Source organism: Flavobacterium sp. CAN_S2 (assembly GCF_015752255.1).
Lineage (GTDB): Bacteria > Bacteroidota > Bacteroidia > Flavobacteriales > Flavobacteriaceae > Flavobacterium.
Map to the genome: position 1 here is coordinate 807400 of NZ_JADOVA010000001.1, position 461373 is coordinate 1268772.

Sequence of the window (461373 nt, forward strand, 5' to 3'; positions counted from 1 at the left end):
CCTATTCTGAAAAAATTATTCATTACGTCTAAATATTTTTGGAGTATTATCATTTACAACAGCTATAATTGAAACTGTTTTGTTTTTATCTTTTACTATTTTCACCTGTTTTACTTCCCCTTTTATGAAGAAACCGGATTGATTATAAGGCAACCATGAAAAAGTTCCGTTTTTACTTCCTAAAAGTACACTGCCGTAATTAGCATCCAGTCGGGAGAATTGTGGTTTGAATTCGTATTGATTTCCGCCCAATATTAAATCCAAAATTCCATCATTATTAACATCCATTGTAGTAATGGTATTCACACATGAAAACTGAACTTCTTTTGGAAGTGCTTTTATTTCAAACTTGCCATTTCCTTTGTTGATTGCAATAACACTTTCTTGAATATTTACTGTCTTCTGGATTGAATTATCGACTACTTCTTTAGCAAATAATTCCTGAAATGTTTTCTTAGAATAATCCGCATAACTCAAATTTTTCTTCTTAATGGAAGGGATTTGCTTGGCCAATTCTTGTTTTAGATTTATTGGTAAATCTTTGCCTTCAATAGAACGGGTTGCAATTTGTTCAATAGTTCCATTATTATCAAAATCATTGGTAAACAATTTCATTGGATTTGCACTCGTTGCTTTGTAGTTCGTATTTGTTCCTTTATTTCCCAGAATCAAATCTTTTTTGCCGTCATTGTTCAAGTCAACACAACTTACAGCATTCCAAAAACCTAGATAACCCGAAAGATTCGATTTAAATTCTACTAATCGGCGTCCATTATTTTTGAAAATCATAGGCGCTGTCCAATCTCCCACTAATATCAAATCTTTTTTGGAATCGTTATCAATATCCTCCCAAATTGCATCAGTTATCATTCCAACCGAGTTAATTTTGAATGCTTTTTTATCCGTTACGTTAGTAAATTTTCCTTTGCCGTCATTTTCCAATAACAAATGTTTAGGATCAATTCCATAAACACCCGGAACGCTTCGGCTTCCTATAAATACGTCGATATCGCCATCATTATCAAAGTCATTTGGTGCTATTACCGAGACGTTGTTATTGGTTGTTGGCATATTGGTTTTGCTTTTTACAAAAACTCCTTTTCCATTATTCAAATACAGACGGTTTTTATAATTAGCCTGATCCGCTTTTTCGTTTCCACCAGAACCTACCAATAAATCTATATCTCCATCATTATCAGCATCAAAAAAACTGGCAGCGGTATCTTCAAAAGCACTATCTGCATCCAAGTCTTTTTGGTCAGTAACTGCATAATTTCCATTTCCTTTATTCAAATATATTTTACCGGATTGTCCTTTGGCTCCACCAATAAAAACATCCTCATTCCCATCACCATTTAAATCACCAACTGCGAGTGAAGGTCCTTCTTGAGAAAGCATTTTGGAGATTAAACCTTCATGATCAAAATCGACATAATTATTTTCTTTGTGTGCTAAAAAAGTTGTTCCCTTTTCAGCAAACAATGTTTTTGACTTGACAGTTTTCGGAACGTAATCTACTTTTGCATTGGTAATATCCAAATTTAAAGTGCTATTATTAGCTATTTTTTTAATCGTTTGAAATTTACCATTTGGCCAAATCACTTGTAATGAATCAATTTTTTTAGTTCCAATTCCAAAAGTCATTACATAATCAATTGATGATTGAAAACCTCTGGAAGGAATTAATTCTTGTCTCAAAATTTCTTTACCAGAGAATAATTCGACAACACTTCCAACAGCAAACTTATTTTGCCCTTCGCCTTTCAACTTTACTTTTATATAATGATTGTTCTTGTTTTTTTGCGAGTTATTGCGATAGATAAACGATTCCATGTTGACATTATTGACAATCAAATCTAAATCCCCGTCATTATCTAAATCGCCATAAGCTGCTCCATTAGAAAAACTTGGAGTATCTAATCCCCACTTCATGGCCTCATTACTAAAGGTCAGATTTTTATTATTCTTGAAGGCGTAATTAGGTATTGGTGTACTTGGCATTTTACTTATAATGGTTTGAATTTCTTCTTTTTTACCAGTAACAACCATTTTCTGCATAAATTCATTGGCGAAAAAATCAACAAAATCCTGATTGGTTAAATCGTTATAAATACCATTACAAACGTAGATATCTTTGTAACCATCATTATCCATATCAAATAATAAAGCACCCCAACTCCAGTCAGTTTTAGCAACGCCGGCATGATTCGCTATTTCAAGAAATTGATTATTGCCATTATTTATTTGCAGCGTATTCTGCATATATTGTGTATAAAAATCCAGATTTACTTTTCGGGTAAATAAATCATAATTTTCAAAATTTGTAGTCGTTTTTAAGCGTTCGTCCGGTTCCGGTAACATATCTGTTACAAAAATATCGGCTTTCCCGTCATTATTAACATCGGCCATATCAGCTCCCATTGAAGATTGACTAATATGTGATGTCCATCCCTGAATTTGTTCGGTAAAGGTTCCGTTTTTATTATTTATGTACAAATAATCTCTTTCATAAAAATCATTCGAAATGTAAATATCCGGATATAAATCCCCGTTTACATCTCCCACGGTAACTCCAAGACCAAAGCCTATCAGACTACCATAAATACCTGATTTTTCACTTACATCTACAAATTTTCCGTTATCGTTACGCAATAGTTTATCACCTCCACCTTTAAGAATTTCGGCTACATCCCAATCTTTATCTCTTAAATCTCTTTTATTGGAATAATTAAGACTACTTACCGGAATAAAACTGTTGTTCAGAATATAAACATCTAAATCCCCATCTTTATCATAATCAAAGAAAGCTGCATGAGTTGTAATTCCTGTATCAGCCAGATTGTATTCAGCTGCTTTTTCAGTAAAAGTATTATTGCCATTATTGATGAAAAGCTCATTTTTTTGTTGGTCGCCCAAACTATTTCCTGCATTACAAACATAAATATCGAGTAAACCATCCGCATTTAAATCAACCATTACTACGCCAGTTGACCAAGTTTTAGTTCCTTGAACACCTGCTTTTTTAGAAATATCCTCAAATTTAAAATTCCCTTTATTTAAGTAGAGTTTGTTGGTTCCGAGATTAGAAGTAAAATAAACATCCGAAAGACCATCATTATTAATGTCTCCAATAGCTACACCACCACCATTGTAAAAATTTCGATACTTGAATATATTCATATCCGCACCATTTTTCACTTCATTGATAAAATCAATTCCAGTTTGGGAAGCATCTAATTTGGAAAACAAAGCGTCTTTATTCTCTGAATTTTCTTTGGAACAATTGGAAAAAAGTAGAATAATTAGGGGTAATAAGACAAAACGATTTGACATATTATATTGCGGCATTTTAGTTAGGTAATTGCTTGTTTAGAATTGCCTAATTTATATAATATTGATATAAAAAAAGAATAAAATAGATATAAAATAAAGAGGGTAATAAATACCCTCTTTATAACTAACTCAAAAAACAATTAATAGTAAACAAATCTTTAATAACCAGGGTTTTGTGTCAAATTCGCATTAAATAATGCATCCGCTGGAATTGGGAACAAAATATATTTAGCATCTGAAACATAAGGCTTCAATTCTCTTGCTTCCAAGAATTTACCAAAACGAATCATATCATTTCTTCTCCATCCTTCTAACCATAATTCTTTTCCTCTCTCTAAATATACTCCGTCTAAAGTTGCTGCTGATGCTGCTTGACCTGATCTAGCAGCGATGTCAGTCATGATAGTTCCAACACTTCCTGTACCTCCTCTTAAGATTGCTTCTGCCTTCATTAACAAAGCATCCGAATATCTCATGAATACATAATCATTATCCGGGGTATTCACATTAGCCGCATCTGGAATGTATTTTTGCATTCTGATACCAGCTGTCTCCAAAGTAGCTCCGCTTGTAATTAAAGTCACTGCTGGAGTAAAAAATAATGGATTCCCTCTTCTATCATTCAAAGCAACTGTTCCTCCAGGTTTGTACATTTGGCCAACTTGTAATCCAACAGGATTACCGAAAGCAGTGATGATTGCCGGATCAGCATTTTTGATACGTCTGTCATTTGGATTAAACTTGTTGTAGTACTCTGCAACAGTAGAGAAACCATTCCATCCATCAGGAGTTTGGTTGTAGTGCATTGACATTCTCCAATGGTATTGAATTCCTCCACCTGCTCCACCTCTTACGTTCTTAGCCGAAAACAAGATTTCTGGTGAAGTATTATTTGCAGGTTTAAAGTTATCCCAATAATCAGTAGCTAAACTACTGCTAATAGCATTCACATGCTCAACAACCTTAGTCATATCAGCAGCAGCAAAAGTATATGGACCTGCCGCCGCAGAGGCAGTAAACACTCCTTTATTCAAATACAATTTAGCTAATAAAAAATGTGCTGCATCTTTGTTTGCAATACTTGCATCATTTGCAGTTCTTGCAGGTAATTGAGAGACAACAGCCTCTAGTTCACTAATTACAAAATCAGTAGCCTCAGTTCTAGTCCATACTTTTGGATCATCTGTCAACTTAGAACCTGCTTCTCTGTAAGGAACTTGCCCAAATAAATCAATTACGTTATAATAGTAAAAAGCTCTTAAAAAACGCGCCTGTGTTACTTCAGAACCCGTACCGTTTTCTACTACTAAACTACAATTGTATGCATTTGATAACAAAGCATTCCATGCATTTCTAACCTCATTATGATCTGGCGCCCACGTGTGCACGTGAATTTGTCTCCAAGTAGCATTATCATCCCAGTCACCACCTCGTGTTGGTCCCACTAAGGCGTCTGTAGACATTTCATCCAAAGCAAACATTTGCCCTTGAGTTTCAAAACCTCGTAATCCTTCATAAGATGACTGCAATATAGCAGCAGTATTAATAGCACCACCTTCTTCTGCACTATTAACATAACCATCTAATACTTCTTCATCTAAATTAGTACAACCTACGCCTAAAGCTATAGTCCCTACAAAAAAGATGCTTTTTATAATATTTATTCTTTTCATTGTTCTTTTAATTAAAATGATACATTAAGACCAACAGCGATGCTTTTTTCTCTTGGATATGATAAGTATTCCATACCTGCCGAAGGTACTCCGTTTAATGATTTATCTGTATCAACCTCAGGATCAGAACCTGAATAGCTGGTGATAATAAATAAATTAGAGGCATTTACATAAAAACGAGCTGATTTCATTTTAAACCTCTCTATTACATCTCCTTTAAAAGTATATCCCAAAGTTAAATTCCCCATTCTGAAGAAATCACCTTTTTCTAAATACCTAGTAGATGGTGCGGAAACATCAGCCGTCGATTGAGGCGATGTAGCTACTTCCAGCGTTATGTTTTTACCTGGATCACCACTAAATGCACTTTTAGCGAAATTAGCATTGGTTGTGTTATTATAGATGTAATGACCAAATGCACCATAGAAAGAAGCACTAGTATCAAAGCCTTTGTAAGCTAAAGAAGTAGTAAAACCAACATTGATTTTAGGTAAAGGTTGCTTGTCTAATAATTTTTTTGCAGCTGTACCTAAACCCGTATCGTTACCGGCTGCATCTGCATAAATAGACATCCCATCAGCATCATACCCTCTCCACTCATAAAGATAATAAGTATATGCAGGGTAATTAGTTGTAACTACCTGAGCGTAAGCTCCAGACAAACCTTGACCATTTAACGCTCCTGTAGCAATGAATCCAGGAAAATTTTTCACCTCGTTTGATAAGAATGAAGCATTCCCTGAAATATCCCATGTCAAATCCTCAGTATTTATTACGTTGTAGTTTAAAGAAACTTCAACCCCTTTATTGATTAAGTTACCCGCTAAGTTTACAAAACGTGGCGCTGGTGGACCCGGCTGAGAAGAGGCCGCTGGAACTGGAAAGATTAAATCTTTTGTATCTCTTTGAAAATAATCTACAGAACCAGTCAATTTGTTGTTAAACAACTCGAAATCTGCTCCTACACTATAGGATTTAGTGGTTTCCCATCTTAAATTTTCATTTGCGTTAATTTGCTCACCTTGACTTCCATCTAATGCATATGAAACTCTTGCAATCGCAGAGTTAGGTGCAAATTCCTGGTTTCCTGTGATACCATAACTACCTCTAAGTTTAAGACTATTCAACAATCCTTCTTTATCTTCAATAAATTTGTATGCAATACCTGCGGAAGGGAAATAGTCGTATTTATTATTCTTTCCTAATTTAGTAGAACCATCAGAACGCAAAGTAGCCGTTACAATTAATTTTTTGTACAAAGTAGCATTTACTCTACCAAAATAGGACTGCAATTCTACTCTATTTCTAAATGAATTAACTCTAAACTCACTTCTTATACCACCTTCGATATTGTCAATTAAATTAGTTTGCAAAGGACTATATCCTTTACCGATAGCAGTACTTCCATCTACAGTGTAATCGTAATATGAATATCCAACTAATGCATCTAAATTAAAATTATCACTAAAATCATTATTATAATTCAAGGTATGCTCAAAAGTTCTGTTGAATTTATTCAAGTTAGAAATACTTGCCTGACCAAATTTAGTAACTGAAGTAAGAGGATCTGTTGCTTGAGCAACATTCGTGATTTGAATGGTTGGCAATAACTGACTTTTTCTGCTTGAATTTGAACTCTCTACACCAAACAAAAATTGGTATTTCAATTTACTATTGATTTTCCAAGTAGTATTAATACTAGCTAATAATTTGTTAGTGTTTGTGTAATCTTTGTATGCATCTAGCAATTGAACAGGATTCAAATAATCATTTCCTACAAAAGTGTAAGATCCGTCCGGAGCATATATAGGAAGAGTTGGATTCCAATATAAAGCTGCTCCCATAAGATTCCCAACAGCTCCAGCATTATTAGACAATAAAGTAGCCTCATCTTTCAAAGAAGCATAAATAACTCTTTGCTCTATTTTTAATGCACCATTGAAGTAGTCATTTGAATTGTAGACAGTAGCATTATATTTGTCTAATCCTGTATTTTTTACGATACCATCCGTACTTGAAGCACCCAAGGAAATTCTAGTATTCGAGTTTTCAGTAGTTTTAGCAAAAGACAGATCATGATTCGTTGAAAAACCATTTCTCAAAACAGCATCTTCCCAATCATAAGTTCTAGATCCCTTATCTATACCACCAGCAGCAACAAATTGATTTGCATCCATAACATCCAGTTTACCAGACATTTTGCTAAATTGTATAGATGAGCTATAGCTTAATTGCGGTACATTCGATTTTCCTTTTTTAGTTGTTATAACAATTACCCCATTAGACCCACGAGAACCATATATTGCAGTAGAGGAAGCATCTTTCAATACACTGATACTTTCTATATCATTTTGATTCACAAAGTTTAATGGATTTTTAGAGGAAGAAGTTCCTAATAGATCATCCCCACCACCAGAAACATTTCCTCCATCCAAAGGTACACCATCAATAACAATCAATGGACTGTTCCCTGAACGGATAGAAGAGTTACCACGAACTCTAATTGCAACTCCAGCACCTGGCTCTCCACTGGATTGTGTAACTTGTACTCCGGCAACCTTACCTCTTAATAATTGAGCAGGTGAAGGAGAAGAGACATTGTCAAAATCTTTTGCACTAATTTGATCAACTGCACCAGTTGCATCTTTCTTTCTAACTGAACCGTAGCCTATAACTACAACTTCTTTTAATTCAGCTGAGTCTTCTTTTAATACTACATTAACTGTGCTTTTACCTGCTACATTTAATTCTTGAGTTTTGAGACCAATGTAACTAAAAACTAAAACTGCATTTGAGCCAACATTCTTGATAGTAAATTTTCCATCGAAATCAGTTTGCGCTCCATTTGTTGTTCCTTTCACTAAGACAGAAGCCCCTGGAAGCGGACCGCTGCTATCAGATACTGTACCGGACACATCTTGTGAATACGTCAAACTTGTACAAAGTACTGTTAGAAACACCATCAAGCCTTTAATTAGACTATTTTTCATACGTAATAAATAAGTTGGTTAATAATTTGTTTAAATGGTTTGTTTAAATATTAACATCAAACATAAATATAAATTTATGATAATATTAAGATATTAACAAACTATAACGTTTTCGTTGTGCCGAAAACGTTTTCGATTTTAAAATTAATCCTTTAAAAAATTAATACTAAAATTATATTAAACATAAAAAAAAGGCAATAAAAAAGACATTATTGTACTTTAATGGCTTTTTTGGTAAAAATCAATTGCATTTTTGTTAATAAAAAAGCTTTTTACAAAATAAGATTGCGAATTATTCATCATAATGAAGTTTTTTAGAATAAATCAATAATTTAGATTGAGTTCCATTAAAAAGCGAATATTATCAATCTAAAAATATCATATTCATTTATTTCGATGTGTTTTTACTGCTAAAAATATCACATTTATAAAACGTATTGTTATGAAAATTTAACACTTTTAAAATTAAAAATTTGGAAGAAATATCTTAAAAATAATTTAATATTTTCACTTATTCGCTTTATTTAAATTTTGAAATAGTTATTTGCGCTAATCCTTTCAAAAGTTGTTTAGTGTGCATTCAAAAAACTAACATTTAAAATAAATAATCTCATTGGACATAAAAAAGCCACGAATACGAATTACAATCCTATAAAGAAGAAATGCAACTGCTATTCGTGGCTTAAAAACTTACTGAAGTATTACTTTATTACTATCGTTTTATTATCGACTCCAAGACCTATAATCTTAAGTGATTTCCATTGTTTTGGCAACAGTCCTTTATTGTATTTCAATCCCAAGTCCGTTTGTTCTACTCCGCCAAAACCGTAAATAACCGCTTGAAGCATCGCTCCTGCTCCTGTAGCAAAATATGGATTATTACTATTAGCAGATTCCGAAAACACTCCAAAAGGTGGTCGACTATTTGGCAAATATGATTTTACAAAATAATTATACGCTTTTTCTTTGTCGCCTAAACGGGCATACAAAACAGATAAAACTCCGGAAGCCATTGCCGGTCCATCCTTTTTATCAATTTTTTCAGCGTAATATTCTAAATCTCTTTTTATTTGTTCTTTGTCTGTCATTACGTGTAAAGGATATGCTAACAAGTTCACATCAGCTTGCTTGATCATTTGCCCTTGATATCCTTTATAATTTTGGGTAATTCCCTTTTCAGTATGTATGGCTAGTTTTTCAGATACTTCTTTCCATTTCGGATTTATTGGTTCACCCAAAATTGCTGCTGCTTTAATCGTATTTTTTAAAGACTCAATAGCGGATGCATTTGTAAAAGCATTATCATCTACGTGCTGTGCATATTCGTCGGCACCTACAACATTTAAAATTGAAAAACTCCCATCTTGATTTTTAACTACACGACTCACCCAGAAATCGGCAGTTTCTTTTAGAACTGCCCATTCTTTTCTTAACCAAGATTTATCTTGCGTGTAGGCGTAATAATTCCAAAAAGCGATCGAAACATCCGCAGTGATATGCTGTTCAAAAATCCCGGTCAGCGCCCAAGTTGGTGTTGCTTCTTCCCCAGTATCATCAGATTCCCAAGGATACATTGCTCCTTTATACCCATAAATAAACGCTTTTTGTTTTGCTTTTTGCAAACGGTCTGAACGATAATCTAAACACGATTTAGCCATATCCGGTTGCAATGCCAATAATGTTGGATACATCCAAAGTTCTGTATCCCAAAAAATATGTCCGTTATAACCTTGCGATGACAAACCCATTGGCGCAATACTTTGTCTGGTTTCAGGACGGATGTACGAATACAAATTGTACAATGCAAAACGAACCCGTTGCTGTGCATCTAGATCACCTTCAATTTGTATGTCGCCCGTATTCCATAACTCAGCCCAAGCTTGTTTGTGTCGGTTCAATAATTTATCAATTCCTTCCTGTAGCGCATAAATGGGTTGTCTTTCAGATTCATTCAAAGGATCTGTAACATCTTTAGACGTGCAAATTCCTCCTGCTATTGCAAAACGATATTTTTTTCCTTTCAAAAGTTTTTTGGTAAACCCAACTTCCTTACCCGATTGTTTTAAAGTTTCACTTTCACCATCAAAAAGAAAAGTGGTTGAAGCCGCAACAGTATATTTACCCGTAAGCGTTTTGGCGGTTGTTCCAAAAACTGGCATTAAATATTGATTGTCTTTCAAAATCCTAAACTGACTTTTGGCATCTTTCAATTCGTCAGGAACAACCATATAATTGTTAGCCGTAATTTCTATATCCTTAATAGGATTGATTTCGACAATTGCCATCGCTGAAAAAGGAATAGCTCTATTGGCTAAAATCGTATAATTAATCGTGGCCAAATCTTTAAATGAAAAAGACGTGGTACTTGTTCCCTCTTTCATCGAAATAACCTGACTCCAGTTATCGATATTGTCTGATTTAATTTCTTGATTATTAATGTCTAAATGCAGATTCAGAAATTCTATTCCGCGAACTATTCTGCTGATTCCATTTTCGGGACTTCCGTCATAAACACCATTCAGAATAATTTCTTTTGTTTTTAAAGGCGTATCGTCTGTAACAATTCCTATTTGACCGTTGGCCATAGCAACGCCAAAATAATTTTCTCTTGAATTTGCGAATAAATGCCACTCATCTGATTTGCTTTGGCTAAAAGCGACTGGACTTAGTAAGAGCATGAAAAACAAACTTCTAACTGTTGAAATCATAGTTTAATTTTTTAATAATATTTTCAAACATATATATTTTTTTCGTTAAAATATTGAATAAATTCAGATACTGCGTCGAATACAAAACGAAAACGTTTTCGACTTATCAAAAACGTTTTCGATAACACAATTATGTTTAATTAAAAAATATAATTCTATTTTTATGAAGATAATATAATAATTAAACCTTATTTTAATGAAGTTCACAAATAAAATACTCCCCTTTTATTTAGTATTCGGAGCCTCTTTATTCTTGTTTTCCTGTAAAAAAGAAGCGGAAAATGAAGTTATTTCCATAGCTTCTTCCGAGAGTATCAAAACTGATTCCACGGTGCAATACAAAGAACCTTACAGACCACAATTTCATTTTTCTCCAGAAAAAAAATGGATGAATGACCCAAACGGAATGGTTTTCTACAAAGGAATTTATCATTTGTTTTACCAATATTATCCTGACGACATTGTTTGGGGACCGATGCATTGGGGACACGCAACAAGCACGGATCTAATCCATTGGAAACATAAAAAAATCGCTTTATTTCCTGACAAATTAGGAATGATATTTTCAGGAAGTGCCGTTGTAGATTTAGAAAACACTTCTGGTCTTGGAACAAAAGAAAACCCGCCAATGATTGCCATTTTTACCTATCACGACATGGAAGGTGAAAAAGCGGGAAGAACAAACTATCAAACGCAAGGAATGGCATATAGTCTGGATGAAGGCGAAACTTGGATAAAATATGATGGAAATCCAATTGTTAAAAATTCCGGTATAAAAGATTTTAGAGATCCTAAAGTATTCTGGAATACCGAAACCAATCTTTGGAATATGGTATTAGTCGCAGGCGATCATGCGCAATTTTACACTTCAGAAAATTTAATTAATTGGAAATTCGAAAGTGAATTCGGTAAAAATATAGGAGCGCACGGCGGTGTTTGGGAATGTCCTGATATTTTTAAATTAAAAGTTGCCGGTTCCAATGAAGAAAAATGGGTTTTACTCATCAGCATCAATCCTGGCGCACCACTTGGCGGTTCAGGCACCCAATATTTCATAGGTGATTATGATGGGAAAAGTTTTAAAACCTCCCAAAAAGACATCAAATGGATTGACAATGGCACTGATAATTACGCAGGTGTCACGTACAATAATGCTCCTGACAATAAACGAATATTCATAGGATGGATGAGTAATTGGTCATACGCCAGAGACACGCCTACAAAAAACTGGAGAAGCGCGATGACACTTCCACGAGAACTATCGCTTGCTAAAATAAATGGTGATTATGTCCTGAAAAACACTCCTGTAGAACAGTTCAAAAAACAAGAAACTACAGCCTTTACCAAAGATGAAATCATCCTAAAAGCGAATCAAAAAACGACATTTGATTATCAATATTTGAATCAGTCAACAATACAATTGAATGCTAAAAATGAAAATTTAAGATTCGTTTTTTTTAATGAAGTAAAGGATTCTCTGGTTATCAATTACGATGCGAAACTAAAGACTTTTTCTGTAGACCGAAGACATTCCGGAATAGTAAATTTCGAAAAAAGTTTTGGAGAAAAAATTCACAACACCAAAATTCCAAATATTACTACCGAAACAATCGATTATAAGATTATAGTAGATTTGTCCTCAATTGAAATTTTTCTGAATGGTGGGGTATACAGTTTTACGGAACAAATTTTCCCCAACAAACCGTACACCAAACTCAGCATTCAATCGGATAGGAATCAAGAAATTAAAAACCTTACCATTTCTAAAATAAAGGGAATCTGGTAAAAAATACTTTTATAACAACCAAAATAATCAACCAAAAAACAAAATAATGAATAACAAAAAAATACTCTATTGGTCCATTGTCGTTGCATTTGCAGGATTTTTATTTGGATTTGACACTGTAGTAATTTCGGGAGCTGATAAACAATTGCAGCAATTATGGGGTTCTTCTGATTTGTTTCATGGATTAGTAGTGATGTCATCCGCATTATGGGGAACGGTTATTGGCGCTATTTTTGGTGCGTTTCCAACGAATATTTTAGGTCGGAAAAAGACTTTAATAATCATTGGATTGTTATTTTTTGTTTCTTCCATTGGAACTGCATTTGCAAATGACCCTATTTTCTTTTCCATTTTTAGATTTCTTGGCGGAATTGGTATTGGAGCATCCACTATTGCGGCACCAACCTATGTCTCTGAAATTGCTCCTGCAAAAGACCGGGGAAAACTGGTTGCTTTATACCAATTCAATATTGTTTTTGGAATTTTAATCGCCTTCACCTCTAACTATTATTTGCAGGATATTGGAGAAAATGCTTGGCGTTGGATGTTAGGAATACAGGCTTTTCCATCTTTTATATACACAATTCTAGTATTTGGAATCCCGGAAAGTCCACGTTGGATTTTAGAATATAAAAAAGACAGAGCAAAAGCAGTCTCTATTTTGAAACAAATTAATAGTGACGCAGAAGTTGAAGCTGAAATTGCAGCTATCGAAAAAGAAACTACTCATGAAGGGAAAAACGAATCCATTTTCATGGCAAAATACAGGAAACCATTATTATTGGCTTTTTTTATTGCTTTTTTCAATCAGCTCTCCGGGATTAATGCTTTTCTATATTACGCACCACGAATTTTTGAATTGGCAGGACTAGAAAAATCAGCTTCTTTTTTGAGCAGTATCGGAATTGGAGTGATTAATTTGATCTTTACCATGATTGGAATCTCGCTAATCGATAAGTACGGAAGAAAAACATTGATGTATTTGGGTTCTGTAGGATACATCATTTCTTTGGGATTAGTAACAACTGCCTTTTATTTTGAGTGGAAAGGAATGGCTGTTCCGTTGTTTTTCTTCTTGTTTATAGCCTCACATGCGATAGGACAAGGAGCCGTGATTTGGGTCTTTATCTCTGAATTATTCCCGAATAAACTTCGAGCCGCCGGAACTTCTTTTGGAACTTCTGTCCACTGGATTTTAGCAGCGTTAATTCCTTCTTTTATTCCGTTTTTGTTTAAAGAAATTGGAACAACAACGGTGTTTGCCATTTTTTGCATAATGATGGTTTTCCAATTGCTTTGGGTATTTACAAAAATGCCGGAAACCAAAGGAAGAACATTAGAGGAACTATCTGAAAGTCTATCAAAAAACGAATAACCATGACTAAAAATATAATCTGTTTCGGGGAAGTCTTGTTTGATGTTTTCCCTACGCATCGAAAAATTGGAGGAGCACCATTGAACGTGGCACTGCGCTTGGCTTCACTTGGCATCAATGCCCAAATAATAAGTCGTGTTGGAAATGATGAAATTGGAAGAGAACTACTTGCTTTCATTAAAAAAAACGGAGTTGACACCGATACGATTCAAATAGACGAAAACTTATCAACTGGAGAAGTTATTGTTCAATTAAACGAGAAGGGTTCTGCTTCTTACACGATTAATTACCCTGTTGCCTGGGACAAAATTATTTGTATTCCGGAAGACGAAATTATGGTCAAAAAAGCAGATGCACTTGTTTTTGGGAGTCTTGTATGTCGAGATTCTGTTTCACAAAATTCCCTTTTAGAAATAATAAACTATGCTAAATACGCTGTTTTTGATGTCAATTTACGCGCTCCATTTTATACTAAAGAAATACTCATCAATATAATGATGCAGTCTGATTTTATAAAATTTAATGATGATGAATTATATGAAGTAAGTGCTTTCATGAATTCCCCCTATCATTCATTGGAACAAAACATACTTTTTATCGCAGAAAAGACCAACACAAAACATATTTGTGTTACCAAAGGAAGTCATGGTGCAGTTTTGTATTACAATGAAAAAATGTACTACAATAGCGGTTATAAAATTGATGTTGTAGACACAGTAGGTTCTGGGGATTCCTTTTTAGCCGGTTTACTTTCTAAACTATTATATGATGAAAATCCGCAAGAAGCCATTGATTTCGCTTGTGCTTTAGGGGCGATTGTAGCAAAAAATGAAGGAGCAAATCCAAAAATTTCCAGTAAAGAAATCAACGATTTTATGAATCCTTAAAAGAAATTTAAAGGTTTTACAGAGATTCAGCAAATATAAAAGACAAAAAATAATACTTTATTTGCCAGTGAATTTGCAAGGACTCAGCAATCTGTTTTAAAATTCACAAAAGACGACTAAACTGTTTCCTGAAAATTGATTTGCAATAAATAAATTGTAAATTCGTTTTCGAGAAGCAGTTTTTTGCTTTCACTACCAGAGAATTGAACCATGAACAACACCACTCTCAAAGAGATAGCCACACAATTAGGAATTTCAATAACTACCGCTTCAAAAGCTTTGAAAGGGTACTCTGATGTCAGTGAAAAAACAAAAAATGCGGTAATTGAACTTGCTCAAAAACTTCATTATACTCCAAATAGTTTTGCGGTAAATCTGAGAACCAAAGAATCAAAAACCATAGGTTTGATAATTCCCACTCTAGTTCATGATTTTTTTTCATACGTAATTAAAGGAATTCTTGAAGAAGCGGAAAAAAGAGATTATTTGGTTATTATTTTACAATCCAATGAAAAATTAGAGTTTGAAAAAAAACAAATCGATTTACTTTTAAACAAAAGAGTAGACGGTATTTTAATGTCATTGTCTAATGAAACCGGTGATTTTGATCACTTGAAATCAATCATTTCCCATAAAACTCCATTAGTACTTTTTGATAAAATTGCTAAACTTGTCAATTGTTCCAAAGTAACTATTAATGACAAAAAGGCGGCTTATGATGCCGTTTGCTATCTTATAAAAAAGGGATACAAAAAAATAGCCCATTTTAGAGGGTCTTATATGCCCCAAAATTCTATTGACCGATTTTTAGGCTACAAAAAAGCACTAGAAGATAACAATCTTACATACGATTCTTCTCTAGTTTTTGTATGTAAAAATAATGCGGATTTTCAAGACGGTTACGAAAATGCTAAAAAAGTGATGGAGGAACATCCAGAAATTGATGCTATTTTCGCCGTTACCGATTTAGTTGCCATTGGAATCATTAAATACTTTAATGAAATTGGGATTTCAATACCAGAACGAATTGCAGTTTTAGGTTTCAGTAATTGGTTTATGTCAAGCGTAATATCTCCAAAACTATCTACGATTGACCAACCTGGTTTTGAAATTGGAAGAAGGTCAGCCTCTATTCTTTTTGATGAAATCAATCTAAAAAAGAACAACTTGCCAGTAGTTTTCCAATCCATTGAACTGGAAACAAGCATAATTGAAAGAGAATCAACATAAAAAAATTGAATCTTTCAACAAAATACGTGCACACCTTTACTTAATTTAACGAATCGATATTTATTTGTTTATTTTGATAAAAAATAAGGATATAAGATAAAAATCAATATCTTGGTAAAGAATATTTAAAGGTAAATTCGTTTTTTACAGCTATTAACTAAATAACGAGAAAACGTAAAATATCATTATTCCTGAAATATTTTCCTAAAATTAAATCCGTAGAAATTCGATTCATGAAAGACATCACTCTTAAGGAAATTGCAACAAAATTGGGAATTTCAATAACTACTGTTTCGAAAGCGCTTAAAAATTATCCTGATGTTAGTGAGAAAACTAAAAAGTCAGTAATTGAACTTGCTCAACATTTACATTACACCCCAAACAGTTTTGCCGTAAATTTAAGAACCAAAGAATCAAAAACTATAGGTTTAATAATTCCTGAAGTAGTCCATCACTTTTTCTCAAATGTAGTAAATGCTATTATTGATCAGGCCGAAAAAAGTGGATACTTGGTAATCATATTACAGTCAAATGAGACGTTGGCTTTAGAAAAAAAGCAAGTGGAATTATTAATAAACAAAAGAGTGGACGGCATCATCATGTCTTTATCTAATGAATCAAATAATGATGACCACATCAAGGAAATCATGAATCGGAAGATTCCTTTTGTGATGTTTGACAAAATTGCCAAGCTTTCAAAATGTTCCAAAGTAATCATTGACGACCAAAAAGCAGCTTTCAATGCCGTTCAGCATTTAATTGATAATGGGTGCAAAAAAATAGTTCATATTCGTGGACCGTTAAATCCCCAAAATTCAATAGATCGTTACATTGGTTATAAAAAAGCGCTGGAGAAAAACAACATTCCGTTTGACGCAAAATTAGTTTATACTTGCGAAAATGTGACTTTTGAAGAAGGAAGAGCATTTGCCAAACAAATAATTGAGGAACATACTGATGTGGACGGAATATTTGCAATTACAGATTTAGTGGCGGTAGGTGTTTTGGCTTATTTCAATGAAAACAAAATAAATGTTCCGGAGCAAGTAGCAATAATTGGTTTTAGTAATTGGTTTATGTCACAAGTGCTGACTCCAAAATTAAGTACCGTTGATCAGCCGAGCCACGAAATGGGAATTGCATCTTTCAACCTATTACTGGAAGAAATGAATTGTCATAAAGAAGGAGTTCCTTTTACGCCAAAGACACTTGAATTAGAAACTACCGTTATCATTAGAGAATCTTCGATTCGATTGAAAAGTTAGAACTTAAATCCTTATTTAAGAAAATCAATATTTCTTTTTATTCCTTGAAACTTCGCTCTTTTGAGTGGCGAATTTTTAAAAACTGCTTTAAATGTTTCTTCGGTTATTTCTAACCAGTCCTTTTTAGACATGGTAAGTAATTCTGGATTTGGATTAAATAAAGGTTCGTTATGCTGTTTTGAAAACTTATTCCAAGGGCAAACATCCTGACATATATCGCATCCAAAAGCCCAATCATCAAATTTCCCTTTCATTTCGTGAGGAATATTTTCTTTTAATTCAATCGTGAAATAGGAAATGCATTTGCTACCATCAACAACGTAAGGAGTAACAATTGCCGCTGTTGGGCAAGCGTCGATACAGGCAGTACAAGTTCCACAATGGTCCGTTGTAGGATTATCGTAATCTAAATCTAGGTCGATAATTAGTTCCGCTATAAAGTAAAAAGAACCTACTTTTTGCGTCAATAAGTTACTGTTTTTTCCTATCCAACCCAAACCACTTTTTGCAGCCCAAGCTTTATCGAGTACAGGTGCGGAATCTACAAAGGCACGACCAGAAACTTCCCCAATTGTTGACTGAATAGAGAATAAAAATTCTTTGAGTTTTTCCTTGATTACAAAATGATAATCCTGTCCGTAGGCATATTTTGAAATTTTATAGGAATCCAGATTTTGCAGTTCTGCAGGATAATAATTTAGCAAAAGCGAAACAACACTTTTGGCATCATCGACTAGTAAAGTTGGATTTAAACGCTTATCAAAATGGTTTTCCATATAGGACATTTGGCCATTTCTGTTGTTTTTTAACCAGTTTTCTAAACGTGGCGCTTCTTCTTCCAAGAAACCAGCTTTGGATATTCCACAAGACATGAAGCCGAGACGTTTTGCTTCGGTTTTGATAAATTCAGTGTATGTAGCCTTAAGATTGATAATTGAGAAATTGATGTTAATAAACGGAATATGTTAGCCCTGATAGAAGCGGCATCTCCCGATTTAAAAAAACAAGGCTTTTTAGCCGTAGTTTTTGTTAATGGGGAATACAGCGGATAGCAGGAAATAGCTCCTAAAAATTAGAATAAACCGCCTTGAATGTTTGTATTTAATTTGCCCAAATGCTTGTAAGCTTTATCGGTAACTTCACGACCTCGCGGAGTTCTCATGATAAATCCTTCTTGAATCAAAAACGGTTCATAGACTTCCTCAATTGTCTCGCTACTTTCGGATACGGCTGTCGCCAAAGTAGTCAATCCGACCGGTCCACCTTTGAACTTATCTATGATTGTGGTTAAGATTTTATTGTCCATTTCATCCAAACCATGAGCGTCAACATTAAGCGCTTTTAAGGCATAACGGGCAATCTCAATGTCAATTGTACCATTCCCTTTTATTTGAGCAAAATCACGCACACGACGCAGCAATGCATTAGCGATACGAGGTGTTCCGCGACTTCTTCCTGCAATTTCTATGGCTGCTTCCATGGAAATTGGCATTTTAAAGATTGTAGCACTTCTTTCCACGATAGTGGTTAACAATTCTGTCGTATAATATTGTAAACGGGAAGATATTCCGAAACGAGCTCGCATAGGAGCGGTCAACAACCCAGAACGCGTAGTGGCTCCGATTAAGGTGAACGGATTCAAATTAATTTGAACGGTTCTTGCATTGGGTCCTGATTCAATCATGATATCAATTTTGAAATCCTCCATGGCAGAATACAAATATTCTTCAACTATTGGACTCAAACGATGAATTTCATCAATAAACAAAACATCTCTTTCCTCCAGATTAGTCAATAAACCAGCTAAATCTCCAGGTTTATCCAATACAGGACCAGAGGTTATCTTGATTCCAACTTGAAGTTCATTAGCAAGAATATTAGCCAAAGTAGTTTTTCCTAAACCGGGAGGACCATGAAAAAGTGTGTGATCAAGTGCTTCATTACGTTGATTAGCAGCTTGAACAAAGACTTTCAAGTTTTCCAATATCTGATCTTGTCCAGCAAAATCGTCAAAGGAAAGTGGTCTTAATTTTTTTTCAAGATCTAGTTCTTCCGAATTGTAACCGTTTGATGTTGGGTCTAAATTTTCATTCATGTAACAAAGATAGCAAAGCAATTTCGAAATATAATTTTTAAATTTAAAATGAAATAAAAATTAAAAACGACTCCATGTGAAAGAATATCATTTTGATAAACAAAAATAAAAAGCACAAAAAAAGCCTCTACTTTCGCAGAGGCTTCAATTATATTTTAGTGGTGTAAAACTTCTTCACCTTCTTTCATTGGAACGTTTTGAGGTACAAAATCCACATCGTGTGCTGGATTACTGTAGTCATAAGGCCAACGATATACGTGAGGAATTTCACCTGGCCAGTTACCGTGAATATGTTCAACCGGTGCTGTCCATTCAAGTGTATTAGATTTCCAAGGATTCATAACAGACTTTTTACCGTAGAAAATACTAACGAAAAAATTGTATAAGAAAACCAATTGAAAAGCTCCACCAATTAATGCGAATGTTGTTATTAAAACGTTTACGTTTTGTAAATCATCAAATAATGGGAAGTTTGTATTTGTATAATAACGTCTTGGTAAACCTGCTAATCCTATAAAGTGCATTGGAAAGAAAACCCCATAAGCACAGATTGCAGTTACCCAAAAGTGAACATATCCTAGATTCTTGTTTAACATTCTTCCGAACATTCTTGGGAACCAATGATAAATTCCAGCAAACATTCCGTAAAGAGCAGATATACCCATTACTAAGTGAAAGTGAGCTACAACGAAATACGTATCATGAACATTAATGTCAAGTGTACTATCGCCAAGAATAATTCCTGTCAAACCACCAGTAATAAATGTAGAAACTAAACCAATTGAAAACAACATAGCTGGATTCAACTGCAAATTACCTTTCCAAAGTGTTGTGATATAATTAAACGCTTTCACAGCAGAAGGGATAGCAATCAATAGCGTTGTAAAAGTAAATACGGATCCTAAAAATGGATTCATACCCGAGATAAACATATGGTGACCCCAAACAATTGTTGATAAGAAAGCAATAGCCAAAATTGACATGATCATCGCTCTGTAACCAAAAATTGGTTTACGTGAATTTGTTGCAATAACTTCCGAAGTAATTCCCAAAGCAGGTAATAAAACGATATAAACCTCAGGGTGTCCTAAGAACCAAAACAAGTGTTCGAACAATACTGGCGAACCACCTTGGTAATGTAAAACTTCTCCAGCAATATAAATATCAGATAAGAAAAATGAAGTTCCAAAACTTCTATCAAAAATAAGTAATAACGCTGCAGATAAAAGAACCGGAAACGAAACAATACCAATAATCGCTGTTACAAAGAAAGCCCAAATTGTAAGAGGCAATCTTGTCATAGACATTCCTTTTGTTCTAAGGTTAATTACTGTAACTACATAATTTAAAGATCCCATTAAAGAAGATGCGATAAAAATAGCCATAGAAACCAACCATAATGTCATTCCCATTCCAGAACCAGGAATAGCTTGTGGTAAAGCACTTAACGGAGGATAAATTGTCCAACCTGATGATGCTGGTCCAGCTTCGACAAAAAGAGAACCAATCATAATGATACTTGACAAGAAAAACAACCAATATGAAATCATATTCATAAAACCGGAAGCCATATCTCGAGCACCAATCTGAAGCGGTATCAACAAGTTACTAAAAGTACCACTAAGAGCAGCGGTTAATACAAAGAATACCATTATGGTTCCGTGTATCGTAACTAAAGCCAGATAAATATCATTAGCCATAACTCCGTTAGGAGCAAATTTATCACCTAATAAAATATTAAAAATTTTAAAAGACTCTTCTGGCCATGCTAATTGCATTCTAAAAAGCATAGACATTCCTACTCCTATAATCCCCATAAAAATACCAGTAATAAGGTATTGTTTGGCAATCATTTTATGATCAATACTAAAAATATATTTAGTAATAAAAGTTTCTTTATGATGATGTTCGTGTTCGTGATCTATTGCGTGATCGTGACCTTCTGCTGACATATATGTTTACTTTAAATATTCTTATTAATTATTTCATTGCCATTACAGCAACTCCTACAGTATCTTTAGTTTTAATAGAGTCTGAACCTGAAGCTCCATCAGGAGAAGCTGGTTCAGCCATAGCAGCTTTTACTTCATTTACAACAGTAGCTTTATCTTTTAACCAAGCTTTGTAGTCCTCAGGAGTATCTACAATAATTTTCATTTGCATGTTATAATGAGAAGCACCACAAATTTTATTACAAAGCAATAAGTAATCAAAAGTGTAAGGATCCAAAGCTGTTTCACCTTTAGCAACTAATGCAGCACTTTTCTTAGCTCTAAGAGCATTTATATTTGCTACTTTCTCAACCATAAATGGTAATTCTCTATATTCAGCTGTAGTGTAAATTGGCTCGAAAGCAAATTGAGTAACCATACCAGGAACACAGTTCATTTGAGCTCTAAAATGTGGCATATAAGCTGAGTGTAAAACATCCTGAGAACGCATTTTAAAAAGAATCTTTTTCCCTTTTGGAATGTGCAATTCAGTTACAACAATATCATCTTGTGCATAAGGATCCGCTAAATCAACACCAACGGCATTAGCACCTTCAATATATCTTACATTCGCTTTACCAAGAACATTATCTTCACCTGAGTATCTAGCTTTCCAGTTAAACTGTTGCGCATACAATTCAATTACTACAGTATCTTCATCTTCATCAACAAACATGATGTTAGTCCAAGCATAAAGTCCGTATAAAATTAAACCTGCTAAAACTACTGCTGGTATAACACTCCAAATGGCTTCTAACTTATTATTATCAGCAAAGTAAAGCGCTTTTTGATCCTTTTTACCTCTGTATTTAAAGGCAAAATAGTGCAACAATACTTGAGTTATAGCTTGAACAATAAAAATAAGAACCCAAGTGATATTCATTAAATTATCAACTTCACCTCCGTGTGCAGAAGCTGGTGTGTGAAGAACAAGAGGTCCCCATTTAAACAATCCGTAAATTGAAAAAATGTAAATGAAAGCTAGAAAACCAAACATCAAATAACCCTGAACGTTATTGTCGTTATCTGTAGCGATTTCTGAACTATCTGTATTAGAACCAACTTGCGTCAGGTCGAATATTTTAGTCAATTGCCATAAAGCAACAGCTAATAAAACTAAAACTATAATTACCAACAAACTTGTCATCTGTTTTTTTCTTTAAATATTAATAATGAAAATGTTTACTTTCTTCTATGAAAGGATTTCTTTTTGCCAATAATGGAACTTTAGTCATTGCTGTGAAAACAACATAAATAAATAATCCAAGGAAGAAAAGAACAGAAGCTATTTCTGAAATTCCAATAAACCATCTGTCACCAACAGTTCCTGGCATAATCATATTAAAGAAATCAATATAATGCCCACCAAGTATTACAACTCCTGCCATAACTAAAACCCAAGTAATTCTTTTGAAATCTGTATTAATTAATATTAATAAAGGGAAAACAAAATTCATCACTACAGCACCAAAGAATGGAAGGTTATACAACTCAATTCTTGTAATATAATAAGTAACCTCTTCTGGAATATTAGCATACCAAATTAGCATATATTGTGAGAACCATAAGTATGTCCAAAAAACACTAAAACCAAACATGAATTTCGCTAAATCATGAATATGACTTGTATTAACATATTCTAAAAACCCTCTAGATTTTAAGTATAAAGTAACTAAAGCAATAGTTGTTATTGCACTAACAAAGAAGCTAGCAAAAACGTACCAACCAAACAACGTACTAAACCAGTGTGGATCAATAGACATTATCCAGTCCCAAGACATTATAGATTCAGATACAATAAAAAACACAAGGAACATTGCTGAAAGCTTAAAGTTCTTTTTGTAATTAAGATCATCGTTAGCTTCATCTTGAGCCAAACAGTTTTTTCTAGAAAAATACTGATATAAACTCCAACCTGTTAAAAATATAGCCGCTCTAACGATCCAAAAAGGGAAATTTAAATAACCCGCCTTGTTTGCAATTAATTTGTCATTGGCAACAACTTCAGGATCTAACCATATAAAAAGGTGATTTAAGTGTAATCCACATAAAATTAAAATCACAAAAAAGATAACTGAACCTACAGGTAAATACGCCGTTATACCTTGCATAACTCTAAATAAAACAGGAGACCATCCAGCTTGAGCTACTTGTTGAATTGCATAAAAAACTAAAACTCCTAATGAAACAAGCATAAAGAAAATACAGGCAACGTACAAAGCAGACCAAGGTTTGTTTTGTAATTGGTGTAAAACATGATTTAAATGTTCCGTATGTTCAGCTTCTTCACTAACCTCGTGACCTTCTTTTTTTACTACTGGCTCAACTTGAACTTCTTCAACAACTTTCGCTGTATCAACTTTCAATGAATCACCAGTTGGATTAACTACAGTTGTAGATTCCTCTATTTTTTTCTCTTCAGTAGCTTCGTTGTGAGCAGCATCCGATACATGCGAAGGTTCAGCAGCGGTTGACGCTTCATGTTTTGCTTCACCATGCCCACCATGACTTTCGGCTGCAAGAAGTTTTTCAACGTCTTGAATATCTTTTGGTGCAGTTAAAAAACCATATCCAATTCCTAATATACCTACGGCCATTAAGACGAAAGAAAGAGTTTTTAATTTACTTGAAAATGTATACATATCTATTACGATCAGTTTGTTCAACAATTATAATTCGCTTTTTAGTTTCAGAACATAGTCAGTAACTAACCAACGTTCTTGGGCACTCAATTGGTTTGCATGTGAACCCATTGAATTCAAACCATACGTTATTACGTGAAAAATACTTCCTTCAGTGATCACTCTATCTTTATAACTAGGAACACCCAAGAATTTTTCTCTCTCTACCAGTTTACCTTTACCGTTTCCAGAAGCACCATGGCAACTGATACAATAAATCTCAAAAAGTTCTTTTCCTTTCTCAGGATTTCTACTTAAAGAATCTAAAGGAGATTTAAGATTCGCTTTAGCCAACTCATATCCGGCAGTAGAATTTTCATATTCAAAAGGTTCGAAACCTCTATTCACAGTTCCTTCAGCTGGAAGTTGACCTTCTTTACCATCTTTAAATGCATTCGATTCAGAATAGGTTTCATACCCTACTGATTCGTACATATTTGGAAAATATTGATAGTTTGGTGCCGCATTATTATGGCATGATGAAACTAAAATAGTTATACCAAATAAAAGTGTTATTTTATATACGCTTTTCATATCTATAATTAATGCTTATCTATTACTTTAACTTCTACAGCTCCGGTGCTTTGGAAAAAAGAAATCAATTCTTCTTCGTTATCATTTACAGCAACTTCCATTAAAAAATGGTCATCTGTAGTTCTTACATCTGGATTCTCTGCTTCTTTGAAAGGCCATAATTTACTTCTCATATAAAAAGTAATAACCATTAAGTGAGCTGCAAAAAATACAGTAAGTTCAAACATAATTGGAACAAAAGCAGGCATGTTTTCAATATAACTGAAACTTGGCTTTCCACCAATATCTTGTGGCCAATCTTGAATCATAATATAATTCATCATAGCCGTAGCTACCGATATTCCAACACATCCATAAAGAAAAGCACAAATTGCTAATCTTGTAGGAGCGATACCCATAGCTTTATCCAAACCGTGAACCGGGAATGGAGTAAAAACTTCTTCAATATGATGATGAGCTGCTCTGGTTTTTTTAACCGCATCCATCAATATATCATCGTCATTATAAATGGCGTATATTACTTTATTACTCATGATGTGAATCTTTATTTGCTTCTCTTTCTCTTTTGTAATTATCTCCAGTTCCTTTCAAAATTGTTTTTACCTCTGCTTGTGCAATTACAGGGAATGTTCTTGAATATAGTAAGAACAATACAAAGAAGAAACCTATTGTTCCAATGAAAATTCCAATGTCAACAAATGTAGGTGAAAACATTGTCCAAGAAGATGGTAAATAATCTCTATGTAACGAAGTTACGATAATTACAAATCTCTCAAACCACATTCCAATATTTACAACTATCGAAATTATAAACGAGAACATAATACTTGTTCTTAATTTTTTGAACCACATGAATTGTGGAGAAAAAACATTACAAGTCATCATTGACCAATATGCCCACCAGTAAGGTCCGGTAGCTCTATTCAAGAAAGCATATTGCTCGTATTCTACACCAGAATACCACGCAACAAATAGTTCAGTTATGTAGGCAACCCCGACAATAGAACCTGTAATCATGATAACAATATTCATCAACTCAATGTGTTGAATGGTAATGTAAGCTTCTAGATTAGATACTTTTCTCATAATGATAAGCAAGGTATTTACCATTGCAAATCCTGAGAAAACCGCTCCAGCAACAAAGTACGGAGGAAAGATTGTAGTATGCCATCCTGGAATAACAGAGGTAGCAAAGTCCATCGATACAATAGTATGCACAGATAGTACAAGTGGTGTAGCTAAACCTGCAAGTACCAAAGATACTTCTTCAAAACGTTGCCAGTCTTTTGCTCTACCGCTCCATCCAAAACTTAATATAGAATAAACTCTTTTGTTGAAAGGAGTAATAGCTCTATCACGTAACATCGCAAAATCAGGTAATAAACCAGTCCACCAGAAAACTAATGAAACTGAAAGATACGTTGAAATTGCAAATACGTCCCAAAGTAATGGCGAGTTAAAGTTTACCCAAAGAGAACCAAATTGATTCGGAATTGGTAAAACCCAATACGCTAACCATGGACGTCCCATGTGGATGATTGGAAATAAACCTGCTTGAATAACCGAGAAAATTGTCATTGCTTCTGCAGAACGGTTAATCGCCATTCTCCAACGCTGACGGAAAAGTAATAATACCGCTGAAATAAGTGTTCCTGCGTGACCAATACCAACCCACCAAACAAAGTTCGTGATATCCCAAGCCCATCCAACAGTTTTATTTAATCCCCATGTTCCAATACCTGTAGATACGGTGTAAATGATACAGCCAAGTCCCCAAAGGAAGGCTATTAATGCGATTGAAAACACAATCCACCAATGTTTGTTTGCTTTACCTTCAACAGGCGCAGCTACATCTACAGTTACATCGTGATAAGATTTATCACCTATAACTAAGGGTTTTCTAATGGTTGCTTCGTAGTGAGACGACATAATCCTTTATATTGATTCTTAATTAATTATTTTTTGTACTAGGTATTTCTAACTTTAACGTGGTAAATCACATTAGGCTTCGTTCCAACATGCTCCAATAAATGATACATTCTTTCATCAGCAGCTAATTTAGTTATTTCTGCTTCTGAATCATTTACATCACCAAATTTCATTGCTCCAGTAGAACAAGCGTTTGAACATGCAGTCTGGAATTCACCATCAACGATTGCTCTTCCTTCTCTTTTTGCTTTCAAAATTGTCGCTTGTGTCATTTGAATACACATTGAACATTTCTCCATAACTCCACGAGAACGAACATTAACATCTGGATTCAATACCATACGTCCTAAATCGTCATTCATATGATAATCGAATTCACTGTTTTTGTTGTACAAGAACCAGTTAAAACGACGTACTTTATACGGACAGTTGTTAGCACAGTAACGCGTTCCAACACATCTGTTATAAGCCATATGGTTTTGACCTTGACGCGAGTGTGAAGTTGCAGCAACTGGACAAACTGTTTCACAAGGTGCATGGTTACAATGTTGACACATTACAGGTTGAAAAGATACTTGTGGGTTATCACCCGCTTTTTCCATTTCATTAAATGTAGATAATGAACTTGATAAACCAGCTATATTTTCTTTTCTTTCATTATCACCTTCAAAAGTACTTTCAGAAGAATAATATCTATCAATACGCAACCAGTGCATGTCACGACTTCTTCTTACCTCTGATTTTCCAACAACAGGAACGTTGTTTTCAGCATGACAAGCAATCACACAAGCACCACAACCGGTACAAGCATTTAGGTCAATAGAAAGGTTAAAATGGTGACCCGTTGAGCGATCAAATGAATCCCATAAATCTACTTTAGTTGCTTCAACTTCTTTGTGATCCAATGAAACCATTGGTTGTTCATTCCAAACGTGAGCATCTTTTGTATTGAAAATTTCTAAAGAAGTTTCTTTTATGATATCACCTCTTCCCATCAATGTCTTCTGACCTTGAACACAAGCAAACTCATGTTCTCCTCCAGCTTTCGCCAATGTTACCGACTGTACATTATTAAAACCTTTATATAAAGAATAGGCATTTAAACCCACCATCATTTCTTCTTTCAAAGCCGCTTTACGACCGTAACCTAATGCTAAACCAATAGTTCCCACAGCTTGACCTGGCTGAACAATTACAGGAACATTTTCTAATTTAAGTCCATCTGCAGTTGTAATAGTAGCGTAACTTCCGTTTAAACCACCATTTGCAACGATTTCATTAGAAAGTTCATATTTCTTAGCATCTGCATTCGAAACAGTAACATAATTATCCCACGATACTCTTGTAATTGGATCTGGAAACTCTTGCAACCAAGGATTATTAGCCTGTTGTCCATCTCCCATACCTGTTTTAGTATATAAAACAAGTTCTAGTCCTTGCGCAACTTTTGATTGTGCTAAAGCATTGGCAGCTGCACTAAAATCAGCAGAACCACCAGCGGCAGCAGGAATCGCTCCAACATAAACACCATCGTGCAATACTTTGTTCCATGTAGAACCAGCTATTATTGTTGATGAAGTTACTTTGATATAATCATAAAAAGTACCTGTTAATCCATTTAAAGACAATAATACATCTTGAAATTGTTTCGTATTAAAAAGAGGACGAATTGTAGGCTGAGTAATTCCATAAGTACCTTTTGTGATACTTACATCATTCCATGATTCTAAATAATGAGGAACAGCTGCAGCAACAGTACTTAATAATGCAGTCTCATCTTCTTTTAAAGAAAACGCCACTGATGTTTTTACCTTTTTAAGTCCTTCAACAAAAGAAGTACTATCAGATAAAGTATAAACTGGATTTACACCACTCATTATTAATGTATGAACGCTTCCCGCTTTCATATCATTAACCAATTGAGCAACTTTTGCATTAGAACCTTTTCTAATCTGTCTTGTTCCAGAAGTAGTGAAAGCTTCACTTGCCAATGCTTGGTTGATAGCCAAAACTAGCAATTGAGCATTTTTATCTTGAATACCAGAAACTAACACTCCTTTTGAACCAGCAGCTTTCAATTGTTGAGCCGCTTTTGTAACTTCTGCTTTAAATTTATCTTCTAAACTTACAGCAACAGAAGAACCAGTTACAATATTGTATATATGAACTAATGCTTGTTTTTGATTAGCAGTAGACATTGGCAAACGCTTATCAGCAGCAGCACCAGACAAAGTCATATTTGCTTCTAACTGAAAGTGACGAGACATCTTTCCTGCCTTAGGAATTCTTCCTTTTGCGTAACCTGAATCATAACTACCACCTTGCCAATCTCCAAGGAAATCAGCTCCAACAGAAACTATAAGTGAAGCTTTAGAAAAATCATAATCAACCAAAGCTCTTTCTCCATAAACTGTTTCAAAAGCATCTAATGCTTCAGATTCAGATACAGCATCATAAACAACATGTTTAGCATTTGGATTTTTACCAATAAACTCAGCAATCAACTTCTCAGTTGACGGACTGGCTAATGTATTTGTCAAAAGTACCACTTGACCACCTTTTGCAGCAGCATCAGCTATACTTGATTTAATCTTAGAATCTACAGCTGACCAAGTTGAATTTTTACCTTCAATTTTAGGCTCTTTCAAACGCATACTATCATATAAAGATAGAATAGACGCATGAATTCTTGCATTAGCACTAAACTTAGCTCCAGCAATAGTATTATTATCTATTTTAATAGGACGCCCTTCACGAGTTTTTACCAAAAGATTAGCAAAATCAAAACCGTCAAAAACAGAAGTTGCATAATAATCCGCAACTCCAGGAATGATTTGCTCCGGCTGAAGTACGTAAGGTATTGATTTGTTCACAGGACCTTCGCAAGCTGCAAGCGTAGCTGCCGCAGTACTAAAACCAACGTACTTTAAAAAATCACGACGTGATGTTGACGAAGATGACAAAGCGTCATTATTTCCTAAAAATTCATCAGTAGGAATTTCTTCAACAAATTCGTTATTTCTAAGCGCCTCAACAATAGAACTATTTTTGTCTAGTTCCTCAACACTTTTCCAGTATTTTTTGTTTGATGACATATATAAATATTAAAATCTTAATAATTTGATTAATAATGGCATTTACCACATTCTAAACCTCCCATTTGCGCTGCAGTCAATTTGTCTACACCGTATTTCTTAGAAAGTTCATCATGAATTTTAGTATAGTACTCATTGCCTTCCATTTTAACATCTGTTTTTCTGTGGCAATCTATACACCAACCCATTGTCAATGGAGCAAATTGTTTTTGAATCTCATACTCTTGAACCGGACCGTGACATGTTTGACATTCGATTCCAGCAACAGTTACGTGTTGCGAGTGATTGAAGTAAACAAAATCAGGTAAATTATGAATACGAACCCATTTTACAGGCTGAGTTTTTCCAGTATACGTTTGCGTTGTTTTATCCCAACCCACCGCAGTATATAATTTTTGAATTTGCTCATCATAAAATGCTTTGCTGTATTCTGGCGTAGCAGTAGTTTCTGCAACTTCAGCTATATTTTTATGACAGTTCATACAAACATTCAACGAAGGAATTCCACCGTTTTTACTTACCCTAGCAGCAGAGTGACAGTATTTACAATTGATTTCATTGTCTCCAGCGTGTATTCTGTGAGAATAATGAATTGGCTGTATCGGAGCGTAATCTTGATCAACACCTACTTGCATCAAAAATCCATAAACAAAATAAGCACTAGCCAAAAGTAAAAACACCGCAGTAACTAAAACTAAAAATTGATTCCTAGCAAATGCTTTCCAAATAGGAGTCGTTGGAGTTTTAGGAGCCGTTTCAATACCATTAGCTTTCGCAACCTTAGATAAAACTTGGTTTACCAAAAACAACATCACCACTAAAATCAGCATTACAAGCGCTAAAGCACCTAATATGATATTATTTGAAACACCACCCTCAGAACCACCAGTTCCAGGAACCGCTTCAGTACCACTAGCTACCGGAGCAGGAGCTTCAGCCTTAGGCTCTGAAGTGTACGCAATGATATTATCAATATCAGCATCAGATAATTGAGGAAAAGCTGACATCACTGCCTTATTGTTTTCTTCAAAAACTTTCACCGCTTGAGCATCTCCAGATTTAATTAAATCCGAACTGTTACGAACCCACTTATGAAGCCATGAAGCATCATATTTAGCACCAACACCTCTAAGAGCTGGACCTGTTGCTTTCGCATCAAGCTTGTGACATGCTGCACAGTTTGCATTAAATAGCTCTTTACCCTTAACCGGGTCTGCACTTTGTGAAGTAGCTGAAGCATCCGGAGCAACATCTGTAGCTGCAGGAGTAGCTTCTTGAGCAAATGAAGTAAAGGAAAATGATAGCATTAAAGCTATGCTAAAAAATAATTTCCTTGAGATCGAATTATGGTTACCCACCTTTTTCATATAGTATAATGATTATCTACTAAAAATTGGCACAGTTTTTTCTAATTGTATTATAAAAACTGATCCTTTATTTTAAAACTTGGACAAAAATACGACTTAAGAACTATTCTCAAAACCTTAAAATAGTCTTAATTTCAATTTATATCAATTCTAAATAACATTTGCTATTTGGTATCAATCATTAAATATTACTTTTGCATAAAAACAATCACATTATGAGAATTTTAGCCACTCGAAAAGCCTTTTTTATCTCTGTAACATTATTAATTTGCGCGTTCAACGCAACTGCACAAGATGGGAAAATTACTTTAAATCAGGACTACAAATTTGAACAATTACTAAACGAAAAGAGAAAAACAAATGTTTCCAATGCTGTAAATGACCGATATAAAATTCAAATTTTTAGTGGCGAAAGCGACAAAGCCAAAAACACACTCAATCAATTCAGACAAGAATTTAGTGACTTAGATGGTACAATTATATTTTTCACGCCAAATTATAAAGTTTGGGTAGGAAATTTCAAAACACGAATTGAAGCAGAACGCAATTTGATAGCAATCAAAAAAAGCTACACTAATGTTCATCTAATAAAGCCGAATAACTAAAATTTATCTTTATTTAAATTGTAGTATTCAAAATATTCACGAATAACAAATAAGCAAAAAAAGCAACCCGATTAGAGTTGCTTTTTTTTGTTTTAAATCTTTAATACTAAACTTCACATAACTAATCGTATCATTCCAAACAAACACTTAAAGGATATCAATTTTTATTGCCCTAAAGTTAATTGGTAATATTTTTTTAGAATAACTTTTTTAGCTAAATTGCTTTTATTACCATCCTTAAATTCTTTTAAAAGTTCCGGATGAGATGCTAACATTACTTTCATCTCACTATTTGATAAAAATGATGGTTGCCCCGTATAACTATCAATAAGCATCGGAATTGACCCATCACTTACTGAAGCAGCAATTGCAACGCCAATCAACCCAAACATCGCACCCATAGCGACGGCATTATTTGAATTATAAATTACATTCTCGACATAATACTTACCACTAATAATTTCCGTCTTGGCATAATATCTTGAACTCGCATATTTTGATGCATTAATATAAAAATCCTGGCCATCACTAAATCCATAATAATTCAGCTCTTCTGAACGGCTCAGTTTGTTAAGCAAATAAAACCTATCTTTTTTATTTGTAATTTCAAAATCAGCTAAAGATATTGGTTTTCCATTTAAAACGTCAGCATAATTTAAATAAACACCTTTAGAAGGAACATCCGTTATTGTTTTGCTATTAATATTAAAATTATCATCATACAATATAGCCGTTTTATCTTCCTCACTTGTTTTCATATAATTTGTCAAACATTCCTGTAAAACTTTCTTCAATCGTTCATCGTGTGAACCTGTAACATCCATACCATTACTTTCTGTCGAAGCGATATAAGACCCCACTATATAACCAGTAGTATCTTTGGTTTCTATTACATCAATTGATACAGTTGCATATCCTGTTTCAGACATTGCACGCGTAAGTTCTGAAACGTACAAATCATTTACTCGGATAGAAATCTTAGATTTACTTTCCTCGGACGGACAAATAACTGCGAGATAATCAAAAATTTCAACTGGTAAAGATTTTTCAAAATTAGCTACTACTTTTCTATTGAAACCTCCTTTTTGAACAGTTCCAATATTTTCTTTAAACTGTCTTCCATCATAAACATTTTCAACATAAAAACTAAAACCAAACGCTTTGTCTTTTTTATCTTTTAAAGACACTTTATGGAATTCGAGTTTATTTTGAGAAAAGCCAACCGTGCTGACTACAACAAAAAATAATGCAAATAATTTTTTCATAAATTTAATATTTGGTACAGTATAAAAATAAAAAAATCCCGACAAAATCGGGATCTTATTTATAAAATATTGAAATTCTATTTCAATTTCTTTTTGATTGCTACCTCATGGTATGATTCAATAACATCTCTTTCTTCAATGTCATTATATCCTTTCACTTGAATACCACAATCGTATCCTTTAGCTACTTCTTTCACATCATCTTTGAAACGTTTTAACGCTAACAATTCCCCAGTAAAGACAACCACACCATCTCTAATGATTCTCATTTTAGCATTTCTGACAATTTTACCATCCATTACCATACAACCTGCTATCGAACCTACTTTAGAGATTTTGAATATCTCTCTGATCTCAGCAGTACCCAGAATTTCTTCTTTCATTTCCGGAGCTAACATTCCTTCCATTGCATCTTTCAAGTCGTCAATAGCGGCATAGATAATAGAGTAGTAACGGATATCGATTTCCTCTTTGTCTGCTAATTGTCTTGCATTTCCAGCAGGACGAACATTAAATCCGATGATAATCGCATCTGAAGCAGAAGCCAACATTACGTCAGTTTCAGTAATTGCTCCAACACCTTTGTGGATAATATTGATTTGAATTTCTTCCGTAGATAATTTAGAGAACGAATCAGACAATGCTTCAACCGATCCATCAACATCTCCTTTAAGAATAATGTTCAATTCTTTAAATTGACCCAATGCAATTCTACGTCCAATTTCATCTAAAGTAATATGTCTTTGTGTACGAACTGATTGCTCACGCATCAATTGAGAACGTTTAGAAGCAATTTGTTTCGCTTCTTTTTCGTCTTCAAAAATATTGAATTTATCACCCGCTGTTGCTGCTCCATCAAGACCAAGAACTGAAACCGGAGTCGAAGGACCCGCAACAGTTACAATATTCCCTCTTTCGTCATGCATGGCTTTAATTTTACCATGATGCTTACCAGCTAACATATAATCTCCAATTTTCAATGTTCCGTTTTGAACTAAAATTGTAGAAACATATCCTTTTCCTTTGTCAAGGAAAGCTTCAACAACAGTTCCGGAAGCTGCTTTATTTGGATTTGCTTTCAAATCTAAAAGTTCCGCTTCTAACAATACTTTTTCTAATAATTCTTTCACTCCTGTTCCTACTTTCGCAGAAATATCATGTGATTGAATTTTTCCACCCCAATCTTCAACAAGTAAATTCATACCCGCTAATCTTTCTTTTACTTTTTCAGGATTAGCATTTGGTTTATCAATTTTATTGATAGCAAATATGATAGGAACTCCAGCTGCTTGAGCATGGCTAATTGCTTCTTTGGTTTGCGGCATGATGTCGTCATCAGCAGCAATCACAATAATAGCAATATCGGTAACTTGAGCACCACGCGCACGCATCGCAGTAAACGCTTCGTGACCCGGTGTATCTAAGAATGCAATTTTTTGTCCGTTATCCAAAGTTACTCCGTAGGCACCAATATGCTGTGTAATTCCTCCAGACTCACCTGCGATTACGTTTTCTTTACGAATGTAATCCAGTAAGGATGTTTTACCGTGATCGACGTGACCCATAACAGTTACAATTGGCGCTCTGAAAACTAAATCTTCTTCTCTGTCTTCAACAACTTGAATTGCTTCTTCGATGTCTACAGTGATAAATTCAACTTCATAACCAAATTCATCAGCAACGATAGTCAACGTTTCTGCATCAAGACGCTGATTCATGGTAACCATGATTCCAAGTGACATACACGTACCAATAACTTTAGTAATTGGCACATCCATCATGATTGCAATTTCCCCTACAGTAACAAATTCAGTAACCTTAATAGTCTTACTTCCTTCGTCAATAGCTCTTTGCTCATCATCAGATTTCTGACGGTGTGTATCTCTTTTATCTCTTCTATATTTGGCTGCTTTAGATTTACCACCTTTTCCTTGTAGTTTCTCTAAAGTCTCTCTAATTTGATTTTTAACTTCTTCTTCTGTAGGCTCAACTTTTGCAACAATTGCAGGTCTGTTTCCTTTTACGAATCCAGGTCTTGCACTTCTGTTAGCATTGAAACCTCCGCCACCTACATTAGGTGTAATCTTGTTAGGATTTGGCGCACCCGGAACTCCAGGTGTTGCAGGCGGTCTAGGAGCACCCGGCTTAGGAGCAATCCTTTTACGCTTGTTTTTATTTGCATTGGCTGCAGCTGAACCTGGAGCACCCGGTTTGTTCGGAGTGATTTTTGGTTCTTCTTTTTTCTTTTTCGGTTTGTTGAATTGAGACAAATCAATTATTTGACCTGTCAAAGTAGTTCCCGAAAGTTTTTGATATTGCGTCGTGATGGTTTCATCAACAGGCGTTTCATCAGCTTTAACAGCTTCTACTTTTTCAACTACTTTTGGTTCAGCAGGAACTTCTTTCGGAGCCTCTGTTTTAACCTCTTTTATCCCAACAACAGGTTTTACCTCTTTCTTGTCTGAAACAACTTTTTCTTCTAAAGGTTTTTCTGGTGACGGTTTTTCTGCTGAAACTTCTTTTTGAACCGCTTTTACTTCAGGTACTTTAGCAACTGGAGTCTCCACTTTTTCAACAGCTTTCACAGGAGGGACAATTGAAGGTTTTTTTGGATTAAGATCAATCTTACCCACTTGAACAGGTCCTGCTATAACCGCTCTCGCTTTTATAACTTCTTGCTGCTTAAGACGCTCTTCCTCAATCTTACGTTTATCTTCGATTTCTTTCTCTCGTTCTAAACGCAAAGCCTCTTTCTCTTTTCTTTTCTCTTCCCCTACTTCTTTCGAAGCTTCTTTATTCCCTTTGTCACCTGCAAACTGACCGCACAAGACATTGTATACATCATCGGAAATTTTTGTGTTTGGATTTGCTTCAATAGCAATCCCCTTATCTTTTAGATAATCCACAGCTCTTTCCAAAGAAATATTCAATTCCCTTAAAACTTTGTTTATTCTAATAATTCTCTCTTCAGACATAAAACCTTTTTATTATTACCTTTTTTGTTATTCCTCACTTTACTCCCAACTCGATACCTACCGAGCAAGAATTTATTGTAAAATGGCATGTTTATCGTTGAAGACTCATTGACTAACTGTCAAATTCTTCTTTCAATATTCTCATTACATCTAGAATCGTTTCCTCTTCTAGGTCTGTTCTTCTTACTAAATCTTCTACATCTTGTTTCAAGATACTTTTTGCTGTATCCAAACCAATTTTTGCAAACTCTTCAATAACCCAGTCTTCAATTTCATCTGAAAACTCAGTTAATTCAACATCATCCTCATCAGCAGTTGCACCAGCAACATCTCCTTCGCGAATAACGTCTAATTCATAACCAGTCAATAAACCAGCTAATTTAATGTTGTGTCCACCACGACCAATTGCTTTTGAAACTTCTTCAAGCTTCAAGAAAACCTCCGCTCTTTTAGTGTCTTCATTGATTTTAATCGAAGAAACTTTAGCTGGACTTAACGCTCTTGTAATAAACAATTGTATGTTACTCGTGTAATTGATAACATCTATATTTTCATTTCCTAACTCACGAACAATTCCGTGAATACGAGAACCTTTCATACCTACACAAGCTCCAACAGGATCAATTCTGTCGTCATAAGAATCTACAGCTACTTTTGCTTTTTCACCTGGAATTCTTACTACTTTTTTAACCATGATTAAACCGTCAAAAACTTCCGGGATTTCTTGTTCAAATAATTTTTCTAAAAACTTCTCAGAAGTTCTAGACATAATAATTTGAGGTTTATTTCCCTTTAGTTCAACACTTTCTATTATTCCTCTAACATTATCGCCTTTACGGAAAAAGTCAGAAGGGATTTGTTTTTCTTTTGGCAAAACAATTTCATTTCCTTCGTCATCCACTAAAATAACAACTCTAGGACGTACATGATGTACTTCAGCAGTGTAAATATCGCCAATTAAATCTTTAAATTGCTTGTAAAGATTTGTATTGTCGTGCTCATGAATTTTAGAAATTAAGTTTTGGCGTAAAGCCAAAATTGCTCTTCTTCCTAAATCAATTAATTTCACTTCTTCGGAAACTTCTTCACCAATTTCAAAATCAGCTTCAATTTTTCTTGCTTCTGTTAAGGTAATTTCTTCGTTTTCAAAATCCAGGTCTTCATCTGCAACGATTACTCTTCTTCTCCAAATTTCCATATCTCCTTTATCAGGATTTATAATAATATCGAAATTATCGTCTGATCCGTATTTTTTTTTCAATGCATTTCTAAATACATCTTCCAAAATTGCCATAAGCGTTACACGATCAATAAGTTTATCATCTTTAAACTCTGAGAATGAATCGATTAATGCTAAATTTTCCATGCGAATTCTTTAATTAAAATGTTACTGTAACAATTGCTTCTTTTATATCTGCGTAAGGTAACTGAAGTTCTTTTTGAACTGTTTCCTTTCCTTTCCCTATTTTTTTAGGCTCTCTTGCTTTCCAAGACAAAATTACAAAATCATCATTAGCATCCACTAATTCTGCTTCAATTATTTCTGTCCCAGTCTTCACAATCAATGTTCTTCCTATATTTTTCTTATATTGTCTTACTAATTTCAATGCCGAACCAACTCCTACTGACGCTACTTCCAAAGAATAATCTTGTTCCTCACGATCTAACTCATTATCTATAAATCGGCTTACATCAATACAATCTTGAAGCGCCACACCATTATCCCCGTCTAAAGTTACAATAACCTTGAAAGCATCAGTGATAACTAGGTCTATCAAAAAAATTGATGGCTTTTCTAAAAGGCATTCTGCCAACAACGAATTTACTTTTTCTTTAAATGTCATATTTTTTATAAAAAGAGGGGACATTTAGTCCCCTCATTATCTAGATTTTAATAAATAACCGTGCAAAGATAGTCTTTTTTTTTATAATTTAAAATATTCAGTTGCTGTTAAAATATTTCTTATCTTTATTAGTGCATTAAAATAACAGTTCTTACCATAATTTAACACTTTCTAATTATGAAACGCATTTTAGTTCCAACCGATTTTTCCGAACATGCTGAAAATGCTCTAAAAGCAGCAGCCATAATTGCAAAAAAAAATAAATGCGAAATATTCTTGCTCCATTTATTAGAACTGCCCAACCAGATGAATGATGCAATAACAAGTGGAGGCAGTATTCCCGAAGTAATGTTATTCATTAAAAAAGCAAATGAAAAGCTCCAAAAAATCAAAGAACAACCTTACCTGAATGGAGTTTCCGTAAATGCTTCGGTTCAATTCGAAAGAGCTTTTAATGGGATTTTATCTTTTAACAAAAAGAACAAAATTGATTTAATAATCATGGGATCACATGGAACTTCAGGCATCGAAGAAGTTCTTATAGGTTCAAATACCGAAAAAGTGGTGCGCCTCTCTGACATACCAGTTTTAGTAATAAAAAAAGATGTTGGCGAATTAAATTTCAAGAATATTGTCTTCGCTTCTGATTTTTCAAAAGAAATTAGAAAACCGTTTAAAAAAATGGTAGAATTCATTGAGATTTTTGATACAAATCTATTTTTAGTTATGATTTGCACTCCAAATAGTTTCAAAACTACACTTAGTGCCGAAAAAACAATGAAGGATTTTATTGAAAACTATGATATTAAAAACTACTCCCTACATATTTTTAATGATACCAATATCGAAAACGGCATCACCAATTTCTCAAAAACAATTGACGCTGATTTAATTGGACTTTGCACCCATGGCCGAACCGGATTGGCTCATTTCTTTAACGGAAGTATCAGCGAAGACTTAGTGAATCACACTACTAAACCTGTTATAACGTTCAAAATTTAATAAATTCCTGAATTTGAATTTATTAAAAAGCAATCGCAATCATGATATTCACTTGCAAAGTCAAACAAACACTAAGTCAACAAAACCTTTTTTAAATTATAGGCATAAAAAAAACCCCTCAAATTGAGGGGTTTTACGTTGGTCTACAAGGACAAATATCTTAACACAACATAAAACACCAAATCCTTTCAACCCACATCATAATAAAGGGTTAACTAAGATTCCAATAAAAATAATATTCCATTTAATACCATTAAATATCATATTATACTATACTTTTACTACGTGAATTACTACGTGAAATACTATGAAATTTTTCAACCTATGACGGACCCTAAATTTTCTTTTTTTTTGGAATCAAAACCAAACAAGACTGGTGAACATTTAATCTTTTTAAACTTGTCATACGGACTCAGAGAATACGATGTAAAAACAGAAAAATACAAATACTTACCCTTAAAATTGTCGACTGGATTTACAATTAGAAAAGAGGACTGGGATCGTGAAAAATATTGCGGTAATACAACACATGTCAGGAAAAATGGCGTAGGATTAAACAATGCACTCAGCAAAATTAAAACCACTAGCACAGAACAATTACAAATTTTCGAAAACGAACACAATGGACTACCTACTACGAATGAATTAAAAACTATAATTCTTGAAAAACTAGGAAAAAGCAAAGACACAAGTAAAGACATTAGTATCACCAAATACATTTCCGACGAAGTAACAAGAAGAACTACTATTGAAATAACATCCAACCAAAGATGGTCTAAAGCTACCGGAAAGCAATATACAAATCTAGAAAACCATATCAAAAATTACGAAACAAAAAAAAACACAATACTAACCTTCGGTAAATTAACTGGCGAAATATTTTTAGATTTTTTCAAAGTAATAAATGATTTACATAAAATTGAAAATGGCGAATATTACGCTCATAATACTATAGTCAAAGAAAACAATCATTTTAAAGCCATTCTTAATTCCGCTTATAAAAATAACATTAAAATTGGCTTTAACCACCTTCATGAAAATTACGAGATAAAAGAGAGAGAAATAAAAAATGATATAGTTTTGACTACCGAACAACTTATCACCATCATTAATACCGATGTAAGTTTATCAAAAGAATTCACCCATGCACGTAACTATTTTATTATATCTTCATTTACTGGATTACGAATTAGCGATATGAAATTTTTATATAAAGTAGAACCTAAACATCAAATGCATAATTCAAAAAAATACTTTTGTTTCACGACTAAAATTAGAAAAAACAAAGAAAATAAAGATGAGCTAATAGTAACAATTCCGATATTGGCCCCATTAAAAGATTTACTAAATCAAAACAAAAACTTATTCCCTAAGTTCCCTGCGCAATCTAATATTAGAAAAGACATTACCAAATTTCTTAAATTCCTAAAATTCGAGAACCTAGTTGGTATAAAAAAATATTACTACACAGTTGATAACGCTGTCTTATTCAAAGAAAAATTATGTGATGTTTTCGGGCCACACGACTGTCGCAGCACATTTATCACTAATCTGAAAGATCTCGGTATTACAAGTAATGAAATCGAACCTATAACGCATCCAAAAAACAAGTCACAGTCAATTGTTGATCGTTACGACAAAACAGAATTGGCTTCTAAGGCCGTAAACTTCATTAATGTTCTAAATAGTAAGAACTCTGATTTGTATAAATATTAAACAAATTATAATTTAAAAGAGTAATAACTGAATAAAATTTTGAACTCGGAAACTCACGATTTGATTATTCTATATATAGTCTCTATAATATTTTATAAATTACTTTAACTTCATTGGATCTGCCAACTTCAATAAAAAGTTGCATAATCAATCGATTAATACTGTCCCACTAACAGGATATACACTTTCAAATTACCGTGAAAATAATTATAACGGAAACCATTTTAAACTTGAAATAATTAGTTCATACAAAATGTTCATTTTATAACTATCATGCATCTTTTTTCATGATTTTATATTTCTGTTACGTAGATGAAATTATTTAAGATAGACAATTCCGTACGTTCTTTTTTTTGAAACGAATGATGATATAATTGTACAAAATGATATATTTAATTTAATCTAATTTAAGTAAGATAATTGGTTATATAAACATCTAAAAAAAATACTATAATACTTAAAAGATGGAAAACTTAGCAGAAAAATTTCTCTTAAATATAAGTAATCAAATTAAAACAAATATTCTTAATACAGTACACGGTCCTTTTTACATAGAAAATTTTAATATTTGGATGTGTGCGATAGACGTAAATAAACCAACTTTTGGATCATTAAAATTTATCTTATCGGAAAATAAAGGCGGACAATATTCAACTCTAACTTTTGAATTTTATTCCGAAGAAAATCATGAATTATTACTGCAAATTTTTAAAAAGACTGAAAATTTACTAAATACAACGGTACATGGACTTTTTCAATCTGAGGGTTGCATTACTGTAGATTGGAAGTTAGAACTAAGTTATGATAAAGAAGTTTTCATTTTCCTGTGCAAAACTTTAAAATTTTTTCAGAAATTTTTCATTTTGATTAAGGATTTAGGACTCATTACATTAAAAAAAAGTGATGAATTATATAACCGAAATAACAGCACCTTTGCCTACACTCGTAAAAAAAAGTTGCCAAAAAAAATTAAGAAATCAAGAATTACATTACTGCGAAAAACTTGTCCCGCTTTTGCTATATCAACAAAAAGTTATTATTACATTAGCCAGAAAAACACTTAACGACGGTTTTTTTGAAGAATTAACTTTAGAACCATATAAATCACTTCACTTACTATTAAATTTGAGTAGATCTAACTATCGTATAACTCAAAATAATGTAATATGAACTATGAAAAAATCACAATTCTATTTGTAATAAATACAGCCAAAATCAATCAAAGAGGATTATGTCCGGTCAGTTGCCGAATTACACTTAACAAAGTGCGAAAACAATTTGCAACCGGGCTCTTTGTAAACCCGCACTATTGGGGAAACAAACTTCAAGAAGTAACGACTCAAGAGGCAAACCACAAATACATAAACGGACAACTAGAGCGAATTCAAGTCAAGATTTACAACATTGCCTTGGTATTTCAACTTCAGGGGATACCATTAAAAATAGACGACATTTACAATGAATACAAAGGAATACCACTCAAAAAAGAAGAATATATATTATCTTGTTACAGGAAATATGTTTCAAGAATACAAAAATTAGTTGATATCGAAATAAAAGAAAACACCTATGAAAAATTCGTTTATGTTGGAAACCATCTAGAAGCGTTCATAAAATGGAACTTTAAAAAATCAGATTTCCCTTTAAAAGAATTAAGCCTGCGGTTTCTGGATGATTTTGACTACTACCTGAAGACAGAAAAATACATCAAGCAAATCACCATTAATAAAATCATTCAAAGACTTAGAACACCCATAAAACAAGCCATTTCTGAAGGTTATTTAGACAGAGACCCATTTATATTATATAAATCAAAAAAAGTACACAAAGAGGTCATATTCCTTACTACGGAAGAACTCAAAATCATTGAAGAATCCACTTTCCAACCAAAAAGATTAAGCATAATCCAAGACTTATTTATTTTTTGCTGTTATACAGGATTAGCCTATAATGAAATGGCACATCTGAAAATAAAAAATATTCAGCCAGGTTTCGACAACATGAAGTGGATCCAAATGAAACGAGAAAAAACACAACGTCAAATATCTATTCCAATTCTTCCAAAAGCACAGGAAATAATCGATAAGTATTTAGTAGAGAGTAATTTCGTATTCCCCGTCTTAAGCAATCAAAAATTCAATGCCTATCTTAAAGAAATTGCAATCATTACAGAAATTGATAAAAGGATTACACACCACACCGCTAGAAAGACATTTGCCTCAACCGTTTTACTTTACAATGATGTTCCAATGGAAATAGTATCCGAATTATTAGGTCATTCGAATATGACAATCACTCAGGAAAGCTATGGGAAAGTAGTCCAAAAGAAAGTAAGTGAAGAAATGCAAAAATTAAAATTAAGAATAGATAAAATTCCAATTTAAAAGCACTGGTAGTTGTAATGACCCCTCAAAATTTATCGAGCGGTCATTTTTTAGTTTTACTGTTAGATTTTTAAAAGTTGCTACGATAGTAATTCCTCTATTGCTTGGGTCCGTTGGCATATAATATAATTAGATATGGCATTTTCATTTAATTTCCATTTTGATTCTTTCCACCCGCTTCCCATAGTGATAGAATTCGACAATCCTATTTCGGCTAATTTTTGCGAAAGTTTACAGGCCTGAAATATTGTCATGAAATGACACGGATTAATTTCTGAACAAATAATTATTAGCCGAAAAGCTAGTTGCTCATTATCTGTCATTGTGATTATTTTCAATATTTTACTAGCGATTGCATCTATTTTCATTTTTTATTATTTTAGGATTAATTTAATTGAAATATTTTTTTTGGTTGCGTGCTTACCATAGGATACAACGTTATTTTCGTTTTACATTTGGTTTATCATTATTAATGGGGCTTTGAGCCCCATTAATTATAGTTCTTAGAGAGGTTTGGATTTCAGTATTTCTAGAATTGCACTTTCTCGCTGGTATCCCCTTATAAGATAATCATCACAATTTATTTGATAAAATCTCGTTGACCAAAAAATACTGTGTTTCAAATGAGGATTGTTTTTGCATTTAAAAACGCAATGTACTTTTTTTGGGCAATCTTCTAATGTAGACAATTGATTACTAGAGCAGTCAAAAGAGTCGACTTTTTTCGGATATCCTTCTATTGTAGTCAATAAATTATTAGAACAATTAAAATCATATTTAAGTCGTTTATTTACCCCGACTAAATCAGATAATTTATTGTTCGAACAGTCAAAATCCTCGCCAACTTTAGTCGGCCCATTTTCAAGACTAGTTAGCTGATTATTTGAGCAATATAGGCTAAGATGAATTCTACTAGTTATACCACTTAAGGAATCCAATCGATTGTAAGCACAGTCAAAATCACCACCGACTTTAACTGGCGCACCAACTAAAGAAGTTAATTTATTATGTGAACAATCAAACCCCATTGTACTCACCAGATAGAATAAAAAATCATCATCATCACATTTTTGATGTTTCCCAACAGATTTCGGCGCACCGACAAGCGAAGTCAAATTATTACTAGAGCAATCAAAACTTCCAATAATTGCTCTGAATTTCAGGGGCAGTTTGTTTAAATTTTGATTGGAAATATCGACATTTCCGTGTACATCTATACTTCTATCTCTATTGATAACATAGTTTGTTATTCCGTGTTTTTTGCATACCGATTCAATTCTTTTTTGAGTCATTTTTTTAAATTATTTAAAAGTTATAAATGATATATCTTTATTAGTCAAAAAAGTTTAGAAAATTTTAATATTTTTTTTCGAAATACTTTATTTCAAAAATAAAACCTTGATTTAATTGGGAAAAGTTGCCATTATTAAAGTAAATTAATTGGATCCGCTTTCAATATAAATTCTAATTTATCCTCATAAAAATTGAATAACGAAGTACGTAACTCGTAAAGACATTCACCAAAAGGATTTCTGTGCCTCTTTTTATTTCCAATAATAGAACAGTACTTATCAAAACGATTTCTTAGATGTCATTATTTTACTAAACTAAATCGGCAGTTGTAAACACCGATAAATCAACCGCAACTTCGTTCATGACTTCAATTACTTTTTGAGAAAATACTGGATCAAAAAATAACGCATCATAAATATAGCCAACAAAAATTCCTTCTTCATTTAGTCTTGACACAACCTCTGTCATCATCTGAACCTCTTTGGCAAATAGGCGGCGGGAAGTTATCTTATGTTCGAACGCGCTACTATTTTTTTCCTCAATAATTGCATGCAACATGGATGATTCCTGTTTGTGATAATAATCGAACAACGGTGACTGCTTCATTTGCCAGACCGTTTTGTTGAAAAAGGATAAGTGTTCCTTCTTTACTAGTGCTAGTTCCTCTTTAATCTTTTCATCTTCAGTCTCTTTACACAAATCTGTATGCTTCAAATTTCTGGTGCTTCCACCATATAGCTTCATTGCTATATTCGGATGCAGGCAAGAATAATCTGCTTCGGCAACTGACAGACCATTAATCTTAATTAATTTCCTAATCCAACCTGGCATAAGGGTGAATGAATCTACTATTCTACCACCACTCTTCTCATTTCCTGGTCTCGGTATAAGCAACCCATTTTTCGTTAAATACTCAAATACTTTCAAAGAATCTTCCACAAAAACAAGTTTATCCGGATTCTGATAGTAAGCTTTACCTTTTTTATTATTAAAAATGAGCATCTTACCTTTTTTATTGGGAAGTCCTATTTTTACCAGCCTCTTAGCTTCTATAAGAATTTCATCTTCGGTAGGCAGGACTATACTTTTATAGAATTCAAGCAAGTTTATACAAATCGTATTGCCATTAGCTACTACTAACTTACGTTGACATGATTTTTTAAACAATCCCTGCACTTTAACGCTTTGTAATTTGTAGGGAACGAATCCTTTACTTCTGTACGCAGCACCTAAGCGATATTTGGTACTATGCTTATCAACCACATAGTTCCAACATTCGAGTATGGGTCCTTTTTCATATTCGTATAGTAATGCATCTTTAACGTATTGATACGTCTTTGCATTTATTCGCAGTAATTGTCGTAAATATGCAGCTCGCAGAGATTTCCACCCATTTGGACTTGATCCGTTTTTTATGTTACGATGGGTAGAACTCAATTGCGATAAAAACAACAAGCACAATTCAACAGCTACCTTTCGATTTGCAACCGTTTTGTCCTGTCCGTGTATTCTATCTAAAATATTTTTAGGTAAATCTCGCTCAATTAATGTTTTCACTTTTGTCGGAACGGAAATTGTGTTTTGATTCTTAAAAAAAAGTGTCGCAAACTGTGTATAAATATCATCTGTTTTACCACTACCTTTTTCAGCATTAACCCCTGTATTATATGGTATTTCAGGTGATTTGTTGTCATCATTATCTGTTACATCATTAGTGATATAATTAGATTGATATTTAATTAATTTTGATAAATGGTGGTGAGTTAGATTAGATTTATTTCTAATTACAATTTTACGTCTTGTAGAGATCCTTTTAACTTGATTTGTTGATTTTGACATAGAATATATACTTAATTGATTAAGCCAAGACCTTACTTTAATTAGCTAAAAATGCCCTGACAATCCTTATAGCGTACGTTGCCTAAAAAGTTCATTTTATATCTAAATAATTAAGTAGAAAATACCTTAAACTGATATCGATTTATAAATCCAATGCAAAATCCATCACAGCGCAAGCCTTGCTCACCCATGAGTAAAGGCGTTTTAGTTGTTGAAAAACTGAGCTAAATATTAAAACCCACTTATTATAAATAAAAATCACTCTTTACGGCTTCCCTCATTTGGGTTAATAAAATAATGGTTACTTTAGCAGCACATGATCTCTTTAAATAAAAACTCTCAACATTAAGAATAGCATACTACAATGGCAATTAAAAAATCAGAATTATATAGCTCATTATGGGCAAGTTGTGACGAATTACGAGGCGGGATGGACGCATCTCAATATAAAGATTACGTACTTACCTTACTTTTTGTAAAATATGTTTCCGACAAATACGGTAATAAAAAAGATAGCCTGATTGAAGTTCCGGAAGGTGCTTCATTTGATGATATGATTGCCCTTAAAGGAAAATCGGATATAGGGGAACAAATCAACAAGAAAATACTTAAACCCCTTTTTGCTGCCAATGGATTGGAAGGATCCATGGAACTGGTAGATTTTGATGATGATGACAAACTAGGAAGTGGCAAAGAAAAAATAGATTTACTAACTAACCTGATTTCTATTTTTGAAAACCCTGGTTTAAACTTCAAGAACAACCGCGCCGAAGATGATGATATATTAGGTGATGCCTATGAATTCTTGATGAGACACTTTGCACAGGATAGTGGGAAAAGTAAAGGTCAATTCTACACGCCCTCAGAAGTTTCACGAATATTAGCTAAAGTAATTAGTGTAGACAAAGCTGACAAACCGTCTTATACAGTTTATGATCCGACATGCGGGTCGGCATCGCTTTTATTGAAAGTTGTTGATGAATCAAAGAAAGGATTAACGATTTACGGACAAGAAAAGGATATTGCCACCAAGGGCTTAGCCATAATGAATATGTGGCTACACGGTCATCCAGAAGCTGAAATTGCTGGAAAAAACACTATTGCTGATCCACAACATAAAGAAAACGGGAAACTAAAACGTTTTGACTATGTCGTGGCAAATCCACCATTTTCAGTTAAAAATTGGAGCAATGGCATTTCACCAATAGATGATGAATACAATCGTTTTAGAGGGTATGGAATACCACCAGACAAAAATGGTGATTATGCTTTTCTATTACATATTATTGCATCCTTAAATAGCACTGGAAAAGGGGCTATTATTTTACCGCATGGTGTTTTATTTAGAGGTAATGCTGAAGCAGAAATTCGTAAAAACATTATTGAAAGAAAACTCATAAAGGGTATCATTGGTTTACCGGCCAACTTATTTTACGGTACCGGTATACCTGCTTGTATAATTGTTATTGACAAGGAAGATACTGAAAACCGTAAAGGTATCTTTATGATTGATGCTGCTAAGGGTTTTATGAAAGATGGGAACAAAAACCGCTTGCGTGAGCAAGACATTCATAAAATTGTTGATGTATTTAATAACGAAAAAGACACTGACAAATTCGCTCGATTCGTTACTTTCGATGAAATAGAAAAAAACGAATACAACCTAAACATTCCCCGTTATATTGACACCCAAGAAAGTGAGGATATACAAGACTTATTTGCACACTTAAATGGTGGTATTCCTAAACGCGATATAGATGATTTGGGATCATTTTGGACAATATATCCTAATTTACAAAAGGATTTATTCAAACCATTTTCAGATAATTATTTACAATTGACTGTTGCGCCATCTGAAATTAAAGAAACCATTTTTTCACATGCTGAATTTAAAGGATATAGTGAATTATTAGAAAAAACGTATAACAGCTGGAAATCTAAAGTCTATAACTCTTTAACCGATATCACCTTAGAAACTGCACCTAAAAAATTCATTCATTCACTTTCGGAAGCTTTGCTTAATGAATACCATGGAAAAGCACTGGTTGACAATTACACCATCTACCAACATTTGATGAATTACTGGGATGAAACCATGAAAGATGATGTCTATTTGATCGTAGAAGATGGCTGGGAAGCTAAAGTAAAACGTGTAATCGAAAAAAACAGTAAAGGAAAAGAAATAGATAAAGGTTGGGTTTGCGATTTAATCCCAAAAAAATTGGTCATCAACAAATTCCTAACTAATCAAGAATTAGCATTACAAATAAAGCAAACTGAACTAGAGCTTCTACAGATAGAAATTGCAGAATTAGAGGAAGAACATACCGGCGAGGAAGCCATTCTAGCTGATGCTACTAATGATAACAACAAAATAACCAAAGCCACCGCTACCAAACGATTGAAGGAAATTAAAAACGACAAAATCGAAAAGGCAGCCGTTGAGTTGCTAGAAAAAGTATTGACATTATTTGAAAAAGAAGCCAAAACCAAAAAAGAGATTAAATTCCTTGAAGACCAATTAGACCAATTGACTTTAGAACAATTTGGTAAACTTACGCCCGATGAAGTAAAAGCATTAGTTATTGATGACAAATGGCTCACCACCATAAAAGCCAATATACAAACCGAAATTGATGGCATCAGCCAACGTTTAACCGGCAGAGTAAAAGAATTAGCAGACCGCTATTCCACTACGCTGTTAGCTTTAAACCAAAGAACCAAAACTCAAGAAGAAAAAGTTTTACAGCATTTACAAAAAATGGGATTGGTATGGAACTAGAGAACGGTTATAAACAAACGGAAATTGGTGTTATACCTAGTGATTGGCACGTTTTAAATTTAGGTAAATCATCAACTTTAAAAGCAAGAATTGGTTGGCAAGGATTAACGACTGCTGAATACTTAAAAAGCGGTGATTATTTCTTAATTACAGGAACAGACTTTAAAGATGGGTATATTGACTGGGATAATTGTGTTTATGTTGAAAAAGAAAGATATGTCCAAGATAAGAATATTCAAGTAAAAATAGATGATATTCTAGTAACCAAAGATGGTACAATTGGCAAAGTTGCATTTGTAGATAAAGTCCCAAAAGAAACAACTTTAAATAGCGGTGTCTTTGTAGTTAGACCAATTAGTAAAATTTATAATTCTAGGTATCTCTATTACATTTTGATGTCAGAATATTTTAAAGACTTTCTTAATAGACTAACTGCTGGTTCTACAATTTCTCATTTATATCAAAAGGATTTTATCTTTTTTGATTTTCCAAAACCATCCCTTAAAGAACAAACAGCGATTGCCACAGCTTTGTCCGATATCGATAATTGGATAAATAGTTTAGAGCAATTACTTGGCAAAAAACGCCAAATCAAACAAGGGGCTATGCAAGAATTATTACAACCAAAAAAAGGTTGGAAAGTGAAGAACTTGGGGGATATAGTTGATTTTAAAAATGGTGCAGCTCACGAAAATGTAGTAGATAAAAATGGAAGATATATTATTGTAAATTCCAAATTTATTTCACAAAATGGAAATGTGGTAAAACATTCCAATTTGAATTTATGCCCTTTATATAAAGGTGAAATCGCTATGGTTATGAGTGATATCCCAAACGGAAAAGCTTTAGCTAAATGCTTTATAGTTGAAAAAAATACTTTATACACACTTAATCAAAGAATTTGCGCTTTTAAAGCAAAAGAAGATTTTGATGAAAAATTTATTTTTTATAAGATAAATAGAAATGACTACTATCTATCCTTTGATAGTGGCAGTGGCCAAACAAATTTGAGAAAAGATGAAGTATTGAACTGTCCAATCACTTTTCCTAATACAAAATCAGAACAAACCCGTATTGCCACCATTTTAAGCGATATAGATACTGAAATAGAACAACTAGAAACCAAACTAAACAAATCGAAGCAAGTTAAACAAGGTATGATGCAGAATTTGTTAACGGGAAGAATTAGATTAGTGAAAAATGAAGGCAAAAACTTATGAGCGAAGCAGTAATTATTTCAAGTATACTAGGTGGTTGTGGTTTAATAATCACTATAATTTATAACTATTCAAATTATAAATTAGCTAGTCATAAAATGCAAAAAGAGTTGTTTACAGAGTTCAACAACAGGTACAATGAATTAAATGGTGATTTAAACTTATTAGGAAGTACTTCACCAAAAACATTTTCTGACTTTTTTTTACCCGAAGATCAAATAAGGATTAAAGGGGTCGTTTATGATTTTTTCAATCTTTGTGCTGAGGAACATTATTGGAAAAAAGAAGGAAGAATACCTTTAAAAGTTTGGATAAGTTGGGAAAAAGGGATGAATGACATTTATAATCGAAGTAAAGTAATTCAAGAAATGTGGGATGAAGAATGTCAAAACAAGGGCTATACATCTTACTACATCGATAAAAAAGATACATTTTTAAAATTGAGAAATTAAATGAAAGAAGTATTTATAGCTTATTTTGATTTTTTAGGATTCAAGGAATTCATTCTAAATAATGACGAGGAAACATTGATCCGAAGAATGGGACATATATTTCGTGATATAGAATTTGCCATTGGTCAAGGAAAATATCAAGAACCGTTTGAAGGAAAAATACTTGCTGATCTATCTCATTCAAAACTCAACACTTTAAATATTTCTGACACAGTAGTATTTTGGACTAATGACACCAGTATGAAAAGTTTAGAAGAGCTTCTTAAGGTTGCTTATGACTTCAATTGGCGAGAAAATCTATATAATTTTCCATTAAGAGGTTCAATTACTAAAGGCAAAATCAGCATTGTGGATGGTCGGAACAAAAATGAAAAAGGTGGCTCGTACGGAGTAAGTTGCTTATACGGGAAAGGGATTGTTAATGCCCATATAAAAGCAGAAAGCCAAGTATGGGCAGGTACTGTTATAGATAATTCTATTATAAGTGAGTTTGCCAGCGAAGTTGAAGCTGCTGGGTTTTTAGAATCTTATGCTGTAAAATATAAAGTCCCTTATAAATCAGAAGGTATTCAAGATGATGATGAGTTTGTTTTAAGATTAACCAAAGGAACCTTAAATCCTGAAAGTTTTAAAAACCTTTCGGCCGATCTAGAAAGGGTATTTAGTCAGGATAATAAATCAACATCGCATCCAAGTGTGCAATTAAAAATTAAGAACACTATTGATTTTTTGAGCACTTTTAAAGAATAATTTATTTTATTAAATAATTCAATATTGAAATGAAAGGAAGTAAAAATGCCGTTTTAAAACTTGTAGGATATAGTGATTTTTTAAAAGTCATTAACCACTTGCTTAAGTCAACCAAAGCAAGTGTGACTACTTATGATAATTGGATGCCTAAAAGTGCTCTTTTTGATAAGGAAGCAGAATTGAATGATTTTTTAAAACACAATTTTAGTCCAGAATTGGGTGCAGAAATAACTAATTGGTGGTTATTCAAAGACACGACAACACCCAATTGGGATTTAATTTCTACTTGTACTATTAACGGCAAAAGAGGTTTGGTACTAGTGGAAGCCAAGGCACATATAGATGAGTTAAAAAACGATTGTAAGAGTGATCCTAGTTTGAGTGATAATTCTATAAAGAATCATGATAAAATAGCCAAAGCAATCGAAGAAGCTAATGTTGGAATTAACAAAGGTAACAATAATGTGCAGCTTTCCAGAGATAGTTGTTACCAACTTTCAAACCGTATTGCTCACGCATGGTGGTTAGCAGACAAAGGAATACCTGTGGTATTATTGTATTTAGGTTTTGAGGACTGCAAAGATATGGATAACGGTAAAAACAAACTTTTCAAAAAAGAGGAAGAGTGGCAAACTTGTTTTTTAGAACATGCTAAAATAATAGGTGCCGATACACTTATTGACAAAACATTGAATTGTGGGGAGAGCTCTTTTGTAATGATTTGTAGGAGTTTAAAAAGCTAAAATAAATAAGTCGGGATAACAAATCAAAATCGCATCCAAGCGTATGATTATAGATTATGAACAGGGTGGACTTTTTGCGCATCTTTAAAGGATGAACAAAAAGTAGTTAATTAATGAATATTTAAATTTAATACCAATTTATGTTTCTACAAATAACAAATAAAGATACTTTAGGGAATATTGCAACTTCCGGCAGCATGACTAACACAACGACTATGTATCTGCTTATTGCAGTATTGGCATTTGGATTGTTATTCTATTTTATTTTCAAAGGAAAAAAGACAAGACCTAAAAAATATTATTCTTCTACTTCATCAAAACCTAAACCTATTCCAATACTAACGAAAGAAGTGAAAAAAGAAATAGATATTGATGTACCGGATAATCGCATTAAACTTAAATCAATTGTGGTTCCGGATAATATAGCTATAGAACTAAAAGAACCAAAAGTTATACCTAAGGAAGAAATTAAAATCCCTACGAAAATTGTAGAACCGGTTGTTATCCCTGAACCCGAAGAACAAACGAAAGAAAAATACATTGGGTACAATCCTATCAACCTATTTGCTCAAACTGAACCTTACAGTTTCCCTTATGTTATCATGCCACCACCCAATTGTGTGATTAAGTTTCCGAGAAAAGGCAGGACAGGTAGAAAAGGATTTAAAGAAGAAGCTTTTAAGACATCTATTGAAAAGTATTTTAGAAATTCACATCAAGTATATGATGATCGCTTACTTCTAACGAAAAATAATTCAAATGCATACGAACCCGATTTTGTATTAGTAAACGAGAAAAACGGAGTCAATATTTTTTTAGACATTGAAATTGATGAGCCCTACGAAGGTATAAATGATATTGAAAATAGAAAGTCAACTCATTATCAATACGCAGACACCAACAGAAATAATGCTTTTAAAAACAGAGGCTGGATCGTCATTCGTTTTGCAGAAATCCAAGTACACCAGCAACCTGATTCTTGTTGTAAATTTATTACCGATGTTTTAAAAAGTATACATACCGAATATTCATTTCCAGCATTTTCACAATCGGTACCTAAAATTAATCCTGTAAAACAATGGACAAATGCAGAAGCTAGACTATGGTCTGTAGAAAAATACAGAGAACGTTATTTGGGAATTGAGCGTTTTGGTGTCACAGCTAATGAAAAATCACTAATTGAACTCGAAGAAACAATACTTGGTGAAACCATTGAGGAACAAGTTAAAGATGATGAAATTAAACTTTTTAAATTTCAAGAAAAGCCGTTAGATGCTTTTAATAAAATTTTTAAGGCAACAACTTTTGGAAAATACATTTCATTTTCGATAAGGAATAAAAAAACGATTTTTAAACCAACCCATGTTAATGAACATGAAGTGTCAGGTTTTTGTTATGTTAAGAATGTTAAAAGAACTTATCCTCTTACATCATTAGAAAACTTAGAAATTAAGGACAATTATTATACCGTTCGTGTTGCTGGTCCGACAATAGGAATAGCTAAAGTTTCAAGTATTGTAAATACAGCTATTGAGTACAAAAAATATATAAGAATGAAATACACGAGAGCCTCATGGCAACAAATGCTTGTTGATATTGAAACTGGTGAACTCATCTTGGATCGTATAGAAGCAGAAGAAAGTATTCGAACAATATCTGATGTACAATTGGCAATAAACGCACTGTCTGAGGATCACATAGAAGCATATCGATTAAATAGTAATTACCTGACCGCGTATTGCAATAAAAGAGAAGAGCAAAGAACATTTCGTTTCGACCGAATAGGAGAGATAGAGATATTAGACCTATAACTTATTACGAATCAAAATGACCAAAATTAGCCAAATTAATACTGTACTTCGAGAGTATTTTGAAGTCAATAAAAGAATTAATATTATTCCTGCCAAGTACATGATGTCTTATTTTATTTTAGCTGGTATATTTGAAAAAGACACTAAAAACGGTTTGCCCATTCGAGCAATTCTGAGAAGATTAGACCAAAAAAATGAATTACATCAAATACCATTTGTATATGCTGAACGCAAAGCAGCAAATACCAATTGGTTTTTTCAACGAAATGGTGCTTCAACTTCTGGCACCAAAAAATTAACGTCAAAAACAAATTTAAAAGAGGTTACAAAAACTACCACCCGAAAAGACAGCGATGAACATTATATTTTAGACTTATGTGATGAAGTCTTGGGACTTAAAGGATCACGCCAACATCGCTTTGATTTCTTAGTAGGCGATCCTAATAAAGAAGGAAAGTGCGCTAAATTACCTGTGGATAGTTATTATCCGGAATCGAATTTAGTTATCGAATATAAAGAGCAACAACATACGAAACCCAATAAACATTTCGAGAAACCCGATCTGTTTACGGTAAGCGGTGTTCACAGAGGCGAGCAACGCAAAATTTATGATAAAAGACGTTTAGAAATTTTACCCCTGCACGGTATTAAGGTTATCGAGATTTCATATTCGGATTTCGAACACGATGGGAAAGATAGAATTTTGAGGAAAGATGGGGATGTGGAGAGAGTGAAGAAATTAATAAAGTAGATATAAATATGGTGCAAGAATTACAAAAAGAAATCATTTCCGTCGAAAAGCTACTAACCTACTGTAGTCTTACATTACCAATATACCAACGTCCCTACAAATGGAATGCTACTCATGTATCACAATTAATAGAGGATATTTATCATTTTAGTGATAGAAAAGCTTATCGTTTAGGAACAATTGTAATTCATTCCGAAACTAATGAAAACAATACTTCTATTCATAACATAGTTGATGGACAACAGCGCACCATTACTTTATTATTGATCGCTAAAGCGATAATTGCCAATAAAGCCAATTATAAAAATCCTATTTTATTAAACAAGCTAAAAATTATTGATTCTAGTTTAATTTCTTTTGAAATTGAATCACCTGTTTCTAAATCAAATATTCAGCAGAATTATAGAAATATTAAGAGGTTAATCACTCGACTAGATGAGAAACAACTCTTTTTCTTTTTCGAAAAATGTGAATTGGTTCAATTTATATTGAGTGACATTACGGAAGCCTTTCAATTCTTTGATGCTCAAAATGCCAGAGGAAAAGATTTGGATCCACACGATTTACTTAAAGCATTTCATTTACGTGAATTTTCGCAGGAAGATATGTTTTTACAAAATCAAATAGTAAACCAATGGGAAAATACACAATCGGAAGAACTATCTAAATTATTTTCCGAATATCTCTATAGAGTAAAAGGTTGGGCAAAAGGTAACTCGTCTAGATATTTTAGCAAAAAAGATATTAAACTCTTCAAAGGAATAAAGATAGACGAAACGGAATCTTATCCTTATACCATTCCGCTTCGGATAGCCCATTTTTTTACAGACGATTATAATAGAAATATAGATAGAAAAATTGACAACAACCGCCGTGATTTTCCATTTCAGCTCGATCAAACCATCATAAATGGACGACGTTTCTTTGAATTTATAAATTATTACAAACGTATAATAGATTCTTTATACTTATCAAATTTTAAAGAAATTCCTTTAGACGATAAGGCAAAAAAGATATTGAAATGCATACAAAATTACCCTTCTATGCATAGAACCGGCGATAAATATACAAGAGCACTATTTGATTGTGCTCTAATCTTTTATATCGATAAGTTTCAATATAATGAGATCTCAAGAGTAATTGAAAAAATATTTATATGGGCATATAGTATTCGTTTAAATTATCAGAATTTACAATTTGCTTCTGTAGATAATTATGTGCTAATAGAAAAGAATATTTTCAAAATAATAAGTACTTCTATAACCCCTCATCCTGTTGTAAACTTAAACTTAAATAATGTTGAAAATATAAAAGCAAGTAAAGTTCCGGAATTGATAAAATTATTTAAAGAATTAAATTATTATGATAAATAACGCTGACTTAAAAGAACTTACTATAAAGGAATTGTTAGACGGAAAAGATAGATACGTTATTCCAATTTACCAAAGGAATTACGCATGGGAAGAAAAAGAAATTGAACAATTACTTCAAGACATAATAGATTATATTCCCAAAGAAAATAATGAAACGGCAAATAACTATTATATAGGCACTCTTATTATTAATGAAGAGACTGTTAATAACAATGCTTTATATGAAACCATAGATGGTCAACAACGTATGACCACTTTGAGTATATTAACTAGCGTATTAAAACATAAACTTAAAGACACTACTATATCTTTAGATTGGTATAAAAACATTAATCTAGAATTTTATAGCCGAAGGCAATCTACAGAAACACTAGAAGCTGTTTTTCAAAACTATTTTAATAACAATCATATTTATAACGATGGTATTAAAAATGGATATGATTTAATTCATAAGCATTTAGACAACAAATTAAGAGAAGCGAAAATTTCAATAGAAACTTTTTCGAATTTTCTCTATAGTAAAGTCAAGATTATAAGAGTTCAAGTTCCCCTAAAAACTGATTTGAACCACTATTTTGAAATTATGAATACTCGTGGAGAACAATTAGAAAAACATGAAGTATTAAAAGCTGCATTATTAAGTATCTATAATGAAATTGAAGATGAAAACGAGAAGAAAAAGTATTTTGCAGTTTTCAATTTAATTTGGGAAACGGTATCGGATATGGATTATTACATGCAATATCGGTTCCATCCAGATCTAAGAGAAGGCTTATTTGGTAAAGAATGGAATAAAATTCAAGTAACAAATCACAATGAGTTATTTCAGTTTCTTGATAAAAAATCGAATAATATTGATGATAAAAAATTAACTATTGATGATATTATTTCAAGCGAATTCACTTTTGAGAAACCAAATGATATTATAGATGAATCGGACCGATTTCATACTGTAATTAATTTTCCTAATTTTTTACTTCAAGTATTAAGAATTCAATTAAAAAGTAAAGAAATAGCATTAGACGACAAAAAACTGCTTACAATTTTCAAAGACGAAATTAAAAAATCAAATAATAAACTAGAATTTGTAAACAATTTTATTTTTAATTTATTCAAAGCAAGATTTTTATTTGATAAATATGTTATTAAAAGAGAATACACCAGTAAAGGAGAACAATGGAGTTTAAGAACATTAAAGCACTATAAAAATAGCCAAGCTAATTTTGTAAATACTTTTGGAACAGAAGAAGATTGGGACAATGAAACAGTAGTAATGTTGTTGTCAATGTTTCATGTTTCTACACCTACCATGATATATAAGCATTGGGTAAATTCTGCATTATTTTATTTAAATGAAAATTATTCATTTGATAGTGAAATAGATTTATCAGATTACATAATTTATTTGGAAACCTTTGCTAAGGATTTATTAATTCATAGATTTTTAAACAATGATCCTATCGATTATTTTGATTTAATTTATAATAAAGCAGATTTGGATTTAACTGATAGGAAATTAGATTATGATGAACCAAAATTAAAATATGGCGCAATAGAGAATAATTTAGTATTTAACTTTTTAGATTATGTTCTTTGGAAAAAAGACTATGTTGAAGGACTAGATTTTAATTTTACGTTTAGAAGTTCAGTTGAACATTTTTATCCTCAAAATCCTATTGGTGGTTTGCCGCTAAAGAATCAATCCATTTTACATTCATTTGGAAATTTATGTTTGATTAGTCATAGTAAAAATTCCAAATTAAATAATCATTTACCTTCAGCTAAAAAAGATTATTACTCAAAAATAGAAACCGACGGCAAAACAGACTCAATAAAGCAGCACATTATGATGTTTGATTATGATGTAAACAGTTGGAATGAAAACAGTATTAAAGACCATGAAGTTAAAATGATTGATGAGATTAATGATTTTATAAAAACATACAACCATGAATAATATTGGTAAATCAGAACGTGAAACCCAGAACCGAATTGTAGCTCTTTTTAAAAATGAGCTTAACTATACCTACCTCGGTAATTGGGAAGATCAACAGCGTACGCACCCTATTGAGGAAAACCTTTTGTTAGATTTTCTAACTAACACACAAGGATATTCTGAAATAGTGGCTAAAAAGGCAATTCAAGAATTAGTTAAAGCGGCCACTAACCTATCTGGTAGTTTGTATGAAGCTAATAAAGAAGTGTATAAACTGTTACGTTATGGTAAATCCATTCGTGAAGAATTGGGCGATTTAAAAGAACGTGCCTGGTTCATCAATTGGAGTGAACCACAGAAAAATCATTTTGCAATTGCCGAAGAAGTAACCGTTATTGGAAAACATTCCAAGCGTCCGGATATAGTAATTTATGTTAATGGTATTGCACTAGGAATACTAGAAATAAAACGCAGTAAAGTAGGCGTTTCACAAGGGATTCGTCAAAATTTAGATAATCAAAAAGAAGAGTTTATACCAAAATTCTTTACCGCTGCACAATTAGTATTTGCTGGGAATGACACCCAAGGATTGAGGTACGGTACGATTGAAACTAAAGAGAAATATTACCTGCAATGGAAAGAAGAAAGTAATAAAACTTTTGATTATTCTTTAGACAAACATTTATTTTTAATGTGTCAAAAAGAACGATTATTGGAAATAATCCATGACTTTATAGTGTTTGATAAAGGCACCAAAAAACTCTGTCGTCCCAATCAATTTTTTGGTATCAAAGCCGCACATACAAATGTAAAAACCAAACAAGGTGGAATCATTTGGCATACACAAGGAAGTGGTAAAAGCTTAACTATGGTTTGGCTCACGAAATGGATCAGAGAAAATGTAGATAACAGTCGCGTTTTAATCATCACCGATCGTGAGGAACTTGATGACCAAATTGAAAAATTGTTTCTTGGAGTAGATGAAAATATATACAGAACCAAAAGTGGAAAGGATTTAATTAATAAGCTCAACAGTACAAGTCCATGGCTGATTGCTAGTTTAGTCCATAAATTTGGTAGAAACTCTGAAGAGGGTGACTTCACAGGTTATATAGAAGATTTAAAGAAGCATTTAAGCACAGATTTTAAAGCCAAAGGAAATATCTATGTTTTTGTTGACGAGTGTCATAGAACGCAATCCGGCAAGCTTCACGATGCGATGAAAATGTTACTACCCGAAGCTTTATTTATAGGTTTCACAGGAACACCACTACTCAAAAAAGACAAGCAAAAAAGTATTGAAGTTTTTGGACCATATATCGGTGAGCCTTATAAATTTGACGAAGCGGTTGCTGACGGTGTAGTTTTAGATTTATTATATGAAGCGCGCGATGTAGAACAATTTGTTACTGACCAGCAAAGTATTGATCAATGGTTTGATGCCGAAACTAAAGGATTAACCGATGTCGCTAAAGTAGATTTGAAGCGCAAATGGGGAACAATGCAAAAAGTGTTAGGTTCTAAATCACGTCTAGAAAAAATTGTTTTTGATATTATAAAAGATTTCAAAATAAAACCTAGAATATCAACAGGAGAAGGAAACGCAATGTTGGTTTCTAGCAGTGTTTACAACGCTTGTAAGTATTATGAATTATTTCAAAATGCAGGATTTAGAGAGTGTGCCATTGTTACTTCGTACAATCCACATCACGGCGATATTAAAGGAGAAGAAACTGGTGAAGGTAATCCAACAGAGAAACTTTTGAAATACCAAGTCTATCAAAGAATGTTGGATGGAAGATCTACTGAAGAATTCGAACAAAATGCAAAAACTAAATTCGTAAAAGAACCAAATAAAATGAAGCTGTTAATCGTTGTTGATAAACTATTGACTGGTTTTGATGCACCGTCAGCAACATATTTATATATTGACAAATCGATGCAAGATCATGGTTTATTTCAGGCCATTTGCAGAGTAAACCGTGTGGATAAAGAAGGAAAGGATTATGGTTATATCGTTGATTACAAAGATTTATTTCAAAGTTTAAAGAAATCTATTACTGATTATACTTCTGGTGCTTTTGATGACTTTGATCTTGATGATGTAAAAGGATTGCTATCGGATCGATATGAAGTAAGTAAAGACCGATTAGAAAGCGCTTTGGAAACCGTTATAGCTTTATGCGAACCGGTGCATCCTCAAGACGAGCCCAATTTTATCAGGTACTTCTGTGGAAATACCGAAAATCCAGAAGATATCAAAGATACCGAAGAACGAAGAGTAACTTTATATAAAGCCGTAGTGGCTTTGATTAGAGCCTTTGCCAACATTGCGAATGAACTGGATAAAATTGGTTATTCTGATGAAGAAGCCGCAAAAATTAAGCAACAGGTACAATTTTATTCTGATATTAGGGAAACAATCAAACAAGCAAGCGGTGATTATGTAGATTTAAAACGATTTGAACCAGGTATGCGCCAATTGATGGACATGTACTTAGATGCAAAAAGCAGTCAGAAAATATCAGATTTTGAAAATAAATCATTAGTTGACTTAATTCTTCATGTTAGCGAACCTTCTGAACCATACGGTGGTAAAAGAAGTCAAGAAGCAGTTGCTGAAACGATTGAAAACAACGTTCGAAAAGTAATTATTGAAGAAAGCCAAACAAATCCGAAGTACTATGAGAAAATGTCTAAATTGTTAGATGAGCTAATCAAACAAAGAAAAGAAGAAGCAATCGCGTACAAAGAATACTTAGAAAAAATAAAACAATTGGCTGGTGATGTGTCCAATCCTATGCATACCAACAGCTACCCTACTTCACTAGACTCTAATGCTAAAAGAGCACTATTCGACAATTTAGAAAACAATGAAATTCTAGCATTAGCTCTTGACAATGTCATTAAAACAAACAAATTAGATGGATGGCGTGATGGTGGTTTAAAAGAAAAAAAATTAAGAATTGCAATTAATGAAATTATTAAGGATGACAGTAAAACGGTTGCTATAATGAAAGTAATTAAAGCACAAAATGAGTATTAACATGGAAACGTTGTCAATCTCAACTTTTACAATAGATATTGTACGGAAAGACATTAAAAACATGCACTTGGCGGTCTATCCGCCCAATGGCAGAATTCGTTTATCCGCCCCAGAAAAAACAGATACTGATATGATGCGACTATTCGCCATTTCAAAAATTAGTTGGATAAAGAAAAATATCAAAAAATTTGTTGCCCAACCACGTGAAACCCCAAGGGAATTTATATCAGGAGAAAGTCATTATTTTCAGGGCAAAAGGTATTTATTAAATGTTATTGAACATAAAGGTATTAATAAAGTAGAAATCAAAGGGACAAAAAATATTAACCTTTATATCAAACCAAATAGTACAAAGGATACAAAAGGTAGGATACTTAAGGAATGGCATCGCACAGAAATGAAAAAACAAATTCCTGAATTAATTACGAAATGGGAAAGCATAATCGGAGTAAAATCAAATGAATGGGCCATCAAACAGATGAGAACCAAATGGGGCACCTGTAATATTGAAGAGAAAAGAATCTGGTTGAATCTAGAACTTTCTAAAAAACCTATTATTTGCTTAGAGTATATTATAGTTCATGAATTAGTGCATTTATTAGAAAGAAATCATAATGAAAAGTTTGTATCATATATCAATCAGTTTATGCCAAAATGGAGAATACATCGGGATGAACTAAATAATTTGCCCGTGGCACATAATGACTGGGGATACTGAATATTAATTATTCATAATTTTACACATCCAAAAGATATTATGTTATCCCAAGAAATAAAAGATCAATAAAACTATTCTAAATAGAAAAACTGTTTGCAAAACATTCAAAAGACGTTAACCAAATCTACTTTAATCCCTCATCTATTTCTGCAATCAAATCATTGAAATATTCTTTATTTAATGTTTGATCATCGTTCCATATTCCAAAGTACCGCTGGTATTTAAGGATTAGTTTAAGGTGGTGACGGTTTTCAATAATCTCAACGGGCAACTTCTTAACCATTTTATTTGATTCATTACTATAAGTTTCATTAAAAAAAAAACTACCTTCAAATTCAACATCATCATCGCAATACGTCGACGACAAAACGTCATCAAAAGAGATATTGCCATGTATTTTAGGCGTGCATCCTAGCAAATTTGATAATTTATTATTTCCGCTTATGTAATAATCACCTACTACCTCTTTCGGAGAACCAACTAATGATATTAATGCATTGCTATAGGCAAAAAAATCACCCCCTACCCATTTAGGACTACCTTCAAAATTTATAAGTTGATTGTAATAGCAATTAAAATTACCCCCAACTGATATTGGCGCACCTTTTAAAGTAGTTAGATTATTATCCTGAATACAAAAATTCCCCATAACTCTTGCAAACTTTAATGGTAGACTAGACAGGTTTTTGGAAGACATATCAACGTTACCATCAACATCAATAGATCCATCAATATTGTAATTCCAATTGTTGATGTTATATTGTTTACACAATATTTCAACTTGTGAGTAAATGATCATAGTTCTTAAATTAAAGTAATTTAAAGTTAGGCCCGGTTGGTAAATTCATCAGACCAATACTACACCGTTTTTACCGATATGGATATTCAAGTGTCTAATGCTAAGCGGTTAAGATAAGATTATTTTAAAAATATTGTTAAAATATGACATTGATCGTCTTCTAATCAAACAATGTAGCTGCATATCCAAAACTCGATTAATCATAGCTTGCTATATACTATAGACAAGTATTGAAATACAAGTTTACACTATCTAGAAAGTTTAATGTGTATTGATGAAAGAAATAAACTCATTTTTTCTATTATGGATTGAAATTATTCCATTTATTAAGAAAGTAATTTATTGATTAAATATTCTCGTTTTTTCGCGATATAATCAACATCAATTCCAAAACTGAATTTTAAAAAATCCTCGTCCCAATATTTGTGGTGTTCATTCATTGATTTTTCAACTGTATCAATGTAAGGTTTGTCAATTAAATCAAGAAGAGAATTTACGGATAAGTTATTAAATCTAATATCAATTATTCTACCAACCTTTAGCGGTAAAAATTCTAGTGATGTCAATAAATTACTATGACAATTGAAGAAATCACCAACATACTCTGGACCAAATTCTAAGGACGTTAATTTATTATAGCTACAATTAAAATCATTACCGACCGATTTTGGCGATCCTTTAAGAGTTGTTAACTTATTATTGCTGCAATCAAAACGACCACTTACTTTATTAAAATTTAGTGCTAATTCTGTTAATTGCAAACATGGATGTAAGTTAACATTGCCCATAACATCAACTGAACCATCTAAATTAATATTGTAATTGTATATTCTATACTCTTTACATTTTCTTACTATTTCTTCTCTTGTCATCATGTTTTTTCTCTGATTTATTAGTTATACTAGTTGGATAAATTTTTGTTTAGTCATTAATTTTTTAACTATTTATTATGTCAAAAATATTTGTACTTCTTTTTTTAATTAAATATCTGTTCCATTTTACATTGATACTTTTACTCTTATTTATGAAAGCTTTATGTTTTGTAATTGTCCATGAATTTATTCCAAATAACAAAGTGTCAAATTCAATTTTGTTGATAATATGATGATAAACATCATAGTCATCAAATGCCGAATGTAATTCCATTGTCACAACTATTTCTGACAAAGCATCTTCTAACGACTTTGTTTCATCATCATCAGAATAATTTTTCGTAGTATACAATATGATACAAGAATCAATTGTATCAGCTACATTTTTGATTATTGATAAATTTTCACCTTCTTTAATTAGAAAAGTAACCAAGGCATTATAATTTTTTTCATTGAAACTATGACGAGTTTCTTTATCATTTTTATTTTTTGAGAAGGTATGATATGTTATACCCATAATCTCAGAAGCCTTTGCTGGTGTCATGCTGTACTTTTCCATTATCTTCAGTATTCTGTCTTTTGGTGTCATATCTAATTATAGATTATGATACAAATATACGGTAAATATGTATACCGTTTGTTGGATTATTAAAAAAATGATTTTAATAAAATAATTAACTAAAATGATTAGAAGATAAAACAACTTTCACCAATCGTAAAACTTATTTATAACATGTAATTTCATTTTAGATTCTAATTAAAATAACTAAAAATCTTAGTATTCAAAGAACCAAATACCTCATTACCATTTCGTTATTTTAATTTTTTATGAAATATTTCATAATTTAATAAACAAAATGCATCGAAACAGATATAAAGGAAGCAATAGCAACGAAGCCGATTGCACCAAAAACATAAAAAATGGATTACGGTGAATATGTAAATACCAAAGAAGCGATGATAATTTTAGGAATTCGAAGTGAAACAACGATGATAAAGTACGAAAAACTGAAAAAAATAAAGGCATACCGTCCGTTCGGAAATAGAAAGCGGTATAAGCTCATTGAATTACTTAACATTCAATCTAAGAGGTAGCGAAAGCCGCCTCTTTTTACTCTCACTACAAGAAAAACTAAAAAAATCAAGTTTTCAAACTGATTTGTATATAATTAGGGCATACTAAAAAAGGACTCACAATTCCGGCTCAAAAACATTGTTTTTTGATGTATATTTTTGCCAGTCTAAATATATACACTATATTAGCTCTATAAAAGAATACTTATGACAAAAGTAAAATACATCAGGATCTCAAGCATAGACCAAAATACGGGTCGCCAAGAAGTGAATGCGAAAGATTTTTCAAAAATATATGTCGATAGAATATCGGGGACAATTCCATTCCAGGATCGAAAAGAAGGTAAAAAGCTTCTTGCTGATATCGAAAATAACTCAATCACGGAAGTACACGTAAATTCAATTGATCGATTGGGCAGAAATATTATAGAGCTATTAACAATGATTGAATTTCTAAATCAAAATTCTGTGAATCTATTTGTCGAGAACATAGGCATGTACTCACTGATTGAAAACAAGCCAAATCCAAGCTTCAAAATGATCATAAGCGTTCTCGGCAACGTAGCCGAAATGGAACGCTCTAATATGTTAGAAAGACAACGACAAGGAATAGAGCTTGCCAAAGCCAAAAAATTATATACTGGACGTCTATACGGAACCAGAATGGCCGATGATGAAGTCCTTACCAAATACAAAATTGTGGTCAAAGAACTAAAGAATGGTGAATCTTTAAGAAGAGCTGCTAAGATTGGCGGATGTAGCTTAGGAACAGCTCAGAAGGTTCAAAGGTTAATAACGAAGCTTTAAAAAGATTCAATGAATATTATGTGATCGTTGCAAAATCTAATCTTGTATGCCTTGCCACTAGATTTTTATCTTTCACAATTTAAAACTATTCTTCTCATTTTTGTCCTGAAATTGTCCCAAGTTTCACTGTCCCACTTTTCTGTTTTTAATTTACCGGAATAGTCTTCTAAAGATTTCTCAAGTTCTTTAGCGAAAACAATACTATCTACAACGTGATTTGTGCTGTTAAATAAATTTGTGCCCTCACGATTTATTTTCCAACCACCCGTTGTTTCGCCTTGATGCAAAATACCGCATCTTATATTTATATAAAATTCCTTTTCTTTATTTCTAAATACTGCAAAGTTTGTTTCAGTTGATAGGAATTGTTTAAAAGCTAAAGCGGATTTGTTACTACTATCTTCCCAACCATTTTTAAATGATTGAAGTGTTTCTATTAGTAAGCAGCAATTTGCCATTATTGAAAACCCATTCTTAAACTGCTCAATAAAATCTTTGTCACCAAATTGAAACGGTTTTAAATACCTGCTATGAAGTCGATGGAAAATAAAGAGGGCAATTGAATTTTGATCCTTGTTGGCGACATAACCATTGTAGTCGGCAACTGTAACTATTTGCAATTGCCCAGAGGCATCAAAATATCTTGCAAGCTCAATATTTGTATCAAGTGTCGTCATCATTACTTCTAATTTAAAAATACTACCGTAGACGCGTCTACTGACTACCTAACTAAACATTTTTCTTGAAAAATGGTTTATTTAAACCCGTCATACCCATACGGAAATTTACCATTTCAACACTAGCGTTAAAGTGAATTGCGATTTGTTCATTCGTCAAATTCCTTTTTCTCGCCCATAAAAGGCAAGGTTTTGATAATTGTAACGTTGCGCCCAAGCATATAGCTTCTTCTTCTTGAAGCTTATCAAAATCTCTCATACCAAATGGCAAATTGACCCCTACAGGAAATTCTTTTACTTTATGTTGACATAAAATATGAGCAATTTCATGCATAATATTACTTTGTTGACGGTATGAATTATGAAAATTGTTATGAATTATGATACGATTACCACTTTTCGTATCCATAGTTAAGGCACTCCATCCATACTCTTCAGCTTCAATACCTTGCAGTTTTCTTATTTCATAATCATCTTTCAAAAACTCTGTTGCATTGTAAACGCTAATATTTAAAAACTGCGCTAACTTAAATGCACATAAAGGCGCGCAAGGATGAATATTGAGATTTACTCTACATTCAGTTGCTTTTTTTTCTGCCTTTGCTTTAAAACCTCGTTTAAGAATACTTGTTGATGCCAAAAGGAATTATTTTGTTTCGTATGCCATATCTATCATTTTAATAAGCATACTTACAGTGTCCTGAGTCAATTCCTTATCCGCCCTTAAGTGAGCAACGACCTGATCTTTATTAGTAACAGGTTTAGAATCTGTATTACCAACTATAAAAGTATCAGTTGATACTTTTAACCAATTACAAATGTTAATAAATGTATCAACATCTGGAATTTTTCCTTGCTCAATTCTTGATAAAGTAGCCGCACTTACATTGCCAATTTCCTCAGCAATAGCTCTTAGTCCTTTACTTGCCCTTTTACTTTTTAACATCCCTGCTAAAAGGTCTGTATTAAGTGTTGATTGCATGTTAATAAGTTTTACGTGTTAAACACTGTCTCACTTGTGCAACAATAAGATATTTACGTATCTTTGATGCAACAGATTTGAGTTTTGTTTTATATATGAGACAAATATATCATTAATTTCTAAATTTTCATCATTATGAGTAAAAAAAACCAGCATGTAGTACCAAGAGGAAATGATTGGGCAGTGCAAGGCGCAGGAAACGAAAAAGCAATAAGGATTGTTTCCACACAAGCTGAGGCTATCAAAATCGCTAAAGAGATTGCAATCAATCAAAGATCTGAAATGTTTATTCACCGATCTAATGGACAGATTAGAGAAAGGAATACTTATGGAAAAGACAATTTTCCACCTAAAGGATAATCTGAATGAGTAATAGAGGTAAAATCAGCTTCAGTTTTGGGATATTAGGATTGGTATCAAGTTTTTTTCTAAAGAAGAGTGAAATTCAGGATGCCATATTCAATATCTCGCTTGGATTCATTGTAGCATGTCTTATGGAATTAGTTATCTTCTTGTTAGATAATAAGGAAAGATGGAAGTTAATAAAGCCACAATTTTGGAAATATAATTTGCCTGTAAGAGTGACTGTTGCATATTTATTCCGAATTGAATTTAATGGCAAATACATGTTAATCAAAAGACACAAAAATGATTTTGTTGGATATCAACCAGTAGGCGGTGCCTATAAATATTTTAAGGAAGAAAACCGAGAAATATTTGACAACTTAGGGATAGTGCCATGTAACCATGTTCCAAGAGACGAAGACACTGAAAATGATTTACGAATTGTAATTAATAAAAGAAAAAAATTAAGTGCCTTTTTTAAATGGTTTGAAAACAGAAAAAATAGAGAAATTGATCCTTGGCGTGAATTTTATGAAGAATTAATTGAACCTGGTTTTCTTCCCGAGAAGCTATTCAAACATATTAAATATGCTTACGTTGGGAAACATGAAGAAGGCGTGCTAAGGACAGAGGATTATCCAATTGAACAATTTCGTTACGCCGATATTTTCGAACTAAGACTTGAAACAGATGCACAAAAAGAGGCAATAAAATCACTTGTTAATAATGACAATATAGCATTTGTAACCGCTGAGGAAATTAGAAAGGGACATACTAACGGCGGTATAAGAATACTACCACACACATTTAAAATATTACCAAAATGATGACACTTTTTCAAAACAAGAACGTCCAGTTAGACGATCTATTAGACAGAATGGCGGAAGCTCTTCAATTAGACAAAACTCGTTATGAGCTAATGATTCAACACTATGAAGCAATAAAAAAATGGATAGAAACAGACGAAACCTTTTTCAAGCCATTTAAATATGACCTTTATCCTCACGGGTCGGTAAGGACTAGAACAACCGTAAAACCAATTGGAAAAGATGAATTTGACCTAGACATAGCATTACATATTAAAACAAATTTCAACAATCATACCCCTGAAAAAATCTATAATGAATTAAGACGTAGATTAGAAGAACATGCTTTATATAGCGGAAAGATGGAACTGAAAAATAGATGTATTAGACTAAACTACGCTGGTGAATTTCACATTGATATTTTACCTGGAATCCAAGAAAACGAATGGGACGAAAATAAACTAAGAGTCCCTGACCGTGCATTAAAAACTTGGGTAAGTAGCAACCCAAAAGGATATGCAAAATGGTTTTTGGAAAAAACTAATATCCTGAACTTTAGTTTGCTAGAAAAATCAATGCGCGCAGAAAACTTACCTTCAAATGACTATGAGAATAAAAAACCATTACAAAGGGGTGTACAATTGATTAAGAGATACAGAGATGTCTATTTTCAAAAAGATGATACGTATAAAACTTCAAGTGTTGTACTAACAACCATAGCAGGGCAATTTTACAATGGGGAAGAAAGTATCTATTTGACCGTTGAAAGCATTGTAAACAGGATATTACTTCACACAAGGAATATGTCTGGAAGAATCAAAGTTGTCAATCCTGTAAATGCTGATGAAGATTTTACAGATAAATGGGAAGATGAACCAGGATATTACTACGCATTTAAAGATTTTAGCGAACATTTATACAAAGAGTGGCAAGAGCTGAAAAAAGAAAATGGTGTTGTTCCGGAAGGAAACATCTTAAAGGGTTTGTTTGGGGATGAATTATACTTCGGAGCGCAGACTTCACAGGCAAATGTTATTGAAAAAGCAAGAACTAATAACCAATTAGGAATAGATAGAGCCACTGGTTCATTAACATCCGTAGGTATGCTTTCCACATCAGCTGTAAAAGCGAACACTTTTTATGGAAGCAAATGATAATCAAAAATTTATTAAGAAATAAAACGATAGCTCAGCAAGCTAGTGCATTAAAATTCAAATTTCCAGAATGGAATGTGAATTTCAATGCGATTAGTTTAATTGCTATAGGAAAAATAAAACCAACTTCAAGAAGTGAAGCATATACAGTTGAAATAAAATACTTCATTATCAAAAAGAAGCCCTTAGTTCAAGTAAAGATTTTAGATCCAATTTTAATAAAAAATGAAAAAGAAGAAGAAATACCACATATGTACTCACAAGAAAGCTTATGTCTCTTTATGCCTAAGTATAACGAATTCAAAAAAACAGATCTAATTTGTGATACAATAATTCCTTGGACTTCACTATGGCTTTACTACTATGAAATTTGGCATACAACAGGAACATGGCTGGGTGGTGGCTTACACGTTTAAATTCATTTTAAAAACAATAACCGTCAAGTCATCACTAAAACATAGAGCTGTAACAGAAAACAGACACCAATTCACTACATTTCATATCACAAAATTACTACGTGAATTACTACGTGCTAAAAAAGAAAACCCCGTAAACGTTAATGTTTACGGGGTTCTTAAAAAATGCTAGTTGGTCTACAAGGACTCGAACCTTGAAAGACTGCACCAAAAACAGTTGTGTTACCATTACACCATAGACCAGCAGAATTACTAAACTAATATTCTTGCTTAGCGAGTGCAAATTTATACTATTTTTTAGTTTGCACAAACTTTTTTATCAATTTTATCAAAAAAATTTTCTCTAAAATTGAATTTAATTTCAAAAACAAACGAAAAAGATTCATAGTCAGAACGTTATTGAATCGCATTACTTTTCCAGAAAATATTGTTAATGCTATCAAGTTTAAACAAAAAAACATTTTCTTTGTAACTTACAATTAAATTAAATTTTAGTACATGGATAAAGCAGCATTCAATTTTAATAAATGGAATACAATTATTGGTTGGCTTACATTTGGAATCGCATTATTAACCTACACTTTGACTGTTGAGCCTACTATGAGTTTCTGGGATTGTGGAGAATATATTGCCACAGCAGCAAAATTAGAAGTTGGTCATCCGCCGGGAGCTCCATTATACCAAATGATTGGTGCTTTTTTCGCCATGTTTGCTGCAGATGAAACAAAAATTGCCTTAATGGTGAATATGATGTCTGTATTTTCAAGCGCATTTACTATTCTTTTCCTTTTTTGGTCTTCATCGATGGTCTTGAAAAAATTAGTTTCCCGATTTTCAGAACCCAATAAAAATAATGAGATTGTAATACTAGGGAGTTCATTTGTAGGTGCTTTAGCATACACTTTCTCTGATAGTTTTTGGTATAATGCAGTTGAAGCCGAAGTTTACGCTATGGCTTCATTGTTTATTGCTTTATTGTTCTGGCTCGGATTACGCTGGGAACAGGACATGAATAAACCAAGAGGAAACAAATGGTTATTAATTATTTCGCTTGTTGTTGGTCTTTCGTTTGGAGTTCACTTCATGGCTTTGTTAACCATTCCAGCAATTGGTTTCTTGTACTTTTTCAAAAACTACAAAGTTGTTACCATCAAAAGCTTTCTGCTTGCGAATGTAATCGTAATCGCTATTTTACTTTTTATATTCAAACTACTCCTTCCTATGACTATGGGATTCTTTGGTAAAACCGAAGTATTTATGGTGAATAGCTTAGGATTACCGTTTGACTCCGGAACTATATTTGTTACTGTTTTACTGGCAGCTTTGTTTTATTTTGGTTTAAAATACACCAATAACAAAGGCTTGGCAACTTACAACACTTTAATTTTATGTGTTCTTTTTATCCTAATCGGATTTTCTACTTGGACCATGCTGCCTATACGTGCTAACGCCAATACCGTAATTAATGAGAATAAACCTTCTGATGCGCGTGAAGTTTTAGCCTACTACAACAGAGAACAATACGGTGTAAATCCGTTGTTTTATGGACCTCAATACACCGAAGCTTTTTCAGGCCTTGATGAAGACAATCCTTATCTGGACAAAGCACCTAATTACGAAAGAGATTACAAAACAGGTAAATATGTTATTGTAAATAATTTCAAAAATGCGGAGCAAAATACGGATGACAATCACAAAACTATTTTACCAAGAATGTGGAGTGGCGATCATATTGAAAATTATATGAATTTCACGAATCCGCCAGAGTTTAGGTTAAATCCTAATTATCCTTACGAAGACGATCTTGCGAAGTACGGAATTGACCCTAGTCAGCTAAGCGAGGAAGATTATAATAAAGCAATTGCACAACTGAAAAATGAAACTGAAAAAATCATAAATGAGTTCAGACAAGCTTATGCTCAAAATCAAATTGACAATGAAGGTTACGTAAAGTTTCTAAAAAGTTATGGTGATTATTTATTGGTTGAAAAACCTTCAACTGCTGACAATTTAGGTTTTATGGTTGAATACCAATTTGGTTATATGTACTGGAGGTATTTAATGTGGAATTTTGTTGGCCGTCAAAATGATGTTCAAGGGAGATACGATTACCTGGACGGAAACTGGCTCAGCGGAATATCCTTTATAGACGAACTGCATTTAGGAAGTCAAGACAACCTACCTTCTGATGTGGTTAACAATAAAGGTCGAAATGTATATTTCTTTTTACCATTTATTCTTGGTTTAATTGGTTTAATGTATCATGCTAATAAGGATTTAAAAAGTTTCTACGTCTTACTCGCTTTATTCCTTTTTACGGGAATAGCACTGAAAATATACTTAAACGAAAGACCTTTCGAACCTAGAGAAAGAGATTATGCCTTAGTCGGCTCTTTTTACGTGTTTGCAATCTGGATTGGTTTTGGAGTATATGCATTATATGAAAGCGTACAAAAATATCTTGCTCCAAAAATTGCCGGCCCTATAATCATTGCAGCTAGTTTACTGGCAGCTCCGGTTCTTATGGCAGCGCAAAACTGGGATGATCACGATCGCTCCGGGAAATATACTGCCGTAGCAATGGCTAAAGCCTACCTTACTTCTTGTGATCCTAATGCTATTTTATTTACCATTGGTGATAACGATACTTTCCCGCTTTGGTATGCCCAAGAAATTGAAAAAGTACGAACGGATGTCAAAATCGTAAATACTAGTTTATTCATGACGGATTGGTATATCGACCAAATGAAAACGAAAACATACGAATCTGACCCATTACCTATTTCGTTTACTCATGATGAATATGTGGGCGATAAATTGGATTATGTAGCTCACATTCCAAAAGTTGAAACCCGCTGGGATATTAAAGATTTTATTGATTTTATTAAAAATCCAAAATCAACGGTTGAAATGCAAAATGGTCAAACCATTCATTTTTATCCTACGAATAAAATCAGAATTCCTGTTGACAGAAATACAATTATTCAAAACAAAGTTGTTTCGGCTAAATACAATGATTCTATAGTTCCTTACATTGATTTGGAAATCAAAGGAAATGCATTGTACAAAAACAGATTAATGATGTTGGATATTGTTGCCAATAATAACTGGAAACGACCTATTTATTTCAGTGGAGGTGCATTTGACAACGAAGATTATATCTGGATGAAAGAATACCTTCAACTGGAAGGAATGGTTTATAAATTAGTACCTGTTAGAACAATTATTCCTAAAGATGGAGGTCTATTGGAAATGGGACAAATAGACTCTGATAAAATGTACGCTAAAGTAATGAAATGGGATTGGGGAAACAGCGAAAGCACTACAATATATCATGATCCTGAAACCAGAAGAAATAGCATAACGTACCGAACGAATCTTTCCAGATTAATGAATCAATTGATTGTTGAAGGCAAAAAAGACAAGGCGAAAAACATTATCGATTTAGCGATGACAAAAATGCCTTTGGAATATTTTGGTTATTATTCGTTAGTAGAACCTTTTGCTGACGGTTATTATAAAATTGGTGACAAAGTAAAAGCGCAACAGTTACTAAATAAATTGGTGAATAAATATCAAGAAAACCTCAACTATTATGGTAATCTTAAATCATCAGAGCAAAGTAGCATTGCAATTCCTATCATTACTGATATTGAGCGCTACAGAAGCCTTTTGCAAGTCATGAAAGAAAATGGAGATACTGATTTTTATAATAAACACAAAATTACTTTCAATACATACATTAAGATGTTTGAACGTTTTGGACGAGAAAAAGAGTAATCTTGAATAGCAACTAGAAAAGGTAGCGACATTGAAAAATGTCGCTATTTTTTTTTTACTTTTAAAACTAAAAAATGAAATTCTACTGGATTAAAACGAATTGGTTTATCAAAAAAATATTCTCAAATTACACTTGGGATGTTTCCAATGCAGGAAATACGGTCTATCTTACTTTTGATGACGGTCCCATTCCTGAAGTGACTGATTGGGTCTTGGCAGAACTAAAAAAACACGGGTTTAAAGCTACTTTTTTTAGTATTGGAGAAAATATTACTAAGTATCCAGAAATATTCAAAAAAGTAATCAGCGAAGGGCATTCCATAGGAAATCACACTTATAATCACCTCAATGGCTGGAATACTTCTACTGAAGATTATATTGAAAACGTAGCAAGATGCGAAGAAGCGATTGGCAAAAACACAAATCAAAATCTAAAATCTAAGCTGTTTCGTCCGCCTTACGGCAAAATAAAAACGGCTCAATCTAAAGCGATTCAAAAATTGGGTTATAAAATAATTATGTGGGACGTGCTTAGCGCTGATTTTGATACCACAATATCCAGAGAACAATGTTTAGATAATGTGTTGTCAAATGTAAAACCGGGAAGTATAATTGTTTTTCACGACAGCCAAAAAGCATTCAAAAATCTTGAATACGTGCTACCAAAAACACTGGCTTTTTTAAAAGAAAAAAAATTTAATTGTGACGTTTTGTAACTCCAAAAAACAATTTTACAATTGTTCCTGAACGATTCCAATAAGTGTGTTGGCATCTAATTCTCCAGATTGTCTCCAGATCATTTGACCTTGTTTATAAATCATCAATGTAGGCAAACCTTTGATTCGCAAAGCCTCAGCTAATTCTTGATTTTTGTCAACATCAATTTTTATCACCTTTGCTTTATCGCCAAGAGCAGCTGCCACATCTCTTATAACAGGATGCATTGAAACGGAAGATTCGTTCCATTCTGTGTAAAAATCAATTAACACAGGTACTTTTGTATTTATAAGTTCTCCAAATTTTGACATAAAACCAAAAATTTAATTTTTAAAATTCACTAAAAAGAGATATTTATTTTACAAATGTAGCATTTTAAACGAATTATGCCACATTAACACCTTTTTTTAGTTCAATGACTGTTATTTCCGGCATAATACCTACTCTGCCCGGATAAGCGTGAAAACCAAATCCTCTGTTGACATATACGTATCTTCCCAAGTTTTCATATAATCCAGCCCATTGTTTGTAAACATATTGAGCCAAACTCCATTTGAAATAACCTGGAATTTCGATTCCAAATTGCATTCCGTGTGTATGCCCTGAAAGCGTAAGGTGATAGTGTTTCTCATCATGCTGCACCACATGTTCCCAGTGTGAAGGATCATGACTCATCAAAATCTTGAAATCTTCTTTCTTTAAAGATCCGGCTGCTTTATTCAAATCTCCAGCTTGTTTGAAATTATGACCCCAGTTTTCGACACCAACTAATGCTATTTTTGCGTCTCCTTTTTCGATAAAAGTATGCTCATTCAACAATAAATTGAAACCAATTTCCCCATACAAACTTTTTATAGCTTTGAAATTATCCTCTTTTGCAGCTTCTGATGGCCAGGTTACATATTCGCCATAATCATGATTCCCCAAAACGGAATATTTGCCATATTCGTGTGTTTTAATTCTATTGAATGTTTCTATCCAAGGATGCATTTCCTTGGCATCCGTATTTACAATATCGCCGGTAAACAAAATCAAATCTGAGTTTTGCTCATTCACCAAATCAATCGCATAATTAATTTTTTCGGGATTATCAAAACTGCCACTGTGAACATCTGATATTTGAGTAATCGTAAAACCATCAAAAGCTTCCGGTAAATCTGGAAAAAAAATACGTTGTTTGATTACTTTGTAATTGTATTTCCCAACGGTCACACCATAAATTAAAGATAAAAAAGGAACTGCCGCTAATCCTAATCCTATCTGGCTGATAAACTTTCTTCTGGAATTAAGGAAATCCGCGCTTTTGTCATAATCAATAAAATAATTTACGGTTCCTGCACCTAATCTAAAAATATCTTCGCCCATTAGAACAAGTGTCAAAATTAATTTCGGAACGTAAACAATGAGCAGTAAACCCATGATTACCATCATGTGTTGGGTTTGACCAACGCTTCTGTCAAATTGCATTATCGAATAGACAATATATACCAAGACTACGATGCTGATGAGCTGAATGGAAAACAAAATTGGCTTTGATTTTATCAAAGTTTTTAATACCTGAAAAGTATAAAGCTCAATAATAAGAAGTAAGAGACACAAGAATACGATACGAAAGATCATTTTAATCAAATTTTAAACAAAATAACAAAAGAATTAACCAAAGTGTTTTTTTATTAGTTAAAATTTAACGGTTGATTAAAGGTAAAGGACACCTGAAATTCAAAAAAGTGAAATATAAATTAAAACCGCAATATTTAGTTTAAAATAATGCGGTTTTTGATAAATTTTAAAATGATGCTATTTTACAACCAAAGTCATATTAGGAGTGATAATACTATCACTAGAATTTGTTGATGTATATCGTTGTGCAAAAACCTCAATATAATCAGAATTTGATAATTCTACTAATGCATTTAATGGTAATACTACAATATCATTTGCAGCTGCGCCTCGTCCATAAATCTTATACTGTGTAATAGCTGCTCCATTTTTAGAAATATAAATTATATAGGTACCTATTGCTGGAACTTGAAAAGAAATAGAACCTGTAACTTGAAAAAATCTTTTCTTTTTGCCTAAATATATCAATTTATTGCTAACTCCTCCGGTAGAAAATCTAAATAAATTTGATGAGGATGAAACACCAGAAACCTTTACAATAGCGGTTGGATTTGATCCGGAAAAACCTGTAGAAGCACCAGAGCCCACCGCATAATCTATTGAAAACTCACCTACAGCATTTGCATCAGTTTCATTAGGTATTCCTGCACAGCGAACACTCCAACTGTTATTAAAATTATAGCCTGTATAACTTCCGGAAGTGTATCCATTTACATATTTTCCTGTAGACACTGTTCCAGTAAAAACAACAGTCTCCATTACCGCATCTCCAGATATTGTTGGATTAGAAGATACATCAAAGCCAATACTTGTTCCTGTAACCTCACTAAAACCTCCTTGTTTTTGCACTAATCCAAATGTACCTTGCAATTTTTCATAAGTACCGGAATTATTACTAAACCATGCTGCGTTACTAATCAATAATTTACTGATAGAATCATAAACAATTCCCGCAGTATTACCAACATATTGAACTATGCTGACAAAAACTAATCCAAAACCTGTTATTGATCCTACATTAGATGACCCAGCAATTATGGCATCTCTAATAATTAAATTTTCGGTTGATACTCCGCTAAAGTTAAAAACTTTTCCCCCTCCCGTAACCTGTATGGTAACATTTCTTATACTCCCTCCTGTTGCACCATCAAACAAATTTCCAGATGTTCTTACTAACTTATCTTCGTTTGCATCCTGACCTGAAACATAGGCATTATTCAAGTCAATAGGTAAATCAAAACTTATGGTTCCATTTATTTCATAGTACGTATTAGCATCCAATTTATACTTTGCATTACTCCCAGCCGTTTTCTCCGCAGCCAAAACTGTTGCTAAAACATCTGTAGATTTAATTCGCTTAAATTTTAATCTACCTGTAGTACCGCTATTAATAACATTCCAAGACGTTAGAGAGGAATTGTAATGATAAAAAGATTTTAAATCCGTGTCATAAACCATTAACCCATCAGCTGGAGACGCAATTGCAACACGTTGAGCCGTTGTCATCCTGGGTGTCAACATCCCTTGTGTTGTAGAGGACAACTCTAAAACAGAACTTGCATGTGGAGTTATGGTCCCAATACCAACTTGGGCTGACATAGACATATTTGTTGTCATCGTTATCAAAAATAACAAACAGGCTTGTAATACCTTTTTAGCAAAGTAATGTTTTTTCATAACACACAAATTAAATAATTAAACACTTGAACGATAAATCAACCTTTAAACTGATGGTCAAAATTAGACCTATTATCGATTAAATACTAATTTAATCGATTAAATACATGTTTTTAAATTTAATATATTTATAATCTTACAATTTCAATCGTAATAAATTAAGCTATATACTATTTGTAATTATTTTCTTGTCTTTAAAAAAAGAATGCACAAGTAGTAATAAGACAACCAAGGCATTAATAAATCTACCTTAGATAATATTTTTACAATGGAAGACAAAGGTCCTTTTCAAAGAAATTATACAATCCTGCACTCCTTTATCTGACAAGTTTTGTACTTTTGAAAACTTTACAAAAATCACAATTCATGTCACAACAAAAACGCCTTTTCCTGCTTGACGCCTACGCCTTAATCTTCAGAGGTTATTATGCTTTTATAAAAAATCCAAGAATCAACTCCAAAGGAATGGACACATCAGCCATTATGGGATTCATGAACTCATTAATGGATGTAATCAAAAGAGAAAAACCAGACCATTTAGCCGTAGCCTTTGATAATGGCGGAAGTCAGTTGAGAAATGATATATTTCCTGAGTATAAAGCACACCGCGACGCCACTCCCGAAGCCATAAAAATTGCTATTCCTTATATCCAAGAGTTACTGAAAGCCATGCATATTCCTATTATTGAAGTAAAAGGATATGAAGCTGATGATTTAATTGGTACAATTGCCAAACAAGCTGAAAAACAAAACTATAAAGTCTTTATGGTTACGCCCGATAAGGATTTTGCACAACTCGTTTCTGAGAATATTTTCATGTACAAACCCGCCAGAATGGGAAATGGAATCGAAATTTGGGGAATTCCGGAAGTTTTGGCAAAATTTGAAATCGAACGACCAGATCAAGTAATTGATTTCCTTGGAATGATGGGCGATACAGCAGATAACATTCCAGGACTTCCTGGCGTAGGTGAAGTAACAGCTAAGAAACTATTGAAGGAATTTGGAACCATGGAAAACCTTTTAGCGAATACCGACAAGCTGAAAGGAAAAATGAAAGAAAACATTGAAGCCAACAAAGAAAAAGGATTATTATCCAAAACTCTGGCTACCATACTTTTAGATTGCCCTGTTATTTTTGACGAAACCGATTATGAATTATCCACTCCAGATGTCGAAAAAACAGATGCACTTTTCAATGAATTAGAATTCAGAAGAATGGCGGAACAATTTGACGCTATATTCAAAAAAGGCGGAAGTGCAACCGCCACCAGCAATCCAGTTGACGAAACTAAACTGTATAAAAAACCACAACCAAAAAACGAAGAACAATTCGATCTTTTTGGAAGTGCAATTCAAGACGATTCATCTGATGAGACACGTCATCAATTTTATAATAATTTAGAAAATACAGCTCATTCATACCAGATAATTCAAGGGGATTTAGGATTGAAATTGCTGTTACAGAATTTACAAAAACAATCATCGGTGTGTTTTGATACAGAAACAACCGGACTTGATGCTTTGCATGCTGAATTAGTGGGAATTTCATTTTCTTTCGAAAAAGGAAAAGGATTTTATGTTCCGTTTCCAGAAAATCAAGAGGAAGCACAGACTTTAATAGAGAAATTCATTCCTTTTTTCGAAAATGAAAATATTGAAAAAATTGGTCAGAATTTAAAATATGATTTAAAGATTCTTTCTAATTACAATGTTACCGTAAAAGGAAAATTATTTGATACCATGATTGCCCATTATCTGATTAATCCAGATATGCGTCATAATATGGATATTTTATCGGAAACGTATTTGAAATATTCGCCTCAATCCATTGAAACATTAATTGGTAAAAAAGGAAAAAACCAAAAATCAATGCGGGACGTTGCATTGGAAGAAACAAAAGAATATGCTGTTGAAGATGCCGATGTAACACTGCAACTTAAGGAAATATTCACCTTAGAATTGGATAAAACCGGAACCAAAAAACTTTTTGAGGAAATCGAAATTCCATTGGTAAAAGTTCTGGCTGATATGGAAAAAGAAGGAATCCGTGTGGATGTGGATTTCTTAAAATCACTGTCGGAAACATTAGGAGATGACATCAAAATATTAGAAGCCAACATATTCGAAACTGCTGGAGAGAAATTCAATCTGGCTTCTCCAAAGCAATTAGGCGATATTTTATTCGATAAATTGAAAATTGGAGGCGTAAAACAAAAGAAAACCAAAACCGGTCAATATGCAACTGGAGAGGAAATATTAAGTTATTTAGCCGCCGAAAACCCAATTGTAAAAGACATTCTGGATTGGAGACAATTGGTAAAATTACAAAATACTTATGTCGAGGCTTTGCCAAACCAAGTCGACAAAATCACAAACCGAATTCATACCGATTATATGCAAACCGTTGCGGCAACAGGTCGGTTGAGTTCGAATAATCCCAACTTGCAAAACATCCCGATTCGTACCGAACGTGGAAGACAGATTAGAAAAGCATTCGTTGCCCGAGATGAAAACTACACGTTGGTTTCTGCAGATTATTCTCAAATAGAATTGCGTGTAATCGCAGCATTAAGCGGGGAAGAAAACATGATTAAAGCATTCCAAAATCATGAAGACATTCACAAATCTACGGCTTCAAAAGTATTTAATGTGCCGCTTGAAGAAGTGACTCGCGAGCAGCGAAGTCATGCCAAAACGGTAAATTTTGGAATTATATACGGGGTTTCGGCTTTTGGATTGAGTAATCAAACTAACCTATCCCGCAAAGAAAGCGCTGATTTAATTGAGGCGTATTATCAAACTTATCCAAGATTGAAGTCCTACATTCAGGAACAAATAGATTTTGCAAGAGAGAACGGTTATGTACAAACAATCCTGGGTCGTCGTCGTTATTTGAAAGATATTAATTCGCAAAATGCCATTGTTCGCGGTGGTGCAGAACGAAATGCGGTAAATGCGCCAATACAAGGAAGTGCTGCCGATATCATCAAAATTGCGATGATTAATATTCATGAAAAACTAACATCTGAAAACTGGAAAAGTAAAATGTTGTTACAGGTTCACGATGAGCTTGTGTTTGATGTGCATAATGATGAACTCGAAAAAATTAAACCGATGATCAAACATGAAATGGAACATGCTTTCAAGTTAGATGTTCCATTAGATGTTGATTTAGGAGCTGGAAAAGACTGGCTGGAGGCGCATTAAAAATATCTTTTATAGTAATCAAAAAAAATCTCTAATCATTCAAAAACGATTAGAGATTTTTTTTACAGTTATATTATATGAGTTGCTACAATTTTCTTGTTGACTCTCTTTCTTTCAATTTTGTTTTAATGACAACCGTTTCATAAGGAACGTGCTCTTCTTTAGATTCTAATCTATCAATAAGCAATTTAGCGGCTACTTCTCCTATTTCAATTCCGTGCTGACTTACTGTGGTTAAACTCGGAGACAATCTGCGTGAAGCAAGAATTCCGTCAGCGAAACCTATAATAGAAATGTCTTCTGGAACTTTAAATCCTTTTTTGAGTGCGATACGCAAAGCCGCAACAGAGTCATTTTCTTCCAAAGCAAAAATTCCGTCTATTTTGTTTTCAAAAACTTTCTCAATTTTATCTTTTAAATCATCTTCTGAATCCGTTCTTAAAATGATATCATTGTTTACCGAAATATTGTTATTTTCCAAAGCTTTCAAATACCCTTCGGCTCTTAATTTTCCAACACTTAAATTATCTATAGAAGACAATAAAGCGATATTCTTGCATCCTAAATCAATTAAATGTCGAGTCGAATTTAAAGCGGAATCAAAATCATCAACAATCACTTTGTCACAATCAACGCCGTCTGCAATTCGATCAAACATAACAATAGGAGTTCCATCATTAATGATTGCAGAGAAATGCTCGTAATCTTGATTTTTTTGGGCTTCTTCAGAAACGGAAACAATAAATCCATCAATGGTTCCATTGCTCAACATTTCCAGCGTATGAGCTTCTTTTTCTGCTGATTCGTTAGAGATACACATAATAACATTATATCCTTTTTCATCAGCGATTTTCTCGATACCACTAAACACTTTGGCAAAAAAAGAATTCAGAATATTTGGAATAATAACGCCAATCGTTTTGGTTTTTCTATTTTTAAGGTTCAGACCAATTACATTAGGCTTGTAATTTTTAAGCTTTGCATACTCTTTAATTTTAACCTTTGTCTGCTCGCTAATCTCCGGACTATCGTTCAACGCTTTAGAAACTGTAGAAACAGAAACATTCAGTTCTTTAGCGATTTGTTTTAAAGTTGCTTTAGCTTTCATAAGGAGATATTTGAAGTAATTTTAATAATAAAAAAAGTAACAAGATATGAATAATTAGAATATTACCCACTTAAATGACAAAAATAGCCAATAAAATGTAAAATTTGCTGCTGAAAATTAGAAATATACAATAAAATTAAATCAAAACAACAGCACATCGGATTCAACTCAGGCAGAAGTGAGAAACACAAATTCAATCTTAGAATATAATTTTAAATATACATTTGATTATCAGAGTAAAAACGAGAAAAAAATATTCATTTAAGGTATTTGTATTTAAAATAATTAATTGTACTTTTGCAACCCCTTTATTGGGGATGGAATGTTTAATTAAAAATATATTATGGACGCATTAAGCTACAAGACACAATCAGCAAGCAAAGCCACAGTTACAAAAGAGTGGATTGTTGTAGATGCTGATGGTCACAACTTAGGTCGTCTTGCTTCAAAAGTCGCTATGATTTTGAGAGGTAAGTACAAGCCAAGTTACACACCACACGTGGACTGCGGTGATAACGTAATCGTTATCAACTCAGAAAAGATCAACCTTACAGGTAACAAAATGGACGAAAAGACTTATATTCGTCACACAGGTTATCCAGGTGGTCAAAGAACTTTAACTGCTAAAGTATTGCAAGCAAAAAACCCTGCATTATTAGTAGAGAAAGCTATTAAAGGAATGTTACCTAAAAATAAATTAGGTGCTGAACTTTTTAGAAATTTAAATGTTGTTGTAGGATCAGAGCACAAACAAGGCGCTCAAAAACCTAAAACAGTTAACCTTAACGATCTTAAGTAATGGGAGTAATTCACAAAATTGGTAGAAGAAAAACGGCTGTTGCACGTGTTTATGTTTCGGAAGGAACAGGAGTAATCGTTGTGAACAAAAAACCATTCGAAACTTATTTCCCAACTGCAACTTTACAGTACAAAGTATTACAACCAATGTCTATGACAGAAAATGTAAGCAACTTTGACGTAAAAGTGAATGTTTACGGAGGTGGTTCTACTGGTCAAGCAGAAGCTGTAAGAATGGCATTAGCACGCGTTATGTGTGAAGTAAATGCTGAAAACAGAGGGATATTGAAACCACAAGGTTTATTAACAAGAGATCCAAGAATGGTTGAACGTAAGAAATTCGGTCAGAAGAAAGCTCGTAAGAGATTCCAATTCTCTAAACGTTAATATTATTCAATCTGGATTTAATTCAGATTCTCACGTTCATGGACTGGTTTTATTATCAGCTTAAACGAAAAAGATGCTGAAATAAATTCAGCATAAAAATTTTAAAAAAAACAGTTGTTGTTGCTCTCCTACCGAGGTAGGAAATAGTTTAGCATCTAAATGCATAAAGCCGAGAAATCGCCATTTATTCATTGCTAATCAACAGAACGTAAACTAGAACAAAATGGCAAACAAAGTAGAAGTAAAAGACTTACTAGAAGCAGGTGTTCATTTCGGACACATGACTAGAAAATGGGATCCAAACATGGCTCCTTACATTTATATGGAGCGTAATGGTATTCACATTATCAATCTATATAAAACTGCAGCAAAAATTGAAGAAGCAAATGACGCTTTGAAAAAAATCGCTGCATCAGGTAGAAAAATATTATTCGTTGCTACCAAAAAACAAGCAAAAGACATCGTTGCTGAAAAAGCAAAAGCTGCAAACATGCCTTACATCACTGAAAGATGGCCTGGTGGAATGCTAACTAACTTTGTAACTATCCGTAAAGCTGTTAAAAAAATGGCTACTATTGATAAAATGAAGAAAGATGGTACTTTCATGACTCTTTCTAAAAAAGAGCGTTTACAAGTTGATCGTCTTCGTGCTAAATTAGAGAAAAACTTAGGTTCAATCGCTGACATGTCAAGACTACCAGCTGCATTGTTCGTAGTTGATATCAAAGCGGAACATATCGCAATAAAAGAAGCACAAAAATTAAACATTCCAGTTTTCGCTATGGTGGATACTAATTCTGACCCAAGAGAGGTTGAATTCGTAATCCCATCTAACGATGATGCTTCTAAATCAATTGATAAAATTTTAACTTTAGTTACTGCTGCAATTGTTGAAGGACTTTCTGATAGAGGTTCTGACAAAGAATCTGAAGCTACTGCTGAAGTTGTTGCTGCTCCTGCTGCTGAAGCTGTAAAAGCTACACCTGCTGTAGAAACTGCTGCGCCAACTGCAACTGAAGAATAAATAAAATAAATTTAAAGATTGAAGGATTTAAAGATTAAAAATTATTGATTGCAGAATTAATAATAAAATCCTTAAATTTTTCAATCTTTTAATCTTTAAATAAAAAAATTATGGCAACAATTACTGCTGCAGATGTAAATAAATTAAGACAAACTACAGGTGCCGGAATGATGGACTGTAAAAAGGCTTTAGTTGAAGCTGATGGAGATTTTGACAAAGCTATTCAAAACCTTAGAGAAAAAGGACAAAAAGTAGCTGCAAACCGTTCTGATCGTGAATCTTCTGAAGGAGCTGCTGTATCTTTTATTAATGCAGACAAAACTAAAGGAGCTATCATCACTTTAAACTGTGAGACAGATTTCGTAGGTAAAAACGAAGCTTTCGTAACTTTAGCTAAAGAATTAGTTGAAAGAGCGATTAACTATTCTTCTAAAGAGGAATTTTTAGCTTCAGATTTCAACGGAATTACTGTTGCTGAAAAACTAATCGAGCAAACTGGAGTAATTGGAGAAAAAATTGAAATCGGTGGTTTTGAAATTTTAGAAGGTGCTTTCGTTGGATCTTATGTTCACGTTAACAAAATTGCTGCTTTAACTGCAATATCTGCACCAATTGCTAATGGTGACGTTATAACTAAAGACATCTCTATGCAAGTAGCATCAATGGGAGCTGATACACTATCTTACAAAGATTTTGATCCTGCTTTTGTTGAGTCTGAACTTGCTGCTCGTATTGCTATCATCGAAAAAGAAAATGAAGAAGCAAAACGTTTAGGAAAAACTTTAAAAAATGTTCCTAAATATATTTCTTTCTCTCAATTAACTGAAGAAGTTATCAAACAAGCTGAAGAAGATGCAAAAGCTGAATTAAAAGCTGAAGGTAAACCAGAACAAATTTGGGACAAAATTATCCCTGGAAAAGTTCAACGTTTCATCTCTGACAATACTACTTTAGATCAAGAGAAAGCCTTATTAGATCAAAACTTCATCAAAGATGACAGTAAAAAAGTTAGCGATTATGTTAAAGGATTCAACGTTGAGATTACAGGTTTCAAAAGAGTTACTTTAGGATAATTTATTGCGAGGAACGAAATCACATTAGTAAATTTCACAACCCAAATTTATATAAAATCCCATCTTATTTGAAAAAATGAGATGGGATTTTTCTTTTAAAAATAAAACCCTAAATTTGAATACTAATTATTTTTTATGTTTAAAACCAAAAAGGAACTTGTCTTTTTTATTCTAGCAGGAATCTTCATTACCAATGCTGTTACCGCAGAACTCATCGGTGGAAAATTGATACAAATAGGTCCCTTTGTAATGAGCATCGGTATTTTGCCTTGGCCTATTGTTTTCCTGACAACTGATTTAATCAATGAATATTTTGGAGAAAAAGGAGTAAAGAAACTTTCCTTAATCACAGCTGGTTTAATCGCGTATTCATTCCTTGTTTTACTTTTTGCGATCAATATTCCCGCTGCAAAAGGAATAAGCCCAGTAAATGACGAACAATTTTTTGCTGTCTTCGGACAAAGCATGTGGATTATTGTGGGCAGTATCATCGCTTTTCTCGTTTCACAATTGATAGATGTGACTGTTTTTTGGTTTTTTAAAAACCGAACCGGGAATAAAAAAATATGGCTTAGAGCAACAGGTTCCACTATAATTTCTCAATTATTCGATTCTTTTATTGTCCTTGGAATTGCTTTTTGGTTACCCGGTAAAATTAACTTTGATACTTTTATCACATCTGCATTGACAGGTTATACTTTTAAACTCGGAATTGCCATTCTCTTGACGCCATTAATTTATTTGGGTCATTATATTATCAAGAATTATTTAGCCTCTGAAAAAGAATAAAAAATGGAAGAAAAAATAAGATGTAAATGGTGCGTTGGAATTGATATTTACGAAAAATACCATGATGAAGAATGGGGTGTTCCAGTTTATGAAGATCAAAAATTATTTGAATTCTTAATCTTGGAAACTTTCCAAGCGGGACTAAGTTGGATTACAATCCTTAAAAAGAGAGAAAACTTCAAACTAGCTTTTGATGATTTTGACTATAAAAAAGTCGCTCTTTATACCGAAGATAAAATCCAGGAATTGTTATTAGATGCGGGAATTATCCGCAATCAATTAAAGGTACGCGCTGCTGTTTCGAATGCCTTAGCGTTTATGAAAATACAAGAAGAATTTGGAAGTTTTTCAAATTACATTTGGAAGTTTACTAATGGAAAACCTATTCAAAACAACCGACAATCCTTAAAAGAAGTTCCTGCAACTACTCCACTTTCTGATGAGATAAGTAAAGATTTAAAAAAACGCGGATTCAAATTTGTGGGTTCCACAGTGGTTTATGCACACATGCAAGCCACCGGAATAGTCGATGATCACGTAGCCGATTGTTGGAAGAAAAGTTAATTTCCACTAAGATAGAACTATAAAAATTCGGAATATGAAGATTATTTACTTTTTAAAATTTTCATAAAATCAACTCTTTCTATTTCGCGACAACCCAAACTTTCAAGATGCGGATTATAAACTTGGCAATCCAATAGTTTGTAATTTTCTACTTTTAATTGGTGAACCAAAGCTACAAAAGCCACTTTCGAAGCGTTCGAAACTTTAGAAAACATACTTTCACCACAAAAGACGTGACCTAAATCAATTCCATATAAACCCCCAACCAAAACCTCATCTTGCCAAACTTCGATTGATTTTGCTATTCCTAATTCGTGCATTTTACAATAGGCTTCAATCATGTCATTCGTAATCCAAGTTCCGTTTTGACCATCACGTTCTATGTTTTGACAATTAGAAATTACATCCCTAAAATTCTGATTGAAAGTCACCTTAAAACTATTCCGATTCAGGATATTTCTCATACTTTTGGAAACTATCAATTCATCCAGAAACAAAACCATTCTTGGGTTTGGTGACCACCACATAATAGGTTCGCCATCTTCAAACCACGGAAAAATACCGCTTTTATACGCAAGTTGTAATCGTTCCGGAGATAAATCACCGCCAATGGCTAAAATTCCATCGCGATTGGCTTGGTCAACAGGGGGAAAAAATAAAGTTGTAGATAAATAATACATTTTTCAATTTCAAAAATCAACGGATATTTCAAAAAAAGAAAAAAGTCAGAAATTCAAGTACAACTCAAACTTCTGACTTCTAATTTTTAACTTTTTTATGTCTTAGAATGGCAAATCATCTGCTTCTTCTTCGTTTAAGTTTGTTGCTGGTGCAAAAGCTTCAGCAGCAGGCATAGGTGGCATTTGCGCAGCAGAAGGAGCTTCGCCTTGTAATTTTCCAATTCTCCAACCTTGGATAGTATTGAAATAAACTGTTTCCCCTTGAGGATTTGTCCATTCTCTACCTCTTAGATTAATATCAATTTTAACAGGCTCACCTACTTGAAAACTGTTCAATAAGTCACATTTATCTTGAACAAACTGAACTAGAATATGTTGTGGATACTGCTCATCAGTTGTAACAACTACATCTCTTTTTTTGAAACCTCCAGATCCAACTTCTTTAGTTTGATCGATCATTTTAATTTTTCCTGTAACTTCCATCTTCTCTATTTTAATTGTTTTGTTCTATCTTTTTTTCTCTGCCAAAAGCACTTTCCAAGCGGAAGAAACATCATTGGCATTCAAATATTTTTTGGCCTCAAGATGCACTTTATCAGCATCATCGGAACTTAAAACTCCTTTTACTGCAAAATTTTGCTGTACAAATATACTAACTTCTTCGGTTGTAGGCAAGGCTTCTACATTCCCTAACATTCCTAAATCATTTCCATCAAAAATTGGACTTTCTTTTATAAAATTCGGAATTGCATCTACTCCGATTCCTAAGGTTGATAACGGTTTTGGTACTTCAAAAAGCCCTTGGTTTGACCTCGAATACCAATTGCCACCTAATCTGGAAACTAAGTCAATTTTATATTGATCAATCGCTCCATTTTCATCTAAAACAGATTCGTCAATATGTATTCGCAAAACTTCGCAAAGCACTAAATTTCCTGCTCCTCCTTCTGTTCCCAGTGGAATAATCTGAGTCACTTTGCATTCAAATTGAACAGGCGATTCTTTCACTCGAAACGGTTTTACCACTTCTGAAGCAATTGGCGTCAAGCCTGATTTTAAAAACTCATCCACGCCATCAGCATACTCCGTACTTGCCAGAGAAATCTGTTGTACCATATCGTAATTTACGACATTAATTACGACTTCCCTAGTAGCTTCGGCATTGATTAACGTATGTTTTATCGAATTGTCACGAACGCGTCTCGCCGGTGAAAATATCAAAATTGGAGGATTTGCACTAAACACATTAAAGAAACTAAAAGGCGATACATTAGGATTCCCTTCTTCATCCATGGTACTGGCAAAAGCAATGGGTCTTGGCCCAACAGAACTCTGCAGATAACCTTGTAATTTGGCCGTTTCAATACTTTTAGGATCAATCGTAATCATATTTTTTAATTTTTCACTGAAGATACAAAAGTAGACAAATCGAATCAGTTTTTGAAGGAGTACAACAAATTAGAATAAAATTAAGTATGGATTTTTTCTAAAAAAAATTCTTTGATCAAAACTAAAATACAACCAAATTTATTTCGTTATATTTATAATTCAAATTTTCATTTATGCAGTTTTCTGAAAGAAGAAATACAACCCGTTGGATCATAATTTTCGCCTCTTTTTTAATCATTTCACTGATACTTTGGAATACATATACCTTTTTTCAAATCTTCAAAAACGAAGAACGATTAAAAATGAATCTTTGGGCGCAAGCTCAAAAAACACTGATTAACGCCGGCGAAAATACCGATGTTGAACTTCCGCTTCAAATTTTTAGTGATAACACTTCGATTCCTATTATACTCACAGAAAATGACAGCATCATAAATACCGTAAATATTGACGAGGTTATTGTGAAAAATAATAAAAAGGCAGTCGCATTTTTACATGATTTAAAAAGTGAAAACGAGCCCATCGTCATTGAATATGTTCCGGGAAAATTTCAAAAACTCTATTATGGGAACTCAGCTTTACTAAATAAATTAAAATATTACCCCGTTGCTTTAGTGCTAATTATTGTGCTTTTTGGCGCTTTAGTTTACAATTTTTACCGAAGCACCAAAATGGCGACGCAAAACAAACTTTGGGCCGGAATGGCCAAAGAAACTGCACACCAAATAGGAACTCCGCTTTCTTCCTTGATTGGCTGGGTGGAACTATTGAAATCTGAAAATGTGGACGAAAGCACGACTCTCGAAATTGAAAAAGACATTGAGCGATTGCAAACCATTACCGATCGTTTCTCGAAAATAGGATCGGAACCCAAATTAGAAAACAAAGATATTGTCTCAGAAACGCTTCAGTCCTACGACTATTTGCAATCCCGATTTTCCAAACAAATTGAGTTTTCATTCAAAGCGCCTAAATCCCCTATTATGGTGTCACTGAATCCTACTCTACACAGTTGGACTATTGAAAATCTTGTAAAAAACGCAATCGATGCGATGAAAGGCAAAGGAAAATTAGCACTGGAAATTGAGCAAGAAGACGATTATGTAAAAATAAACGTTTCAGATACCGGTGGTGGAATTCAGAAAAATCAATTCAAAAGTATTTTTGAACCTGGTTTTACCACCAAAAAAAGAGGTTGGGGATTAGGACTTTCATTGACTAAAAGAATCGTTGAAGAATACCACAAAGGAACCATCAAAGTCTTACATTCTGAAATTGGAAAAGGAACAACGATGCAAGTGAGTTTAAAAAAAATAATTTAGTTTAACGAACTCTAAATTGTGAGGTTTTATAGAACATCGTTTTTCTGACTATTTTTGACTTACTCAAATAGTTATCTACAAATTTCGCATGTTCTTCGGCTTGCGCCAAAGCTTTACTTATTGATTTTTTTATCGAAGCTACATTAGCAGCATTTTCATTCCCAACAGAACCAACTTTGTAAATTGCATCTTGGCACTTAGCCAGTTTTTCTCGTGGCGCATCAATCATATCAATAATTTCACTATCTGGCAAGGCAGGTTTAAAAGTGTTATTCCGATAATGAATAAAATCATTCAACAATACAACAGCTTCATTCATTTCATTCACAATCTCATTCAATTTTTCAATATTTGAATTGTATTGCAAATACGCTAATTGCTTTTTCTTGCCTTTGTAACGCTCCAAAATCATGGCGTTCTCTATTCCATTTTTCTCTATGCGTTCTGCAGCAGCGGCTAATTTTTCCACCTCTGGCAAACTATTATGTTTTGCAATTTCTTTCTCGAAATCAAAGTATTTCTTGGTTTTATTGATTTGGGTTTTACCTTCATAAAACTCATTATTGGTAATAGGATAATTAGAAAATTGCCATAAATAATCAAATGGAATGTGCGAAGCAATTATTGTAGAAGGATCTGCCTTAAAATAATAACTGTTTAATTTTTTTGAAAATCTACCATTATTTACATAGCCGGAACCCCACGTTGGATCAAATACATACCACTTTCTGTCAATTTTTGCAGCTACCCAAGCGTGAGCCAAGTTACTTACTTTTCCGTTTTGCTTGGTATATCCTTCAATGATGTAGGATTGAATTCCAATTTTTTGAGAGAGATCATTAAAAACGGAAGCATAATGAATACAGACGCCTTTTTTAGTCTTCAACGTCTTTGCAATTTTCTGCTGAACTGTTTCATTAAAATTTACGGCATTCATTCCGGGAATATCGTAAGTGATATTTGATGCCGTCCAATAAAAAACCGCCCTGATTTTATCTGTTTCTGTTTTGAAATTAGCATTGATATAGTTTGCAATTGCTTGTGTAGAAGTTGTTGCATTTACAGGAATTGCGGCCATTTTAGCATCAGCTACAGAATATCCCGAATTTGCTTGTCCAAAACTAAACAAGGAGAAAAAGAAAAAAAATAACAAAAAAATATTTTTCATAATATATAATGAAGGCTCCATAAAGTAGAAAAGGGAACAGGTTTACACCTATTCCCTTTTAAACGAAAACCATACCAAATTATTTTATTTTAAAAAATACTATAAATTGGTTTTTATACTTGCCGCCAATGCTTCAAATTCGTCTTTGGATAACGTTACTTTATTTTGAAAACGCATTTCATCCATTTCATTCAACGGAATCAAATGAACGTGCGCATGAGGAACTTCAAGTCCTACAACTGCCATCCCAACACGTTTACACGGAACTGTTTTCTCTAAAGCCACCGCAATTTTTTTAGAAAACTGCATTAACCCTAGATACAAATCATCTTCCATCTCAAAAATCTTATTGATTTCTTGTTTTGGAATACAAAGTGTGTGTCCTTTTGCATTTGGATTCACATCCAAAAAAGCCAAGAAATTTTCATCTTCAGCAATTTTGTAGCACGGAATTTCTCCATTTATAATTTTGGTAAAAATACTTGACATCTTGAATCAATTAATCGTTTAAACCTTTAACTAATTAGTCGCGTGAAATTTCCAAAATTTCGAATTTCAAAACACCATTCGGAACTGTAATTTCAGCAAATTCACCCACTGATTTTCCTAGTAAACCTTTTCCAATTGGTGAAGTTACAGAGATTTTTCCAGTTTTCAAATCGGCTTCACTTTCCGCAACTAATGTATAAGTCATCTCCATACCATTGGTTTGGTTCTTGATTTTTACATTTGATAAAACCAATACTTTAGAAAGATCTAAATGAGACTCATCAATTAATCTAGCATTCGAATGTACTTCTTCAAGCTTAGCAATACGCATTTCAAGCATTCCTTGCGCTTCCTTAGCCGCATCATATTCGGCATTCTCTGAAAGATCGCCTTTATCTCTTGCTTCAGCAATATCCGCAGATGCTTTAGGACGCATTACGCTCTTTAAATAATCCAATTCTTCTCTTAATTTTTTTAACCCTTCTGCTGTGTAATACGATACTGTACTCATAAATTCCTCATTTATATAAATAGAAAAAATCCCATCAGGACGGGATTTCTTTCCACAAAGATACTATTATTTTTTTTTCGTCTATAAATATATGTTAATCATATATAATTCAAAGTTAAATAAATTAAATTTGTTTCGCTAATACTTTGACACTATTTTAAAATGAAAAAATACGCACTTCTTTTTCTTATTATTCCTTTCTTTTTATCGTGTAGTGATTCTGGTTTAAACAACTCTAATCCATTTATTCCAAATTATACTTTCACAGTAGATGTCAATATGAATTTACCTGCGTATTCTAATCTGAAATTCGTTAGTAATGCAGTTTATATTTCTGGAATAGGCGCACGAGGTGTCATTATTTTCAATACTGGCAGCGGTTATAATGCTTTTGATGCTGCTTGCCCTAATCAAACGATTAGCGCTTGTTCTACCATGACCATAAATGGTATCAATGCTGTTTGCGGCTGTGATAATGCAGAATATAGTTTGTTTACCGGACAAGGACAATTGCAATACCCCTTGAAACAATACCGAGTTCAGGTTAATGGAAATGTGCTTCGCGTTTATAATTAAATCAAAAAAAATCCTGACAGCGAACCGTCAGGATTTCTTCATTAAAAGTAAATCATTACTCTAAAAATTCAACGTCATTCCTACCAAGAAATTAATTCCTGCCTGTGGATAATAATACGGATATACATCATACATGTATCCGTTAGAAACATATTTCTTATCTAAAAAATTATTCACTAAACCCGTCAACACAATTTCTTTGAAGATGGTTTTAGGTTTAAAAGTGTAGGCAACATTTAAATCATTGACAAAATAATCAGCCAACTTAGCAGCCGGTAATTCGATATTATTCATGTATTGCTCTCCAACGAATTTTTGCATCCATGAAATATGAAGATTTTCAATTGGCGTATACACCAAAATATTTCCCGCAATAATTGATGGCGAATACGCAATATCTGTGGTGCCGTAATCCTGCCCTTCAACTGCTAAATCTGTATTTTTATTAGCACTCAGCGTAAAATTAGGGCGGATAATCAATTGATTTGTCAACGCTATTGTAGCATCCACTTCAAGTCCTAAACGGTAACTTTTTTCACTGTTAGAGCGTATTGGAGCACCTACATCATCTAAACTTCCTGTCAAAATCAATTGGTCTTTATAGGCCATATAATACACATTCGTATTGAATTGTACTTTTTCCGCAACGTATCTCCAACCCAATTCAAAGTCATTCAACTTTTCAGGCTTTACGTTTCCGCCTTCATAATCACTCCTATTAGGTTCGCGATTGGCTCTGGCATACGATAAATACACGGAATTTCCAGAATTGATTGTATAAGTTAATCCTGTTTTAGGGTTAAAGAAGTTAAAAGTATCATCCACAAGTGTTGGTTGAACACCATTGGCTTTATAATTCACTGATCTATATTGCAAATCTCCAAATAAACTTAGCTGTTCCGAAATTTGGTAATTGGCTTTCGCAAAAATATTTCCATCCGTTTTATTAGCAAAATCATTATAATAGCGATCTCCTAACTCACTCTGAGAAGCATTTCGTGCCCAAATGACTTTTCCAAAATGGTCGCCTTCATACTTGTTCCAACCACCACCAAAAATCACATCCAGTTTTTCATCTTTATAATTAGCAGAAAATGTAGTTCCATAGAAATCATTTTCCAACCATTTCTGACGCACTAAATCCGTTGTTGTAATAGCACCAACGGGCTGTAATCCATAATCGGCAAAGTCAGCATCTTCTTTATAGTTTTCATAAAATCCTTTGCCTTTTGTGTAATGCAAAGCAAAATTCGTGCTCCAGTTGTCGGATATTTTTTCGTTCCAAAGCAATTGCGAGTGATCTTGCTGGTAATTATCGGTTTCATTGTCATAAAAACGAGCATTTCCTTGTTCGTCCGTGAAAGCACCAGCTGAATTAAACGTTCGGTCATTTTGTAACGTTTCACCATCTATTCCGTTCCAAGATTGGTACGTTTTTTCGGTCCCACCAAAAACCAATGCTTTTATCAAACTAGTTTTGCCCACATACGTTCCTTGAAGAAAATACGACTTCAAATCAGAGGCTCCGCGATCCACAAATCCATCCGACTTAATAGCTGATAAACGTCCAGCAATTTCGAAGTGATTATTCATTAAACCTGTACTGAATTTTACGGTGTGTTTTCTGGTATTAAAACTTCCAAAAGAATTGGAGATTTCACCCGAGCTTTCTTTGGCAAAATTATCCGTCAACATGTTTAAACTCGCACCAAAAGCGCCCGCTCCATTAGTGGAAGTTCCAACGCCGCGCTGCAATTGCAAACTCTCTACTGAAGAAGCAAAATCAGGCATATTCACCCAAAAAGTTCCGTGGCTTTCAGAATCATTGTAAGGAATTCCATTGATGGTAACATTTACTCGCGTTGCATCGCTACCACGAACTCGAATTCCGGTGTATCCCACGCCATTTCCAGCATCAGATGTCGTAACAACTGACGGTAAATAATTCATCAGAATTGGAATGTCCTGGCCTAAGTTTCGGAATTTGATATCCTTTTTTCCTAAATTACTAAAACTTACCGGCGTTTTTGTGGTAACACGCACCGCTGAAACCAAGACTTCATCAAGTTGGTTTACAGATGTAGTGTCTTTGACTTGTGAAAAGGAGACTAAAGAAAATAGAGAAAAGAAAATAGAAGTACAAGGAGTTAGAACCTTGTATTTTGCAACTTTGCAACTTTGCGACTTTGCAACTTTGCGACTAATAATAATAGTATTCATCCGTAAAAAGATTACGAATAAAAGGGGGAATTATTCTTTTTGTTAAATTAAAAAATGATTGTTTCCTATGACAAATAAAGTAGTGTGCACGCTATTTCTTTGTCATTTTTTCCCTTAACAGCATTACCTGTTCAGGTTCGTTGGGTATAATCTCAGCTCGTTATTTAGAGCACCCCTTTGAGACAGCGCAAAACTAATTATAAATTGTGAATTATAAATTATGAATTGGAATAAATTTTAAAAATCGGGTTTTCTGCGTGTCTTTTTAACCTCAGATACATTTTTTTTATCCTTTATTCGCTTTCTAATAACAGATTTTGGGATTCTGGTGGGCTTTCTTTCTTTTGGAACAAATAATGCATTTTTTATCAGTTCCAAAAATCGTTTAATTACAATTTCTTTATTTCTAAATTGACTTCGGTCTTCATCACAGTTCAAAATTAAAACAGCATCAGTAGTCAATCTAGAAGATAATTTGGTTTCAACCAAAAGTTTCTCTTCATGCGTTAAAGCCTGAGAATTTTTCAAATCAAAACTCAATACCACTTTCGAGGAAACTCTATTCACGTTCTGACCACCGGCCCCACTGCTGCGGACGGCTTTAAAACTTAATTCAGATATGATTTTATCAATTTCCATGAATATGTTTTTTTTTTAGGATTGATGTGCCGGTTTCAATAAATCATTCACTGTTTTTACCGGATTAAAAGTAATCAATGGCACCTGTACAAACACAGTCAGCCAATTTGCCATAGCGCCGTTCCATAAACCAGGTAACTCATATCCTTTGATACTTTTGCCTGCTACATTTTTCTCTACAATAAAACCACTGTTGTAATCCACAAACTGAGTCAAATCAAATTTCTCTTTTTTATAATTTTTAATGCCACAAACTAAATCAACCGGATTAAAATGGGTGGCAGCATTCAGAATTTCCTTTTGATTGTCATTAACCAAATCAACTTGAGAACTTTCTACAATTTGTAAGGAAACGGCACCTTGATTATCTCGCACCCAAAATGGACCTCCGCCTGGTTCACCCTCATTTTTTACGATTCCACAAACACGTATTGGTCTGTTTAAAATAGTCTGCAATTCAATGATTTTAGTTTCTAAATTTTTAGAATAAAAATCATCCTTCATGGTAATATTTAATTTTTCTTTCAAAAAAAGAATGATTTCATCTATCAACTCGGGTTCAATTGATACAGCATCCAAAGTATTTAAATAACTAAAAACCTGTTGCTGAATTGCCATTAAAATTCCAGCCAATCCTTTTTTGTACAAAGAAATTTTCTCTACATTGTTTTGAATTACATTATCAATATTTTTTATAAAAACAATATCAGCATCCAAATTATTCAAATTCTCAATCAAAGCCCCGTGACCTCCTGGTCTGAAAACTAATTGTCCATTTTCATCCCGGAACGGCTTGTTTTTCATAGTGACCGCAAGCGTGTCAGTGGTTTTATTTTGATACGAATAACTAACATTTATTGCGACAGCTGATTCGTTTTCAATTTTAGATTTAACAGAATCAACAATATCTTCAAAATGTTTTTGATGCGATTCTGAAACCGTAAAATGTAAATCAGAGCCATTATTAGCACTTGAATATTGCGCACATTCCCGCAAATGTTCTTCAACTGGAGTTGCAATATGGGTTTTATATTTGTGAAAAGGAAGAATCCCTTTGGGTTGATTTGCAAAATCAAAATAATCCGATGACAGCATTAATTTTATGAAATAGTAATTTTTAAAACTTCGGTCCAAAGTATCAAAATCAGCAAATTCTGCTTTCAATTGCTTATCTATTGCTTCAAAAAAAGGAAACTTCTCCATTCCTACAATAAAAATGGACAGTTTACTCGCTTTTTTTCGATTAATATAAGCATTAATCGATTCGTTTTCAACATCAAATTCATTCAGAAATTCTGTTAAAAACTTAAACATTCTACTCGCCGCTCCAGATGCAGGAACAAATTTATTTAATTTGAGCTCTGATTTATTTGCATCAAAAAAACTTGCTTTCTCTTGAAAATCTTTCTCTGATAATTTCAAAATACCATTTGACAACTTTGCCGGACTGACTAAATCTGCCTTTGGAATTCCATTTTTAAAAAAATCAAGTTGCTTTTGAATAGTTGCAATTGGGATTCCATATTCCTGAATATGCAAAAAATCAGCCGATGAAAATCCTAATTCTCTAGCCAAAGTCAAATCTTCAATAATTGCAACTGCCTTTTTAAGCCGCAAATCTTTGTCTCCGGAAAGTGTTATAAATGGCTTATTATTATCGATTAAAGATTGCTTAAAAACCGCAAAAACAGATTCTCTTCCCTCCGCTTTGTCTCTTAAATCATCTCTTTCCCAAGGCACATCAATATCAGTCAAAAAAAACAAATCATATTCATGTTCGCAAGCCGCTTCATGTAACAAAGGGTCACAATAGTTATAATACACCTCAGAAAAAACCTTGGTAACCATTAAATTCGTATCACAAAAAAGATACTTATTGGCAGTCAGCGTTCGCTCATTTTCTAATTTAGTTTGACCATAAGCAATGGGCAGCATGTCATCAACAGTACATATTTGCTGGCTGGAATCCCATTTTTCCTGAAGATAATCGCGTGCAAATTCTGGAACCCATTGGGTTTTATAATATTCCGCAAGTTGTCTGGCCAATGTAGTTTTGCCAGTGCTTTCAGGACCAAATAAAGCTATTTTAATTATTTTTGTAACTCCGTTGGAGAGCTGTCTGAGATTTTCTTCCATTCTAAATAGCCAAAAATGGCAACTACTGTAAATACTATATATTGAAAACTGGTAAAAGTATAGCCTTTTGCAAAATACAACGGAATGGAAATTACATCTCCAACAATCCAAAATATCCAATTCTCTACTTTTCTTTTGGCCATGAGCCACATTCCTACAAAGAAAATCCCTGTAATAAATGTATCCACATACGCGTACCAAGTGGTGAATTTTCCGAAATAATGATATACCGAAATCACAAAGGCGACGGTAAATATAAAAAGAATTATCGCAATTCGTTTTTCAAAACTCGAAATTTTTGAAATTGGGAATTCTTCCGTATCTCCTTTTTTCCGAGTCCAATGGTACCAGCCATAAATACTCATCACAAAATAATAACCGTTGATCATCATATCGCCCCATAAAGTCCATTTCCAAAGCAAATACACAAATATGGAGGTACTTATTAATCCGGTTGGAAAAACTAAAATATTGTCTTTTTTAGCGTACCAAACGCTTAATAATCCAAAGATGACAGCAACAATTTCCAATATAATATCTAATGTTGGGTATTCGCTGTACTGCGAAAAAAAATAATCAATCATTTAATTATGCGTTAAAAAAATTATTATCGTTTTCAAAAGCGGTTCCTATAATTACTAAATCGGCTCCGGAATCATAAGCGCTTTGAATTCCCTGCAAATCTACAATTCCGCCACCAACAAGTAGTGGAATTTCAATATTTTGAGCAACTAATCCAATCATTTCTAGCGGAACAGCTTGTTTAGCGCCACTTCCCGCTTCCAGATAAATCAATTTGTTTCCTAACATTTCGCCGGCTTGTGCCGTAGACAATGCTAAATCAAGATTATTTCTATTTAAAGGTTTGGTCTTACTCACTCTCTCTACAGCGGTCTCAGTTCCGCTTTCAATTAAAATGTATCCTGTAGAAATGATTTCGAGTTTGGTTTTCTTTAATATGGGAGCTGCTTTTACCTGATGTTCAATTAAATAATCCGGATTGCGACCAGAGATTAATGACAAAAACAAAATAGCATCAGCTTTGTCTGAAATCTGGGATGGATTTCCGGGAAAAAGAACAATAGGTAAATCACAGTTTTGCTTGATTTTTACAATTAATTCATCTAGAATATTTGTTGTAACATGGCTTCCGCCGATGAAAATATGGCTTGCCGGCGATTGATGTATTTTTGAAATTAGTATTGCTACAGTGTTCAAATCAATTTTATCTGGATCAAGAAGAATAGCTAATAATTTTTTGTTATTCCTTTTGGCTTGTATTATTTGACTGTATAGGTTCTCCATAAGTTCTACCGCAAATTGTGGTTTGTTTTAATTTTCAAAGGCATAAACTAAAGTAAAATCTTCTATTTCTTCAAAATGAATTTTGAAATCTTTTACTAAATTATCAAAATGAAGTTCAGCGATGGTCTGTTTAATTTCAAAATCAAAATCACAGACTCTTATATGGTTTTTGAAACTGATTCCTTTTTCATTTCTAATTTTGAAAATAGCTTCTTTAACACCCCAAATAACGGTCAGTTTTCGAATGTATTCGTCACTATCCAAATCCAAAAACTGAAATTCCGAATCACAGAATTTATCTGCAATTCGGGTTATTTTGTCTCTTTGCAATTCGATATCGATTCCTACGGTTTCGTCACTGATAATAATCGCGGAAAAATTATGAGAATGCGTTATGGAAATGAACTTTCCATCGTTTAAATGTGGTTTTCCAAAAACATCATAATACAAATCAAAATCAGTGTAACCAACTTGTTGTAATAATTTGCGCACGCTAAGAAAAGCGCGTTGGTGCATCTCCGATTTCATTCCGTTTAGCCGAATCTGATTGCTTTCATTGAGAACAACCTGCTTGTATAATTCGGCAAAAGGTTCTGTTATTTTCCAAATTAAAATTTGGGTGTTGAACCCGACGCTTGCAGAGAAATGTATCGTTTTAAAAAGTGGCATCGTGTTATGATCTTGATTTTTAGCCCCGATTGAAGTGAAAATCCTTTTTATTTTTCTTTAAAAATAAAAAGATTGCAACAAAAAGCGGGAAATAGCTCCTAATAAAAATTATTTAGTTAATGGTCAAAAGATTAGCGAATTAAACAATTCATAATTCTTTTAGAAAACAGCTAAATTCTAAAGTTATTACGTAAATTTGCAAAAAATTTACAATTACAAATATACTATAAATGAGTACTACAACTATGCCTTTTGTGGCTTTCAAAGTAAAAGACATTTCTCTAGCGGCTTGGGGAAGAAAAGAAATTGAACTAGCTGAAGCTGAAATGCCAGGTTTGATGGCGCTTCGTGCGGAATATAAAAATGAACAACCACTTGCTGGCGCTCGTATTGCAGGATGTTTGCACATGACAATCCAAACTGCGGTTTTGATTGAAACTTTAATCGCTCTTGGTGCTGAAGTGACTTGGAGTTCTTGTAACATTTTCTCTACTCAAGATCAGGCTGCTGCTGCAATTGCTGCTGCAGGAATTCAAGTTTACGCTTGGAAAGGTTTGAACGAAGAGGATTTTGACTGGTGTATTGAGCAAACATTATTCTTTGGTGAAGACAGAAAACCATTGAACATGATTCTTGATGACGGTGGAGATTTGACGAATATGGTTATTGACCGTTACCCGGAATTAGTTGCTGGAATCAAAGGATTATCTGAAGAAACTACAACTGGAGTTCACAGATTGTACGAAAGAGTAAAAGCGGGAACATTGCCAATGCCGGCAATCAACGTGAATGACTCGGTTACTAAATCGAAATTTGACAACAAATACGGTTGTAAAGAATCTGCAGTTGATGCTGTTCGTCGTGCAACGGATGTTATGCTTGCTGCAAAAAGAGTAATCGTTTGTGGTTACGGTGACGTAGGTAAAGGAACAGCTGCTTCTTTTAGAGGTGCTGGTTCTATTGTTACCGTTACTGAAATTGACCCAATTTGTGCTTTACAAGCTGCTATGGACGGTTTTGAAGTAAAAAAATTAGATACAGTTATTGAAACTGCTGATATTATCATCACAACGACTGGAAATAAAGATATCGTTTTGGGTTCTCATTTCGAAAAAATGAAAGATAAAACTATCGTTTGTAACATTGGGCATTTTGATAACGAAATTGATATGGCTTGGTTGAATACAAACCACGGTGCATCAAAAGTTGAAATCAAACCACAAGTTGACAAATATACAATCGCTGGAAAAGATATTCTTATCTTGGCTGAAGGTCGTTTGGTAAACCTTGGTTGTGCTACAGGTCACCCAAGTTTCGTAATGAGTAACTCATTTACTAACCAAACTTTGGCTCAAATCGAATTGTGGAAAAACAGCGCGGCATACAACAATGAAGTGTATATGTTACCAAAACACCTTGACGAAAAAGTAGCAATGTTGCACTTAGCTAAATTAGGTGTTGAATTAGAGACTTTACGCACTGATCAAGCGGATTATATTGGTGTTCCAGTTGAAGGTCCGTTCAAACCAGAATATTATAGATACTAGTCTAAAATTAGATTTTTAGATTATTGGATTTTTAAAACCCTTGCAGTTCCGAAGTTTCGGTAGCAAGGGTTTTTTTTGGCGTGACCCTTCGCAAAAACTTCGGGTCGGGCTATGCGCTTTATCTTTTATTACGCTGCGCTTCATAAAAGGATAACGCTACTATCCCTTACGCAAACAAGCTAACTTTTTTTAATAGAAAGCTTTTCCAATACGCTTTACAAAAGCAAATTTAATATTGTAGTTTTACGTAAAGTACAAAACTAAAAAAAACTATTATGACTCCTATAAAACCCTATTTAGTCATACTATTGTTAATTGCTTTTCAAAACATAGCAGCACAAGATAACGACAGAAGCGCATACCAAACTCAATTGTTTAAATTAGCAATAAAAACGAGCGTGAGCGGTGATTACCTAGAAGCAATAAGAACTTTTGCAATTAGTCACAATATCAATCCTAAAGCTGAAATCGCTGCATTTGCAATAAAAAAAGGAGATTCCTTAAAAGGAATACTACGACAAAACAAAATCAACAAACTAATTGGAAAATGGAAATGGATTCCCCAAGACTCAAATTGGGCAATACGTGAAGATGATCTCGTTGGAAAAATGATTCATTTTAGCACCGAAGAAATTCAGTTTTTTGAATTATTCAAAAAGTCAAAAGAATGGAAATTAGTTCAAACTGAAAAGATTAAATTTTCCGAAAACCCAGAATCGCCCTCATTTACTGAACTTTTGTCTTCAAATAATGAAGTTTGGGATTATAATATTGATCCTAAAAGCGGACAATTAATTACATATTATATTGGAGAAAAAATTGAAGATAATTACACTGAATTAGTTTGCGGAAATCAAAAACTTATCTATTTCAAATTACAATAGTTTAGTACCTTTAATCCAACTAAAACCATTCGTTTTGCTACTCCAATGCAGTTTGTACAAGCAAAAAATCCGTCTCACAAACAGTGGACGGATTTTTTAAATAATTGAGAAAATCAATTATGCTTCAACTTCGAATGGAAGTATAGAAACATAAGATTTGTTATCTCTTTTCTTTTGGAAGAAAACAACTCCATCTACTCTTGCATGTAGTGTGTGATCTTTACTGATGTAAACATTTGCACCTGGATTATGTTTTGAACCTCTTTGTCTTACGATGATGTTCCCAGCAATAGCAGCTTGACCACCAAATATCTTAACGCCTAAACGTTTTGATTCTGATTCTCTACCATTCTTAGAACTACCGACACCTTTCTTGTGAGCCATGACGTATTAGTTTTATTTTGTTATTATTCTTGAGTATCTTCTTTTTTAGCTTTAGCTACCTTTTTCTTAGGAGCTTCAACTTCTTCTGTAGTTGCTTCAGCTGCTGCTTTTTTAGGAGCCGCTTTTTTAGCACCAACACCAGTAATACCTTCAATTACAATTTGAGTAAGATATTGTCTGTGACCGTTTCTCTTTTTGTATCCTTTTCTTCTTTTCTTTTTGAAAACGATAACTTTATCTCCTTTTAAGTGTTGTAACACTTTAGCTTCTACTGAAGCACCTTCTATAGCTGGGGCGCCTAAAGTGATAGTTCCGTTATCATCTAATAAAAGAACTTTGTCAAAAGAAACTTTTGAACCCTCTTCATTAGTCAAACGGTTAACATAAACCTTTAAGTCTTTGCTTACTTTGAATTGTTGCCCTGCTATCTCTACGATTGCATACATACTGAATTGTTTTAATAATTTTTAAGGTTGCAAATATACAATTAAATATTTACCTCGCAATTTGTTGAAGAAAAAAAATATTTTTTACGCCAGAATTCCTTATTTGTTAGGCTTTTGAACCAAACGTACGAAAGAACATGATGAACTAGTGTTAAATTTCCCACACCGAAGTGCTTTTGATGTAACAAAAATATAAAAGCACTACTAACAAGACATATTAACAAAATTATTAACCTTATGAAAAATTCATTAATGGCTTTAGGTGCTTTGTTTATGCTAGGAGGAGTCGCTTCTGCGCAAAAAGTAGCTTTTGAGGAATACAAATTAGACAATGGCTTGCATGTGATCTTGCACAACGACCCATCTGCTCCTACTGTTATTACATCAGTAATGTACCATGTGGGTGCAAAGGACGAAAATCCAGAGAGAACTGGTTTTGCTCACTTTTTTGAACATTTATTGTTTGAAGGAACCGAAAATATCAAACGCGGTGAGTGGTTTAAGATTGTAACTGGAAACGGTGGTGTAAATAATGCGAACACTACTGATGATAGAACCTATTATTATGAAGTTTTCCCTTCTAACAACTTAGAATTAGGTTTGTGGATGGAAGCAGAAAGAATGTTACACCCGGTAATCAATCAAATTGGTGTTGATACTCAAAACGAAGTTGTGAAGGAAGAAAAAAGACTTCGTGTTGACAATCAGCCTTATGGAAACTTTTTAGCGGAAGTAAAAAAGAATATTTTCACAAAACACCCGTATCGTTGGGCTACTATTGGTTCTATGAGCCACTTAGATGCTGCTACATTAGAGGAGTTCCAAGCTTTCAACAAGAAATTTTACATTCCTAACAATGCTGTTTTGATTGTTGCCGGTGATTTCAAAAATGAACAAGCTAAAGAATGGATCCAAAAATATTTTGGACCTATCAAAAAAGGAGCTGCTATCCAAAGAGAGACATTTGTTGAAGAACCAATTACTCAAACCATAAAAGCTAAATTTGAAGATGCTAATATCCAAATCCCTGCAATCGTAGCAGCGTATAGAACGCCATCTATGAAAACCAGAGATGCAAGAGTATTGGATATGATTTCCTCTATTTTAAGTGACGGAAAAAGCTCAAGATTATACAAGAAAATAGTTGACGACAAGAAAATGGCCTTACAAATTGGTGCATTTAGCAATAGTCAAGAAGATTATGGAAGCTATATCATTTATGGTTTGCCTCAAGCTCCAAACACTGCTGAGAATATTCTTGCTGAAATTGACTTGGAAATTGTAAAACTACAAACAGAATTGATTTCTGAAAAAGACTTACAAAAATTACAAAACAAATTCGAAAACCAATACGTAAACAGCAACTCAACTATTGATGGTATTGCTGACAACTTGGCTTCTTATCATTTGTTATACGGTGATGTAAACTTAATCAACACCGAAATCGAAATCTACCATTCTATCACTCGTGAGGAAATCAGAGATATTGCCAAGAAATATTTAAATCCAAACCAAAGATTAGTTTTGGATTATGTTCCATCTAAAGACAAAGCTCAAAACTAAGATATATCATTATGAAAAAATCAATATTAATTTTATCAAGCTTGTTCTTAACAGTAATCATGCAAGGACAAATCATCCCTCAGCCAAAACCCGGAGTCGCTCCAACTATAAAAATTGGAAAACCGGTAACCTTTGAATTAAAAAATGGTTTGAAAGTTATGGTCGTTGAAAACCATAAATTACCAAGAGTAGCATTCAGTCTTACTTTAGACAATGATCCGTATGCTGAAGGCGACAAAAAAGGAGTAGCTGACATGACCAGTACTTTAATTGGAAGCGGTACGACAAAAATTTCGAAAGCAGCTTTCAATGAAGAAGTGGATTTCTTAGGTGCCAACATCAATTTTAGTTCGAACGGTGCATCAGCAAGTGCATTATCTAAATATTCTGGAAGAGTTTTAGAGTTAATGGCTGACGGTGCATTAAACCCAAACTTCACACAAGAGGAATTTGACAAAGAGAAAACAAAACTTATTGAAGGCTTAAAAGCGAATGAAAAAAGCGTTTCAGCAGTAGCAGCAAGAGTTGTAGATGTTTTGACTTATGGAAAAAACCATCCTGCTGGAGAATATGTAAGCGAAGCTACTTTGAAAAACGTAACTCTTGCTGATGTAAAAGCGAATTACAATACTTATTTTGTTCCAAGTAATGCTTACCTAATTATTGTAGGTGATGTAAAATTCAGCGAAACAAAGAAAATGGTAGAGAAATTCTTTGGTTCATGGAAAAAAGCATCTGCTCCTTCGATTTCTTACAGCGATCCAAAAGATGTTCCGGCTACACAAATCAACTTTATTGACATGCCAAATGCAGTTCAATCAGAAGTTGCAGTTGTGAATATGTCAAATCTTAAAATGACTGATCCTGATTACTTCGCAGTTTTGGTTGCGAATCAAATCCTTGGAGGTGATTTCAACAGTTACATTAATATGAATTTAAGAGAAGTTCACGGATGGACGTATGGTGCTAGAACTAGCATTTACGGAGATAAACGCATTTCTACTTTTAATGCTTCTACACAAGTTCGTAATGCCGTAACAGATAGTACTGTTGTTGAGATTTTTAAAGAATTTAAAAAAATCAGAACTGAGAAAGTGACTGATGAAATGTTAGCCAGCGTAAAAGCAGGATACATTGGACGATTTGTAATGCAAATTGAAAAACCACAAACGGTAGCCGGATACGCTTTGAGAATTCAAACACAAAGTTTACCAGCTGACTTTTACGAAAACTACATCAAAAACATCAGTGCTGTAACAGCAGATGACATTTTGAGAGTTGCCAATAAATACTTCTTAGCAGACAACAGCCGAATTGTAATTGTAGGAAAAGCAGCTGATGTAGCTCCTAGTTTAGAAAAATTAAAATTCCCTGTTTCTTATTTTGATAAATACGGAAACCCAACGGCTAAACCTGAATTCAAAAAATCGGTTCCAGCTGGAGTAACTGCAAAAAGCGTTATTGACAATTACATCAAAGCTATTGGTGGAGAAAAAGCAGCTATGGCTGTAAAAACAATTGCAATGAACGGGACTACTACAATTCCGCAAGCACCTTCTCCATTAAATTTTACTTCTAAAATTGATGCCAAAGGGAAATTGATGGTTGAATTAGCTATGGGAACTATGAGCTTGATGAAACAAGTGGTAAATGAAAAAGGAGCTTACGTAATGCAACAAGGGCAACGTCAAAACATCGAAGGAACGATGCTAACAGACATGAGAAACGCTGCTACACCATTTGAAGAATTATCTCTTTCTAAAAAACAAGGTTTAACGCTAGAAACTATCGAGTCAATTAATGGAAAAGACGTTTATGCCGTTAAAAACGGAAAAACTACTTTATATTATGATGTAACTTCTGGTTTGAAATTAGCCGAATCTAAAGTAGTAGAACAAGGTGGTCAAAGTATCACACAAACTACAAATTATGCCGATTACAAAGAAGTAAAAGGAGTTAAAGTTCCTTTTAACATCATCCAAAATGTAGGTTTTGAATTAGACATAAAAATGTCTGACGTAAAAATCAACGAAGGTGTTTCAGATGCTGATTTTCAATAATCAAAATTTGAATTAGTTAATAAAGGCTGTCTTTCTAGACAGCCTTTATTGTTTTATACTGTTTTAAAGTTTCCAAAATAAACACTGAATACTACTTCTTAGCCGATAAATACACCCCTATTAAAATAATGAAAGCACCAAAAAACTGAACTGGCGTCAGCATTTCATTATCTAATAATCCCCAACAGAAAGCAACTACGGGAATCAAATACGTTACTGAAGTAGCAAAAACCGGTGACGACATTTGGATTAATTTAAAGAACAGAATATTGGCAATTCCAGTTCCTACAACCCCCAGAATCATTATAAATATAATCGACTCCTGCACTTTTACATCATGCACTACTTCAAAGAAACCGGAGAAAAACAACACCATAAATGCCGGAAAAAACAACACCATAAAATTACCGGTCGTAATACTCAGCGGACTCAAGTCATGCAAATATTTTTTGATTAAATTCACATTGACGGCATAACAGATGGACGCTATTAAAACCAAAATAGCATAATAATAATTTTGTTCCGGATGATGAATTGCGCCATTCAAAATCAACAAAGCACTCCCTATTAAACCAATAAGAATCCCAAAAATCTGATTTCTTTTGAATTGCAATCCAAAAACTAAAGCTCCTAAAATCAATGTATTCAAAGGAGTAAGCGAATTCAAAATAGAACTAACAGAACTATCAATTTCAGTTTGTGCAATCGCAAACAAATAAGCGGGAATAAACGTCCCGAATAAAGAAGTCAAGGCAATATACTTCCATTTATATGCTGGTATTTTGGACAAACTTTTAAACCCTATCAATATTAAAAAAACAGCTGCAAAAATAATTCGCAACGATCCCAACTGTAAAGCTGTTAATCCGATTAATCCTTTTTTTATCAGTATAAATGAACTTCCCCAAACTAAGGCAAGAACGATCAAGTATACCCATTTTAACTGCTTCGATTCCATAAAAATAATTTTGCCCCAAAATTGTAATTATTTTATGAATTAGTCCTTCTTTTTTTAATTAATTTTGTAACACACAAAAAGCTTTTAATCTTTTAAATTTTCATCATAATGAACTTCAAAAAATCAATCGTAACGCTAATACTTACCAGTGTTTTATTTGTAGGCTGTAAAGAAAAAGAAACGGATATTGTTTCGAAAGAAACTGCTGAAACAGCTGCTCCAAAAGTTAAAAAAGAAATCGCAGCTGCTAATCTTCAAACCACAAGTTTCTCTGTAGAAGGAATGACATGCGCTGTAGGTTGCGCCAAAACTATTCAAGAAGATTTAACTGCACTAGACGGCGTTCAAAAAGCAACAGTAGATTTTGAAACAAAATTAGCCACCGTAACTTTTGACAAAACGGTTCAAACTCCAGAAAAACTGACAACAGTTGTAGAAGCTGCTGCTGATGGTAAAACATACAAAGTTTCGAATATGAAGTCGTAAATTGACTTTCACACTTTTTACTGCAAAGCATTCTCTTAATGGGGATGCTTTTTTTATGCAATATAAATCATTGAAGGTCATTTAAGAAAACTCGAAATTTACTATTCACGGGCCTATTTGTACTTAAATGTCTTATATGTTATAAAAGATTATTTATTGTTTCGCAATATTTTGGTTAATCTTTATAGTTGTTATTTCCATTTAAGGGTTTCCATCAATCGCTGCATATCATTTTTGATATAACTCGCTGCTGGCATAATGGAATCATAATTGGGTTTTGCATAAAAATAAACAGAACCTGTTACAAAATGTCGCGTACTGTCCGTTGCATAAAACTGCGAATTTGTAGCGGCATTTCCTTCTACCTGATAAAACATTCCATAGACTTTTTTATCAGGATTCAAATACGGTTGTTCCAGAATATCATCTGCTTTTATCACGTGCTCAAAAGTCAGTTTTTGAGCATCACGCAACAGTTCATTAATGTTTTTGGTGACTGGTTTATAGGTCAAAAAAATAGTTGCTTTCATTTTAGGGTATGTTATCGTAAACCCACAATCCGTCTCTTTTTTGATAACGGCATCTGAATTCATTTCGAAAGCAAAAGGACATTCGTTTTCGAAATTTACATATTTAGCTTCTGGATAATCCAATCGCAAATAGCTCGAAGGTTTTGGCAAGACATCATCTTTACAACTAAAAACCAACAATGAGACTGCAATTATTGCTGAAAAAGCGACTATTTTTTTTAACATTTCTACTTATTCAATTGTTACTTTTATTTGCTTCACTCTTTTTTCATCTACTGATTCCACAGTAAATAGACAGTTTTCAAATGAAATTTTCTGATTTTTTTTTGGGAAATTTCCTAAAATTTCAAGAATAAAGCCAGCCAGTGTTTCAGCTTCTCCTTTTTTTATTTCAAATAATTCTTCGTCGACATCAATTATTCTGTAAAAATCCTTGAGGTTTATTTTCCCTTCAAAAAGGTAATTTTTATCATCAATTTGAGAAAAATTAATGTGTTCATCGTCAAATTCATCGCTGATATCTCCAACAATTTCTTCAATGACGTCTTCAAGTGAAACTAATCCTGATGTTCCGCCATATTCATCAACAACGATAGCCAAATGACTTTTCATGCTTTGAAAATCTGTTAAAAGATTATCCAATTTTTTATTTTCAGGAACAAAGAAAGGCTCCCGCAACAATGATTTCCAGTCAAACTCATTCGTATTAATATGCGGCAACAAATCTTTGACATACAAAACGCCTTCAATCTGATCTATATTGTCACGATACACCGGAATTCTGGAATACCCTTTTTCTATAATTTTAGGACAAATAACCGAAAATGATTCGTCTATTTCTAAAGCAAAAATATCGATTCTGGGACTCATAACTTGTCTAGTATCCGTATTTCCAAAGCTTACAATTCCTTCTAAAATTTTTTGCTCTTCAGTAGAAGTTTCGTCCGAAGCTGTTAATTCTAAGGCTTGTGATAATTGGTCAACAGAGAAATTTGTTTTTTGCTTCGCTAATTTATTGTGGAAATAAATCGTGGCGGCGCGCATAGGCAAACTTATTGGCGAAAGCAATTTATCCAGAAAAGCAATCGGATAAACAATCAGTTTGGCAAACTTTATATTGTTTCTGCTAGCATATACTTTTGGCAACACCTGACCGAATAACAAAATTAAAAAAGCAGCAGTGATTACCTCCAAAATAAATTTTAAAAGCGGCGCTGTTACTGTCGAAAAAATAGTTTTTCCAACTAAAGAAAACAATAATACTATGGAAATATGAATGAAATTATTAGCAACCAGAAGCGTTGCAACCAATTTTTTGGGTTTTGCTAAAAGTTCCGAAATAATTTTCCCTTTAGAGTTATTTTCCTGTACTATTTCGTCGATGTCTTTTTGTGACAACGAAAACAAGGCTACTTCAGCTCCTGAAATTAATGCGGAACAAAACAGCAAAATGGCAATTCCTACAAAACCAAACACTACATTAGCATCAATAACGTAAGAAAAAAATAAACTGGGCTCTGGGTCCAAATTAGTTGAGATTAATTAAACAATCAGAATGGCAAGTCATTAATAGGCAAGACATTATTTTCTGGGTTAAAATTAGTGTTTTTCGGAACATCAGGGGCAGGAATTTGTTTGTTGTTTTCACTGTCTTTTTTTGTGGACAAGAAAGTGAATTCGGTTACCTGAATCTCAGTGGTGTGTTTTGTACTTCCATCCTCTGACTGCCATTGACGGGACTTAATGCGTCCTTCAACGTAAATTTTATCCCCTTTAGAAAGGTATTTTTCACAAAGTTCCGCGGCTTTATTGCGCACTACCAAATTATGCCACTCTGTAGAAGTAATTTTTTCATTGGTAGTTTTATTGATATACACTTCGTTTGTAGCCAATTGAAACCTTCCAATACAATTGCCTCCATCAAAATAATGCATTTTGATGTCGTCGCCAAGAAAACCAATTAACATAACCTTATTTAATGTTCCGTTCATTTTAGAATATGGTATTTTATCAAAGATACATTTTTTTAGAAACTCTATAAATCCTTTTCAATAAAATTATGAATCACAATTGGGAACGGAAAAGTTTTCAAAGTTTCCGCATCAATCCCGTTTTCAATTGTTCCTTCAATTTTTACTTTCCAAAACTTAATATGTAAATGCTGGTGTGACAATTTATGAATGATGCTTTTCTCGTTATATTCTAACATACTTATGACAGTATTATCTTTAAAATACTCCGATTGAACAGCTTCGCTAACGCAATCAAAATCTTCCTCTTTTTCGGTTTCCATCAAAGGGAATTCATATAAGTTGTGCCAAATTCCTTTGTCCGTTCTTTTTTGAATTATAGTGTTGTCATTTTCATCTGCAACGACCATATAATTAAAGTATCGGTTTCTAACTTTTAGTTTTTTGGACTTTACCGGCAATTGGTCCACTTTATTTTTTTGCAAAGCAGCACAACTTTCGTTGAAAACACAAATGCCACAATTCGGGCTTTTAGGAACGCATTGCAACGCACCAAACTCCATAATGGCTTGATTGAAAGTTGCCGGGTTGTCTTTTGGCATCAGTTCGAAAGCCAAAGCAGCGAATTCTTTTTTGGCGGAAGCCTGAGCAATATCCGTATCGATGTCGAAATAACGCGACAAAACCCGGAACACGTTCCCATCAACCACCGGAACGGCTTCATTATAGGAGAAAGAGGCAATCGCAGCCGCAGTGTATTCTCCTACTCCCTTTAATTTCAATAAATCATTATAAGTTGCCGGAAATATTCCCGATAAATCAAAAGCGATATGCTGCGCAGTTTTGTGCAAATTTCTAGCTCTGGAATAATATCCTAATCCTTGCCAAAGTTTTAAAACTTGTTCTTCATTGGCTTTTGCCAAATCAAAAACATTAGGATAAGCGGTTGTAAAAGACAAAAAATAAGGCATTCCTTGTGCCACACGCGTCTGTTGCAACATGATTTCAGAGAGCCAAATAGGATAAGGATCAGTGGTATTTCTCCAAGGTAAATCGCGTTTATTCTGTAAATACCATTGTATTAACAAGTTAGAAAAAATCATGTTTTAATTATTTGTTAGCAAAAGTAAAAGTTTATGTGATTAAAATTTAATGAATTAGCTTGAATAATTGTTTTTTAAATTCCTATATTTGCAAACTCAAAAAAATAGTACAACATTATAAATAGGAAAGAAAATGACGAAAGCAGATATCGTAGCAAAAATTTCAGAAAAATTAGGTCTTGAAAAAGGAGATGTACAAGCAACTGTAGAGACCTTTATGAATGAAGTAAAAAATTCATTAGAAACTGGAGACAATGTTTATTTAAGAGGTTTTGGAAGTTTTATAGTGAAGACTAGAGCTGAGAAAACAGGAAGAAATATTTCTAAGAATACCACAATAAAAATTCCTGCACACAACATTCCTGCATTCAAACCTGCAAAAGTTTTTGTAGAAGGAGTGAAAACAAATAACGAAGCAAAATAATAATATTAATCATAAAATCGACAAGACATGCCAAGTGGTAAAAAAAGAAAGAGACATAAGGTAGCAACGCACAAACGTAAGAAAAGAGCGAGAGCTAACCGTCACAAAAAGAAAAAGTAGTTTTAAACTACTTTTTTCTTTTTAAAAGTTCATTGAAATTGAAAAAAGATGAAAGAGCAAAGAAAATAGAGAACAGACCCTAAAAGTCTAAACTCTTTAATCTATTCTCTATAAATCTTCTTTTCCCCGGGTTCAATACCTGTTAAAATATTGTTTAATCCATTTGTTCGCCTTGGCGAATAGATAAAAATGTACAGCGTGAATAAAGAATTAATCATCCGATCTAGTTCTGAAGCCGTAGATTTTGCCTTATTAAAAGATGGAAAACTAATTGAATTACACAAAGAAGAAGAAAAAAGCAACTTCCAGGTTGGTGATATTTTTATTGCCAAAATCAGGAAACCAGTTGCCGGACTTAACGCTGCTTTTGTAAATGTAGGCTTCGAAAAAGATGCCTTTTTACATTATCATGATTTAGGACCTAATTTAGCTTCCCAACTGAAATTCATAAAACTTGTAAGCGCAGGTAAATTAAAAGATTTCTCCCTAAAAAACTTTCAGTTTGAAAAAGAAATAGACAAAGATGGTACCATCACTGATGTTTTGAGTTCCAATCAATCTGTTTTAGTACAAGTCGTCAAAGAACCTATATCTACAAAAGGACCAAGAATTAGCGCTGAGCTCTCTCTTGCCGGAAGATTTATAGTTTTGGTTCCGTTTTCTGACCGCGTTTCTATTTCACAAAAAATAGAAGACAAAAAAGAAAAAGAACGCTTGAAACGATTAGTACAATCCATCAAACCAAAAGGATTTGGTGTTATTGTTCGCACAGTAGCCGAAGGCAAAAATACAGCCGAATTAGAAAAAGATTTGCAGAACCTGCTCAGCAGATGGACTGCAATGTGTAAAAAATTACCAACTGCTCATCATCCGTCAAAAGTTTTAGGAGAACTCAACAGAGCTTCTTCGATATTAAGAGATGTATTCAACGATACCTTCAGCGGTATTCAAATAGATGACGAAGAGTTGTACAACCAAACAAAGGATTATTTGCAAGAAATTGCACCATCCAAACAATCAATTGTTAAATTTTATCAATCAAAAGACACACCTATTTTTGAGAAATACAACATAGAGAGACAAATCAAAACTTCTTTTGGAAAAACAGTATCCATGAGTAAAGGGGCGTATCTTATTATCGAACACACTGAAGCCTTGCACGTCATTGACGTAAACAGCGGAAACCGTTCTAATAAAGCCACCAACCAGGAAGATACAGCCATGGAAGTCAATATGATTGCAGCTGCCGAAATCGCAAGACAATTACGTCTTCGTGATATGGGCGGAATCATCGTAGTTGATTTCATCGATATGTCAAATCCTGAAAATCGTAAAGTGTTGTTCGATTTCTTGAAAGAAGAAATGAGCGACGATAAAGCAAAACACAAGATCTTACCTCCAAGCAAATTTGGATTAGTTCAAATTACAAGACAAAGAGTAAGACCTGAAGTAAATATTAAAACTAGAGAAGAAGATCCAAACAATGAAAGCGGCGAAATTGAAGCGCCAATTCAAATCATTGATAAAATCGCTTTTGATTTAGAAAGAGTATTAAAAAACCACAAAGATGTTGTGCTTAATGTACATCCTTTTGTGGCCGCATACCTTACCAAAGGTTTTCCATCATTACGTTCAAAATGGTTTCTTGAACATAAAAAATGGGTGAAAATTATACCTCGTGATGCTTACACGTATTTAGAATATCATTTCTACGACAAAAAAGAAAATGCTGTCATAGAATAAATTACAAACTCCTCAAGAAATTGGGGAGTTTTTTTTTGCGTCATTGCGAGATTTTTCGAAGCAATCTGTAATTTATAATTTATTTGTTTTTAGGAGCTATTTCCAGCTATCCGCTATATCTTTTCCTGGCTAAAGAAGCCAGAAAAAGGATGCCGCTTCTATCTGGGCTATGGCATTCGTTTATAGCATCACTTCCTTCTCTCCACAAAAAATCGCTTCATCAACTCCGAAGCTTCATTCGCCATAACCCCACGAACAACAGTAGTTTTAGGATGCAATTGCGTTCCCATTTTTAAAAAACCGCGATTTTCATCAGTGGCTCCATATACAATTCTCGAGATCTGACTCCAATATAAAGCGCCGGCGCACATCTGGCAAGGTTCCAGTGTGACGTAAAGCGTACAACCAATCAAATATTTCCCGCCAAGATAATTCGCAGCAGCAGTGATGGATTGCATTTCGGCGTGAGCCGTAACATCATGTAATAATTCGGTTAAATTATGACTTCTGGCAATGACTTTATTATCAATGACAATTAGCGCGCCAACAGGAATTTCGCCTTTTTCAAAAGCCATTTCGGCTTCCTGCAAAGCTTTTTTCATGAAATATTCGTCGGTGAAAGGATTTATCATAATATAGACCGCAAATTCGCAAATTTAAATTCTTTGTGAAACAACTTTTTTTATCGACTGCAAAAATACAATTTCAAATCGTACCTTTGCTTTATGTCAGATAATTTACTTTCAAACATCAATAACCCAACCGATTTACGACTGCTTGACGAAGCCCAACTTCCTCAAATTGCTCAGGAATTACGCGATTTCATTATCGATATTGTAGCTGTAAAAGAAGGTCATCTTGGCGCAAGCCTAGGAGTAATCGAATTAACAATTGCCTTGCATTATGTTTTTGACACCCCAAATGATTTATTGATTTGGGACGTAGGTCATCAAGCGTATGGACATAAAATACTCACAGGAAGAAGAGAAAATTTTCATACCAATCGTCAACTCGGTGGTATTTCCGGTTTCCCAAAAAGAAGTGAGAGTATTTACGATGCTTTTGGCGTAGGCCACTCCTCTACTTCTATTTCGGCAGCATTAGGAATGGCAATAGCTTCTAATTTGAAAGGTGACTTCGACAAACAGCACATTGCGGTGATTGGCGATGCCTCCATAGCCTCAGGGATGGCTTTTGAAGGATTAAATCACGCCGGAGTTACTGATGCTAATTTACTAGTAATTCTGAACGATAACGCTATCGGGATTGATCCAAGCGTGGGCGCTTTAAAACAATACCTGACTGCTGTAAAAGAAGGAAAAAACCCGAGGCAAAACAACATGATCAAATCTTTGAATTTCGATTATTCGGGTCCAATAGACGGTCATGATATTTTTGCCGTTATCAAAGAATTAAAACGCTTACAAAAAATAAAAGGACCTAAATTCCTTCACATTATTACCACAAAAGGAAAAGGATTACAGCAGGCTGAGGACGATCAAGTAAAATACCATGCTCCGGGAAAATTTGACGCTTTAACCGGAGAAATACATGTTAAATCCGAAGAAAATTTACCTCCAAAATATCAGGATGTTTTTGGCTTGACCGTATTGGATTTGGCTAGAAAAAATGAGAAAATAATAGGAATCACACCGGCAATGCCATCCGGAAGCTCGTTAAAATTCATGATGGATGCCTTTCCAAAACGTGCTTTTGACGTTGGAATTGCCGAGCAACACGCTGTGACTTTAGCCGCCGGAATGGCGACACAAGGCATGGTAGTTTATTGCAATATTTACTCGACATTTTTACAAAGAGCATACGACCAAATAATCCATGATGTGGCGCTACAAAACCTTCCTGTAATATTTTGTTTGGACAGAGCTGGTTTGGTCGGAGAAGACGGAGCAACACACCACGGTGTTTTCGATTTGGCTTATTTGCGTTGCATTCCTAACATGATTATTCATTCTCCAATGAATGAAGTAGCCTTGCAAAATATCTTATACACCGCTCAATTAGGATTAGATCACCCTATCGCTATTCGCTATCCAAGAGGTCGCGGAGTTATTCAAGATTGGCAAAATCAACATCTTGGAAATTATAAAAAAATAGCAATTGGAAAAAGTGTTTGTATAAAAGAAGGTTCAAAATTAGCCGTTTTATCCAATGGAACTATTGGCAATAATGTCTCTTTGGCTATAGCCAAAATGAAACATTCAGAAACCATTGCGCATTATGATTTTTCGTTTGTTAAACCATTAGACGAAAAGGCATTAAACAACATTTTCAACACCTTTAAAACCATCATTACAATAGAAGATGGCACTGTAAAAGGCGGGTTTGGAAGTACAATTCTAGAGTTTGCCTCAGAGAACAATTATGCGTCAAAAATTACTGTTTTGGGTATTCCAGATGCATTTATTGAACATGGAACTGTAGCCGAATTACAACAATACTGCAAAATTGACGTTAAAAGTCTTGAAATACTTTTTTCAAGTTATTAAAATAATTATTTTGCAACCCCAAACACAATTACTCCAAAATGAAATTTTTAACCTACACATTATTACTGCTTGCGTTCACATTTCCTCTTAATAGTTTTTCACAAGAAGCGACAAACACCAATCTTTCCGACGGACTTAAACCTGTAACCACACTAACAACTGCAGGTAAATCATTACGTGTTCCGCTAAAAATACAAACAAAAACACATTATCTTCCTTTGTCGTACTGGAGCAAAAAAAACAGTTTAGGATTCGACATTTCCGAAGTTGCGTTCGTCAACTGGTCTGCCGGGGGAACAAGTTCAATTTCCGGTTTATTTAAAGGTAAATTTCACCGAGTGTATAACAGAAGTAATTATAACTGGTCAAGTGAATTAATAATTAGATACGGATTAAACAAACAAGACGGAATCGATATTAGAAAAACAGACGACGCCATCCAGTTAAACTCTACTTTTGGCTACAGAAAAGACACTCTTTCAAACTGGTTTCATTCAGCTAAATTTAATTTTAATACGCAATTTACTAATGGTTACGCATACCCAAATACTGAAAAAGCAATTTCAAAACCCTTTGCTCCCGCTTATATTTTTATGGGAATAGGTGCCGAAAATATCGATAAAGAAAAAAAGAGAACGTTTTACATCTCTCCATTTACATTTAAGACAACCTTAGTTTTAGACCAAAGACTGGCTGATCAGGGTGCTTTTGGCGTTCCAAAAGCTACTTACGATCTCGACGGAAATCAACTCACAGAAGGCGAAAGGTCAAAAATGGAACTTGGTTTTCTGATTACCAACAAATACAAAAAAGAAATTTTCAAAAATATCAGTTTAGAAAATCGGCTGAGCTTATATTCTGATTATGTAAATCGTTTTGGAAACATCGATATTGATTGTGACTTGCAAGTAGAACTTGTGGTGAATCAATATGTAAAAGCTAATATTGGAGCACATGTTATCTATGACGATGACATCAAATCTAAAAGAGAAATTGCTGGAATACAAGTAACCGAAGGTCCAAAAACTCAGGTCCGACAAGCAATTGGTGTTGGAATTGAATATGTTTTTTAAAAGCTAATTCTTTTTTCTACCGTTAATAGTTTCGAATAATTCCAGTGCATTTCCATCAGTTAGCAAAGACACATAATGACAAATATGCAGTAATCTTCCGTAAAGATTATCTTTTTCCAAATGGTGTTTCTCAGGCAACATTTTCAGAATTAAAGAGTCGTAATTAGACGCATTTCCGTTGTATTTATTATTAAAAGCCGTTATGAATTTATCCAACAACGTTTGAATAATCTGATAACCGACGATTTCTTTCTCAATCACTTCACGGCTTTGGTAAATATTATCAACACTAATCTTGATAATATCATCCATCTGGGCTTTGTATTTGCTTTTATCCATTATGGCAAAAGGAAATTTTCCGTTCAGAATCAGGGCTTCATTTTCGACAAATACTTTTACTGCATCGTTGATTAAACTTCCAATAGCTAAAGCGCGTAAATAACTAATACGGTCTTCTTTGGTTTCCAAAGTCTTGTATTTCGAAGTATCAATGCTGTCTTTTACCAATTTTATTAAATATTCCAACGCAAAATCTTCAGAAACCAATCCTAAATTGATTCCGTCTTCAAAATCAATAATGGTATAACAAATATCATCGGCTGCTTCTACTAAATATGCCAAAGGATGCCTTTCAAAACCAATATTATCTCCGGATTTATTTGGAATCAAACCCATGTCTAAAGCTACATCTTTAAAAAAAGCTTTGTCGGTTTGAAAGAAACCGTATTTTTTGTCGGCAATGTCTTTGGTTGGTTTTTTAGGTAAACTTTCTTTTGGATACTTCATAAAAGCACCCAACGTTGCATACGAAATTCGAAGTCCGCCTTCAATTCCGGGACGACTGGCCGTCAATACCGAAAAACCGTTCGCATTCCCTTCAAAATCAATTAAATCCTGCCATTCTTTTGGCGTAAGCTGGTCTTTATATTGTTGTCCTTTTCCAATGGAAAAATATTCTCCAATCGCTTTTTCACCGGAATGTCCAAATGGTGGATTCCCAATATCATGAGCCAAAGATGCCGCAGCAACAATAGCACCAAAATCATTCATGTGATAGCCATGAACTTCTTTCAGATGTGGATATTTTTCGATGATTTTCTTACCCACCAATCGCCCCAAAGAACGACCCACAACCGAAACTTCTAAACTGTGCGTCAATCTGGTGTGTACAAAATCAGTTTTTGATAACGGAATAACTTGTGTTTTATCCTGTAAACTTCTAAAAGCGGCTGAGAAAATGATACGGTCATAATCAACCTCAAAACCCAAACGAGTATCATCTTGTTCTACACGTAATCTTTTGCCTTTGTCGCCTTGTCGTTTTAGTGATAAAAGTTGTTTCCAGTTCATCATTTTATTTTTGGTATTTAGAAGGAGCGAATATAAAGAAAAGGATGTGTTTAAAAACAAAAAAGCAGTCTAAAATGACTGCAATTTTTATCTTTTCTATTTCTTTATTCTTCAGAAAACAATTTCTTTTTGGCTATAAAATCATGCTTTTTCACCACATACGTAACCGATAATGTATCATGCCATCCTCTATCTGCAGTTAAAAAAGAAAAAGGCTCAAAAGGAATTAATCTAGAGAGTGTTCGTACAATTATACTTTTCATATTGGGTCTTGAACCTTCATGCTTTACAACAATTGTTTTCGTGAAATACTTCCCGAAGGTTCTGGAAAAATACATTTCAGTTATTAAATAATAAAAAAACAAGATAACAAGTCCAAAAAAGAAACTTTCAACTACGCTTAATGAAGAAACCCAATTTGATGCTGTATCACTTTTCGTTAAATCTCCAATTAGAATTATGGTCGTACCAATACTTATTTCAATAATATAGATAATCAACACATCGATTATGAAATTCAGCAGACGTTGACTTTTGGAAGCTAATAAATCATCTGTAACAGTAAATTTTTTATTTTCCATGATAGTGATTTTTACAATGATAACTACCTCAAATATAGTGAATTATTTACAAAATTAAACTATTAACTCATGATGTTTTAGCCCCGATTACTTCACTTAAACTTTTATTTTAATTGGAATTTGGTGAACTTCGATTGCAGTGGAAATCCTTTTTATTTTTTCTTTAAAAATAAAAAGATTGCAACGAAAAGCGGGAAATTGCTCTAGAAAACAAAGGCTTTCCTATTATTTTTGTGTTTTAAAAGAACTTTAATATTTAATCCATTGCCACAAACTGCAACTTTTTGCCAAATATTTATTTATTTATTATAAATTTATAATATCTTTGCATGAGAATTATACATCATTAGATGTAAACATAATAGGATTGGGGTGTCCCCGGTCGACAAAAAAGGCTGATTTAATCAGCCTTTTTGTTTTATGGAAAAACTTTCAACCCATAGCGTTTACCATTTTTTGTATAAAATTTTTCTTTGATAAATTCATATGATATGTTAACTCCTTCTGGGGTAATTATTTTTCTAGCTATTGGATATGCTAACAAATCAGAGATTTGCAAACCATTATTGTTTTCTTTCTTACCAAGAAATTTATATTTAATTGCATACTTTTTCATCCTTTCTGCATCAACATAGTAAGTCCCAATTTGGCTCAACTTGTGTAAATGACTAGATAACTTTGCATCTTCTTTCCTACCTCTCTTTTCGATTATTATCTCTAAAGATTTACAATCTTTCATCTCATCAAGACAGAAAATTGTTCTTTCTAAAATAAAGGAAAGAGCAATTTCATAAACATCATCTTCTAATTTTCCATATTTTTTAATAAATGCAATTTTATCAATTGCAGAACTAATAATATTGTAATTACTCGAAGTGAGAATGTGATTTATATCTTCATAAAATTTTTCTTTTATCGTTAAATCAAATAAAATTTTAAATTCATTATTACACTTTCGTATATCACGTGAATGTAAAATCACATTAGTATTGTTCCAATATTTTATTTTCGAACTATTTACAACTGAATTGATATTAAAATATTCAACTTCAGAAACTAAAACACCACAAAGCAAAAATACTGGAAAACCATCATCAATAGTCTTTAAACCATGATCGCCACTTTCGTCAATAAATAAATAATATTTCAATTATTACCTATTAACTCCCACACATTTCACATTCGTCTGGACCAGCATTTTTAGACAATTCTAGCATCGCTCTATATTCATCGGCAGTCATTTCTACTGCTTCTGCAACTGCAGGAACAGCTATTGATTGCTCTTTGATTTCGATTGGCTCTGCTTTTTTATCATTATTCAATGTAAATTTAATTGCATCCACCGCAGCTTTTGTTCTTAGATAATACATTCCCGTTTTCAATCCGGATTGCCAAGCATAGAAATGCATCGATGTCAATTTAGAATAATTGGCATTTTGCATGAATAAGTTCAATGATTGCGATTGATCCACAAAATAACCACGTTGACGTGACATATCGATAATGTCTTTCATCGACATTTCCCAAACTGTTTTGTACAATTCTTTCAAATCTTGAGGAATATTAAGTGCTTGAACTGAACCGTTATTACGCATTAATTCTTGTTTCAAGTTCTCATTCCACAAACCACGCTCCACTAAATCGTGCAACAAGTGTTTGTTTACCACAATAAATTCGCCCGAAAGTACTCTTCTGGTGTAAATATTAGAAGTATATGGTTCGAATGCTTCGTTGTTACCCAAAATTTGAGAAGTCGAAGCCGTTGGCATTGGCGCCACTAATAATGAGTTTCTTACTCCGTGTTCCATTACTTCTTTTCTCAATGAAGTCCAGTCCCAACGTCCTGATAATTCCTCATCTTTCAATCCCCAAAGGTTATATTGAAATTCCCCTTGTGAAATTGGCGAACCTTCAAAACTAGAATATGGACCTTCTTCTTTGGCCATTTCCATCGATGCGGTTACAGCTGCAAAATATAAGGTTTCAAAAATTTCCTGATTCAGTTTTTTCGCTTCGTCGCTCGTAAACGGCAAACGCAACATGATGAAAGCATCAGCTAATCCTTGCACTCCAAGACCAATTGGCCTGTGGCGTTTGTTAGAATTTTCTCCTTCTATTACCGGATAATAATTCCTGTCAATTACTTTATTTAAGTTTCTGGTAACACGTTTGGTAACAGTGTACAACAATTCATGATTGAATTTTTTGTTTTCCACAAACATTGGTAACGAAAGTGAAGCCAAGTTACAAACCGCAATTTCATCTTTAGAAGTGAATTCCATAATCTCCGTACACAAATTCGAAGAACGAATGGTACCCAGATTTTTTTGGTTTGATTTTCTGTTGGCTGCATCTTTGTACAACATGTAAGGTGTTCCAGTTTCAATTTGCGATTCTAGGATTTTCTCCCACAATTCATGCGCTTTGATGGTTTTTCTACCTTTTCCTGCTTTTTCGTAATCCGTGTACATTTTTTCGAAATCGTCACCATACACATCATACAATCCCGGACATTCATTAGGGCACATCAAGGTCCAATAACTGTCTTCCTGCACACGTTTCATGAATAAATCCGAAGTCCACATCGCGAAGAACAAATCTCTCGCACGCATTTCTTCTTTTCCGGTATTCTTTTTCAAGTCCAAAAATTCAAAGATATCCGCATGCCAAGTTTCGATATAAATAGCAAAACTTCCTTTACGTTTTCCTCCACCTTGATCTACATATCTTGCAGTATCATTGAAAACTCTTAACATAGGAACAATTCCGTTAGACGTTCCGTTTGTTCCACGAATGTAAGAACCAGTCGCTCTAACATTGTGAATAGAAAGTCCAATTCCACCCGCTGATTGCGAGATTTTAGCCGTTTGTTTCAACGTGTCATAAATCCCGTCAATACTATCATCTTGCATTGCCAAAAGGAAGCAGCTAGACATTTGAGGTTTTGGAGTTCCGGCATTGAACAATGTTGGGGTTGCATGCGTAAAGAACTTTTTCGACATTAAGTCGTAGGTTTCAATCACCGATTTTAAATCGTCTAAATGAATTCCAACCGAAACACGCATCAACATGTGCTGTGGACGCTCCACGATTTTACCGTTTATCTTAAGCAAATACGATCTTTCCAAGGTTTTAAAACCAAAATAATCGTAGTTGAAATCTCTATTGTATATAATATGGGAATCTAAAAATTCCGCGTTTTCCATAATCACTTTATGCACTTCCTCAGAAAGTAACGGTGCGTATTGACCGTTTCTTGGGTTCACATAATTGAACATATCATTCATCGTTTCCGAAAATGATTTCTTAGTATTCGAATGTAAATTTGAGATTGCAATACGAGCGGCTAATTGTGCATAATCCGGATGCGCAATAGTCATTGACGCAGCAGTTTCGGCAGCAAGATTATCCAATTCCGATGTCGACACACCATCGTAAAGTCCTTCAATTACGCGCATTGCCACTTTCACGGCATCAACCAAATCATTCAAACCATAGCATAGTTTTTTAATTCTATCTGTGATTTTGTCGAACATTACCGGCTCTTTATGGCCATCTCTCTTAATTACATACATAAGCTCAATTGTTTTTAAAAAACAGAAAATCCCTTTTCTCTTTTTTTGGGTATTTGTTAATTTTTTTTGGGAAGCTAATCCCGCTGTCATTCCAATCTTTTTGTTTTTAAAGAAAAAACAAAAAGGATATTCCCTTCCATCGGGGCTAAAAAACCCGATACTACAATAACTATTTTCTAAAAATCAGCGTCAAAAGATATTTTCTGAGCATCTTCATCGGTATTCATAACACCCGCTTTTTGATATTCGGCCACTTTCTTTTCAAAGAAGTTTGTTTTTCCTTGAAGTGAAATCATGTCCATAAAATCAAACGGATTTGTAGTATTGTATTCTCTTTCGCAACCTAATTCAACCAATAACCTATCAGCAACAAATTCTAGATATTGCGTCATCAAAACTGCATTCATCCCTATCAAACTTACTGGAAGCGATTCGGTGATAAATTCTCTTTCAATATTCAAAGCGTCTACAATAATACTTCTGATTCTTTCTTTTGGCACTTTATTCACCAAGTGGTGGTTGTGTAAATGCACCGCAAAATCACAGTGAACCCCTTCATCACGAGAAATCAATTCGTTAGAAAATGTCAATCCTGGCATTAATCCACGTTTTTTCAACCAATAAATAGAACAAAACGCTCCCGAAAAGAAAATTCCTTCCACCGCTGCAAAAGCAATTAATCTTTCAGCAAACGAATCTGATTCAATCCATTTCAAAGCCCAGTCAGCTTTTTTCTTAATCGCAGGAAAAACTTCTAATGCATTGAACAATTCATCTTTCTCTGCTTCGTCTTTTACATAAGTGTCAATCAATAACGAATACGTTTCGCTGTGAATGTTTTCCATCATGATTTGGAACCCGTAAAAGAATTTTGCTTCTGCATATTGCACTTCGTTCACAAAATTTTCAGCCAAATTTTCATTTACAATTCCATCTGACGCTGCGAAAAATGCCAAAATGTGTTTAACAAAATAACGCTCATCGTCCGAAAGCTTGTTATTCCAGTCATTTAAATCTTGTGACAAATCGATTTCTTCAGCCGTCCAGAAACTGGCTTCCATACTTTTATAAAATTCCCAAATGTCATGGTGTTTGATAGGAAAAATCACGAAACGATTTTTATTCTCTTGTAAAATTGGTTCAAGTTGTGCCATTTATAGTAGTTTGTTTTTTTGAGTTTTTAACGGAATAAATTCCGTTTTAAGAGTTACAAAGATTGTGAAATATTGCTGGAATTAAAAGCCAAACTTATCCACAATCGGTTATAGTTTTTAACAAACACTCAATAGAAGACCATTTCTCACAAATATTTTAAATATTTAAAAATCAAATATTTAAAACTAAAAAAAAGGGCACAAAGTACCGTAGAATATAGGATTTTAAAAACAGTAAACAAGAAAATTTGATTTTATTTTTAAAAAAAATATTTTAAATTTAGCCAACAAAACACATCATTAATTAAAAATAAATACACTTGAAAAACTTATCAATACAAAGAATTAAATTGTTCATAATTTTAAGTGCACTTTAACTTTGTTTCAAATATTTATACACTATTTTTGATGCATTAAAAAACCGATACAATCACTACGATTATATCGGCTTTTAAATTATTCTATCTTTCGATAAATAATTTCACTACGTCAAAAATGAGTCGTCCAAAACCAACAATTGACGGAGTGAGTTTCCAAAACTTGAGCCAAAGACTTTCTGAGTCTGTAGGCTCTTTTTTTTTGACTTTCATCTTTACAAAGATTGTCAAATATTGATGAAACTAAAAGCCAAACTTATCCACAATAAGCCATAGTTTTTAACAAAAGAAAAAATAAATAGATTTTTATTAAAACCATAACAAACTGTAAATCAGTTTATTAAAATCTAAAAAATAGTGTAAAGTACCGTAAAATATAGGATTTTTAAAATAGAAAACAAGATTTTTTTATTCTATTTTGAATTATTTTTATGTTCCTCGGCAACTGTCTCAAGCTCGGCATACCAATCCTCTCCAAACCTTCTTACTAAAGCTTCTTTGACAAATTTATAAACCGGAACTTCTAACTCTTGACCTAAAGAACAGGCTGGATCACAAATATCCCATTTGTCATAATTAACAGCGGCAAATTCCGTAAAATCTTTCACACGCACAGGATAAAGATGACAAGAAACGGGTTTTTTCCAGTCGATTATTCCTTGGTTGTACGCTTGTTCGATACCGCACAAAGCCGTTTTACCATCAAAAATTACGTAAGCGCAATCTTTATCATCGATTAATGGTGTTTCAAGATCACCATCGGTTCCTTTGACCCAAGTTCCTTGCGCTTCAATAGCAGCAATTCCCTGCTTACGCAAAAATGGTTTGACCTTTGGATAAATAGATTCGAGGATTTTAGTTTCCTCCAAACTTAATGGCGCTCCAGCGTCGCCGTCTACACAGCAAGCGCCTTTACAAGCGGTCAAATTGCAAACAAAATTTTTTTCGAGTAAGTCTTCTGAGACGATGGTTTTTCCTAGTTGAAACATTTTGCAAAGATATTCAAAGAAATTCAAAAAAGCACCTCAGCAAATCATAAAATTCGAAAACAAAATAGAAGAAAATAAAAAATAAGTCACATGAATTTATAATCTGATTTTAGAAATTCACGAGAATTTTTTTCTAAAACAACACATTTCATGGTGGTGATTTTACCTTTATCTTTCAAGTCTTTCATACTCATTGTCATCATCAAAGGTCGGTCTCCCGTTTTAAAATAGCCCTTTAAAACATCCGGCGTTTTCTGTCTTTGCTGAGATCTAAACATATCCGAAAAACTCACCTTGGCCTCATTTGTATAATAAAATACCATAATAAAGTCCTTACTTGTGGCTTCAATTCCCTTACAATTATAACCCATAATTATTTTATTAGGAAGCGACCTGTATGAAAATCCGTCACTTTCATTTTCTTTTGATGTGATTTCGGAGTAATCAGGCATTTTAGAAGCCATGGCAACCTTTTCTTTTTCTTGTTCAAAAGCAGTAATCATCAACTTATTTCTGCTGTCAATTACCATAAACATTTCACCGGATTCTCCCATTTTGAAACCAAAATATTCCGCATTAGGCTCTAGAAAATAATCCATAATCATCGCCTTTTCATTTTCACTCTGAATTTCCAAAGAATATTTCCAGCTGAACGAATACGAATCCGGAATCAACGAAGGATCAACTTTATTTTTTCCAAACGCCATTGCCATCGCATCAGCACTCAATGTCTTGTCCATCATTTTCTGCTTCTCTGCGTCAGTTGTGTCAATACTTTTATCAACAGCTTTTCGCGTTACATTATCTTGAATTTTTTTCTGAATTTTTTTCAAAATTTGGGCATCTGCAGTATTTACAAAAAGAAACATAATCACTACACTAAAAACCCATCGTATCTTCTTCATAGCTGTAAATTTTAAATTAATAACAAATTTACAAATTGATTATCAGATACTTATAATTTAATACAGAATAAAAAGCACTAATTATCAAATAATAAAAAAGGATAAATTAGTCCAACAAATTAAAAATCAACGTAGTCGATAACCAAACTAAATTCTATACTTTTGCAGTAAACAAACAAGCAAATTATGGAATTCGACATTAGAGAAATAATCACAGTAGGAATGGTTCTTTTTGCCGTAATTGATATTGTGGGATCGATACCGATAATTGTTGATTTAAGAACAAAACACGGACACATTGAATCTGAAAAAGCATCTATTGTCGCCGCTGTAATCATGATTGTTTTCCTTTTTGCAGGCGAGGAACTTTTAAAATTAATTGGCATCGATGTCAATTCATTTGCAGTTGCCGGATCTTTTGTCTTATTCTTTTTGGCGCTAGAAATGATTTTAGGAATCAGAATCTATCGTGATGAAGAAGCCAGTTCCGCCTCTATTGTTCCGTTAGCATTTCCTTTGATTGCCGGTGCAGGAACCATGACGACTTTGCTTTCATTACGATCTCAGTTTTACACTATTAATATCGTTATTGCCATAATTTTGAATATTATTCTGGTCTACATCGTTTTGAAATCTTCTTCTAAAATTGAAAAAATGCTAGGCGAGAATGGACTTGGAGTCATCCGCAAGACTTTTGGAGTTGTACTGCTTGCAATTGCTGTTAAATTATTCGCTGCGAATGTTAAAGGTTTGTTTGTCTAAATTAAATTTTCATAAATTTACCCTCTAATTCAATGCTACAAAATTAATTAGATTTTTTTGGGAATTTCGTTTCAGTTTAAAAGCTGACCCAACTATCTTTTTATTTCAAAACAAAAACAATAACGTACTATGAAAATTTTCACTAACATACTGGTATTTTTAGCAATCGCTCTAATCCTTTTTAATGTTACTTTGCTGGATTTTAGAAATCCATTTCAAGGAGAAAGTGTCGTTGCTTTTATTGGAATCGCAGCTTCTTTTTGTGCTGTAATGATTCTGTTAATCTTTAGAATTTCAAAAAGAATTGAGGAAAAAACTAACGAAAAGTAATCGTTTTGTTTGATGTACTTATTTTAGGTGGTGGCGTTTCAGGAATGTCATGTTCACTTGTTTTAGGTTCTGCCAAAAACAAATCTTTTGTTGCCAATAAAAAAATAGGCGTTTTTACCCATCAGAAATCATCTTCTCTTCAAGACGCATTATTTAACAATGCGTACGGAATTCCTCCAGGAACATTAGGCGCTGACTTGATGAAAGACAGCCTCACGCATCTTTCAGAAACGTATCCGCACATTGTGCAAATCCCCAACGAAAAAGTACTTAAAATAGAAGGCAGTTATCCTGAATTTACAGTAACTACTAATAAAACAACTTACAAAACGAGTATAATTGCTATTGGAATTGGTTCAGCAAATACTTTTGCCATTGAAGGTTTAATGGAATATGTAGAACCACATCAAAAATCACTTCCCGAAAAACAACGAATACAACTCAAAAACAACGACCACAAAGTTACTGATGGGATTTATGTGATGGGGACTTTAGCAGGCTGGAGAAGTCAACTGGCGATTGCTGCCGGAAGTGGCGCCGCAGTTGCAACAGACATTCTTACTTTGTGGAATGACGGTATTCAGACTCACTCCCATGACAGCATTCGGTAAAAAAAATGAATGGAACTTAATCGTTCAATTCTAAACTATTTATTATCTCGGTAATATCGAATCCAAATTCAATTATATCCCAGTTTATTTCTGATTCAAAACTCTTTTCACCATAGCGTCTTCAGGCAATACAATTTCATAATAATAGCTTTCACCATATAATTGTCGGGCAAACTCTGCCGTTAAATAGCGTTTTACCAGAGCCTTACTTTTATCGAAATTTAGATCCAAACCATTTCCGATAATAAATTTTTGAAACGCATTGAAATACAAATCAGTGGCATTCATTTTAGTTTGAAACTGTTCGAAAGACAGTCCTTTGAAAACGCTTCTATTCTTATCCAATTGCTCAAAAACAAAATTACCCACGATTCCCGATTGCAATAAATAAACGGTACTTTCATTTCCGTGTTCCACCTCCAATGGCACAAAAACATCTGGAACAATTCCTCCACCGCCATATACAATTTTTCCTTTTTTAGTTTTGAATTTTATCGTGTCAGTGACTTTGATACTGTCTTTTTCATACAATTCCCCATTTCCATAACGCGCTTCTGATTCTTTGAAATACGCTTCATTTCCTTTAGAATAGGGTTTTTGAATCGAACGACCTGTTGGCGTATAATATCTGGCAATCGTCAATCGAACGGCTGAACCATCTGCAAAATCCATTTCGCGCTGCACCAATCCTTTTCCAAAAGAGCGGCGTCCTACAATGGTTCCTCTGTCATTATCCTGAACTGCTCCAGCAAGAATCTCACTTGCTGAAGCGCTGTTTTCATTGATTAGGACAAAAACATTCCCTTTTTCAAAATTCCCTTTAGCGGTAGCAAATGTTTTATCAATATTTCCATTTTTATTCTTGGTGAAAACAATCAGCTGTTTATCCGCCAACAATTCATCGGCAATGGCAATTGCTTCTTCCATATATCCGCCACCGTTATCCCGAACATCGATAATGAGTGATTTAGCTCCTTGTTGCTTGATTTTAGACAAACCTTCCATAAACTCTGTATAAGTAGTTTCGGCAAATCTGTTTATTTTTATATAACCGGTTTTATTGCCCAAAAGCAAAGCGACGTCAACACTTTTTAGTGGAATTATATCCCGTTTAATTTTTACTTTTATTTTTTTGCCTTCGGATTTTCTGTAAATTGTTAGTTCAATATCAGAACCCACAGTTCCCTTTAGTTTAGAATATAAACTGTCAGTGGGTAATTTACGTCCAAATAATTTTGTTTTATCGGCATACAAGATTCTATCGCCTGCCTTTATTCCAGCTTTTGCCGAAGGGCCGTCCGCAACAGGCTTTATTACCGCAACAGAATCTTTATACATATAAAAATTCACTCCTATTCCCACGAAGTTTCCCTTCATGCTTTCCATCACTTCTTGTTGATCACTTGGCGCAATATATACAGAATGCGGGTCAAGTTGTGCCAAGATATTATCGACGGTAAGATTTACAATAGAGTCCGTATTCACATCATCCACGTATTCATTATCAATAAAATCAATGAGTTTGTTAAGCTTGCTTTTCGAATTGTTTTTGACAAGATAATCAGCTGTGTTAGGAAAATTCAACATTCCACCCAAGACAACACCTAAAGCAAGTGTTGAAAAAATAAGAATGGGCAAATATTTAGTATTAAAGTTCATTTATTCTTCTAAGATTGCAATATGTTCCACCTCTACTCCTGCTTTTATCAAAAACTGAATGCCGGAATCATCCCGATATCCATTGTGATAGACCACTCTTTTTATTCCGGATTGATGAATTAATTTGCTGCATTCCTTGCAAGGTGAAAGTGTAATATATAAAGTAGCGCCTTCGCAGGATTGCGTTGACCGCGCCACTTTCAAAATCGCATTTGCTTCAGCATGTAAAACATCCCAACGCGTTAATCCTTCCTCGTCTTCACAACAATTCTCAAAACCTGTTGGCGTTCCGTTGTATCCGTCAGAGATTATCATTCTATCACGCACAATAATCGCACCAACTTGTTTGCGTTTACAGTAGGACAGTAAACTCCATTCTTTGGCGATTCTAAGGTACGCTTTATCGTATTTATTTAATTTTTTTTCGTTCATTTTATCTAATCCAGATTTCACTTTCTATAATTAATGGTATCACTACTCCTATTATGAATGCCGACATGACTAAAGTCCAATCGCGTTTTGAGAATCGGAAAACGGTTTGAACAATATACGACACTATCAAAACCACAAAAACCACTACAATTTGAGCCGCTTCTATTCCAAGTGCAAACTCGGACAATGGTAAAACTTTTGAGGCTGCATCTCCGCCAAGAATTGATTTAAAATAATTTGAAAAACCCAATCCATGAATAATTCCAAAGAAAAGCGTGATAAAAAATACCACATTTATACTCTCTTTCTTGCTTGATTTTCCAGCCGTAAAAAGATTAAACAATGCAGTTATTAGAATCGTTATTGGAATTAATAATTCGACTACATTGACTTTTATCGCAATTATACCAAAAACGGAAAGCATTAAAGCCATCGTGTGACCAATAGTAAAAAGGGTAACCAAAAGTACAACTCGCTTCCAATCCTTGAACGAAAACGGAATGGCGAGGGCAATTAAAAACAAAACATGATCATAAGCATGAATATCTAAAACGTGTTTTAATCCTATTTGAAAGTAAATCCAAAATTCTGACATGGGTAATTTATTAGGTTGATAAAGGGGTTGTAAACTTACGATTAATTTTGAAAATGATTGATTTGATTATTTAAATAAATGCATTTCAAAAGGGATTGAATGGAACAAAAAAATATAAAAAATATAAAATCATTAATTTAAAAATAGATTTATCTTTGTAAGATATAAAACCAATAACTATGTCATTTTCAGATTTATTTGATAGCGAATTCAAACAAAGAAATAAAGGTCATTTTGCATCAATTGTCCGCGTAGCGCTTACTGACGGGAAGTTTTCTCCTGAAGAAAAAGCATTTTTAGACAAACTGGCAGTTCGATTAGAAATTTCTCAAGCAGAATATGAGGAAATTTTAGAGAATCCTTTAAATTACCCAATCAATCCTCCTTATTTATACGAACAAAGAATGGAGCGATTGTATGATCTAGCCCGTATTGTGCATGTTGATCATCATTTAGGAGACAAACAAGAAGTGATGCTTAGAAAAATTGGTGTAGGCTTAGGCTTTAATACTGAAAACGTAGATTACATCGTTGACAAAGCACTTAAATTAGTAGATAAAGAAGTGGATTTAGACACTTTTATTTTCGAAATGAAAAACATGAATAAGTAATACAAAAATTTTGAAAAAGCTTCCGCCAAAAACGGAAGCTTTTTTTGTTTCTAGTACTTACTTAATTCTGCTTTATGCATAAATTCTTCGGCTTTTTCTACCATGTTGTAGCTTCCGCAAAAGAACGGCACTCTTTCATGTAATTCTGTTGGTTCAATTTCCATGATTCTATTAAATCCGTTAGACGCTTTTCCTCCGGCTTGTTCCGCAATAAAAGCTAACGGATTGCATTCATATAACAATCGTAATTTCCCTTTTGGAGCTTTAGAACTCGTAGGATATAAATAAATTCCGCCTTTAATCATATTTCTGTGAATATCTGAAACTAAACTTCCAATATATCTTGAAGTATACGGTCGGTCTCCTTCTTCTAATTGACAATATTTGATATAATTTTTTACTCCTTGCGGAAAATGAACATAATTCCCTTCGTTAATAGAATAAATGTGGCCATCCGTTGGAAATTTCATTTTTGGATGTGATAAATAAAAAGTTCCAATTGCCGGATTCAGTGTAAATCCGTTCACGCCATGTCCAGTTGTATAAACTAACATGGTCGAGGTTCCGTAAATCACATATCCTGCCGCAACCTGATTGATTCCCGGCTGTAAAAAATCTTCTAATGTAACCGGAGTTCCTATTGGAGTCACTCTTCTGTAAACCGAAAATATAGTTCCGACTGAAACATTTACATCAATATTTGATGAACCGTCAAGCGGATCCATTAAAACCACGTACTTATTATTATGACTGTTATCACTTCCTTCCACTGTGATAAAATCATCATTTTCCTCGGAGGCAATTCCACAAACAATTTCGCGATTAATCAAAGTTTGAATAAAAACCTCATTCGCATAAACATCTAGTTTTTGCTGGTCTTCGCCTTGTATGTTTTGTTCTCCCGCAGCACCAACAATATCAACTAATCCAGCTTTGTTTACTTTATAATTGACCACTTTCGCAGCCAATCGAATGGAGTTGATGATTCGGGATAATTCGCCTGACGAATATTGAAAGGCATTTTGGTTTTCAATAATAAATTCTCCTAGTGTTTTGTTGCGTTCTTCCATTACGAAATCGATGTAGTTAATTTGACATCACAAATATCGTTTTTTTTGTGAAAACAAATTCAATACTATTTATTTAGTTTGACAGTATTGTATATTTGCTGAATAAAACACAAAAAAAGTACATAAAAAGGCTGTTTTATTGCGTTTTTAAATCATTAAAATAAAAATTTATGAATATTAGAAGAGGAAATCCGCAAGATATGCAAGCTGTTTTAGGTCTGATTAAAGAGTTGGCCGAATTCGAAAAAGAGCCAAATGCTGTTCTTGTAACTGTTGACGATTTAATTCGAGATGGTTTTGGTCCTGTTCCTCTTTTTCATGTTTTTGTTGCCGAAATAGAAGACGATTCGAACGATAACGAAAAGTCTAAACAAATTGTAGGCATCGCATTGTACTATTATCGCTATTCTACTTGGAAAGGAAAAACAATCCACTTAGAAGATTTAGTGGTAAAAGAGAGCATGCGAGGAACAGGATTAGGATATGCTTTGTACTCTGAAATTTTAAAACAGGGTAAAAAAGACCAAGTTCGAAGAGTGGAATGGAATGTGCTCGACTGGAATACTCCCGCAATTGAATTTTACGAAAAATCAGGTGCAAAAGTATTACGTGACTGGCATGTGGTGCAAATGGACGAACTTGGAATTACCAATTTCGTAGAGAATAAATTGAAATAAAGTAGAAAGAATAATTTTTGTTTAAGATATGAGAGTATTCAAATTTGGAGGAGCTTCTGTAAAAGATGCCGCAGGAATTAAAAACGTGTACGACGTTTTACAAAAAGTGGGTTACGAAGATGTATTGCTGGTAGTTTCTGCAATGGGGAAAACGACGAATGCACTGGAAATTGTAATCAAAAATTATTTCGACAAATCAGCTGAGCTAAATTCATCCGTTCAAGAAGTGAAAAAATACCACAATCAAATATTGATGGATTTGTTTGACGATGAAAAAAATGGAGTTTTTGCTGCTGTAAACACACAATTTTCCGATTTAGAATATTTTTTAGCACACAATAAATCACCAAACTATAATTTTGTTTACGACCAAATTGTAAGTTACGGGGAACTGATATCGACAACTATTCTAAGCCATTTCATGAATTTCATGGGAATAAAAACACAATGGCTGGATGTGCGTAATTTCGTGAAAACAGATGCTAATTATAGAGATGCAGAAGTAGATTGGGATTTGACACAGAAAAATATTGCAAAAAACGTAAAACGAAAAATCCTAAATATTACACAAGGTTTCTTGGGTTCAGATGAGAATAATTTCACAACGACTTTAGGCCGAGAAGGTTCTGATTATACCGCTGCAATTTTTGCCTATTGCTTAAATGCCGAAAGCGTAACGATCTGGAAAGATGTTCCCGGAGTTATGAATGCAGACCCAAGATATTTTGAAAACGCCAGTTTGTTAAATCAAATTTCGTATCGCGAAGCCATTGAATTAGCTTTTTACGGCGCAACTGTTATTCACCCAAAGACATTACAACCTTTACAAAAAAAGGAAATTCCTTTATATGTAAAATCATTTATAAACCCGTTATTGAAAGGGACAAGCGTTTCTAAAGGAGTGGATTTAGAACCTTATTTACCTTGTTTTATTGTCAAAAGAAACCAACTTTTGATCTCACTTTCCTCTATAGATTTCTCTTTTATCATGGAAGAAAACATCAGCGAAATTTTCGCATTGTTTCACCAGTTCAAAATAAAAGTAAATTTAATCCAGAATTCAGCGATTAGTTTCTCGGTATGTGTGGAAGACAAATTCGATAATTTTAAAGCGTTAAATGCCATTTTATCGAAAAAATTCAAAGTTGAATTTAGCGAAAATGTCACATTATATACCATTAGACATTTTGATGACAAAGCAGCACAAACTGTCGAAGAAAACAAAATAGTTCTATTGAAACAAGTCAGTCGCGAAACCATGCAAGTCGTGACAAAAGAAGTGTAAACACTTTTTATAAAGTATTAAGAAATGGGAATCGAAATTAAATTTGACTCCCATTTTTAATTGTTTTAAAGTAAAAAAACAAGAGCTAGAATTGACACAATTACTATTTATTTTTTCCGATATTTTCTGCCTGACGCAAGTTCTGATTATCAAATTATAAATACTACTTTTGATACTTTCGAGTTATAGTATTTATGTTGAAAAAATTACTTTTTTGGATTCTAATCTGTTGTTTTTCTGGGCTTCATGCACAGCAAATAAATTCGCTGTACAAAACCAAAAAAATTCTTCCTTCGCGCGATACTATTTACATTGAAAAAGAAAGCCTTAATTCCAGTTTTTTCAAATTGCTTGACGCCAATGGCAAACAAATCGACAGTACTTTGTTTGCAATAAATTTCGAAAAAGGAACCCTAATTTTAAAGCAAAACAGCGCTTTCAATTCCGATTCACTGACCATAGAATACTTGAAATTTCCAGAAATTCTCACCAAAGAATACCGCATTTATGACGCATCAAAAGTTGTTAGCAATGAAGCGGGACAAGGCGATTTGTATGCTATTAGAAATAAAAACACTAATAAAAACGTACCTTTTGACGGTTTAAATACTTCCGGAAGCATTACGCGTGGCGTGACTATAGGAAACAATCAAAATGCTGTTTTGAATTCCAATTTAGACTTGCAAATCACAGGAAAAATTTCCGAAAAAGTAAGTTTAAGAGCCTCCATTCAGGACAGTAACATTCCGTTGCAGGATGGTGGTTATTCGCAAAAATTAGATCAATTTGACAATGTTTTCATGGAATTATTCAGCGATGAATGGAATATCCGTGCGGGAGATATTTTTCTGGAAAATAGGAATACCCAATTCCTGAATTTCAACAAAAAAGTACAGGGACTGACCACAAGTTTCAACTTTGGCACCGAAGAAAACAAAACGAATGTATTTGCATCTGCTGCATTAGTCCGCGGTCAATATGCAAAAAGTAATATTGTGGGACAGGAAGGAAATCAAGGTCCGTACAAATTAAAAGGGCAAAACGGTGAATTATATGTTCTGGTGGTTTCAGGTTCAGAGCGGGTTTATGTCAATGGAATTTTACTGAAACGAGGTGAAAATAATGATTACACGATAGATTATAATGCAGGTGAAATTGTTTTTACGCCACTTTTTACCATCACTTCCGAAATGCGAATTGCTATAGAATATCAATATTCTGACAGGAATTACACGCGTTTTGTAACTTACGCCGGAGCCACGCATGAAAACAAGAAATGGAGTTTTGGAGGCTATTTATATTCGGAAAACGACTTGAAAAACCAGCCGTTACAACAAAACCTCTCGCAGGAACAAGCCCAAATATTAGTCAATGCGGGAGACAATTCTAGTTTAATGACCGCGCCTTCTGCGTATTCAGATTCCTACTCCGAGAACAAAGTACTTTATCGAAAAACAATATTCAATGCCGTTGAAATTTTCGAATATTCAAATGACGCGCAGCAAGAATTATTCAATGTTCGATTCACTTTAGTAGGAGCCAATAACGGGAATTATATTGTGACAAATTCAGCCACAATCACCCGAGTTTATCAATACATTGCTCCAATAAACGGGATTCCACAAGGAAATTATGAACCCATAATTCAACTTATTGCGCCTACGAAGGTACAAGTAGCCACCTTTTTAGGAAAATACAACCCCGATGAAAAAACAGCTGTTGATTTTGAAATTGGTATCAGCAATAATGATAAAAATTTATTTTCAAATATTGATGACGCGAACAACAAAGGTCTTGCTGGAAAAATAAATGCCAAGCAGCGTATTTTTTCAAAAAAATGGCAGATGGATGCTTTCGCCAATTATCAATTTATTCAGAACAATTTCAGTTCAGTGGAGCGGCTTTATAACATCGAATTTGACAGGGACTGGAACTTAGGAACTGCTGGCATTGGAAATCAAAGTCTGTTCGTTTCCGGATTACAATTGGATTTGAATCCAAAACCAAAATCCACTAACAAAGGATTACTATTGTATCAATTTGAAAAATTGGATTTCTCTGAAAATTTTTCGGGTAGCAGGCATGTTGTAAATGGATTATTTCGAGTAAAAAATTGGAGTTTTCAAAATCAAGGAAGTTTCCTAAAAAGTGACGCACCTATTTTATCTTCCAAATTTTTAAGAAACCAATCTCAGATGCGTTTCCATTTCGATAAAAATTGGGTCGGTTCCAGCTTGCGCTTAGAGGACAATCAGGAAAAAAATAAAACGACAAATCAGTTTACGGCTTTGAGCCAAAAATTTACAGAGTATGGTTTATTCGCCGGAAGAGGTGACAGCACCAAGGTTTTTGTAGAATTAGGTTATTTAAGAAGAACCAATGACAGCTTGCAAACCCGAAGTATTGGGAGTTTAATTCAGCGAGTAAATTCGTCCCAGACTTTTATGCTGAAATCAAAATTGATTCAAACCAATAAAAGTGATTTGTCCATCTTTGCCAATCACAGAGTCTTAGAATTCGTGGATGCTACACGAAAAAAAGAACCCACATTGAATTCCAGAATCGTTTACACGGATCGTTTTTTTAATCAATTAATCTTAAGCACCACGGTTTACGAGACGAATTCAGGAACCATTCCGCAACAGGAATTTACGTATCTGGAAGTGCCGGCCGGACAAGGAGTTTACACTTGGAATGATTATAATGACAATGGAATTCAGGAATTACAGGAGTTTGAAGTGGCTCCGTTTATAGACCAAGCGACATTCATCCGTGTATTTTTACCCAATCGGGTTTATATAAAAACCCATCAAAATAAGTTTTCCCAATCCGTGACTTTAAATCCGAATCAATGGCAAAATGAAACCGGAATCAAGAAACTACTTTCCTATTTCTACAATCAAACCGCCTTTATAATCGACCGAAAAACAAGAAGTGATGGAGATAATTTTGAATTAAACCCGTTCAGCGGTTCCAATGAAAATGTGCTGGGATTGAATTCCAGTTTAAGAAACAGTTTATTTTACAATCGAGGAAAACAAAACCATTCCACTACATATTCCTATTTAGAAAATAAAACAAAAAACTTATTATCCATCGGTTCGCAGGAAGCTACCAACAGTTCCCATCAATTGCAGTACAATCATTTGTATCGCAAAAGCTGGCTGTTTGGCTTTTTTGCAAAAACTATTCAAACCGCCATTGAATCTGAGAATTTCCCCGAGAAAAACTTCGACATTAGCGGTTATCAATTGGCTCCAAAAATCAGTTATTTGTTTTCCAAGAATACTAGTTGGGATATTTTTTATGAATTACAAAAGAAAGAAAATCAGATTGGAGTTTCCGAAACGTTGTTACAAAACCGTTTTGGAACAGCCTTTTCCTATTCGGGCACAAAAAAATTCACGATGAACGGTGAAGTTTCTTTTTATCAAAATAAATTTGATGGAAATGAATTTTCCTCGGTAGGATTTCAAATGCTGGAAGGCTTGCAAACGGGTCAAAATTTGACTTGGAGATTGCTTTTGCAAAAAAACATCACGCAATTTTTAGATATAAACTTTAATTACCAAGGCCGAAAAAGCGAAACAAGTCAAGCCATTCATACCGGAAGCATGCAATTGAGAGCTTATTTTTAATGAAATAACTTAATGGTTTGGTAATGCCTTAGAAATATGCGAAACGGGTTCATTTCCTAACTTTCAAATTATAAACAACGAACCTTTTTATCGCACATGGATTTGAAATTGAAACAAAAGACTATCTTACTTGCACCATTAAATTGGGGTTTAGGTCATGCTACTCGTTGTATTCCCATCATTAAAGCGTTATTAGAAAATAATTACATTCCTATAATTGCATCCGATGGAATTGCATTGGCGTTACTAAAAAAAGAATTCCCCGCTGTACAAACACTCGAACTTCCTTCGTACCAAATAGAATATGCTAAAAATGGCGCCAATTTTAAATGGAAATTGATACAGAATGGTCCCAAAATAGTCCGAGCAATTTTAGAAGAAAAAAAAATAATTGAAAACTGGATTGAACAATATGCAATTGACGGTATTATTTCGGATAACAGATTGGGAGTTTACAGCAAGAAAATTCCATCCGTGTTTATTACCCATCAGTTGAATGTCATGACTGGAAACACGACCTGGATAACGAGTAAAGTACATCAATATATTATAAAAAAGTTTACAGAATGCTGGGTTCCGGATCTTGAAGGCTCCATAAATTTGACCGGAAAATTAGGTCATATTGAAAGCCTTAGCCTCAAAACTAAATATATTGGACCTTTGAGCCGACTCCAAAAGAAACTATTACCCAAAAAATATGATTTACTGGTAATTCTCTCCGGTCCTGAACCTCAACGAGGAATACTGGAAAACCATTTAAAAAAAGAAATCATGCGATTCAAAGGAAATGCTATTTTCATTGAAGGAAATGTAGAATCAGAACAAAAAATTGTTGTGAAACAAAATGTAACCTATTACAATTTCATGAATTCAAGCGAAATCGAACAGGCTTTTAACGAAAGTGAAATGGTCCTTTGCCGTTCCGGATACACCACAATAATGGATCTTGCACAATTGCGAAAAAAAGCATTTTTCATTCCAACACCAGGACAATACGAACAAGAATATTTAGCTAAAAAATTAAAAAAAGAAGGCTTAGTTCCTTATGCCAATCAAAGTGATTTTAGAATGGAAAACATTGAAGAAATTCAGGATTACAAAGGGCTACCGCGCTTAGATTCTAAAACTGACTGGGCTAATTTATTTGAGGTTTTTGAAAAATAGATTCTAATTATTACCAAAAAAACCGATTCAGATAAATCGGTTTTATGGCATTAAAATGTATTTTTTTCAAGTTATTTTTTAGTAGTTTTAGCTTTTTCGAGTGTAAAAGAAAATTCAGAACCTACGCCAAATGTACTGTCGACGTAAATTTTCTCGTCATGAGCTTCGATAATATGCTTTACAATGGATAATCCTAATCCGGAACCACCTTCGGTTCTTGCACCACTTTTATCTACTCTGTAAAAACGCTCAAAAAGTCTGGAAATATTCTTTTTCTCAATCCCCTCTCCGTTATCCGTGACACGAACGATTACTTTTTCATCTGTTAAATCTTCGATGCTCACTTCGGTTGAACCCTTTAATTTTCCATATTTAATGGAGTTTACAATCAAGTTCATCACTACTTGCTGGATTTTTTCCTGATCGCCAACTACCATAATCGGCTTGTTGTATTTCATGTCAAACATCAACAAAATATCCTTCTTAGAAGCTTTCATTTCGAGTAAATCAAATACATTTTGAACGAGTTTGACAATATCAAATTCAGCTATTTCTAAATTCAAATCGCCAATTTCCAGTTTGGAAATCATATCTAAATCTTGGACAATATAGATGAGTCTTTCCACACCTTTTTCGGCACGTTCCAAGTATTTTTTTCGAATTGTTTTATCGCTCATGGCTCCGTCAAGCAAAGTTGACAAATACCCTTGAACCATAAAAAGTGGGGTTTTGAGTTCGTGAGAAACGTTTCCAAGAAACTCTCTTCTATATTCTTCACGGACTTTTAATGTTTCAATTTCCAGCTTTTTATCGGTTGCAAACTTCTTGACTTCACGAGTAAGTGTCGCCATATCGGTTGTTATCGGCTGGTTTCTAAAAGTGCTTGATTCTAATAAAGAAACGTCATCATATATTTTTTTTACCTTTTTATAAATGAAACGTTCTACCCGATATTGAATCACAACAAAGGAGAAAGTAGCAATTGAAAAGGCGAAAAATAAGCAAAAATGATAGGAAAAAGTAAAAAACAAATGGGTAAGAAAACCAACTAATCCGGTAGAAAAAAGGGTGATATATAGCGCCGACTTTACGGCAAAGCGATATGTTTTTTTAAAATTTATTGTCATTTATACTTCAAACTTATACCCAACACCTTTTATTGTTTTGAAAAAATCTTCTCCAATTTTTTCCCGTAATTTACGTATGTGAACATCAATTGTTCTTCCGCCCACAACCACTTCATTTCCCCAAACTTTATCCAGAATTTCATCGCGTTTGAATACTTTTCCTGGTTTTGAAGCTAATAAATAAAACAGCTCAAATTCTTTTCTTGGTAAAGCAATTTCGACATTATCTTTTACAATTTTGTATTCTTCGCGATTGATTTCGATTCCGCCTACGTTTAATGTCTCGCTGTTTTGTTCTTTTTCTTTTAATCGGCGCAACAGGGCTTTTACTTTACTGACTAATAATTTAGGTTTGATTGGCTTTGTAATGTAATCATCGGCACCAGCATCAAAACCTGCAACTTGGGAGTAATCTTCACTTCTGGCAGTCAAGAACGTAATTAGGACATTACTGAGTTCCGGGATTTTTCGAATGTTTTCACAAGCTTCCATTCCGTCCATTTCTGGCATCATAACATCCATTATAATAAGGTCTGGAATTTCCTTTTTAGCTTTAGCTACAGCTTCTTTCCCGTTGGCCGCTGTAAAGATTTGATATCCTTCCTGAGAGAGGTTGTACCCTACAATTTCTAAGATATCCGGTTCGTCGTCTACTAATAGAATCTTCGTGTGTTTTTTCTTCATAAAGCGCCAAAAATTGTTTTTGAGTTGTAAATGTAACAATAAATGGGGTATTGAAAAGGTGTTAACCGTAATTTAATATTAGGTTCATTTTAGTGCCTAAAACAAAACATAACCGTAACAAGCCAGTAACTTACATTTTACATTTCAGGCGTTACTTTGCAAAAAAATTAAACCAAATGAAACTCAAATTAATATTTTTAACGTTATTTATAACCGCTGTTTCTTTCGCACAGAATAAAGGAACGATAGCTGGAATCTTGACAGATAAAAATGCTAACAATCAATCTTTGCCATTTGCAAACATTCTTATTAAGGGAACAAGCATTGGAACCAACACAGATATTGATGGAAAATACTCTATTACTGCAGCGCCTGGAAACTACACAATCCAATTTAGTTTTGTAGGTTACGAATCTGTAGAGGTTCCCGTAACGGTAATTGCAAATGAAACGGTAACTATAAATCAAGCATTAGGTTCTGCTGGATACAAATTAGAAGATGTTGTGGTGAGATCTACTTTTAGTAGAGAAAAGGAAACCGCATTACTATTAGACCAAAAACAAGCGGTGGTTATCAAGCAAAGTATTGGCTCACAAGAAATGGCTCGTAAAGGAGTTAGTGATGTTGAGGAAGGTTTGACTAAAGTTACCGGAATTACTAAAGTTGACGGTAGAGGTTTATTTATTAGAGGATTAGAAGACCGTTACAATAATTTATTGATCAACGATTTGCAATCACCATCAAACAGTCCTTTCAAAAAAATTATTCCATTAGACTTATTTCCTACTGATGTTGTTGGGGTTTTATATATCTATAAAACTTTCAATCCTAATATTTCAGGGGATTTTGCCGGAGCAACCGTTAACATTGAAACACCTCAACCAAAAAACATCACAAAGTTGAATATTGGTTTTGGGTACACCACCAACAATAATCTTAAAAATTTCCTTCTTTCGGATGAAGTAAATTCAACCAAAGGAACTTTAGGACTTACAGGAAACGACAGAGCTCTTCCAAGTATTTTTGGAACTGTTCCAAGTGGTCAAAAACTTTCTCCAGCTGAATATGAAAATGGATTTGGTAACAAATCATGGGATGTAAATAGTACACAAAGTCCTTTGAATTCCAGCATTGGGTTTTTACACGCACAAAAATTTACTCTTAAGAATGAAGATAATATCAGTTATATCATGTCATTCAATTTTGACAACAAATATACTTTTAGAGAAGGTGTAGACCGAACTTTCAATCTTGGTCAAGGAAATTACGATAATAATTTGTACAATACTCAATACAGTTATTTCACTACATTTTCAGGTTTAGCCGGAATGAAATACAAAACAAACCGTTTCAATTTAAACTTCAATACGTTTTTAATCAAGGCGACTGAAAGCCGAATTCAAGATCAATTAGGATACACAAATAGTTTGGCAAATCAAACGAATAACCTTATCCGATTAAATCAATATGAAGAATCTACGTATTGGAATACACAATTGTACGGGGATTACAAATTAACTGAAGATGGAAAACATAGTTTAAAAGCCGGAGGTTCTTATGTAAAAACTTCGTTTCAGCAACCGGACAGAAAATTTATCACTGGTGTTAAAGAAAACGAAAACGACATCAACATGACGTACGGTGGTAATAATTTGAACCGTCAGTTCCTGGATGTAAATGGAAACTTTTATTTCTCTTCACTTTTAGAGTATAATTTGAAATTTGGAGACAGCGAAAAACCTAATGTATTGTCTGTTGGATACAACAGTTCGCTGAATGACATGGAATCTTCATACCGTTTTTTCTCTGGAAGAAGAAATATTGAGAAAAACTATACTGCCGATTTAAATACTATTAGCCAAAACATCAACGAAGACATCAATAACGGAATTGTTTATGTTCAGGAAGAATCTAACGGTGATTACAAATTCAAACTGAATCAGTTTATTAATGCTGGATATTTCAATTTGTTCATGAAATTTGGTGAAAAATGGGATTTGAATGCAGGAATTAGAGCCGAAAGTTCTGCTCGTATCATAAAATACAGAAACCAAGGTGATCCTTTTGGAAGCGCTTTCCGCAAAAAAACAGATGATAAACTGGATATATTACCATCTGTAAATGCAAAACGCATTTTAAATGAAAATAGCAATTTAAGACTTTCATTGGCAAAAACAATCACACGACCAGTTGCAATGGAGTTGTTACCAATAAACTACATCAATCCAGATGGAACTTCAGAAAGTGGAAATCCAGATTTGAAGGATAGCGAAAATTACAATGCTGATTTCAAATATGAATTGTTTCCAAACAGTAAAGAAATGTTTGCTGTAGGAGTGTTTGGAAAAGTAATTAACGATCCAATTGAAAGAGTTTTCAAACCAACTGCAAATAGCGGTGGTCAAATCACAACTTTCAAAAACTCAGAACAAGCAGTCATTTTTGGAGCCGAAATAGAAATGCTTTTGCAATTGAGCAGAATCAGTGAATCGCTTTCTAATTTCTCTTTTGGTCTTAATACTTCATTGATGAGCACGGATGTAAAAGTAGATCCTACTAAACAAGGAAACGAATTAGAGAATGGTACCAACCGTAAATTACAAGGAGCATCAAGCTGGTTGATTAATTCCGATTTAAAATACGATTTCGTTTTGAGAAAGGATTGGAAAAACTCGATGACATTAGTTTATAACGTTTATGGAGACCGAATTTTCGCAGTAGGTTCATCAGGAATTGATCACATTTACGAAAAATCATTTAGTAAATTAGATTTCATCTGGACGAATTCTATTTCGAAAAGTATTGAACTTAAATTTGGAGTAGATAACATTTTGAATCCAAGTTATAAAAAAGAGTTAGGAAGCAAAAGCACAATAAATATTACTGAAGACTCGCTAGTTTTAAGAGAATTCAAAAAAGGTGTTGGTTTCTCTGTTAACATAGGATACACATTTTAAATAATAAGATTATTGATAAAAAAAAGAGCTGATATAGCTCTTTTTTTTTGTTCACATAAGTAACACAAAATTTACATCAAATTGATTGTTATATAATACTTTAGTAACAATTACGTAACCAAATTAAAGGAGACTCGATGTACTTTTGAATATAATAAATAACAAAAAAACTATAATTTTAAAATCATTAAAAATGAAAAAATTAGTATTCAGCCTTGCCTTATTAAGCTTAGTTTTTACAAGTTGTACTTCAAGTGACGACGATGTAGTGACTACTCCTCCAACTGCAACAGGTGATATCACAGGTGACATTACAGCATCAAAAACGTACATAAAAGGTACTTATGCATTAAGCGGTACCGTTAGAGTAAAAACTGGCGTTACACTAACTTTTGAAGCTGGTTCAGTTATTACTGCTGATGCCTCAAATGGTCCAGATGCTTTATTAGTAGAAAATGGTGGGAAATTAAATATTGCTGGAACAGCTGCTGAACCAGTAGTATTTACTGAAAAATCTAAAACAGCAGGTTCTTGGGGTGGTATAATCATGTTTGGTGATGCTCCAATTGTTTCAGGAAAAACTGCTGACGGAACGCCTATTACAAGCGCAACTTCTGAAGATGGAACAAATATCGTTTACGGTGGAACAAATGCAGCACATAATGGTGGTTCATTAAAATATGTAAGAGTAGAATATGCAGGTAAAAAAATCCTTGACGGAAACTCTGAGATGAATGGTTTCTCATTCTATTCAGTAGGTTCTGGAACTGTTCTAGAAAATCTTGTTGCTTACAAAGGTGCTGATGACGGATTTGAATTTTACGGAGGAACTGTAAGCGCAAAAAACCTAATTTCTTACGGAAACACAGATGATTCTTTTGACTGGCAAGATGGATGGCAAGGTCAAGCAAACACGAACTGGTATGCTTATCAAACTGGAGCTGGAAATTTTGGAATGGAAATCGAAGCTAAAAGTGTAAACAATGCATTTTTCCCTAAAGTTTCTAATATTACTATAAGAAGAGCTGCAGGAACAGTAACTGAGGGAGGATCTTCAGCAGCTGAATACGACGCAATTCAATTCAAGAAAGAAGGTAACGGAGAATATTCTAACATTGTAATTTCAGGATTTACAACTACTAATGCTACTTTAATTAGAATACAAGATGCCGCTACAAACACAAACCAAGTGCTTACTGGAAAAATAAAATTGTTAAATGTTAAAATCGCTGATAGCACACCTTTGAGTGGTGCAGGAGCGAGCTCATTTTCAGTAGCTTTTCCAACGGGTAACTTTACAACTAGCACAACAGCAACTGGAGCTGCATTGACTCCTGGAGCTTGGGCAATTGTTGATGGAGTTAATTTATTATCAAATTTGTAATAAACAATCCAATTCATTTATAGTAAACATCCTGAGCAATCAGGATGTTTTTTTTGGTATGCTTTTTGAAATATATTTTGTATATTTACTATTCAAAATAATCTGATGGCAAAAAACTACTTTTATATTATTACTTTATTGGTTCTTTTATTTTCTCTGAGTGTTAGTGCTCAGGAAACTAAACCGCAGCCAAGAACACAAGAAACCGCTACTATAGAAGGTTTAAGCTTGTACCCGAACCCTGTGAGTAATGGCAAAGTTTACGTTTCTACTAAAAACGACTTGGATAAAGAAATAATTATCTTTGATGTTTTAGGAAAAAAAGTACTTCAAACCACGATAAGCTCAAGAGAATTAAATGTTTCTAATCTGTCTTCTGGTGTTTACATCATAAAAATTAATGAAAAAGAAGCATCAGCGACCAGAAAATTAATCATCCGATAATTTCAAAAATACATCATAAAAGCTCCAATTGCAATTGGGGCTTTTTTTGTTTATTGTTCAAAAGGAATCAATCCTAAGAATCAAGTTTATCCAATTCCGTTATTGGTTTGCCTTTAAATTTTTGATTACTTTTGCAAAAAAAATTCTTGATCACAGCCTCCGATATATTTGCCATTTCCAGTCAAAAACAGTTTGAAAAAATTGCTTTGAAAGTGTTTCGTTTTCAATACGAAAACAACTTAGTCTATCAGGAATTTTGTAATTTTTTAAAAACAGATCCTCACAAAGTAAAATCATTAAAACAAATTCCATTTCTACCCATTCAGTTCTTCAAAAGTCATGAAGTGGTTTCGAATACCAATCCCATTCAGGAAACCTTCACCAGCAGCGGTACAACCGGAATGATAACCAGCAAACACCTAGTTACTGATGTTACTTTGTATGAAGAAAGCTACCGTAAAGGATTTTCTGAATTTTATGGCAATATCGAAGATTATGTTGTTTTAGCATTGCTTCCATCCTATCTGGAAAGAGAAGGTTCTTCCTTAATTTACATGGTTAAGGATTTAATTGAACTTTCCAATCATCGTGAAAGTGGTTTTTACCTGCACAATCATGACGAACTGATTACCAAGCTTATCGCTTTAGACCACGCCGGTCAAAATGTAATCCTGATTGGAGTGACATTTGCATTATTGGATTTAATTGAAAAACACCAGTTTCAATTGCAGCATACCATTATCATGGAAACCGGCGGCATGAAAGGCAAACGCAAAGAAATGATTCGGGAAGAATTGCACGAACAATTGTGTAAAGGATTTGGCGTTTCAGCCATACATTCTGAATACGGAATGACCGAATTGCTTTCGCAAGCGTATTCATTAGGAAACGGCGTATTTGAATGCCCTTCTTGGATACAAATCCTCGTTCGCGACACCGAAGATGCTTTAACCTATATTCAAGACGGAAAAACGGGCGGAATCAATGTGATCGATTTGGCCAACATCAATTCCTGTTCTTTTATTGCCACGCAGGATTTGGGCAAAAAAAATCCCAACAACTCTTTCGAGGTATTGGGACGTTTTGATAATTCTGATATTCGAGGTTGTAATTTGATGGTGATTTAAACGACTCTCACCACAAAATAATTTTTCTTACCACTTTGTAATAATACAAATTGATTGTTGATTAAATCTTTGTTCGAAAGCACAAAATCTTCGGCAACTTTTTCTCTATTAACTGAAATAGAATTAGCTGTCAAAGCACGTCTTGCTTCTCCATTTGATTTTAAAAATCCTGTTTTTTCGTTTAAAACGTCAACAATATTGATTCCGGTTTCAATTTCATTTCTGCTGATTTCCGCCTGGGGAACACCATCAAAAACATCTAAGAAAGTGGCTTCATCCAATTGTTTTAAATCATCTGAAGTTGAATTCCCGAACAAAATATTCGATGCTTTTATCGCATTTTCTAAATCTTCTGTTGAATGTACCATCACCGTAATTTCTTCGGCCAAACGTTTTTGCAACAAGCGTAAATGTGGTGCTTCTTTATGTTTTTCGGTTAAAATTTCGATTTCTTCTTTGGATAAAAAAGTAAAGATCTTAATGTATTTTTCCGCATCAACATCCGAAGTATTCAACCAATATTGGTAAAATTTATACGGAGAAGTTCTGGCTGAATCCAACCAAATATTTCCACCTTCAGATTTTCCAAACTTGGTTCCATCCGCTTTTGTAATCAACGGACAAGTCAATGCATATGCTTTTCCACTCGCAATTCTGCGAACTAATTCGGTTCCTGTTGTGATATTTCCCCACTGGTCACTTCCACCCATTTGCAGCGTACAATTCTTTTCTCTGTACAAATGCAAAAAGTCATATCCTTGAACCAATTGGTACGTGAACTCTGTAAATGACATTCCTTCTGCAGCTTCAGAAGACAAACGTTTCTTCACAGAATCTTTCGCCATCATATAATTTACGGTAATATGTTTACCTACATCACGAATAAAATCCAGAAAAGAAAAGTTCTTCATCCAGTCGTAATTATTCACTAGTTCTGCTGCATTAGCCGAATTAGAAGTAAAATCTAGGAAACGAGCCAATTGACCTTTTATAGCTTCTTGATTGTGACGCAAAGTCGCTTCGTCCAATAAATTTCTTTCATTCGATTTTCCGGATGGATCACCAATCATTCCTGTTGCACCGCCCACTAATGCTAATGGTTTATGACCCGATAGCTGAAAATGTTTCAACAACATCACCCCAACTAAATGTCCTATATGCAATGAATCGGCAGTTGGGTCAATTCCCACATACGCCACACGCATTTGTTCCATCAAATGTTCTTCTGTGCCGGGCATAACATCGTGGAGCATTCCTCTCCAAGTTACTTCTTCAATAAAATTCTTCATCTTTTTAATCAATTTACTTTCGTCAATTCAGCCTTTTAGGCTTCGTGTGCACAAAGATAAAATTTATTGCGGATTAGGTTATTTGTTTAATAGGTTATTCGAAAAAAATTATTCGTATTTTCGTAGCATGATTTTAGTCACAGGAGGAACCGGTTTAGTAGGCGCACATTTATTGCTTCATTTAATTGATAATGATGAAAAAGTACGCGCCATTTATCGAAATGCAACTTCGATAGACAAAACCAAGTCGCTATTCTCCATGTACAAAAAGGAATCATTATTCGAGCAAATCGAATGGATTCAAGCAGACATTACCGAAGTCCCTTCGTTAGAAATAGCCTTTCAAAATATTGACACTGTGTATCATTGCGCCGCTTTGATTTCTTTTGATCCAAAAGATGAAGATATATTGCGAAAAACAAACATTGAAGGCACAGCGAATATTGTGAATTTCAGTATCGCCTATCAAATAAAAAAAGTGTGTTTTATAAGTTCCATTGCCACTTTGGGCGATTTACTGCCTCATGGAAAATTCATTACCGAAGAAACCGAATGGAATCCGGAAAAGTACCATAATGATTATGCCATTTCTAAATATGGTGCCGAAATGGAAATCTGGCGCGGACAGCAAGAAGGTTTAGAGGTAATAATTGTAAATCCGGGCGTAATTCTTGGACCAGGTTTTAGAGAGCAAGGAAGCGGACAACTTTTTACGAAAGTAAAAAACGGATTGAAATTTTATACGCTGGGCTCAACCGGATTTGTTGCCGTTACTGATGTTGTTCTAATGGCGCATCAATTGATGCTAAGCGAAATCAAAAACGAACGCTTTACTTTGATTGCAGAAAACAGTGTTTTTCGTGACATTTTGAATAGTATGGCTGATGCACTCGACGTGAAACGACCTGAAATTCACGCAAAACCTTTTTTAATGGAAATACTTTGGAGATTGGATTGGTTTGTTTCGACTGTTTTTCAACAAAAGAGAAAATTATCGCAAGCCACTGCAAAAGCTTCCTACTCTGTAAATAATTATTCCAATCAGAAAATTAAAGACCGACTGAAAACTGATTTCATAGACATTCACCACTACATAAAAGATATTTCGAAACTTTAAAACTGCAATTTTCTATTTCAATTTTGTAGTGTCACCAACAATTGGCGTTGGTTTTTTATTGTTTTGAAGAACCGGTTTCTTTTTCTTTTTTTCCAAATTTACTAATGAATCGGCGCTTTTTTTACTAGCATCCAATCGTTTTGTAATTTGCTCAAACATCAATTTATAATCTTCATAATCTGACGCGTAATACACATTACTTTTGGCAAACTGAAGACTGTCAATTTTATATTTTTTATAAATAAAGTCTCTTGGATTTATTTTAAAGGTATCCAAGGAAGTTGGATTTTGATATTTTATTGCTTCCAAAACAGCTAAATCATACATGACATCAAGCATCACGACTTTCTCGATTAGACGTTCTGGTTTTTGCACTACTTCATCTTTACAGCTTACAAAGAGAGTCAATACTGCTGCAAATAATATGATTTTTTTCATCTGATACATTTTATCTTTCAAACAACAAACGTTTTCCGGCCCGAATATCTTTCACTTTAAAAGCGGTGTAGACTAATTGTCCGTTGACAAAAGTATGGGTGATTCTGGATTTAAAAGTAAAACCTTCAAATGGAGACCAACCACATTTAGCCAAAATATTTTCTTTTTTCACACTCCAAGGCAAACCTGAATTTACGATAACCAAATCTGCATAATAACCTTCTTTGATAAAACCTCGCTTTTCAATTTTGAAAATTTTAGCCGGATTGTGGCACATCTTTTCTACAATTTTCTCTACGCTAATTTTTCCTTGATGGTGCGCTTCAAACATTGCTACAACAGCGTGCTGAACCAGTGGACCACCAGAGGGCGCATTCAAATAGGATTGTTTTTTCTCTTCTAAAGTGTGTGGGGCGTGATCTGTAGCAATCACATCAATTCGGTCATCAAGCAAGGCTTCCCAAAGCACTTTTCTATCATTGGCTGTTTTTACCGCAGGATTCCATTTAATCAGATTGCCTTTTGTAGCATAATCATCATTGGTAAACCATAAATGATGCACACAAACTTCGGCAGTGATTTTCTTTTCTTCCAAAGGGATTTTATTGGTAAACAAATCCATTTCTTTGGCCGTCGAAAGATGAAAAACATGCAAGCGAGCACCTGTTTTCTTAGCCAGAGCAACCGCTTTGGAAGACGAAATATAACACGCTTCCTCGCTTCGGATCAGGTGATGCACCGTAACGGGAACATCCTCTCCGTACTCTTCTTTATATTTTGCTAAATTGTTTTGTATTGTAGTTTCATCCTCGCAATGCACCGCAATAAGCATGGGTGTACTGGAAAATATTTTTTCTAGTGTAGCTTCATTATCCACCAACATATTTCCGGTTGAGGAACCTAAGAATATTTTGATTCCGGCAACATTCTTTGGATTGGTCTTCAAAACTTCCTCCAAATTATCGTTGGTAGCACCCATCATAAACGAATAATTCGTATACGATTTCTGTGCAGCCAATTCATATTTTTGCTCTAATATTTCTTGAGTAACCGCATTTGGAATCGTATTGGGTTGTTCGATGTATGAAGTGATTCCGCCCGCAACTGCTGCTCTGGATTCGGATTCAATATCGCCTTTGTGCGTGAGTCCTGGCTCTCTGAAATGTACTTGATCATCAATAGCTCCCGGAATCAGAAAATTCCCTTCGGCATCAATAATTTTACAATCGGAGAACTTGGCACTGATACTTTCTGAAATTTCAACAATTAAGTCATTCTCAATTAATACATCGCCTTCAAAAATTACCCCTTCATTTACTATTTTGGCATTCTTAATTAAAACCCTGTTCATCCTATCTTTTTCTTATAATGTGTTGACTAATCTTTTTAATCTAAGCGCAATAACTCCAAAAACGGCTTCAACTATAATTGAATTACTCATCTTGGATTGCCCTTTTGTCCGGTCGGTAAAAATAATTGGAACCTCCGTAATTTGAAATTTTTTACAATATGTTCTGTATTTCATTTCAATCTGGAAAGCGTAACCAACGAATTTTATTTTATCTAAATTGATCTCTTCTAAAACTTTTCTCTTGTAACAAACGAATCCCGCTGTGGCATCATGAATTTTCATTCCTGTAATCATTCGCACATAAACCGATGCGAAATACGACATCAGAACGCGACTTAACGGCCAGTTTACCACATTTACACCAGTTACATAACGGGAACCAATCGCTAAATCAGCATCACCAAAATGACAGGCGGTGTATAATTTTTCTAAATCGTTGGGGTTATGGGAAAAATCAGCATCCATTTCAAAAATGAAATCATATTTGTGTTGCAACGCCCATCTGAATCCATGAACGTAAGCTGTTCCTAAACCTGATTTTTTTTCTCTTTTTTCCAAAAACAAACGGCCTACAAATTCTTTTTGAAGTAAAACAACCTTATCAGCAGTGTGATCCGGCGAATTATCATCAATAATCAGAACATGAAAGGGTTTGTGTTGCGAAAGCACCGATCGAATAATGCTTTCAATATTTTCAATTTCGTTATAGGTAGGAATTATAACAATACAATCATTCATATTTCGACTAATTTCACCGCAAAAGTAAACTTTTTATGCCATTTCAGCCTTAATAAAATTATAATAAAAAGAATCATGGAAAAATTAGTAATTTTGTAGCGTTATGATCGAAACTATACTTCATCCAAGAATAACTGAGAACAAAGACTGGGCAACTGTGCTTTTCGTTCTGTCCTTTGCGATTATTGCAATTACTAAATCTGTTTTTGAAAATCGATTTGGTGATTTTGCAAACCTGATTTTTTCCAATAAATACACCAAAGTATACAGAGACAGCAGTCATCTAAAAAGTGGATTTACCGTCGCATTATTTTTTGTCCAAGTTATTTCTCTTGCGTTTTTTATTCAAATTTCGCTGAGTTATTTTGGCAGTGCCTCAAAAACTGATTGGTTGCTTTACATCCAGATATTTACGTTTCTGGTTTTCTTCATTTTATCGAAATATTTGATCGAAAAAATAATTGCCACTTCCTTCAATATCGAAGAATTTATGGAGCAGTTTAACCTCCAAAAGGTAACGTATAGAACTTATATTGGACTAATCATACTGCCGTTGAATATTATTTTGTTTTATTACGACTCCTTTTCAAGAAATATTCCGTTAGTAATTATCGCTATAATTATAGTAATCAACATATTAACATATTTGATTTCAATAAAAAACTATCAAAATTTAATATTCGGTAAGTTGTTTTATTTTATTTTATATCTTTGCGCTCTCGAAATAGCTCCCTATTATTTTATGTATTATTGGTTTACCAAAGGGAGTGCTTAGAAAACGTTAAATATGAAAGTGAAAACAATTTTGGTGTCACAGCCTGAGCCTAAAGTGGAGAATTCCCCTTACTTTGAACTTCAACAAAAGCATAAAGTAAAAATTGATTTCAGACCTTTTATTCACGTAGAAGGAGTTAATGCAAAAGAGATTAGACTTCAAAAAATCGATCTTAACCATTACACCGCGATTATTTTAACGAGTAAAAATGCCGTAGATCATTTTTTCAGAGTGGCTGATGAAATGCGATACAAAGTTCCTGAAGGATTAAAATACTTCTGCCAATCTGAAGCTATTGCTTTTTACCTGCAAAAATACGTTGTGTACAGAAAACGTAAAATTTACGTTGGACCAAAAGATTTTGCTGATTTATCTCCGCTGATAAAAAAATACAAAGACGAAAAATTCTTATTACCTGCTTCAGACCAATTGAATGCCGATGCGCCAATAACGCTAAACGCACTAAAAGTAGATTGGACTCCAGCCGTTTTTTACAGAACCGTAATGAGTGATTTATCCGATTTAGCCGATGTATATTATGATGTTTTGGCTTTCTTTAGCCCAACTGGAATAAAATCTTTATTTAAAAACTTCCCAGACTTCGAACAAAACAACACTCGAATTGCCGTTTTTGGAAGCACTACACAAAAAGAAGCGTTAGATCACGGTTTGAGAGTGGATATCCTTGCACCAACACCAGCAACACCTTCTATGACAATGGCTTTGGAAAAATACATTATTGAAGCTAATAAAGGAAAATAAAAAAATTACTTTTCAGATACAATTAAAGCCATTCGTAATCCGAATGGCTTTTTTTATGAACTAAATTATAAAAAAGGCGAGTTATTCTTTACACTAATCGTTTTTTACTTAAATTTGATTTCCAATCCAAACTAAATTTTACATTTTAGTTTAAAACAACAACTTATGAAAATCAATTCCCTAATAGTAGAAATTGACGGCATCGACAAAGAAATTTTACGCGACCTGATGGAAGATGCCCGAAAACCAATTCTTCAAATCGCCAATAAAATAGGAATTTCAGGAGCTGCAATCCACCAACGTTTGCGAAAACTGGAACAATCCGGCGTTATTTCGGGATCAAAATTCACGGTAAATAATAAAATTCTCGGTTATAATACGATGGCTTTTGTTGGGATCTATCTCGATAAAGCCGCCAGAAATCCGGAAGCCGTGAGAGATTTAAAGAAAATCCCAGAAGTATTGGAATGCCATTACACCACTGGAAACTGGTCTATTCTGATAAAAATTATTTGTCGCGATAACGAACATTTAATGCAGTTGCTCAATACCAAAATCCAAGCGATAGAAGGTGTTTCCAGAACAGAAACCTTCATTTCATTAGACCAACAAATCGACAGACAGATTCAACTTTAGATTTTTAGATAATTGGATTTTTAGATTATTAGATTTCTAAAACAAGAAAACCGTCTCGTAGTAAAACAAGACGGTTTTTTATACAATTCATACAAAGATCTAACCTTCTAAAAGTCTAGTAATCTAATCTCTCCTGCTTCCTCCCATATAAATGGAAACGTAATATAATAACGTTGCGATAGATCCTAAAGCAGCTACCACATACGTTCTGGCAGCCCATTTCAGGGAATCTTTCGCTCCAGCTTGTTCTTGTTGCGTCAGCATTCTTTTGTTTTCTAACCAAGCTAATGCGCGATTACTCGCGTCATACTCGACCGGTAATGTAACTATCGAAAACAAAGTGGTTGCGGCAAAAATGATAATCCCTACCAATAATAATTGCGGAAACGTTTTCATCATTAAGATTCCGGCAAGCAAAATCCATTGCATATACGTTGACGCCACATTCACCACCGGCACTAATTTAGAACGCATCGTCAACCATTGATATCCCACAGCGTGTTGCACGGCGTGACCACATTCGTGCGCCGCAACAGCAGCCGCAGCCGCATTGCGTTGGTTGTAAACCGCCTCACTTAGATTCACGGTTTTATCTACCGGATTGTAATGATCCGTCAAACGTCCTGGTGTTGAGATTACTCTCACATCGCGAATTCCGTTATCGGCAAGCATTTTTTCGGCGATTTCTGCGCCTGACATTCCGTTTTGTAATTGTAATTTAGAATAATGTTCAAATTTGCTTTTTAGTCTTGAACTAACTAACCAGCTAAAAAGCATAATTGCTCCGGCAAGAATCAAATAACCCATTCCCATATTTTTGTTTTTTAATTGTATTGTTAAAGTTAATAAAGAGTCATCAAAATCTGAACCAAATTTTCTCAATGTCAATTTGGCATTTGTTAAATAAAAAATCTAGCAACAAATGCCAACAAATTAATTTTCCGCAGTGGAGCTATACATCTGCTTCTAATTGATTATTAATTCTTTGAAAGGTATCAATTAGCGTATCGATTTTCGAATTCTCCTTAACTATTTGTCTTGGCCGCAAGTAAAACCAAACAAATCCCATCCAAAATAATAAAACAGCGTACACAAAAAATCCCCACAAAAAAGACATCATTGATGCGTATTCATACATGTACAGGCATGTTCCCAGCCCGAGAACTACAAAGTAAATACTTAACATTTTGGACTGCAAGAACTTTTGTTTTGTTTTAATTGCTATTAATTTCTGTAAATATGCCGCATTACTATCGGTGTTGTCCAGTTCTTTATACGCATCAAATAATCTATTATAAACCAATAGATAGATAGCCATTATGGCAACGTTCAAAACAATTCCTATTTTGGTTGAAAGAAATTGCGGTTGGTAGTAATACCAAATTAAAAGTATTAAAACGCAAGTTGCAATCAGCATAGCATTTGTAAGTATTAATCTTCGCAAACTTGTTTTTTTAAAATGTTTTAGCTTAGCAAGTAACTCATTAATACTGGGTTGACTTATTGATTGTTTTTTCCATAAATCTTTAAAATCTATATTATTTTCCATTTTCTTTAAACTTTTGAGTTAATTTATCTTTTATTCTATGAATTTTCACTCTAACATTAGCTTCAGAAAGCCCAACTATTTTAGCTATTTCTGCTTGTTTAACATCTTCCAGTTCCAGTGAAATGATGATACGTTCCGTTTCTGGTAATTCTGCAATGCATTTATACAAAAACTGAATCTGAGGTTCTATAGAATACTGTTTTTCTTCGGTGATATGAAGAGGCAATTCTGATTTAAGGAATCGTTTCTCTTTCTCAATCTGCCGCAAACAATTATTAGAAGCAATTCTAAAAATCCAGGTACCAATACCTGATTCGTTTCTAAAGGTATCTAGTTTTTGCCAGACAATAATGAACGTTTCCTGAGCCAAGTCCTGCGCAATATCATAATCGTTAACAAACCCCATGCAAAGCCTGAATATTCTGTCCCAATAGGTTTTATAGATGTTTTCGAACTCCATCATTACGATTTTATAAAATTTGTAAGCTGTGCCAGATACCATTCTTTGTCATCATACATGATAAAATGTAAACCTTTAGTAGCATATTGAAAATTGGCCGTTTTTAAATTTACAAACTGTGCTTCGACAGGCGTTTTATAATTAGCAAAACCATATTCTAATAATATTAATGAAGGACATTTTATTGCCCCTATTTTATCTCTCAAATCAGTATTGGAAAAATCACAATACATTTCGCTAAACGTTTTTCTGTCTGATTTCATGCTCCAGCTGATTGCTTTGTCTTGCTTTGAGGCATCCGCCAAAAGCATCGCCATATTTCTTTTTTGCATTTGATAAAATTCGTCTTCTGACATAGGCGATATTTGATTATTCATTGCAGTACAATCATTGTTTTCCTGTGACTTAAAAGAAGGGTCTCTTAAAGCCGACAAACAAGGAAGCGCATCGACAACTACAATTTTAGCAATTAAGTCTGGATAATCAGAAGCGATAGCTAATGCAAGTCCTCCGCCCATACTATGACCAACGATAATTGGTTTTTCGATTTTATTCTCTTGAATATAGTTCACAATTTCTTTTTCCCAATTTATAAATGAAGGATTTGGTTGTGGTTGAACTCCGGCAAAACCAGCCATCGTAAAAGTATAACAGGTAAACTCTTTTTCAAAATTCGCTTTTGTTTCATTCCAAACATCACCTGAGCTTGCAAATCCAGGAATAAATACAATGGATCGCTCTCCTTTTCCTGATTTTACAACTTCAAACGGATATGATTTTTTTTGTCCAAATGCATTAGAACACATAACAGAAAACACAATTGCAGCAATAATTAGAATATACTTTTTCATTTTTAATAGTTTTAAATTGTTAATTAATCGGATCCGTCCTTTGGATACGGCAACTATTAAAATGTTACAAAAGTTTTCAAAAAAAATAAATTTAAATTGCTTAATCCTTATAAAATAGGGCAAAAAAAATTCCAAATCCCAATAGTAAAATTGGAATTTGGAATTTAAAAATAATAAAATCCTAAAGATTACCCCACCAAATTGATGATTTTTCCAGGAACAATTATCACCTTGTTTGGCGTTCTGCCTTCTAATTGTTTGATAGTTCTTTCGTCTTTCATTACGATTTCCTCGATTTGTTCCTTGGTTAAATCCAAAGGTAAAACCATCGTGAAACGCATTTTTCCGTTGAAAGAAACTGGATATTCCTTTTCGCTTTCCACTAAATATTTAGCTTCAAAAACTGGAAAATCAACGGTTGCAATCGAACCTGTATTTCCTAATAACGACCATAATTCTTCTGCAATGTGCGGCGCATACGGCGAAATCACAATTGCTAAAGGCTCCAAGATAGCTCGTGAATGACAGTTTTGAGCGGACAATTCATTCACACAAATCATAAACTGAGAAACTGATGTATTAAAAGAGAAACCTTCAATATCTTCCGCAACTTTCTTGATCGTTTTGTGTAATGATTTTAGGTTATCTTTTGTTGGTGCGTCATTAGTAACAATCAAACCACTATCATCAAAATACAAACGACACAATTTTTTCAAGAAACCAAAAACTCCTGAAATTCCTGCGGTGTTCCAAGGTTTTGCTTGTTCCAATGGTCCTAAGAACATTTCATACAAACGCAAGGTGTCAGCTCCGTATTCGTTACAAATATCATCTGGGGTTACCACATTGTATTTCGATTTCGACATTTTTTCGATTTCGCGACCTACAATATATTTTCCGTTTTCTTCCGTGATAAATTCTGCATCAGCATAATCTTCTCTCCATGCTTTGAATTTATCAATATCTAATTCATCAGAAGAATTTACCATTGAAACATCAACGTGAATTGCAGCAATTTGAATATTAAATAATGATAAATCTTCCTTTTTTAAATTTTCTATTTTAGTTCTTAAATGAGGATATTCAATAATCAAATAATCTTTTACCTGCTCAAAACTTTTTGATATAACTTCTTTATCTACATCAGCCCTAAAATCATTAACATTCTTATATTTTGAACTAATAAAAAACGAAGGAATCTTCAATGTTGTTTCTATTAATCTAATATCTAAACTTTCAATAAAGAAAAAAGGAGTTATTCTATACACAAAAGCACTCATTCCCAAAATCATTCCCTGATTAATCAATTTCTTGAATGGTTCTTCGGTTGGTGCAAAACCTTTGTCTTTTAGGAATTTATTCCAAAAACGGGAATACAATAAATGACCTGTAGCGTGTTCGCTTCCGCCAATATATAAATCCACACTTTCCCAATATGCCAAAGCGTCTTTACTTGCAAACTCATTTTCATTGTGCGCATCCATATAACGCATCCAATACCAAGAACTACCCGCCCAACCTGGCATCGTGTTCAATTCAAGAGGATGAATTGTTTTATTGTCGACTAAATCCGTATTTACAACTGAATTTGTTTCGGTATTCCAAGCCCAAACCGTAGCGTTCCCTAAAGGCGGCAAACCATCTTCGGTTGGCAAGTATTTCTCTACTTCCGGCAAGATGATTGGCAAATGTTGCGCATCAATCATTTGCGGCAAACCATTCACATAATAAACCGGAAACGGCTCTCCCCAATAACGTTGGCGAGAAAAAACGGCATCACGCAAACGGTAATTCGTTTTTCCTTTTCCTTGGTTTAATTTTTCTAATTCTTCAATTACTTTTTGAGTTCCTTTTTTGTAATCTAATCCATTTAGAAAATCAGAATCTACCAATTGAAAACCTTCTTTGGCTCCAAAAGCTGCTTCCGAAATATCTTTATCAAAAATGTTCTTGATTTCCTGCATTCCGTTTTGACCTTTGAAGAAATTCGCAAAAGCATAATCTCTTTCGTCACCACAAGGAACCGCCATAACCGCTCCTGTCCCGTATCCTGCCAAAACATAATCCCCAATCCAAACCGGAATTGGTTCCTTGGTAAACGGATGTTCTGCATACGCACCTGTAAATACTCCAGAAATAGTTTTTACATCGGCCATACGTTCTCTTTCGGAACGTTTTGACGTTTTTTCTATATAAGCATCTACTTCTGCTTTTTGTTCTGCAGTTGTAATTTGAGAAACTAATTCGTGTTCCGGAGCCAATGTCATGAACGTAACTCCAAAAATTGTATCGGGACGCGTTGTGAAAACCGCAATTTTAGCTTCTGAATTTTGAACATTGAATTCCACAGTTGCTCCAACGGATTTTCCAATCCAGTTTCTTTGGCTTTCTTTGATGCTTTCGCTCCAATCAATATCGTTCAAACCTTGCAACAAACGTTCTGCATAAGCCGAAATTCGCATGCTCCATTGCGTCATTTTTTTACGAACAACCGTAAAGCCGCCACGTTCTGAAACACCATTTACGATTTCGTCATTTGCCAAAACGGTTCCTAATCCCGGACACCAGTTCACCTCAGTCTCGGCTAAATAAGTCAATCTGTATTGCAGCAAAATTCTCTCCTGCTGTTCTTTTGCGAAAGCGTTCCATTCATTTGCCGAAAAAGCTTCTATATTTTCATCGCAAACCGCATTGACATTTGCATTTCCTTCTGTTGAAAAAATGGAAACCAAAGTCGAAATATCTTCGGCTTTATCGCTGTTTTTATTGTACCAAGAATTGAATAATTGGATAAAAATCCATTGTGTATGTTTGTAATAATCCGGATTTGAAGTGCGGACTTCTCTGCTCCAATCGAAGGAAAATCCAATTTTATCCAATTGCTTTCTGTATCCCGAAATTTTATTTCCTTCTTTATCCGTTCCACCGTCAATATTTACCGAAGTCGTATCTTCAGGACGTTGTCCCGTTTGTATCGCATATTGTTCAGCAGGCAATCCAAAACTATCGTAGCCCATTGGGTGCAATACGTTAAAACCTTGGTGTCTTTTGTATCTGGAATACACATCAGAAGCGATATATCCCAGTGGATGCCCTACGTGTAATCCCGCTCCAGATGGATAAGGAAACATGTCAAGCACGTAATATTTAGGTTTTTCTGAATTGTTTTCGGCTTTAAATGTTTGGTTTTCTAACCAATATTTCTGCCATTTGGCCTCTATTTCGTTCGGATTGTATTTCATTTCTATAAAAGTTGCAAAGTTGCAAAGGGACAAAGCTTCGAAAGCTTTCTCACGATGACTATTTTTAGGTGCCAAATTTACGTTTATTGTACGAAAGTTGAAACTTTGAACGTTATTAACTTTAAATAAAGAAATTCTTTATTATTTTTACCCAATAATTTCAATAAACTATGAGTTCTTCCTTTGATAATTTTCAAAAACGCCGGTTAATTTCCTCTTATTTTTCAGTAGTGCTAAGTGTATTCTTAGTTTTGTTTCTATTGGGAATATTGGGACTTTTTATTATAAATTCTAAAAAATTAGCCAACGATTTCAAAGAAAATATTGCCATGACGGTTTTTTTCAAGAATGAAGCCAATGACAGCATTGTGAAAGCTTTTGGAACCCAAATAAAAGCAAGTCCATTCGTAAAATCATACACGTATGTGACCAAAGAAGCTGCCGCTAAAGAACATACCGATATTATTGGTGAGGACTTTATGGAATTTCTAGGTGAAAATCCATTACAAAACTCCTACGATATTCACTTGAAAGGTGATTATGTAATTAAGGACAGCATCACAAAAATTGAAGCTGGCTTGCGCAAAAATACTATGATTTCGGATATTGTATATGACAAACAATTAGTGAATTTAGTAAACGACAACATCAAAAAAGTGAGTATGTGGATTTTAATAATCAGCGGATTCCTTGCTGTTATTGCCGTATTACTAATCAATAGTTCATTACGTTTATCGATACATTCGAACCGATTTATCATCAAAACCATGCAAATGGTAGGTGCCACCAAAGCCTTTATCAGAAAACCTTTTGTAATGCGAAGCATAAAACTGGGAATGATTGGAGCAGTTTTGGCAGTTTTAGCATTAATTGGTGTTTTAATTTATGTTGAAACCAGTTTTCCAAATCTTGGTATTTTAGAAGATAAAGCTATGATTGGCTTGGTTCTACTAGCCGTTTTAGGAATTGGCGTCTTGATTACTTGGTTAAGCACGTACTTTGCAACACAACGTTTCTTGAACTTAAGAACAGACGATTTATACTAATATTTATTAGTTGATTAATATAAACTCATTATCATTCGGCATTTTTAGATGCTGAACTAAATTCAGCATAAATGAAAAACAACGAACAGAAACCAGAATTTCTTTTTGATAAAATAAATTACAAAATCTTATTAATTGGGATTGGAGTTATTGCCTTGGGATTTATTCTAATGTCAGGCGGCGGAAGTGACGATCCAAATGTATTTAGCGAAGACATTTTCAATTTCAGAAGAATTCGATTGGCACCAACAACCGTTTTAATAGGTTTTGGAATAACTATTTATGCCATTCTTAAGAATCCCAAAAACGCATAAATGAATACATTACAAGCATTTTTAATTGCTGTTATAGAAGGATTAACAGAATATCTTCCCGTTTCCTCTACCGCTCACATGGTTTTTCTAAGTTCTTATTTTGGAATTCAAGAGGATGATTTCGTGAAACTTTTTCAGGTTTCTATTCAGTTTGGAGCCATTTTGGCGGTAGTCGCTTTATATTGGAAGAAATTTTTCGATTTCTCCAAATTCAACTTTTACATTAAACTGATTTGTGCCGTAATTCCAGCATTGGTTTTAGGAAAATTATTTGATGATAAAATTGAAGCAGTTCTTGGAGACCCTATTCCCATTGCGATTGTATTAATTTTAGGTGGGGTAATTTTACTTTTTATCGACAGTCGTTTTCAAAGTCCAACCGTAATCAAAGAAGAAGATATCACGGTAAAGAAAGCCGTAATCATTGGTTTTTGGCAATGTTTAGCAATGATGCCGGGAACAAGTCGTTCTGCTGCCTCAATCATTGGAGGAATGCAACAAGGATTAACGCGTCATGCCGCAGCGGAATTCTCTTTCTTCTTGGCAGTTCCAACCATGATGGCCGTTACCTGTTATTCTGTATTCTTAAAAACCTATGAGTCTTCACAAATGAAAGGCTACGAATTGATTTTAAAATCAAACGAAAACATACAATTATTCTTGATAGGAAACGTGGTTGCTTTTATCGTTGCCATTATAGCAATTAAATTCTTCATTGAAATCATCAAAAAATACGGTTTTAAACCTTGGGGTTGGTACCGAATAATCGTTGGAATATTTTTATTGATTTACTTTTCATACTTTAAATAAATTCCTTTGAAGACAGCCGAAGATTACTTAAATGGACAAATTTTACTCATTGATAAACCCTTGAATTGGACTTCATTTCAGGCGGTGAATAAATTGAAATGGGCATTAATAACCAAACTGAATCTGCCAAAAAAATTCAAGATTGGTCACGCCGGAACTTTGGATCCTTTGGCAACTGGATTGTTATTAGTTTGTACTGGAAAATTCACCAAAAGAATCACTGAACTTCAGGGTCAAGCCAAAGAATACACCGGAACTTTTCACATTGGAGCCACAACGCCTTCGTATGATTTAGAAACGGAAATTGACCAAACTTTCCCAACGGAACATATTGACGAAGCTTTAATCCATGAAACTGTCAAACAATTTCTAGGCGAAATCGATCAAAAACCTCCAATTTATTCGGCTATAAAAAAAGATGGCGTTCGCTTGTATGAGCATGCCAGAGCAGGAGAAACCATTGAAATTGCGACCAGAAAAACAACCATCCACGAATTTGAAATCACCAGAATTGCACTTCCTGAAATTGATTTCAGAGTCGTTTGCAGCAAAGGAACCTATATTCGTTCTCTGGCTTTTGATTTTGGACAAGCAATGAATTCCGGTTCGCATTTAACGGCTTTGCGCCGAACAAAAATTGGTGATTACGACGTTAATGAAGCTATCGTTCTTGAAACATTTGAAGATTCTATTTCTCCAATTGAAAATTAACGTTCCAATTCAAGCATCAAACCAACTAATTCGTTTTGTGTCGTGATTCCTTTGTCATGCAAATACCAAAGCTGCAAATTAGTTTTTAAGGTTTCATCAATAACGCCAAATTCTTTTTTGTAATCAGCAACCAAATCAGCGGCAGCTTTAGGTCTTGGACCCCAATTTCCCAGTACACTTCCCGTTTCCTTATCTACAACAATTAGTATTGGAATCGCTTGCTTTTTATTGGTCAAAAACAACTTCATCAATTCTTCATTTTCATCACGCAACACAATTCTCAAATCAATTTTACCGGATTCCACTGCCATTTTATTAATAATTGGTAATAGTTGCGCAGCATCACCGCACCAACCTTCCGAAATTACTAACCAAATATATTCGCTCTTTAAAGATTGTAATGCACTACTATTTTCCTCAGTGATTTTGATTGTTTTATCCAGACGATTCATTCTGGTTTCATTCAATTCGCTATAATGTGTTAAATCTTCGGATTGTTCGTTACCAGTCGATTTTTTTTCGAGTAATAAATCTGTAATTAATTTTCTATATTCTGAATACGAATGACTATTAAACAATGCTTTGGCTACTGGAATTTTCATAATGAATTATTTGTTTTCACAAAGTTACCACAAAAATGAAGCATAAATATGATATCTATCACTTTCAATTCCGCAAAAAGAGTAATTTTATAACAAATAATAAAGATGGATTTAAAAACAAAATCGATAGGACTGGTTCTTTCCGGTGGCGGATCTAAAGGCTTAGCACATGCGGGCGTTATAAAATTCCTGGAACAGCAGGACATCAAACCGTGTCAAATTGCAGGAACTAGCGCCGGATCAATTGTAGGCGCATTGTATGCTTGGGGAAAAACACCCGAAGAAATTTTAGAATTTTTTAAATCCATTTATCTATTTCATTGGAAACATCTTACTTTCAAAAAAGCGGGATTAATTGATTCCGAATCCTTCCGCATTTATTTTCACAGTATTTTTGGCGATGCTATTTTAAGCGATTTGAAAATTCCGATTCAAATTACAGCAACCGATATGGTTCGGGGAAAATTAAAAGTATTTGGTCCTAAAACAAAAATCGTTGATGCTATTTTAGCCTCTTCTGCCTTTCCGGGAATTCTGTCGCCGTATGAAATAGAAGGAAGTATATACAGTGACGGCGGCATATTAAACCATTTTCCCACTGATATTCTGCAAGGTCAATGTGACACAGTAATAGGGGTTTATGTAAGTCCGATTCAGAAAATTGAAGCCAAAGATTTGCGTTCTATCAAGGCAGTGACGACAAGGGCTTTTGATATTCTTTCGGCAAATTCAAATATGCATAAATTTAATATTTGTGATTGGGTTATAGAACCAAAGGATTTGTGTCTCTTCAGTACTTTTGAAACGAGCAAAGTAAAGATGAATGCAGTTTTTAACATTGGCTATGAAGCCGCTAAAAAATCGTACGAAAAACTTAGTTTATAAAATTTAGGCAACATTATATTAAAAAAAAAGAATATTCTATATTTGCAACAATCAACTCAACACACACATGAAATACAAAAGAATTCTTCTGAAACTAAGTGGCGAAGCTTTAATGGGCGACTTGCAATACGGAATTGACCCAAAAAGACTTGCTGAATATGCTGATGAAATCAAGCAAATTCATGATAAAGGAGTAGAAATAGCCATTGTAATAGGTGGTGGAAATATTTTTAGAGGAGTTGCTGGCGCAAGCGCAGGAATGGATCGAGTTCAAGGAGATTATATGGGAATGCTAGCCACCGTGATCAACGGAATGGCATTACAAGGCGCACTGGAAGAAAAAGGTATGAAAACCCGTTTGCAAACGGCGTTGAAAATGGAATCCATAGCAGAACCTTACATTAAAAGAAGAGCGGATCGTCATCTGGAAAAAGGAAGAATCGTAATCTTTGGAGCCGGAACCGGAAATCCATATTTCACAACTGATACTGCAGCAGTTCTACGTGGTATTGAAATAAATGCTAATGTGATTCTAAAAGGAACTCGTGTAGATGGTGTTTATGATTGTGATCCAGAAAAAAATGCATCGGCTGTGAAATTCGATTTCATTACCTTTGAAGATGTCCTTAAAAAAGGATTGAATGTAATGGACACCACCGCATTTACATTAAGCCAGGAAAATAAATTACCAATCGTGGTTTTCGATATGAATAAAGTAGGAAACTTATTGAAAATCTGCGAAGGAGAAAATATAGGAACTGTAGTAAATATATAATAGACTGTTGGATTACTTAGATTGTTAGATAGATACACACGATGATTAGCAAAACTAAAAATCTAAAAAATCTAAAAACGTAATAAATCTAAGAAGTCTAAAAATCTAAAAATCTAAATTATGACTGAAGAAATTGAATTTATATTAGATAGTACTAAGGAATCCATGACGGGTTCTATTGCGCATTTAGAAAAAGAATTTTTGAATATTCGTGCTGGAAAAGCATCTCCAGCCATGCTTGGAAGTGTATTTGTAGATTATTACGGATCTGCAACGCCACTTTCGCAAGTATCAAAAATCAGTGTTCCTGATGCTAGAACTATTACATTGCAACCTTTTGAAAAAAACATGCTGCAAGTAATTGAAAAAGCAATTATGGTGGCTAATATTGGTTTTAATCCGATGAACAACGGTGATGTAATTATCATCAGTGTTCCTGCATTGACTGAGGAAAGAAGACGCGATCTTGCCAAACAAGCCAAAGTTGAAGCTGAAGACGCTAAAGTAGGTATCAGAAATGCAAGAAAAGATGCGAATACAGATATCAAAAAATTAGAAAAAGAAGGAACTTCCGAAGACATTTGTAAAAGTGCCGAAGAAGAAGTTCAAAACTTAACTAATACGTTTATTCGTAAAATTGATGAACTTTTAGTGGTGAAAGAAGCTGAAATTATGAAGGTGTAAACCTGATTTGTAAATACTACAAAACCGTCTTGTTATGGAACAAGGCGGTTTTTTTTTGGTTGTTGTCACGACTTATTAGCTCGATTTGTTTATTTCTAAACTAATTCTTTAAAAAAAAGAACTCACATCAAAAGCAACCTACCGTTTGACAATACTTACTGCTGTTCCTGTTATCATTACTGTGATTAAACCTTCGCCACTTTTAAGTTCAACATCTACTTGAATTCCTACAACTGCATTGGCGTTCATTTTCTCAGCATTTAATTTTAAATTAGCAAATGCCTTTTCTCTGACTTCTGAGATACTTTCACTAATACCGTCGTAGTATTTTTGCATGCTAAAAGTCAAGCCCATTTTTTGCATGTTAATTGCAGTTGCTGAAACAATGCCGTTGTACTCGAGTATTTTATAATCTTCAATTGAGTTGGTTGTGGTTAAAATCATAATTTTTATATTGTTATTAAATTAATAGTTATGAGTTAAAGGCTTGTAAACATTGGTACTACTTTTAGCGCGGTTCATCAAAAAAAAGTCTCCCTGAAAAAGGTATTAAATCTCGCTAATGACTGGAAACAAATTTCAGTCCAATAATAGAACTGATTAGCGTGGTGATGAAAAATATTCTCCAGAAATCAGCCGGTTCTTTAAAAACAAAAATCCCAACCAGAACAGTTCCCACTGCTCCAATTCCGGTCCAAACTGCATAAGCAGTACCAATAGGCAATGTTTGTGTGGCTTTGTAAAGCAAAACCATACTTATTATCAAACAAATTAAAAATCCGCCCAACCATAATGTTGCTGTAGTTCCGGTGCTTTCTTTGGCTTTGCCTAAACAAGTGGCAAAACCCACTTCAAAAAGACCTCCGATAATCAATAATATCCAGTTCATCTTATTGTTTTAAAATTAATACCGACGGAACGCCGCTCAACCAATCACTTCTTGAATCTACAAGCGCTTTCCAACTTTCGAGACTAATCAGCATTAAATCCTGCTGCGCCAACAATTCCTCTTTAATTATTTTATCGGTTATCAGACTTATATTGTTTGGATATTTTTGTTCCAAAGAATCAATAGCGCTGTTCATTACAAAATTAGTCGTAAGATGTCCGTTTACATCCAAAATAACAATTTTAGCGTTATTATTGTATACTAATTTCTGAATATAATCAATCACAAACGAATCTTCGGGACTGAAAATTGGAATAAAAACATGATTTACGTGCTGCAAATCTTTATCAATCAAAATCCCGATTGGCATTTTGGTTTTAGAAATAATCTGTCTCGTTCTTTCGTCAAAAGGAGAGTTTTCGAACAAGCCTTCTTTCCCGGTAAACTTATCAATCAAACGATCCGGATTGATTATTCTGGTTGTAAAACCAATTACTTTTCCAAGAATAGTCCCTTCAAATATTGATTTCCCCAAACCTATCAACAGCAAATCATAATCGCCTTGATTAGCTACATCAGCGATTTCGGTTTCAATATCCATCGTTGCTTTAAAAATGGTGGTAATATCTTGTTTGAGCACTTGGGATTCTTCAACAATGGGGTAAAAACTATTTTTTTCTTTGTCTTCCAAATTAAAAGTATGCACCTCATCGCTTAAAGACAAATGCATCACGGTAATACTGGAAGTACTTTTTTGTTTTTTTATCAAACTGTTTGCCAATCGCAATAACGATTTTCCTTTTTCATTGTTTCCAAATGAAATTAGAATTCGGTATTTATTGTGGTTTGTTTGTTCTATAATTTCGACACCGTCTTTCGTTTTAAAGATATAATTGATTAAATCCAAAGCCGGTCCCGTCATAAAAGTAGTAACAAGCGCCATAATCACCATCATGGTAAACACTTCGGGAGTCAAAACTTTAAGCTCTAAACCAATGTTCAACACAATCAATTCCATCAAACCTCTGGTATTCATCAATGCGCCAATGGTCAAACTATCACGCCAGCTCTGCCCTACAAATTTGGCTGCCAAGGCACTTCCTAAAAATTTCCCCACTACAGCCACCAAAATAATAAAACCAGTCACCTTCCATAAATACGGATCGTTAAGAAGACCGATTTCTGTTTTCAAACCCGTGAATACAAAGAACAAAGGCAGCAAAAGAATTAACGCCACATCCTCTACTTTTTCTATGAATATGGTTCTGAATTTTGGAACATCCGGCATAATTGCTCCCGCCATAAACGCTCCAAATAAGGCATGAATCCCAATCACCTCAGTAGCATAAGACGAAATAATAAGCACCAGAAAAAAAATGGCCACAACCGGTTTGATAATAGTATCTTTTGAACCATATAAATCTCCGATTCGCTTTAAAAATGGCTTTACAATATAAATCATGGCAATAACATAAAGTACTGCCAACATAATAATGTATAGCGAACTAACGAAAGTTCCCGCTTTGACAATGGCAATTACCACCGCCAAAATACACCAAGCCGTAATATCATCGGCAGCAGCACACGTAATAACGATAGCGCCTAATTTGGTTTTATGAATCCCTCGTTCCTGCACGATTCTAGCCAAAACCGGAAAAGCGGTGATGCTCAATGCAATTCCCATAAACAAACTAAAGGAAAGGAATTTAACACCTTCAGGAGCAAATCGATTATACACAAAATATGCCAGTCCTATTCCAAGAGCAAACGGAATTACAATACTCGCATGACTGATGACTACCGCCTCGTTGGCTTTATTTTTCAGCACTTTCAAATCAAGTTCCATTCCGATGACGAACATAAAAAGGATTAATCCTATCTGACTTAAAAATTTTAAATTCCCTAAGGACTCAACAGGAAATAAAGCGCCAGAAAATTCAGGAAAATACATCCCTAACAATGAGGGCCCGAGTACAATTCCCGCGATAATTTCTCCAATTACGGAGGGCTGTCCTATTTTCTTGAAAACCCAACCAAAAACTCGGGCGACAAGAATAATGGTTATGATTTGTGCCAAAAGAATCGCCAAAGGATCTTGAAAATTGTGTTGCATCGAAGTTAGAAAATCGCCCCAAGAACCCTTTCCGCTCTCAGGAGTAACTATTGTTTCTGCCACTTCTAAACGTTTCCCTTTGGTTATAATCCAATACATCAAAGCAGTAAAACCGCCTGTTATCACCAAATAAAAAACTGTATTTTTATAATTCTTCATATACTATTTTATGTCAGTATTCTCAACTGTGAACCATCACGATGAGAATTCAAATGTATCAATTATATCTCAAAAAAATATTTAATTACAAATAAAATAAAGTTGCGTTAATATTGGGATATACTCCTAAAAAGTTTGCATTAAAACAAATGATTTATAGCGGTTTTAACTACCTTTACCGCCGTTAAACAGTAAATATGATCAAGTGGTTCAGTTTAGGATTTTGGGAATTAATAGCCCGAATTGTCCTTAGAAATAGAATTTTAATGTTATCCATTATTGTTGTGATAACTGCGCTTTTAGCACTGCAATGGAAAAATATCCACTTCACTTTTACTGAAGCCAATTTATTGCCGGATGATAATATTGTAAATATTGAGTACAACGCCTTTTTGAACAAATTTGGTGAAGAAGGAAATCTGGTCATCATCGGTGTAAAAGACGACGCCATATTTACCCCAAAAGCCTATGCTTCCTGGAGTAAAATGATGAATACCCTCAAAGGAGACAAAGCGGTTGATTTAGTGGTTTCGCTAAATGACTTAAAGAAATTACAAAAAAATGATTCGCTGGAAACCTTTGAACTGGTTCCTTTTGTGGACCAAAGCAAAACTGTTGACCCGGCTTATCTTCAAAAAATAAAAAAAGAACTTTTCAATGATTTGCCTTTCTATGAAGGATTGCTTTTCAACAAAAGATCTGGAAGCATTCGCTCTGCTGTTTACATGGATAAGAAAATTGTAAACACGGCAGCCAGAAAAGATTTTGTCCTTGATAAATTGGTTCCCGCAGTCGAAACATTCGAAAAAGAAACTGGAATCGACCTGCGAGTTTCAGGAATGCCTTACATCCGAACGCTGAATGCAAAAACCATTACTGATGAAATTAGCATCTTTATTGGAGCCTCATTATTAGTCACTTCACTGCTTTTCTTTTTCTTTTTTAGAAGTTTTAGAGCTACATTAATATCAATGATTATTGTTATTATTGGCGTCATGTGGTCTTTTGGTTTTTTAGGATTATTGAATTACGAAATAACAGTTTTAACGGCCTTAGTTCCTTCTTTAATCATCGTTATCGGGATTCCGAATTGTATTTTCCTGACCAATAAATACCATCAGGAATACAAAATTCACCACAATAAAGCCAAAGCCTTACAGCGTGTCACCACCAAAGTGGGAATGGCAACTTTGATGACGAATCTTACCACAGCGATAGGTTTTGCTACGTTTGTGGCTTCAAACAACCAATTGTTATTGGAATTTGGGGTCGTGACTTCTATCAATATCATGGCACTTTTCTTTTTGTGTATCATTGTCATCCCTATTTTTCACAGTTACATTCCGGCACCAAAAGAACGTCACATTGAGCATTTAGACCGTAATTACGTGAAGGTTTTCATGGATTGGATCCTGAGAAACGTGAAATACAATCGCTTTTCAATCTATGTCGTTTCCATTATTTTACTTGTCATTAGCATTGTGGGAATCTACGAAATGCGCATTTCCGGCAGTTTGATTGAAGACATGCCGAAAAAAGAAGCCTTTTTTGAAGACATTGTTTTCTTCGAAAAAGAATTTGATGGCGTGATGCCACTCGAAATTATGATTGACACCAAGCGCAAAAAAGGAGTCATGAAATTATCTACGCTAAGGCGGATGGAAGAGCTAGAGGAAACCATTGACGAAATCCCGGAATTATCTAAACCTATTTCGATTGTGAATCTGGTAAAATATTCCAAACAGGCGTATTACAACGGAAACCCCGATTATTACGATTTACCAAGTTCACAAGAACAGTCGTTTATTTTGTCGTATGCTAAAAATGCTACGAAAAACTCGAAAGACAATCTGATGAAAAGTTATGTGGATTCCACGGGACAATTTGCCCGAATCACGACTTTCATGCGCGATGAAAACGGCGATAATATTGCCAAAATTGAAGCCGAAATTCGCAAGAAAGCTGATAAAATTTTCCCGCCAGATCAATATAAAGTCACTATCACCGGAAAAGCTTTGGTTTTTCAGAAAGGAACTGGTTACTTGCTGGACAACTTACTTTCGTCACTGGCATTTGCCTTTTTCCTGACTGCGCTTTTGATTGGTTTTATGTTCCGTTCGTTCAAAATGGTTTTGGTTTCAATCATTCCAAATTTACTTCCGTTAATGTTAACCGCAGGAATCATGGGATTTCTGGACATTCCGTTGAAACCATCGACGATATTGGTTTTTGGAATTGCGTTTGGACTTTCGGTGGATGACACTGTGAGATTCTTGTCTCAATACCGTGAAGAATTAAAGAAAAACAACTGGAAAATCCGCAAATCTGTTTACGCCACATTTACGGACGCCGGCTTGAGCATGTTCTATACTTCTATCGTATTGTTCTTTGGATTTTCGGTATTTATGTTGTCCAGTTTTGGAGGTACAATTGCACTTGGCGGATTGATTTCACTGACATTATTGTTTGGAATGCTGTCGAATTTAATGTTGTTGCCGGCTTTGGTACTGACCTTGAATAAAACATTGGCTAACGAACAAGATTTTATAGAACCGAAAATAGATATCATCGAACCAAGCGATGCCGAAATTGATGATTTAGAAAAGAAAAAATCAGATAATTAGTCGCTATTATAATATAATCTTTCCAATCCTGTCAGGTTTTGAACCCTGATAGTATTAGGTTTAAAATAGAAAATAAAAACAGTTATTTTTAAGATCTGAGTTTGTTAAGACCACGATCATACAGAACAATGCTTCCTGCAACAGAAACATTCAAACTTTTTTCGGATTTGAATTTTACGAGGTAATGACATTTGGCAATGGCTGCTTTTGATAGCCCGTTATCCTCAGCACCCAATAGATACACACAACGTCTTGGATGTTCGAAAGTTTCTAAATCAGTTGCGTTTTCATCTAATTCGACACCTACGAGGCGAGCGCCTTTGGGTAAATTTTTATAGAAATCTTCAAAAGTTTCATAATGAAAGTAAGGAATTGACTTTACAGCATTATGTGTATCGCAAGCCTGCTTGGCGTAGCGATTACCAATTGTAAAAATATAACTTGCACCAAGATTTTGTGCTGTGCGCCATAATACACCCAAGTTCTCAGGAGTTTTACCGTTTTGAATCCCAATACCAAAATACTCTGTTACAAAATTGTCGTTCATAGGGCAAAAATACAAACTGTTACTAGGTTTGTCAAGTTTTTAAAATATTTATGCGTGCAGTCTTTCGTTCATCGAATTGTTTTTTATTGGGACAGCTTCTAATTTTGCTTGAAAAGAAAAAATTCCACCACAACCTAGCCCCGATAGCAGCGGCATCCTTTTACTTTTTTCTTTAAAAAGTAAAAGATATAGTGAATAGCGGGAAATAGCTCCTGATTACCCTATTTCTTACAATGACTTTTCAAACAAATCATTTATATTTGCAGTTCAGTCACGAGACAATTTTTAATATCAATTATATACATAAAATGAGACATACAAAAGTTAAAGACTTACTAAACAGCACAAAAACGCTTCATGAAGTAAATGCAAAAGGATGGGTGAGAACTTTTAGAAACAATCAATTTATTGCCTTAAACGATGGTTCGACCATTGATAATATACAATGTGTTGTCGATTTTGAGAACACGCCAGACGAAACCTTGAAGAGAATTACTACTGGAGCAGCAATATCTGTAACAGGAACTTTGGTGGAAAGTAAAGGTGCGGGACAGAAATTTGAAATTCAGGTGGCTAAACTGGAAATCCTTGGAGATTCAGATGCAGAGAAATTCCCGATACAACCAAAAAATAAACCGAGCTTAGATTTCTTGCGTGAAAATGCGCATTTAAGAGTTCGTACCAATATGTTTGGAGCGATTATGAGAGTGCGTTCGGTATTGTCGTATGCGGTTCATAGTTATTTTCAGGAAAAAGGTTTTGTGTATGTTAATACACCAATCATCACGGGTTCGGATGCTGAAGGTGCAGGTGAAATGTTTAAAGTTACTGCTTTGCCATTTGACGGAACGCCAAGAACCGAAGACGGAAAGGTGAATTATAAAGAAGATTTCTTCGGGAAAGAAACGAACCTAACGGTTTCGGGACAACTGGAAGGAGAAACTTTTGCAATGGCTTTGGGTCAGATTTATACTTTTGGACCAACATTTAGAGCTGAAAACTCGAACACTTCGCGTCACCTTGCGGAATTTTGGATGATTGAGCCAGAAGTGGCGTTCAATGATTTGAATGATAATATGGATTTGGCTGAAGATTTTATTCAATACGTAATCAAATACACGATGGACAAATGTCCTGAGGATTTGAAATTCTTGGAAACACGATTATTGGATGAAGAGAAATCAAAACCAGTTGCGGAAAGAAGTGAAATGCCACTTTTAGAAAAATTAAACTTTGTTTTAGAAAACAATTTCAAACGAGTTTCATACACGGAAGCAATTGATATTTTAAGAGAATGTACGCCAAATAAAAAGAAAAAATTCAACTATATCATTAACGAATGGGGCGCTGATTTACAATCAGAACACGAACGTTACTTGGTAGAAAAACACTTTAAATGTCCGGTAATCTTGTTTGATTATCCAGCAAATATCAAAGCATTTTACATGCGTTTGAACGAAGACGGAAAAACGGTTCGCGCGATGGATATCCTTTTCCCTGGAATTGGAGAAATTGTGGGAGGTTCTCAAAGAGAAGAACGTTTTGATGTTTTGGTTGAAAAAATGAAAGCCTTAGGAATTGATGAAGAAGAATTATGGTGGTATCTTGATACCCGAAGATTTGGTTCAGCGGTTCACTCTGGTTTTGGACTTGGGTTCGAAAGATTGGTGTTATTTGTAACAGGAATGACAAACATTCGTGACGTAATTCCTTTCCCAAGAACGCCAATGAATGCGGAATTCTAAAAATTTGTTTCAAGTTTAAAGTTTAAGGTTGTTGAAAGTTCAGCAACTTTAAACTTTAAACCTTAAACTTTTAAACAATAAAAATGCTAAAGCAATTCTTAAATTTAAAATTATCACAGAAATTATCTCCACAGCAAATTCAGCTGATGAAGTTAATTCAATTGCCTACGCAAGCTTTCGAACAACGTTTATTGGAAGAAATGAACGAAAATCCAGCTTTGGAAGCCGGAAAAGAAGAAGATGAGTATGAAAAGGACGAGTTCGAAAACGAAGATTATGACGATTATGATGATGCCGAATCGGAGCGTATTGACGCCGAAGACATCAACATTGACGAATATTTAAGCAACGACGAAACTCCGGATTATAAAACACAGGCTAACAATTATAGCGATGATGACGATGATCGCGAAACACCTTTTGCAGCACCGGTGAGCTTCCATCAGGATTTAATCAATCAGTTGAATACTTTTATCCTGAATGATGAGGAGCGTGAAATTGCTGAATTTTTAGTAGGAAGCATTGATGACATGGGTTATATCCGCAGAAGCGTTCCTGATATGGTAGACGATATGGCTTTTACCCAAGGTATTTACACCGATGAAAAGATGGTGGAGAAAATGTTGCAGGTGATTCATGAACTCGAACCATCCGGTGTAGGAGCACGTGATTTACAGGAATGTTTATTGTTGCAATTGAAACACAAAACTCCAACGGAATACGTGGAATTAGCCACTGATATTATCGAAAATCAGTTTGATGCTTTTACCAAAAAACATTACGATAAACTGTTACAAAAATATAATGTTTCGAATGAGCAACTGAAAAAAGCGATTCACGAAATAGAAAAACTGAATCCAAAGCCAGGCGGATCATTTACTGGAAACAACAAAGTAACTGAAAATGTGGTTCCTGATTTCGCCATCAGAATTGTGGACGGTGAACTGGAATTGACCTTAAACGGACGAAATGCTCCTTCCCTGCACGTTTCTAAAGATTATCAGGAAATGATGCAAACGTATAAGGATTCCCGTGATAAATCAACGCAGCAAAAAGATGCAGTGCAGTTTATCAAACAAAAACTGGATTCGGCTAAATGGTTTATTGACGCTATTCGCCAACGTCAGGAAACGCTTTTTGTAACCATGAATGCGATTATGCATTATCAAGAAGAATATTTTCTGGACGGTGATGAAACCAAGTTGAAACCGATGATTCTGAAAGATATTGCTGATATGGTAGGTCTTGATATTTCTACAATTTCACGTGTGGCGAACAGCAAATATGTGGAAACGCCTTATGGGACGAAACTGATAAAAGAATTCTTCTCGGAGTCGATGAAAAATGACCAAGGCGAAGATGTTTCTACACTGGAAATCAAGAAAATTCTTCAGAACACCATTGAGGAAGAAGATAAAAAGAAACCACTTCCGGACGATCAACTGGCTGAAATCCTTAAAGAAAAAGGTTATCCAATCGCAAGAAGAACAATAGCAAAATACAGAGAACAACTCGATATCCCGGTAGCGAGAATGAGAAAGAAGATGTAAGATTGTTGATTTAGAAATATTAAAAAGGGGGAATTTGTTTTGAAACAAATTCCCCCTTTTTTATAAATTAACCCTTTCAGAGTTTAAAACTCTGAAAGGGTTATATATTTCAATCCAGTTCCGGCTCCCTCTCCTTTGGAGAGGGCTTGGGGAGAGGATTTATTTTTTCTCCTGATCTTTTTTCATCGCGTGAAAATACGCTGCACGACTCAACGGTTCGTATTCTTCGGTTTCGCCCAGCATAACCAGTTTATCATTATCCGTTTTACGGAAACTATAATTAGCGAGATTTCCGGTACGGGTACATACGGCATGCACTTTAGTCACATATTCGGCAGTTGCCATTAATGCGGGCATTGGACCAAAAGGATTTCCTTTGAAATCCATATCTAATCCGGCAACAATTACCCGGATTCCTTGATTAGCTAAATCATTACAAATTTTGACAATTTCGTCATCAAAAAACTGTGCTTCGTCAATGCCTACAACATCACAACCTTGCGCCAAAATAGCAATATTTGCAGCAGCAGGAACAGGCGTAGAACGGATTTCATTGGCGTCATGAGACACTACCATTTCATCATCATAGCGTGTATCGATTGCCGGTTTGAAAATTTCGACTTTTTGCTTGGCAAACTGCGCTCTTTTCAAACGACGGATCAATTCTTCGGTTTTACCCGAAAACATGGAGCCACAAATGACTTCGATCCAACCAAATTGTTCTTTATGATTTACTGTATTTTCGAGAAACATTTTGTATTTTTCTGACTTAAAAAATGAATAGTTTTTATTACTTTGTAATAGACAAACCGACTTAAAAATTTTATACTTTTACGTCGTTTCAAAAGTATAAAATTTATATCAAATCGGAGATTCGCGAGCATTTATTTAAAAAAATAAAAATCGTCCATACAAAGATTCCCTTTTCTGGGGACAATATAAAAGGTAATACAAAAACGCATCAAAAAAGTCCCGCCTAACACCCTATAATTTCAACAGTTATGAAAAAAAAATTGGAAGCCGATTTAATCAGCATTGCACACAGAATATTACAGCTAAAAAATAAATCTGATATCAATCAATTATATCTGGAAACGCAGAAGTTATATGAAAAACTTTCTGTCTTACGATTTGTGGACGAACATTTCAGTGAAGCAAAACCAACTATTGGTATTACGGAAATTAGCAAAGAAATAGAAACTATTTTTGATACAAGGGAGTCGGTTCAACCGGAGGCATCAATTGTAATTGAAGAAACTGCTGTAGAAGAAGTTGTTGAAACAATTTTGGAAAAAACCGAAGAAACAACTCCTTCAGAGGAACAAGAAACTGTTACCACAGAAGAGGAAAGTGCTGTCGAAGAAGAAGAAATGGCAACTGAGGAAATCCAAGAGGAAGAAACAATCACTGAGAAAACTGTTGCTGAAGGTGCAGATGAAATGCCTTTGGAACAAATAGAAGAAGTAATTGATGCGAGTGAGAAAGACGAAGAAACTGTGGTAGAGCGAGAAATAGTTGCTACAACAGAAATGGAAATTGAAGAAGAAACAGTGGAACCTGAAGCGCCTTTTGAACCTGCTTTTGAATTATCACAGGAAAAAGAAGTGCAGACCGAGTTGGAAATACCAAAGAAAGCTGAAGCCGTACAAATCTCTTTTGAGGATTTATTAGGTGGCAATTACCATGATACGCTTTTTGTAAAAAAACAGCAAGTCGATAATATTCCAACTGCAATAGTTATTGAAACTCCAAAAGAAGTGTTGCCTGCTGAAGAGCCAAAATTAGAAAATATTCCAGCAGAATCTACTGAAAAAACGGAACCAAAAATAGTTTCTTTGAACGATAAGTTAGCCAAAGGGATCAACATCGATTTGAATGATCGTTTGGCCTTTATAAAACATCTTTTCGGCAACAGCAGCGAGGATTACAACCGTGTTTTAAGCCAACTTATCACGTTTGACACTTTCTACGAAACCCGAGATTTCGTTCAGGAAATGGTAAAACCAGATTACAACAATTGGGAAGGAAAACAAGATTATGAGGAACGTTTCATGGATATTATAGAGAAAAAATTCTTGTAATTATCCTGTAACTTTTTCTGAATATACATTTGAACAAATACAGATTTCTGTAAAATTTGTATTTAATTACTTTATCTATGTCAAAATTATACATCGTTCCTACGCCTATTGGCAATCTTGAAGACATGACTTTTCGAGCCATTCGGATTCTTAAAGAAGTCGATTTGATTCTCGCTGAAGATACGCGTACGAGCGGAAAATTGTTAAAGCATTTCGAAATTGGCACCCACATGTACAGCCATCACATGCATAACGAACACAAAACCGTTGAGAATTTAATTTCGAGATTGAAAGCTGGAGAAAATATCGCATTAATCTCGGATGCAGGAACTCCCGCAATTTCAGATCCCGGTTTTTTATTAACTCGCGCTTGTGTTGAAAATGGAGTTGAAGTAGAATGTTTGCCTGGAGCAACCGCATTTGTACCTGCATTAGTGAACAGTGGCTTGCCCAATGATAAATTTGTATTCGAAGGCTTTTTGCCTGATAAAAAAGGGAAACAAACCCGTTATTTGGCTTTAGCCGAAGAAACCAGAACGATGATTTTATATGTTTCACCGCATAAATTACTAAAAACTTTAGCGGAATTCATTACTTATTTTGGTGAAGACAGACCGATTTGTGTGTGCAGAGAATTATCAAAACTACATGAAGAAAATGTTAGAGGAACGGTACGGGAAGTTTTGACTCATTTTGAAAAAATAGCTCCCAGGGGCGAAATCGTTGTGGTTGTAGGTGGAAAACCAATAACAAAAGAGCCTAAAAAATCTAAATTCTCAGCTGAAGAATAATCATGAAAAAGGAAAAAGTTATTGTAATCGGTGCGGGACTTTGTGGACTCTACACTGCTTTTTTACTTCAAAAAAAGGGAATAGAAGTTCTGATATTAGAAGCTAATACCAGAATTGGAGGTCGCATAAAAACCATAACCGGGACAACAGCAGTCACAATGGAAATGGGTGCGACTTGGTTTGGAAACCAACACAGCCATCTTCTGGAAGTACTCCACACTTTAGAACTCTCTTATTTTAGACAACATATAAAAGGCATTTCATTATTTGAAACGATGTCTTTTGTGCCGCCGCAAAAATTTGAAATATCAGATTTCGAAGAACCTTCTTTTCGTATTGAGGGCGGAACGGCAGCACTAATTGATAGATTAGTCTCTGAGATTGGGATGCAAAATATTAAAACACAAACCGAAATAGTCGCAATAAAAGAGCAAAATAATCAATTAATAGTAATGGATTCAAGCGGAAACACTTATTCAGCCGATAAAGTAATCAGCACTATTCCACCCAATTTGTTTGTAAACTCGGTGATTTTTGAACCCAAATTACCCGAAAATTTCACACAACTAGCCAAGAAAACACACACTTGGATGGGCGAATCCATAAAATTCGCTGTGGAATATAAAACTCCTTTTTGGAAACAGAATAATTATTCTGGAACGTTATTCAGCCAAGCCAGTATTATTCAGGAAATGTACGATCATAGCACAGCTGATAATTCCGGTTTTGCATTAAAAGGTTTCCTAAACGGCGGAACCGCAGTACTGTCTTTTGAAGAGCGCAAAGAAAAAGTAATAGCGCAACTAACGGCTTTCTTTGGACCAGAAGCTTCGGATTATGTAGCCTATTACGAGAACGTTTGGAGGGAAGAACCGCTTACATTTCAGCCGTATGAACAACTCGTATTAGCGCACCAAAACAACGGACATTCCTTTTTCAAAACACCATTACTAAACGATAAATTATATGCTTCCGGAGCAGAAACTGCCACTCAAAACCCTGGTTATATGGACGGCGCTATTTTTGCCGCAAAAACAATCGATTCTCAATTCTAACAATTAAAATTAATATGACTATAGCTGCTTTTTTAAAAAAATTAAAACAAACGCCAGAAGCAATAGTATTTCCAGAAACCATTGCAACTATCGAAGAAAACTACGACTTTACACCTACAGCATTCGAGAATGGTTTGCAACACAATGCAGCAGGAGAAAATTCAGGATCTTGCAAATTATTTTCGTTCGCCGAAATTCAAAACTTATCAGAAGCAGAAACATTAGCCTGTTTTGGAGCCTATTATTACGAAGATGTTTTACAAAATCCAAACGGAACTGATCATCAAAACATCCGCAATTTCATGAAAACCGGTTGGGATGGAATTGCCTTTTACGGAAGTGCTTTAGTGTTGAAAAAATAAAAATTGTTAAAATGCTAATTCCTATTATTAATCGACAGACATAATTAGCGAATTAGCGGTGGTTCCCTTTTCGAATTCCTAAATTCTATAATACCAAATCACTATGCGTTGGACCTTAAAACCAAAACCTTCCGAGGAGACTGTACAACATTTGGCGAAAGCGTTGAATGTAGAAGATTTTGTGGCCACTTTATTAGTGCAACGCGGTATTGAAACATTTGAAGATGCCAGACGGTTTTTTCGCCCGAGTTTAGCTGATTTGCACGATCCATATTTGATGAAAGATATGGAAAAAGCAGTCGCTCGCATCGAAAAAGCAATTGAAAACGAGGAAAATATTCTTGTTTTTGGTGATTATGATGTCGATGGGACCACGGCAGTTTCACTCGTTTCTTCCTATCTAAAAACCTATTATCCGAACGTGGCGACCTACATTCCGGATCGTTATGACGAAGGCTATGGAATTTCATTTAAAGGAATTGACTTTGCTGATGACAATGGATTTTCGCTTATAATTGCTTTGGATTGTGGTATAAAATCTATCGATCATGTGAGGTACGCCAAAGCAAAAAATATCGATTTTATCATTTGTGACCACCATAGGCCAGGAGAATTCTTACCCGAAGCTATTGCCATTCTCGATCCAAAAAGAGACGATTGTTCCTATCCCTACGATGAATTGTGCGGTTGCGGAATAGGTTTCAAATTGATTCAGGCTTTGGGCCAAAACCGAAATGAAACAATCGATGATTTGATTCCCTATTTGGATTTGGTTTCAGCTGCGATTGCTGCTGATATCGTCCCAATGACCGGAGAAAATCGGGTGCTGGCTTATTTTGGATTGCAGGTCATTAATTCTGACCCAAGACCGGGAATCAAAGCCATCATTCACCAAATAAAAAAACAAACCTTAGATATTACCGATGTTGTTTTCATCATCGCACCCAGAATAAATGCCGCCGGACGCATTAAACACGGAAATCATGCGGTGGAATTATTAACCGAATTTGATTTTGAGCAAGCCCAACAATTTGCTTCTGAAATCGAGGCGTATAATTCGGAGCGAAAAGATTTAGACAAATTAATCACCAAAGAAGCATTAAAACAAATTGAGGAAAACAACGAAAAAGAACGTTTTACCTCTGTAGTTTTTCAAGAAGATTGGCACAAAGGCGTGATAGGAATTGTCGCTTCCCGATTGATTGAAACCTATTATCGTCCGACACTTGTTTTTACAAAAAGTGGCGATAAATATGCCGCTTCAGCACGTTCCGTAAAAGGGTTTGATGTCTATAATGCACTCGAAGCGTGTACCGAACATTTGGAACAATTTGGCGGTCACATGTATGCTGCAGGAATGACATTAAAGGAAGAGAACTACCAAATCTTCAAAGATGCTTTCGAAAAAGAAGTCGAAAGAACCATTCATCCCGATATGTTGACACCAGAAATTGCGGTAGATGCCGAGATTGATTTTGCAGATATTACTCCAAAATTAATCCGAATCCTGAAACAATTTGAACCGTACGGACCACAAAATATGACTCCAATTTTCCTGACTAAAAACATCAAAGACACTGGTTATGGTAAACCTATGGGGCAAGAAGACGAACATCTAAAACTTTTTGTCAAACAATCACGAAGCCTCGGGACCGAAGGTCTAGCTGCTATTGGGTTTAATTTGGGAAACAAAATCGAACTGACTACGCATCAAAAACCTTTTCAAGCGGTGTATTGCATCGATGAAAACGAATGGAAAGGTAAATTCAGTTTGCAATTGCGATTGCGAGATATTAAAGAATGATTCTATTATTATGAAAAAAAATGACCCATACGCTGCTCTGCGTTATAAAGAATTCAATATTTTTTTATTGCTGCGTTTTGCTATGGTTTTTGGATGGTCGATGCAATTCATCGTCATTGAATGGGAAGTATACAGTTTGACCAAAAATCCGTTATCATTAGGAATCATCGGATTAATGGAAGTTATTCCGGCGATTTCGATGGCTTTGTTTGCCGGACACATTGTGGATCAAAAAGAGAAAAAAGGATTGCTTTTCAAATGTATTTTAGGGTTTTCAATCATCAGTTTGGGCTTGTTTTTATTTACGTGGCCACCGTTTATAAAAGATTTTTCTACTCAAACTATTTTATATTCCATTTACTTTTTCGTGTTTTTGGGAGGATTGGTTCGTGCTTTTCTTGGTCCGACGATATTTTCTCTTTTGGCATTGATTGTCCCAAAAAAAATATATCCAAATGCTGCCACCTGGAGCAGTTCCGTTTGGCAAATAAGTTCGGTTTTAGGTCCAGCAGTAGCTGGTTTTTCAATCAATTGGATTGGCGTTCACTGGTCAATGTCCATCGTTTTGGGATGTTCGCTTTTAGCGTTAATCGCTTTAACCCAAATTGCAACGAAGCCTATTTTGAATCCAAAAATTGGCGAACCCATTATGGAAAGTTTGAAAGAAGGTGTGAAATTTGTGTTCAATAATAAGACTATTTTCGGTGCTTTATCACTGGACATGATTGCCGTTCTTTTTGGCGGAGCCGTTGCGTTGTTGCCAATTTTTGCACAAGATATTTTGAAAGTGGGACCGCAGGGATTTGGTGTTTTGAGAGCCGCTCCGGCTGTTGGCGCTTTCTTGATGTTAATAATCTCAGCATATATTCCTTTTACTAAAAATGCGGGTATGAAATTGTTGTCGGCTATTTTTGCGTTTGGGATTTGTATTATCGTTTTTGGACTTTCTTCTATTTTTTGGTTGTCCGTTGCAGCTTTATTTTTTAGCGGTGTTTTCGATGGGATTTCGGTGGTGATACGCCAAACTATTTTGCAATTGAAGACTCCAGATCACATGCGAGGCCGAGTAGCTGCCGTGAATTCAATATTTGTAGGTTCATCTAATGAATTGGGTGCTTTTGAAAGCGGATTAACTGCGAAGCTGATGGGAACTGTTAGCGCAGTGGTCTTTGGCGGAAGCATGACACTGATTACCGTGTTTCTTACCGGAGCCGTATCGCCTACTTTTAGAAAACTGGACTTACAAAAAGATATTGAAGAACACGAAAAGAGCGAGTAATAAATAGTTTTTTTAGAAAAAAACACTTCCTATAGCAAGTCGGTAAAATAATCTCAAGATTACTTACCGACTTTTTTATGCCTTTTTTATGTTTTATTATTTAGAACAAATATAAATAATACTTATATTTGTTTCAAACTGATGACAGATGCAAGAAATAAAACAAATATATCATAACAATTTAGGCACCGCTTTTTACTGGAGAAAGAATAATGATTTAGTATTGGACAAAGTCCAACTTGTTTTTAGAGAAATGGGTTTTTATTTTACCAAACAAGAACTGCAACTATTTAAGCGCTGTATTGAGGACAGCTATATCCAAAATAAATGTTGCGACGATTGTGAACTGAAAAACAAATGCCACAAATTTTTACTAAAAACGCCTTGTTCCCAAATTGACTTAGCCGTTTCTATGGAAGAATTAGATGCCGTAAAAGACTTGGTGGAAGGCACTTTGTTTAAAATAAATTTGGATGATTATTTATATGGCGAGGGAATGAATTAGTTTATTTCACTAACTATCTAAGCATTTTTTGTATACACGAACGAAACACTCTCACCTCCGTTGAAAGAAGCTTACAGCATAACAAATTTGAATCCATAATTGTGTGGAGTTTCTTCAACTAACTACTCTTTAATCTGATTGGTATTTTTCTCTTTGTAAACTTTGTACAAGCCAATCATTAAAAATAAAGCTCCAAGGATGATATTTCTATATGGTCCTTTATTGATTTCAAATGAAAAATCATCTAAGTCTACAGATAACATCCCCATTAGTAGCAATATTGACCCAAGTAAAAAAAAGAATTTAGACACCTTATTTTCAGCTTTCACAATTTAATTTTTATAATGATTTTAATACTTTTTAATCTCAAAATTCTCGCCATCAAAAACGCCATAGGTAAAATACGTAATCCAGTCACCCAGATTCACATACTCTGCATTTTCTCCTACGGTTACTTTCATAGGCAAATGGCGGTGGCCAAAAATAAGGTAATTGTAGTGTTTGGTTTCCAGTTTCCTTTTGGAATAGAGAATCAGCCATTCGTTGTCTTCGCCAAGAAAGGTTACATCTTCATCACCAGAAATAAGTTTGTTCTTTACGGAAAGATATTGCGCCAGTTTGACGCCAATATCCGGATGAAGCCATCTAAAAAGCCATTTGAAAAACGGATTTGTAAACACCTTTTTCATGCGTTTGTATCCTAAATCACCCGGACCTTTTCCGTCTCCGTGGCCAATAAGGAATGTTTTATCTCCAAAAGTGTATTCTTGATTGTCATGAAACACAGGAATATTCAGTTCTTTCTGGAAATAATCGGCCATCCATAAATCATGGTTTCCCACAAAGAAATAAATAGGGATTCCGCTGTCTCGGATTTCTGCGAGTTTGCCTAAAACACGAATAAATCCTTTTGGGACTACGGTTTTGTATTCGAACCAAAAATCAAATAAATCGCCCAACAGAAAAATAGCTTCTGCATCGCCTTTTACCTCGTCGAGCCAAGCCACGAATTTTTGTTCTCTAGGAAAACTCAATTCAGGTGTTGGTGCGCCAAAATGTTGATCGGAGGCGAAATATATTTTTTTGTTATGGGGTAATTGCATGAATTTACAGTATGGATTTCATATTATCACTGGCAAACCATTCTGCAAAAGAAGATTCGGTTTCCTGTAATTTTAAGGAAAAAAGCGTGATTCCTTGCGGTAATCTATTGATGATTCTTTGAGAAAAATCGACTACCATATTTTCACTAGTTGGCTGGTAATCTACCAAAATAACGTGGTGTCCGCGGGTCATTAATTCATTTGCCAATTCGATATGCGGCGTTGTTCCGTTGAAAACTGTCGCATGGTCAAATTGATCTACAATTTCTTCTTTTACAATTTTCTTTAAATCCGTGAAGTCAATCACCATTCCAAATTTTACATTGGAACGATCCGTAATTGGAGTTCCAATTACTGTTACTGACAATTTATAACTATGTCCGTGAACATTTTTACATTTCCCGTCATACCCGTATAAGGCGTGTCCGGTTTCGAAACTAAATTGTTTTGTAATTCTGATATTGCTCATCGGAGTTTAATTTTGATGCAAATTTAGCAAATTGATATGAGAAATGTGATGTAAATCTTTCCCCTCCCCAAGAGAGAGGGAGATAGTATGGAATTATTTTGCTTATAATCTGAATTTGATAGTTCCCAAATGTTCTAGCCCTGATGGAAACGGCATCCTTTTTATAAGGTGATTTTTCTTCACCTTATAAAAAGATATAGTGAACAGCAGGAAATAGCTCCTGAAAAAAATTCAGAATTAATCCTGAAAAAATTACTTTTTGAATTGGGACAACGCTTTTCTGGTAAAATCAGACAACACCAATTTACCCGAAATAGCGGCACGTTCCAACAATAATGTGTCCCAATGTTGCGTTCCTTCCCACAACACTTTTTTCATTTCCAGTAAAGCTTCGGGATTATAACTGGATAATTTAGCGCTGAAATCAGCTATTGCGGCATCCAGTTCTTCGACGGTTTCAAAAGTATTGGCGTACAATCCTTTGGCTGCGGCCCAATCAGCGGTTTTCCATTCTTGAGCTGCCAGCGTCATTTCGGCCATTGCCGTCTTTCCGATTTTATTGGAAACTACAGGTTCTATTACAAAGGGACCAATTCCGATGGCCAATTCCGATAGTTTTATTGATGCGTTTTTTGTAGCTAAGACATAATCACAAGCGGATGCAATTCCTACACCGCCGCCTACTGCTTTTCCGTGAACTCGGCCCACAATAAGCTTAGAACACGAACGCATGGCATTGATTAAATGTGCAAATCCAGAGAAAAAATGGGCTCCTGCGGCTTCATCCGAAACGGCCAAAAGTTCATCAAAAGAAGCGCCTGCACAAAAAGCTCCCGAGCCTTCACTTTGAATAACAATCACCGAAACAGCTGGATTTGAACTCAAAACAGCGAACTCATTCGTTAAACGATCTAACAATTCTCTTGGAAAAGAATTGCTCGAAGGATGACCAAATGAAAGGGTTGCGATTTTATTTTCGATTGTTGTGAAGAGCGAACCTGTTGGGTTTTCTGATACCATAGCGGGGATTTTGATGTAAAGTTAAAAAAAGTAAAGTAGGATTTGGCTTTTTTTCAAATAGAATAGATTTGTAATTTGAAATTTGCTTTTTGGAAAATTTATATGTTATATTTGCGAACACGTTTGGGGGATTAGCTCATTTGGCTAGAGTACTTGCCTGGCAGGCAAGGGGTGACCGGTTCGAATCCGGTATTCTCCACAAAACAAAACCGTAAAATCTTTTAAGTAAGAGTTTACGGTTTTTTTTATTTTTATAATCAAAGACAACTATTTCGAATAATCTATTTTTCCAACAGTTCGCATCACGCGCACGATTTTAGCTTTTCGTCTGTTGATATACGAGGAAGAACTGGTTGCCGAATATTTTCTAGGATTGGGTAATATCGCAGCAATTCCAGCTGCCTGCATCGGTGTAAGACTCGATGCATCTTTTCGGTACCAATGTTCTGCAGCCGCTTGTGCTCCATAAACACCATTTCCCATTTCGATACTATTCAAGTACACTTCCATGATGCGTTCTTTACCCCAAATAATTTCAATCAGAACCGTAAAATAAGCTTCAAGTCCTTTTCTTAAATAACTTCGGCCTTGCCAAAGAAAAACATTTTTGGCTGTTTGTTGTGATATGGTACTTCCACCTTTAATTCTTCGACCTCTTTCATTGCTTTTATAAGCTTTTTGCATGGCGACAAAATCAAAACCATTGTGTTTCAGGAACGTTCCATCTTCACTGGCGATTACGGCTTTTTGAAGATTCATCGAGATATTTTCAATTGGTTCCCAGTCGTGGCTGAAAAAAACTTCTTTTCCGGCAGCTTTATTTTCAATCGCCCGAATCACCATTAAAGGCGTAAACGGAACGGGGACAAATTTAAAAAATACCACAAAAAATAAAGAGAGTCCAAAGAACCATAGCAATGCTTTGAATAAAAAACGGGTTAGTTTGCTCATAAAAGAGGTCGGTTCTTTTTTAACGGGTTGTCTTGATTTTCTTGGTGTTATTTTCGTTGCCATTATACTAAATCTGCTAATTCTGTTCCAATTAAACTTCCTATTGCCACTCCCATTCCACCCAATCGTACGCCACAGTAGGCATTATCGGACAGTTGTGAAACGATAGGATTCTTACTATTGCCAATACCCATAATCCCGCTCCAACGGTGTGCAATATGGAAATCTTGATTCGGCAAAATTACTTCTTTTAATAATTGTTCCAATTTATTTTGGACGATTTCTGTTTGTCCAAATTCGGTTGTGTTTTCCGTCTCAAAATCCAGGTTTCTTCCTCCGCCCAATAGTATTCTGTCGCCAATATTCCTAAAATAATAATACCCTCTATCAAGGTGAAAAGTTCCTTTTATGTCTAAATTTTTAATGGGCTCTGTGATTAAAACCTGTGCTCTGGCTGGTTTAACAGCTCCATTTGTCAATCCGTTTGCAAAACCATTAGTCGCAAACAATATTTTTTTAGTACTAAAACTGAAATCGCCAAGCGCAACTTCCACTCTATTTCCTTTGTCGAAATAAGAGGTAACAGTTTGTTGGTTTAGAATTAAAATATTTTTAGAAACCGCTTCTTTCAATAACGCCTGTATCATATTTCCGGTATCAATCTGTGCTTCAAAAGGATTGAAAACTAAATATTCCTGTATCCCGCCAAATCCAAAACGATCTACTTCTTTGGCAAAAACATCCGCTTTGAAAAGAGGTCTTAAAATTTCATTGATGAATGGTAATTTCCCGACACATTCACTGTAACAACTTTCATCGTCTTTTAAAAATAACTCATATCCGCCATAAGGTTTGAAATCTATCGTGCCATCACCGAGTCTTTTTCGCAACAATTGCAATCCTTTCCAACGTTTTTGGATAAGATGAATTACTTCTTCTTCCGAATGTGACTTTAAATCATCTATTATTTCTGAAAGGCTACCAAAACATGCAAAACCTGCATTTTTAGTACTTGCGCCTTGTGGCAATATCCCTTTTTCCAATACCAGAATTTTACTTTCCGGGAATCTTTCGCGCAAGCGCAATGCAGCGTGCAAGCCCACAATACCGCTTCCTACGATGGTGTAATCGACATCAGTAAACCAGTTTTTTAATTCCCAATAGCTCAAATCCATGTCCAAATATTTTTCATAAAATTAATAATTTTTTGGATTTATTCTCAATTTATTTCAGGAGCTAATCCCGCTCTCCGTTTCAATCTTTCTAGTCTTGAACTTGTTTCAGAATCCTGAAAAAAGTTCAAGACCAGAAAGGATTTCCACTTTTATCGGGGCTAAAAAGCAAGTGTTAAAAACGAAAAAACATCAATTTAAATTGGCTAATTTTAGCATTCGAAAAAATCAATTAATACAATGAAAAAAATACTGTTTATACCCTTATTAATGATGAGTTTAACTGCTATGGCGCAAAATGTAATGACTCCGGAACTGCTCTGGAAACTAGGAAGAGTCACTCCTTTAGGTATTTCCAAAGATGGAAAAAATGTAGTTTATAAAGTAACGACTCCTTCGGTTCAAGAAAACAAATCGGACTCAAAATTCTATACTTTGTCCGTAAATGGAGGAAATCCAACCGAAGTAAAAGATACCAAAGACTTATTAAAAGACAAAAATACTTCTCCGAACGGGAAATATATCGTCTATAATGAAGAAGTAAAAATCGAAAAAGTTCACGGAAAAGATTTTTATCCGGAACTGGAAAAATCAGACGTTCAAATCTACGACGGATTGAATTACCGCCATTGGGATACTTGGAACGAAGGCAAATACAATCATGTTTTTTACAAAGAAAACAAAGAAGGCGCAGTGGGAATTGACATTATGAAAGGCGAAAATTTTGACAGTCCACAAAAACCTTTTGGTGGAGACGAAGATTATATTTGGTCGCCAGACAGCAAAAGCATCTTATACGTCAGCAAGAAAAAAGCAGGAACCGATTATGCTGTATCCACCAACACCAATATTTTCGAATACAATCTAGAAACAGGAAAAACCAGCAATAGAACCGAGGAAAACCTAGGATATGATACCGCGCCACAATTTTCTCCAACAGGAAATTTGACTTGGTTGCAAATGAAACGCGACGGTTATGAAGCCGATAAAAACGACCTGATAGTGAGTTTCAAAGGCATGAAAATGAACTTAACGGCGAATTGGGACGGAACAGTTGATCATTTCATTTGGAGTCCTGACGGGAAAAAAATCTATTTTGTGGCGCCGATAGACGGAACCAAACAATTGTTTGAAGTTAATTTTCCAGGTCTGACCAAAATAGCAATCACTGTTCGCCAAATCACAACTGGCGATTTTGATGTCAATGATTTAGTTGGTTTCTCTGGCGATAACATCATCGTAACGAAAACCGACATGAATCATGCGGCGGAAATTTTTTCATATAATTTAAACAAAAATACTTGGAAACAACTTTCCAATGTCAATTCGACAACCTATAATTCATTGGCGCTTAGCAAAACAGAAAGAAGATATGTAACGACTACGGATGGCAAAAAAATGTTGGTATGGGTCGTTCTCCCACCTAATTTTGACGCCACAAAAAAATATCCAACGCTTTTATACTGTCAAGGTGGACCACAATCTGCGTTGACACAGTTTTATTCCTACCGATGGAATTTGCAGTTGATGGCTGCCAACGGCTATATTGTCGTGGCTCCAAACCGTCGCGGAATGCCGGGTCACGGTGTAGAATGGAATGAGCAAATCAGCAAAGACTGGGGTGGACAAGTGATTGACGATTACCTATCAGCGATTGATGACGTAGCAAAGGAAAAATATGTTGATGCGACTCGTTTAGGATGCGTTGGCGCTAGTTACGGAGGATATTCCGTTTTCTATTTAGCGGGAATACACAACAACCGATTCAAAACATTTATTGCCCACGATGGCGTTTTCAATACCCAAAGCATGTTTGGAACTACTGAGGAAGTTTTCTTTAGCAACTGGGATTTTGGTGGTGCATATTGGGAGAAAGACAATGTTGTAGCTCAAAAAGCCTACACGACTTTTAATCCAATGACTTTAGTGGAAAAATGGAACAAACCTATTTTAATTATTCAGGGCGGAAAAGATTTTCGTGTACCAATTGGACAAGGTCAAGAAGCTTTTCAAGCAGCACAATTGCGTGGCATAAAAAGTAGATTCTTGTATTTTCCAGAAGAAAACCACTGGGTGCTGAAACCACAAAATGCCCAGGTTTGGCAAGGTGAATTTTTCAAATGGCTGAAAGAAACCTTGTAGATTCAAACTTATAAAAGAAATTAAACCTCACTCACCGGTGAGGTTTTTTTGTTCCCTTCAAAATATTTTGAATATCTTAACTTTAAAGCCTTTTCTAATTTTTATCTTTGAAAAATGGACAATAAAAAAAGCTACATTCCGATAAAAGTTTTCGTAAGCTACGTAGTTTTAGTACTGCTTTTTGGAAGCGTTGGCTGGTTTCTATATTCTGAAAACAAGAGTTTTTCTTCAACTGAAAGAAGTTTTACGGAGAAAAACGGGTCTATTTTGAAGGTCAGCAATGTCTTATCAGATTTATACAAAACAGAAAGTCTGGCCAGAATCGCTATTCAGTCTGAATCTGAAAAAGATTTCAAAAATTATGTTGCAAAGACGAAAGCACTGAAAGTTGACATTGATTCCTTGAAAGCTGCGGTTTCTACTCCATATCAAATCACATTACTGGACAGTGTACAGGTTTTATTGTCCAAAAAAATCCAGAACATTCAGCAATTAAAAGCTATAAAAAACAAAACCGAAGATGAAATCGCAGTCAGTAATGCCATCTCCGATTTGACAAAAATGGAGTCTTCGATGCGGAAACTTCAATTAGAAGATTTTGTAAAAAACCCTGCAATGATGGGAGATTATGAGCGCAATGTACTCAAGAAATATGTTGCCTATCTCAATCAAAACATTCCTGATGACAGTACCAACACGTTAAGTAAAAAGGCCTCTGATTCTATTTTATCCGTTTCAAAAATGTTGGTGAATGAAGTACAAAAAGAGACTGCAAATAAGAAAAAACTATTGAGTCTTGAAGAAAACAAATTGCTCCAAAATGAACTTTTAATCTCGGACCAATTGAGAAAAGTTCTTGGGATTATAGAACGAGAGATTATTCTTAACACCACCAAAAGCTATTTAGGAAGAGAGAAATCTTTAAAAAAAACCAATCAAATTGTTACTACCGCAGCGATAATTGGATTACTGCTGACATTGTTTTTTCTGATTTTAATATTGAATGATTTTTCTAAGACACAATCTTACAAGAAACAATTGGAGGCTGCTAATCTTAAGGCTAAAAAATTGCTTACCAGCAGAGAGCAACTTATTTCAACGGTAAGCCATGATTTAAAAACGCCTTTAAGCACTATTATTGGGTATACTGAACTGCTTGGTAATTCAGATTTAAACACCAAGCAATTGCACTTTACCAAGAGCATCAAGGGTTCCTCGGATTATATTTCAAAACTGGTTCAGGACTTATTGGATTTCACGCAAATCGAAGCCGGAAAAATCTCTATTGAAAAAATTGCATTCTCTTTACCTGATATCATCACCGAAGTAAGCAACAGTATTCAATCCGTTTACATTCAAAAACCGATACAACTCATCATTGAAATTGACCCTAAACTACACCAAAAAATAATTGGAGATCCGTTTCGCTTAAGACAAATATTATCTAATATCATTGGGAATGCTTTCAAATTTACCGAAGAGGGATTTATAAAAATAGAGGCTAACGTTCATTCAGAAACCAATACAATAATTATACTAATCGAAGATTCCGGTATTGGAATTGCAGAAAAGAACCAGCAATTAATTTTTGAAGAATTTACGCAAGCCGATGAAAAAATAGAAAAAAAATATGGAGGAACAGGTTTGGGCCTTACGATTTCCAGAAAAATGGTCGCTATTTTAGGCGGTGAATTGCGTTTGAAAAGTAAACTGGGCACTGGAAGTATTTTTGAAATCCAAATTCCGTTAATTTTTGATCCCCAATTATCTCGTAGTGAAACACCTATCGAAATCTCAAAAAAGCAATACACCGCAATTATTATTGATGACGATCAAAGTTTATTACAGTTGACTACAGAAGTTTTGCGCCAGCATCAATATGTTGTTTTCCCTTTTGACAAGGCACAAGATGCGCTTTCTTGGATAAAAAACAATTCTTTCGACTTCATCATTACTGATATTCAGATGCCAGTTATGGATGGTTTTTCATTTTTGAATGAATTACAAAATAAAACCATCTCCAATTATGAAAACCAGCCTGCCATTGCGGTAACGGGAAGAAATGATATCGATTTAGAACACTACCAAAATTCTGGATTTACAACCGTTATCAGGAAACCATACACTCCAAAAACTGTTTTGGAAACCATCAAAGCTATACTCGATAATAGTGAAATTCCTGCAGTTGTACCTGCGATGAATCATCCTAAAAAAACATCAAAAAAGTACACATTGAAACCCCTCAAATCATTCTTATCAGATGATAAAGAAGCTTTGAAAGAAATTTTAGAATCGTTTATGACGAATACAATAGAAAGTTTAAATGAATTAGAAAGAGCTGCGACTGAAAGCAATTTTGAGGAAATAAAAAATATCGCCCATAAAATGAATCCAATGTTCAAGCAGATAAAAGCATTGGATATTAGTACAATTTTAGACCAACTGGAACTTCAGGATCTTTCTTTTGATGTAATTAAAAATTCTGTTTCCGATTTAAAAAATAAAATAACGGCTCTATTTGTTCATCTAGTAAAGGAAAAAAATTAATTAATATTGTACAATTTCAATTTATTGTACAATGTTTTTCTGTTGATTTTAAGCAATTTTGCCGCCTCCGTTTTATTATTATTCGTTTTATTTAAAGCTTCCATGATAGTTTCTTTTTCATTTTCTGACAAAGAAAAATCAGTGGTTACTTTTTCTTCATTTTGAAAAAATTCAGCCGGAAGCGCCGCTTTTTCAACAAAATCTCCTTGTGTTAAAAGTGTTGCTCTTTTGATACAGTTTTGAAGTTCCCTAAGATTTCCAGGCCATCTATAATTTTGAAAAATAGTCATCACTTCAGATGAAAATCCGAGGACATTTTTGTTTAATTCCTGATTTGATTTTTCCAGAAAAAAATCTGAAAAGAGCATTAAATCTTCATTCCTTTCTTTTAATGAAGGTGAATGAATAGAGAATTCGTTGATTCTGTGATACAAATCTTCGCGGAAATCACCTTTTTTTACTGCTTCTCGCAAATCTTCATTTGTTGCGGTAATAATTCTGATATCGACGTCGATTTCTTTATTACTACCCACGGGTTTAATTTTTCTTTCCTGTAAAGCGCGCAACAATTGTATTTGGTTTTCATAAGAAAGATTTCCTATTTCATCCAAGAATATAGTCCCTCCATTTGCTGCTTCAAAAAAACCTATTTTATCCTGAATTGCACCCGTAAAAGATCCTTTTACATGTCCAAAAAATTCACTCGCAGCCAGCTCTTTTGGAATGGAACCACAATCAACCGCAATGAAATTAGTGTTTTTTCTCGAGCTATTTTCATGAATACTTTTGGCAATTACTTCTTTTCCTGTTCCACTTTCGCCGATAATTAAAACCGACATATTTGTTGGACTGACCAATTGGATGTACTCAGCAAGTTTTTGGGAAGCTTTAGAAATTCCCTTAACAAATTTATTTTCTTCTTTTTTTGTTGCTTGCTTTTTACTTTTAGAAATTGAAGCAACATTATTAGGTTCTTTATTCTCGTAATGAAGGGCATTATTGATAACCAAAAGCACTTCTTCTGGATTGAAAGGCTTGGAGATATAATCTGCTGCGCCATTTTTTATCGCTTTTACAGCAGTACTCACATCCGAATATCCAGTCATTAATAACACTGGAACAGCAGGATGAGTAGCTTTTATTTCAGTCATAAGTAGAATTCCATCATAATCAGGAAGTCTTAAATCCGTGATAATTAGATCAAATTCAGTATTTTTTATTTTAGATTTCGCTTCCGCAGCTGAAAATGCTGTCGTTACCTCAAAGGATTTTTTTATCAGAAATTTTTCTAATAATTTACAAAAAGCTACATCATCTTCAATCAATAAAATTTTAGTCATTACATTTTAACTTTAATGCTAAAATAAAGTTATTTAAATTGTATTCTCATAATTTTTTGCAAAAAAAAGAGAGACTGTTAAAACAATCTCTCTTTTTAAAAATAAAAATTTCCCCAAATTATTTATTTATCCAGTTCCCAGCAGCATCCGCGTAAACAGTAGCTTTTTGGTCTTTAACTGTGATTTCTAGTTTGTATTCTTTTTTTTCATTGATGTATGCTTTTCCTAGAACCGCTCCAGGATAGGCAGTTTCCAAAGCTTTTTTTACTGCATCAGGAACTGTTTCAACTTCAATATATCCTTCTTGAAAAACTGAAGATTGATTTTGTACCTGCTCTGTTGGAACTTCTCCCGCATAACTTGATAAACTTCCTAAAACGATTGCTGCTGATAAGAGTAATTTTTTCATACTATTTTATTTTAATTGCTATTATTTAATCTTTTATTTCTGAATCCATTTTCCTGTTTCATCTGCAAACAGATTTCCTTTTTTGTCTCCAAGAGTTACATCTAATTTGTACTCTTTTTTGGCATTAATATATGCTTTGTCTAAAATCGCACTAGGGTAAGTCGCCTTCAAAGCCTCAGTTATAGCAACTGGAACTTCTTCAAGTTTCACTTCGGTATATTCTTCTTGAACCGTTACCGTTTTTGTAACCTCATTGGTATTTGGAACTGAAGCTGCATAAGTTGATAAACTTCCTAAAACGATTGCTGCGGATAAAATTAATTTTTTCATGATATGTGTTTTTAAATTATTTATTTGTTATTGTTGTTTAGTATAATAGAATAATCATACCATTCTTCAAACGCTACACAAAAGAGTCGTAAACCCTTTAAAAACAACGTTTTTCAAAATTTAATAATTTTTTATATTTGGGAAAAGTGGGTAATCAACTGAGTAACCTGTATAATTTTTACACAAAATAGGTCGCATCAGAAACTGTTTTAAACAAAAAAAACCTTGCATCACTGCAAGGTTCTTTAACGTAATTGTATAATTTCTATTCTGGATCGTTCATTTTGAAAGTATCCATAAATGCAGTTGTATAATCTCCTGATATGTAACGAGGATCATCCATTAACTGTCTGTGAAAAGGAATGGTCGTTTTTATACCTTCAATAACGAATTCATCTAAGGCTCTTCTCATCTTACTAATTGCTTCCTCGCGAGATTGAGCTGTAGTAATAAGTTTTGCAATCATTGAATCATAATTTGGCGGAATAGTATACCCAGAATACACATGTGTATCTAAACGTACACCGTGTCCTCCTGGCATATGCAACGTAGTGATTTTCCCCGGAGATGGACGGAAATCATTGTAAGGATCTTCCGCGTTAATACGACATTCTATAGCGTGTAACTGCGGTAAATAATTTCTACCTGAAATTGCTACTCCAGCTGCAACAAGAATTTGCTCACGAATTAAATCATAATCAATAACCTGTTCCGTAATAGGATGCTCCACTTGGATACGCGTATTCATTTCCATAAAGTAGAAATTACGGTGCTTATCCACTAGGAATTCTACAGTTCCGGCTCCTTCATACTTAATATATTCGGCAGCTTTAACTGCTGCTTCTCCCATTTTATGACGCAATTCTTCGGTCATAAATGGAGATGGAGTTTCTTCAGTTAATTTCTGATGACGTCTTTGTACAGAGCAGTCTCTTTCAGAAAGGTGACATGCTTTTCCGTAAGCATCACCCACAACTTGAATTTCGATATGACGAGGCTCTTCGATTAATTTCTCCAGGTACATTCCGTCATTACCAAAAGCTGCAGCAGATTCCTGACGGGCACCTTCCCAAGCTTTTAATAATTCATCTTCTTTCCAAACCGCACGCATTCCTTTTCCACCACCACCAGCAGTAGCTTTAAGCATTACTGGAAAACCAAAATCTCTTGATAATTGTAGGGCTTGGTCATACGATTCTAAAATTCCTACTGAACCGGGAACACAAGGAACGCCTGCTTCAATCATAGTCGCTTTAGCAGAAGCTTTGTCTCCCATTCTATCAATCATTTCAGGAGAAGCTCCAATGAATTTGATACCATGTTCTTGACAAATTTTAGAAAATTTAGAATTTTCAGAAAGAAATCCATATCCTGGATGTATCGCATCTGCATTTGTAATTTCGGCAGCGGCAATTATATTTGACATCTTCAAATAGGACAAGTTGCTTGGAGGTGGTCCTATACAAACCGCTTCGTCAGCAAACTTAACGTGTAGACTTTCGGCATCAGCAGTAGAATAAACGGCAACTGTTTTGATACCCATTTCCTTGCACGTTCTAATTACGCGTAACGCAATTTCCCCTCTATTTGCAATTAATATTTTTTTAAACATCTTTTTTTGAAATTTTAAATGTTGAATTTTAAATTTTAAATTATTTCAAATAACGAAAACTCATCATTCAAAATTTATAATTTATAATTTATAATTTCTTATGATGGATCTACTAAGAATAAAGGTTGGTCAAACTCTACTGGCGACATATCGTCAACCAATATTTTTACGATTTTACCAGAAACTTCAGATTCAATTTCATTAAATAATTTCATTGCTTCGATTACACAAAGAACGTCACCTTTAGAAATTGTTTTACCTACTTCAACAAACATTGGTTTATCTGGAGATGGTTTTCTGTAAAAAGTTCCAATAATTGGTGATTTTATAGTGATGTAATGAGCATTTTCTACTACAGGAGCTTCTGGAGCAGCTGCTACTGGAGCAATTTGCTGAGGAACTGCCGCTTGCTGAAGTGGTGCTTGAGCAGGCATTTGCTGAACATACGTGGTTTCTGTTACATTTCCTTCTAAAGTTGTTCTGATAGTGATTTTTACATCATCCATCTCCAACTTAACTTCTGCAACTCCTGAATTTGCTACAAACTTGATAAGATTTTGAATTTCTTTTAAATCCATAATTATTTGTTTTTAGTTTAAATTTATTTTTTGTCGTACGCCCATTTTAGATAAATAGAACCCCATGTGAATCCTCCACCAAAAGCTGCCAAAATTATAGTGTCTCCTTTTTTGAATAAATGTTCAAAATCGCTAAGTACTAATGGTAAAGTAGCAGAAGTGGTATTTCCATATTTTTCGATATTCATCAGCACTTTAGAATCTTCTAGATTCATTCTATTTGCTGTTGCATCGATGATACGTTTATTGGCTTGATGAGGAACTAACCAATCTACATCTTCATTTGTCAAATTATTTCTTTTCAAAATTAATTCGCTTGAATCAGCCATATTTGTCACAGCATATTTAAATACCGTTTTCCCATCTTGTATAATATTATGCCTTTTTTCTTTTATTGTATCAATAGAAGTTGGGTGAAGTGAACCTCCAGCATCAATTTTTAAAAAATCCCTGCCAATTCCGTCACTGCGCAAGTATTCGTCTTGCAATCCTAATCCTTCATAATTAGGTTCGAATAATACTGCACCAGCACCATCTCCAAAAATAATACAAGTTGATCTATCAGTATAATCAACGATTGAGGACATCTTATCAGCACCAATTAAAAGTACTTTTTTATATCTACCGGATTGTATGTAAGCAGCTGCGGTTGACATTCCAAATAAGAAACTGGAACAAGCAGCCTGCAAATCATAAGAAAAAGCATTAGTTGCTCCAATTTGAGTGGCAACATATACGCCTGTAGCGGCTACTGGCATATCCGGTGTAGCGGTTGCCATAATCAACAAATCTATTTCCAGCGGATCAATATTAGCCTTGGCTAATAAATCTTGTGCCGCTTTTATGGCCAAAAAAGAAGTTCCTTTTTCATCGTCTTTTAGGATTCTTCTTTCTTTTATTCCTGTACGAGAGGTGATCCACTCGTCATTGGTATCTACCATAGCTTCAAGAGCTTTGTTCGTTAGTACAAAGTCTGGAACATAGGCTCCAACAGCGGTAATTGCGGCTGTAATTGTATTCATCGTATGCGTTTATTTCTAGCCAAATGTTGCCATTTGAAAATTTTTTAAAAGACTCGAAATTTACAAAAAAAATTCCACTCTCATTGATTTGGAACTTCTTATTTAATTAAAATTATAGACAACAAAAAAACTCTCACGATGTGAGAGTTCGAATATCATTTACAAAAATGTATTAAGCAACAGCTACAGATTTATCTATAACAACTTGCCCTCTGTAGTACATTTTACCTTCATGCCAGTAAGCTCTGTGGTATAAGTGTGCTTCTCCAGTGATAGGACAAGTAGCGATTTGTGCTACAGTAGCTTTGTAATGTGTTCTTCTTTTATCTCTTCTTGTTTTGGAGATTTTTCTCTTAGGATGCGCCATTTTACTATATTATTTATCCGTTAATAGTTGCTTTAATTTGTCCCATCGCGGGTCAATATTTTCTTCTTCTTTATTTTCTTCTTTTATTTCTTTTACTGCAAGTTCATTCAGCTTAGTCAAAGCTTCCGTTTGTAAACTTCCGTCTTTTATGCCTGGATGAACACGTCTTAGAGGCACTGACAACACAATCATTTCATAAATATATTGTGCAATATCTATCTCAAATTCTCCGTGAGGTAAAATTAACAATTCCTCATTGTCATTATTAAATTCTTCACCAAAACGAACGATTAATTTCATTTTGCCTTTGATTGGCATATCAAAATCTTCGCTGGTAAGATCACAAGGTACATTTACAACACCTTTATGCTTAAAACTCAACTCTAACAGCGTACTTTTCTTCTCTAAAACTACATTTACTTTGATATTTGAATTTTGATATTCATTATAATCAAAGATTTCAAAGAACGCATTACTGATTTGATACTCAAAATGATGTTTCCCTAGCTTTAATCCTATAAAAGGAATTAAATATTCTTTTGTGTTCTTCATTTCAACAACAATTTGCCCCTAAACTTCGGGAGTGCAAAGATATAAAATTATTGCAAATCTAATAATGTTATTCACTTTTTTTTGTTCACAACTGCTTTTCTTTTGTTTTCAATGGTTTCTCACTGATTTCGGCATGTTGATTTCTTGAGTGATAAATGTCTAAAGCCAGATATACCGCCTCTTTAAAAGAGTTGAAATCCGCTATTCCCTTTCCTGCTATGTCATAAGCCGTACCATGATCCGGCGACGTTCTTATTTTATTTAAACCCGCAGTATAATTCACTCCTTTACCAAAAGATAATGTTTTAAAAGGAATCAATCCCTGATCGTGATAAGTAGCGATAACTGCGTCGTATTTCTCGTATTGGTTACTGCCAAAAAAACCATCTGCAGCAAAAGGTCCAAAAACTAAAGTTCCTTTGTCAAATATTTTTTTTAATGCAGGCTTTAATATCAAGTCATCCTCAGTTCCAATAACTCCACCGTCACCACAATGTGGATTCAATCCCAAAACTGCAATTTTAGGCTTATTGATACTGAAATCCTGAATCAAAGACTGTTTTACGGTTTCAATTTTTTTCTTGATTAGCTCCTCCGTAAGATGAGATGCCACTTCACTTAAAGGAATATGATCCGTCAACAATCCCACTCTTAAATTATCCTGAACCATCAACATAAGTGCATTGCCTTCTAATTCCTGGTCTAAATAATCCGTATGACCCGGAAACTTAAACTCCTCAGACTGGATATTATATTTATTTATAGGCGCCGTTACCAACACATCAACCAATCCTTCTTTCAACGCTTTGGTTGCAGCAACAAATGATTTTATCGCATACTCTCCTGCTTTTGGATCATTTACACCCAGATTCAAGTCCACTCCTTCTCTCCAAAGATTCAAAACATTAATTTTACCAGGAACGATCTGATCTAGTTTATCAATGCCATGCAACAGAGAAGTAGATTGAAAACTTTTTTTTACAAAAGACAACAACTTAACATTCGCAAAGATAACAGGAGTACACAACTCTAACATACGAGAATCCTCGAATGTTTTTAAAACAACCTCGCTTCCAATACCGTTTAAATCTCCAATAGAAATTCCTACGATTATATTTTCTGCTTTTTTCATCATGACATACCGTTATTTATTGCTAATTTTGAAGTGCAAATTTAGTAAAATAAAACAAGAAATGTTTACAGGAATCATAGAAACCCTTGGCACCATCCAAGAAATAAAAAAAGAGAACACTAACGTGCACATCACGATGAATTCATCAATTACCAGCGAACTTCAAATTGACCAAAGCGTTGCTCATAACGGAATATGCCTTACGGTTGTTGCCATAAACGACACATCTTACACCGTAACAGCTATAGACGAAACCATAAAAAAAACAAACCTAGCCAATTGGAAAGTTGGTGACAGCGTCAATCTGGAAAGAGCAATGAAACTAGGCGACAGACTTGACGGACACATCGTACAAGGACATGTGGACCAAACAGGAACCTGCATCACCGCCGATGAAACTGACGGAAGCTGGCTTTACACTTTTGAATATGATGAAAACCTAAACAACATCACCATCGAGAAAGGCTCCATTACAGTAAATGGAGTAAGTTTGACAGTTGTAGACTCAAAGAAAAATCAGTTTAGCGTAGCTATTATCCCTTATACACACGAACACACCAACTTCAACACTTTTGAAGTAGGCACAAGAATAAATCTTGAATTTGATGTTATAGGAAAATATGTTTCCAGATTGTACGCAAACAAATAATAATTCCACTTTATAAAACAAAAAACTCCAATTTACATTGGAGTTTTTTGTTTTATTTTAAAATTATAAATGATGTAAATTCCAAATAGCAAAGCAACTAACATCATTGTCAATATATTTTCATCAATAGGCAATCCAGGAGGTGGTGGAGGAGGCCGTGTTCTTCCTACAGGGGAAGGTGGCGCAGGATTGGCTGCAAAAGCATTTATCATGCCTAATACAAATATCATTAAGGTAAAAAAAACGCTTTTAAAAAACTTCATAAATATTAGAAAAATAAAAGATAAATTATCCTTAAAGTATAATACACAAAAAGATATAATTTTCAGTAAAATAAGCACTTAGTTTTAACAAAAACAACAATACTCCTCACAAAAGCATATTTTTTGATGAAAAATTTGCTAAAAGTCAATATAAACAAAAAAAATCTTTCAAAATATTGAAAGATTTTTTTAAAATGTGGTCCCACCTGGGCTCGAACCAGGGACCACCTGATTATGAGTCAGGTGCTCTAACCAGCTGAGCTATAGGACCGGTTAAGAGTGTGCAATATTACCACTATTTTTCATTTGCTCCAAATATTTTTGACTTAGATTTAAATATAGTTCTATTATTAGCTTTTTTAAAACAGAAACCAACTGAATATTAGAATACTACCCATTTCACCATCATGAAATTATTTTATTTCCTGACACAATTCAATCAAGACACCATTCGTACTTTTTGGATGCAAAAACGCAACAAGCTTATTATCAGCACCTTTTTTAGGAATTTCATTCAAGACTATAAATCCTTCGTTTTTCAAACGCGCTATTTCTGCAACAATATCTTCAACATCAAAAGCGATATGATGAATTCCTTCTCCCTTTTTTTCCAGAAACTTAGCAATTGGACTATCCGGATTAGTTGCTGCGAGTAGTTCAATTTTATTGGGGCCATTCATAAAAAAAGAAGTTGTTACTCCTTCACTTTCTACCGCTTCAAATTTATATGCCGGAGCACCAAAGAGTTTTTCGAAAACTAAATTTGATACTTCCAAGTCTTTAACAGCGATTCCTATATGTTCTATTTTTCTCATTATATATTATTTGAAGGCAACGCTATTTTCGTTTGAAAATTCAAATACCGTTACTAACTATTACTGTACTATTTACTGATGTAAAATTAAACATTAAAAACAAAAAAAAGGGAAGCAATCTAAAAAGTAAGCGGAATTAAATCGCTCATAATAATTCTATAAAAAATTTCGATTGCATGAATTATAATTGTTATTTTGTAGATTCTAATTATGATTTGATATGTTGAAAAACAATTTAAAATATACCTTCTTTCTATTGCTTTTAATTACTGTTGGATGTGCAAAAAGAGGCTCCATCACTGGCGGTTTAAAAGACACCATAGCGCCTGTTTTGAAAATGAGTTACCCTGAAAATTTTAGTACCAACTTCAAAGGAAATGAAATTAAGTTGGTCTTTGACGAGAATATCAAATTGAAAAATTTGAACAAACAATTAATCATTTCACCCCCAATGAAAAACGAACCGTTGATTTTACCAACAACGGCAAGCAAAACGATTACCATAAAAATCAAAGACACGCTTCAACCCAACACAACCTACAGCTTTAATTTTGGCCAAAGCATCGCTGATAATAATGAAGGAAATCCATTCAATCAATTCAAATACGTATTTTCTACCGGCAATTATATTGACTCTTTAAGCCTTGGTGGAACAGTAAAAAGCGCCTATGACAAAGAAGTAGAATCATTTGTTTCGGTTATGCTTTATGACGTGAATGACACTTTTAAGGATTCAGTAGTATATAATGAGACCCCAAGATATGTGACTAACACATTAGATAGCCTTAAAACTTTTCGTTTTGAGAATTTAAAAGCCGGAAAATATCTGCTTGTAGCCATGAAAGACTACAATAGCAACAACAAATACAATCCAAAAACAGACAAAATTGGGTTCAGCAAAGACTTCATTACTATTCCGAATGACACCCTTTATGAGTTAGAATTATTCAAGGAAACACTCCCTTTCAAAACTTTTAAACCAACCCAAGCATCCGGAAACAGACTGTTCCTAGGATACGAAGGCAATGTGAATTCTGCGGCTGCAAGTCCAAAAATAGTACTAAAAAACAACAATGATATCTTGTCTACGATCATTACTAAATTTCCAAAAAAGGATTCCCTACAAGTCTGGTACAAACCCATCAAAGTTGATTCGCTGAATTTGGCTGTAGCCAAAGACAAATACGAAACGAACTTCAATTTTAAAATCAAAGACCAGAAAAAAGATACTTTAAAGATTTCAGCGATCCAAACCGGCAATTTGAAATTCCGTGAGCGTTTTACACTAGAAAGTTCAACTCCATTAATTCGCATTGAAAATTCGAAAATAAGTGTAATCAACAATGCAGAGGCTCCAGTAGTTTTTACATCAGAATACGATGAGTTTAATCAAAAACTATATTTTGACTTCAAAAAAGAACCTTCGGAAAACTACACTTTTGAACTCTTACCCGGAGCGCTGACTGATTTTTTTGAACAAACAAATGATACTTTAACGTATAAATTAAAAACTAATAGTACTGCTGATTGCGGGAATCTTACCGTAACATTAGAAAACGTCAAACAATTTCCTGTTATTGTAGAATTGACGAATGTAAAAGGCGATGTTTTAGCAACTGAATACACAGAAAACAACACTACAATAGCATTTAATTTAATCGAACCCGCTATTTATACCTTGCGCGCTATTTATGACACCAACAAAAATAATGAATGGGATTCCGGTAACTATTTAGAAAAACGCCAGGCCGAAGAAGTAATTTATTTCTCCAAGGAAATCGATGTCCGCGCTAATTGGGATGTAAATCAAATTTTTGATTTGAGCATTCCCTACATTCCAGAACCTAAAAAGAAAACCGATAAGAAAAACCAGAACTAGCTATTTTTTATTTCAAAAGAATCTCTGTCGTTCAAAAAACCTAATTTTTGTCTCGTTTCCAACATTTTTTCTTTATCTAATTCTACCGTAAAAAAACCTTCAGATTCTTCTGGTTTCAATACATAATTCCCCAGAAAATCGATTGCTTGTGAATGACCAATGTATTCGTACCCATTTGCATCAGTCCCGATTCTATTGACACCAATAGCATAACTCATGTTTTCTATTGCTCTAGCTTTTAATAAAGCATCCCAAGCATTGGTTCTTATTTTTGGCCAACTTGCCACATAAATCAATAAGTCATAATCCTCACTATTTCTGGAAAAAGCAGGAAATCGTAAGTCATAACAAATCAACGGACAAATTTTCCAACCCAAATAATCCACCACTATTTTTTGGTCACCACTTGTATAGACTTTATCTTCGCCAGCCAAAGTAAACAAATGCCTTTTATCATAAAACTGAATTGCTCCGGAAGGAAACACAAACACTAATCGATTGTAGAAATGCCCATTTTCCGCAATAACTAAACTTCCCGTGATAGCGCAGTTTCTGGCTTTCGCCAACACTTTAAGCCACGTTACTGTTTTACCATCCATAGTTTCAGCCACGTGTTCGGGATTCATTGTAAAGCCGCTCGTAAACATTTCCGGTAAAACAATTAAATCAACATTCTCAGTAATTGAATTGATTCTTGCTTCAAAGTAATCGCCATTTGACTTTGGATTTTCCCAAATTAAAGGAGCTTGGACCAGGGTGACTTGCATGATTTTATTTTTTATAAAAATAAGAAATATCACAATACCAGAAGTTCATTATATTAGCAAAAAACAATTTTATGAAAAAGATACTTCTTGCATGCACCATGTTATTCTCTATTTTGATTTTTGGACAAGAAAAATCAGGAGCAAAACAATTTTGGGAAAACTTACAAAAACAATGCGGAAAATCCTTTGAAGGAGAAGTAAAAGAAGGCGCTGCAAATGACACATTTCGAGATAAAAAACTGGTAATGCACGTGCGCAACTGTGACGAAAATACGATTCGGATTCCGTTTTTTGTAGGAGAGGACAAATCAAGAACATGGGTGTTAACCTATAAAAATGACCGAATCCAATTGAAACACGATCACCGCCACGAAGACGGTTCCGAAGATAAGGTGACGCAATACGGCGGAACAACCTCAAATTCTGGTTCATCAACGCTTCAGTTTTTTCCGGCAGATCAACAAACCTGTGATTTGATTCCAAATGCTTCCGCAAATGTATGGTGGATCACTTTAGACGAAACTTCTTTTACTTACAACTTAAGACGCATCGGTTCAGATCGATTGTTTACAGTAAAATTTGACTTGAAGAAAACAGTAGCAACACCTTCGGCACCTTGGGGCTGGAAAGATTAATTTAAGAATGATTATTTTGCATAAAAAAACGCATTCAACTTTGACATTGAATGCGTTTTTTAATTATATACTTTGAATTTTTATCCTTTTAAACTTGCAGATAAATATTCTCTATTCATTCTGGCAATATTTTCAAGAGAAATTCCTTTTGGACATTCTACTTCACAAGCTCCAGTATTTGTACAGTTACCAAAACCTTCTGCATCCATTTGAGCAACCATGTTCATTACACGGTCAGCAGCTTCAATTTTACCTTGTGGCAATAAAGCAAACTGAGACACTTTTGCAGAAACAAATAACATAGCAGATGAGTTTTTACAACTCGCCACACAAGCTCCACAGCCAATGCATGTAGCTGCATCAAAAGCTCTGTCAGCATCATGTTTAGGAATAGGAATTGTATTGGCATCTATAGTGTTTCCAGATGTGTTTACAGAAATAAACCCACCAGATTGCTGGATTCTGTCGAATGCACCTCTATCAACAACTAAATCTTTAATTACCGGGAAAGCTTTTGCTCTAAACGGCTCGATAAAAATAGTGTCTCCATCTTTAAATTTACGCATGTGCAACTGACAAGTCGTAACCAAACGGTCAGGACCGTGCGCTTCACCATTGATATACAAGGAACACATTCCGCAAATTCCTTCGCGACAATCATGATCAAATGCAACGGTATCTTCTCCCTTTACGATTAACTCATCGTTCAAAATGTCAAGCATTTCAAGAAAAGACATATCTGGTTCAATTCCGTCAATTGGATATTCAACTATTTTTCCTTCTGCAGCGGCATTTTTCTGACGCCATATTTTTAATGTAAGTTTCATTTTTTTTGTAAGTATTAAGTATTAAGAATTAAGTATCGAGACTTTTCTAAATACTATTTATAACTTCTTTGAACTAGTTTAACATTTTCGAATTTCAACTCTTCTTTGTGCAACACTGCATCGCTAGGATTACCTTTGTATTCCCATGCTGCAACGTATGCAAAGTTTTCATCGTCACGTTGTGCTTCACCTTCTGGTGTTTGATACTCTTCACGGAAGTGACCTCCACAAGATTCATTTCTATGTAAAGCATCTTTAGCAAACAACTCTCCCAATTCAAGGAAATCTGCAATACGAAGTGCTTTAGCCAGTTCAGTATTGAAACTATTAGCTGTTCCAGGAATTTTCACCTCTTTGTAAAATTCTTCTCTAATTGCTGCAATTTCACTTTGTGCTTCAGTTAAACCTTTAGCATTACGAGCCATTCCAACTTTGTCCCACATGATTTTTCCTAATTTCTTATGGAAGTAATCCGCTGGTTTAGAACCGCCGTTATTCATTAAAGCTTCAATCTGTTGCTTAACATTATTCTCAGCTTGTTCAAATTCTGGAGAATCTGTAGAGATAGTACCCATTTTAATATCTGGCGCTAAATAATCTCCAATTGTATACGGAAGAACGAAATATCCATCAGCTAAACCTTGCATCAATGCAGAAGCTCCTAATCTATTCGCTCCGTGATCTGAAAAGTTAGACTCTCCAATAGAGAAACAACCCGGAATTGTAGTCTGTAAGTTATAATCAACCCAAGTTCCTCCCATCGTGTAGTGTACAGCTGGGTAAATCATCATAGGTGTTGAATATGGATTCTCATCCACAATTTTCTCATACATCTGGAACAAGTTACCATATTTATTAGCCACAACTTCTGTACCTAATTTCGTAACCAAAGCCTTATCATTCTCGTCTAAATGCTTTAATCTGGCTTGATCCACTCCGTATCTTTCAATTGCCGCAGCAAAATCAAGGTAAACAGCTTCTCCCGTTTTATTAACACCAAAACCGGCATCACATCTTTCTTTAGCAGCACGAGAAGCAATATCTCTAGGTACTAAATTTCCAAAAGCAGGATATCTTCTTTCTAAATAATAATCTCTGTCCGCTTCTGCAATTTGAGTTGGTTTTAATTTCCCTTCTCTAATCGCCTTAGCATCTTCTAATTTTGCAGGAACCCAAATACGTCCGTCATTACGCAACGATTCTGACATTAATGTCAATTTTGCCTGATGATCTCCGGATACTGGAATACAAGTTGGGTGAATTTGCGTGTAACAAGGATTTGCAAAATACGCTCCTCTTTTGTGAATTTTCCACGCTGCTGTAACATTACTTCCCATCGCGTTAGTCGAAAGGAAAAATACGTTTCCGTATCCTCCTGAAGCAATAACTACGGCATGAGCAGAATGTCTTTCGATTTCTCCTGTAACCAAGTTACGAGCGATAATCCCTCTTGCTTTTCCGTTTACGATAACTAAATCCAGCATCTCGTGACGGTTGTGCATTTTTATTTTTCCACGACCTATTTGGCGATTCATTGCTGAATACGCTCCTAATAATAATTGTTGTCCTGTTTGTCCTTTAGCATAAAAAGTTCTAGAAACTAATGTACCTCCAAAAGAACGGTTGTCTAATAATCCACCATATTCACGTGCAAAAGGAACTCCTTGAGCTACACATTGGTCAATAATATTTGTAGAGACCTCAGCCAAACGGTGAACGTTTGCTTCACGGGCGCGGTAATCTCCTCCTTTTACAGTATCGTAAAACAAACGGAAAGTTGAATCTCCATCTCCTTGATAATTTTTTGCAGCATTAATTCCCCCTTGTGCAGCAATAGAGTGCGCACGACGTGGTGAATCTTGAAAACAAAATGCTTTTACGTTATATCCTAATTCTGCTAAAGTTGCAGCAGCAGAACCTCCAGCTAAACCTGTACCAACTATAATTACATCTAAATTACGTTTGTTAGCAGGGTTTACTAAATTAATATGATCTTTATAATTTGTCCATTTGTCCGAAATTGAACCTCCTGGAATTTTTGAATCTAATGCCATTTATAATTTAATATTAATGATTAAAATGATGAAATAATGCAATGAAAATGAAACCAAAAGGAACTACAATTGCAAAAGCATATCCTAATTTATGTAATGATCTTGAATATTTATTATTGAAACCTACAGATTGGAAAGAAGAATTGAAACCGTGCCATAAGTGAAGCGATAACAAAACAAACGAAACACAATAAATAGCGGTACGAACCGGACTAACGAATTTATGTGTTAACTCCTCAAAATATCTAGTTTCGTTAAGCGGATTAACATCTACATATTTATACACCATTTCCGGAACCCAAAAATCGTAAAAATGTAATAGAATAAATGCAAGAACCACTAAACCACTAACAATCATATTTCTTGAAGCCCAAGAAGAGTTAGCCGCTCCGTTATTCTTAGCATACGAAATTGGTCTGGCACTATTATTTTTGATTTCCAAAACAATACCCATCGTAAAGTGAAAAATAACACCGACAATAAGGATTGGCTGGATTACAAACTGAACCAATGGATTATTTCCCATAAAATGAGAAATAGAGTTAAAAGTATCAGGACTAAAAACCGAGGTACTGTTTATAAAAAAATGTTGTGCTAAAAATAAAATTAAGAAAAGTCCAGAAAGCGCCATAGCGACTTTTTTTGCTATCGATGACTTTAATAATGCAGATTTTGCCATAGGAATTTGTATGAATTAATTTAAAAATCATACAAAAATAGAGCAATTAGTAATGAACTACAACCTTTTCGCTATAATTTATAATGATTTTAAAGTGTTAAACACCAGAACTTAACAATTTGCTAAAAATCAATACTTAAGACTCTATAAGCCTGTAATTTAGTTAAACAAAAGTCAATAATTATGAAAATAAACTAATCTGCGGTATAACAATAATACTTAGAAATTCCGACTAAATTTATCAGATTAATAATTTTGGTCGTAATTAAATTTCATATTCTTATAAGATTAATAAACACACTTTTAAAGGTCATTAAAAAATTGTCATCAAACTCCTAAATTTTATTTTTAAAAGGAAATTTTTATGAGCAAAGCAGGAATTGACACCACCGCTTTTACCAATAAAAGCACCAATAATTCGCATTTAAACTTTCGGTTTTTTTTATTTACAACGCTAACTGAATTTTGCCATGTATTGCTGCACAATTAAATCCGTATTTTCGTTGCGCATTTTTTGCTCCAGTTGAATTGGCGGCGAAGCACGTTCCAAACAATTTTTAACGGCACAAGTTTCACAGGTAACCCCGACAATCTGTTTCTTAAGTGAATCATTCTCGATAAACTTGAATTTTTTCTTCATTCCCGGTGTAATCAATATTCCTACCGAAATACTACGGATACAATCTACTTTAAACGGATCCGGTGTTGCGGATGAAAAAACAAGATATTCATTTTTGCTATTTTCGTAACTGGAGATTTGCGCATCAAAAAAATGATTTTTATTTTGCTTCAATGATTGCTCTATCGTACGTATGGAAACCCATCTTCGGCAGTAATGTTCATTCATTTCATTCGCGTGCGGTTCCTGCTGGTTCGTGATATGCAATTCCTTTTTTATCTGATACGTATCCGTTCCTATCTGATGGGACAATCGCAGGAAAAAGAGATTTTTCAACTGAAAATCTTTTGGTAAAATATTAGTCAGCCTCTGGTAGAATGATTCTGGAGAAACATTAAATCCGCTCATCAAAGCAATCATTTCTTGAGGTTGTGGATCTGTTTTAGACAAAAATAAATTTAGTTCGTCAATCAGTTTCTGCCTTGGAATCAGCAACGCTCCCGCAAAATAAGATGCGTAAAAATTATTCAGTACCTGGTCAAAATTATCAAACTTAATCCAACTGAACGTATATAACCTTTCGGTGATTTCAAGATAATTATATGCAATTTCTTTGGCCAAGATAAATGCCTTTTGAGGTTCATCAATATCTAATGAAAGTAACAATGTTTTACTTTTTGGCACAAAAATCGATCTCAAATCCCCCAATTGTTCTTGCTCCGAAAAAACGAGTTCTTTTATCGTATACCCATATTCTTCAATTAAAATGGCCGTGAGTTCTTCAATCGAAATTTTGGCCTCAATATTCACGTGAAAAGCTTTGGAAAACTGCAACACTTTCTGTTCTAAATCTTCAAAATAGTTCGTATGTGCTTCTTGGTACGAACGCAACGACGCCAAAAAGAAACTCTCTCTTGTCAAATTATAATGTTGCGCAATCTCAATAATCGTACTGATAAACGCATTGACTTTTGCAGGTGCATTAGCAATAATGTCGATAAGATCGTTTTCCTGAATTCCGAAAATCTCCAGAGGAATCTCTTTTAAAATTCCCGATTTTAAAATTTCTCCAATGGGCGCCAGATTATTATCCAGCTTCAACGACACCATATTATCATAGGAAATATCGAGTTTTTCGGCTAACAGAATAATTTTATCCGTTTTTGGATATTTTTTCCCTTTTTCAATTTCGTTTAAATACGATTTTGAAAGGTCTGTGATTTTTGCCAAACCAAATAGTGACAGATTCTTATTAGTGCGAGCCTGCTTGAGTTTAAGCCCAAAAATCAACTTGATATAATCCTTTTCTATGTTCATATCTCAAAGATAAGCTAAAAAATATTTACGCCAAAAAAAATATTTTTCATTTTTAGCGTACGTTCGCTTGTTTTGTAAAAAACTTTTCGTAACATTGTCATGTAAAACATATTAACCATGAAAGCAAATACCGAAATAACCGAAAAATCGTTACAGTTTTCCAATGAAACGAAAGAGTATTATCCAGAAATTTTGACGGATGAGGCCATTAATTTTATTACAGAACTTCACGAGCGATTCAATGCCAAAAGACTTTTGTTATTAGACGAAAGAAAAAAACAACAGGATTTATTCGATCAAGGTGTCTTACCAACTTTTCCTGCTGAGACCAAAAGCATCAGAGAAAGTAATTGGGTAGCAGCGAAAACACCTGAAGATTTATTAGATCGAAGAGTCGAAATAACCGGTCCAGTCGATAGAAAAATGGTCATTAATGCATTGAATTCGGGTGCAAAAACATTCATGGCTGATTTTGAAGACAGCACTTCTCCTACTTGGAGCAACTTAATGACAGGACAGCAAAACCTGAAAGATGCGGTAAATAAAACCATTGCTCTTGAAGATACTATAAAGAATAAAAAATACAGTCTGAACGAAAAAACTGCAGTACTGCTTGTTCGTCCAAGAGGATTGCATTTGCCGGAAAAAAATATTTTGATTAACGGAGAACAAACTTCAGGATCACTAATTGACTTCGGATTATATGCTTTTCACAATCATAAGCAACTTATTGAAGATGGAACGGCACCGTATTTTTACATTCCAAAACTGGAACATTATCTGGAAGCAAGATGGTGGAATGAAGTTTTCGAATTTACTCAGGAATATTTAGGCGTAAAAAACGGAACATTCAAAGCCACGGTTTTAATCGAAACAATAACTGCCAGTTTTCAATTAGACGAAATTATTTTTGAACTGAAAGAGCATATTGTAGGCCTGAATTGCGGGCGATGGGATTACATTTTTTCTTACATAAAAAAATTAAGAAAAAACCCAGCTTTCATTGTTCCTAATAGAGATCAGGTGACGATGACTTCTCCATTTATGAGTGCGTATTCCCAATTAGTTATTCAAAGATGCCACAAACGGAATATTCATGCAATTGGCGGAATGGCGGCGCAAATTCCAATAAAAAACAACGAAGAAGCTAATAAAATTGCTTTCGATAAAGTAATAGCCGACAAAGAACGGGAAGTAAAAAATGGTCATGACGGAACTTGGGTCGCACATCCGGATTTAGTTTCACTTGCAATGACAGTTTTTGATAAATACATGCCAACCAAAAACCAAATTCAGGTAAAAAGAGAGGACGTACACGTTACCGAAAATGATTTGCTCGAAACTCCAAAAGGAACCATTACCGAGGAAGGTGTTCGAAAAAACATTAGTATTTCCGTTCTATACATCGCTTCATGGCTTAACGGACAAGGCGCTGCAGCATTGCACAATTTGATGGAAGATGCTGCTACTGCTGAAATTTCGAGATCACAATTGTGGCAATGGTTACAAAACGAAGTCGTTTTGGACAATAAAAAAACATTAAATACCAATTACTATCATCGTATAGCGATGGAGGAATTTGAAAAAATCAGAAAGCTTGTTGGAGATGAAAATCATGAAAAACAAAAGTACAGATTAGCGGAACAATTATTAGATATTCTAGTCGTGAACGACAATTTTATCGAATTTTTGACCATTCCTGGATACAAATACATTTAAAAAACCAATTACAATCCCTATTAACAAACAACCAAAAAAAAAGAAAAATGAAAACTACAGAAACAAGAATTCAAGAATTAGTTACCGACTGGATTACGAACCCAAGATGGAATGGCATTGAGCGACCTTATACCGCTGAAGAAGTGGTAAAATTGCAAGGTTCGTATCAAATAGAACATAGTGTTGCCAGAATTGGAGCGAATACTTTATGGAATAAACTAAATTCTCAGGATTTTGTAGCCGGACTGGGTGCGCTTACCGGAAACCAAGCCATTCAAGAGGTAGAAGCAGGATTAGATGCTATTTATTTGAGCGGTTGGCAAGTTGCCGCTGATGCAAATGTGGCTGGCGAAATGTATCCTGATCAATCTTTATATCCTGCGAACAGTGTACCGTTAGTGGTAAAACGAATCAATAATGCGCTTTTGAGAGCAGACCAAATACAAGTAGTAAACGGAACTGCTGACAAAAAAGAATACTTAGTTCCTATTGTTGCTGACGCCGAAGCTGGTTTTGGTGGAAACCTGAACGCTTTCGAATTAATGAAATCGATGATTGAAGCAGGAGCTGCCGGAGTTCACTTTGAAGACCAATTGAGTTCTGCTAAAAAATGCGGTCACTTAGGAGGAAAAGTATTGGTTCCTACGCAAGAAGCCATCAATAAATTGATTGCGGCTCGATTAGCAGCTGACGTAATGGGAACACCAACAATTGTTGTTGCCCGTACAGATGCTGATGCAGCTAACTTATTGACTAGCGATATTGACCCAAGAGATGCTAAATTCATCACGGGTGAAAAAACTGGAGAAGGTTTTTTCTATGTAAATTGTGGTGTGGAGCAAGGAATTGACAGAGGATTGAGTTATGCGCCTTACGCTGATTTAATTTGGATGGAAACCAGTAATCCAGATCTTGATTACGCAAGACAATTTGCTGAAGGAATTCACGCAAAATTCCCAGGAAAAATGTTGGCTTACAATTGTTCGCCTTCTTTCAACTGGGCTGCAAAATTATCCGTTGCTGAAATGGAAACATTCCGCGAAGATCTTGCTGCAATGGGATACAAATTCCAATTCATCACATTGGCAGGATTCCACGCATTGAATACGAGTATGTTCGAATTGTCTAAAGCTTACAAAGAAAGAGGAATGGCAGGCTATTCTGAATTGCAGGAAAGAGAATTTGCTTTGCAAAAACACGGTTTCAAAGCGGTTAAACACCAAGGTTTCGTAGGAACTTCCTATTTTGATGCGGTACAAAACACCGTGACAATTGGGAAATCTTCTACAACTGCGATGAAAGATTCTACAGAAGTAGCACAGTTTTAAACGAAATAGCAACCATAAAAAAAACACGATTTCAGATGGAATCGTGTTTTTTATTTTTAAAATAAAAAGACTTTCTATTTTGATTCAATAATTTCAAGATCAGTAACTACTTTCTCTTTTCCTTTTTGAATACTTATTTTATTAACTGAAATTGGAAGGTAATAGTTGCCGTTTTTAGCTGGTTCCAATTTCAGTTTTTTGTCTTTATTTTTCCAATTGTCAGCTGTTGCTTTACTTATGGAAAGATCATAAACATGTTTATTCAACCCTTTTTCAGCTTTTACTTTCTGAGAATAAACGACTTCTTTTAAACTGTTTTCAATTTGCAAAAGCACTTCTGAATCCCCATTCGAATAAAACCAAATCTCTGCTTTTGGCTCTGAAGCTTTAGCCCAAGAACTCCAACTGTTACCCCATTCTCTTGATTTTTTTATCTTTTTAAGCTCAAAAATATGAAGATTTTCCGCTACCACTTTATCATTCAGTTGTTGCACTTGATCCAAGTTAACTTTATAAATCGAACGTCCATGAGTTCCCACCACTAAATCTTTTGCTTTCTTTTGAATCACTAAATCGTGAACCGCAACGTTCGGAATTCCGCTAGAAAAATCATACCAAGTTGTTCCTTTATTTAACGAAACGTACAATCCGTTATCCGTTCCCAGATATAAAACATTCTCATTTACATTATCCTCAACAATTACATTCACTGGACTTGCAGGCAAATTATTGGCTATATTTTTCCAGGTCTGACCAAAATCATCCGACATATTCACATAACTAGTGAAATCATCATTTCGATATCCGTTTAAAGTTGCATATACTCTTTCTTTCTTATGTGCCGAAGCCACGACTCTGGAAATCCAACGATTCTGAGGTAAATTTCCCGAAATTTTGTTCCAAGTTGCACCGCCATCTTTCGAAACATGAATCAATCCATCATCACTTCCCGTGTAGAGCAAACCAAACTGCAAAGTGCTTTCGCTGATAGCAGCAATGGTTCCAAAAGCCACATTTCCTTCCTTCGCTCCTTGCGTCAAATCAGGCGAAATCGCAGTCCAAGTTTGCCCTTGATTCATCGAGCGATGCAAGAAATTAGATCCCATGTATAAAATATCTTGGTTGTGCGAAGACAATAAAATAGGAGTCTGCCAGTTGAATCGGAATGGTTTCTCGTCCTTTTTTGGCTTTGGCGAAACATACTCTCGTTTGTTAGTCGCACGATCAATTCTGTAATAATTCCCAAATTGAAACCCTGTAAAAACGATATTCGGATTTCTTTTATCGATTTGAGTTTGCATTCCGTCTCCACCCATCAAATTTTCGTACGGATATTTTCCGGTTTGGTACCATTCTGAGGAATATTTGTAAGTGCTTGGTCCAACCCAAACGCCATTATCCTGCATCCCGCCATAAATATTATACGGTTCTTGCTCATCTACATTCACTGCATAAAACTGACTTACGGAATGCGAATTGCTTTTTACCCAATGCGCTCCATCATCATACGAAATGTTCAAACCACCGTCATTTCCATTAATTAAATGTCCGGATTTATTTGGGTTCACCCAAACTACGTGATGATCTGCGTGAACATTTTCTTCGCTTATGGAAGTGAATGTTTTTCCGCCATCATTTGATTTGATAATCGGCACACCCGATAAATAAATTTTATTCACATCGTTTGGATCAACAGAAATGACACTGAAATAATACCCGTACGAATAAAAGAAATCATCAATGAAATCTTGATGAGTCTTCGTCCAATTTTTTCCTCCGTTACTTGATTTGTATACTTCGGCTCCGATAACTTCTGTTTCCGCTAAACTATTTATCGCATCCAGAACTACTTTTGCAGCTTCGTTAGGTTGCAAATAGCCGTTTTGAACCCAGTGTTTGATATTTTCAGCTCGGTATTTTTCGGTTAAACCGTAATTCTTTAGAATAGAATTCAGACTTTTATTGGGTAATTTCAAGAATTCGTCTCCCGGCATAGAAAATGCAATCGGCAACGAATTGCTTTTTTTAGATTGCAACGGTCTTTTAAATTGGTTATCCAAAACAGCATACACATTTTCATCATCATACACCGCTAAACCAATTCTCCCAACGCCTTCACCAACAGGAAATCCACTTTCAGCATTCGTAAAAAGTTTCCATGTCAATCCTGCATCTTCACTCTTATAAATTCCCGAAGTAGCACCGCTTCCTATAAAATCCCACGCTTTTCTGTCTTTGCTCCATGAAGCCGCATATTGAACCTTAAAGTTTTTTGGCGAAACAGCCACATCAATAATCCCGGTTTCATCGTCGATATAGAGAGTTTTACTCCACGTTTTTCCGCCATTTGTCGTTTTATAAATTCCTCGTTCTTCATTTTTAGAATACAAATGACCCACTGAGCCCACAACAACTTCATCTGGATTTGATGGGTTTATGAGTATTCTGCTGATGTGATGGCTGTCGTGCAATCCCATATTTTGCCAAGTCTTCCCTTTGTCTTCGGATTTCAAAATTCCAATTCCGGCGTAAGACGAACGGGACGAATTCACTTCGCCAGTTCCTACCCAAATCGTTCCTCGTTTCCAGTCTATCGCGATATCACCCACATTTTGCGTAGGCGCCGCATCCATAACCGGCGAAAAACTCATCCCATTATTATTCGTGTACCACAGTCCGCCCGAAGCATACCCCAAATAAAATTCGGTTGGATTTTCCGGATTTACATCCACATCCACCACTCTTCCGCTCATCACCGTTGGCCCAACATTTTCGAAAGTAACCTGCTGAAAAATCGATTGATTTTCCATTTGTTTCTTGGCTTCCAATGATTGCTGAATCGCTTCCGCAGAAACTTGTCCCCAAGAGACACTTTGGACTATGAAGGCAGAAAAGAGTACTATTTTTTTCATAAAATCTGATTTGAATTGGAAAATTAATCATAAAAATAGTTATCTAAAAATTTTATAGTGTAATTAACATCCGTTTCTCTCAAAGTTAGTATTTTTGAATAATCAATATAAAAAATAAGAATTGTATAATGTTATTTATGTTTATCCATAAAAACGCCCATTAAGATTGCATTTTACTACAATTAAATAAAAAAATCAACACATGAAATACCACCAAATTGACCGAGATTTATTTATAAAAAATAGAGCAAAGTTCATGGCTCAGATGAAGCCAAAAAGCATTGCCATCTTCAATTCTAATGATATTTATCCCGTTTCCGCCGATAGTACTTTGCCGTTTGCACAACACCGCGACATCTTTTACTTAAGCGGAGTTGATCAGGAAGAAAGCATTTTATTGCTTTTTCCGGATGCGCCATATGAGCACCAAAGAGAAATGGTTTTTTTGAAAGAAACCAGCGAACACATTGCCATTTGGGAAGGTGAAAAACTGACTAAGGAGCGTGCTTTTGAAGTAACAGGAATCAGAACCGTATATTGGTTACAGGAATTTGAGAAAGTTTTGTTCGAAATGATGACGCATGCTGAAACAATTTACATCAATACAAATGAGCATTACCGTGCTACCGTAGAAACTGAAACACGCGAAGCCCGTTTTGTAAAATGGTGGAAAGAGAAATATCCGGCACATACTGTTGCAAAAAGTAACCCGATATTGCAACGCCTTCGTTCTGTAAAGGAAACCGAAGAATTGGATTTAATCCAAAAAGCCTGTAATATTACTGAACTTGGTTTTAGACGATTATTGCCTTTCGTGAAACCAAACGTGACCGAATACGAAATCGAAGCCGAGTTGATTCATGAATTCATTCGCAACCGTTCCAGAGGTTTCGCTTACACGCCAATTATCGCTTCCGGAAACAATGCCAATGTGTTGCACTACATCGAAAACAACCAACAATGCAAAGCCGGTGATTTGATTTTACTAGATGTTGCGGCTGAATATGCCAATTATTCCAGTGATATGACGCGTACCATTCCCGTTTCAGGTAAGTATACCAAAAGACAAAAAGAAGTATACAATGCTGTTTTAAATGTAAAAAACGAAGCTACAAAAATGCTGACTACAGGAACACTTTGGAAACAATTCCATATCGAAGTAGGGAAATTAATGACTTCTGAATTGCTAGGTTTGGGTCTTATTGACAAAGCCGATGTGCAAAACGAAAACCCGGAATGGCCCGCTTATAAAAAATATTTCATGCACGGAACTTCCCACCACATGGGATTGGACACGCACGATTATGGAATCCTGACCGAACCAATGCAAGCCAATATGGTGTTCACCGTTGAGCCTGGAATTTACATTCCTGCTGAAGGTTTCGGAATCCGTCTGGAGGACAACATCATCGTTCAGGAAAGCGGCGAACCATTCAACATGATGCGCAACATCCCAATTGAAGTGGACGAAATCGAAGAATTAATGAACAGTTAATTCCTTAAATACATACAACCAAATCGGTTTGCAGCAATGTGAACCGATTTTTTTTGGGCGCAACCCAACCTCCGTAAACTCCGGCTGCGTCGGGCTATTCGCTGCAAGTCCTCGTCTCGTCCAAAAAGACTAGACTGTGGGCTTTCCGCTATTATCCCTTGCGCTTCAACGAGAATATCTGTAATTCCAAAATTCATCTTAAAGCTGTAACTTTATAATCACCTTTCCGACTAATTTAAAAAACTTAAAACACAGAAATCATGCAAGCACACGAAATAGACTACCACATTTACGGCGAGGAAATGCAATATGTGGAAATAGAACTGGACCCACAGGAAATTGTAATTGCCGAAGCGGGAAGTTTTATGATGATGGACAATAATATCCAAATGGAAACCATTTTTGGAGACGGCTCTGGGCAGGAAAACGGATTATTTGGTAAACTTTTAAGCGCCGGAAAAAGAGTGCTTACAGGCGAAAGTCTTTTTATGACAGCGTTCATCAATCAAAACAATACCAAAAGCAAAGTTTCATTTGCATCGCCTTATCCAGGGAAAATTATCCCAATTGACTTAACACAATTTGGCGGAAAATTCATTTGCCAGAAAGACGCTTTCCTTTGCGCTGCCAAAGGTGTTTCTGTGGGAATTGAATTCTCTAAAAAACTCGGTCGTGGATTGTTTGGTGGCGAAGGTTTCATCATGCAAAAAATAGAAGGCGACGGTCTGGCGTTTGTACATACCGGGGGAACATTGGCCAAAAAAGAATTAGCAGCAGGCGAAATCCTAAAAGTCGACACCGGCTGTATTGTTGGTTTTACCAAAGATGTGGATTATGATATTGAGTTTATTGGTGGCATCAAGAATTCTATTTTTGGTGGCGAAGGTTTATTTTACGCCACACTTCGCGGTCCGGGAACAGTTTACGTGCAGTCCTTGCCTTTCAGCCGACTTGCTGACAGAATCATCGCATCGGCTCCAAGAGCTGGTGGAAACAGTCGTGACGAAGGCAGTTTATTGGGCGGATTAGGAAGTTTGCTTGATGGAGACAGACGATTTTAAATTTTATAAACGGCTTTCAGAAATGGAAGCCGTTTATCAACCATATAAGTCATGTAAGCAAATAGAGGTAATGCTTAAATGAACTTAAATTCCTTATATGGTTAAAAAACACTTTTTGTTAAAATATTTTTTCAATTTCACTTTGTACTTTTTGATATAATTGACGATAACAATTTTAAAACTTATATGACTTATATGGTTTAAAAAGATTAAAGCCCTAATTTTGCAGACTCAAAAACTAAAAGTGAAACAAATCCTCTTTAAAAATACCAATATCTCCTATTCCGATACCGGAAAAGGAACCGCTATTGTCTTGCTTCATGGTTTCTTGGAAAACAAAGGCATGTGGGATTTTTATATTCCGGAGTTTGCTAAAAAAAACCGCGTCATTACTATAGATTTATTGGGACATGGCGAAACGGAATGTTTGAGTTACGTGCAAACAATGGAAGATAATGCCGATGCTGTTCACGCAGTTTTATCGGAATTACGCATCCGAAAAGCCATTTTTGTCGGGCATTCTATGGGCGGTTATGTGGCTTTGGCTTTCGCCGAATTATATCCCGACACGATAAAAGGATTGGTTTTACTAAACTCGACCGCAAGAGCCGACAGCGAGGAACGAAAAACAAATCGGGATCGCGCTATTAAAGCGGTAAAACAATCTTTTATGAACTTTGTTTCACTTTCTATTGCAAACTTATTCAGCGAATCCAACAGAGAACGACTTTCATTAGAAATTGAAATCGTAAAAAAAGAAGCTTTAAAAACACCGCTGCAAGGAATTGTTGCGTCACTGGAAGGAATGAAAATACGACAAGATCGGGAAGTGTTGTTGCACCTTACACCTTATCCAAAATTATTAATTCTGGGCGAAAAAGATCCTGTCCTGAATTACGAAGAAACCAAAGAACAAATTGAAAACACAACGGTAAAATTAGTGACTTTTCCGGACGGACACATGAGCCATATTGAAAACAAGGACCAGTTATTGATTGTATTGTTGGCTTTTTTCAAAAGCATCTAAATCATTCCTGATTTCAAATATCCTTTTTCCACCAATTCGTTTTTGTCTTTTAAATGGTGCATTTTTCCTTCTTTCATCAACGCTAGTTTTGTGGAAACCTTAATCACATTCTCATAGTTATGATCCGTGATAATAATGCCTTTTTCACTGGACATTGCGGTAATCAATTCATTAATTTTTTCAATCATTATGGGAGACAAACCATTGTAAGGCTCGTCCAGCAAAACAAATTTTGACGCATTGTTCAGGATTAATTTAATTTCTAAATACCGTAATTCTCCGCCGGATAAATGCTTTATTTTTTTATCTAACATCGATTGAATCATTTCATCAGCATAGAAATCCTGTAATTTCTCTTTGGCAATCGACAATAAGATTGTCTTTTTTATCGAAAATGAATTTGGAATAAAATTATCTTGGGGCAAGTAACTAATTTCATTTAGCAAATCGCTGGTTTTTGATTTCACAGCACCATCAACTCGAACAAATTTAAAATCAGAAGTGACAATTCCGAAAATGATTTTCAATAAAGTAGATTTCCCGGAACCATTTCTTCCTAAAACGCCAATAATATCGGCGGTTTCGCATTTCAAATACACATCGGAAACTATGATTTTACCATCATACTGTTTTTGAACACTGTCTACTTCTAAAACACTCTTTGTCATACGAATTTCAAAACTACATTAATGACTAATATCAGCGCCAACGAAAAAACAAAATTCATTAGAAAACCATACACAAACAATTGCATTTTTGAAATTCCGTTGTTGTAATAAAATAGGTATTCATTTTTAGCATTCACTTCTTTTATCAAAATACTGATGAAGAAACCAAAAATAATAAGTACGTATTTAAAGGTTTCAAATCCTCCAAAAACCCATGCCAAACCACTTATTGACATGTTTATCGTCAAAGTGCTTTTGTAAAACTCAAAGATGTTGGCTAATTTTCTGATTGGGAGTTTTGTTTAAATTATTTTCTCTTCAAAAGGAATATTTTGATCTAAAATTTCACTTAATAAAAGAACCATTTGTTCTAAATAATTACTCAAAATTTCTTCGTTTATAATCGAATTTATTTCTTTGTCTTCTTTAAAATTAAATGGAAGAAAACCTGCTTTTAAATTCTTAAAAGAGATAATTCCGGCTTCAATTGGCTTTCCTTTTGCCTCATGTTCATACATATAAGCATACGCGAGCACCTGAATGATTTTATCGCTTTTAATGTCTTCGGTTAATCGGTTCCAAGATTTCAAAGTAACGCTTGCTTTTTCTACTTTTCCGGTTTTATAATCGATGATTCGAATAATTCCGTTGCGTTCTTCAATTCTATCTACATTTCCTTTTATCAATACCGGAAAAGGCAAATTAGGATGATTTAAAGTTCTCCCAAAAGTTTGTTCTAAAGCTATAATTTTTATCGCATCTCCGTTTTTAATACTTTCCAGTTCCACTTTCAGGAAATTCGAAACATTACGTTTGGCCACTTCAAAAGCCAACAAATTTCGACCTTTTTTGATTTCACCTTCTTTGTAAACCAATTTAAACTGTTTCAAAACCTCAGCGTCAATTTGTTTGAAACAATTTAGAATATCACTTTCCGAAATAAATTTACCAATGAAAGACTCGTACAAAACTTTCAAAGTTTCATGGATAATAGTTCCTAAGGTATTTAGAGCAATATTTTCCTCGACTTCTTCGACTTCGCTGATACGTAAAATCTTCTGGAAATAAAACTGAATAGGATTACGAATATAACTCGTCAATGCCGATGGAGAAAACCCTTTTTCGGCAATTTCTTTCAATCTTACCATCACACTTTCTGATTTTGGAATCACCATCGGCTGATACGCAGTTTCGGGTAAAACAGCATTGTAAATTTCGTGCGTAAGGGTATGATTTCTTTGCTTTTCGACTTCCAATTGGGTTATGAATCGGCTTTTTTCACCCGCATCCAGACCTTCACTTTCCGTATTATAAAGCAAGTAAATGTTTTTGGCGCGTTGCAACAAATGATAAAAATGATAAGTATAAATCGCGTCTTTTTCTTTGAAAGTTGGCAAACCCAATTCTCGTTTCACATCATACGGAATAAACGAGTTTTGCGATTTTCCCGCCGGAAATTTCCCTTCATTCATCGAAGTGACAATAACGGTGTCAAAATCCAAAACACGACTTTCTAACACTCCCATAATCTGTAAACCATTCAATGGTTCTCCTTCAAAAGACACTTCCGCTAAATCAATTACTTGTTTGTAAATGGCATAAAGCGTTTCTATTTTATCGATATGTTTGTGTTTAGAATAATAATTAATCAGTTTATTGATGACTTTGAAAATGGCAAATACAAAAGACTTGGTGATTTTTTCTTCTTCGATATCGTTGCTTAAATTTTCTTTTATTGTTTGCAATAATTTAGAAATCGTCTCTAATACCGGAATCGAACCCTTTTCCCATTTTTGGAATAATAAGAGAAACAATTCACTCGGAATTGCATTCAATTCCATCAATTTATGATGCGTAATAAAAGTATAATTATTTTGATTGATGGTATGGACAAGCGCGCTGGTTTTTGCATACGGTTCCACCAAAGGATGCGTCAAAATATCCAACACATCTTTGTAATACAACACATAATTTTTGGCATTTCTGGATAATGCATTCGTATGCATTTTGAATAATTTGGCAATCAAAATCTGCGCTGGATTGTTCTTACTCGAATATCCCATTGTAATATTCAAAGCACCAACGCTTGACGGTAAAGAATATAAAAGCGGGACTAGAAGATTTTCCTCACCCAAAACCACAGCCACTTTATCCAACTTGCCTTCAGGATTTTTATTGATGACATTCTCGATAATACTTCCGGCTATTTTGGCCTGACCAATAGTTTTTGGTGTTCCAATCACCTGAATGTTTTTTGTCTTCGAAAAGTCATTCACAATCCATTCAAACGGATGCTGTTTATAATGTTTCCAACTTTCTTTGAAACGTCTTACAAAGAGTCCTGCATCGTGATACGGATCATTTAGAAAGGTTTGGTCTGCGTCCCAATAAATTTTCGCCTGATCAGAAGCGATAAGGTGTTGGATTACTTTTTCTTCGGCGGCATTCAACGCATTAAAACCAGCAAAGACAAATTGTTTTTCTTTTACCGAATTCGAAAAATGATTTAAGTTATTTACTGCTTCTCTATAAATCAAGCCTTGATAACCGATTCCTTTGTTTAGTAAATGTGTATAAAGGGATTGATAGTAATTGGGAAGTAATTTCCAAAAATCAATATATTTCTCTAATAATGCCGTTTTATTCTCGACTTCAATTCCCCATTTTTTGATGTCTTCAATATCTTTCAAATACGAAAGAACATGTGATGGTTCTAATAAATAACGGTCAATTTCATTAAAGTCCTGGACTAGTGTTTTGGCCCAATTAGCAAACAATTCAAATGATTGTTGGTTTGCTTTATCAGTAATTGATAAGTAGACTTCGTAGAATTCAAATAATAGTTCAATAGGGTCTATGGTACGAATACCAGCAATATTTTGAACAAAATCTTCGATACTTATAATTTCGGGAGAAAGGATATTAGTTGCAACTTGATTTTTTAACGCTTCAATCAGGAATATTTTGGCTCGTTTGTTTGGTAAAACTACAATCGTATTGGAAAGATTGTCTAAATAATTTTCAATTAAAATTGTGGCTATTTTATCTAAAAAAGAAATATTTGTCATTTTATAAAAATAAAAAAAACGCCTCGATAAATCGAGGCGTTTTCTAAAAAATTTTGAAGGAAATTATTTTTGTAAAATAACTTCAGTTCTTCTGTTTTTTGCTTTACCAGCAGCAGTTTTGTTTGTTTCAACTGGAGTACTTTCTCCAAAACCAACAGCGTTTAAGTTTTCAGCTTTGATACCTCTTTCTAATAAAGCATCTCTAACTACATTAGCTCTGTCTTCAGAAAGTTTTTGATTCATTTCGTCTGAACCATCGCTATCTGTATGTCCTTCAACACTAAATTTAGCATTAGGATAGTTTTTAAGAATGTTAGCCATTGCATCTAATCTAGCAGGAACATCACCAGCTTTGAAAGTAGATTTACCTGAATTAAAGTAGATTGCTCTAGCTTGAATTTTAAGGTTATCTAAAGCTTCAGTAGTTACCTCAGGACATCCTCTGTTACTAGCTGGACCAGCTACAGTAGGACAATCATCATCTTTGTCTAATACTCCGTCTCCGTCAGTATCTGGCCAAGGACAACCACCATTTTCTTTAGGACCTGCAACAGTAGGACATTTGTCATCTTTGTCAGCAATTCCATCTCCATCAGCATCAGGACAACCGTTTAATGCAGCTAAACCAAAAACAGTAGGACATGCATCGTTTTTATCAGCAACACCATCTCCGTCAGTATCAGGACATCCGTTTAATGCAGCTAAACCAAAATCATTTGGACACTCATCAGCACTATCTTGAATTCCATCTCCATCAGTATCAGGACAACCATTGAATTCTTTTAAACCAGCAACTTCAGGACAAGCATCATCTTTGTCATAAATTCCGTCACCATCTGTATCTTTACCACCAAATTTGAAGATAAGACCAGCAGAGTGCTGAAAATGTGATGGAGCATCTGGAGTAGCAAAATTTACATTTCCTTCAGTTCTATCTCCAAAAGATTTTTTGTATCGAGTAGCAAGTTCTAAACCTACATTATCAGTAAACCATAATGTTAAACCAGCACCTGGATTTAAAGTTCCGTAGCTACTATCACCAAAGAAAGTATAACCTCCACCAATAGATAAAGACGGATCAATTACTTTAGAACTAATTAAGTTCATAAAACTATATTTGATAGTTGCATCAACACCATAGTACATCAAATCTCCAGGATTTCTTACTGCATATCCGCGAGAATCACTTCCAGTACTTCCAGGTGCAAATGTTACAAACTTATCGATTTTGTTAACAGATCCAGAAAGACCAAAAGAGAAGTTATCTCCTACGAATCTAGACACACTAAGGTAAGATACTGAAGGAAGGATATTCCAATTGTCTTTAACAGCAAATGGTTGAGAAAAATGGCGATCTAGCCAATTATGTCCTCCACCAGCACTAGTTCTAGTGTCAACGGCATTAACTCCGAAAGAGATAGCCCAAGGATTGTTACTGTCTTGTGCGTGAGAGCTTAAACCCATCACCATCATCACAGCAACTAAAATTTTGTTAAGATGTTTCATACTTAATTTTTTTAATTACAATTTAGTTAATTATATGCAAAAGTAGGACGTAAATTTTAAACTACAAAATGAAATGTTAAAAAAAACCTACAAACATGTCTAAAAGTGGGAATTATACAACATTTAACATTTTTCCAACCTCGATAAATGCACTAATTGCCTTGTCAAGATGTGCTGTAGTGTGAGCTGCAGACAGTTGTACTCTAATTCTGGCTTTATCTTTAGGCACCACTGGAAAAAAGAATCCAATAACATAAATACCTTTTTTTAACAGCTCATCAGCCATAGTTTGGGACAATTTTGCATCATAAAGCATAACAGGAACGATAGCTGAATCACCATCAATGATATCAAAACCAGCTTTTTTCATTCCTTCTTTAAAATAATTAGTATTCCACTCCAATTTATCACGTAAAGTAGTATCCTTTTCTAATAATTCAAAAACTTTGATTGATGCACCAACAATTGCAGGAGCAAGAGAATTAGAGAATAAATACGGCCTAGAACGCTGACGTAATATTTCGATAATTTCTTTCTTAGCAGTGGTATAGCCTCCCATTGCACCACCAAGAGCTTTACCTAATGTTCCTGTAATAATATCAACTCTTCCCATAACACCTTTTGCTTCAAGCGTCCCTTTCCCGGTTGCTCCAATAAATCCAGCAGCATGGCATTCATCAACCATAACCATTGCGTCATATTTATCAGCTAAATCACAAATTTTATCCAAAGGAGCCACAACACCATCCATAGAGAAAACACCATCGGTAACAATTAATTTGAAACGAGTTCCTGCCTCAGTAGCTTTGATTAATTGTTGTTCCAAATCATCCATATTGCTATTTTCATAACGATAACGAGCCGCCTTACACAAACGAACACCGTCTATAATAGAAGCATGATTTAAACTGTCTGAAATTATCGCATCGTTTTCTCCTAACAAAGGTTCGAAAACTCCACCATTAGCATCAAAAGCTGCAGCGTAAAGAATCGTATCTTCGGTTCCGTAAAATTCAGAAATCTTTTTCTCCAATGTTTTGTGAATATCCTGAGTTCCGCATATAAAACGAACTGACGACATTCCGAAACCATGCGTATCCAAAGCATCTTTAGCAGCCTGAATCACTTCTGGATGCGATGATAATCCAAGATAATTATTGGCGCAAAAATTCAGAACAGTTTCTCCTGTAGAAATAGTGATTTCTGCTCCTTGAGGCGAAGTTATAATTCTTTCTTTTTTGAAAATTCCGTTATCTTCAATAGTTTGTAATTCTGCTTGAAGATGTTCTTTTATTTTTCCGTACATTTTTTATGTTTTTAAAGTTCAATTTTGCGAATTATTCACTTTTTAGGTTACAAATTTACTACATCGATTTCTTTTCCGATGTAAATAAGTGCTTTTTTTGTCACTTTATAACCCATCAATTCAATTGCTGTTTGATAATTTTCCAATTGCTGTTGGTATTTCACATTATGTGTTCCTGTTTTATAATCCAGCAATAAGACTTCTTTGTTTTTTGTCAAAACCATTCGGTCGGGCTTAATGGTTCTTCCTTCTTTTTGAATGATTGTTTGCTCATTCAAAACTTCATTTCCTTCAGCAAAACAAATTTCTAATTCACTGTGATTGACGATTTCTTGAATTGTATTAAAAACTATTTCTTTCTGAGCAAAAGTGATCAATCCGTTTTCAATAGACTTTGTAATTGCCAAATCAACATCGTTTTTAGTTTTTACAAAAGATAAAATTTCATGAATAACATTACCATATTCTATAGCTTCCTGCTGATGCGTTCCCCACATTAATGCTTCTCGTTGCGCAATTTTTATATTCTTTGGATTTAGAATTTCTGGAACCAAAGGAATTGTTTTTGAAGTATCGACGTGCTCTTTTCCCGCAGACAATTTCATCGAATTACCAAATTCATATTCCAATTGATTTTCATCAAACCCAACTTTGTTATCTAAATAATTAATAAAAAATGAACACATATTATTCTTTGGCAATTCCCCTTTACTGGATAAATTCATGTTCGAAATAACATATAATTGTTCTTCGGCTCTTGTCAAAGCCACATACAAAACATTGATGTTATCCAATAATTCTTCCTGCTTTTTTTGATTGTAAACCTCAGCAGCTTCTTCTCCAAATCCTTCAACCGCACTGCTGTTATCAATCAACACTTTTGGCAAACCAAAATCCTGTTCTTCAGCATTCAGCCATAACTTGTCTTTTGGCTTTCTATTGTAATCTTCTTCAGCAAAAGGAAAAATCACAACCGGAAATTCCAATCCTTTCGATTTATGAATCGTCATAATCCGAACGGCATTAGTTCCTTCCGGAGACGGAATACTAAATTTCTCCGCATTTTTATCCCAGAAATTCAAGAAATCTGAAATTCCTGCTTGGTTACGAATATCTCGCTCTAGAACAATGTCCAGAAAATATTGAACGTAAGCATTACTAACTTTTGGGTTCAGGAACTTTGTTATTATAGTCTCCACCGCTTCATACAATGATTTTTTTCTAATGTTTTGAAACGAAAGCGAAACATCGAAACTCATTAACCACTCTTCGAAATCAGTTTCCTGAAATAAGGCCATTCCTTGAGCGATAAAATCATGAATAGGTAATTTATCCTGACTGTTTTGCGCTAAATATTGAAGAAAATTTGCTTTGGATTCCAAATCAGAATTGTTTTTCAAATATTTCAATAAATGAATAATCAATCGAACTTCGGTGGCGTTTTGAATCATCAAAGTTTCCGATGACAAAAGCGGAATTCCTTGTTCTGTCAAATAATTCGCAATCGCAATTCCTTGACTTCGTTTTCGAGTCAGAATCACAATGTCTTTATATTGAAACCCTTCTTTTAAAGTTTTTTGAATCGTATTTAAGGTTGCAAAAACATACAAATCGGTTTTATCCAACGTTTCTTCGTCATCCTCCGAAGTTTCTACTTTTGGAATAAAAGAAATATTTACATAGCCACCCGTTTTATCATTCGTTTTTTGATGGCTATGATTTTCATACAAATCTTTATAATCCAAATGCTCGAATTCATTCGAAATCAATTTAAAAAAATCATTATTAAATTCGATTATCTGCGAATAAGAGCGGTAATTTTTATCTAAATGTTCGAGTCTTTTATCGGGATTGTTGAATGGATTTTGGTCTTTACTCAATTCAATAAATTGTTCCGCTTTTCCGCCACGCCAACGGTAAATGGATTGTTTAGGATCGCCAACAATCATCAAAGTTCCTTTTACACCAAAATCATCCTGACCCGAAAGCGCATTATCTATCAGCGGAATCAGGTTCTGCCATTGCATTTCGGAAGTATCCTGAAATTCATCAATGAAAAAATGACGGTAGCGTTCGCCCAATCGTTCATATATAAAAGGAGCAGGTTGGTTTTGAATTTCCCGATGGATAATTGCATTAAATTCCGATATGGAAAGTACATTTTGTTCTTCCTGAATTTTGGCTAATTCATTACTTACTGTATTCAGCAATGACAAAGGCGTAATATTTTTGAGGAACGCTTTATAGAAATTTATCTTTTCGAAAGCAGTATAAACTTTAGTCAGAATTTGCAAAAATTCAGGAATCAAATTTTCAATAATCGCTCGATCTTTTGCCGTTTTATTGATTGCAATATCATCAAACTCATGAAAAGTTTTATTCTTGGGATTGAATTTCCCTTGTTGAATACTATTAATATGATTGGGAAAAGTGCCTCTGGAAAAAGATTTTACATCAATTCCATTTTTATCAATTAAGGTCAACGCTTCTTCTGCAAAAACAATCGTTTGCTTTTCTAAGTCTTTGCAGGCTTCGGAAAGTTTGGTTTTGATTTCGACAAACTCAGCGATGGATTTATCTTGAAAATGCGTGATTTCGTTTCTATTATTTTCGTTTAAAACCAAACGACCCGTTTCGAGAATTTCCCGAGAAATATCCCAAGATTTATCATCATCGGTTTTTTCCATCGTGAAATCGATTAACAGTTTTGTTAATGTTTCATCTTCACCGGCTTGGGCAATAATTGCATCAACGGCTTCTATCAATAAATTTTCAGTGTCCAATGTAACTTCAAAAGTCATGGGTAAATTCAAATCATGCGCAAAAGCACGAATCACTTTATGCGTGAATTTATCAATGGTCGATATATCAAAAGCAGCATAATTATGAATAATGTGCTTGATGATTTGCTGTGATTTGGTTTTGATTTGAATGATGGATAATTCCGTGTCAATGGATAAATCCTGCATTAAATCCTGTGCTTTTGCACTTGGTTCGTCCTTGGCAAATTCGGATAAACTGCCTACAATTCGGGATTTCATTTCGTGTACCGCTTTATTGGTAAACGTAATGGCGAGAATGTTGCGATAGGCATCATTTTTTGGCGCGACAAGAATAATTTTTAGGTATTCTTTGACAAGCGCATAGGTTTTTCCGGAGCCGGCCGATGCGTCGTATATGGAGAATGAAGGTCTTTGCATTACGTTTTTAGATTTCTGATTAACGTTTTTAGATTTCTGATGTAGAATTAGCGTTCTAATTTCCCAAATCCGTAGCCCTGATGGCAGCGGCATCCTTTCCTGCCGGTGTTCGGCGGGGAAGATATAGCGTACAGCAGGAAATAGCTTCTAAAAATACAAGTATTAATAGGTTACTTTTAAAATTTGCCCCGAAACTTCGGGATAAAACTTAAAAGTAGTATTTTTGCAGCATGGAAACAAATAGACAGAAAAAAATAGGTGGGGTTATCCAAAAAGATTTGGTTGATATTCTGCAAGGTGAAGTGAGAAAAAACGGATTGGCTAATTTAATCATTTCGGTATCCAAGGTTACTGTGACTACAGATTTATCAGTAGCTACAGTGCATTTAAGTGTTTTTCCTCAGGAAAAAGCAAAAGAGATTTTAGAGGCGGTTAAGTCCAATGCTAAAAATATTAAGCATGATTTATCACAACGTGTTCGTTTGCAATTAAGAAAAGTTCCCAATTTGGTTTTCTTTATTGACGACTCTTTAGATTACATTGAAAAAATTGACAATGCTTTAGCAAATAGAGATAATCCTATTGAAAACAGAGATCTTTTGGACAAACGCAGATTTCAATAAAATTTGAATTTCCCCCTTTACATAGCCAAACGCTACATTCTTAGCAATAGTAAAAATAATGCTATAAACATCATCAATCGTATTGCCAGTTTGGGAATTATTGTTGGTGCCATGGCTTTGTTTGTGGTTTTATCCGTTTTTAGCGGGTTGAAGGTTTTTAGTCTTTCGTTTACGAATGACATTGATCCCGATTTAAAAATAAGTAGCACTTTAGGAAAATCCTTTTTGATTTCTCCAAGTCAGGAAAGCCAAGTCAAGAAAATTGACGGTCTTGCTTCCTATTCTAAAATCATAGAGGAGCGCGTTTTATTCACTTTTAAAGGTAAACAGGAAGTTACGTATTTGAAAGGCATTGATTCTAATTTTAGCAAAGTAAATGCTATTGAGAAAAAACTTTTCAACGGTCAATGGTTGAAACCGGATACGTATCAAGTAGTTGTGGGTTACGGAATTTCCCAGAAATTCTCCATGGGATTATTGGATTTTAATAATCAGTTGGAAGTTTTGGTTCCAAAGCCAGGAAAAGGCGCTATCGAAAATCCGGAACAAGCTTTTAACAAAACAGATGTAATTCCTGTTGGGATTTACGCTATTAGCGACGACCTTGATTCAAAATATGTTTTTGCCGATTTAGGTTTAGCCCAAGAATTACTGGAATATAAAACCAATCAGGTTTCTGGAATTGAAATCAAAACGAATCCTGGCGCTGAGGAAAGTGCCATTACAGAACATCTTCAAACCATTTTCGACAATAAAATCACCGTAAAAAACAGGGCTCAGCTCAACGAATCGCTCTATAAAATGTTGAACACGGAGAATATTGTGGTCTATTTAATCTTTACTTTGGTAATTGTAGTAGCACTTTTCAACTTAATTGGCGCACTGATAATGATGATTTTAGACAAAAAAGGAAACCTAAAAACCCTTTTTAATCTTGGAACTGAAATCAAGGATTTAAGAAAAATATTTATGCTTCAAGGTACTTTACTGAGTGTTTTTGGCGGAATTATTGGACTAACTTTAGGAATTATAATCGTGTTGCTACAGCAATATTTCCAACTTATTATGTTAACACCCAATCTTCCGTATCCAGTGATTTTCTCTTTCGAAAATGTACTTATTGTTATGGGAACTATTGTGGCGCTTGGCTTTATTGCTTCCTTAATTGCAAGTAGCCGCGTGAGCAAGAAGTTGTTGGAGTAATTTTTTTACCGCTAATTCGCAAGTTTTTTCAAAATATATTGAAATTTGCAGTTGATTTTTGAATAATCACCAACTATAAATTAGCGAATTTGCGGTAAAAGATGATTAATATTTAATGACTACACAACCTCATATCCTGCATACGCTTCTTCGATTTCATTTAAAGCGGCGAATAATTCTTCCGGTCGATCTAGCGTTACTAATTTTTGTTTGTGGGTTTTAAAAGAATGAATTCCTTTGAAATAATTCGTGTAATGAGGACGCGTTTCAACAATTCCTAATCGTTCGCCTTTCCATTCCATGGCCCAAGTCAAGTGATTTCTGACAGCTTCTACTCTGTCTATAACCGTTGGTTTTGCTAAATGTTCTCCTGTTTTAAAGTAATGTTTGATTTCGTCAAAAATCCAAGGATAACCAATGGCAGCGCGACCAATCATGATTCCGTCGATGCCGTAATCATTTTTATATTGTAATGCTTTTTCCGGAGAATCGATATCTCCATTACCAAAAATAGGCATCGTGATTCTAGGATTATTTTTTACTCGGGCAATGTGCGACCAGTCTGAATGGCCTTTATACATTTGGGCACGAGTTCTGGCATGTATGCTCAAAGCAGCAACACCAATATCTTGCAAACGCTCCGCAACCTCATCAATATTAATGGAATTATCATCCCAACCCAAACGGGTTTTTACAGTTACGGGCAAATGTGTGCTATCAATAACCGCCTGTGTTAAACGAATCATCAAATCAACGTCTTTCAACACTCCGGCTCCAGCACCTTTACAAACGACTTTCTTAACTGGGCATCCAAAATTAATATCGATTATATCTGGATTTACGGTAGATACAATTTTTGAAGATAGTGCCATTGCTTCTTCGTCTCCGCCAAAAATCTGGATTCCTACGGGTCTTTCATAATCAAAAATGTCTAATTTCATTCGGCTTTTGATGGCGTCACGAATTAAACCTTCGGATGAAATAAATTCAGAATACATCATATCGGCACCATGCATTTTGCACAATCTACGAAACGGCGGATCACTCACATCTTCCATGGGTGCAAGAAGTAAAGGGAAATCTAGTAATTCTATGTTGCCTATTTTTATCAAGGGAATTTTTTTGCAAAAATACGTAAATGTTTGTAAGTCTAAAACATTTTCTTTTCGGTTAGGTATTTCCAGTAGCGTTTGGGAACGTGTTGAACGTGCAACTTGGTGTTTTTTCGTTCTTTTATATTGGTATGATCAAAATATTCCCACCATAGTTTTTGATAGTTGATTTCAGTATCTGAGAAAACTTGATTGTTTTTATCGTCCAATGATTTGATGTCTAAATCCATCATCACAATTTCGGCATCATTCAAATCGTAATACACACCATATTTGCGACGTAAATCATAAATAATCCATTTTTGATCTTGGTAGCGATTTTTAAAATGTCTAATAATCAACGTTAAAACATCGAAATCAGGATCAATTTTAGCAAAATAAATACCGTCTTTTAATTGTTCGAACCGAATAAAGGCTTCCATTCGATGCTTCTCACGACCAACATTTTTAGTAAGTTGAGAAATTTGCAAGACACTTTCATTCGAAAAATCCTTCATGATATTAATCGTAGGATTTTGAACAGCGTAATTAATTACATCGAAAATCACATCTTCGACAGCTGGTTTTTCGGAGAGAAAAGCCCAAATAATACAACGAACACCATCACTTCCAATTTGTGCATTGAGTTTTTTTATCACCCTGTCCGATTTAGAAACATCAGTAGTGATTTCTATTTTTTCGGCAAATAAATTCTGCTGAAGATCGTCTTTTTTACTGATTTTAGGTTCTGGATATTTGTATTCATAAATTTCGAAAACCGCAGTCAATAAGCCTTCAAAACTATTATCGTAAGAAAGTTGCGTCATTGAGTAATGATAATTGATTATCAAACGGTTTCTCAAACTTGGATTTCATATCACCCAAAATAATTTCCTTTAAATTCAAGGCGTTCAAGAATTTTAAATGGGTATTCTCGTTGCTTACTGATATAAAATATTTGGCTCTGTTTACCGATACGCCAATTTTTTTTAGATGTTCCATTGTCAAGTTTTGGAATCGTCTTGCATATACAATTTTATGTGCCGATTTAACTCCGATTCCAGGTACACGCAAAATCATTTCTAGCGGAGCATTTTGGATAATTACTGGGAATTGGGTAATGTTTCGCAACGCCCAGCCCATTTTTGGATCGACTTCTAAATCAAGAAACGGATTGTTTTTTTCCAGAATTTCATTGGCTTTAAAGCCATAAAAACGCATGAGCCAATCGGCTTGATAGAGTCTGTTTTCGCGAACCAACGGCACCTGAGCGCCAATTGCCGGTAATCTAGCATCGTTAGAAACAGGAACATAACCGGAGTAATACACTCGTTTCAGATTAAAATTATTATAAAAATGGTCCGCAACCTGAATGATTTGAAAATCGTTTTCCTGCGTTGCGCCTATAATTACTTGGGTACTTTGACCAGCTGGAGCAAACTTGGGTGTGCTTTTGAATTTTTTCTTTTCTTCTTTATATTGAATCAGCTCATTTTTCACAAAACGCATCGGCTTTATCATGTCTTGATGGTTTTTATCCGGAGCCAATAATTTCAATCCGGACTCAGTGGGAATTTCGAGATTCATACTCAACCTATCTGCATATAATCCAGCTTCGCGCATCAATTCATCACTAGCGCCAGGAATACTTTTCAAGTGAATGTATCCGTTAAAATTGTGTTCCAATCGTAATTTTTTAGCCACACGTACCAAACGTTCCATGGTATAATCGGCATTTTTGAAAATTCCAGAACTTAAAAAAAGTCCTTCGATATAATTTCTTCGATAAAAATTGATGGTCAAATCAACGACTTCGTCTACGGTAAAAGCAGCGCGCTGAATGTCATTACTTTTTCGAGTAACGCAATAGGCACAATCGTAAATACAAAAATTTGTCAACAGTATTTTGAGCAAGGAAACACAACGTCCATCCTCCGTATATGTGTGACAAATTCCCGAACTGGATGAATCACCAAGTCCTTTATTGGTGTTTTTCCGATTGCCGCCACTAGAAGAACATGACACATCATATTTAGCCGCATCTGCGAGAATTTCTAATTTTTCTTTGATTTTATCGAAGTTCAAATGAAGTATTTTTTAATTTTAAAGGAAGGCAAAGTTAGTTATAAAAATACTTGTTATAGTTTTATTTTGAGTTAATTAACACTCAAAAAAAAGTAATACCAAGTATAACAATCGATTATAAATTAATACTATTTTTACAAAAACACACAGATGCACTTTGACTTTGGATTTTACAGTTCTGTTTTACTTATTTCTTTTACCCAGGGCATTATTTACAGTTGTCTATTACTTGCTAAAGCTATTAAAACCGAAAACAAATCTAATTATTGGCTGAGTCTTTTTATTTTTCTATGTAGTCTCTACATTGCACCTTGGCTACTTGGTTTTGGTGGCTGGTATGACAATCAACCTTACCGGGATATTTTGTTTTACACACCGTTACAGCATCTCTTTTTTATTGGACCCGTAATCTTTTTTTACACGCAAAGTTTGTTGAATCCTTCTTTTAAATTTTCAAAAAAAGACATTGGTCATTTGCTTCCTGGATGTATCTATTTTATTTATATCATCTCCATTTTTATTTACGATAAGTTCATCTATGGTGATTACTACTTTTATAAAGACGGAATGGACAAGGATTTTGATGCATTTTATCAAAAGTTAGGTTTAGCCTCGATGATTTTTTATTTTATTTTAAGTATTCGATATTATAATGTCTACAAAAAACTAATGTTTCAGGTGGTAAGTTACGCTGATTCCATTTTGTTTAAATGGATAAAAACGTACTTGATTGCCTTTTTGGTAATGCTCGTTTTGCCAATCATTTTTGACATCATTGAATATATTTATCCAGAAATGAAATCTTACAAAGGGAGTTGGTGGTTTTATTTGTTCTTTTCGATTGTCATGTATTACATTGCTGTCATGGGATATTCTAATCCTGTGCTTTCGTCCATTCTGTATAAAATGTCATTATTTGATAAAAACCCCGTTCTTTTATTGTGTGAAAATCAACCCGGCGAGACAGAGACGATTATTGATATTCAGCATGAAACTTTTGAACAAACTATTTCGCCGGAAATCGAGCATTGGAAATCTAAAATTGAAATGCTGATTCAAGAACAAAAACTATATCAGAATCCTGAATTAACACTTACGGATTTAGCAAAAAAGTTAGACACCAACGCTGCAGTAATTTCTAAAACCATCAATCAAGGTTTTCAAATGAACTTTAACGATTGCATCAACACTTACCGAATTGAAGCTGTAAAAAATAGTTTTGCAAATGGCGAACATAAAAAATCGACCTTACTAGGAATTGCTTTCGATTGCGGATTTAACTCCAAAGCAACTTTTAACCGCGCTTTCAAAAAAAATACCGGAAAAACACCCAAAGAATATCTCGCTTTTCTATAAAACACAATTATCTAACGATTTATACACTTTAAAAAATGAGTATCAAATTATAATTTGAAGCGCTCAACAGTTTTTTATGCTCCAACTTTGCCCTGTTGTTAATGGCTAACAGCATGAAAACCTAAAGCATAAATTATGAAAAAAATCTTCTTCGCAATCGTACTAACAATTACGTCATTTGCAAATGCGCAACTAAAGGGTTCAGGAAAATTAGTTACAAAAACCTTCGAGTACAAAAACTTTGACAAAGTCTATTTTGAAGATTTAGATGGAAAAATCGAAGTCGAAATTGGTAAACCTTGGAGTATTTTAATTACAATTGATGACAACCTAGAAAGTCTTTTACATCTATCGGAAAATGTTTCAGAGAATGAATTAAAAATTCAATTCAGAGGAAACAAGGACAATCAAATGTATGTTGAAAATACCAATTTAAAAATCAAAATTACAATGCCAGAGGCGAGTGTCATTAAAAATTCCGGAAGCACTAATTTGAGTGTTCAGAATATTTCAGGCCGTTACTTTAAACTGGAAAATACTGGAAATGGCGATAGCAATGTTAGCGGTACAATTGATGTTTTGGACATTATTAAAATTGGAAATGGCGATGTTGACGCTTCAAATCTTAACGTTAAAAAAGCGGAATTAAAAAGCAGTGGAAACGGAGATTTAACTGTAAATGTTTCTGAAACGCTTTCAGCTAGATTAACCGGAAATGGCGATATTATAAATAAAGGCAAAGCAAATTTTGATTCGGGCTCAAAAAAATCAGGCAATGGAGATTTAATTCTTAAACTCTAACAAATTCAAATCTAAAAAATATGATACTACTCACTAGAATTACAAAACCTATACTATTACCAAATTGGTCACAAGATTTATTTTTAACAATTCCGCGAATTGTATGTGGATATTTACTCGCCTTCGATTTTGGAGCAGCAAAATTCGGAATGCCCTGGTCACCAGTTGACAATAATTTAGGATTATTTGAAGTCGCTTTTTGGTTCCCTAATGATGTAGCTAGTTATGGAGGAATTTTTGCTATTGCTCCAGCGTTCTTTGCTTGGATAGGTGCCTTTGCAGAAGCAGTTGGCGGTATATTTTTACTACTGGGACTGCAAACAAGAGTAACATCATTCCTTATTATCTGCACGATGCTGGTTGCTATTTTCATGCAACAAATCAACAACGGATTATGGAATTGTCTTGCCGCAATGGGATTTCTTTGGGTAACAATGTTCTATTTAATCCTTGGTTCAGGAAGATTTGGAATTGATTATTTATTATCTAAAAAATAACTCGTATTATGAAAACTAAACTAGCAATAATAGCACTACTACTTTCTTTAATTTTGACAAGTTGCGTTCAAAAAACGTATCACAAAATAGTTGTTTTTACATTGGATGCATCCGAAATAAAAAACATTAAAACTGTGGGTATAAAAGGGAATGATAAACCCTTATCATGGAGTAAAAGCAGTGAAATGAGGGCCATTAAAAAAGACAGTCTATACCAGTTAACCATTACTTTTGAAACTGGTTATACGTTTACTGAAATAAAATTTATGGTAAATGACAGTTTAGAATTTGAAAACCAAGACAACCGAAGAGTCAATTTCTCCATAACAGACACTACTTTTTACAAAGCAAAATTCAATTACAAGCATACAAATCCTTAATTCTTAATTTTTCAAACACCACATAATTAAATCGAATTCAACTGTCAAACTTTTACCTTATATTTGCAAATTAAATGCGAGAGCATCAGTAAAATTGACAGATACAGAAAATGAAACACATAAGGAATTTTTGCATAATTGCACATATTGACCACGGAAAAAGTACGCTTGCTGACCGATTATTAGGCGCAACACAAACCGTTACTGCTCGTGAGGAAAAAGCGCAATTGCTAGACAATATGGACTTGGAGCGCGAACGTGGGATTACCATAAAAAGTCATGCGATTCAGATGGAATACACCTATAAAGGGCAAGAATACATTCTGAATTTGATTGATACTCCAGGACACGTCGATTTTTCGTATGAAGTTTCTCGTTCGATTGCAGCTTGCGAAGGTGCACTTTTGATTGTAGATGCAGCGCAAAGTATCCAAGCACAAACGATTTCTAATTTATATTTGGCTTTAGAAAATGATTTGGAAATAATTCCAGTTTTGAATAAAGTCGATTTACCAAGTGCCAATCCTGAGGAAGTAAGCGATGATATTATTGATTTACTTGGATGTAAATTAGAAGACATAATTCACGCATCGGGTAAAACTGGTTTTGGTGTTGAAAATATATTGGCAGCAATTATCGAAAAAATTCCGCCGCCATCAGGAAATGTAGATGAGCCGTTACAAGCATTGATTTTTGACTCACATTACAATCCGTTTCGCGGAATCGAAGTTATTTTCCGTGTGAAAAACGGACAAATAAAAAAAGGCCAAAAGATAAAATTCATGGCAACCGGAAATGAATATTTTGCAGACGAAATTGGTACCTTGAAACTAAACCAGGTTCCAAAACAAGTCATTTCTGCAGGTGATGTTGGATATTTAATTTCTGGAATTAAAGAAGCAAAAGAAGTAAAAGTGGGTGATACGCTAACAGATGCGAAAAACCCGACTACCAATATAATTACTGGTTTTGAAGATGTGAAACCAATGGTTTTTGCAGGGATTTATCCTGTAGATACTGAAGATTATGAAGAGTTGAGAAACTCTATGGAAAAACTGCAGTTGAATGATGCTTCGTTGGTGTTTTTACCCGAAAGTTCAGCCGCTTTGGGATTTGGTTTCCGTTGCGGATTTTTAGGAATGTTACACATGGAAATTATCCAAGAACGTTTGGAGAGAGAGTTCAACATGACTGTGATTACTACCGTTCCCAACGTTTCTTATTTGGCTTACACCAAAAAAGATCCTACAACACCACTTATCGTAAACAATCCTTCGGATTTGCCGGAGCCTTCTCGTTTAGATCATGTTGAAGAACCTTTTATAAAAGCAACTATCATTACCAAATCCGATTATGTTGGAAATGTAATGAGTTTGTGTATCGAAAAACGTGGGTTGATTACCAATCAAACATATTTGACTACCGAACGTGTTGAGTTGACTTTTGACATGCCTTTGGCAGAGATTGTATTTGACTTTTATGACCGTTTGAAAACCGTTTCTAAAGGATATGCTTCCTTTGATTATACGCCAATTGGGATGCGAACTTCTAATTTGGTTAAAGTGGATATCTTATTGAATGCAACGATCGTTGATGCTTTGTCCTCTTTGATGCATGCTGATAACGCGTATTCAATTGGTAAAAAAATGTGTGAAAAGCTGAAAGAATTAATTCCACGCCAACAATTTGACATTCCTGTTCAAGCCGCAATTGGGGTAAAAGTTATTTCGCGTGAAACAATAAAAGCGTTGCGTAAAGACGTTACCGCTAAATGTTATGGTGGAGATATTTCGCGTAAACGTAAATTATTGGAAAAACAGAAAAAAGGTAAAAAACGTATGAGACTGGTTGGAAATGTTGAAATTCCGCAAGAAGCGTTTATGGCTGTTTTGAAATTGAATGACTAATTTATTTTCGAAGAGAGAATAAAGAGAATAGAAAATAGAAGAAACCTGACGATGTTAAAATTGTCAGGTTTTTTTGTTTTTATTTATTCTTCAACCATTCAAACAATCGTTTAGCATCTTCGAATTTAAACAATTGGGTTCCTTCATTCATCGTTGCCGCCGATCCACAAGCAACTCCCCAGCGGATGACTTCTTTCAGACTTTTATTTTGCGAAAGTGCCCAAACCATTCCGCCAACCATACTGTCACCAGCACCTACTGTACTTTTTTTGGCCACATTGGGAGCAGGAACAAATTCGTAATCATCTTTTGTAACCAATACTGCACCTTGCGGACCAAGGGAAACAACTACGATTTCGGCGCCACCTTTAGCTATAATTTGTTTTGCGGCTTCATTTACTTCCTCCAGTTCCAATCGCTCGACGCCAATTAGTTTTGCAAGTTCACCAACATTTGGTTTGATCATATAAACACCCACTTCTAAGGCTTTTTTTAGTGCTTCGCCTGAAGTGTCCACAATTAATTTAGCATTTGATTTTTTTGCAATTTCTGCGATTTTTGAATAAAAATTGGCTGACAAACCTTCATTCAAACTGCCGCTGGCTACTAGGAATTTTGGTTTTAAAGCTGCTATGGTTTCTAAAATTCTTTCGCTTTCTTCTTCGGAAATTTTTCCACCGGTAAATCCAAATCGGTATTGAGAATTAGTATTATCATCCACGGCAACAAAACTTTCTCTGGTCCAACTTTCAACGGCAACAGCTTCATAGGCAATTCCTTCTTTAGCAACCAATTCTTCAAGCATTTTACCTGTAGGTCCGCCAGATGTAAAAACTGCCAATGAAGTTCCGCCCAAACGGGAAATTGCCTTAGACACGTTGATTCCGCCTCCACCAGCATCAAAGCGCGGTTCCTCACATCTAATTTTCTGTTCAGGAACCAAGCCTTTAAAATGGGTGCTTTTATCCAAAGCCGAGTTAACTGTTATAGTAACGATATCAAATGATTCCATTGTTGATGATTTTAATTACTTAAAGATGCAAAAAAAATGGCGAAAATTGATACAATTAGAGGCGAATATTTCTTTGTATATTTGCAATCTCAAAACAATAAAAAATAATGATCGAAGATAAAACCCCACAACGTACAAGTATTGCCCAATTAGGAGAATTTGGATTGATAGACCATTTGACAAAAAACTTTGAAATCAATCAGCCTTCTACTCTAAAAGGGATTGGCGATGATGCTGCCGTTTTGGACTTCAAAGATAAAAAGGTCGTTATCTCTACGGATTTACTGATTGAAGGAGTACATTTTGATTTGGCTTACATGCCCTTAAAACATTTGGGCTATAAAGCAGTTGTAGTCAATGTTTCAGATATTTGTGCGATGAACGCCAAACCAACACAAATCACGGTTTCTGTTGCGGTTTCCAATCGGTTTCCACTGGAAGCGTTGGATGAATTATTTGAAGGAATTACGCATGCAGCCCGCGAATATAATGTCGATGTTATAGGTGGTGATACGACTTCCTCCCAAAAAGGATTAATTATCAGCATTACCGCTATTGGCGAAGCAGATGAAGAAGAGATTGTGTATAGAAACGGTGCCAAAGAAACTGATTTATTAGTGGTTACCGGTGATATTGGTGCTGCTTACATGGGATTGCAAGTTTTAGAAAGAGAAAAGCAAGTTTTTCAGGTGAATCCAAATTCACAACCTGATTTAGATGCGTATACATATCTTATAGAACGTCAATTGAAACCGGAAGCACGTAAAGATGTTCGAACTTTATTACATGCTTTAGAAATAAAACCAACTTCAATGATTGATATTTCTGATGGATTATCATCTGAAATTATGCATTTATGCAAGCAGTCTAAAGTGGGTTGTAATTTATACGAAGACAAATTACCTATAGATCCAACATTTATTAATGTATGCGAGGAATTCAATATTGACAGCACAACAGTTGCCATAAATGGCGGTGAAGATTACGAATTGCTTTTCACCATTGCTATGGAAGATTTTGAAAAAATAAAAGCAAATCCAAATTTCACTATTATTGGACACATGACACAAGAAAGTGAAGGCATACATTTAGTTACTCGTGCCAATACAAAAATTGCTTTGAAAGCTCGTGGTTGGGATGCTTTGACTCAATAAATTTTCTTCCTAAACAAAAAACGACACCTATTAAGTGTCGTTTTTTGTTTATGATTATCTAAAAAAGTAGCCCTTTATTTTTAGCTTCTCGGACCAAGTCAATGTCGCTGCCTTCCTCGACTTTCAAAAGCTCTTTCAAATTTATTTTTCTTCTTTCGATGGCGCCCAACGAAATTGGAATATATTGTGGTATATCATTAAGTTTAGTTCCTTTGGATATATGAAACAAGATTTGTTTGTCTATTTGGTCAATTTCTATCGTATTTTCCTCAGATAAATTCAGCATTTTCACAACAGATTCACTATAATATGTTTCATCTTTTATAACTTTATCAAAGGCAAAAAGTAATTCATCAAAAGTTAAATCATTTTTTATAACCAGACCGCTAGGATTAATTGTTTTGATAATAGTTTTAATCTTTAACAATTCTGTATACATGGTCAGCAAAATAATTTTGCAGTTTGGCATGTATTCAGAAATCAATTTAGCCAAATCCTCTCCGTTGTAAATTCCTTTTTCTTCGTAAGGAGGCATACTAATATCCAAGAAAGCGATGTCAAACGCATCTACATCCGGATTTGTAATAATATTGTATGCTGATTCACAATCTTTAGCCTTTGTTATAGAAAACTCAAACTCATCAGGATTATATCTCGTAATTGCATTTTTATATCCTTCTATGATAAAAGGATGATCGTCAACTATTATTATTTTGTTCTTTGTTGTTAATGTATCAACTGAATCAATCGTCATTTTTTATAAATTGTAGGTTTATTTTTATTCTATTGGGGCTGTAACTGTAATGATTGTACCTTCGCCTTTTGATGATTTTATGTCAAAAACACCATCACATTCTTTAGCTCTAAAAAGTATATTTTGGAGGCCAATCCCTTTTCTAGCTGTTTTAACATTGAAACCAATACCATCATCGGTAATTTTTAAAATCAAGTGATCCTCTACTTTTTTCAGTTCAATTTTGATGATATTCGCATTAGCATATTTATTAATATTTTGAAGTGCCTCCTGCAGAATACGATAAAAATTAATTTTCAAGGAGTTACTCACCAATTCCCATTTTATAGCTGGATCAATATTGGAAACAAACCTAGATTTATGTGTCTTTTTTTGTTCTTCGAATAAATTATCAACTATGGCGACGAAGTTATTAATTAATTCTGATTTTTCTCTATTCAGATCATGAGAAATCTCACGGATGTCCTGTTCAATATTCTTTAATTCTGTTAAATAGTTGTTTCTTTTCTCAACGGCGGTCTCATCTAGAATTTTATTCAAACTATCTAAATTAATTCGCACACCAAACATCCTTCCCAATACTCCATCATGCAACTCGCGCGCTACCCTTTTTTTCTCCTTAATTCTATTTATTTCAATTGAATTTTGTTGTGAAATCATCAAATTATAGATTTCTTCATTTGCCATTTGTTGCTGTTGCTTGAATAAAAGTTCTCTATTTTTTGCTTTTTGTGTTTTAATGACAAACGAAAACAAACCGAGCATCGCTAAACCAGTGAAAAAATATAGTAAGTTTCTATTTTGTTGCACTAAGTCGGTATTTTCACTTTTTATTTCCTCGGTTTCGTATTCTATTCGGGTGAATTTATTACCCATTTTACGTTCTGCTTTTTGCAAACTATCGTTAATATGGATATATTCTTTAGTATATATAGCGGCTTTTTGAGGCTCAATAGTAGCCAATTGCTTAAGTGAAGCTAAGACGTTTCTATAATTTTTTGAACTTTTAGACAACTGTAAAGCTTCTTGAGAATATTTTAACGCTTTAACAGTATCTACCTTATATGCAAAATACTCTGAAAGGTGTAATTTATTATTAATAATTCCAGCTGTCAGCTCTAAACTATCCCTAATTTTCAAAGATTGATAAAACAAAGCAGGAAGCTCGTCGAATTCTTTTAATTTAAATTTAGAATAGGCTAAGTTATCCAACAGCATAGCATATAAGGATGGTTTATCATTAATTAAACTCTTTTCTTTCAATCCTTTTTGAAAAAAAGGGATTGCCTGTTCATGCCTTTTTAAATTTTGATAAACATAGCCAATGTTATTTAACGACGTTGCCTTAGATTGATACTGTGTCGGAATGTTTTTATTTTCAAGGCTTTCCAAAGCTTTAGTATGGAATTCTATCGACTTATCATACTCTTCTTTTTCATTGTAAACAATTCCCAGAAGATTGTAAGATTCGTAAATTATATCGTCAGCCTTATCCTCTTTTATAGCCCGTAAGGCATTGAATACAGCAATTTCACTACCAGAAAAATCGCTCTCATTAAACTGTAGTAAGGATTTATTCAAATACGTTCTAGCAAGATTATAGTTGTCCCCAAGTCTAATATATATTTTTTCAGCTTTGGAGTAATAAAAAAAGGCACTATCTGAGACAAACTGCACTCCATAATAATCCCCTAAGTAAGTATATGATTTAGCTGTATTTATTGTATCTCTACTTAATTGAGATCTTTCTAATGCTAAATCTACAGTTTTTTTATAACCTTTCCAGTCGTTAACATTGTAATAACGGTTAGCAACTCTGAACAAGTTAACTCTATTAAGCGAATCATTTGTTTGGTTAATAATTATATCTAAAGCTTTTTGGGTATTTTCTTTTCTCTTATTTAATGGAAAATTAAGATTATTTGATGATGATAAAAGATTTAACAAACTATCTTCTGGTATATTTAAACCTGTAATTAAACTTTCTTTTTTTGAACAATTCCAAAAAAGAAATAACAATAGTATTAAACAAAATTTTTTCACTAATTTATCATGAGTTTTTACCAAAAATAGTAAAATAAAACTATTGTAATAAAAAAAGGCTGTCAAATTAATTTGACAGCCTTTTTTAACATTCTATTTATATGACAATAATTTTATATCTAATCTAATTTCTTATTTCCTCCTGCCGATTGAGCACCGTTAATATCTAACTTTTGACTCGCTCCACTCAATTGAACATCAATAAAATCCAATTTTTTGTTTCCTCCTGCTGATTGAGCACCGTTTATGTCTAATTTCTTGTTTCCTCCTGCTGATTGAGCACCATTAATTTCTAAATTAGATTTTTTACCATCGATACTAATATCTGTTTCTGATGTTGTAAATGAAGTTAATACCATTACTAAAGAGAACAATCCGATTGTTAAAATTGCTTTTTTCATAATTTGGGGATTTTTATGTTGTTGTTTGATTTTGTTTGTTTTAGAATCACATTAGCGTTGAATTCTTTTGTAAAACTACACAGACAACTTCACTTTTTCTTACAAAAAAAAGCAGATATGGTAGAATACTCCCAAATGAGAGTGAATGAATGTCAAATCTGGGTGAATGGATTATTTTAGATTTCTAAATAATTTCCGTTGGCAAATTCGGAGATAATTAGGTCTATATTTTTCTTATAAGACTTAGAAAAAGGAAGTTTGACAGGACTGTTTTTAATATAACACACAGAGTTCCCACTGTGAATTCTGGAGATATAACTCCTATTGACAATATAACTGTTATGTATTCTGATGAAAGGATAGGACAAAACACCTTCAAAATGCTTTAATGTTTTGAATGCGGTAATCATTTCGCCATTATTTAAATAAATATCCGTTGAATTATTATCCGCTCGAAGATAACAAATGTCTTTTGCCGCAATATAACGGTGATCTCCATAGGACTTAATACACAATGTCAACGATTGACCTTGATTTATGCTTTCGGGTTGCGCGATAAAAATTGGTTTATCATCCTGAATTACAGATTCCTCCAAATCGACAACATTTTCGGCCTTTAATTTATTTAATTTCAAGATCAGTTTTACCAAATCGATTTTAACCAATGGTTTTATCAAATAATCCGTTACTTCATATTTTATAGCTTCAAAAGCTAAATCTTTTTTCCTCGTTGTAATGATAATTTTAGGGATGACTTTTAAATACCTATGCAGTTCATTGATCAACGCCAAAGACAAATTACTGGCTGTATCTACAGGATCGATTTCGAGAAAAACTAGTTGCGGATTTTGATCTAATATGAGATTTACACCTTCCTCGTAATTGTTTACTGATGCTACAAAAACAAGTTCTGAAAAACAATCAGCTACTGCTTTAGTTTTCAAAACACTTTCTTGATTGTCGTCAATAATAATGTACGAATACTTCATCAATGGTTTTTTCCTGGAATTTTAAGGCATTACGCAATACATCTAAAGTATAAATTCACTTTAAACTATTAAGTAATATTGGTGATTTTGGGAAACTAATTAAACAAAAAACTATTATTTAACATTCTAAAAATAAGCATTTAACAATTTTTACGTATCTCTTGTTAATATGTTTTTAACAAATGTTGACATGTTAAGATGAAGTGCAAATATATCCGATAAAGAGCATTATTTTTTATTTCGAAAGAAGTAAATAATTTATTGCATTTAGAAAATTACAACTGGAAAAACATCTTTTTGAAAGTATCAATAATTTCCATCCAAAAAATGCTCCTTAATTTCTTGATTTTGCAAAAGAGTAATCGGACTCTATTAACAATTCCTTTATCCGAATTAACCATCAAAAAATTAAAGTTAATATTTATGTTTTTACAAATTTATCTTACTTTTATGCAAAAAAACAAACACTATGAAAAAACTATTTGTCTTACTATGCTTAACTTCCTCTTTATTTGGCTTTAGCCAAGAAAAAGAAACCACCGATTTCAAAAGAAATGAATTAAAAGGTAACGCATTATTTTTGGTTCTAGGCGCAGCTGAACTAACTTATGAACGTTTACTAAATGAGGATTCCGGAGTTGGAGTTTCTCTATTCTTTGTGGCTGAAGATGAATTTGAAACTAATTTTAGCCTTACTCCATATTACAGAGCTTATTTTGGAAAAAAACCAGCAGCTGGATTTTTTGTAGAAGGCTTTGCGATGTTAAATTCATATGTAGATCACGGTTATACAACATACTATAACGATAATGGAACGACTGTAACTAATTTTGTAGCAGATGAAGTAGGAACTGATTTTGCTCTTGGTTTTGGCTTAGGATCTAAATGGATTCACAGAAAAGGATTTGTCTTTGAAATCAATGCTGGAATAGGACGCAATTTATTAAGTGATAATAGTCCAGAGGTTGTTGGTCGAGGCGGAATAACTTTAGGTTACCGATTTTAAAAACATAAAAAAAGCTTCTCAATCGAGAAGCTTTTTTTATATAAATCAAAAATAATTACATTTTCATCAACCAGTTTTTCATTGAAACCTCATTTTCGATAATAGCTTTCAAGTCTGCAATAGCCACACGATCTTGTTTCATCGTATCTCTATGACGAATTGTTACCGTTTGATCTTCGATTGTTTGATGATCAACAGTAATACAAAATGGAGTTCCAAGAGCATCTTGTCTTCTATAACGTCTACCTACCGCATCTTTTTCATCATAAGCCACGTTGAAATCCCAACGCAAATCGTCAATGATTTTATGTGCAATTTCCGGTAATCCGTCTTTTTTCACTAATGGTAAAATAGCAGCTTTTGTTGGAGCCAAAACCGAAGGTAATTTCAGTACCGTTCTTGTCGAACCATCTTCTAACGTTTCTTCTTTTAATGAAGTGGCGAAAACTGCCAAGAACATTCTATCTAATCCTACTGAAGTTTCCACTACATAAGGAACATAATTCTGATTCAATTCAGCATCAAAATATTGTAATTTTCTACCAGAAAACTGTTCGTGTGCTTTCAAGTCAAAATCAGTACGAGAGTGAATTCCTTCTAATTCTTTGAATCCAAAAGGAAAATTAAATTCAATATCAGCCGCAGCATTCGCATAATGTGCTAATTTTTCGTGATCGTGGAAACGATAATTTTCTCTTCCTAAACCAAGTGATAAATGCCATTTCAATCGAGCTTCTTTCCAGAATTCATAATGCTTCATTTCTTCGCCTGGACGTACAAAAAATTGCATTTCCATTTGTTCGAACTCCCGCATACGGAAAATAAATTGTCTCGCAACAATTTCATTTCTGAATGCTTTTCCTGTTTGTGCAATTCCAAAAGGAACTTTCATTCTTCCTGATTTTTGAACATTCAAGAAGTTCACAAAAATACCTTGAGCTGTTTCCGGACGCAAATATAAATCCATTGCAGAATCCGCTGAAGCACCAAGTTTTGTTCCAAACATCAAATTAAATTGACGCACTTCAGTCCAATTTCTTGAACCTGATTCGGGACAAGCAATTTCTAGTTCTTCGATTAATGCTTTTACATCTTCCAAATCTTCATTTCCTAAAGAACGCGCCATTCTTTCAAGAATTTCTCTTTCTTTAGCCTTGTACTCCATGACACGGGCATTTGTGGTAACAAATTCCTGTTCGTTGAAAGCATCACCAAAACGAGCTCTTGCTTTTTCGATTTCTTTGATTGCTTTTTGATTTAGCTTTTCGGCATAATCTTCAATCAAAACATCGGCTCTATATCTTCTTTTTGAATCTTTGTTGTCTATCAATGGATCGTTAAAAGCGTCAACGTGGCCAGATGCTTTCCAAGTAGTTGGATGCATCAAAATTGCCGCGTCAAGACCTACAATGTTATCGCTCATTTGAACCATTGCTTTCCACCAATATTCGCGTATGTTCTTTTTTAATTCTACTCCGTTTTGTGCATAATCATAGACTGCACTTAAACCATCGTATATTTCGCTTGACGGAAAAATAAATCCGTATTCTTTTGCGTGCGAAACTACATTCTTAAATAAATCTTCTTGTTTTGCCATAATGATGCAAAAATATAAAAAGTGAACTTAAAAAAAAGAAAATTGTTAAAGATTGAAGCATTGATTTGTCTATTTTTATAAATAAATCCCTGATTACATGTTTGAAAGCATTATTAATCTCTTTTTTCCAAAAGTCTGTTCCGGTTGCAACTCTTTTTTATTGTCCAATGAAAATGTGATTTGCACGGTTTGCCGACACGATATTCCGCTGACGAATCATCACTTAAACCCAGAGAATGATGCTTTCAAAAAGTTTTATGGGCGAATTCCTGTAGTGCATACTTCGGCATTATTTTATTTTCATAAAAAAGGAATTGTACAGGAGCTCATTCATAATTTGAAATACAAAGGGCATGAAGAAATAGGTGCAATTCTTGGTGAATGGTATGCCGAAGATTTAAAAACAATTACTTTATTACAAACTGTTGATGAAATTATTCCGGTTCCATTGCACCGAAGAAAACTAAAAGAAAGAGGATACAATCAAGTTACCGCTTTTGGAAAAGCACTTTCATCTGGTTTAAATATCGATTATAATGATTCTATTTTGGTTCGAAATGTGTACTCGAAAACACAATCTAAGAAAAATTTATTAGGCAGAACAGAAGGAATCGAAAGCACTTTTGATGTTTCCTTTACTGAAAAAGACCACAATAAACATTTCCTTTTAATTGATGACGTTATTACAACAGGATCAACACTAGAAGCTTGTTCCAGAGCATTACTGAAAATCCCTGGCGCAAAAATCAGCATTGTATGTATGGCAATGGCGCAATCATAATTTGGTAATTTATATTCTAAAATGGGTATGTAAAACAGAATGGCATTCTAAAGTACAACCGTTTTTTAGCCCTGATTAAAGTGAAAATCCTTTCTAGTCCTGAACTTGTTTCAGGATTCTGAAACAAGTTCAGAACTGGAAAGATTGTAGCGAAAAGCAGGAAATAGCTCCTGAAAACAAGTCTGTTACAACTCCAAAGAGCACACTATCAATTAATTTAATGAAATTATAACGAAATAGAATTTCCGTTTCCAAAGTTTAATGTTTAAATTTGAATAAATATTTATAAATCATTAAACAATCATATTATGGCTTTTGAATTACCACAATTACCTTATGCGTATGACGCATTAGAACCTTATATTGATGCGCGCACGATGGAAATTCATCACACGAAACATCACAACGCTTACATTACCAACGTTAATGCTGCTATTGCAGGGACGGATATGGAAGGTAAGACTATCGAAAATATTTTGATTAATCTTGATATGAAAAACATGCCAGTTCGTAACAATGGTGGTGGGTTTTACAATCATAATTTGTACTGGACTGTAATGACACCAGACGGTGGCGGACTTCCAACTGGAGATTTATTGGATGCAATTGAAGCTTCTTTTGGAACTTTTGAAGAATTTAAAGCAAGTTTCAGCAAAGCTGGAGCAACACAATTTGGTTCTGGATGGGCTTGGCTTTGCGTTCATAAAGGTGGAAAATTAGATGTTTGCGGAACTCCAAACCAAGACAATCCATTAATGCCAGGTGTAGGTTGTGGCGGAACTCCAATTTTAGGAATGGATGTTTGGGAACATGCTTACTATTTACATTATCAAAACAGAAGACCAGATTATATCGAAGCTTTTTTCAATGTAATTAACTGGACTGAAGTTTCAAGAAGATTTGCTCTAGAGAAATAGTTTTTTTGCAAAAAACCTAGAATAAAGAATATAGAGAATAGACAAAATAACTTAAAAGTTAATTTGTCTATTTTTTTTATGCCTTATAGTTTGCCCACATTTTATATCAAAAAAGACGAATAAACTCTTGGCTTATTCGTCTTTTTTCTATTCTCTTTCTTCTATTCTCTTTCTTCTATTCTCTTTTTACCTCACTTTATTCCAATAAAAAAGGTGGAATCTCTTCCACCCTTTTTGCCCCAAATCTACCATAAACTTAACCTACTAATGTTATGGTGAGTCAAAATTATAGTAGTTGTTCGTTGCCACCAAATAAATTAGATGAACAACTTAGAAAACCGATTAAAAACCCATAGACTCAATTATTAGTATGCTCTGGCATCTTTTCCTTCATAGAAATTCATAAATGCTCGGTTTACTACGCGGTTCCCTCCAGGTGTTGGATAATCACCGGTAAAGTACCAATCTCCTAAATTCTTAGGACAAGCAATATGTAAATCTTCTACCGTTTGGAAAATAATTTTCACTTCGGCTTTTATCTCCGGTGAACTCAACATTTGTGCAATTTTATCTGAAATCTCTTGTGGTTGAAAAGGTTCATATATTGCCGTTACGTAATTTACAACTTCACTGTCCTTGAAGTTTTCCTGTGCTTTACATTTTACATATACTTCATCAACTATATGATATAAGTTTCTTTCTTTAAGCAATTCTAATGCTGCTTTGAAAGCTACTAAACCTTCCAATTTAGCCATGTCAATTCCGTAACAATCCGGATAGCGTATTTGTGGTGCTGATGAAACAACAATTATTCGCTTTGGATTCAAACGATCCATCATTTTGATAATACTCATTTTCAAGGTTGTACCTCGAACTATACTGTCATCAATAATAACTAAATTGTCTGTTGGTTTAATAACACCATAAGTAACATCATATACGTGAGCCACTAAATCATCACGACTGCTATCTTCCGTAATAAAGGTTCTTAGTTTAGCATCTTTAATAGCTACTTTTTCGGTACGTATTTTCACCGACAGTAACTCTTGCAACGATTCCTTAGTTAAGGTATTTCTATTTTGCAGAATATAATTGTTCTTTCTTTGATTCAAAAAATCTTGAGCTGCTTCCACTAATCCGTAAAACGAAGTCTCCGCAGTATTTGGTATATAAGAAAAAACCGTATTGTCAGTGTCTTCGTCTATTGACTTTAAAACCGCAGGCAAAATAAGTTTTCCTAAATTTTTTCTTTCTTGATATATTTCGGCATCACTTCCCCTGGAGAAATAAATTCGTTCAAAAGAACATGCTTTTTTAACCGTTGGCGGAAGAATTTCCTGCATAGAAACCGTTCCGTTTTTCTTGATAATTAATGCGTTTCCAGGCTCAATTTCTTGAACTTTTTCGAAAGGAACATTAAAAACGGTTTGGATTACCGGTCTTTCTGAAGCCACAACTACTATTTCATCATCTTGATAAAAATAAGCGGGACGTATTCCTGCCGGATCTCTAAATACGAATGAATCACCATGACCTAAAAGTCCTGCCATAGCATATCCTCCATCTAAGTTTTTAGAAGCTCGAGTTAAAATCTTAGCAACATCAAGTTTTTCAGCAATAACAGGTGATGCTTCTCTTTTTGTCAATCCATTTACTTTACACTCTTGGTACAAATCAGTTACTGCATCATCAAGAAAATGACCAATTTTTTCCATTACGGTAACGGTATCTGCCATTTCTTTTGGATGCTGACCCAGTTCCACTAAACTTTGAAAAAGCTCTTTAACATTTGTCATGTTAAAGTTTCCAGCCAAAATCAAGTTTCTGTGCATCCAGTTATTCTGACGTAAAAAAGGATGAACACTTTCTATACTGTTTTTACCAAAAGTTCCATAACGAACGTGCCCTAAAAACAATTCTCCTAGATAAGGAATCTTCTGTTTTTGCAAAGCAACATTGTCAGCATATTCCGGATGAGAAGCCATTTCCTCATTTATTCTATCGTTTATTTGGGCAAAAACATCTTGAATAGGTTGCGCATGATTCGAACGAACTCTACTGATGTAGCGTTCTCCCGGCTCCACATCTAATTTTATGCTTGCAAAACCTGCTCCGTCTTGCCCGCGATTGTGCTGCTTTTCCATAAGAAGATACATTTTTTGTATTCCGTAGAAAGCTGTTCCGTATTTCTCTTTATAAAATTCAAGCGGTTTAAGTAGTCTAATCAAGGCTATACCACACTCGTGTTTTAAAGCATCGCTCATTGTAAGGTTGTTTGTGTTGTTGTGTTATTCTAAAAAATAAATTGAACTGATCTAAAAAAAAAATGATAAATCAGATGTAATTCCCTGCTAATTTTATTTAACAAAAAAACCCCGTTTCCGAGGTTTCCATATATTATAATTCTATGTCAAATTGTGTCAGTGATTTGAATTGTTGCAATCTGGACACTACTTCTGTTTTATCTAAATCGAGCATTCTTTCGGTTCCAAATTTCTCCACACAAAAGGAAGCCAAATTCGATCCCTGAATAATTGCATTTTTCATATTTTCGAATGAAATATTTTCGCTCTGCGTTAAATATCCTGCAAATCCTCCCGCAAAAGTATCTCCTGCTCCTGTTGGATCAAAAACTTCTTCAAGTGGTAAAGCTGGCGCAAAGAAAACTTCTTTATTATGAAAAATAAGTGCTCCGTGTTCCCCTTTTTTAATTACAACATATTTAGGTCCCATCGCTTGAATTTTTGCTGCCGCTTTCACTAAAGAATATTCTCCAGAAAGTTGTCTTGCTTCCTCATCATTGATGGTTATTACATCTACACGTTTTATTACATCCATCAATTCCGGCAACGCACAATCCATCCAAAAATTCATAGTATCCAATACTGTCAATTTAGGTTGTGTTTCCATTTGGTCCAAAACACTGCTTTGCACCAATGGATGTAAGTTTCCTAACATTACTATTTCGGCATTTTTATAGTCTTGAGGAACTTTTGGTTGAAAATCAGCCAAAACATTTAATTGAGTATCAAGTGTATCTCTAGAATTCAAGTCATTGTGATAACGACCACTCCAAAAGAAAGTTTTACCACCTTGTACTACCTCTAGCCCAGAGATATCTATATTTCTTGAGGTTAATAAATCTAAATATTCTTGTGGAAAATCGTCACCAACTACAGAAACTATAGCTGATTGTACATTAAAAAAAGAAGCGGATAGACCAATATAAGTTGCTGCACCACCTAAAATTTTGTCCGTTTTTCCAAATGGAGTTTCAATTGCGTCGAAAGCTACTGTTCCAACAATCAATAATTTATTCATTATATACGTTTCGAATTAAGGGGCAAAGATAGTTTATAAGTTGTAAAGTTGCAAAGGGTCTAAAGCGTAAAGTTTTGCCAATTTATTCCCTTGAATCACAACAACTTTGCCTCTTCTTTTTCATAGAAAGCATCGACAGAAAGTTGTTTTTGCATCGAAGCCATAACGGCTAATTCATCACACCTTTCATTTTGGACATGATTATTATGCCCTTTAATCCATTTGAAATCTACTTTATGTTTTCTGTAAACAACCAGAAAACGCTTCCACAAATCGGAATTTTTCCTATCAACAAATCCTTTTTTTTCCCAACCTAAAACCCATTTTTTAACCACCGAATCAACTACATATTTAGAATCAGAAACCACTAAAACTCTGGTATTCGGATTTTTTAACTTTTCAAGACCCACAATAACGGCCAGCAATTCCATTCTATTATTGGTCGTTCGGCGAAAACCTTCATAGAATTCTTTTTTATACGGTTTCCCTACCCATTCCATCACCACTCCGTAACCGCCATTTCCAGGATTCCCTTTGGCAGCGCCATCAGTGTATATATGTACGTCGTGTTCCATTTATGAATTAGGATTTTTGATTTAGAATTCCCTCAATTACTGTTGGGAAATATTTTTGTTCTAATTCATGTATTTTTGCAGCTACTCCTTCCGGTGTTTCATCACCCCCTAAAACAACATTTTGTTGAAAAATAATATTTCCTTCATCATAATTTTCATTTACAAAATGAATGGTAATTCCGGTTTCCTTTTCATTATTGGCAACAATTGCATTGTGAATATTCATGCCATACATTCCTTTTCCACCATACTTTGGCAACAATGCAGGATGAATATTTATTATCTTATCCGGATAGGCTGCAATGATATTTTCTGGAAATTTCAACAAAAAACCAGCTAAAACAATCAAATCAGGTTGAATTACGTTTATTTTTTGTAATACTTCACTTTCAAAAAGCTGTTCTTTTGAGAAAATTTGTGTTGGAACCCCATACTTTTTTGCTCTTTCAATTACTTTGGCATTTGGATTGTTTGTGAAAACCGCTGCTACGGTTCCCAGTTTAGATTGTACAAAATACTTTATGATATTCTCAGCATTAGTACCCGATCCAGAAGCAAAAAGCACAATTTTTTTCATAACCTAGCATGTTTTAATTGCACAAAAAAAGGCATAAAAAATGAAAATAAATAACATTGTCTCGGGTTTGTTAAAATAAATTTCATAAATTAGATGTCACATTTATTAACTAAATAGTTGTTTTAAAATAAAGTTTTTTATTTTTGCCAACAAATTAAATTCTAAAATTAAAGATTATGTCAGACATTGCATCAAGAGTAAAAGCGATTATCGTAGACAAATTAGGCGTTGACGAAAACGAAGTTGTAACAGAAGCAAGCTTCACTAATGATTTAGGAGCTGACTCATTAGACACTGTTGAGCTTATTATGGAATTCGAAAAAGAATTTGATATCCAAATTCCAGACGATCAAGCAGAAAACATCGCTACTGTAGGTCAAGCAATCTCTTACATCGAGGAAGCTAAAAAATAATAAAGTACACACCCGTTTGCATTTTTGTAAGCGGGTGTTATTATTTTTTTTAAAATTAAATTCGAGATTGAATTTCAATCAAAAATATATTTATTGTAATACCCATGGCTCTTTTGTAATAGTAATACAGTAAAGAAAGCATGGGTTTTATTTGTTTAAAGATAACAAAAATAAAGAATTTATGGTATTAAGACGAGTTGTTGTAACAGGTTTAGGCGCTCTTACACCTATTGGAAATAACATTGAAGAATATTGGAACGGACTTATTAACGGGGTTAGCGGTGCCGCTCCAATAACCTATTTTGACGCTTCAAAATTTAAGACGCAATTTGCCTGCGAATTGAAAAATTTTAATGCTGAAGATTTTTTAGACAGAAAAGAAGCTCGAAAAATGGACCGTTATGCACAATATGCAATGGTTTCATCTGATGAAGCTGTGCTTGATGCTGGTTTTAATTTCGAAAAATTAGACAAAGACAGAGTTGGGGTTATTTGGGGTTCAGGAATTGGCGGATTAGAAACGTTTCAAATTGAAATGTTGAACTTTGCAGCCGGCGATGGTACACCAAAATTTAATCCTTTCTTTATACCAAAAATGATTTCGGATATTGCCGGTGGCCATATTTCTATAAAATACGGATTTAGAGGTCCAAACTTCACTACTGTTTCAGCTTGTGCTTCTTCCACAAATGCTATTATTGATGCTTTCAACTACATCCGATTAGGTCATGCAGACGCCATGATAACTGGAGGATCTGAAGCAGCAGTAACTATAGCAGGAATGGGAGGATTCAATGCCATGCATGCTTTATCTACCAGAAATGATGACCCTAAAACTGCTTCAAGACCAATGGATAAAGACCGTGATGGCTTTATCTTAGGCGAAGGAGCTGGTGCATTAGTGCTGGAAGAGTACGAACACGCTGTAGCCCGTGGAGCAAAAATTTATTGTGAAGTAGGCGGTGGCGGAATGTCAGCTGATGCATATCACATTACTGCACCGCATCCTGAAGGATTAGGCGCTAAAAACGTAATGTTGAACTGTTTAAGAGATGCTGGCTTGCAAGCAACCGATGTTGATGGTGTAAACATGCACGGAACTTCAACCCCACTTGGTGATATGGCAGAATCTAAAGCAATATTGCATGTTTTTGGTGAACATGCATACACAATGAATTTAAATTCGACTAAATCCATGACTGGCCATTTACTTGGGGCAGCCGGAGCAGTCGAAACAATTTCTTCGATTCTTTCATTGAAACATGGAATAGTACCGCCTACAATCAATCATTTTACGGATGATGAAAACATAGATTCTAAACTAAACTTTACATTTAATAAAGCTCAGAAAAGAGATATGAATGTTGTTATGAGTAATACTTTCGGTTTTGGAGGTCACAATGCTTGTGTATTGGTTAAAAAATTAGAAATCTAATTATATATGCGTATAATCAGAAAAATATTTTCAAAATCCCGTTCTACAGAAGACGGGATTTTTTTTGATTCTATTCAGAAAATCTTAGGATTTGCACCCGTAAATCTTGATTTTTATAAAAAAGCATTCACCCATCGCTCCTCAAATCGCCTCGATATTTTAGGAAATCCAATCAATTACGAACGTTTAGAATTTTTGGGTGACGCAATGTTAAGCTCTGTTATTGCTGCTCATTTATTCAATAAAGCACCTGCAGGAGACGAAGGTTATTTGACTAAAATGCGCTCTAAAATTGTTAGCCGAGAACACTTGAACGAATTAGGTAAAGACCTAAATTTAGTACAATATATAGAAAGCAAAGTGCCACTTCAGCATTTTGGCGAAAACATTCATGGTAATATTTTTGAATCATTAGTCGGAGCAATTTACCTAGACCGAGGTTACGTTTATTGTGAAAAATTCATTCAAAAAAGAGTTATAGTTCCTTACGTAGATATTGCAAGACTGGAAGGAAAAGTAATCAGCTATAAAAGTCTGATTATAGAATGGTGTCAGAAAGAGAAAAAAATATTCCATTATGATATTTTTGAAGACAATGCCATTGACGGACAACGGTTGTTTGGTGTAAAACTGAGCATAGATAATAAAGTAATTGCAAAAGCAAGAGCAACCTCTAAAAAGAAGGCAGAAGAAAAAGCATCCCAACGCGCTTATTTTGCATTTCAAGAAAAAATGGATAGGAAATAATACCAATCTTAATAAAACTATATCGTTTTCGTTCATAAATTAACAAAAACAACACGTTTTGAGGGGCTTATACTTCGTTAGAAATACTATATTTACATCTTATTTTTTCATGAAATGGCTATTCATAAACTGGATCTTGGCGAATTTGACGAAATAGATTACTATCTTATTGCAATTCATACTTCCTTAGAAGACTATCGATTGGCATTTTTTATTAATCAAAAGCTGCCTATAAACCTAAGTAAAAGTGAGAATGAAATTCAAATCAATATAAAAGAAGGAGAGACTAATTTTTCCAGATTTTATTATAATGATAGTGAAAGTACCATTACTTGGAATTTAATTCAAAATAAAAACGAGGTTGTCCAATATAAAAAAGGAAATACTCAAAATCTATTTTCGGACGTAACAATGGAAGTGGCTACAAAAGTCTTTTTACTTCCTGAGTTTAAAAAAGTAGACTATTTTTTAAAAATAGAAAACAATGACGATGCTATGGATGTATCCAAAATTCAGCTCCTATTAAATACCATAGACAGCATATCAACTGTTTATATCGTAGATACAAATCAAATCAAATCTAAAAACAATTTAATTTTTTAATACAAATGCTTACAAACAAAAAAACTAAAATTGTAGCCACACTTGGGCCTGCATGTAGTACAAGAGAAATCATTAAAGACATGATTGACGCAGGCGTGAATGTGTTCCGAGTAAATTTTTCGCATGCTGATTACGAAGATGTAAAAGAAAAGATAAACATTATCAGAGGTCTAAACGAAGAGTTTGGCTATACTACAGCAATCCTTGGCGATTTACAAGGTCCTAAACTTCGTGTAGGAGTTATGGAAGAAGGTGTTGTAGTACAGGACGGTGACTTAATTACTTTCACAACTGCTGAAGACATCCTTGGAACGGCTAAGAAAGTATTCATGAAATACCAAAACTTTCCAAACGATGTAAATCCTGGAGAAAGAATTTTGCTTGATGATGGAAAACTTATTTTTGAAATCGTTGAGACGGATAAAAAATCAGAAGTTCTAGCAAGAGTTATTCAAGGTGGTGAATTGAAATCTAAAAAAGGAGTTAATTTACCAAACACAAAAATATCTCTTCCGGCAATGACTGAGAAAGATATTGCAGATGCTATTTTTGCCATTGGACAAAATGTAGACTGGATTGCTTTATCATTTGTAAAAACACCAAGAGACTTACAAGATCTACAGGAATTAATTGCAGAACACTCTGAATATAAAATTCCAATTATTGCCAAAATAGAAATGCCGGAAGCATTAGAAAATATCGACAAAATTGTTGCGTATTGTGATGCTTTAATGGTTGCTCGTGGAGATTTAGGAGTTGAACTTCCTGCTCATGAAGTACCTTTAGTTCAAAAAGAATTGATTCGCAGAGCTAAAACAGCTCGTATTCCAGTTATTGTTGCCACGCAAATGATGGAAACAATGATTACTTCACTTACACCTACCCGTGCAGAAGTAAATGACGTTGCCAACTCTGTTATGGATGGTGCAGATGCAGTAATGCTTTCTGGAGAAACAGCTACCGGTAATTATCCAGTACAAGTTATTCAAAAAATGACGCAAATCATTGAAGCTGTAGAAGATTCTCCGCTAATCCAAGTGCCACAAAACACACCTCAAATAAAAACAAAACGTTTTATCACTAAAACAATTTGTCACCACGCTGCGACAATGGCAAACGTCATCAAAGCAAAAGCAATTTGTACTTTGACAAATAGTGGTTACACTGCTTTCCAAATTTCAGCTTGGAGACCTAATGCACACATTTTAGTTTTTACATCTAACAAAAGAATCCTTACCCAACTTAATTTATTATGGGGAGTAAAATCTTTCATGTACACTAAAGATGTAAGCACAGATGATACCGTAACGGATATTAATGAAATTGTAAAACAAAAAGGTTTTGTACAAAAAGGAGATTTCCTTATCAATTTAGCAGCTATGCCTATCAAAGATAAAGGAATGGTTAACACCTTGAGAGTATCTGAAATTGAATAGCAAATGCTACTGAAAATAATTTAAAAATCTGTCTCGTTTGAAAAATGAGACAGATTTTTTGTTTTAAAGACATTTTAAGATTAATCAAAAAAAAATTAGGAATAATTACACGGTCTTATGTCAAATAAAATTTATATTTGGTAGAACAAAAAAATACAATAATTATGAGTTTTAATTCTAAAAATCCATTTTTAAATAACAAAAGTTTTTCCACTGCAGTTTCAAAAAATGAGCAAGTGCATCAAGCTACCGTCATTGATTACAACCAAGAGATGACTTTATCAGGAACAATCAATAAAAGTTTAATCTTATTTTTGCTTCTTACCGCCTCTGCAACTGTAATCTGGTGGTTGACTTTTAACGGAATGAATCCTTTGGTTCCTGCAATTGGCGGTGCTGTCGTTGGATTAGTTTTAGTTCTTATTGCTGCTTTCAAACCACAATATTCTCCTTATTTAGCTCCCGGATATGCCTTATTTGAAGGATTATTTATCGGCGGAATTTCAGCAATATTCGAAGCAATGTATCCTGGAATAGTAATTCAAGCGGTAGGTGCAACATTTGTGACTTTTATGGTTTGTCTGGGATTATATAAATATAAAATTGTTAAAGTAACGGAACAATTCAAATCAGTTGTAGTCGCTGCAACTTTGGCTATTGCAACGTATTACCTTATCTCTTGGGTATTTTCTATGTTTACGAGTTTTGTTCCTGTGCATTATGGAAACTCCATCATGAGCATTGGAATCAGTATTTTTGTTATTGTTATTGCTGCTTTAAATCTATTTTTAGATTTTGACCGAATAGAAAAAGGAGCTGAACAAAAAATGCCGAAGTACATGGAATGGTATGGCGCTATGGGATTAATGATTACACTGGTTTGGTTGTATATAGAATTTTTAAGATTGCTTTCTAAGTTAAACAGTAAAAGCTAATCCACTACATTAAAAAAAGAAAAAACCTTTCAGAAATTGAAAGGTTTTTTCTTTTATGCAGCTTTCTCAAAAGCGATATAATGACTTAAATCACCTTTAGTATTAAAAACAGGAAATCCTTTTATCAAACAAGCATAAACTTCTCCATTCTTTTTGTAATTCATTACAATTTTCTCAAAAGGTTGTTGCTCAACAATAGCTTTACGAATTTCATTTGAGGTAATTTGGTTAGTAGCCTCGCCTTGAAACATTTTTGGACTTTTACCCAAAACCTCCGCTTCTACATAACCATTCATTTTTACAATGTTGTGGGATGCAAAAACAATCTTCAATTTAGCATCAGTAACAATTATCACTTCCTCTTTGAGACTATTTTTTATATCCCAGTTATTCTGAATCCATTTGTTTTGCGAAGCAATTGAATTTAGTTTATTTAAATCCTGAAAAAAGCTCTTTACTGCAGTCAAAAATTCATTGTGAAAATCCCAACAAAAAATTGGAGGTGTTTTCACATTTAAACCATTGTGATACATCGCAATAGCATCTTCATATTGTCTAAAATTATTCATGATATATCGATTTAAAAACCAAAAGTAATTTTATTTACAACGATAAAATAACAATTTTCCGACTTTAACCATTGTTGAACGATCAAAAATTAATTAAAAATCAAATTTTAATTGCACGACCACAAACTTTTTTTCCTCAGTATTCAAATTACTCAATGAAATTCCGAGCAAACGGACGGAATCTTTCATGCGTTCCTGATACAATAATTCCTTTACAATTTCTAAAATCAATGCCTTATCTGAAATGAAATATGGTAAGGTTTTACTCCTGGTTTGCTGCGAAAAATCACTATATTTTATTTTTAATGTCACTGTTTTACCAGCCACAGCATACCTTTTTAACCTTTTCTCCAATGCAGTCGCAATCACTTCCAATTTCTCTATCATGAAAATTTCAGACGAAAGATTGACATCAAAAGTATGTTCTGCAGCAACTGATTTTGTGATTCGATCTGATTTCACTGCGCTGTTATGAATGCCTCTGACCACATGAAAATAAAAAAACCCTGACTTGCCAAAATGTTTCTCCAGAAACTCCAACGATTTACTTTTTAATTCCAAACCTGTAAAAATACCCAGTTGGTACATTTTTTCAGTGGTCACTTTTCCCACACCATGAAACTTCCGAATAGGTAATTCTTCTAAAAATGAAATCACTTCATCTGGATTTACCGTTTTTTGTCCATTGGGTTTGTTATAATCGCTGGCTATTTTTGCCACAAATTTATTGACGGATATGCCTGCAGAAGCGGTTAAACCCACTTCATCAAAAATGCGCTTCCTTATTTCTTGCGCCAATAATGTAGCACTTGGATTTCCTTTTTTATTAGTAGTAACATCTAAATAAGCTTCATCAAGCGATAAAGGCTCCACCAAATCCGTATACTCATAAAATATCTTTTGAATTTTACTAGAAATTTCCTTGTAACGGTCAAAACGTGGCTTGACGAAAATAAGTTCCGGACAATTCTTCTTGGCCATAACTCCACTTATAGCGCTTCTGACACCAAATTTCCTCGCCTCGTAACTTGCTGCTGCCACCACTCCACGATTTTCTGAGCCACCTACCGCAATAGGTTTCCCTCGTAACAATGGATTGTCCATTTGCTCTACAGACGCATAGAAAGCATCCATATCTACGTGTATAATTTTTCTATTTGGAATTGATTCCTGCATCTTAAACGAATTGGTACACCGTTCTTATTTCGAATGTTTTACACACTAAGAACTTTTTGGTTCGTCCGAGTGTAAATAATTTTCAACTACAACTGATTTATTTTTCTTTTCTGTGGGAAAAAAGAAACTAATGGGTCTCGATTTAAAATGATTCCAAATCGAAACCGTTACAAATCGCAACTCAAACAACGAAATAGCCCGCGAACGGAACGCAAGACCTAATGAAAGACTGAAACTTACCATAAAGTTTACTAAACCTATGATTCCAATTCCAAAAATACCCCAAAATAACATGGAATCACTCACTTCATAATTTGCTCCATATAACGCTAAAGCTAAGTTTCCACTACCAAAAGTGATGTGTCGAATGTCAAGATTTAATCCTAAAAACAACCCAACTGACGCTGTACTACCCATAAATATTCCGAACCAAAAATTTGAAATAATACCTGCCCATCTTTTTTCATACAATTTAGCCAGTTTCACAGTTCTAGTTTTTCCGAAATTTCTTTTCAGGAAAGGATGTTCAGTAATCCTGAAATAAACCTGATTGTGTTTATCTCTATTTGCAACGCTACCCGAAATAATTCCGGATAAAAACAGAAAAACTCCTGCTATAGCGGCATGAAAAATTGCTAACGAATGTATTGGACTCAAATCAATCAACAAAGATTCCCATTTAGTGGCAGCAATATTGTAATGTAAAAAACGATCAATCAACCAGATTCCGAGTAATGAAACTGGAAAAGCCATAATCACGTTTCCAACAAACGCAATAAACTGTGAGCGAAAAACGCGAGCAAAAAGAATGGCAAAGGCTTTATACTTTTCAGCATCTTTTCCTTTTTTCAGAACGCCTTCCTCTAATGCTCTAATCAATGCAGAAGCCGTCATTGCCGGTTGTTTTGTAGCCAAAGTAAAACCTAGTAGATAAATGGCAATAAAACCAAATGCATAATTCATACTATACAAAAAAGCATGACCAAAAAAGCTAGTATCCGCCTTAGAAAGCAAAACCTTAATAATACACAATATTCCCACAATGAAACCACCACCTAGCGCGGTTCTGAACATTTTAAAATACTCACTACGACTATCAGTGATATAATGTTCTCCCGTCTTGGCAGTATGTTGTGTTATTTCATAAGAGATCAATTGTGTACTTTCACCAATAAATTTTCGTACATTATTTTTATAACAATTGAATTTTATTAATCGCAATGCCAATATAATTCCGTTATTTTTTTTGTCTTTTTCTTTGTTGATCACCAACAGCGAAATCAAAAATTTCAAGCGCTCTAATTGCTGCCTGATTTTCAATAAATTTTGGTTTACACGAAGTGAAATTCCGTACTTTGAACTGTTATGAAATGCTTTCTCCACAAAACCTTCGCATTGCTTATGCAAAACTAACAACTGCGCATACGATAAATCATCCGATAAAATAAAATGTCTATCTGAACTTCTAATCCGCTCTTCAATTAAGAATAATTCCTTTTCAAAAGCTGAAAAAGGACTTTCAAGATCATCAAATTCCGGTACCATTTTGATTACATCCGTTTCCATCGCTCGACCACTGATTCGTTGCGTTATCAAATGCATGGCCGTTAATAATTCAGATAAAACAGAATTATGCTCTGTACTGTCGTAAATAGATTTAAACCTCAAAAGATCGTATAATTCTTCCAACTGACTTAATGGAATTTTGTTAATCCAAATACCATCGTTCGCAAGATAAAAAACTTGATTGAGAATATATTCTAAAGTATCTTTCTGGGGTTGATAAGGTAAAAACTTAGCAAAAATTCTTTTTTTGACCTCAAAAATAAAATCTACATCCTGAAGAATTGCAGCATCAGAGAGAATTTTATTAAACTTTTTATCTTTTAAAATCTCTTTGAGGTAAATGGAAAGCTGTTTGCGACACGAATAATTCTCCTTCAAAAAAGTAATGATCTCTTGTAAATCTACTCTTTGTACATTTTTAATTTTCAAAGGTCGCACTAAACGAATTAATTCAACAAGAGGCTCTAAAGTATCATTTGTATCACGCCATGATTGTGCTTCACCAAAAAACTCAGTTAAAAGCCCAGCAATGGTTGGCTTTGGGGTTGCTTTGAAAAATGCCTTCATTAGTTACATTCAATTTTGGTAAAAATACAAATCGGAAAACAAACTACTGTAACTTATTGATAAAATAACGGCTTGTAAAAACAGAATCAATAATCGAAATCTATTAAAGTAAAAATTTGATACCTTTGAATATTATGGGATTTCAAATTAAACCACAATTCATAAACTAAAAGAATGATTTATTTTAAAAAAATAACCTAAAAAGCTACATTTTTAAAACATAAAAATTTCATGACGTAATGAAAAAAAACAAACGAAATCTCATAGGCGAATTGAAAAAGAGAACTTCTGCGCTTATTTATAAAAAATGATTGAAATAGAAAGAAAATTTTTAGTTAAAAACGATTCCTTTAAGAGAGAAGCTTTCGCAAAAAATCACATTGCGCAAGGGTATTTAAGTTCTGTTCCGGAGCGCACTGTTAGGGTTCGTATAAAAGGCGAGAAAGGATTTTTGACTATAAAAGGAGCCTCAAATGACAGCGGTTTGTCCAGATTCGAGTGGGAAAAAGAAATCCCTGTATCCGAAGCAAAATCACTATTGCTTTTATGCGAAAAAGGCGTTATTGATAAAACCCGATTTGAAATAAAAAAGGGCAATCATGTATTTGAAGTAGATGAGTTTTACAACGACAATGAAGGTTTGATTGTTGCAGAAATTGAACTTGATTCTGAAAACGACACCTTTGAAAAACCAGATTGGCTAGGAAAAGAAGTAACAGGTGACATCCGATATTACAATGCCTATTTGAGCAAAAATCCATTCAAAAATTGGTGATTTACTTGTCCATTACTTCTATAGTTACCAGCATTCCCCCACTTCCCTTATTTGAAGTAATATCCATAAAAGCCCGCTTGGAAAGATCAATTTCTCTGGATTTAACAAAAGGGCCTCGATCCGTAATTTCTACAATAACCCATTTGCCATTTTTCTCATTGGTAACTCTTACTTTAGTTCCAAAAGGGAGTTTTTTGTGAGCTGCAGTATATTTATTATTGTCAAATTTTCTACCACTGGTAGTTCTTCTTCCATTAAATTTATCTGCATAATAGGATGCATGCGCCTCTTTTTTGAAAGGTTTGAAAATGCCTAATACATTAACTAAAGAGTCAATTTTTTTATCTTGAGTTTCCAATACAAGTTTACTCTTTTTTATGGAGTCTTTTTGGACTAGTGTTCTCTGTCTGGTCGAACTTTGACTACTTAGTATGCCTATAAATGCAAGTAAAAAAAATAAAGTAATTGATTTTTTCATAAATATTTTCTATTAATTAAATCTATTAAAACAAAAACCATACCCAGATAAAAAAAGCCCTATTTCTAGAGCTTTATTCGGTTTTTATAACCACATATTCCATGGAATTCTACTCAAAATAAGGACTAAACCTAGACCGTAAAAGATAGAAAAAGTTTTAAATTTTGATTCACTTGTCAATAATTTTTTATGCTTAGACCAACCAATTGTTATAAGAACAATCGCAATGATATTGATTAACGGATGCTCTAATGATGTTAAACGCAATGCTTTGTCAGCCATTTGTCCGAATGAAGCGAATCCTAAAGGAGACACAAAATATAAAATGATACCAACTAATAATTGAATGTGAATTGCAATTAAGGCAAACAATGCAATTTTTCGATCTGTTGAAGTGAAATCTTTTTTAGAAAACATCCCAATAAAGGAATTAACTACTGCAACCACTAATACTAAAAGTGCTAAATAAGCCCAACCCGAATGAAATTTTTGAATGAAATCGTACATAAATAATGTTTTTGTTTTAACAAATATAAGAAAAAAAGGCATAAAAAAACCCTCATTTCAAATTGAAATGAGGGTTAGAAAATTTTAAACTAAACTAGTTGAACGTGTAACGAACACCAGTTTGCATTTGCCATCTTGATGAGTTCAAACCTACATCATCAACTTGGTTAATACTGTTTCCTACAGCAGGATTATAACTAAAAGTAGGAGTGTTAGTTCCTGTTACGAATCCAACTTGTTGAAGCAACTGAACTTGGTCATTACTTGTAAAGTATCTTTTACCCCAATTTTTATTCAAAAGATTGGTGAAGTTAAATACATCAGCAGTCAACTCAATCGTGTGTTTCTTTTTACCTATGTTGAAAGTAAATTCTTGAGCGAATTTTAAATCCACTACATGGCTTGTTTTTAAACGGTCACCATTACGCTCAGCATAATCTCCTTTTCTATCTCTCAAATACTCATTACTTTCAATAAAGGCACTTAAAGCATCCCATTGTTGTTGAGGAGATAAAGTATTAGAAGAAGTTGTAACAAGTCTAATTTCACTTTGTGCAGCAGGAACATAAATTAATGCTGAGTTAGAGAACGTATCTTGTAATAAACGACCTGAATCATTATAAACATAACTGATTGGTGTTCCTTGCGCTCCTTCATAGAAGAAACCAATTCTAGATTTAGTAAACTTGCTCCATTTTAATGTTGCATTACCGTTAGAAACAATTCTTCTTCCTGGATCAAAATCAGATCTTGAAAGCGTTAAGTAATTAGCACCATTAACTGTTTCTGTATTGTTCCATTGTGAACTGTTTTGAGAAGATGTAGCATCCATTAAAACAGTTGATTTACCATAAGAATATGTTCCAGAAATATTAGCATCGATAAAATCAGATCTAAAGTTTTTAGCTAAAGTAAACGCTAAGTTATATGCTTTACCTTCACTTGTATTAGAACCTAAATAAACTCCTAAATATGATTGGTCAACTCTAGTATTTCCGTTGTAACGCGGCCTTGTATCAGCACCAGTCAAACTACTAGAAGCATTTGCTATGTTTAAATTTTCATAAGTTACAGCACTCATGTTGTCATTATAAGTAATTTCAGATGTCAAAACAAAACCTAAAGGTAATTTTTGATCTACAGCAAAACTTGCTTTGAAAACTTGTGGTAATTTGAAATCTTTTGCGAATAAATCAATATTTCCACCAGTACGTCCTGAACCTGGTCTAGGGAAGGATGAAGGTAGTGGAGCAAGCTGACTATCAACACTTGGATTAGGGTTGAAAACTGGCATTTGACCTGCATTAGTAATCTGAATAGCACCTTGAGTAACTCCATTGTTGTTATAAGTTCCACCTGGCCATACTAATGGTAATCTTGAAGTAAATACACCTACACCACCTCTAAGTTGAGTAGATTTTTTACCATTCACATCATAATTAAAACCTAAACGTGGTGCAAAATGAGCTGTAGTGTTAATACTTTCTCCTACTCTTGCTCCTTGTAAATTTTTACCAGCAGCTTCTAATAAAGGAATGGTTCTGTTGTTGAAATCATTATTACCTAAACCGTCTTCCCAAACTGGTACATCAACTCTTACTCCATAAGACAATTTAAAATTATCAGATAATCTCATGTCATTTTGTAAGTAAAATCCAAATTGCTTAGTTCCGAATTCAGCAGCACCTTGAGAATCATCACCGCTTCCTCCTACTAAAGAGTAATTCAATATGTATCTGTTCGGTTTTCTGTCAAGTAAGAAATCATCTAAATTAGCATATCTGTAAGATCCAAAATTGTTTCCGAAGAAAACGTTTTTAGATTGAGAAAATTCATTGTGAGTACCAATAGTAATTTTATTCATACCAACATTGATTTCAAAATTATCAGTGATAGTTAAAATCTTTTGGTCTAAAAGGTTTGCAGTAGAAAATCCTTCTGCTCCAAAGAAAATACTTTGGTTAGCTCCATCAAAAATTTGTACAGTTGGAAATGGATCTCCAGCAGCATCTCTATCATCTACAACACTTGTGTAAGCAACAACTAAATTATTTGAAAATTTATTTCCAAATCTTGAGTTTAATTCTAAAGAGGTTGAGTTCGTTTTAGAATTAAATAATTGACTACCGTTTATGAAACTAATTGCAGTCGCAGAAGAACGGCTTGGAGAAAATTGTTCAGCAGAAACGTAACTGTGTTTTAAAGACAATTTGTGGTTATCATTAATATTCCAGTCTAATTTACCAATGATTTTATCACTCACTAAAGTTCTTACATTATTTTCGAAAGATCCTGGATCATATCCGTAAGTAGCAAGTTTAGTTCTTAATTCTCCTAATCTGCTTCCTGATAAACCTGTGTAAGTTGACGGGTCAAAAGGTTGTGGAGTTTCATTGTCTTGTTTTTCATAGTTAATGAAATAAAACAATTTATCTTTTACTATAGCTCCACCTGCACGAACTCCGTAAGTTTGAGCTGAGAAATCCGCTAATTTTTGTCTTCCGTTTGCTCCTGCTAATGAAGGAGGTGTTTTTGCAGCTAAAGACTCATCTCTGTTCAAGAAATAAGCTGAACCTTCAAAATTATTTGTTCCTGAACGTGTGATTGCACTAATAGCTCCACCTGCAAATCCAGATAATTTAACATCATATGGCGCAACACTCACTTGAAATTGCTCGATAGCATCAATTGAGATAGGACTTACTCCTGTTTGACCACCATTTGTTCCGTTTGCAGCCAATCCAAAAACGTCATTACTTACAGCTCCGTCAATATAAATTGCATTGAATCTGTTATTTTGACCACCAATAGATAAAACATCATCTCCTCTTAATTGAGCTTGTGGTGTTAACCTAGCAAAGTCAGAAATATTTCTAGACAATGATGGCAATGCTTTAATTTTATCAGAATTGATTACTGTTTGAGCTCCAGTTCTTTGAGAATTAAATGTATTATCTCTTGAAGTTCTAACAACAACTTCTTGTAATTCATTTGATTCTTCTGCTAAAACAACTTTAAAAGTTTTGTTTTCACCTAATTGAAGATAAACATCATTGTCTACAAAATTTGAAAAACCTACAAATGTTATTGTAACCTTGTATGGTCCACCAACTCTCATATTTGAAATACTAAAATTACCCGTACCATCAGTTGATGCAGAGTAACGAGTACCAGACGGTGTATGAACCGCTAGAATTGATGCTCCCGGTAAGGTTTGAGAATCCTTATCGTAAACATTACCACTAATAGAAGAATTAGTGTTACCCTGTGCGTAAATATTAGGGTTAGCGCAGAATAAAACCGCTAGCACAAAAAACAACTTTAATAATTTTTTCATATTGTTTAGTTTATTAATATTTGGCAAAAATATAACATTTTTACTTTAATAAGTTAACACAACGTTAAGAATGGCATTATTTTTAAGCTGGATATTTCACTTAAAACAATATTTATAGTATTTTAAGTGAATAATGAAATTTTCAATAGCTATAAATGCTTTTTATTGAATTATTCACATATAATTTTCAATAATCGACACTGAAAAAAATAACATAAATTTTAAAAAACTACTATAACAGAGTCACTTATCCATAAAAAAGCCCTGATTTAGATAAAATCAGGGCTTTTGAGACTTTTAAACTATTAAAAAAGAGGAGTTAAATCTAAATCTTGTGAAAATTTATAAAATTTTAAGAATTAGTTTCAAAATTAACACTACTTATTTAGCAAAAAATGATTCAATAAAAAAGTTGTGGAACTGTCATGACTTTGGACAGTTTTTGTATTAATTTCCTCTAAAATTGAGTTTGCTAATTGTTTTCCTAACTCAACTCCCCACTGATCAAAACTAAAAATATTCCAAATAACACCTTGCACAAAAATCTTATGCTCGTACAAAGCAATCAAAGAACCTAAAGTTTTTGGTGACAACTTCTGGATTAAAATGGTATTTGTTGGCTTATTCCCTGAGAAAACTTTAAACGGTAAAAGAAATTTAGCTTTTTCCTCTGAAACACCTTGTTTATCAAATTCAGCCTGAACTTGTTCTCTAGATTTTCCATGCATCAAAGCTTCTGTCTGAGCAAAAAAGTTAGACATCAATTTATCATGATGCTCATTGTCTCCATATAAAGGAGTTATGAAACCAATAAAATCTGCAGGAATCAATTTTGTTCCCTGATGAATTAACTGAAAAAAAGCGTGTTGCGCATTCGTTCCTGGTTCTCCCCAAATAATAGTTCCCGTTTGGTAATTGACTGGCTTGCCATCTCGACCTACACTTTTTCCATTACTTTCCATCGTTCCTTGCTGTAAGTATGGAGCTAATTTTTGCAAATATTGTGTGTACGGAATCAAGGCTTCGCTTTCGGTACCAAAAAAATTATTGTACCAGATGCTCAATAATGCTAAGATAACGGGCATATTTTTATCAAAATCTTCCGTTTTGAAATGCTCATCCATTTCACTAGCTCCTTGTAGCAATTCATCAAAATTGTCGTATCCAACGGCTAAACTTATTGTAAGTCCAACAGCACTCCACAAAGAGAATCTTCCGCCAACCCAGTCCCACATTGGGAAAACATTGTCCGGGTTTATTCCAAACTCAGTTACTTTTTGAATATTAGTTGAAACCGCAACAAAATGTTTAGCAATATCTTCTTGTGTTGTCCCAAAGTCTTTTGACAAAAACCATTTTCTGATTGTTTCAGAATTAGTCAACGTTTCTTGTGTGGTGAATGTCTTGGAAACAATTACAAATAAAGTAGTTTCCGGATTTAGCTTTTTTATAATCTCTTTAACATGATCACCATCAACATTAGAAACAAAATGAACATTAAGATGATTTTTATAAAATTGCAACGCCTCAACTGCCATCGCGGGACCTAAATCAGAACCTCCAATACCAATATTAACTACATCCGTAAATGCTTTTCCGGTAAAACCTGCTCGTTCCCCAGAAGCAACTTCATTCGTGAATGTTTTTATTTTATTTTTTACCTCATAAATTTCAGGAATCACATCAATTCCATCCACTTTTACAACTGCAGATTCATTGGCACGTAAGGCAGTATGAAGTACCGCTCTATTTTCTGTTTGATTAATTATTGCACCTTCAAAATAATCAGCAATGGCACTTTTAAGCCCAACTTCCTCAGCCAATTCTATCAATAGCTGAATCGTCTCCGTATTGATAATGTTTTTAGAATAATCTATTAAAAAATCATTCCACTGTAAGTTAAATTTATTCGCTCTCGAAGAATCCAATTGAAATAATTCTTGCATAGAAGCTTTTTGCATTTCGTTGTAATGCAATTCAAGTTTCTTCCAAGCATTTGTTTCTGTTGGGTTTATAGTATTTAAAGCCATTATAAAGGATTTGTAGTATTGTTAAAATTGGGACAAAAATACTCAAATTTGTTTTAATGGAAAATGGGTTTTGATTTATATAACAATTTAGCCTTAAAACCATTGAATTTTGCTGTTGTGAAATACCATTAAATACTATCGGTTTTTTAAGTATAACTGTACTTTAAAAAACCAGTCAGGTTACAAATTAGCAATACTGTCTAATTCAAATTTCAACGGCGTTATTTGTACCAAAAATCGGTTTTTATTGTTTCCGGTCATAGGTTCACCGGTTGGTAATTTAAGCCTCAAAGCGTCCACTTGCTTGCCGTTTTTCCAAAAACGATAACACACATGCGGTCCTGTTGCAAGACCAGTACTTCCTACCAAACCAATAACCTGCCCTTGATTGACACGCTGTCCGCGTCTCACTAATATTTTTGACATGTGCAGGTATTGTGTAGAATAAGTTCCGTTGTGCTTTACCTTTACAAAATTTCCGTTTCCAGCCGTAAAACCACTTTGCTCCACAACGCCTCCAGCGGTAACAGTAATAGGAGTTCCACGTGGAGCTGCATAATCCGTTCCCTTATGCGCTTTCCATCGGTGTTGAACCGGATGAAAACGACTTGATGAAAACCGAGAAGATATTCTGCTGAATTTTATAGGCGACTTTAGAAAGAAATTTTTAAGTGTTTTTCCTTGCTCATCGTAGTATTCTACTTTATCCGAATTGGGATTTTGAGCAAAAGGAAATGCATAAATAATTTTTCCTCGGTACTCAAAAAAAGAAGCTTCGAGTTCTTCTACTCCATCATAAATTGAGTCATTTATAAAACGCTCAGTAAAAGTTATCGCAAAACGATCTCCTTTTTTGAGTTTCATAAAGTCAATGGAATAGGCGTAAATTTTAGATATTTTACTAGCCAAAACACCTTCAATCTTGGCATTGCCCAAAGTTTCTGATAATGATTCTTTTAAAACGCCACCAATAGTGCGTCTTTTAATTGTAATGGGTTTTGTCTTTTTGAAAACAGTTACAGCTGTATCTCGAAAATCAACTACGTAATAACTTAAATTATCGGGCTGATAGATGAAAACCTCTAAGTTATGTTTTTTATCTTTGGATCTCAACAACGTAAAAGGCCTGTTGATTCTAATAGTTCTCACATCAAAAGAATCTCTGACTTTTGCAATAATATCGTATACTTGGCGATCTCCTATATTTTGTTCTTCTAATAAAGTTCCAAAAGTATCTCCCCTTTCTATAGTGTCATTTACTATATTAAAATCGGCGAGAACAAATCCAAATTCACTTTTTTTAGGAACAAGCTTTACTACTTTTTCCGGAACTATTTCCTCCGTTTTTTTACATGATACTAAAGAAAATAATGCTATTATAACTATAAATATTTTTTTCAAACCGTGTTTTTTAATTCAACTTACATTTCTACTCCCCAATTTTCTAATTCATGGCTACTCCACAATTCCGGGAAGAAAATTCTTCTTTGATATTTAGGATGCATGTATTTTTTCCAGTCACTTCCACCAGTAGCTTCGCCATCGCCTTTACCGCTTTGATCAATGTATTTTTTTGCTGTATTCAAATGTTGCATTACCCAAGTAATATTCACCGTATGGTCGTAATGGCGCATCGCTTGAACTAATTCGGGATTTTTTTGATCTAATTCCGGCAGTTGCTTAAATTTTTGCCAAATGTTTATGGTGTTGTATTCCTCCATGTGTGCTAGGAATTCCTTCTTGTATTTTTTTTCAAATTCCTCCAGTAAAAAAGACTTTTTTCCGCTATGATAATCTTTCCCGGCGGCTTGCCAATATAGATGTTCCAATGCAAACTCGTATGAAGTGTTCCTGTCAATTGTATCTCTATAACGGTGGTCAATCAGATTTATTAGGTCAGTAGAAGCGAATTCTATCAGGCGGTATTGCGCACTTTGAAAACCACTGGCAGGTGTCAGTGTGTTTCTAAATTTCATGTATTGATCCACTTCCATTCCATCTCCCATTATACTGAAAGAAGTAGTTAACATATCAAAATAACGACTGATTCGCATTAATCGTTCCGTGAAAAATACTGTATTAATGTTTTCACAATAGGAAATTTGTCTCATCTCCCAAAGTATCATTTTAAATATCAATTCGTTAACCTGATGATACATGATAAAAACCATTTCGTCAGGAAGCGTGGTTCTTTGAATTTGCAGATTCAATAAAGCATCTGTTTGAATATAATCCCAATATGTAATCGGTTTTGACCACAATAACCCTTCTAGCTGCGTCTCCGTTTTTTGATTTATTGCTTCATATTTAAGCTCAATTTCTTTTAAAATAGCTTCTGAATTGTCGTTATTGCTCATTATTTTTTTGTTTTAAAAGGATTTTTCAAACCTTTATATGCCTCAATATCTGCCTTTATTGATCCTACTGCCAAACTGGCTTTTATTCTAAGTGGCACTTTATTATTATCATCTGAAATCCAAACTGTAAGACTCTCCTGCTCTTTAAACACACGTCCTGATTGTACCAAAGGTCTAAAAATCATTGCTGGAACAACGCCAAATTTAGTGGTTATATTTTCTCTGCCGATAAACTTTAGCTTGAATTTAGTAGTTTCATCATCAAAAAACATATCAATTGCCACTGATTCCCCAATTTTTAACTTATCAATATTAGGGTGATTCCTTAAATAATAAAATGTAGACAGAATATCCTGTGTGTTTTTTGGGACGTAAAGTGTTTTTTCTGTTTTATGTTTGTAATCTTTTACAACAACTTTATTAACCGACTGATTGAAAAAACCTTCTTGGTTTTTGGTATATCCGCCTTCGTCAATTTTTCGAACAAACTGATATGGATTTCTAGTTTCCTTGTCAATATAACTTTCGTATAAGTCATCTACTTTGAAGAAAAAACGTGACATACCCGTAGTGTATCCTCTACCAACAACATGAAAAGTTTTTTTACCGCTGAATGTAGCGTCTTTCACTTCTAATGTGGCATAACCTGCATTCACTATTCCGTAATGGATTCTGAATTTGAAATATTCCCCCACACCGTAAGCATCTTCCTGAGGAGAATCAAAACCTACTGTTATAATCAATATAAAGAATAAGATTAGTTTTTTCATTACTTATTTTGTCAATTTATTGACTGTATTAGCAAAATTTGTTCCAAATATATCAAAACAAAAAAACTCAGTCAAATAATGACTGAGTTTTTATGCTATTAACTAACCAAAAAACTATAAACTATGAAATTTATATGAAATTAGGAAGGAAACCACCCCTTCCCTTTTTGCGAGTGCAAAGGTAGCTAACAAATTCAGTTATTTTTGTGAAAAATAAAGTTTAACACAACATTTACAAAAAAACATGCTGTTCATCGGTTATTTTTTCACAATGTGTAAAAATAAGACGTTTCTATAGCGTTCCTCGCAATTGCTGTTCTCGCTCAATTGATTCAAATAACGCTTTAAAGTTCCCCGCCCCAAAACCTTTAGCTCCCATTCTTTGAATAATTTCAAAAAACAATGTTGGCCTGTCTTGCACCGGTTTTGTAAAAATTTGCAACAAATACCCTTCTTCATCAGCGTCAACCATAATGGCAAGTTTCTCGATTTCGTTTAAATCTTCTTTCATCATTTTCATGTGATCGCCCAATCGCTCCGGAATAGCTTCATAATACGTATGTGGAGGAGCAGACAAGAATTCGATTCCTCTTGCTTTCAATTGAGAAACTGTTTTGATAATATCATCAGTTGCAATGGCGATATGCTGAATTCCAGGTCCACCATAAAAATCTAAATATTCCTCGATTTGCGATTTCTTCTTTCCTTCGGCAGGTTCGTTGATTGGAAATTTGATTCTTCCGTTTCCGTTTGACATTACTTTACTCATCAACGCCGAATATTCCGTATTGATTTGTTTGTCATCAAAAGAAAGGAAATTTACAAATCCCATTACTTCTTCATAGAACTTAACCCAAGTATTCATTTCGTTCCAACCCACATTTCCCACCATGTGGTCTATATATTTTAATCCTGTTGGCTCTGGATTGTAATCGGATTTCCATTCCTTATAACCCGGAAGGAAAACACCAGTGTAATTTTTGCGCTCCACAAAAATATGAACGGTTTCCCCGTAGGTATAAATTCCGGAACGAATCACTTCTCCAAATTCGTCTTTCTCTATTGTCGGCTCCATAAAAGAGCGTGCCCCACGCTTCATAGTTTCTTCGTAAGCACTGGTTGCATCTTCTACCCAAAGCGCAGCAACTTTTACCCCGTCCCCATGTTTTCTCAAATGTTCGTGTATTGGAGAATCCTGTGTTAATGGCGTTGTCAGTACGATACGAATCTTATCTTGTTTTAAAACATACGATGTTCTGTCTCGTACTCCGGTTTCTAATCCGGCATACGCCAAAGACTGATAACCGAAAGCCGTTTTGTAATAATGTGCCGATTGTTTTGCATTTCCTACGTAGAATTCTACATAATCGGTTCCTAGCAACGGAAGGAAATCTTGCGCTCCTTCAAATATTTTTTCTAGTCCGTATTCTACTGATTTAAGTTCTTTTGACATGGTATTTATTTTTTGATTCGGTACTTCTAGTTTTAGAACGCGGATGACGCGAATAAAACTTATATACACGGATTTATTAATTTAAATTATGTTGTGTTTATTCTAAAGCCTTAGCCCTGATGAAAGCGGCATCCTTTTTCTGGCTTCTTTAGCAAGGAAAAGATAAAGCGTACAGCAGGAAATAGCTCCTTATTACTCTACCCAAGATTTATAGTACTGACCATCATCTAATCCCATAGCTTCTTCGGTGACCATTAGCGGGCGAAACGTATCGACCATTACGGCTAATTCATGGGTTTCTGTATGACCTATACTGCGTTCCATAGCTCCCGGTGCGGGTCCGTGCGGAATCCCTTTTGGATGTAATGTGATATGACCTTGCTCAATATTATTACGACTCATAAAATCCCCATCTACATAATACAAAACCTCATCACTATCAATATTACTGTGATTGTAAGGCGCCGGAATTGCTTTTGGGTGGTAATCGTACAGTCGCGGACAGAACGAACAAACGACGAATGTTGCCGTTTCGAAGGTTTGATGGACCGGTGGCGGCTGATGTACGCGACCCGTTATAGGTTCAAAATTATGAATGCTGAATCCGTATGGGAAATTATATCCATCCCAACCCACAACATCAAAGGGATGCGTGGCATAAACGATTTCATGCATCATTCCTTCTTTCTTGATTTTGATTAGGAAATCACCTTTTTCATCGTGCGTTTCTAACTCGTTTGGCAAAATAAAATCACGTTCGCAAAAAGGCGAGTGTTCTAAATGTTGCCCTGATTCGTTTTTATAGCGTTTCGGTGTATAAAAAGGCGCAAATGATTCGACATAGAAAAGCCTGTTATCCGAAGTTTCAAAGTCAATTTGGTAAATCATTCCGCGAGGAATAATCAAGTAATCGCCATATTCAAAAGGAATATTTCCCATCATGGTGCGCAATTTTCCTTTGCCTTTATGAATGAAAATCATTTCATCCGCATCGGCATTTTTATAGAAATAGTTGCGTAGTGATTGTCTTGGTGCGGCTAATCCTATGGTACAATCTTTGTTTACCAACATCGCTTTGCGACTGTCCAAGAAATCATCTTCGGGTTTTAACTCAAAACCTTTCAGTAATAATGATTTGATGTTTTTTCCGATTGCAATTTTAGGTTCAACCGAATACGATTTTAGAATTTCTTTTACCTGTGTTGGCCTGTGAACATGATATAATAAGGATGAATGGCCGTGAAAACCTTCTGTTCCAAAAAGTTGCTCGTAGTATAAACCACCAGTTGGTTTTTCGAATTGTGTGTGTCTTTTTTGAGGAAAACTCCCCAATTTGTGGTATAAAGGCATGATTTTTTTGTTTAAAAGTGTAACAAATTAAAGTTGAGATTACTTTATAATGCGCTATGATAAATCAAAAAAAAGGAAACTTACTCAGGATTTCTCTTGATAAGGAATTGAAGATACTCTAATAAACCTAGCCATTTTGTTTTCATTATAACAAATATCGGAATTATTATTGAAATAAATTACAATTAAAACAAAAACCCAATGCTAAACCATGTAAATCCTTTGGGCTGTTCCGGAGACCAAGAATATTTTATTTCTATGGGTCCAATGACCGTTTCTAAACCATATCCTACGGCATAACCAGAATATTTCGGGATGGAAATCCAATCCACCGATTCAAAAATCCGATCTCCAATATTAGCAAAATTTGCCGAAAAATTGACGTGATTTTTCTTCAAAAACTCATAATCTATCGTTCCCGTAGATTTTATATAACTATTTGCCGCTATGCTTAAATAATCATACCCGTATAAATATTTGAAATTATTCAGCGGATTAAATCCATAACCTCCTAAAACAAAATTAAAGAAAGCGACACTTTGCTGACCAAAAGAAAATCCTGCATCGGTTTGAAATTTTACAGTGGCGTTTTTAAACAAAGTTGCTGCTACTCCAAAATCACCTTTGGCAATGGAATAGGGTTTAAAATCACCAGTATAATTTGAAGACAGTAAGTACGATTGAACATCGCCAGTAAAATACCATCCTTTTTTAGGGAAATATTTATTATCGAATGAATCGTATTTCATGTACCCAAAAAGACTAAAATAATTACTGTTGTCAATTATTGGGTCAACATTAGCAAGTGTCTCTGATTTTATCTTTAAATATTTGAGTTCTACACCGCCGCCTATCAAGAATTTCTGAACAAATAATGACTGAAAATACGCCTGGTTTGTCATGTCCGTAAAGTCCACATTCAAAGAATTTATATCCGGATTATTAACCGTTGAACTGCTTATTTCTTTGGCTACATTTCTATTAAATTGGTTGTAATGCGATTTGAAACCAAAACTCAAATTGAATCCGTTTTCAATATAATAATCAAGATTATACCTAATATTGTCGCCTAAAACAATATCCAAAGAGGCAATATCATTTTTAAAAAGTGTTTTTTTACGTGTCAAATTCACTAAAACACCACTTTTGAATAAATTATCATAATGCAACCCAAATTTCAAATATGTTTTTGTCGAATTCTCTCTCAAGTTAATATTCAAATCCACATCCTCCTTGTTTGCTTCCAATGAATAAGAAATGGCACTAAAATTTTTAGTCGCATTGATATTATTAATTCCCTTTAACAAATCATCATAACACGTTTTTGTTCCAGGTTTGAATCTTAATTTACCAATAACATACTCTTTCGTATAATTATCTAATTCATTACTGTTTATCGCTCTGATTTGCAGACTATCTGAACGTAATTCTAATTTTGGTTTTCGATACGGATTAGACTCATCCACAATTTTTTTTAATTGTTCATAAACGGCAAATGTGGCTTCTTCTCCTTTCCTTATTATTTCATTTCCTTTGTCAAAAGAGATGACGCCGTATTGTGTAACGTCCGGTTTGATATAAATATCGGTGTTTGTTACATTCTTCTTCATTCGTTCAATAGATTGAAGATTGGTGATTTGAACCAAAATTTTAGTCGCATCTTTCAGTTGTGTCCTATCCAATAAATCATTTTGCACATCGACACCAATAATAATATCAGCACCTAATTTTCGTACTTCCTCAATTGGGTAATTATTCACAACACCACCATCTACCAAAATTTTCCCGTCAATTTCCACAGGAGAAAATAAAGAGGGGAACGCAGAGCTTGCAATCATGGCCTGCGCCAAATTCCCTTTGTTCAACAGCACTTCTTCTCCCGTTTCTATATTGGTACCAATACACAAAAAAGGAATGGGAAGTTGATTAAAATCCCTTATATGTCTTACGTTTCTGGTAATTCTGCTCAATAAATTATAATTATACATTCCTTTAGACAAAGCTTCTGGAATTCCAATTTTCATTTTATTAAATGGCAAAACCAGCGCATAAAGCTCATCATTTCTTCTTTCGTAAAAATTTTTGGATGATCTGGGAATAAAATCGTTGATTAATTCATTGAAATTCGTCGCCTGAAAAATCGAATCAATTTGGGTTGCATTATATCCAGAAGCATAAAGACCGCCAATAACAGCACCCATACTGGTTCCGCCAATGTAGTCAATCTTAACACCAGCTTCCTCTAATACTTTCAAAACTCCTATATGAGCAAAACCTTTTGCACCACCACCACTTAAAACCAAACCTATTTTAGGTCTTTTTTGCTCTTGCGAAAAAACGGTCAAACTGATAAAAACAATGAATAATAGTGCGATTTTCTTCATAAGCAGCAATTTGTTCAGTAATAGAATCTGATGGTATTAATTTTCGTTTGTTGCCTTGTAAAATTCGGTAATTTTTTTGGCTTTCGATACACCTATAACGTCCGAAATTTCTTTTTCTGTCGCTAATTTTAATCTTTTAACACTTTTAAAGTGTTGAATCAAAGTCAGCATTGTTTTTTCTCCAATGCCGGGAATGGATTCTATCGAAGAATTCAGTGCCGCTTTACTCCTTTTGTCCCGGTGATGCGTAATCCCAAAACGGTGCGCTTCGTTTCGCAATTGCTGAATAATTTTCAGTGTTTCTGATTTTTTATCCAAATATAACGGAATGGAATCTCCGGGATAAAACAGCTCTTCTAGTCTTTTGGCAATACCAATAATAGCAATTTTTCCTCTCAATCCTAATTCATCAATACTTTTTAATGCCGATGATAACTGTCCTTTTCCACCGTCAATAATGATTAAATTCGGCAAGGGTTGATTTTCATCCAGCAATCGTTTGTATCTTCTATAAACCACTTCGGTCATCGAAGCAAAATCATCCGGTCCTTCGACCGTTTTTATATTAAAATGACGGTAGTCCTTTTTGCTGGGTTTCCCATCTTTAAAAACTACACAAGCTGCCACAGGATTTGTTCCTTGAATATTCGAGTTATCAAAACATTCGATGTGTCTTGGCTCGACCGGCAATCGCAAATCTTTTTGCATTTGAGCCATAATTCGTTTCGTATGGCGATCTGGATCTACAATTTGCAATTGTTTGAGTTGTTCGATTCGGTAAAACTTAGCGTTTCTAATCGACAAATCTAAAATCTGCTTTTTGTCTCCCAATTGTGGAACGGTTATTTTTATATTCTCCCCCAAATCAACGTGAAACGGAACGATAACTTCTCTGGACAGCAAATTAAAACGTTCTCTCAATTCGACAATAGCCAATTCTAATAATTCTTCATCGGTTTCGTCGAGTTTCTTTTTAATTTCCATGGTATGCGAACGAATTATCGAACCGTGAGAAATTTGAAGGAAATTCACATAGGCCGCACTTTCATCGGAAACAATCGAGAACACGTCGATATTGGTGATTTTTGGATTTACAATCGTAGAACGCGATTGGTAATTCTCTAAAATTTCTATTTTTTCCTTTATTTTTTGCGCTTCCTCAAAATGCATGTCAGCAGCCAAACTAGTCATAACACGTTTGAAATCTTTCATACTTTCCTTGAAATTCCCTTTCAGAATTTCGCGAATCGCATCTACTTGTTTTTGGTAATTCTCCAAAGTTTCATAACCTTCACAAGGCCCCATACAATTCCCAATATGATATTCAAGACAAACTTTGAATTTCCCGCTTTCGATATTGCTTTTACTCAAATCATAATTACAAGTTCGTAGCGGATACAACTCTTTAATCAGTTCTAGAATAGTACTTACGGTTTTGAAACTAGTATAAGGACCAAAATATTCCGACCCGTCTTTGACCATCCTTCGGGTTGCAAAAATGCGAGAAAAAGGTTCTTTTTTTATACACAACCACGGATAACTTTTATCATCCCTCAACAATACGTTGTAACGCGGCTGCAAGGTTTTTATAAGGTTGTTTTCCAATAAAAGTGCATCGGTTTCCGTAGGAACCACAATGTGTTTTATGGTGACAATTTTCTTGACAAGCACATTGGTTTTGGCCGTATCGTGAATTTTATTAAAATAGGAAGAAACTCTTTTTTTTAAATTTTTGGCTTTGCCCACATACAAAATTTTCCCTTCTTTGTCGTAATATTGATATACGCCGGGATTATCAGGCAAGGTTTGGATTTGAAGGGCTAAAGCTGTTGGATTCATGTAACAAAGTTAATCTGTAAAATCCCGAAATACAAATCAATATTCTTGAAATCTTGCTGAGGAAAATTTTATCGGAATTTTAGTTTCTAATTCGTTATTATCCTTATTTTTATGCTTTCAAGAACCTATGATGAAAATTAATACCACACCTATCGTTCTTTTTGGCGAAAGCATAAATCCGGGCGACAGCAAAACTATCAATGTCGAAATTGCCAGACTTCACACTACTACAAAATTGAACATTCCCATTATCGTGCGGCGCTCCAAGTTTGAAGGCCCCGTAGTTCTTTTCTCGGCAGGGATTCATGGTGACGAAATCAATGGAGTAGAAATCGTCCGACAGCTCATTTACAAAAAAATCAACAAGCCAAAAAGAGGCACAATCATTTGTATTCCAATAATAAACGTATACGGATTTGTCAACAAATCCAGAGAATTTCCAGACGGTCGAGATTTAAATCGCGTTTTTCCCGGAAGTAAAACAGGTTCTTTGGCCAGCCGATTTGCGTTTCATATCTTAGCCGAAATCATGCCTTTGGTAGAATATGCTGTCGATTTTCATGCCGGCGGAGCGAGTCGTTTCAACGCGCCACAAATTAGAATAGCACATAATAATGCCGATTTAAAAATTCTTGCCGATGTTTTTAATGCACCTTTCACCTTATATTCCAGGAATATAATGGGATCTTTTAGGAGTTCCAGCGAAAGAATGGATGTCAAAATGTTACTTTTTGAAGGCGGAAAATCATTAGATATTAATAATGATATCGCCGAGGAAGGCATAAATGGAGCAAAGCGCCTGCTTAAACATCTTGACATGTTGGATTTAAAACATACAGCGGTACAACAAAAATCCAACACGATTTATATTGAAAAATCTGGCTGGATACGTGCCAAATGCTCTGGATTATTACACGATTTTAATACGATAGGGAAATTTGTAAAAAAAGGAACTATTCTTGCCACGATAACGGATCCGTACGGAAAATTTGAACGAAAAGTAAAAGCGCCAAACGACGGCTATATCATCAATGCCAATCATTCCCCGATTGTGTATGAAGGCGATGCTATTTATCACTTGTCAAATGCTCTTGGAGAAGAAGGAGAATAAAATATTTAAAATGAACAAAACAGAGTTACGACAAAAATACAAAGCCTTACGAAATTCACTTTCCGAAAATGAAGTGGAAGAAATGAGTTTGGCTGTAGCCAATAAAATACTGACACTCCCGCTTTGGGAAAAGACCTATTTTCATATTTTCCTTCCCATAACAGAACAAAAAGAAGTCAATACCGAGTTTATTCTTCACATATTATCCGGAAAAGACAAAGAGATTATTGTTTCCAAAGCTGATTTTGCTACCCGAAATATGACCCATTTCCTATTGACGGATAACACTAAAATCAAGAAAAACGAATATAACATTCCAGAACCTGTAGATGGTATTGAAGTTCCCTCAAACAAGATTGATGTAGTTTTCGTTCCGCTTTTGGCTTTCGACAAAAAAGGACATCGCGTAGGTTACGGGAAAGGATTTTATGACAAATTTTTATCGGAATGCAAACCGGATTCGATCAAAATTGGACTGTCTTTCTTTGAACCCGAAGAACTAATTACCGATGTTTTTGAATGTGATATACAACTGGATTATTGTGTGACTCCGAATGAGATTTATTCTTTCTAATTTAGAATGCGTACTTTCGCAGCAGATACAATCCAAATAATTTATGAGAACATTCAAAAATTCAAGATTTGCAGTAAGCGTTATGGTTATTTTATTCGCTGTTTCATTTTCAAATTGCAGCATTCAAACCGGAACCAGCAGATCAAGTTATAAAGCTAAAAAACTTCCTCCGGGACAAGCTAAAAAAATATATGGCGGAAAAAGTGCAAAACGATACGCACCCGGACATAACAAAAACTGATTAAGCAAAAAGACTTGTTCAAATCATGAACAGGTCTTTTTTTATAGTTTTAATAACCTTAAATCTAATTGTGATGAAATGCTTTTTTATTAAAGAAAATCAAGATTCCAACTCCGGTAGAAATCGCCATATCGGCAATGTTGAAAATTGCATTGAAAAAAGTAAATTCTTTTCCTCCCCAAATTGGCAACCAACTCGGTAGATTTCCATGCCAAAAGGGAAAGTAAAACATATCTACTACTTTTCCGTGAAACCAAGTCCCGTAAGGTTGATCTGAAAATAAAGTAGCTAATTGTTGTTGACTGTCGTCAAAAATAACACCGTAAAAAACAGAATCGATGATGTTCCCGAAAGCACCGGCTAAAATCAATGAAATAGCTACGATTAAATAATTAGAGCTGTGTTTTCTTTCCACAGAATCCCACAACCAATATCCTATTCCAGCAACAGCAACTAATCTAAAAAGGGTTAGGAATAATTTTCCGTATTCACCAGGAATTTCAGTTCCCCAAGCCATTCCTTCATTTTCGATAAAAAGAATTTTGAACCATTTGAATACTTCAACTTCTTCTCCTAAAATAAAATTAGTTTTAATATATATTTTGGAAACTTGATCAACAAGCAATAAGATAAAAATAAGGAGATACGCTTTTCGTAATGACATTTTATAAATTTTAATGGCGCAAAAATAACAATTTAATCAAAAAAAACGCTCCATTAGGAGCGTTAAATATTACACAACAAGTAGTTTATCTTTGCAAATTCTTTGCCTCAATACTCATTGTTGCATGAGGAACGATTTTTAATCTTTCTTTCCCAATTAGTTTACCTGTAACTTTACACACACCGTATGTTTTATTTTCTACACGGAAAAGTGCATTTTTCAAATCACGAATAAACTTTTCCTGACGAATAGCCAGTTGAGAATTCGCTTCTTTAGACATCGTTTCGCTTCCTTCTTCAAAGGCTTTAAAGGTAGGCGAAGTATCGTCAGTCCCGTTATTCAAATCATTCATGTAAGCACTTTTTATCAGATCTAAATCAGCTTGTGCTTTTTGAATTTTGTTCAGGATTATCTCTTTGAACTCTGCTAAATCAGCGTCAGAGTATCTTGCAATTTCATCTACCATTGTTGTATTATTTTGAAATTAAAATCATTGTTTTTATGTCGTCAAATTCAATTTCTGTCCCGTTTTCTAATTCATCTACAAAAACCAAATCACTAGTTAATGTTTCTGATTTTATATACGCTTCATTTTCAAGAATCGCCTTTTCTAAAATTCCATTTCTCTTCAATTGAACTTTAATTTTATCAGTAACTTCAAATCCGGAATCTTTACGGATATTCTGGATTCTGTTTACTAATTCTCTGGCAATTCCTTCTTGTTTTAATGCTGGTGAAATTGTAATATCCAGCGCAACCGTTATTCCGTTTGAGTTCGCTACTAACCAACCCTCAATATCTTGCGATGTAATTTCTACATCTTCTAAAGTTAAAATTACGTTATTTCCTGCAATAACAATACCAAGGCTTCCTTCCTTATCTAATTGAGCTATTTGCTCTTTCGAAAATCCTTGTATCTCTTTAGAAATCAACCCCATATCCTTTCCAAAACGGGGTCCGAGCGTCTTAAAATTAGGCTTGATTTGTTTCACCAAAACACCAGAAGCATCGTCCAAAAGTACGATTTCTTTCACGTTTACCTCTGCTTTTATAAGGTCAGAAATAGCCTCAATTTCAGCTCTTTGATTATCGTCAAGTACCGGAATCATTACCTTTTGCAAAGGTTGGCGTACCTTTATCATTTCCTTTTTTCGAAGGGATAAAACCAATGATGAAATGGTCTGTGCTTTCTGCATTTTGCTCTCTAACATTTTATTAACATAGTTTTCAACCGAAATTGGAAACTCCGCCAAATGTACGCTGTCATACTTTTCCGACTGTGTCGCTAGAGTTAAGTCTCTGTAAAGTTTGTCCATAAAGAATGGAGCGATTGGCGCACCCAGTTTACTTATGGTTAACAAACAGGTATATAAGGTTTGATAAGCCGCTATTTTATCCTGCGCATATTCCCCTTTCCAGAAGCGTCTTCTGCACAAACGAACGTACCAGTTACTCAAGTTTTCTTGTACAAATTCAGAGATTGCACGAGCTGCTTTCGTTGGTTCATAATCCGCATAAAAACCATCCACTTCTTTGATCAAAGTGTTCAGTTCTGACATGATCCATTGGTCAATTTCCGGTCTTTCGTTTAACGGAATCTCCGCTTCTTCAAATTTGAAACCATCAATATTTGCATACAAACTAAAGAACGAATACGTATTGTATAAAGTTCCAAAGAATTTTCTTCGCACCTCAGCAATTCCTTCTAAGTCAAATTTCAGATTGTCCCAAGGATTCGCATTCGATATCATGTACCAACGCGTCGCATCGGGACCATATTCTTTTAAGGTTTCAAATGGATCTGCGGCATTCCCTAAACGTTTGGACATTTTTTGCCCGTTTTTGTCTAAAACCAATCCGTTTGAAACTACATTTTTATAGGCCACTTTATCGAAAACTAATGTTCCAATGGCGTGTAAGGTATAAAACCAGCCGCGTGTTTGATCCACTCCTTCTGCAATAAAATCAGCAGGAAAATCTTTGTTTTCGTCAATTTTATCTTTGTTTTCAAAAGGATAATGCCATTGCGCATAGGGCATAGAACCCGAATCAAACCAAACGTCAATTAAGTCCGCTTCACGCGTCATTGGTTTGCCAGAAGCAGAAACCAACGTGATTTCATCGACTACATTTTTATGCAAATCAACTAAATCATAATTAGATTCTGCCATATTTCCAATTTCGAAACCTTTGAAAGGATTTTCTTTTTGGAAACCGGCAGCGATAGATTTTTCAATTTCGTTGTATAATTCTTCAACAGAACCTATTAAAATTTCTTCTTGTTTGTCTTCGGTTCTCCAAATTGGCAATGGAATTCCCCAGAATCTTGAACGGGATAAATTCCAGTCATTGGCATTTTTCAACCAATTCCCAAAACGTCCTTCTCCAGTCGCTTTTGGCTTCCAGTTGATGGTTTCGTTCAAGTCAAACATTCTGTCTTTAACTTCAGAAATTTTTATAAACCATGAATCCAAAGGATAATATAAAATAGGCTTGTCTGTTCTCCAGCAATGTGGGTAACTGTGCACATATTTCTCTACTTTAAACGCTCTGTTTTCTTCTTTTAATCGAATGGCGATTTCAACATCTACCGAACGTTCCGGCTCTTCACCTTCGTTATAATACTCGTTTTTCACATATTTACCGGCATATTCTCCCACATGCGAAGTGAATTTTCCTTGTAAATCTACTAACGGAACCGGAGTTCCATTTTCGTCAAGAACCAACATCGGTGGAATTTCCGGCGTAGCTTCTTTAGCTACTTTTGCATCATCAGCACCAAATGTTGGCGCCGTGTGTACAATTCCTGTTCCGTCTTCGGTAGTTACAAAATCCCCTGAAATTACTCTAAAAGCATCTTCTGGATTTTGGTATGGTAAAACAAATGGCAATAATTGTTCGTAACGAATATCTACTAAATCAGCTCCTTTGCATTCCGCCAAAACCTGATAAGGGATTTTCTTGTCGCCTTCTTTGAAATTTTCAAAATCAGCTGGCTCATTACTTTCGAAGAACCCTTTCCCGAATTGTTTTCCAACTAAATTCTTAGCCAAAATCAATGTTGCCGGACGAAACGTATATTGATTGAATGTTTTTACTAAAGCATATTCAATTTTTGGACCTACAGTCAAAGCGGTATTACTTGGCAATGTCCAAGGTGTAGTAGTCCACGCCAGGATAAAGACTTCGTCTAAATCCAAAGCTTCTAACTTATAATGCAGTAAATTATTCGAACTGATGTAATCGTAAAACTTTGAGAACAACAACTCTTTGTGCGCGTCAATCACTTTAAATTGTGCCACAACAGTCGTATCCGTTACATCACGGTAACTCCCCGGTTGGTTCACTTCATGAGACGATAATCCTGTTCCTGCTTTAGGAGAATACGGCTGAATGGTGTAGCCTTTGTACATCAAATCCTTGTTGTAGATTTGTTTCAAAATCCACCAAACTGTTTCCATGTATTTGGATTTGTACGTCACATACGGATCTTTCATATCGACCCAATACCCCATTTTTTCGGTCAAATCATTCCATACATCCGTATAACGCATCACGGTTTTTTTACACGCTTCGTTGTATTCTTCGATGGAAATGGTTTTTCCAATATCTTCTTTGGTAATTCCTAATTCTTTTTCGGTACCTAATTCCACTGGCAAACCGTGCGTATCCCAGCCCGCTTTACGCTTTACTTGGAACCCTTTTTGAGTTTTATATCTGCAAAAAATATCTTTAATTGCTCGCGCCATTACGTGGTGAATTCCCGGTAATCCATTTGCCGAAGGCGGCCCTTCAAAAAACACGAATGGTGGGTTTCCTTCACGAGTGGTTACGCTTTTCTCGAATATATTTTCTTTCTTCCAAAAATCCAGAACTTCTGACGCCACAGTTGGTAAGTCAAGTCCTTTGTATTCAGTAAATTTTGTGCTCATTTTATCCTTTTCTAAATCGAGGTGCGAAAGTAAGGAATTTTGAATAAAAGAAAGAAAAGATGAGAGAAAATAGACTAAATTGATTAGAGAATTCGATAAAATTCACAATAAGTCCGACAACATTCCATTTTGAGCAAAAACTTCTTTTAAAATGTTTAGTAATTTTGGCTTTTTGAATTTTAATTCCTACTGAATCTTATAAAATATAATTGTTTTTAAATACTTTGTTTCAATAGAATTTCTTAAGAATTTAAAGTACCTACCCCCTTATTTGTCATCCTCATCCAGCTCGAAGAAATCATTAACTGGTTTTCCAAACAACCTTGATAATTTTAACGCCAGAACTGTTGATGGCACAAAGCGATTGGTTTCAATTGAATTTATAGTTTGCCTAGAAACGCCTATTTTCTCAGCGAGTTCCTCTTGGGTCAAATTTAAAATGGCGCGTTCAACTTTTAGCTTATTTCTCATTGTACGCTTTTTTTAAAGACTTGAGAGTAAGAATCTGGAAAGTAAGTAACATTGCTAAAAGGGGAATATCTTTATTTCCTTCCATTTTAGGGGCAGATGAAAAACTAAATACAATAGCATAGTTAAAAAAGGGTAATAGTAAATAAACCAAAACTGTAGCAATAACAGCGTAATTATAAGATTGCAATCGGAGTTTTAAAACCAACTCATCTTCAATTTTTTCTTTGGAAATTGAAATTAAAAGTAATCCTAAAACCAATCCTGTCTCGGCAATCCGCACCAGAAAGTCATTATATTTAATTTTTTCTAAATAAATTGAAACACTAACCATCGAAATTATTGAAATAATAAATAACATCAAGCCAATTATTTTAAATTTATTCGGTAACAGAAATCCCGTAATTTTTTCAATTTTTTGAATTTCCTTGTCCTGTTTTGATTTTAGTTCCATAAAGTTAAGTAGTTAAAGTTTGTTTTCCATAAAGAACAGTAAACTAGATTAAAAGACAAATATACTTTACTTTTTTATACAAAATCAAATTATCAATATTTTTTTTCCTTCTATGAAAAAACTTCTTTTAAAACGTCTAATGATTTTGGTTTTCTAAAGCCTTCCAAATGAAAACTGTAGTAATCTATTAGAATTCGTAAAACAATTTGTCTTTCGATGACATGAAATGTTTTTTGATTGTTATCGAATTTCAAGTCAATCAGTTTTTTAAACAAATTACTTTCATGTTCCGTAAGGGAACTAACGGCATGAAAAGGCGTAAAAATACCTTCGTTCATTTCGAAAAAAGGCATATCCATGTCCGAAGTATCAGGATAAAAGCCCAAATATTTTGTAGTTTCCAATAATAGAATCAAATGAAAATTAGCAATTTCATCGTGATTATCGAGCCAATGCAAAGCCGTTTCGAGAAAGGTAAAAAGATGCTCATTCGTTTCTTCTTCGTGAATGGAATGATGCAGCATTTCTGAAATAAACATCACAATCGTACTCTTATAAATATCCGAATGAATCGAGTGAAAAGGAGTTGCAATTTTTATCTCTTTGAAATTTTCCAAAGTCCCTTTATTTTTATGAACGGCTTCAATTTCGAGAATGGTCAACGGCTGAAAATAAGCGATTTTCTGATTCGCTTTTCGGCTCGAAAAAGCATCTCGAACAAAGTACGATTTCAAACCATGTGACAACGTGAAGCATTTGACAATCAAGCTTTTTTCTTGAAATTTTAAAGACGAAAGGACGATGGCTTTGGTTTTGACTTGCACAATTTTAATTTAAAGATTGAAAAATTTAAAGATTAAAAAATTAATTCACTCTTCTAAATCATCTGATTATCATTACTTTTTTAACTTTGGTTTCTACTCCGTCTTGTGCCGCAATAAAAATCATATACACACCGGAAGCAACTTTGTATTTACCAAAAGCCGTAGTATCCCATTCTATTGTTCCGCCTTCGGAGGTAGTTTCATATACTAAATTTCCACCAATATCGGTGATTTTAACATTCGCTCTATCCAACAATCCGGCAATTTTTACGGTTCCTTGGTACTCGGGACGCACAGGATTTGGATACACGTACGCGTTACTCAAATCATCATTGGCGGCAGTCGAAACCCCTTTGAAAGAGACCATTCCCTTTGCCGTAGCAATAAAAACTTCGCCGGTGACGCTATTGATATCGATATCATTTATTACATTACTGGGCAACGGCGAATTATTTATAGTGAAATGATATTTAGTTTCCTGACCGTTTGGCGAAACCAAAAACAAACCAGAATCTCCCGTGCCAATCCATTTGTTATTAGCACCATCAACAGCAATATCCGTGATAAATTGTTCAAACATCAATTCCTGCGCTAAGTTATCTTCTAAAATAATTATAGGATTAGCCGTCATTTGCTCTTCTGATTGAAAACTGCTGACGTTAGGCAAAACCCGCAAACCTTTTGTCGTTCCTATCCACAATTGATTCCTGGTGTCTACCGCAACCGTTCTCACATTTGAAATTGGCAAATTCCCAGTATCAGGTCCTGATGTTATTTTTTTGAATTTATTATTAGTTTCATTAAACCCAACGACACCATCTTCACTGGTAGATAGCCATTTGGTTCCATTTTTATCAATGACCATTGCACCAAAACTGTTGTCAATTGGCGATGCTAAAATAGCGTCCATCGCATAACTTTGCCATTGGCCACCAGATTTCAATACTTTCAATCCGTTTTTTATACGGCTGTTAGTAACCCAAAGATTTCCAGATTTGTCAAATGCTGTTCCATTAATCCTGATATCTATATAATCAGGTCCTACAAAAGTCAAAGATTCTAAACCGCTATTGGTTTGATTGTACAATATTTTAGGTTCGTCATTTTCTATTTTTAATAATCCCGAAAAAAAAGAACTTGCATAAACCTCGTTTTCATTACTTGGATTAATTGTAATTCTGGTCATCGATTGTGCGCCTAAAACTTTCTCGTAGGGAATATTCAGCCATCCTTTTTCGTTAAATTTACTGATGCCGTAACTATCTAACGGATATGGATTGTAACCTGCAGTATAATCTCCATAAACCGCCCAAAGTACATTTGGTGTAACCTGCAACGAAAATATATTGTTCCGCGCCGGACCAATAGGGGTAATATTTTCAAAGGTAACGGGCGAAGCAAGTGAAGTCGTAATTAATCCGTTTTCTTTTGTTCCAATGAAAACTGAATCTCCTATTATAGTAGCGCAGGTAAAACCCAAATTAGTTTCCGGAATCTGATTGGTATTTATTAGGCGCACCAAAACCATTTGGTTGTTGTAAATATAAATATTGTTCAAAGTTGTCAGTATCAAATAATCTGTTGTTGCCCTCATATCGACTGAGCGCTGGGGAAGCTGAGTAAATCCTGTAAAAGAACTTGATGTGGCAGAAAGTTTTTGAACATTCCCAAAAGTATCTGTAGCATACAAATCAGTACCGAAAGCGGTTATTCCAGACCAGTTTCCAGCAGCAATGGTTGTCCATTGATTGAAATCGATTAGATTTCCATTAGCAATTTCAGCTCTTCTAACTCCATTATTGGTGGCGGCATAAATAAACCCATTAAAAACTGTGGTTTGATTCACAATAATTTCGGCTCCATTATCACCAATAAAATAGGTATCACCAAAAAGCATTGTCGCTAAATTAAATTGAACGATTCCAAAATCGCAAGAAACATAAGCAATACCTTCAAATTCCATGAAGTGATTGATTTTTTTTAAATTTGCCGGCAGTTGTTTATTGATGATATCGACTACATTCAATATAGTTCCGTCTGCCTGATTGATTACTAGTATCAGCCCGTTTTCGTATCCTAAAATTGTTTTGTTGAATGTTGTGCTGTGGTATAAAGATGAAATAGTTTGCCCTGAAAGTCCGTCAATAGTATTGGTGGTTTTGATTAGGTTAGTTGTTACATTTTTAGAAAATAATGCGTTTTCGGAAGCGGCAAAAACAGCGCTTGCAGCTTCTGAGACATCTTTAATTTCGTTGTAAGAGAAATAACCCTGCCATGACAAATCACTTTGGGCAAAACCCATTTGCACAAAAAGCAGAAGCAAAAAATATAAAACGCTCTTTTTCATTATTTGTATGACTATTGGTTTACAAATATAGAACAAACGGAAGTCTTAGCATTTTGTTACACAAAAAAAATGCCTTCGACCAATAACATCGGCAGAAGGCATTTTAAATTATAATTAACCTGATTTACACCACTCCTTGAGCGAGCATAGCATCAGCAACTTTAACAAATCCGGCAATGTTTGCTCCTTTTACGTAGTTCACATAACCTTCCTCGTCTGTACCATATTTTTTACATTGATTGTGAATTCCAACCATAATCTCCTTAAGTCTTGTATCTACTTCTTCACTGGTCCAGTTCAAACGAATAGAGTTTTGAGTCATCTCTAATCCTGATGCTGCTACACCACCAGCATTTGCTGCTTTTCCTGGTGCAAAAAGTACTTTAGCTTTCAAGAATTGTTTTATTGCCTCTAATGTACATGGCATATTTGCTGCTTCTGTTACACAAATAACACCGTTTGCAATTAAGTGTTTAGCATCTTCCTCGTTCAATTCATTTTGAGTAGCACAAGGTATTGCCACATCAACTTTCACTTCCCATACACTTTTTCCTTTGTGGAAAACTGCGTTTGGATATTTTTCTAAATAAGCTTCTGCTCTATTATCACCTCTTGCTCTCATTTCAAGCATGAAATCAATTTTGTCTCCAGAAATTCCTTCTTCGTCATAAATATAACCATCAGGACCTGAAATAGTAACTACTTTTCCACCAAGATCATTTACTTTCAAAGCAACTCCCCAAGCAACATTACCAAATCCAGAAATAGAAACTGTTTTACCATTAATGCTTTGACCAATAGTTTTCAACATTTGTTCCGCAAAATATACTACTCCGTAACCCGTAGCTTCAGGTCTGATCAATGATCCTCCGTAAGCCAATCCTTTACCAGTTAACACTCCGGTAAATTCGTTTTTGATTCTTTTGTATTGACCAAATAAATAACCAATTTCTCTGGCTCCAACACCAATATCTCCTGCAGGAACGTCTAATTGGGGCCCAATGTGTCTGCACAATTCAGTCATGAAAGACTGACAGAAACGCATTACTTCACCATCAGATTTTCCTTGTGGATCAAAATCAGATCCTCCTTTTCCTCCGCCCATTGGCAAAGTGGTTAAACTATTTTTGAATACTTGTTCGAATGCTAAAAATTTAAGTACCGATAAATTTACAGTATGATGAAAACGGATTCCACCTTTGTAAGGTCCAATTGCTGAATTCATTTGAATTCTGAAACCTCTATTTACCTGAATTTCTCCTAAATCATCAACCCAAGGGACACGAAATATAATCGAACGCTCCGGTTCAGCTATTCGAAGAAGCAAATTTTTACCATCGTATTTTTTTTGCTCTGCAATAAATGGAATTACAGTTTCTGCAAATTCCCTAACAGCTTGAATAAATTCAGGTTCATTTGGATTCTTGGCTTCAACTTGAGCCATAAAATCATTTATTTTTAGTAACATAGATTATAAATAATTAATTAAGAAAACGATTTCGTTATAATTTACAAAGATACATTTTATAAAAATATTCGGACTCAGTTTTTTGAATTTATCAATAGAATTATCTTTTTATTATCCATTCACAAACAATTATGTTTAAGATAGACACTTTTAAACCTAATGACTACCACTTTCGTAAGTAAATAAGAATTTGTCTGCTTATTTTTAATTTTAGATTTATTTAAATAAATGAATGATGTTTTTATATATTTGTCGGGATTTGAAAATTTTATACCCTAATGATCAAACAAATAATACCACTTTTACTAATTTTTATTGGGTTTTCTAACAGTTCAAATGCGCAATTCGGAGGTTTTTCGCATGAAGTGGGAATCATTGCCGGGCCAATAGCTTTTCAATCGGATTATGGAGAACGCTATGATTTATCGACAAACGCCGGAAACACTGGATTGGGTATCGGAATTATTCATTATTTAAACTTTTCGTACAAAGCCGAATGTAATTGTTATACGCCCGAAACGTATTTCAATGACCACTTTAAACTCAGATCTGAACTATCCTATAATAAAACCGAATTAGAGCATTTTGGAGAATATGTTGAAGGAAAACCTTCGCTAGGAAAAGAGCAATTGAAAGCAATGACTGGTAGTACAGCAGTAACTAATCTTGGTATGCAGCTGGAATTTTTCCCGTGGAGCATTCGAGATTTTACAGCAAGGACAGGCAGTTTAGGTCCGTTTATCAGTCTTGGCGGGCAATTTAGCTATTACAATGCAGAAGCTTCCTCCACGCTTGGTCCATTAGGAACTCCTTTGACAACATTTCCAAAATATCTAACTCCAACAGACGGTCGTCCTTATGGATTTTCTTCAGAGAGCGGTACCGTTTGGTCCGTTGTTTCCAGTGTAGGAACCCGTTATAAATTAGCGCCTTTATCGGATTTAATGGTTGATTTACGATTTCAATATTTCTTTTCGAACTGGGTCGATGGTTTAAATCCTAATCCGGAGATTTATAAAGAAAATAAAGCAAACGACTGGTTGGTTTGGTTTAATGTAGGATATATTTATTACTTACAATAGCACTTAGACAATTGATATAAAAGTAAAAGCTCCAATCCTAAATTAGAATTGGAGCTTTTTTTTTTAAGATATTTCAGTTACGCTAATGCTTGTTTCAAATCTTCGATTAAATCCTCTGCATCTTCAATACCTACACTTAATCGGACCAAATCATCTGTAATTCCAACTTCCTTACGCTTGTCTTCCGGGATAGAAGCATGCGTCATCAAAGCAGGGTGATTTGCTAATGACTCTACTCCGCCTAAAGATTCAGCCAATGTGAAAACTTTTAGCTTTTCCAGAAAGTCAATTGCATCTTCTTTTTTGCCCGAAACTAAAGTAAATGACACCATTCCACCAAAACCACTCATTTGTTTTTTAGCAATTTCATGATACGGATGGCTCGGTAATCCCGGGTAATAAACTGTTTTCACTTTTGGGTGATTGTTTAAAAACTCCACCACTTTTCCTCCATTTTCACAATGTCTTTCAACGCGCAAATGCAAGGTTTTAATTCCTCTAAGAACTAAGAAACTATCCATTGGTCCTAATGTTGCTCCTGTCGCAAATTGTTGAAAATGCAATTGTTCTCCAAGTGCTTCATCTTTTACAATCAAAGCCCCGGCAATAACATCAGAATGGCCTCCCAAATATTTAGTCGCCGAATGCATTACAATATCAGCGCCTAAATCCAATGGTTTTTGCAAATAAGGCGTTGCAAAAGTATTATCAACCGCAAAAAGAATTTTATTTTCCTTGGTGATTTTTGCAATTTCTTGAATATCTGCTAATTTCATCAAAGGGTTCGTCGGTGTTTCTACCCAAACCAGTTTTGTGTTTTCATTGATTAATGACTTGAATTTTTCGATGTCATTCATATCCACAAAATGGAATTTTATACCGGAATCTTTGTAAATTCGGGTAAACATTCTGTAGGTTCCACCATATAAATCGTCCATCGCAATGATTTCATCACCAGATTTAAAAGAACGCAAAACACAATCTGTAGCCGCTAATCCTGATGAAAAAGCCAATCCTCGAGTTCCGTTTTCGATACTTGCCAAGGCGTTTTCAAGTGCGCTTCGGGTAGGATTCGCAGCTCTACTGTATTCATAATCTGGATTTATAGGTTGCCCAGGACTCGTTTGTACAAAAGTTGAGGTTTGATAAACTGGAGGCATAACTGCTCCTGTGCTTGGGTCGTGGTGCTGTCCACCGTGAATGACTTTAGTATTGAATTTCATAAGTTGAATTTTTAATGCAAAATTGTTTCACAAATTTACCCTTTAATTTATTTTAACCAAGCCACAAGTTGATACCTTTGTATTTAATTAACAATTTTGAGATGAAACACTTTATTATTTACACTTTACTAGTTTTTTCGGCTGCGCAATGTTCCAACGAATTGGTTTTTGAAGAGGAATCTTTTCAGAAAAAAACCACGATGCCCTGCAAAGAAAATTGTCCGTCAATTAGTGTGAAAATACCCGTTGCAAATGCCGTCCCGGTTGTATCGGACAGCATCAATAAAAAAGTGTTTTCGGTAATGAAAGAGATTATTTATTTTGGAGAAAAGCCCTATTCAGCAACTAATTATGATAGCTTATTGGCTTCATTTATTGATTCCTACGAGAAACTTCAGAAAGAATTTCCCAATGATAAATTTGGTTGGGAGGCTGACATTGAAGGAAATGTAAAATACCAATCCGATGCCGTATTAAATATTGAAATCAAACATTACACCTATACTGGTGGCGCTCATGGATACCAAGGTTTGCGCTCCCTGCTTTTTGACCCAAATACTGGAAAATCAATCTCGAATGATGAATTGTTCAGCGATAAAGCAGCTTTCAAGGCTTTCGCCGAAAAAAAATTCAGAGCAAAATACAAAATTCCTGTAAACAAATCCATCAATGCAACCGGATTGATGTTTGAGAAAGAAAAATTTCAGTTACCCCAAAATATATTTTACACCGATAAAGGATTGTTGCTTTATTACAATTCCTATGAAGCCGCATCGTATGCTGACGGACCAAAAGAATTATTATTGCCGTACACTGAAGTGAATGATTATTTGGCGGTTAAATAATAAATGGTCTTTAAAAAAACATTTTATTTTTTAAAGACCATTTAGTGTTTTTTAACGATTCGCTAGCCCCGATAGAAGCGGATATCCTTTTCCTTTTTTCTTTAAAAAGGAAAAGATAGGAGTGAATAGCGGGATTAAGCTCCGGATATTTATAGGAATAAATCCTAAATAAATTTTCTGATATTCATCATAATCCCAATATGAAGCCCTTCATGGAAATTACTGAAAGCCATAGCATCTTCGGCATTTCTTAAAACGTGATCGCCTGTTGAAGTGGTATATTCCATGTAGTTTTTGAAAATTTGACTGTCATAATCAACTTTCGTTTGCTGAATAGTTTCAAACAATAACGATTTGATTTCGTCAACTTCGGCTTGGGTTACGATGTGTTCCGGCTTGGTTCCCTTTTTGTATTTCTCGACTAATTCATCAGAAACCATCATTGGCAAACCAGAAAGTTTGTAAACTAATAGTTGTTGTGAGACGATTATATGACCGATGTTCCAAATCAAATTGTTGCTGAATCCTTCCGGAATCGTGTTGAGTTGGTCAAGATTGTATCCCGATAGAAATTTTGAAACCATATTTCTGCTTGTAGTGCTGACGTCGAATAATTGATTCATTTTTTTATTTTTTTGATAAAAATAATCATTTTCCGTGTCAAATGAATTTTCTTTGCACAAAGAAATCGCTATTTACATGGACATAATATACTATCTCGCTTCTTGCGACACCTGCAGAAAAATTATAAAATCATTACCGAAAGAACATGATTTTAAATTTCACGACATCAAACAAGATCCAATTACTGTTGCCGAATTAGAAAAAATGCGTGAGCTTTCCGGCAGTTACGAGGCGCTTTTCAGCAAAAAAGCACAGTTATACAAATCGATGGATTTGAAGAACAAATCGTTAACCGAAGAGGATTACAAAAAATACATTTTGGAACATTACACCTTTTTGAGTCGTCCTGTTTTTATCATCAAAGACAAAATTTACATTGGCAATACCCAACAAAATATGTTGCAGGTAATGAAAGCTTTGGTATAATGTCCAAAAGAAATCTTGCACTAATTGGCGCCACAATTGTCTCTATAATTTACGGCGTCACATTTACCATTGCCAAAGATGTCATGCCGTTGTATATTGACGCCTATGGTTTCATCTTGTTGCGTGTGGGCGGTTCGGTGATTTTATTTTGGCTGGTTTGGCTTTTTATGCCAAAGGAGAAAATTGCACTCAATGATTTTCCTAGAATTATTGCCGCGGCTTTCTTTGGCGTGGCGTTTAATATGCTTACATTTTTCAAAGGATTAAGCCTTACTTCTCCTATTAGCGCAGCGGTAATCATGGTTTCAACACCAATGATTGTTTTGACGCTTTCAGCCATTATAATGAAAGAGCGTATGCAAAAACGAATGGTTTTTGGCATTATCCTTGGTCTGATAGGAACTGCATTTCTCATTCTGTACGGAAAATCCATTGGCAGCGCCACAAACGCCGGTTTGGGAAATTTTCTGGTTTTGGTCAATGCCATTTCCTATGGATTTTACCTGATTATCGTCAAGAAATTAATGGATAAATACAACGCTTTTACTTTTGTAAAATGGATTTATTTGTTCGGTTTTATTATGGTTTTGCCTTTTGGCTGGAGCCAATTTCAAACTGTGAACTGGGCTTTGGTTCCAATGGATATTTGCTGGAAAATAGGATTTGTAGTTGTTTTTTCGACTTTCCTGACGTATTTGCTAAATTTACTTTCAATGAAAGAATTAAAACCAACTACGGTTGCTGTTTTTATTTATTTACAACCGCTATTTGCTACTATTTTCGCAATTGGTTTAGGAAAAGACGAATTGAGTTTGGTGAAAATTGGTTCGGCAGTTTTGATATTTGTGGGTGTTTATTTGGTGACACAGAAGAAGAGTGTTCAGTAATCAGTGTTCTGACGTTGATTTGGGATGTTCTAATTTCAATCCATTTACATGTCTAAACTTATTTATAAAAAAGCACTGAATACTAAAAACGGACCACTGACCACTTTTTTATTATCTTTGACCTCTTTTAGAAAATTATATGATACAATCAATGACGGGTTTTGGTAAAGCAACTTTGCAATTACCAACCAAAAAAATCACGGTAGAAGTAAAATCTTTAAACAGTAAAGGTTTAGATTTGAATGTGAGAATGCCTTCGCTGTACCGCGAAATGGAATTGGGTTTACGCAACCAAATTGCACTGAAACTGGAAAGAGGAAAAGTAGATTTTTCTATTTTTATCGAAAGTACCGCGGAACAAACTTCTACGAAAGTCAACGTGCCGATTGTAAAAGCATATATCAATCAGTTAAGAGAAGTTTTTGCTGATGCTGATGAAACCGAACTAATGAAAATGGCAGTTCGCATGCCGGACACCATGAAAATAGAACGCGATGAAATCGATGAAAACGACTGGGTACAAATCCAAACCGTTATCGAAGAAGCGTTGCAAAACATCCTGAACTTTAGAAAAGATGAAGGAATGTCTCTTGAAAAAGAATTTCAATTGCGAATTGGCAATATTCGTCAATACATGACCGAAGCTTTAGCACTTGATCCAGAACGCGTTCAGGCAATAAAAGACCGTTTACAAACTGCAATCTCAGAACTTAAGGTGAATGTAGACGAAAATCGTTTCGAGCAGGAATTGATTTATTATTTAGAGAAATTAGACATCACCGAAGAAAAAGTACGTTTGACGAATCACTTGGATTATTTCTTGGAAACCATAAACGGAACCGAAGCTAACGGTAGAAAATTAGGTTTCATCACCCAAGAAATGGGACGTGAAATCAACACGATGGGTTCTAAATCCAATCACGCACAAATGCAAAAATTAGTCGTTCAGATGAAAGACGAATTGGAAAAAATCAAGGAACAAGTATTAAACGTATTGTAATTATTAACCTGCAAAGTTATATAACCTTGCAGGTTAATTAATTTTATAACATACCTACAAGGTTTTAGAAACCTTGCAGGAAAAGATAAACAGATACTGAAATAAATTCAGCATAAAATGAGCACAGGAGGAAAATTAATCGTATTCTCAGCACCGTCGGGGTCAGGGAAAACTACTATCGTTAGACATTTATTAAGCAAAGAAGATTTGAATCTTGAATTTTCGATTTCGGCAGCTTCCCGCGCACCAAGAGGCGAAGAAGTAAGTGGAAAGGATTATTATTTTATGTCTACCGAAGAATTTAAAAAACACATCAAAAACGAAGACTTTCTGGAATGGGAAGAAGTGTATCGCGATAATTTCTACGGAACCCTAAAAAGTGAAGTAGAGCGAATCTGGGCAAAAGGAAAAAACGTGATCTTTGATATTGATGTAGCCGGCGGCTTGCGAATTAAACATAAATTCCCAAATGAAACTCTGGCTGTATTTGTCAAACCACCAAGTATTGATGAATTGAAAATTCGTTTGAAAAAACGCTCCACCGAAAGTGATGACAAAATCAATATGCGTATTGCTAAAGCCTCAGTTGAGTTGGCAACAGCACCTCAGTTTGATGTTGTTATAAAAAATTACGATTTAGATGTTGCTTTGGAAGAAGCCTATCAGTTGGTAAAAGATTTTGTAAAAGATTAAATTCATGAAAATAGGATTGTATTTCGGAACGTTTAACCCCATTCATGTTGGGCATCTCATCATTGCTAATCACATGGCGGAGCATGCTGATTTAGACCAAATATGGATGGTGGTTACACCTCACAATCCTTTGAAGAAAAAAAATACTTTGCTTGATGATTACCATCGTTTACAAATGGTGCATCTTGCTACTGAGGATTTTCCAAAAATCAAACCTTCGGATATTGAATTTAAGTTGTCACAGCCTAATTATACCGTGAACACTTTAGTTCATTTGCAGGAAAAATATCCAAATTATGAGTTCTCCTTAATCATGGGCGAAGACAATCTCAAGTCTTTGCACAAATGGAAAAACTACGAAGCTATTCTTGAAAATCATGAAATTTATGTGTATCCGCGAATTTCAACCGAAGTGGAAAATCTTGAATTCAAAAACCATCCAAAAATCCACATGATTGACGCACCGGTTGTCGAAATATCGTCGACATTTATTCGGGATAATATCAAGAAAGGAAAAAATGTGCAGCCGTTATTACCTGCTAAAGTTTGGGAATATATTGATCACAATAATTTTTATAAAAAATAATTATCCCAAAACTCTTTTCAATTCCACTTCAATTTTTTCAAAAATAGTACTCAAATTATCATTCTTACCGGACAACAGAAAAACATCTGTTGCTGGCATTTGTTTGCTTTTCCATAACAACTGTATCTTTTTTTCTTGAATAAAATGCTTTGCATTAACATCCCAAACTACAGCAATCCCTGAATTTTTAGAAAGCATTTCTATCATTTCATATTCAGAAGGAATTATATAATTGGGAATCATCGATGGTCTTTTTTTGTTAAAGACATGCAACCAGAATAATTTGATATGTGGGATTTGAGCATTATGGCTGAACCATTTTTGGTCGTTTAACCAATTTTCGATAGCAGAAAAATCCTTTGTTTTAATACTAGACTTTAACTCGGAAGCATCGATAGTATTGGAACCGATAATGACTTGCTTGATTTCGCCAACCTTTTTCTGAATGGTGTCAAAAGTGTCATATTGTTTGGTTACAACCGCAAAATCCAATTTTTTAGAATTTACTAATTCAAAAAGCGCATCATTTTCATGAAAGCTAAAATCAATGAATTCAAATTTGGAAACCAAAGCGCTTCCCAAACTTAGCATCAAATGCTTTGAAATCCCAATAGAAATTAATCGATTGGCATTGAACGCTTTGGCACGAAAACCATTTTCTACATTTTCCAATCGGTCCAATGCTTCAATGATTAAATTATTGAGTAACTTAGCGTATTCCGTTGGTTCGACACCTTTAGACTTTCGATTGAAAAGTTTATATCCTACATGGGCTTCCAACATGGATATTTGCTGACTAACAGCAGGTTGACTGATAAATAATTCTTTGGCAGCCAAAGAAAAATTACCGTTTTTATAAACCGATTTAAACGTTCGGTACCATTCGAGATTGACCATGATATAAATATATTTATCACAAACATAATTTAAATTATTTTTACTAATAACATATTCGCCGTAAATTTGTACAAACAAAATTAGAAATGAAGAAAATCGCATTATTTGCCATTATAGCATTAACCGCAAGTTGTATTACAGCAACTGCACAAAATAAAAAAGGTATGAAAAAAGTATTATTCGTTCTAACTAGTCACAGTGAATTAGGGAACACAGGAGAAAAAACAGGATTTTGGATTGAAGAATTTGCTGCACCTTATTATGAGTTAGCAGATAAAGGTGTAATCATTGATATTGCATCACCCTTAGGAGGACAGCCACCAATTGACCCAAAAAGTTCAGATCCATCTTCGGCAACTGAAGACACCAAAAGATTTGATAAAGATACTGAACTACAAGCTAAACTAAGTAAAACGCACAAACTAGCTGATGTAAAACAAGCTGATTATGATGCTGTTTTTTATCCTGGAGGTCATGGTCCATTGTGGGATTTGGCAACGGATGCAACTTCAAGTGCTTTAATTGAATCTTTTTACACGAATAACAAGCCTGTTGCTTTTGTATGTCATTCACCAGCAGTGTTGAAAAACGTAAAAGTAAATGGGGAATTTTTAGTTAAAGGTAAAAAAGTAACTGGATTTTCAAATACAGAAGAAGAAGCCGTGGGATTAACGAATGTTGTTCCATTTTTATTAGAAGATGCCTTGAAAGCTAACGGTGCAACTTATTCAAAAATAGGAGATTGGCAGCCTTATGCAGTAGAAGATGGCTTATTGATTACAGGTCAAAACCCGGCTTCGTCTAAACTAGTTGCAGAAAAATTATTGAACCAATTGAATTCAAAAAAATAAGAAGATGTTAAATTTCGAATTATACAATCCTACCAATTTAGTTTTTGGAAAAGGACAAATAGAAAAATTATCCACGTTAGTGCCACAAGGAGCAAAAATCCTTTTGGCGTATGGTGGCGGAAGTATTTTCAAAAATGGAATTCATGAGCAGGTAATCAATAATTTAAAAGGTTTTGAAATTGTGGAATTTGGAGGAATCGAACCAAATCCGCATTTTGAAACATTGATGAAAGCTGTTGACGTTATCAAGGAACAAAATATAGATTTTATCCTTGCCGTAGGTGGAGGTTCTGTAATTGATGGCGTAAAATTCATTTCGGCCGCCGTAAATTTTGACGGAAACCCAATGGATATTCTTCAAAAGAGATTATTGATCAAAGATTTATCTAAAGTGGTTCCTTTTGGAACTGTATTGACTTTACCAGCAACTGGAAGCGAGATGAATTCAGGAGCTGTAGTAACTATTGAAGCTACTCAAGAGAAATTAGCGTTTGGCGGAAGTGCCTTATTCCCGAAATTCTCAATTTGTGACCCAACAGTTATTGCTTCTTTACCAAAAAGACAATTGCAAAATGGAGTTGTAGATGCTTATACTCATGTTTTAGAACAATATTTAACGTATCCGCACGAAGGATATCTTCAGGATAGAATTGCAGAAAGTATTTTGCAAACTTTGATTCAAGTGGGTCCAGAAGTTGTTGAAAATCCTAAAGATTATGCTTTGGCTTCCAACTTTATGTGGAGTTGTACGATGGCTCTAAATGGATTAATCCAAAAAGGAGTTCCTTCGGATTGGGCAACGCACATGATTGGGCACGAATTAACGGCTTTGTACGGAATCGATCATGCCAGAACATTGGCAGTTGTGGGTCCAAATTTATACCGAGTAATGTTTGAAACCAAAAAGGGAAAATTGGCACAATACGGAAAACGTATTTTCAATTTGACTGGAACGGAAGATGAAATAGCAAACGAAGCCATCAACAAAACAGTTGAATTTTTCCACATGATGGGAATGGACACTAAATTATCCGATTATACAAAAGAGTATGATAAAACGGCAGATTTTATAGTGGACCGTTTTAAAGAAAGAGGTTGGTTAGGATTAGGTGAAAAACAAAATATCACTTTAGAGAAGGTTAAATCTATTGTTGAAATGAGTTATTAATTCAAATAACTTAATACCGATTACAGTGCTTTAAATAAAAAGGCGTTCTCATTTTTGGGAACGCCTTTTAAAATTCTAAAATATAACTAACTAATTCAATCCACATTTTTTGTTAATTTTTTAAACAATAAATATTGATAACGATACAGTTGTATTTATATTGTATAAAAAATCAAAAATATTTATTTTAAATTTAAAATATTAAGACAATTATATACTATAACTATATAAACAGAGCATTTCTAGGGATAATTAAATTTGCTTAATTGATGGTTTTTTAAGTACTTTTGATTAAATACAATAAAAAAATGGCTGAAAATATAAAATTCGCAGTAATAGGTGGTGGAAGTTGGGCGACAGCCATAGCAAAAATGCTATGCGTAAATCTGACCGAAATTTCGTGGTATATGCGAAATGAAGCTGCTATAGAGCACATTAAAACCTATAAACACAATCCAAATTATTTAAGTTCGGTTGAATTTGACATCAAAAAACTGAAATTAACTAGCGATATCAATGAAGCTGTAGCGTATGCTGACTATATTATTTTCGCAATTCCATCTGCATTTTTAGATGGTGAGTTAGAAAAACTAACCGTTTCCCTAAAAGATAAAATCATTTTCTCAGCAATTAAAGGTATTGTTCCAGAAACAAGCTTAATTGTAGGCGAACATTTCCATGTAAAATATGACATTCCTTATTATAACATTGGTGTAATCACTGGCCCTTGTCACGCTGAAGAAGTAGCCATGGAGCGTCTTTCTTATCTTACCATTGCGTGTGGCGATCCAGACAAAGCTAAAACCGTAGCTAAAAATTTATCTGGAAATTACATCAAAACTAAAATTACAGACGACATAATTGGAACGGAATACGCAGCGATGCTAAAGAACATTTATGCAATTGCAGCAGGAATGGCTCATGGTCTTGGTTATGGCGATAATTTCCAATCAGTATTAATGAGTAACGGGATTCGTGAGATGAAGAAATTCATCAAAAAAGTCCACAAAATGAAACGTAACATCAATGATTCTGCCTACTTAGGTGATTTATTGGTTACCGGTTATTCTATATTCTCCAGAAATAGAATGTTCGGAAATATGATTGGTAAAGGTTACACTGTGAAATCTGCAATGATGGAAATGAGTATGGTTGCCGAAGGATATTATGCCGCAAAAAGCGCTTATAAACTCAATCAGGCGTATGGTGCCAAAACACCAATTATTGATGCCGTTTACAGTATTTTATATGAAGGTCAGGATGCCAAATCCGTATTCAAAAAACTGACTGATAAACTGGATTAATTCAGCTTCAAATAATAACCAAACACAATCACTTCATGAGCGAAAGATGGAAATATCAGGTTAAAACGGGCGGAATTTGGGGTGTATTTATGACGGTTTTCAATGTATTGTTTGACATCAAAGAAATCCCTTTTTCGGAACAGGTTGCTACGCCAAATTTTTATATTCGCGCAACCGCTTATATCTTGGTCGGCATATTTGTTTTGGGTTATTTTACTTGGAAATCAAAAGTTAAACAACAAAACCAATAAATAATTTTATGAGCGAAAGATGGAAATTTCAAATTAAATACGGATTGATTTGGGGATTTATGGTTTCTTTCATCATGGCTGGATTTGACCTGTTCGAAATGTCTTTTGAAGATGCGTTTTTGTCCAAAAAGAATTTATCCCGAATGTTATTATTTGTTCTAGCAGGGATTTTTGTGGTCAGTTATTTTAGTTGGAAGAAGAAAATAAAAAGAGAAAGTAATACCAGCTTATCTCACGATAACGCCGTCAACAAATAAAATAGGTACTTCTTCTACTTCTGTTTCGTTGATGGAATTTGCTTTGAAAATGAACTTTTTATCGTATAATTTTCCGTCCATAAAAAACGTAAGCATGAATTCATTGTTTAGCGCCAAAACACTTTTTTCAATCATTTCAACTTTCACCACAGAAACAGCAGGAACTTCAATAAAAGCGTGACGCAAAAGTGATGTTTTTTTCATTTCGCCATCGATTGTGCCAAAAGCTTTAGAAACCACCATAACACTTTCGATTAAGAAATCGCTGTCATTGACTAAATAAGCGTACCATACTTTTTCCATGAAATCGTCACTCCATTCCTGGACTGCCGCAAAAAATACGTTTTCTACTTCGGGTATGATAATGTCTTTTTTCATAAGTTACTCTTAATGTCTAAGGTCGTAAAGTCGAGGAAAATCAAAAATAGCTATTCCTTTCTACTTTATAACTTTTGACTAAATTGAGGATTTGAATTGCTCCAAGAAACGAACGTCATTTTCGTAAAACATACGGATATCGCCGATTTGATACAACAACATGGCAATTCTTTCGATTCCCATCCCGAATGCGAAACCGTTGTATTCATCAGGATTGATGCCACAGTTTTTCAAGACGTTAGGATCTACCATTCCGCAACCCATGATTTCTAACCAACCAGTTCCTTTGGTAATTCTATAATCGGTTTCTGTTTTTAAACCCCAATAAATATCAACCTCAGCACTTGGTTCAGTAAACGGAAAATAAGACGGACGCAAACGGATTTTTGATTTCCCAAACATCTCTTTGGTAAAATACAAAAGCGTTTGTTTTAAGTCGGCAAAAGAAACATCTTTGTCAATGTATAATCCTTCCACTTGGTGGAAAATACAGTGAGAACGAGACGAAACTGCCTCATTACGAAAAACTCTTCCTGGAGAAATGGTACGTATGGGCGGTTTATTATTTTCCATATACCGCACTTGTACCGATGACGTGTGCGTGCGCAACAAAATATCAGGATTGGTTTGAATGAAAAACGTGTCTTGCATGTCGCGCGCCGGATGGTATTCCGGTAAATTTAGCGCGGTAAAATTATGCCAGTCATCTTCGATTTCAGGACCTTCGGAAACGTTAAAACCAATATTCGAAAAGATATCTATAATTTGGTTTTTCACCAATGAAATAGGGTGACGAGAGCCAATAATCATTGGTTCCGCAGAACGGGTTAAATCCCCGTAAAAGCCTTTACTTTCTTCTTTGTTTTCCAAAGCTTCCTGAATGGTCTTTACTTTTTCTTCGGCAGAAGTTTTAAGCAGATTAATCACCTGTCCAAATTCCTTTTTTTGGTCGTTAGGAACATTTTTAAATTCGGCGAAAAGCTCTTTCAAAAGTCCTTTGCTTCCTAGAAATTTGATTCGGAATGTTTCTAATTCTGCTGTATTTTGCGTTGAAAAAGCCTGTGCTTCGCCAATATATTCTTTTATCTTATCTATCATTTTCATTGCATAATTGAGAGTGCAAATTTAAGAAATTTGTTCCAAGTTTCAAGTTTAAAGTTTCAAGTTTGTTGTATTACATTTAAAACTAAACATGCTACTTAAATTAGCTATTCTATTACTTCCCGTTCCAAGAAATAATTTACAATGGCTTCTTTCATCAAAACCGATTGTTCTCCAGCTTTTAGCGGTGGTAATTCCTCTTTTACTTTGTAATGTGGCCATCCGTCTTCATCAAAAAATTCGAATTCATAAAAACCATACGGCTCTAATAAACGGCAAATTGCGATGTGCATCAGGTTTAATTTTTCGTCTTTTTTAAACTCTCTATGAACTTTTCCGAGTTCCTGAACACCAATTAAATAAATTATGGCGTCTAAATCTAAATCTTCACCTTGCGAAAATTGATTGGAAAGTATATTTACAAGCTGTTCCCAGCGTTCTTTAAGTTGCGTGTCTCTTGACATTTTTTTGAATTATGAATTATGAATTATGAATTATGAAATCCGCGCTCATAAAATTATTTTGGCAAAGATAAGAACTTGAAAACTGACAATGGTAAAGAACAATTCTTTTATATTTGCGGATATAATTTTCTTAATTAAGCGTTATGGGGTTTTTAGATATTATTTTGGGTGTACTACTCGCTTTCGCTTTTTATAAAGGAATCAGAAATGGTCTTTTTGTCGAACTAGCTTCGTTGGTTTCGCTATTGGCTGGAATTTATTTTGCTGTCAAATTTTCTTCCTTTATGCGGGATATTTTAGTAGGATATGTGAAGTGGAATCCCAATACAATCCAGGTTGTTGCCTTTATACTGACGTTTATCGCTGTGGTTGTGGTAGTCACAATTTTAGGAAAGTTCCTCACAGGAATTGCCGATTTTGCTTTTTTAGGCTGGTTGAATAAATTGGGCGGCGGTTTTTTCCGAGTACTGAAAACAATTTTGATTATCAGTATTGTGTTTGCAGTTTTCGAAAAAATAAATTACAATCATATTTTAGCCAAAAAAGAAACTTTAGACAATTCTCTTTTTTACAATCCAATCCAAAAAACAGCGGGATATATGTATCCGTCACTAAAGGAATGGTATAGTAGTTTGAAGAAAAAGTAAGCAAAATTTACCGTGAATATTATTATTTCACTTCCTTAATCGCACTAGTTTCAATCCAGCCTTCGGTTCCATCTGTAAGTTGTATTTTTTTCCATTTTCCAATAGTTTCAAAAACAAACACTTTTGTTCCTTCATGCAATACTAATAATGGCTTTCCACCATCTCTGGGTTCCGACTTCATATTTGTTCTTTCGGCAAAAATTATGGCTGGTTTTTCTGTATCAAAATGACTTTTCTCCATAATTGCAGCAGATAAAGCAATGACCATCAAAAAAAATACGGCGAACATTCCAAAGAAGAAAATACGTTTAGAAAGTGTTCTTTGTGAAAAATAATATCCGATAAAAAACAATAAAAAAAATGTCGCCAACCCTACAGAAATCCATCCCCAAGTATTGTAATGATAAATTCCAGTGAAATCCCGAAGTAACTTTCCAAAACCCACTTTTGGAATTACTTTAATCTCATCAATGGTTCTTTTTTGAGCGAATTTCAAGTTGTTTATACTTTCCTTATCGTTTGGATTCAGTACCAATGCTTTTTCATAATAGTAAATCGAAGGCGCTACCTCATTCAATTTATAATAGGCATTTCCTAAATTAAAATACAATTCCGAGGACTGCTTATTGTCTTTTAAAACACTTTCATAAGCTGTCACGGCTTCAGTGTACTTTCCTTTTGCATAATATGCATTCCCTTTTTCGAAGCCGTTTTGGGCAAAGAAAATCTGGGTTGAAAGTAATAATATGTATAGAATGTTTTTCATAAAAATTTAAACACGAAGGTCACAAGGAAGTCGCAAAGATCACTATTTAAAGTGCTCCATTTATAACTCGTCTTACTCCTTCTTTTAGCAATTTTACATTAAAATTAATTAGTAATCCTAATCTGCAATCCGACAATCTCAAATACGTTAGTAATTGAGCCAAATGAACATCTGTCAAAGCTTCAACAGATTTTACCTCGACAATAAATTTATTCTCAATAATCATATCAATTCTGTACCCAACATCCAGTTTTACTTCTTCATAAATCAAAGGAAGCGCTTTCTGCTTTTCTACTTTTAAATTACTTTTTTTAAGTTCATAAAACAAACACTCTTCATAAGCACTTTCCAATAGTCCGGGACCTAAAACTTTATGTACTTTCAAAGCACTTTCGAATACAATTTTTGATATTTCGTTTTCAGTCATTTATTTTATAAAACTAGTGTGCGCTGTGCCTTCTTTGTGCACTTTGTGGTTAAGCAAATAAATATTAAGCAATTTGTTTTTCTAATTCAGAGATTATAAATACCGCTTTATCAAAATCCTGTTGTATCGTAACACTTGACGAAGGTGCATAACGAGCCACTTCACAATTTTCAGTAAGTGCAATAAAATCATTTACAGCTTCTGGTTTTGCATTTCGGGACAACAATAATTCCTGAATATTATCCTTGCTCATTTCTGAAGTTTCAATGTGTAATTTCGCTTTCAGGAAATTATGCATCGCTTTTTCCAGCGCAATGTAAAACAGTTCTTTATTGCTAATTTGTTTCTTCGCTTCTGATAAATATTTCTTGGCCAATTTGTTATTCATTCGAATTCTGTTTCCGGAAATGTCACCATCCATAGCCTCTTTCTTCTTTTTGAATAACACAATTATTGGCACCAGTAAAAAAGGAAGCAACAACAATCCAATAAACAATTTCGATCCAAAGAAATCCTCTTTGTCAATGGTAAAAAGATTGGTTTTTGACTTGATGTTCTTAAATTCCTCTACCGCTGCAATTTTATTCTTATTTCCACCAGTTGCTGTGGAATCAGCCGGTGTAGGACCATCCAAAACATTAATCATAATCTGCGGAGAACGCAACGTTTTATAGGTTCCGGAACTCAAATCAAAATAAGAAAACTGCATTGGTTTAACCGGATAATTCCCTCTGTATTGTGGAATTATTGCATAACTATCCGACGATTTTCCAGCCATTCCAGAAAGTGGTGTACTGATATCTTCGCTGTGAACGGCATCGTACATCTCCAGTGCATTTGGCACTACAGGTTTTGGCAAACTGAATAGTTTTAAATTTCCTTTTCCTGTTACACTTACAACCAAATCAAGGCTTTCTCCATGTTTCAAATTAGTCTTTGATGGAGTAACTTTAAAATCAAAATCTCCAACCGCACCGCTAAAATCATCTGGTTTTCCTGCCTCAGGTAATGGCTTAACGTTAATGGTTTTGGCTCCAGCCGAAACACGTTTAGTGGTTTGCGTGAGCATCATACGACCAAACATATCCCTACGGTTTGTTGGTAATTCCACATCTACCGATAATGACAACGGCTCAATTTTAAGTCTGCCCGATTTTTGCGGATACAGCACTACTTTTTTCAGTACAATAAACCTGAAATTCTGGCCCTTGAAAATTCCTTCTTCTGCCACAGGTTGTTTGATTTCGATATTTTGGCTCCAAAAATCATTGTATTTAGGCTTACTTGATTCTCCAACGTTCGAAATTCCAATGTTACCAAAATACAATTTATAAACAACTGTAATGGGTTCGTTGATGTATGGATTTGTTTTAGAAACATCAGCAACCAGATACAGGTTTTCATCCCCAGACATTTGAGTATCGTTTGGGTCTCTAGGCTGTTCTGTGGCAGCGGTCACAATGATTTTTACAGGTGCCGTTTTATAGATTTGACCGTTGTACTCGATAGCCGCCGGCTTAATTATGAATGTTCCTTTTTGATTGGGTGTCAGAAAATAAGAATATGCTTTTTCAAAAGAGCTTCTTCCGTTTACCCACGATTGACTCACTTGCTGACTTGGTCCAGCTATAATGCGGAAACCATCAAAAGACGGCTGAACAAAATTATCGCCATCTACATTCATCATAAAATCAATACGCAGTCTTTCATTCAAGCCCAGCGTGGTTTTGCTCACTCTGGCCTCAAACTGAACCTGAGCGCTGAGTGTGCTGCACACCAATAAAACAATCGCCGCTATATATTTTTTCATTTTCAAACTCTCTAATTGAACTACCAATCCTTCTCCGTTTTAACTGGTTTTCCTTTTACTTTTTGGGCATTCACTTTGTCCTGAATTTTCTTTTCTTCTTTATTCACGGCATCCAAAAGATTTTCTAATCGTTCCTTAGAAATTCCTCCAGGAGCAGGTTTTGGTTCTCCTTTATCGTTGGGTTTCGGGTCTTTATTTTGTTTGTCCTGATCTCCTTTATCGTCTTTCTTATCTTTTTCTTTATCGTCCTTTTTGTCTTTTTCGCCGTCTTTCTTGTCGTCCTTTTTATCGTCTTTCTTTTCCTGATCTTTTTTCTCGTCTTTTTTCTTATCGTCCTTTGGCGGATTGTCTTTCAGCATTTTTTTGGCCAAAGCATAATTATAACGTGTTTCCTCATCAGTTGGATCATTTCGCAAAGCATTCTTGTACGCTTCAACCGCTTGTGTATAATCTTTTTCATTCATGAACACATTCCCAAGATTATGAAAAGCACGGTGTTTCTGAGGTCTTGTTTTTGAATTTTTTAAGGCTTTGGCGTAAGCAAACTTAGCTTCGGAAGATTGTTTTTGCTTGTAAATACTATTTCCAAGATTAAAAGGCGCAGCTGCTTTATTAGGAAATTTTGAATCCGAAATTCGGTAATTAGCCTCCGCATCCACAAATTTATTATCCGCATAATCTTGGTTTCCTTTGGGCAAAATTCGATCTTTTTGTTGCGCATGCAATCCAGCTGTCCCGGAGAAAGCAACGATTAAAAAGGCAATTATGATAATTTTAAATCTTTTCATTTATTGTATCTATAAATCCAGAAGGCTTTTAAACCTTTTAGAAATAATTATTTATTCTCGTTAAATAAATCCAACTTTTTAACCCAACTTGTTTTTCTTTCCAACAGAAATACATCAACAAATAACAGCAAAAAGGCAAAACCCAAAAACCATTGAAATTGCGATTGAAAATCTGCCATTTCAGTCGCTTCAAACTCTGTTTTTTGAATATTATTCAAAGCATTCTTAACATATTCCAGTACTTCTTTAGTGTTATTACCATTTACATACCCTCCTTTTGTGGCTTTTGCAATGGCTGTCAGACTTTCCGGAACCAATTTTGTTATCACTACTTCGTTGTTATTGTCTTTCTTGAAACCTTCGACAATTCCATTTCTTTTTAATGGAATAGTACCTCCTTTTTCAGTTCCAACACCAATTGTAATAATTTTAATTCCAAGTTTATTTGCTTCTTCGGCGGCTTCATCAGCACCTTCGTTATGGTCCTCACCATCCGAAATCATAATCAATAACTTACTCGTTTTTTTATCATCAAAATAGGTTGACGATAATTTAATCGCTTCGTTAAATGATGTTCCTACAGAAGAAACCATATCCGTATTCATGCTTTGCAGAAACATTTTTGCCACGCTATAATCTGTAGTGATGGGTAAAACTGGGAAAGCACTTCCTGCATAAGCCACAATTCCTATTCTGTCACTACCTAACTGATTAATAATTTGCGAAACAATTTGCTTGCTTTTATCCAATCTGTTTGGCGCTACGTCTTCGGCCAGCATACTTTTGGAGACATCCACTGCAAAAACAATGTCAATTCCTTCTCGTTTTACGGTTTCCATTTTGGTACCAATCTTTGGGTTTACCAAACCAAGAATCAGTCCAAGTAAAGCCAAAATCAAAACTGTTACTTTCAAAACGGGTTTAAAAACTGAACTTTCCGGACTCAGTTTTTTTACCATTTCTAAATCGCCAAACTCGCGTTGTTTTTTTCTTTTCCAATATAAATTGAACAGAAAAACCAACACCACCAAGGGCAGTATAAAGAGAAGATATAAATATTTTTTTTCGTCTAATTCCATTTTTTTACTTTTAGTCGCAGTTTTCAGTTTGCGACTGTCATTATATAAAGCTTTTAAAAACCGTATTCCTTAATCCCACTTCCAACAATAATAAAAAACCGGCGAACCATATAAAAGGTCTGAATTTTTCATCGTAATCATAGAATTTTAATTCTTCGATTTCAGTCGTTTCCAGTTTATTGATGGAAGCATAAATCTCCGCTAATTTGCTATTGCTTGTAGCTCTGAAATATTTACCGTCTGTTTTTCTGGCGATATTTTTCATCAACTGCTCGTCAATTTCCACTTTCATCATTTGGAACAAAAACTTCCCATTTGGTGCGATAGCATAAGGAAACATGGCCATTCCATTAGTTCCAATTCCAACAGTATACACTTTGATTCCGTATTGTTTGGCAATATCCGATGCTGTTTCCGGCTCGATAAATCCAGCATTATTCACACCGTCAGTCAAAAGAATAATTACCTTACTTTTTGCCTGACTGTCTTTCAATCTATTGACAGCAGTCGCTAATCCCATTCCTATTCCGGTTCCGTCCTGCAAAACATTATCATATTTAATGCTGTTGATAGCAGCCAGAATAACCGCTTTATCACTAGTTACCGGCGTTTTTGTGTATGCTTCAGAGGCATAAACCACAAGTCCAATCCTGTCATTTGGTCGTTCTTCTACAAAATCAGCAGCTACTCTTTTGAGGGCTTCCATTCTGTTCGGTTTCAAATCCTTGGCCAGCATACTTCCGGAAACGTCTATCGCCATGACGATATCAATTCCTTTCGTCGTTTTAGTCTTATTACTCACATCGACCGTCCTTGGCCTAGCCATGGCTACAATCAAAGAGCATAAAGCCAAAACCCGAAGCACATTCAACATCGGTTTTAACTTGGTCAAATACGATCCTGTTCCTTTAAATCCTTCTAACGAGCTTATTTTTAACGTGGCTGATTGATGGTTCTTTTTTCGCATGAACCACACAATTACAACTGGAATCAGTAGAAACAACCAAAAAAATTCTGGGTTTAAAAATGTTATTTTGTCCATTATTTACTTGCTTGTTTTAATTCGACAGCATTCAAAACGCGTTCTGATATTTCGTTGCCATACTTATCTCCTTCTTCATGAAAAATTAAAATCTGTTGCAATCCGCCTTCCTGGCTAAACAATATTGCTTCATAATACATTTTTGCAGTAGTCTTATTGTCGCTATCAATTTGGGAGAACGTTCCGTAGGCTTTCAATCCTTTGACTCCTTCATTAGTTTCAAAATCTTCTTGTTTTACAATCATGTTTTGAGCTCCTTGCGCTTCAAGTGATTGCAATGCACCGTCCATAGATTTTGCCAAATCAATTTGAGTTTCTGCTTTGAATTTTAGTGTAGAAACCATCACATAAAAACGATCTAAAAGACTTCCATAAACAAAGGACTGCATTTCTTTGATCAAAGCCATTCCGTTTTTAGGGAGTGTTTTTGTCAAATCTACTCTCTTAAGTACTTTTGGTGTTTCTATGATAATTCCCGGATTTCCGTACTCACTTTTTACCCACTCACCTTCCAATAATTCTTTTGTGGGATGACCAATAATATTGTCTTTTACATAATCAAACCCTTTGGTAACAATGAAAAAAGTCGTGGTCGCTGCCAATAAAAAAACAACCGAAGCCACCGCAGTTACGATGCGTTTGTTCCTTTGTTTGCGCAACTGAATTTGGATTTGTTTTTGTCTTTGCGCTTCATTCAACAACATGTCTTCCTCTACCGGAATTTCCACAGGAATTGAATTATCTAGTGTCAGAATTGCTTTTTGAATTTTATTTCGGTCTTCTGTGATTTCAAAATCCAATGGTTTTGACTTGGCAAATTTTACTAAATCGGCTTGTTTCAAAACACGCTCCAGATTTTCGATAATTTCCTGCGAAAGCGTCATTTTCTTTTTTACAGAAGCTGCTCTAAGACCCTGAATCAATTCCGAAGTCGTGCTTTCCATAGCCGGAATTTCAATTGCTTCTTCAATATAATTCCTTGCTATATCCGTCAATTCACTATAATAGGCTTTGACTTCTCCTTTTTGCCAAAGTTCTTTTTTCTCTAAAGTATCCAGCAAAGTAGTCGCTTTCTCGATTGGAGTTTTATAAATTTCTTCCTGTAATTTCTTTTCTTGGCGTTTTTTAATAAACCAATAAATAAAAGCTCCAATACCTACAATCAAAGCAATAATCAACAGGTATTTCCACCAGTCGCCAATTGGGTTATCCGCTGGAGCAATGTCCTTGATGTCAAACATTTTTTGTTTCAAAGTATCTACTTGAACATTTGCCACTTCAACCAAAAGTGAATCCGTCAAAAACGGTTTGCTGTTGATAAAAATCTTGATACTTGGAACCACATATCTACCGGAATCAAATTGGGTTAAACCGTATTTTTTGATTAATTCATAACGGCCGTCCATTTTAACCGTATCAATAGGATACGACTGAATCACCTCTAAAGCTCCAAAGTTTTTCAATTTGGGAAAAATGACTTTAGACGAAGTATCAACAGTAGTTTTTATGGACAGTTTAAATTCCGCACCAATTTTATTTTTAGTCGTGTCAATACTTGTGACTACTTGCTTTTGTTGTGCAAAAACCGCAGTGGAAAGCAGCAATAGTAGTAGGTATAATTGTTTTTTCATCTTTTATTATTGAACCCTTATCTCGATTTGAAATAACTTAATAATTTCGTCACATAACTTTCATCAACTCTAGTGTTTACAACACCGGAACCTGATTTACTGAATGTTTCTTTAAAATAATTGACTTTGTCGCGGTACTGTTTTTCATAATTCATTCGCACTGCTTTCGAACCGGTATTTATCAATTCAACTGCTCCGGTTTCGGCATCAAGCATAGAAACCATACCTAAATCCGGCATTTTTTCCTCTCGAATGTCGTACACGCGAATCCCGGTTATGTCGTGTTTTTTTGCAGCAATTTTCAATGTTTGCTCATAATCTTCCGACATGAAATCAGAAATCACAAACACAATCGCTTTCTTTTTTTGAGTTCCCGATAAAAATTTTAAGGCTTGAGCAATATCCGTTTTTCGGCTTTTAGGCTGAAATTCTATTAATTCCCGAATGATTCGAAGTACGTGTGATCTCCCTTTTTTTGGCGGAATATACAATTCGATTTCATCGGAAAACAAAATCAAACCTATTTTATCATTGTTTTGAGTTGCTGAAAAAGCCATTGTTGCAGCAATTTCCGTAACAATATCTTTCTTGAATTGATTTTTCGAACCAAAACTTTCCGAACCCGAAATATCAACCATTAACATCATGGTCAATTCGCGTTCTTCCTCAAAAACTTTTACGTGCGCTTCGTTGTAACGTGCGGTCACATTCCAATCAATCGCACGGATATCATCTCCGTACTGATATTGACGCACTTCACTGAACGTCATTCCACGACCTTTGAAAGACGTATGATACTCTCCCGAAAAGATGTGATCGCTCAATCTTCGGGTTTTGATTTCTATTTTTCGGACTTTTTTTAACAGGTCTTTTGTATCCATTTTTAATTTGTTTAAAGTTTAAAAGCTTAACGTTCCAAGTCGTAATCCAACAACTTAAAACTCTAAACATTAAACAAACTTTAAGGTACTTCTACTTCGTTTACGATTTTGTTGATGATGTCTACTGAAGTAATGTTTTCAGCTTCCGCTTCATAGGTAACTCCAATTCTGTGACGCAATACATCATGAACTACCGCACGAACATCCTCTGGAATTACATAACCACGACGTTTGATAAAAGCGTAGCATTTTGCGGCAGTCGCCAAATTGATACTTCCACGTGGTGACGCTCCAAAACTGATTAATGGTTTCAAATCAGCCAATTTATATTTCTCCGGATAACGCGTGGCAAAAATGATATCAAGTATGTATTTTTCTATTTTTTCATCCATGTAAACCTCACGAACTGCTTCCTGAGCGCGTAAAATTTGTTCCACTGAAACTACAGCATTTACTTTTTCGTAACTTCCTTTTAAGTTTTGACGAATCACTAAACGTTCATCTTCCATTTTTGGATAATCAATAACCGTTTTCAACATGAAACGATCGACCTGAGCTTCAGGTAATTGATATGTTCCTTCTTGTTCAATTGGATTTTGAGTAGCCAAAACCAAGAATGGTCTGTCCAGTTTGAAAGTAGTGTCACCAATAGTCACTTGCTTTTCCTGCATGGCTTCCAGTAATGCTGATTGCACTTTGGCAGGAGCACGGTTAATCTCATCGGCAAGGACGAAATTAGCGAAGATTGGTCCTTTTTTTATCGAAAATTCATTAGCCTTAATGTTGTAAATCATTGTTCCCACAACATCGGCTGGCAATAAATCCGGTGTAAATTGAATTCTGCTGAAAGATCCCTGAACGGCTTGCGAAAGGGTGTTTATCGCTAAAGTTTTTGCTAATCCAGGAACACCTTCCAATAAAATATGCCCTTGACCCAAAAGTCCAATTAACAAACGCTCCACCATGTGCTTTTGACCCACAATAACCTTGTTCATTTCCATTGTGAGAAGGTCTATAAATGCACTCTCTCTTTCGATTTTTTCATTGATTGCTCTGATGTCTAAAGTCGCCGTATTTTCTTCCATTTTATTATTTTTAAAACCTTGAATTTAATGCCTTCGTTTTGAAGGTGCAAATTGAATTTTTTTTTAGAAGTAAGATGTTAATAAATGGTTAAAACTTCAATAAAACCCCTAATTTTAAGGACTAATTGTGATACAATTTTTATATTTTTAAGAACTTTGAAAAATATACTTTGAATTACAAGATTTACGCATTTCAATAAAAAATAAAAACCATGAGCAAAACAAAATTATCACCTATTGTAGCGGGTGTAATGAATTGGGGAATTTGGGATAAAAATCTCAATACCAAAGAAATGGAAAACATGATTAATGTGTGTTTAGAAAACAAAATCAGCACCTTTGACCATGCCGATATATACGGAGATTACACCACCGAAACCGACTTTGGAAAAGCATTCGCTTCCAGTAAAATTGCACGAGAAAAATTACAGTTGATTTCGAAGTGTGGTATCCAAATGGTAACCGGAAACCGAGACAATAAAATTAAACATTACGAGTATTCTAAAGATTATATTATCTGGTCCGTTGAGAATTCCTTAAAAAATTTACAGACGGATTATCTGGATGTTCTTTTACTCCACAGACCAAGTCCCTTGATGCAGGCAGATGAAATTGCCGAGGCGGTTCTAAAACTAAAATCAGACGGGAAAATCATCGATTTTGGGCTTTCTAATTTTACATCTTCACAAACAGAATTAATTAGTCAGAAAACAGAAGTTTTATACAATCAGGTTCAATTTTCGGCAACGAATTTCGAACCAATGGTGGACGGAAGTTTTGATTATATGCAAGCGAACAACATTCGACCGATGTCATGGAATCCGCTGGGATCCGTTTTTAGAAAAGATATTCCACAAACCAGACGATTGAAAAAATTACTGGCGACCTTGGTTTCAAAATACCATTTGGGATCAGATTCGATTTTACTTTCATGGATTTTAAAACATCCGGCTCAAGTAATTCCTATTGCAGGAACCGTAAATGTGGCCCGAATTCAATCATTGATGAAAGCAGTAGAATTAGAATTAGACAAAGAAGATTGGTTTGCCATCTGGACCGCAAGCATGGGCGATGATGTAGCCTAAAATAGTTTTCAGTTCAGCAACTTTAGAATCAAAAACAGAAAAAAACTCATGACTAAAACAGCCTTAGTGACCGGAGCAACCAGCGGAATTGGTAAAGCAACAGCACAAATATTAGCTAAAAACAACTATAAAATTATTCTTTGCGGACGCCGTGAAGACCGATTAAATGATCTAAAAAAAGAACTTTCGGAATTTACTGAAGTGCATACTTTGTCCTTTGATGTTCGGGATAAAAAAGCGGTTTTTGAAAGTATCAATTCCATCCCGGAAGCTTTTTCCACAATTGATGTTTTGATTAATAATGCCGGAAATGCGCATGGTTTAGATCCCATTCAAAACGGGGATTTAGATGATTGGGACGCCATGATTGACATTAATGTCAAAGGGCTTTTGTATGTTTCAAAAGCAATTATCCCACAAATGATCGAACGAAAATCAGGTCACATTATCAACATTGGTTCCATAGCCGGAAAAGAAGTATATCCAAACGGAAACGTCTATTGTGCCTCCAAACATGCTGTTGATGCCTTGAGCCAAGCCATGAGGATGGACTTGAATCCTTACGGAATTCGCGTTGGCGCCATTCATCCAGGTGCCGTAGAAACCGAATTTAGCGAAGTGCGTTTTAAAGGCGATACAGACAAAGCCGCCAATGTTTACAAAGGTTTTGAACCATTACATCCAGAAGATATAGCTGATATTATTCACTTTGTAGTTTCCAGACCATACCATGTAAATATTGCCGATTTGATGGTGTTACCCACAGCGCAAGCCTCGGCGACTATTTTAAAAAGAGATATTTAAATTTGATTTTTAGATTGTTGGATTTTTAGATTATTAGGAGAATCTAAGAATCCAACCGTCTAAGAAATCTAAAAATCTAATTGTATGATCAACAAACGCATTCTTATCAAGAACCTGCTTGCTCACAATGATGAGAGTAGTTTTTATGATAAAAAGCGTCAGTTGAATTTGCATACACGAGAAGGAAAAGCCAAATTTTTAAAACACATTTGTGCGCTCTCTAATTCAAATCCCACGAATAATTCCTATATCGTGGTGGGCGTGGAAGATCATGACAATCTTATTGTGGGCGATGATTTTTTTGACGACAGCCGGATTCAGAATTTAGTGAATGCCTATCTGGAAAATCCTCCGAAAATTCAGTACGAAAATGTGCCTTTCCCAAACTTGCCAAAAGATAAAGTGATCGGATTGGTAACGGTCAAGCCAAAAAGCAAAACTTCCCATTTCAAAAAAGGAATTCACACGATTCCTGCCAACAGTATTTTTATACGGCGAGGCAGTAACACAATGCCAGTCGAAGGCGAAATTGAAAAGAATTACCAGAATACGGAAACCGTAATTGACATCGAAAACAATTCTAGAAACAGCATTGAAAACACACTCGATGGCGTGATTGATTTCATGAATTTTCGCCACAAGGATATGGCGCCAAAGTATAAAGTTTTCAAAGAATTATTTGTGATTTGCTGGGCAGGCATTGCCAAAAAGTCTCGTGATAAAACTTATTTATCACGCGTAGATATCGAATTGATAAACGAACAAATCAAGCTTTTTTATTCGGCTCAGGATGTAGTCGAAATCACTTTTGACGAAGATACTTTTACCATTATTGAATATGTTCCTTTGGGCTTGAACGACAAAACGAGCTATTATCCTTTAGAAAAGCAAACGATTCATTTTCATGATAATGGCTATTACAAAATTGAAAGAGAGATGCTGTTTCAGCCTCCAGAATTCAACAAGAAAATGTTATTTCACATTTACAATGCCAATATTGCTTTGCTGAAAAAACTCCAAAAAGGACTTTCGTTAACCGAAAGGGAGCACAAAGATTTAGAGAATTTGCCTTCCACTTTTATGATTTGTTACCTTAACGGTTTTGAAGAAGCCAAACAAAAACTGATTGATGCAAAAACACTGTTGAAACCTTTTAACCAAGTGTATTTATCGTTCAAAGAAGCGTTGCGGATTTTGAGAAAGATGAAATATGATGTGCAGTGATTCTGAGAAATTATTTTTGTGGATTTGAACCAATATCATTTTCTAATAATTCATTCAAATTATTATCCAACTTTAATTAAAAAAATAGTTGCAGGATGTTAAAATTAAAAATCAGTAGCAATAGAGCTTTTTAGTTTTCATACATTCTAAATAAAAGCCAACAATTCTTTTAAGACTTGACAAATCATTTTAGCCAACAGCAACGATAACGAAACAAGTGTACTCATTTGAAAAAAGTTTAATTTTTTGTAAAACTAATCCGAAAAATTAAATAAAACAATCACCTAAAACAGTGATATTTCGATTTCATGTTAAAACACAAATTCTTTAATTTTTTAAAAAATAATAAACTAAAAAAGCTTGGTTCATCGCACTTTTACTTAATTTTATGACTTGAAAAATAGTGCTTATTTTCTGCTATTTTTGCATTAATAAAAAGAAATACAGTAAATGAGAACACTTGTTATAGGCGACATTCACGGTGGTTTGCGAGCGCTGCACCAAATTATGGAAAGAGCCAAAGTTACTAAAAAAGATACCCTAATTTTTTTGGGCGATTACGTTGATGGCTGGAGCCAATCTCCTCAGGTACTTGATTTTATCATTGATTTAAAAACTAAACAAAATTGCATTTGCATTCGCGGGAACCACGACGACTTATTGCTGGAATGGCTTGATGAAAGCAAAGACAATCTGTTGTGGTACAAACATGGCGGAGAAGCTACGGTTTTGGCCTACGAATCTGTCAGCGGAGAAACGAAGCAAAAGCACATTGAATTTCTGAAATCTCTGGATAATTATCATCTGGACGAGCAGCGTCGTTTGTATGTTCATGCTGGTTTTACCAATATGAACGGTGTAGATTTTGAATATTTTCCTGGGCTCTTTTATTGGGACAGAACCTTGTGGGAAACAGCATTGGCATTAGACACAACAATGAAAATTGACCACCCGTTTTATCCAAAACGTTTTACTTTATATGATGAAATCTATATTGGTCACACGCCCGTTACCCGAATTGGTGAAACCACTCCCGTACAAAAGGCTAATGTTTGGAACGTAGATACAGGGGCGGCCTTCAAAGGACCCTTGACTATTATGGATGTTGACAGTAAGGAATTTTGGCAAAGCGAACCTTTGAGCCAACTGTATTTTGACGAGAAAGGAAGAAATTAGATTTTATTGAACTACTTTTGCACCAATTAAAAAAATAAGAGTATGAAATGAGCATAACCGAAAATTGGTCGCGAACACCAATCAAGATATGCAAATTCCATATTCCAATAAAAAACAAATTTTATCTTCATATGAAAAAGATTATTACATTAGTATTACTATTGACTGTTGGTTTGATCAATGCACAGGCTTTCAAAGGAAAAGGCGACGTTAAATTTGATGTTGGAGCTAACTTCCAAAACGGAGGATCAGGAATTCGTGTTTCTTCTGATTTTGGTCTTGGAGAAAACATGTCTTTCGGATTTGTTACCTCTTATTTGTTGTCTGTTTCTAAAGATGATTTAGGAAATAAGCCTGATTTTGGAGATAGAGTAGATGTTAAAGCACGTTTCAATGCAAACTTGGGAAATGTTTTTGAATTAGATCCAAAAATGGATATTTACCCAGGATTAAATTTAGGATTAAGAAATTTTGGTGCACATTTAGGTTTCCGTTATTTCTTTACCGAAGGTTTTGGTGTGTTCACCGAAGCTGGAATTCCAATTGCCAGTTACAAAACAAATCCAATAGGTTTTGACAAATTGAATAACCAATTCACGTTTAATATTGGTGCTTCTTTCAACTTGTAGAAAAATTATTCTGAAAGTTCACTAAGAATTTGAAATAAAAAAAGGCAATTTGAATAGTTCAAATTGCCTTTTTCAGTTTATTATAATTTGGTTTTACAAATCAAATTTGATTCCTTGTGCCAATGGCAAACTTGTAGTGTAATTGATTCTGAGAATATAAATTAAAGACTTGCTTTAACGAAAATTCGTTTTAATACGCCATTTTTTTCAGTTCCTTGAACGATTAAATCAAATTGCTTACTTGTTTTATGGAATACACTACAGTGAATTAGTTTAATACGTCCAAGATATAAATCTTCTTTGAAGACTTTTACAGCTTTATTATCGTATTGATTATTCGGTTCTAATTCATATCTTAAAACATCTCCAACCGCAACCTTATCTGAAGGTATTTGACTTTCCAATAAATTAGTTATTTCCGTAACAAAGGATAAATTTTCTACAGGGTTAAAATGAGCCAAAAACTCAAAATTATCTGTCGGTAATAGTCCTTGAGTAAAAGCTAACATGTAATATTTATCTTCTTTTTTACTTAAATCAATATTCCAAAAATCATAAAAATCTTGTAAATCAGGTCTCTCACTACGCATTAATCTTTGGCCAAAAATTTCAATTACATTTTCCGTATAAATTTTATCTTTACTTGTATCCGGAAAGCCTTCATAATGCACAAAACCTAACTTCTTAGCTTCTTCAACTCCATCCTGATTATATTGAAAGCGGATTCCTTCTGAGGCACTTTTTTTAATAGTACCAACAGAAATTCTTCTACTGCCTTTACCTGATCTCCAGATAAGGTGTATGTTTCCTATTGCTTTCATAAATATTTGATTAATTTTTCAATGCGCAAAGTTACCAATTTAAACATCAATTGTTTTCTTGCAACCGATAATTTAAAGTTAATTAAATCCGCTGGAACATTTATATCAATTTTTTCAATTATATCTTCTATTGCATCGGAGTTATATTTCTCCATAACTCTACCTATAAACCTTTTCGTTTCAGCTGGATAGTGTTCTAGCAATAATTCTATAAGTTCAAAATGCTTCCTTTTTTTAGTATTCCCTTCCCAATGAATCTCAGACTCACCTTTTCGAATATACTTTTCAATCATTTGAGAATCATTGAACATTTTAAAAACTTTTTCATCGGTATATTCTCTTCCAAGACAACAACCACTATCATAAATAGGTGCAAATTGATAATTGTAAGTATACGTCAAATATTTAGAATTAACATTAATATGAATCTTCCCTTCTTCTTTAGAACTATTATTCGATAATTTTTTAATTTTGTTTTTAATTTTATCAAAAGCACTAGAAATTTGTTCTTCAACAATATTTTCATCTTGTTCATAAGTAGATAATATACTCCAATTCTCTTGATGTCTATCTGAATTTCCAATGATACTATCAAAAACAATAATCTCAATAATATTTTCAATATAATTTACTAATGAAAATTCATTTAACGCTTTACAAATAAATTGAAAGGTGTAGTCTTTTTTATCTATTTCCGGATTATATTGAGGATTAAATCCAGTTAAATAAGAGATGCCTTCTGTCAATTTATTTTTTGCACCAAAAACCATGGATTTTGAAAGACATCCAATTTTTTGCTTGTGTTTACTATCGTAGGCAATATTATAATCTAACATTGGAAAACCTAAAAATTGACCAATTTTAGAAGAAACAATTTCAGACCAAAACTCTGTTGGATAGCGAATTTCTCCTTGAGGTGTTTCTTTTGATCCTTTAAAAAAATACTCCTCATTTGTGTCGGGGTGCAAAGCAATGTATTTACTTCGAGTACCTCCAGTGCTGTAATGAACATTTTTATGCCAACCTGAAATATCTGTAAATGTTGCTCCTGAATTGGTCATTAATAGTTTTTTTGTCTAATTTATAAAAAAACGCTTTATCTAAAGAAGACAAAGCGTTTAAATATAAATTTATTGTTAACTAAATTACTACAAATCAAATTTTATTCCTTGTGCCAATGGCAAACTTGTAGTGTAATTAATCGTATTCGTTTGTCTTCTCATATAGACTTTCCAAGCATCAGAACCTGATTCTCTTCCGCCACCAGTTTCTTTTTCACCACCAAAAGCGCCTCCAATTTCTGCACCGGAAGTTCCTATGTTTACATTTGCAATTCCACAATCAGAACCTACAACGGATAGGAAAAGTTCTGCTTCACGCAAATTATTTGTCATAATAGCGGATGATAATCCTTGCGCCACTCCGTTTTGAATTGCGATAGCATTCTCCACAGTTCCTGAATATTTCAATAAATATAAAACAGGCGCAAAAGTTTCATGTTGTACGATTTCGAAAGAATTCTCTGCTTCTGCAATTGCTGGTTTTACGTAGCAACCACTTTCAAATCCTTCACCAGAAAGCACGCCACCTTCCACTAGGATTTTCCCACCTTCGGCAACAACTTTTTCTAATGCTTTATTGTACATTTCCACTGCATGCTTATCAATTACAGGACCTACATGGTTGTTTTCATCCAAAGGATTTCCAATACGTAATTGTTTGTAAGCCGATACAATTGCATCTTTAACTTTATCATAAATACTTTCGTGAATAATTAAACGACGTGTTGATGTACAACGTTGTCCTGCCGTTCCTACCGCACCAAAAACAGCACCAATAACCGTCATTTTGATATCAGCATCCGGAGTTACAATGATGGCGTTGTTTCCGCCTAATTCCAATAATGATTTTCCAAGACGACCTGCAACTGCTTGCGCAACAATTTTCCCCATACGAGTAGAACCAGTTGCAGAAATCAATGGCACACGCTTGTCGTTAGTCATCATTTCACCCACTTTGTAATCTCCATTTATCAAACAGGAAATTCCTTCCGGAAGGTTATTTTCCTTGATTACTTCGGCAATAATATTTTGACAGGCAATCCCGCAAAGTGGTGTTTTTTCAGATGGTTTCCAAACACAAACATCGCCACAAATCCAGGCTAATGCTGTGTTCCAAGCCCAAACAGCAACTGGAAAATTGAAAGCCGAAATGATTCCAACAACTCCCATTGGGTGGTATTGCTCATACATTCTGTGTCCCGGACGTTCGGAGTGCATCGTTAATCCGTGCAACTGACGCGACAATCCAACTGCAAAATCACAGATGTCTATCATTTCCTGAACTTCACCATATCCTTCTTGCAATGATTTCCCCATTTCGTAGGAAACTAACTTGCCTAAAGCTTCTTTATTTTTACGCAATTTTTCACCAAATTGACGCACGATTTCACCACGTTGCGGCGCAGGCATCACTTTGAAAGTTTTAAAAGCTTCAGTAGCGGTTTGCATTACTTTTTCATAATCAGCAGCCGTAGTTGTTTTTAAAGTACCTATTAGCTGACCGTCAACTGGTGAATAACTTTCAAGAATTTCCCCGTTTGAAAAATGGTTTATCCCTGTTGACGTTCCTTCATTTATGGCTTTTACACCCAATTGCGCCAATGCTTCCTTCATTCCGAATTGATCTGCTATTGTTATCATTGTAACTTTTTTATTAAAAATTGTTATATTTTTTTACAAATATATTGATTTAAGGTTAAATAGTAAACGTTACTACTTATATTTTCATTTTTTAGCCCTGATAGAAGCGGCATCCTTTATAGGTCTCGTTTTTTACGAGACCTATACAGATACAGCGTATAGCAGGATGAGCTCCTAAAAATTATTTTTTGGCAACAAATCGAGGGTCCGTTTCCATAACAGTTCCGCATTTTTCACAGGTTCTCAAGTGTTCTGAATTATAGAAATGTTCGAAATGAGGCAAGAAATCTTTCTCGATATTATGCAGTTCAAAATAGACTTCGTGAAGCTTATGATTACAAATATCGCAAAACCAAAGCAAGCCGTCTGTAAATCCTTGTCCGGCTCTTTTTCGTTCAATGACAAGCCCAATAGAACCTTCGGAACGAACTGGAGAATGCGGAATTTTAGAGGGATTAAGGTACATATCGCCCGGATGCAATTCCATTTCTTTCCGCTCGCCGTCTTCCTGAACAATCACTTTTATGGAGCCTTCAAGTTGGTAAAATAACTCTTCGGTTTCGTTGTAATGGTAGTCTTTTCGGGCATTTGGACCCGCAACAATCATAACTATGTAATCTCCGGATTCTGTATATAAGTTCTTGTTACCAACGGGCGGTTTGAGCAGATGACGGTTTTCGTCAATCCATTTATTAAGGTTGAAAGGTTTTGCTATTGCCATGATTTTTATTTTAATTGTAAAGTTATGAAATATTAAAACGTTATTTTTTTTCCTTAATCAAATAAATATAGACGGGAAAATGGTCGCTGAATCCTATTTCGGTGGTGGAATGCCGTAACGGATAGCCTTTGTATTGTCCGCTGGTTTGTATCAAAAATAACTTGTTGTAAATTCCTGCTTTCCAATATCGAAAGCTCGAATAATCCGTTTGCAGTAAGGTTTCGGAAACCATTATTTGATCAAAAACATCCCATGCATCCCTAAATGCGATGGTTCCAAATCCCTTTTTGGCCATTTCTTCGAATGGATTGTAAATTCCAAACGGTAATACCTCTGCCTTTTTTGCTTTGGCGCCAAGCCCAATTCTGACGCTTTTATTATACGGTCCATCATTCATATCACCCAAAATAATCACTTTTGCGTTTGGATTGATCCGTTGTAAAGAGTCTATTATTTTTCGATTTAATGCGCCGGCGGCTTCCCGAAACGGACTTGATTTTTTCTCACCACCAGAACGTGAAGGCCAGTGATTGACGATGATATTGATTTCCTCACCATCGAGAAATCCCGTTACCACAAGCTGATCTCGTGTATAAACCCGATAATTTTTGGTGCTTATTTGCAATTCATCATCTGTTTTTTCTTCAGAACTGGCTTTAGAATTTTCATTCGTATTTCCGCTTTCTTTATAAATGTACAACGGAATATTGCTGTAACTTGTGGGTTGAAATTTCTTTTTTTGATACAAAAGTGCCACATCAATCCCTCTTTTATCAGGCGAATCAAAATGGATGATTCCGTAATCTTTCTCGATAAGTTTGGGTTGCTTGACCAAATCCTCCAAAACGCCTCGGTTTTCTATTTCGCAGCCGCCAATAAATGTAGGCGAATCAGTATTTTCAGCTGAACCAATTTCGAATAATATGCGGGCTAAGTTGCTTAATTTCTTTTCGTATTTATCATAGGTCCACCGCTGCAAACCTGTTGGCGTCCATTCTTCGTCAAAAGTATCCGGATCATTTATGGTATCAAAAAGGTTTTCGAAATTATAAAACGCAACGTATGAATGACATATTTTTTCTGTTGTGCAGTAGATTTTATTATTGGAAAAAATAAAAAAAGAACAGGAATCCAGTGGGTAATTCTCATAAATATTATTTATTTCCAGTAGGTGATTAGATTCCTCTTTGAATCTGTCTATTGTAAAAATAGTCATTTGAACCTGAACTTAGAATTATTTTCTAATTGTCTATCTTTGTTTTTATCATTTAAAAACTTTGCCACTAGAATTTTTTCAGAAAAGCATTCCAGCATGAACAAAAACCAATTAACATTTACACCACGCCGTCCTATATTATATCAATTTCTATTGCTTATTTTTGTTCTACAATCTTTCAACAGTCAAGCCCAATACAACATGATTACACCGCCAAGTTTACAAAAAGGAGATACAGTAGCAATTTTGGCAACAGCCAGAAAAAATACAGATGACAACTTGAAACCCGCTATTGCTTTATTGAAAAGTTGGGGTTTAGAAGTAGTTATTGGAAATACGATAGGTTTAGACAACGACCAATTAGCCGGAACCGATGAGCAACGCGCCAGCGATTTTCAGCAACAATTAGACAATCCAAACATCAAAGCCATCTGGTGTGTAAAAGGTGGATACGGAACCGTACGAATGATTGATTTACTGGATTTTACTGCCTTCAAAAAAAATCCGAAATGGATTGTTGGTTTCAGTGATGTGACCGTTTTACACAATCATTTGAATACAATGGGTTACAAATCCATTCACGGAATCATGCCGATAACCGCTCCCAGAGCAACTCCTCAGGCGATTGAAACCATGCGAATTGCGTTATTTGGCGAAAATTTGTCTTATGAAATAGATCCTTTCGTGATGAACAGACCCGGAAAAGCCACTGGAGAATTAGTGGGCGGAAATTTATCGATTTTATACAGTTTGTTTGGTTCCCCATCCGCGATTGATTGTACTGATAAAATCTTGTTTATTGAAGATTTAGACGAATATTTATATCATATTGACCGCATGATGATGAACTTGAAACGAAATGGCTGTCTGGAAAGCATCAAGGGAATTGTTGTGGGTTCGATGACAAAAATGAAAGATAATGATATTCCGTGGGGTAAAAATGCCATAGAAATTATCGAGGATGTTACCAAAAAATACAATATTCCCGTCTTGTACAATTTTCCTGCCGGACATATTCAAGACAATAGAGCATTGATTTTAGGAAATAATGTGACGATTAATGTTAATGAAAAATGCAGTACGCTAGTTTTTGAATAAAGACAATTTAATTTCAGACTGTTGATTATCAATTTTTGAATGCAGAAGTTTGAAAACTTAAAACAAAATTTTTGAATGGCGGAACATAACGAACTTGGAAAACTTGGAGAAGAAATGGCGGTCGAATTTCTTCGGAAAGACGGTTATACTATTTTAGAAACCAACTGGACCTTCCAAAAAGCCGAAATAGACATTCTCGCCCAAAAAGAAAATACACTTGCCGTTATTGAAGTCAAAACACGTTCCTCATTAGAATTTGGATTGCCTCAGGATTTTGTAAAACCAAAAAAAATTCAGCTTCTTGTAAAGGCCGTGGACGCTTTTGTAAACGAAAGAAATTTGGATATTGAAGTTCGTTTTGACATAATAGCCATCCATAAAGAAGGGAAATCTTTTGTAATTGAGCATCTTATCGATGCTTTTTATCACTTTTAACCGTTTTTTCTTGATGTTATATTTGTAACAAATTGTTTTTTATTTATATTTGCGTCCTATTTACACACTAACTACGCGTATATAACAACCAACTAAAAAAATTACATCATGAAAACTGTTTCTTCCATTGTAGAAAACTACATCAAAACAAAGCCTTTTTTACTAAATGCATTATCATTAGGTATCATCAATCTGACCTCATTATCCCGAAATATAATGACCGAATTAGAAAGTGAATTTGGCAAGGAAGTAAAACAAGGTGCAGTTGTTATGGCTTTAAAAAGACTAACAGAAGAACTCGATTTCAGGTTGAACCATAAGATTAACAAAGTCATCAAAAATATCGGGGAAATCACCGTTCGCTCGGCTTTGACCGATTATACTTTTGCTGCATCCGACACCGTTTTGAATAAACAAGCCGATTTAATTACAGATATCAATACGCTACCGGATATTTTTTACACTTCATCCAGAGGAGTGAACGAAACCAACATTGTGGTTAGCAACAGTATCAATCACTTAGTGGACAAGCATTTTGCTACTGAAAAACTTATTCAAAAACTAGATAACCTAGCTTCGATTACGGTAAAATTACCAAAAGAAAACATTGTCGTTCCTGGGATTTACTATTTCATTTTTCAGCGTTTGGCTTGGGAAGGAATCATCATCAATGAAGTAATTTCGACTTCTAATGAGTTCACTATTTTAGTGAGTGAAGAACAAGTTGATGTTGCTTTTAAAGTAATTAAAGATTTGAAGAATTAGAAAATTCCGTTAATCAACAAAGCTCCCAGCCTTCATAAGGCTGGAAGCTTTGTTATTTATTCTCCGCCCAACAACTCCATTAATTCCAAAGCAGTCCTGGTATTCTTCACATTGTCAAAAGTCAACAAAAGTCGTAATCCAGCCGGCGTTTGCTTTTCTTTCATTTTGCATAAATTAGGATGTTTTTGTACAAACTGCAGTACTTTATGAAAACGATTAGATTGGTAATAATCGGATTGTTGATCCGAAATGAAATACCCAATCATCTTACCTTGTTTCATCACTAATTTTTCGATTCCAATACGAGTCGCAATCCATTTGATTCGAATACTATTCATTAATGCTTTGGCTCGTGGCGGCATTGGACCAAAACGGTCAATCAATTTATTTTGGAAAACAATCAGTTCTTCTTCGTTTTTGACTGCGCCTAATTCATTGTACAAACTCAATCGCTCCGAAACATTATTGATGTATTCATCCGAAAATAACAACTCAAAATCAGTATCGATTTGCAGGTCTTTGACGTATTCTTTAGTTTCCAGATTATTTTCCTCCGGATACAAATCCTTGAATTCGTTTTCTTTTAATTCATCGATGGCCTCGTTCATGATTTTTTGGTAGGTATCAAAACCTATTTCATTGATGAAACCACTTTGTTCGCCGCCCAATAAATCTCCTGCTCCACGAATCTCTAAATCTTTCATCGCAATATTAAATCCACTTCCCAATTCACTGAACTGTTCCAAAGCCTGAATTCTTTTTCTGGCATCATCTGTCATCGCAGAATATGGCGGACAAATAAAATAACAAAATGCTTTCTTATTGCTTCGCCCTACTCGACCTCGCATTTGATGCAAATCAGACAATCCGAAATTATTCGCATTGTTGATAAAAATCGTATTTGCATTAGGAACGTCTAATCCGCTTTCGATAATGGTTGTTGCTACTAAAACATCAAATTCGCCATTCATGAAAGCCAACATCAACTCTTCCAGTTTTTTTCCATCCATTTGGCCGTGACCAATTCCAACTCTGGCATTGGGTACCAAACGCTGAATCATTCCGGCTACTTCCTTGATATTTTCTATTCGATTATTGATGAAGAAAACCTGTCCGTTTCGCTGAATTTCATACGAAATTGCATCCCGAATCATCTCTTCACTAAAACCAACCACATTCGTCTCAATAGGATAACGATTGGGCGGAGGCGTTGTAATAACTGATAAATCGCGTGCAGCCATTAGTGAAAACTGCAAAGTTCTCGGAATTGGCGTTGCGGTTAAAGTTAGCGTATCAACATTCGCCGCGATGGTTTTGAGTTTGTCTTTTACGTTGACACCAAATTTTTGCTCCTCATCTACAATCAGCAATCCAAGGTCTTTGAAAACAACATTTTTGTTGACTAATTGATGAGTTCCAATCACAATATCGAGTTTTCCTTCGGCTAATAATTTTAATGTTTCTGCTTTTTGTTTCGCGGTTCTAAAACGGTTTAAATAACCAATAGAAACCGGCATATCTTTCAATCTTTCCGTAAAAGTTCTATAATGTTGGTAGGCTAAAATGGTTGTTGGAACCAGAATTGCCACTTGTTTACTATTATCCACAGCTTTGAAAGCTGCACGAATAGCGACTTCAGTTTTACCAAAACCTACATCTCCACAAACCAAGCGATCCATTGGTCGGTCGCTCTCCATATCGGCTTTGACTTCTGCCGTAGATTTCGTTTGGTCCGGTGTATCTTCATAAATGAACGAGCTTTCTAATTCGTTTTGTAAATAACTGTCGGGCGCAAACTGGAATCCTTTTTCGAGTCTTCTTTTGGCATACAATTGAATCAAATTGAATGCAATATGTTTGACTCTAGCCTTGGTTTTTTGTTTTAAAATCTTCCACGCATTCGAACCCAATTTGTAAATTTTGGGCGGTGTTCCGTCTTTTCCGTTGTATTTTGAAATTTTGTGCAGCGAATGAATACTCACATACACAATATCATTATCGGCATAAACGAGCTTGATTGCTTCTTGTGTTTTGCCTTCGACTTGTATTTTTTGCAATCCTCCAAAGCGTCCAATTCCGTGGTCAATGTGCGTCACATAATCACCTACAGAAAGTGTAGTTAGTTCTTTTAAAGTAATATTCTGTTTTTTCGAATAGCCGTTTTTGATGCTGAATTTATGGTAACGTTCAAAAATCTGGTGGTCAGTGTAACAGGTTATTTGGTTTTCTTCGTCAATAAATCCTTGGTACAAAGGCAAAACAATGGTGTTGTATTGCTTGCGGATATTTTCAGAATTCGCTTCATCCAGCGTTTCAAAAATATCATGAAATCGTTTGGCTTGGGCATCATTCGAACAAAACAAATAATTCTTGTAACCGTTGAAATGATTTTCATTCAGATTATTCAGCAACAAATCAAACTGTTTGTTAAACGATGGTTGTGGCTGAATGTGAAATTCGAATTTTTTGGTGATTCTAAAAATAGGTTTTGAACTCAATTCTACAATCGAAAAATCCAACGCTCTTTTTATAAATGCTGCTTGATTCAAAAACAATTGTTCTGGCGAAGACCGCTTTATTTCCTGCGACAATTTTGCGAAAGCTTCTTCGGCTTTGCCAAATTGTTTATCTAATTGTGATAAAAAATCTTCGGTGTTTTGAATGAAAATTACCGTTTTCTCCGAAATATAATCCAAGAAACTTTCTCGGTTTTCCTGAAAAATTTTGTTTTCCACATTTGGGATTATTGTAATCTTTTTTTGCGTTTCAATAGACAATTGCGTCGCTACATCAAACGTACGGATACTCTCAACTTCGTCTCCAAAAAACTCAATTCGGTACGGATTATCATTCGAAAATGAAAATACATCAACAATTCCTCCACGAACCGAAAATTCTCCGGGTTCAGTAATGAAATCGACTCTTTTGAATTCGTATTCGAACAAAACTTCATTGATAAAATCGATAGAAATCTTATCGCCAACAGCAACTTTCAGCGTGTTTTTATCCAATTCTTTTCGGGTCACCACTTTCTCGAAAAGCGCTTCTGGATACGTGACAATAACGGCGGGTTTCTTGCGGGAATTGATTCGGTTTAACACTTCGGCGCGAAGCAAAACATTCGCGTTATCCGTATCTTCAATTTCGTACGGGCGACGAAATGAACCGGGATAAAAGAGCACATCTTGCTCCCCAATCATCTGTTCCAAATCGTTCAAGTAATACGCAGCTTCTTCTTTATTGTTTAAAATAACTAAAAAAGGAAGTTCGGATTTCTTGAAAACCGACCGCATTACAAATGAAAGTGCAGAACCCAAAAGTCCCGACAGCTGCATTTTGACTTGATTATTTTCTAATAAACGAGCAACAATTTGCTGTATTTTAGGCGAATTATCGTAGGTATTGTATAAGGCTGTTTTACTCAACGCGTGGAATATTTGGGTCGATTATAGGTGTATTTGGAATGGCTCTTGAAGTATCCATCATTTTCAATAAATCAGATTCTCCTTCTTCAACTGGAATTTTACTTTTCTCCACAATTTTGTCCATTTGTCTTTGTAGCGAAACCAATTCCAAGTTGATTTCCGACACTAACAACGTTACTTTTTTATCTGGAATATTATCCAAATGAATGAATAAATCCAGCAATCTAACTTTAGTAATCAACGTGGAAATCCTGCTTTTTATTTGAGGTTTGTTGTATTCGTAAGGAATATTATCGTTTAAAGCCATTGCTTTTTTCGAAAGCGCTTTCGATTTTTGCTGAAAAGCTCCAATACTTTTTTTAGGTTTTTGTGCTAATTCAGCCAAAAACATACGCCATTCGTTCCAAGACGCAATGCTTTTTTCACCCGCTTCGGTTACTGGTTCATCGTATAAGACCCACCCTTTCTGTATGTTTGCAAATATGATTTCTCTTTTTTGTATCTCTTTTTTGTTTTCCGCAATACGCTTTTGATTGTCATTTTTACAAGAGAACAAAACAAAAACTAGAGAGAAGAAAACGGCTATTTTATATTTCATGTGCGTCAATTTATCATTTTTTAATGGATGAAAGTAATTCAAATACAGTTGTAATTTTTTAAAAAAGAAGCAATTATGACCCTTTAAAAATTTCCATTAATTTAGGTGCAAAGTTACAAAGTAAATTCACAATAATGAATTCCAGTATTGGAATAACAATCTAATATTGCCAGACTGATTTTTATGCTTAAAAACATGAAAATTTAAGAAAATAAACATGTTTTTAAATACTATTTTAAGATTTTTATAATCATTTTCATCAAAGTTATGTTATTTGCGAAAACGTTATCTTTGTTTTTCAAAACAGACAAAAATGAGTACAAAAATATTGATTATTGGCGCTTGTGGCCAAATAGGAACGGAGCTTACCCAAAAACTACGAAAAATATACGGAACAGAAAATGTAATCGCTTCGGATATCAGAAAGTTAAATATTGATGTGGTGAATTCTGGTCCATTTGAAGTGGTGAACGCTTTAGATTTTAATCAAATTGAACATTTGGTCGAAGTACACCAAATTGACGAAGTGTATTTGATGGCCGCATTGTTATCGGCTACAGCCGAGAAAAATCCAGCTTTTGCTTGGGATCTAAATATGAATTCGCTGTTTCACGTTTTGAATTTGGCGAAAGCCGGAAAAATAAAAAAAATATTCTGGCCTTCGAGTATTGCGGTTTTTGGACCAACAACTCCGAAAGAAAATACCCCACAATACACGATAATGGAGCCTTCAACGGTGTACGGAATCAGCAAACAAGCCGGCGAAAGATGGTGTGAATACTACCATAATATCTTTGGTGTAGATGTAAGAAGCATCCGTTATCCGGGTTTAATCAGCTGGTCATCGCCTCCTGGTGGCGGAACTACGGATTATGCAGTAGATATTTTTCACAAAGCACTTTCGGATAAAACATACGAATGTTTTTTGTCGTCAGAAACTAAAATGCCAATGATGTATATGGTCGATGCCATTGCTGCGACCATCCAAATTATGCAAGCGCCGGCTGACCAAATAAAAATTCATTCTTCGTACAATCTGGCTGCAATGAGCTTTACGCCAACGGAGATTGCTGCCGAAATCAAGAAACATATTCCTGAATTTACAATGACTTATGAGCCGGATTTCCGTCAAAAAATAGCCGACAGTTGGCCAGCAAGTATTGATGATGCTGAAGCCAGAAAAGATTGGGGATGGAAACATGAGTTTGATTTGGAATCAATGACAGTGGATATGTTGAAAAATTTGGGTGCAGAGAAAGCATAATACTTTTATTCATATAGAATTCGGGTTTTAGAAAATTAGGGTGAAAATCTTGTTTTTTGAAACCCGATTTTTTTTAATTGTGTTTTGTATTTTTCTTTAGCATCAAATAAAAAAAATATTTTAACTAAATTTGATAAAAACCGCAGCAACATGAAACTAAAATCAAGTGAACCTTTTTGGTTAGTAAAAAACGGGATCATCAACTCGTATCCGTCATTAAGAGAAAATCTGGACACAGAAATTCTAATTGTAGGCGGTGGAATAACCGGCAGTCTTATAGCGCATCAATCTATGGCGGATGGTTACAAAACCATGCTGATAGATCGCAGAGAAATAGGTCATGGAAGTACATCGGCTACGACATCCATGTTACAATATGAAATTGACGTGCCTTTGCACCAACTTATTGATTTGATTGGCGAAAAAGCTGCCGTTGATAGTTACTGGGCATGCTATAAATCAATTGATGATTTAAAAAAAATAGTACAACAAGTAAAATCGGATTGTGGTTTCAAAAAAAAAGAATCGCTTTATTTTGCCGCATTAAAAAAGGATGTTGTTTGGTTAAAAAAAGAATTTGAAGCGCGAAAAAAGATTGGAATGCCTGTAAAATGGCTCGAAGCCGATGAAATTGATAAAAAATTTCATATTAAACATTCGCATGGTGGAATCTTATCAGAACAAGGTGGCAGTATCGATGCTTTCCAATTAGCCCATGATATTCTAGCGTACAATCACGAAAAAGGATTGCAGATTTTTGATAAAACCGATATCAAAAAAGTTACTTACAAACAAAATGGCGTCACCGTTCTAACAGAACATGGAACTACCATCACTGCCAAAAAAATAATCTACTGCAACGGTTTTGAAAGTACCGAAATCATTAAAGACAAGTTTGTAAAATTACTATCTACTTATGCCATTGTGGGCGAATGTTTTGAAGACGATCAATCGCACCTTAACGACACTCTTTTTTGGAATACGGCAGAGCCTTACATGTATATGCGAACGACGGATGATAACCGATTGCTTATTGGCGGCGAAGATGAAGATTTTGTAGATGCTGCAAAAAGAGATTCCCTACTCAACGAAAAGTCCGATAAATTGACTAAATATCTAAAGAAAATTTTACCTGATTATGATTTCAGAATGGATTTTGTTTGGGCGGGTACTTTTGGCGAGACCAAAGACGGCTTGCCTTACATTGGCAAACATCCCAATTTTCCAAGCGCTTATTTTGTATTGGGCTTTGGCGGAAACGGTATCACATTTTCAGTTATTGGAATGGAACTCGTTTCTGAAATGTTGAAAAACAAGAAACATACTTTAGCCGAATATTTTAAATTTAGAAGGTAATTTCCAGACACCAATATTTCGTTAAACTGCATAAAAAATGCCCCAAATAGTGTCTAACTTTTTTGGGGCATGTTTATTTCTGGTTTTTAAATATTACTTCAATTCATAGGTATTGTTCTCCTTCTTAATATCAGCCATTAAGCTACTTGGGTCGATAGTGATTTTCTTAATGGCGCTTTTTGGTTTCGCAATCATGAATTCCATTGTAGGATAGGCCCAAGCCCAATCGCCTAAAACCGTTCTTTTTATGGCAGGATTCGGATTTTCTTTTTCGAAACTCATCATGCGCAATGGAATGTAAAAACTCTCCATTGTTCCATCTGTATATTCCACTAACAAATCAATTGGCATTGGCATTCTGCCTATTCTTTCTAATGTTACAATCGTTTTTTCACCAATATCTCGTGGCTCTCTGATACCGTAATCAATAGTGTTTGTGGTTTGAGTCCAATCCGTCAAGTACCAATCCAGATTTGCTCCCGTAATTCTTTCGGCAGATCTTTTGATATCATTTGGCGTAGGATGTTTAAATTTAAAATCGCTGTAATACTTTTTTAAAGTTTTCATCAGATTTTCTTTCCCTATCAAATACATTAATTGTGTCAGGAAAAGTTCTCCTTTGCTATATGAAGTGATGCTGTACACTCTGTTTTCGTCAAAACGATCTGCATGTGTAGTTTGTGGCAATTCCTTACCAGAATTTACCATTGAAAAATATCCGGCATACGCTCCCGTAAATGGGTTTTCTACTTTTTTATCTGCAATTTCATTCATTCCTAAATCTTCCAGGAATGAAGTAAAACCTTCGTCCATCCAACCGTGTTTTGATTCATTGGAAGCCAATACATGCTGGAACCAAGAGTGCGCCATTTCGTGCGCGGTTACGCCTAATAATCCTTCAAAACTTCCTTGTCCTAAAATTAAAGTACACATGGCATATTCCATTCCGCCATCACCACCTTGAATTACAGAGTATTGTTTGTACGGATAATCTCCAACTGTTTTATTGTAAAACGCCATTAACTGAGCAGTTTTTGGCTGTAAGTTTTTCCAGTTTTCAATGAATTTTGGATTGTTTTTATACAAGAAATGCAAGTCGACATTATTAGGTCCTTTCACCACATCGTGAATGTACTCTTTGTCAGCTGCCCAAGTAAAATCATGAACCATGGGTGCATTAAAATGCCAAGTCAGTGTTTTAGTTCCTTTAGGAAGTGTTACCACTACGCCTGGATCCTGATATCCGTGACCTATTTCGTTTTTGTTTTGTAAATAACCCGTACCGCCTAAAACGTATGCTGCATCAATGGTAATATTCACGTCAAAATTTCCCCAAACACCATGAAATTCTCTGGCAATATAAGGATCTGCATGCCATCCTTCAAAATCAAATTCGGCAATTTTTGGATACCATTGCGCCATTGATAATTCTACTCCTTCAGCATTATTTCTTCCAGAACGACGAATTTGAAGTGGAACCTGACCGTCAAAATCCAACTTAAAAGTAGTTTTAGAATTTGGCAATATCGGCTTAGCCAAAGTAACTTCCAGAATCGTACCAACTGCTTCTACGGTAGCGCTAACACCATCTTGTGTAAAATTAGTAATATTCAAATACCCCGTTTCATTAGGTTTCAAGGTTTTGATTCGACTTTGTTTCCATTCATTCTCGCCCACTTTTATCTTAGTGACCATTCTTGCGTCCGGATCTCTAATACTTTGGATTCTAGCATCCATCTCACTTCCGGGTTGAAATGCGTTATTATAAAGGTGGTAATATACTTTTCTTAAAGTATCAGGAGAATTATTGGTATAAACCAACTCTTGCTTGCCTTTGTATTCATAATTTTTCACATCCATTGTTACATCCATTTTGTAATCGGCATGTTGCTGCCAATACGAAGTGTTTTGAGCCAATAGACTTCCAAAGCTTAAAGTAAGAAAAGATAATAAAAGTAGTTTTTTCATATAGGTTAAAAATAAAAAATGGAAGGACAAATTGCCCTTCCATTGATGAATATTTGAACTGTTATTTTTTAGACATTTTTTCTGCCATCAGTAATGCGTTGTAAGCATTTACTATTTTTCCTGATTGCGATAAAGCACTAAAAGGACGAATATCATTTGCTTTTCCGCCTACAACAACATCAGTTGTAATAGCAACTCCTGAATCCATCAAAATATGTTTCACTTGTTGAGCAGATAATTTTGGGTAATACGAACGAATCAATGCAGCAACTCCCGCAGCATTTGGCGCAGCCATTGAAGTTCCTTTTAGGTACTGATATTTATTGTTTGGCGTAGTAGCATAGATTTTTACTCCAGGAGCAAAAACGTCAACATTAATTTTTCCAATATTAGAAAAACGAGCCACAACTTTATTTCCGTATTCAAAATTCAAAGCACCAATTGTGATTAAATTATCAGCAAACTCAGTTACTTTATCTTCAGAATCGTTAGGAAAATTTTCAGCAAAGTCAATGTCTTTTGCATCATTACCCGCTGCGTGAACGATTAATACATCTTTTTTCTCAGCATATTTTATAGCATCATAAACCCATTGCTTGTGTGGAGAGAAACTTTTTCCAAAACTTCCGTTGATTACTTTGGCACCATTATCAACTGCATAACGAATTCCAAGTGCAATATCTTTATCATACTCATCACCATCTGGCACTGCACGAACGGTAAGGATTTGAACGTTATTAGCAACACCATCACCACCTAAAACGTTGTTTCTGCTTTGAGCAACAATTCCGGCAACGTGAGTTCCATGAAGAATTTCGTTCTTGTCTGGTCCCATCACATTGTTGTTTCCGTATTTAGTATCGGTAATATCATTTGGATTATCACCTACTACTTTACGGTAATCTGTTTTTAAATGATCTCCATTGATAAGCGCAATTTGACCGTCTAATTGTTTTTGAACAGCCACTTTTAGTTCCGCTACTGGCAATCCATAAGAAAGCATTTGTTGCATAGCCGCTTTACTTTTTTGTGTTGCCGGTTCTTGCGAAACAATTGCATTTACCTCTTCAATTGTATAAACGGGTTTGCCAAAATGCTTTACTAAAATAGCATCACCTGTAGCAATAGTTTCTAGCATTTGCTCTGAACGTACTTTTCCTGTAGATGCATCAGCCACTTTTTTATCATTTAATGCTTTCGCCGCTTGATATGTAGCGTCATCAACTAGAGTTTTATCTTTGATGATTCTTTCGTATTCCAAATTTTCTTTGGTACTGTCTCCAAGAAAATTCCATCCATGAATATCATCGATATATCCGTTTTTGTCATCGTCGATTCCGTTTCCGGCAATTTCTTTCGTATTGGTCCAAAGCACTGATTTCAAATCTTCGTGTTCAATATCCACACCAGAATCTACGATCCCAACAATAACCGGAACGCCAGTTTTACCTTTTAATAATTCGGCGTAAGCCTTATCAACACTCATTCCAGGAATGGTATCAGTTACAATGTCTAAATGACTCCAACGCTTTAAATCGTTTTCAGTAATAGGCGATTTTTTAGTGATATTCAAAGGAGCGCTTATCGCAACCAGTCCAGAATTAGAAGTAGTGGAAACTTGTTTTGAAGCGCTACATCCTACTAATGCTAGAAGTGCAAAAGCAGAAATGTAAATAGGTTTAATGGTATTCATCGAAAATGTTTTTGTTAATTTGAAATATTTGTCTAAAATAATTTTTTTTGTTACAAAAGGCGTTATGATTAACACTATGTTAAGATTTGTTCGCAGGTGAAAACTTCCGCCAAGCGAACTCCCTTTTCGGTTTTTTGTACGGTTATGATTTCATTGTGTGCATCGTGTTCCAAAAACAAATAATAATTGTTATCAGCAGCTGCATTCATGAATTTTTCTTTTTCCGGCATCGTCAACAACGGTCGGGTATCATATCCCATCACATATGGAATAGGAATATGCCCGGCTGTTGCCAATAAATCAGCGCAAAAAACTATTGTCTTGCCCTTATATTGAATGTGCGGAATCATTTGCTTTTCGGTATGTCCATCAGCAAAGAAGATGCCAAAACCCAGTTCTGATGTTGAAAGAAAATCTCCTTCGGGTCTTTGGATAAAATTCAGCTGCCCACTTTCCTGCATCGGCAAAATATTTTCGGATAAAAACGATGCTTTTTCTCTGGGATTTGGTTTTGTTGCCCATTCCCAGTGATTTTCATTAGACCAGAATTTTGCATTTTTAAAAGCCGGTTCGTATCCTGTTTTATCTTTATTCCATTGTACGCTTCCACCACAATGGTCAAAATGCAAATGTGTCATAAAAACATCCGTGATATCGTCGCGATGAAAACCGTATTTAGCTAACGATTTATCCATGGAATGTGTTCCCCAAAGCGAGTAATACCCAAAAAATTTCTCAGATTGCTTGTTGCCCATTCCGGTATCAATCAGAATCAATCGGTTGCCGTCTTCAATTAATAAACAGCGTGCCGCAATATCAATCAGGTTATTTTCATCGGCAGGATTGGTTTTATTCCAAATGGTTTTTGGCACCACGCCGAACATAGCGCCGCCATCGAGTTTAAAATTTCCGGTTTCTATGGGATATAGTTTCATGGTTTTTCTGTTTTTTGAGAGGCCTCAAAGTTAAGGAATTCAAATGCTTTTTACGGTTTCAAATAGCTTTTTTCTATTTTTACATTGGTTATAAAAATGTTATCAATTATGGAAAAAGCATTTTATACACTATCTTTGTCCTTAATTTAGACAAAATCAATATAAGCTATGATAAAAGTTTCTGACACAGCAAGAAAAAAAATCATCGATTTAATGCAAGATGATGGTTTTGACGCTGCAATCGACTACGTAAGAGTGGGTGTAAAAAGCGGCGGATGTTCTGGATTGTCTTATGATTTAAAATTTGATAAAACAAAAAGCGAAGACGATAAAATTTTTGTAGACAACGATATCACTATCGCTGTTGAAAAAAAATCTTTTCTGTACTTAGCCGGGACAATATTAGAATTCTCAGGAGGAATTAATGGTAAAGGGTTTGTTTTCAATAATCCTAATGCCAATAGAACATGTGGTTGTGGAGAGAGTTTCTCTCTTTAATATTTAGACATCAATAATAAAGTTTAATATTCAATTTTTGAATTTTTAAATCTTTAAATCTTTAAATCAGAATGAGCAAATATACAGAAGACGACTTAAAAATCGAACTCGAAACTAAAGAATACGAATACGGATTTTACACCGAATTAGAATCGGAAACGTTTCCTATTGGTTTAAATGAAGATATCGTTCGCGCTATTTCGCACAAAAAAGGAGAGCCACAATGGATGACGGATTGGCGTTTGGAGGCTTTTCGTGCTTGGGAGCAAATGACAGAGCCAGAATGGGCAAATGTGCATTATACCAAACCTGATTTTCAGGCCATTTCCTATTATTCAGCTCCTAAAGCGGTAGACCCCAATAAAACATTGGACGATGTAGATCCGGAACTTTTAGAAATGTACAAAAAGTTAGGCATCTCTGTCGATGAGCAAAAAATGATGAATAATGTAGCGATGGATATCGTTGTGGATTCAGTTTCAGTAGCGACTACATTCAAGAAAACATTAGGCGAAAAAGGAATTATCTTCATGAGTATTTCTGAAGCCATCAAAGAGCATCCAGAATTAGTTCGTAAATATTTAGGAACAGTTGTACCGCAAAAAGACAACTTTTATGCGGCACTAAACTCAGCAGTTTTCTCTGATGGATCTTTCTGTTATATTCCAAAAGGCGTTCGTTGCCCAATGGAACTTTCAACTTATTTCAGAATTAATCAAGCGGGAACGGGACAATTCGAAAGAACATTATTAGTTGCTGATGAAGGTAGTTATGTTTCTTATTTGGAAGGTTGTACTGCTCCAAGTCGTGATGAAAATCAACTACACGCTGCTGTAGTAGAATTAATTGCTTTGGACGATGCGGAAATCAAATATTCAACCGTACAAAACTGGTATCCTGGAAACAAAGAAGGAAAAGGTGGTGTTTATAATTTTGTGACTAAAAGAGGAATTTGCGAGAAAAATGCAAAAATTTCTTGGACACAAGTAGAAACAGGTTCTGCCATAACTTGGAAATATCCTTCTGTTATATTAAAAGGAGACAATTCAACAGGAGAATTTTATTCGATTGCTGTTACCAATAATTTCCAACAAGCCGATACAGGAACAAAAATGATTCATTTAGGTAAAAACACTAAATCGACTATTATTTCTAAAGGAATTTCTGCGGGAAGATCACAAAACAGTTACCGTGGTTTGGTCCGAATTTCACCAAACGCAGATAACGCCAGAAACTTTTCGCAATGTGACTCTCTATTAATGGGAAATAATTGTGGCGCGCATACTTTCCCTTACATCGAAAGTAAAAATCCATCGGCAAAAATAGAACATGAAGCTACGACAAGTAAAATTGGCGAAGACCAAGTTTTCTATTGCAACCAACGTGGAATTCCAACCGAAAAAGCAATTGCCTTAATCGTAAACGGTTTCAGTAAAGATGTATTGAATAAGTTGCCAATGGAATTTGCCGTAGAAGCACAAAAATTATTAGAAATTTCGTTAGAAGGATCTGTAGGATAAAAATTTGTTTAAAGTTTAAGGTTTAAAGTTGAGCAACTTATGATTAACTTTAAACCTTAAACAAAAATAAATGGCGACAATAACTAGGTTTGAAGATTTAGAAATTTGGAAAGAGGCTCGACGATTAGCTAAAGAAATTCATAATATTGCTTTAGAATCAGATTTAAAAAATGATTTCAGATTTAAAGATCAAATAAAAGCATCATCAGGCTCAGTAATGGATAATATTGCTGAAGGTTTTGAAAGAAACGGAAATTTAGAATTTAGACAGTTTTTGTCCATCGCAAAAGGATCCGCTGGAGAAACAAGGTCGCAATTATACCGAGTTTTGGATTACAATTATATCAATGAAGAAAAGTTTGAAATTTTAAAAACTGACTTCGAAAATTTAAGTGGAAAAATAAACAATTTTATATCATATTTAAACAAGAAAGATTTTAAAGGCACCAAGTTTCAGTAAACACGAGAACTTTAAACTTTAAACTTTAAACAAAGAAAACATGTTAAGTATAAAAAATTTACACGCCTCGATAGGTGACAAAGAAATATTAAAAGGAATCAATCTTGAAGTAAAAGCAGGAGAAATTCACGCGATTATGGGACCAAACGGTGCTGGAAAAAGTACATTGGCTTCCATCATCGCAGGAAATGAAAACTACGAAGTAACCGAAGGTGAAATATCTTTAGACGGAGAAGACCTTTCTGAATTGGCACCAGAAGAAAGAGCGCATAAAGGCGTTTTTCTTTCGTTCCAATATCCAGTGGAAATTCCGGGAGTTTCAGTTACCAACTTCATGAGAACTGCCATCAACGAAACACGCAAAGCAAACGGTCAGGAAGAAATGCCTGCTAATGAAATGCTAAAAGTCATTCGTGAAAAATCAGAATTATTAGAAATTGACCGTAAATTTTTGTCTCGTTCTCTAAACGAAGGTTTTTCAGGTGGAGAGAAAAAACGTAACGAAATTTTCCAAATGGCGATGTTAGAACCAAAACTGGCTATTCTTGATGAAACTGATTCTGGACTTGATATTGATGCCTTACGTATTGTTGCAAATGGTGTTAACAAACTAAAAAGCGACAAAAATGCAATCGTAGTGATTACGCACTACCAGCGTTTATTAGATTATATCGTTCCTGATTTCGTTCACGTACTATACAACGGAAAAATTGTAAAATCCGGTGGAAAAGAACTAGCACACGAACTGGAAGAAAAAGGATACGACTGGATTAAACAAGAACAAGAAGCTTAAAATTTTGTTTGAAGTTTAAAGTTTAAAGTTGCCTCGAGATAACTTTAAACTTTTAAACCTTAAACTTTAAACAATATAAAAATGGAATTAAAAGAAAAATTACTATCGTCTTTTATGGCTTTCGAAGAGCGTGTGGATGTTCACTCTGAACTTCATGACGTGCGAACCGCCGCCATAAAAAACTTTGAAAATAAAGGTTTCCCAACCAAAAAAGACGAAGCTTGGAAATACACTTCGCTAAATGCCATCTTAAAAAATGACTTTACCGTTTTTCCAAAACAAGAAAATGCAGTTGAATTCAACCACGTAAAAAAATACTTTTTACACGAAATAGACACCTATAAAGTAGTGTTTATCGATGGCGTTTTCAGTTCGCATTTATCGTCAACCACACACGAAGGAATTGATGTTTGCTTGATGTCATCGGCATTGACTAAACCAAAATACAAAATGGTTATTGATACTTATTTTAACCAAATTGCCAACAAAGACGAAAGTCTGACTTCCTTGAATACGGCTTTCGCTATTGAAGGAGCATATATCAACATTCCAAAAAGCAAAGTGGCAGATAAGCCTATTGAAATCATGTATTTCTCAACAGGGAATGAAGCGGCTCTTTTGGTTCAGCCAAGAAACTTGGTGATTGTGGGGGAGAATTCTCATGTTCAAATTATTGAGCGTCATCAAAGTTTAAACGAAAATCCTGTGTTAACGAATTCTGTTACCGAGATTTTTGCTCAAAAACGCGCTATCGTTGATTATTACAAAATTCAAAACGATACGCTTGAAGCGAATTTAATAGATAACACCTACGTTTCTCAACAAAAAGAAAGCCACGTTTCGGTTCACACCTTCTCTTTTGGAGGAAACTTAACGAGAAACAACTTGAATTTTTATCACTTTGGGGAACGATTGACAAGTACGTTAAACGGAATCACGATTATTGGCGAAAAACAACACGTAGATCATTATACATTAGTGAAACATGCGGCTCCAAATTGCGAAAGTTTTCAAGATTATAAAGGAATTTATTCCGATCGTTCTACGGGAGTTTTCAACGGAAAAGTCTATGTGGAAAAAGATGCTCAAAAAACGAATGCGTTCCAAAAAAGCAATAACATTTTATTGAGCGACAAAGCAACAATAAATGCAAAACCACAATTGGAGATTTTTGCTGATGACGTAAAATGTTCTCACGGTTGTACCGTTGGACAATTAGACGAAACCGCAATGTTCTACATGCAACAACGCGGAATCCCTAAAAAAGAAGCCAAGGCGTTATTGATGTATGCGTTCTCGAATGCCGTTATCGAAAACATCAAAATACCAGAATTAAAACAACGCATCACCAAAATTATCGCTACAAAATTAGGCGTGAAATTGGGATTTGATTTGTAATCCAATTCAAGAAGTTAAATAGCAACCCTGTCAGAGTTTTGAACTCTGACAGGGTTTTTTAATATGACAAGATTTTTTATTAATATGATTATTTCTTCACACTTTCAATTATTCCTTTCAACATCCCATTAAAATCAAAATTAGGATCTTCTTTTAAACCCATTCGAACAATCACTAAATCAAGTGACGGAATAATTGCCACCATTTGCCCCTGAAAACCGCTGCAATAATACATATCCTTTGGAACATCTTGAAACGTGCCACCAGCATTAAGCCAAAAATGAGCACCGTATCTTCCGTCTGACGTATTCGTAGGTGTTGCTGTATATTTTGCCCAACCTTCATTGAAAATTTGTTCCCCGTTCCAATTGCCGTTATGTAAATACAGTAAACCAAATTTAGACCAATCACGTGTTGTAGCCCAACCGTAGGATGAACCGACATAATTTCCAGCCATATCTGTTTCGATTACCATAGAGTTCATTCCTATTTTATCTATTAAATCTGTGTACCAAAAATCTAAATATTCTTGATGCGTTTTGAACTGCTTGCGTAAAATTCCAGAAAGTAAATTCGTCGTTCCTGATGAGTAATTCCATCTCGTGTTGGGTTTATGCTCCGCTTGTTTCTCAAGTTGGGAACGCGTCATATCCTCGGCTTGAAAAAGCATTTTTGTAGCATCGCAGATTGTGCTGTAATTCTCCACCCATTGTAAACCGGAATTCATGTGGAGCAAATCATTTGTGGTTATCAATTTTCGTTCGTCGTTTGCCCATTCTGGGATTGGAGCAGGAGCATCAATATCAAATTTTCTTTGTTTCTCCAAAATTCCAAACATAGCGCTGGTAATGCTTTTGGTCATAGACCAACCCAGAATTTTACTATTTTTATCGAAACCAGTATCATACTTTTCGGCAATGATTTTGTCTTTATAAATCACTAAAAGGGAACGCGTTCTCTTTTTCAATTCTCCTTTTGCATCAAAAGCATTGGCGACAGCCGCATTCAATTTAGTATAATCAACATTAGCAAAAATGGTGTCTTTAGGTTCCTTATTTCCATACGGAAAAGGTAAATTGTTATTCAACTTTGTTCTTTTGGGAACCAAATACGGTTTTGACACATCAAAATCATCATTGATTAAAGTCGCTCCCAAACCTTCGCGGTAAATTGCTTTTCGTTCTTTCAAACCATAAACCGAAGCAACGGCAAACTTTCCGGCATCTTCAATATTATTTTTGGCCAAATCAATCATGTCGATATCATTGTCGCCTTTCTCAATCATTTCTTGCGAACGATTATCAATAAAATGTCCTGAAGCGATACTTTTGGCTGAAAAGCCAGAAATTAAATCCAGTTTTGGATAAGTAGTGAACCCAACATAAAAGATTCCGATAAAAGAAGCAAAACCAACGAACTTGAAGAATTTTTTCATAGAGAATTAATTTGAAGCAATTTAATAAAAAAGAACCACATTTTTGAACCGATACCGAATTCAGAAAATCAAGTTTTATTAACAAGTGTTTGCCAAAAATTAATTCCAATTTCACTACTTTTGTATTTAGAAAAATTCTAAATAATGAAGAGCTAATTCCAAATTAGTTTCTCTAAAAAAATGTTGACTATTGGCTTTATTTCAGACCAATAAAACATTAAAAAAAAGCAGACACATGTTAGATATTAATAAAATTAGAGCCGACTTCCCTATTCTTTCACAAAAAGTAAACGGAAAACCATTGGTTTATTTCGATAACGGAGCCACTTCGCAAAAACCACAAGTGGTGATTGATGCGATTTCAAAATATTATCAGGAAATCAACGCTAATATTCATCGCGGCGTTCACACGTTAAGTCAATTAGCAACTGATGCGTACGAGATTTCACGCGGTAAACTTCAAAATCACATCAATGCAAAATTTGCTCATGAAGTACTTTTTACTTCGGGAACAACGCATGGAATCAATTTAGTTACTAATGGATTTGCTTCGATTTTGAAACCAGGTGATGAAGTTTTAGTTTCGGCATTGGAACACCACAGCAATATTGTGCCTTGGCAAATGTTGTGCGAGAAAACGGGAGCGACTTTGCGCGTGATTCCAATGAATCTTGACGGCGAACTGATTATGTCAGAGTATGACAAATTACTTTCGGATAAAACTAAGATTGTTACCGTAAATCACATTTCGAATGCTCTTGGAACAGTCAATCCAATTAAATACATGATTGACAAAGCGCATGAAGTTGGCGCAGCGATTTTGATTGACGGAGCGCAAGCTGTTCCACATTTGAAACCTGATGTTCAGGAATTGGATTGTGATTTTTACGTTTTTTCAGGACATAAAATATGTGGGCCAACAGGAACCGGAATTTTATACGGAAAAGAAGCGTGGTTGAATAAATTACCGCCCTATCAAGGTGGAGGTGAAATGATCAAAGAAGTGACTTTCGAGAAAACTACTTATGCTGAATTGCCTCATAAATTTGAAGCCGGAACGCCAAATATTGCAGGCGGAATTGTGCTTGGAACTGCCATTGATTATATGAATGAAGTTGGTTTTGACAACATTCAACAGCAAGAAAAAGAATTACTGGAACACGGAACGAAACGATTATTGGAAATTGAAGGTTTAAAGATTTTTGGCACCGCCAAAGAAAAAACTTCCGTAATTTCGTTTAACATTGAAGGAATTCATCCGTACGATATTGGCACCATAATTGACAAATTAGGAATAGCAGTACGAACAGGCCATCATTGCGCGCAACCCATTATGAATTTCTTTAATATTCCGGGAACGATACGAGCATCATTTGCTTTTTATAATACCAAAGAAGAAATTGATGTTATGGTTGAAGCTATTAAAAAAGCGCAACTCATGTTGTCCTAAATAAAATTAAAAATATCAACACATGAAAATTCTATCCTTATTATTTCTGACAATTTTTCTAGGCAACGGTTGCGATAGCGCCAAAGCTCAAGATATTGAAACCGCTGTTATTGAATACACAGCCAACACTAGAGGTTTTTATCAAAAAATAACAGTAAAAAATCAGATGCTGACGGTTTCAAAAGACAGAGACGGAAATGATAAACCGGTACCAACGAAAATTTCGGATGCCGATTGGAAAGAATTAGTGGATTGTTTTAAAAAGGTGGAATTGGATAGTTTATCCAAATTAAAAGCACCAACCGAAAAACGTTTTTATGACGGTGCGGCTATCGCGAATTTGAAAATCACCTTCAAGGAAAAAGCCTATGAAACGAATAGTTTTGATCATGGTTTTCCGCCAAAAGAAATCAAGAAATTAGTGAATACGATAACGTCATTAGCTAAAGAATAAAACTGAAATAAATTCAGCATAATATGAAAATTAAAGAGATACAAGAGGAAATTGTTGATGAGTTCTCCATGTTTGACGACTGGATGGAGCGTTATGAATACATCATCGAATTGGGAAAAAAACTTCCTTTAATCAAAGAAGAATTCAAAACCGAAAACAATCTGATTAAAGGCTGCCAGTCAAAAGTGTGGTTGCAAGGAGAACAAACGGATGACAAAATTGTTTTCACTGCCGATAGTGATGCCATTTTGACCAAAGGAATTATTGCGATATTAATTCGGACTTTTTCCAATCAAAAAGCATCTGATATTCTCGAAGCCGACATGAGTTTTATTGACGAAATAGGCTTGAAAGAACATTTATCGCCAACGCGAGCTAACGGATTGGTATCGATGATAAAAAATATAAAAATGTATGCTTTGGCGTTCAATGCAAAGAATTAATTTTGCTATTCGTATGAAAAAAATATTTTTTACATTAATAATTTTAGCATGTAATATTGTTTTCTCACAAACAGTAATCCCGGAAAAATATTCAAAGATAAAATTTGTTTATGAACAAAAATCGAACTTTTTAATTGAAAATGACAAAGTATATGCGGACACATTATTACTCAAAGCTGAATATCCGAAATTAAAATTTTCAAAAGTAAAAAGTCCGTCTGATTCGACAAAAATTATTGGATTTCTTGAAATTAAAAATTTTAATACCGAAGATAAAAAAATACTAGAAAGCAATTTATACCATACAACTCATACGATAGAGGGGAGCTATGAGTTAAAAAAGAATAAAACAAAGCTATCTTTCACGAGAGGAAATAAGGCTTTAATCGAAATTTTTAAAAAATATTTTGGAGGAAATTATAGTCCATTTAAATTCAATGTTGTTGTTGATTACAATGAAAAAAAAATACATACTAACTATCCTAGAATAAATTACACAAAATCGTTTGATTCACAATTAAAAAAGATCAACTTTATAAATGACGATAAAAGTTTAGGAACTTACACTTTTCAGAACAGCAAAGGTATTCAAACGAATGTGGTTACTTTAGACAAAAAATACAATAATAAAATCACCCCTGATATTATCTTTTCAAATAATGATTTTGGAGTTGGTGAAATCGTTTCCATATTTGACACATTTACATTAATATCAGTTACTTACGAATAACAAAATTTAAAATTATGACACAAGAAATAGACACCACAGAATTAGGAGAATCAATCGTAAAAATATTAAAGACTATTTACGATCCGGAGATTCCTGTAGATATTTACGAATTAGGATTGATTTATGACGTGATGGTCAATACGGATTATGAAGTAAAAATCCTGATGACGCTTACCTCTCCCAACTGCCCCGTTGCAGAGAGTTTACCAAGAGAAGTAGAAGAAAAAGTAAAATCATTAGAGAATGTAAAAGATGCTGAAGTAGAAATCACTTTTGATCCGCCTTGGAGCAAAGATTTAATGAGCGAGGAAGCAAAATTAGAATTGGGAATGCTTTAAAATGGCGCGGACTCAACCCAAATCTTTAAACGATCAAAAAATTGGACTAAAATCTTCTTTTGATTCGCTTTTTTTTATACCCCGCTTTTTCAAAGAAATTTGGCGTACTAACAAGACGTTATTCTTGACATCAGCTTTTTGCAGAATCGTTGCGGCTTTGTTGCCCGTTGCAATTTTATGGGTTGGAAAACTCATTTTTGATGCCATCATCCAAATTACAACACACGGCGAAAAGGATTATTCTACGCTATGGCATTCTGTAGCAATAGAGTTTATACTCGTCGTGTTATCTGATTTGGTAGGTCGGGCAATTTCACTTACCGATGGAATTCTTGGAGATCAGTACAATATCAATAGTTCGATTAAAATTATCAAAAAGACTAATGAAATCGATATTAGTCTGCTGGAAAATTCTGAATTTTACGACAAGCTTGACCGAGCAAGAACGCAAACGGCAGGTCGTGTCGATTTAATGTCGAATGTTTTAGGTCAGGCGCAAACTACGATTTCTATCTTTTCGCTTGTAATAGGATTGATTTATTTTGAACCTTATTTAATTGTCTTATTAGTTTTAAGCATTTTTCCGTCTTTTATTAACGAAGTACGTTTCAGTCAACAACAATATTCGCTGGCTAGAAGCTGGACTTCCGAAAGAAGGGAATTGGATTACCTTAGATTTATTGGCGCTAATGATAAAACGGCAAAGGAAATTAAGCTTTTTGGATTAACTAGCTTTCTGGTCGAAAGATTTGAAACCCTTGCAACGCGCTATTTTAAATTAAATAAATCGCTCGTTGTAAAACGTTCCAGCTATGGGTTTTTATTTAATGTTTTAGGATCAATTAGTTATTATGCAGCATATGTTTTTATAATTTACAGAGTTCTTTCGGGCGGAATTACACTTGGTGAATTAACTTTTTTATCCGGGAGTTTCAATCGTTTAATGACTAGTCTGCGAGATTTTTTTTCGAAATTTACTCGGATATCCGAAAGCTCTTTGTATCTGAAAGATTATTTTGATTTTCTTGACATTCCGTCCGAATATAAAAATGAAAAGGAGGTTCCGTTGCCAGAAAAAATCAAAATCGGATTTGAATTTAAAAACGTCTATTTTGCTTATCCGGAATCTGATAATCAAATAGTAAAAGACATTAGTTTTGTTATAAAAGCTGGAGAAAAAATAGCATTCGTTGGGCAGAATGGTGCTGGAAAAACAACACTTACTAAATTACTGCTTCGGTTTTACGAGCCAACATCGGGTGAAATTTTGCTTGATGGCATCAACATAAATCGATATAATAAGGCCAATTACCAGGAATATTTTGGAGTCCTTTTTCAGGATTTTTTCAAGTATGAATTTTCAGTGAAAGAAAATATCGCCATTGGCAAAATTGATGAAATTAATGATTACGAACGAATACAAAAAGCGGCTGAATTGAGTTTGGCCAACGAAGTTGTCTCTGAATTAAAGTATGGCTATGATCAACAACTAGGAAAACGATTTGCCAAAGGTCAGGAACTATCCGGAGGACAATGGCAAAAAATTGCGTTGGCGCGGGCTTACATGAAAAACGCTGAGGTTATGATTCTAGACGAGCCCACATCGGCACTAGATGCCAAAGCTGAAAGCGAAGTTTTTGAACGATTTATAGGATTAATAAAAGATAAAACCAGTGTAATAATCTCTCATAGATTTAGCACTGTGAGACAGGCAGACCGTATTTTAGTCTTACAAGAAGGTAAGATCTTAGAATCAGGAACGCATAATGAGTTAATGGAAAATAAAAAATTATATGCCCAACTGTTCACACTGCAGGCTGAAGGCTATCTATAAAAAAATGGTATGGAAGATGAAATAATAAATAAAGTTGCGAATAGTGTTTTGGAAGTTTTCGATCTCGAAGATTATTATCCAAAAGGGATTCGTACGCAAATCGATATTTCGCAATGGCTTTTGGAAGGTTTTTTATTGAAAGAAAAAGACTTTAGAGAGGAGTTGAAAAATCACGATTGGTCACAATACCAAGATCAATATGTCGCCATTCATTGCAGCACCGATGCTATTGTTCCGGCTTGGGCTTCAATTTTGGTGGCGATTCAATTAGCGCCATTTGCAAAGAAAATCATCAATGGAACTTTGGAAGATTTAGATGCTTCTTTGTATGAAGAATTGTTGCCTAAAATTGACTATTCGGTTTATGAAAATAAGCCTGTTATTATAAAAGGATGCTCCAGAAAACCGGTTCCGATGCGGGCTTATGTATTAGCAGCGCATTACTTGCAACCTTTTGCACGAAGTATAATGTATGGCGAAGCATGTTCTGCCGTTCCATTATACAAAGCACCTAAAAAGGGATAATATATTTACGTTTAGGAATACGTACACAGTGTATTTAAAATAAAAAACATGAAAAAAATAGCTTTTTCTGTAGTGTTTCTTTTTGCAATGCTTTCTGCTGCTGCACAAGAAACGGCAACAGACACGATAAAGTATTGGACCAAAAAAGGAAACATCTCACTACTTTTTAATCAATCGGCTTATAATAAGCAATGGCTGGGTGGTGGAACTTCGAATATTGCGGGGAATTTTGGACTGAATTATGACTTCAATTATAAAAAAGAAGATATCGTTTGGGATAACAAATTTATTTTAGCGTACGGTTTAACCAAAATAAAAGGAGACGAAAAAACCGCAAAAACAGACGATCGTCTGGAACTGAATTCTCTTTGGGGAAAGAAAGCCAAAGGGCAATGGTACTATTCGATGTTTTTTAATTTCAAGACTCAAATGGACACAGGTTTAGACAAAAATGACGATAAAATATCCCATTTTTTCTCTCCGGCTTATTTCCAGTTAGGACCAGGAATGCTGTGGAAGAAAAGTAATAACTTGAGTGTCAATTTTTCTCCGGCGACAGCAAAACTGATTGTTGTTCATCCTCATTTTACTGAATTTGGTCCTTCTTTTGGAGTATTGCAAGGGGATTCAACTCGATTTGAGTTTGGAGCCAGTATTACGGCATACTATAAATTCAATGTCATGACAAATGTATCTGTAGAAAACCGACTGAATTTATATTCCAATTATTTAGACAATCCTCAAAACGTTGATGTTGATTACCAAATGAATGTCACCATGAAAATCAACAAATACTTGTCGGCTAACGTAGCGGTACAAGCCATTTATGATGACAATTCGATTCAAGCCGTTCAGGTTAGAGAAGTATTTGGATTAGGTGTTAATTACGGTTTTTAAGAAAATCCATTTTTATAAAAAAAGACCTTTAGAAATTTCTAAAGGTCTTTTTTTTGTTCTGTAATGTCTCTGTACTCTGGTGCTCGTTTGCAACGAGTACCTACTTACTTGTGTGAACTAAATAAAGCGTTTGCAACGCGGCTAATATAAACAGATTACCATAAAGGTTCGACATTTACATTACAAAAAACAGTAATATACTCCTTTAAAGAAACTCCGGTTTTAGCGATTCGCGTTGCAAACGCTATAATTTGTTTCTTAATTTAAGTAGGTACTCGTTGCAAACGAGCACCAGAGAATGCGGACAAACGAGCGCTAGTGGGATTCGTAAACGCTTAGTTTTCGGCTTAACGAAAACTTGATGCGAGACGATAATTCCACTAAATTCCAGCTAGTCAAAATGGCTGTTATGCATCGTTTTTCTTCGATTTGTCGCCAAACAAGTAACCAATAGATAAAGTAATCAGTGGTGCTATTATTGCCCAAAAGTCTTTAATAGATAGTGATATTTTTTCTGATGGCAAACCTAAAACACAATAAGTATAATATATGCCTGTTGCAAATAAAATAATTATAGATAGAGCTGCTAAATTATTAGGTATTTTTTCTGAGTTTCCCCATATATTTCCAAGCCAACCTCTTTCAGTTTTTATTTTGTCAAGTTCGTTTTGGTTTTCAATAACTTGTTTCGCAAGCACTTTGTCTTTAAGAAGATTGGGATTAATTTGATTAGCCATTTTTTACCTCCTCTCCTAAATACCAACAATAGTGAATAGTTTTGTTTGACTTAATATTTAAATTATAGACCCTAAAGTTTAGGTATAACAATCTATTGTTTAGTGTTCCAACTTGTAATGGGACAGTGTTTCCAGTACCTAACGGATTATTGAAATTAACTAAGATTATTTCTAGTTCATTATTGGATACAGAGTTAAATTCAAGTTTATGCTCATCTTTTTTTTCCGTATCGTCTCGAAATGCTAATCTAATTTGTAAATCTGTTGCCAAATGAAATGTTACAGGTTCTAGTTCAAAACTAATTACAGTTCCTGAGTCAAACACTTCATAATTTCCTGAGGTTATTCTCATATTATTTATTTAGGTTCTTTAAAATGATGCATAACTTATATTTAGCCGCTACAAAATATTACATATACATCTTATTTTGGGTGGATAAGTGCTACTAAATAGCGTATTACATTCAAATATACACTTTAATAATTATCTTACAAATCATCAAATGGACTTTTTATTTGTAAATAATCGTTATCGTTACTCAGCATGAAGGATGGCAGCGGAAATCCTCCCGATTTTTCTTCGGGAGATGGCAGCGTCCCGAAGCCTCGGGATCCTGACGCAGCTGTAACGCAGAGGAAGCTGGGACATCTCCACTGGTGCTCGTTTGCAACGAGTACCTACTTACTTATGTAAACTAAATAAAGCGTTTGCAACGCGGCCAATCTAAACAGATTACCATAAAGGATCCACATTTACATTACAAAAAACAGTATTGTCTTCTTCATAATTTCTATAACTACTGTTTACATAATCTCTTTCATGAAAAACAATTTCGGCTTCAACAGGATTATAATGAATATAGTTTAGACGCTGTTCTATTTTTTCCAAAGTATCCAATATAACGGGATGAAAACCATCTTGCCATACTTTATAATTTTTAGCTCTTCCTGATTTTTGAGCTTCGAAACTAAATTTTCGTAACAGCCATTCCCGCCTACTCTCAGGATATTCTTTTATCGCTTCTGTCAGTTTTTTAGATGTAAATTTTTTAAAATCCCGAATAACACCTTGTAATTCACCATCAAATGCAGTTACAATTAAATGAATATGACTAGTCATATATACATAAGCATGCACACTCAATCCTTTTTCCTTTATACAATAATTTAAGGATTCATCTAAAATAGTACAATAATTAGGTCGTACAAATAAATCTACCCAGTCTACAACTGTTATAGTAATAAAAGTAGGCACTGTACTATCGATAACTTTGTAATTCTCAGACATTTTTTTCAAATATTGATTTTAAGAAACGCTACAATAAAACAGTCGTATAGTTATTTAAAGGTACTCCGGTTTTAGCGATTCGCGTTGCAAACGCTATAATTTGTTTCTTAATTTAAGTAGGTACTCGTTGCAAACGAGCACCAGAGAACGAAGACAAACGAGCGCTAGTGGGGGCTAGTGGGGTTTCTTGATATAAATTTCAATAATGTTTTAGAAAGCCAAACCTCAATCTTTTCTATTTTTTAGAAGCAACTGAATACCTAACAATATTAAATTCAGAGCCAACAAAATGTGCGGTAAATATGTTGGCCATGCTTCTGTAAAGCTTATTAAGAATAGCATATATTCTGCTAATGCAAAAGAAATAGCAATTATAAATGTTATAACCCAACTTACAACCATTCTTCTTTTTGATGAAATCTGGATTGATTTCCACATTATCAAAATCCCAACTATCATTGGAATTATTCCATATAAGTAAAATTCTAAATCATACATTTATAAGAAGTATTGTTTTGTTAAATTCTTGAATTCTTCGATTCTGCTATATTTCCTTCGAAAACTGTGCGCCGAAAAACTGAGTGGTAACGTTTCGCAGCTTGCAGAAGTGGCGGATTAAGGAAGCCTAAACTTTCGGTTTTTCACTGACTTTGCAAGTACAAAACCAACTTTAAATTAAGCCCAAAACCCGCCATTTTTGCAAACTGCTGTTAGCGGCTGTAATAATTTAGGTTTCTTTTTTGGTTAATTTTCCTTCTCTCCAAATTTGCTTTTTTTCAATATATTCGTGATTAAAATTGAACAGTTGAAAATTGTAATTTCCAAAATATTTTGGCTTTAATTTTAAAATGTCTAATTTCTTCATTTCATTTTCTATTTCAAGAAAACTTCTACCATTTTCAATAAATTTTAGTAATTCAGTAACTTTTTGTAATTCTTCAGCAGTTTCAATTTGTAATTGCGAATTGTAAACTCCAATTATTTCAGGAATTGCATATTGATTAAATTCAATTAATAATTTTGGATTTTGTTCTATTATTTGATTCAACTCAATCTCTATTTCCTTACTCAAAAAAGTTATACAAGATTCACTACAATTTTCATAACTTATTGATTTTTTCATTTTTGAGTTCAGAAATTTTTTAGAAATAATTGTCCGATTTTTAAATTTATCTCCAATTTTATTTTCGCCCAAAATGGTTCTATTACTTTCGTCATAATATTCTTGAACAATTCTCTCAACTCTAAATATTCCTTTCGAATATGAGTTTACCCAATCTCCAATTTTGATTTCTCTTTCGGTAGTTTTTTTAAACCAATTCATTTTCTGTTTTTTTCGGGAATTATAGCCGCTAACGTTTTGCTGCTTTGAGATGGCTGGAAGTTCGTAACCGCTCAATTTTCTGCTTAACGAAAACTTGATGCGAAACGATAATTCCACTAAAGTCCAGCTAGCTCAAAACAGCTGTTGTGCACTGGTTTTATTTAAATTCAGCTTTGTTTTTTCTAACATATTCCAATGCTAAGCCTCCAATGTTTTCTTCATAGAGATAAAATTTATCGTCAAGTTCATTCCATTTTTCGGAAGTTTTTGTATCAATATTTTCTAATAGTTTACGCCTTTTATTATTGTCTTTAGGGATTGGAGTTTCAGGAAAATAGCTAATTGCTTCTTCAACTAATTTAGCAGTTTTATACGCTCCAATTTTTTTTAGAGATTCTAACGTTTCATTTGCATAATCTCCACTTGAATTATAGAAATATTGGTCAAAACCTCCGTTATTTATTTCGGCTTCCAAAATTTCAACGTAAAGAAATGTCTTTTCGGCTTCATTTAGGTTTTCAAAATCTTCGTACAGTTGTGTTTTTTTCCAAAGTATTTCTTGAATTTTAATTATCGATTCGGTTTCGTCTTCAATCAGTAAAGCTTTGTCAATTTCCGTCATTTGAATACAATTATTAAATGTGAAAAGGATTAATAAGTAAACGATTTTTTTCAATTCGTAAGTTCTGTTTTAAACTTGTGCACAACTAGTATATACCCGCTACAAAATAGCGCATATACATCTCATTTTGGGTGGATAGGCGCTACTGCATAGCGTATCACTTTCAAATATACACTTTAATAATTATCTTACAAATCATCAAATGGACTTTTTATTTGTAAATTATCGTTATCGCTAAACCGCATGAAGGATGGCAGCGGAAATCCTCCCGATTTTTCTTCGGGAGATTATAGCGAACAGCCTGACGCAGCTGTAACGCAGAGGAAGCTGGGACATGCCCAAAAAAAATCCCTCTTGAAAATATCAAAAGGGATTCTGTTGCTGCACTAGCGCTGTGCTCGACTACGCTCGAACTGACAGCTGTGTATTCTATAAATTGAAAATTATTCGTTTTCTTCTTCGTCTTTGTCTTCTTTTTCCACCGCGTCTTTATAATCCGGATATAAAAACTTATTGTACGGAAAACGGGTGATGTGAATTTGTCTTACGGCTTCGTAAACACGTTCTCTGAATTCCTCGAAATTTTCTTTTTCGGTAGCCGAAATGAACAACGCATTTTGCTCTCCTACTCGACTCATCCAAGTTGCTTTCCATTCTTCCAGCGTGTAATGTCTTGGCGTTTTTTCGGTCATTAAATCATCTTCATCAATAGTCAAATGCTTGTAGGCGTCGATTTTGTTGAAAACCATAATAACGGGTTTGTCATTTGCCTTGATATCCAATAACGTTTGGTTTACGGATGCAATATGATCTTCAAATTCCGGATGCGAAATATCAACTACGTGCAATAACAAATCCGCTTCACGAACCTCATCCAGTGTACTTTTGAAAGAATCAACCAGTTGTGTTGGCAATTTCCTGATAAATCCTACGGTATCCGAAAGCAGGAAAGGCAGGTTCTTGATAACTACTTTTCGAACGGTGGTGTCCAATGTTGCAAAAAGTTTGTTCTCTACAAAAACATCACTTTTCCCTACGGCATTCATCAAAGTCGATTTTCCCACATTAGTATACCCAACCAAAGCCACGCGTACCATGGAACCGCGATTGCCTCTTTGCGTTCCCATTTGTTTGTCGATTGCTTTAATTTTATCTTTCAATAAAGCGATTCTATCCCGTACAATACGTCTGTCGGTTTCAATCTCTGTTTCTCCAGGTCCACGCATTCCAATTCCCCCTTTTTGGCGCTCAAGGTGTGTCCACAATCCCGATAATCGAGGCAACATATAGATACATTGTGCTAATTCTACCTGCGTTCTTGCATACGAAGTTTCAGCACGTTGCGCAAAAATATCCAGGATAAGGTGCGTTCTATCCAGAATTTTACATTCTGTAATGATTTTAGATATATTTTTTTGCTGTGAAGGCGATAATTCATCATCAAATACCAAAGTCGAGATATCATTTTCTTTTACAAAATGATGAATCTCTTCAATTTTTCCAGTTCCTACAAAAGTCTTAGGATTAGGACGTTCCATTTTTTGCGAAAAACGTTTCACCACTTGGCCTCCTGCGGTAAAAGTCAAAAACTCCAATTCGTCAAGATATTCGTTTAGTTTCTCTTCACTTTGGTTTTGAGTCACAATACCAACGATAGCCGTTTTTTCGAAATTTATTACTTCTTTTTCTAACATATTTTTGAATAAGTTACAAATTTAATGATTTGTAAGGGACTTATTGAGTTCTGGGTTTATAAAAAAATCATAACGTGTGAATAATGATAGTATTTTGGTCGACCCAAAAATTAGACTGAAGAAAGATTTTTCCATGATTTAATCTTTACTTTTAAAAAAATTAGTCAATATTCGGATAATTAGTGGCTAAAAGTTTATCGAAAAGAAATTAGCGAATTTGCGGTTATTTTAAAAACTCTTGCTTTTGCAAACCTTACTTTTGAAGTTCCATTGGATTTTTAATTATTTTTACAGCAATTTAATACCATTTGAATGAATCGCTTTTTGACAGTACTTATTGCATTCTTGGCTCCTATTTTTCTTTTTGCCCAAAATAATTCTGAACAATTATTGCAGGAATTGGATCAAACGGTTGCTGATTACCAATTGTATTCGGACAAAAAAGAGATTCAAATCAACAAACTCAAAGAACTGTTGCTTTCTACTTCGTCCGATATTCAAAAATATGATGTTTACGGAAAGTTGTATGCGGAATATAAATCGTATCAATCCGATTCCGCGTTGATTTACGCTCGAAAGAGTTTTCAAATAGCCGAAAAACTAAATGACATTCAAAAGCTAAATCATGCCCGATTAAATCTAGCTTCCATCATGGGAACATTAGGAATGTACAAGGAGGCAACCGATATTCTTAATCAAATCAACATCACTACTTCACCCGAACTAAAAGGTTATTATTTCACCGTAAATAGTGTCGTTTATGGCTACATGTCCGATTATGCGGCTTCGCTTCAGGAAAAAGAGAAGTATATTGTTTTAACAAAAAAGTACCGTGATTCTTCTTTAAATTATTACAAACCGCAATCAAGCGCCTATATTATGGCGAAATCCAGTACGCTTCTTGACGCCGGAAAACACAAGGAAACACTGGCTTTATTGATGAACTATTTCCCCAAAATTGCTCACAACAGTGATGATCGAGCGGTTATTGCCTACATTATTTCGCAGGCGTATCGCCAAAAAAAAGACTTTAATCAAGAAAAAAAATGGTTGACCATTTCGGCCATTTCCGATTTGCAATTGGCCAAGAAAGAATACATTTCGTTGCGTTCGTTGGCTTTTCTAATGTATGAAAACGGGGATATTGATCGCGCTTACAAATACATAAAACGCTCGCTTGAAGATGCTCTTTTTTGTAATGCGCGATTACGAACCTATGAAATTTCGAAGATGCTGCCCATTATCAACGAGGCGTATCAAAAACAAAATGAAACCAATCGATTCCAGTTGGTGCTGTTTCTAATAAGTGCCAGTATTTTATCCGTATTCCTGTTGGCGGTGCTTTTTTTACTTTTTAAGCAAATGAAAAAATTGTCTAAAGCAAAGCAGGATTTAAGTTTGGCCAACAGCAAGCTTTCGGAGTTAAATACTGAACTAAACAGTTTTAATGAGAAGTTGAATGAAACCAATTATACACTGACTGAAGCCAATCTTTTGAAAGAAATATACATTGGCCGTTACATGGATCAGTGTTCAGATTACATTGGTAAATTAGACGAATACCGCCGAAAATTGAATGTTATGGCAACAACGGGAAAAATGAATGACCTGATTAGTGCTGTAAAATCAAAACAATTTGTCGAAAATGAACTCGCAACATTTCTCACGAATTTCGACAAGACGTTCCTGCAACTCTTTCCCAACTTCATACCGGAATTCAGCGCTTTGTTGATTGATGACGAAGCGATCCAATTGAAAGAAGGCGAACTGCTGAATACGGAACTACGGATTTTTGCACTCATACGTTTGGGCATCAAGGACAGCGCAAAAATCTCGACTTTTCTCCGGTATTCGGTATCCACGATTTACAATTACCGTTCGCAACTCAAAAACAAAGCTGCGGGTCCACGAGAAGATTTTGAAGCTAACGTAATGCGGATTGGAACCAATCTAAAATAGAAAAATGCTGTTTTTCAAGGAGGTCTTTAGGATTAAATCAATCTTGGGAACCTTATTTTTATTATAAATACACCACTTTTTTTAAATACGAAATTTACATAATAAACAGTTATTCAGTATCTTGCATTTAAAAAAGAGAAACACAATCTACTTTTTTATGATGACAAAAAAATGTAGTGTGTAAAGCGTTTACTTTTACCTTTTCGAAATTTGGAAAACTATGGATTTTTCAATAAATCGATTTCGTGAAAATCACAATCTATTACCAAACCTGAAAAATTAATTTATCAAATTCTATTTAAAAATGAAGCAATTTCTTTTCACAGCCCTAATTTGGCTCACGTTTTTTAACCCTGCACAATCGCAGCAGTTAAAATCACCAAACGGAAAATTTGTAATGGAGTTCTCCTTACAAAATGACGGAACTCCAAGTTACAGTTTAAATTACAAAAATAAAGCCGTTGTAAAACCAAGTAAATTGGGTCTTGAGTTAAAAAATGATAAAAAATCGTTGTTAAATGATTTCACTGTTGTTGACTCAAAAGCGACAACTTTTGATGAAAACTGGAAACCTGTTTGGGGAGAAGTAGCCTCAATTCGCAATCATTATAACGAATTGGCAGTAACCTTAAATCAAAAAGAAACCGACAGACAAATCGTTATTCGGTTCCGTTTGTTTGACGATGGTCTAGGATTTCGTTATGAATTCCCTTCGCAAAAAAACCTTACTTATTTTGTAATCAAAGAAGAAAGAACACAGTTTGCCATGACAGGCGATCATACCGCGTTTTGGATTCCTGGGGATTACGATACCCAAGAATACGATTATACAACTTCAAAATTATCTGAAATCAGAGGATTGTCTGAAAAAGCAAAAACGGCAAATGTATCCCAAACTTCTTTTTCTTTGACAGGAGTTCAAACTTCGCTAATGCTAAAAACAGCGGATGGATTGTATATCAATTTACACGAAGCAGCATTAATCGATTATTCATGCATGCATTTGAATCTGGATGATGCAACCATGGTTTTCGAATCTTGGTTGACACCAGATGCAAAAGGAGACAAAGGATATATGCAGGCTCCAAATTATTCGCCTTGGCGTACTATAATTGTTAGTGATGATGCCAGAGAAATTTTAGCTTCAAAAATGACATTGAACTTGAACGATCCTAACAAAATTGACGATACGTCATGGATAAAACCCGTTAAATATGTGGGTGTTTGGTGGGAAATGATTACTGGAAAAAGTTCTTGGGCGTATACGGATGAATTTCCTACGGTACAACTTGGCGTTACTGATTTTTCAAAAGCAAAACCAAATGGAAAACACGGTGCCAATAACGCCAATGTAAAAAAATACATTGATTTTGCAGCTAAACATGGTTTTGATGCGGTTTTAGTCGAAGGCTGGAATGAAGGTTGGGAAGATTGGTTTGGTCATTCTAAAGATTATGTTTTTGATTTTCTGACTCCGTATCCGGATTTTGATGTCAAAGGATTGCATGAATATGCAAAATCAAAAGGTGTAAAAATGATGATGCACCATGAAACTTCGGGTTCGGTACGTAACTACGAGCGTCACATGGATAAAGCATATCAGTTTATGAAAGACAATGGATATGATGCTGTAAAAAGTGGTTATGTAGGTTCTATCATTGAAAATGGCGGAAATCATTACAACCAATTTATGAATAACCATTATCAATTCGCAATAGAAAAAGCTGCTGATTATAAAATTATGGTGAACGCGCACGAGGCAGTTCGACCAACAGGAATTGCAAGAACATATCCTAACTTAATAGGTAACGAAGCGGCAAGAGGAACAGAATATCAATCGTTTGGAGGTTCTAAACCAAATCATGTGACGGTGTTACCTTTTACCCGTTTAGTGGGTGGACCAATGGATTATACTCCTGGAATTTTTGAAATGGATTTGAGTAAAATGAATAAGGACAACAATTCCCATGTAAACAGTACGATTGCAAATCAATTGGCTTTGTATGTAACGATGTACAGCCCGTTGCAAATGGCAGCTGATACTCCGGATAATTATGATCGCTTTCCAGATGCTTTCCAGTTTATCAAAGATGTAGCAATAGATTGGTCTGACAGTAAATACCTGGAAGCTGAACCGGGTCAATATGTTACCGTTGCGCGTAAAGCAAAAGTGACGAACAACTGGTTTATCGGTAATGTAAATGGCGATACTTCACGTACCTCAACAATCAAATTTGATTTCTTGGAAAAAGGAAAAAAATATGAGGCAACGATTTATGCTGATGCAAAAGATGCGCATTATAAAACCAATCCGCAAGCGTATACGATTCGTAAAATGAAAGTAACCAACAAATCTAAACTGGCACAACTCAGTGCTCCAGGTGGAGGTTATGCGATAAGCATCGTTGAAATCAAAAAGTAAATAACTAAAAAAGGCTGTCCAAATAGACAGCCTTTTTTGATTTTATAATAGCGTAGAACTAATTTACTTTAATCAGTTTGACATCAAAAATAAGAACAGAGCCCGCTGGAATCGGTCCGCTACCATTGCCGTAACCCAAATGAGAAGGAATTAAAAGAACTCCGTTTCCACCTTCTTTAAAATAAGGAATCCCTTCTGTCCATCCTTTTATCACTTGGTTCAAACCAAATGAAATTCCTGCAGCATTGCTTTGATCAAAAACATTTCCATTCGTAAAATATCCTTTGTACGCCACTGTTACATTCGATGAAGCTGTTGGTTGAGCGCCAGTTCCCGCTTCATTAATAACATAATACAAACCTGAATCAGTTTTTGTGGCAGTCAATTTATTTTTGGCAATGTAATCCACGATTTCTTTTTCGTTTTGAACCGTGTAATCAACAGGTTTTGATGGTTCGTTATCCGATAAACAAGAAACAAATAATAAAGAAATTAGGGCTAATAAGGTAGATTTCATAATTTAATTTAAAGGTTAAGGCTGCAAATATAGCAATTCAAGTAAAACCTTTTATAAAAATCATTAATCACCAAAAACCTGAACATCATCTACTTGAAAAGCGCCATCCAAAGCCAGATTTTTCCCGGAACCAGTATATTTAAAAGCAATATTAATTTTACCTTTATACGAGGATAAATCTACGGCGCCACTTCCCACAAATTGATACCAAGGCGTGGCTTGTTTAGGCAAATTGACTACCAACGGAGTCCAAGTAGCAGTAGCAAAATTCAACCCGTCAAAATTTGTGGATACATAGACTTCCAGAGAATTTAAAGGGGAATCGACATCTAAATGATGCTGAGCACTTCTAAAAGTCAGGACTTCTTTCGTATGAACATCCATGTCAATTTTTGGTGAAATCAACCAAGCAACATTCGAAACAACTTTGGTTCCACTAATGGCAAACTCGGCATAACCGTTTCCGGAATACACCGTGCCTTTCCAGAAAAGTGTTCCTTTTTGAACCATATTTGCCCAACCTGGAAGACTCAAATTCGACTTGTCGACAACTTTTTCAAAATCTTGGGAGAAAAAAGGAACTGCGCGTGGTCCTGTCATCACCACATCTTTTTCGGAACGCGGCAATAATTGGTAATCACTTCCATATTTCGTCAAAATCCCTCTTACTTTTCCGCTTCCATCAGGAACAACTTTGGTAGCAAAATCAGAAAAACTACTCGTTCTAAAATACACTTGATTGCCTAATTTGTCAACCAATCCCCAATTCGTCGCGCCACCCACATTATTGGTTTCCTCAAAATAATGGCGCCCAACTGCCAAGGCTGAAAACTGAACATCGGACAATTCTACCAATGTATTCAAATTGGAATCATTCAGCAATTCCGACATGGTTAACGAGCGAACCAAAACCTCCTCTTTTACATTCGTACAAGACGCATTCAGTACATTTTTATACTCATTTTGCGAAAGCCGCCCTACTCCGCCTTCATTATAGGAATTCACAAAAATGCTTCCGATACGCATTCCACCAAACGAAATATCCGTGTATTGATCTTTCAACTTGATGTACACCTTATTGCCCAACCTGTAATCTATATAAAGGTTTGTAGCATCCACTGGAACGCTAAATCCTATGGCTGGCGTTGTGGCTGTTGCCAAAGTCTGAAAGGAAATCGACTTGAAAAAATTCCCTGATTCATCGCTGGAGACTACATACGCCTCGATGATATCATCGTATTTGTATTGTGTTACAATGGCATTAGCAACCGCATGAACTTCGCTAACTGATTTGTTTGTCACCAAATCCAGCTGTGTACAAACTAGTTTTGGAGCCACAACTTCATCTGTCACACAACTGCCAAATGTAATTGTCAACAGTAAAAATAGAACCGATTTGTAAAATGTTGATTTCATATGCTTTAATTTATAGATTGATATAAAGATTTACGAAATACGTTCTTCCGTATCCGTAGAAATATTTTGGTCCAAAAGAAGGCGTACCGCTGGAAACATCCTGATTAATTTGTCTGAAATTTGCGTTTCGGGCTTGTTCGTAACCACCCGTTTTATAGGTAACATCAAGCACGTTATTGATGCTGGCAAAAATCCCGAAATTCTTACCATAAATTCGCCATGATTTTCCACCCACGAGGTTGAGCAGCATCGTTGGATCAAATTTTTCTTGTTTTATAAGTGCCGCGGCGCGTTCTTCTGTTGCTTCTGGAAAATTAAAACCGCTTGCTGGATTTTTATAAAAAATTTCGGTTCTGGAAATGGGTGAAATATCAATATAACTGTTAGTGAGGTAATTTACATTGGCACTAATCCACCAATATTTTGGATCTCGATACTCAATTCCTACCGAATAGGCACGTTGTGGCATTCCCGATTGCTTGTAATTTTTGAGGGAAGCCGTTCCAAAATCAAAAACCGGACTGGTATTTTCTGGAGTTGCTTCGGCATCGTTTGTCAATGTCACCTGTGGATTACTGTCATACGTATATTCACCAAAAGCCGCTGAAAAAGTCGTTTTAAAAGTTTGGCTTAATTGGTATTCCAAACTAAATTCTGCACCCAAATTCTTCTTGTTCAATTGCGTTAATGTTTGGCTCACAAAAGCATCGGTGTTTAAATATCCTGCGCCATCATCAAAAATTCCTTCGGCATAAAAGAAGGAAATTTGAGTCGCATTTTTAATCAGGGAATAATAAGCCGTCAATCTGGCTTTCAGTTTTGGTGAACGGTAGACATAACTGGCGTCCAAACTGCTGATGTTCTCGCTTTCGAGTCCGTTTACAATTGCATTATTTAATCGGGAATTCGCAAAAGTATTTTTCAAAGAAGGCGCTTTGGTCAAATGCGCCGCATTGAAAGTGACTAACTGTTTGCCGGAAATTTTCAAATTGAATCCGGCTTTGAAGCCAAAGTTTTCAAACGCAACTTTTTCACTTTTACCGAAGGAATTGGTTTCGTAAATTCCATTTTTGTACAAACCTTCCCGTTGATAATCTGCTCTGGAAAAATTTTGTGCCAGATAGAAATCCACTTTGCTATACGTGAACTTAAATTGGGTAAATGCTTCTAATGTATTGGCAAAATAATTATAGTTGTATCCGTATGTATCACCAACGACTACTTGACGGTCTGGATTATTCAAATCAGATTGCGATTGATTCCCGCTGTAAAAAGCATCAATATCTTCAAAATAAGAACCGCCAAGCAAGTCCAACAATTTTTGTGAGTTATGCGATTTTAGTTTTTTGAAAGACGCTCCGGCATTCAAAAAAATATTTTCTGACAGCTGCGCACTCACATTTGTTGTGGCAACCGCCGTTTCATCTTCCACTTGATCTTCATATAAAACATACTTGCTTTTTGTGGGTTCGTAGCCCGTAATTGTTCCATTAGCATCCAAAATTGGATTTTGATTGGCTTGGTACAATGCCGCCCAATCAATTTGAGGATTTGCTAAAAATGCCACTTTGCTTTTCTCTGCATTTTCATAATCCGGAGTAAATGCTCCTGAAAATTCTCCGTTATCCGGTGCATAAAGCGAGCTGTAATAGCTGGGCATCTTTCTATAATAAGTTGGGTCCGGACTATTGGCGTTTTGATAATCGATGTTGCTGTTGGCAATTTTTCCAAATTGATACATCACACTAGAATTCAGATTGGTTTTATCACTAATTTTAAAATAATGATTCAGCATTATCGTGGGTTCTTCAATGGTTTTCATACGGGCATTTCTCTTTTCACCGTCTTGAAAACCCCAATACGAATTGTATTTTACGTTTGTCAGCTGCGTTACTTCAGCAGTATTTGGCGAATTTTTGGCTCTGGAATTCGGCGTGTACAGTGCCGTAAGATTCAACGAATGCTTCTCGCTTAACTTTTTTTCGAGGCTTATAAAAAAGGAATTCGCATCATAACTTGTCCCTTCGAAATACCCTTCTTGCGCCCAGCGCTTTCCTGCCGAAACTACAAAAGCCCAACCGCGGGAATTCATGCCGGAAGCATGGGTTGCCATGGTACGCCAACTGTAATTAGTATTTGTTGATGAAAAGGAGATTCGGGAACCGGGTCTGTAAATGGAAGCCCGTGTGTTAATTTCTTGTGTTCCTAAAATCCCGCCAAACGTATAATCTGAAGGCGCGGTTCCCAGCGTAAATTCCTGATTGCGGAGCGCGTCATTCAATCCGCCCCATTCTCCCCATTGCGGTCTTCCATCATAAATTTTATTCATGGAAACGCCATTAATCATCATCGTGGAATGTTCGCTGTCTAATCCGCGAACTCTAAAACGAGCTTGTCCCCAGTTGAACGCAGCGGCTTGCAGAAAAGCATCCCGGGAGGATTGGAGGAGTCCGGAAGTACTTTCGGAACTACTGTTGTCCTCGCCAAAATCGCTTTCTATAAGTGTGATGATACTGTTTTGTTGTTCTGAGGATTGATCTTCTTCTAAAGTTATGGTTCCCAAATCCAGCATTTGTCCTTCAGTAATTTCGACCGGATACAAGCCATCTTTAAAACCCTGACTGTGCACGAGAAGCAATATATTTCCTGTGGGAACGGAATCAAAACTGAAATTACCATCGTCTTTAGTGAGTTGCATTAAAGTCGTATTTTGAACACTGACGACGACAAAACCTAATGGATTTTGGGTTTTGGAATCCACGATTTTTCCAAAAAAACCCGTACTGTTTTGTGCAATACTACATCCAATATGAACCATAAAGAAGAACGCAACGTAAAATTTATTCATAAATTCAGATGATGAGGTTACAGTATAAAAGCGGGAATTACAATAATAAGTTCAACCGTTACAATGAATTGCAACGGTTGAACTAAAAACATTGAAAACGTCATCCGAAATGGGATAACGTTAAATAATTAAAAATGAATTTTGGAAAAAGTGGTATAAACCTTAAATAAGATACTGCTGATTAAGTGGTATTTTGCATGCAGAATCAAATTAAAATAATCTATGAAAGAATTATAATGTTAAATGTATAAAAAAAATACTAACATATTGATTTTCAGTGAAAATATTTTTATTGCATCCATTTTTGGGGGAAGTTCTTCGATAATCGGAACGAATTCAGTAGCCCCGATGGCAGCAAGTATCCCACGCTTTTGGGCGTTGATACTGCGAACAGCGGGAGAGTTTGTTTTTATGGAAACGAAATGTCGTGCTCCTAAAAATTTATAGTTATTCTATTGCTTTGATTCGGGACACCATTATGGCGATTAGAATCCCAAAAACGCCGATAAATGCGAATGAAAATCTGAGGCTCGACAGCTCCGCTATGTAACCTATAATTGGCGGACCCATAAGAAAACCCAGAAAACTGACGCTGGAAACGGTTGTCAACGCTACGCTGGGTGACACATTTGGTGTTTTTCCGGCCACACTGTAAACGGTAGGAACTATGGTGGAAACTCCCAAACCTACGAACATAAATGCGATGGTTGCGGGAATGACAAATGGGAAGAATACTGCTGTGAAAAGTCCGGCTGATATCATGATGCCACTGATTTGCAAGACGGTTTTTCGACCAAATTTACCAATCAGGCCGTCTCCTAAGAAACGTCCGCCGGCCATCATAATCATAAAAGAAGTGTACCCCAAAATCACTAACGGTCCTGGTGCTTTGATGACATCTTTGAAATAAACACCGCTCCAGTCGAACATGACGCCTTCGCTGGCCATGCAACAAAATCCGATTATTCCCAACCAAATCAAAGCACTGTCCGGTTTTGAGAATAATTTTTTCTTCTTGGGTTGGATCGTTTCTTTAGCTTTTATTAAAAATTTATAATTGAAAACCATCATCAAAAATACGATTCCGGCCACAATGAGAAAGTGAATGTAAGGCGTTAATTCAAAAGCCAACATTCCTAATCCTACTAATGCTCCCATGAATCCGGCAAAACTCCACATCCCGTGAAAGGAGGACATGATGGTTTTTTTGAACAGTACTTCGGTGTAAACGCCCTGTGTGTTCACGGCGATATTAGATAGATTTCCAAACATTCCAAATACGAATAATCCCAACGACAATTGCCAAGCCGCAACAGCCAAACCTAAATTTGTCATGCTAAAAACATATAATGAAAGGGCGAATATCAAGATTCTGTGGCTTCCAAAACGAGTGACCAATTTTCCAGAAAAAGGCATTACTACTAGTTGTCCTAATGGCAAAGCGAATAAAATACTTCCTAAATCGCCTTCGCTGAGGTTCAAAGTCGTTTTGATATCCGGGATTCGGCTGGCCCATGTGGCAAAACACAAACCCATCCCAAAGTAGAACATAGAAACTGCCCAACGAATTCGGTTTAAATAAGAAACCTTGGCTTCAGTGTATGTTTTCTTGAGTTTGGCTTTCGTTTTTGACCTTCCTAAAAAGTTTAAATCTATCAAAGTGATTTATTTTAGTATTTAAGGAGTCAAAATTACAAAAAGCAATCATTGGTTGTGTCAAAACAACACATTTAGGGAAAAATACAACGTTATTGTTTATAAAAAGTAATTAGTGCAAATTCGCTAATTTCTATACCTTTTTAAAAATTAGCAAATTCGCGGTAGATTTTATAGTCCTAACAATTGGTTTTTAAATAAAAAGGCCACTGATTCACTGATTTCATAATGGTTAAAATCTGTGAATCTGTGGCTAAATTTCTATTTTGACAAAGCATAGCTTTATTTATTTAAGGTGGTTACCGCGAATTTGCGGTAGATTTTATAGGTCAATTACTTTTTTCTGCGCGCTGCTTTGGATTGCCGCTTCAATAATTTGCATCACATGAACGCCATCTTGTGCTGTCACAGGCTCAGTTGCGTCATTAGTAATCGATTGATATACACCATCAAAAAAATCATAATAATTCCCTTGAAGTGTAGGAACAATTTCTTGAATAATTTCGCCATTAATTTCAGTATGCAATAACCCTCGTTTTTCGATGGATTCTGTTCCCCACGTTTCTAAATTTGGTTTATTTCCTAATTTCAATTCGTCCTCCTGAACATCACCCCGCGGTTTCAGGAACGAACCTTTCTTACCATGAATAACAAAGGCTGGAATCGCTTCCCGAACAAAAAATCCAGCTTTGAGTCGGACACGGAAATTGGAATAATACAGTAAAACATCAATGTAATCATCCACCAAAGAAAGTTCCCGTGTGATGCGAATATCCGCAAAAACGGATTGTGGCAAACCAAATAAACACAAGGCTTGATCTATTAAATGCGGTCCTAAATCCTTTAGAATTCCAGCACCGGAATTGACCGTTTCTTTGTGTTGTTTCGGACTTAAAATAGGATTGTAGCGGTCGAAATGGAATTCGGCTTCCACGATGTCACCCAATACTTTCTCCGAAATAATTTTTTGGACAGTTTTGAAATCGCTGTCCCACCTTCTGTTTTGGAAAACGGCCAATTTCAATCCTTTTTCTTTGGCGATAACCGCTAATTCCTGCGATTGGGCAACCGTTGTGGTAAAAGCTTTTTCGACAATAGCGTGTTTTCCGGCCAAAAGGACTTGTTTTGCATATTCATAATGCGTTTCCACCGGCGTATTTACGATAACTAAATCTACATCATCTTCCAACAACTCTTCCATGCTGGCATAACTTTTTACCGAAGGAAAATCTTGGTGGATTAATTTTTTACTTCGCTCCCAAGAACCAAGGAGTTCAAATCCGGGGTGAAAGTTTAAAAAAGGAGCATGAAATACTTTCCCGGACATGCCGTAGGAAAGCAAAGCTGTTTTTATTTTTTGCATGGTATTATTTTTCAAATTATTGGCGTGTGTTTTTTAAACATATAAGCCACATAAGTTTTTAAAAATTAAATAAGTAGTGAAGTTTTTGTCATTTATTTTCTTTCAAAAAAAGAGAATCATACTTGTTTTTTTAAACATATAAGTCATGTAAGTTTTTAAAAATTAAACAAGTAGTCAACTTTTTGTCATTTCTTTTCTTTCAAAAATAGAGACCGAAACCTATTTTTTTAACATATAAGTCATATAAGGTCATATAAGAATTGAAATATTTTTATATAGTTGTTTTATAATTTTTAAAAGTAAAACTTACATGACTTATATGTTTCAAAATTTAAACAAATAAGAAAACTTATATGACTTATATGTTTCAAAATCAAAATCTATTTTTTAGCTCTTTCGTATTGTTTTGGCCATTCAATTTCCGCATTTAAATCATGGGCAAATGTCAATCCAAGATTCGGATTTCTAAGGGATTCTCTGGCAAACAACACTAAATCAGCCTTTCCTGTAGCGACAATCTCCTCGGCTTGAGTGGCATCAGTAATTAAACCTACGGCGCCAGTCAGAATTCCAGTTTCATTTTTAATTTGGTCCGCAAAAGGAACTTGGTAATTTGGTCCCAAAGGAATTTGTTGATGTGACACTAATCCTCCCGAAGAAACATCGATTAAATCCACTCCTTTTTCTTTTAGTATTTTCGAAAGCTGTACAGATTCTTCGGCATTCCATCCGCCTTCTGCCCAGTCTGTAGCAGAAATTCTAACGAATAAAGGCAGGTTTTCCGGCCATTCTGATTGAACTGCATCCACGACTTCGAGTGTTAAACGGATTCGGTTTTCGAAACTTCCACCATATTCGTCGGTTCTAAAATTGGATAATGGCGAAAGAAACTGATGCAACAAATACCCGTGTGCGGCATGAATTTCCATTATCTGAAAACCTGCTTGAACCGCTCTTTTTGTAGCTGATTTAAAGTCGGAAATTACTTTTTGAATTCCAGCTTCGTCTAATGCAACAGGAGCGTTTTCAGTATGATGATACGCAACTGCACTTGGTGCCACTGTATCCCAACCGCCTTGTGTTGCATCTAGTTTTCGGCCTCCGTTCCAGGGTGATGCGGCACTTGCTTTTCTTCCGGCATGAGCCAATTGGATTCCGGGAACCGATTTCTGACTGATTATAAATTGATTAATCTGCTCCATTTTTTCAATTTGCTCGTCTTTCCAAAGTCCCAAATCCTCGGGAGAAATTCGGCCTTCGGGAGAAACTGAAGTCGCTTCCTGAATGATTAATCCTGCACCACCACTGGCACGACTTCCCAGATGTACGAGATGCCAATCATTGGCAAAGCCATCTTGTGCTGAATATTGGCACATTGGTGAAATAGCAATTCTATTTTTTAGCGTGATGCTTTTTATTGTGAGAGGAGAAAATAATTTTGAAGACATATCTTTATTTTAAAAGTGAAAGAAACAAGAAATACTCATTTCAAAAAAGTAAAGTTAAGATTCACAGACCAAAGTAAGAATTGAATTTCTATTAATTAACAAACTTTTAAAATGGTATGGAACAATTATTGTAAAATAAACAAATAGAAAACCTTACTTTTGTGAGTTATAAAATTAAATTAATAAGAGGATTAGATTGCTTCGTTCCTCGCAATGACAAATAAATGGACATAGTTATCAAGCTTTCTCAATTTTTATTGAGCTTATCATTACTGATTATACTTCACGAATTAGGACATTTCATTCCTGCAAAACTGTTTAAAACCAGAGTCGAAAAATTCTACTTATTTTTTGATGTTAAATATTCCCTTATCAAAAAGAAAATTGGCGAAACCGAATATGGTATTGGCTGGTTGCCTTTGGGCGGTTATGTGAAAATTTCCGGAATGATTGACGAAAGTATGGACAAAGAACAAATGGCTTTGCCTCCGCAACCATGGGAATTTCGTTCTAAACCGGCTTGGCAACGTTTGATTATTATGCTGGGTGGAGTTACGGTGAATTTTATTTTGGCGTTTATCATTTATATCGGAATGGCATTTGCTTATGGCGATACTTATATTGCTAATGAAGATTTAAAAGATGGCTTGCTAGTAGAAAACAAGGCGATGCAAAAAGTGGGTTTCCAAACTGGAGATCAGATAGTTTCTGTTGATGGTGAAAAAATTGTCAAATTTGATAATGATCTTACGATGAAAGTTATCATGGCAAAAGAAGTGCTTATTGTAAGAAATGGAGCAGAACAAGCCATCAAAATGCCAAATGATTTTGTGGATCAATTGTCACAACAAGAAAAAAGTGTGTTGCTGGATATAAGAATGCCATATGTAGTGGGAGCTGTTGCCCCTGACTCTAAAAATACTGCCTTGCAACCAAAAGACATTATAATAGCGCTTAACGGGCAACCAACAAAATATTTTGACCAAGCTAAAGCGGTTCTGGAAAGCAACAAAAACAAAACGATTGAGGCAACTATTTTAAGAGACGAGAAAGAAATAAAAGTCCCAGTTATGGTCACTAATGATGGAAAATTAGGAATTGGTATCGGTCGTTTAGGAATGGAATCGTTAGAAAAACTGGGCTATTACAAAGTAAGCAAACAGGAATTTGGTTTCTTAGAATCTATTCCGGTTGGGATTACAAGAGGAAAAGATCAATTAGTAGGATATGGAAAACAATTGAAAATGATTTTCAGTCCAAGTACTGGTGCATACAAACAAGTAGGTGGTTTTAAAGCAATATTTGACATTTTCCCTAAAACATGGAGCTGGGAAGTTTTCTGGAACATCACCGCTTTGTTATCGATAATGCTTGGTGTAATGAACTTATTGCCTATTCCGGCACTTGATGGTGGACACGTGATGTTTTTATTATATGAAATTATTAGCGGTAAAAAACCAAGTGACAAATTCCTAGAGAATGCGCAAATGGTTGGTTTCGTATTACTTATAACACTCTTACTATTTGCTAACGGAAATGACATTTACAAGGCAATTGTAGGGAAGTAAAAAAAATAAAAAAAAGTTCGATTTTTATTTGCACAAACCAAATGATAGCCTATCTTTGCACCGCTTTACAACTGAAACGCACATCATAATAAAGCAATTAAAAACGTTCATTCATACCAAAATAAAAATATACAGTTTCCTTCTTAGCTCAGTTGGTTAGAGCATCTGACTGTTAATCAGAGGGTCCTTGGTTCGAGCCCAAGAGAGGGAGCTTTTTAAAAAGACTTTACAGCAATGTAAGGTCTTTTTTGTTTTAAAGCGGTAGTGAAAGGGGGATTTCGTGGTGATTCAGTAGAGAAGAGAGAATTTTTGACTTCTGCCGACTTGCCAACTTATTTTGCAAAAAAAGGCAACATATTAGGCATCATCACTTTTTCTAAAAGGCATCACTTTTTTTATCGTAACCAATTGCATGTCTGACTAAAACAAAAAGTTATGACAACAGACAATTTCAAAATTCTATTTATTGAAGGAAAGAATAGAAAAAACAAGAAGAATCAATCTCCATTATTTTGCCGAATAACCCTAAATGGGAACAGAAAACAGCTTAGCACAGGTATTAATATTGACCAACGGTTACTTGGGATTTTTGATGATGGCGATCCACATAAAGTAATCAGTATCATTGAAAAAATAAGTGAGAATACAATGATCAGGTAAAGCAGATAAAGATAAAATATATTTTTAGGAAAGCAAAGAGTATGTTAGAAATAGCCTATAATTCATTGTTTTTAAGGTACTAGCGAATAACATAAAATATAATTGACGAAGAAACAAGACTTTATGTTAATAACTAAGTTTCCATACTATTGTAAAATCATATAGTTTTGCTAAAAAATAAACCTATAAGTTGATTTTATGAAAATAGTTCCTATATTTGCCCAAGAAAATAAGCAGGGATTATTTTCTATTCACCTTCCAGGAGAACCAGAAGATGAAGCAACTAAATGTATCGACCAATGGTTATTAGACCCTCAATATTTACACGATTTTTTCACTTTGCATCAAAACGATTTGAATAGTGGTTATTATGAAAAAACTATCAGCATTCAACAAGCAATTTCATACACAAGGGATGAAGCCTTATTTTTATTTGAAAGACTCAAAGAATTGGCAATTTCTGGAACAAAAAGTAATGACGAAACATTATCATTAGCTTTTAAACCTTTACGAGACGGTGACTATTCTCAAAAAGAACTTCAACAAGAAAAAGCCAAAACAAACAGCCAGAAGAAATGGTTACGTATATACGCCATTAGAATAGCACCCAATACATTCATAGTTACCGGAGGATCAATAAAGCTCGTAGGCACGATGAATGACAGACCACATTTACAAAAAGAATTACTAAAATTGAATGACGTTAGAAATTATCTAAAAGAAGAAGGGATTCTAGACCAAGATGATTTTGAAACGTTTGAAATTTAAAGCCATGACACAAAACGAAAGATTAGAAAAATTTGGAAAATTAGTAAGTAACGACCCTTCTAATTTTCTTGCAAAGTTGGGCCATTATAAAACCAACAAAAAAAGATTAGATCAATCAGCAAAAGTAGCAGTTAATGTTCTTGAAGCATTAAAAGACAAAGGTTGGTCACAAAAAGATTTAGCAGAAAAAATGAACGTTTCTGCACAGCATGTAAATAAAATTGTCAAAGGCCAAGAAAACATGACTTTTGAAACGGTTGATAAGTTAGAAACCGCATTAGGAATTGTCTTGATGGAAATTATTGATTACAAGCCAGTAAATGAAATTGAAATTAAAGCAGAAAATATAAAAGCAATTCAAGAAAGTTGGTCGGAAGATTTGGATTCAACTGGCAATTCGTATTTTAAACCATTGAGTAATTTTAAGAAAAAAGAAGGTTCAAATATGAAAGTTGTTTATAACATATTAAATCAAACAACTTTTCAACCTTTAGAAAAGGCAATGTAATGGAAGATAATAATAAAATTAGTTTCAGCTTGATTCAGATAAAAACTGAGCAGTTTGCTTTATTTCCAGAAAATCATTCTGAAAAAGGTAAAATTAAACTGAATACCAACTTAACTTTTGGCTTAAATTCGGATGACAAAAGATTTTCAGTTACAACGAAATTTACTTTTGAAATGAAGAGAAAACCATTTATGAGTATTCAGGTAAGTTGTTTTTTTCAGATTGATAATTCCGCATGGGAAAGTTTCGCCAAGGAAGGTAAAATGATTTTTCCGAAAAATTTTGTAGCTCATATGGCAATGCTTACAATTGGCACAACTAGAGGAGTTTTACACTCTAAAACAGAAGACACACCCTTTAATCAGTATATTTTACCCACAACGAATGTTGCAGAAATAATTGATGAAGATGTGGTTTTTGATTAAAACAAAAAGATATAGCCATAGGACTCGGTAACTAACAAGGTAATACAACATAAGATCTTGGTCATACTGCTATTCACACTCCTTGGTTCGAGCCCATAGGGTTGTTTTTAAAAAGACTTTACAGCAATGTAAGGTCTTTTTTGTTTTAAAGCGGTAGTGAAAGTAATATAATTGGTAGGAAGTCATTAAACCAACTTTGCACATTCACGGTTACAAGAAATAAAAAAGAGGATTCAAAACAGTACGTTTTGAATCCTCTTTTTTATTTCTTTCAGACTACTTAAGATAACTAAGGAATCAATCGGTCCGCGCGAAGCTGTTCAAACAAATCGTAAAATGAATCTTCCGTTCTTTGGAAAACAGGGAAACCAAGTTTACGACTTTTAGACATATCCGTCATCACTTCTATCGGGCGTCCCAAGTCAAGATCCGTATGCCACGGAGAAGCCAACTTGTTTAAATCAGACTCTTCAAGAGCATATTGAACAGCGATGTTTTTCCAAACCGGAGCTTCATTTTTCATTTGTTCTTCAAGAGTATGAATCGTACCATCAAAACCTATTGCTTCAATTCCAAACGATTCCGCTAATTTTTTCCAAAGCCATTTCCAACGAAAAAAATCTCCATTGACCACATTGAATGCCTCGTTGCGAGCCGCCTCAGTAGTCGAAGCCCATATTAAATGTTCTGCCAATACTCTGGCATCTGTAACATCCGAAAGTCCATTCCATTGTGCTGATGAGCCTGGCCACTGAAATGGTTTTCCTGTTTCTTTACAAATGCTGGCGAATACTGCGAGCGTTGTGCCAAGATTCATTAAGTTTCCTACCGCTTTTCCTATAATCGTATGCGGTCGGTGGATGCTCCATGTAAAACCATCTCGCGCTGCAGCGGCATAAACCTCATCTTCTTGCGCATAGTAGAAATTCTCCAAATCAAGACGGGTTTGCTCTTCCCTAAGCGGTGTTTCCGGCAGAAATCCTTCTTTGGCGTAAGCCTCAAACGGTCCAAGATAATGTTTCAATCCCGTAACAAGCGCTACGTGTTGCACTGATTTTTTAGGAGATAATGCCTCGAGAAGATTTCTAATCATCAAGCTATTTACCCGAATATTTTCGGCTTCAGTATCTTGACGCATCCAAGTTGTAATGTAAATGTGTGTGGGAGAAATGTTTTTTAAAGCTGCTTTTAAATTCTCCAAATCCAAAAGATCTGCAGCAACAGGCTGAAGGTTTTCAATATCTTTTCGTGGGTTTCTAGCTAAACCATAAGTAGTCCAGCCTTTAGCAATAAGTTTTCCTGCGAGATTGCTACCCGTTATTCCGGTCGCTCCAACTACTAACGCTATATTTTCCATGTTTCTGTTTTAAATTTTATGAAATACAAAATTCGAGAATATTACATGGGTTATAAAGGACATAGGTCACAGATAATTTGTGATCTATATCACGTTAATGTGACAAACGGCTCAATGTTTCTCTTGAAATACCAAGATAGGATGCTATCAAAGTTTTAGGAATGCGGTGAATCAAATCCGGATATAATTGGATAAATTGCGTGTATCTTTCCTCTGAATTCTTGCTCATCAGCGATAAAATTCGGTTTTGAAGAGCAATATTTCCGGCCGTCATTTTTTGCAAAAAGAAGAATTCCATTATGTGTAATTTGGCACACAATTTTTCCCTGTTTTCAAGAGTGATATAATAGGTTTGTGCATCTTCTATGCAGTCAATATTAAGCGTAGCATTCTTTTCATTATAAAAACCTTGATTGTCAGTAATCCACCAGTCTTTCATAGCGAATTGCAGAATATGGCTCTTACCCGATTTATCTATATAGAAAGATTTCAACAATCCTTTTACAACAAAATGAACATAAGGAACCGGATTTTCCTGCTGAACAATATATTGATGTTTTTTATAGTTACCAACCGAAAAGTGAGACAGTACCAATTGAAATTCATCATCTGTTAATGGTACAATTTTCTCAATTTGCTGTCTTAAAATTTCTTCCATAGTTCCTTTGCTTAATGCCTGGATAAAAATACAATTAAAAAAGAACGATTAAAAAACCTTTTCAATCGCAGACATAAATAATAGAAAATTCTAGTACAATTTTTGATTAAATTGAAAACAAAATTCTCGGTTATTTTATTTTAATAAAAATGCGAATCTTGGCTATTCAGGAGAATCCATTTTTTATCGCTATTTAATTTAAAGGTGCCAATATGTTCTTTATTCCATTCGTTCGGACCTATCAACGAAAGAAAGTTTACGCCTTCAGCATCTCTGTACAAATGATAGATTTCGCCAATAACGGGTTCAAATGAAAATTTAGCGCTGTATACTAATTCGTTCCATTCATATTCTTGCATCAACTTTTCATATTGAAGCTTGAGTTCATTGAATTTATTCCCTAGCTCTTTATTCACATTGTCAATTCCTCTGCTTTTCCAAGAAACCACATCGTCGACTCTAATTACAGGCGCTCCAACTCCAGTTGCGTAAGGCAAAACATTGGCATTATATCCCGCTTCAACTGTGTATACAACATTATCTGGTTTTTTATTTTCCATTTACTTTTTCTTTAATTTTAAGATAATTAATTAACCAGAAGTAATTAATACCGACTGGTTTCATGTATGATTTTTTCAAAACGAATTCAAAATATTTATTCGTTCAAAAGTATTCTTTGATTCCCAAATTTTACTCAAAACAAAAGACGATTCCGAAATTTTAAAAAAAAGAATATTTTGTTTAAATATTTTGACGCAAAGTTAAACAATAAATACAAAGCACCAACATAATTCAGCTATGAGAGGCAATAATTAATGTGGTATTTAAATCATATTGGAATAACCAAAAAATAATTTTTCAATGTGTCGAAATAACACATTTATTTTTTACATTTGGAAACTATAAAATGTTATTACACTGATAAATAAACCATCATGAAATCAAAAATCTTCCTCCTCCCGTCTTTATTGTTACTAGCTGTATCTTTGAAGGCGCAATCCAAATGGACCGAAACCACTAAAGACTCTCATACTATTATCCAAAATAAAGGAAGTCAAACATTAGGCTATTCGCCAAAATCAGGAATTAAAATCATCCAAGTAGACGGTTTGGCTTTTAAAGACCTCAACAAAAACGGCAAGTTAGATATTTATGAAGATTGGAGAAAACCGGTAGCGGAACGTGCCAAAGATCTTGCCTCTAAAATGACAGTCGAGCAAATGGCCGGATTAATGTTGTACAGCAGGCACCAAGCTATTCCAGCTCAAGAAGCAGGAATGTTTACGGGAACTTACAACGGAAAACCATTTTCAAAAAGTGGTGCAAAGTCATCTGATTTGTCTGACCAGCAAATTGGATTTTTAACCAAAGATAATTTACGTCATGTGTTGATGACTTCTATTGAAAGTCCAACTGTTGCTGCCACTTGGAACAACAATATACAAGCTTTAGTAGAAGGCATTGGAATGGGAATTCCGTCTAACAACAGTTCTGACCCAAGAAACGGAGCCAATAAAGATGCTGAATACAATGCCGGCTCTGGTGGCGCTATCTCACAATGGCCAGAAGAACTAGGATTAGCCGCTACTTTTGATGCCGCTATCACGGAACAATTTGGTGCTATTGCAGCCAAAGAATACAGAGCTATGGGAATCACCACAGCGCTATCTCCACAAATTGATTTAGCGACAGAGCCAAGATGGAATCGTTTTGTGGGTACCTTTGGCGAAGACCCAAAACTGGCAACTGATATGGCAAGAGCTTATGTAGACGGGTTTCAAACATCTCCAAAATCGATTAATGCTTATGAAGGATGGGGAAATCAAAGTGTCAATGCAATGATTAAACACTGGCCAAGTGGTGGTCCGGAAGAAGGAGGTCGTGATGGACATTTTGCTTATGGTAAATTTGCAGTATATCCGGGAAATAATTTCGAAACCCATCTGAAACCCTTTACCGAAGGCGCTTTTCAATTAAAAGGTGCTACTAAAAAAGCCTCTGCAGTGATGCCGTACTACACGATTTCGTACGGTCAGGATAAAAAATACGGGGAGAATGTAGGTAACGGATTTAGTAAATACATTATTACAGATTTGTTAAGAGACCAGTACGGGTATGATGGAGTGGTTTGTACCGATTGGTTAATTACTGCAGATGAAGGCGCTAAACCAGATATCTTTTCAGGAAAATCTTGGGGTGTTGAAAAATTAAGTGTAGCCGAAAGACATTATAAAGTCCTAATGGCTGGAGTCGATCAATTTGGTGGAAATAACGACATTAATCCAGTACTTGAAGCATATCAAATGGGAATAAAAGAACACGATGAACCATTTATGCGCAAGCGTTTTGAGCAATCAGCAGTTCGTTTACTTTTGAATATTTTCCGAGTGGGATTATTCGAAAATGCCTATTTAGATCCTAATGAAACCAAAGCTATTGTGGGAAAACCTGAGTTTATGAAAGCTGGATACGATGCGCAATTGAAGTCGGTTGTAATGATTAAAAACCAAAATAAAACATTGCCAATAGCAAAAGGAAAGACGGTTTATATTCCAAAGAGAGTTACTCCAGCAGGAATCAACTTTTTTGGACAGCCATCACCTGAAAAAATAGAATATCCGGTTAATTTAGAATTGATTAAAAAATATTACACCGTAACGGAAGATCCTGCTAAAGCGGATTTTGCGATTGTATTTATCAAAAGCCCAATAAGCGGCGGATACAGCAGAGCCGACAGAGAAGCCGGCGGAAATGGATATGTGCCAATCAGTTTACAATTAAAAGAGTATACCGCAGTTGATGCCAGAGCATTAAGTATTGCTGCCGGAGATCCTGTAATTGACCCGACGATTACCAACCGTTCGTATCTCAATAAAACGTCAAAATCAAATTCATATCCGGATTTAAATACTATTCTGGAAACGAAAAAAGCTATGAATGGAAAGCCGGTTTTAGTTACTGTGAATATTTCTAATCCAATGGTTTTTGGAGAATTTGAAAAAGAAGTAGATGCTATCGTGGGAGAATTTGGCGTACAAGTAGAAGCTTTGTTGGATATTGTTTCCGGTAAAACAGAACCTTCCGGATTGTTGCCTTTACAAATGCCATTGAATATGACAACCGTTGAAAAACAACTGGAAGATGTTCCTCACGACATGATTCCATACAAAGATGCTGCTGGAAATGTGTATGATTTTGGTTTTGGATTAAACTGGAAAGGGATAATCAAAGACGCCAGAACTACAAAGTACAGCGTTAAGAAATAAGTAAATTACATTAAAACCACCTAGATTTTTAGGTGGTTTTTTTATGCCCCATTCCAAATTTTGACTTGAAATCTGATAATCAAAACAGAACTCAAATCGCATTGTTTTGTTAATTATACGCAAAATTATATACTGAATTGAATATTTAAATCCTCTTTTACTACCTTTAAAAAAGATTTATGTCTTACAAAGACTCAAAAACCTAACTCATGAAAAAAATCAAATTAGTTTCACTTTCAATTATATCTTTTCTTTCTTTCAGTTGTGATGCGCAGGTAAAATCCAATGACATTCCTATTAAAGATGAGGTAAAAAACTACACGCTCGAAACCGTAGCCTCCGATATTGCTATCCCTTGGGGTATGACTTGGTTGCCAGACGGCAGCATGTTAGTTACCGAAAAAAGTGGTGTTTTATATCATGTCAAAAACGGAACAAAAACTGAAATCAAAAATGTTCCTAAAGTATATTCTCGTGGACAAGGCGGATTGTTAGATATCGTTCTACATCCTGATTATGCTAAAAATGGTTGGATTTATATGACCTATGCTTCAGATGAAGGTGAAGGAACTGGTGGCAACACTAAACTCATTAGAGCAAAATTATTGGACGGAAGTCTCATACAAATTGAATCACTTTACAAAGCGACTCCGAATACTACTAAAGGACAGCATTTTGGTTCCCGAATTGTATTTGACAACGACGGCTATTTGTATTTTTCTGTTGGTGAACGTGGGGAACATTTTGTAAATCCCCAAGACATAAAACGCGATGGCGGAAAAATATACCGATTAAATGATGATGGAGCAATTCCTAAAGACAATCCTTTTGTAGGTCAGACCGGAGCCAAAGAAGCTATTTATACCTACGGAAATCGCAATCCGCAAGGAATGGCCAAAAATCCAGTAACAGGGGAAATTTGGGCACATGAACACGGCCCTCAAGGTGGAGATGAAATCAATATTATCAAAAAAGGAGCTAATTATGGATGGCCAGTAGTTACCTATGGAATCGATTATGACGGAACAACCATCAGCAAACAAAACGAAAAACCAGGCATTGAAAGACCTATTTATTATTGGTTGCCGTCCATCGCTCCAAGCGGAATGACTTTTGTAACCAGCGATAAATATCCAGACTGGAAAGGACATTTATTGGTTGGTTCTTTAAAATTCCAATACCTTGAATTGCTAAAATTGAAAGGCAATGAAGTTATAGGCAGACAGAAAATTGCAACTGATATTGGTCGTGTGCGTAATGTGGTGCAAGGCCCGGATGGCTATATTTATATGGGCGTGGAAGGAAAAGGAATCGTAAAAATTATACCGAATTAAATGATGTTGACAACGAAATTATTTTTGGGATTTGGAGTGTTTATATTGGGAAGCTTCTCTTTCGAAAACCCATTTCCCCAAGAAAACTATATTGAATTGAATACAGAAACCGCAGTTGTTTCAAAATTTCAGTCACCCGGAAAAGAAATTTATGCTGATTTTTGCATGCAATGTCATGGTGCAAATGGCACAGGAGACACTAAGAACTTCCCACCTCTTGACGGTTCGGACTGGTTAAAGACTAAGAGAAATGAAAGCATCGCTGCGGCGAAATTTGGACAAAGTGGCGAAATTGTTGTCAATAAAATAAAGTACAATAGCAGCATGCCGGCAATGGGACTTACAGATCAGGAAGTGGCTGATGTAATGAATTACATCATGACTTCTTGGAGCAATAAACAAACGAAAGTCGTTACCGAGAAAGAAGTCGCTGCCATAAAAAAATAAAATTCAGGCTTAGGATTTCTATCTAAAAAACATACGCTACCGAAAAACCACCATAAAAATTGACGGGATTTCCCGGATAAAAATAACGTGGAGCGGCAGTTCCAAAACCAACTGCGTTAGGCAAAATATTAGCTGCGTATTTATTGTCCAAAACATTATTGATTCCAGCATTCAGCTCTGTTTTTAGGATTTTAAGAATCGTAAAAACATACGTCGTTTTAATATCTAGCAACGAATACCGTTCACTGTATTTTGTATTGGAATCGTTTAGCGGAATTTTACTCATCGTCCGGAAAGAAGTATTCACGCTAAATCCTTTTTTGGTGTTTACATCCACTCCAAAATTAAATTGCTTTTCGGGAACGCCAGTCAATTGGTTTCCCGAATAATTAGCATTACCATCCAAGAATTCTTTGAATTTAAAATTATTCACTGCTGCTGATAAATAAGGTGTGATTTGAAATTGGGTCAGTTCCAAAAGTTTGTAATTAACCAAGAATTCCAATCCCGTATGCGAGCTACTGCCTGCATTAATCCCTACAAACTGGTCATCGGCGGTGCGTCGTGCCACCAATAAATTTTTAATTTGTGTGGTATAAAAAGTTACTTCGGTGTATACTTTATTTTTAAGCCAGTTCCCTTTGAAACCTAATTCATAATTCCAACCTATTTCTGGTTTCAAATTGGTGTTTATTTGACCTTCGGGAGTCAATGTTTCTGCAACTGATGGAACCGAAAATCCTTTACTGATTGATGTAAATATGTTTTTCCCTTTGCTTATTTTATATGACAAACCAACTCTTGGCGACCAAACATTTCCAAAAGTAAAAGGCATTTTTTGACTGCCGGAATTATTTTCAAAAACATCTTCTAACGAATACTTGGTTGTGTTTAATGCCATACCAGTTTCCAGATGCAGCTTTTCTGAAATCCAAAGTTCCATCTGTAAAAAGTAATTGCTGTAATTTCTATTTTGTTTGATTGCGCTGAATTCGTCACCTTGAATACTTCCCTGACCAGGTTGCGATTGGTACAAATTTTCAAAAAGGGAATACTCGTATTTTTCTGTCAATAGTTCGGTGCCAAAACTTAGTTCAAACGGCAAAGAAAACAATCGGTCTTTATAATTCACATTAGAACGAAAACCCGCCGAACTTATGTTTTCATCCAAAATATCAAACGGTCTGGGTTCGTAAGCGTCTTTAAAATTAGAAAAAACACTGGTTTGCAAAGACCATTTTTTAGAAAATTGATGATCGTATCCTAATCCGAACATGAATTTATCATACGACTCAAAACCTTGTGCGGCTGCCCAAGTAGCAGCTGCCTTCTCCGGATTATTTTTTAAATCCGTCTCATTGATAGAACTCGGAATAAAAGCTTTCAATCGGGTGAATGTTCCTAAAAATGACAAACTTCCGTTGGAACTAATTTTTTGTTTGCCATGCAGGTTAAATGATTTTCTGTTGTAGGAACTATTGGCTCTAAATCCGTCACTTTGTAAATCCGTGTAACTTGTGAATACATTCGTTTTGGAATCGCTGTATCCTGCCGAAAGTCGGTTTTGCAACAAACCAAAACTCCCAAAAGTGACTGTTGACTTCCCAAAAGATTCAAATAATGGAGTTTCTCTTGAAAACAGCTGAATCACACCACCCAAACCGGATCCAAAACTTGTGGAATTTGGTCCTTTTATGATTTCAATTTTTTCAATTGCTGCCAAATCAATGTCATCAATCGTAGTTTCGCCTTCACCAGAAGTTAGCGGAATCCCGTCAAAATAGGCTTTTATCTTATTGGTTCCGTATTGAGAGCGGGCGCCAATGCCACGAATTGTAATCCTGTTGGTGTTCAAAGCGCCTTGTTGCATCGTAACGCCAGGAATTTTATTTAAAACCGGAGTCAATATAATTCCGTCACTTTTATTAATGTCGGCAGTAGTAATCACTGAAACGGATGCCGCAACATTTTGCAGTGCATTTTTGATCGGAGAACCTTTCAACGTGACTTCTGAAAGTGCAATAGTGTCTTTTTTTGCTTGTCCAAAAACAGCAGTCGCACAACATAAAAAAAGAAGAAAAGTAACGGGATTTTTGAACAATTGTTTTGAGTATTTGAATGAGTAAAAACGTTTATAAAGTTAGCCTTTTCTTTTTATTTCCAAAAGCTATTCTGAAATTGTGATTAAAGCAAACTCTTTTTTAAATTATAACGACGAACTGACAATTAACTGAAATAGATTTCGTTTGAGTATTAAATTAGAAGAAATTTGAAACTAGAATCCGTAAATTATGTAATAAATAGGCGTTGAAACACAATTATAAATGATTTCTCGCTTCTAAAATACTTTATCTTTACATTAAAAAAATTAGAATTAATATATGAAAAAATCAGCTATTGCATTACTTGCACTTCCATTACTGCTTATGAGCATTTCCTGTGAAAAAGGAAAAGCGGCAGATGGTGTAACCGCTACAGAAAAATCAGATACTGTAAAAACGGACACGAAAGAAAAAACGCCAACTCTGACAATTGACACTGTTGATTTTAACAAAAGAATGATTGCTTTAAGCAACAATGACACGACCGGAAGATGGCCTGTAAAAGCGCCTTATCCTTTGCCCGGAGCATTATTGCCATACAATCGAATTATTGCGTTTTACGGAAATTTATATTCTACACGAATGGGAATATTGGGTGAAATTCCTAGAAAAGAAATGTTAGCAAAACTCCAAGGCGAAGTAGCTAAATGGCAGGCAGCTGATTCTACTGTAAAAGCAATTCCTGCTTTGCATTACATTGCTGTTACGGCTCAAGGTGCTCCGGGGAAAAACAATATGCACCGCTTGCGAATGCCTTTTAAACAAATTGACACTGTTATCAGTTGGGCAAAACCCATCAATGCATTAGTGTTTTTAGATATTCAGGTAGGTCACAGTACGGTGAAAGCTGAAGTAGCAGAATTAGAAAAATATCTTTCTATGCCTAATGTGCATCTTGGAATTGACCCTGAATTTTCGATGAAAAACGGTGAACGTCCAGGTTCTAAAATTGGGCATTTTACGGCAGCGGATATTAACGACGCGATTGACATATTAGCAAATATTGTACGCAAAAACAAACTGACTCCAAAAGTGTTAGTAATACACCGCTTCACGCAAGGAATGGTAAAAAATTATAAAGAAATCAAAACCGTTCCCGAAGTTCAAATCGTTATGGATATGGATGGTTTTGGAAGTAAAGTATTAAAAAAAGATTCTTACGTAAGTTATATTTATAGAGAACCTGTACAATTTGCCGGTTTTAAATTGTTTTATAAAAATGATAATAAAAACGACTGGAAAATGTACAGTCCGGAAGAATTAGTGAAATTCACACCAAAACCGATTTATATTCAGTACCAATAATTTACCATTGAATTCATGAAAAATATTCTTTATTTAGTTTTCGCTGGACTATTTTTAATGGTAAGCTGTCAGTCAGAACCACGTAAAATAGTTCCGGAAGTTCCGCTTGTTGTTGCTCCAGCAAAAGTTGTAGCACCAAAAAAAGTAGCAGCTGATGCCGCAACCATTCTTTCGAAAAAAGAAGTTCCCATTTTATGTTATCATAATATCAAAGAATTGAAAGCGGGTGATGGTGAAATGACAAAAACATATACGGTTTCACCAGCAAATTTTGCACAGCAAATGAAAGCCTTATCTGATGCTGGTTATCATAGTATTTTACCCCATCAATTGAACGACTACCTCGTATATGATGTACCGTTACCTTCAAATCCAGTAATGATTACCTTTGATGACACCCGGGAAGAACAATTCAGCATTGGCGCAGCCGAGATGAAAAAATACGGTTTCAAAGGCGTGTTTTTCATCATGACTGTTTCTATCAACCGTCCCGGATATATGAGCAAAGAGCAAATCAAAAGCTTGTCTGACGACGGACATGTGGTAGGCGCGCATACTTGGGATCATCATATGGTCACAAAATATGCCGGAGATGACTGGAACACACAATTGATAAAACCAAAAGCAAAACTGGAGGAAATTATTGGAAAACCAGTTACGGATTTTGCGTATCCGTTTGGTTTATGGAATACAGCCGCAATTCCTGAAATTAAGAAAAGCGGTTATGGAATGGCTTATATTTTGGCTACCAAAAGAGATCCTGTAGATCCATTATATACCATTAGGCGTATTATTGTTTCGGGAACTTGGTCTACTGAAGGAATGATGAAATCGATAAATTCTTCTTTCACTAAATCCGAATAGCACATTAAACAGTTTCTAATTTTGATTTTTTATCCAATAGAATCAATGACACGAACTATTAATTAGCGATACAACCGATGAAAAGGTTCGTTTAAAACTTCGATAATTTTAGTTCTAAACAGTTTCTTAACGACAAATTACAGCCATAAAAAAAGCACTATCGTGTTCCAAGGAATATAATAGTGCTTTTTTTTTATAATGTAACTGTTGTTATCGAGGAGACAACCAACCCTCAGGATTGTTATATGTTGTATTTTGAAGGATTAGGAATTTAATGATTGTTTTTCCTGTTTCCCCATTGGTTCTTACTTTCCCCAAACTTTGCTTGATACTTACTTTATCACCTTTGCTAACGCTTACAGAACTTAAATTTTGATATACTGTGAAGTAATCTCCATGCTGTATCATTACGGCTTTATTCACGGGTGATAAAACGATAACACTGGTTACTTCTCCGCCAAAAACAGCTCTGGCACTGGCGCCTTTATCAGTAGTGATTTCCACACCACTATTGTGAACAGTTATGGTATTGAATAATGGATGCGTTTGGTTTCCATATCCTAGTGATACATATCCTTTTTCAACCGGATAAGGCAATCTTCCTCTGTTGGCTCTAAAATTATCTGCAATAATTTTTGATTCAGGCGTCAACTCAATTTTGGACGATGAAACGGCAGCTCTTGAAACAGGCGCACTTGGATTGGCTTTCGCTTTTTCTAGAGCCGCTTTTCTATTGGCCGCAGCAATTGCTTCTCGAATCAATTTATTGATTTGCCTATCAATCGTTCTGTATTCCTGCTGTTTTTTCTTGATTTCCTGGGCTATCTTCTTTTTGTCTTTTTGGATAACGTTTACTAACTTCAATTGCTCCTGCTTCTCTTTTTCGAGTGATAAGCGTTCTTTTTCGTTTTCAGCAATCAGTTTTTGTTTTGCTGTTTTTTGTGTATTCAGTTTTTGATTGAAATCAGTAAGTTTATTGGATTTCGTTTTTATTTCTTCACCCTGCATTTTTCGATAGCTGGTATATTGTTTCATATACTGCGCTCTTTTGTATGCCTGTAAAAAGTTTTCAGATGATAATAGAAACATCGCTCTGCTTTCCGCTGAACGGCTTTTATATGATTTCACAATCATTTCGGCATAATCCTCCTTAAGTTCTGCCAATTCTTTCTTCAATTTATTAATCTGAACTTGATTAATATACATGTCATTACTCAGCAATTTGGTTTGCTTTTCAGTCGTGTTTATCAATTTTTCTTTAAGCTTTATTTTAGTGCTTTGAATAATCACTACGTTGACAGCAGATTTTTCTTTTTTCTTTACAGATTGTAATAACTTTTCATTTTCTCTAATTTCTTTTTGAATTTGAGCTTTACGTTCTTCTAATTTTTCTTGTTGTGATTCCTGACTCCACATTAATGAAGTCATACAGATAAAAATTAGGCTTAGGAGAAATTTTGGCATATCGAAAAAATATTTTTGCTAATTTACTTAATTATAATTCTTTTGTACCCATTTGGAACACTATATGGAAAAGAAAGTTCTTCATTGAAAGTTACTGAGTTGTATTCCAGATTAATTTCGGTGTTTCCTTTCTTCTGAAACGTATTGATCAAAACGCTCGTAGGCAAAATTGCCTCATTATATACTTTGTTGTCAGCGTAAGCCACTTTGATCATTCGCTCCTCGGCAGTTTGCGTGATTTCTTGTTTTTGAACTAAAAATTTATCGGAATCTAAAAAGAATGATTTTTTCGTATTTTTATTCGATGTATCATCCAATCGATACGTTTGTTCCAATAACGTTTCTAGATATTTGCCTTTGGTTAAATCATCAATGGCCTGACCTAACAACATGTTCTGGATTTTATTGTAATCTAAATCCGTTCCCAACCATTGGCTTAAACTACTGAAATCTCCTTCAAAATATTTTCCATTTATCTTTTCGTAATAGCTCACTGTTTTAGGAGTGATTAATGCTTTTGCCATTGTAATTCCCAGAAAACGAATGCTTACCAAAATCTGTTCGTCTTTCTTGATTTTGATTTCAGCGGTAACATTTTGCGTTTGTTTATCATCGGCATAACGGGCGCTTGACTTAATATATAATGTAGAAAATTCGTTTTTATTGTTGTAATGATTTTCTATTATTTTTTTGGCCGACATTTGTTCTGCTGATGCGACTGGTTCATTACCGGCTGCAATAGCAATAGCTTTCGATTTGCAAGAAACCATAAAAACCGTAAGAAGTACTAGTATTGAAATTTTTTTGATCATTTTTTTTCTTTTAATAATTGATTGGCTTTAGCGAAAAACAAGTCTTTTTTCTTGAAATCTCCCAAACCATTATACGCTTCTCCAAGTTGGATATTGAAATTTATTTCCAATTCCTTATTCTCCACTACATAATCCATGCCCATTTCTAAAAAATCCTTCGCTTTTTTAAATTGCTGAAGCTGATTGTTAGCCAAACCAGCATAATAATAAAACTGAGGCTGCGTTGGAAAAGTCTCTACCAGCTCCAGAGCTTTCTTGGCTACGACATCAAATTGTTTCATCTCCGTATGCGCTTGAAGCAAAAGCAAATGCGTCTCAACAACATCGCCTACTGCATTGCTTACCGATTTTTCATAATACATAATGGCTTTTTCCCATTGTTTTTTAGCGTGAAAAAATTTTCCAATTTCTTTCGCAACATCAACAGTTTTGTCATTTTCGAAATAACCAACTGCTTTTTCTAAATCAGGCGAATATTGAGGATTCTTATCGGTAAAAATCAGAAACTCATTAAGAATCCTATGCTTAATTTTCAAATCTATTTTGGCGCTAGCCAAAACAATATTCATTGCTTTTATCGCTTTTGGTGCGTCATTAGCATCTAAATAATTTTTGAATAAACTCACTTGCGCCCACTCCGAATTTGGGATTGCTTTTTCGAGTTTTTTGACGGTTTCAAAAGCTTTTGTTTCTTCATTATTTTTAGAATACAAAAATATCAAACTGATATAATTAGACTCTTCTTGCGGGTTTTTAACAATTAATCCTTCCAGATTCGAAATCTCATTGTTCTGAAACTTCCCTTCGGACAAGATTTGGCTTTTGTATAATTCCCTTCGATCTGTTTTTCCAACAGTTTCATTCAATTCCTGAATCAGCGCCAACGCTTTCTCATACTGATTGGTCCCCATATAAAGTGAGGTCAAATCTTCTTTATATTTTGGATCAAATTCAATCAACTTATTAATAACATTAATTCCCTGAGTGAAATTTTTAGTTTCATAACTCACATCATACATTCCTATCCAAAACCACTTGTTATTAGGATCAATCTTGGTCGCGCTTTCAAAGTAATTATAAGCACTTTTATACTCTTTTAATGCTAAATAATTCTTTCCTAATTCATAATAAACGGCTGCATCATTGGGTTTTAATTTATCGGCTTTGTCCAAAGCTACTATCGCTTTATCATAGTTCTCAATCCCTTTTTGAAGTAAGGATTCATAAAAAAATTCCTGAAACTGATCGGTATCAAGCTTGATTTCTTCGGGCTCCGTTTGCGCCCACAGCAAAGCCGAATTGCATTGCAAAACGAGAAATAAAATTATGAAAGCGCTTTTTTTCATTTCAAATTTAATCCTGCATCATTTTAAAAAGATGCAGGAATTGTATTTTATTTATTCCAATACCGAATAATCTCCGATACTAATGCTGGTAAAATTACCATCGAAACTCGCGTGATTTCCGATCATTGCATTGTCTAAATTCGCATTTTTGATATGGGAATGTGTTTGCACCAAACTATTTTGTATCGTACTATTTGAAACATGACATCCATCGCCTAAAGAAACATTTGGACCAACAGTTGCGTTTGTCAGAACTACATTTTTACCGATATAACAAGGCGGAATAATAGTCGAATTCTCTAATTTGACATCAAAATCCACCAAATGTTCGCCATCATTATGCAAGAAACCTAACATTCTGGAATTCGTTTCCACCGTTACGTTTTTGTTACCGCAATCCATCCATTCATCCACTTTACCGGGAACGAAAGTCATGCCTTTGGCCATCATCTGTTTGATACCGTCATTTATCTGGTATTCACCACCGTGAATAATGTTATTGTCTAATACTAATTGTAATTCGTTTTTCAGCACGGCAACATCTTTAAAATAGTAGATTCCAATCACGGCAAGGTCAGAAACAAAAGTTGCCGGTTTCTCTACTAATTCTACTATTTCATTCGCTTCATTCAGTTTGACAACACCAAAAGCTTCTGGTTCATCTACCTGTTTTACCCAAATCACGCTGTCGGCATTTTTATCTAGATCGAAATCTGCACGAATTAACGTATCTGCATAAGCGATAACGGCTGGTCCGCTCAAAGAATCTTTGGCACACATAATCGCGTGACCAGTTCCTAAAGCTTCGTTTTGATAATAAATAGTTCCTTTGGCGCCTAGTTTTTGTGCGATAGCAATAAGTTCTTCTTCAACTTTTTTACCAAATGTTTCATGAATGATAAAAGCTACTTCTTCGATATCTTGGTTCAAAACACCTGCAATATCCTCTACCAAGCGATGCACGATTGGTTTTCCGGCGATAGGAATTAAAGGTTTAGGAATCGTTAATGTATGTGGGCGAAGGCGTGATCCACGGCCGGCCATTGGGACAATTATTTTCATGTTTTTTTTTATTGAAAGATTAGACGATTGAAAAATTTAAAAATTATCACAAATCTTTAAATTTTTCAATCTTTAAAATATTAAATTTATTTCACTCCAGTACTTCCAAAACCGCCTTCTCCTCTGGAGGTTTCTGTCAATTCCTGAACTTCAATCCACTCCGCACGTTCGTGTTTTGCGATGATTAGTTGGGCAATGCGTTCTCCGTTTTGGATAACGAAATCTTCATTGGATAAATTTACTAAAATAACTCCAATTTCGCCACGATAATCGGCGTCTACTGTTCCCGGAGCATTCAGTACCGTGATTCCGTTTTTGGCGGCTAGTCCGCTTCTTGGACGCACTTGTGCTTCGTAACCTATAGGTAATTCGATGAAAAGACCTGTTTTTACGATAGCTCTTCCCAGTGGTTTTAGTGTTATGGATTCCGATAAGTTGGCTCGTAAGTCCATTCCTGCCGAGGCTATGGTTTCATAGTTAGGCAAGGCATGTTGTGATTTGTTGATGATGTTTATTGTCATTGTTTTTTATTTAAAAAAGGAATACAGGAGGGACAAGTTGTGACTTGTATCAACATATTCTTTTGTACTGTTTTCGAATTTTTAGACCTGATAGCAGTGGAAATCCTTTTCCTTTTTTCTTTAAAAAGGAAAAGATTGCAACGAATAGCAGGAAATAGCTCCTAAAAACCAGGTTCTAATTCTTTTTTCGATTCAACATTTTGATTAATAACTCTTTTTCATTGTGGTATATAAAATACATAAACACTAGTAATAACGTGATTCCTACGTAATAATTCTCTCTGAAACCATAAAATGAAACTGCCGAAAATCCTATTGATATCAATAAATACATGAATATTTTATTGGTATCATACGGAATGGGATAATATTTATTTCCAAAATAATAAGAGATGGACATCATGCTTCCGTACGCCGCAATAGTGGCAATTGCCGACCCATAATAACTCATTGTTGGAATTAATAGGTAATTTAAGGCGAGTGTGATTATGGCTCCCACAATGGAAATATAGGCACCAATATGAGTTTTGTCAATTAGTTTGTACCAAACGGAAAGATTGGTATAAATTCCTAAGAAGAAGTTGGCCAGAATAATCAGCGGCACTACTTTCATGGCTTCCCAATAGGACTCATCCCGAATCATAATAACTTTTAGAATATCCGCAAAAACGATGACGGACAGTAATATAAAAGACCCAAAAATGACAAAATATTTGGTGATTGTAGCATACGTTTGTGGTGCATCCTGACTATCCGAGTGACTGAAAAAGAAAGGTTCAATTCCTAAAGTATATGCCGTACGGTACAAAACCATGAACAACCCAAGCTTGTAACAGGCGGAATACACTCCTACTTCCGCATCGGCAATATCTGGAGGTAATAAATAGCCCAATAAAATTTTGTCGAACTGTTCGTTGATGGCAAATGCGATTCCGGCGACCATTATTGGCATACCGTATTGCATCATCCGTTTCCAAAGAGAATAATCAAAATGCCATTTCAGTTTGAAATAATTGGGGGACAACACTATAAATGTGAGTAAGCTGGCAACAATATTGGACACAAAAATATAGCCAATCTGAAAATCTTCCAGGTATAAAGAGCGTAAAATACTGTCTGGATTCGATTCTGCAATCGCGGGTAAATAACTTAAAAAGAAAAGGTTCAAAAACAGATTAACGGCTACATTTCCTATTTTGATTATCGCATATTTTACCGGTTGCTGATTGACTCTTAATTTAGAGAATGGAACAATCACCAAAGCGTCAAGTACTAAAATCCAAATCGTGTAACTTATGTATTGTTCGTCTATTTTAGCCCAACTCGATATTGTATTTCGGAATAATAAGGCTAGGAATAAGAACGTAATGGAAGTCCAAAAAATTGAAACGGACGTAGTTTCAACTACTGAATTCTTGTTGGTTTCTTTATTGTAAAACCTAAAAAAAGCGGTTTCCATTCCGTAAGAAAGAATGACATTGAAGAAAATCATTCCGGCAAAAATGATTGAAACCTTTCCGTATTCAGCTTTTGGGAGTAAATCTGTGTATAATGGCACCAATAAAAAACTGAACATTCGCGGCACAACCGTTGCTAATCCGTAAATGGCCGTCTGTTTAAAAAGATTTTTATATAATCCCAAAATGGTGTACTTATTAAAATTAAGGAAACAAAAATAACTAATTCTTTGGTTTAAACCGCTGATGTGAAAGTTTGTTTTGAAAGAGAAAAATCAATTACAAAAGCTTTTCTAATGCGCAGTTATCTTAATGGCTTTTCTTGGACATTCAATATTTTATAAAAAAGGGTTTTACTGTCTTTCTTATATTCCAAAATTGCTTCGTTAGACTTTAAATCGAATTTAGATTTTGAAACGACTGGTGCTTTATTGCCATATTCTTTGGCAGGATTTTTATCCATAATCAAATCTTCTTTTTTATTGCTTTGCAAAAAAGTAGATTTAAAGTCTTTTGGTGTAATTTCCTGAACTAGAGATTCTTGATTGTGAAAATAGATTTTTTCCAGTTTTATATTTGCTGACAGCGGATTTTTGAATTCGATATAAAAATTGATTGCGCTGCTTTCCGTACCTTTTTTTATTTTCTGATAAAAAATCGACTGTATTTCTTGAGGGAATTCTGTTTGAAATTCTTGTTTCATAGCACAAAAAGTTAGGCTGATTGCCGTAATCAATAAGAAACTAATTATTTTATATCCTTTCATAATTCTCGATTTAGCTTAATCCTTCTTCGTTTAAAATCTTAAGAAAATGAAATCCTTTAGGAATATAACCCTGGTTATAATAAAACCGATGTGCGGTGAAATTTCCGGTAAAAGCATCTAACACAATCATGGTACAGCCCAGTTCTTTTGCTTTAGCATCAACATAATCCGTCATCATCTTACCAATTCCTTTTTTGCGATGCTCCGGATGCACAATAAAGTTGTCAATTTCCAGATATTTACCAGACCATAATTTGATACCAGACCATAATCCTGAGAGTCCAACACAAACCTCATTTTCAAAAACGGCGATTTGCTTGTAATTATGCGGAATCATTTCCGTAAGATAGGAATCGTATTTTTCTAAAGTGAAATTGGTGTATAAATGTTGCATGACTTCATACTGAGCCAACATTTCTTGTTTTGTGGTGAGTTCTCTAAGTTGTAAATTCATTCTTAATGCTATTGTTTAAAAGTATAAAATTAAAACAAAAAGAGCCACGCTATGCGTGGCTCTCTAAATATTTTGAATTAATAAATTATCCATTCAACGCTTCTGCTCCACCAACAATCTCTAAGATTTCGTTAGTAATAGCAGCCTGACGTGCTTTGTTGTATGTTAATTTCAATTGATTTCTCAATTCCGTTGCATTATCAGTTGCTTTGTGCATGGCAGTCATACGCGCTCCGTGCTCTGAAGCAAATGAATCACGAATTCCTTTATACAATTGTGTTTTCAACGATTTTGGAATCAATGTCAACACGATTTCTTCTTTAGATGGCTCAAAAATATAATCTCCCGGAGTAACCGTAAGATCAGATTTTAAAGATGCTAAAGGCAAAAATTGCTCTGTTTGAACGATTTGTGTAGCTGCATTTTTAAATTGATTGTAAATCAACTCAATTTTATCGTATTCACCGGCAACGAATTTCTCCATTAGTGAATCGGCAATTTTAGCCACATTATCAAAAGTCAAATCATCAAAAACAGTACTTTGATTGTCTACAACCGGTAATGTTTTACTTAAAACATCATTTCCTTTTTTTCCAATAGCAAAAATATCAACTTGTTTCCCTGCGTAAAATTCAGCACGGCTTTTAGCTTCTTTGATTGCATTGGTATTAAAAGCACCTGCTAAACCTCTGTTAGAAGTTACTACAACAAGTAGTACTTTCTTGATTTCGCGTTGTGTTGTAAATTCACCACCAGCGTCACCTTCCAGTGTAGCAGAAAGATTTTGCAATAATTCCGTTAATTTTTCGGCATAAGGGCGCATTGCTGTGATTGCATCTTGTGCTTTCTTTAGCTTTGCTGCAGAAACCATTTTCATTGCCGATGTAATTTGCATCGTAGATGAAACGGAAGTAATTCTATTACGGATTTCCTTTAAATTTGCCATTTTTTTGTAAGTATGAAGAATTAAGTATTAAGCATTAAGTACCCAGAAAATCTTGATACTTAATACTTATCACTTAGTACTTTTTAGTTATATTTTGCTGATAATTCTTTTGCTACAGTTTCGATTACATCTGTAATTTCGTCTGTTAATTTTCCTGCTTTCAACGCATCAAGAGTTGCTCTGTGTTTGTTGTTCAAGAATTCCAAGAAATCTTTCTCAAATTCTCTTACTTTGTTCACAGGAACATTTCTCAATAAATTTTTAGAACCAGCATAGATAATCGCGACTTGATCTTCAACAGTATACGGATCGTTCAAACCTTGTTTCAAGATTTCAACGTTTCTTTTTCCTTTTTCAATTACGTTTAAAGTAACTGCATCTAAATCAGAACCAAATTTAGCAAACGCTTCCAATTCACGGAATTGTGCTTGATCCAGTTTCAAAGTACCTGCTACTTTTTTCATTGATTTAATTTGTGCATTTCCTCCAACACGAGATACCGAGATACCAACGTTAATTGCTGGACGAACACCAGAGTTAAACAAATCTCCATCCAAGAAAATTTGACCATCAGTAATCGAAATTACGTTTGTTGGGATATATGCAGAAACGTCACCAGCTTGAGTTTCAATAATTGGTAAAGCAGTCAATGAACCACCACCTTTTACAATTGATTTCAATGAATCTGGTAAGTCATTCATGTTTTTAGCAATTCCGTCATCAGCAATTACTTTACAAGCACGCTCTAATAAACGGCTGTGTAAGTAAAAAACGTCTCCAGGATATGCTTCACGTCCCGGTGGTCTTCTTAATAAAAGTGAAACCTCACGGTAAGCAACAGCTTGTTTAGATAAATCATCATAAACAATTAAAGCTGGACGACCTGAATCTCTAAAATATTCTCCAATTGCAGCACCTGCGAAAGGAGCATATACTTGCATAGGAGCTGGATCAGATGCGTTTGCAGCAACGATAACAGTATACGCCATTGCACCTTTTTCTTCTAACATTTTAGCAATTCCTGCTACAGTCGAAGCTTTTTGTCCAATAGCTACGTAGATACAAAATACTGGTTTCCCAGCATCGTAAAATTCTTTTTGATTTAAGATAGTATCGATACAAACAGTTGATTTACCTGTTTGACGGTCACCAATAACTAGCTCACGTTGTCCACGACCTACTGGAATCATAGCATCTACTGCTTTAATACCGGTTTGTAATGGCTCAGTAACGGGCTGACGGAAGATAACTCCAGGAGCTTTTCTTTCCAAAGGCATCTCGTATAAATCTCCACCGATTGGTCCTTTTCCATCAATTGGAAAACCAAGTGTGTTTACTACACGACCTACCATTTGTTCTCCTACTTTAAGAGAAGCAATACGTTGTGTTCTTTTTGCAGTTGAACCTTCTTTGATTCCTGTAGATGGTCCTAAAAGTACCACACCTACATTGTCTTCTTCAAGATTCAAAACAATAGCTTCTAATCCATTGTCAAATTCAACTAACTCTCCATATTGAACATTAGAAAGCCCGTAAATACGAGCAATACCATCTCCAACTTGAAGTACGGTTCCTACTTCTTCTAGTGTAGCACCAGATTCAAAACCTTCTACTTGCTTTCTTAATATTGCTGAAATTTCAGCAGGTTTGATTTCCGCCATCTTAATTTATAATTTAAACACTTAAATGTGCAATAAAACTAATTACTTAACTCTCTTTTTAATACTTGTAATCTGTTGGCAACTGAAGCGTTGTATTGCTTATCACCTATTCTCAAAATAAAACCTCCAATAATTGCAGGGTCTACTATATTTTCAATTGTTATCTTCTTATCTGAAAGTGTTGCTATTTTGGCTAAAACTTGTGCTTCTAAAGCTACATCCATAGGAATAGCAGTAGTCACTTGTGCCAACTCAATACCATTTTCTAAGTCAGATAATTTACCATATTCAGTAGCAATTGCACCTAATATTTCGAATCTTTTGTTTTCAAATAACAAATGAAACAACCCTTTAGTTACCCCATTGATACCTGCAAAAACTTCTAACAATGCATTTTCTTTAACCGCAACTTTAATGGTAGGGTTCTGAATAAAAGTACTCAATTCTAAATTCCCATTAATAGTGGTAGCAATAGTTTTCATATCACTGCTTACTGCTTCGGCAACATTTTTTGAGTTTGCTAAGTCCAAAATTGCTTTTGCATAACGAATTGCTGCTCTTGTACTTGCCATAATTAGTTCAATTTAACGTCACCTAACATATTCTCAATCAATTTAGTTTGAGCTTCTTTGTTAGATAATTCATCTTTTAATACTTTTTCAGCAATACTCAATGACAATGATGAAACTTGTGATTTCAATTCAGCCATAGCCGCATTTTTTTCTGCTAAGATAGCTGTTTTAGCTTGCTCAATCATTCTTGCGCCTTCTGCTTGTGCATCAGCTTTAGAATCAGCAATCATTTTTTCTCTCATTTCACGCGCTTCTTTCAATAAAGAGTCACGCTCTAATCTTGCTTCCTGAAGAATACGTTCGTTTTCTGCAGTAAGATTTTGCATTTCTCTACGAGCAGTTTCTGCTGAAGATAACGCTTCATTGATTGAATCTTCTCTACCTTTTACTGCGCCAAGAATTGGTTTCCAAGCGAATTTTCTTAAAAGAATAAAGAAAACTATAAAGATGATCGAGGTCCAAAAAATTAAACTCTCTGGTGCTGTTAAATTCATATTTTTATATTTAAAAAGTTTGTTTTAGAAATAAAAACTCCCTGATACCAACCGTATCAGGAAGTTTTAAGCTTTAATTATTTTGCGATCAACGCAACAACTACTGCGAAAAGTGCAACACCTTCAATAAGTGCAGCAGCAATAATCATAGCAGTCTGGATTTTTCCAGCAGCCTCAGGTTGACGAGCAATAGCGTCCATTGCAGAACCACCAATTTTTCCAATACCTAGACCTGCACCAATAACAGCTAATCCAGCTCCGATTCCAGCTAATACCATAATACTAAATTTAATATAGTTAATAATTAATAAAACACATTTTAATGATGATCATGCTCTGCTACAGCCTGACCAATAAACAATGCTGTCAACAACGTGAAGACATAAGCCTGCAACGCCGCAACCAACATTTCAAGTACACTCATGAACAATACGAAAGCTCCAGAAATAGGCGCCACAGCTACTGTTTTGAATATAAAAATCAATGAGACTAAACTCAAGATGATAATATGTCCTGCAGTAATGTTTGCGAATAAACGAATCATTAATGCAAAAGGTTTTGTCAACATTCCTATAATTTCTACAGGAATCATAATAGGATATAATGCTTTAGGAACTGGAGGCATAAAAATATGTTTCCAATAATCTTTGTTGGCACTGAAAGAGGTTACAATAAAAGTAATCAATGCTAATACAAATGTAAAGAAGATATTTCCGGTAAGGTTTGAACTGAAAGGGAAAAAAGGAATCAATCCAATAAGGTTGTTAATCCAGATAAAGAAAAATATAGTCAATAAATACGGCATGTATTTCGCGTATTTTTTTGTTCCAATATTAGGTATAGCAATTTCATCTCTAACGAATATTACTAACGGCTCTAGAAATCCAGCAATTCCTTTTGGCGCCAATTTATTTTTGTTGTATGAACGTGCAACTGCAAGAAACAAAAAGAACAATACAAGAGCTGACATCAACATCGAAAAAACATTCTTAGTGATTGAAAAATCAAGTGGTCTGGCATCAAATGCGAAAGCACCGTTTTTTCTTTGGTCTTCAGTTAAAGTTTCAAATTTATCCGCGTAAAAAATAACTTCGTTGAAACGAACTAATTTTTGACCGTTCACATCAACAACATGGTGTCCTTCATTATCGTGGTGAAATTTTTCAGAAGAGAAAATTTCCAATCCATTGTTTGTCCACAATATTACAGGAAGATAAAACGTAATAGGATGACCATCATAATCCGCAATGTGAAATTCATGAGAATCACCAATGTGATCATTAATCAATTCCGTGGCATTGAATTCTTTTTCAGCAGAATGACCTGTTTCTCCGTGTGCTTCTGCAACAGGAGCAGCGTTTTCAGTGTGATTTTGAAGACTATCCGCGGTTGGATTTGCGAAAGTAACCAACGGCATACACGCTAGAAAAGTAACTAACAGGAATTGAAGTGATTTTTTTGAAATTACCATTATTAATTGTGTATCTGATTTTACGTTTTTAAAATTTTTTGCAAAGGTACATATTTAATTGAAAATTGAAAATTATAATGATGATTTTAAAAAATGAATTTTACAATCGTATTGCATTATTTTCAAGCAACTTATCTTTTATTTATTAATCGTACCGAAAAAACTGTTTCAAAAAGCAAAAATAGGAAATAAGGGATGAAAAAAGCCGCTATATCCAAATTAGTTTCTCGCCCTTCTGATTGAATCAATGGAATCAAAAAAACAACAGCCGCCATCATTTTCACGAAAGTGGTGCCCAGAAACGCAAAACCGGTGAAATCCGGAAAATTAGCATTTACAAAAAGTAACAATACATATATTAAAAGTGTGGTTACAAACAGGAAAAGATAGATACTCCAAGTAGCATAAAAGAAATCATGATCTTGACTGATTGCCGCTGTGCCATAATATTGTGCAGCAAATAAGAGCAATGTGAAGGGTATTAAATACTTCAGAAACGATAAAACTTTAATCATTCGTTATTTTTATTAATATTTTTAACTTGGCGAATTACGTTATAAAGTGCTATAAAAACAGACAATAACGATAATATAATAGTGTAAAAGGAAGAGGATTCGTCTGAATATTTTTCATCCAGCCACATCCCAAAATAAGTAAATGCGAAAATGACAACTCCCATTTGGAACGGAATCCCCAGAAATACCAACCATTTATTGAAATTGTTTTTATTTGGAGTTTTGTTGTCCATTATTCGAGTTTTGATTTTTAATATTGGTTTTCATCGCACAAGAAGCGGTAAAATCAGCACCAGGTTCCACGGATAATTTCCCTACGGACACTTCGCCATGAATGCTGGCCTTCGCTTTTACATTCAGGACTTCCGTAACTTGAATCTTTCCTTCAAATTTTCCTTCGATGTCTGCATTTTTGCAAACAATATCACCAAAGACACTTCCCGCGGGGCCAATGACAATTTTCCCAGCGGACTGAAAGTTCCCTATTAAATTTCCGTCCAATCTAAAATCAGCTTGCGAAATGATATCGCCTTTTATGGTTGTTCCCTCCACGATTCGATTGGTTTTTCCCAAAAGATCAGTGTAAGATTTTTGTTTTTTATCAAACATATTTTACTCTTTTATTGGTACTAAATACGTTTCAAGATTTTTCTTGATTTGAATCACTTTGTAGTTCTCACCCGAAACCACAATAGCAGATTCGATTGCTTTGTATTTTGCATTTTCTTTCAAAATCAAAGTAATGTCATCCGCATAAACCCGTGACTTTATTCCGTGAATGACAATGAAATTTTCTTTGTCCGTATAAATATCATAGGAATAATATAATTTCTGAAGATTTTCACTTGCAATAAATAATTTGATTTTCTCTTCCAATGCTTTGGTATTTTTATCTTCACGAGAACCTACTCGGTATAGAATTTTCCAATTATTAGAATCTGCTGTTTTCAATTCCATTTTTTCTAAAAATGGAATTTGTTCGGTCAGGATAACTTGTGCATTTTTACCTTCTTCACTGTTTGGATAATTATCCGCCACTACTTGCAATGCATTTTTGTAGCCCGTAAGTCCTTTCAGTTTACCAATAGCATTTGCTTTTAACAACTCAAATTTAGATACAATCTCCTCACCTGAAAACTGATTTATCAAAGCGTCTACATTTTCCAATACACTAACAAATTGTTCTTGTTGAAATGCTTTATACCATTTATTATACACACTTTCCGGCGTTTCGTTTTGAGCAATTCCGTTTGGATTTGTGTTATTAATTATTTGTGCGTAACGAGAATCAGGAAATTGCGTGGAGATCTTATTTTTTAACGCTGTAGCTTTATTTACATCGTTGATTTGATATAATTTATACAAATTATACATCGTTGGAAGCACCAGTTTTTCTTCAGGATTGTTGTTTAATAATTGCTCTAATTTAGCGATAGCCAAATCATTTTCCTTAAATTTTTCCTTGTAAATAATTCCCAATTGGTAATAGGCAAAATTGCGTTCTTTGTTGATGCTGTCTAATTCTATTTGTGCGGTTGGAAGTTGTTTCAAGTAAAAATCAGTCGTGTATTGCTCGACTATTTTATTTGGATTCGCTTCCGCTCCAACAGTTTGTTTATTTACACTCAAAGAATCAACTACTGTTGTATTTGCATTTGCCGATGCAATTCTCCAATTGCCATTTAAGGTCCTTTCCCCCCAATTTTTTTTGAATTCTACTTTTCCAAAAGCAACCGTTGTAGGATTATAAAAATAGAAACTACCCGCTGCTGATTGAGAAACCGCACTAGCAATAGTAGGCGGAGCCATAGGTGATTTTCGAACTGATTTTGTGGCATCTTGACTGGCAACAGGATCTATCGAACTAATCGAATTGTTTCTGTTCATGTTTTCTTGTTTGGCTTTGTTTTTTTCCTCCAAAAGCCTTTTGACCTCATCTTGTTCCTTTAATTTAGTAATGTATTTTTCATAATAAGCCAAACGATCCATAGGATTCATCGCAACCACATTTAAAATACTGTCATTTCGTTTTGCCAATGCTTCGTACAAAATCACCTCGTCGAGATTGCTTCTTATTTTTTGGATTTTTCCAAATTCCCTTGTTTTGGTATTCAGTTTAACTAATGTGCTGTCATAGTATTTTGCCGCAGCTGAATATTCAGCGTTTCTAAAATAGAGATTTCCTAAATTTCTATAATTTGACGCAACTAAATACGTGTCTTTTGAATTGGTTTGTAACGATGCGTTGTAAAGTTCCAATGCTGTTTTCTGATTGTTTTGCTTGTCATGAAACACCGCCATTTGATGAAAAATCAAATCTTTGTACGGACGATTTTCTCGGTCTTGAATTAATTTATTGAATGTTTTTGCAAACGCAACCGTATCGCCAGCCTGATAATCAAACAACTCCGCTTTTTTGGCATGCGCCTGAATTACAAATTTCCTGTCTGCTTTTCGGTTCATGTCAATCACGGATTGATACAAAGCAACGGCACTGTCCTTGTATCCTAATTCTTGATACAATTGTCCCAAAACAAAACGGTATCGGGCTTTTTCCTGATTTACTTTCGTGTATTCGATGGCGAGTTTTATCTTAGAAACGGCGCTGTCCTTTTCTTCTAAATTTAAAAAAGAAGCTGCTAAAAGCGCGTTTGCATCTGCAAAAACTTGTTTTTTTACGTCTTGATCTTCTAATAATTTACTGATGTTTTTGATCACCAAAGCATCATTTCCCAAACGCATGTTGGTTTTCTCTCGCCAAATTTTAGCTTCATAAATTCGGCTGCTGTTTGGGTATTTGTACAGAATATAATTGAATGCATCTAGCGCGGGAACAAATCGTTGGTCGTAATATCTGGCTTTTCCAAGCATCAGATAGGCTTCGTCAATTTGATTGTTTTTTTCTTTTCCGCCAATGTTCATCGAGTGTTTTTGAATGGCTTTGGTGGCTTTAGTTTCTGCCAATTCAAAATCAGTATTTTTAGGTTTTGTTGTGGAACTGAAATCTTCTACGATTTGCATTTTTTCTACCGGCAAAAGTTGCCAAAAATCATCATCGCTGTTAGTGTTTAACGTCTGAACTCCTTTGTCTAAGCCAACTTTACCGTTGTATAAAATATTATATTTGGTACTTAAAGCATGGGAATTCCTAGCCATAAAGGTGTCTCTTTTAGTAGAACACGCTACCAAAAAACCAAAAAACAACAAGAAAGATAACGGTTTAAATATATTGATTTTCAATGGAAAACGTTTTTATCAATTAACTATTAAATATACTTTTTAGTATATGCACTGGTAAAAATACATTTCTTTTTGCTATCGTGAAAATTATGACGTTATATTTGGGTTTTCCTGACGTGCGTAAGGGATGGAAGCGGCATCCCACGCTTTTTAGCGTGGATACAGCGGACAGCCCGACCCGAAGTCTCGGCTTTTGGGACGAGACGGAGGGTTACGCCCAAATAAAACCGCTAATTCACAAATTGAATAAACGCATAGGAGTTTACAATTCGCAAATTAGCGGTAAAAGGTTTTTTTAGGACTGTTTAGTTGAATTTTAAACCGCAAAAAACAGTTCTAATTCCTGTAAAGTCTCTTGAGAAGTTTGAATGTCTTTGACCACTTCGCCTTTGTGAAGCGCGACAATCCTGTCACTTACCTCAACGGTGTGCAGCAAGTCGTGGCTGGAAACCAGTACGGTTACTTCCGGATTATCAGCTAAATCTTTGATGATTTTTTTCAATCGGAATTGTGTGGTTGGGTCTAAATTAGCAAACGGTTCGTCCAGAATAATAACCTCCGGATTCCCGATTAAGGTAGCGATGATACCTACTTTTTTCTGGTTTCCTTTAGATAAATCGCGTAAATATTTCTTGTTTTTAAGAATTTCTCCATTGAAAAATTCTTCGTGTGTGGCCAGTAAAGCATCGACATCGGCTTTGTTTTGTCCGCGTAAATCACCAATGAAATAGAAATATTCTTCGGGTGTTAAGTAGCCAATTAAAAAACTCTCGTCCAAGAAAGAAGCGGTGAAGGGTTTCCAGTTTTCACTGGTGTTTACCTGAATGTCATTGTTGATAATATTTCCCGTTGACGGCTGGATTAAATCCAATAATAGGCTGAAAAAAGTGGTTTTCCCGGCGCCATTATTGCCTACTAATCCAAAGCTTTCGCCTTTTTTTATTTCTAAAGAATCTATTTTTAATACGGTTGTTCCGTTGTATGTTTTCGAAAGGTTGTTTACTTGTATCATTTTTGAAAAAGTTTATTCGGTTATTTGTTGATTTCGTTAATCGCTGGATTATCCTTTTTGTTTGTAAGCCGCAATGGTCGCGTACTTCTCTGATTTATAGATTTTTTCAATCACGGAAAATGCTTTCTCTTTGAATGCAAATCCAATAATTCCTGTACCTGCTACAAGCGCTAAGCCTATATTTGGGTTTCCAAATTTTGAACCTAACCAATACAGTAAAACGGGTAATCCTAATTGCGGTATTGAGATAAGCATCGTTTTTACGTTGAATGCTTTTTTGTCACCAAAAGCGCCTTTTCCGGAACTTAAATCAATTGGTGTTTTAGTATACGCGCCACCTAATAAAACCAGATGAGAATTGACTCCGATATTATAAATCGCACCCACAACAATAGTTAAATAAACATGAACCCCAAAATAGAGATAGAATGACGCAATGGTTGTGGTCACAATTGTAGCAATTACCATAAGCCACCACTTGGAACTTAAATAGCCTTTGTACGGGATGTTTTGCGTCATCATTAACGGATAATAAGCGCTGTCCCAACTCGGTACAAATTGTCCGAAAGTGATAAGGAATCCACCCGAAACGAAAATCCCCGCAAAAATGTGCATTACAGGGTTATTGTAAACTGCAATTGCATTGGTAAAGAAAAGAAAGCCATAAAAAAGAAACATTACGCTCAATCCCACAGTGGTTTTAGATCGTTTGTTTCTTTTGATTAATTTGATATCGTTTTTTAAGAAGGTTCCTATGGTTCCAAATTGGTTCAACCAAGTCAAATCCTCCGTTTTGGCAACATCGTGTTTGTTTGACAATCCCGCATCGAGGTATAAATTCTTTTTGAAATACTGGAAAGTAACATAATATATAGCGATTAATACTAATACTGGAATGGCAAAAGCCCAATACGTATTGAAAATAGCATTAAAAAATGGCGCTGTAATTTCCGTGATATTAAAGAGTCCGTAGTAGTGTAATCCTCCTAGAACAGCTGCTATTGCCAAGAAAATGGCGAATAAATTATCCTTGTTATTCAGTAGAATATTCAGAAAATTGTTGATATATAGCAACGAAAAGATGGCAGTGTACCAAAGCACTACGGAAAGCACATCATAGCCTTCGATAATCAAAACAACACAAAACGGAATCAGGAAAAAGGCATGCACCAAATTAAAGAAGGACAAAACAGTTTTTCCTAGTGAGAAATGTACAATTGTAGATTTTTTAATGGGGAAAATCAACATCGGGCGAATATTCATCACCGGGATTTTTTGCAACAGCAATCGGATGATTAAATCCATCAAAACATAATAAATCATGAATTTATTCACTGTGACTATTGGGTCCAAATTCATTTTCTTCAGAATATAAAAGGCCCCGACTCCTACTGCTAAGAAGATTAAAAGGAAATAAACGGCGACAAAACCCATCAGGATTTTCAAAGCCAAATTAGTTGCGAAGGAAGCCGACCTAAAAAATGCTTTCCATTCGAGATAAAGGAATTTTTGAATCATAGTTTGGTTATTTTGGTTTTGTAATATGTAGTTAAAATAAGAAAACGTTACAAATTTTCTAATTTAAATTCCAGGTAGGTTTGTTTTAAATAGGCTTCTGCTTTAGAAGGGATTAATTTAAAAATGATGAAAAGTGCACAGGTTAATAGTACGAAAACAAGATTACACTAATTTCAACTTTTTTACTATTTTGTAGTGTTCATAAACCATCATTAATTGAAAAAAAGAATAAGTAAAGGGGAAACCTAATAAAAGACAACTAATAAAATTATACAAAAAGGAATTATTAGTATCGAAATGTTTTAGTGGTTCATTGTTGATATTGAACTGAAAAAGGAATAAAAAAACTAGCCAACCTCTGTAAAGAAATAACCTTCCATAAGTTGTTTTTATTTTAGAATTCCATATTAAAAACAAACTTAAAACAGTGGCTAAAACCAATACCAAATACGCTCCTTTTAACCCTAAGTTTAAGCTGTTAAAAGTTTGTTGTGATTGAATATTTGAAACAATAAGAGCTAATACAAAACCAAAAACAATAGCTGACAATAATATATTTACAGTCTGTCTTTTAGAATAAGTAACTAATTTTTCAATTACAGCTCTTGGTGCTTTAAAAAAAGCTCCTAACCAATTACCGCTAGATGAAATTTCAAGCGATTGCTCCCATTTCTCAAAAACTGCTTTAAAAACAATGTCGAATGAAATTTCTTCATTACTCAGTCTCTCCTCAATTTCTGAAGCAATATGATCTAAAACTTCCATTTTCAAATCGTCAAACTTGACCCCTTTTTTAACTAAAGTTTGATTGATGCATTCTATTTGTTCGGTGGTTAATTTCATCTTCAAAAAATTAAAATTCTAATTTTGGACTTGGGTTCACTAAACTCTGCATGTTTCGAATGAAATCTTCGAGTTCTGTAAGTCGGTTTACGGTTTCTTTCTGACCACTTTCCGTGAGTTTGTAATACTTTCGCATGCGGTTATCCACCTTTTCAATTTCTACATCCAGCAAACCTTCGGCTTCCAGTTTGTGTAAAGCCGGATATAAAGCGCCTTCGGTGATGTTGAGTTCTCCTTGCGTAATCGCCTTTACTTTCTGCGTGATTTCATATCCGTACATCTTGCCGTTTTCCTCCAGCAATTTCATGATAATCGTATTCAGACTTCCTTTGTATAATTGTGAGTTTTTCATTTTTTTGTCATTGCGAGGCACAAAGCGATCTCATTTTTAAAAACAAATATACATAAGATTCTTATACATAATAGTTTTAGGTATTAAAATTTTCAAATATTTTGAATTCAAAAAACCTATTCTGTTTACTATATTTGCAAAAAAAATATCATGTCATCCTTTCTGAAATTAATCATAAAAGAAGTAAAACGCGAAACCAAAGACGCTGTTTCCATACTTTTTAACGTACCTGAGGAATTAAAAGCGAATTATACTTTTGTTGCCGGTCAATATATCAATCTAAAATTAACCTTGGACGGTGAAGAAATTCGTCGTGCGTATTCTATATGCTCAGCTCCTGACAGCGGGGAATTGCGCATTGCTGTGAAAGCAGTCGCAAACGGTGCTTTCTCTCAATTTGCTAATACAAAACTCAAAGCGGGAGATGTTCTTGAAGTGGGAAAACCGGAAGGAAAATTCACTTTTGAACCGCAAGCAGACCGTCAAAAAAACTACGCGGCTTTTGCTGCCGGAAGCGGAATCACTCCCGTCATGTCTATCTTAAAATCAGTATTGAAAAACGAACCGAAAAGTTCTTTTGTATTGGTTTACGGGAACAAAACGCCAGAAGAAACCATCTTTCACCAAGAATTACACGATTTGCAATTGCAATATGTAGGACGCTTTTTTGTACATTATGTGTACAGCCAAGCCAAAATAGAACCCGCTTTGTTTGGACGAATTGAAAAATCGACAGTGAATTTTGTTCTGAATAACAAACATAAGGAATTAGAATTTGATAAGTTCTATTTGTGTGGTCCGGAAGAAATGATCAATATTGTTTCCGGAGTTTTGAAGGAACATAATGTAAAAGAATCTAATATTAAATTCGAATTATTTGCTTCTTCAACCAAAGAAAATAAAATAGAAAAATCGTTAGGCGGCCATTCAAAAATCACCATCATGGTGGATGACGAGGAAACGACTTTCGAAATGTCACAAAAACAAACCGTTCTTGATGCCGCTTTAAAACAAGGTATTGATGCTCCTTATTCGTGCCAAGGCGGAATATGCAGCAGTTGTCTGGCTCGCGTTACATCCGGAACTGCCGAAATGACCAAAAATTCTATCCTTACCGATAAAGAAATCGCCGATGGTTTGATTCTTACCTGTCAAGCGCATCCTACCTCTGAAACTATCTATGTAGATTATGATGATGTTTAGGAAATAGTCTAAATGATACCAAAAACTTCTCTGAAAAGGGAAGTTTTTTTGTTTAAATGAGGTTTGGTTTTTAGTATATTAGCAGAATAGTAGTACAATCCTATCCATCCTGTTTCAGGGCAGCTTTACTATGTTATAGAAAAAATTTGTCTTTTATTACCTCAAAAAAAGTTAAAAATGAAAAAATACTATTCAATACTAATCCTAATTTCAATTGTTAATTTTAGTTTTTCGCAAGTACAAAAGAAAGTTTTTTATAATGAAAATCTTGAAGAAATATCAGAATCGAATTTTTATAAGCAGCTAAATTTTCAAAAAAATTTAGATTTACATTTTGAAAATGACACGCTGAAAACATCTTTACTAATTACTCGAAAAAACTATGGACAACTTAATGATAGTATTTTTAATAATTTAAAAAAGTCTCTTTCATCAGATAAAGAATTAAGTAATGATCTTATCGTAATTGTATATTATTCTGGAAAAGATAGATGTAATGGAACAGAAAGTACATCTTTTTGGAATATTTTTGATCATGATTATTTAAAAAAACTTAATAAAATAGGAAGTTACAGTCATTTTTGGATTTATAAAGATGATGAAAACTTACAATATTATCACCCAAAGCAAGTAAAATGGGAAAACGATAAGAATCAATTAGTAGAAAATTTATTTTTTAAATTGCATTATCCTTGTTCTAGCGCTGTAATCATAGATAAAAACGGAAAATACATTTCTTATTATGGAGAGTTCGGAAAAAGTACAATTTGGGAATTGAGCAAAGAACTAATTAATACAAAAATATAAAAGTAGAATAAGTAAAAAACTACTGTCAACAGCTGGAGTATCGTGCAGCGCATACATAATGAGACTCGTGTTGAAGGAATCTATTAAAAATTATAACCAATCGCACGGAAATATATTCAATTTTTTTAATTATCTGGACCGCGAATTATATGATCACCATCGAGACCAAAATACACAATGTACTAATAAAAAATACTTGTTTTAGTGTTTAAAAAGTGGAGAATTAAGCAACGTTAACTCCTCTCAAATTTTAAACTAAACTGAGACTGTAAATATTTTAAAATGAAATCCATTCGAGAAATATTCAAAAACAACCCTTCTCTTCATGACGAACCAGAAGTAGTACAACTATTGGAATATTGTGAACAATTGCAAGATGAAATCGTAGAATTCAAATTCCAAAAAACAAACAACAAAGAATTAGCGATGCTTGATATGATTAAAGAAGTCATAAAAGGCTGCGATGCTATCGAAAAAGAACAAGCCGAACACGAGCGTTTTGGGTATGATGAGCCAAATTATCAGGAAACTATTTCGAATTTAAAAAGGTATATTTTGAAGCGTTGTCAAGACGAGAAAATTTGGCTTTAATTACAATCTTGTTTTAAGACTTTATTTTTAACAATTAGTAATTTGATTTACAGTCAAAGTATTACAAGAAAGCATTCCACAAGAACATATTTTTTTGTCTTTTATTCTCTTCCTTGTCCTCTCCGTACGTAAACCAGTCCTTTGTTTTTTCTTCTATTAATGTTTTTAGTTCTTTAAAATCATAGGTTTTCTTAGCTGTAATAGGTTTAATCACTGTGTTATCTTTGATTTTTAAATCTATTTTAGTTGCTATATATGACGTATACAATCTAGGTATCGAAAGCCCTAAAATCATACCTGGCAAACCATTTATACTACATGGACCGCCAGTAATGGTTATGTCGTCTGTATAAAAAGCAAACACATAAACATCATCAAATATTTTTCCTACTGCTTTTCGGCAATTGTAGCCCGCTATTTCTCTGCGCTCGTTTGTGATTTTCCATTCAATTTTGGGAATACTATCTGCAATAACAAAATTAGTACCCACAATTTGTTTTTGTAGGTTCATTTTTTGCGCTGTAAAGTCAAAGAACCAAGTGTTTTCTTCGTCAGCTTCTTTCTCATGTTTTGGTATTCTTGTTTTTGGACTCCATCTATCGAACTTATACACACTTTTATTGTCTTCAAAAGTATACGTGTAATACGATATTTTTAAATCGGATAAGTTCTCTTTCATCATTTCATCCCAACTGTCATTGCTCATTGTTTTTTTGAGATTGGTATTCACTTCATACTCAATTACAGCCTTATCAAGAAATTGCTGGGCAAAAGTGCTGGACGTACATAATAAAATGGCGAGGTAAAAATATATTGTTTTCATGAACTTGTATTTTAAAGTAATGAGATGATTTATTTTAAAAATATTGACATTTTTCGATGCTGAATTACAATTCCTATACGGGCTTATTTATTTTTTTTCCATACCGTTTTTATTTTTAAAATTCCATGTAAAACCTATCATAGCATAGCGTCGGAGTCTGTCATTTCGCTCTTCGCCAATTGTATTTTCATAAACAAATCTGTTAATACCTATGTTTTGATTCAAAATGTCTCGCACCATTACATAAGCCGTAAACTCATCGTTCTTAAAGGTGCGTTGGAACCTAGCATTCCACAATTGATTGGTAAGATTGGTTTGAAAATCAACCGTTTTTTGGCGAGAATATAAATTATAATCCGTTGATAATTTCCATTTTTCTCTAAAATAAACGGCAAGATCTAAACCAAGGTTATTGGTGTTAAATGATTTTACTTCATTGTTTTGTGAAGTACTGTTACGGCTGTTTGAGAAAGTATTACTTAGATTGATATCGTATTTCTTTTCTTTGGATTTATTCAAATAAACAGAAAAATTAGAACTTAAAATATTCGAGTTATTGATTTGCTTATTGATACTATTGACCGATTTATTGTAATTTACAGAAGGACTAAGATTAACATACATGTTCATTTTTTTGACTTTAAACCCGTAACCCATATACAAATTAGCTGAGAAATTGCCATTTGTATTTATAGGTGTACTAATTGTTTTTGCGCTTTCAGGATCAATATCTCTATTGAAAGAAATCAAATTTGAGGTTGTTCTAAAAGAGATGCTTTGATAAAAATTAGTTTCGGTCAAAATGCTGTAACTATTGTTTGAAACATTGATGCTATTTGTAAAAGATTGTTTTAAATCCGGGTTTCCCAGCACTTGGTTAAAAAAATCTTGATTGTTTCGTAAAGGCTGTAATTGGTCAATAGTAGGCTGTCTTGTTGCTCCTTGATAATTTACACGCAAATTGCTGTTGCTTTTGTACTTGTACGAAAAATTTGCGCTTGGAAAAAAATTAGTAAAACTGCGTTTGTATTCCTTATTTAACGTTTGATCTTGTAAATCAAACGATGTAAAACCAAAACCACTACCAAAACTATAATTGATTTTTTTGGCATTATAACTTAATTTTAGAACGGGTTTATTTGTTGTAATGCTTTGCTTGAATTGGTTTGATAGGGAATCGACTATTACATCATACTTTCCTGTTAGATCTGAAAAATCATAAGTCACAAAGTTACTATTACCTGTATTGTGCGTGATTTGGTAGGATAATTGCAAAGCAAGTTTCTTTCCTATAGGCTCTGTATAGGCCACATTCAAAGCAAGATTTTGATTGCTTTTATCTCCAATTTTATTTTGATCTACCTCATTACCAAAGGCAAAAACGCCTCCTTCATAACTCTCATTATCCGATTTTAAAAAATTGTTAGCATTCGTATTCAATGTACTCCAACTACTGTTTACAGAAAGGGTTCTGCGTGGTTTTACAAATTTATGTTTAAACAAAGCACTCGCAGACAAGGATTGCTTATCTGATTTTGTGGTAAATAATCGTTCTTGTTTGTTCCTCAACAATCCATCGCTTCCAGTGGTATTTCCGGTCGTAAACTCATCACTTTCAGTATTATAAAAATTTGTTTTAGCGGTAAATTTAAGGGTGTTTACTGAATCTATTTTTACATCATAAACCGCATTAAGCTTAAAATTATCTCTATTTACATGACTTGCAGTTGCTCTATTTTCATTCAATTGTGTATCGCCTACCTGCGTTTGCGTATTCCTGCTACTATTGTTTTGGTAGCTTTGTTTGTTGTATTTGGGTGATAAATTTAAGGAATGTTTGTCGTTCCATTTATTGCTGTATTGCAATCCTGCATTAGTGTTTTTTATAAAACCGTTTTGAGTATCCACATAAGGTTCGTCATCATTATCGCCGCCGGTCCATTCGTAATTTACATTTCCATCATCGTCCATGCTCATACTCACATTTCCGTCTCCTCCTCCAAATTTGTCACTGTCCTGCCAGCTTAATCCATCTTGCCCCGTGTTTCCATTTAATAAAAATGCCGAAAGCTTTCTTTTTCCTTTAAAACTGCTCACCATAATGTTGCTGTTGTATCTGGAATCGGCGTCGGTAGCGGGTTGATTTGCTCCATCTATTTTACCAAAATAGCCTTTCTTTTTATCCTCTTTTAATCTCAGATTTATTGTTTTTTTACTTTCACCATCATCTATTCCCGTAAATTCTGCTTGATCGCTTTTCTTATCAAAAACCTGTACTTCTTTTATAGCATCGGCACGTAAGTTTTTTACAGCCATACCAGGATCATCCCCAAAAAATTCTTCACCATCAACCAGTACCCTTTCTACTGTTTCTCCCATTGCTTTGATGGTTCCATTTTTATCTACTTGCATTCCCGGCAATTTTTTTAGTAATTCTTCAACATTGGCATTGGCATCAACTTTAAAATCACTGGCCCTATAACTTGTTGTATCGCCTTTAATTTTGATAGATCCCGTTTTTATTACTACTTCTCGCAAAAGTTCCATTTTACTCATCAAGCCAATGTTTCCTATGTTTTTATCGGATGTAGTTACAGTTATGTCATCTAAATAATCCGCATACTGACTGTGTGAAGTCATTAATATATAATTGCCTGGTTTTATATTATTAAGGATGAATTTCCCTTCTTTATCGGAGCGAGTAAATTGGTATAAAACAGAGTCTACTGGAGTTAATAATGCAACAACTGAATTGTGAATGGGGGCTTTTTCACTTCCAGCGGTCAAAATACCTGAAAGTTTATTTTTTTGCGAAAAAGCAGAAAAGGAGAAAATCAACAAAGTTGCAATTGTTACCGTAATTTTTGACATAAATAGTTTCATATTTTTGTTAATGGAATATTTCAAAGTATTTCCAAAAAGTTGAACTAGCAAATAAACATTTTTATTTAGTCTTTACTTTACGGTTTAAGCTGAACATATCAAAATCAAAAATAGTATTTTTCTCACTACACAATTATGTGTTAATGTTATAAATGTGTTAAAATTCTCATTATATGAAAATTACTTCAAAAATAAAAAATGTGTAATAAGTTCTAAATGTATAACCTACCGTTAAAGTGCCTTAACAATTGCATCAACGGTAATCGTTCGCATAGCATCTTCATAACCTGAAACATTTTTGTTCCCATACACCGAAGTTGGTAGCTTAGGAAATAGATTTCTATCGGAGACTAAAGCATTTTCCATTGGTTGATTAAATGGTGAAAATCCAGCATACGGATGCGTCGCACCCCAAAGCGTGATGACTTTTACACCGAGCATGGCGGCAATATGTGCATTCCCTGAATCCATAGAAAGCATGACATTAAGATTGCTAATGAGCTGTAATTCCTGCTGAAACTTAATTTTACCCGCCATATTAATGACGTTTTCTTTATTAGCAGAAAGCGAATTTAAGAGTTCAATTTCCTTTTTTCCACCGCCAAAAAGCAAAATGGTATTTGTTGTCTCCAAAGCCAATTGATCAATCACCTCCTGCATTAAATCCAACGGATACACTTTAGAATCGTATTGAGCAAAAGGAGCGATTCCAATTAGTTTTTGATGATTTGTTCCAATTATAGTTAAAATTTCTGGACTTAAAACTGCTTTTTCAGGAAATAAAGTCCCGACACTTAGGGAGGATAATTCAACCGTAAAACCAAGTTGTTCGAATACTTTCACATGTCTTTCGAACATCGTAGGCAGTTGCTGAAAAACTTTATTTTCGGGTTGGGTTAATGCTTTTTTCTCTGCTCTTCCCTTATCTACCGAAGCTGTTTTTTTTCCGCTTAAAGCAAAAAGGTTTCGGATGATTTTAGAACGCAAAACATTGTGCAAGTCGGCAAAAGCATCAATTTCTAAAGCTTTCAAATCTTGGAACAAACGCAACAATCCAAGAAATCCTTTGTGTCTTTCTTTTTCATCGAAAGCAAAAAAAGAAAGATTCGGAATTCCTTCAAAAAACGGTTTGAAAAACGGTCTGGAAATGACCGTGATTTTAACTTGTGGATGCTGGTTTACAAAAGCCCGTAAAACAGGAACCGTCATTGCGACATCTCCCATTGCGGAAAGTCTCATGACGGCTATATGTTGGATCTTTTTGGACAATTAATTAATGTTCAAAATATCTTTTACTTCTTGTTTTGGTACAAAACAGGATTCAAATCATCATCGTTGTACATTTTCATTTGCTTGTACACTTTCATGAATTTATCTCCGTTTGCAATATCGGTCAACAAATCATCAATAGCAGTTGACAAATCCGTTCTTTGTTCCAACAAAATATTCAATTTCGCCTGACATTTATCTCTGTGATCTTGTGAAGCCTCAGCACGAGTAGCTTCTTCTTGCATGTGATAAATTTTCAAAGCAAGAATTGATAATCGGTCAAAAGCCCAAGCAGGACTTTCTGAATTGATTTTTGCGTGGTCTTTTACCACAACATGACTGTATTTCTGAAGAAAATAACTGTCAATATATTCAACCATATCGGTACGTTCTTGATTAGAAGCATCAATTCTTCTTTTCAAAGTCAAAGCAGCAACTGGATCAATATTTGGATCCCGAATAATATCTTCAAAATGCCATTGAACAGTGTCAATCCAGTTTTTGTGATACAACAAATGTTCAAATTTATCCTTCGGAAAAGGATTGTTTATAGGCTGATCAACATTATCAAATTGATGATAATCTTTGATACTTTGTTCGAATACGGAGTACGCTAGTTTTGAAAACATATCTTTATATATTAAAAGACAAAGATACTTTTTATACTTTTATACCATAAAAAAATAACTAGAAGTTTAATTACAAAAATACAGCCATGCAAATTCATTATTTATCGGAAGGAAACAGTGTCCTAAATCACTTTTTAGGACAAATACGGAATGTGAATGTTCACAATGACAGCATGCGTTTCCGAAGAAATATTGAACGTATTGGCGAAATAATGGCGTATGAACTAAGTAAAGAACTGCATTACGCACCCGTTGAAATCAAAACGCCGTTAGGTATTAAAAACACTACTGAGATCAAAGACCAACTAGTTTTGTGTTCTATTCTGAGAGCTGGATTACCATTGCATTTGGGTTTTCTAAATTATTTTGACAGTGCCGAAAATGGATTTGTTTCTGCTTTTAGACATCATCCCAATAATGACGATTACTTTGATATTTTAGTGCAATATCAAGCTCTTGCTGACATAAAAGGGAAAAATTTAGTGCTAGTTGATCCCATGCTGGCAACTGGTCAATCAATCGTTGCGGTATACAATAAATTAATGGAAAGAGGAGCTCCAAAAGAAATACATATCGCTGTTGTAATTGCCGCACCAGAAGGCATTGCGCATCTGGAAGAACACTTGCCGGAAAACTGTCATCTTTGGGTTGCTTCTTTAGACGAAAAGCTGAATGAGCACAGTTATATTGTTCCTGGTTTGGGTGATGCGGGTGATTTAGCCTACGGTGAGAAATTATAATTGACTGAAAAAAGCAAATAAACTGCAGGCAATTAGCACAAAAAGTACTATTTCCTGTTTTAATTTTTCTTGAGGTATTTCTATATGACTGGTTGCCATCATGGCCAAAGGCGCAAATGTAAACACTAATAAATCATTACTTTTATTTGCAGAAATTACATAAATAAGTACGCCGATAAAAAAAGAAGCAATGATTTTTTTGTACGAAGTATGCAATAATTGCGGGCGGTTTGACAATGTAGCAAACATAGAAACTACAAAAAACAAAGCAACCGTCGCATAAATGGACAAAGCACCATTTTGATAACTATTCGTGAAATAATTGATCTCAAAATTGATTTTTACACTCTTCAAAACGTATTCAATAACATCCAAATTGAATACTGTAGCAAAAAGCATAAACATGATTACAGCTATAAAGAAAGCAATGAAAGGCAATATCCAGTTTCTGTAATCTCTGGAAACATGAAAAATTATCGATATAAAAACCAATACGATAAAGATGATACTCCAAAAATGAAATAAAGTAGCCAGAAAAATCCATAATGATGCATCAAATATTTTTTCTTTAGAAGCTTTCAGCGATTGTAACGAAATCAATCTTCGCAGTGCTAATAAAATAAAGAAATTCGCAATAAGAAGGTTCGTATTATTAAGTACAGAGGGGAAAAATAATAAGAATAAAAAGTAAAAAAAAATCGTGTACGTACTGTCTTTGCTCAATCCGTTTTTCTTGGCAACAAAATCGGTAATAAAAACAGAAGCAACTACAACACAGAAAAATCCCCCTTTTTTTAAGATCGAAAAAAAGGAACTTGTCCAAGATAAATCCTGAAATTGGAATAATAAAAAGAAAACCAGCATTAAAATTACGACCAGTGAGAAATTTAACGGTGTAGATTTTCTAAAAACACTTGTTATCATAAGGATATTTTATACTTTTGTGTTCGTAAATATAATACTTGTTTAAAAAGTAAACCCTGCTTGTTCAAAAAGATTCTTATAAATAAGAATTTTTACAAATCAGAGTTCCCAAAAACAACTAATAAAATAATTCTATACATTATGAAATCATTTTTCGAAGGAATACAATACTTATTTGTTGATATTCTATTTGCTCCACTAGACTTTCTACGCTCTTTAGAGTTAAGTTCTTGGTTTGTTGCAAATACAATCAACTGGATTTTTATGATTATTTGTGCTGCCGCAATGGTATACTGGATAAAACAACTTAGCATTTTTGATGCAAACGGAACAGAAAATCAAGATACTACCGCTCACTCTTTCTTAAAATAATATTTAAAAAAAAGTGAACGATAATTGGAAACTATTTTAAATCGTTTCCTATATCTTTTCTAAAATACATCTTATCAAAATGTAGCTTGTCTATGTTTTGGTAAGATTTTTTTATGGCCTCTTCGAAATCATTTCCATATGAAGTTACGGTCAAAACTCTTCCACCATTTGAAACAATATTGCCGTTATCCAGCTTAGTTCCAGCGTGAAAAACAATTGAATCTTCAATGTTTTCCAGTCCTGAAATTACTTTACCTTTTTCGAATTCCTCCGGATATCCACCAGAAACAACCATAATTGTAGTGGCACTTCTTTCGTCAATTTCCAGATTAATTTCGTCTAGTTTTTCATTGGCTACAGCCAAAAATAACTCCACTAAATCCGTTTTTAATCTTGGGATAACCACTTCGGTTTCCGGATCGCCCATTCGCACATTATATTCAATTACGATTGGCTCGTTATTCACATTAATCAATCCAATGAAAACAAATCCTTTGTACGGAATTCCGTCTTTCTGGAAACCATCAATCGTAGGTTTTACAATGCGTGTTTCTATTTTTTCCATCAAAACAGCATCAACATAAGGAACCGGAGAAACTGCTCCCATTCCGCCCGTATTTAATCCTTTATCACCTTCACCAATGCGTTTGTAATCTTTGGCAGTTGGTAATATTTTGTAATTTTTTCCGTCAGTAAGAACGAAACAACTCAATTCTATTCCGTCCAAAAATTCTTCAATAACGACTTTAGAACTAGCTTCACCGAATTTTTGATGCACCAACATATTTCTTAATTCTTCTTTGGCTTCTGCCAAATCATGAATAATCAAAACTCCTTTTCCGGCGGCTAAACCATCGGCTTTCAAAACATAAGGCGGTTGAAGTGTTTCCAAGAATTCACATCCTTTTTCTACCGTTTCAGCAGTGAAACTATCGTAATCAGCAGTTGGAATGTTATGTTTGATTAGAAATTCTTTGGCAAATTCTTTACTTCCTTCCAGTTGCGCGCCCATTTTTGATGGACCAATAACCGGAATATGAGTTAACGCAGCATCGTTTAGAAAGAAATCATAAATACCTTTTACCAAAGGGTCTTCTGGTCCTACGACAACCATTGCTACTTTTTCCTGAATTACAAATGCTTTTATTGCTTCAAAATCAGTTGGACTCATCGCAACATTAGTCGCGATTGAAGCCGTTCCCGCATTTCCCGGAGCTACAAAAAGTGTGTCGCAAAGCGGACTTTGAATCATTTTCCATGCAAAAGCATGTTCTCTTCCGCCCGAACCCAGTAGTAAAATTGTCATATTAGTTGTGTTTAGTTGTGGTGCAAAAATAATTGCTTTTGAACTTAAAAAATAATTAATTTTTAAAAAGTTGTTCGTTGTCTGTCATTAGTTGCTGGTAAATATTATTTTTGATGAAATATACCTTTAAAATGTTCCCTCTATTCGACTTATCGCTACAACTAAATGGTTTCCCAATGAAGGAAGCTAAAGCCGAATTACGGAAAATTGTAGCCTTTTCTGAAAAAGAACATGACGTTTTTATTAAAAATAAAAAACAAGAAATTGTCAATTATCATTTGCAAAACAATTCTTTTTATAAAGAATTAGTCGGTTCAGAAAATTACATAAACTGGGAAGATTTACCTGTTTTAAACAAACAAAATTTACAAAAACCTTTACAGGAAAGACTTTCGAAAGGGTATTCAAAAAAAAACAGTTACATAAACAAAACATCCGGTTCCAGCGGAACTCCGTTTATTTTTGCCAAAGATAAATACTGTCACGCGTTGACTTGGGCGTCAAATATATACCGGTTTGGTTGGTATGGAATTGATTTTAATACTTCCTACCAAGCACGCTTTTATGGAATTCCAATGGATTTTATTGGCAACAAAAAAGAACGTTTCAAGGATTATTTGAGCCATCGGTTTCGGTTCTCTATTTTCGATTTATCAGATGCTGTTTTAGAAAAAATTCTGAAAAAATTCCAAAATAAAAAATTCGATTACATCAATGGGTACACAAGTTCCATTGTTTTGTTTGCTAAATTTTTACAAAAGAAAAACATCGTATTATCATCAATTTGTCCAAGTTTGAAAGTATGTATGGTAACTTCCGAAATGCTTTTTGAGGATGACAAAATCCTTTCAGAAAAACAATTTGGTGTACCAATTGTAAATGAATACGGAGCTTCTGAACTGGATTTAATTGCTTTTGAAAATCCTCAAGACGAATGGCAAGTGAACTCAGAAACGTTATTTGTGGAAATTTTGGACGAAAATAATAGAGCAGTTCCAAATGGTACTTCGGGCCGAATCGTGATTACTTCGTTGTTCAATAAAGCGCATCCTTTTATACGATATGACATTGGAGACATTGGAATTTTGGATGAAAAAAGTACGTTACAAAAACCCATTCTTAAGAAATTAATAGGAAGAACGAATGATGTGGCGGTTTTGCCAAGTGGGAAAAAATCGCCAGGTTTGACGTTTTATTACGTGACAAAAAGCATCATTGAGGACGACGGAAACGTAAAAGAATTTGTGATTAGACAAACCAAGATAAATTCCTTTGAAATTGAATATGTCAGCGAAGTCGAATTGAATTTGGCACAAATAAAAAAGATTAAAAAAGCAATTGAACTGTATCTCGAACCGGATTTGAATTTTATATTTATTCGAAAAGATAGTTTAGAAAGAAGCAATCGAGGAAAATTAAAACAGTTTAAATCGATGCTTTAATGATTTTGGAATAACGTGGTTTAAGAATTAATTGAGTGAATAAAAACCCAATCATACAAAGTGTTGCGCCAATTAAATTCAAACGGTGATGTGTTCTGTACACTGAAAAATTATGTTTTACTAAATCCAATTTAGAGGCCGAAATCGAATTTTCTCGAATGCGATAAAGAGCTAAACTTTCCGGTACAGGTTGCGCGAATTGTATTTTTTTAAGAATAGTCAACCACATCATCCAGTCTTGCCTTTTCCGAATCGATGAAACAGGGATTTTCCCAAAGTAATTAGCATCATATATTCCCGTTAGATTCCCCACGTAATTACAAAAAAACAACTGTTGATAGGAAAGATGCAATGGTGCTTCAATTCTTTTGTTTAGCGGTACTCCTGCTTCGTTGATGCAATCATAAAATGAAAATGTAAAAGGAAGGTTGTTCGCTTTCATAAAATCAAGCTGTTTGTCTAATTTTTCGGGTTTCCACAAATCATCAGCGTCTAAAAAAGCGATAAATTTTCCGGTTGCTTTCTCCAAAGCGGTACTTCTGGCAATTCCCGTTCCGGAGTTTTTTTCGAGTTTAATAAGCTGAATTCTCCTATCTTTATTTGCGATTTCTTGAATTATGGAAACCGTTTCATCAGACGAACAATCATCCACTATTATCATTTCCCAATGCTGATACGTTTGATTTTGCACCGATTGAATGGTTTCGGCAATGAATTTAGCCGAATTAAAAGAGGGCGTAATTATGGATACAAGTGGTTTTTCCATGTCTAATAGGCTTTTTTATCCCCTTTTAAAGTGTTGTATATTGTGATGAAAATAATCTTGATGTCTAATAAAATTGACCAGTTTTCCATATAAAATATATCAAATTTTACACGGTTGATAATATCCTCATCCGTTTCAACTTCGCCACGGAAACCTTTAGTTTGGGCAAGTCCGGTGATTCCTGGTTTTACAAAATGACGCACCATAAACTTATCAATTTTAAGGGCATACATTTGGGTGTGACTGACCATGTGTGGCCTTGGACCCACAACAGACATATCACCAAATAATACATTAAAAAATTGCGGAAGTTCATCAATGCTGGTTTTCCTTATAAACCGACCTATTTTAGTAACACGAATATCATTTTTGCAAACCTGATTTAAATGCGCCTCATCGTTCAACTCCATAGACCTGAATTTGTAACAATTGAACTCTTTATAATTTAATCCGTTTCTTTTTTGGATAAAAAACAAAGGCCCTTTTGATTCCCACTTAATAATAATTGCGAGAATTAAACTCAACCAAGAAAGTATGCCAAGAATCACCACTATCGAAAATAAAAGATCAAAAACCCGTTTGACAACTTTATTCAAAGTATCGTCCAACAAGATATTCCTCAAGGAAATTACTGGAATATAACTATAATATTCAAAAGTGAAATTCCGGGAAAGAATCTGTTTTTCATCTGGAATAAACTTTAAGGTTTTCATGTTATTATCCGCAAAATAAACAATTTCATTGATTTGGTTCTGAGTCAAATCGCTCATCGTGCAATATATCTCGTCGATTTTATTTTCTAAAACATACGTGAAACTTTCCCGGAGATTCCTTGCTTTATCTTTTTCGAGATCAAAAACGCGTTCTAATTTGTATCCATAATCTGGATTTTCAGTAAAAAAATTCTTTAATGGATTAACGCTTCTATCATTTCCCATTAGGATTACAGTTCTAAAATTTCCTCCAAAAAGAACCCTATATCTCTTTAGAAAATAATAAATACATAATTTTATGATCAGAATTATTAACAATGAAACCGAAGTGAAGAGAACAATTCGTTGAAAACTAGAATTTTCAGAATCAAAAAAAGCTAATGCGAGGCAAAAAAGCGTAAACAAAATCCCTTGTTTCAAGGCACAATTTAATATTGAGATTAGTTTAGTATACCTGTAAACTTCATAAAATCCAAGGCTGGCAGCGATGACAAACCAACTGATACTAATAAATAAAGGATAAAAAACCTTGTTTACAGGGAAATCCGTCAAGTATACTGAAAGTACATTGATAACAATTAAGTCTATTACAAATGAAAAAGGGCGAATATAGCCTGAATATCTTCCCGTTTTTGTTTTCAACATTTTATAAAATTAGAAAAGTAGTACGCCTTTTCTTTTACTAATACGATTCTTAATTACTCCTAAGTTGAAAATAAGTTGTCCTATCGACGCAGTATTTTCAAACCCAAATTATATTTTTTACGACAAAAATAACATTGTTTGTATTATAAATTTAGATATGAATTAATTCATAACATTTAAACAACAATCTGGCACGTAAAAATGCTGTATTTTATTAAAAAATCAAATCAAACCGAGTATAATAAAACTATACCAGAATGTTGAAAACCATTTTGAACCTAAATCCTTATATTAAAAAATGTATTTTGAAAAATCCTTGTGCTCTTCTTTGGATAGCTCTTCTTTGGATAACGATTTGAAATAATCATAGGTAATTTTCATTCCTTCGGCACGACCTACTTTAGCTTCCCAACCCAACAAGTTTTTAGCTTTTGTAATGTCTGGCTGACGCTGCAAAGGATCATTTACAGGCAACGGATGATACACCACTTTTTGATTGGTTCCAGTAAGTTTGATGATTTCTTCTGCAAAATCCTTGATGGTTATTTCGTCCGGATTTCCAATGTTTACAGGAAATACATAATCCGAATGTAATAACCTGAAAATACCTTCGACCTGATCATCCACATAACAAAAAGAGCGGGTTTGCATACCGTCTCCAAAAATGGTTAAATCTTCCCCACGAATTGCCTGACCAATAAAGGCCGGAATAACGCGACCGTCATTGAGACGCATTCTTGGACCATATGTATTAAAAATTCTAACAATTCTAGTTTCTACGCCATGAAAAGTATGATACGCCATCGTTATGGATTCCTGGAAACGTTTAGCTTCGTCATATACTCCTCTGGGTCCAATGGTATTTACATTGCCATAATATTCCTCGGTTTGAGGATGAACCAATGGATCTCCGTACACTTCGGAAGTGGATGCAATAAGAATTCGTGCTTTTTTGACTCTCGCTAATCCTAAAAGATTATGCGTTCCCAGTGAACCTACTTTCAAGGTTTGAATTGGAATTTTTAAATAATCTATTGGACTTGCCGGCGATGCAAAATGAAGTATATAATCTAAATTTCCCGGAACATGGACAAACTTGGTAATATCATGGTGATAAAACTCGAATTGCTCCAATTTAAAAAGATGTTCAATATTTTTTAAATCTCCCGTAATGAGATTATCCATCCCAATAACAAAATAACCTTCTTTGATGAAACGGTCACAAAGGTGTGATCCTAAAAAACCTGCAGCTCCGGTGATAAGTATTCTTTTCATCTTTATATTTTTAACTTTTTTGGGTTATATATCGTGTTCAACATGCAATATAGCGTAATGAAGAAAATTACACCTCGTTGCCTGCAAAAAAAGGATTCCGTCAAAAATAACATTATCATTGTTACCGCAAAAACAATATGTATGAAATCTTTGTTTTGCCAGGCGTTTTTTAAGTTTATGAATAAGAGCAAGAGTAAAACCAGTAGACCAAAAATTCCCAGCTCGGCAAATGTCTGAACGTATTGATTGTGAAAATTGAACGTCCCATAATCCGGATATAAATTGTGCTGTTTCGCCTTTTCCCTAATTTTTTCTTGTGAGGCTTCGAGTCCGTAGCCTGTAAATAGAATGTTTTCTTCGTAAAGCAACTCTTTAAAAATCCTAATTTGATACAATCGCAAAGCTGTTCCCGAAAAGAAATCATTGTGTTCGAAACGCTCTCTATTCCAAGCTTCGTTCAAACTGATAGTATTCACTTTACCTTCTGCTTCTGTCGCAGAATTAATTGAATTATCGGTGTAAATAGTTTGATATTCAATTAGAAAACGATCTCTAATTTTTGGAACCAATAGAACTGCAACTATGATTATAGTAGAAAAAACGGCAACAATTATCCCTTTTTGTCGCTTCGTACTATTTGAGAAAAAAAAGTAATAAATAAAAATCAACAATAGGTCAACAGCCAGAATATTTTTAGAACTTAATAAAACAACAAGTACAAATAACAGCACTATTGCTATCTTTTCCTTTATCTTTTTTACATCCAAAGCAATAAAATAAAACAGCGCAAAAGAGGCAAAAACGGAAACGTAAATAGCATTCAATTCCTTTGTTACCAATTCGTGGTAAAAAAAAACCGTTGTGTCTCCAGACTTTGAGTATCTGAAAATCGCTTTTAAAAAATAATAAATCGCATAAAAAACCATACTGAAACTAAATACCCGCAAGACTTTATAAATGCTTTCCGTGCTTAATTTTGGAATAAAAAGAAAAGCTAAAGGCAATAATAGGAACAACACTTCTTTTTTTAATCCACCCAATGTTAATTTCAGATCGCGAGTCCAAAACAGTGAAATAACCATCAAAAAATAAAAGGTAATAAGCAATAAAAACGAACTATTGGGTGCGAATTTTATTTTGTGTACCGATGAAAATGAAAACAGAATAAACAAAATACAGGTAATGCTTCCAAAAGCGAAATTCAAAGGAAGTGTAATCAAAATAGCCGATAAGAGATATACAAAAACTGCAGGATTTTTTATAAAATCAATTGTTTTCAGCGATGCTTTTTTGAAAAAGTTGTAAGTATGCTCCATTTATTTTTTCCCAGTTATAATCTGCTTTGATAGCATCAAAATTATTTTGAATCAGTTGCAAGTTATCCTTTTTTTTAATCTTTAAAATCAAAATGTGAACCTCATCTGAATTAGAAAAATAATAGGCGTTATCTTTTAGAATTGCACTGTTAAATTCATTTTTATGCGCAATAATCAATGCTTTTGAGGCCATTGCTTCTAACAAAGATGGATTTGTTCCTCCCACGGAATGACCATGAAAATAAAGATTTGAATAATATCTCAAATTATTCAGGTGATTCAAATTGTAAACTACCCCAATAAAACGAATCGATTTTTTGGTTTTAAACTTTTCTTTTAAATAATTACCAAACTTAGTATTGTGATTTCCAATGACAATTATAACCGTCTCATCATTACTCGATGCCACTCCATCCAGAATTGTTTCAATGTTGTTTTCCGGCTCTAGTCGAGCCAAAATCATATTGTAATTGAACTTGGTAAGGTTATGTGTTGCTGTTATTTCCTCATTGGGTTCATCAAATAAAAAAGCGCCGTAAGGAATATAAGTCGAATCTTGATGGTATTTTTCTTTAAGATATTTTTGAATTCCTATTGAATCCGAAACTAAATAATTGCTGCTTTTGACCGCTAATTTTTCAGCATATTTCAGCACGCGCTGAACGGACTTTGAATATTTAGTCCGTTTCCATTCTAATCCATCCATGTTGGTGATTATGATTGCTTTTTTTGGCAACAGAAAGTGCCAAATAGAATTGCTGGTATAGCCCAGTTGTAATATTATATCGAAATTTCTTTTTCGGGAATCCAAAATACAATTCAAATCATAAATAAACTGGCCAGCGGTTCCTATTTTTGTTTCCGGATCATAACAATGAATAATCTGAACTTCTTTGAAAAAATTTTCTTGATAAGGATGATTATGGGAATTGTAAACCAACACTTCATGACCGCTTTCTCTCATAAAAACAGAAAAAAATTCAGCAAATTGCTCAAAACCTCCATAATGGTTTGGGATTCCTCGCGTTCCTAAAATAGCTATTTTCATGTGTGGGATTCAATTTATAAGACAGCTAAAATAAAGATTTAATTTATCTTAGGAGTTATTGCTATTTTATTCTTCTGTTAGTACTATTTTTTCCTTAAAAATGGCTGCTGAGAGTTCCCATCGGTATGTATTCCGGATCGAATCTGCGATAGAATCGTCTTGTTGATTTTGTAATCCAAATTTGATTTTCTCGTTAAAATCATTTTCTGAAAACGGATTAAAAAGACGGTTTTTCAAAAAAACAAAATCAGACATAGCAGTTGTATTGGAACAAATAGTTGAAATCCCGGCTACGGAAGTCTCCAAAGGCGGAATTCCAAAACCCTCAGCAATAGATGGATAAACAGCCAGTGTGGCGCCACGCAAAAGAAGAATTAATTCATTGAAATCGACTTTCTTCAATATAAAAACAGTTTTTTTTACTGACTCGTCCAAACCATCGTATAGCATTTTGAACTGCGTATTGGTTATTGATTGATCGCCAATTAAAACCAAAGAATACTTTTTATAATATTCGTTTTCAATAAAGACTTTCAATAAAGTATGATGGTTTTTTCGTGGTTCCCATCGACTGATGTAAATCCAATAGTTCTCTAAATTGTATTTCTGTTGGACTTCTTGAACGACTTTCGCCTTATCATATTCTTCAAAAAAAACTGAATCAACGGCATTTGGAGTGATGACTACATCTTTGATTCCGAAGTGCTCTTGAATCTTTTGTTTTGAATAATCGGAGACCGTTAACACAATATCAGAATAATTGGCGCTCCACTGGAAAAGTGCTTTATTCTTGAGTCTGTAACTCAAAGGAAAGTATTCAGGATAATCTAAAAAAAGTACGTCATGAATCGTAACGATGTACTTGCAATATTTTATTGGAGGCACAATGTACTGAAAATGCGCATAGTCAATTTTATTTTTTTGTATCAGCTTTGGGATATCAAAAGCTAATCTGTAAAACTTATTTTTAGATCGGTATTTTAAATAAGAGATGTTTTCAGCAGTTCCAAAAATATCCTGAAGTCGCCCAATATCGTTGCCAGCAAAGAAAAACGCGATACTTTTATCTTTTATAAGTTCCTTGTACAAACCTTGTATGTACGTTGTAGTTCCTTGAAAACTTCCGTCAAAAACATGACAATCAACGAATATTCTTAGTTTAGCTTTCATTTTAAAGTACTTCTGGTTGCATTATTATTGTGCGACACCGCAATAAGTCCGCCTAAGATAATAATTATGACATCTTTAGGGTTGTAAATTCCCGTAATGGTCAAGGTTGTAAAGAAAAAAACCATTCCGGTAAGTCCTATAAACTGATTCGCAAATGTATATTCCCGATACACATAACTGTGCAGTTTTTTCAAGAAATACAATAAAAGTAAAAGACCTACTATTCCTGTTTTATAAAAAATATACATGTAACCATTGTGTGTTTCGGAGATGTACCGTATTCCTTTTAAATCCAATGGCGCTTTGAATTTAAGGTCAATCACTGATCCAAAACCAGTTCCTATAACATAACTTGATTTACTTTCGTTCATCAGCGCAAAAGCACGCTTGACTTCATAACCGCGCCAATGATCCCAAAGATCTTTGTGGTTTTCGCGGTTTATTTTTGTAGAAAAAACTTCGGATGGCGCAATCTTTACTTTATATAAAAAAGACTCTACTCCTGCTGCATTTCTATCGAGTTTAATGGAAAACAGATACGCATAAAAAACAGCGATTAGCGCCATCGAAACCAGAAAAAAACGAATGGTTTTAGCATTTATTTTAGTGAAACCATAAATTGAAAGTACTGCCACTGCAAAAACAATCACCATTGTTCTGGAGAAATAAAGCGTGTTAGAAATGACCAAAACTACTAAAATAATGTTTCTTAAAACTTTACTTTTAAACAACGGCTCGTGCTGAAATTTACCATAAAAAAGAGCAAATAGTAAACTGAATAATTCCAGGAAATTGTCTTTTCCAAAACTATTGCGAATGTCATTTATAGATTCTGAGGATAGATTTCCAAAAATAAAAATCAGGCAAAAATGAAGTAACGCAGAGGCAAAACCAGCGAGTATAACGACTTTCACAAAGACATTGAATTCCATTTTTTTGAAAATAAAATAACCCAACATAAGCCCTAATATGGGTTTTAAGAAATGGGTAATATCCTTGACAAAATGAATAAGCTTGAACTCATGAAAGATTGCAGTAAAAATTCCCAAACCAAAAATCAGTAGTAATGGCGTTATTTTATTGACGATTCCCTTGGTCAATACTGTATCATCCAACAGAAGAATTACCAAGATTGATACAAGCTGAATGAACATGTTTATCCTAAACGACGGAACATATAATTGGCAAAAGACAATTAGTAAAAAAAGCGGAATAAATATTTTATGAGCCTTAATTGTCATTAGTAGTTCTTTAGGCGTTTTACTGATTTATTAACGAAGAGCGACATAAGTGCCAGCTGTTTTGAAGATCCCGAAAAATGTTTTTGAGCATACATTCGATACCCATGAATCAGCATATTTTCTCTGCTTTTATTGAATCCCACAAAATGAATATAGCTTAATTTTGGCACAAAAACACCAGTTTTCCCTAAATTTGCTATTTTTTTACACAAATCAACATCTTCTACGTACATGAAATAATCAGGGTCAAAGCCATCAACTTTTTCGAAATCAGCTTTTCTGAGTAACATAAATGCTCCCGTAACCCAATCGACCTGATACGTCTTTTCCTTATTAAAATTTCCGCTACGAAATTCTGTTCGTCCATCATTCAAAAGGGAAATTTTAAACATTCTCCACGGCAACGGAAACTTCCCAACGGCAGGAATATAATTCTTGTTTTCTCCAAGCATATTAATAGTCAAAAAACCATAATCCTGGTTGAATTTTAATACTTCTAAAGCAGGTTGAACGGGATTTAAAAGAATAGTATCATTGTTTAAAAATAAAATAAAGTCGCCTTTAGCATGCTGAACTCCATAATTATTGGCCTTGCCAAAACCAAGGTTTTCGTTGCTTTGTAATAATTTTACAAATGGAAAGTGCGTTTTGATGAAACTGCAGCTTTCGTCATCAGAGTTATTATCTACAACGATGATTTCAAAACGAATATTTTTGAGATTCTCATACAAAGAATCCAAACAATTCTGGAGATATTTGAGCCCGTTGTAATTAACAATTATAACCGATAATTCTATTTCCATTTAGATAAAAGTATAAAAGCCAAGTCTCTTTTTAATGAAAAACAGGCATGTTACATTAAAAATAACATTAGTAAACATACTGGCAATTGCGGCACCTACGATTCCGTATTTTGGAATGAGAAAATAATTAAGAACCACATTTAGAGCAAAACCAAAAATAGTACAGTTTCTGAGTACTTTTTGATTGTTGGTCATATTTAATATTTGATCTACATTTCCCGTGATGACATTTAAAAAAACGCCAACAGTTATGATGATAAAAGCCATTTTTCCCTGAATAAAACTATCCCCAAAAAGTCCCAATATAAAATCACTGAAAACAAGCATTACAACAATCACCGGAAGCGTCAACAAAATGACAACTCGGGTGGCGTTTTTGATTGTTTTATGAAGTTCAGAGATTTGGTTCAATTTATACAATTCAGCTATTTTAGGAGCTAAAACTACGTTCATCGAGATAATGACCAGCATTCCCAGAGAAGCCAGTTTATAGGCCAGATTGTAAATCCCCAATTGTGCATCCGAAACCATCGCTCCAAGCATAAAAACGTCCGTCCAATTCAGCAAAAATAACATCAAGCTGCTCAACATCATCGGCGATGAAAATTGTATCATTTGTTTTGATGAAATCGTTTCCAATTGTTCTTTTTGATGTTTTTTTACAGCAAAAAAAAGAGCTGTAATAACCGTAAAACCTATTGAAATGGAATAAAAAAGTATTGTGTACCATTGGTTTTCTTCAGAAATTGAAAAAATCAACAGCAAAATTAAAAAAAACAAATTGGGTACAATAAACATGAAAATATTGAACTTTACAAAGTTTCTGGTTGCTATGAAGAAACTCAATATAAATTCATGAAAAATTGAAAATGGCAACGTCAAAGCGATAATTTTGATGTAAACAATCAGCTTTTCGTTATTAAAGATAGAGATTGCTATTTCGGTACTGAGGAAATAATATAAAATGCTGGGCAAAATAGCGGTGAGCAGTAGTATTTTCAATCCTTTTTTGAGGATAAATTGCGAAAAATGACCGTCTATTTCATGTAATCCTAAATAACTGATTAGCGCGTTAGGAAGTCCCAATGCAAAAATCATGGTGCTGGCCTGAAGTAACGTAAATATTAAAGCATAATTGCCATAAATACTTTCGCCATAATTCTTTGTGATGAAAAAAGTAATTAAAAATGAAAACAACAAACCCCCAATTCTATACATAAAAGTAAGTCCTCCAGAAGTGAGGAGTTTTCTGAATGCAGTAGCTTGATTGATTATAGTGCTATTATTTTTCAATAGTGTTAAAATAAAAAAGTTATCTCAAAATTAAGAGATAACTTTCCTGTTTCTTAAAAAAATGACGTTTTATTTAACGATTTTTTGCAGTTCTTCTTTTAATACCTCTGTTGCCATAAATATTGGGTCGTATTCCTTGCCTTCCACAACAACTGGTTTTGCGGTTCCTTTTTCTTTATTGAATTGAATCTGGTCATTTTCATAAAAAAACTGACTCAACTCAATCCCTTTTGCACTGAATTTTTTGTCTAAATATGAAATGCCAAAAGCATTAAATACTACTTCTTCCTGATTCTTATTTCCTCCAAGATCAAATCGGATCATTTTAGGCAATACATCTTCCGGTAATTCAAAAACGATATCCTGAGGACTTGCACTTCCTTTTACCGGCACTAAAATAGAGTTTTCGCCTTTGAAGTTTTCTGAACCGTCTTGTGTATAAAAAAGTTGAAACTCATCGTCCTGTTTAACAGTTGCGTTAAAAGAAATCTTCATCGTGATTTTTTCGACTTCTTTCGTTTCCACTTTCTCTTGTTTGTTGTCTTTACAAGAGGTAAATAATGAAATTGACAATAATAAAAGGAATATAAATTTTGTTTTCATTTTTTAGATCATTTAATTTTTTGCGAATTTATGTTTTTTCTCAATAATACTCTACTTGTTGTTTAAAACTCTTTCTGTAATTAGTGCCGATTGTATTTTAGACTTTAAATTTATAACTATTATTCCGATTTTATAGTTTCCTTTAGGCAAATCCTTTCTTTTCATTTTCACAGCAAACCCTGCATCATCGTAATTGTATTTATTATTAAACGCTTTCGTAACGTCCTGTCTCTTTAACTTTTGAGTAGTGATTAAGTAGTTTTTACCTTTACCAATAAAAATGATTTTTATGTCATTATTTGTTGCATCCTGCTCTTTGAAGGAAGACCAGCCGGAGAGTCTGATATATTCTGGTTTTACTTCAAAATCATCAATATTACCAATCACGTTTCCTTCGGTAGGAATGGTTTTTGTCAAAACTGGTTTTTCAAATTCTTTCTTGCCTACTTCCTGAAATTTATCTAAATCCGCATAGGTCCAATCTCCTTTTTTCCCTTTTATGGCAATTCCAATATCGTACTTTCCCTTCTCAATTTCATCAGCAAATATCGTAGCTGAAAAGCCGGAATTTTCCAGATTCGGTTTTCCAAATGATTTTGCTACATCAGACCTTGGCTTTCGTTTAGAGTTTACTACATACGTTTTCTTTTCATTAGAAATCGTCACATACAAAGAATCGTCTTGATTGTTATTACTTCCTTCCTTGAATGCCCAACCTTCTACTTGAATAACATCGTCTTGATGGATTAAATTTTCAACGTTAAATTGTATTTTTTGATTAAAATCAGGTCTGTCAATCGTTTTTAAAATGGTTGATCTGGAGTAATAATTGCTGATAGAATCTGCTTTTCTTTTTCCTTCTTCAGTAGTAATTATGGCTTTTTTTAATGCCTTTTTATTCGAATAAAAAACATAATATCCATCCAGATATTGGATTTCTACTGATTTGTTGTGCAATAAAACATTAAAAGCTTCCACGTACTGTGGCGTAGTCACAATAACCTCATCCTGATGAATAATTCCTTTACTCAAATTAGCATCCAAAGAATCAATGAAGATTTGATTTTTAAAGCCGTTTTCCCGCGCTGCATAACCTGTACTTATTGCTGTATTGGTCTTTAAAGCCACAAAACAAAGGTCTTGATAATCCATTGGCTGAAGCAAATTATTATTGTACGGCGGATAGGTAATTATTTTATCGAAATTACTAACAAGATCGATCCATTTTTCATCCGATAAAGGACTGTCGTAGCTTCCAAATTTCAAATCTCGTCCCAGATAAATCAGTTTAGTATCATAAGCCTGAATTGCAAGTAAGACTAATAAAACACTGATTTTAATAAAATTAGAAAACTTGTATTTGACAAAAACACAAATAATAAGTATCAAAAACAAATAATATCCAATCCAAAAAAAACGTCCGCTTGCTCTAAAAACGCCTCCCAATTTCAGAATTAATTCCGGAATTGGATATTCAAAAAGTACTTTATTGCCAAAAGTGACTTTGTTTGTAATCGCAAAAAGAGCGAGTGCAATTCCAAGAAATAACAAGGGCAACAAATCTTTTCTGCCTCTAAAAAATAATATTGAAGTTTTAATAGTAACCAGAAAATAGATTGTAGTTATCAAAGTCAACAGCATCACTCCTATTCCCAGATATAGAAATCCTTCATATTGATGTGGAGATACTTGCTCTAAAGCTGGTAAAAAAGTGGAATATCCGCTGGAATTGAAAAAGGAATTTAAGTTGAAACCGTACAAGCCGTAACTGTTAGCTACTTCAAGATTCACGGTGTCACTGAAATCTACCATTCCAAAAATAGACCAAAGCACCACAACCAATAAGGAGGATACAACGGGATAAATAATGGCTTTTTGGAGTGAAATAACTTTAGAATAGAAATAACTTTTGAAGGGCAAAATGAAGTTAAAACCAATAATCATAAAACAAATATATGGACTTATCAAAGCGCTAATCAGCAACAAATAAACCTGTTTATTATTGATTTGTTTAGCATTGAGACTGTTTAACGGCACTAAATAGTAATATATAGATGCTAAAATAAAACCGTGGGCGCATAAGGAAGGATGCAATCCTCTGTAAACTAAAACCGGATTACAGGCAATAAAAACAACTCCGATTAAAGTGTAAATGAGCCCGATTTTATACAGATTAAAAATCTTAATAGTATAATACGCCATCATCAGATGACAAAATAACAACCAAGCTCCTATGTATTGAAAATCTTCCGGTAAAATGCCCGAAAATATTTTGAAAAAGAAGGCAAGTAATGGGATCGAGTCCCAATAACCTACATTGGTACCAACAGGATAACACAACTTATCTATAGTTCCTAACGGAAATGTCCAAGGTTCATTTCTATAAAATGCCCAACCTAAATAATGCTGTCCCCAATCATGACGAACCGATAATAACCAATTGATATTTGTAGGGATTATAACTTCTAAACCATACGAAATATGAAAAATGAGTACCACTACTAAAAATGACAACAGATAGACAATCCTGTTCTGATCTTTTAAAAAATTCATGCTAACTATTATTTACTTTTCCGTCCTGAATTATTTTATCAATTACAAACAACGGTCTGTTTCTAACCTGATTGTATATGCGAAGCACATATTCGCCTATTAATCCCAATGATATTAATTGAACACCACTAAACAGAATAATAGCTAGTATAGTTGCGGTAAATCCTTGGGGAACATCATTGTACATTATCTTTCGATAAACATTGTAAGCAAAATAAATCAATGAAAACAAAACCGTCAAAAAGCCCAATCGGGTAATGAATTTTATTGGAAAATCACTAAAATTGAAAATGCCGTTGAATGCTAATTCAAATAATTTTGACCAACTATATTTTGTTTCTCCCGCCTGTCTCTCGTCACGATCGTATTCAAAACCAATTTGTTTAAAACCCACCCAAGCTCGCATTCCACGTAAATAACGGCTTTGCTCTGGCATATTATTCATCGTATCAACGACTCTGCGGCTCAGCATGGAGAAATCACCGCTGTCAATTGGAATATTAAAACTGGATATTCTTTTTTGCAATCTATAATACGCAGAATAGGCTAATTTTTTAAGAAAACTTTCTTTTCTGTTTTTCCTGATGGCATAAATTACATCGTAACCTTTCAGCAAAAGTTCGTGAAAATCAGCAATTAATTCTGGAGGATCTTGTAAATCACCATCAATTATCAACACTCCCTGTTTGGCTCTGGAATGAGCCAATCCCGCACTTACAGCTAGCTGATGACCATGATTTCTTGATAATAAAACACCCATAAATCGGGTATCTTTTTCACAGATTTTCTCAATCAGCTGATCTGTTTTATCAATACTTCCATCGTTTATCAAGAGCACTTCACACGAAAATTTCGCATTATCCATGACTTTAGTAAGCCTTTGAATCAAAGTATCAAAAACAGCTTCTTCATTGTACAGCGGCACAATTATGGAAATATCTATTGGTCTCAAATTTTGATTGTTTTATTTAAACTTTCCTCCCATGTTTTTATGGCAATCCCAAAAACCGTTTTAATCTTTGTTTTAATAAAAATATGGTGTCGATACTTCTTTCTTATTACTAAAAAAGGATGATTTTTTTTCTTGTTAGAAATTAAGCTTTAACATGTTGCTCTTTAAGCGATTGTTTTTTGTAAAACGCAATAAAAAACCGAATTAGAATGAAAATCAAAACAAATAAAACAGGAAAAATAAATTTCATTTTACCATTTGTTGATTTAGTGTTTTTGATATTTATTGTTGTGCTGTTATCTTTCACAACTTTATCTAAACCTACTAATTCTACTCTGTGATTTCCCTGTTCATTTATTAAGGCGTCTTTGGTCTTGATAACATCGTTGAGTTGTGTATTTTCGTTATAATACACCAGTTTATCGCTTTTAGTGCCCTTTACCTCAGAAGAAAATCCACTCAAAACACCATTTATCTGGGAAATAATGGTGTCATTTTGTGACATCTTAACCTGAATATTATTTAAAATTTCCTTTTGAAGTGTTTTGTAATACTTAGAATCATTAAAAAATCGCAACAGCGGCTGAACCATTTCTTCGTCAATTATTAATTTATTCGTTGAAAAAGAAACCGTATGGAAGTTATAATTTTTACTGGTCAAATTATCTTCCATTATTTTTTTGACATCGCCATCCTCCGCCATTAACTTGATTAATTCAAAATTTTCAGGTTTGTTTTCTATGAATTTATAAACATCCGTAATTGGTTTTATCGCTATTTTAGAAATTGTTTTAGGTCGCTTTATACCAACCACTTCTTTCAAAAATGTGGTGTCACCTTCGTTAATTTTAGACTGAAGAAGATTAATTTTTGAGTACAAATAATCCGTGCTTCCAAAATTTGGAGTTACAATAATTTCATGATTGTAAGTCTTCTTATTTGAATCGATAAAAAGTCCAATCCCTAAACCTACTGCAAACAAAATCAAAATTACTATAGCATTCTTTACAAAAAACCGAATACATCTAAATAAGAATGTATTGAAATCCTGAAATACATTGCTTATTTTTTTTGAAATTAGCATCAAATCTATTTCTTGATTATCCTGATTATCGGGCACGTTTGCACTCATTTATATTTTTATTTTACGTTGAAAATTTGTTCCAATATCTTAATCGTAATCAAATATGTTGGCTTTACTCCTGTTGTTCCCAATCCGCCTGAAGCTAATGTGCTTCCTGTTTCCAAAGGATTATCAGAGGCATAATACGCATATCTTACCTTCACATCATGTGGAACACTCTTTCTGATTTTTGAAGCAGATTGAATCGCTTTTTGGTAATAAGAACCTTCCATTTCCAATCCGATAATACCCCACGTCGATTCATGGAAAAACTTCAATAAATCTCGGTTTTGCAATGAAGTTCCCAAAACGGTAACCATTGGACCTGCAAAAACAGCAATGTCATTTCCTTCAAACATTTCAGCAGTCAATTCATTTTCGAAAAAATAATTATCCGCAGTTCCTTCATTAATGTGTGCATTAGGAATCATGATATCTCCTTTTCCACCTTCCAGAATTCCCGCTTTCCCCATGATAGAAACTGATTCCACATTCAATAAGGTGTCTTTTTTAAATGGTTTCAAAAGCTCATCAATGGTTTCATATGCTTGTTCTCCAAACGCATAATCCATAACAATCAATACAGGTTCTTTATCACCAATATTCGCCTTAGGAAAGGATGTTTTTGCCCAGTCTATTTTGGCGGTATCAAAAATCTGTACGTCGATATTTGTTCCTGATGTATCCGGCAACGAAATCATTCCGCATTTCAAAGCGACTTCTTCCACTTGGTTTCGAACCGCATTGGCACCGGACTTACTCAATTCCTCATAAATAAAGAAATCCGATTTGTCTTTGAACTTGGTTTTCAAAACTTCCGTTGCAAAAATAGAATTCATCACACTGTGCATGTTCGCACTGATTACGTGAATTGGACGGTCTAAAAGTTGGTTTTCTTTCAAAACTTCCTTGATGTTTGTAGCCCAAATTTCGCCGTGAATATGGTGTCCCAATCGCTCTCTCAAAATAGGACTGAAAGTGATTGTTCTCTTATTATCGTCTACAATTTCTTCAATGGCAAGTTTCCCCAACCAAAAGATGACATGCAAGAAACGATCTGGCGCAGCGGCTGAACCAAAAGCGTCATAAATATCCAAAACCTCTTCAAATGTTCTTCCCAGAATGTTGGCAGCGTGAGAAATAGCTTTCTCTTTTTCTACCAAAGTCAGTTTCTTCTTTTGAGAAACCGCTTGTTCCAGTTTGAACCAATCTCGGGAAACCTCACCGGCATCATCCAGTAAAACCCTATTTCTAATTTTGTGTGATTCGATGAAAATAAAGGTCAAATGCGTCAGAATATCATAAATATCCGAGCGTCCTCTTGTAATCTCCACATTCATCTGCTCCTCATCGATACGGTAACAATTACGACGTCTTTTTGGCGGTACAATCGCCTGAAAATGCGATTTAGAATACCCCTCATCCGAAGTTAAATTGATAAATCGACATTCTTCAATTCCTACCGGAAGACGTTCAATTACATATAAAAGTCCGTTCAATTCTACTTTTTCTTCAGCAATATTTCCATAAATTTCTGGTCGCAATGCTAATAATGCTTCGCGCAGCGTATCACCTGAAATCCCCATAGGTTTGTAAAATCCCCTGTTGAAAAGGTGACGCATCGTGATGTACATTTTTTCAATTGCTGCCGATGATTCTTGCGCTCTGGAGCGTGATATATTTTTTGTTTCTTTCATTTTATGCTTATTTTCTAACCTTCAAAGGTAAGACATTTATTTACTTTTTAACAAATCCACTATATTCCTATCATTCGAAAGTCTGGGGATTTTATTTTGACCTCCTAATTTTCCAATCGATTTCATATAGTCCTGAAAACCGTTTTTAACCACTTTGGTAACCACCACTTTTTGCAACACTTTGCCCACAATCAAATCATCATAATACATGTTTTGTTTTCGCATGGCATTGTCTAACGCTTCCGCAAAATATACGCTGTCTTCCGGCTCGTTTTCAAATTCTATGAACCATTCGTGATATGGCAATCCTGCTGCGGGATTGATTTGTGGTGCCACCGTAAATTCATTGATTCGAATGTTAGTTCCAATAATTGCTTCCTGCAGCGCACTTTCCACTTCTTTCCCAATTACATGTTCGCCAAAAGCCGAAATATAATGTTTGATTCTTCCCGAGACAATTATTCGGTATGGTTTTAAACTGGTAAACTGTACGGTATCGCCAATGTTATAGCCCCAAAGTCCCGCATTGGTAGAAATTATCAAAACATAATTCACTCCCAATTCCACTTCGCCAATCGTATATCGTTTTGGATTATCAGTATAGAATTCGTCACTTTTTATGAATTCATAAAAAATTCCGGAGTTCAAAAGCAATAACATACCTTTTTCCTTTTGTGAATCCTGGTACGCAAAAAACCCTTCCGAAGCCGGAAATAACTCAATACTATCTACTTTTCGTCCAATAAGATTTTCAAATTTGGCACGATATGGTTCATAATTCACGCCTCCGTAAATAAACAAATTAAAGTTTTTGAAGATTTCACCCACTGGCTTCCCGCCTTTTTGATGCAATTTCTCAAAATACATTTGTACCCAAGAAGGAATCCCGGAAATCACAGCCATATTTACGTTGAATGTTTCCTCGACAATTGCATTCACTTTGGTTTCCCAATCTTCGATACAATTCGTTTCCCAAGAGGGCATTCTGTTTTTTTGAAGGTATTTTGGAACAAAATGCGCCACAATTCCAGACAATCGCCCTAATTTAACGCCATTTTTTTCTTCTAATATTGGACTTCCTTGCAAGAAAATCATTTTTCCGTCAACAAAATCAACTTTTCCAGTTTCATGAATATAATGCAGAATCGCATTGCGAGCAGCCTCAATATGATACGGCATCGATTCCTTAGTCAACGGAATATATTTAGCTCCGGAAGTCGTCCCGGAAGTCTTGGCGAAATAGAGCGGTTTTCCTTTCCAAAGGATGTTCTCCTCCCCTTTTACCACCTTATCCACATACGGTTTTAACGCTTCATAATCCCGAACTGGAACTTGTTTGGCAAAATCCTTCTCATTTTTTATTTGATCAAAATGATGGTCGATACCAAATTGTGTTTGCTTTGCATCTTTGATTAATTTTTGTAAAACCTTTTTTTGCGTTTCAATAGGATTATTGGCCCAAAGTTGTGTTTTCTTGTATATTTTTTGTGCAAATATTTTGGCTGCAATTGATTTTATTGACATTTTTATTTTTGTTCTTTAAAAGATAAAAGTCTATTTTTTTACTCTTTTTTTGATTTTTTAGAAAGCGTATTTTTCTCTTCTTTTGCTACTTGTTCCCGCAATTCCAGTTCTTCTTTGGATGGCGATAAATCAACTCGTGTGCTAATTTCATCTGCTGCTTCCAGTATCGAATCTTTACTGAATTTTGCATATTCTAATTCTCCTGTCAACACTTTCTGAATGGATTTGATATATGCTTCATTTCTTTTCAAGGCTTTTGACAAAGAATCTGATTTTAAAGCCAGTTCCATAGCATCTCTCTTTAATTTTGACGAAGAATATCCTGGTATAAATTCCCGTAAAGGAGTAAAAGCTATAATAAAAGTGGTAACAAATGTAATAATTATTGCTCCTAAAGAGGCTACCACAAAAACGTTCATTAAAGTAAGTTTCAATGAAAAAGTTTCTTCAAATGTATCTTCGTTTAGTATGATTAAACGTCGTTTATTGAATAGTTTTTCTTTGATTTTTTTTCGTTTTTGTCTTTTCTTGGACATAAAAATTGATTATTGAACAAATATAACAATTATTGTCGTTGCTTGTATTTCCTTGTTTTTCTTGATTATTACAAACATAAATTAAGTTTTAATAAATTTTTAACGCAGTTGAAACCAAATAAATGCATCAAAATGAATTTCCGTAAACTAATTCTATATACCTTTGCTTTTAGGTTTATTACAAATTTGCTTCGGCAATAAATTATTCTATCATGGGAAGATTAGGTGTTACAGAAATCCTCGTTATATTAGCGATTGTTTTATTACTTTTTGGTGGTAAAAAAATCCCGGAACTTATGAAAGGTTTAGGAAGCGGAATCAAAGAATTCAAAAACGCAGCCAAAGACGGTCAGCCAGCTGATAAAAAAGAAGAAGAAATAAAATAAAAAAAAAGGCTTTTCATAATTTGAAAAGCCTTTTTTTATGGTTTTAATTATCATTATTTTATAACTTTATTCTAAACTAATTGGAATAAATTTCGAAAATGTCGTTTTGATCAGAATTAATAAATTTGATTATTTTGTCTTTATTTTCCAGAATCAAATTGACTAATTTTTTAGTATCTAAATTATAGGTTCTAAGATAAATTAGCTTGGGTGGTGCTTTTCTTAAAAGTACAATTTTCTCAAAATCATCGTCTTTACTGATGATTGTAAATCCATTTTTATTAGCATAATCCCAAATCGAAATATCATCTGCAGGTTGTTTAATTTTTAATTCTGCTGCGTGAACAACTTCTGAGAAAATTGGCGTAAGCTGTTTTATCATTCGCCAAGACAAATTTTCATCTAATAATAACTTCACGAGGCAAAAGCAATTGTTGTTATCCTATCTCGATAAGCTGCAAATGAAAGTGTTGCAATAATTTTTTCTTTATCTAAGGCTGGAAAATCTGCAATAATTTCTTCCATCGACATTCCTGCTGCTAAATAAGATAACACATCCGAAACTGTAATTCTAGTGCCAGAAATACAAGGTTTTCCACTCCTAATTTCTGGATTTATGCTGATGTATTTTTGCCAATCTTCCATAATTGATTTTTTTCTATTCAAATTTAATCAATTTTTTTGGTTCCTAGTTAAATAACCATCGTCAACTGAATTCTCTTTCTATCCTCATCTACTTCCGTTACTTTTACTTGAACGTGTTGGTGTAATTTTACCACTTCATTTACATCGCTTACAAAACCGGCTTTGAGTTGCGAAATGTGAACCAAACCACTTTCCTTGACTCCAATATCCACAAAACAACCAAAATTGGTAATGTTATTGACAATTCCCGGTAAAACCATTCCTTTTTTTACATCTTTTATCGTTTTTACATTCGGGTCAAATTCAAAAACTTTAGCTGATTTTCTTGGGTCTAATCCTGGTTTCTCCAATTCTTTGATAATGTCTTTCAGTCCCAATAAACCTATTTCTGGTGTAATGTAATTTTCTGGTTGTATCAGAGCTGTTTTTTCTTTATTGGCAATCAAATCATTCACCGTCAATTTCAAATCTTTTGCCATTTTTTCCACAATTCCATACGCTTCGGGATGAACCGCTGAATTATCCAATGGATTTTTTGCATTCGAAATTCGAATAAAAGCAACGCCTTGCTGATACGCTTTTTCACCCAAACGAGGGACTTTTTTTAATTGTTTTCGATCTTGAAAAGGGCCATTTTCTGAACGGTATTGAACTATGTTTTCAGCCAGCTTCTCTCCTATTCCGCTCACATAACTCAATAAATGTTTACTCGCTGTATTGATATTTATCCCAACTGAATTCACGCACCGAATTACCGTATTATCTAATTCCTCTTTTAATTTATTTTGATCCACGTCATGTTGGTATTGGCCTACGCCAATGGCTTTCGGGTCAATTTTTACCAACTCTGCCAAAGGATCTGATAATCTTCTTCCGATAGAAACCGAACCTCGAACCGTAACATCATAATTAGGAAATTCGTCTCTAGCAATTTTCGAAGCCGAATACACAGATGCTCCTGCTTCTGAAACGATAAAGACTTGAACCGGCTTATCAAAAGCTATTTTCTTGATAAAGAATTCCGTTTCGCGTGAAGCCGTTCCGTTTCCTATTGAAATTGCATCAATTTTATAGGAATTCACCATCGAACGAATTTTTTTCATCGCCATCGCTTCCTCTTTTTGAGGCGCATGCGGATAAATGGTTTCGTTATACAATAAATCTCCTTTTTCGTCCAAGCAAACAATTTTACATCCGCTTCTAAAACCTGGATCAATGGCGAGAATTCTTTTTTCACCCAAAGGCGGAGCCAGCAATAACTGCCCTAAATTATTCGCAAAAACCTGAATAGAATTGGCATCAGCCTTGGCTTTGGCTTCTTGCAAAGCTTCGTTTGAAATGGCTGGATTCAGTAATCGTTTGTAACTGTCCTCTATGGCTAATTGTACGTGCGACGTAGTTTTATTTTGACTTTTTAAAACTAACGCATCAATAATATCATACGCTTCATCGATATCGACCTCTACTTTAAACTTGATAAAACCTTCATTTTCGGCACGAAGCATGGCTAATAATCTGTGCGAAGGTGCTTTAGTCAACGGTTCTGACCAATCGAAATATTGACTGAATTTCTGTGCTGCTTCGTCGTCTTTTTTTGTTTTTACAACTTTAGTGGTAATGGTGGCTTTGCGTTCGTATAATCTTCGAAGTTGCTTTCGAACATAAATATTTTCATTAATCCATTCGGCAATAATATCTCTTGCGCCTTGTAATGCCGCATCTTCATTGATGATATTTTCGTTCAAATATTTTGTCGAAATAAAATCGACATCATCATTATTTTGCGCCATAATGATTTTGGCTAGCGGTTCCAATCCATTTTCTCGGGCTGTATCGGCTTTTGTTTTTTTCTTCTTTTTAAAAGGCAGATAAAAATCTTCCAATTCCTGTAAATCGAAACTTTGCTGGATTTTTTTCTCTAAATCTGGGCTAAGTGCATTTTGTTCCTGAATAGATTTTAAAATCGCTTCTTTGCGTTTTACAATCACTTCATATTCCTTCTGGAATTTGGCAATTTGCTCAATAAAAACCTCGTCCAAATTACCGGTTTTATCTTTCCGATAGCGCGAAATAAATGGAATGGTACAATCCTCTTGTAATAATTGAACGGTATTTTGAATGTTTATAGCTGCTGTTGCAACATGTTTTTTGATGTAATCGATGTTTGTCATAATGCTGACCTTATTAGGCGGGTATAGATTTTAATGGAAAACAAAAATACATTGTTTTTTAACCAATTTTAATGTTGTTCAAAATATAATTAAATTTTAATGTTGTGAATCGTAAATTTTTGACTAATTTTATAAGTCACTGATTTACAGTTATTAAAATCCTACTAACTATGAAAAGTAAGTAAACAATTAATACCTCACAAATATGGAAACTACTACTATTAAACGTTTTTTGCTAATTGGATTAGCGTTAACATTTTTGTCATTTGAATTACCGTCTGGTTGGTTTAAATCCGGAAGTGATCCAAACAGTTATGACATGAGAGTCGAAAAAGGAGCAGGTTACGACGGGAAAAATGCCGCAACAATTCAATCTATAATGCCTAATATTTCGGGATTTGGTACGCTTATGCAGAGTTTTACCGCCGAAAAATATCTAGGTAAAAGAATCCGACTTTCCGGATATGTAAAAACAAAAGATGTTGCCGGTAAAGCTTGCTTTTGGTTGCGAGTTGAAAAAGCGAATTCCCAACAAATACTTTCGTTTGATAACATGAATGACCGCCCTATAATTGGCACAAATGACTGGAAAAAATATGAAATTGTAGTAGATGTTCCTACAACTGCTTCAAAAATTTCATACGGTGCATTAGTGCGAGGAACAGGAAAAATCTGGTTTGACAATTTGAGCTTCGAAATTGTAGATAGTTCCGTGGAAACAACCGGAAAGAAAATTGAAAAATCAGAAAAAATTATAGAACCTACTAATTTAAATTTTGATGAATAGTACTTCTGAATTTTTAATCCGATTAATCACAAAATGAAATTCCAATCTCGAAAAATTATGTTTTCAAGATTGGAATTTCTGCTTTTAAAAAAATTGAATTACACCCAATGCTTCATATTTTTAAGCACATTATTCTATTTTAGAACATTGTATTTTGTTCCCATTTATTCTTGCTAAAGCGCTATCTTTGGGTCAAAATCTCTTGTTTATGTCTTTTCTGTTTTGGTATTTTCCACTTATTAACTTAGTTGCTTTTTCAATAATAGGTATAGACAAACAGCTGGCCGTAAAGCAAATATGGAGAATTTCAGAGCGTAATTTATTGTTTACAAGTATTCTGGGCGGAACAATTGGTTCTGGGTTAGCGATGCTTTTTTTTAGACATAAAACCTCAAAAGAAAGCTTCCTTTTGAGGTTTTACGGAATTGTATTAATCCAAATTTTAATCCTTTTTGTACTTTTTTATTCTGGAATAATAGAGTACTAACAAGAAATTTTATCTACTCTATTTTGGTGTCTTCCACCTTCAAATTCAGTGTTTAAAAAAGCTTCTACCATTTCTACTGCTTGTGGAATCGAAGTGAAACGAGCAGGAATGCTAATAATATTGGCATCATTATGCTGACGCGCCAAAACTGCAATTTCTTTCATCCAGCATAAAGCCGCACGAACTTTAGATTGTTTATTAGCTGTCATTGAAATTCCGTTTCCGCTTCCGCAAATAATAATTCCAAAATCAGCTTTTCCTTCAGAAACATCTGTGGCAACCGGACGTCCAAAATCAGGATAATCCACGCTTTCTGCTGAATCGGTTCCGTAATTCGTTACTTCATGTCCTTTTGCTTGCAGCATTTCAACAATTGCTTTTTTGTAATCCGGTCCTGCGTGATCGTTTCCTATGGAGATTTTCATATTATATGTATTAAGTTGTGTGCTGCAAATTTAAATAAAGTAATCTATTCTGATGAATTAATTAAGGCTTCTTTATTTGATAATTTCAACTCAAATGCAGCATCAAAACTACAATCAAGAATTTGTTTTGTAACTATCATATTATGAATTATTTAGCAGTTATCAACAATTCTTTTAAATGTATAATTAACTGTATATCAATGAAAACTTTATATTATAAATGTTAAAAAATTGCATTGTTAATAGCAAAACGCAATTGCTTGATATTCAGTTAACTTTAAATTAACATACTATGTTCATAACTTTGGATAGAAAATAAGAACTATTTTTTGGTTGTATCGAAAAAAAAAGTAATCCAAAACCCAGTTTTTAAATCCTAATTTAGTTTGAGGAATTTTTAGAATAGTTATCAATATTAAAAAGTAGGTTATCAACAAAAAACCGTTGTGTGAGTTATTTACAAAACCAATAGTTTTTCTGTTATCAACCATTGTTAATTAAAATCTAAAAATACTTTAAAACTAATACTTTATCCTAAAATAAGTATGTTGATAACTCCCAATAACATCCTAAAACTTGATTTCAATGCATTTTAAAATAAATTTATTGCCACTATTAACAAGCTATAATAACAACCAAGAAAGATTTTAAATTTAAATTTTCTTTTTGTTTATTTAAATATATGTTGACAACTTTCAAAAAATTCAAAGTCAAAAAATTGATTTTAGATGGATTTCAGTTTCAAACAATTTTCAATTTGTTGTTCAAGTTGTCTAACAGTTCCTGAACTTTTTCAAAATCGTTGAAATGAATTTTGAGTTTGATTCCACCGTAGGCGAAACTTCCAAACGGATCGATTGAAACCAACGTTTCGTTTTCAAAAAAATAGTTAATCTCTTCCTGCTCCAGCAAATGCTTTATAACTACAATTTCATGCGAATAATTGAAAATTGCAATGGTTTGAAATTCTTCCATTTTTGATACTTTTTATAAAGATACAACTATTCTGTAAAGTTATATTTTCTTTAAAACTGTGCTCTCTTTACTGATAACAGTTTAGTATTTTGTAATTTTAGACTTTTAAGAACAGATTTATGAGTAAAAGATTAAGAAAGCCGATAAAAAAAGGGAAAGATTTCTCTGAAAAAATTATAAAAATATTATCGCAAAGTGCTAATAAAGCATTTAACTACAAACAAATAGGAGCAAAGCTGGAGCTTGACGATACCGAAAGCAGAAATCAAATTATTAAAGATTTGAAAATTCTGGCTTCGCAAAATAAAATTATAGAGTCAGAACCAGGTAAATACTTAGTGAAAGCTGAAAGTAAAGAGTATTACGAAGGTAAGATTGACATGACGGGACGTAAAACAGCTTATTTTGTTTGTCCTGATATGGAAGAAGATGTCTTTATTCCTACAAATAACTTAAACCACGCTTTAGACAAAGACATTGTCAAGGTTTATGTTTACAATCGTAGAAAAGGAAAAAGACCGGAAGGTGAAGTGATTGAAGTCCTTGAAAGACATAAAACCGATTTTGTAGGTGTTATTGACATTCAAGCTAATTTTGCTTTTGTTTCTACCGCAAATCCAAAAATGTATACTGATATTTTTATTCCAAAGGATAAAATAGGCGAGGCGGAGCAGGGCGATGTAGTTTTGGTTCATATTGAAGATTGGCCAGCCAGAGCGGATAGTCCTTTTGGTTCCGTAATAAAAGTTTTAGGGAAACCAGGAGAGCACGATACAGAAATCCATGCAATTCTTGCTGAATACGGTTTGCCGTCAGAGTTTCCTATTGAAGTGGAAACATTTGCACAAAAAATTGATACTTCGATAGAAGAAAGTGAAATTGCCAAACGTCGCGACATGCGAGATACGTTGACTTTTACCATTGATCCAAAAGATGCGAAGGATTTTGATGATGCACTTTCATTCAAGAAACTAGAAAATGGTAATTACGAAATTGGTATTCACATTGCCGATGTTTCGTATTATCTTGAAGAAGGAACAATCCTGGATGATGAAGCATATCAAAGAGCAACTTCAGTTTATTTAGTGGATCGAGTAGTGCCAATGTTACCGGAAGTATTATCAAATTTTGCTTGTTCTTTACGTCCAAATGAAGAAAAATATACGTTTTCGGCCATATTCGAAATCACTGAAACATCTCAAGTAGTGAATCAATGGTTTGGAAGAACAGTGATTTACTCTGATCAGCGTTTTGCTTATGAAGAAGCGCAATATATCATAGAAACCAAAGATGATGTTATTCCAGAAGAAATTTCGATTACAGGAAGTTCTTATCAAGTTTCGGCAGCAATCGTTGCTGCGACGCTTAAAATGGATGAATTAGCCAAAATTCTAAGAAAAAGAAGAATGGCTGAAGGAGCTATTTCTTTTGATAAAGTAGAGGTGAAATTCAATTTAGATGAAGCCGGCGAACCTCAAGGCGTTTATTTTAAAGTTTCAAAAGATGCGAATCATCTGATTGAAGAATTCATGCTTTTAGCTAATAGGAAAGTTGCGGAATATATTGGAAAACAAAAAAAGACTTTCATTTACAGAATTCACGATGAGCCAAATGAGGATAAACTTTTTGCGATGCAAGCTGTTATTGCTAAGTTTGGACATAAAATTGATTTTAAACAAGGTTCTATTTCACAAGCTTTGAATAAATTAATGGAAGATGTAAATGGTAAAAAAGAGCAAAATCTTATTGATACTCTTGCAATTAGAAGTATGAGTAAAGCTAAATATTCTACGGATAATATAGGACATTACGGTTTAGCTTTTGATTATTATTCGCATTTTACCTCGCCAATTCGTCGTTATCCCGATGTAATGGTGCATAGATTGTTGCAGCATTATTTAGATGGAGGAAAATCAGTTGATGAAGAAACGTATGAAACAAAATGTTTGCATTCGTCAACAATGGAAGGTTTAGCAACCAATGCGGAACGTGATTCTATCAAATACATGCAGGTAAAATACATGCAGGATCATCAGGATGAGGAATTTTTAGGCGTAATTTCTGGTGTGACGGAATGGGGAATTTATGTTGAAATCATCGAGAATAAATGTGAAGGAATGTGTAGGATCAGAGATATAAAAGATGATTATTACACTTTTGACGAAAAACAATATGCACTAACCGGCGCAACTTCTGGTAAATTATTACAATTAGGAGACGAAATTTACGTTAAAGTAAAAAATGCCGATTTAGTTAAAAAACAACTGGATTTTAATTTTTTAAGAAGAATTGAAGAACCGTTAAAATAAAAAAAATGAAAAGATTAGTGATTATTGCTTTTGTATTTTTAAGTCAATTTACAAACGCACAAGTAACCAGAAACTTGGGAGATTTTGATGAAGTTAAAGTTTTTGATAAAATCAATGTCAAATTAATTGAAGCTTCAGAGAACAAGATTGTCGTAACCGGAGCACGCGCTGAGGAAGTGGAAACGGTCAATAAAAATGGAGAATTAAAAATCAGAATGCCATTTCCTCAATTATTATCCGGAGATGATATTATTGTTAAACTATATTTTAAAAACCTGGAAAGCATTGCAGTCAGTGAGGGAAGTTATGTTTCAAGTGAAAAGGATTTCAAACAAACAAGCTTAGATTTGAATGCAAAATCTGGCGGAGAAATTAATTTAGATATAAATGTTGATAAAGTAAATGTAAAAGCAAATGCTGGCGGAATAATTACTTTATCAGGAAAAGCGAAAAATCAAGATGTTGCAATTACCTCGGGCGGAATTTTAAATGCTAAGGATTTAGAGACTTCACAAACTACAATAAGCGTTGCTGCTGGCGGAAAATCTGAAATTCATGCTTCTACCTTAGTTGATGCAAAAGTTCGTGCTGGTGGCTCTATATTTATCTACGGTAAACCTAAACAGATTAACAAGGAAGTATTCATTGGCGGTACGATTTTAGAAAAAAATTAGTACTTTGGTTTAGATTTTAGCGTAATAAATTTAAATTTTTAATGATAAACGACATTTTAGCTGGTATTCCTTGGGGAATTTTCTTAAGTTTTATGATTGGTCCTGTTTTTTTTATTTTACTGGAAACAAGTATTATAAAAGGATTTAGAGCGGCTTTAGTATTTGATTTAGGAGTGATTTTAGGGGATATTGTTTTTATTGGAATTGCATATTTAGGAAGTTACCGATTGATTCAAAGTTTAAAAGATCAACCGGCTCTTTTTATTTTTGGAGGTGTATTAATGTTGGCTTATGGTATAATTTCCTTCATACAATTAAAAAAAGAACATAAAATCAATACGGATATTATTGACAAAGAAATTGTCAAAAAAAATTATATAAGCCTTTTCATAAAAGGTTTTTTGTTGAATATTATCAATATTGGTGTACTGGGTTTTTGGCTGGCAATCATTATTTCTGTTGGACCAAAACTAGAAATGCAAACACCCAGAATGATCACTTTTTTTATTGCAGTTATTGGAACCTATTTGTTTGTTGATTGTATCAAAATACTTTTGGCGAAGCAATTAAAAACAAAACTAACACCAGTAAATATTCTAAAAATTAAAAAAGGAATCAGTATTGTAATGATGGTTTTCGGAATGGTTTTAATCACCCAAGGTTGGTTCCCGGAAGAAAAAGAAATGGTTAAAAAAGCATTTGATAAAATCGATAATTAATAGATAATAATTTTTATAAAATAGTAAAAGCCTTGATTCTAATTGATTTAGATTCAGGGCTTTTTTTATTTAAACATATAAGTCATATAAGTTTTTTAAACTATTAAGAAATTAAGTTTCATTAAAACTTGACACTTAATTTTTCTTAAAAATTAAAACAAAAAAAAGAGACACATTTCTGTATCTCTTTTAGAGGCATCTCCCGAAGCTTCGGGACGGATTCGAACCCTATATTTACTTAATTTTTCTTAAAAATTAAAACAAAAAAAAAGAGATACATTTCTGTATCTCTTTAGAGGCATCGTCCGGATTCGAACCGGAGTAGGAGCTTTTGCAGAGCCCAGCCTAGCCGCTCGGCCACGACGCCATGGTTAAACGGATGGCAAAAGTACTTAAAAAGTTTAATGTTTAAAAGCTTAAAGTTTAAAAGTTTTAAAAAATATTTTAAATTAACTTCTGTATTCTTCTAACTCAATAGTAACTGCTTCAACATCACCGCCAATAGGAGGATTGAGTTTAGAAACCGCTACAATAATTCTGGATATTTCAGGAATTTCTTCAAATATTCTCGTCAAAATACGGTGTGCCACATGTTCTAATAAGTCCGATCGAATCGCCATTTCTTCTACAACAATACGATTTAGAAGCACATAATCCACAGTATCTTTCAAATCATCGGATATACTAGATTTTCTCAAATCAGTCTTCACTTCTAAATTTACGGTATAGTCAGACCCAATTTTTCCTTCTTCGATTAAACAACCGTGGTAGGAGTAGGTTCTGATATTTTTAAGTTTTATAATTCCCATTATTTTATTTTTTGTTTAAAGTGTAAAGTTTAAAGCGGAATTGCTAACTTTTCATAGGTTTCTATGGAAACATTAAACATTAAACCTTAAACTTTTTTACCTTTGCTAAAATAAAACAAAAAAATGTCAACTGAAGAAAAATCACTCCATTTTATAGAACAAATCATTGAAGACAGTTTATCAAACGGTTTTCCTCAAGATAAATTACGTTTCCGTTTTCCACCAGAACCTAATGGTTATTTGCATATTGGCCACGCCAAATCAATTTGCTTGAATTTTGGATTAGGTTTAAAGTACAATGCGCCAGTTAATTTGCGTTTTGACGATACAAATCCTGCCAAAGAAGAGCAAGAATATGTAGATGCAATAAAAGAAGATTTGCAATGGTTGGGTTTCAATTGGGCCGAAGAACGCTATGCATCTGATTACTTCCAACAATTGTATGATTGGGCTGTAAAAATGATTAAAAACGGTAAGGCTTATATAGACAGTCAATCTTCAGAAGATATGGCTGCGCAAAAAGGTACGCCAACACAACCTGGAGTTGATGGACCTTATAGAAACCGTTCTATTGAAGAAAACCTTACCTTGTTTGAAGGAATGAAAAATGGAGATTTTGAGGAAGGAAGCCATGTTTTACGTGCTAAAATTGATATGACTTCGACTAATATGTTGATGCGTGATCCATTGATGTATCGTGTTTTACACCGCCATCATCACAGAACTGGAAACGATTGGAAAATATATCCCATGTATGATTTTGCACATGGAGAAAGTGATTATATAGAGCAAATTTCACATTCTATTTGTACTTTAGAATTTGTAATGCACAGAGAATTATACAACTGGTTTTTGGACCAAATTTATGATGACTCAAAAGTAAAACCACATCAATATGAATTTGCGCGTTTGAACTTGAATTACACGGTAATGAGCAAGCGAAAACTGTTGCAATTGGTTCAGGAAAATATAGTAAATGGTTGGGATGATCCAAGAATGCCAACGATTTCCGGATTAAGAAGAAGAGGGTATACTGCGAATTCTATTCGTAAATTTTGTGATATTATTGGTGTTGCTAAAAGAGAAAATATAATTGATTTTTCACTTTTGGAATTTTGCTTACGCGAAGATTTGAATAAAACGGCTCCAAGAGTTATGGCGGTTTTAGATCCAATAAAATTGGTAATCACTAATTATCTTGAAGATAAAGAAGAATGGCTGGAAGCCGAAAATAATCAGGAAGACGAAAGCGCAGGATTTAGAAAAGTTCCTTTTTCAAAAGAATTATTTATTGAAAGAGAAGACTTTTTAGAAGATGCTCCCGCTAAGTTTTTCCGATTGAGTTTAGGAAGAGAAGTACGTCTTAAAAATGCTTATATTATTAAAGGAGAAAGTGTTATAAAAGATGCTGCTGGAAATATTACAGAGATTCATGTAACGTATGACGAAGATAGCAGAAGCGGAAGTGGGAGCGAAGCCAGTCAAAGGAAAGTGGCCGGAACCTTGCATTGGGTTTCGATACAACATGCTTTAGAAACAGAAGTTCGTCTCTACGATCGCTTGTTTATTGATGAAGCGCCAGACAGTCATAAAGAGAAAAATTTCTTAGAATTTATGAATCCAAGTTCATTACAAATTGTAAAAGGATTTGTAGAACCAAGTTTAGCAACGGTTCAATCTGGAGAGAAATTCCAGTTTCAACGTTTGGGTTATTTCAATGTGGATAACGATACAACCGAAGGGAAAATTGTCTTTAATAAAACGGTTGGATTGAAAGATGCTTGGGAAGAAAAAGGCAAAAAAGAAGAAAATTTATTGATGAACACTCAAAAGGAAATCAATAAATATGTAAAGGAAAAAGATGAAAACAGTGCCAATTTGATTCTAAACAGTATTGTTGAAAATATAAAAAGTATTGATAATTACAGTTTAATTATTCAGACTATTGTCAAAAATATTAAGAATGATAATAACTCGTTATTGTTTTCAAATTTGATTTTGCATCATTCTGATAAAGTACAGGTAAAAGATATTGAAGAAGAAGCTTTGACAAAATTATACACGATGTCATTAAAAAGTCAAATGCCTGCTGTTCGAATTTTGGCAATTGAAAATTTACAAAATGATTTAAACAATTTTACTCTTTTTCAAACACAGCTTTCAGAATTAAAAACAAACGAGAAAAACGAAAAAGTGTTACAATTATTAAATGATCTTAAAATATAAGATTCTTTTTTTAAATAGATTTTATCAATTTAAAGCTCTCTTTTTAGAGGGCTTTTTTTATTATTGTATTTTATTATCGAAATATTTATTTTGATATTTTTATCTGATTAAAAACAGCTTCTATAAATCGTTTTTTAAGGTATTTTTCAGAATAAATAACAATCAGTATAAATTTAAAATAATCGTTTAACAGCGCGCTTTTATTTGCTTTTTGTCTTATATAAATACACTTTAACGAGTTGTTAACGGGATGTTGTTAATAATTGTGTAACTTTATATAACAAACTCTTAAAATTTAGAATTATGTCGAATACTACAGGGAATACATTATTGGCTGTTTTAGCAGGAGTAGCAATTGGAGCTGGATTAGGAATTTTATATGCACCGGATAAAGGGTCAAAAACCAGAGGTAAATTGAAAGATAGTTTTGATGATGCTAAAAATGATCTTCAGAGTAAATTTGATACGGTATCTTTACAATTGACCGACAAATTAACAACTGCTAAATTTGACTTAGAAGAAACTTATGAAGATTTAGTTTCAAATATGAGTCATAAAACCGAAGAAGTAATTTCTTTTTTAGAAGAAAAATTAGCGGAGTTAAAAAGACAAAATGCAAAGCTTCAGAAATAGTCTTGATTCATCGATCTGACAAATCTTAAAACTAAATACATGGCTTTTGAAGAATTAAAAGAAAATACGGAGGATATTCAGGAACAAATACAAGGGTATATCCAGAGCAATGTGGCTTATTATAAATTATGGGGTTTCAAAGTAGCAATGAAATCGACGACCATGATTCTTAAGTTCACATTGATTTTTTTATGTTTTAGTATGGTTTTACTGTTTTGTTCTATAGCAGGAGCAATGGCAATTGGTAAATATTTAGATAATTATCCATTGGGATTTTTAATAATAGGAGGGATATATTTATTGATAACCAGTCTATTATTTTTAATAAAAGATAAAATTGTAGAAGGACCAATATTAGAGAAATTTTCAGAAATATTTTTTAACGACTAATTTATGGAAACCAAAAAATATTCTTCTTACGCTCAAATCGACAGAGAACTTGAAATTTTAAAGATTGAAAAAGAACTCAGTTATCAAAAATTGGTTTTTGGTGTAAAGAAAACTAAAGAAAGTTTTACACCTCAAAACATTGTAAGCGATTTAATAGGATCGTATAGTTCTGTTATTCCTTATGGAGCAATCGTTTCAACGGCAGCACCATTTATACTTAATAAAGCAATACCGTTTATCAAAAATTGGTTTGCAAAAAGAAAAAGAGGCGTTTAAGCCTCTTTTTTTATGATTTAAGTAATTATTCTTCCGTATCAGGAGTTTCTGGTGCATCAGGTAATTCGACCGCATTTTCCCTTCTAGAATTCCCTCTTTCACTTCTCTTTTTCATTAATTCACCTACTTGATTTGAAGCACTGAATGAAGCAATCATGTTATTAAGCATGTCACTTCCGGCTTGTGGAGAATTTGGTAATAAAATCAAATTTGAATTGGCATCAGCACCAATAGCTTGCAGCGTATCATAATGTTGGGTTACTACAATCAATGCTGAAGCTTCCTGTGAATTGATTCCAACTCTGTTCAAAACATCTACACTTTCTACCAAACCTTTTGCAATTTCTCTTCTTTGGTTCGCAATACCTTGTCCTTGTAAACGCTTACTTTCTGCTTCTGCTTCCGCTTTAGCAACAATTCTAATTCTGGATGCTTCTGCTTCAAATTCAGCAACCGTTTTTTCTCTGTCGGCAGCATTTATTCTGTTCATGGCATTTTTAACTTGAATATCCGGATCGATATCCGTTACCAAAGTATTGATGATTGTGTAACCATAAGTAGTCATGGCTTCGTTCAATTCTCTTTTTACAGCAATGGCAATATCATCTTTTCTTTCAAAAACATCATCCAGTTTCAATTTTGGAACTTCGGCACGAACGACATCAAATACATAAGAAGTAATTTGATCGTGTGGATATTCCAGTTTGTAAAAAGCATCATAAACAGTCTCTTTGATAACCATAAACTGAACCGAAACTTTTAGCTTCACAAAAACGTTGTCTTTGGTTTTTGTTTCAATGATAACGTCTAATTGTTGAATTTTTAGATTTACACGTCCTGCAATTCTGTCAATTAATGGAATTTTCAAATGCAAACCGGATTGTCTGATACTTAAAAATTTTCCAAATCGCTCTACAACAACAGCGGTTTGCTGTTTGACTGTAAAAAATGAAGAAAGTAAAATGAAAAACCCAAAGACCAGTAGGATAATTAAAGCAATGTTCATAATGTTTTTATTTTTAGTTAAAAATTATCTCACAATTTACAAAAAAACTTTAGGTTTGTCTTTGTAAATTCTAATTATATGAGAAAAATATCACTTAGTTTAGTTTTTGTTTTTTGTACATTATCTGTGTTTTCCCAATATAAATACAGAGATTCAAATAGAATTGGAATCAGTTTTGGTGTCAATCAATTTAGCTTAAACACAAACAATTTTCAGACAAAACCAGAATTGGGATGGAATGCAGGACTATCCATGCGGGGAAATTTCTATAATAATTGGGATATGGTTTATGCAATTCAGTTCAGTGAAAATAACTTTTCTGTTGCAACGAATAGTTTGACCTTGGCAAAAGAAGATGTAAATTATAAATTGGCTTCCGCACAAATTTCGCTACAAGCAAGTTTAAAAATTATCGAAAGTCATTTGAGTATTGAGTTTGGACCAATTGTTCAAGTAAATGGAAAGCTAAATTTAGATAACAAAGAGGAGAATAATGTCATTTCCGGTACAACGTTGTTAGCCAAAGATATTAGGGAGATTTCAAATTTTAATTTTTATCCAACAGTTGGAATCACTTTTGGAGTTCGTCATTTCAGAGCTAATGTTTCCTATCAATATGGTGTCAATAACATGCTTGAAAACTTGAACAACAAGAATTTAGGAGTTAATTTCAAGGGAAATCCCGGAATTATAAACGGGAATTTGATAATTTATTTGTAACTAATCACATAAGAATATAATGCAGAAGGCTCAAAATTCACTAAATCAAACATAGTGAACTTTGAGCCTTCTTGGTGAACTTTGTATTTAAAAACTATAAAGTTGCTATTGCTTTTTGAATTCTGTTAATCGTTTCGTCCTTTCCAATTACTTCAACGATATCAAATAGGTGAGGACCTTTCAGCGCGCCAACCAAACTCAAACGAAATGGTTGCATTACTTTTCCCATTCCAATTTCGTTTTTCGTCATCCAATCTTTGACAATCGTTTCAATATTCATCGAAGTGAAATCGGTGATTTCCTCCACAACAGAAATTAATTCCTGCATTAACGCCGGAGTTTCTACTTTCCAGTTTTTACTTGCTTTTTCATCATACGAAGTTGGAGCTACAAAAAAGAAATCACTCATTTCCCAAAATTCCGAAACAAAATGCGCGCGTTCTTTGATTAAAGAAACCACTTTTGTTATAACAGTATCATCTACAGAAAACCCTTTTTTAGCCAAAATAGGAGCATAGGCTTTAGACAAAGTTGCATCTTCTTGCTTGATTAAATACTGGTGATTGAACCATTTGTTTTTTTCCGGATCAAATTTGGCTCCAGCTTTATGAACTCTGTTTAAGTCAAATGCTGCCACTAATTCTTCCAGCGAGAATAATTCTTTATCCGTTCCGTCATTCCATCCTAATAGGGCTAGGAAGTTGATTACTGCTTCGGGGAAAAATCCTTTTTCTCTATAACCTGAAGATACGCCTTCTTCGGTTTTCCAATCCAATGGAAATACTGGAAATCCCATTTTATCACCATCACGTTTGGATAATTTTCCATTACCAACAGGTTTCATAATCAATGGTAAATGTGCAAATTCCGGTGCTTCCCAACCAAATGCTCTGTACAATAAAACGTGCAATGGCATTGATGGCAACCATTCTTCACCACGAATTACATGGGAAGTTTCCATTAAATGATCATCCACAATATTAGCCAAATGATAGGTAGGCATACCGTCACTTTTGAACAATACTTTATCGTCTAAAAGATTCGTTTCAAATTTTACATCACCACGAATAATATCATTCAAATGCAAGGTTTCATTCACCGGAGTTTTAAAACGGATTACATAATGTTCTCCAGCAGCAATTCTTTTAGCAGTTTCGTCTGCAGAAATAACTAGCGAAGTGTCTAGTTTTTCTCTGTTAGTATGATTGTATATAAAGGTTTTTCCTTGTTCTTCTTCTAATTTTCTTGCTGCATCCAAAGCTTCTGCAGTATCAAAAGCATAATACGCATTTCCTGAATTGATTAATTCAGCAGCATATTGTTGGTACAAATCTTTTCTTTCGCTTTGACGGTATGGACCAAATTTTTCATTTTTACCAATAGTCTCATCTGGCGCAATTCCTAACCATTCCAGCGCTTCCATGATATATTCTTCAGCACCTGGAACAAAACGATTTTGGTCTGTATCTTCAATTCTCAGGAAGAAAACACCATTGTTTTTTTTGGCAAACAAATAATTGAATAATGCGGTACGAACGCCGCCAATATGTAAAGGTCCAGTTGGACTTGGTGCAAAACGCACCCGAACTTGTTTAGACATTGCTGTAAATTTTTTGCGAAGATACAAATTCGATTTCTCATGTTATTATCTGAAAATGAGATAATGTAAGATTAATGAGTTTGATGATTTTTAACATTTCTTTATTCATATAAATTGTTACTTTTATTGGTTACAAAAAACAAAGCATAAATTTTGGAAACTCAGCAATTTATTTATCAAAAATTAGAAGCTTTTATCAGAAAGTTTTACACCAACGAATTGATTCGGGGAACTATCTTCTTTATCGGTTTAGGATTGTTGTATTTCCTATTTACGCTTTTTGTTGAATATTTTCTCTGGCTCAAGCCAATGGGAAGAACCATTTTATTTTGGACTTTCGTTGGAGTAGAAGTGTATCTGTTGTTCCGTTTTATTTTGTTTCCCATTTTTAAATTATTCAAACTTCAGAAAGGAATCGATTACAATCAGGCTTCGGCAATTATTGGAAATCATTTTACGGAAGTGAGCGACAAACTGACTAACTTTTTGCAACTATCAAATCCTGATGAACATCAAATCAAATCGGAATTATTGGTCGCATCGATTGAACAAAAAGCGAATGCATTGCAACCAATTCCTTTTGGGAACGCCATAAACTACAACCGAAACAGAAAGTATTTTCCTTTGGCTTTAATTCCAATATTGCTATTTGCTTTCTTTTACTTTTCAGGAAACAGTAGCATGATTTCACAAAGTTTGAATAGAGTAGTACATTTCAATTCGACTTTTTTACCACCGGCTCCTTTTAAATTCGTAGTTCTTAATTCGAATTTACAAACCGAACAAGGAAAGGATTTTATACTTCGAATTAAAAGTGAAGGAAAGATAGTTCCTGAGAATGCGATGATTTTTATTGATGACGAAAGTTATTTTATGGAATCATCTAAAGAAGGAGAGTTTCAATTTAAGATGGCAAAGCCTTCAGAAAACATTTTGTTCCACGTGGAGGGAAATGCTATTTCTTCTCCAGATTATGAATTGAAAGTGATAACCGTTCCATCGATTGCAAATTTTGAAATGCAGTTGAACTTTCCTTCTTATTTGAATAAAAAAGCTGAAATTATAAAAGGAACAGGAAATGCAGTCATTCCAGAAGGAACGCGTGTAACTTGGAAAATCAATACGCAAGCGACACAAAATGTAGAGTGGATGGACGGAATTTCTAAAGCTTCTTTTTCGAAATCACAAAACACCTTTATTTTATCTAAAAATATAGTTCAAAACACAGATTATCAAATTCTTACTTCAAATGATAAGGTAAAAAACTACGAAAAACTCAATTATCAGCTTACTATTGTCAAAGATCAGTTCCCAACGATCAATGTTAACAATGCACCGGACAGTTTGAAGGTGGCTAAGAACTATGTTTTAGGTCAAATCTCAGATGATAATGGTTTGTCTAAACTACAGATTGTTTATTACGAAAGAGAGAAACCACAAACTGCTAAACGTGGAACAATTGCTATTAAGAAAAGTGCTTTTGACCAATTTGTATTTTCGTTTCCAAGTAATCTTCCGGTAGAGCAAGGCGTATCTTATGATTATTATTTTGAAGTTTTTGATAACGATGCAATCCATAATTTTAAAAGCACGAAGTCTTCGGTTTTCTCGAATCGTGTTTCTACAGATGAGGAAAAAGAAGATCAAATTTTGCAGCAGCAAAATGACAACATTAACAGTTTAGAGAAGTCTTTAAAGAATCAGGATAAGCAAATCTCTGAAATGGAGAAGTTGCAAAAAACTGGAAAAGAAAAAGAAAATCTGGATTTCAAAGATCAGCAAAAAGTAAGTGATTTCATCAAACGTCAAATGAAACAGGATGAGATGATGAAAGAATTTACTAAAAAAATGAACGATAATTTGGAGCAATTCAAAACCGATAAAAAGGATGAATTAAAAGAAGAACTTCAAAAACGAATGGACAAAGCCGAAAAGGAATTGGAAAAAAACCAGAAGCTTTTAGATGAATTGAAAGAACTAAACGATAAAATTCAGAATGAAGAGTTGTTGTCTAAGTTGGATAAATTTAAGCAAAACAGTAAAAATCAAACTAAGAATTTAGAACAATTGGTTGAATTGACCAAGAGATTTTATGTAGAAAAGAAAGCAGAGCAATTAGGCGACAAACTGGACAAGCTTTCTGAAAAGCAAGATAAATTATCTAATGATGAAAAGGAAAATAAATTAGATAAGCAAGAAGACATCAATACTGATTTTGACAAAATCCAAGAAGATTTAAACGATCTTGAAAAAGAAAATAAGGAATTGAAATCACCTTTGGATTTACCTAAAGACGATGCTAAAGAGAAAAGTATTGATGAGGATTTGAAGAAAGCTTCTGAGGAATTGAAGAAAGACAAAAAGGATAAGGCTAAACCAAATCAAAAAAGCGCTTCTAAAAAGATGAAAGAGATGGCGCAAAAAATGGCACAAACTTTGGAGCAAGGTGAGATGGAACAATTGCAGGAAGATGT

The 461373-nt window shown here is 34.5% G+C and carries 416 protein-coding genes, 5 tRNA genes and 1 pseudogene (2 of these 422 cut by a window edge); 179 read left to right on the forward strand and 243 right to left on the reverse strand.

What is annotated here, in order from left to right; genetic code table 11:
- The 5 genes from IWX80_RS03645 to IWX80_RS03665 form a co-directional block, all read right to left on the reverse strand.
- Window positions 1-23, reverse strand: partial view of a VCBS repeat-containing protein gene (locus tag IWX80_RS03645; protein ID WP_196852202.1) — the beginning only. It extends 3238 nt beyond the left edge of the window; the window shows 23 of its 3261 coding nt (coding positions 1-23); it begins with the start codon at window positions 21-23; the stop codon falls past the left edge of the window.
- The gene (locus tag IWX80_RS03650; RefSeq protein WP_196852203.1) at window positions 16-3333 is read right to left on the reverse strand and encodes a VCBS repeat-containing protein; all 3318 of its coding nucleotides are present in this window, start codon (window positions 3331-3333) and stop codon (window positions 16-18) included. The genes IWX80_RS03645 and IWX80_RS03650 overlap by 8 nt, the downstream gene beginning before the upstream one ends.
- A 158-nt stretch (window positions 3334-3491) precedes the next feature.
- Window positions 3492-5006, reverse strand: a complete 1515-nt coding sequence (locus tag IWX80_RS03655; RefSeq protein WP_113634022.1) for a RagB/SusD family nutrient uptake outer membrane protein — start codon at window positions 5004-5006, stop codon at window positions 3492-3494.
- An 11-nt stretch (window positions 5007-5017) separates the two neighbouring features.
- Window positions 5018-7996 (reverse strand): SusC/RagA family TonB-linked outer membrane protein, encoded by a 2979-nt coding sequence (locus tag IWX80_RS03660; RefSeq protein ID WP_334682213.1) that lies wholly within the window; start codon window positions 7994-7996, stop codon window positions 5018-5020.
- 701 nt (window positions 7997-8697) lie between these two features.
- Window positions 8698-10704, reverse strand: a complete 2007-nt coding sequence (locus IWX80_RS03665; protein ID WP_334682214.1) for a glycosyl hydrolase family 95 catalytic domain-containing protein — start codon at window positions 10702-10704, stop codon at window positions 8698-8700.
- A 196-nt stretch (window positions 10705-10900) separates the two neighbouring features.
- On the opposite strand from IWX80_RS03665, the gene IWX80_RS03670 reads away from it, so the two are divergent.
- The 5 genes from IWX80_RS03670 to IWX80_RS03690 all read left to right on the forward strand — a co-directional run bounded on the left by IWX80_RS03670 (window position 10901) and on the right by IWX80_RS03690 (window position 17247).
- Window positions 10901-12490, forward strand: a complete 1590-nt coding sequence (locus IWX80_RS03670; protein WP_196852204.1) for a glycoside hydrolase family 32 protein — start codon at window positions 10901-10903, stop codon at window positions 12488-12490.
- A gap of 46 nt (window positions 12491-12536) precedes the next feature.
- On the forward strand, window positions 12537-13865 hold the full coding sequence (locus IWX80_RS03675) for a sugar porter family MFS transporter (protein WP_196852205.1): 1329 nt from the start codon (window positions 12537-12539) through the stop codon (window positions 13863-13865).
- A 2-nt stretch (window positions 13866-13867) separates the two neighbouring features.
- Window positions 13868-14752 (forward strand): carbohydrate kinase family protein, encoded by an 885-nt coding sequence (locus IWX80_RS03680; RefSeq protein WP_196852206.1) that lies wholly within the window; start codon window positions 13868-13870, stop codon window positions 14750-14752.
- A gap of 210 nt (window positions 14753-14962) precedes the next feature.
- Window positions 14963-15982, forward strand: coding sequence for a LacI family DNA-binding transcriptional regulator (locus IWX80_RS03685; protein ID WP_196852207.1), 1020 nt, complete (start codon window positions 14963-14965; stop codon window positions 15980-15982).
- Between the two features lie 233 nt (window positions 15983-16215).
- Window positions 16216-17247 (forward strand): LacI family DNA-binding transcriptional regulator, encoded by a 1032-nt coding sequence (locus IWX80_RS03690; protein ID WP_196852208.1) that lies wholly within the window; start codon window positions 16216-16218, stop codon window positions 17245-17247.
- A gap of 11 nt (window positions 17248-17258) precedes the next feature.
- Here IWX80_RS03690 and queG read toward each other — a convergent pair whose 3' ends face one another.
- From queG to IWX80_RS03740, 10 genes are all read right to left on the reverse strand, one after another.
- Entirely contained in the window at window positions 17259-18182 is a 924-nt protein-coding gene (gene queG / locus IWX80_RS03695) for a tRNA epoxyqueuosine(34) reductase QueG (RefSeq protein WP_196852942.1), read from the reverse strand.
- Between the two features lie 137 nt (window positions 18183-18319).
- Window positions 18320-19342 carry a Holliday junction branch migration DNA helicase RuvB gene (ruvB, locus tag IWX80_RS03700; protein WP_113665015.1) on the reverse strand — a complete coding sequence of 341 codons (1023 nt, stop codon included), beginning with the start codon at window positions 19340-19342 and terminating at the stop codon, window positions 18320-18322.
- Window positions 19343-19497: 155 nt separating this feature from the next.
- Window positions 19498-21294 carry a cytochrome c oxidase subunit I gene (locus IWX80_RS03705; protein ID WP_196852209.1) on the reverse strand — a complete coding sequence of 599 codons (1797 nt, stop codon included), beginning with the start codon at window positions 21292-21294 and terminating at the stop codon, window positions 19498-19500.
- A 28-nt stretch (window positions 21295-21322) separates the two neighbouring features.
- A complete protein-coding gene (locus IWX80_RS03710) occupies window positions 21323-22480 on the reverse strand; it encodes a cytochrome c oxidase subunit II (protein ID WP_196852210.1) in 1158 nt (385 codons plus the stop codon).
- A 19-nt stretch (window positions 22481-22499) separates the two neighbouring features.
- Entirely contained in the window at window positions 22500-23975 is a 1476-nt protein-coding gene (locus IWX80_RS03715; protein WP_196852211.1) for a quinol:cytochrome C oxidoreductase, read from the reverse strand.
- Window positions 23976-24002: 27 nt separating this feature from the next.
- Window positions 24003-24548, reverse strand: coding sequence for a c-type cytochrome (locus IWX80_RS03720; protein ID WP_113634033.1), 546 nt, complete (start codon window positions 24546-24548; stop codon window positions 24003-24005).
- 8 nt (window positions 24549-24556) lie between these two features.
- Complete coding sequence (locus tag IWX80_RS03725) at window positions 24557-25081, reverse strand: DUF3341 domain-containing protein (RefSeq protein ID WP_091165797.1); 525 nt, start codon at window positions 25079-25081, stop codon at window positions 24557-24559.
- Window positions 25074-26477, reverse strand: coding sequence for an NrfD/PsrC family molybdoenzyme membrane anchor subunit (nrfD, locus tag IWX80_RS03730; RefSeq protein WP_099714288.1), 1404 nt, complete (start codon window positions 26475-26477; stop codon window positions 25074-25076). The genes IWX80_RS03725 and nrfD overlap by 8 nt, the downstream gene beginning before the upstream one ends.
- Before the next feature lie 38 nt (window positions 26478-26515).
- Window positions 26516-29572, reverse strand: a complete 3057-nt coding sequence (locus IWX80_RS03735) for a TAT-variant-translocated molybdopterin oxidoreductase (RefSeq protein WP_196852212.1) — start codon at window positions 29570-29572, stop codon at window positions 26516-26518.
- A gap of 29 nt (window positions 29573-29601) precedes the next feature.
- Entirely contained in the window at window positions 29602-30939 is a 1338-nt protein-coding gene (locus IWX80_RS03740; protein ID WP_196852213.1) for a c-type cytochrome, read from the reverse strand.
- 215 nt (window positions 30940-31154) lie between these two features.
- On the opposite strand from IWX80_RS03740, the gene IWX80_RS03745 reads away from it, so the two are divergent.
- The gene (locus IWX80_RS03745) at window positions 31155-31544 is read left to right on the forward strand and encodes an SPOR domain-containing protein (protein WP_196852214.1); all 390 of its coding nucleotides are present in this window, start codon (window positions 31155-31157) and stop codon (window positions 31542-31544) included.
- A gap of 164 nt (window positions 31545-31708) precedes the next feature.
- On the opposite strand, the gene IWX80_RS03750 is transcribed toward IWX80_RS03745, so the two are convergent.
- The 4 genes from IWX80_RS03750 to rimP form a co-directional block, all read right to left on the reverse strand.
- Window positions 31709-32809 carry a DUF6563 family protein gene (locus IWX80_RS03750; protein ID WP_196852215.1) on the reverse strand — a complete coding sequence of 367 codons (1101 nt, stop codon included), beginning with the start codon at window positions 32807-32809 and terminating at the stop codon, window positions 31709-31711.
- A 77-nt stretch (window positions 32810-32886) separates the two neighbouring features.
- Window positions 32887-35784 (reverse strand): translation initiation factor IF-2, encoded by a 2898-nt coding sequence (infB, locus tag IWX80_RS03755; protein ID WP_196852216.1) that lies wholly within the window; start codon window positions 35782-35784, stop codon window positions 32887-32889.
- Window positions 35785-35896: 112 nt separating this feature from the next.
- A complete protein-coding gene (gene nusA / locus IWX80_RS03760) occupies window positions 35897-37150 on the reverse strand; it encodes a transcription termination factor NusA (protein WP_196852217.1) in 1254 nt (417 codons plus the stop codon).
- Between the two features lie 13 nt (window positions 37151-37163).
- Window positions 37164-37628: a ribosome assembly cofactor RimP gene (gene rimP / locus IWX80_RS03765; protein ID WP_196852218.1), complete on the reverse strand. Its 465-nt coding sequence runs from the start codon at window positions 37626-37628 to the stop codon at window positions 37164-37166.
- Between the two features lie 177 nt (window positions 37629-37805).
- Here rimP and IWX80_RS03770 point away from each other — a divergent pair, with 177 nt between their 5' ends.
- The 4 genes from IWX80_RS03770 (at window position 37806) to IWX80_RS03785 (ending at window position 42730) form a co-directional block, all read left to right on the forward strand.
- A complete protein-coding gene (locus IWX80_RS03770) occupies window positions 37806-38630 on the forward strand; it encodes a universal stress protein (RefSeq protein WP_196852219.1) in 825 nt (274 codons plus the stop codon).
- A 351-nt stretch (window positions 38631-38981) separates the two neighbouring features.
- A complete protein-coding gene (locus IWX80_RS03775; RefSeq protein ID WP_196852220.1) occupies window positions 38982-40346 on the forward strand; it encodes a phage integrase SAM-like domain-containing protein in 1365 nt (454 codons plus the stop codon).
- A 464-nt stretch (window positions 40347-40810) separates the two neighbouring features.
- Complete coding sequence (locus tag IWX80_RS03780; protein ID WP_196852221.1) at window positions 40811-41410, forward strand: hypothetical protein; 600 nt, start codon at window positions 40811-40813, stop codon at window positions 41408-41410.
- 102 nt (window positions 41411-41512) lie between these two features.
- Window positions 41513-42730, forward strand: coding sequence for a tyrosine-type recombinase/integrase (locus IWX80_RS03785; RefSeq protein WP_196852222.1), 1218 nt, complete (start codon window positions 41513-41515; stop codon window positions 42728-42730).
- A gap of 80 nt (window positions 42731-42810) precedes the next feature.
- Here the strand turns inward: IWX80_RS03785 and IWX80_RS03790 are convergent, their stop codons facing one another.
- From IWX80_RS03790 to IWX80_RS03800, 3 genes are all read right to left on the reverse strand, one after another.
- Complete coding sequence (locus tag IWX80_RS03790; RefSeq protein ID WP_196852223.1) at window positions 42811-43098, reverse strand: hypothetical protein; 288 nt, start codon at window positions 43096-43098, stop codon at window positions 42811-42813.
- Window positions 43099-43233: 135 nt separating this feature from the next.
- Window positions 43234-44022 carry a hypothetical protein gene (locus tag IWX80_RS03795; protein WP_196852224.1) on the reverse strand — a complete coding sequence of 263 codons (789 nt, stop codon included), beginning with the start codon at window positions 44020-44022 and terminating at the stop codon, window positions 43234-43236.
- Window positions 44023-44332: 310 nt separating this feature from the next.
- Window positions 44333-45862 carry a hypothetical protein gene (locus IWX80_RS03800; RefSeq protein WP_196852225.1) on the reverse strand — a complete coding sequence of 510 codons (1530 nt, stop codon included), beginning with the start codon at window positions 45860-45862 and terminating at the stop codon, window positions 44333-44335.
- Window positions 45863-46226: 364 nt separating this feature from the next.
- Between IWX80_RS03800 and IWX80_RS03805 the strand changes: the two genes are divergently transcribed.
- From IWX80_RS03805 to IWX80_RS03855, 11 genes are all read left to right on the forward strand, one after another.
- Entirely contained in the window at window positions 46227-48644 is a 2418-nt protein-coding gene (locus IWX80_RS03805) for a type I restriction-modification system subunit M (RefSeq protein ID WP_196852226.1), read from the forward strand.
- Window positions 48635-49864, forward strand: a complete 1230-nt coding sequence (locus IWX80_RS03810) for a restriction endonuclease subunit S (RefSeq protein ID WP_196852227.1) — start codon at window positions 48635-48637, stop codon at window positions 49862-49864. The genes IWX80_RS03805 and IWX80_RS03810 overlap by 10 nt, the downstream gene beginning before the upstream one ends.
- Window positions 49861-50313 (forward strand): hypothetical protein, encoded by a 453-nt coding sequence (locus tag IWX80_RS03815; protein ID WP_196852228.1) that lies wholly within the window; start codon window positions 49861-49863, stop codon window positions 50311-50313. Before IWX80_RS03810 ends, IWX80_RS03815 begins: the two co-directional genes overlap by 4 nt.
- Entirely contained in the window at window positions 50314-51063 is a 750-nt protein-coding gene (locus IWX80_RS03820; protein WP_196852229.1) for a hypothetical protein, read from the forward strand.
- Window positions 51064-51092: 29 nt separating this feature from the next.
- Entirely contained in the window at window positions 51093-51806 is a 714-nt protein-coding gene (locus IWX80_RS03825; RefSeq protein WP_196852230.1) for a hypothetical protein, read from the forward strand.
- 140 nt (window positions 51807-51946) lie between these two features.
- A complete protein-coding gene (locus tag IWX80_RS03830) occupies window positions 51947-53617 on the forward strand; it encodes a WYL domain-containing protein (protein WP_196852231.1) in 1671 nt (556 codons plus the stop codon).
- Between the two features lie 16 nt (window positions 53618-53633).
- A complete protein-coding gene (locus IWX80_RS03835; protein WP_196852232.1) occupies window positions 53634-54368 on the forward strand; it encodes a hypothetical protein in 735 nt (244 codons plus the stop codon).
- Between the two features lie 8 nt (window positions 54369-54376).
- The gene (locus IWX80_RS03840; protein WP_196852233.1) at window positions 54377-55741 is read left to right on the forward strand and encodes a DUF262 domain-containing protein; all 1365 of its coding nucleotides are present in this window, start codon (window positions 54377-54379) and stop codon (window positions 55739-55741) included.
- Entirely contained in the window at window positions 55731-57698 is a 1968-nt protein-coding gene (locus IWX80_RS03845) for a GmrSD restriction endonuclease domain-containing protein (RefSeq protein ID WP_196852234.1), read from the forward strand. The genes IWX80_RS03840 and IWX80_RS03845 overlap by 11 nt, the downstream gene beginning before the upstream one ends.
- Window positions 57691-60723, forward strand: a complete 3033-nt coding sequence (locus IWX80_RS03850; RefSeq protein WP_196852235.1) for a type I restriction endonuclease subunit R — start codon at window positions 57691-57693, stop codon at window positions 60721-60723. Before IWX80_RS03845 ends, IWX80_RS03850 begins: the two co-directional genes overlap by 8 nt.
- 1 nt (window position 60724) lies before the next feature.
- Complete coding sequence (locus IWX80_RS03855) at window positions 60725-61441, forward strand: M48 family metallopeptidase (protein WP_334682215.1); 717 nt, start codon at window positions 60725-60727, stop codon at window positions 61439-61441.
- A 124-nt stretch (window positions 61442-61565) separates the two neighbouring features.
- Here the strand turns inward: IWX80_RS03855 and IWX80_RS03860 are convergent, their stop codons facing one another.
- From IWX80_RS03860 to IWX80_RS03870, 3 genes are all read right to left on the reverse strand, one after another.
- Window positions 61566-62240, reverse strand: a complete 675-nt coding sequence (locus IWX80_RS03860; protein WP_196852237.1) for a hypothetical protein — start codon at window positions 62238-62240, stop codon at window positions 61566-61568.
- Window positions 62241-62566: 326 nt separating this feature from the next.
- Window positions 62567-63115, reverse strand: a complete 549-nt coding sequence (locus tag IWX80_RS03865) for a hypothetical protein (RefSeq protein ID WP_196852238.1) — start codon at window positions 63113-63115, stop codon at window positions 62567-62569.
- Between the two features lie 61 nt (window positions 63116-63176).
- On the reverse strand, window positions 63177-63701 hold the full coding sequence (locus IWX80_RS03870) for a hypothetical protein (protein ID WP_196852239.1): 525 nt from the start codon (window positions 63699-63701) through the stop codon (window positions 63177-63179).
- A 332-nt stretch (window positions 63702-64033) separates the two neighbouring features.
- Here IWX80_RS03870 and IWX80_RS03875 point away from each other — a divergent pair, with 332 nt between their 5' ends.
- Complete coding sequence (locus tag IWX80_RS03875; RefSeq protein WP_196852240.1) at window positions 64034-64207, forward strand: hypothetical protein; 174 nt, start codon at window positions 64034-64036, stop codon at window positions 64205-64207.
- A gap of 186 nt (window positions 64208-64393) precedes the next feature.
- On the forward strand, window positions 64394-64993 hold the full coding sequence (locus IWX80_RS03880) for a recombinase family protein (protein WP_196852241.1): 600 nt from the start codon (window positions 64394-64396) through the stop codon (window positions 64991-64993).
- A 65-nt stretch (window positions 64994-65058) separates the two neighbouring features.
- Here the strand turns inward: IWX80_RS03880 and IWX80_RS03885 are convergent, their stop codons facing one another.
- From IWX80_RS03885 to IWX80_RS03895, 3 genes are read right to left on the reverse strand one after another with little or no spacing between them, the layout of a single operon-like run.
- Window positions 65059-65673 (reverse strand): hypothetical protein, encoded by a 615-nt coding sequence (locus tag IWX80_RS03885; RefSeq protein WP_131908303.1) that lies wholly within the window; start codon window positions 65671-65673, stop codon window positions 65059-65061.
- Window positions 65674-65722: 49 nt separating this feature from the next.
- Window positions 65723-66310 carry an ImmA/IrrE family metallo-endopeptidase gene (locus IWX80_RS03890; protein WP_131908302.1) on the reverse strand — a complete coding sequence of 196 codons (588 nt, stop codon included), beginning with the start codon at window positions 66308-66310 and terminating at the stop codon, window positions 65723-65725.
- A 6-nt stretch (window positions 66311-66316) separates the two neighbouring features.
- Window positions 66317-66652: a helix-turn-helix domain-containing protein gene (locus IWX80_RS03895; RefSeq protein ID WP_131908301.1), complete on the reverse strand. Its 336-nt coding sequence runs from the start codon at window positions 66650-66652 to the stop codon at window positions 66317-66319.
- Between the two features lie 135 nt (window positions 66653-66787).
- Here IWX80_RS03895 and IWX80_RS03900 point away from each other — a divergent pair, with 135 nt between their 5' ends.
- The 4 genes from IWX80_RS03900 to IWX80_RS03915 are packed head-to-tail and all read left to right on the forward strand — an operon-like array spanning window position 66788 to window position 69373.
- The gene (locus IWX80_RS03900) at window positions 66788-67012 is read left to right on the forward strand and encodes a DUF2188 domain-containing protein (RefSeq protein ID WP_131908300.1); all 225 of its coding nucleotides are present in this window, start codon (window positions 66788-66790) and stop codon (window positions 67010-67012) included.
- Between the two features lie 5 nt (window positions 67013-67017).
- Window positions 67018-67824 carry an SMODS-associated NUDIX domain-containing protein gene (locus tag IWX80_RS03905; protein WP_196852242.1) on the forward strand — a complete coding sequence of 269 codons (807 nt, stop codon included), beginning with the start codon at window positions 67018-67020 and terminating at the stop codon, window positions 67822-67824.
- Window positions 67821-68957 carry a nucleotidyltransferase domain-containing protein gene (locus IWX80_RS03910; protein WP_131908298.1) on the forward strand — a complete coding sequence of 379 codons (1137 nt, stop codon included), beginning with the start codon at window positions 67821-67823 and terminating at the stop codon, window positions 68955-68957. The genes IWX80_RS03905 and IWX80_RS03910 overlap by 4 nt, the downstream gene beginning before the upstream one ends.
- On the forward strand, window positions 68954-69373 hold the full coding sequence (locus tag IWX80_RS03915; protein WP_131908297.1) for a hypothetical protein: 420 nt from the start codon (window positions 68954-68956) through the stop codon (window positions 69371-69373). Before IWX80_RS03910 ends, IWX80_RS03915 begins: the two co-directional genes overlap by 4 nt.
- 172 nt (window positions 69374-69545) lie before the next feature.
- Here IWX80_RS03915 and IWX80_RS03920 read toward each other — a convergent pair.
- A tRNA-Gln gene (locus IWX80_RS03920) sits at window positions 69546-69616 on the reverse strand.
- A gap of 255 nt (window positions 69617-69871) precedes the next feature.
- Here IWX80_RS03920 and IWX80_RS03925 point away from each other — a divergent pair.
- Both IWX80_RS03925 and IWX80_RS03930 read left to right on the forward strand, forming a co-directional pair.
- Window positions 69872-73153 (forward strand): glycosyltransferase family 117 protein, encoded by a 3282-nt coding sequence (locus IWX80_RS03925; RefSeq protein WP_196852243.1) that lies wholly within the window; start codon window positions 69872-69874, stop codon window positions 73151-73153.
- A gap of 74 nt (window positions 73154-73227) precedes the next feature.
- The gene (locus tag IWX80_RS03930; protein WP_196852244.1) at window positions 73228-73869 is read left to right on the forward strand and encodes a polysaccharide deacetylase family protein; all 642 of its coding nucleotides are present in this window, start codon (window positions 73228-73230) and stop codon (window positions 73867-73869) included.
- A 15-nt stretch (window positions 73870-73884) separates the two neighbouring features.
- Here the strand turns inward: IWX80_RS03930 and IWX80_RS03935 are convergent, their stop codons facing one another.
- From IWX80_RS03935 to IWX80_RS03945, 3 genes are all read right to left on the reverse strand, one after another.
- Window positions 73885-74181, reverse strand: a complete 297-nt coding sequence (locus IWX80_RS03935; RefSeq protein WP_113634043.1) for a thioredoxin family protein — start codon at window positions 74179-74181, stop codon at window positions 73885-73887.
- Window positions 74182-74254: 73 nt separating this feature from the next.
- On the reverse strand, window positions 74255-75490 hold the full coding sequence (locus tag IWX80_RS03940; protein WP_196852245.1) for a metallophosphoesterase: 1236 nt from the start codon (window positions 75488-75490) through the stop codon (window positions 74255-74257).
- 177 nt (window positions 75491-75667) lie between these two features.
- Complete coding sequence (locus IWX80_RS03945; RefSeq protein ID WP_334682216.1) at window positions 75668-77167, reverse strand: hypothetical protein; 1500 nt, start codon at window positions 77165-77167, stop codon at window positions 75668-75670.
- Between the two features lie 366 nt (window positions 77168-77533).
- Between IWX80_RS03945 and polA the strand changes: the two genes are divergently transcribed.
- Window positions 77534-80377 (forward strand): DNA polymerase I, encoded by a 2844-nt coding sequence (polA, locus tag IWX80_RS03950; protein WP_196852246.1) that lies wholly within the window; start codon window positions 77534-77536, stop codon window positions 80375-80377.
- Between the two features lie 85 nt (window positions 80378-80462).
- On the opposite strand, the gene IWX80_RS03955 is transcribed toward polA, so the two are convergent.
- Window positions 80463-81485, reverse strand: coding sequence for a LacI family DNA-binding transcriptional regulator (locus IWX80_RS03955; RefSeq protein ID WP_196852247.1), 1023 nt, complete (start codon window positions 81483-81485; stop codon window positions 80463-80465).
- A gap of 343 nt (window positions 81486-81828) precedes the next feature.
- On the opposite strand from IWX80_RS03955, the gene rplM reads away from it, so the two are divergent.
- From rplM to IWX80_RS03985, 6 genes are all read left to right on the forward strand, one after another.
- Window positions 81829-82284, forward strand: coding sequence for a 50S ribosomal protein L13 (gene rplM, locus IWX80_RS03960; protein WP_073204674.1), 456 nt, complete (start codon window positions 81829-81831; stop codon window positions 82282-82284).
- The gene (gene rpsI / locus IWX80_RS03965) at window positions 82284-82670 is read left to right on the forward strand and encodes a 30S ribosomal protein S9 (protein WP_113634047.1); all 387 of its coding nucleotides are present in this window, start codon (window positions 82284-82286) and stop codon (window positions 82668-82670) included. The genes rplM and rpsI overlap by 1 nt, the downstream gene beginning before the upstream one ends.
- A gap of 223 nt (window positions 82671-82893) precedes the next feature.
- The gene (rpsB, locus tag IWX80_RS03970) at window positions 82894-83694 is read left to right on the forward strand and encodes a 30S ribosomal protein S2 (RefSeq protein WP_196852248.1); all 801 of its coding nucleotides are present in this window, start codon (window positions 82894-82896) and stop codon (window positions 83692-83694) included.
- 110 nt (window positions 83695-83804) lie between these two features.
- Window positions 83805-84767: a translation elongation factor Ts gene (gene tsf, locus IWX80_RS03975; protein WP_196852249.1), complete on the forward strand. Its 963-nt coding sequence runs from the start codon at window positions 83805-83807 to the stop codon at window positions 84765-84767.
- Between the two features lie 135 nt (window positions 84768-84902).
- Complete coding sequence (locus IWX80_RS03980) at window positions 84903-85556, forward strand: queuosine precursor transporter (protein WP_196852250.1); 654 nt, start codon at window positions 84903-84905, stop codon at window positions 85554-85556.
- Window positions 85557-85559: 3 nt separating this feature from the next.
- Window positions 85560-86120, forward strand: coding sequence for a DNA-3-methyladenine glycosylase I (locus IWX80_RS03985; protein WP_196852251.1), 561 nt, complete (start codon window positions 85560-85562; stop codon window positions 86118-86120).
- Window positions 86121-86161: 41 nt separating this feature from the next.
- Here the strand turns inward: IWX80_RS03985 and aat are convergent, their stop codons facing one another.
- The 3 genes from aat to IWX80_RS04000 all read right to left on the reverse strand — a co-directional run bounded on the left by aat (window position 86162) and on the right by IWX80_RS04000 (window position 88189).
- A complete protein-coding gene (gene aat, locus IWX80_RS03990) occupies window positions 86162-86800 on the reverse strand; it encodes a leucyl/phenylalanyl-tRNA--protein transferase (protein ID WP_196852252.1) in 639 nt (212 codons plus the stop codon).
- A 102-nt stretch (window positions 86801-86902) separates the two neighbouring features.
- Window positions 86903-87283 carry a DUF3127 domain-containing protein gene (locus IWX80_RS03995; RefSeq protein WP_113634053.1) on the reverse strand — a complete coding sequence of 127 codons (381 nt, stop codon included), beginning with the start codon at window positions 87281-87283 and terminating at the stop codon, window positions 86903-86905.
- Window positions 87284-87307: 24 nt separating this feature from the next.
- Window positions 87308-88189, reverse strand: coding sequence for a flavin reductase family protein (locus tag IWX80_RS04000; protein WP_196852253.1), 882 nt, complete (start codon window positions 88187-88189; stop codon window positions 87308-87310).
- Window positions 88190-88362: 173 nt separating this feature from the next.
- On the opposite strand from IWX80_RS04000, the gene IWX80_RS04005 reads away from it, so the two are divergent.
- The gene (locus IWX80_RS04005; protein ID WP_196852254.1) at window positions 88363-89511 is read left to right on the forward strand and encodes a sensor histidine kinase; all 1149 of its coding nucleotides are present in this window, start codon (window positions 88363-88365) and stop codon (window positions 89509-89511) included.
- A gap of 1 nt (window position 89512) precedes the next feature.
- Here IWX80_RS04005 and IWX80_RS04010 read toward each other — a convergent pair whose 3' ends face one another.
- From IWX80_RS04010 to greA, 3 genes are all read right to left on the reverse strand, one after another.
- Window positions 89513-90679: a transglutaminase domain-containing protein gene (locus IWX80_RS04010; RefSeq protein WP_196852255.1), complete on the reverse strand. Its 1167-nt coding sequence runs from the start codon at window positions 90677-90679 to the stop codon at window positions 89513-89515.
- Between the two features lie 99 nt (window positions 90680-90778).
- Entirely contained in the window at window positions 90779-91168 is a 390-nt protein-coding gene (locus tag IWX80_RS04015) for an HIT family protein (protein ID WP_196852256.1), read from the reverse strand.
- Between the two features lie 34 nt (window positions 91169-91202).
- Window positions 91203-91679: a transcription elongation factor GreA gene (gene greA / locus IWX80_RS04020; protein WP_113634059.1), complete on the reverse strand. Its 477-nt coding sequence runs from the start codon at window positions 91677-91679 to the stop codon at window positions 91203-91205.
- A 162-nt stretch (window positions 91680-91841) separates the two neighbouring features.
- On the opposite strand from greA, the gene IWX80_RS04025 reads away from it, so the two are divergent.
- A complete protein-coding gene (locus IWX80_RS04025; protein WP_196852257.1) occupies window positions 91842-92255 on the forward strand; it encodes a Rieske (2Fe-2S) protein in 414 nt (137 codons plus the stop codon).
- A 60-nt stretch (window positions 92256-92315) separates the two neighbouring features.
- Here IWX80_RS04025 and IWX80_RS04030 read toward each other — a convergent pair whose 3' ends face one another.
- From IWX80_RS04030 to IWX80_RS04055, 6 genes are all read right to left on the reverse strand, one after another.
- A complete protein-coding gene (locus IWX80_RS04030) occupies window positions 92316-94475 on the reverse strand; it encodes a TonB-dependent receptor (protein ID WP_196852258.1) in 2160 nt (719 codons plus the stop codon).
- Between the two features lie 237 nt (window positions 94476-94712).
- Entirely contained in the window at window positions 94713-95114 is a 402-nt protein-coding gene (gene arfB / locus IWX80_RS04035; RefSeq protein ID WP_196852259.1) for an alternative ribosome rescue aminoacyl-tRNA hydrolase ArfB, read from the reverse strand.
- A gap of 15 nt (window positions 95115-95129) precedes the next feature.
- Window positions 95130-97250, reverse strand: a complete 2121-nt coding sequence (locus tag IWX80_RS04040) for a DUF4301 family protein (RefSeq protein WP_196852260.1) — start codon at window positions 97248-97250, stop codon at window positions 95130-95132.
- A complete protein-coding gene (pnuC, locus tag IWX80_RS04045; RefSeq protein ID WP_196852261.1) occupies window positions 97205-97834 on the reverse strand; it encodes a nicotinamide riboside transporter PnuC in 630 nt (209 codons plus the stop codon). The genes IWX80_RS04040 and pnuC overlap by 46 nt, the downstream gene beginning before the upstream one ends.
- A 4-nt stretch (window positions 97835-97838) precedes the next feature.
- On the reverse strand, window positions 97839-98555 hold the full coding sequence (locus IWX80_RS04050) for a geranylgeranylglyceryl/heptaprenylglyceryl phosphate synthase (protein WP_196852262.1): 717 nt from the start codon (window positions 98553-98555) through the stop codon (window positions 97839-97841).
- Between the two features lie 27 nt (window positions 98556-98582).
- Complete coding sequence (locus tag IWX80_RS04055) at window positions 98583-99224, reverse strand: 4'-phosphopantetheinyl transferase family protein (protein WP_196852263.1); 642 nt, start codon at window positions 99222-99224, stop codon at window positions 98583-98585.
- 230 nt (window positions 99225-99454) lie between these two features.
- Here IWX80_RS04055 and ahcY point away from each other — a divergent pair, with 230 nt between their 5' ends.
- Entirely contained in the window at window positions 99455-100771 is a 1317-nt protein-coding gene (gene ahcY, locus IWX80_RS04060) for an adenosylhomocysteinase (RefSeq protein ID WP_196852264.1), read from the forward strand.
- A gap of 275 nt (window positions 100772-101046) precedes the next feature.
- Window positions 101047-101655 carry a hypothetical protein gene (locus IWX80_RS04065; protein ID WP_196852265.1) on the forward strand — a complete coding sequence of 203 codons (609 nt, stop codon included), beginning with the start codon at window positions 101047-101049 and terminating at the stop codon, window positions 101653-101655.
- A gap of 117 nt (window positions 101656-101772) precedes the next feature.
- Here IWX80_RS04065 and rpmA read toward each other — a convergent pair whose 3' ends face one another.
- The gene (rpmA, locus tag IWX80_RS04070) at window positions 101773-102039 is read right to left on the reverse strand and encodes a 50S ribosomal protein L27 (protein WP_086453627.1); all 267 of its coding nucleotides are present in this window, start codon (window positions 102037-102039) and stop codon (window positions 101773-101775) included.
- A gap of 23 nt (window positions 102040-102062) precedes the next feature.
- The gene (gene rplU, locus IWX80_RS04075; protein WP_091259317.1) at window positions 102063-102485 is read right to left on the reverse strand and encodes a 50S ribosomal protein L21; all 423 of its coding nucleotides are present in this window, start codon (window positions 102483-102485) and stop codon (window positions 102063-102065) included.
- A gap of 237 nt (window positions 102486-102722) precedes the next feature.
- Between rplU and IWX80_RS04080 the strand changes: the two genes are divergently transcribed.
- A complete protein-coding gene (locus IWX80_RS04080; protein WP_091165949.1) occupies window positions 102723-104048 on the forward strand; it encodes a M16 family metallopeptidase in 1326 nt (441 codons plus the stop codon).
- Between the two features lie 11 nt (window positions 104049-104059).
- Window positions 104060-106108: an insulinase family protein gene (locus IWX80_RS04085; RefSeq protein WP_334682217.1), complete on the forward strand. Its 2049-nt coding sequence runs from the start codon at window positions 104060-104062 to the stop codon at window positions 106106-106108.
- A gap of 91 nt (window positions 106109-106199) precedes the next feature.
- Here IWX80_RS04085 and IWX80_RS04090 read toward each other — a convergent pair whose 3' ends face one another.
- Window positions 106200-107066: a DMT family transporter gene (locus IWX80_RS04090; RefSeq protein WP_196852266.1), complete on the reverse strand. Its 867-nt coding sequence runs from the start codon at window positions 107064-107066 to the stop codon at window positions 106200-106202.
- Between the two features lie 108 nt (window positions 107067-107174).
- Here IWX80_RS04090 and IWX80_RS04095 point away from each other — a divergent pair, with 108 nt between their 5' ends.
- Window positions 107175-107552 carry a heavy-metal-associated domain-containing protein gene (locus IWX80_RS04095; RefSeq protein WP_196852267.1) on the forward strand — a complete coding sequence of 126 codons (378 nt, stop codon included), beginning with the start codon at window positions 107175-107177 and terminating at the stop codon, window positions 107550-107552.
- Between the two features lie 191 nt (window positions 107553-107743).
- On the opposite strand, the gene gldD is transcribed toward IWX80_RS04095, so the two are convergent.
- Genes gldD through mutY form a run of 4 tightly spaced genes read right to left on the reverse strand, consistent with a single transcriptional unit; the run spans window position 107744 to window position 111155 of the window.
- Window positions 107744-108307 (reverse strand): gliding motility lipoprotein GldD, encoded by a 564-nt coding sequence (gene gldD, locus IWX80_RS04100; protein ID WP_196852268.1) that lies wholly within the window; start codon window positions 108305-108307, stop codon window positions 107744-107746.
- A 6-nt stretch (window positions 108308-108313) separates the two neighbouring features.
- A complete protein-coding gene (locus IWX80_RS04105) occupies window positions 108314-109609 on the reverse strand; it encodes a gliding motility-associated protein GldE (protein WP_196852269.1) in 1296 nt (431 codons plus the stop codon).
- A gap of 23 nt (window positions 109610-109632) precedes the next feature.
- Window positions 109633-110073 carry a single-stranded DNA-binding protein gene (locus tag IWX80_RS04110; protein ID WP_196852270.1) on the reverse strand — a complete coding sequence of 147 codons (441 nt, stop codon included), beginning with the start codon at window positions 110071-110073 and terminating at the stop codon, window positions 109633-109635.
- Window positions 110074-110117: 44 nt separating this feature from the next.
- The gene (gene mutY, locus IWX80_RS04115; protein WP_196852271.1) at window positions 110118-111155 is read right to left on the reverse strand and encodes an A/G-specific adenine glycosylase; all 1038 of its coding nucleotides are present in this window, start codon (window positions 111153-111155) and stop codon (window positions 110118-110120) included.
- A 133-nt stretch (window positions 111156-111288) separates the two neighbouring features.
- Between mutY and IWX80_RS04120 the strand changes: the two genes are divergently transcribed.
- Window positions 111289-111579 (forward strand): HU family DNA-binding protein, encoded by a 291-nt coding sequence (locus IWX80_RS04120; RefSeq protein ID WP_066080765.1) that lies wholly within the window; start codon window positions 111289-111291, stop codon window positions 111577-111579.
- A gap of 318 nt (window positions 111580-111897) precedes the next feature.
- Window positions 111898-113442: an Rne/Rng family ribonuclease gene (locus IWX80_RS04125; RefSeq protein WP_113634220.1), complete on the forward strand. Its 1545-nt coding sequence runs from the start codon at window positions 111898-111900 to the stop codon at window positions 113440-113442.
- 188 nt (window positions 113443-113630) lie between these two features.
- On the opposite strand, the gene IWX80_RS04130 is transcribed toward IWX80_RS04125, so the two are convergent.
- Entirely contained in the window at window positions 113631-114074 is a 444-nt protein-coding gene (locus IWX80_RS04130) for a nucleoside deaminase (protein ID WP_196852272.1), read from the reverse strand.
- 93 nt (window positions 114075-114167) lie between these two features.
- Between IWX80_RS04130 and IWX80_RS04135 the strand changes: the two genes are divergently transcribed.
- Together IWX80_RS04135 and IWX80_RS04140 are read left to right on the forward strand one after the other, a co-directional pair.
- Window positions 114168-115949: a 1-deoxy-D-xylulose-5-phosphate synthase gene (locus IWX80_RS04135; RefSeq protein ID WP_196852273.1), complete on the forward strand. Its 1782-nt coding sequence runs from the start codon at window positions 114168-114170 to the stop codon at window positions 115947-115949.
- 38 nt (window positions 115950-115987) lie between these two features.
- On the forward strand, window positions 115988-117022 hold the full coding sequence (locus IWX80_RS04140; RefSeq protein WP_196852274.1) for a DUF3078 domain-containing protein: 1035 nt from the start codon (window positions 115988-115990) through the stop codon (window positions 117020-117022).
- Between the two features lie 3 nt (window positions 117023-117025).
- On the opposite strand, the gene IWX80_RS04145 is transcribed toward IWX80_RS04140, so the two are convergent.
- The 8 genes from IWX80_RS04145 to IWX80_RS04175 form a co-directional block, all read right to left on the reverse strand.
- Window positions 117026-118372, reverse strand: a complete 1347-nt coding sequence (locus IWX80_RS04145) for a deoxyguanosinetriphosphate triphosphohydrolase (RefSeq protein ID WP_196852945.1) — start codon at window positions 118370-118372, stop codon at window positions 117026-117028.
- A gap of 104 nt (window positions 118373-118476) precedes the next feature.
- Entirely contained in the window at window positions 118477-118953 is a 477-nt protein-coding gene (locus IWX80_RS04150; RefSeq protein WP_196852275.1) for an RDD family protein, read from the reverse strand.
- A gap of 418 nt (window positions 118954-119371) precedes the next feature.
- Window positions 119372-120103: a DUF3800 domain-containing protein gene (locus tag IWX80_RS04155; RefSeq protein WP_196852276.1), complete on the reverse strand. Its 732-nt coding sequence runs from the start codon at window positions 120101-120103 to the stop codon at window positions 119372-119374.
- Between the two features lie 10 nt (window positions 120104-120113).
- Window positions 120114-122528 carry a ribonucleoside-diphosphate reductase subunit alpha gene (locus tag IWX80_RS04160; protein WP_196852277.1) on the reverse strand — a complete coding sequence of 805 codons (2415 nt, stop codon included), beginning with the start codon at window positions 122526-122528 and terminating at the stop codon, window positions 120114-120116.
- Between the two features lie 176 nt (window positions 122529-122704).
- A complete protein-coding gene (locus tag IWX80_RS04165; protein WP_091166051.1) occupies window positions 122705-123682 on the reverse strand; it encodes a ribonucleotide-diphosphate reductase subunit beta in 978 nt (325 codons plus the stop codon).
- A gap of 461 nt (window positions 123683-124143) precedes the next feature.
- Entirely contained in the window at window positions 124144-124272 is a 129-nt protein-coding gene (locus IWX80_RS16950) for a hypothetical protein (RefSeq protein ID WP_279629638.1), read from the reverse strand.
- Window positions 124273-124472: 200 nt separating this feature from the next.
- Window positions 124473-125048, reverse strand: a complete 576-nt coding sequence (locus tag IWX80_RS04170; RefSeq protein WP_196852278.1) for a DUF3109 family protein — start codon at window positions 125046-125048, stop codon at window positions 124473-124475.
- 86 nt (window positions 125049-125134) lie between these two features.
- On the reverse strand, window positions 125135-125953 hold the full coding sequence (locus IWX80_RS04175; protein ID WP_196852279.1) for a hypothetical protein: 819 nt from the start codon (window positions 125951-125953) through the stop codon (window positions 125135-125137).
- A 186-nt stretch (window positions 125954-126139) separates the two neighbouring features.
- Between IWX80_RS04175 and IWX80_RS04180 the strand changes: the two genes are divergently transcribed.
- From IWX80_RS04180 to IWX80_RS04190, 3 genes are all read left to right on the forward strand, one after another.
- Entirely contained in the window at window positions 126140-126715 is a 576-nt protein-coding gene (locus IWX80_RS04180; protein WP_394335933.1) for a MarC family protein, read from the forward strand.
- A gap of 129 nt (window positions 126716-126844) precedes the next feature.
- Window positions 126845-127045 (forward strand): hypothetical protein, encoded by a 201-nt coding sequence (locus IWX80_RS04185; protein WP_113634088.1) that lies wholly within the window; start codon window positions 126845-126847, stop codon window positions 127043-127045.
- A 5-nt stretch (window positions 127046-127050) separates the two neighbouring features.
- A complete protein-coding gene (locus tag IWX80_RS04190; RefSeq protein ID WP_196852280.1) occupies window positions 127051-127656 on the forward strand; it encodes an FAD-dependent oxidoreductase in 606 nt (201 codons plus the stop codon).
- Between the two features lie 84 nt (window positions 127657-127740).
- On the opposite strand, the gene IWX80_RS04195 is transcribed toward IWX80_RS04190, so the two are convergent.
- The 3 genes from IWX80_RS04195 to IWX80_RS04205 are packed head-to-tail and all read right to left on the reverse strand — an operon-like array spanning window position 127741 to window position 130342.
- Window positions 127741-129315 (reverse strand): S41 family peptidase, encoded by a 1575-nt coding sequence (locus tag IWX80_RS04195; RefSeq protein ID WP_196852281.1) that lies wholly within the window; start codon window positions 129313-129315, stop codon window positions 127741-127743.
- Complete coding sequence (locus IWX80_RS04200; protein WP_113634092.1) at window positions 129316-129747, reverse strand: deoxycytidylate deaminase; 432 nt, start codon at window positions 129745-129747, stop codon at window positions 129316-129318. It lies immediately after the preceding gene.
- 1 nt (window position 129748) lies between these two features.
- Complete coding sequence (locus IWX80_RS04205) at window positions 129749-130342, reverse strand: HupE/UreJ family protein (RefSeq protein WP_113634093.1); 594 nt, start codon at window positions 130340-130342, stop codon at window positions 129749-129751.
- Between the two features lie 179 nt (window positions 130343-130521).
- Between IWX80_RS04205 and IWX80_RS04210 the strand changes: the two genes are divergently transcribed.
- The gene (locus IWX80_RS04210; protein WP_113634094.1) at window positions 130522-130953 is read left to right on the forward strand and encodes a tellurite resistance TerB family protein; all 432 of its coding nucleotides are present in this window, start codon (window positions 130522-130524) and stop codon (window positions 130951-130953) included.
- Between the two features lie 50 nt (window positions 130954-131003).
- On the opposite strand, the gene fbp is transcribed toward IWX80_RS04210, so the two are convergent.
- On the reverse strand, window positions 131004-132023 hold the full coding sequence (fbp, locus tag IWX80_RS04215) for a class 1 fructose-bisphosphatase (RefSeq protein ID WP_196852282.1): 1020 nt from the start codon (window positions 132021-132023) through the stop codon (window positions 131004-131006).
- Window positions 132024-132193: 170 nt separating this feature from the next.
- Between fbp and IWX80_RS04220 the strand changes: the two genes are divergently transcribed.
- The 4 genes from IWX80_RS04220 (at window position 132194) to IWX80_RS04235 (ending at window position 138787) form a co-directional block, all read left to right on the forward strand.
- Window positions 132194-132700, forward strand: a complete 507-nt coding sequence (locus IWX80_RS04220; RefSeq protein WP_113634096.1) for a GNAT family N-acetyltransferase — start codon at window positions 132194-132196, stop codon at window positions 132698-132700.
- 28 nt (window positions 132701-132728) lie between these two features.
- Window positions 132729-133985 carry an aspartate kinase gene (locus IWX80_RS04225; protein WP_196852283.1) on the forward strand — a complete coding sequence of 419 codons (1257 nt, stop codon included), beginning with the start codon at window positions 132729-132731 and terminating at the stop codon, window positions 133983-133985.
- 194 nt (window positions 133986-134179) lie between these two features.
- The gene (locus tag IWX80_RS04230) at window positions 134180-137623 is read left to right on the forward strand and encodes a hypothetical protein (RefSeq protein WP_196852284.1); all 3444 of its coding nucleotides are present in this window, start codon (window positions 134180-134182) and stop codon (window positions 137621-137623) included.
- Between the two features lie 96 nt (window positions 137624-137719).
- On the forward strand, window positions 137720-138787 hold the full coding sequence (locus IWX80_RS04235) for a glycosyltransferase (RefSeq protein ID WP_196852285.1): 1068 nt from the start codon (window positions 137720-137722) through the stop codon (window positions 138785-138787).
- A 71-nt stretch (window positions 138788-138858) separates the two neighbouring features.
- Here IWX80_RS04235 and IWX80_RS04240 read toward each other — a convergent pair whose 3' ends face one another.
- Both IWX80_RS04240 and IWX80_RS04245 read right to left on the reverse strand, forming a co-directional pair.
- Window positions 138859-139914 carry a sensor histidine kinase gene (locus IWX80_RS04240; protein ID WP_196852286.1) on the reverse strand — a complete coding sequence of 352 codons (1056 nt, stop codon included), beginning with the start codon at window positions 139912-139914 and terminating at the stop codon, window positions 138859-138861.
- Window positions 139915-140598 carry a response regulator transcription factor gene (locus tag IWX80_RS04245; protein ID WP_113634101.1) on the reverse strand — a complete coding sequence of 228 codons (684 nt, stop codon included), beginning with the start codon at window positions 140596-140598 and terminating at the stop codon, window positions 139915-139917. It lies immediately after the preceding gene.
- 176 nt (window positions 140599-140774) lie between these two features.
- Between IWX80_RS04245 and IWX80_RS04250 the strand changes: the two genes are divergently transcribed.
- From IWX80_RS04250 to IWX80_RS04265, 4 genes are all read left to right on the forward strand, one after another.
- The gene (locus IWX80_RS04250; protein WP_196852287.1) at window positions 140775-143555 is read left to right on the forward strand and encodes a TonB-dependent receptor; all 2781 of its coding nucleotides are present in this window, start codon (window positions 140775-140777) and stop codon (window positions 143553-143555) included.
- 193 nt (window positions 143556-143748) lie between these two features.
- Window positions 143749-144939 carry a hypothetical protein gene (locus tag IWX80_RS04255; RefSeq protein WP_196852288.1) on the forward strand — a complete coding sequence of 397 codons (1191 nt, stop codon included), beginning with the start codon at window positions 143749-143751 and terminating at the stop codon, window positions 144937-144939.
- 105 nt (window positions 144940-145044) lie between these two features.
- Window positions 145045-145383, forward strand: a complete 339-nt coding sequence (locus IWX80_RS04260) for a T9SS type A sorting domain-containing protein (RefSeq protein ID WP_196852289.1) — start codon at window positions 145045-145047, stop codon at window positions 145381-145383.
- A 146-nt stretch (window positions 145384-145529) separates the two neighbouring features.
- Window positions 145530-146510: a LuxE/PaaK family acyltransferase gene (locus IWX80_RS04265; RefSeq protein ID WP_196852290.1), complete on the forward strand. Its 981-nt coding sequence runs from the start codon at window positions 145530-145532 to the stop codon at window positions 146508-146510.
- Here the strand turns inward: IWX80_RS04265 and tyrS are convergent.
- The gene (tyrS, locus tag IWX80_RS04270; protein WP_196852291.1) at window positions 146507-147799 is read right to left on the reverse strand and encodes a tyrosine--tRNA ligase; all 1293 of its coding nucleotides are present in this window, start codon (window positions 147797-147799) and stop codon (window positions 146507-146509) included. The two genes, IWX80_RS04265 and tyrS, sit on opposite strands and share 4 nt — an antisense overlap.
- A 127-nt stretch (window positions 147800-147926) precedes the next feature.
- Between tyrS and IWX80_RS04275 the strand changes: the two genes are divergently transcribed.
- Window positions 147927-148916 (forward strand): NAD-dependent epimerase/dehydratase family protein, encoded by a 990-nt coding sequence (locus tag IWX80_RS04275; protein ID WP_196852292.1) that lies wholly within the window; start codon window positions 147927-147929, stop codon window positions 148914-148916.
- Between the two features lie 12 nt (window positions 148917-148928).
- Here the strand turns inward: IWX80_RS04275 and IWX80_RS04280 are convergent, their stop codons facing one another.
- The 3 genes from IWX80_RS04280 to IWX80_RS04290 are packed head-to-tail and all read right to left on the reverse strand — an operon-like array spanning window position 148929 to window position 151443.
- The gene (locus IWX80_RS04280) at window positions 148929-149354 is read right to left on the reverse strand and encodes a DUF4296 domain-containing protein (RefSeq protein ID WP_196852293.1); all 426 of its coding nucleotides are present in this window, start codon (window positions 149352-149354) and stop codon (window positions 148929-148931) included.
- 10 nt (window positions 149355-149364) lie between these two features.
- Window positions 149365-150705, reverse strand: a complete 1341-nt coding sequence (locus IWX80_RS04285; RefSeq protein ID WP_196852294.1) for a dihydroorotase — start codon at window positions 150703-150705, stop codon at window positions 149365-149367.
- 12 nt (window positions 150706-150717) lie between these two features.
- The gene (locus IWX80_RS04290; protein ID WP_196852295.1) at window positions 150718-151443 is read right to left on the reverse strand and encodes a polyprenol monophosphomannose synthase; all 726 of its coding nucleotides are present in this window, start codon (window positions 151441-151443) and stop codon (window positions 150718-150720) included.
- A 103-nt stretch (window positions 151444-151546) separates the two neighbouring features.
- Here IWX80_RS04290 and IWX80_RS04295 point away from each other — a divergent pair, with 103 nt between their 5' ends.
- The 3 genes from IWX80_RS04295 to IWX80_RS04305 all read left to right on the forward strand — a co-directional run bounded on the left by IWX80_RS04295 (window position 151547) and on the right by IWX80_RS04305 (window position 153616).
- Window positions 151547-152218 carry a DUF4271 domain-containing protein gene (locus IWX80_RS04295; protein ID WP_113634109.1) on the forward strand — a complete coding sequence of 224 codons (672 nt, stop codon included), beginning with the start codon at window positions 151547-151549 and terminating at the stop codon, window positions 152216-152218.
- Between the two features lie 12 nt (window positions 152219-152230).
- Window positions 152231-152980: a uroporphyrinogen-III synthase gene (locus tag IWX80_RS04300; protein WP_113634110.1), complete on the forward strand. Its 750-nt coding sequence runs from the start codon at window positions 152231-152233 to the stop codon at window positions 152978-152980.
- A 165-nt stretch (window positions 152981-153145) separates the two neighbouring features.
- Window positions 153146-153616, forward strand: coding sequence for an Lrp/AsnC ligand binding domain-containing protein (locus IWX80_RS04305; RefSeq protein ID WP_073352582.1), 471 nt, complete (start codon window positions 153146-153148; stop codon window positions 153614-153616).
- Window positions 153617-153739: 123 nt separating this feature from the next.
- Here IWX80_RS04305 and IWX80_RS04310 read toward each other — a convergent pair whose 3' ends face one another.
- The 5 genes from IWX80_RS04310 to IWX80_RS04330 all read right to left on the reverse strand — a co-directional run bounded on the left by IWX80_RS04310 (window position 153740) and on the right by IWX80_RS04330 (window position 159718).
- Window positions 153740-154429, reverse strand: coding sequence for a zinc metallopeptidase (locus IWX80_RS04310; protein ID WP_196852946.1), 690 nt, complete (start codon window positions 154427-154429; stop codon window positions 153740-153742).
- A gap of 139 nt (window positions 154430-154568) precedes the next feature.
- Entirely contained in the window at window positions 154569-155165 is a 597-nt protein-coding gene (locus IWX80_RS04315; protein WP_196852296.1) for a hypothetical protein, read from the reverse strand.
- Window positions 155155-155625 (reverse strand): RNA polymerase sigma factor, encoded by a 471-nt coding sequence (locus IWX80_RS04320; RefSeq protein WP_196852947.1) that lies wholly within the window; start codon window positions 155623-155625, stop codon window positions 155155-155157. The genes IWX80_RS04315 and IWX80_RS04320 overlap by 11 nt, the downstream gene beginning before the upstream one ends.
- 2 nt (window positions 155626-155627) lie before the next feature.
- Entirely contained in the window at window positions 155628-156476 is an 849-nt protein-coding gene (locus tag IWX80_RS04325) for an alpha/beta fold hydrolase (RefSeq protein WP_196852297.1), read from the reverse strand.
- Between the two features lie 188 nt (window positions 156477-156664).
- Window positions 156665-159718, reverse strand: a complete 3054-nt coding sequence (locus IWX80_RS04330) for a class I tRNA ligase family protein (RefSeq protein ID WP_196852298.1) — start codon at window positions 159716-159718, stop codon at window positions 156665-156667.
- Between the two features lie 170 nt (window positions 159719-159888).
- On the opposite strand from IWX80_RS04330, the gene IWX80_RS04335 reads away from it, so the two are divergent.
- From IWX80_RS04335 to truB, 4 genes are all read left to right on the forward strand, one after another.
- Complete coding sequence (locus tag IWX80_RS04335) at window positions 159889-160764, forward strand: cell division protein FtsX (protein WP_091166133.1); 876 nt, start codon at window positions 159889-159891, stop codon at window positions 160762-160764.
- A 71-nt stretch (window positions 160765-160835) separates the two neighbouring features.
- Complete coding sequence (locus IWX80_RS04340; RefSeq protein ID WP_091166136.1) at window positions 160836-161078, forward strand: DUF3098 domain-containing protein; 243 nt, start codon at window positions 160836-160838, stop codon at window positions 161076-161078.
- On the forward strand, window positions 161079-161888 hold the full coding sequence (locus IWX80_RS04345) for an undecaprenyl-diphosphate phosphatase (protein WP_091166139.1): 810 nt from the start codon (window positions 161079-161081) through the stop codon (window positions 161886-161888).
- Between the two features lie 6 nt (window positions 161889-161894).
- Window positions 161895-162599: a tRNA pseudouridine(55) synthase TruB gene (gene truB / locus IWX80_RS04350; RefSeq protein WP_442899830.1), complete on the forward strand. Its 705-nt coding sequence runs from the start codon at window positions 161895-161897 to the stop codon at window positions 162597-162599.
- Here the strand turns inward: truB and IWX80_RS04355 are convergent.
- Complete coding sequence (locus tag IWX80_RS04355) at window positions 162596-163201, reverse strand: thioredoxin family protein (RefSeq protein ID WP_196852299.1); 606 nt, start codon at window positions 163199-163201, stop codon at window positions 162596-162598. The two genes, truB and IWX80_RS04355, sit on opposite strands and share 4 nt — an antisense overlap.
- Before the next feature lie 105 nt (window positions 163202-163306).
- Here IWX80_RS04355 and IWX80_RS04360 point away from each other — a divergent pair, with 105 nt between their 5' ends.
- From IWX80_RS04360 to frr, 3 genes are all read left to right on the forward strand, one after another.
- Window positions 163307-164086 (forward strand): patatin-like phospholipase family protein, encoded by a 780-nt coding sequence (locus IWX80_RS04360; protein WP_196852300.1) that lies wholly within the window; start codon window positions 163307-163309, stop codon window positions 164084-164086.
- A gap of 67 nt (window positions 164087-164153) precedes the next feature.
- Window positions 164154-164861 carry a UMP kinase gene (gene pyrH / locus IWX80_RS04365; RefSeq protein ID WP_196852301.1) on the forward strand — a complete coding sequence of 236 codons (708 nt, stop codon included), beginning with the start codon at window positions 164154-164156 and terminating at the stop codon, window positions 164859-164861.
- Between the two features lie 120 nt (window positions 164862-164981).
- Window positions 164982-165545, forward strand: coding sequence for a ribosome recycling factor (gene frr / locus IWX80_RS04370; RefSeq protein WP_113634119.1), 564 nt, complete (start codon window positions 164982-164984; stop codon window positions 165543-165545).
- Window positions 165546-165683: 138 nt separating this feature from the next.
- On the opposite strand, the gene IWX80_RS04375 is transcribed toward frr, so the two are convergent.
- The 3 genes from IWX80_RS04375 to IWX80_RS04385 all read right to left on the reverse strand — a co-directional run bounded on the left by IWX80_RS04375 (window position 165684) and on the right by IWX80_RS04385 (window position 168706).
- Window positions 165684-165989, reverse strand: coding sequence for a YbjQ family protein (locus tag IWX80_RS04375; protein WP_196852302.1), 306 nt, complete (start codon window positions 165987-165989; stop codon window positions 165684-165686).
- A gap of 115 nt (window positions 165990-166104) precedes the next feature.
- Entirely contained in the window at window positions 166105-166434 is a 330-nt protein-coding gene (locus IWX80_RS04380; RefSeq protein WP_196852303.1) for a DMT family transporter, read from the reverse strand.
- A gap of 1 nt (window position 166435) precedes the next feature.
- Window positions 166436-168706, reverse strand: coding sequence for a cation:proton antiporter (locus IWX80_RS04385; RefSeq protein ID WP_196852304.1), 2271 nt, complete (start codon window positions 168704-168706; stop codon window positions 166436-166438).
- A 197-nt stretch (window positions 168707-168903) separates the two neighbouring features.
- Between IWX80_RS04385 and IWX80_RS04390 the strand changes: the two genes are divergently transcribed.
- The gene (locus IWX80_RS04390; protein WP_196852305.1) at window positions 168904-171330 is read left to right on the forward strand and encodes an efflux RND transporter permease subunit; all 2427 of its coding nucleotides are present in this window, start codon (window positions 168904-168906) and stop codon (window positions 171328-171330) included.
- Between the two features lie 88 nt (window positions 171331-171418).
- Here the strand turns inward: IWX80_RS04390 and IWX80_RS04395 are convergent, their stop codons facing one another.
- Window positions 171419-171877 (reverse strand): RNA methyltransferase, encoded by a 459-nt coding sequence (locus tag IWX80_RS04395; RefSeq protein ID WP_196852306.1) that lies wholly within the window; start codon window positions 171875-171877, stop codon window positions 171419-171421.
- 308 nt (window positions 171878-172185) lie between these two features.
- On the opposite strand from IWX80_RS04395, the gene asnS reads away from it, so the two are divergent.
- Window positions 172186-173622 (forward strand): asparagine--tRNA ligase, encoded by a 1437-nt coding sequence (gene asnS, locus IWX80_RS04400; RefSeq protein ID WP_196852307.1) that lies wholly within the window; start codon window positions 172186-172188, stop codon window positions 173620-173622.
- A gap of 83 nt (window positions 173623-173705) precedes the next feature.
- On the forward strand, window positions 173706-175172 hold the full coding sequence (gene rpoN, locus IWX80_RS04405; protein ID WP_196852308.1) for an RNA polymerase factor sigma-54: 1467 nt from the start codon (window positions 173706-173708) through the stop codon (window positions 175170-175172).
- Window positions 175173-175331: 159 nt separating this feature from the next.
- Here rpoN and IWX80_RS04410 read toward each other — a convergent pair whose 3' ends face one another.
- Window positions 175332-175925 (reverse strand): thymidine kinase, encoded by a 594-nt coding sequence (locus IWX80_RS04410; RefSeq protein ID WP_196852309.1) that lies wholly within the window; start codon window positions 175923-175925, stop codon window positions 175332-175334.
- A gap of 248 nt (window positions 175926-176173) precedes the next feature.
- Between IWX80_RS04410 and IWX80_RS04415 the strand changes: the two genes are divergently transcribed.
- From IWX80_RS04415 to IWX80_RS04445, 7 genes are all read left to right on the forward strand, one after another.
- Entirely contained in the window at window positions 176174-177253 is a 1080-nt protein-coding gene (locus IWX80_RS04415; RefSeq protein WP_196852310.1) for a hypothetical protein, read from the forward strand.
- Window positions 177254-177330: 77 nt separating this feature from the next.
- A complete protein-coding gene (rsmI, locus tag IWX80_RS04420) occupies window positions 177331-178044 on the forward strand; it encodes a 16S rRNA (cytidine(1402)-2'-O)-methyltransferase (protein ID WP_113634130.1) in 714 nt (237 codons plus the stop codon).
- Between the two features lie 2 nt (window positions 178045-178046).
- Window positions 178047-179099 (forward strand): flavin monoamine oxidase family protein, encoded by a 1053-nt coding sequence (locus IWX80_RS04425; RefSeq protein WP_196852311.1) that lies wholly within the window; start codon window positions 178047-178049, stop codon window positions 179097-179099.
- A gap of 14 nt (window positions 179100-179113) precedes the next feature.
- Window positions 179114-179461: a HopJ type III effector protein gene (locus tag IWX80_RS04430; RefSeq protein WP_196852312.1), complete on the forward strand. Its 348-nt coding sequence runs from the start codon at window positions 179114-179116 to the stop codon at window positions 179459-179461.
- A gap of 103 nt (window positions 179462-179564) precedes the next feature.
- The gene (gene recJ / locus IWX80_RS04435) at window positions 179565-181265 is read left to right on the forward strand and encodes a single-stranded-DNA-specific exonuclease RecJ (protein WP_196852313.1); all 1701 of its coding nucleotides are present in this window, start codon (window positions 179565-179567) and stop codon (window positions 181263-181265) included.
- Window positions 181266-181275: 10 nt separating this feature from the next.
- Complete coding sequence (locus IWX80_RS04440; RefSeq protein WP_196852314.1) at window positions 181276-182544, forward strand: MFS transporter; 1269 nt, start codon at window positions 181276-181278, stop codon at window positions 182542-182544.
- Window positions 182545-182692: 148 nt separating this feature from the next.
- Window positions 182693-183049 (forward strand): hypothetical protein, encoded by a 357-nt coding sequence (locus IWX80_RS04445; protein WP_196852315.1) that lies wholly within the window; start codon window positions 182693-182695, stop codon window positions 183047-183049.
- 122 nt (window positions 183050-183171) lie between these two features.
- Here IWX80_RS04445 and IWX80_RS04450 read toward each other — a convergent pair whose 3' ends face one another.
- The 4 genes from IWX80_RS04450 to IWX80_RS04465 all read right to left on the reverse strand — a co-directional run bounded on the left by IWX80_RS04450 (window position 183172) and on the right by IWX80_RS04465 (window position 185641).
- A complete protein-coding gene (locus IWX80_RS04450; RefSeq protein WP_196852316.1) occupies window positions 183172-183318 on the reverse strand; it encodes a hypothetical protein in 147 nt (48 codons plus the stop codon).
- Window positions 183319-183399: 81 nt separating this feature from the next.
- Window positions 183400-184152, reverse strand: coding sequence for a UDP-2,3-diacylglucosamine diphosphatase (locus tag IWX80_RS04455; protein WP_196852317.1), 753 nt, complete (start codon window positions 184150-184152; stop codon window positions 183400-183402).
- A 4-nt stretch (window positions 184153-184156) separates the two neighbouring features.
- Entirely contained in the window at window positions 184157-184621 is a 465-nt protein-coding gene (locus IWX80_RS04460) for a 6-pyruvoyl trahydropterin synthase family protein (RefSeq protein WP_113634136.1), read from the reverse strand.
- 252 nt (window positions 184622-184873) lie between these two features.
- A complete protein-coding gene (locus IWX80_RS04465) occupies window positions 184874-185641 on the reverse strand; it encodes an enoyl-CoA hydratase/isomerase family protein (RefSeq protein ID WP_196852318.1) in 768 nt (255 codons plus the stop codon).
- 125 nt (window positions 185642-185766) lie between these two features.
- Between IWX80_RS04465 and IWX80_RS04470 the strand changes: the two genes are divergently transcribed.
- Window positions 185767-185840, forward strand: a tRNA-Ala gene (locus tag IWX80_RS04470).
- 68 nt (window positions 185841-185908) lie between these two features.
- Here IWX80_RS04470 and mtgA read toward each other — a convergent pair.
- The gene (mtgA, locus tag IWX80_RS04475) at window positions 185909-186655 is read right to left on the reverse strand and encodes a monofunctional biosynthetic peptidoglycan transglycosylase (protein ID WP_196852319.1); all 747 of its coding nucleotides are present in this window, start codon (window positions 186653-186655) and stop codon (window positions 185909-185911) included.
- Window positions 186655-187767, reverse strand: a complete 1113-nt coding sequence (locus tag IWX80_RS04480) for an NAD(P)/FAD-dependent oxidoreductase (RefSeq protein WP_196852320.1) — start codon at window positions 187765-187767, stop codon at window positions 186655-186657. The genes mtgA and IWX80_RS04480 overlap by 1 nt, the downstream gene beginning before the upstream one ends.
- Before the next feature lie 237 nt (window positions 187768-188004).
- On the opposite strand from IWX80_RS04480, the gene IWX80_RS04485 reads away from it, so the two are divergent.
- Both IWX80_RS04485 and IWX80_RS04490 read left to right on the forward strand, forming a co-directional pair.
- Window positions 188005-189906 (forward strand): S9 family peptidase, encoded by a 1902-nt coding sequence (locus tag IWX80_RS04485; protein ID WP_196852321.1) that lies wholly within the window; start codon window positions 188005-188007, stop codon window positions 189904-189906.
- A 114-nt stretch (window positions 189907-190020) separates the two neighbouring features.
- A complete protein-coding gene (locus IWX80_RS04490; RefSeq protein ID WP_196852322.1) occupies window positions 190021-192453 on the forward strand; it encodes an ATP-binding response regulator in 2433 nt (810 codons plus the stop codon).
- Here IWX80_RS04490 and IWX80_RS04495 read toward each other — a convergent pair.
- The 9 genes from IWX80_RS04495 to pdxA all read right to left on the reverse strand — a co-directional run bounded on the left by IWX80_RS04495 (window position 192450) and on the right by pdxA (window position 199798).
- Entirely contained in the window at window positions 192450-193793 is a 1344-nt protein-coding gene (locus tag IWX80_RS04495) for a sigma-54-dependent transcriptional regulator (RefSeq protein WP_196852323.1), read from the reverse strand. The two genes, IWX80_RS04490 and IWX80_RS04495, sit on opposite strands and share 4 nt — an antisense overlap.
- 118 nt (window positions 193794-193911) lie before the next feature.
- Window positions 193912-194202 (reverse strand): hypothetical protein, encoded by a 291-nt coding sequence (locus tag IWX80_RS04500; RefSeq protein ID WP_196852324.1) that lies wholly within the window; start codon window positions 194200-194202, stop codon window positions 193912-193914.
- Window positions 194203-194235: 33 nt separating this feature from the next.
- Complete coding sequence (locus IWX80_RS04505; protein ID WP_196852325.1) at window positions 194236-194532, reverse strand: hypothetical protein; 297 nt, start codon at window positions 194530-194532, stop codon at window positions 194236-194238.
- Between the two features lie 265 nt (window positions 194533-194797).
- On the reverse strand, window positions 194798-196144 hold the full coding sequence (gene accC, locus IWX80_RS04510) for an acetyl-CoA carboxylase biotin carboxylase subunit (protein WP_113634145.1): 1347 nt from the start codon (window positions 196142-196144) through the stop codon (window positions 194798-194800).
- 98 nt (window positions 196145-196242) lie between these two features.
- Entirely contained in the window at window positions 196243-196722 is a 480-nt protein-coding gene (gene accB / locus IWX80_RS04515; protein ID WP_196852326.1) for an acetyl-CoA carboxylase biotin carboxyl carrier protein, read from the reverse strand.
- A 23-nt stretch (window positions 196723-196745) separates the two neighbouring features.
- A complete protein-coding gene (locus tag IWX80_RS04520; RefSeq protein WP_113634147.1) occupies window positions 196746-197744 on the reverse strand; it encodes a beta-ketoacyl-ACP synthase III in 999 nt (332 codons plus the stop codon).
- A 172-nt stretch (window positions 197745-197916) separates the two neighbouring features.
- Window positions 197917-198111, reverse strand: a complete 195-nt coding sequence (gene rpmF / locus IWX80_RS04525) for a 50S ribosomal protein L32 (RefSeq protein WP_007137315.1) — start codon at window positions 198109-198111, stop codon at window positions 197917-197919.
- Between the two features lie 9 nt (window positions 198112-198120).
- Window positions 198121-198663 (reverse strand): YceD family protein, encoded by a 543-nt coding sequence (locus tag IWX80_RS04530; RefSeq protein ID WP_113634148.1) that lies wholly within the window; start codon window positions 198661-198663, stop codon window positions 198121-198123.
- Window positions 198664-198748: 85 nt separating this feature from the next.
- Window positions 198749-199798 (reverse strand): 4-hydroxythreonine-4-phosphate dehydrogenase PdxA, encoded by a 1050-nt coding sequence (gene pdxA, locus IWX80_RS04535; RefSeq protein ID WP_196852327.1) that lies wholly within the window; start codon window positions 199796-199798, stop codon window positions 198749-198751.
- A 58-nt stretch (window positions 199799-199856) separates the two neighbouring features.
- On the opposite strand from pdxA, the gene IWX80_RS04540 reads away from it, so the two are divergent.
- On the forward strand, window positions 199857-200444 hold the full coding sequence (locus IWX80_RS04540) for a riboflavin synthase (protein ID WP_196852328.1): 588 nt from the start codon (window positions 199857-199859) through the stop codon (window positions 200442-200444).
- Between the two features lie 32 nt (window positions 200445-200476).
- On the opposite strand, the gene IWX80_RS04545 is transcribed toward IWX80_RS04540, so the two are convergent.
- From IWX80_RS04545 to mce, 3 genes are all read right to left on the reverse strand, one after another.
- Window positions 200477-200674, reverse strand: a complete 198-nt coding sequence (locus IWX80_RS04545) for a hypothetical protein (protein WP_196852329.1) — start codon at window positions 200672-200674, stop codon at window positions 200477-200479.
- A 230-nt stretch (window positions 200675-200904) separates the two neighbouring features.
- Window positions 200905-200978: transfer RNA gene (locus tag IWX80_RS04550), tRNA-Ile, on the reverse strand.
- 142 nt (window positions 200979-201120) lie between these two features.
- The gene (mce, locus tag IWX80_RS04555) at window positions 201121-201522 is read right to left on the reverse strand and encodes a methylmalonyl-CoA epimerase (RefSeq protein WP_196852330.1); all 402 of its coding nucleotides are present in this window, start codon (window positions 201520-201522) and stop codon (window positions 201121-201123) included.
- A 220-nt stretch (window positions 201523-201742) separates the two neighbouring features.
- Between mce and IWX80_RS04560 the strand changes: the two genes are divergently transcribed.
- A complete protein-coding gene (locus tag IWX80_RS04560) occupies window positions 201743-203401 on the forward strand; it encodes an Ig-like domain-containing protein (protein WP_196852331.1) in 1659 nt (552 codons plus the stop codon).
- On the opposite strand, the gene IWX80_RS04565 is transcribed toward IWX80_RS04560, so the two are convergent.
- A complete protein-coding gene (locus IWX80_RS04565) occupies window positions 203398-204168 on the reverse strand; it encodes an amidohydrolase (protein ID WP_196852332.1) in 771 nt (256 codons plus the stop codon). The genes IWX80_RS04560 and IWX80_RS04565 overlap by 4 nt on opposite strands.
- A gap of 71 nt (window positions 204169-204239) precedes the next feature.
- Here IWX80_RS04565 and IWX80_RS04570 point away from each other — a divergent pair, with 71 nt between their 5' ends.
- Window positions 204240-204803 (forward strand): hypothetical protein, encoded by a 564-nt coding sequence (locus IWX80_RS04570; RefSeq protein ID WP_196852333.1) that lies wholly within the window; start codon window positions 204240-204242, stop codon window positions 204801-204803.
- Window positions 204804-204883: 80 nt separating this feature from the next.
- On the opposite strand, the gene IWX80_RS04575 is transcribed toward IWX80_RS04570, so the two are convergent.
- The 4 genes from IWX80_RS04575 to IWX80_RS04590 form a co-directional block, all read right to left on the reverse strand.
- The gene (locus IWX80_RS04575; protein ID WP_196852334.1) at window positions 204884-205630 is read right to left on the reverse strand and encodes a succinate dehydrogenase/fumarate reductase iron-sulfur subunit; all 747 of its coding nucleotides are present in this window, start codon (window positions 205628-205630) and stop codon (window positions 204884-204886) included.
- A 53-nt stretch (window positions 205631-205683) separates the two neighbouring features.
- Complete coding sequence (locus tag IWX80_RS04580; RefSeq protein WP_196852335.1) at window positions 205684-207684, reverse strand: fumarate reductase/succinate dehydrogenase flavoprotein subunit; 2001 nt, start codon at window positions 207682-207684, stop codon at window positions 205684-205686.
- Between the two features lie 13 nt (window positions 207685-207697).
- Window positions 207698-208363, reverse strand: a complete 666-nt coding sequence (locus tag IWX80_RS04585; protein WP_196852336.1) for a succinate dehydrogenase cytochrome b subunit — start codon at window positions 208361-208363, stop codon at window positions 207698-207700.
- A gap of 454 nt (window positions 208364-208817) precedes the next feature.
- Entirely contained in the window at window positions 208818-210299 is a 1482-nt protein-coding gene (locus tag IWX80_RS04590) for a helix-turn-helix domain-containing protein (protein WP_196852337.1), read from the reverse strand.
- Between the two features lie 117 nt (window positions 210300-210416).
- Here IWX80_RS04590 and aceB point away from each other — a divergent pair, with 117 nt between their 5' ends.
- Entirely contained in the window at window positions 210417-212018 is a 1602-nt protein-coding gene (gene aceB / locus IWX80_RS04595; RefSeq protein ID WP_196852338.1) for a malate synthase A, read from the forward strand.
- Window positions 212019-212065: 47 nt separating this feature from the next.
- Window positions 212066-213346 carry an isocitrate lyase gene (gene aceA / locus IWX80_RS04600; protein WP_131990435.1) on the forward strand — a complete coding sequence of 427 codons (1281 nt, stop codon included), beginning with the start codon at window positions 212066-212068 and terminating at the stop codon, window positions 213344-213346.
- 74 nt (window positions 213347-213420) lie between these two features.
- Here aceA and IWX80_RS04605 read toward each other — a convergent pair whose 3' ends face one another.
- The gene (locus tag IWX80_RS04605) at window positions 213421-216258 is read right to left on the reverse strand and encodes a glycosyl hydrolase (protein WP_196852339.1); all 2838 of its coding nucleotides are present in this window, start codon (window positions 216256-216258) and stop codon (window positions 213421-213423) included.
- 202 nt (window positions 216259-216460) lie between these two features.
- On the opposite strand from IWX80_RS04605, the gene IWX80_RS04610 reads away from it, so the two are divergent.
- The 3 genes from IWX80_RS04610 to IWX80_RS04620 all read left to right on the forward strand — a co-directional run bounded on the left by IWX80_RS04610 (window position 216461) and on the right by IWX80_RS04620 (window position 219841).
- Window positions 216461-217753 (forward strand): aminopeptidase P family protein, encoded by a 1293-nt coding sequence (locus tag IWX80_RS04610; RefSeq protein ID WP_196852340.1) that lies wholly within the window; start codon window positions 216461-216463, stop codon window positions 217751-217753.
- Between the two features lie 260 nt (window positions 217754-218013).
- Window positions 218014-218814 carry a TIGR00266 family protein gene (locus IWX80_RS04615; protein ID WP_196852341.1) on the forward strand — a complete coding sequence of 267 codons (801 nt, stop codon included), beginning with the start codon at window positions 218014-218016 and terminating at the stop codon, window positions 218812-218814.
- A 244-nt stretch (window positions 218815-219058) separates the two neighbouring features.
- A complete protein-coding gene (locus IWX80_RS04620) occupies window positions 219059-219841 on the forward strand; it encodes an alpha/beta fold hydrolase (protein ID WP_196852342.1) in 783 nt (260 codons plus the stop codon).
- Here IWX80_RS04620 and IWX80_RS04625 read toward each other — a convergent pair.
- From IWX80_RS04625 to IWX80_RS04650, 6 genes are all read right to left on the reverse strand, one after another.
- Window positions 219838-220509 carry an ATP-binding cassette domain-containing protein gene (locus IWX80_RS04625; protein ID WP_196852343.1) on the reverse strand — a complete coding sequence of 224 codons (672 nt, stop codon included), beginning with the start codon at window positions 220507-220509 and terminating at the stop codon, window positions 219838-219840. The genes IWX80_RS04620 and IWX80_RS04625 overlap by 4 nt on opposite strands.
- Complete coding sequence (locus IWX80_RS04630; RefSeq protein ID WP_196852344.1) at window positions 220506-220745, reverse strand: hypothetical protein; 240 nt, start codon at window positions 220743-220745, stop codon at window positions 220506-220508. Before IWX80_RS04630 ends, IWX80_RS04625 begins: the two co-directional genes overlap by 4 nt.
- Window positions 220746-220811: 66 nt before the next feature.
- The gene (locus IWX80_RS04635; protein ID WP_196852345.1) at window positions 220812-223577 is read right to left on the reverse strand and encodes a PD-(D/E)XK nuclease family protein; all 2766 of its coding nucleotides are present in this window, start codon (window positions 223575-223577) and stop codon (window positions 220812-220814) included.
- A 63-nt stretch (window positions 223578-223640) separates the two neighbouring features.
- Complete coding sequence (locus IWX80_RS04640) at window positions 223641-225083, reverse strand: OmpA family protein (RefSeq protein ID WP_196852346.1); 1443 nt, start codon at window positions 225081-225083, stop codon at window positions 223641-223643.
- 112 nt (window positions 225084-225195) lie between these two features.
- Window positions 225196-226389 carry a glycine C-acetyltransferase gene (gene kbl, locus IWX80_RS04645; RefSeq protein WP_196852347.1) on the reverse strand — a complete coding sequence of 398 codons (1194 nt, stop codon included), beginning with the start codon at window positions 226387-226389 and terminating at the stop codon, window positions 225196-225198.
- A 47-nt stretch (window positions 226390-226436) separates the two neighbouring features.
- On the reverse strand, window positions 226437-229589 hold the full coding sequence (locus IWX80_RS04650; RefSeq protein WP_196852348.1) for a UvrD-helicase domain-containing protein: 3153 nt from the start codon (window positions 229587-229589) through the stop codon (window positions 226437-226439).
- A gap of 230 nt (window positions 229590-229819) precedes the next feature.
- On the opposite strand from IWX80_RS04650, the gene rbfA reads away from it, so the two are divergent.
- Both rbfA and IWX80_RS04660 read left to right on the forward strand, forming a co-directional pair.
- On the forward strand, window positions 229820-230212 hold the full coding sequence (gene rbfA / locus IWX80_RS04655) for a 30S ribosome-binding factor RbfA (RefSeq protein ID WP_091166278.1): 393 nt from the start codon (window positions 229820-229822) through the stop codon (window positions 230210-230212).
- Window positions 230213-230215: 3 nt separating this feature from the next.
- Window positions 230216-231415 (forward strand): ABC transporter permease, encoded by a 1200-nt coding sequence (locus IWX80_RS04660; protein WP_196852349.1) that lies wholly within the window; start codon window positions 230216-230218, stop codon window positions 231413-231415.
- Window positions 231416-231534: 119 nt separating this feature from the next.
- Here IWX80_RS04660 and dusB read toward each other — a convergent pair whose 3' ends face one another.
- From dusB to IWX80_RS04675, 3 genes are read right to left on the reverse strand one after another with little or no spacing between them, the layout of a single operon-like run.
- Window positions 231535-232527 (reverse strand): tRNA dihydrouridine synthase DusB, encoded by a 993-nt coding sequence (gene dusB, locus IWX80_RS04665; RefSeq protein WP_196852350.1) that lies wholly within the window; start codon window positions 232525-232527, stop codon window positions 231535-231537.
- A gap of 38 nt (window positions 232528-232565) precedes the next feature.
- Entirely contained in the window at window positions 232566-233333 is a 768-nt protein-coding gene (locus IWX80_RS04670; protein WP_196852351.1) for a TIGR03915 family putative DNA repair protein, read from the reverse strand.
- Window positions 233311-234591 (reverse strand): putative DNA modification/repair radical SAM protein, encoded by a 1281-nt coding sequence (locus IWX80_RS04675; RefSeq protein ID WP_196852352.1) that lies wholly within the window; start codon window positions 234589-234591, stop codon window positions 233311-233313. Before IWX80_RS04675 ends, IWX80_RS04670 begins: the two co-directional genes overlap by 23 nt.
- Window positions 234592-234741: 150 nt before the next feature.
- On the opposite strand from IWX80_RS04675, the gene IWX80_RS04680 reads away from it, so the two are divergent.
- From IWX80_RS04680 to lepA, 5 genes are all read left to right on the forward strand, one after another.
- Window positions 234742-235947, forward strand: coding sequence for a helix-turn-helix domain-containing protein (locus tag IWX80_RS04680; RefSeq protein WP_196852353.1), 1206 nt, complete (start codon window positions 234742-234744; stop codon window positions 235945-235947).
- Window positions 235948-236082: 135 nt separating this feature from the next.
- Window positions 236083-236748 (forward strand): GIN domain-containing protein, encoded by a 666-nt coding sequence (locus IWX80_RS04685; RefSeq protein ID WP_196852354.1) that lies wholly within the window; start codon window positions 236083-236085, stop codon window positions 236746-236748.
- Between the two features lie 20 nt (window positions 236749-236768).
- Window positions 236769-237245 carry a DoxX family protein gene (locus tag IWX80_RS04690; protein WP_196852355.1) on the forward strand — a complete coding sequence of 159 codons (477 nt, stop codon included), beginning with the start codon at window positions 236769-236771 and terminating at the stop codon, window positions 237243-237245.
- An 8-nt stretch (window positions 237246-237253) separates the two neighbouring features.
- Complete coding sequence (locus IWX80_RS04695) at window positions 237254-237625, forward strand: hypothetical protein (RefSeq protein WP_196852356.1); 372 nt, start codon at window positions 237254-237256, stop codon at window positions 237623-237625.
- 110 nt (window positions 237626-237735) lie between these two features.
- On the forward strand, window positions 237736-239532 hold the full coding sequence (gene lepA, locus IWX80_RS04700; protein ID WP_091166283.1) for a translation elongation factor 4: 1797 nt from the start codon (window positions 237736-237738) through the stop codon (window positions 239530-239532).
- 79 nt (window positions 239533-239611) lie between these two features.
- On the opposite strand, the gene IWX80_RS04705 is transcribed toward lepA, so the two are convergent.
- Window positions 239612-240544, reverse strand: coding sequence for a 1-phosphofructokinase family hexose kinase (locus IWX80_RS04705; RefSeq protein ID WP_196852357.1), 933 nt, complete (start codon window positions 240542-240544; stop codon window positions 239612-239614).
- A 107-nt stretch (window positions 240545-240651) separates the two neighbouring features.
- On the opposite strand from IWX80_RS04705, the gene thiL reads away from it, so the two are divergent.
- Window positions 240652-241698, forward strand: coding sequence for a thiamine-phosphate kinase (gene thiL / locus IWX80_RS04710; RefSeq protein WP_196852358.1), 1047 nt, complete (start codon window positions 240652-240654; stop codon window positions 241696-241698).
- A gap of 58 nt (window positions 241699-241756) precedes the next feature.
- Here the strand turns inward: thiL and IWX80_RS04715 are convergent, their stop codons facing one another.
- The 4 genes from IWX80_RS04715 to IWX80_RS04730 form a co-directional block, all read right to left on the reverse strand.
- Window positions 241757-242452, reverse strand: a complete 696-nt coding sequence (locus IWX80_RS04715; protein ID WP_196852359.1) for a response regulator — start codon at window positions 242450-242452, stop codon at window positions 241757-241759.
- A gap of 24 nt (window positions 242453-242476) precedes the next feature.
- Window positions 242477-244519: a tetratricopeptide repeat-containing sensor histidine kinase gene (locus IWX80_RS04720; protein ID WP_334682218.1), complete on the reverse strand. Its 2043-nt coding sequence runs from the start codon at window positions 244517-244519 to the stop codon at window positions 242477-242479.
- Between the two features lie 95 nt (window positions 244520-244614).
- Window positions 244615-244896 carry a 3-oxoacyl-ACP reductase gene (locus IWX80_RS04725; RefSeq protein ID WP_196852360.1) on the reverse strand — a complete coding sequence of 94 codons (282 nt, stop codon included), beginning with the start codon at window positions 244894-244896 and terminating at the stop codon, window positions 244615-244617.
- A 176-nt stretch (window positions 244897-245072) separates the two neighbouring features.
- Entirely contained in the window at window positions 245073-245885 is an 813-nt protein-coding gene (locus IWX80_RS04730; protein ID WP_196852361.1) for a LytR/AlgR family response regulator transcription factor, read from the reverse strand.
- A gap of 469 nt (window positions 245886-246354) precedes the next feature.
- On the opposite strand from IWX80_RS04730, the gene IWX80_RS04735 reads away from it, so the two are divergent.
- The gene (locus tag IWX80_RS04735; protein ID WP_196852362.1) at window positions 246355-246891 is read left to right on the forward strand and encodes a DUF3575 domain-containing protein; all 537 of its coding nucleotides are present in this window, start codon (window positions 246355-246357) and stop codon (window positions 246889-246891) included.
- A 55-nt stretch (window positions 246892-246946) separates the two neighbouring features.
- Here the strand turns inward: IWX80_RS04735 and IWX80_RS04740 are convergent, their stop codons facing one another.
- The gene (locus tag IWX80_RS04740) at window positions 246947-248488 is read right to left on the reverse strand and encodes a glycine--tRNA ligase (RefSeq protein ID WP_196852363.1); all 1542 of its coding nucleotides are present in this window, start codon (window positions 248486-248488) and stop codon (window positions 246947-246949) included.
- 97 nt (window positions 248489-248585) lie between these two features.
- Here IWX80_RS04740 and IWX80_RS04745 point away from each other — a divergent pair, with 97 nt between their 5' ends.
- Both IWX80_RS04745 and IWX80_RS04750 read left to right on the forward strand, forming a co-directional pair.
- Window positions 248586-249269: a ComF family protein gene (locus tag IWX80_RS04745; protein ID WP_196852364.1), complete on the forward strand. Its 684-nt coding sequence runs from the start codon at window positions 248586-248588 to the stop codon at window positions 249267-249269.
- Between the two features lie 308 nt (window positions 249270-249577).
- Complete coding sequence (locus IWX80_RS04750) at window positions 249578-250186, forward strand: superoxide dismutase (RefSeq protein ID WP_196852365.1); 609 nt, start codon at window positions 249578-249580, stop codon at window positions 250184-250186.
- A gap of 365 nt (window positions 250187-250551) precedes the next feature.
- On the opposite strand, the gene IWX80_RS04755 is transcribed toward IWX80_RS04750, so the two are convergent.
- The 4 genes from IWX80_RS04755 to purN form a co-directional block, all read right to left on the reverse strand.
- On the reverse strand, window positions 250552-252450 hold the full coding sequence (locus IWX80_RS04755; RefSeq protein ID WP_196852366.1) for an amidophosphoribosyltransferase: 1899 nt from the start codon (window positions 252448-252450) through the stop codon (window positions 250552-250554).
- A 133-nt stretch (window positions 252451-252583) separates the two neighbouring features.
- Window positions 252584-253507 (reverse strand): PfkB family carbohydrate kinase, encoded by a 924-nt coding sequence (locus IWX80_RS04760; protein ID WP_196852367.1) that lies wholly within the window; start codon window positions 253505-253507, stop codon window positions 252584-252586.
- A 95-nt stretch (window positions 253508-253602) separates the two neighbouring features.
- Window positions 253603-254082, reverse strand: coding sequence for a ribonuclease HI (gene rnhA, locus IWX80_RS04765; RefSeq protein ID WP_196852368.1), 480 nt, complete (start codon window positions 254080-254082; stop codon window positions 253603-253605).
- Window positions 254083-254089: 7 nt separating this feature from the next.
- Window positions 254090-254659 carry a phosphoribosylglycinamide formyltransferase gene (purN, locus tag IWX80_RS04770; RefSeq protein ID WP_196852369.1) on the reverse strand — a complete coding sequence of 190 codons (570 nt, stop codon included), beginning with the start codon at window positions 254657-254659 and terminating at the stop codon, window positions 254090-254092.
- 176 nt (window positions 254660-254835) lie between these two features.
- Here purN and IWX80_RS04775 point away from each other — a divergent pair, with 176 nt between their 5' ends.
- The 6 genes from IWX80_RS04775 to IWX80_RS04800 all read left to right on the forward strand — a co-directional run bounded on the left by IWX80_RS04775 (window position 254836) and on the right by IWX80_RS04800 (window position 260228).
- Window positions 254836-255072 carry an acyl carrier protein gene (locus tag IWX80_RS04775; protein ID WP_007137004.1) on the forward strand — a complete coding sequence of 79 codons (237 nt, stop codon included), beginning with the start codon at window positions 254836-254838 and terminating at the stop codon, window positions 255070-255072.
- Between the two features lie 181 nt (window positions 255073-255253).
- A complete protein-coding gene (gene fabF, locus IWX80_RS04780) occupies window positions 255254-256507 on the forward strand; it encodes a beta-ketoacyl-ACP synthase II (RefSeq protein WP_196852370.1) in 1254 nt (417 codons plus the stop codon).
- Between the two features lie 6 nt (window positions 256508-256513).
- Complete coding sequence (locus IWX80_RS04785) at window positions 256514-257254, forward strand: ribonuclease III family protein (protein ID WP_113634187.1); 741 nt, start codon at window positions 256514-256516, stop codon at window positions 257252-257254.
- Between the two features lie 114 nt (window positions 257255-257368).
- Window positions 257369-257857, forward strand: coding sequence for an IPExxxVDY family protein (locus tag IWX80_RS04790; RefSeq protein ID WP_196852371.1), 489 nt, complete (start codon window positions 257369-257371; stop codon window positions 257855-257857).
- 5 nt (window positions 257858-257862) lie between these two features.
- Window positions 257863-259293 (forward strand): pyruvate kinase, encoded by a 1431-nt coding sequence (pyk, locus tag IWX80_RS04795; RefSeq protein WP_196852372.1) that lies wholly within the window; start codon window positions 257863-257865, stop codon window positions 259291-259293.
- Window positions 259294-259457: 164 nt separating this feature from the next.
- Window positions 259458-260228 carry a Bax inhibitor-1/YccA family protein gene (locus tag IWX80_RS04800; protein WP_196852373.1) on the forward strand — a complete coding sequence of 257 codons (771 nt, stop codon included), beginning with the start codon at window positions 259458-259460 and terminating at the stop codon, window positions 260226-260228.
- 53 nt (window positions 260229-260281) lie between these two features.
- Here the strand turns inward: IWX80_RS04800 and IWX80_RS04805 are convergent, their stop codons facing one another.
- The 3 genes from IWX80_RS04805 to IWX80_RS04815 form a co-directional block, all read right to left on the reverse strand.
- Complete coding sequence (locus IWX80_RS04805) at window positions 260282-260797, reverse strand: PAS domain-containing protein (RefSeq protein ID WP_196852374.1); 516 nt, start codon at window positions 260795-260797, stop codon at window positions 260282-260284.
- A gap of 93 nt (window positions 260798-260890) precedes the next feature.
- Window positions 260891-261973: a DNA polymerase IV gene (gene dinB / locus IWX80_RS04810; protein WP_196852375.1), complete on the reverse strand. Its 1083-nt coding sequence runs from the start codon at window positions 261971-261973 to the stop codon at window positions 260891-260893.
- A 45-nt stretch (window positions 261974-262018) separates the two neighbouring features.
- Window positions 262019-264106 (reverse strand): recombinase, encoded by a 2088-nt coding sequence (locus IWX80_RS04815; protein WP_196852376.1) that lies wholly within the window; start codon window positions 264104-264106, stop codon window positions 262019-262021.
- 307 nt (window positions 264107-264413) lie between these two features.
- Between IWX80_RS04815 and IWX80_RS04820 the strand changes: the two genes are divergently transcribed.
- Entirely contained in the window at window positions 264414-264881 is a 468-nt protein-coding gene (locus tag IWX80_RS04820) for a CYTH domain-containing protein (RefSeq protein WP_196852377.1), read from the forward strand.
- A gap of 1 nt (window position 264882) precedes the next feature.
- On the opposite strand, the gene IWX80_RS04825 is transcribed toward IWX80_RS04820, so the two are convergent.
- The 11 genes from IWX80_RS04825 to uvrC form a co-directional block, all read right to left on the reverse strand.
- A complete protein-coding gene (locus tag IWX80_RS04825; protein WP_196852378.1) occupies window positions 264883-265359 on the reverse strand; it encodes a septal ring lytic transglycosylase RlpA family protein in 477 nt (158 codons plus the stop codon).
- Window positions 265360-265443: 84 nt separating this feature from the next.
- Window positions 265444-265866, reverse strand: coding sequence for a hypothetical protein (locus IWX80_RS04830; protein ID WP_196852379.1), 423 nt, complete (start codon window positions 265864-265866; stop codon window positions 265444-265446).
- Window positions 265867-265960: 94 nt separating this feature from the next.
- The gene (locus tag IWX80_RS04835; RefSeq protein ID WP_196852380.1) at window positions 265961-269203 is read right to left on the reverse strand and encodes a TonB-dependent receptor; all 3243 of its coding nucleotides are present in this window, start codon (window positions 269201-269203) and stop codon (window positions 265961-265963) included.
- Between the two features lie 377 nt (window positions 269204-269580).
- Window positions 269581-271233, reverse strand: coding sequence for a glucose-6-phosphate isomerase (gene pgi, locus IWX80_RS04840; protein ID WP_196852381.1), 1653 nt, complete (start codon window positions 271231-271233; stop codon window positions 269581-269583).
- A 180-nt stretch (window positions 271234-271413) separates the two neighbouring features.
- Window positions 271414-272634, reverse strand: a complete 1221-nt coding sequence (locus IWX80_RS04845; RefSeq protein WP_196852382.1) for a M23 family metallopeptidase — start codon at window positions 272632-272634, stop codon at window positions 271414-271416.
- A gap of 20 nt (window positions 272635-272654) precedes the next feature.
- Window positions 272655-273590, reverse strand: coding sequence for a tryptophan 2,3-dioxygenase family protein (locus IWX80_RS04850; protein WP_196852383.1), 936 nt, complete (start codon window positions 273588-273590; stop codon window positions 272655-272657).
- A complete protein-coding gene (locus tag IWX80_RS04855) occupies window positions 273590-274360 on the reverse strand; it encodes a DUF3108 domain-containing protein (RefSeq protein ID WP_196852384.1) in 771 nt (256 codons plus the stop codon). Before IWX80_RS04855 ends, IWX80_RS04850 begins: the two co-directional genes overlap by 1 nt.
- Window positions 274361-274652: 292 nt before the next feature.
- On the reverse strand, window positions 274653-275813 hold the full coding sequence (gene hppD / locus IWX80_RS04860) for a 4-hydroxyphenylpyruvate dioxygenase (protein ID WP_196852385.1): 1161 nt from the start codon (window positions 275811-275813) through the stop codon (window positions 274653-274655).
- 192 nt (window positions 275814-276005) lie between these two features.
- The gene (locus tag IWX80_RS04865; RefSeq protein WP_196852386.1) at window positions 276006-277163 is read right to left on the reverse strand and encodes a homogentisate 1,2-dioxygenase; all 1158 of its coding nucleotides are present in this window, start codon (window positions 277161-277163) and stop codon (window positions 276006-276008) included.
- A 185-nt stretch (window positions 277164-277348) separates the two neighbouring features.
- The gene (locus tag IWX80_RS04870; RefSeq protein WP_196852387.1) at window positions 277349-279547 is read right to left on the reverse strand and encodes a patatin-like phospholipase family protein; all 2199 of its coding nucleotides are present in this window, start codon (window positions 279545-279547) and stop codon (window positions 277349-277351) included.
- A 36-nt stretch (window positions 279548-279583) separates the two neighbouring features.
- On the reverse strand, window positions 279584-281386 hold the full coding sequence (uvrC, locus tag IWX80_RS04875; RefSeq protein WP_196852388.1) for an excinuclease ABC subunit UvrC: 1803 nt from the start codon (window positions 281384-281386) through the stop codon (window positions 279584-279586).
- Window positions 281387-281516: 130 nt separating this feature from the next.
- On the opposite strand from uvrC, the gene IWX80_RS04880 reads away from it, so the two are divergent.
- The 3 genes from IWX80_RS04880 to IWX80_RS04890 are packed head-to-tail and all read left to right on the forward strand — an operon-like array spanning window position 281517 to window position 283312.
- Window positions 281517-282497, forward strand: a complete 981-nt coding sequence (locus IWX80_RS04880) for a succinylglutamate desuccinylase/aspartoacylase family protein (RefSeq protein ID WP_196852389.1) — start codon at window positions 281517-281519, stop codon at window positions 282495-282497.
- Window positions 282498-282507: 10 nt separating this feature from the next.
- Entirely contained in the window at window positions 282508-283071 is a 564-nt protein-coding gene (locus IWX80_RS04885; RefSeq protein ID WP_196852390.1) for a 5-formyltetrahydrofolate cyclo-ligase, read from the forward strand.
- Between the two features lie 43 nt (window positions 283072-283114).
- A complete protein-coding gene (locus IWX80_RS04890; RefSeq protein WP_091166339.1) occupies window positions 283115-283312 on the forward strand; it encodes a hypothetical protein in 198 nt (65 codons plus the stop codon).
- 64 nt (window positions 283313-283376) lie between these two features.
- Here the strand turns inward: IWX80_RS04890 and IWX80_RS04895 are convergent, their stop codons facing one another.
- The 8 genes from IWX80_RS04895 to gdhA all read right to left on the reverse strand — a co-directional run bounded on the left by IWX80_RS04895 (window position 283377) and on the right by gdhA (window position 293469).
- Window positions 283377-283976: a lipoprotein signal peptidase gene (locus tag IWX80_RS04895; protein ID WP_196852391.1), complete on the reverse strand. Its 600-nt coding sequence runs from the start codon at window positions 283974-283976 to the stop codon at window positions 283377-283379.
- Window positions 283977-284061: 85 nt separating this feature from the next.
- Window positions 284062-284442 carry a TraR/DksA family transcriptional regulator gene (locus IWX80_RS04900; protein WP_113634207.1) on the reverse strand — a complete coding sequence of 127 codons (381 nt, stop codon included), beginning with the start codon at window positions 284440-284442 and terminating at the stop codon, window positions 284062-284064.
- Window positions 284443-284449: 7 nt separating this feature from the next.
- Window positions 284450-287908, reverse strand: coding sequence for an isoleucine--tRNA ligase (gene ileS / locus IWX80_RS04905; protein ID WP_196852392.1), 3459 nt, complete (start codon window positions 287906-287908; stop codon window positions 284450-284452).
- Window positions 287909-288175: 267 nt separating this feature from the next.
- Window positions 288176-288379 carry a helix-turn-helix transcriptional regulator gene (locus IWX80_RS04910; RefSeq protein ID WP_196852393.1) on the reverse strand — a complete coding sequence of 68 codons (204 nt, stop codon included), beginning with the start codon at window positions 288377-288379 and terminating at the stop codon, window positions 288176-288178.
- Window positions 288369-288830 (reverse strand): hypothetical protein, encoded by a 462-nt coding sequence (locus IWX80_RS04915; RefSeq protein WP_196852394.1) that lies wholly within the window; start codon window positions 288828-288830, stop codon window positions 288369-288371. The genes IWX80_RS04910 and IWX80_RS04915 overlap by 11 nt, the downstream gene beginning before the upstream one ends.
- A 110-nt stretch (window positions 288831-288940) precedes the next feature.
- Window positions 288941-289654 (reverse strand): DNA repair protein RecO, encoded by a 714-nt coding sequence (gene recO, locus IWX80_RS04920; RefSeq protein ID WP_196852395.1) that lies wholly within the window; start codon window positions 289652-289654, stop codon window positions 288941-288943.
- A gap of 58 nt (window positions 289655-289712) precedes the next feature.
- Window positions 289713-292001 (reverse strand): type IX secretion system anionic LPS delivery protein PorZ, encoded by a 2289-nt coding sequence (gene porZ / locus IWX80_RS04925; protein WP_196852396.1) that lies wholly within the window; start codon window positions 291999-292001, stop codon window positions 289713-289715.
- Window positions 292002-292125: 124 nt separating this feature from the next.
- Window positions 292126-293469 carry an NADP-specific glutamate dehydrogenase gene (gene gdhA, locus IWX80_RS04930; protein WP_196852397.1) on the reverse strand — a complete coding sequence of 448 codons (1344 nt, stop codon included), beginning with the start codon at window positions 293467-293469 and terminating at the stop codon, window positions 292126-292128.
- A 278-nt stretch (window positions 293470-293747) separates the two neighbouring features.
- Between gdhA and IWX80_RS04935 the strand changes: the two genes are divergently transcribed.
- A complete protein-coding gene (locus IWX80_RS04935; RefSeq protein ID WP_196852398.1) occupies window positions 293748-294551 on the forward strand; it encodes a THC0290_0291 family protein in 804 nt (267 codons plus the stop codon).
- Window positions 294552-294628: 77 nt separating this feature from the next.
- Here the strand turns inward: IWX80_RS04935 and IWX80_RS04940 are convergent, their stop codons facing one another.
- Window positions 294629-295774 (reverse strand): cystathionine gamma-synthase, encoded by a 1146-nt coding sequence (locus tag IWX80_RS04940; RefSeq protein WP_196852399.1) that lies wholly within the window; start codon window positions 295772-295774, stop codon window positions 294629-294631.
- A gap of 101 nt (window positions 295775-295875) precedes the next feature.
- On the opposite strand from IWX80_RS04940, the gene IWX80_RS04945 reads away from it, so the two are divergent.
- Complete coding sequence (locus IWX80_RS04945; protein ID WP_196852400.1) at window positions 295876-296619, forward strand: DUF3298 and DUF4163 domain-containing protein; 744 nt, start codon at window positions 295876-295878, stop codon at window positions 296617-296619.
- A 164-nt stretch (window positions 296620-296783) separates the two neighbouring features.
- On the opposite strand, the gene IWX80_RS04950 is transcribed toward IWX80_RS04945, so the two are convergent.
- Complete coding sequence (locus IWX80_RS04950) at window positions 296784-297242, reverse strand: DinB family protein (protein WP_196852401.1); 459 nt, start codon at window positions 297240-297242, stop codon at window positions 296784-296786.
- 76 nt (window positions 297243-297318) lie between these two features.
- Between IWX80_RS04950 and IWX80_RS04955 the strand changes: the two genes are divergently transcribed.
- From IWX80_RS04955 to nadD, 5 genes are all read left to right on the forward strand, one after another.
- A complete protein-coding gene (locus tag IWX80_RS04955; protein WP_121364157.1) occupies window positions 297319-297669 on the forward strand; it encodes an arsenate reductase family protein in 351 nt (116 codons plus the stop codon).
- Window positions 297669-298556 (forward strand): DMT family transporter, encoded by an 888-nt coding sequence (locus IWX80_RS04960; protein ID WP_196852402.1) that lies wholly within the window; start codon window positions 297669-297671, stop codon window positions 298554-298556. Before IWX80_RS04955 ends, IWX80_RS04960 begins: the two co-directional genes overlap by 1 nt.
- A gap of 139 nt (window positions 298557-298695) precedes the next feature.
- Window positions 298696-299556 (forward strand): YicC/YloC family endoribonuclease, encoded by an 861-nt coding sequence (locus IWX80_RS04965; RefSeq protein WP_196852403.1) that lies wholly within the window; start codon window positions 298696-298698, stop codon window positions 299554-299556.
- A 117-nt stretch (window positions 299557-299673) separates the two neighbouring features.
- Entirely contained in the window at window positions 299674-300249 is a 576-nt protein-coding gene (gmk, locus tag IWX80_RS04970; protein ID WP_196852404.1) for a guanylate kinase, read from the forward strand.
- A 4-nt stretch (window positions 300250-300253) separates the two neighbouring features.
- Window positions 300254-300835, forward strand: coding sequence for a nicotinate (nicotinamide) nucleotide adenylyltransferase (gene nadD, locus IWX80_RS04975; RefSeq protein WP_196852405.1), 582 nt, complete (start codon window positions 300254-300256; stop codon window positions 300833-300835).
- Here nadD and IWX80_RS04980 read toward each other — a convergent pair whose 3' ends face one another.
- Window positions 300836-301732 carry a LysR family transcriptional regulator gene (locus IWX80_RS04980; RefSeq protein ID WP_196852406.1) on the reverse strand — a complete coding sequence of 299 codons (897 nt, stop codon included), beginning with the start codon at window positions 301730-301732 and terminating at the stop codon, window positions 300836-300838.
- A gap of 86 nt (window positions 301733-301818) precedes the next feature.
- Here IWX80_RS04980 and IWX80_RS04985 point away from each other — a divergent pair, with 86 nt between their 5' ends.
- From IWX80_RS04985 to IWX80_RS05005, 5 genes are all read left to right on the forward strand, one after another.
- Complete coding sequence (locus tag IWX80_RS04985; protein WP_196852407.1) at window positions 301819-302583, forward strand: type 1 glutamine amidotransferase domain-containing protein; 765 nt, start codon at window positions 301819-301821, stop codon at window positions 302581-302583.
- 4 nt (window positions 302584-302587) lie between these two features.
- Entirely contained in the window at window positions 302588-303751 is a 1164-nt protein-coding gene (locus tag IWX80_RS04990; RefSeq protein WP_196852408.1) for an iron-containing alcohol dehydrogenase, read from the forward strand.
- 308 nt (window positions 303752-304059) lie between these two features.
- Window positions 304060-305055 carry an NAD(P)H-dependent glycerol-3-phosphate dehydrogenase gene (locus IWX80_RS04995; protein ID WP_196852409.1) on the forward strand — a complete coding sequence of 332 codons (996 nt, stop codon included), beginning with the start codon at window positions 304060-304062 and terminating at the stop codon, window positions 305053-305055.
- A gap of 35 nt (window positions 305056-305090) precedes the next feature.
- The gene (locus IWX80_RS05000; protein ID WP_196852410.1) at window positions 305091-305306 is read left to right on the forward strand and encodes a hypothetical protein; all 216 of its coding nucleotides are present in this window, start codon (window positions 305091-305093) and stop codon (window positions 305304-305306) included.
- A gap of 8 nt (window positions 305307-305314) precedes the next feature.
- A complete protein-coding gene (locus IWX80_RS05005; protein WP_196852411.1) occupies window positions 305315-305563 on the forward strand; it encodes a hypothetical protein in 249 nt (82 codons plus the stop codon).
- Here IWX80_RS05005 and IWX80_RS05010 read toward each other — a convergent pair.
- The 3 genes from IWX80_RS05010 to IWX80_RS05020 form a co-directional block, all read right to left on the reverse strand.
- A complete protein-coding gene (locus IWX80_RS05010) occupies window positions 305534-305941 on the reverse strand; it encodes a hypothetical protein (protein ID WP_196852412.1) in 408 nt (135 codons plus the stop codon). The genes IWX80_RS05005 and IWX80_RS05010 overlap by 30 nt on opposite strands.
- 78 nt (window positions 305942-306019) lie before the next feature.
- Window positions 306020-307039, reverse strand: coding sequence for a phenylalanine--tRNA ligase subunit alpha (gene pheS, locus IWX80_RS05015; protein WP_196852413.1), 1020 nt, complete (start codon window positions 307037-307039; stop codon window positions 306020-306022).
- A gap of 110 nt (window positions 307040-307149) precedes the next feature.
- Window positions 307150-307506 carry a hypothetical protein gene (locus IWX80_RS05020; RefSeq protein ID WP_113636327.1) on the reverse strand — a complete coding sequence of 119 codons (357 nt, stop codon included), beginning with the start codon at window positions 307504-307506 and terminating at the stop codon, window positions 307150-307152.
- Between the two features lie 143 nt (window positions 307507-307649).
- On the opposite strand from IWX80_RS05020, the gene IWX80_RS05025 reads away from it, so the two are divergent.
- Entirely contained in the window at window positions 307650-308153 is a 504-nt protein-coding gene (locus tag IWX80_RS05025) for a CvpA family protein (RefSeq protein WP_121364148.1), read from the forward strand.
- 22 nt (window positions 308154-308175) lie between these two features.
- On the opposite strand, the gene IWX80_RS05030 is transcribed toward IWX80_RS05025, so the two are convergent.
- The 9 genes from IWX80_RS05030 to IWX80_RS05070 form a co-directional block, all read right to left on the reverse strand.
- Complete coding sequence (locus IWX80_RS05030) at window positions 308176-308919, reverse strand: tetratricopeptide repeat protein (protein ID WP_196852414.1); 744 nt, start codon at window positions 308917-308919, stop codon at window positions 308176-308178.
- A gap of 46 nt (window positions 308920-308965) precedes the next feature.
- On the reverse strand, window positions 308966-309346 hold the full coding sequence (locus IWX80_RS05035; RefSeq protein ID WP_196852415.1) for a GxxExxY protein: 381 nt from the start codon (window positions 309344-309346) through the stop codon (window positions 308966-308968).
- A gap of 64 nt (window positions 309347-309410) precedes the next feature.
- Window positions 309411-311156: a BatD family protein gene (locus IWX80_RS05040; RefSeq protein ID WP_196852416.1), complete on the reverse strand. Its 1746-nt coding sequence runs from the start codon at window positions 311154-311156 to the stop codon at window positions 309411-309413.
- 20 nt (window positions 311157-311176) lie between these two features.
- Entirely contained in the window at window positions 311177-311944 is a 768-nt protein-coding gene (locus IWX80_RS05045) for a tetratricopeptide repeat protein (RefSeq protein ID WP_091166362.1), read from the reverse strand.
- A 47-nt stretch (window positions 311945-311991) separates the two neighbouring features.
- The gene (locus IWX80_RS05050; RefSeq protein ID WP_113636319.1) at window positions 311992-313023 is read right to left on the reverse strand and encodes a VWA domain-containing protein; all 1032 of its coding nucleotides are present in this window, start codon (window positions 313021-313023) and stop codon (window positions 311992-311994) included.
- Window positions 313024-313063: 40 nt separating this feature from the next.
- Window positions 313064-314065, reverse strand: coding sequence for a vWA domain-containing protein (locus IWX80_RS05055; RefSeq protein WP_196852417.1), 1002 nt, complete (start codon window positions 314063-314065; stop codon window positions 313064-313066).
- Window positions 314065-315696 carry a hypothetical protein gene (locus IWX80_RS05060; RefSeq protein WP_196852418.1) on the reverse strand — a complete coding sequence of 544 codons (1632 nt, stop codon included), beginning with the start codon at window positions 315694-315696 and terminating at the stop codon, window positions 314065-314067. Before IWX80_RS05060 ends, IWX80_RS05055 begins: the two co-directional genes overlap by 1 nt.
- A 17-nt stretch (window positions 315697-315713) precedes the next feature.
- Window positions 315714-316577, reverse strand: coding sequence for a DUF58 domain-containing protein (locus IWX80_RS05065; protein ID WP_131908067.1), 864 nt, complete (start codon window positions 316575-316577; stop codon window positions 315714-315716).
- Between the two features lie 80 nt (window positions 316578-316657).
- Window positions 316658-317662, reverse strand: coding sequence for an AAA family ATPase (locus tag IWX80_RS05070; RefSeq protein ID WP_091166367.1), 1005 nt, complete (start codon window positions 317660-317662; stop codon window positions 316658-316660).
- Window positions 317663-317874: 212 nt separating this feature from the next.
- On the opposite strand from IWX80_RS05070, the gene IWX80_RS05075 reads away from it, so the two are divergent.
- The 5 genes from IWX80_RS05075 to IWX80_RS05095 all read left to right on the forward strand — a co-directional run bounded on the left by IWX80_RS05075 (window position 317875) and on the right by IWX80_RS05095 (window position 322580).
- Window positions 317875-318747 (forward strand): aldo/keto reductase, encoded by an 873-nt coding sequence (locus IWX80_RS05075; protein WP_196852419.1) that lies wholly within the window; start codon window positions 317875-317877, stop codon window positions 318745-318747.
- A 48-nt stretch (window positions 318748-318795) separates the two neighbouring features.
- Window positions 318796-319551, forward strand: coding sequence for an SDR family NAD(P)-dependent oxidoreductase (locus tag IWX80_RS05080; protein ID WP_196852420.1), 756 nt, complete (start codon window positions 318796-318798; stop codon window positions 319549-319551).
- 84 nt (window positions 319552-319635) lie between these two features.
- Window positions 319636-320775, forward strand: coding sequence for an ATP-binding protein (locus IWX80_RS05085; RefSeq protein WP_196852421.1), 1140 nt, complete (start codon window positions 319636-319638; stop codon window positions 320773-320775).
- A gap of 450 nt (window positions 320776-321225) precedes the next feature.
- Window positions 321226-321951, forward strand: a complete 726-nt coding sequence (locus IWX80_RS05090) for a metallophosphoesterase family protein (RefSeq protein ID WP_196852422.1) — start codon at window positions 321226-321228, stop codon at window positions 321949-321951.
- Window positions 321952-322082: 131 nt separating this feature from the next.
- A complete protein-coding gene (locus tag IWX80_RS05095; RefSeq protein WP_196852423.1) occupies window positions 322083-322580 on the forward strand; it encodes a DUF6646 family protein in 498 nt (165 codons plus the stop codon).
- Window positions 322581-322741: 161 nt separating this feature from the next.
- Here the strand turns inward: IWX80_RS05095 and IWX80_RS05100 are convergent, their stop codons facing one another.
- The 5 genes and pseudogenes from IWX80_RS05100 to IWX80_RS05120 form a co-directional block, all read right to left on the reverse strand.
- Window positions 322742-323401: a hypothetical protein gene (locus IWX80_RS05100; RefSeq protein ID WP_196852424.1), complete on the reverse strand. Its 660-nt coding sequence runs from the start codon at window positions 323399-323401 to the stop codon at window positions 322742-322744.
- A complete protein-coding gene (locus IWX80_RS05105; RefSeq protein WP_196852425.1) occupies window positions 323398-324462 on the reverse strand; it encodes a hypothetical protein in 1065 nt (354 codons plus the stop codon). Before IWX80_RS05105 ends, IWX80_RS05100 begins: the two co-directional genes overlap by 4 nt.
- A gap of 87 nt (window positions 324463-324549) precedes the next feature.
- The gene (gene amaB, locus IWX80_RS05110) at window positions 324550-326103 is read right to left on the reverse strand and encodes an L-piperidine-6-carboxylate dehydrogenase (protein WP_196852426.1); all 1554 of its coding nucleotides are present in this window, start codon (window positions 326101-326103) and stop codon (window positions 324550-324552) included.
- A gap of 181 nt (window positions 326104-326284) precedes the next feature.
- Complete coding sequence (locus tag IWX80_RS05115) at window positions 326285-326824, reverse strand: 3-hydroxyanthranilate 3,4-dioxygenase (protein WP_196852427.1); 540 nt, start codon at window positions 326822-326824, stop codon at window positions 326285-326287.
- Window positions 326825-326864: 40 nt separating this feature from the next.
- Window positions 326865-327973, reverse strand: a pseudogene (locus tag IWX80_RS05120) (endonuclease/exonuclease/phosphatase family protein).
- 268 nt (window positions 327974-328241) lie between these two features.
- Between IWX80_RS05120 and IWX80_RS05125 the strand changes: the two are divergent.
- From IWX80_RS05125 to IWX80_RS05135, 3 genes are all read left to right on the forward strand, one after another.
- Entirely contained in the window at window positions 328242-329138 is an 897-nt protein-coding gene (locus IWX80_RS05125) for a S66 peptidase family protein (RefSeq protein ID WP_196852950.1), read from the forward strand.
- Window positions 329139-329213: 75 nt separating this feature from the next.
- Window positions 329214-329573 (forward strand): YraN family protein, encoded by a 360-nt coding sequence (locus IWX80_RS05130; RefSeq protein WP_196852428.1) that lies wholly within the window; start codon window positions 329214-329216, stop codon window positions 329571-329573.
- 108 nt (window positions 329574-329681) lie between these two features.
- Entirely contained in the window at window positions 329682-330338 is a 657-nt protein-coding gene (locus IWX80_RS05135) for an aspartate kinase (protein ID WP_073354429.1), read from the forward strand.
- Between the two features lie 56 nt (window positions 330339-330394).
- On the opposite strand, the gene mfd is transcribed toward IWX80_RS05135, so the two are convergent.
- Window positions 330395-333763, reverse strand: coding sequence for a transcription-repair coupling factor (mfd, locus tag IWX80_RS05140; protein ID WP_196852429.1), 3369 nt, complete (start codon window positions 333761-333763; stop codon window positions 330395-330397).
- Window positions 333756-334361 carry a hypothetical protein gene (locus IWX80_RS05145; protein ID WP_196852430.1) on the reverse strand — a complete coding sequence of 202 codons (606 nt, stop codon included), beginning with the start codon at window positions 334359-334361 and terminating at the stop codon, window positions 333756-333758. Before IWX80_RS05145 ends, mfd begins: the two co-directional genes overlap by 8 nt.
- A gap of 313 nt (window positions 334362-334674) precedes the next feature.
- Between IWX80_RS05145 and IWX80_RS05150 the strand changes: the two genes are divergently transcribed.
- Both IWX80_RS05150 and IWX80_RS05155 read left to right on the forward strand, forming a co-directional pair.
- Window positions 334675-335625, forward strand: a complete 951-nt coding sequence (locus IWX80_RS05150; RefSeq protein WP_196852431.1) for an L-threonine 3-dehydrogenase — start codon at window positions 334675-334677, stop codon at window positions 335623-335625.
- A 150-nt stretch (window positions 335626-335775) separates the two neighbouring features.
- Entirely contained in the window at window positions 335776-336981 is a 1206-nt protein-coding gene (locus tag IWX80_RS05155; RefSeq protein ID WP_196852432.1) for an NAD(P)/FAD-dependent oxidoreductase, read from the forward strand.
- Window positions 336982-337074: 93 nt separating this feature from the next.
- On the opposite strand, the gene IWX80_RS05160 is transcribed toward IWX80_RS05155, so the two are convergent.
- The 3 genes from IWX80_RS05160 to IWX80_RS05170 all read right to left on the reverse strand — a co-directional run bounded on the left by IWX80_RS05160 (window position 337075) and on the right by IWX80_RS05170 (window position 341577).
- A complete protein-coding gene (locus IWX80_RS05160) occupies window positions 337075-338949 on the reverse strand; it encodes a M1 family metallopeptidase (protein ID WP_196852433.1) in 1875 nt (624 codons plus the stop codon).
- 61 nt (window positions 338950-339010) lie between these two features.
- Complete coding sequence (locus IWX80_RS05165; RefSeq protein WP_196852434.1) at window positions 339011-340642, reverse strand: S8 family peptidase; 1632 nt, start codon at window positions 340640-340642, stop codon at window positions 339011-339013.
- A 74-nt stretch (window positions 340643-340716) separates the two neighbouring features.
- Window positions 340717-341577: an MBL fold metallo-hydrolase gene (locus IWX80_RS05170; RefSeq protein ID WP_196852435.1), complete on the reverse strand. Its 861-nt coding sequence runs from the start codon at window positions 341575-341577 to the stop codon at window positions 340717-340719.
- A gap of 168 nt (window positions 341578-341745) precedes the next feature.
- Between IWX80_RS05170 and IWX80_RS05175 the strand changes: the two genes are divergently transcribed.
- The 5 genes from IWX80_RS05175 (at window position 341746) to sufD (ending at window position 346246) form a co-directional block, all read left to right on the forward strand.
- Complete coding sequence (locus IWX80_RS05175) at window positions 341746-342075, forward strand: HesB/IscA family protein (RefSeq protein ID WP_196852436.1); 330 nt, start codon at window positions 341746-341748, stop codon at window positions 342073-342075.
- A gap of 71 nt (window positions 342076-342146) precedes the next feature.
- Complete coding sequence (sufB, locus tag IWX80_RS05180) at window positions 342147-343595, forward strand: Fe-S cluster assembly protein SufB (RefSeq protein WP_196852437.1); 1449 nt, start codon at window positions 342147-342149, stop codon at window positions 343593-343595.
- A 70-nt stretch (window positions 343596-343665) separates the two neighbouring features.
- On the forward strand, window positions 343666-344055 hold the full coding sequence (locus IWX80_RS05185) for a four helix bundle protein (protein WP_196852438.1): 390 nt from the start codon (window positions 343666-343668) through the stop codon (window positions 344053-344055).
- Between the two features lie 40 nt (window positions 344056-344095).
- Window positions 344096-344848, forward strand: a complete 753-nt coding sequence (gene sufC, locus IWX80_RS05190) for a Fe-S cluster assembly ATPase SufC (RefSeq protein ID WP_099714056.1) — start codon at window positions 344096-344098, stop codon at window positions 344846-344848.
- Window positions 344849-344929: 81 nt separating this feature from the next.
- Complete coding sequence (sufD, locus tag IWX80_RS05195; RefSeq protein WP_113664805.1) at window positions 344930-346246, forward strand: Fe-S cluster assembly protein SufD; 1317 nt, start codon at window positions 344930-344932, stop codon at window positions 346244-346246.
- A gap of 88 nt (window positions 346247-346334) precedes the next feature.
- Here the strand turns inward: sufD and IWX80_RS05200 are convergent, their stop codons facing one another.
- A complete protein-coding gene (locus IWX80_RS05200) occupies window positions 346335-347681 on the reverse strand; it encodes a serine hydrolase domain-containing protein (protein ID WP_196852439.1) in 1347 nt (448 codons plus the stop codon).
- A gap of 235 nt (window positions 347682-347916) precedes the next feature.
- Between IWX80_RS05200 and IWX80_RS05205 the strand changes: the two genes are divergently transcribed.
- The 8 genes from IWX80_RS05205 to IWX80_RS05240 are packed head-to-tail and all read left to right on the forward strand — an operon-like array spanning window position 347917 to window position 354352.
- Window positions 347917-349131, forward strand: a complete 1215-nt coding sequence (locus IWX80_RS05205) for an aminotransferase class V-fold PLP-dependent enzyme (RefSeq protein ID WP_196852440.1) — start codon at window positions 347917-347919, stop codon at window positions 349129-349131.
- A gap of 22 nt (window positions 349132-349153) precedes the next feature.
- Complete coding sequence (locus tag IWX80_RS05210; RefSeq protein WP_196852441.1) at window positions 349154-349585, forward strand: hypothetical protein; 432 nt, start codon at window positions 349154-349156, stop codon at window positions 349583-349585.
- Between the two features lie 23 nt (window positions 349586-349608).
- Complete coding sequence (locus IWX80_RS05215; protein ID WP_196852442.1) at window positions 349609-350028, forward strand: SufE family protein; 420 nt, start codon at window positions 349609-349611, stop codon at window positions 350026-350028.
- Window positions 350029-350041: 13 nt separating this feature from the next.
- The gene (locus IWX80_RS05220) at window positions 350042-350758 is read left to right on the forward strand and encodes a hypothetical protein (RefSeq protein ID WP_196852443.1); all 717 of its coding nucleotides are present in this window, start codon (window positions 350042-350044) and stop codon (window positions 350756-350758) included.
- 14 nt (window positions 350759-350772) lie between these two features.
- Window positions 350773-351096 (forward strand): SUF system Fe-S cluster assembly protein, encoded by a 324-nt coding sequence (locus tag IWX80_RS05225; protein ID WP_113636249.1) that lies wholly within the window; start codon window positions 350773-350775, stop codon window positions 351094-351096.
- A gap of 1 nt (window position 351097) precedes the next feature.
- Window positions 351098-352930 carry an ABC transporter ATP-binding protein gene (locus tag IWX80_RS05230; RefSeq protein ID WP_196852444.1) on the forward strand — a complete coding sequence of 611 codons (1833 nt, stop codon included), beginning with the start codon at window positions 351098-351100 and terminating at the stop codon, window positions 352928-352930.
- A 9-nt stretch (window positions 352931-352939) separates the two neighbouring features.
- The gene (locus IWX80_RS05235; RefSeq protein WP_196852445.1) at window positions 352940-353455 is read left to right on the forward strand and encodes a DUF2480 family protein; all 516 of its coding nucleotides are present in this window, start codon (window positions 352940-352942) and stop codon (window positions 353453-353455) included.
- A 48-nt stretch (window positions 353456-353503) separates the two neighbouring features.
- A complete protein-coding gene (locus IWX80_RS05240; protein WP_196852446.1) occupies window positions 353504-354352 on the forward strand; it encodes a DUF3078 domain-containing protein in 849 nt (282 codons plus the stop codon).
- Between the two features lie 407 nt (window positions 354353-354759).
- Here the strand turns inward: IWX80_RS05240 and IWX80_RS05245 are convergent, their stop codons facing one another.
- The 7 genes from IWX80_RS05245 to hflX all read right to left on the reverse strand — a co-directional run bounded on the left by IWX80_RS05245 (window position 354760) and on the right by hflX (window position 360017).
- Window positions 354760-355089, reverse strand: a complete 330-nt coding sequence (locus tag IWX80_RS05245; RefSeq protein WP_196852447.1) for a hypothetical protein — start codon at window positions 355087-355089, stop codon at window positions 354760-354762.
- A complete protein-coding gene (locus IWX80_RS05250) occupies window positions 355082-355441 on the reverse strand; it encodes a DUF6864 domain-containing function (RefSeq protein ID WP_196852448.1) in 360 nt (119 codons plus the stop codon). Before IWX80_RS05250 ends, IWX80_RS05245 begins: the two co-directional genes overlap by 8 nt.
- 381 nt (window positions 355442-355822) lie before the next feature.
- Window positions 355823-356377 carry an REP-associated tyrosine transposase gene (locus tag IWX80_RS05255; protein ID WP_196852449.1) on the reverse strand — a complete coding sequence of 185 codons (555 nt, stop codon included), beginning with the start codon at window positions 356375-356377 and terminating at the stop codon, window positions 355823-355825.
- 225 nt (window positions 356378-356602) lie between these two features.
- Window positions 356603-356875: a hypothetical protein gene (locus IWX80_RS05260; protein WP_196852450.1), complete on the reverse strand. Its 273-nt coding sequence runs from the start codon at window positions 356873-356875 to the stop codon at window positions 356603-356605.
- 229 nt (window positions 356876-357104) lie between these two features.
- A complete protein-coding gene (locus IWX80_RS05265) occupies window positions 357105-357701 on the reverse strand; it encodes a hypothetical protein (RefSeq protein ID WP_196852451.1) in 597 nt (198 codons plus the stop codon).
- Between the two features lie 157 nt (window positions 357702-357858).
- The gene (locus IWX80_RS05270; protein ID WP_196852452.1) at window positions 357859-358323 is read right to left on the reverse strand and encodes a DMP19 family protein; all 465 of its coding nucleotides are present in this window, start codon (window positions 358321-358323) and stop codon (window positions 357859-357861) included.
- A 443-nt stretch (window positions 358324-358766) separates the two neighbouring features.
- On the reverse strand, window positions 358767-360017 hold the full coding sequence (hflX, locus tag IWX80_RS05275; RefSeq protein WP_196852453.1) for a GTPase HflX: 1251 nt from the start codon (window positions 360015-360017) through the stop codon (window positions 358767-358769).
- A gap of 312 nt (window positions 360018-360329) precedes the next feature.
- Between hflX and IWX80_RS05280 the strand changes: the two genes are divergently transcribed.
- Together IWX80_RS05280 and IWX80_RS05285 are read left to right on the forward strand one after the other, a co-directional pair.
- The gene (locus IWX80_RS05280) at window positions 360330-361976 is read left to right on the forward strand and encodes a DUF6377 domain-containing protein (protein ID WP_196852454.1); all 1647 of its coding nucleotides are present in this window, start codon (window positions 360330-360332) and stop codon (window positions 361974-361976) included.
- A 304-nt stretch (window positions 361977-362280) separates the two neighbouring features.
- Window positions 362281-364398, forward strand: a complete 2118-nt coding sequence (locus IWX80_RS05285) for a glycoside hydrolase family 97 protein (protein ID WP_196852455.1) — start codon at window positions 362281-362283, stop codon at window positions 364396-364398.
- Window positions 364399-364456: 58 nt separating this feature from the next.
- Here IWX80_RS05285 and IWX80_RS05290 read toward each other — a convergent pair whose 3' ends face one another.
- The 6 genes from IWX80_RS05290 to IWX80_RS05315 all read right to left on the reverse strand — a co-directional run bounded on the left by IWX80_RS05290 (window position 364457) and on the right by IWX80_RS05315 (window position 373646).
- The gene (locus IWX80_RS05290) at window positions 364457-364915 is read right to left on the reverse strand and encodes an FKBP-type peptidyl-prolyl cis-trans isomerase (protein WP_196852456.1); all 459 of its coding nucleotides are present in this window, start codon (window positions 364913-364915) and stop codon (window positions 364457-364459) included.
- A gap of 63 nt (window positions 364916-364978) precedes the next feature.
- On the reverse strand, window positions 364979-366331 hold the full coding sequence (locus tag IWX80_RS05295) for a DUF5689 domain-containing protein (RefSeq protein WP_196852457.1): 1353 nt from the start codon (window positions 366329-366331) through the stop codon (window positions 364979-364981).
- A 10-nt stretch (window positions 366332-366341) separates the two neighbouring features.
- Window positions 366342-369179, reverse strand: a complete 2838-nt coding sequence (locus tag IWX80_RS05300) for a carboxypeptidase-like regulatory domain-containing protein (protein WP_196852458.1) — start codon at window positions 369177-369179, stop codon at window positions 366342-366344.
- A gap of 447 nt (window positions 369180-369626) precedes the next feature.
- Window positions 369627-370838, reverse strand: coding sequence for an MFS transporter (locus tag IWX80_RS05305; protein WP_196852459.1), 1212 nt, complete (start codon window positions 370836-370838; stop codon window positions 369627-369629).
- A 319-nt stretch (window positions 370839-371157) separates the two neighbouring features.
- Window positions 371158-372198, reverse strand: coding sequence for a Gfo/Idh/MocA family oxidoreductase (locus IWX80_RS05310; RefSeq protein WP_196852460.1), 1041 nt, complete (start codon window positions 372196-372198; stop codon window positions 371158-371160).
- A 380-nt stretch (window positions 372199-372578) separates the two neighbouring features.
- A complete protein-coding gene (locus tag IWX80_RS05315; protein ID WP_196852461.1) occupies window positions 372579-373646 on the reverse strand; it encodes an NADH:flavin oxidoreductase/NADH oxidase in 1068 nt (355 codons plus the stop codon).
- Between the two features lie 224 nt (window positions 373647-373870).
- Between IWX80_RS05315 and rseP the strand changes: the two genes are divergently transcribed.
- The 6 genes from rseP (at window position 373871) to IWX80_RS05345 (ending at window position 377575) form a co-directional block, all read left to right on the forward strand.
- On the forward strand, window positions 373871-375214 hold the full coding sequence (gene rseP, locus IWX80_RS05320; RefSeq protein WP_196852462.1) for an RIP metalloprotease RseP: 1344 nt from the start codon (window positions 373871-373873) through the stop codon (window positions 375212-375214).
- Window positions 375215-375351: 137 nt separating this feature from the next.
- Window positions 375352-375425, forward strand: a tRNA-Asn gene (locus IWX80_RS05325).
- A 224-nt stretch (window positions 375426-375649) separates the two neighbouring features.
- Window positions 375650-375874, forward strand: coding sequence for a hypothetical protein (locus tag IWX80_RS05330; protein ID WP_196852463.1), 225 nt, complete (start codon window positions 375650-375652; stop codon window positions 375872-375874).
- Between the two features lie 198 nt (window positions 375875-376072).
- Window positions 376073-376642, forward strand: a complete 570-nt coding sequence (locus tag IWX80_RS05335; protein WP_196852464.1) for a hypothetical protein — start codon at window positions 376073-376075, stop codon at window positions 376640-376642.
- Between the two features lie 4 nt (window positions 376643-376646).
- Window positions 376647-377150, forward strand: a complete 504-nt coding sequence (locus IWX80_RS05340) for a helix-turn-helix transcriptional regulator (RefSeq protein ID WP_196852465.1) — start codon at window positions 376647-376649, stop codon at window positions 377148-377150.
- The gene (locus IWX80_RS05345) at window positions 377150-377575 is read left to right on the forward strand and encodes a hypothetical protein (protein WP_196852466.1); all 426 of its coding nucleotides are present in this window, start codon (window positions 377150-377152) and stop codon (window positions 377573-377575) included. The genes IWX80_RS05340 and IWX80_RS05345 overlap by 1 nt, the downstream gene beginning before the upstream one ends.
- A gap of 289 nt (window positions 377576-377864) precedes the next feature.
- On the opposite strand, the gene IWX80_RS05350 is transcribed toward IWX80_RS05345, so the two are convergent.
- From IWX80_RS05350 to IWX80_RS05360, 3 genes are all read right to left on the reverse strand, one after another.
- Window positions 377865-378932 (reverse strand): SDR family oxidoreductase, encoded by a 1068-nt coding sequence (locus tag IWX80_RS05350; protein ID WP_196852467.1) that lies wholly within the window; start codon window positions 378930-378932, stop codon window positions 377865-377867.
- 94 nt (window positions 378933-379026) lie between these two features.
- Entirely contained in the window at window positions 379027-379590 is a 564-nt protein-coding gene (locus IWX80_RS05355; RefSeq protein WP_196852468.1) for a Crp/Fnr family transcriptional regulator, read from the reverse strand.
- A gap of 140 nt (window positions 379591-379730) precedes the next feature.
- Window positions 379731-380150: a DUF2452 domain-containing protein gene (locus tag IWX80_RS05360; RefSeq protein ID WP_196852469.1), complete on the reverse strand. Its 420-nt coding sequence runs from the start codon at window positions 380148-380150 to the stop codon at window positions 379731-379733.
- Between the two features lie 375 nt (window positions 380151-380525).
- Here IWX80_RS05360 and IWX80_RS05365 point away from each other — a divergent pair, with 375 nt between their 5' ends.
- From IWX80_RS05365 to IWX80_RS05375, 3 genes are all read left to right on the forward strand, one after another.
- Window positions 380526-382856, forward strand: a complete 2331-nt coding sequence (locus IWX80_RS05365) for a glycoside hydrolase family 3 N-terminal domain-containing protein (protein WP_196852470.1) — start codon at window positions 380526-380528, stop codon at window positions 382854-382856.
- Window positions 382857-383065: 209 nt separating this feature from the next.
- Window positions 383066-384190: a PQQ-dependent sugar dehydrogenase gene (locus IWX80_RS05370; RefSeq protein ID WP_196852471.1), complete on the forward strand. Its 1125-nt coding sequence runs from the start codon at window positions 383066-383068 to the stop codon at window positions 384188-384190.
- Complete coding sequence (locus IWX80_RS05375) at window positions 384191-384637, forward strand: c-type cytochrome (RefSeq protein ID WP_334682219.1); 447 nt, start codon at window positions 384191-384193, stop codon at window positions 384635-384637.
- A 22-nt stretch (window positions 384638-384659) separates the two neighbouring features.
- Here the strand turns inward: IWX80_RS05375 and IWX80_RS05380 are convergent, their stop codons facing one another.
- Complete coding sequence (locus IWX80_RS05380; protein WP_196852472.1) at window positions 384660-386738, reverse strand: TonB-dependent receptor family protein; 2079 nt, start codon at window positions 386736-386738, stop codon at window positions 384660-384662.
- A 280-nt stretch (window positions 386739-387018) separates the two neighbouring features.
- Between IWX80_RS05380 and IWX80_RS05385 the strand changes: the two genes are divergently transcribed.
- Window positions 387019-388044 (forward strand): hypothetical protein, encoded by a 1026-nt coding sequence (locus tag IWX80_RS05385; protein ID WP_196852473.1) that lies wholly within the window; start codon window positions 387019-387021, stop codon window positions 388042-388044.
- Between the two features lie 15 nt (window positions 388045-388059).
- Window positions 388060-388908 carry a polysaccharide deacetylase family protein gene (locus IWX80_RS05390; protein WP_196852474.1) on the forward strand — a complete coding sequence of 283 codons (849 nt, stop codon included), beginning with the start codon at window positions 388060-388062 and terminating at the stop codon, window positions 388906-388908.
- Between the two features lie 210 nt (window positions 388909-389118).
- Here the strand turns inward: IWX80_RS05390 and IWX80_RS05395 are convergent, their stop codons facing one another.
- The 22 genes from IWX80_RS05395 to IWX80_RS05500 form a co-directional block, all read right to left on the reverse strand.
- Window positions 389119-390336, reverse strand: a complete 1218-nt coding sequence (locus tag IWX80_RS05395; protein ID WP_334682220.1) for a murein hydrolase activator EnvC family protein — start codon at window positions 390334-390336, stop codon at window positions 389119-389121.
- A gap of 59 nt (window positions 390337-390395) precedes the next feature.
- Window positions 390396-391184 (reverse strand): DUF4292 domain-containing protein, encoded by a 789-nt coding sequence (locus IWX80_RS05400; protein WP_196852476.1) that lies wholly within the window; start codon window positions 391182-391184, stop codon window positions 390396-390398.
- The gene (locus tag IWX80_RS05405) at window positions 391181-392530 is read right to left on the reverse strand and encodes a tetratricopeptide repeat protein (protein WP_196852477.1); all 1350 of its coding nucleotides are present in this window, start codon (window positions 392528-392530) and stop codon (window positions 391181-391183) included. Before IWX80_RS05405 ends, IWX80_RS05400 begins: the two co-directional genes overlap by 4 nt.
- Window positions 392531-392581: 51 nt before the next feature.
- Complete coding sequence (locus IWX80_RS05410) at window positions 392582-393592, reverse strand: sugar phosphate nucleotidyltransferase (RefSeq protein WP_196852478.1); 1011 nt, start codon at window positions 393590-393592, stop codon at window positions 392582-392584.
- Window positions 393593-393678: 86 nt separating this feature from the next.
- Window positions 393679-394113 (reverse strand): dUTP diphosphatase, encoded by a 435-nt coding sequence (dut, locus tag IWX80_RS05415; protein WP_196852479.1) that lies wholly within the window; start codon window positions 394111-394113, stop codon window positions 393679-393681.
- 175 nt (window positions 394114-394288) lie between these two features.
- On the reverse strand, window positions 394289-395755 hold the full coding sequence (locus tag IWX80_RS05420; RefSeq protein ID WP_196852480.1) for a lipopolysaccharide biosynthesis protein: 1467 nt from the start codon (window positions 395753-395755) through the stop codon (window positions 394289-394291).
- A gap of 119 nt (window positions 395756-395874) precedes the next feature.
- On the reverse strand, window positions 395875-396336 hold the full coding sequence (locus tag IWX80_RS05425) for a hypothetical protein (RefSeq protein ID WP_196852481.1): 462 nt from the start codon (window positions 396334-396336) through the stop codon (window positions 395875-395877).
- Window positions 396337-396346: 10 nt separating this feature from the next.
- On the reverse strand, window positions 396347-396790 hold the full coding sequence (locus IWX80_RS05430; protein WP_196852482.1) for a GNAT family N-acetyltransferase: 444 nt from the start codon (window positions 396788-396790) through the stop codon (window positions 396347-396349).
- Between the two features lie 85 nt (window positions 396791-396875).
- Entirely contained in the window at window positions 396876-397736 is an 861-nt protein-coding gene (atpG, locus tag IWX80_RS05435; RefSeq protein WP_121364084.1) for an ATP synthase F1 subunit gamma, read from the reverse strand.
- Between the two features lie 83 nt (window positions 397737-397819).
- Window positions 397820-399397 (reverse strand): F0F1 ATP synthase subunit alpha, encoded by a 1578-nt coding sequence (gene atpA, locus IWX80_RS05440; RefSeq protein WP_113636179.1) that lies wholly within the window; start codon window positions 399395-399397, stop codon window positions 397820-397822.
- A 38-nt stretch (window positions 399398-399435) separates the two neighbouring features.
- Window positions 399436-399969, reverse strand: coding sequence for an ATP synthase F1 subunit delta (gene atpH, locus IWX80_RS05445; protein ID WP_196852483.1), 534 nt, complete (start codon window positions 399967-399969; stop codon window positions 399436-399438).
- A 2-nt stretch (window positions 399970-399971) separates the two neighbouring features.
- Entirely contained in the window at window positions 399972-400463 is a 492-nt protein-coding gene (locus tag IWX80_RS05450; RefSeq protein ID WP_091166431.1) for a F0F1 ATP synthase subunit B, read from the reverse strand.
- A 77-nt stretch (window positions 400464-400540) separates the two neighbouring features.
- On the reverse strand, window positions 400541-400741 hold the full coding sequence (atpE, locus tag IWX80_RS05455; protein WP_031453874.1) for an ATP synthase F0 subunit C: 201 nt from the start codon (window positions 400739-400741) through the stop codon (window positions 400541-400543).
- Between the two features lie 41 nt (window positions 400742-400782).
- Window positions 400783-401934 carry a F0F1 ATP synthase subunit A gene (atpB, locus tag IWX80_RS05460; protein WP_196852484.1) on the reverse strand — a complete coding sequence of 384 codons (1152 nt, stop codon included), beginning with the start codon at window positions 401932-401934 and terminating at the stop codon, window positions 400783-400785.
- Window positions 401935-402065: 131 nt separating this feature from the next.
- Window positions 402066-402449 (reverse strand): hypothetical protein, encoded by a 384-nt coding sequence (locus tag IWX80_RS05465; protein ID WP_196852485.1) that lies wholly within the window; start codon window positions 402447-402449, stop codon window positions 402066-402068.
- Entirely contained in the window at window positions 402446-402682 is a 237-nt protein-coding gene (locus IWX80_RS05470) for an AtpZ/AtpI family protein (protein WP_196852486.1), read from the reverse strand. Before IWX80_RS05470 ends, IWX80_RS05465 begins: the two co-directional genes overlap by 4 nt.
- On the reverse strand, window positions 402660-403058 hold the full coding sequence (locus tag IWX80_RS05475; protein ID WP_196852487.1) for a bactofilin family protein: 399 nt from the start codon (window positions 403056-403058) through the stop codon (window positions 402660-402662). Before IWX80_RS05475 ends, IWX80_RS05470 begins: the two co-directional genes overlap by 23 nt.
- Window positions 403059-403061: 3 nt before the next feature.
- Window positions 403062-405689 (reverse strand): type IX secretion system periplasmic lipoprotein PorW/SprE, encoded by a 2628-nt coding sequence (gene porW / locus IWX80_RS05480; protein ID WP_196852488.1) that lies wholly within the window; start codon window positions 405687-405689, stop codon window positions 403062-403064.
- A gap of 316 nt (window positions 405690-406005) precedes the next feature.
- Entirely contained in the window at window positions 406006-406701 is a 696-nt protein-coding gene (locus IWX80_RS05485; protein WP_113664739.1) for an ABC transporter ATP-binding protein, read from the reverse strand.
- Between the two features lie 48 nt (window positions 406702-406749).
- Window positions 406750-408219, reverse strand: coding sequence for a DUF5687 family protein (locus tag IWX80_RS05490; RefSeq protein ID WP_196852489.1), 1470 nt, complete (start codon window positions 408217-408219; stop codon window positions 406750-406752).
- A gap of 162 nt (window positions 408220-408381) precedes the next feature.
- Window positions 408382-409062 carry a hypothetical protein gene (locus IWX80_RS05495; protein ID WP_196852490.1) on the reverse strand — a complete coding sequence of 227 codons (681 nt, stop codon included), beginning with the start codon at window positions 409060-409062 and terminating at the stop codon, window positions 408382-408384.
- 10 nt (window positions 409063-409072) lie between these two features.
- Window positions 409073-409414: a PadR family transcriptional regulator gene (locus IWX80_RS05500; RefSeq protein ID WP_196852491.1), complete on the reverse strand. Its 342-nt coding sequence runs from the start codon at window positions 409412-409414 to the stop codon at window positions 409073-409075.
- 150 nt (window positions 409415-409564) lie between these two features.
- On the opposite strand from IWX80_RS05500, the gene IWX80_RS05505 reads away from it, so the two are divergent.
- From IWX80_RS05505 to IWX80_RS05515, 3 genes are all read left to right on the forward strand, one after another.
- Complete coding sequence (locus IWX80_RS05505) at window positions 409565-410617, forward strand: 2Fe-2S iron-sulfur cluster-binding protein (RefSeq protein ID WP_196852492.1); 1053 nt, start codon at window positions 409565-409567, stop codon at window positions 410615-410617.
- A 177-nt stretch (window positions 410618-410794) separates the two neighbouring features.
- The gene (locus IWX80_RS05510) at window positions 410795-411424 is read left to right on the forward strand and encodes a hypothetical protein (protein WP_196852493.1); all 630 of its coding nucleotides are present in this window, start codon (window positions 410795-410797) and stop codon (window positions 411422-411424) included.
- 282 nt (window positions 411425-411706) lie between these two features.
- Complete coding sequence (locus IWX80_RS05515; RefSeq protein WP_196852494.1) at window positions 411707-412015, forward strand: hypothetical protein; 309 nt, start codon at window positions 411707-411709, stop codon at window positions 412013-412015.
- A 61-nt stretch (window positions 412016-412076) separates the two neighbouring features.
- Here the strand turns inward: IWX80_RS05515 and IWX80_RS05520 are convergent, their stop codons facing one another.
- The 4 genes from IWX80_RS05520 to IWX80_RS05535 form a co-directional block, all read right to left on the reverse strand.
- Complete coding sequence (locus IWX80_RS05520) at window positions 412077-412838, reverse strand: GLPGLI family protein (protein WP_196852495.1); 762 nt, start codon at window positions 412836-412838, stop codon at window positions 412077-412079.
- A gap of 87 nt (window positions 412839-412925) precedes the next feature.
- Complete coding sequence (locus tag IWX80_RS05525; RefSeq protein WP_196852496.1) at window positions 412926-415709, reverse strand: outer membrane beta-barrel family protein; 2784 nt, start codon at window positions 415707-415709, stop codon at window positions 412926-412928.
- A gap of 243 nt (window positions 415710-415952) precedes the next feature.
- Window positions 415953-416960, reverse strand: a complete 1008-nt coding sequence (locus IWX80_RS05530) for a glycosyltransferase family 9 protein (RefSeq protein ID WP_196852497.1) — start codon at window positions 416958-416960, stop codon at window positions 415953-415955.
- A 53-nt stretch (window positions 416961-417013) separates the two neighbouring features.
- A complete protein-coding gene (locus IWX80_RS05535) occupies window positions 417014-417619 on the reverse strand; it encodes a DUF4254 domain-containing protein (protein ID WP_196852498.1) in 606 nt (201 codons plus the stop codon).
- Window positions 417620-417705: 86 nt separating this feature from the next.
- On the opposite strand from IWX80_RS05535, the gene upp reads away from it, so the two are divergent.
- Entirely contained in the window at window positions 417706-418359 is a 654-nt protein-coding gene (upp, locus tag IWX80_RS05540) for a uracil phosphoribosyltransferase (protein ID WP_196852499.1), read from the forward strand.
- Here upp and IWX80_RS05545 read toward each other — a convergent pair.
- Complete coding sequence (locus IWX80_RS05545; RefSeq protein ID WP_196852500.1) at window positions 418354-419283, reverse strand: DUF6427 family protein; 930 nt, start codon at window positions 419281-419283, stop codon at window positions 418354-418356. The genes upp and IWX80_RS05545 overlap by 6 nt on opposite strands.
- Window positions 419284-419424: 141 nt before the next feature.
- Between IWX80_RS05545 and IWX80_RS05550 the strand changes: the two genes are divergently transcribed.
- Entirely contained in the window at window positions 419425-419655 is a 231-nt protein-coding gene (locus IWX80_RS05550; protein ID WP_113636136.1) for a DUF6341 family protein, read from the forward strand.
- A gap of 31 nt (window positions 419656-419686) precedes the next feature.
- On the opposite strand, the gene purD is transcribed toward IWX80_RS05550, so the two are convergent.
- Window positions 419687-420961: a phosphoribosylamine--glycine ligase gene (gene purD / locus IWX80_RS05555; protein WP_196852501.1), complete on the reverse strand. Its 1275-nt coding sequence runs from the start codon at window positions 420959-420961 to the stop codon at window positions 419687-419689.
- Between the two features lie 131 nt (window positions 420962-421092).
- On the opposite strand from purD, the gene IWX80_RS05560 reads away from it, so the two are divergent.
- On the forward strand, window positions 421093-422403 hold the full coding sequence (locus IWX80_RS05560; RefSeq protein ID WP_196852952.1) for a phenylacetate--CoA ligase family protein: 1311 nt from the start codon (window positions 421093-421095) through the stop codon (window positions 422401-422403).
- Here IWX80_RS05560 and IWX80_RS05565 read toward each other — a convergent pair.
- The 16 genes from IWX80_RS05565 to IWX80_RS05640 form a co-directional block, all read right to left on the reverse strand.
- Entirely contained in the window at window positions 422387-423169 is a 783-nt protein-coding gene (locus IWX80_RS05565) for a glycosyltransferase family 2 protein (RefSeq protein ID WP_196852502.1), read from the reverse strand. The two genes, IWX80_RS05560 and IWX80_RS05565, sit on opposite strands and share 17 nt — an antisense overlap.
- A 2-nt stretch (window positions 423170-423171) precedes the next feature.
- Window positions 423172-424527 (reverse strand): exopolysaccharide biosynthesis polyprenyl glycosylphosphotransferase, encoded by a 1356-nt coding sequence (locus tag IWX80_RS05570; RefSeq protein WP_334682222.1) that lies wholly within the window; start codon window positions 424525-424527, stop codon window positions 423172-423174.
- A 291-nt stretch (window positions 424528-424818) separates the two neighbouring features.
- The gene (locus IWX80_RS05575; RefSeq protein WP_113636127.1) at window positions 424819-425802 is read right to left on the reverse strand and encodes a UDP-glucuronic acid decarboxylase family protein; all 984 of its coding nucleotides are present in this window, start codon (window positions 425800-425802) and stop codon (window positions 424819-424821) included.
- A 2-nt stretch (window positions 425803-425804) separates the two neighbouring features.
- The gene (locus IWX80_RS05580) at window positions 425805-427118 is read right to left on the reverse strand and encodes an O-antigen ligase family protein (protein WP_196852503.1); all 1314 of its coding nucleotides are present in this window, start codon (window positions 427116-427118) and stop codon (window positions 425805-425807) included.
- Entirely contained in the window at window positions 427069-428166 is a 1098-nt protein-coding gene (locus tag IWX80_RS05585; protein WP_196852504.1) for a DUF1972 domain-containing protein, read from the reverse strand. Before IWX80_RS05585 ends, IWX80_RS05580 begins: the two co-directional genes overlap by 50 nt.
- Before the next feature lie 66 nt (window positions 428167-428232).
- Window positions 428233-429336, reverse strand: a complete 1104-nt coding sequence (locus IWX80_RS05590; protein ID WP_196852505.1) for a glycosyltransferase family 4 protein — start codon at window positions 429334-429336, stop codon at window positions 428233-428235.
- Window positions 429333-430490, reverse strand: a complete 1158-nt coding sequence (locus tag IWX80_RS05595; protein WP_196852506.1) for an O-antigen ligase family protein — start codon at window positions 430488-430490, stop codon at window positions 429333-429335. The genes IWX80_RS05590 and IWX80_RS05595 overlap by 4 nt, the downstream gene beginning before the upstream one ends.
- A gap of 86 nt (window positions 430491-430576) precedes the next feature.
- Window positions 430577-431380, reverse strand: coding sequence for a glycosyltransferase family 2 protein (locus IWX80_RS05600; protein ID WP_196852507.1), 804 nt, complete (start codon window positions 431378-431380; stop codon window positions 430577-430579).
- On the reverse strand, window positions 431381-432673 hold the full coding sequence (locus IWX80_RS05605; protein ID WP_196852508.1) for a flippase: 1293 nt from the start codon (window positions 432671-432673) through the stop codon (window positions 431381-431383). It abuts the gene before it with no gap.
- Window positions 432674-432742: 69 nt separating this feature from the next.
- Window positions 432743-433276, reverse strand: coding sequence for a hypothetical protein (locus IWX80_RS05610; RefSeq protein WP_196852509.1), 534 nt, complete (start codon window positions 433274-433276; stop codon window positions 432743-432745).
- Between the two features lie 51 nt (window positions 433277-433327).
- The gene (locus tag IWX80_RS05615; RefSeq protein WP_196852510.1) at window positions 433328-435829 is read right to left on the reverse strand and encodes a DUF6311 domain-containing protein; all 2502 of its coding nucleotides are present in this window, start codon (window positions 435827-435829) and stop codon (window positions 433328-433330) included.
- Between the two features lies 1 nt (window position 435830).
- Complete coding sequence (locus IWX80_RS05620; RefSeq protein ID WP_196852511.1) at window positions 435831-436781, reverse strand: glycosyltransferase family 2 protein; 951 nt, start codon at window positions 436779-436781, stop codon at window positions 435831-435833.
- A gap of 142 nt (window positions 436782-436923) precedes the next feature.
- Window positions 436924-437913 (reverse strand): hypothetical protein, encoded by a 990-nt coding sequence (locus IWX80_RS05625; protein WP_196852512.1) that lies wholly within the window; start codon window positions 437911-437913, stop codon window positions 436924-436926.
- An 8-nt stretch (window positions 437914-437921) separates the two neighbouring features.
- Window positions 437922-439601, reverse strand: coding sequence for a DUF6909 family protein (locus IWX80_RS05630; protein ID WP_196852513.1), 1680 nt, complete (start codon window positions 439599-439601; stop codon window positions 437922-437924).
- 36 nt (window positions 439602-439637) lie between these two features.
- Complete coding sequence (locus IWX80_RS05635) at window positions 439638-441125, reverse strand: GH3 family domain-containing protein (protein WP_196852514.1); 1488 nt, start codon at window positions 441123-441125, stop codon at window positions 439638-439640.
- Window positions 441126-441163: 38 nt separating this feature from the next.
- Window positions 441164-441661, reverse strand: a complete 498-nt coding sequence (locus IWX80_RS05640; protein WP_196852515.1) for a peptidase — start codon at window positions 441659-441661, stop codon at window positions 441164-441166.
- A gap of 212 nt (window positions 441662-441873) precedes the next feature.
- On the opposite strand from IWX80_RS05640, the gene tatA reads away from it, so the two are divergent.
- Window positions 441874-442047: a twin-arginine translocase TatA/TatE family subunit gene (gene tatA, locus IWX80_RS05645; RefSeq protein WP_113636086.1), complete on the forward strand. Its 174-nt coding sequence runs from the start codon at window positions 441874-441876 to the stop codon at window positions 442045-442047.
- A 76-nt stretch (window positions 442048-442123) separates the two neighbouring features.
- Here the strand turns inward: tatA and IWX80_RS05650 are convergent, their stop codons facing one another.
- From IWX80_RS05650 to IWX80_RS05660, 3 genes are read right to left on the reverse strand one after another with little or no spacing between them, the layout of a single operon-like run.
- Entirely contained in the window at window positions 442124-442465 is a 342-nt protein-coding gene (locus IWX80_RS05650; RefSeq protein WP_334682226.1) for a DUF5615 family PIN-like protein, read from the reverse strand.
- On the reverse strand, window positions 442462-442692 hold the full coding sequence (locus IWX80_RS05655; RefSeq protein ID WP_334682227.1) for a DUF433 domain-containing protein: 231 nt from the start codon (window positions 442690-442692) through the stop codon (window positions 442462-442464). The genes IWX80_RS05650 and IWX80_RS05655 overlap by 4 nt, the downstream gene beginning before the upstream one ends.
- Window positions 442693-442739: 47 nt before the next feature.
- Window positions 442740-444863: a Tex family protein gene (locus IWX80_RS05660; RefSeq protein ID WP_196852517.1), complete on the reverse strand. Its 2124-nt coding sequence runs from the start codon at window positions 444861-444863 to the stop codon at window positions 442740-442742.
- A 205-nt stretch (window positions 444864-445068) separates the two neighbouring features.
- Here IWX80_RS05660 and IWX80_RS05665 point away from each other — a divergent pair, with 205 nt between their 5' ends.
- Both IWX80_RS05665 and IWX80_RS05670 read left to right on the forward strand, forming a co-directional pair.
- Window positions 445069-445650 (forward strand): hypothetical protein, encoded by a 582-nt coding sequence (locus IWX80_RS05665; protein ID WP_196852518.1) that lies wholly within the window; start codon window positions 445069-445071, stop codon window positions 445648-445650.
- A gap of 208 nt (window positions 445651-445858) precedes the next feature.
- Complete coding sequence (locus tag IWX80_RS05670) at window positions 445859-446137, forward strand: DUF1294 domain-containing protein (protein WP_196852519.1); 279 nt, start codon at window positions 445859-445861, stop codon at window positions 446135-446137.
- On the opposite strand, the gene rpiB is transcribed toward IWX80_RS05670, so the two are convergent.
- Both rpiB and IWX80_RS05680 read right to left on the reverse strand, forming a co-directional pair.
- Window positions 446134-446562, reverse strand: a complete 429-nt coding sequence (gene rpiB / locus IWX80_RS05675; protein ID WP_196852520.1) for a ribose 5-phosphate isomerase B — start codon at window positions 446560-446562, stop codon at window positions 446134-446136. The two genes, IWX80_RS05670 and rpiB, sit on opposite strands and share 4 nt — an antisense overlap.
- Before the next feature lie 741 nt (window positions 446563-447303).
- On the reverse strand, window positions 447304-447537 hold the full coding sequence (locus IWX80_RS05680) for a DUF2007 domain-containing protein (protein WP_113635759.1): 234 nt from the start codon (window positions 447535-447537) through the stop codon (window positions 447304-447306).
- A gap of 119 nt (window positions 447538-447656) precedes the next feature.
- Here IWX80_RS05680 and rnr point away from each other — a divergent pair, with 119 nt between their 5' ends.
- Genes rnr through IWX80_RS05695 form a run of 3 tightly spaced genes read left to right on the forward strand, consistent with a single transcriptional unit; the run spans window position 447657 to window position 451239 of the window.
- Window positions 447657-449846 (forward strand): ribonuclease R, encoded by a 2190-nt coding sequence (gene rnr, locus IWX80_RS05685; protein ID WP_196852521.1) that lies wholly within the window; start codon window positions 447657-447659, stop codon window positions 449844-449846.
- Window positions 449847-449851: 5 nt separating this feature from the next.
- Window positions 449852-450520 (forward strand): head GIN domain-containing protein, encoded by a 669-nt coding sequence (locus IWX80_RS05690; RefSeq protein WP_196852522.1) that lies wholly within the window; start codon window positions 449852-449854, stop codon window positions 450518-450520.
- 41 nt (window positions 450521-450561) lie between these two features.
- The gene (locus tag IWX80_RS05695) at window positions 450562-451239 is read left to right on the forward strand and encodes a LysE family translocator (RefSeq protein WP_196852523.1); all 678 of its coding nucleotides are present in this window, start codon (window positions 450562-450564) and stop codon (window positions 451237-451239) included.
- 296 nt (window positions 451240-451535) lie between these two features.
- On the opposite strand, the gene IWX80_RS05700 is transcribed toward IWX80_RS05695, so the two are convergent.
- Window positions 451536-451606: transfer RNA gene (locus IWX80_RS05700), tRNA-Cys, on the reverse strand.
- A gap of 82 nt (window positions 451607-451688) precedes the next feature.
- Window positions 451689-452048 carry a dihydroneopterin aldolase gene (gene folB / locus IWX80_RS05705; protein ID WP_121364042.1) on the reverse strand — a complete coding sequence of 120 codons (360 nt, stop codon included), beginning with the start codon at window positions 452046-452048 and terminating at the stop codon, window positions 451689-451691.
- Between the two features lie 123 nt (window positions 452049-452171).
- On the opposite strand from folB, the gene IWX80_RS05710 reads away from it, so the two are divergent.
- The 4 genes from IWX80_RS05710 (at window position 452172) to IWX80_RS05725 (ending at window position 455573) form a co-directional block, all read left to right on the forward strand.
- Window positions 452172-454274 (forward strand): glutamine--tRNA ligase/YqeY domain fusion protein, encoded by a 2103-nt coding sequence (locus IWX80_RS05710; protein WP_196852524.1) that lies wholly within the window; start codon window positions 452172-452174, stop codon window positions 454272-454274.
- Window positions 454275-454577: 303 nt separating this feature from the next.
- A complete protein-coding gene (locus IWX80_RS05715) occupies window positions 454578-454907 on the forward strand; it encodes a YtxH domain-containing protein (RefSeq protein ID WP_196852525.1) in 330 nt (109 codons plus the stop codon).
- A 39-nt stretch (window positions 454908-454946) separates the two neighbouring features.
- Window positions 454947-455297, forward strand: a complete 351-nt coding sequence (locus tag IWX80_RS05720; protein WP_113635773.1) for a competence protein — start codon at window positions 454947-454949, stop codon at window positions 455295-455297.
- A gap of 3 nt (window positions 455298-455300) precedes the next feature.
- Window positions 455301-455573 carry a DUF6327 family protein gene (locus IWX80_RS05725; RefSeq protein ID WP_113635775.1) on the forward strand — a complete coding sequence of 91 codons (273 nt, stop codon included), beginning with the start codon at window positions 455301-455303 and terminating at the stop codon, window positions 455571-455573.
- Window positions 455574-455598: 25 nt separating this feature from the next.
- Here the strand turns inward: IWX80_RS05725 and IWX80_RS05730 are convergent, their stop codons facing one another.
- Window positions 455599-456579, reverse strand: a complete 981-nt coding sequence (locus tag IWX80_RS05730; protein ID WP_113635777.1) for an SPFH domain-containing protein — start codon at window positions 456577-456579, stop codon at window positions 455599-455601.
- Window positions 456580-456657: 78 nt separating this feature from the next.
- Here IWX80_RS05730 and IWX80_RS05735 point away from each other — a divergent pair, with 78 nt between their 5' ends.
- Window positions 456658-457299, forward strand: coding sequence for an outer membrane beta-barrel protein (locus IWX80_RS05735; RefSeq protein ID WP_196852526.1), 642 nt, complete (start codon window positions 456658-456660; stop codon window positions 457297-457299).
- 94 nt (window positions 457300-457393) lie between these two features.
- Here IWX80_RS05735 and gltX read toward each other — a convergent pair whose 3' ends face one another.
- Entirely contained in the window at window positions 457394-458899 is a 1506-nt protein-coding gene (gltX, locus tag IWX80_RS05740; protein WP_196852527.1) for a glutamate--tRNA ligase, read from the reverse strand.
- 153 nt (window positions 458900-459052) lie between these two features.
- Here gltX and IWX80_RS05745 point away from each other — a divergent pair, with 153 nt between their 5' ends.
- Window positions 459053-461373, forward strand: partial view of a hypothetical protein gene (locus tag IWX80_RS05745; RefSeq protein WP_196852528.1) — the 5' portion only. Its footprint extends 982 nt past the window's final position; 2321 of the gene's 3303 nt are visible here — the first part of the coding sequence; the start codon lies at window positions 459053-459055; the stop codon falls past the right edge of the window.

Bases quoted from the DNA above. Each gene is read 5' to 3' on its own strand.
- IWX80_RS03650 (WP_196852203.1), bottom strand. From the start codon at position 3,333: ATGTCAAATCGTTTTGTCTTATTACCCCTAATTATTCTACTTTTTTCC.
- IWX80_RS03655 (WP_113634022.1), bottom strand. From the start codon at position 5,006: ATGAAAAGAATAAATATTATAAAAAGCATCTTTTTTGTAGGGACTATA.
- IWX80_RS03660 (WP_334682213.1), bottom strand. From the start codon at position 7,996: ATGAAAAATAGTCTAATTAAAGGCTTGATGGTGTTTCTAACAGTACTT.
- IWX80_RS03665 (WP_334682214.1), bottom strand. From the start codon at position 10,704: ATGATTTCAACAGTTAGAAGTTTGTTTTTCATGCTCTTACTAAGTCCA.
- IWX80_RS03670 (WP_196852204.1), top strand. From the start codon at position 10,901: ATGAAGTTCACAAATAAAATACTCCCCTTTTATTTAGTATTCGGAGCC.
- IWX80_RS03675 (WP_196852205.1), top strand. From the start codon at position 12,537: ATGAATAACAAAAAAATACTCTATTGGTCCATTGTCGTTGCATTTGCA.
- IWX80_RS03680 (WP_196852206.1), top strand. From the start codon at position 13,868: ATGACTAAAAATATAATCTGTTTCGGGGAAGTCTTGTTTGATGTTTTC.
- IWX80_RS03685 (WP_196852207.1), top strand. From the start codon at position 14,963: ATGAACAACACCACTCTCAAAGAGATAGCCACACAATTAGGAATTTCA.
- IWX80_RS03690 (WP_196852208.1), top strand. From the start codon at position 16,216: ATGAAAGACATCACTCTTAAGGAAATTGCAACAAAATTGGGAATTTCA.
- ruvB (WP_113665015.1), bottom strand. From the start codon at position 19,342: ATGAATGAAAATTTAGACCCAACATCAAACGGTTACAATTCGGAAGAA.
- IWX80_RS03705 (WP_196852209.1), bottom strand. From the start codon at position 21,294: ATGTCAGCAGAAGGTCACGATCACGCAATAGATCACGAACACGAACAT.
- IWX80_RS03710 (WP_196852210.1), bottom strand. From the start codon at position 22,480: ATGACAAGTTTGTTGGTAATTATAGTTTTAGTTTTATTAGCTGTTGCT.
- IWX80_RS03715 (WP_196852211.1), bottom strand. From the start codon at position 23,975: ATGTATACATTTTCAAGTAAATTAAAAACTCTTTCTTTCGTCTTAATG.
- IWX80_RS03720 (WP_113634033.1), bottom strand. From the start codon at position 24,548: ATGAAAAGCGTATATAAAATAACACTTTTATTTGGTATAACTATTTTA.
- IWX80_RS03725 (WP_091165797.1), bottom strand. From the start codon at position 25,081: ATGAGTAATAAAGTAATATACGCCATTTATAATGACGATGATATATTG.
- nrfD (WP_099714288.1), bottom strand. From the start codon at position 26,477: ATGTCGTCTCACTACGAAGCAACCATTAGAAAACCCTTAGTTATAGGT.
- IWX80_RS03735 (WP_196852212.1), bottom strand. From the start codon at position 29,572: ATGTCATCAAACAAAAAATACTGGAAAAGTGTTGAGGAACTAGACAAA.
- IWX80_RS03740 (WP_196852213.1), bottom strand. From the start codon at position 30,939: ATGAAAAAGGTGGGTAACCATAATTCGATCTCAAGGAAATTATTTTTT.
- IWX80_RS03745 (WP_196852214.1), top strand. From the start codon at position 31,155: ATGAGAATTTTAGCCACTCGAAAAGCCTTTTTTATCTCTGTAACATTA.
- IWX80_RS03750 (WP_196852215.1), bottom strand. From the start codon at position 32,809: ATGAAAAAATTATTTGCATTATTTTTTGTTGTAGTCAGCACGGTTGGC.
- infB (WP_196852216.1), bottom strand. From the start codon at position 35,784: ATGTCTGAAGAGAGAATTATTAGAATAAACAAAGTTTTAAGGGAATTG.
- nusA (WP_196852217.1), bottom strand. From the start codon at position 37,150: ATGGAAAATTTAGCATTAATCGATTCATTCTCAGAGTTTAAAGATGAT.
- rimP (WP_196852218.1), bottom strand. From the start codon at position 37,628: ATGACATTTAAAGAAAAAGTAAATTCGTTGTTGGCAGAATGCCTTTTA.
- IWX80_RS03770 (WP_196852219.1), top strand. From the start codon at position 37,806: ATGAAACGCATTTTAGTTCCAACCGATTTTTCCGAACATGCTGAAAAT.
- IWX80_RS03780 (WP_196852221.1), top strand. From the start codon at position 40,811: ATGGAAAACTTAGCAGAAAAATTTCTCTTAAATATAAGTAATCAAATT.
- IWX80_RS03785 (WP_196852222.1), top strand. From the start codon at position 41,513: ATGAACTATGAAAAAATCACAATTCTATTTGTAATAAATACAGCCAAA.
- IWX80_RS03790 (WP_196852223.1), bottom strand. From the start codon at position 43,098: ATGAAAATAGATGCAATCGCTAGTAAAATATTGAAAATAATCACAATG.
- IWX80_RS03795 (WP_196852224.1), bottom strand. From the start codon at position 44,022: ATGACTCAAAAAAGAATTGAATCGGTATGCAAAAAACACGGAATAACA.
- IWX80_RS03800 (WP_196852225.1), bottom strand. From the start codon at position 45,862: ATGTCAAAATCAACAAATCAAGTTAAAAGGATCTCTACAAGACGTAAA.
- IWX80_RS03805 (WP_196852226.1), top strand. From the start codon at position 46,227: ATGGCAATTAAAAAATCAGAATTATATAGCTCATTATGGGCAAGTTGT.
- IWX80_RS03810 (WP_196852227.1), top strand. From the start codon at position 48,635: ATGGAACTAGAGAACGGTTATAAACAAACGGAAATTGGTGTTATACCT.
- IWX80_RS03815 (WP_196852228.1), top strand. From the start codon at position 49,861: ATGAGCGAAGCAGTAATTATTTCAAGTATACTAGGTGGTTGTGGTTTA.
- IWX80_RS03820 (WP_196852229.1), top strand. From the start codon at position 50,314: ATGAAAGAAGTATTTATAGCTTATTTTGATTTTTTAGGATTCAAGGAA.
- IWX80_RS03825 (WP_196852230.1), top strand. From the start codon at position 51,093: ATGAAAGGAAGTAAAAATGCCGTTTTAAAACTTGTAGGATATAGTGAT.
- IWX80_RS03830 (WP_196852231.1), top strand. From the start codon at position 51,947: ATGTTTCTACAAATAACAAATAAAGATACTTTAGGGAATATTGCAACT.
- IWX80_RS03835 (WP_196852232.1), top strand. From the start codon at position 53,634: ATGACCAAAATTAGCCAAATTAATACTGTACTTCGAGAGTATTTTGAA.
- IWX80_RS03840 (WP_196852233.1), top strand. From the start codon at position 54,377: ATGGTGCAAGAATTACAAAAAGAAATCATTTCCGTCGAAAAGCTACTA.
- IWX80_RS03845 (WP_196852234.1), top strand. From the start codon at position 55,731: ATGATAAATAACGCTGACTTAAAAGAACTTACTATAAAGGAATTGTTA.
- IWX80_RS03850 (WP_196852235.1), top strand. From the start codon at position 57,691: ATGAATAATATTGGTAAATCAGAACGTGAAACCCAGAACCGAATTGTA.
- IWX80_RS03855 (WP_334682215.1), top strand. From the start codon at position 60,725: ATGGAAACGTTGTCAATCTCAACTTTTACAATAGATATTGTACGGAAA.
- IWX80_RS03860 (WP_196852237.1), bottom strand. From the start codon at position 62,240: ATGATCATTTACTCACAAGTTGAAATATTGTGTAAACAATATAACATC.
- IWX80_RS03865 (WP_196852238.1), bottom strand. From the start codon at position 63,115: ATGATGACAAGAGAAGAAATAGTAAGAAAATGTAAAGAGTATAGAATA.
- IWX80_RS03870 (WP_196852239.1), bottom strand. From the start codon at position 63,701: ATGACACCAAAAGACAGAATACTGAAGATAATGGAAAAGTACAGCATG.
- IWX80_RS03875 (WP_196852240.1), top strand. From the start codon at position 64,034: ATGGATTACGGTGAATATGTAAATACCAAAGAAGCGATGATAATTTTA.
- IWX80_RS03880 (WP_196852241.1), top strand. From the start codon at position 64,394: ATGACAAAAGTAAAATACATCAGGATCTCAAGCATAGACCAAAATACG.
- IWX80_RS03885 (WP_131908303.1), bottom strand. From the start codon at position 65,673: ATGATGACGACACTTGATACAAATATTGAGCTTGCAAGATATTTTGAT.
- IWX80_RS03895 (WP_131908301.1), bottom strand. From the start codon at position 66,652: ATGCAATCAACACTTAATACAGACCTTTTAGCAGGGATGTTAAAAAGT.
- IWX80_RS03900 (WP_131908300.1), top strand. From the start codon at position 66,788: ATGAGTAAAAAAAACCAGCATGTAGTACCAAGAGGAAATGATTGGGCA.
- IWX80_RS03905 (WP_196852242.1), top strand. From the start codon at position 67,018: ATGAGTAATAGAGGTAAAATCAGCTTCAGTTTTGGGATATTAGGATTG.
- IWX80_RS03910 (WP_131908298.1), top strand. From the start codon at position 67,821: ATGATGACACTTTTTCAAAACAAGAACGTCCAGTTAGACGATCTATTA.
- IWX80_RS03915 (WP_131908297.1), top strand. From the start codon at position 68,954: ATGATAATCAAAAATTTATTAAGAAATAAAACGATAGCTCAGCAAGCT.
- IWX80_RS03925 (WP_196852243.1), top strand. From the start codon at position 69,872: ATGGATAAAGCAGCATTCAATTTTAATAAATGGAATACAATTATTGGT.
- IWX80_RS03930 (WP_196852244.1), top strand. From the start codon at position 73,228: ATGAAATTCTACTGGATTAAAACGAATTGGTTTATCAAAAAAATATTC.
- IWX80_RS03935 (WP_113634043.1), bottom strand. From the start codon at position 74,181: ATGTCAAAATTTGGAGAACTTATAAATACAAAAGTACCTGTGTTAATT.
- IWX80_RS03940 (WP_196852245.1), bottom strand. From the start codon at position 75,490: ATGATCTTTCGTATCGTATTCTTGTGTCTCTTACTTCTTATTATTGAG.
- IWX80_RS03945 (WP_334682216.1), bottom strand. From the start codon at position 77,167: ATGAAAAAACATTACTTTGCTAAAAAGGTATTACAAGCCTGTTTGTTA.
- polA (WP_196852246.1), top strand. From the start codon at position 77,534: ATGTCACAACAAAAACGCCTTTTCCTGCTTGACGCCTACGCCTTAATC.
- IWX80_RS03955 (WP_196852247.1), bottom strand. From the start codon at position 81,485: ATGAAAGCTAAAGCAACTTTAAAACAAATCGCTAAAGAACTGAATGTT.
- rplM (WP_073204674.1), top strand. From the start codon at position 81,829: ATGGACGCATTAAGCTACAAGACACAATCAGCAAGCAAAGCCACAGTT.
- rpsI (WP_113634047.1), top strand. From the start codon at position 82,284: ATGGGAGTAATTCACAAAATTGGTAGAAGAAAAACGGCTGTTGCACGT.
- rpsB (WP_196852248.1), top strand. From the start codon at position 82,894: ATGGCAAACAAAGTAGAAGTAAAAGACTTACTAGAAGCAGGTGTTCAT.
- tsf (WP_196852249.1), top strand. From the start codon at position 83,805: ATGGCAACAATTACTGCTGCAGATGTAAATAAATTAAGACAAACTACA.
- IWX80_RS03980 (WP_196852250.1), top strand. From the start codon at position 84,903: ATGTTTAAAACCAAAAAGGAACTTGTCTTTTTTATTCTAGCAGGAATC.
- IWX80_RS03985 (WP_196852251.1), top strand. From the start codon at position 85,560: ATGGAAGAAAAAATAAGATGTAAATGGTGCGTTGGAATTGATATTTAC.
- aat (WP_196852252.1), bottom strand. From the start codon at position 86,800: ATGTATTATTTATCTACAACTTTATTTTTTCCCCCTGTTGACCAAGCC.
- IWX80_RS03995 (WP_113634053.1), bottom strand. From the start codon at position 87,283: ATGGAAGTTACAGGAAAAATTAAAATGATCGATCAAACTAAAGAAGTT.
- IWX80_RS04000 (WP_196852253.1), bottom strand. From the start codon at position 88,189: ATGATTACGATTGATCCTAAAAGTATTGAAACGGCCAAATTACAAGGT.
- IWX80_RS04005 (WP_196852254.1), top strand. From the start codon at position 88,363: ATGCAGTTTTCTGAAAGAAGAAATACAACCCGTTGGATCATAATTTTC.
- IWX80_RS04010 (WP_196852255.1), bottom strand. From the start codon at position 90,679: ATGAAAAATATTTTTTTGTTATTTTTTTTCTTTTTCTCCTTGTTTAGT.
- IWX80_RS04015 (WP_196852256.1), bottom strand. From the start codon at position 91,168: ATGTCAAGTATTTTTACCAAAATTATAAATGGAGAAATTCCGTGCTAC.
- greA (WP_113634059.1), bottom strand. From the start codon at position 91,679: ATGAGTACAGTATCGTATTACACAGCAGAAGGGTTAAAAAAATTAAGA.
- IWX80_RS04025 (WP_196852257.1), top strand. From the start codon at position 91,842: ATGAAAAAATACGCACTTCTTTTTCTTATTATTCCTTTCTTTTTATCG.
- IWX80_RS04030 (WP_196852258.1), bottom strand. From the start codon at position 94,475: ATGAATACTATTATTATTAGTCGCAAAGTTGCAAAGTCGCAAAGTTGC.
- arfB (WP_196852259.1), bottom strand. From the start codon at position 95,114: ATGGAAATTGATAAAATCATATCTGAATTAAGTTTTAAAGCCGTCCGC.
- IWX80_RS04040 (WP_196852260.1), bottom strand. From the start codon at position 97,250: ATGGAAGAAAATCTCAGACAGCTCTCCAACGGAGTTACAAAAATAATT.
- pnuC (WP_196852261.1), bottom strand. From the start codon at position 97,834: ATGATTGATTATTTTTTTTCGCAGTACAGCGAATACCCAACATTAGAT.
- IWX80_RS04050 (WP_196852262.1), bottom strand. From the start codon at position 98,555: ATGGAGAACCTATACAGTCAAATAATACAAGCCAAAAGGAATAACAAA.
- IWX80_RS04055 (WP_196852263.1), bottom strand. From the start codon at position 99,224: ATGCCACTTTTTAAAACGATACATTTCTCTGCAAGCGTCGGGTTCAAC.
- ahcY (WP_196852264.1), top strand. From the start codon at position 99,455: ATGAGTACTACAACTATGCCTTTTGTGGCTTTCAAAGTAAAAGACATT.
- IWX80_RS04065 (WP_196852265.1), top strand. From the start codon at position 101,047: ATGACTCCTATAAAACCCTATTTAGTCATACTATTGTTAATTGCTTTT.
- rpmA (WP_086453627.1), bottom strand. From the start codon at position 102,039: ATGGCTCACAAGAAAGGTGTCGGTAGTTCTAAGAATGGTAGAGAATCA.
- rplU (WP_091259317.1), bottom strand. From the start codon at position 102,485: ATGTATGCAATCGTAGAGATAGCAGGGCAACAATTCAAAGTAAGCAAA.
- IWX80_RS04080 (WP_091165949.1), top strand. From the start codon at position 102,723: ATGAAAAATTCATTAATGGCTTTAGGTGCTTTGTTTATGCTAGGAGGA.
- IWX80_RS04085 (WP_334682217.1), top strand. From the start codon at position 104,060: ATGAAAAAATCAATATTAATTTTATCAAGCTTGTTCTTAACAGTAATC.
- IWX80_RS04090 (WP_196852266.1), bottom strand. From the start codon at position 107,066: ATGGAATCGAAGCAGTTAAAATGGGTATACTTGATCGTTCTTGCCTTA.
- IWX80_RS04095 (WP_196852267.1), top strand. From the start codon at position 107,175: ATGAACTTCAAAAAATCAATCGTAACGCTAATACTTACCAGTGTTTTA.
- gldD (WP_196852268.1), bottom strand. From the start codon at position 108,307: ATGTTAAAAAAAATAGTCGCTTTTTCAGCAATAATTGCAGTCTCATTG.
- IWX80_RS04110 (WP_196852270.1), bottom strand. From the start codon at position 110,073: ATGAACGGAACATTAAATAAGGTTATGTTAATTGGTTTTCTTGGCGAC.
- mutY (WP_196852271.1), bottom strand. From the start codon at position 111,155: ATGATTTTTTCTAACTTGTTAATACAATGGTATTTACAGAATAAACGC.
- IWX80_RS04120 (WP_066080765.1), top strand. From the start codon at position 111,289: ATGACGAAAGCAGATATCGTAGCAAAAATTTCAGAAAAATTAGGTCTT.
- IWX80_RS04130 (WP_196852272.1), bottom strand. From the start codon at position 114,074: ATGATAAATCCTTTCACCGACGAATATTTCATGAAAAAAGCTTTGCAG.
- IWX80_RS04135 (WP_196852273.1), top strand. From the start codon at position 114,168: ATGTCAGATAATTTACTTTCAAACATCAATAACCCAACCGATTTACGA.
- IWX80_RS04140 (WP_196852274.1), top strand. From the start codon at position 115,988: ATGAAATTTTTAACCTACACATTATTACTGCTTGCGTTCACATTTCCT.
- IWX80_RS04145 (WP_196852945.1), bottom strand. From the start codon at position 118,372: ATGAACTGGAAACAACTTTTATCACTAAAACGACAAGGCGACAAAGGC.
- IWX80_RS04150 (WP_196852275.1), bottom strand. From the start codon at position 118,953: ATGGAAAATAAAAAATTTACTGTTACAGATGATTTATTAGCTTCCAAA.
- IWX80_RS04160 (WP_196852277.1), bottom strand. From the start codon at position 122,528: ATGTATGTAATTAAGAGAGATGGCCATAAAGAGCCGGTAATGTTCGAC.
- IWX80_RS04165 (WP_091166051.1), bottom strand. From the start codon at position 123,682: ATGGCACAACTTGAACCAATTTTACAAGAGAATAAAAATCGTTTCGTG.
- IWX80_RS16950 (WP_279629638.1), bottom strand. From the start codon at position 124,272: ATGAAAGTCAAAAAAAAAGAGCCTACAGACTCAGAAAGTCTTTGGCTC.
- IWX80_RS04170 (WP_196852278.1), bottom strand. From the start codon at position 125,048: ATGTTTCAACTAGGAAAAACCATCGTCTCAGAAGACTTACTCGAAAAA.
- IWX80_RS04175 (WP_196852279.1), bottom strand. From the start codon at position 125,953: ATGAAGAAGATACGATGGGTTTTTAGTGTAGTGATTATGTTTCTTTTT.
- IWX80_RS04180 (WP_394335933.1), top strand. From the start codon at position 126,140: ATGGAATTCGACATTAGAGAAATAATCACAGTAGGAATGGTTCTTTTT.
- IWX80_RS04185 (WP_113634088.1), top strand. From the start codon at position 126,845: ATGAAAATTTTCACTAACATACTGGTATTTTTAGCAATCGCTCTAATC.
- IWX80_RS04195 (WP_196852281.1), bottom strand. From the start codon at position 129,315: ATGAACTTTAATACTAAATATTTGCCCATTCTTATTTTTTCAACACTT.
- IWX80_RS04200 (WP_113634092.1), bottom strand. From the start codon at position 129,747: ATGAACGAAAAAAAATTAAATAAATACGATAAAGCGTACCTTAGAATC.
- IWX80_RS04205 (WP_113634093.1), bottom strand. From the start codon at position 130,342: ATGTCAGAATTTTGGATTTACTTTCAAATAGGATTAAAACACGTTTTA.
- IWX80_RS04210 (WP_113634094.1), top strand. From the start codon at position 130,522: ATGTCATTTTCAGATTTATTTGATAGCGAATTCAAACAAAGAAATAAA.
- fbp (WP_196852282.1), bottom strand. From the start codon at position 132,023: ATGGAAGAACGCAACAAAACACTAGGAGAATTTATTATTGAAAACCAA.
- IWX80_RS04220 (WP_113634096.1), top strand. From the start codon at position 132,194: ATGAATATTAGAAGAGGAAATCCGCAAGATATGCAAGCTGTTTTAGGT.
- IWX80_RS04225 (WP_196852283.1), top strand. From the start codon at position 132,729: ATGAGAGTATTCAAATTTGGAGGAGCTTCTGTAAAAGATGCCGCAGGA.
- IWX80_RS04230 (WP_196852284.1), top strand. From the start codon at position 134,180: ATGTTGAAAAAATTACTTTTTTGGATTCTAATCTGTTGTTTTTCTGGG.
- IWX80_RS04235 (WP_196852285.1), top strand. From the start codon at position 137,720: ATGGATTTGAAATTGAAACAAAAGACTATCTTACTTGCACCATTAAAT.
- IWX80_RS04240 (WP_196852286.1), bottom strand. From the start codon at position 139,914: ATGACAATAAATTTTAAAAAAACATATCGCTTTGCCGTAAAGTCGGCG.
- IWX80_RS04245 (WP_113634101.1), bottom strand. From the start codon at position 140,598: ATGAAGAAAAAACACACGAAGATTCTATTAGTAGACGACGAACCGGAT.
- IWX80_RS04250 (WP_196852287.1), top strand. From the start codon at position 140,775: ATGAAACTCAAATTAATATTTTTAACGTTATTTATAACCGCTGTTTCT.
- IWX80_RS04255 (WP_196852288.1), top strand. From the start codon at position 143,749: ATGAAAAAATTAGTATTCAGCCTTGCCTTATTAAGCTTAGTTTTTACA.
- IWX80_RS04260 (WP_196852289.1), top strand. From the start codon at position 145,045: ATGGCAAAAAACTACTTTTATATTATTACTTTATTGGTTCTTTTATTT.
- tyrS (WP_196852291.1), bottom strand. From the start codon at position 147,799: ATGAAGAATTTTATTGAAGAAGTAACTTGGAGAGGAATGCTCCACGAT.
- IWX80_RS04275 (WP_196852292.1), top strand. From the start codon at position 147,927: ATGATTTTAGTCACAGGAGGAACCGGTTTAGTAGGCGCACATTTATTG.
- IWX80_RS04280 (WP_196852293.1), bottom strand. From the start codon at position 149,354: ATGAAAAAAATCATATTATTTGCAGCAGTATTGACTCTCTTTGTAAGC.
- IWX80_RS04285 (WP_196852294.1), bottom strand. From the start codon at position 150,705: ATGAACAGGGTTTTAATTAAGAATGCCAAAATAGTAAATGAAGGGGTA.
- IWX80_RS04290 (WP_196852295.1), bottom strand. From the start codon at position 151,443: ATGAATGATTGTATTGTTATAATTCCTACCTATAACGAAATTGAAAAT.
- IWX80_RS04295 (WP_113634109.1), top strand. From the start codon at position 151,547: ATGATCGAAACTATACTTCATCCAAGAATAACTGAGAACAAAGACTGG.
- IWX80_RS04300 (WP_113634110.1), top strand. From the start codon at position 152,231: ATGAAAGTGAAAACAATTTTGGTGTCACAGCCTGAGCCTAAAGTGGAG.
- IWX80_RS04305 (WP_073352582.1), top strand. From the start codon at position 153,146: ATGAAAATCAATTCCCTAATAGTAGAAATTGACGGCATCGACAAAGAA.
- IWX80_RS04310 (WP_196852946.1), bottom strand. From the start codon at position 154,429: ATGGGAATGGGTTATTTGATTCTTGCCGGAGCAATTATGCTTTTTAGC.
- IWX80_RS04315 (WP_196852296.1), bottom strand. From the start codon at position 155,165: ATGGAAAATAATATAGATTTTAAAGATTTATGGAAAAAACAATCAATA.
- IWX80_RS04320 (WP_196852947.1), bottom strand. From the start codon at position 155,625: ATGGAGTTCGAAAACATCTATAAAACCTATTGGGACAGAATATTCAGG.
- IWX80_RS04325 (WP_196852297.1), bottom strand. From the start codon at position 156,476: ATGAAAAAGTATATTCTAATTATTGCTGCAATTGTGTTTTCTGTTATG.
- IWX80_RS04330 (WP_196852298.1), bottom strand. From the start codon at position 159,718: ATGAAATACAATCCGAACGAAATAGAGGCCAAATGGCAGAAATATTGG.
- IWX80_RS04335 (WP_091166133.1), top strand. From the start codon at position 159,889: ATGAGTTCTTCCTTTGATAATTTTCAAAAACGCCGGTTAATTTCCTCT.
- IWX80_RS04340 (WP_091166136.1), top strand. From the start codon at position 160,836: ATGAAAAACAACGAACAGAAACCAGAATTTCTTTTTGATAAAATAAAT.
- IWX80_RS04345 (WP_091166139.1), top strand. From the start codon at position 161,079: ATGAATACATTACAAGCATTTTTAATTGCTGTTATAGAAGGATTAACA.
- IWX80_RS04355 (WP_196852299.1), bottom strand. From the start codon at position 163,201: ATGAAAATTCCAGTAGCCAAAGCATTGTTTAATAGTCATTCGTATTCA.
- IWX80_RS04360 (WP_196852300.1), top strand. From the start codon at position 163,307: ATGGATTTAAAAACAAAATCGATAGGACTGGTTCTTTCCGGTGGCGGA.
- pyrH (WP_196852301.1), top strand. From the start codon at position 164,154: ATGAAATACAAAAGAATTCTTCTGAAACTAAGTGGCGAAGCTTTAATG.
- frr (WP_113634119.1), top strand. From the start codon at position 164,982: ATGACTGAAGAAATTGAATTTATATTAGATAGTACTAAGGAATCCATG.
- IWX80_RS04375 (WP_196852302.1), bottom strand. From the start codon at position 165,989: ATGATTTTAACCACAACCAACTCAATTGAAGATTATAAAATACTCGAG.
- IWX80_RS04380 (WP_196852303.1), bottom strand. From the start codon at position 166,434: ATGAACTGGATATTATTGATTATCGGAGGTCTTTTTGAAGTGGGTTTT.
- IWX80_RS04385 (WP_196852304.1), bottom strand. From the start codon at position 168,706: ATGAAGAATTATAAAAATACAGTTTTTTATTTGGTGATAACAGGCGGT.
- IWX80_RS04390 (WP_196852305.1), top strand. From the start codon at position 168,904: ATGATCAAGTGGTTCAGTTTAGGATTTTGGGAATTAATAGCCCGAATT.
- IWX80_RS04395 (WP_196852306.1), bottom strand. From the start codon at position 171,877: ATGAACGACAATTTTGTAACAGAGTATTTTGGTATTGGGATTCAAAAC.
- asnS (WP_196852307.1), top strand. From the start codon at position 172,186: ATGAGACATACAAAAGTTAAAGACTTACTAAACAGCACAAAAACGCTT.
- rpoN (WP_196852308.1), top strand. From the start codon at position 173,706: ATGCTAAAGCAATTCTTAAATTTAAAATTATCACAGAAATTATCTCCA.
- IWX80_RS04410 (WP_196852309.1), bottom strand. From the start codon at position 175,925: ATGTTTCTCGAAAATACAGTAAATCATAAAGAACAATTTGGTTGGATC.
- IWX80_RS04415 (WP_196852310.1), top strand. From the start codon at position 176,174: ATGAAAAAAAAATTGGAAGCCGATTTAATCAGCATTGCACACAGAATA.
- rsmI (WP_113634130.1), top strand. From the start codon at position 177,331: ATGTCAAAATTATACATCGTTCCTACGCCTATTGGCAATCTTGAAGAC.
- IWX80_RS04425 (WP_196852311.1), top strand. From the start codon at position 178,047: ATGAAAAAGGAAAAAGTTATTGTAATCGGTGCGGGACTTTGTGGACTC.
- IWX80_RS04430 (WP_196852312.1), top strand. From the start codon at position 179,114: ATGACTATAGCTGCTTTTTTAAAAAAATTAAAACAAACGCCAGAAGCA.
- recJ (WP_196852313.1), top strand. From the start codon at position 179,565: ATGCGTTGGACCTTAAAACCAAAACCTTCCGAGGAGACTGTACAACAT.
- IWX80_RS04440 (WP_196852314.1), top strand. From the start codon at position 181,276: ATGAAAAAAAATGACCCATACGCTGCTCTGCGTTATAAAGAATTCAAT.
- IWX80_RS04445 (WP_196852315.1), top strand. From the start codon at position 182,693: ATGCAAGAAATAAAACAAATATATCATAACAATTTAGGCACCGCTTTT.
- IWX80_RS04450 (WP_196852316.1), bottom strand. From the start codon at position 183,318: ATGGGGATGTTATCTGTAGACTTAGATGATTTTTCATTTGAAATCAAT.
- IWX80_RS04455 (WP_196852317.1), bottom strand. From the start codon at position 184,152: ATGCAATTACCCCATAACAAAAAAATATATTTCGCCTCCGATCAACAT.
- IWX80_RS04460 (WP_113634136.1), bottom strand. From the start codon at position 184,621: ATGAGCAATATCAGAATTACAAAACAATTTAGTTTCGAAACCGGACAC.
- IWX80_RS04465 (WP_196852318.1), bottom strand. From the start codon at position 185,641: ATGGTATCAGAAAACCCAACAGGTTCGCTCTTCACAACAATCGAAAAT.
- mtgA (WP_196852319.1), bottom strand. From the start codon at position 186,655: ATGGCAACGAAAATAACACCAAGAAAATCAAGACAACCCGTTAAAAAA.
- IWX80_RS04480 (WP_196852320.1), bottom strand. From the start codon at position 187,767: ATGGATTTGAGCTATTGGGAATTAAAAAACTGGTTTACTGATGTCGAT.
- IWX80_RS04485 (WP_196852321.1), top strand. From the start codon at position 188,005: ATGAAAAAAATACTGTTTATACCCTTATTAATGATGAGTTTAACTGCT.
- IWX80_RS04490 (WP_196852322.1), top strand. From the start codon at position 190,021: ATGGACAATAAAAAAAGCTACATTCCGATAAAAGTTTTCGTAAGCTAC.
- IWX80_RS04495 (WP_196852323.1), bottom strand. From the start codon at position 193,793: ATGACTAAAATTTTATTGATTGAAGATGATGTAGCTTTTTGTAAATTA.
- IWX80_RS04500 (WP_196852324.1), bottom strand. From the start codon at position 194,202: ATGAAAAAATTACTCTTATCAGCAGCAATCGTTTTAGGAAGTTTATCA.
- IWX80_RS04505 (WP_196852325.1), bottom strand. From the start codon at position 194,532: ATGAAAAAATTAATTTTATCCGCAGCAATCGTTTTAGGAAGTTTATCA.
- accC (WP_113634145.1), bottom strand. From the start codon at position 196,144: ATGTTTAAAAAAATATTAATTGCAAATAGAGGGGAAATTGCGTTACGC.
- accB (WP_196852326.1), bottom strand. From the start codon at position 196,722: ATGGATTTAAAAGAAATTCAAAATCTTATCAAGTTTGTAGCAAATTCA.
- IWX80_RS04520 (WP_113634147.1), bottom strand. From the start codon at position 197,744: ATGAATACAATTACAGCCGCAATTACCGCTGTTGGAGCCTATGTTCCA.
- rpmF (WP_007137315.1), bottom strand. From the start codon at position 198,111: ATGGCGCATCCTAAGAGAAAAATCTCCAAAACAAGAAGAGATAAAAGA.
- IWX80_RS04530 (WP_113634148.1), bottom strand. From the start codon at position 198,663: ATGAAGAACACAAAAGAATATTTAATTCCTTTTATAGGATTAAAGCTA.
- pdxA (WP_196852327.1), bottom strand. From the start codon at position 199,798: ATGATGAAAAAAGCAGAAAATATAATCGTAGGAATTTCTATTGGAGAT.
- IWX80_RS04540 (WP_196852328.1), top strand. From the start codon at position 199,857: ATGTTTACAGGAATCATAGAAACCCTTGGCACCATCCAAGAAATAAAA.
- IWX80_RS04545 (WP_196852329.1), bottom strand. From the start codon at position 200,674: ATGATATTTGTATTAGGCATGATAAATGCTTTTGCAGCCAATCCTGCG.
- mce (WP_196852330.1), bottom strand. From the start codon at position 201,522: ATGAGAAAAATAGAACATATAGGAATCGCTGTTAAAGACTTGGAAGTA.
- IWX80_RS04560 (WP_196852331.1), top strand. From the start codon at position 201,743: ATGTTGAAAAACAATTTAAAATATACCTTCTTTCTATTGCTTTTAATT.
- IWX80_RS04565 (WP_196852332.1), bottom strand. From the start codon at position 204,168: ATGCAAGTCACCCTGGTCCAAGCTCCTTTAATTTGGGAAAATCCAAAG.
- IWX80_RS04570 (WP_196852333.1), top strand. From the start codon at position 204,240: ATGAAAAAGATACTTCTTGCATGCACCATGTTATTCTCTATTTTGATT.
- IWX80_RS04575 (WP_196852334.1), bottom strand. From the start codon at position 205,630: ATGAAACTTACATTAAAAATATGGCGTCAGAAAAATGCCGCTGCAGAA.
- IWX80_RS04580 (WP_196852335.1), bottom strand. From the start codon at position 207,684: ATGGCATTAGATTCAAAAATTCCAGGAGGTTCAATTTCGGACAAATGG.
- IWX80_RS04585 (WP_196852336.1), bottom strand. From the start codon at position 208,363: ATGGCAAAATCTGCATTATTAAAGTCATCGATAGCAAAAAAAGTCGCT.
- IWX80_RS04590 (WP_196852337.1), bottom strand. From the start codon at position 210,299: ATGAACATAGAAAAGGATTATATCAAGTTGATTTTTGGGCTTAAACTC.
- aceB (WP_196852338.1), top strand. From the start codon at position 210,417: ATGAAAGCAAATACCGAAATAACCGAAAAATCGTTACAGTTTTCCAAT.
- aceA (WP_131990435.1), top strand. From the start codon at position 212,066: ATGAAAACTACAGAAACAAGAATTCAAGAATTAGTTACCGACTGGATT.
- IWX80_RS04605 (WP_196852339.1), bottom strand. From the start codon at position 216,258: ATGAAAAAAATAGTACTCTTTTCTGCCTTCATAGTCCAAAGTGTCTCT.
- IWX80_RS04610 (WP_196852340.1), top strand. From the start codon at position 216,461: ATGAAATACCACCAAATTGACCGAGATTTATTTATAAAAAATAGAGCA.
- IWX80_RS04615 (WP_196852341.1), top strand. From the start codon at position 218,014: ATGCAAGCACACGAAATAGACTACCACATTTACGGCGAGGAAATGCAA.
- IWX80_RS04625 (WP_196852343.1), bottom strand. From the start codon at position 220,509: ATGACAAAGAGTGTTTTAGAAGTAGACAGTGTTCAAAAACAGTATGAT.
- IWX80_RS04630 (WP_196852344.1), bottom strand. From the start codon at position 220,745: ATGTCAATAAGTGGTTTGGCATGGGTTTTTGGAGGATTTGAAACCTTT.
- IWX80_RS04635 (WP_196852345.1), bottom strand. From the start codon at position 223,577: ATGACAAATATTTCTTTTTTAGATAAAATAGCCACAATTTTAATTGAA.
- IWX80_RS04640 (WP_196852346.1), bottom strand. From the start codon at position 225,083: ATGAAACATCTTAACAAAATTTTAGTTGCTGTGATGATGGTGATGGGT.
- kbl (WP_196852347.1), bottom strand. From the start codon at position 226,389: ATGTACGGAAAAATAAAAGAACATCTTCAAGCAGAATTACAAACTATT.
- IWX80_RS04650 (WP_196852348.1), bottom strand. From the start codon at position 229,589: ATGCAAAGACCTTCATTCTCCATATACGACGCATCGGCCGGCTCCGGA.
- rbfA (WP_091166278.1), top strand. From the start codon at position 229,820: ATGGAAACAAATAGACAGAAAAAAATAGGTGGGGTTATCCAAAAAGAT.
- IWX80_RS04670 (WP_196852351.1), bottom strand. From the start codon at position 233,333: ATGACGCAACTTTCTTACGATAATAGTTTTGAAGGCTTATTGACTGCG.
- IWX80_RS04680 (WP_196852353.1), top strand. From the start codon at position 234,742: ATGCACTTTGACTTTGGATTTTACAGTTCTGTTTTACTTATTTCTTTT.
- IWX80_RS04685 (WP_196852354.1), top strand. From the start codon at position 236,083: ATGAAAAAAATCTTCTTCGCAATCGTACTAACAATTACGTCATTTGCA.
- IWX80_RS04690 (WP_196852355.1), top strand. From the start codon at position 236,769: ATGATACTACTCACTAGAATTACAAAACCTATACTATTACCAAATTGG.
- IWX80_RS04695 (WP_196852356.1), top strand. From the start codon at position 237,254: ATGAAAACTAAACTAGCAATAATAGCACTACTACTTTCTTTAATTTTG.
- lepA (WP_091166283.1), top strand. From the start codon at position 237,736: ATGAAACACATAAGGAATTTTTGCATAATTGCACATATTGACCACGGA.
- IWX80_RS04705 (WP_196852357.1), bottom strand. From the start codon at position 240,544: ATGGAATCATTTGATATCGTTACTATAACAGTTAACTCGGCTTTGGAT.
- thiL (WP_196852358.1), top strand. From the start codon at position 240,652: ATGATCGAAGATAAAACCCCACAACGTACAAGTATTGCCCAATTAGGA.
- IWX80_RS04715 (WP_196852359.1), bottom strand. From the start codon at position 242,452: ATGACGATTGATTCAGTTGATACATTAACAACAAAGAACAAAATAATA.
- IWX80_RS04725 (WP_196852360.1), bottom strand. From the start codon at position 244,896: ATGAAAAAAGCAATTTTAACAATCGGATTGTTCTCTTTAGTAATGGTA.
- IWX80_RS04730 (WP_196852361.1), bottom strand. From the start codon at position 245,885: ATGAAGTATTCGTACATTATTATTGACGACAATCAAGAAAGTGTTTTG.
- IWX80_RS04735 (WP_196852362.1), top strand. From the start codon at position 246,355: ATGAAAAAACTATTTGTCTTACTATGCTTAACTTCCTCTTTATTTGGC.
- IWX80_RS04740 (WP_196852363.1), bottom strand. From the start codon at position 248,488: ATGGCAAAACAAGAAGATTTATTTAAGAATGTAGTTTCGCACGCAAAA.
- IWX80_RS04745 (WP_196852364.1), top strand. From the start codon at position 248,586: ATGTTTGAAAGCATTATTAATCTCTTTTTTCCAAAAGTCTGTTCCGGT.
- IWX80_RS04750 (WP_196852365.1), top strand. From the start codon at position 249,578: ATGGCTTTTGAATTACCACAATTACCTTATGCGTATGACGCATTAGAA.
- IWX80_RS04755 (WP_196852366.1), bottom strand. From the start codon at position 252,450: ATGAGCGATGCTTTAAAACACGAGTGTGGTATAGCCTTGATTAGACTA.
- IWX80_RS04760 (WP_196852367.1), bottom strand. From the start codon at position 253,507: ATGAATAAATTATTGATTGTTGGAACAGTAGCTTTCGACGCAATTGAA.
- rnhA (WP_196852368.1), bottom strand. From the start codon at position 254,082: ATGGAACACGACGTACATATATACACTGATGGCGCTGCCAAAGGGAAT.
- purN (WP_196852369.1), bottom strand. From the start codon at position 254,659: ATGAAAAAAATTGTGCTTTTTGCTTCTGGATCGGGTACTAATGCTGAG.
- IWX80_RS04775 (WP_007137004.1), top strand. From the start codon at position 254,836: ATGTCAGACATTGCATCAAGAGTAAAAGCGATTATCGTAGACAAATTA.
- fabF (WP_196852370.1), top strand. From the start codon at position 255,254: ATGGTATTAAGACGAGTTGTTGTAACAGGTTTAGGCGCTCTTACACCT.
- IWX80_RS04785 (WP_113634187.1), top strand. From the start codon at position 256,514: ATGCGTATAATCAGAAAAATATTTTCAAAATCCCGTTCTACAGAAGAC.
- IWX80_RS04790 (WP_196852371.1), top strand. From the start codon at position 257,369: ATGGCTATTCATAAACTGGATCTTGGCGAATTTGACGAAATAGATTAC.
- pyk (WP_196852372.1), top strand. From the start codon at position 257,863: ATGCTTACAAACAAAAAAACTAAAATTGTAGCCACACTTGGGCCTGCA.
- IWX80_RS04800 (WP_196852373.1), top strand. From the start codon at position 259,458: ATGAGTTTTAATTCTAAAAATCCATTTTTAAATAACAAAAGTTTTTCC.
- IWX80_RS04805 (WP_196852374.1), bottom strand. From the start codon at position 260,797: ATGAATAATTTTAGACAATATGAAGATGCTATTGCGATGTATCACAAT.
- dinB (WP_196852375.1), bottom strand. From the start codon at position 261,973: ATGCAGGAATCAATTCCAAATAGAAAAATTATACACGTAGATATGGAT.
- IWX80_RS04815 (WP_196852376.1), bottom strand. From the start codon at position 264,106: ATGAAGGCATTTTTCAAAGCAACCCCAAAGCCAACCATTGCTGGGCTT.
- IWX80_RS04820 (WP_196852377.1), top strand. From the start codon at position 264,414: ATGATTGAAATAGAAAGAAAATTTTTAGTTAAAAACGATTCCTTTAAG.
- IWX80_RS04825 (WP_196852378.1), bottom strand. From the start codon at position 265,359: ATGAAAAAATCAATTACTTTATTTTTTTTACTTGCATTTATAGGCATA.
- IWX80_RS04830 (WP_196852379.1), bottom strand. From the start codon at position 265,866: ATGTACGATTTCATTCAAAAATTTCATTCGGGTTGGGCTTATTTAGCA.
- IWX80_RS04835 (WP_196852380.1), bottom strand. From the start codon at position 269,203: ATGAAAAAATTATTAAAGTTGTTTTTTGTGCTAGCGGTTTTATTCTGC.
- pgi (WP_196852381.1), bottom strand. From the start codon at position 271,233: ATGGCTTTAAATACTATAAACCCAACAGAAACAAATGCTTGGAAGAAA.
- IWX80_RS04850 (WP_196852383.1), bottom strand. From the start codon at position 273,590: ATGAGCAATAACGACAATTCAGAAGCTATTTTAAAAGAAATTGAGCTT.
- IWX80_RS04855 (WP_196852384.1), bottom strand. From the start codon at position 274,360: ATGAAAAAACTAATCTTATTCTTTATATTGATTATAACAGTAGGTTTT.
- hppD (WP_196852385.1), bottom strand. From the start codon at position 275,813: ATGTCAAAAGAACTTAAATCAGTAGAATACGGACTAGAAAAAATATTT.
- IWX80_RS04865 (WP_196852386.1), bottom strand. From the start codon at position 277,163: ATGCCTTTATACCACAAATTGGGGAGTTTTCCTCAAAAAAGACACACA.
- IWX80_RS04870 (WP_196852387.1), bottom strand. From the start codon at position 279,547: ATGAAGAAAATCGCACTATTATTCATTGTTTTTATCAGTTTGACCGTT.
- uvrC (WP_196852388.1), bottom strand. From the start codon at position 281,386: ATGAATCCAACAGCTTTAGCCCTTCAAATCCAAACCTTGCCTGATAAT.
- IWX80_RS04880 (WP_196852389.1), top strand. From the start codon at position 281,517: ATGAAAATTAATACCACACCTATCGTTCTTTTTGGCGAAAGCATAAAT.
- IWX80_RS04885 (WP_196852390.1), top strand. From the start codon at position 282,508: ATGAACAAAACAGAGTTACGACAAAAATACAAAGCCTTACGAAATTCA.
- IWX80_RS04890 (WP_091166339.1), top strand. From the start codon at position 283,115: ATGAGAACATTCAAAAATTCAAGATTTGCAGTAAGCGTTATGGTTATT.
- IWX80_RS04895 (WP_196852391.1), bottom strand. From the start codon at position 283,976: ATGTCATTACGAAAAGCGTATCTCCTTATTTTTATCTTATTGCTTGTT.
- IWX80_RS04900 (WP_113634207.1), bottom strand. From the start codon at position 284,442: ATGGTAGATGAAATTGCAAGATACTCTGACGCTGATTTAGCAGAGTTC.
- ileS (WP_196852392.1), bottom strand. From the start codon at position 287,908: ATGAGCACAAAATTTACTGAATACAAAGGACTTGACTTACCAACTGTG.
- IWX80_RS04910 (WP_196852393.1), bottom strand. From the start codon at position 288,379: ATGAGAAATAAGCTAAAAGTTGAACGCGCCATTTTAAATTTGACCCAA.
- IWX80_RS04915 (WP_196852394.1), bottom strand. From the start codon at position 288,830: ATGGAACTAAAATCAAAACAGGACAAGGAAATTCAAAAAATTGAAAAA.
- porZ (WP_196852396.1), bottom strand. From the start codon at position 292,001: ATGAAAAAGAGCGTTTTATATTTTTTGCTTCTGCTTTTTGTGCAAATG.
- gdhA (WP_196852397.1), bottom strand. From the start codon at position 293,469: ATGTTACTAAAAATAAATGATTTTATGGCTCAAGTTGAAGCCAAGAAT.
- IWX80_RS04935 (WP_196852398.1), top strand. From the start codon at position 293,748: ATGATCAAACAAATAATACCACTTTTACTAATTTTTATTGGGTTTTCT.
- IWX80_RS04940 (WP_196852399.1), bottom strand. From the start codon at position 295,774: ATGAAATTCAATACTAAAGTCATTCACGGTGGACAGCACCACGACCCA.
- IWX80_RS04945 (WP_196852400.1), top strand. From the start codon at position 295,876: ATGAAACACTTTATTATTTACACTTTACTAGTTTTTTCGGCTGCGCAA.
- IWX80_RS04950 (WP_196852401.1), bottom strand. From the start codon at position 297,242: ATGAATCAATTATTCGACGTCAGCACTACAAGCAGAAATATGGTTTCA.
- IWX80_RS04955 (WP_121364157.1), top strand. From the start codon at position 297,319: ATGGACATAATATACTATCTCGCTTCTTGCGACACCTGCAGAAAAATT.
- IWX80_RS04960 (WP_196852402.1), top strand. From the start codon at position 297,669: ATGTCCAAAAGAAATCTTGCACTAATTGGCGCCACAATTGTCTCTATA.
- IWX80_RS04965 (WP_196852403.1), top strand. From the start codon at position 298,696: ATGATACAATCAATGACGGGTTTTGGTAAAGCAACTTTGCAATTACCA.
- gmk (WP_196852404.1), top strand. From the start codon at position 299,674: ATGAGCACAGGAGGAAAATTAATCGTATTCTCAGCACCGTCGGGGTCA.
- nadD (WP_196852405.1), top strand. From the start codon at position 300,254: ATGAAAATAGGATTGTATTTCGGAACGTTTAACCCCATTCATGTTGGG.
- IWX80_RS04980 (WP_196852406.1), bottom strand. From the start codon at position 301,732: ATGGTCAATCTCGAATGGTACCGAACGTTTAAATCGGTTTATAAAAAC.
- IWX80_RS04985 (WP_196852407.1), top strand. From the start codon at position 301,819: ATGAAGAAAATCGCATTATTTGCCATTATAGCATTAACCGCAAGTTGT.
- IWX80_RS04990 (WP_196852408.1), top strand. From the start codon at position 302,588: ATGTTAAATTTCGAATTATACAATCCTACCAATTTAGTTTTTGGAAAA.
- IWX80_RS04995 (WP_196852409.1), top strand. From the start codon at position 304,060: ATGGCTGAAAATATAAAATTCGCAGTAATAGGTGGTGGAAGTTGGGCG.
- IWX80_RS05000 (WP_196852410.1), top strand. From the start codon at position 305,091: ATGAGCGAAAGATGGAAATATCAGGTTAAAACGGGCGGAATTTGGGGT.
- IWX80_RS05005 (WP_196852411.1), top strand. From the start codon at position 305,315: ATGAGCGAAAGATGGAAATTTCAAATTAAATACGGATTGATTTGGGGA.
- IWX80_RS05010 (WP_196852412.1), bottom strand. From the start codon at position 305,941: ATGAAAAAAGACATTATCATACCCGAAGTAGAAAACGTATTTTTTGCG.
- pheS (WP_196852413.1), bottom strand. From the start codon at position 307,039: ATGATAGATAAGATAAAAGAATATATTGGCGAAGCACAGGCTTTTTCA.
- IWX80_RS05020 (WP_113636327.1), bottom strand. From the start codon at position 307,506: ATGTCAAGAGACACGCAACTTAAAGAACGCTGGGAACAGCTTGTAAAT.
- IWX80_RS05025 (WP_121364148.1), top strand. From the start codon at position 307,650: ATGGGGTTTTTAGATATTATTTTGGGTGTACTACTCGCTTTCGCTTTT.
- IWX80_RS05030 (WP_196852414.1), bottom strand. From the start codon at position 308,919: ATGAAAAACATTCTATACATATTATTACTTTCAACCCAGATTTTCTTT.
- IWX80_RS05035 (WP_196852415.1), bottom strand. From the start codon at position 309,346: ATGACTGAAAACGAAATATCAAAAATTGTATTCGAAAGTGCTTTGAAA.
- IWX80_RS05040 (WP_196852416.1), bottom strand. From the start codon at position 311,156: ATGAAAAAATATATAGCGGCGATTGTTTTATTGGTGTGCAGCACACTC.
- IWX80_RS05045 (WP_091166362.1), bottom strand. From the start codon at position 311,944: ATGAAAAGATTTAAAATTATCATAATTGCCTTTTTAATCGTTGCTTTC.
- IWX80_RS05050 (WP_113636319.1), bottom strand. From the start codon at position 313,023: ATGGAATTAGACGAAAAAAAATATTTATATCTTCTCTTTATACTGCCC.
- IWX80_RS05055 (WP_196852417.1), bottom strand. From the start codon at position 314,065: ATGGACAAAATAACATTTTTAAACCCAGAATTTTTTTGGTTGTTTCTA.
- IWX80_RS05060 (WP_196852418.1), bottom strand. From the start codon at position 315,696: ATGAAAAAACAATTATACCTACTACTATTGCTGCTTTCCACTGCGGTT.
- IWX80_RS05065 (WP_131908067.1), bottom strand. From the start codon at position 316,577: ATGGATACAAAAGACCTGTTAAAAAAAGTCCGAAAAATAGAAATCAAA.
- IWX80_RS05070 (WP_091166367.1), bottom strand. From the start codon at position 317,662: ATGGAAGAAAATACGGCGACTTTAGACATCAGAGCAATCAATGAAAAA.
- IWX80_RS05075 (WP_196852419.1), top strand. From the start codon at position 317,875: ATGAGCAAAACAAAATTATCACCTATTGTAGCGGGTGTAATGAATTGG.
- IWX80_RS05080 (WP_196852420.1), top strand. From the start codon at position 318,796: ATGACTAAAACAGCCTTAGTGACCGGAGCAACCAGCGGAATTGGTAAA.
- IWX80_RS05085 (WP_196852421.1), top strand. From the start codon at position 319,636: ATGATCAACAAACGCATTCTTATCAAGAACCTGCTTGCTCACAATGAT.
- IWX80_RS05090 (WP_196852422.1), top strand. From the start codon at position 321,226: ATGAGAACACTTGTTATAGGCGACATTCACGGTGGTTTGCGAGCGCTG.
- IWX80_RS05095 (WP_196852423.1), top strand. From the start codon at position 322,083: ATGAAAAAGATTATTACATTAGTATTACTATTGACTGTTGGTTTGATC.
- IWX80_RS05100 (WP_196852424.1), bottom strand. From the start codon at position 323,401: ATGAAAGCAATAGGAAACATACACCTTATCTGGAGATCAGGTAAAGGC.
- IWX80_RS05105 (WP_196852425.1), bottom strand. From the start codon at position 324,462: ATGACCAATTCAGGAGCAACATTTACAGATATTTCAGGTTGGCATAAA.
- amaB (WP_196852426.1), bottom strand. From the start codon at position 326,103: ATGATAACAATAGCAGATCAATTCGGAATGAAGGAAGCATTGGCGCAA.
- IWX80_RS05115 (WP_196852427.1), bottom strand. From the start codon at position 326,824: ATGGCAATAGCAAAACCTTTCAACCTTAATAAATGGATTGACGAAAAC.
- IWX80_RS05125 (WP_196852950.1), top strand. From the start codon at position 328,242: ATGATTACACCGCCAAGTTTACAAAAAGGAGATACAGTAGCAATTTTG.
- IWX80_RS05130 (WP_196852428.1), top strand. From the start codon at position 329,214: ATGGCGGAACATAACGAACTTGGAAAACTTGGAGAAGAAATGGCGGTC.
- IWX80_RS05135 (WP_073354429.1), top strand. From the start codon at position 329,682: ATGAAAACTGTTTCTTCCATTGTAGAAAACTACATCAAAACAAAGCCT.
- IWX80_RS05145 (WP_196852430.1), bottom strand. From the start codon at position 334,361: ATGAAATATAAAATAGCCGTTTTCTTCTCTCTAGTTTTTGTTTTGTTC.
- IWX80_RS05150 (WP_196852431.1), top strand. From the start codon at position 334,675: ATGAGTACAAAAATATTGATTATTGGCGCTTGTGGCCAAATAGGAACG.
- IWX80_RS05155 (WP_196852432.1), top strand. From the start codon at position 335,776: ATGAAACTAAAATCAAGTGAACCTTTTTGGTTAGTAAAAAACGGGATC.
- IWX80_RS05160 (WP_196852433.1), bottom strand. From the start codon at position 338,949: ATGAAAAAACTACTTTTATTATCTTTTCTTACTTTAAGCTTTGGAAGT.
- IWX80_RS05165 (WP_196852434.1), bottom strand. From the start codon at position 340,642: ATGAATACCATTAAACCTATTTACATTTCTGCTTTTGCACTTCTAGCA.
- IWX80_RS05170 (WP_196852435.1), bottom strand. From the start codon at position 341,577: ATGAAACTATATCCCATAGAAACCGGAAATTTTAAACTCGATGGCGGC.
- IWX80_RS05175 (WP_196852436.1), top strand. From the start codon at position 341,746: ATGATAAAAGTTTCTGACACAGCAAGAAAAAAAATCATCGATTTAATG.
- sufB (WP_196852437.1), top strand. From the start codon at position 342,147: ATGAGCAAATATACAGAAGACGACTTAAAAATCGAACTCGAAACTAAA.
- IWX80_RS05185 (WP_196852438.1), top strand. From the start codon at position 343,666: ATGGCGACAATAACTAGGTTTGAAGATTTAGAAATTTGGAAAGAGGCT.
- sufC (WP_099714056.1), top strand. From the start codon at position 344,096: ATGTTAAGTATAAAAAATTTACACGCCTCGATAGGTGACAAAGAAATA.
- sufD (WP_113664805.1), top strand. From the start codon at position 344,930: ATGGAATTAAAAGAAAAATTACTATCGTCTTTTATGGCTTTCGAAGAG.
- IWX80_RS05200 (WP_196852439.1), bottom strand. From the start codon at position 347,681: ATGAAAAAATTCTTCAAGTTCGTTGGTTTTGCTTCTTTTATCGGAATC.
- IWX80_RS05205 (WP_196852440.1), top strand. From the start codon at position 347,917: ATGTTAGATATTAATAAAATTAGAGCCGACTTCCCTATTCTTTCACAA.
- IWX80_RS05210 (WP_196852441.1), top strand. From the start codon at position 349,154: ATGAAAATTCTATCCTTATTATTTCTGACAATTTTTCTAGGCAACGGT.
- IWX80_RS05215 (WP_196852442.1), top strand. From the start codon at position 349,609: ATGAAAATTAAAGAGATACAAGAGGAAATTGTTGATGAGTTCTCCATG.
- IWX80_RS05220 (WP_196852443.1), top strand. From the start codon at position 350,042: ATGAAAAAAATATTTTTTACATTAATAATTTTAGCATGTAATATTGTT.
- IWX80_RS05225 (WP_113636249.1), top strand. From the start codon at position 350,773: ATGACACAAGAAATAGACACCACAGAATTAGGAGAATCAATCGTAAAA.
- IWX80_RS05230 (WP_196852444.1), top strand. From the start codon at position 351,098: ATGGCGCGGACTCAACCCAAATCTTTAAACGATCAAAAAATTGGACTA.
- IWX80_RS05235 (WP_196852445.1), top strand. From the start codon at position 352,940: ATGGAAGATGAAATAATAAATAAAGTTGCGAATAGTGTTTTGGAAGTT.
- IWX80_RS05240 (WP_196852446.1), top strand. From the start codon at position 353,504: ATGAAAAAAATAGCTTTTTCTGTAGTGTTTCTTTTTGCAATGCTTTCT.
- IWX80_RS05245 (WP_196852447.1), bottom strand. From the start codon at position 355,089: ATGGCTAATCAAATTAATCCCAATCTTCTTAAAGACAAAGTGCTTGCG.
- IWX80_RS05250 (WP_196852448.1), bottom strand. From the start codon at position 355,441: ATGAGAATAACCTCAGGAAATTATGAAGTGTTTGACTCAGGAACTGTA.
- IWX80_RS05255 (WP_196852449.1), bottom strand. From the start codon at position 356,377: ATGTCTGAGAATTACAAAGTTATCGATAGTACAGTGCCTACTTTTATT.
- IWX80_RS05260 (WP_196852450.1), bottom strand. From the start codon at position 356,875: ATGTATGATTTAGAATTTTACTTATATGGAATAATTCCAATGATAGTT.
- IWX80_RS05265 (WP_196852451.1), bottom strand. From the start codon at position 357,701: ATGAATTGGTTTAAAAAAACTACCGAAAGAGAAATCAAAATTGGAGAT.
- IWX80_RS05270 (WP_196852452.1), bottom strand. From the start codon at position 358,323: ATGACGGAAATTGACAAAGCTTTACTGATTGAAGACGAAACCGAATCG.
- hflX (WP_196852453.1), bottom strand. From the start codon at position 360,017: ATGTTAGAAAAAGAAGTAATAAATTTCGAAAAAACGGCTATCGTTGGT.
- IWX80_RS05280 (WP_196852454.1), top strand. From the start codon at position 360,330: ATGAATCGCTTTTTGACAGTACTTATTGCATTCTTGGCTCCTATTTTT.
- IWX80_RS05285 (WP_196852455.1), top strand. From the start codon at position 362,281: ATGAAGCAATTTCTTTTCACAGCCCTAATTTGGCTCACGTTTTTTAAC.
- IWX80_RS05290 (WP_196852456.1), bottom strand. From the start codon at position 364,915: ATGAAATCTACCTTATTAGCCCTAATTTCTTTATTATTTGTTTCTTGT.
- IWX80_RS05295 (WP_196852457.1), bottom strand. From the start codon at position 366,331: ATGAAATCAACATTTTACAAATCGGTTCTATTTTTACTGTTGACAATT.
- IWX80_RS05300 (WP_196852458.1), bottom strand. From the start codon at position 369,179: ATGAATAAATTTTACGTTGCGTTCTTCTTTATGGTTCATATTGGATGT.
- IWX80_RS05310 (WP_196852460.1), bottom strand. From the start codon at position 372,198: ATGCAAAAAATAAAAACAGCTTTGCTTTCCTACGGCATGTCCGGGAAA.
- IWX80_RS05315 (WP_196852461.1), bottom strand. From the start codon at position 373,646: ATGTCTTCAAAATTATTTTCTCCTCTCACAATAAAAAGCATCACGCTA.
- rseP (WP_196852462.1), top strand. From the start codon at position 373,871: ATGGACATAGTTATCAAGCTTTCTCAATTTTTATTGAGCTTATCATTA.
- IWX80_RS05330 (WP_196852463.1), top strand. From the start codon at position 375,650: ATGACAACAGACAATTTCAAAATTCTATTTATTGAAGGAAAGAATAGA.
- IWX80_RS05335 (WP_196852464.1), top strand. From the start codon at position 376,073: ATGAAAATAGTTCCTATATTTGCCCAAGAAAATAAGCAGGGATTATTT.
- IWX80_RS05340 (WP_196852465.1), top strand. From the start codon at position 376,647: ATGACACAAAACGAAAGATTAGAAAAATTTGGAAAATTAGTAAGTAAC.
- IWX80_RS05345 (WP_196852466.1), top strand. From the start codon at position 377,150: ATGGAAGATAATAATAAAATTAGTTTCAGCTTGATTCAGATAAAAACT.
- IWX80_RS05350 (WP_196852467.1), bottom strand. From the start codon at position 378,932: ATGGAAAATATAGCGTTAGTAGTTGGAGCGACCGGAATAACGGGTAGC.
- IWX80_RS05355 (WP_196852468.1), bottom strand. From the start codon at position 379,590: ATGGAAGAAATTTTAAGACAGCAAATTGAGAAAATTGTACCATTAACA.
- IWX80_RS05360 (WP_196852469.1), bottom strand. From the start codon at position 380,150: ATGGAAAATAAAAAACCAGATAATGTTGTATACACAGTTGAAGCGGGA.
- IWX80_RS05365 (WP_196852470.1), top strand. From the start codon at position 380,526: ATGAAATCAAAAATCTTCCTCCTCCCGTCTTTATTGTTACTAGCTGTA.
- IWX80_RS05370 (WP_196852471.1), top strand. From the start codon at position 383,066: ATGAAAAAAATCAAATTAGTTTCACTTTCAATTATATCTTTTCTTTCT.
- IWX80_RS05375 (WP_334682219.1), top strand. From the start codon at position 384,191: ATGATGTTGACAACGAAATTATTTTTGGGATTTGGAGTGTTTATATTG.
- IWX80_RS05385 (WP_196852473.1), top strand. From the start codon at position 387,019: ATGAAAAAATCAGCTATTGCATTACTTGCACTTCCATTACTGCTTATG.
- IWX80_RS05390 (WP_196852474.1), top strand. From the start codon at position 388,060: ATGAAAAATATTCTTTATTTAGTTTTCGCTGGACTATTTTTAATGGTA.
- IWX80_RS05395 (WP_334682220.1), bottom strand. From the start codon at position 390,336: ATGACTTCATTAATGTGGAGTCAGGAATCACAACAAGAAAAATTAGAA.
- IWX80_RS05400 (WP_196852476.1), bottom strand. From the start codon at position 391,184: ATGATCAAAAAAATTTCAATACTAGTACTTCTTACGGTTTTTATGGTT.
- IWX80_RS05405 (WP_196852477.1), bottom strand. From the start codon at position 392,530: ATGAAAAAAAGCGCTTTCATAATTTTATTTCTCGTTTTGCAATGCAAT.
- IWX80_RS05410 (WP_196852478.1), bottom strand. From the start codon at position 393,592: ATGAAAATAATTGTCCCAATGGCCGGCCGTGGATCACGCCTTCGCCCA.
- dut (WP_196852479.1), bottom strand. From the start codon at position 394,113: ATGACAATAAACATCATCAACAAATCACAACATGCCTTGCCTAACTAT.
- IWX80_RS05425 (WP_196852481.1), bottom strand. From the start codon at position 396,336: ATGAAAGGATATAAAATAATTAGTTTCTTATTGATTACGGCAATCAGC.
- IWX80_RS05430 (WP_196852482.1), bottom strand. From the start codon at position 396,790: ATGAATTTACAACTTAGAGAACTCACCACAAAACAAGAAATGTTGGCT.
- atpG (WP_121364084.1), bottom strand. From the start codon at position 397,736: ATGGCAAATTTAAAGGAAATCCGTAATAGAATTACTTCCGTTTCATCT.
- atpA (WP_113636179.1), bottom strand. From the start codon at position 399,397: ATGGCGGAAATCAAACCTGCTGAAATTTCAGCAATATTAAGAAAGCAA.
- atpH (WP_196852483.1), bottom strand. From the start codon at position 399,969: ATGGCAAGTACAAGAGCAGCAATTCGTTATGCAAAAGCAATTTTGGAC.
- IWX80_RS05450 (WP_091166431.1), bottom strand. From the start codon at position 400,463: ATGAATTTAACAGCACCAGAGAGTTTAATTTTTTGGACCTCGATCATC.
- atpE (WP_031453874.1), bottom strand. From the start codon at position 400,741: ATGGTATTAGCTGGAATCGGAGCTGGATTAGCTGTTATTGGTGCAGGT.
- atpB (WP_196852484.1), bottom strand. From the start codon at position 401,934: ATGGTAATTTCAAAAAAATCACTTCAATTCCTGTTAGTTACTTTTCTA.
- IWX80_RS05465 (WP_196852485.1), bottom strand. From the start codon at position 402,449: ATGATTAAAGTTTTATCGTTTCTGAAGTATTTAATACCCTTCACATTG.
- IWX80_RS05470 (WP_196852486.1), bottom strand. From the start codon at position 402,682: ATGGACAACAAAACTCCAAATAAAAACAATTTCAATAAATGGTTGGTA.
- IWX80_RS05475 (WP_196852487.1), bottom strand. From the start codon at position 403,058: ATGTTTGATAAAAAACAAAAATCTTACACTGATCTTTTGGGAAAAACC.
- IWX80_RS05485 (WP_113664739.1), bottom strand. From the start codon at position 406,701: ATGATACAAGTAAACAACCTTTCGAAAACATACAACGGAACAACCGTA.
- IWX80_RS05490 (WP_196852489.1), bottom strand. From the start codon at position 408,219: ATGATTCAAAAATTCCTTTATCTCGAATGGAAAGCATTTTTTAGGTCG.
- IWX80_RS05495 (WP_196852490.1), bottom strand. From the start codon at position 409,062: ATGAAATTAACCACCGAACAAATAGAATGCATCAATCAAACTTTAGTT.
- IWX80_RS05500 (WP_196852491.1), bottom strand. From the start codon at position 409,414: ATGAAAAACTCACAATTATACAAAGGAAGTCTGAATACGATTATCATG.
- IWX80_RS05505 (WP_196852492.1), top strand. From the start codon at position 409,565: ATGTCATCCTTTCTGAAATTAATCATAAAAGAAGTAAAACGCGAAACC.
- IWX80_RS05510 (WP_196852493.1), top strand. From the start codon at position 410,795: ATGAAAAAATACTATTCAATACTAATCCTAATTTCAATTGTTAATTTT.
- IWX80_RS05515 (WP_196852494.1), top strand. From the start codon at position 411,707: ATGAAATCCATTCGAGAAATATTCAAAAACAACCCTTCTCTTCATGAC.
- IWX80_RS05520 (WP_196852495.1), bottom strand. From the start codon at position 412,838: ATGAAAACAATATATTTTTACCTCGCCATTTTATTATGTACGTCCAGC.
- IWX80_RS05525 (WP_196852496.1), bottom strand. From the start codon at position 415,709: ATGTCAAAAATTACGGTAACAATTGCAACTTTGTTGATTTTCTCCTTT.
- IWX80_RS05530 (WP_196852497.1), bottom strand. From the start codon at position 416,960: ATGAGACTTTCCGCAATGGGAGATGTCGCAATGACGGTTCCTGTTTTA.
- IWX80_RS05535 (WP_196852498.1), bottom strand. From the start codon at position 417,619: ATGTTTTCAAAACTAGCGTACTCCGTATTCGAACAAAGTATCAAAGAT.
- upp (WP_196852499.1), top strand. From the start codon at position 417,706: ATGCAAATTCATTATTTATCGGAAGGAAACAGTGTCCTAAATCACTTT.
- IWX80_RS05545 (WP_196852500.1), bottom strand. From the start codon at position 419,283: ATGATAACAAGTGTTTTTAGAAAATCTACACCGTTAAATTTCTCACTG.
- IWX80_RS05550 (WP_113636136.1), top strand. From the start codon at position 419,425: ATGAAATCATTTTTCGAAGGAATACAATACTTATTTGTTGATATTCTA.
- purD (WP_196852501.1), bottom strand. From the start codon at position 420,961: ATGACAATTTTACTACTGGGTTCGGGCGGAAGAGAACATGCTTTTGCA.
- IWX80_RS05560 (WP_196852952.1), top strand. From the start codon at position 421,093: ATGTTCCCTCTATTCGACTTATCGCTACAACTAAATGGTTTCCCAATG.
- IWX80_RS05565 (WP_196852502.1), bottom strand. From the start codon at position 423,169: ATGGAAAAACCACTTGTATCCATAATTACGCCCTCTTTTAATTCGGCT.
- IWX80_RS05570 (WP_334682222.1), bottom strand. From the start codon at position 424,527: ATGTTGAAAACAAAAACGGGAAGATATTCAGGCTATATTCGCCCTTTT.
- IWX80_RS05575 (WP_113636127.1), bottom strand. From the start codon at position 425,802: ATGAAAAGAATACTTATCACCGGAGCTGCAGGTTTTTTAGGATCACAC.
- IWX80_RS05580 (WP_196852503.1), bottom strand. From the start codon at position 427,118: ATGGAGCATACTTACAACTTTTTCAAAAAAGCATCGCTGAAAACAATT.
- IWX80_RS05585 (WP_196852504.1), bottom strand. From the start codon at position 428,166: ATGAAAATAGCTATTTTAGGAACGCGAGGAATCCCAAACCATTATGGA.
- IWX80_RS05590 (WP_196852505.1), bottom strand. From the start codon at position 429,336: ATGAAAGCTAAACTAAGAATATTCGTTGATTGTCATGTTTTTGACGGA.
- IWX80_RS05595 (WP_196852506.1), bottom strand. From the start codon at position 430,490: ATGTTCATTCAGCTTGTATCAATCTTGGTAATTCTTCTGTTGGATGAT.
- IWX80_RS05600 (WP_196852507.1), bottom strand. From the start codon at position 431,380: ATGGAAATAGAATTATCGGTTATAATTGTTAATTACAACGGGCTCAAA.
- IWX80_RS05610 (WP_196852509.1), bottom strand. From the start codon at position 433,276: ATGAAAACAAAATTTATATTCCTTTTATTATTGTCAATTTCATTATTT.
- IWX80_RS05615 (WP_196852510.1), bottom strand. From the start codon at position 435,829: ATGAATTTTTTAAAAGATCAGAACAGGATTGTCTATCTGTTGTCATTT.
- IWX80_RS05625 (WP_196852512.1), bottom strand. From the start codon at position 437,913: ATGAGTGCAAACGTGCCCGATAATCAGGATAATCAAGAAATAGATTTG.
- IWX80_RS05630 (WP_196852513.1), bottom strand. From the start codon at position 439,601: ATGAAAGAAACAAAAAATATATCACGCTCCAGAGCGCAAGAATCATCG.
- IWX80_RS05635 (WP_196852514.1), bottom strand. From the start codon at position 441,125: ATGTCAATAAAATCAATTGCAGCCAAAATATTTGCACAAAAAATATAC.
- IWX80_RS05640 (WP_196852515.1), bottom strand. From the start codon at position 441,661: ATGTCCAAGAAAAGACAAAAACGAAAAAAAATCAAAGAAAAACTATTC.
- tatA (WP_113636086.1), top strand. From the start codon at position 441,874: ATGGGAAGATTAGGTGTTACAGAAATCCTCGTTATATTAGCGATTGTT.
- IWX80_RS05655 (WP_334682227.1), bottom strand. From the start codon at position 442,692: ATGGAAGATTGGCAAAAATACATCAGCATAAATCCAGAAATTAGGAGT.
- IWX80_RS05660 (WP_196852517.1), bottom strand. From the start codon at position 444,863: ATGACAAACATCGATTACATCAAAAAACATGTTGCAACAGCAGCTATA.
- IWX80_RS05665 (WP_196852518.1), top strand. From the start codon at position 445,069: ATGGAAACTACTACTATTAAACGTTTTTTGCTAATTGGATTAGCGTTA.
- IWX80_RS05670 (WP_196852519.1), top strand. From the start codon at position 445,859: ATGTCTTTTCTGTTTTGGTATTTTCCACTTATTAACTTAGTTGCTTTT.
- rpiB (WP_196852520.1), bottom strand. From the start codon at position 446,562: ATGAAAATCTCCATAGGAAACGATCACGCAGGACCGGATTACAAAAAA.
- IWX80_RS05680 (WP_113635759.1), bottom strand. From the start codon at position 447,537: ATGGAAGAATTTCAAACCATTGCAATTTTCAATTATTCGCATGAAATT.
- rnr (WP_196852521.1), top strand. From the start codon at position 447,657: ATGAGTAAAAGATTAAGAAAGCCGATAAAAAAAGGGAAAGATTTCTCT.
- IWX80_RS05690 (WP_196852522.1), top strand. From the start codon at position 449,852: ATGAAAAGATTAGTGATTATTGCTTTTGTATTTTTAAGTCAATTTACA.
- IWX80_RS05695 (WP_196852523.1), top strand. From the start codon at position 450,562: ATGATAAACGACATTTTAGCTGGTATTCCTTGGGGAATTTTCTTAAGT.
- folB (WP_121364042.1), bottom strand. From the start codon at position 452,048: ATGGGAATTATAAAACTTAAAAATATCAGAACCTACTCCTACCACGGT.
- IWX80_RS05710 (WP_196852524.1), top strand. From the start codon at position 452,172: ATGTCAACTGAAGAAAAATCACTCCATTTTATAGAACAAATCATTGAA.
- IWX80_RS05715 (WP_196852525.1), top strand. From the start codon at position 454,578: ATGTCGAATACTACAGGGAATACATTATTGGCTGTTTTAGCAGGAGTA.
- IWX80_RS05720 (WP_113635773.1), top strand. From the start codon at position 454,947: ATGGCTTTTGAAGAATTAAAAGAAAATACGGAGGATATTCAGGAACAA.
- IWX80_RS05725 (WP_113635775.1), top strand. From the start codon at position 455,301: ATGGAAACCAAAAAATATTCTTCTTACGCTCAAATCGACAGAGAACTT.
- IWX80_RS05730 (WP_113635777.1), bottom strand. From the start codon at position 456,579: ATGAACATTGCTTTAATTATCCTACTGGTCTTTGGGTTTTTCATTTTA.
- IWX80_RS05735 (WP_196852526.1), top strand. From the start codon at position 456,658: ATGAGAAAAATATCACTTAGTTTAGTTTTTGTTTTTTGTACATTATCT.
- gltX (WP_196852527.1), bottom strand. From the start codon at position 458,899: ATGTCTAAACAAGTTCGGGTGCGTTTTGCACCAAGTCCAACTGGACCT.